The sequence below is a fragment of the Rudaea sp. genome, from assembly GCF_047601565.1.
In the GTDB taxonomy this organism is placed as follows: Bacteria; Pseudomonadota; Gammaproteobacteria; order Xanthomonadales; family Rhodanobacteraceae; genus Rudaea.
Genome location: NZ_JASGIY010000001.1, coordinates 1,778,031 through 2,238,226, shown reverse-complemented (window position 1 = coordinate 2,238,226; position 460,196 = coordinate 1,778,031). Strand labels below are relative to the sequence as shown.

418 protein-coding genes, 1 tRNA gene, 9 pseudogenes, 1 riboswitch and 2 other annotated features (2 of these 431 cut by a window edge) are annotated in these 460,196 nt (G+C 65.8%); of the genes and pseudogenes, 229 read left to right on the top strand and 199 right to left on the bottom strand.

All coding sequences use genetic code 11. The features are described 5' to 3' along the window. The 3 genes from mtnA to gyrA all read left to right on the top strand — a co-directional run. Nucleotides 1-315 carry the 3' portion of an S-methyl-5-thioribose-1-phosphate isomerase gene (gene mtnA / locus QM741_RS09785; protein ID WP_415207524.1) on the top strand. The gene continues 753 nt to the left of window position 1, outside the view, so the window shows 315 of its 1,068 coding nt (coding positions 754-1,068); the start codon falls outside the window, past its left edge; it ends in the stop codon at nt 313-315. A 3-nt stretch (nt 316-318) separates the two neighbouring features. Next, the gene (locus tag QM741_RS09780; RefSeq protein ID WP_415207523.1) at nt 319-714 is read left to right on the top strand and encodes a GtrA family protein; all 396 of its coding nucleotides are present in this window, start codon (nt 319-321) and stop codon (nt 712-714) included. Between the two features lie 263 nt (nt 715-977). Further along, on the top strand, nt 978-3,653 hold the full coding sequence (gene gyrA / locus QM741_RS09775) for a DNA gyrase subunit A (RefSeq protein ID WP_415207522.1): 2,676 nt from the start codon (nt 978-980) through the stop codon (nt 3,651-3,653). A 535-nt stretch (nt 3,654-4,188) separates the two neighbouring features. Here gyrA and QM741_RS09770 read toward each other — a convergent pair. After that, nucleotides 4,189-4,665, bottom strand: coding sequence for a peroxiredoxin (locus QM741_RS09770; protein ID WP_415209103.1), 477 nt, complete (start codon nt 4,663-4,665; stop codon nt 4,189-4,191). Between the two features lie 190 nt (nt 4,666-4,855). Between QM741_RS09770 and QM741_RS09765 the strand changes: the two genes are divergently transcribed. Together QM741_RS09765 and QM741_RS09760 are read left to right on the top strand one after the other, a co-directional pair. Next, a complete protein-coding gene (locus tag QM741_RS09765) occupies nt 4,856-5,299 on the top strand; it encodes an Hsp20/alpha crystallin family protein (protein WP_415207521.1) in 444 nt (147 codons plus the stop codon). A 262-nt stretch (nt 5,300-5,561) separates the two neighbouring features. Continuing rightward, nucleotides 5,562-6,452, top strand: coding sequence for a DnaJ C-terminal domain-containing protein (locus QM741_RS09760; RefSeq protein WP_415207520.1), 891 nt, complete (start codon nt 5,562-5,564; stop codon nt 6,450-6,452). Nucleotides 6,453-6,491: 39 nt separating this feature from the next. Here QM741_RS09760 and pilH read toward each other — a convergent pair whose 3' ends face one another. The 5 genes from pilH to QM741_RS09735 form a co-directional block, all read right to left on the bottom strand. After that, nucleotides 6,492-6,863 (bottom strand): twitching motility response regulator PilH, encoded by a 372-nt coding sequence (gene pilH, locus QM741_RS09755; protein ID WP_415207519.1) that lies wholly within the window; start codon nt 6,861-6,863, stop codon nt 6,492-6,494. Between the two features lie 96 nt (nt 6,864-6,959). Next, nucleotides 6,960-7,967 carry an oxidoreductase gene (locus tag QM741_RS09750; RefSeq protein WP_415207518.1) on the bottom strand — a complete coding sequence of 336 codons (1,008 nt, stop codon included), beginning with the start codon at nt 7,965-7,967 and terminating at the stop codon, nt 6,960-6,962. A gap of 12 nt (nt 7,968-7,979) precedes the next feature. Beyond that, nucleotides 7,980-9,404, bottom strand: a complete 1,425-nt coding sequence (gene lpdA / locus QM741_RS09745) for a dihydrolipoyl dehydrogenase (RefSeq protein WP_415207517.1) — start codon at nt 9,402-9,404, stop codon at nt 7,980-7,982. A gap of 146 nt (nt 9,405-9,550) precedes the next feature. Further along, nucleotides 9,551-10,759, bottom strand: coding sequence for a dihydrolipoyllysine-residue succinyltransferase (sucB, locus tag QM741_RS09740; RefSeq protein WP_415207516.1), 1,209 nt, complete (start codon nt 10,757-10,759; stop codon nt 9,551-9,553). A gap of 148 nt (nt 10,760-10,907) precedes the next feature. After that, on the bottom strand, nt 10,908-13,793 hold the full coding sequence (locus tag QM741_RS09735; RefSeq protein WP_415207515.1) for a 2-oxoglutarate dehydrogenase E1 component: 2,886 nt from the start codon (nt 13,791-13,793) through the stop codon (nt 10,908-10,910). Nucleotides 13,794-14,214: 421 nt separating this feature from the next. Here QM741_RS09735 and surE point away from each other — a divergent pair, with 421 nt between their 5' ends. The 4 genes from surE (at nt 14,215) to QM741_RS09715 (ending at nt 17,448) form a co-directional block, all read left to right on the top strand. Continuing rightward, on the top strand, nt 14,215-14,991 hold the full coding sequence (surE, locus tag QM741_RS09730; RefSeq protein ID WP_415207514.1) for a 5'/3'-nucleotidase SurE: 777 nt from the start codon (nt 14,215-14,217) through the stop codon (nt 14,989-14,991). A 2-nt stretch (nt 14,992-14,993) separates the two neighbouring features. Next, nucleotides 14,994-15,677, top strand: a complete 684-nt coding sequence (locus tag QM741_RS09725) for a protein-L-isoaspartate(D-aspartate) O-methyltransferase (protein WP_415207513.1) — start codon at nt 14,994-14,996, stop codon at nt 15,675-15,677. 90 nt (nt 15,678-15,767) lie between these two features. After that, entirely contained in the window at nt 15,768-16,367 is a 600-nt protein-coding gene (locus QM741_RS09720; RefSeq protein ID WP_415207512.1) for a YqaA family protein, read from the top strand. Between the two features lie 25 nt (nt 16,368-16,392). After that, the gene (locus tag QM741_RS09715) at nt 16,393-17,448 is read left to right on the top strand and encodes a peptidoglycan DD-metalloendopeptidase family protein (protein ID WP_415207511.1); all 1,056 of its coding nucleotides are present in this window, start codon (nt 16,393-16,395) and stop codon (nt 17,446-17,448) included. Between the two features lie 57 nt (nt 17,449-17,505). On the opposite strand, the gene hrpA is transcribed toward QM741_RS09715, so the two are convergent. Continuing rightward, complete coding sequence (gene hrpA, locus QM741_RS09710) at nt 17,506-21,426, bottom strand: ATP-dependent RNA helicase HrpA (RefSeq protein WP_415209102.1); 3,921 nt, start codon at nt 21,424-21,426, stop codon at nt 17,506-17,508. Nucleotides 21,427-21,597: 171 nt separating this feature from the next. Here hrpA and dps point away from each other — a divergent pair, with 171 nt between their 5' ends. From dps to cysN, 3 genes are all read left to right on the top strand, one after another. Next, nucleotides 21,598-22,086, top strand: a complete 489-nt coding sequence (gene dps / locus QM741_RS09705; RefSeq protein WP_415207510.1) for a DNA starvation/stationary phase protection protein Dps — start codon at nt 21,598-21,600, stop codon at nt 22,084-22,086. A gap of 135 nt (nt 22,087-22,221) precedes the next feature. Beyond that, complete coding sequence (cysD, locus tag QM741_RS09700; protein ID WP_415207509.1) at nt 22,222-23,124, top strand: sulfate adenylyltransferase subunit CysD; 903 nt, start codon at nt 22,222-22,224, stop codon at nt 23,122-23,124. Nucleotides 23,125-23,338: 214 nt separating this feature from the next. Beyond that, on the top strand, nt 23,339-25,267 hold the full coding sequence (gene cysN / locus QM741_RS09695) for a sulfate adenylyltransferase subunit CysN (RefSeq protein WP_415207508.1): 1,929 nt from the start codon (nt 23,339-23,341) through the stop codon (nt 25,265-25,267). Between the two features lie 2 nt (nt 25,268-25,269). On the opposite strand, the gene QM741_RS09690 is transcribed toward cysN, so the two are convergent. Next, the gene (locus tag QM741_RS09690) at nt 25,270-26,373 is read right to left on the bottom strand and encodes an alkaline phosphatase family protein (RefSeq protein ID WP_415207507.1); all 1,104 of its coding nucleotides are present in this window, start codon (nt 26,371-26,373) and stop codon (nt 25,270-25,272) included. 82 nt (nt 26,374-26,455) lie between these two features. On the opposite strand from QM741_RS09690, the pseudogene QM741_RS09685 reads away from it, so the two are divergent. Then, a pseudogene (locus QM741_RS09685) lies at nt 26,456-27,480 on the top strand (DUF3419 family protein); the annotation flags it as partial. Further along, a complete protein-coding gene (locus tag QM741_RS09680) occupies nt 27,465-28,025 on the top strand; it encodes a class I SAM-dependent methyltransferase (protein WP_415207506.1) in 561 nt (186 codons plus the stop codon). The pseudogene QM741_RS09685 and the gene QM741_RS09680, both read left to right, overlap by 16 nt. On the opposite strand, the gene QM741_RS09675 is transcribed toward QM741_RS09680, so the two are convergent. From QM741_RS09675 to xrtH, 6 genes are all read right to left on the bottom strand, one after another. Beyond that, complete coding sequence (locus QM741_RS09675) at nt 28,022-28,654, bottom strand: hypothetical protein (protein ID WP_415207505.1); 633 nt, start codon at nt 28,652-28,654, stop codon at nt 28,022-28,024. The genes QM741_RS09680 and QM741_RS09675 overlap by 4 nt on opposite strands. Nucleotides 28,655-28,674: 20 nt before the next feature. Continuing rightward, nucleotides 28,675-29,475, bottom strand: a complete 801-nt coding sequence (locus QM741_RS09670; protein ID WP_415207504.1) for an ABC transporter substrate-binding protein — start codon at nt 29,473-29,475, stop codon at nt 28,675-28,677. Continuing rightward, the gene (gene aac(6'), locus QM741_RS09665; protein ID WP_415209101.1) at nt 29,475-29,912 is read right to left on the bottom strand and encodes an aminoglycoside 6'-N-acetyltransferase; all 438 of its coding nucleotides are present in this window, start codon (nt 29,910-29,912) and stop codon (nt 29,475-29,477) included. Before aac(6') ends, QM741_RS09670 begins: the two co-directional genes overlap by 1 nt. 20 nt (nt 29,913-29,932) lie before the next feature. Further along, on the bottom strand, nt 29,933-30,547 hold the full coding sequence (gene pdxH / locus QM741_RS09660; RefSeq protein WP_415207503.1) for a pyridoxamine 5'-phosphate oxidase: 615 nt from the start codon (nt 30,545-30,547) through the stop codon (nt 29,933-29,935). A gap of 63 nt (nt 30,548-30,610) precedes the next feature. After that, a complete protein-coding gene (locus QM741_RS09655) occupies nt 30,611-30,814 on the bottom strand; it encodes a dodecin family protein (protein WP_415207502.1) in 204 nt (67 codons plus the stop codon). 78 nt (nt 30,815-30,892) lie between these two features. Next, nucleotides 30,893-31,408: an exosortase H gene (gene xrtH, locus QM741_RS09650; protein WP_415207501.1), complete on the bottom strand. Its 516-nt coding sequence runs from the start codon at nt 31,406-31,408 to the stop codon at nt 30,893-30,895. Nucleotides 31,409-31,458: 50 nt separating this feature from the next. Between xrtH and aroK the strand changes: the two genes are divergently transcribed. From aroK to hemE, 4 genes are all read left to right on the top strand, one after another. Beyond that, the gene (aroK, locus tag QM741_RS09645) at nt 31,459-32,022 is read left to right on the top strand and encodes a shikimate kinase AroK (RefSeq protein WP_415207500.1); all 564 of its coding nucleotides are present in this window, start codon (nt 31,459-31,461) and stop codon (nt 32,020-32,022) included. Continuing rightward, the gene (gene aroB, locus QM741_RS09640) at nt 32,019-33,125 is read left to right on the top strand and encodes a 3-dehydroquinate synthase (RefSeq protein ID WP_415207499.1); all 1,107 of its coding nucleotides are present in this window, start codon (nt 32,019-32,021) and stop codon (nt 33,123-33,125) included. The genes aroK and aroB overlap by 4 nt, the downstream gene beginning before the upstream one ends. An 816-nt stretch (nt 33,126-33,941) precedes the next feature. Beyond that, a complete protein-coding gene (locus QM741_RS09635; protein ID WP_415207498.1) occupies nt 33,942-34,199 on the top strand; it encodes a WGR domain-containing protein in 258 nt (85 codons plus the stop codon). A 159-nt stretch (nt 34,200-34,358) separates the two neighbouring features. After that, complete coding sequence (hemE, locus tag QM741_RS09630; protein WP_415207497.1) at nt 34,359-35,408, top strand: uroporphyrinogen decarboxylase; 1,050 nt, start codon at nt 34,359-34,361, stop codon at nt 35,406-35,408. A 19-nt stretch (nt 35,409-35,427) separates the two neighbouring features. Here hemE and QM741_RS09625 read toward each other — a convergent pair whose 3' ends face one another. Then, complete coding sequence (locus tag QM741_RS09625) at nt 35,428-39,018, bottom strand: ATP-binding protein (RefSeq protein ID WP_415207496.1); 3,591 nt, start codon at nt 39,016-39,018, stop codon at nt 35,428-35,430. A gap of 83 nt (nt 39,019-39,101) precedes the next feature. Here QM741_RS09625 and QM741_RS09620 point away from each other — a divergent pair, with 83 nt between their 5' ends. The 5 genes from QM741_RS09620 to QM741_RS09600 all read left to right on the top strand — a co-directional run bounded on the left by QM741_RS09620 (nt 39,102) and on the right by QM741_RS09600 (nt 43,943). Next, the gene (locus QM741_RS09620) at nt 39,102-40,589 is read left to right on the top strand and encodes a GTPase (protein WP_415207495.1); all 1,488 of its coding nucleotides are present in this window, start codon (nt 39,102-39,104) and stop codon (nt 40,587-40,589) included. Nucleotides 40,590-40,681: 92 nt separating this feature from the next. Further along, nucleotides 40,682-41,320: a YceI family protein gene (locus QM741_RS09615; RefSeq protein ID WP_415207494.1), complete on the top strand. Its 639-nt coding sequence runs from the start codon at nt 40,682-40,684 to the stop codon at nt 41,318-41,320. Nucleotide 41,321: 1 nt separating this feature from the next. After that, the gene (locus tag QM741_RS09610; RefSeq protein ID WP_415207493.1) at nt 41,322-41,990 is read left to right on the top strand and encodes a cytochrome b; all 669 of its coding nucleotides are present in this window, start codon (nt 41,322-41,324) and stop codon (nt 41,988-41,990) included. Beyond that, on the top strand, nt 41,923-42,474 hold the full coding sequence (locus QM741_RS09605; protein WP_415207492.1) for a YceI family protein: 552 nt from the start codon (nt 41,923-41,925) through the stop codon (nt 42,472-42,474). The genes QM741_RS09610 and QM741_RS09605 overlap by 68 nt, the downstream gene beginning before the upstream one ends. Before the next feature lie 104 nt (nt 42,475-42,578). Further along, entirely contained in the window at nt 42,579-43,943 is a 1,365-nt protein-coding gene (locus QM741_RS09600) for a DUF697 domain-containing protein (RefSeq protein WP_415207491.1), read from the top strand. A 13-nt stretch (nt 43,944-43,956) separates the two neighbouring features. Here the strand turns inward: QM741_RS09600 and QM741_RS09595 are convergent, their stop codons facing one another. Then, a complete protein-coding gene (locus QM741_RS09595; protein WP_415207490.1) occupies nt 43,957-44,184 on the bottom strand; it encodes a glutaredoxin family protein in 228 nt (75 codons plus the stop codon). Nucleotides 44,185-44,346: 162 nt separating this feature from the next. On the opposite strand from QM741_RS09595, the gene QM741_RS09590 reads away from it, so the two are divergent. The 3 genes from QM741_RS09590 to QM741_RS09580 are packed head-to-tail and all read left to right on the top strand — an operon-like array spanning nt 44,347 to nt 46,374. Beyond that, nucleotides 44,347-45,729, top strand: coding sequence for an L-serine ammonia-lyase (locus QM741_RS09590; protein ID WP_415207489.1), 1,383 nt, complete (start codon nt 44,347-44,349; stop codon nt 45,727-45,729). Nucleotides 45,730-45,768: 39 nt separating this feature from the next. Further along, the gene (locus QM741_RS09585; RefSeq protein WP_415207488.1) at nt 45,769-45,987 is read left to right on the top strand and encodes an AbrB/MazE/SpoVT family DNA-binding domain-containing protein; all 219 of its coding nucleotides are present in this window, start codon (nt 45,769-45,771) and stop codon (nt 45,985-45,987) included. 3 nt (nt 45,988-45,990) lie between these two features. After that, on the top strand, nt 45,991-46,374 hold the full coding sequence (locus QM741_RS09580) for a type II toxin-antitoxin system VapC family toxin (protein WP_415207487.1): 384 nt from the start codon (nt 45,991-45,993) through the stop codon (nt 46,372-46,374). A gap of 139 nt (nt 46,375-46,513) precedes the next feature. Here QM741_RS09580 and QM741_RS09575 read toward each other — a convergent pair whose 3' ends face one another. Beyond that, the gene (locus QM741_RS09575) at nt 46,514-46,921 is read right to left on the bottom strand and encodes a type II toxin-antitoxin system VapC family toxin (RefSeq protein ID WP_415207486.1); all 408 of its coding nucleotides are present in this window, start codon (nt 46,919-46,921) and stop codon (nt 46,514-46,516) included. Between the two features lie 3 nt (nt 46,922-46,924). After that, entirely contained in the window at nt 46,925-47,164 is a 240-nt protein-coding gene (locus QM741_RS09570; protein ID WP_415207485.1) for an antitoxin, read from the bottom strand. A gap of 61 nt (nt 47,165-47,225) precedes the next feature. Here QM741_RS09570 and QM741_RS09565 point away from each other — a divergent pair, with 61 nt between their 5' ends. Then, nucleotides 47,226-48,161 (top strand): M23 family metallopeptidase, encoded by a 936-nt coding sequence (locus QM741_RS09565; protein ID WP_415207484.1) that lies wholly within the window; start codon nt 47,226-47,228, stop codon nt 48,159-48,161. A gap of 6 nt (nt 48,162-48,167) precedes the next feature. Here the strand turns inward: QM741_RS09565 and QM741_RS09560 are convergent, their stop codons facing one another. Further along, entirely contained in the window at nt 48,168-50,552 is a 2,385-nt protein-coding gene (locus QM741_RS09560) for a protein kinase domain-containing protein (protein WP_415207483.1), read from the bottom strand. Further along, nucleotides 50,549-51,127, bottom strand: a complete 579-nt coding sequence (locus QM741_RS09555) for an ECF-type sigma factor (protein ID WP_415207482.1) — start codon at nt 51,125-51,127, stop codon at nt 50,549-50,551. The genes QM741_RS09560 and QM741_RS09555 overlap by 4 nt, the downstream gene beginning before the upstream one ends. Before the next feature lie 168 nt (nt 51,128-51,295). Here QM741_RS09555 and QM741_RS09550 point away from each other — a divergent pair, with 168 nt between their 5' ends. Then, the gene (locus QM741_RS09550) at nt 51,296-51,760 is read left to right on the top strand and encodes a hypothetical protein (protein ID WP_415207481.1); all 465 of its coding nucleotides are present in this window, start codon (nt 51,296-51,298) and stop codon (nt 51,758-51,760) included. A gap of 82 nt (nt 51,761-51,842) precedes the next feature. Here the strand turns inward: QM741_RS09550 and QM741_RS09545 are convergent, their stop codons facing one another. After that, nucleotides 51,843-57,650: a PASTA domain-containing protein gene (locus QM741_RS09545; RefSeq protein ID WP_415207480.1), complete on the bottom strand. Its 5,808-nt coding sequence runs from the start codon at nt 57,648-57,650 to the stop codon at nt 51,843-51,845. A 294-nt stretch (nt 57,651-57,944) separates the two neighbouring features. Here QM741_RS09545 and QM741_RS09540 point away from each other — a divergent pair, with 294 nt between their 5' ends. The 5 genes from QM741_RS09540 (at nt 57,945) to QM741_RS09520 (ending at nt 62,774) form a co-directional block, all read left to right on the top strand. Next, nucleotides 57,945-59,114, top strand: a complete 1,170-nt coding sequence (locus QM741_RS09540) for a hypothetical protein (protein ID WP_415207479.1) — start codon at nt 57,945-57,947, stop codon at nt 59,112-59,114. Nucleotides 59,115-59,167: 53 nt separating this feature from the next. Then, entirely contained in the window at nt 59,168-60,013 is an 846-nt protein-coding gene (locus QM741_RS09535) for a rhodanese-like domain-containing protein (protein WP_415207478.1), read from the top strand. Further along, the gene (locus QM741_RS09530) at nt 60,010-60,327 is read left to right on the top strand and encodes a hypothetical protein (protein ID WP_415207477.1); all 318 of its coding nucleotides are present in this window, start codon (nt 60,010-60,012) and stop codon (nt 60,325-60,327) included. Before QM741_RS09535 ends, QM741_RS09530 begins: the two co-directional genes overlap by 4 nt. Beyond that, nucleotides 60,237-61,094: a hypothetical protein gene (locus QM741_RS09525; protein WP_415207476.1), complete on the top strand. Its 858-nt coding sequence runs from the start codon at nt 60,237-60,239 to the stop codon at nt 61,092-61,094. The genes QM741_RS09530 and QM741_RS09525 overlap by 91 nt, the downstream gene beginning before the upstream one ends. Before the next feature lie 81 nt (nt 61,095-61,175). Then, nucleotides 61,176-62,774 carry a peptide chain release factor 3 gene (locus tag QM741_RS09520; RefSeq protein ID WP_415207475.1) on the top strand — a complete coding sequence of 533 codons (1,599 nt, stop codon included), beginning with the start codon at nt 61,176-61,178 and terminating at the stop codon, nt 62,772-62,774. Nucleotides 62,775-62,923: 149 nt separating this feature from the next. Here the strand turns inward: QM741_RS09520 and QM741_RS09515 are convergent, their stop codons facing one another. From QM741_RS09515 to mtgA, 3 genes are all read right to left on the bottom strand, one after another. Then, nucleotides 62,924-63,349, bottom strand: coding sequence for a CBS domain-containing protein (locus QM741_RS09515; protein WP_415207474.1), 426 nt, complete (start codon nt 63,347-63,349; stop codon nt 62,924-62,926). Between the two features lie 135 nt (nt 63,350-63,484). Continuing rightward, complete coding sequence (locus QM741_RS09510) at nt 63,485-64,474, bottom strand: glycosyltransferase family 2 protein (protein ID WP_415207473.1); 990 nt, start codon at nt 64,472-64,474, stop codon at nt 63,485-63,487. 100 nt (nt 64,475-64,574) lie between these two features. Beyond that, nucleotides 64,575-65,321 carry a monofunctional biosynthetic peptidoglycan transglycosylase gene (gene mtgA, locus QM741_RS09505; protein ID WP_415207472.1) on the bottom strand — a complete coding sequence of 249 codons (747 nt, stop codon included), beginning with the start codon at nt 65,319-65,321 and terminating at the stop codon, nt 64,575-64,577. A gap of 142 nt (nt 65,322-65,463) precedes the next feature. Here mtgA and QM741_RS09500 point away from each other — a divergent pair, with 142 nt between their 5' ends. Continuing rightward, entirely contained in the window at nt 65,464-66,498 is a 1,035-nt protein-coding gene (locus tag QM741_RS09500) for a hypothetical protein (RefSeq protein WP_415207471.1), read from the top strand. 45 nt (nt 66,499-66,543) lie between these two features. On the opposite strand, the gene QM741_RS09495 is transcribed toward QM741_RS09500, so the two are convergent. Together QM741_RS09495 and QM741_RS09490 are read right to left on the bottom strand one after the other, a co-directional pair. After that, nucleotides 66,544-67,785 (bottom strand): tetratricopeptide repeat protein, encoded by a 1,242-nt coding sequence (locus tag QM741_RS09495; RefSeq protein ID WP_415207470.1) that lies wholly within the window; start codon nt 67,783-67,785, stop codon nt 66,544-66,546. A gap of 296 nt (nt 67,786-68,081) precedes the next feature. Continuing rightward, on the bottom strand, nt 68,082-69,584 hold the full coding sequence (locus QM741_RS09490) for a sulfotransferase (protein ID WP_415207469.1): 1,503 nt from the start codon (nt 69,582-69,584) through the stop codon (nt 68,082-68,084). A gap of 398 nt (nt 69,585-69,982) precedes the next feature. Between QM741_RS09490 and QM741_RS09485 the strand changes: the two genes are divergently transcribed. The 5 genes from QM741_RS09485 to QM741_RS09465 all read left to right on the top strand — a co-directional run bounded on the left by QM741_RS09485 (nt 69,983) and on the right by QM741_RS09465 (nt 77,971). Then, on the top strand, nt 69,983-72,895 hold the full coding sequence (locus QM741_RS09485) for a TonB-dependent receptor domain-containing protein (protein ID WP_415207468.1): 2,913 nt from the start codon (nt 69,983-69,985) through the stop codon (nt 72,893-72,895). A 309-nt stretch (nt 72,896-73,204) separates the two neighbouring features. Beyond that, nucleotides 73,205-74,479 (top strand): HlyD family secretion protein, encoded by a 1,275-nt coding sequence (locus QM741_RS09480; protein WP_415207467.1) that lies wholly within the window; start codon nt 73,205-73,207, stop codon nt 74,477-74,479. Then, nucleotides 74,425-76,596 (top strand): peptidase domain-containing ABC transporter, encoded by a 2,172-nt coding sequence (locus QM741_RS09475; RefSeq protein WP_415207466.1) that lies wholly within the window; start codon nt 74,425-74,427, stop codon nt 76,594-76,596. Before QM741_RS09480 ends, QM741_RS09475 begins: the two co-directional genes overlap by 55 nt. Nucleotides 76,597-76,599: 3 nt before the next feature. Next, nucleotides 76,600-77,739, top strand: coding sequence for an MvdC/MvdD family ATP grasp protein (locus tag QM741_RS09470; RefSeq protein ID WP_415207465.1), 1,140 nt, complete (start codon nt 76,600-76,602; stop codon nt 77,737-77,739). 58 nt (nt 77,740-77,797) lie between these two features. After that, on the top strand, nt 77,798-77,971 hold the full coding sequence (locus tag QM741_RS09465) for a hypothetical protein (RefSeq protein ID WP_415207464.1): 174 nt from the start codon (nt 77,798-77,800) through the stop codon (nt 77,969-77,971). Between the two features lie 776 nt (nt 77,972-78,747). Here QM741_RS09465 and QM741_RS09460 read toward each other — a convergent pair. Then, nucleotides 78,748-79,101 carry a hypothetical protein gene (locus QM741_RS09460; RefSeq protein ID WP_415207463.1) on the bottom strand — a complete coding sequence of 118 codons (354 nt, stop codon included), beginning with the start codon at nt 79,099-79,101 and terminating at the stop codon, nt 78,748-78,750. A 178-nt stretch (nt 79,102-79,279) separates the two neighbouring features. Further along, nucleotides 79,280-79,471, bottom strand: coding sequence for a helix-turn-helix domain-containing protein (locus QM741_RS09455; RefSeq protein ID WP_415207462.1), 192 nt, complete (start codon nt 79,469-79,471; stop codon nt 79,280-79,282). On the opposite strand from QM741_RS09455, the gene QM741_RS09450 reads away from it, so the two are divergent. The 3 genes from QM741_RS09450 to QM741_RS09440 all read left to right on the top strand — a co-directional run bounded on the left by QM741_RS09450 (nt 79,470) and on the right by QM741_RS09440 (nt 81,445). Further along, complete coding sequence (locus tag QM741_RS09450; RefSeq protein ID WP_415207461.1) at nt 79,470-79,679, top strand: hypothetical protein; 210 nt, start codon at nt 79,470-79,472, stop codon at nt 79,677-79,679. The two genes, QM741_RS09455 and QM741_RS09450, sit on opposite strands and share 2 nt — an antisense overlap. A gap of 163 nt (nt 79,680-79,842) precedes the next feature. Next, nucleotides 79,843-80,103 carry a helix-turn-helix domain-containing protein gene (locus QM741_RS09445; protein ID WP_415207460.1) on the top strand — a complete coding sequence of 87 codons (261 nt, stop codon included), beginning with the start codon at nt 79,843-79,845 and terminating at the stop codon, nt 80,101-80,103. A gap of 1 nt (nt 80,104) precedes the next feature. Continuing rightward, a complete protein-coding gene (locus QM741_RS09440) occupies nt 80,105-81,445 on the top strand; it encodes a type II toxin-antitoxin system HipA family toxin (protein WP_415207459.1) in 1,341 nt (446 codons plus the stop codon). Nucleotides 81,446-81,594: 149 nt separating this feature from the next. On the opposite strand, the gene QM741_RS09435 is transcribed toward QM741_RS09440, so the two are convergent. Both QM741_RS09435 and QM741_RS09430 read right to left on the bottom strand, forming a co-directional pair. Beyond that, nucleotides 81,595-81,723: a hypothetical protein gene (locus QM741_RS09435; protein ID WP_415207458.1), complete on the bottom strand. Its 129-nt coding sequence runs from the start codon at nt 81,721-81,723 to the stop codon at nt 81,595-81,597. Between the two features lie 180 nt (nt 81,724-81,903). Further along, entirely contained in the window at nt 81,904-83,490 is a 1,587-nt protein-coding gene (locus tag QM741_RS09430) for a tetratricopeptide repeat-containing sulfotransferase family protein (RefSeq protein ID WP_415207457.1), read from the bottom strand. Between the two features lie 14 nt (nt 83,491-83,504). On the opposite strand from QM741_RS09430, the gene QM741_RS09425 reads away from it, so the two are divergent. After that, nucleotides 83,505-83,777, top strand: coding sequence for a hypothetical protein (locus QM741_RS09425; protein ID WP_415207456.1), 273 nt, complete (start codon nt 83,505-83,507; stop codon nt 83,775-83,777). Between the two features lie 74 nt (nt 83,778-83,851). Here the strand turns inward: QM741_RS09425 and QM741_RS09420 are convergent, their stop codons facing one another. From QM741_RS09420 to QM741_RS09405, 4 genes are all read right to left on the bottom strand, one after another. Then, nucleotides 83,852-84,286: a hypothetical protein gene (locus tag QM741_RS09420; protein ID WP_415207455.1), complete on the bottom strand. Its 435-nt coding sequence runs from the start codon at nt 84,284-84,286 to the stop codon at nt 83,852-83,854. A gap of 156 nt (nt 84,287-84,442) precedes the next feature. Next, on the bottom strand, nt 84,443-84,763 hold the full coding sequence (locus QM741_RS09415) for a hypothetical protein (RefSeq protein WP_415207454.1): 321 nt from the start codon (nt 84,761-84,763) through the stop codon (nt 84,443-84,445). 448 nt (nt 84,764-85,211) lie between these two features. Next, entirely contained in the window at nt 85,212-85,352 is a 141-nt protein-coding gene (locus tag QM741_RS09410; RefSeq protein WP_415207453.1) for a hypothetical protein, read from the bottom strand. Nucleotides 85,353-85,493: 141 nt separating this feature from the next. Next, nucleotides 85,494-85,805 carry a hypothetical protein gene (locus tag QM741_RS09405; protein WP_415207452.1) on the bottom strand — a complete coding sequence of 104 codons (312 nt, stop codon included), beginning with the start codon at nt 85,803-85,805 and terminating at the stop codon, nt 85,494-85,496. Nucleotides 85,806-86,247: 442 nt separating this feature from the next. Between QM741_RS09405 and QM741_RS09400 the strand changes: the two genes are divergently transcribed. Beyond that, nucleotides 86,248-86,436, top strand: coding sequence for a DUF4160 domain-containing protein (locus QM741_RS09400; protein ID WP_415207451.1), 189 nt, complete (start codon nt 86,248-86,250; stop codon nt 86,434-86,436). Then, nucleotides 86,433-86,885, top strand: a complete 453-nt coding sequence (locus tag QM741_RS09395) for a DUF2442 domain-containing protein (RefSeq protein WP_415207450.1) — start codon at nt 86,433-86,435, stop codon at nt 86,883-86,885. Before QM741_RS09400 ends, QM741_RS09395 begins: the two co-directional genes overlap by 4 nt. A 750-nt stretch (nt 86,886-87,635) precedes the next feature. Here the strand turns inward: QM741_RS09395 and QM741_RS09390 are convergent. From QM741_RS09390 to QM741_RS09360, 7 genes are all read right to left on the bottom strand, one after another. Further along, a complete protein-coding gene (locus QM741_RS09390) occupies nt 87,636-89,468 on the bottom strand; it encodes a putative 2OG-Fe(II) oxygenase (protein WP_415207449.1) in 1,833 nt (610 codons plus the stop codon). Nucleotides 89,469-89,472: 4 nt separating this feature from the next. After that, a complete protein-coding gene (locus tag QM741_RS09385) occupies nt 89,473-89,931 on the bottom strand; it encodes a TOBE domain-containing protein (RefSeq protein WP_415207448.1) in 459 nt (152 codons plus the stop codon). 1 nt (nt 89,932) lies between these two features. After that, nucleotides 89,933-91,252, bottom strand: coding sequence for an aspartyl/asparaginyl beta-hydroxylase domain-containing protein (locus QM741_RS09380; RefSeq protein ID WP_415207447.1), 1,320 nt, complete (start codon nt 91,250-91,252; stop codon nt 89,933-89,935). A 27-nt stretch (nt 91,253-91,279) separates the two neighbouring features. Continuing rightward, nucleotides 91,280-92,236 (bottom strand): DUF4097 family beta strand repeat-containing protein, encoded by a 957-nt coding sequence (locus tag QM741_RS09375; protein ID WP_415207446.1) that lies wholly within the window; start codon nt 92,234-92,236, stop codon nt 91,280-91,282. A gap of 31 nt (nt 92,237-92,267) precedes the next feature. Next, nucleotides 92,268-92,699: a hypothetical protein gene (locus tag QM741_RS09370; RefSeq protein WP_415207445.1), complete on the bottom strand. Its 432-nt coding sequence runs from the start codon at nt 92,697-92,699 to the stop codon at nt 92,268-92,270. A gap of 31 nt (nt 92,700-92,730) precedes the next feature. Then, nucleotides 92,731-93,306, bottom strand: a complete 576-nt coding sequence (locus QM741_RS09365) for an RNA polymerase sigma factor (protein ID WP_415207444.1) — start codon at nt 93,304-93,306, stop codon at nt 92,731-92,733. A 187-nt stretch (nt 93,307-93,493) separates the two neighbouring features. Further along, nucleotides 93,494-94,072, bottom strand: a complete 579-nt coding sequence (locus QM741_RS09360; RefSeq protein WP_415207443.1) for a TetR/AcrR family transcriptional regulator — start codon at nt 94,070-94,072, stop codon at nt 93,494-93,496. Nucleotides 94,073-94,275: 203 nt separating this feature from the next. Between QM741_RS09360 and QM741_RS09355 the strand changes: the two genes are divergently transcribed. From QM741_RS09355 to QM741_RS09335, 5 genes are all read left to right on the top strand, one after another. After that, nucleotides 94,276-96,735: an acyl-CoA dehydrogenase gene (locus QM741_RS09355; protein ID WP_415207442.1), complete on the top strand. Its 2,460-nt coding sequence runs from the start codon at nt 94,276-94,278 to the stop codon at nt 96,733-96,735. Nucleotides 96,736-96,935: 200 nt separating this feature from the next. Then, the gene (dgcN, locus tag QM741_RS09350) at nt 96,936-97,985 is read left to right on the top strand and encodes an N-acetyltransferase DgcN (protein ID WP_415207441.1); all 1,050 of its coding nucleotides are present in this window, start codon (nt 96,936-96,938) and stop codon (nt 97,983-97,985) included. Next, nucleotides 97,970-98,995 carry an N-acetyl-D-Glu racemase DgcA gene (gene dgcA, locus QM741_RS09345; protein WP_415207440.1) on the top strand — a complete coding sequence of 342 codons (1,026 nt, stop codon included), beginning with the start codon at nt 97,970-97,972 and terminating at the stop codon, nt 98,993-98,995. The genes dgcN and dgcA overlap by 16 nt, the downstream gene beginning before the upstream one ends. 4 nt (nt 98,996-98,999) lie before the next feature. Further along, nucleotides 99,000-100,205 (top strand): sodium/glutamate symporter, encoded by a 1,206-nt coding sequence (gene gltS, locus QM741_RS09340; protein WP_415207439.1) that lies wholly within the window; start codon nt 99,000-99,002, stop codon nt 100,203-100,205. A gap of 80 nt (nt 100,206-100,285) precedes the next feature. Next, nucleotides 100,286-101,200, top strand: a complete 915-nt coding sequence (locus QM741_RS09335) for a LysR family transcriptional regulator (RefSeq protein WP_415207438.1) — start codon at nt 100,286-100,288, stop codon at nt 101,198-101,200. Between the two features lie 24 nt (nt 101,201-101,224). Here QM741_RS09335 and QM741_RS09330 read toward each other — a convergent pair whose 3' ends face one another. Then, nucleotides 101,225-102,529 (bottom strand): NTP/NDP exchange transporter, encoded by a 1,305-nt coding sequence (locus QM741_RS09330; RefSeq protein WP_415207437.1) that lies wholly within the window; start codon nt 102,527-102,529, stop codon nt 101,225-101,227. Between the two features lie 120 nt (nt 102,530-102,649). On the opposite strand from QM741_RS09330, the gene QM741_RS09325 reads away from it, so the two are divergent. Together QM741_RS09325 and QM741_RS09320 are read left to right on the top strand one after the other, a co-directional pair. Then, nucleotides 102,650-103,456 carry an MOSC domain-containing protein gene (locus QM741_RS09325; protein WP_415207436.1) on the top strand — a complete coding sequence of 269 codons (807 nt, stop codon included), beginning with the start codon at nt 102,650-102,652 and terminating at the stop codon, nt 103,454-103,456. 108 nt (nt 103,457-103,564) lie between these two features. After that, nucleotides 103,565-105,496 (top strand): M61 family metallopeptidase, encoded by a 1,932-nt coding sequence (locus QM741_RS09320; protein ID WP_415209100.1) that lies wholly within the window; start codon nt 103,565-103,567, stop codon nt 105,494-105,496. A 16-nt stretch (nt 105,497-105,512) separates the two neighbouring features. Here QM741_RS09320 and QM741_RS09315 read toward each other — a convergent pair whose 3' ends face one another. After that, a complete protein-coding gene (locus QM741_RS09315; protein WP_415209099.1) occupies nt 105,513-106,517 on the bottom strand; it encodes an integron integrase in 1,005 nt (334 codons plus the stop codon). 168 nt (nt 106,518-106,685) lie between these two features. On the opposite strand from QM741_RS09315, the gene QM741_RS09310 reads away from it, so the two are divergent. The 12 genes from QM741_RS09310 (at nt 106,686) to QM741_RS09255 (ending at nt 113,879) form a co-directional block, all read left to right on the top strand. Then, nucleotides 106,686-106,985 (top strand): hypothetical protein, encoded by a 300-nt coding sequence (locus QM741_RS09310; RefSeq protein ID WP_415209163.1) that lies wholly within the window; start codon nt 106,686-106,688, stop codon nt 106,983-106,985. 91 nt (nt 106,986-107,076) lie between these two features. After that, complete coding sequence (locus QM741_RS09305; protein WP_415207435.1) at nt 107,077-107,694, top strand: GNAT family N-acetyltransferase; 618 nt, start codon at nt 107,077-107,079, stop codon at nt 107,692-107,694. Between the two features lie 10 nt (nt 107,695-107,704). Beyond that, nucleotides 107,705-108,115 (top strand): hypothetical protein, encoded by a 411-nt coding sequence (locus tag QM741_RS09300; protein WP_415207434.1) that lies wholly within the window; start codon nt 107,705-107,707, stop codon nt 108,113-108,115. A 93-nt stretch (nt 108,116-108,208) separates the two neighbouring features. Then, on the top strand, nt 108,209-108,613 hold the full coding sequence (locus QM741_RS09295; RefSeq protein ID WP_415207433.1) for a HEAT repeat domain-containing protein: 405 nt from the start codon (nt 108,209-108,211) through the stop codon (nt 108,611-108,613). Between the two features lie 114 nt (nt 108,614-108,727). Next, on the top strand, nt 108,728-109,174 hold the full coding sequence (locus QM741_RS09290) for a VOC family protein (RefSeq protein WP_415207432.1): 447 nt from the start codon (nt 108,728-108,730) through the stop codon (nt 109,172-109,174). A 156-nt stretch (nt 109,175-109,330) separates the two neighbouring features. Further along, nucleotides 109,331-109,903 carry a cysteine hydrolase family protein gene (locus QM741_RS09285; protein ID WP_415207431.1) on the top strand — a complete coding sequence of 191 codons (573 nt, stop codon included), beginning with the start codon at nt 109,331-109,333 and terminating at the stop codon, nt 109,901-109,903. A gap of 178 nt (nt 109,904-110,081) precedes the next feature. Continuing rightward, nucleotides 110,082-110,453, top strand: coding sequence for a DoxX family protein (locus QM741_RS09280; RefSeq protein ID WP_415207430.1), 372 nt, complete (start codon nt 110,082-110,084; stop codon nt 110,451-110,453). 263 nt (nt 110,454-110,716) lie between these two features. Next, a complete protein-coding gene (locus QM741_RS09275) occupies nt 110,717-110,986 on the top strand; it encodes a DUF2798 domain-containing protein (protein ID WP_415207429.1) in 270 nt (89 codons plus the stop codon). Between the two features lie 56 nt (nt 110,987-111,042). Then, a protein-coding gene (locus QM741_RS09270) for an IS3 family transposase (protein WP_415207428.1) occupies nt 111,043-112,265 on the top strand; the annotation gives its coding sequence in 2 pieces (ribosomal slippage) (nt 111,043-111,328 and nt 111,328-112,265; 1,224 coding nt in all). Further along, nucleotides 111,318-111,434: a sequence feature (AL1L pseudoknot), on the top strand. Its footprint overlaps the gene before it by 117 nt. A gap of 452 nt (nt 112,266-112,717) precedes the next feature. Continuing rightward, nucleotides 112,718-112,975, top strand: a complete 258-nt coding sequence (locus QM741_RS09265; protein ID WP_415207427.1) for a type II toxin-antitoxin system RelE family toxin — start codon at nt 112,718-112,720, stop codon at nt 112,973-112,975. Further along, nucleotides 112,959-113,285: a helix-turn-helix domain-containing protein gene (locus QM741_RS09260; protein ID WP_415207426.1), complete on the top strand. Its 327-nt coding sequence runs from the start codon at nt 112,959-112,961 to the stop codon at nt 113,283-113,285. Before QM741_RS09265 ends, QM741_RS09260 begins: the two co-directional genes overlap by 17 nt. Before the next feature lie 117 nt (nt 113,286-113,402). Continuing rightward, complete coding sequence (locus tag QM741_RS09255) at nt 113,403-113,879, top strand: SRPBCC family protein (protein ID WP_415207425.1); 477 nt, start codon at nt 113,403-113,405, stop codon at nt 113,877-113,879. 127 nt (nt 113,880-114,006) lie between these two features. On the opposite strand, the gene QM741_RS09250 is transcribed toward QM741_RS09255, so the two are convergent. Both QM741_RS09250 and QM741_RS09245 read right to left on the bottom strand, forming a co-directional pair. Then, nucleotides 114,007-114,291 (bottom strand): BrnA antitoxin family protein, encoded by a 285-nt coding sequence (locus tag QM741_RS09250; RefSeq protein ID WP_415207424.1) that lies wholly within the window; start codon nt 114,289-114,291, stop codon nt 114,007-114,009. Beyond that, nucleotides 114,251-114,523, bottom strand: coding sequence for a BrnT family toxin (locus QM741_RS09245; protein ID WP_415207423.1), 273 nt, complete (start codon nt 114,521-114,523; stop codon nt 114,251-114,253). Before QM741_RS09245 ends, QM741_RS09250 begins: the two co-directional genes overlap by 41 nt. Nucleotides 114,524-114,644: 121 nt before the next feature. On the opposite strand from QM741_RS09245, the gene QM741_RS09240 reads away from it, so the two are divergent. After that, nucleotides 114,645-114,842: a hypothetical protein gene (locus QM741_RS09240; protein ID WP_415207422.1), complete on the top strand. Its 198-nt coding sequence runs from the start codon at nt 114,645-114,647 to the stop codon at nt 114,840-114,842. 39 nt (nt 114,843-114,881) lie between these two features. On the opposite strand, the gene QM741_RS09235 is transcribed toward QM741_RS09240, so the two are convergent. The 7 genes from QM741_RS09235 to QM741_RS09205 form a co-directional block, all read right to left on the bottom strand. Beyond that, complete coding sequence (locus QM741_RS09235) at nt 114,882-115,109, bottom strand: STAS domain-containing protein (protein ID WP_415207421.1); 228 nt, start codon at nt 115,107-115,109, stop codon at nt 114,882-114,884. Next, nucleotides 115,106-115,744 (bottom strand): MlaC/ttg2D family ABC transporter substrate-binding protein, encoded by a 639-nt coding sequence (locus tag QM741_RS09230; RefSeq protein WP_415207420.1) that lies wholly within the window; start codon nt 115,742-115,744, stop codon nt 115,106-115,108. Before QM741_RS09230 ends, QM741_RS09235 begins: the two co-directional genes overlap by 4 nt. Before the next feature lie 57 nt (nt 115,745-115,801). After that, a complete protein-coding gene (mlaD, locus tag QM741_RS09225; protein ID WP_415207419.1) occupies nt 115,802-116,296 on the bottom strand; it encodes an outer membrane lipid asymmetry maintenance protein MlaD in 495 nt (164 codons plus the stop codon). A gap of 155 nt (nt 116,297-116,451) precedes the next feature. After that, nucleotides 116,452-117,219: a lipid asymmetry maintenance ABC transporter permease subunit MlaE gene (gene mlaE, locus QM741_RS09220; protein ID WP_415207418.1), complete on the bottom strand. Its 768-nt coding sequence runs from the start codon at nt 117,217-117,219 to the stop codon at nt 116,452-116,454. Beyond that, nucleotides 117,216-118,034, bottom strand: a complete 819-nt coding sequence (locus QM741_RS09215; protein ID WP_415207417.1) for an ABC transporter ATP-binding protein — start codon at nt 118,032-118,034, stop codon at nt 117,216-117,218. Before QM741_RS09215 ends, mlaE begins: the two co-directional genes overlap by 4 nt. 83 nt (nt 118,035-118,117) lie before the next feature. Further along, nucleotides 118,118-118,735: a guanylate kinase gene (gene gmk, locus QM741_RS09210; RefSeq protein ID WP_415207416.1), complete on the bottom strand. Its 618-nt coding sequence runs from the start codon at nt 118,733-118,735 to the stop codon at nt 118,118-118,120. Nucleotides 118,736-118,739: 4 nt separating this feature from the next. Next, nucleotides 118,740-119,615 carry a YicC/YloC family endoribonuclease gene (locus tag QM741_RS09205; RefSeq protein ID WP_415207415.1) on the bottom strand — a complete coding sequence of 292 codons (876 nt, stop codon included), beginning with the start codon at nt 119,613-119,615 and terminating at the stop codon, nt 118,740-118,742. A gap of 94 nt (nt 119,616-119,709) precedes the next feature. Here QM741_RS09205 and rph point away from each other — a divergent pair, with 94 nt between their 5' ends. The 15 genes from rph to QM741_RS09130 all read left to right on the top strand — a co-directional run bounded on the left by rph (nt 119,710) and on the right by QM741_RS09130 (nt 131,561). Then, nucleotides 119,710-120,438, top strand: coding sequence for a ribonuclease PH (rph, locus tag QM741_RS09200; RefSeq protein ID WP_415207414.1), 729 nt, complete (start codon nt 119,710-119,712; stop codon nt 120,436-120,438). Then, on the top strand, nt 120,435-120,833 hold the full coding sequence (locus QM741_RS09195) for a VOC family protein (protein WP_415207413.1): 399 nt from the start codon (nt 120,435-120,437) through the stop codon (nt 120,831-120,833). The genes rph and QM741_RS09195 overlap by 4 nt, the downstream gene beginning before the upstream one ends. After that, nucleotides 120,830-121,420, top strand: a complete 591-nt coding sequence (gene rdgB, locus QM741_RS09190) for an RdgB/HAM1 family non-canonical purine NTP pyrophosphatase (RefSeq protein WP_415207412.1) — start codon at nt 120,830-120,832, stop codon at nt 121,418-121,420. The genes QM741_RS09195 and rdgB overlap by 4 nt, the downstream gene beginning before the upstream one ends. A gap of 147 nt (nt 121,421-121,567) precedes the next feature. Further along, nucleotides 121,568-122,449, top strand: a complete 882-nt coding sequence (locus QM741_RS09185) for a CoA transferase subunit A (RefSeq protein WP_415207411.1) — start codon at nt 121,568-121,570, stop codon at nt 122,447-122,449. A 2-nt stretch (nt 122,450-122,451) separates the two neighbouring features. Then, nucleotides 122,452-123,246, top strand: coding sequence for a CoA-transferase subunit beta (locus QM741_RS09180; RefSeq protein WP_415207410.1), 795 nt, complete (start codon nt 122,452-122,454; stop codon nt 123,244-123,246). Between the two features lies 1 nt (nt 123,247). Continuing rightward, nucleotides 123,248-123,658 (top strand): Zn-ribbon domain-containing OB-fold protein, encoded by a 411-nt coding sequence (locus QM741_RS09175; protein WP_415207409.1) that lies wholly within the window; start codon nt 123,248-123,250, stop codon nt 123,656-123,658. Further along, complete coding sequence (locus QM741_RS09170; RefSeq protein WP_415207408.1) at nt 123,646-124,845, top strand: lipid-transfer protein; 1,200 nt, start codon at nt 123,646-123,648, stop codon at nt 124,843-124,845. The genes QM741_RS09175 and QM741_RS09170 overlap by 13 nt, the downstream gene beginning before the upstream one ends. After that, on the top strand, nt 124,842-125,924 hold the full coding sequence (locus tag QM741_RS09165) for an NAD(P)H-dependent flavin oxidoreductase (protein WP_415207407.1): 1,083 nt from the start codon (nt 124,842-124,844) through the stop codon (nt 125,922-125,924). The genes QM741_RS09170 and QM741_RS09165 overlap by 4 nt, the downstream gene beginning before the upstream one ends. Beyond that, nucleotides 125,921-126,679, top strand: a complete 759-nt coding sequence (locus QM741_RS09160) for an enoyl-CoA hydratase family protein (RefSeq protein WP_415207406.1) — start codon at nt 125,921-125,923, stop codon at nt 126,677-126,679. The genes QM741_RS09165 and QM741_RS09160 overlap by 4 nt, the downstream gene beginning before the upstream one ends. Further along, on the top strand, nt 126,676-127,842 hold the full coding sequence (locus tag QM741_RS09155) for an acyl-CoA dehydrogenase family protein (protein ID WP_415207405.1): 1,167 nt from the start codon (nt 126,676-126,678) through the stop codon (nt 127,840-127,842). Before QM741_RS09160 ends, QM741_RS09155 begins: the two co-directional genes overlap by 4 nt. 3 nt (nt 127,843-127,845) lie before the next feature. After that, nucleotides 127,846-128,886: an acyl-CoA dehydrogenase family protein gene (locus QM741_RS09150; protein ID WP_415207404.1), complete on the top strand. Its 1,041-nt coding sequence runs from the start codon at nt 127,846-127,848 to the stop codon at nt 128,884-128,886. A gap of 14 nt (nt 128,887-128,900) precedes the next feature. Next, nucleotides 128,901-130,052, top strand: coding sequence for an acetyl-CoA C-acetyltransferase (locus tag QM741_RS09145; protein WP_415207403.1), 1,152 nt, complete (start codon nt 128,901-128,903; stop codon nt 130,050-130,052). Then, nucleotides 130,049-130,930 (top strand): SDR family oxidoreductase, encoded by an 882-nt coding sequence (locus QM741_RS09140; protein WP_415207402.1) that lies wholly within the window; start codon nt 130,049-130,051, stop codon nt 130,928-130,930. The genes QM741_RS09145 and QM741_RS09140 overlap by 4 nt, the downstream gene beginning before the upstream one ends. Nucleotides 130,931-131,045: 115 nt before the next feature. Next, on the top strand, nt 131,046-131,273 hold the full coding sequence (locus QM741_RS09135; protein ID WP_415207401.1) for an addiction module protein: 228 nt from the start codon (nt 131,046-131,048) through the stop codon (nt 131,271-131,273). Nucleotides 131,274-131,288: 15 nt separating this feature from the next. Continuing rightward, complete coding sequence (locus tag QM741_RS09130; RefSeq protein ID WP_415209098.1) at nt 131,289-131,561, top strand: type II toxin-antitoxin system RelE/ParE family toxin; 273 nt, start codon at nt 131,289-131,291, stop codon at nt 131,559-131,561. 13 nt (nt 131,562-131,574) lie between these two features. On the opposite strand, the gene QM741_RS09125 is transcribed toward QM741_RS09130, so the two are convergent. The 8 genes from QM741_RS09125 to QM741_RS09090 all read right to left on the bottom strand — a co-directional run bounded on the left by QM741_RS09125 (nt 131,575) and on the right by QM741_RS09090 (nt 142,093). Continuing rightward, entirely contained in the window at nt 131,575-133,008 is a 1,434-nt protein-coding gene (locus tag QM741_RS09125; protein ID WP_415207400.1) for an NAD-dependent succinate-semialdehyde dehydrogenase, read from the bottom strand. A 26-nt stretch (nt 133,009-133,034) separates the two neighbouring features. Beyond that, the gene (locus tag QM741_RS09120; RefSeq protein WP_415207399.1) at nt 133,035-134,399 is read right to left on the bottom strand and encodes a spinster family MFS transporter; all 1,365 of its coding nucleotides are present in this window, start codon (nt 134,397-134,399) and stop codon (nt 133,035-133,037) included. Nucleotides 134,400-134,476: 77 nt separating this feature from the next. Next, nucleotides 134,477-135,346 (bottom strand): SDR family NAD(P)-dependent oxidoreductase, encoded by an 870-nt coding sequence (locus QM741_RS09115; protein ID WP_415207398.1) that lies wholly within the window; start codon nt 135,344-135,346, stop codon nt 134,477-134,479. Further along, nucleotides 135,346-136,143: an acetoacetate decarboxylase family protein gene (locus QM741_RS09110; RefSeq protein ID WP_415207397.1), complete on the bottom strand. Its 798-nt coding sequence runs from the start codon at nt 136,141-136,143 to the stop codon at nt 135,346-135,348. The genes QM741_RS09115 and QM741_RS09110 overlap by 1 nt, the downstream gene beginning before the upstream one ends. Nucleotides 136,144-136,219: 76 nt before the next feature. After that, nucleotides 136,220-137,203: a Rieske 2Fe-2S domain-containing protein gene (locus tag QM741_RS09105; RefSeq protein WP_415207396.1), complete on the bottom strand. Its 984-nt coding sequence runs from the start codon at nt 137,201-137,203 to the stop codon at nt 136,220-136,222. A 162-nt stretch (nt 137,204-137,365) separates the two neighbouring features. Beyond that, nucleotides 137,366-138,289: a LysR family transcriptional regulator gene (locus QM741_RS09100; RefSeq protein WP_415207395.1), complete on the bottom strand. Its 924-nt coding sequence runs from the start codon at nt 138,287-138,289 to the stop codon at nt 137,366-137,368. Nucleotides 138,290-138,400: 111 nt separating this feature from the next. Further along, nucleotides 138,401-139,591, bottom strand: a complete 1,191-nt coding sequence (locus QM741_RS09095) for an amidohydrolase family protein (RefSeq protein ID WP_415207394.1) — start codon at nt 139,589-139,591, stop codon at nt 138,401-138,403. Between the two features lie 138 nt (nt 139,592-139,729). After that, on the bottom strand, nt 139,730-142,093 hold the full coding sequence (locus QM741_RS09090) for a TonB-dependent receptor (protein WP_415207393.1): 2,364 nt from the start codon (nt 142,091-142,093) through the stop codon (nt 139,730-139,732). 184 nt (nt 142,094-142,277) lie between these two features. Here QM741_RS09090 and QM741_RS09085 point away from each other — a divergent pair, with 184 nt between their 5' ends. The 7 genes from QM741_RS09085 to QM741_RS09055 all read left to right on the top strand — a co-directional run bounded on the left by QM741_RS09085 (nt 142,278) and on the right by QM741_RS09055 (nt 149,725). Continuing rightward, on the top strand, nt 142,278-143,405 hold the full coding sequence (locus QM741_RS09085; protein ID WP_415207392.1) for an acyl-CoA dehydrogenase family protein: 1,128 nt from the start codon (nt 142,278-142,280) through the stop codon (nt 143,403-143,405). Beyond that, nucleotides 143,406-144,614 carry an acyl-CoA dehydrogenase family protein gene (locus QM741_RS09080; protein ID WP_415207391.1) on the top strand — a complete coding sequence of 403 codons (1,209 nt, stop codon included), beginning with the start codon at nt 143,406-143,408 and terminating at the stop codon, nt 144,612-144,614. It begins immediately after the preceding gene. Then, nucleotides 144,611-145,420, top strand: a complete 810-nt coding sequence (locus tag QM741_RS09075; RefSeq protein WP_415207390.1) for an SDR family oxidoreductase — start codon at nt 144,611-144,613, stop codon at nt 145,418-145,420. Before QM741_RS09080 ends, QM741_RS09075 begins: the two co-directional genes overlap by 4 nt. Nucleotides 145,421-145,427: 7 nt before the next feature. After that, entirely contained in the window at nt 145,428-145,889 is a 462-nt protein-coding gene (locus QM741_RS09070; protein WP_415207389.1) for a MaoC family dehydratase, read from the top strand. Between the two features lie 16 nt (nt 145,890-145,905). After that, nucleotides 145,906-147,114 carry an acetyl-CoA C-acyltransferase gene (locus QM741_RS09065; protein WP_415207388.1) on the top strand — a complete coding sequence of 403 codons (1,209 nt, stop codon included), beginning with the start codon at nt 145,906-145,908 and terminating at the stop codon, nt 147,112-147,114. Between the two features lie 89 nt (nt 147,115-147,203). After that, complete coding sequence (locus tag QM741_RS09060) at nt 147,204-148,379, top strand: ATP-binding protein (RefSeq protein ID WP_415207387.1); 1,176 nt, start codon at nt 147,204-147,206, stop codon at nt 148,377-148,379. Nucleotides 148,380-148,477: 98 nt separating this feature from the next. Continuing rightward, on the top strand, nt 148,478-149,725 hold the full coding sequence (locus tag QM741_RS09055) for a helix-turn-helix transcriptional regulator (RefSeq protein ID WP_415207386.1): 1,248 nt from the start codon (nt 148,478-148,480) through the stop codon (nt 149,723-149,725). Here QM741_RS09055 and QM741_RS09050 read toward each other — a convergent pair. Genes QM741_RS09050 through QM741_RS09040 form a run of 3 tightly spaced genes read right to left on the bottom strand, consistent with a single transcriptional unit; the run spans nt 149,722 to nt 153,099 of the window. Next, on the bottom strand, nt 149,722-151,299 hold the full coding sequence (locus QM741_RS09050) for a FadD3 family acyl-CoA ligase (RefSeq protein WP_415207385.1): 1,578 nt from the start codon (nt 151,297-151,299) through the stop codon (nt 149,722-149,724). The genes QM741_RS09055 and QM741_RS09050 overlap by 4 nt on opposite strands. Before the next feature lies 1 nt (nt 151,300). Further along, complete coding sequence (locus QM741_RS09045) at nt 151,301-152,326, bottom strand: 2Fe-2S iron-sulfur cluster-binding protein (protein ID WP_415207384.1); 1,026 nt, start codon at nt 152,324-152,326, stop codon at nt 151,301-151,303. Then, on the bottom strand, nt 152,323-153,099 hold the full coding sequence (locus tag QM741_RS09040) for an SDR family oxidoreductase (RefSeq protein WP_415207383.1): 777 nt from the start codon (nt 153,097-153,099) through the stop codon (nt 152,323-152,325). Before QM741_RS09040 ends, QM741_RS09045 begins: the two co-directional genes overlap by 4 nt. Nucleotides 153,100-153,241: 142 nt before the next feature. On the opposite strand from QM741_RS09040, the gene QM741_RS09035 reads away from it, so the two are divergent. The 5 genes from QM741_RS09035 to pepQ all read left to right on the top strand — a co-directional run bounded on the left by QM741_RS09035 (nt 153,242) and on the right by pepQ (nt 159,359). After that, on the top strand, nt 153,242-153,931 hold the full coding sequence (locus tag QM741_RS09035; RefSeq protein ID WP_415207382.1) for an SDR family oxidoreductase: 690 nt from the start codon (nt 153,242-153,244) through the stop codon (nt 153,929-153,931). Nucleotides 153,932-153,998: 67 nt separating this feature from the next. After that, on the top strand, nt 153,999-155,237 hold the full coding sequence (hemW, locus tag QM741_RS09030) for a radical SAM family heme chaperone HemW (protein WP_415207381.1): 1,239 nt from the start codon (nt 153,999-154,001) through the stop codon (nt 155,235-155,237). Next, nucleotides 155,234-155,434, top strand: coding sequence for a CPXCG motif-containing cysteine-rich protein (locus tag QM741_RS09025; protein ID WP_415207380.1), 201 nt, complete (start codon nt 155,234-155,236; stop codon nt 155,432-155,434). The genes hemW and QM741_RS09025 overlap by 4 nt, the downstream gene beginning before the upstream one ends. 222 nt (nt 155,435-155,656) lie before the next feature. Beyond that, nucleotides 155,657-155,864: riboswitch (cobalamin riboswitch) on the top strand. 125 nt (nt 155,865-155,989) lie between these two features. Next, nucleotides 155,990-157,837: a TonB-dependent receptor domain-containing protein gene (locus QM741_RS09020; RefSeq protein ID WP_415207379.1), complete on the top strand. Its 1,848-nt coding sequence runs from the start codon at nt 155,990-155,992 to the stop codon at nt 157,835-157,837. A 196-nt stretch (nt 157,838-158,033) separates the two neighbouring features. Beyond that, nucleotides 158,034-159,359 (top strand): Xaa-Pro dipeptidase, encoded by a 1,326-nt coding sequence (gene pepQ, locus QM741_RS09015; RefSeq protein WP_415207378.1) that lies wholly within the window; start codon nt 158,034-158,036, stop codon nt 159,357-159,359. 5 nt (nt 159,360-159,364) lie between these two features. On the opposite strand, the gene QM741_RS09010 is transcribed toward pepQ, so the two are convergent. After that, nucleotides 159,365-159,661 (bottom strand): hypothetical protein, encoded by a 297-nt coding sequence (locus QM741_RS09010; RefSeq protein WP_415207377.1) that lies wholly within the window; start codon nt 159,659-159,661, stop codon nt 159,365-159,367. Between the two features lie 107 nt (nt 159,662-159,768). Between QM741_RS09010 and QM741_RS09005 the strand changes: the two genes are divergently transcribed. Next, a complete protein-coding gene (locus QM741_RS09005) occupies nt 159,769-161,706 on the top strand; it encodes an ATP-binding protein (RefSeq protein WP_415207376.1) in 1,938 nt (645 codons plus the stop codon). Here the strand turns inward: QM741_RS09005 and QM741_RS09000 are convergent. Further along, nucleotides 161,703-162,377, bottom strand: a complete 675-nt coding sequence (locus QM741_RS09000) for a response regulator (RefSeq protein WP_415207375.1) — start codon at nt 162,375-162,377, stop codon at nt 161,703-161,705. The two genes, QM741_RS09005 and QM741_RS09000, sit on opposite strands and share 4 nt — an antisense overlap. Before the next feature lie 223 nt (nt 162,378-162,600). On the opposite strand from QM741_RS09000, the gene QM741_RS08995 reads away from it, so the two are divergent. The 14 genes and pseudogenes from QM741_RS08995 (at nt 162,601) to QM741_RS08930 (ending at nt 178,699) form a co-directional block, all read left to right on the top strand. Further along, nucleotides 162,601-164,469, top strand: coding sequence for an insecticidal delta-endotoxin Cry8Ea1 family protein (locus QM741_RS08995; RefSeq protein WP_415207374.1), 1,869 nt, complete (start codon nt 162,601-162,603; stop codon nt 164,467-164,469). Between the two features lie 92 nt (nt 164,470-164,561). Continuing rightward, nucleotides 164,562-166,133, top strand: coding sequence for a serine hydrolase (locus QM741_RS08990; RefSeq protein ID WP_415207373.1), 1,572 nt, complete (start codon nt 164,562-164,564; stop codon nt 166,131-166,133). A 173-nt stretch (nt 166,134-166,306) separates the two neighbouring features. Further along, nucleotides 166,307-166,771 (top strand): EF-hand domain-containing protein, encoded by a 465-nt coding sequence (locus QM741_RS08985; protein ID WP_415207372.1) that lies wholly within the window; start codon nt 166,307-166,309, stop codon nt 166,769-166,771. Between the two features lie 313 nt (nt 166,772-167,084). After that, nucleotides 167,085-168,341, top strand: a complete 1,257-nt coding sequence (locus QM741_RS08980; protein WP_415207371.1) for a sensor histidine kinase — start codon at nt 167,085-167,087, stop codon at nt 168,339-168,341. Next, a pseudogene (locus QM741_RS08975) lies at nt 168,334-168,700 on the top strand (LytR/AlgR family response regulator transcription factor); the annotation flags it as partial. The gene QM741_RS08980 and the pseudogene QM741_RS08975, both read left to right, overlap by 8 nt. A 62-nt stretch (nt 168,701-168,762) precedes the next feature. Beyond that, nucleotides 168,763-169,092: pseudogene (locus QM741_RS08970) on the top strand (LytTR family DNA-binding domain-containing protein); the annotation flags it as partial. 18 nt (nt 169,093-169,110) lie between these two features. After that, nucleotides 169,111-169,485, top strand: a complete 375-nt coding sequence (locus QM741_RS08965) for a hypothetical protein (protein ID WP_415207370.1) — start codon at nt 169,111-169,113, stop codon at nt 169,483-169,485. Nucleotides 169,486-169,583: 98 nt separating this feature from the next. Beyond that, a complete protein-coding gene (locus QM741_RS08960) occupies nt 169,584-170,330 on the top strand; it encodes an electron transfer flavoprotein subunit beta/FixA family protein (RefSeq protein WP_415207369.1) in 747 nt (248 codons plus the stop codon). 156 nt (nt 170,331-170,486) lie between these two features. Then, complete coding sequence (locus tag QM741_RS08955) at nt 170,487-171,431, top strand: electron transfer flavoprotein subunit alpha/FixB family protein (RefSeq protein ID WP_415207368.1); 945 nt, start codon at nt 170,487-170,489, stop codon at nt 171,429-171,431. A 98-nt stretch (nt 171,432-171,529) separates the two neighbouring features. After that, the gene (locus QM741_RS08950; RefSeq protein WP_415207367.1) at nt 171,530-173,485 is read left to right on the top strand and encodes an acetoacetate--CoA ligase; all 1,956 of its coding nucleotides are present in this window, start codon (nt 171,530-171,532) and stop codon (nt 173,483-173,485) included. A 356-nt stretch (nt 173,486-173,841) separates the two neighbouring features. Next, on the top strand, nt 173,842-175,008 hold the full coding sequence (locus QM741_RS08945; RefSeq protein ID WP_415207366.1) for a hypothetical protein: 1,167 nt from the start codon (nt 173,842-173,844) through the stop codon (nt 175,006-175,008). Between the two features lie 190 nt (nt 175,009-175,198). After that, entirely contained in the window at nt 175,199-176,659 is a 1,461-nt protein-coding gene (locus tag QM741_RS08940) for a UbiA family prenyltransferase (RefSeq protein ID WP_415207365.1), read from the top strand. Further along, a complete protein-coding gene (locus tag QM741_RS08935) occupies nt 176,659-177,954 on the top strand; it encodes an FAD-binding oxidoreductase (protein WP_415207364.1) in 1,296 nt (431 codons plus the stop codon). The genes QM741_RS08940 and QM741_RS08935 overlap by 1 nt, the downstream gene beginning before the upstream one ends. Before the next feature lie 4 nt (nt 177,955-177,958). After that, a complete protein-coding gene (locus QM741_RS08930) occupies nt 177,959-178,699 on the top strand; it encodes an SDR family oxidoreductase (RefSeq protein ID WP_415207363.1) in 741 nt (246 codons plus the stop codon). A 46-nt stretch (nt 178,700-178,745) separates the two neighbouring features. Here the strand turns inward: QM741_RS08930 and QM741_RS08925 are convergent, their stop codons facing one another. From QM741_RS08925 to QM741_RS08850, 16 genes are all read right to left on the bottom strand, one after another. Then, nucleotides 178,746-180,380, bottom strand: coding sequence for a hypothetical protein (locus QM741_RS08925; RefSeq protein WP_415207362.1), 1,635 nt, complete (start codon nt 180,378-180,380; stop codon nt 178,746-178,748). After that, on the bottom strand, nt 180,377-181,879 hold the full coding sequence (locus QM741_RS08920; protein ID WP_415207361.1) for a glycosyltransferase: 1,503 nt from the start codon (nt 181,877-181,879) through the stop codon (nt 180,377-180,379). The genes QM741_RS08925 and QM741_RS08920 overlap by 4 nt, the downstream gene beginning before the upstream one ends. Before the next feature lie 30 nt (nt 181,880-181,909). After that, nucleotides 181,910-182,269 (bottom strand): EamA family transporter, encoded by a 360-nt coding sequence (locus QM741_RS08915; protein WP_415207360.1) that lies wholly within the window; start codon nt 182,267-182,269, stop codon nt 181,910-181,912. A 94-nt stretch (nt 182,270-182,363) separates the two neighbouring features. After that, a complete protein-coding gene (locus QM741_RS08910) occupies nt 182,364-183,398 on the bottom strand; it encodes a glycosyltransferase family 4 protein (protein ID WP_415207359.1) in 1,035 nt (344 codons plus the stop codon). Nucleotides 183,399-183,571: 173 nt separating this feature from the next. Beyond that, nucleotides 183,572-184,648, bottom strand: a complete 1,077-nt coding sequence (locus QM741_RS08905; protein WP_415207358.1) for a glycosyltransferase — start codon at nt 184,646-184,648, stop codon at nt 183,572-183,574. A 5-nt stretch (nt 184,649-184,653) separates the two neighbouring features. Next, nucleotides 184,654-185,622 carry a GDP-mannose 4,6-dehydratase gene (gene gmd / locus QM741_RS08900; RefSeq protein WP_415207357.1) on the bottom strand — a complete coding sequence of 323 codons (969 nt, stop codon included), beginning with the start codon at nt 185,620-185,622 and terminating at the stop codon, nt 184,654-184,656. Next, nucleotides 185,615-186,532: a GDP-mannose 4,6-dehydratase gene (locus QM741_RS08895; RefSeq protein ID WP_415207356.1), complete on the bottom strand. Its 918-nt coding sequence runs from the start codon at nt 186,530-186,532 to the stop codon at nt 185,615-185,617. The genes gmd and QM741_RS08895 overlap by 8 nt, the downstream gene beginning before the upstream one ends. Nucleotides 186,533-186,558: 26 nt before the next feature. Continuing rightward, nucleotides 186,559-187,734: a glycosyltransferase family 4 protein gene (locus QM741_RS08890; protein ID WP_415207355.1), complete on the bottom strand. Its 1,176-nt coding sequence runs from the start codon at nt 187,732-187,734 to the stop codon at nt 186,559-186,561. After that, the gene (locus QM741_RS08885; protein ID WP_415207354.1) at nt 187,731-189,578 is read right to left on the bottom strand and encodes a methyltransferase domain-containing protein; all 1,848 of its coding nucleotides are present in this window, start codon (nt 189,576-189,578) and stop codon (nt 187,731-187,733) included. Before QM741_RS08885 ends, QM741_RS08890 begins: the two co-directional genes overlap by 4 nt. Nucleotides 189,579-189,597: 19 nt before the next feature. Beyond that, the gene (locus QM741_RS08880) at nt 189,598-190,830 is read right to left on the bottom strand and encodes an ABC transporter ATP-binding protein (RefSeq protein WP_415207353.1); all 1,233 of its coding nucleotides are present in this window, start codon (nt 190,828-190,830) and stop codon (nt 189,598-189,600) included. Between the two features lie 8 nt (nt 190,831-190,838). Next, nucleotides 190,839-191,654 carry an ABC transporter permease gene (locus tag QM741_RS08875; RefSeq protein ID WP_415207352.1) on the bottom strand — a complete coding sequence of 272 codons (816 nt, stop codon included), beginning with the start codon at nt 191,652-191,654 and terminating at the stop codon, nt 190,839-190,841. Continuing rightward, nucleotides 191,651-192,814: a trans-sulfuration enzyme family protein gene (locus QM741_RS08870; RefSeq protein ID WP_415207351.1), complete on the bottom strand. Its 1,164-nt coding sequence runs from the start codon at nt 192,812-192,814 to the stop codon at nt 191,651-191,653. The genes QM741_RS08875 and QM741_RS08870 overlap by 4 nt, the downstream gene beginning before the upstream one ends. A 34-nt stretch (nt 192,815-192,848) precedes the next feature. Continuing rightward, nucleotides 192,849-194,219, bottom strand: coding sequence for a pyridoxal-phosphate dependent enzyme (locus QM741_RS08865; RefSeq protein WP_415207350.1), 1,371 nt, complete (start codon nt 194,217-194,219; stop codon nt 192,849-192,851). Nucleotides 194,220-194,436: 217 nt separating this feature from the next. Beyond that, the gene (locus QM741_RS08860) at nt 194,437-194,661 is read right to left on the bottom strand and encodes a YdcH family protein (RefSeq protein WP_415207349.1); all 225 of its coding nucleotides are present in this window, start codon (nt 194,659-194,661) and stop codon (nt 194,437-194,439) included. 335 nt (nt 194,662-194,996) lie between these two features. Next, the gene (locus tag QM741_RS08855; RefSeq protein ID WP_415207348.1) at nt 194,997-195,914 is read right to left on the bottom strand and encodes an OmpA family protein; all 918 of its coding nucleotides are present in this window, start codon (nt 195,912-195,914) and stop codon (nt 194,997-194,999) included. A 17-nt stretch (nt 195,915-195,931) separates the two neighbouring features. Then, on the bottom strand, nt 195,932-196,324 hold the full coding sequence (locus tag QM741_RS08850; protein ID WP_415207347.1) for a DUF4398 domain-containing protein: 393 nt from the start codon (nt 196,322-196,324) through the stop codon (nt 195,932-195,934). Nucleotides 196,325-196,438: 114 nt separating this feature from the next. On the opposite strand from QM741_RS08850, the gene QM741_RS08845 reads away from it, so the two are divergent. Then, on the top strand, nt 196,439-197,545 hold the full coding sequence (locus QM741_RS08845; protein ID WP_415207346.1) for a PilT/PilU family type 4a pilus ATPase: 1,107 nt from the start codon (nt 196,439-196,441) through the stop codon (nt 197,543-197,545). Between the two features lie 64 nt (nt 197,546-197,609). Here QM741_RS08845 and QM741_RS08840 read toward each other — a convergent pair. The 3 genes and pseudogenes from QM741_RS08840 to hppD all read right to left on the bottom strand — a co-directional run bounded on the left by QM741_RS08840 (nt 197,610) and on the right by hppD (nt 201,022). Further along, nucleotides 197,610-198,609 (bottom strand): annotated as a pseudogene (locus tag QM741_RS08840) (fumarylacetoacetate hydrolase family protein). A gap of 17 nt (nt 198,610-198,626) precedes the next feature. Then, the gene (gene hmgA, locus QM741_RS08835) at nt 198,627-199,925 is read right to left on the bottom strand and encodes a homogentisate 1,2-dioxygenase (RefSeq protein WP_415207345.1); all 1,299 of its coding nucleotides are present in this window, start codon (nt 199,923-199,925) and stop codon (nt 198,627-198,629) included. After that, the gene (hppD, locus tag QM741_RS08830; RefSeq protein ID WP_415207344.1) at nt 199,922-201,022 is read right to left on the bottom strand and encodes a 4-hydroxyphenylpyruvate dioxygenase; all 1,101 of its coding nucleotides are present in this window, start codon (nt 201,020-201,022) and stop codon (nt 199,922-199,924) included. The genes hmgA and hppD overlap by 4 nt, the downstream gene beginning before the upstream one ends. A 139-nt stretch (nt 201,023-201,161) precedes the next feature. Between hppD and QM741_RS08825 the strand changes: the two genes are divergently transcribed. Beyond that, on the top strand, nt 201,162-201,647 hold the full coding sequence (locus QM741_RS08825) for a MarR family winged helix-turn-helix transcriptional regulator (RefSeq protein WP_415207343.1): 486 nt from the start codon (nt 201,162-201,164) through the stop codon (nt 201,645-201,647). Nucleotides 201,648-201,683: 36 nt separating this feature from the next. Here QM741_RS08825 and QM741_RS08820 read toward each other — a convergent pair whose 3' ends face one another. Both QM741_RS08820 and QM741_RS08815 read right to left on the bottom strand, forming a co-directional pair. After that, nucleotides 201,684-203,243: a peptide MFS transporter gene (locus tag QM741_RS08820; protein ID WP_415207342.1), complete on the bottom strand. Its 1,560-nt coding sequence runs from the start codon at nt 203,241-203,243 to the stop codon at nt 201,684-201,686. A gap of 139 nt (nt 203,244-203,382) precedes the next feature. Continuing rightward, entirely contained in the window at nt 203,383-204,252 is an 870-nt protein-coding gene (locus QM741_RS08815; RefSeq protein ID WP_415207341.1) for a tryptophan 2,3-dioxygenase, read from the bottom strand. A gap of 117 nt (nt 204,253-204,369) precedes the next feature. Between QM741_RS08815 and QM741_RS08810 the strand changes: the two genes are divergently transcribed. Further along, nucleotides 204,370-209,520 (top strand): Calx-beta domain-containing protein, encoded by a 5,151-nt coding sequence (locus QM741_RS08810; RefSeq protein WP_415207340.1) that lies wholly within the window; start codon nt 204,370-204,372, stop codon nt 209,518-209,520. Between the two features lie 171 nt (nt 209,521-209,691). Here QM741_RS08810 and QM741_RS08805 read toward each other — a convergent pair whose 3' ends face one another. Genes QM741_RS08805 through hemB form a run of 3 tightly spaced genes read right to left on the bottom strand, consistent with a single transcriptional unit; the run spans nt 209,692 to nt 211,796 of the window. After that, on the bottom strand, nt 209,692-209,949 hold the full coding sequence (locus QM741_RS08805) for a YkgJ family cysteine cluster protein (RefSeq protein WP_415207339.1): 258 nt from the start codon (nt 209,947-209,949) through the stop codon (nt 209,692-209,694). A 5-nt stretch (nt 209,950-209,954) separates the two neighbouring features. Then, the gene (gene aroE, locus QM741_RS08800) at nt 209,955-210,797 is read right to left on the bottom strand and encodes a shikimate dehydrogenase (RefSeq protein ID WP_415207338.1); all 843 of its coding nucleotides are present in this window, start codon (nt 210,795-210,797) and stop codon (nt 209,955-209,957) included. Nucleotides 210,798-210,800: 3 nt separating this feature from the next. Continuing rightward, a complete protein-coding gene (gene hemB, locus QM741_RS08795; RefSeq protein WP_415207337.1) occupies nt 210,801-211,796 on the bottom strand; it encodes a porphobilinogen synthase in 996 nt (331 codons plus the stop codon). Nucleotides 211,797-212,056: 260 nt separating this feature from the next. On the opposite strand from hemB, the gene QM741_RS08790 reads away from it, so the two are divergent. The 10 genes from QM741_RS08790 (at nt 212,057) to bfr (ending at nt 218,864) form a co-directional block, all read left to right on the top strand. Further along, nucleotides 212,057-212,509: a hypothetical protein gene (locus QM741_RS08790; RefSeq protein WP_415207336.1), complete on the top strand. Its 453-nt coding sequence runs from the start codon at nt 212,057-212,059 to the stop codon at nt 212,507-212,509. A gap of 76 nt (nt 212,510-212,585) precedes the next feature. Beyond that, nucleotides 212,586-213,245, top strand: coding sequence for a 16S rRNA (guanine(527)-N(7))-methyltransferase RsmG (rsmG, locus tag QM741_RS08785; protein WP_415207335.1), 660 nt, complete (start codon nt 212,586-212,588; stop codon nt 213,243-213,245). A gap of 45 nt (nt 213,246-213,290) precedes the next feature. Continuing rightward, nucleotides 213,291-214,160: a ParA family protein gene (locus QM741_RS08780; RefSeq protein WP_415207334.1), complete on the top strand. Its 870-nt coding sequence runs from the start codon at nt 213,291-213,293 to the stop codon at nt 214,158-214,160. Nucleotides 214,161-214,194: 34 nt separating this feature from the next. Next, on the top strand, nt 214,195-215,067 hold the full coding sequence (locus tag QM741_RS08775; protein WP_415207333.1) for a ParB/RepB/Spo0J family partition protein: 873 nt from the start codon (nt 214,195-214,197) through the stop codon (nt 215,065-215,067). A gap of 88 nt (nt 215,068-215,155) precedes the next feature. Next, entirely contained in the window at nt 215,156-215,686 is a 531-nt protein-coding gene (locus QM741_RS08770) for a sigma-70 family RNA polymerase sigma factor (protein ID WP_415207332.1), read from the top strand. Continuing rightward, nucleotides 215,673-216,377 (top strand): DUF3379 family protein, encoded by a 705-nt coding sequence (locus QM741_RS08765; protein WP_415207331.1) that lies wholly within the window; start codon nt 215,673-215,675, stop codon nt 216,375-216,377. Before QM741_RS08770 ends, QM741_RS08765 begins: the two co-directional genes overlap by 14 nt. Before the next feature lie 66 nt (nt 216,378-216,443). After that, nucleotides 216,444-217,160: a glycosyltransferase family 2 protein gene (locus tag QM741_RS08760; RefSeq protein WP_415207330.1), complete on the top strand. Its 717-nt coding sequence runs from the start codon at nt 216,444-216,446 to the stop codon at nt 217,158-217,160. 118 nt (nt 217,161-217,278) lie between these two features. Next, complete coding sequence (locus QM741_RS08755) at nt 217,279-217,911, top strand: RNA pyrophosphohydrolase (RefSeq protein ID WP_415207329.1); 633 nt, start codon at nt 217,279-217,281, stop codon at nt 217,909-217,911. A 107-nt stretch (nt 217,912-218,018) separates the two neighbouring features. Next, entirely contained in the window at nt 218,019-218,231 is a 213-nt protein-coding gene (locus QM741_RS08750; RefSeq protein ID WP_415207328.1) for a bacterioferritin-associated ferredoxin, read from the top strand. Between the two features lie 162 nt (nt 218,232-218,393). Next, nucleotides 218,394-218,864, top strand: coding sequence for a bacterioferritin (bfr, locus tag QM741_RS08745; RefSeq protein WP_415207327.1), 471 nt, complete (start codon nt 218,394-218,396; stop codon nt 218,862-218,864). A 77-nt stretch (nt 218,865-218,941) separates the two neighbouring features. Here the strand turns inward: bfr and QM741_RS08740 are convergent, their stop codons facing one another. Further along, nucleotides 218,942-219,358: a CopD family protein gene (locus QM741_RS08740; protein ID WP_415207326.1), complete on the bottom strand. Its 417-nt coding sequence runs from the start codon at nt 219,356-219,358 to the stop codon at nt 218,942-218,944. Between the two features lie 104 nt (nt 219,359-219,462). Between QM741_RS08740 and QM741_RS08735 the strand changes: the two genes are divergently transcribed. The 5 genes from QM741_RS08735 to QM741_RS08715 all read left to right on the top strand — a co-directional run bounded on the left by QM741_RS08735 (nt 219,463) and on the right by QM741_RS08715 (nt 223,040). Beyond that, nucleotides 219,463-220,212, top strand: a complete 750-nt coding sequence (locus tag QM741_RS08735; RefSeq protein ID WP_415207325.1) for a DUF6776 family protein — start codon at nt 219,463-219,465, stop codon at nt 220,210-220,212. After that, complete coding sequence (locus tag QM741_RS08730) at nt 220,193-220,642, top strand: bactofilin family protein (protein ID WP_415207324.1); 450 nt, start codon at nt 220,193-220,195, stop codon at nt 220,640-220,642. The genes QM741_RS08735 and QM741_RS08730 overlap by 20 nt, the downstream gene beginning before the upstream one ends. A 31-nt stretch (nt 220,643-220,673) precedes the next feature. Next, nucleotides 220,674-221,036 carry an iron-sulfur cluster insertion protein ErpA gene (erpA, locus tag QM741_RS08725; protein ID WP_415207323.1) on the top strand — a complete coding sequence of 121 codons (363 nt, stop codon included), beginning with the start codon at nt 220,674-220,676 and terminating at the stop codon, nt 221,034-221,036. A gap of 87 nt (nt 221,037-221,123) precedes the next feature. Then, nucleotides 221,124-222,107: an NAD(+) diphosphatase gene (gene nudC / locus QM741_RS08720; RefSeq protein WP_415207322.1), complete on the top strand. Its 984-nt coding sequence runs from the start codon at nt 221,124-221,126 to the stop codon at nt 222,105-222,107. A gap of 54 nt (nt 222,108-222,161) precedes the next feature. Continuing rightward, nucleotides 222,162-223,040, top strand: a complete 879-nt coding sequence (locus QM741_RS08715) for a cobalamin biosynthesis protein (RefSeq protein WP_415207321.1) — start codon at nt 222,162-222,164, stop codon at nt 223,038-223,040. Between the two features lie 8 nt (nt 223,041-223,048). Here the strand turns inward: QM741_RS08715 and QM741_RS08710 are convergent, their stop codons facing one another. The 7 genes and pseudogenes from QM741_RS08710 to QM741_RS08680 all read right to left on the bottom strand — a co-directional run bounded on the left by QM741_RS08710 (nt 223,049) and on the right by QM741_RS08680 (nt 232,414). Then, nucleotides 223,049-224,935 carry an MFS transporter gene (locus QM741_RS08710; protein ID WP_415207320.1) on the bottom strand — a complete coding sequence of 629 codons (1,887 nt, stop codon included), beginning with the start codon at nt 224,933-224,935 and terminating at the stop codon, nt 223,049-223,051. Nucleotides 224,936-225,024: 89 nt separating this feature from the next. Next, nucleotides 225,025-226,308, bottom strand: a complete 1,284-nt coding sequence (gene purD, locus QM741_RS08705) for a phosphoribosylamine--glycine ligase (RefSeq protein ID WP_415207319.1) — start codon at nt 226,306-226,308, stop codon at nt 225,025-225,027. A gap of 158 nt (nt 226,309-226,466) precedes the next feature. Further along, nucleotides 226,467-228,041: a bifunctional phosphoribosylaminoimidazolecarboxamide formyltransferase/IMP cyclohydrolase gene (purH, locus tag QM741_RS08700; RefSeq protein WP_415207318.1), complete on the bottom strand. Its 1,575-nt coding sequence runs from the start codon at nt 228,039-228,041 to the stop codon at nt 226,467-226,469. A 152-nt stretch (nt 228,042-228,193) separates the two neighbouring features. After that, the gene (locus QM741_RS08695) at nt 228,194-228,466 is read right to left on the bottom strand and encodes a helix-turn-helix domain-containing protein (RefSeq protein ID WP_415207317.1); all 273 of its coding nucleotides are present in this window, start codon (nt 228,464-228,466) and stop codon (nt 228,194-228,196) included. Between the two features lie 162 nt (nt 228,467-228,628). Beyond that, nucleotides 228,629-229,393 (bottom strand): zinc-ribbon and DUF3426 domain-containing protein, encoded by a 765-nt coding sequence (locus tag QM741_RS08690; RefSeq protein WP_415207316.1) that lies wholly within the window; start codon nt 229,391-229,393, stop codon nt 228,629-228,631. A gap of 58 nt (nt 229,394-229,451) precedes the next feature. Further along, a pseudogene (locus QM741_RS08685) lies at nt 229,452-231,378 on the bottom strand (DEAD/DEAH box helicase). 145 nt (nt 231,379-231,523) lie between these two features. Continuing rightward, nucleotides 231,524-232,414 carry a hypothetical protein gene (locus QM741_RS08680; RefSeq protein ID WP_415207315.1) on the bottom strand — a complete coding sequence of 297 codons (891 nt, stop codon included), beginning with the start codon at nt 232,412-232,414 and terminating at the stop codon, nt 231,524-231,526. 124 nt (nt 232,415-232,538) lie between these two features. On the opposite strand from QM741_RS08680, the gene QM741_RS08675 reads away from it, so the two are divergent. Further along, a complete protein-coding gene (locus QM741_RS08675) occupies nt 232,539-233,753 on the top strand; it encodes a tryptophan--tRNA ligase (protein WP_415207314.1) in 1,215 nt (404 codons plus the stop codon). A 70-nt stretch (nt 233,754-233,823) separates the two neighbouring features. Here the strand turns inward: QM741_RS08675 and QM741_RS08670 are convergent, their stop codons facing one another. From QM741_RS08670 to QM741_RS08630, 9 genes are all read right to left on the bottom strand, one after another. Then, nucleotides 233,824-234,204 carry a VOC family protein gene (locus QM741_RS08670; protein WP_415207313.1) on the bottom strand — a complete coding sequence of 127 codons (381 nt, stop codon included), beginning with the start codon at nt 234,202-234,204 and terminating at the stop codon, nt 233,824-233,826. Nucleotides 234,205-234,208: 4 nt separating this feature from the next. After that, nucleotides 234,209-234,709, bottom strand: coding sequence for a cytidine deaminase (locus QM741_RS08665; protein WP_415207312.1), 501 nt, complete (start codon nt 234,707-234,709; stop codon nt 234,209-234,211). Between the two features lie 66 nt (nt 234,710-234,775). Beyond that, complete coding sequence (locus QM741_RS08660; RefSeq protein WP_415207311.1) at nt 234,776-236,128, bottom strand: dihydrolipoamide acetyltransferase family protein; 1,353 nt, start codon at nt 236,126-236,128, stop codon at nt 234,776-234,778. Between the two features lie 7 nt (nt 236,129-236,135). Beyond that, nucleotides 236,136-236,495: a DUF1304 domain-containing protein gene (locus tag QM741_RS08655; protein ID WP_415207310.1), complete on the bottom strand. Its 360-nt coding sequence runs from the start codon at nt 236,493-236,495 to the stop codon at nt 236,136-236,138. Nucleotides 236,496-236,514: 19 nt separating this feature from the next. Further along, nucleotides 236,515-237,495 carry an alpha-ketoacid dehydrogenase subunit beta gene (locus tag QM741_RS08650; protein ID WP_415207309.1) on the bottom strand — a complete coding sequence of 327 codons (981 nt, stop codon included), beginning with the start codon at nt 237,493-237,495 and terminating at the stop codon, nt 236,515-236,517. A gap of 87 nt (nt 237,496-237,582) precedes the next feature. Then, nucleotides 237,583-238,659 carry a pyruvate dehydrogenase (acetyl-transferring) E1 component subunit alpha gene (gene pdhA, locus QM741_RS08645; RefSeq protein WP_415207308.1) on the bottom strand — a complete coding sequence of 359 codons (1,077 nt, stop codon included), beginning with the start codon at nt 238,657-238,659 and terminating at the stop codon, nt 237,583-237,585. Continuing rightward, complete coding sequence (locus QM741_RS08640) at nt 238,656-238,787, bottom strand: hypothetical protein (protein WP_415207307.1); 132 nt, start codon at nt 238,785-238,787, stop codon at nt 238,656-238,658. Before QM741_RS08640 ends, pdhA begins: the two co-directional genes overlap by 4 nt. A 4-nt stretch (nt 238,788-238,791) precedes the next feature. Continuing rightward, nucleotides 238,792-244,413, bottom strand: coding sequence for a S8 family serine peptidase (locus QM741_RS08635; protein ID WP_415207306.1), 5,622 nt, complete (start codon nt 244,411-244,413; stop codon nt 238,792-238,794). 413 nt (nt 244,414-244,826) lie between these two features. Then, nucleotides 244,827-245,360 (bottom strand): gamma carbonic anhydrase family protein, encoded by a 534-nt coding sequence (locus QM741_RS08630; RefSeq protein ID WP_415207305.1) that lies wholly within the window; start codon nt 245,358-245,360, stop codon nt 244,827-244,829. 144 nt (nt 245,361-245,504) lie between these two features. On the opposite strand from QM741_RS08630, the gene QM741_RS08625 reads away from it, so the two are divergent. Continuing rightward, a complete protein-coding gene (locus QM741_RS08625; RefSeq protein ID WP_415207304.1) occupies nt 245,505-246,908 on the top strand; it encodes a coniferyl aldehyde dehydrogenase in 1,404 nt (467 codons plus the stop codon). 9 nt (nt 246,909-246,917) lie between these two features. Here QM741_RS08625 and hrpB read toward each other — a convergent pair whose 3' ends face one another. Together hrpB and uraD are read right to left on the bottom strand one after the other, a co-directional pair. Beyond that, a complete protein-coding gene (gene hrpB / locus QM741_RS08620) occupies nt 246,918-249,440 on the bottom strand; it encodes an ATP-dependent helicase HrpB (protein ID WP_415207303.1) in 2,523 nt (840 codons plus the stop codon). Nucleotides 249,441-249,543: 103 nt separating this feature from the next. Continuing rightward, nucleotides 249,544-250,053 (bottom strand): 2-oxo-4-hydroxy-4-carboxy-5-ureidoimidazoline decarboxylase, encoded by a 510-nt coding sequence (gene uraD / locus QM741_RS08615; protein WP_415207302.1) that lies wholly within the window; start codon nt 250,051-250,053, stop codon nt 249,544-249,546. Between the two features lie 93 nt (nt 250,054-250,146). Between uraD and alc the strand changes: the two genes are divergently transcribed. After that, nucleotides 250,147-251,190 (top strand): allantoicase, encoded by a 1,044-nt coding sequence (gene alc / locus QM741_RS08610; RefSeq protein WP_415207301.1) that lies wholly within the window; start codon nt 250,147-250,149, stop codon nt 251,188-251,190. Then, the gene (locus tag QM741_RS08605) at nt 251,187-251,681 is read left to right on the top strand and encodes an ureidoglycolate lyase (RefSeq protein ID WP_415207300.1); all 495 of its coding nucleotides are present in this window, start codon (nt 251,187-251,189) and stop codon (nt 251,679-251,681) included. Before alc ends, QM741_RS08605 begins: the two co-directional genes overlap by 4 nt. An 86-nt stretch (nt 251,682-251,767) precedes the next feature. Here QM741_RS08605 and QM741_RS08600 read toward each other — a convergent pair whose 3' ends face one another. Continuing rightward, nucleotides 251,768-253,633 carry a sigma-54-dependent Fis family transcriptional regulator gene (locus tag QM741_RS08600; RefSeq protein ID WP_415207299.1) on the bottom strand — a complete coding sequence of 622 codons (1,866 nt, stop codon included), beginning with the start codon at nt 253,631-253,633 and terminating at the stop codon, nt 251,768-251,770. 233 nt (nt 253,634-253,866) lie between these two features. On the opposite strand from QM741_RS08600, the gene adh reads away from it, so the two are divergent. The 5 genes from adh to QM741_RS08575 all read left to right on the top strand — a co-directional run bounded on the left by adh (nt 253,867) and on the right by QM741_RS08575 (nt 260,424). Further along, nucleotides 253,867-255,387, top strand: coding sequence for an aldehyde dehydrogenase (adh, locus tag QM741_RS08595; protein ID WP_415207298.1), 1,521 nt, complete (start codon nt 253,867-253,869; stop codon nt 255,385-255,387). A 154-nt stretch (nt 255,388-255,541) separates the two neighbouring features. Next, nucleotides 255,542-256,708 (top strand): porin, encoded by a 1,167-nt coding sequence (locus QM741_RS08590; RefSeq protein ID WP_415207297.1) that lies wholly within the window; start codon nt 255,542-255,544, stop codon nt 256,706-256,708. 516 nt (nt 256,709-257,224) lie between these two features. After that, nucleotides 257,225-259,153 carry a PQQ-dependent dehydrogenase, methanol/ethanol family gene (locus tag QM741_RS08585; protein WP_415207296.1) on the top strand — a complete coding sequence of 643 codons (1,929 nt, stop codon included), beginning with the start codon at nt 257,225-257,227 and terminating at the stop codon, nt 259,151-259,153. Between the two features lie 63 nt (nt 259,154-259,216). After that, nucleotides 259,217-259,882, top strand: coding sequence for a pentapeptide repeat-containing protein (locus tag QM741_RS08580; RefSeq protein WP_415207295.1), 666 nt, complete (start codon nt 259,217-259,219; stop codon nt 259,880-259,882). A 152-nt stretch (nt 259,883-260,034) separates the two neighbouring features. After that, nucleotides 260,035-260,424, top strand: coding sequence for a c-type cytochrome (locus QM741_RS08575; protein WP_415207294.1), 390 nt, complete (start codon nt 260,035-260,037; stop codon nt 260,422-260,424). Nucleotides 260,425-260,506: 82 nt separating this feature from the next. Here the strand turns inward: QM741_RS08575 and QM741_RS08570 are convergent, their stop codons facing one another. Next, complete coding sequence (locus QM741_RS08570) at nt 260,507-260,650, bottom strand: hypothetical protein (RefSeq protein WP_415207293.1); 144 nt, start codon at nt 260,648-260,650, stop codon at nt 260,507-260,509. On the opposite strand from QM741_RS08570, the gene QM741_RS08565 reads away from it, so the two are divergent. Further along, nucleotides 260,643-261,014: a c-type cytochrome gene (locus QM741_RS08565; protein ID WP_415207292.1), complete on the top strand. Its 372-nt coding sequence runs from the start codon at nt 260,643-260,645 to the stop codon at nt 261,012-261,014. The two genes, QM741_RS08570 and QM741_RS08565, sit on opposite strands and share 8 nt — an antisense overlap. A gap of 73 nt (nt 261,015-261,087) precedes the next feature. Next, on the top strand, nt 261,088-261,465 hold the full coding sequence (locus QM741_RS08560; protein ID WP_415207291.1) for a DUF779 domain-containing protein: 378 nt from the start codon (nt 261,088-261,090) through the stop codon (nt 261,463-261,465). 60 nt (nt 261,466-261,525) lie between these two features. Here the strand turns inward: QM741_RS08560 and QM741_RS08555 are convergent, their stop codons facing one another. The 4 genes from QM741_RS08555 to QM741_RS08540 form a co-directional block, all read right to left on the bottom strand. Then, nucleotides 261,526-261,849 (bottom strand): hypothetical protein, encoded by a 324-nt coding sequence (locus QM741_RS08555; protein ID WP_415207290.1) that lies wholly within the window; start codon nt 261,847-261,849, stop codon nt 261,526-261,528. 3 nt (nt 261,850-261,852) lie between these two features. Then, complete coding sequence (locus QM741_RS08550) at nt 261,853-262,281, bottom strand: hypothetical protein (protein ID WP_415207289.1); 429 nt, start codon at nt 262,279-262,281, stop codon at nt 261,853-261,855. Between the two features lie 68 nt (nt 262,282-262,349). Beyond that, nucleotides 262,350-262,499 (bottom strand): hypothetical protein, encoded by a 150-nt coding sequence (locus QM741_RS08545; protein ID WP_415207288.1) that lies wholly within the window; start codon nt 262,497-262,499, stop codon nt 262,350-262,352. After that, nucleotides 262,500-262,691: a hypothetical protein gene (locus tag QM741_RS08540; protein ID WP_415207287.1), complete on the bottom strand. Its 192-nt coding sequence runs from the start codon at nt 262,689-262,691 to the stop codon at nt 262,500-262,502. A 15-nt stretch (nt 262,692-262,706) separates the two neighbouring features. Here QM741_RS08540 and QM741_RS08535 point away from each other — a divergent pair, with 15 nt between their 5' ends. Then, on the top strand, nt 262,707-264,851 hold the full coding sequence (locus QM741_RS08535; RefSeq protein ID WP_415207286.1) for a TonB-dependent receptor family protein: 2,145 nt from the start codon (nt 262,707-262,709) through the stop codon (nt 264,849-264,851). On the opposite strand, the gene puuE is transcribed toward QM741_RS08535, so the two are convergent. Beyond that, nucleotides 264,848-265,810 carry an allantoinase PuuE gene (gene puuE / locus QM741_RS08530; protein ID WP_415207285.1) on the bottom strand — a complete coding sequence of 321 codons (963 nt, stop codon included), beginning with the start codon at nt 265,808-265,810 and terminating at the stop codon, nt 264,848-264,850. The two genes, QM741_RS08535 and puuE, sit on opposite strands and share 4 nt — an antisense overlap. 19 nt (nt 265,811-265,829) lie before the next feature. Here puuE and QM741_RS08525 point away from each other — a divergent pair, with 19 nt between their 5' ends. The 4 genes from QM741_RS08525 (at nt 265,830) to QM741_RS08510 (ending at nt 270,802) form a co-directional block, all read left to right on the top strand. Next, the gene (locus QM741_RS08525) at nt 265,830-266,969 is read left to right on the top strand and encodes an aminopeptidase (protein ID WP_415207284.1); all 1,140 of its coding nucleotides are present in this window, start codon (nt 265,830-265,832) and stop codon (nt 266,967-266,969) included. A 174-nt stretch (nt 266,970-267,143) separates the two neighbouring features. Then, nucleotides 267,144-268,802, top strand: coding sequence for a 2-isopropylmalate synthase (locus QM741_RS08520; protein ID WP_415207283.1), 1,659 nt, complete (start codon nt 267,144-267,146; stop codon nt 268,800-268,802). A gap of 141 nt (nt 268,803-268,943) precedes the next feature. Next, entirely contained in the window at nt 268,944-270,218 is a 1,275-nt protein-coding gene (locus QM741_RS08515; RefSeq protein ID WP_415207282.1) for a glycosyltransferase, read from the top strand. 53 nt (nt 270,219-270,271) lie between these two features. Then, nucleotides 270,272-270,802, top strand: a complete 531-nt coding sequence (locus QM741_RS08510) for an ECF-type sigma factor (RefSeq protein ID WP_415207281.1) — start codon at nt 270,272-270,274, stop codon at nt 270,800-270,802. A 59-nt stretch (nt 270,803-270,861) separates the two neighbouring features. Here QM741_RS08510 and QM741_RS08505 read toward each other — a convergent pair whose 3' ends face one another. After that, complete coding sequence (locus tag QM741_RS08505; protein WP_415207280.1) at nt 270,862-273,831, bottom strand: protein kinase domain-containing protein; 2,970 nt, start codon at nt 273,829-273,831, stop codon at nt 270,862-270,864. 200 nt (nt 273,832-274,031) lie between these two features. Here QM741_RS08505 and QM741_RS08500 point away from each other — a divergent pair, with 200 nt between their 5' ends. The 6 genes from QM741_RS08500 to QM741_RS08475 all read left to right on the top strand — a co-directional run bounded on the left by QM741_RS08500 (nt 274,032) and on the right by QM741_RS08475 (nt 281,319). After that, on the top strand, nt 274,032-275,735 hold the full coding sequence (locus QM741_RS08500) for an Ig-like domain repeat protein (protein WP_415207279.1): 1,704 nt from the start codon (nt 274,032-274,034) through the stop codon (nt 275,733-275,735). Between the two features lie 347 nt (nt 275,736-276,082). Further along, nucleotides 276,083-276,904 (top strand): hypothetical protein, encoded by an 822-nt coding sequence (locus QM741_RS08495; protein WP_415207278.1) that lies wholly within the window; start codon nt 276,083-276,085, stop codon nt 276,902-276,904. Then, the gene (locus QM741_RS08490) at nt 276,901-278,103 is read left to right on the top strand and encodes a hypothetical protein (RefSeq protein ID WP_415207277.1); all 1,203 of its coding nucleotides are present in this window, start codon (nt 276,901-276,903) and stop codon (nt 278,101-278,103) included. Before QM741_RS08495 ends, QM741_RS08490 begins: the two co-directional genes overlap by 4 nt. Nucleotides 278,104-278,167: 64 nt before the next feature. Continuing rightward, entirely contained in the window at nt 278,168-278,890 is a 723-nt protein-coding gene (locus tag QM741_RS08485) for a hypothetical protein (RefSeq protein ID WP_415207276.1), read from the top strand. A gap of 50 nt (nt 278,891-278,940) precedes the next feature. Beyond that, nucleotides 278,941-279,978, top strand: coding sequence for a hypothetical protein (locus QM741_RS08480; protein ID WP_415207275.1), 1,038 nt, complete (start codon nt 278,941-278,943; stop codon nt 279,976-279,978). Between the two features lie 21 nt (nt 279,979-279,999). Further along, nucleotides 280,000-281,319, top strand: a complete 1,320-nt coding sequence (locus QM741_RS08475) for a hypothetical protein (RefSeq protein ID WP_415207274.1) — start codon at nt 280,000-280,002, stop codon at nt 281,317-281,319. Between the two features lie 33 nt (nt 281,320-281,352). Here the strand turns inward: QM741_RS08475 and QM741_RS08470 are convergent, their stop codons facing one another. Further along, entirely contained in the window at nt 281,353-281,589 is a 237-nt protein-coding gene (locus tag QM741_RS08470) for a hypothetical protein (RefSeq protein WP_415207273.1), read from the bottom strand. On the opposite strand from QM741_RS08470, the pseudogene QM741_RS08465 reads away from it, so the two are divergent. Further along, nucleotides 281,501-281,689, top strand: a pseudogene (locus QM741_RS08465) (nuclear transport factor 2 family protein); the annotation flags it as partial. The gene QM741_RS08470 and the pseudogene QM741_RS08465 sit on opposite strands and share 89 nt — an antisense overlap. 333 nt (nt 281,690-282,022) lie before the next feature. Here QM741_RS08465 and QM741_RS08460 read toward each other — a convergent pair. Both QM741_RS08460 and speD read right to left on the bottom strand, forming a co-directional pair. After that, nucleotides 282,023-283,081: a hypothetical protein gene (locus tag QM741_RS08460; RefSeq protein WP_415207272.1), complete on the bottom strand. Its 1,059-nt coding sequence runs from the start codon at nt 283,079-283,081 to the stop codon at nt 282,023-282,025. Between the two features lie 477 nt (nt 283,082-283,558). After that, on the bottom strand, nt 283,559-284,374 hold the full coding sequence (speD, locus tag QM741_RS08455) for an adenosylmethionine decarboxylase (RefSeq protein ID WP_415207271.1): 816 nt from the start codon (nt 284,372-284,374) through the stop codon (nt 283,559-283,561). A 50-nt stretch (nt 284,375-284,424) separates the two neighbouring features. Here speD and QM741_RS08450 point away from each other — a divergent pair, with 50 nt between their 5' ends. Then, on the top strand, nt 284,425-284,649 hold the full coding sequence (locus QM741_RS08450) for a hypothetical protein (RefSeq protein WP_415207270.1): 225 nt from the start codon (nt 284,425-284,427) through the stop codon (nt 284,647-284,649). 32 nt (nt 284,650-284,681) lie between these two features. Further along, nucleotides 284,682-285,356, top strand: a complete 675-nt coding sequence (crp, locus tag QM741_RS08445; protein WP_415209097.1) for a cAMP-activated global transcriptional regulator CRP — start codon at nt 284,682-284,684, stop codon at nt 285,354-285,356. Nucleotides 285,357-285,393: 37 nt separating this feature from the next. Here crp and QM741_RS08440 read toward each other — a convergent pair whose 3' ends face one another. From QM741_RS08440 to QM741_RS08400, 9 genes are all read right to left on the bottom strand, one after another. Then, the gene (locus tag QM741_RS08440) at nt 285,394-286,035 is read right to left on the bottom strand and encodes a haloacid dehalogenase-like hydrolase (protein WP_415207269.1); all 642 of its coding nucleotides are present in this window, start codon (nt 286,033-286,035) and stop codon (nt 285,394-285,396) included. 32 nt (nt 286,036-286,067) lie between these two features. Then, on the bottom strand, nt 286,068-286,859 hold the full coding sequence (gene trpC / locus QM741_RS08435; RefSeq protein ID WP_415207268.1) for an indole-3-glycerol phosphate synthase TrpC: 792 nt from the start codon (nt 286,857-286,859) through the stop codon (nt 286,068-286,070). After that, nucleotides 286,860-287,201 (bottom strand): antibiotic biosynthesis monooxygenase family protein, encoded by a 342-nt coding sequence (locus QM741_RS08430; protein WP_415207267.1) that lies wholly within the window; start codon nt 287,199-287,201, stop codon nt 286,860-286,862. It abuts the gene before it with no gap. Further along, nucleotides 287,198-288,238: an anthranilate phosphoribosyltransferase gene (gene trpD / locus QM741_RS08425; RefSeq protein ID WP_415207266.1), complete on the bottom strand. Its 1,041-nt coding sequence runs from the start codon at nt 288,236-288,238 to the stop codon at nt 287,198-287,200. The genes QM741_RS08430 and trpD overlap by 4 nt, the downstream gene beginning before the upstream one ends. A gap of 2 nt (nt 288,239-288,240) precedes the next feature. Further along, complete coding sequence (locus QM741_RS08420; protein ID WP_415207265.1) at nt 288,241-288,834, bottom strand: anthranilate synthase component II; 594 nt, start codon at nt 288,832-288,834, stop codon at nt 288,241-288,243. 349 nt (nt 288,835-289,183) lie between these two features. Further along, nucleotides 289,184-289,408, bottom strand: a complete 225-nt coding sequence (locus QM741_RS08415) for an AlpA family transcriptional regulator (RefSeq protein ID WP_415207264.1) — start codon at nt 289,406-289,408, stop codon at nt 289,184-289,186. Nucleotides 289,409-290,035: 627 nt separating this feature from the next. After that, nucleotides 290,036-290,458 carry a TrbI/VirB10 family protein gene (locus QM741_RS08410; RefSeq protein ID WP_415207263.1) on the bottom strand — a complete coding sequence of 141 codons (423 nt, stop codon included), beginning with the start codon at nt 290,456-290,458 and terminating at the stop codon, nt 290,036-290,038. Next, the gene (locus QM741_RS08405; RefSeq protein WP_415207262.1) at nt 290,445-290,714 is read right to left on the bottom strand and encodes a hypothetical protein; all 270 of its coding nucleotides are present in this window, start codon (nt 290,712-290,714) and stop codon (nt 290,445-290,447) included. The genes QM741_RS08410 and QM741_RS08405 overlap by 14 nt, the downstream gene beginning before the upstream one ends. After that, on the bottom strand, nt 290,711-291,361 hold the full coding sequence (locus QM741_RS08400) for a DNA methyltransferase (protein ID WP_415207261.1): 651 nt from the start codon (nt 291,359-291,361) through the stop codon (nt 290,711-290,713). The genes QM741_RS08405 and QM741_RS08400 overlap by 4 nt, the downstream gene beginning before the upstream one ends. Before the next feature lie 826 nt (nt 291,362-292,187). Between QM741_RS08400 and QM741_RS08395 the strand changes: the two genes are divergently transcribed. Both QM741_RS08395 and QM741_RS08390 read left to right on the top strand, forming a co-directional pair. Then, the gene (locus tag QM741_RS08395; RefSeq protein WP_415207260.1) at nt 292,188-293,273 is read left to right on the top strand and encodes a hypothetical protein; all 1,086 of its coding nucleotides are present in this window, start codon (nt 292,188-292,190) and stop codon (nt 293,271-293,273) included. Nucleotides 293,274-293,617: 344 nt separating this feature from the next. Beyond that, nucleotides 293,618-294,115: a hypothetical protein gene (locus tag QM741_RS08390; protein ID WP_415207259.1), complete on the top strand. Its 498-nt coding sequence runs from the start codon at nt 293,618-293,620 to the stop codon at nt 294,113-294,115. 79 nt (nt 294,116-294,194) lie between these two features. On the opposite strand, the gene QM741_RS08385 is transcribed toward QM741_RS08390, so the two are convergent. Together QM741_RS08385 and QM741_RS08380 are read right to left on the bottom strand one after the other, a co-directional pair. Beyond that, nucleotides 294,195-294,590 carry an ATPase gene (locus tag QM741_RS08385; RefSeq protein ID WP_415207258.1) on the bottom strand — a complete coding sequence of 132 codons (396 nt, stop codon included), beginning with the start codon at nt 294,588-294,590 and terminating at the stop codon, nt 294,195-294,197. Nucleotides 294,591-294,811: 221 nt separating this feature from the next. Further along, nucleotides 294,812-295,039 (bottom strand): annotated as a pseudogene (locus QM741_RS08380) (JAB domain-containing protein); the annotation flags it as partial. 93 nt (nt 295,040-295,132) lie between these two features. Between QM741_RS08380 and QM741_RS08375 the strand changes: the two are divergent. The 3 genes from QM741_RS08375 to QM741_RS08365 all read left to right on the top strand — a co-directional run bounded on the left by QM741_RS08375 (nt 295,133) and on the right by QM741_RS08365 (nt 296,629). Then, nucleotides 295,133-295,540 (top strand): hypothetical protein, encoded by a 408-nt coding sequence (locus tag QM741_RS08375; RefSeq protein WP_415207257.1) that lies wholly within the window; start codon nt 295,133-295,135, stop codon nt 295,538-295,540. 219 nt (nt 295,541-295,759) lie between these two features. Continuing rightward, nucleotides 295,760-295,897 (top strand): benenodin family lasso peptide, encoded by a 138-nt coding sequence (locus tag QM741_RS08370; protein ID WP_415207256.1) that lies wholly within the window; start codon nt 295,760-295,762, stop codon nt 295,895-295,897. 69 nt (nt 295,898-295,966) lie between these two features. Beyond that, a complete protein-coding gene (locus QM741_RS08365; RefSeq protein ID WP_415207255.1) occupies nt 295,967-296,629 on the top strand; it encodes a lasso peptide biosynthesis B2 protein in 663 nt (220 codons plus the stop codon). On the opposite strand, the gene QM741_RS08360 is transcribed toward QM741_RS08365, so the two are convergent. The 7 genes from QM741_RS08360 to djlA form a co-directional block, all read right to left on the bottom strand. Then, nucleotides 296,577-297,191: a tyrosine-type recombinase/integrase gene (locus QM741_RS08360; protein WP_415207254.1), complete on the bottom strand. Its 615-nt coding sequence runs from the start codon at nt 297,189-297,191 to the stop codon at nt 296,577-296,579. The genes QM741_RS08365 and QM741_RS08360 overlap by 53 nt on opposite strands. Before the next feature lie 390 nt (nt 297,192-297,581). Next, the gene (locus QM741_RS08355; protein WP_415207253.1) at nt 297,582-298,943 is read right to left on the bottom strand and encodes a sensor histidine kinase; all 1,362 of its coding nucleotides are present in this window, start codon (nt 298,941-298,943) and stop codon (nt 297,582-297,584) included. Between the two features lie 133 nt (nt 298,944-299,076). Further along, nucleotides 299,077-300,552, bottom strand: coding sequence for an anthranilate synthase component I (trpE, locus tag QM741_RS08350; RefSeq protein WP_415207252.1), 1,476 nt, complete (start codon nt 300,550-300,552; stop codon nt 299,077-299,079). A 68-nt stretch (nt 300,553-300,620) separates the two neighbouring features. Then, nucleotides 300,621-302,690 carry an ATP-binding protein gene (locus QM741_RS08345; protein WP_415207251.1) on the bottom strand — a complete coding sequence of 690 codons (2,070 nt, stop codon included), beginning with the start codon at nt 302,688-302,690 and terminating at the stop codon, nt 300,621-300,623. Nucleotides 302,691-302,866: 176 nt separating this feature from the next. Continuing rightward, nucleotides 302,867-303,556 carry a proteobacterial dedicated sortase system response regulator gene (pdsR, locus tag QM741_RS08340; RefSeq protein ID WP_415207250.1) on the bottom strand — a complete coding sequence of 230 codons (690 nt, stop codon included), beginning with the start codon at nt 303,554-303,556 and terminating at the stop codon, nt 302,867-302,869. A 403-nt stretch (nt 303,557-303,959) separates the two neighbouring features. Beyond that, nucleotides 303,960-304,625 (bottom strand): ribulose-phosphate 3-epimerase, encoded by a 666-nt coding sequence (gene rpe, locus QM741_RS08335; RefSeq protein WP_415207249.1) that lies wholly within the window; start codon nt 304,623-304,625, stop codon nt 303,960-303,962. A gap of 238 nt (nt 304,626-304,863) precedes the next feature. Next, a complete protein-coding gene (gene djlA / locus QM741_RS08330) occupies nt 304,864-305,658 on the bottom strand; it encodes a co-chaperone DjlA (protein WP_415207248.1) in 795 nt (264 codons plus the stop codon). 170 nt (nt 305,659-305,828) lie between these two features. Between djlA and QM741_RS08325 the strand changes: the two genes are divergently transcribed. After that, nucleotides 305,829-306,725: a phosphoribosylaminoimidazolesuccinocarboxamide synthase gene (locus QM741_RS08325; RefSeq protein ID WP_415207247.1), complete on the top strand. Its 897-nt coding sequence runs from the start codon at nt 305,829-305,831 to the stop codon at nt 306,723-306,725. A gap of 139 nt (nt 306,726-306,864) precedes the next feature. On the opposite strand, the gene QM741_RS08320 is transcribed toward QM741_RS08325, so the two are convergent. Beyond that, nucleotides 306,865-308,181, bottom strand: coding sequence for a S9 family peptidase (locus tag QM741_RS08320; RefSeq protein ID WP_415207246.1), 1,317 nt, complete (start codon nt 308,179-308,181; stop codon nt 306,865-306,867). Nucleotides 308,182-308,784: 603 nt separating this feature from the next. Beyond that, on the bottom strand, nt 308,785-309,597 hold the full coding sequence (locus tag QM741_RS08315) for a LysR family transcriptional regulator (protein ID WP_415207245.1): 813 nt from the start codon (nt 309,595-309,597) through the stop codon (nt 308,785-308,787). Nucleotides 309,598-310,124: 527 nt separating this feature from the next. Here QM741_RS08315 and QM741_RS08310 point away from each other — a divergent pair. Genes QM741_RS08310 through QM741_RS08265 form a run of 10 tightly spaced genes read left to right on the top strand, consistent with a single transcriptional unit; the run spans nt 310,125 to nt 321,104 of the window. Then, a complete protein-coding gene (locus QM741_RS08310) occupies nt 310,125-312,491 on the top strand; it encodes a TonB-dependent receptor plug domain-containing protein (RefSeq protein WP_415207244.1) in 2,367 nt (788 codons plus the stop codon). Beyond that, nucleotides 312,485-314,077 carry an ABC transporter substrate-binding protein/permease gene (locus QM741_RS08305; RefSeq protein ID WP_415207243.1) on the top strand — a complete coding sequence of 531 codons (1,593 nt, stop codon included), beginning with the start codon at nt 312,485-312,487 and terminating at the stop codon, nt 314,075-314,077. Before QM741_RS08310 ends, QM741_RS08305 begins: the two co-directional genes overlap by 7 nt. Next, nucleotides 314,074-314,748, top strand: a complete 675-nt coding sequence (locus QM741_RS08300; RefSeq protein WP_415207242.1) for an amino acid ABC transporter permease — start codon at nt 314,074-314,076, stop codon at nt 314,746-314,748. The genes QM741_RS08305 and QM741_RS08300 overlap by 4 nt, the downstream gene beginning before the upstream one ends. A gap of 13 nt (nt 314,749-314,761) precedes the next feature. Next, nucleotides 314,762-315,505, top strand: a complete 744-nt coding sequence (locus tag QM741_RS08295; RefSeq protein WP_415209096.1) for an amino acid ABC transporter ATP-binding protein — start codon at nt 314,762-314,764, stop codon at nt 315,503-315,505. Next, complete coding sequence (locus QM741_RS08290; RefSeq protein ID WP_415207241.1) at nt 315,502-316,758, top strand: FAD-dependent oxidoreductase; 1,257 nt, start codon at nt 315,502-315,504, stop codon at nt 316,756-316,758. Before QM741_RS08295 ends, QM741_RS08290 begins: the two co-directional genes overlap by 4 nt. Next, the gene (locus QM741_RS08285) at nt 316,755-317,486 is read left to right on the top strand and encodes an SDR family NAD(P)-dependent oxidoreductase (protein WP_415207240.1); all 732 of its coding nucleotides are present in this window, start codon (nt 316,755-316,757) and stop codon (nt 317,484-317,486) included. The genes QM741_RS08290 and QM741_RS08285 overlap by 4 nt, the downstream gene beginning before the upstream one ends. Beyond that, the gene (locus QM741_RS08280) at nt 317,486-318,847 is read left to right on the top strand and encodes an MmgE/PrpD family protein (RefSeq protein ID WP_415207239.1); all 1,362 of its coding nucleotides are present in this window, start codon (nt 317,486-317,488) and stop codon (nt 318,845-318,847) included. The genes QM741_RS08285 and QM741_RS08280 overlap by 1 nt, the downstream gene beginning before the upstream one ends. A gap of 11 nt (nt 318,848-318,858) precedes the next feature. Next, nucleotides 318,859-319,542: an isochorismatase family protein gene (locus QM741_RS08275; protein ID WP_415207238.1), complete on the top strand. Its 684-nt coding sequence runs from the start codon at nt 318,859-318,861 to the stop codon at nt 319,540-319,542. Next, entirely contained in the window at nt 319,539-320,342 is an 804-nt protein-coding gene (locus tag QM741_RS08270) for a shikimate dehydrogenase family protein (RefSeq protein WP_415207237.1), read from the top strand. The genes QM741_RS08275 and QM741_RS08270 overlap by 4 nt, the downstream gene beginning before the upstream one ends. Nucleotides 320,343-320,390: 48 nt before the next feature. Beyond that, the gene (locus QM741_RS08265) at nt 320,391-321,104 is read left to right on the top strand and encodes a dipeptidase (RefSeq protein WP_415207236.1); all 714 of its coding nucleotides are present in this window, start codon (nt 320,391-320,393) and stop codon (nt 321,102-321,104) included. A gap of 74 nt (nt 321,105-321,178) precedes the next feature. On the opposite strand, the gene tnpA is transcribed toward QM741_RS08265, so the two are convergent. Beyond that, nucleotides 321,179-321,610, bottom strand: coding sequence for an IS200/IS605 family transposase (tnpA, locus tag QM741_RS08260; RefSeq protein WP_415206199.1), 432 nt, complete (start codon nt 321,608-321,610; stop codon nt 321,179-321,181). On the opposite strand from tnpA, the gene QM741_RS08255 reads away from it, so the two are divergent. The 8 genes from QM741_RS08255 to QM741_RS08220 all read left to right on the top strand — a co-directional run bounded on the left by QM741_RS08255 (nt 321,560) and on the right by QM741_RS08220 (nt 329,047). Continuing rightward, complete coding sequence (locus QM741_RS08255) at nt 321,560-322,342, top strand: dipeptidase (RefSeq protein WP_415207235.1); 783 nt, start codon at nt 321,560-321,562, stop codon at nt 322,340-322,342. The genes tnpA and QM741_RS08255 overlap by 51 nt on opposite strands. Before the next feature lie 141 nt (nt 322,343-322,483). Continuing rightward, nucleotides 322,484-322,729: a FeoA family protein gene (locus QM741_RS08250; RefSeq protein ID WP_415207234.1), complete on the top strand. Its 246-nt coding sequence runs from the start codon at nt 322,484-322,486 to the stop codon at nt 322,727-322,729. Further along, nucleotides 322,726-324,603, top strand: coding sequence for a ferrous iron transporter B (feoB, locus tag QM741_RS08245; protein WP_415207233.1), 1,878 nt, complete (start codon nt 322,726-322,728; stop codon nt 324,601-324,603). Before QM741_RS08250 ends, feoB begins: the two co-directional genes overlap by 4 nt. After that, on the top strand, nt 324,600-324,905 hold the full coding sequence (locus QM741_RS08240; protein WP_415207232.1) for a DUF6587 family protein: 306 nt from the start codon (nt 324,600-324,602) through the stop codon (nt 324,903-324,905). The genes feoB and QM741_RS08240 overlap by 4 nt, the downstream gene beginning before the upstream one ends. A 105-nt stretch (nt 324,906-325,010) precedes the next feature. Further along, complete coding sequence (gene glpD, locus QM741_RS08235; protein ID WP_415209095.1) at nt 325,011-326,537, top strand: glycerol-3-phosphate dehydrogenase; 1,527 nt, start codon at nt 325,011-325,013, stop codon at nt 326,535-326,537. Then, a complete protein-coding gene (locus QM741_RS08230) occupies nt 326,534-327,244 on the top strand; it encodes an MIP/aquaporin family protein (RefSeq protein WP_415207231.1) in 711 nt (236 codons plus the stop codon). Before glpD ends, QM741_RS08230 begins: the two co-directional genes overlap by 4 nt. A gap of 42 nt (nt 327,245-327,286) precedes the next feature. Further along, the gene (gene glpK / locus QM741_RS08225) at nt 327,287-328,789 is read left to right on the top strand and encodes a glycerol kinase GlpK (RefSeq protein WP_415207230.1); all 1,503 of its coding nucleotides are present in this window, start codon (nt 327,287-327,289) and stop codon (nt 328,787-328,789) included. A 30-nt stretch (nt 328,790-328,819) separates the two neighbouring features. Next, nucleotides 328,820-329,047 (top strand): hypothetical protein, encoded by a 228-nt coding sequence (locus QM741_RS08220; protein WP_415207229.1) that lies wholly within the window; start codon nt 328,820-328,822, stop codon nt 329,045-329,047. Between the two features lie 28 nt (nt 329,048-329,075). On the opposite strand, the gene QM741_RS08215 is transcribed toward QM741_RS08220, so the two are convergent. From QM741_RS08215 to QM741_RS08205, 3 genes are all read right to left on the bottom strand, one after another. After that, entirely contained in the window at nt 329,076-330,071 is a 996-nt protein-coding gene (locus tag QM741_RS08215) for a TraB/GumN family protein (RefSeq protein ID WP_415207228.1), read from the bottom strand. 432 nt (nt 330,072-330,503) lie between these two features. Continuing rightward, the gene (locus QM741_RS08210) at nt 330,504-330,701 is read right to left on the bottom strand and encodes a CsbD family protein (protein ID WP_415207227.1); all 198 of its coding nucleotides are present in this window, start codon (nt 330,699-330,701) and stop codon (nt 330,504-330,506) included. Nucleotides 330,702-330,745: 44 nt separating this feature from the next. Continuing rightward, a complete protein-coding gene (locus QM741_RS08205; RefSeq protein ID WP_415207226.1) occupies nt 330,746-331,021 on the bottom strand; it encodes a BON domain-containing protein in 276 nt (91 codons plus the stop codon). Here QM741_RS08205 and QM741_RS08200 point away from each other — a divergent pair. Together QM741_RS08200 and QM741_RS08195 are read left to right on the top strand one after the other, a co-directional pair. After that, nucleotides 330,965-331,705 carry a PAS domain-containing protein gene (locus tag QM741_RS08200; RefSeq protein ID WP_415207225.1) on the top strand — a complete coding sequence of 247 codons (741 nt, stop codon included), beginning with the start codon at nt 330,965-330,967 and terminating at the stop codon, nt 331,703-331,705. The two genes, QM741_RS08205 and QM741_RS08200, sit on opposite strands and share 57 nt — an antisense overlap. After that, a complete protein-coding gene (locus QM741_RS08195) occupies nt 331,642-332,085 on the top strand; it encodes a response regulator transcription factor (protein WP_415207224.1) in 444 nt (147 codons plus the stop codon). The genes QM741_RS08200 and QM741_RS08195 overlap by 64 nt, the downstream gene beginning before the upstream one ends. A gap of 8 nt (nt 332,086-332,093) precedes the next feature. Here QM741_RS08195 and QM741_RS08190 read toward each other — a convergent pair whose 3' ends face one another. The 3 genes from QM741_RS08190 to trxA form a co-directional block, all read right to left on the bottom strand. After that, a complete protein-coding gene (locus tag QM741_RS08190) occupies nt 332,094-332,570 on the bottom strand; it encodes an ArnT family glycosyltransferase (protein WP_415207223.1) in 477 nt (158 codons plus the stop codon). A 36-nt stretch (nt 332,571-332,606) separates the two neighbouring features. Further along, nucleotides 332,607-334,133, bottom strand: a complete 1,527-nt coding sequence (gene rho / locus QM741_RS08185) for a transcription termination factor Rho (protein WP_415207222.1) — start codon at nt 334,131-334,133, stop codon at nt 332,607-332,609. 307 nt (nt 334,134-334,440) lie between these two features. After that, nucleotides 334,441-334,794 carry a thioredoxin TrxA gene (trxA, locus tag QM741_RS08180; RefSeq protein WP_415207221.1) on the bottom strand — a complete coding sequence of 118 codons (354 nt, stop codon included), beginning with the start codon at nt 334,792-334,794 and terminating at the stop codon, nt 334,441-334,443. 248 nt (nt 334,795-335,042) lie between these two features. Between trxA and QM741_RS08175 the strand changes: the two genes are divergently transcribed. The 5 genes and pseudogenes from QM741_RS08175 (at nt 335,043) to ung (ending at nt 340,776) form a co-directional block, all read left to right on the top strand. Continuing rightward, nucleotides 335,043-336,692, top strand: coding sequence for a DEAD/DEAH box helicase (locus QM741_RS08175; protein ID WP_415207220.1), 1,650 nt, complete (start codon nt 335,043-335,045; stop codon nt 336,690-336,692). Between the two features lie 82 nt (nt 336,693-336,774). Continuing rightward, the gene (locus tag QM741_RS08170; protein ID WP_415207219.1) at nt 336,775-338,208 is read left to right on the top strand and encodes an amino acid permease; all 1,434 of its coding nucleotides are present in this window, start codon (nt 336,775-336,777) and stop codon (nt 338,206-338,208) included. Between the two features lie 41 nt (nt 338,209-338,249). After that, a pseudogene (ftsE, locus tag QM741_RS08165) lies at nt 338,250-338,912 on the top strand (cell division ATP-binding protein FtsE); the annotation flags it as partial. Nucleotides 338,913-339,064: 152 nt separating this feature from the next. Beyond that, nucleotides 339,065-340,072 (top strand): permease-like cell division protein FtsX, encoded by a 1,008-nt coding sequence (ftsX, locus tag QM741_RS08160; protein ID WP_415207218.1) that lies wholly within the window; start codon nt 339,065-339,067, stop codon nt 340,070-340,072. Continuing rightward, nucleotides 340,069-340,776, top strand: coding sequence for a uracil-DNA glycosylase (gene ung / locus QM741_RS08155; protein ID WP_415207217.1), 708 nt, complete (start codon nt 340,069-340,071; stop codon nt 340,774-340,776). Before ftsX ends, ung begins: the two co-directional genes overlap by 4 nt. Nucleotides 340,777-340,888: 112 nt before the next feature. On the opposite strand, the gene rpoD is transcribed toward ung, so the two are convergent. Together rpoD and dtd are read right to left on the bottom strand one after the other, a co-directional pair. After that, nucleotides 340,889-342,745 carry an RNA polymerase sigma factor RpoD gene (gene rpoD / locus QM741_RS08150; protein ID WP_415207216.1) on the bottom strand — a complete coding sequence of 619 codons (1,857 nt, stop codon included), beginning with the start codon at nt 342,743-342,745 and terminating at the stop codon, nt 340,889-340,891. A gap of 123 nt (nt 342,746-342,868) precedes the next feature. Further along, nucleotides 342,869-343,309, bottom strand: coding sequence for a D-aminoacyl-tRNA deacylase (gene dtd / locus QM741_RS08145; RefSeq protein WP_415207215.1), 441 nt, complete (start codon nt 343,307-343,309; stop codon nt 342,869-342,871). Between the two features lie 119 nt (nt 343,310-343,428). Between dtd and QM741_RS08140 the strand changes: the two genes are divergently transcribed. Next, on the top strand, nt 343,429-344,304 hold the full coding sequence (locus QM741_RS08140; RefSeq protein ID WP_415207214.1) for a lipid A biosynthesis acyltransferase: 876 nt from the start codon (nt 343,429-343,431) through the stop codon (nt 344,302-344,304). Between the two features lie 109 nt (nt 344,305-344,413). On the opposite strand, the gene QM741_RS08135 is transcribed toward QM741_RS08140, so the two are convergent. From QM741_RS08135 to QM741_RS08115, 5 genes are all read right to left on the bottom strand, one after another. Continuing rightward, complete coding sequence (locus tag QM741_RS08135; protein ID WP_415207213.1) at nt 344,414-344,560, bottom strand: hypothetical protein; 147 nt, start codon at nt 344,558-344,560, stop codon at nt 344,414-344,416. A gap of 229 nt (nt 344,561-344,789) precedes the next feature. Beyond that, nucleotides 344,790-346,646 carry an NHL repeat-containing protein gene (locus QM741_RS08130; RefSeq protein WP_415207212.1) on the bottom strand — a complete coding sequence of 619 codons (1,857 nt, stop codon included), beginning with the start codon at nt 346,644-346,646 and terminating at the stop codon, nt 344,790-344,792. Beyond that, nucleotides 346,643-347,830, bottom strand: coding sequence for an acyltransferase family protein (locus tag QM741_RS08125; protein ID WP_415207211.1), 1,188 nt, complete (start codon nt 347,828-347,830; stop codon nt 346,643-346,645). Before QM741_RS08125 ends, QM741_RS08130 begins: the two co-directional genes overlap by 4 nt. 34 nt (nt 347,831-347,864) lie before the next feature. Further along, nucleotides 347,865-348,617 (bottom strand): tetratricopeptide repeat protein, encoded by a 753-nt coding sequence (locus QM741_RS08120; protein WP_415207210.1) that lies wholly within the window; start codon nt 348,615-348,617, stop codon nt 347,865-347,867. A 154-nt stretch (nt 348,618-348,771) separates the two neighbouring features. Then, on the bottom strand, nt 348,772-349,425 hold the full coding sequence (locus QM741_RS08115) for a hypothetical protein (RefSeq protein WP_415207209.1): 654 nt from the start codon (nt 349,423-349,425) through the stop codon (nt 348,772-348,774). A 169-nt stretch (nt 349,426-349,594) separates the two neighbouring features. Between QM741_RS08115 and gpmI the strand changes: the two genes are divergently transcribed. From gpmI to QM741_RS08100, 3 genes are all read left to right on the top strand, one after another. Continuing rightward, entirely contained in the window at nt 349,595-351,112 is a 1,518-nt protein-coding gene (gpmI, locus tag QM741_RS08110) for a 2,3-bisphosphoglycerate-independent phosphoglycerate mutase (RefSeq protein WP_415207208.1), read from the top strand. An 863-nt stretch (nt 351,113-351,975) separates the two neighbouring features. Continuing rightward, nucleotides 351,976-353,145, top strand: coding sequence for a murein hydrolase activator EnvC family protein (locus QM741_RS08105; RefSeq protein WP_415207207.1), 1,170 nt, complete (start codon nt 351,976-351,978; stop codon nt 353,143-353,145). A gap of 96 nt (nt 353,146-353,241) precedes the next feature. Beyond that, nucleotides 353,242-354,558 carry a S41 family peptidase gene (locus QM741_RS08100; RefSeq protein WP_415207206.1) on the top strand — a complete coding sequence of 439 codons (1,317 nt, stop codon included), beginning with the start codon at nt 353,242-353,244 and terminating at the stop codon, nt 354,556-354,558. 13 nt (nt 354,559-354,571) lie between these two features. Here QM741_RS08100 and QM741_RS08095 read toward each other — a convergent pair whose 3' ends face one another. The 9 genes from QM741_RS08095 to QM741_RS08055 form a co-directional block, all read right to left on the bottom strand. After that, nucleotides 354,572-356,167, bottom strand: a complete 1,596-nt coding sequence (locus QM741_RS08095) for a phytoene desaturase family protein (RefSeq protein WP_415207205.1) — start codon at nt 356,165-356,167, stop codon at nt 354,572-354,574. 61 nt (nt 356,168-356,228) lie between these two features. Continuing rightward, complete coding sequence (locus QM741_RS08090; RefSeq protein WP_415207204.1) at nt 356,229-357,518, bottom strand: MFS transporter; 1,290 nt, start codon at nt 357,516-357,518, stop codon at nt 356,229-356,231. Nucleotides 357,519-357,657: 139 nt separating this feature from the next. Further along, nucleotides 357,658-358,140, bottom strand: coding sequence for a glutathione peroxidase (locus QM741_RS08085; RefSeq protein WP_415207203.1), 483 nt, complete (start codon nt 358,138-358,140; stop codon nt 357,658-357,660). 69 nt (nt 358,141-358,209) lie between these two features. Further along, entirely contained in the window at nt 358,210-358,608 is a 399-nt protein-coding gene (locus QM741_RS08080; protein ID WP_415207202.1) for a DUF2501 domain-containing protein, read from the bottom strand. Between the two features lie 109 nt (nt 358,609-358,717). After that, complete coding sequence (locus QM741_RS08075; protein WP_415207201.1) at nt 358,718-360,463, bottom strand: alpha/beta hydrolase-fold protein; 1,746 nt, start codon at nt 360,461-360,463, stop codon at nt 358,718-358,720. Between the two features lie 67 nt (nt 360,464-360,530). After that, complete coding sequence (gene cyoE / locus QM741_RS08070) at nt 360,531-361,439, bottom strand: heme o synthase (protein ID WP_415207200.1); 909 nt, start codon at nt 361,437-361,439, stop codon at nt 360,531-360,533. Continuing rightward, on the bottom strand, nt 361,406-362,536 hold the full coding sequence (locus QM741_RS08065; RefSeq protein ID WP_415207199.1) for a COX15/CtaA family protein: 1,131 nt from the start codon (nt 362,534-362,536) through the stop codon (nt 361,406-361,408). The genes cyoE and QM741_RS08065 overlap by 34 nt, the downstream gene beginning before the upstream one ends. Beyond that, nucleotides 362,533-363,102: a hypothetical protein gene (locus QM741_RS08060; protein WP_415207198.1), complete on the bottom strand. Its 570-nt coding sequence runs from the start codon at nt 363,100-363,102 to the stop codon at nt 362,533-362,535. Before QM741_RS08060 ends, QM741_RS08065 begins: the two co-directional genes overlap by 4 nt. Nucleotides 363,103-363,108: 6 nt before the next feature. Beyond that, nucleotides 363,109-363,837: an SURF1 family protein gene (locus QM741_RS08055; protein ID WP_415207197.1), complete on the bottom strand. Its 729-nt coding sequence runs from the start codon at nt 363,835-363,837 to the stop codon at nt 363,109-363,111. Between the two features lie 71 nt (nt 363,838-363,908). Here QM741_RS08055 and QM741_RS08050 point away from each other — a divergent pair, with 71 nt between their 5' ends. Further along, nucleotides 363,909-364,118 (top strand): twin transmembrane helix small protein, encoded by a 210-nt coding sequence (locus QM741_RS08050; protein ID WP_415207196.1) that lies wholly within the window; start codon nt 363,909-363,911, stop codon nt 364,116-364,118. Between the two features lie 143 nt (nt 364,119-364,261). On the opposite strand, the gene QM741_RS08045 is transcribed toward QM741_RS08050, so the two are convergent. The 8 genes from QM741_RS08045 to QM741_RS08010 form a co-directional block, all read right to left on the bottom strand. Further along, nucleotides 364,262-365,140 carry a cytochrome c oxidase subunit 3 gene (locus QM741_RS08045; protein WP_415207195.1) on the bottom strand — a complete coding sequence of 293 codons (879 nt, stop codon included), beginning with the start codon at nt 365,138-365,140 and terminating at the stop codon, nt 364,262-364,264. Between the two features lie 102 nt (nt 365,141-365,242). After that, nucleotides 365,243-365,809 (bottom strand): cytochrome c oxidase assembly protein, encoded by a 567-nt coding sequence (locus QM741_RS08040; protein WP_415207194.1) that lies wholly within the window; start codon nt 365,807-365,809, stop codon nt 365,243-365,245. Further along, nucleotides 365,806-365,940 (bottom strand): hypothetical protein, encoded by a 135-nt coding sequence (locus tag QM741_RS08035; RefSeq protein WP_415207193.1) that lies wholly within the window; start codon nt 365,938-365,940, stop codon nt 365,806-365,808. The genes QM741_RS08040 and QM741_RS08035 overlap by 4 nt, the downstream gene beginning before the upstream one ends. A 36-nt stretch (nt 365,941-365,976) precedes the next feature. Next, on the bottom strand, nt 365,977-366,876 hold the full coding sequence (locus QM741_RS08030; RefSeq protein WP_415207192.1) for a hypothetical protein: 900 nt from the start codon (nt 366,874-366,876) through the stop codon (nt 365,977-365,979). Between the two features lie 106 nt (nt 366,877-366,982). Next, nucleotides 366,983-367,537, bottom strand: a complete 555-nt coding sequence (locus QM741_RS08025; protein ID WP_415207191.1) for a hypothetical protein — start codon at nt 367,535-367,537, stop codon at nt 366,983-366,985. Nucleotides 367,538-367,761: 224 nt separating this feature from the next. Beyond that, complete coding sequence (gene ctaD, locus QM741_RS08020; protein WP_415207190.1) at nt 367,762-369,387, bottom strand: cytochrome c oxidase subunit I; 1,626 nt, start codon at nt 369,385-369,387, stop codon at nt 367,762-367,764. A 93-nt stretch (nt 369,388-369,480) separates the two neighbouring features. Further along, nucleotides 369,481-370,395 (bottom strand): cytochrome c oxidase subunit II, encoded by a 915-nt coding sequence (gene coxB, locus QM741_RS08015; protein ID WP_415207189.1) that lies wholly within the window; start codon nt 370,393-370,395, stop codon nt 369,481-369,483. Between the two features lie 150 nt (nt 370,396-370,545). Continuing rightward, nucleotides 370,546-371,040 carry a DUF2244 domain-containing protein gene (locus tag QM741_RS08010; RefSeq protein WP_415207188.1) on the bottom strand — a complete coding sequence of 165 codons (495 nt, stop codon included), beginning with the start codon at nt 371,038-371,040 and terminating at the stop codon, nt 370,546-370,548. A 297-nt stretch (nt 371,041-371,337) separates the two neighbouring features. On the opposite strand from QM741_RS08010, the gene QM741_RS08005 reads away from it, so the two are divergent. The 3 genes from QM741_RS08005 (at nt 371,338) to QM741_RS07995 (ending at nt 377,031) form a co-directional block, all read left to right on the top strand. After that, entirely contained in the window at nt 371,338-372,969 is a 1,632-nt protein-coding gene (locus tag QM741_RS08005) for an alpha-glucosidase (RefSeq protein ID WP_415207187.1), read from the top strand. Between the two features lie 224 nt (nt 372,970-373,193). Next, nucleotides 373,194-375,389, top strand: a complete 2,196-nt coding sequence (locus tag QM741_RS08000) for a Six-hairpin glycosidase-like protein (protein WP_415207186.1) — start codon at nt 373,194-373,196, stop codon at nt 375,387-375,389. Nucleotides 375,390-375,480: 91 nt separating this feature from the next. Continuing rightward, nucleotides 375,481-377,031 carry an MFS transporter gene (locus QM741_RS07995; RefSeq protein ID WP_415207185.1) on the top strand — a complete coding sequence of 517 codons (1,551 nt, stop codon included), beginning with the start codon at nt 375,481-375,483 and terminating at the stop codon, nt 377,029-377,031. A gap of 180 nt (nt 377,032-377,211) precedes the next feature. Here QM741_RS07995 and QM741_RS07990 read toward each other — a convergent pair whose 3' ends face one another. Further along, on the bottom strand, nt 377,212-379,686 hold the full coding sequence (locus QM741_RS07990; RefSeq protein ID WP_415207184.1) for a glycoside hydrolase family 31 protein: 2,475 nt from the start codon (nt 379,684-379,686) through the stop codon (nt 377,212-377,214). 261 nt (nt 379,687-379,947) lie between these two features. Between QM741_RS07990 and QM741_RS07985 the strand changes: the two genes are divergently transcribed. From QM741_RS07985 to QM741_RS07970, 4 genes are all read left to right on the top strand, one after another. After that, entirely contained in the window at nt 379,948-382,713 is a 2,766-nt protein-coding gene (locus tag QM741_RS07985; protein ID WP_415207183.1) for a TonB-dependent receptor, read from the top strand. Between the two features lie 197 nt (nt 382,714-382,910). Beyond that, entirely contained in the window at nt 382,911-385,157 is a 2,247-nt protein-coding gene (locus tag QM741_RS07980) for an alpha-amylase family glycosyl hydrolase (protein WP_415207182.1), read from the top strand. Nucleotides 385,158-385,323: 166 nt separating this feature from the next. Then, a complete protein-coding gene (locus QM741_RS07975) occupies nt 385,324-386,817 on the top strand; it encodes a tryptophan halogenase family protein (protein ID WP_415207181.1) in 1,494 nt (497 codons plus the stop codon). A 187-nt stretch (nt 386,818-387,004) separates the two neighbouring features. After that, nucleotides 387,005-388,216, top strand: coding sequence for a cation:proton antiporter (locus QM741_RS07970; protein ID WP_415207180.1), 1,212 nt, complete (start codon nt 387,005-387,007; stop codon nt 388,214-388,216). A gap of 34 nt (nt 388,217-388,250) precedes the next feature. On the opposite strand, the gene QM741_RS07965 is transcribed toward QM741_RS07970, so the two are convergent. The 3 genes from QM741_RS07965 to QM741_RS07955 form a co-directional block, all read right to left on the bottom strand. Further along, on the bottom strand, nt 388,251-388,985 hold the full coding sequence (locus QM741_RS07965) for a DUF6445 family protein (RefSeq protein ID WP_415207179.1): 735 nt from the start codon (nt 388,983-388,985) through the stop codon (nt 388,251-388,253). Between the two features lie 189 nt (nt 388,986-389,174). Next, nucleotides 389,175-392,420, bottom strand: a complete 3,246-nt coding sequence (locus QM741_RS07960) for an alpha-amylase family glycosyl hydrolase (protein WP_415207178.1) — start codon at nt 392,418-392,420, stop codon at nt 389,175-389,177. 226 nt (nt 392,421-392,646) lie between these two features. Further along, a complete protein-coding gene (locus QM741_RS07955) occupies nt 392,647-393,648 on the bottom strand; it encodes a LacI family DNA-binding transcriptional regulator (RefSeq protein ID WP_415207177.1) in 1,002 nt (333 codons plus the stop codon). A gap of 260 nt (nt 393,649-393,908) precedes the next feature. Between QM741_RS07955 and putA the strand changes: the two genes are divergently transcribed. From putA to prmA, 5 genes are all read left to right on the top strand, one after another. Continuing rightward, on the top strand, nt 393,909-397,148 hold the full coding sequence (gene putA / locus QM741_RS07950; RefSeq protein ID WP_415209094.1) for a bifunctional proline dehydrogenase/L-glutamate gamma-semialdehyde dehydrogenase PutA: 3,240 nt from the start codon (nt 393,909-393,911) through the stop codon (nt 397,146-397,148). 79 nt (nt 397,149-397,227) lie between these two features. Next, nucleotides 397,228-397,503 carry a DUF6516 family protein gene (locus QM741_RS07945; protein ID WP_415207176.1) on the top strand — a complete coding sequence of 92 codons (276 nt, stop codon included), beginning with the start codon at nt 397,228-397,230 and terminating at the stop codon, nt 397,501-397,503. Further along, nucleotides 397,500-397,874, top strand: a complete 375-nt coding sequence (locus QM741_RS07940) for a hypothetical protein (protein WP_415207175.1) — start codon at nt 397,500-397,502, stop codon at nt 397,872-397,874. The genes QM741_RS07945 and QM741_RS07940 overlap by 4 nt, the downstream gene beginning before the upstream one ends. A 170-nt stretch (nt 397,875-398,044) precedes the next feature. Then, a protein-coding gene (locus QM741_RS07935) for an IS3 family transposase (protein ID WP_415207174.1) occupies nt 398,045-399,267 on the top strand; the annotation gives its coding sequence in 2 pieces (ribosomal slippage) (nt 398,045-398,330 and nt 398,330-399,267; 1,224 coding nt in all). Beyond that, nucleotides 398,320-398,436: a sequence feature (AL1L pseudoknot), on the top strand. Its footprint overlaps the gene before it by 117 nt. A gap of 114 nt (nt 399,268-399,381) precedes the next feature. Beyond that, nucleotides 399,382-400,284, top strand: a complete 903-nt coding sequence (prmA, locus tag QM741_RS07930) for a 50S ribosomal protein L11 methyltransferase (protein ID WP_415207173.1) — start codon at nt 399,382-399,384, stop codon at nt 400,282-400,284. 76 nt (nt 400,285-400,360) lie between these two features. Here the strand turns inward: prmA and rocF are convergent, their stop codons facing one another. After that, nucleotides 400,361-401,281, bottom strand: coding sequence for an arginase (rocF, locus tag QM741_RS07925; RefSeq protein ID WP_415207172.1), 921 nt, complete (start codon nt 401,279-401,281; stop codon nt 400,361-400,363). Nucleotides 401,282-401,614: 333 nt separating this feature from the next. Between rocF and QM741_RS07920 the strand changes: the two genes are divergently transcribed. The 4 genes from QM741_RS07920 to QM741_RS07905 all read left to right on the top strand — a co-directional run bounded on the left by QM741_RS07920 (nt 401,615) and on the right by QM741_RS07905 (nt 406,114). After that, the gene (locus tag QM741_RS07920) at nt 401,615-402,361 is read left to right on the top strand and encodes a DUF937 domain-containing protein (RefSeq protein ID WP_415207171.1); all 747 of its coding nucleotides are present in this window, start codon (nt 401,615-401,617) and stop codon (nt 402,359-402,361) included. A gap of 125 nt (nt 402,362-402,486) precedes the next feature. Beyond that, nucleotides 402,487-403,230, top strand: coding sequence for a 2OG-Fe dioxygenase family protein (locus QM741_RS07915; protein ID WP_415207170.1), 744 nt, complete (start codon nt 402,487-402,489; stop codon nt 403,228-403,230). A 92-nt stretch (nt 403,231-403,322) separates the two neighbouring features. Next, nucleotides 403,323-405,656 carry an NADP-dependent malic enzyme gene (locus tag QM741_RS07910; protein ID WP_415207169.1) on the top strand — a complete coding sequence of 778 codons (2,334 nt, stop codon included), beginning with the start codon at nt 403,323-403,325 and terminating at the stop codon, nt 405,654-405,656. Between the two features lie 53 nt (nt 405,657-405,709). Continuing rightward, nucleotides 405,710-406,114, top strand: coding sequence for a cupin domain-containing protein (locus tag QM741_RS07905; protein ID WP_415207168.1), 405 nt, complete (start codon nt 405,710-405,712; stop codon nt 406,112-406,114). Here the strand turns inward: QM741_RS07905 and QM741_RS07900 are convergent. The 5 genes from QM741_RS07900 to QM741_RS07880 are packed head-to-tail and all read right to left on the bottom strand — an operon-like array spanning nt 406,107 to nt 411,616. Beyond that, on the bottom strand, nt 406,107-406,808 hold the full coding sequence (locus QM741_RS07900) for a class I SAM-dependent DNA methyltransferase (RefSeq protein WP_415207167.1): 702 nt from the start codon (nt 406,806-406,808) through the stop codon (nt 406,107-406,109). The two genes, QM741_RS07905 and QM741_RS07900, sit on opposite strands and share 8 nt — an antisense overlap. 11 nt (nt 406,809-406,819) lie before the next feature. Further along, nucleotides 406,820-408,283, bottom strand: a complete 1,464-nt coding sequence (locus tag QM741_RS07895; RefSeq protein WP_415207166.1) for an efflux transporter outer membrane subunit — start codon at nt 408,281-408,283, stop codon at nt 406,820-406,822. Next, a complete protein-coding gene (locus QM741_RS07890) occupies nt 408,273-409,289 on the bottom strand; it encodes an HlyD family secretion protein (protein WP_415207165.1) in 1,017 nt (338 codons plus the stop codon). The genes QM741_RS07895 and QM741_RS07890 overlap by 11 nt, the downstream gene beginning before the upstream one ends. A 10-nt stretch (nt 409,290-409,299) precedes the next feature. Further along, the gene (locus QM741_RS07885; RefSeq protein ID WP_415207164.1) at nt 409,300-409,497 is read right to left on the bottom strand and encodes a DUF1656 domain-containing protein; all 198 of its coding nucleotides are present in this window, start codon (nt 409,495-409,497) and stop codon (nt 409,300-409,302) included. Next, nucleotides 409,487-411,616 carry an FUSC family protein gene (locus QM741_RS07880; RefSeq protein ID WP_415207163.1) on the bottom strand — a complete coding sequence of 710 codons (2,130 nt, stop codon included), beginning with the start codon at nt 411,614-411,616 and terminating at the stop codon, nt 409,487-409,489. Before QM741_RS07880 ends, QM741_RS07885 begins: the two co-directional genes overlap by 11 nt. A 110-nt stretch (nt 411,617-411,726) precedes the next feature. Here QM741_RS07880 and aceE point away from each other — a divergent pair, with 110 nt between their 5' ends. From aceE to QM741_RS07855, 5 genes are all read left to right on the top strand, one after another. Then, nucleotides 411,727-414,417 (top strand): pyruvate dehydrogenase (acetyl-transferring), homodimeric type, encoded by a 2,691-nt coding sequence (gene aceE, locus QM741_RS07875; protein ID WP_415207162.1) that lies wholly within the window; start codon nt 411,727-411,729, stop codon nt 414,415-414,417. A 23-nt stretch (nt 414,418-414,440) separates the two neighbouring features. After that, nucleotides 414,441-415,571, top strand: a complete 1,131-nt coding sequence (locus QM741_RS07870) for an alkaline phosphatase family protein (protein ID WP_415207161.1) — start codon at nt 414,441-414,443, stop codon at nt 415,569-415,571. Nucleotides 415,572-415,769: 198 nt separating this feature from the next. Further along, a complete protein-coding gene (locus QM741_RS07865) occupies nt 415,770-417,428 on the top strand; it encodes a Wzt carbohydrate-binding domain-containing protein (RefSeq protein ID WP_415207160.1) in 1,659 nt (552 codons plus the stop codon). A 10-nt stretch (nt 417,429-417,438) separates the two neighbouring features. Beyond that, nucleotides 417,439-418,101 (top strand): class I SAM-dependent methyltransferase, encoded by a 663-nt coding sequence (locus QM741_RS07860; protein ID WP_415207159.1) that lies wholly within the window; start codon nt 417,439-417,441, stop codon nt 418,099-418,101. A 92-nt stretch (nt 418,102-418,193) separates the two neighbouring features. Further along, nucleotides 418,194-419,738 carry a glycosyltransferase family 2 protein gene (locus QM741_RS07855; RefSeq protein WP_415207158.1) on the top strand — a complete coding sequence of 515 codons (1,545 nt, stop codon included), beginning with the start codon at nt 418,194-418,196 and terminating at the stop codon, nt 419,736-419,738. Nucleotides 419,739-419,742: 4 nt separating this feature from the next. Here the strand turns inward: QM741_RS07855 and QM741_RS07850 are convergent, their stop codons facing one another. Further along, entirely contained in the window at nt 419,743-420,072 is a 330-nt protein-coding gene (locus tag QM741_RS07850; protein WP_415207157.1) for a hypothetical protein, read from the bottom strand. A 278-nt stretch (nt 420,073-420,350) separates the two neighbouring features. On the opposite strand from QM741_RS07850, the gene QM741_RS07845 reads away from it, so the two are divergent. The 4 genes from QM741_RS07845 to QM741_RS07830 all read left to right on the top strand — a co-directional run bounded on the left by QM741_RS07845 (nt 420,351) and on the right by QM741_RS07830 (nt 423,003). Further along, a complete protein-coding gene (locus QM741_RS07845; RefSeq protein WP_415207156.1) occupies nt 420,351-421,328 on the top strand; it encodes a biotin--[acetyl-CoA-carboxylase] ligase in 978 nt (325 codons plus the stop codon). Nucleotides 421,329-421,357: 29 nt separating this feature from the next. After that, complete coding sequence (locus tag QM741_RS07840) at nt 421,358-422,131, top strand: type III pantothenate kinase (RefSeq protein WP_415207155.1); 774 nt, start codon at nt 421,358-421,360, stop codon at nt 422,129-422,131. A 50-nt stretch (nt 422,132-422,181) separates the two neighbouring features. Next, nucleotides 422,182-422,847: an SPOR domain-containing protein gene (locus tag QM741_RS07835; protein WP_415207154.1), complete on the top strand. Its 666-nt coding sequence runs from the start codon at nt 422,182-422,184 to the stop codon at nt 422,845-422,847. 80 nt (nt 422,848-422,927) lie between these two features. Next, nucleotides 422,928-423,003 (top strand) — tRNA-Thr (locus QM741_RS07830). A 14-nt stretch (nt 423,004-423,017) separates the two neighbouring features. On the opposite strand, the gene QM741_RS07825 is transcribed toward QM741_RS07830, so the two are convergent. Further along, entirely contained in the window at nt 423,018-424,205 is a 1,188-nt protein-coding gene (locus QM741_RS07825) for an FAD-dependent oxidoreductase (RefSeq protein WP_415207153.1), read from the bottom strand. Nucleotides 424,206-424,435: 230 nt separating this feature from the next. On the opposite strand from QM741_RS07825, the gene QM741_RS07820 reads away from it, so the two are divergent. The 7 genes from QM741_RS07820 (at nt 424,436) to QM741_RS07790 (ending at nt 431,000) form a co-directional block, all read left to right on the top strand. Next, on the top strand, nt 424,436-425,209 hold the full coding sequence (locus QM741_RS07820; protein ID WP_415207152.1) for an SDR family NAD(P)-dependent oxidoreductase: 774 nt from the start codon (nt 424,436-424,438) through the stop codon (nt 425,207-425,209). Nucleotides 425,210-425,308: 99 nt separating this feature from the next. Beyond that, complete coding sequence (locus tag QM741_RS07815; RefSeq protein ID WP_415207151.1) at nt 425,309-425,836, top strand: cupin domain-containing protein; 528 nt, start codon at nt 425,309-425,311, stop codon at nt 425,834-425,836. A 13-nt stretch (nt 425,837-425,849) separates the two neighbouring features. Continuing rightward, complete coding sequence (locus tag QM741_RS07810; RefSeq protein WP_415207150.1) at nt 425,850-426,668, top strand: acetoacetate decarboxylase family protein; 819 nt, start codon at nt 425,850-425,852, stop codon at nt 426,666-426,668. A 7-nt stretch (nt 426,669-426,675) separates the two neighbouring features. Further along, nucleotides 426,676-428,061 (top strand): FAD-binding oxidoreductase, encoded by a 1,386-nt coding sequence (locus QM741_RS07805; protein ID WP_415207149.1) that lies wholly within the window; start codon nt 426,676-426,678, stop codon nt 428,059-428,061. Beyond that, nucleotides 428,058-428,495, top strand: coding sequence for a VOC family protein (locus QM741_RS07800; protein WP_415207148.1), 438 nt, complete (start codon nt 428,058-428,060; stop codon nt 428,493-428,495). Before QM741_RS07805 ends, QM741_RS07800 begins: the two co-directional genes overlap by 4 nt. Before the next feature lie 104 nt (nt 428,496-428,599). Further along, nucleotides 428,600-429,547, top strand: coding sequence for a fumarylacetoacetate hydrolase family protein (locus QM741_RS07795; protein ID WP_415207147.1), 948 nt, complete (start codon nt 428,600-428,602; stop codon nt 429,545-429,547). Nucleotides 429,548-429,566: 19 nt separating this feature from the next. Further along, nucleotides 429,567-431,000 carry an NAD-dependent succinate-semialdehyde dehydrogenase gene (locus QM741_RS07790; protein ID WP_415207146.1) on the top strand — a complete coding sequence of 478 codons (1,434 nt, stop codon included), beginning with the start codon at nt 429,567-429,569 and terminating at the stop codon, nt 430,998-431,000. Between the two features lie 156 nt (nt 431,001-431,156). Here the strand turns inward: QM741_RS07790 and QM741_RS07785 are convergent, their stop codons facing one another. From QM741_RS07785 to QM741_RS07755, 7 genes are all read right to left on the bottom strand, one after another. Further along, nucleotides 431,157-432,284, bottom strand: coding sequence for an FAD-dependent oxidoreductase (locus QM741_RS07785; RefSeq protein ID WP_415209093.1), 1,128 nt, complete (start codon nt 432,282-432,284; stop codon nt 431,157-431,159). A gap of 54 nt (nt 432,285-432,338) precedes the next feature. Next, nucleotides 432,339-434,651, bottom strand: coding sequence for a TonB-dependent receptor (locus QM741_RS07780; RefSeq protein ID WP_415207145.1), 2,313 nt, complete (start codon nt 434,649-434,651; stop codon nt 432,339-432,341). 344 nt (nt 434,652-434,995) lie between these two features. Further along, nucleotides 434,996-435,724, bottom strand: a complete 729-nt coding sequence (locus QM741_RS07775) for a TetR/AcrR family transcriptional regulator (RefSeq protein ID WP_415207144.1) — start codon at nt 435,722-435,724, stop codon at nt 434,996-434,998. Between the two features lie 104 nt (nt 435,725-435,828). Beyond that, on the bottom strand, nt 435,829-436,587 hold the full coding sequence (locus tag QM741_RS07770) for a glutathione S-transferase family protein (RefSeq protein ID WP_415207143.1): 759 nt from the start codon (nt 436,585-436,587) through the stop codon (nt 435,829-435,831). Between the two features lie 150 nt (nt 436,588-436,737). Next, complete coding sequence (locus QM741_RS07765; protein WP_415207142.1) at nt 436,738-437,742, bottom strand: LysR family transcriptional regulator; 1,005 nt, start codon at nt 437,740-437,742, stop codon at nt 436,738-436,740. 130 nt (nt 437,743-437,872) lie between these two features. Next, the gene (locus tag QM741_RS07760; RefSeq protein WP_415207141.1) at nt 437,873-438,862 is read right to left on the bottom strand and encodes an amidohydrolase family protein; all 990 of its coding nucleotides are present in this window, start codon (nt 438,860-438,862) and stop codon (nt 437,873-437,875) included. Beyond that, nucleotides 438,846-439,241 (bottom strand): heme-binding protein, encoded by a 396-nt coding sequence (locus tag QM741_RS07755; RefSeq protein WP_415207140.1) that lies wholly within the window; start codon nt 439,239-439,241, stop codon nt 438,846-438,848. The genes QM741_RS07760 and QM741_RS07755 overlap by 17 nt, the downstream gene beginning before the upstream one ends. 429 nt (nt 439,242-439,670) lie before the next feature. Between QM741_RS07755 and QM741_RS07750 the strand changes: the two genes are divergently transcribed. Next, nucleotides 439,671-440,939, top strand: a complete 1,269-nt coding sequence (locus tag QM741_RS07750; protein ID WP_415207139.1) for an MFS transporter — start codon at nt 439,671-439,673, stop codon at nt 440,937-440,939. Here the strand turns inward: QM741_RS07750 and QM741_RS07745 are convergent. The 3 genes from QM741_RS07745 to QM741_RS07735 form a co-directional block, all read right to left on the bottom strand. Next, complete coding sequence (locus QM741_RS07745) at nt 440,896-442,089, bottom strand: MFS transporter (RefSeq protein ID WP_415207138.1); 1,194 nt, start codon at nt 442,087-442,089, stop codon at nt 440,896-440,898. The two genes, QM741_RS07750 and QM741_RS07745, sit on opposite strands and share 44 nt — an antisense overlap. Nucleotides 442,090-442,200: 111 nt before the next feature. Continuing rightward, nucleotides 442,201-442,563, bottom strand: coding sequence for a Rieske (2Fe-2S) protein (locus tag QM741_RS07740; protein ID WP_415207137.1), 363 nt, complete (start codon nt 442,561-442,563; stop codon nt 442,201-442,203). Further along, a complete protein-coding gene (locus QM741_RS07735; protein ID WP_415207136.1) occupies nt 442,550-443,482 on the bottom strand; it encodes a VOC family protein in 933 nt (310 codons plus the stop codon). The genes QM741_RS07740 and QM741_RS07735 overlap by 14 nt, the downstream gene beginning before the upstream one ends. Nucleotides 443,483-443,734: 252 nt before the next feature. On the opposite strand from QM741_RS07735, the gene QM741_RS07730 reads away from it, so the two are divergent. The 9 genes from QM741_RS07730 (at nt 443,735) to QM741_RS07690 (ending at nt 451,668) form a co-directional block, all read left to right on the top strand. Then, the gene (locus QM741_RS07730; RefSeq protein ID WP_415207135.1) at nt 443,735-444,712 is read left to right on the top strand and encodes an NAD-dependent epimerase/dehydratase family protein; all 978 of its coding nucleotides are present in this window, start codon (nt 443,735-443,737) and stop codon (nt 444,710-444,712) included. Further along, entirely contained in the window at nt 444,705-445,760 is a 1,056-nt protein-coding gene (locus QM741_RS07725) for an SMP-30/gluconolactonase/LRE family protein (protein ID WP_415207134.1), read from the top strand. Before QM741_RS07730 ends, QM741_RS07725 begins: the two co-directional genes overlap by 8 nt. Next, nucleotides 445,757-446,053, top strand: coding sequence for an antibiotic biosynthesis monooxygenase family protein (locus tag QM741_RS07720; protein ID WP_415207133.1), 297 nt, complete (start codon nt 445,757-445,759; stop codon nt 446,051-446,053). The genes QM741_RS07725 and QM741_RS07720 overlap by 4 nt, the downstream gene beginning before the upstream one ends. A 37-nt stretch (nt 446,054-446,090) precedes the next feature. Continuing rightward, on the top strand, nt 446,091-447,380 hold the full coding sequence (gene hisD, locus QM741_RS07715; protein ID WP_415207132.1) for a histidinol dehydrogenase: 1,290 nt from the start codon (nt 446,091-446,093) through the stop codon (nt 447,378-447,380). Between the two features lies 1 nt (nt 447,381). Next, nucleotides 447,382-448,134, top strand: a complete 753-nt coding sequence (locus tag QM741_RS07710) for an SDR family NAD(P)-dependent oxidoreductase (RefSeq protein ID WP_415207131.1) — start codon at nt 447,382-447,384, stop codon at nt 448,132-448,134. Between the two features lie 28 nt (nt 448,135-448,162). Further along, nucleotides 448,163-449,155, top strand: a complete 993-nt coding sequence (locus QM741_RS07705) for a fumarylacetoacetate hydrolase family protein (protein ID WP_415207130.1) — start codon at nt 448,163-448,165, stop codon at nt 449,153-449,155. 38 nt (nt 449,156-449,193) lie between these two features. Next, nucleotides 449,194-449,649, top strand: coding sequence for a VOC family protein (locus QM741_RS07700; protein ID WP_415207129.1), 456 nt, complete (start codon nt 449,194-449,196; stop codon nt 449,647-449,649). 31 nt (nt 449,650-449,680) lie between these two features. Further along, entirely contained in the window at nt 449,681-450,829 is a 1,149-nt protein-coding gene (locus QM741_RS07695; RefSeq protein WP_415207128.1) for an alpha/beta hydrolase family protein, read from the top strand. Nucleotides 450,830-450,900: 71 nt separating this feature from the next. Further along, nucleotides 450,901-451,668 carry an SDR family NAD(P)-dependent oxidoreductase gene (locus QM741_RS07690; protein WP_415207127.1) on the top strand — a complete coding sequence of 256 codons (768 nt, stop codon included), beginning with the start codon at nt 450,901-450,903 and terminating at the stop codon, nt 451,666-451,668. A 78-nt stretch (nt 451,669-451,746) separates the two neighbouring features. Here QM741_RS07690 and QM741_RS07685 read toward each other — a convergent pair whose 3' ends face one another. Further along, complete coding sequence (locus QM741_RS07685; protein ID WP_415207126.1) at nt 451,747-454,122, bottom strand: TonB-dependent receptor; 2,376 nt, start codon at nt 454,120-454,122, stop codon at nt 451,747-451,749. Between the two features lie 424 nt (nt 454,123-454,546). Here QM741_RS07685 and pobA point away from each other — a divergent pair. Then, nucleotides 454,547-455,722: pseudogene (pobA, locus tag QM741_RS07680) on the top strand (4-hydroxybenzoate 3-monooxygenase). A gap of 189 nt (nt 455,723-455,911) precedes the next feature. Here the strand turns inward: pobA and QM741_RS07675 are convergent. The 6 genes in view from QM741_RS07675 to QM741_RS07650 are tightly spaced (at most 41 nt apart) and all read right to left on the bottom strand, a layout consistent with a single transcriptional unit that may run on beyond the window. After that, complete coding sequence (locus QM741_RS07675) at nt 455,912-456,880, bottom strand: Gfo/Idh/MocA family oxidoreductase (RefSeq protein ID WP_415207125.1); 969 nt, start codon at nt 456,878-456,880, stop codon at nt 455,912-455,914. A gap of 24 nt (nt 456,881-456,904) precedes the next feature. Next, a complete protein-coding gene (locus QM741_RS07670) occupies nt 456,905-457,777 on the bottom strand; it encodes a class III extradiol dioxygenase subunit beta (RefSeq protein ID WP_415207124.1) in 873 nt (290 codons plus the stop codon). 1 nt (nt 457,778) lies between these two features. After that, nucleotides 457,779-458,231: a protocatechuate 4,5-dioxygenase subunit alpha gene (ligA, locus tag QM741_RS07665; protein ID WP_415207123.1), complete on the bottom strand. Its 453-nt coding sequence runs from the start codon at nt 458,229-458,231 to the stop codon at nt 457,779-457,781. Between the two features lie 41 nt (nt 458,232-458,272). Then, nucleotides 458,273-459,211, bottom strand: coding sequence for an amidohydrolase family protein (locus tag QM741_RS07660; protein WP_415207122.1), 939 nt, complete (start codon nt 459,209-459,211; stop codon nt 458,273-458,275). A gap of 11 nt (nt 459,212-459,222) precedes the next feature. Beyond that, nucleotides 459,223-459,897 carry a 4-carboxy-4-hydroxy-2-oxoadipate aldolase/oxaloacetate decarboxylase gene (gene ligK, locus QM741_RS07655; protein WP_415209092.1) on the bottom strand — a complete coding sequence of 225 codons (675 nt, stop codon included), beginning with the start codon at nt 459,895-459,897 and terminating at the stop codon, nt 459,223-459,225. 28 nt (nt 459,898-459,925) lie between these two features. Continuing rightward, nucleotides 459,926-460,196, bottom strand: partial view of an amidohydrolase family protein gene (locus QM741_RS07650; protein ID WP_415207121.1) — the 3' portion only. 758 nt of this gene lie beyond the right edge of the window; only the last 271 of its 1,029 coding nucleotides appear in the window; its start codon lies off the right edge, out of view — the gene reads right to left on this strand; the stop codon is at nt 459,926-459,928.

The window sequence follows — 460,196 nt, the reverse complement described above, 5'->3', positions numbered from 1 at the left end:
GACGCGGCGAACAAGATCGGCACGTACCAGCTCGCGATCGCGGCGAAGCGGCATGGCGTCCGCTTCATGGTCGTCGCGCCGTGGTCGACCGTGGACATGGCCACGAAGCGCGGCGACGATATCGAGATCGAACTGCGCGACCCGGCCGAACTGCTATCGATTTCGGGCCGGCGCATGGTCGTCGACGGCGCCGATGCGTGGAACCCGGTGTTCGACGTCACCCCGGCGGAACTGATCGACGTGATCGTCACCGAGCGCGGTGCGATCGAGCGGCCTGGCGAGGCCGGCATGGCCAGACTCGCGGCGCTGGGCTGACCGATGCGCGAATTCGTCCTGTTCTGCGTCGGCGGCGTGCTCGGCTTCGTCGTCGACGCGGGCGTGCTGCAACTGCTCGTGACGGGCTTCGCATGGGACCGCTTCAGCGCGCGCCTGATCTCGTTCCTGTGCGCGGCGACGGCGACCTGGCTGTTCAACCGCAACCTCACCTTCCATGGCACGCGCAACCACTCGCGCTTCGGCGAATGGTGGCGATACATTTTCGCGATGAGCGGCGGCTTCGCCTGCAATTTCGCCGCGTACACCGCCGTCGTGCTCACCTTCGACGTCGACGGCCGTTGGCTGCCGCTGGCGGTCGCCGCGGGTTCGGTGGCCGGCCTCGGCGTCAACTATTTCGCCTCGCGCCACTGGATCTATCGCAGCAAGCCGCAGGCGTAGAAAACCCCTGCGCCCTTCTAATGGCCTCGTTCCCGCAAAACGGGAATCCATGGGGATTTTTCGCGTTTCCCGTTGGCGGCGGGATGGCGCATTCCGCTTTGTCGAAGTCGTGGTTCAACTTGTTGAAACCACGCGGGTTTTCCGGGCCGGAAATTCGCCTGAAAACACGCGGCATATGGTAGAATTGTAACAGCCGAAATCGCCTGATTTCGCGCCCGCGCGAAACCTCGCGCCGAGCAGAAACTACCGGGAAAAATTCCACGATGGCGGATCTGGCCAAAGAAATCATTCGCGTCAACATCGAAGACGAAATGCGGCAGAGCTACCTCGATTACGCGATGAGCGTGATCGTCGGTCGCGCCCTGCCGGACGTGCGCGACGGCCTCAAACCCGTGCATCGGCGCGTGCTCTACGCGATGCAGGAACTGAACAACACCTGGAACCGCCCGTACGTGAAGTGCGCGCGCGTCGTCGGCGACGTCATCGGCAAATACCATCCGCACGGCGACACCGCGGTCTACGATGCGCTCGTGCGCATGGCGCAGGATTTCTCGCTGCGCTATCCGCTCGTCGACGGCCAGGGCAACTTCGGTTCGGTCGACGGCGACAATGCCGCGGCGATGCGTTACACCGAGTGCCGCCTCGATCGCGTCAGTTCGGAACTGCTCGCCGACCTCGACAAGGACACGGTCGACTTCCAGCCGAACTACGACGAGAAGGATCTCGAGCCCACCGTGCTGCCCACGCGCGTGCCGAACCTGCTCGTCAACGGCTCGGCCGGCATCGCGGTCGGCATGGCCACGAACGTGCCGCCGCACAATTTGAACGAAATCGTCGATGCGACGATCGCGCTGATCGACAACCCGGATTTGAGCTTCGACGAATTGCTGCGCCTCGTGCCGGGCCCGGATTTCCCGACCCACGGCATCATCAACGGCGCCGCCGGCATCATCGAGGCCTACAAGACCGGCCGCGGCCGCATCTACGTGCGCGCCAAGGCCGAGATCGAAGCCGACGACAACGGCCGCGAGACGATCATCGTCACCGAGCTGCCGTACCAGGTGAACAAGAAACGATTGATCGAGGCGATCGCCGAGTTGCACAAGGAAAAGAAGATCGAAGGCATTTCCGAGCTGCGCGACGAATCCGACCGCGAAGGCATGCGCATCGTGATCGAAGTGCGCAAGGACACGCTCGCCGAAGTGCTGCTCAACAATCTGTATCAGCAGACGCAGATGCAGGTGACGTTCGGCATCAACATGGTCGCGCTGGTCGACGGACAGCCGCGCCTGCTCGGCTTGCGCGAAATCCTCGAAGCGTTCGTCCGCCATCGCCGCGAAGTCGTCACGCGGCGCACGATCTTCGAACTGCGCGAGGCGCGCAAGCGCGCGCACGTGTTGGAAGGTTTGACGGTCGCGCTGGCCAACATCGACGAGATGATCGAACTGATCAAGACTTCGCCGTCGGGCGACGTGGCCAAGGAGCGCATGCTCGCCAAGCGCTGGGAACCGGGGCTCGTGCGCGTGCTGCTCGCGGCCTCGGGCGCGGACGCGTCCAAGCCGGAAGACCTCGCGCCGGACGTCGGCTTGTCCGACTCGGGCTATCAATTGTCCGAAGTACAGGCGCAGCAAATTCTCGAAATGCGCCTGGCGCGCCTCACGGGCCTTGAGCAGGAGAAGCTCACCGACGAATACAAGGAACTGCTGACCACGATCGCCGGCCTGATCGAGATTCTCGAAAACCCCGACGTGCTGCTCAAGGTGATCCGCGACGAGCTGGCCGCAATCAAGGCGCAGTACGGCGACGCGCGCCGTACCGTGATCCAGGCCAGCCAGGAAGACCTCGACGTGCTCGACCTGATCGCGGCCGAGGACGTGGTCGTCACGCTTTCGCACGCCGGCTACGCCAAGCGCCAGCCGACGACGATCTACCGTGCGCAAAGGCGCGGCGGCAAGGGCCGCTCGGCGACCGCGATCAAGGAAGAGGATTTCGTCGAGAAGCTCTGGGTCGTCAACACACACGACACGCTGCTGACGTTCACGAGCCGCGGCCGCGTGTACTGGCTCAAGGTCTACAAAATCCCCGAGGCCGGCCCGAATTCGCGCGGCCGCCCGATCGTCAACCTGCTGCAACTGGAGGAAGGCGAGAAGGTGCAGGCGATCCTTCCCGTTCGCGAGTACACGCAGAACAATTACGTGTTCTTCGCCACGCGCAACGGCACGGTGAAGAAGACGCCGCTGACCGAGTTCGAATTCCAGTTGCAGAAGGGCAAGGCGGCGATCTCGCTCGACGAGGACGATGCGCTCGTCGACGTGCAGCTCACCGACGGCACGCACGACGTGATGCTGTTCGCCTCGAACGGACGCACCGTGCGCTTCGCCGAGGACGAAGTGCGCGCGATGGGCCGCGGCGCCAGCGGCGTGCGCGGCATCCGCCTCGCCGACGGCGCGCAGGTCGTCTCGCTGCTCGTCGTCGAGCATGCCGCCGAGCAGAGCGGCGACGAAGACGATGCCGCCGATGCGGTCGAGGACGAGACGCTCGCCGACGAAGCCGAATCGACTGCGGAAAGCTACGTGCTCACCGCGACCGAGCGCGGCTACGGCAAGCGCACGCCGCTGTCGAAGTACCCGCGCAAGGGCCGCGGCATCCGCGGCGTCATCGGCATCCAGTGCTCCGAGCGCAACGGCAATCTCGTCGGCGCCGTCGAACTCGACGACGCGCACGAGGTCATGCTGATTTCGAACCAGGGCACGCTCGTGCGCACGCGCGCGAACGAGATTGCCAAGGTCGGGCGCAATACGCAGGGCGTGACGCTGATCCGGTTGCCGGGCGACGAGTCGCTGGTTGGTGTTGTGGCAATCGAATCATTAGGGGCCGAAGAGGGAACGTCCGAGGATGGCAGCGCTATCCAGTCAGAGGTACCGCCAACGATCGAATGAGGAGAGGGAATGAGATTCCACTTGCTTGCAGTAATGAGTGCTGCTCTGCTGGTCGTTTCCGGATGCGCTTCAAAGCCTGTCCAAAAACCCAGTATCCCCAAGAATGAACAAGAATGCGTTGTGCGGGGTGGCAAGTGGATTCAGTATCCGATAATTCCGAGCTGGTATTTCTGCAGGATTTCCACGACAGATGGCGGTAAGTCGTGCTCAGACTCTAGCGAGTGCCAAGGTCAGTGCTACGCCGATCCGCGTTTGCCATCTGGCAAGTCGGCACGTGGACAATGCTCTTCTACATTATTAATCGAGGTGGGCGGCTGCCCCGCCTATGTTGAAAAGGGCAAGGTAATCCGGGAACCGTGCATTTGATGTTTTTTCCTTCTCCCACCGGGAGAAGGTGCCCGAAGGGCGGATGAGGGAAAGGCCTTTCAATCTGCAGGCACATATCGAAGTTGTCGCGCTCTCCCCTCATCCGGCGCTGCCGCGCCCCTTCTCCCGCTGGGAGAAGGGAAGCTGCCGCATCCGCACATCGTGGCCATCAAACCACCGCCAGCATCGACGCCGCATCGGACACCTTGAACTCGCCCGGCGCCTCGACGTGCAACGCTTTCACCACGCCGTCCTCGGCGTAGAGCGCGAAGCGTTTGCCGCGCATGCCCAGGCCGAACGCCGTGCCGTCCATTTCGAGGCCGATCACCTTGGTGAACGCGCCGTTGCCGTCGGCGAGCATGAGCAGGCCTTCGGGCACGTGTTGGTTCTTCGCCCATGCGTCCATGACGAAGGCGTCGTTGACGGCGATGCAGGCGACGTCCACATCTTTACTTTTGAACTCCGCGAACTTTTCCACATAACCGGGCAGGTGCTTGGCCGAACAGGTCGGCGTGAACGCGCCGGGGACGGAGAACAGCACGACCTTCCTGCCCCTGAAGATCTCGTCCGTGTTGATCGCCTGCACGCCATCCTTGAGAGTGTTGAGGTTGGCGCTGGGAATGCGGTCGCCGATCCGGATCGTCATGGCATGGTCCTCATGGAAGGGGAGTTGCCGATCATAAGCCGTCTTCGCGGCAGCGGTCACCCCGGCGTCGTTATCCGCCGCCCAGGCACGTAATCGGGCCGGCCAATCGGACCTCTTGAAAAGATTTTGGCCGTCCATATTTTTTCCGGCAACGGGCGATCCAAGCCCGAAATCCATCGAGGAATCCATCATGACCATCACGCATTATCCGTTCGTCCGTCCGCAGCGTTTCGAGAATGAGATCCGTCAGGTGTTCGACCGTTTCTTCGGCGATGCCGATACCGACCAGTCCAACGTCGTCACCAGCCAGTGGACGCCGCGCGTGGACATCCGCGAGGAGGACAAGCGCTTCGTCATTCTCGCCGACGTCCCCGGCGTCGACCCGAAGGACATCGAAGTGAACATGGAGAAAGGCATCCTGACGATCCGGGGCGAGCGCACCTCCGAGTCCAAGGAAGAATCCGCCAAGCTGACCCGCGTCGAACGCAGCTACGGGGCGTTCTATCGCCGCTTCGCGCTGCCCGACAGCGCCGATGCCGACGGCATCACCGCGAGCGGCAAGCACGGCGTGCTCGAGATTTCGATCCCGAAGAAGGCGCAGGCTGCGCCGCGCCGCATCGAAATCGCCCACTGAGGATCGGACGCGCCTCCCGGCGTTGTCGATGCAACCCGCGGTCGGCTATGCTGGCCGCGGGTATCGTCGTTTCCGCCGCCATCCCGGCAGGGACTGCCGGAATCCAGGCGACAGGATGCCGCTGTCGCGAATGCGGGTCCCGCTGCGTTGCCGTTACGGCGCCTGGATTTCCTGCGGTCGGCTGTCGCCGACCTGCGGCCCTGCTGGAGAACGCCGGGCAAAGGTTTCTCCTCCCGCGTCGTCAACCGGATCGCAAACACGCATGCAATTCAAAGACTACTACGACATTCTCGGCGTCAAGCCCGATGCGAGCGAGGCGGAGATCAAGACCGCCTATCGCAAGCTCGCCAAGAAATATCATCCCGACGTAAGCAAGGAGGCCGGCGCCGAGGAGAAATTCAAATCCGTCAACGAGGCCTACGAGGCGTTGCGCGATCCGGCCAAGCGCAAGGCGTACGACCAGATCAAGGCGCAGGGCTACCGGCCCGGGCAGGAATACCATCCGCCGAATTTCGGCGAGGGACAGGGCTTCGATTTCTCCGATGTCGGCGAAGGCGGTTTCTCGGATTTTTTCGAGTCGCTATTCGGAGGAGGAGGCGGCCGCGGTCCGCGTGGCCGCAGCGGCCCGCGCCGCGGGCGCGACGTGCAGGCGCGCGTCGAGATTACGCTCGCAACCGCGTTCAGCGGCGGCAAGGAGCGCATCACGCTGCGCGACGGCAACGGTGCGGAACGCACGCTCGAAGTGAAGATTCCGGCCGGCATCTTGCCTGGTCAGCAGATCCGCCTCGCCGGGCAGGGCTCGCCAGGCTCGCCGGCCGGCGATCTGCTGCTCGAGGTCGCCGTGCGCGAGGACGGCCGCTTCCGACTGGACGGTCGCGACGTGTTGCTGACATTGCCGATCACACCGTGGCAGGCCGCGCTCGGTGGCACCGTCACCGTGCCGACGCTGGCCGGCGACGTGGAATTGAAGGTTCCCGCCGGCTCCGACAGCGGCAAGCGCATGCGCCTGCGCGCGCGCGGCATGCCGGGCGCGACGCCTGGCGACCAGTTCGTCACCTTGCAGGTGCATGCGCCGCCCGCGCACACCGCGGCGCAGCGTAAGCTCTACGAACAGATGGCGCAGGAATTCGGCGAGTCTGCCGTGCGCGCGTGATAAAAAGGTTTGCCTACTGGCGGGAACGACAAGCAAGAACTACGGCACGGCGGGCAGCAGGTTCTTGATCGCCTGCACCAGTTCCTTCTCGTCGATCGGCTTGGTCACGTAGGCCTTGGCGCCTTGGCGCATGCCCCAGATCTTGTCGGTTTCCTGTCCCTTGGTGGTGACGAGGACAACGGGTATGTGCTTCGTCGTCGGCTCGCGCGCGAGCATGCGCGTGGCCTGGAATCCGTTGAGGTTCGGCATGACCACGTCCATCAGGATCAGGTCGGGGATGTCGCGCTTGGCGAGGTCCACACCGGCGACGCCGTCTTCGGCCGTAGTGGCGAGATGGCCGAGTTTCTCGACGATGCGCTTGAGGCCGAGCAGTTGCGTCGGCGAATCGTCAACGATCAGGATACGCGCCATGAGTGGAACCTGCCCCCTGCAGGGATGAATGATTCGTCATTGTAGGCACAAGTCGTTTGCGGCCACAAACGGCTCGAAGTCTGCGCGTGACGTCCGTCACGCTCGGTCCTGAAGCCTGACCAGCGTGCGCCCGAACGAGCCCCCCGCGAGCATCGTCTCGAACACGGCCGGAAGGCCGTCGAGACCGATTTCGCGCGTGGCGATGCGGTCGAGGTGCGCCGGTTTCCAGTCACTGGAAAGGTGCTGCCAGACCGCATCGCGGATGTCGCGCGCGGTGCCGGCCGAGGCGATGCCGAGCAGGCTGACGCCGCGCAGGATGAACGGCATCACGGTCGTCGCCAGCGAGTGATCGGCGGCGAGGCCACAGCTCGCGATGTTGCCGTAGGGATGGATGACGCGCGTCAATCCGGCGAGCATCTCGCCGCCGACGTTGTCGATCGCGCCGGCCCAGCGGCTCGTTTCGAGCGGACGCTGGCCCCAGTACAGGTCCTTGCGCGAGATGCATTGCTTCGCGCCGAGCGCGATCAGGTCGTCGAAGTGTTCGAGCTTGCCGCTGATCGCGTGCGCCTCGTAGCCCGCTTGCGTGAGGATGTCGATCGCGAGCGAGCCGACGCCGCCCGTCGCGCCGGTGACGACGACCGGGCCCATCGACGGTACTTGTCCATTTTGCTGCATTCTATACAGCGACAACCCGGCGGTGAAGCCGGCCGTGCCGAGCACCATCGCCTCGCGCAGCGTCAGGCCTTTCGGCAACGGCACGACCCATTTCGATTCGAGCCGCGCGTATTGCGCGTAGCCGCCGTCGCGCGTCTCCGACAGGCCGCAGCCGGTGACGAGCACCTGGTCGCCTTCCTTGAACTTGGCGTCGCTCGATTCGACCACGTGGCCGGCCACATCGATGCCGCCGACCAGCGGCGATTCGCGCAGGATCTTGCCCTTGCCCGTGCCGGCCAGCGCGTCCTTGTAGTTGACCGAGGACCAAGCGACCTTGACGACGACCTCGCCGGGCGAAAGGTCGTCGAGCTTCAATTGCTCGATTTCGGCGCGGTAATCGCCGCGGTCGGCGTGGATGCGGAAGGCGTCGAATGGGGCGGAAACGGACATGGGTTGTGCCTGTCAGTTCACCTTGTGGATTGCCCGTTTGTCGACCGCGAGCGCGGCTTCGTGCACGGCTTCGCTGAGCGTCGGGTGCGCGTGGACGATACGCGCGAGATCCTCGGCCGAGCCGTGGAATTCCATCGCGACCACGGCCTCGGCGATCAGTTCGGACACGCCCGGGCCAACCATGTGCACGCCGAGCAGGCGGTCGGTTTCGGCGTGGGCGAGAATCTTGACGAAGCCGGCGGTCTCGTTCATCGCGACGGCGCGGCCGATCGCGGCGAACGGGAACGCCCCCGCCTTGTACGGAATGCCGGCCTTCTTCAGTTCCTCTTCGGTCTTGCCGGCCCAGGCGATTTCCGGTTCGGTGTAGATCACCCACGGGATGTAATCGTAGTTGACGTGCCCGGGCTTGCCGGCGATCAGCTCGGCCACGGCGATGCCTTCCTCGAAGCCTTTGTGCGCGAGCATCGGCCCGCGCACGCAGTCGCCGACGGCCCAGACGCCATCCGCGCCGGTATGGCAGTGCTCATCGACGACGATGCGGCCGCGCTCGTCGAGCTGCACGCCCGTGCCTTCGGCAAGCAGACCGTTCGTCGCCGCGCGGCGGCCGACCGCGACGAGCAGCTTGTCGACGACGAGCTTCTGTTCGCCCTTGGCGTCGGCGTAGGTGATCTCGACCGTATTGCCCTTGACCTCGGCCTTGCCGACCTTGGCGCCGAGCTTGATGTCGAGGCCCTGCTTGGCGAATTCCTTGGCGGCGACCTTGGCGACGTCTTTCTCGGCCGCCGCGAGGAATTCCGGCAGCGCTTCGAGGATCGTGATCTCGGCGCCGAGACGGCGCCAAACGCTGCCGAGCTCGAGGCCGATCACGCCCGCGCCGATCACTCCGAGGCGCTTCGGCACGGCGTCGAAATCGAGCGCGCCGGCGTTGTCGACGATGCGCTTGCCGTCGAATTTGGCGAACGGCAGCTCGATCGAGGTCGAGCCCGCGGCGAGGATGATGTTCGGCGCGGTCAATTCGGTGGTCGAGCCGTCGAAGCGCTTGACGCTGACGACCTTGTTCGGCAGCAGCGTGCCGAAGCCGTCGTAGGCGGCGACCTTGTTGCCCTTGAACAGCAGCGCGACGCCGCCGGTGAACTGCTTGACGATCTTGTCCTTGCGCCCGACCATCGTGCCGACGTCGATCTTCGCGTCCTTCGTCGTGATGCCGTGCACGGCGAAGTGCTGGGTCAGGTTCCAAAACTGCTTGGACGAGTCGAGCAGCGCCTTCGACGGAATGCAGCCGACGTTGAGGCAGGTGCCGCCGAGCGCGAGCTTGCCGTCCTTGCCCTTGAAGTTGTCGATGCACGCGGTCTTGAGGCCGAGCTGCGCGGCGCGGATCGCCGCGTGATAGCCGGCGGGGCCGCCGCCGATGACGATGACGTCGAATTGGTCTGCCATTTTCTTTGTCTCTTGATCTCCCTTCTCCCATCGGGAGAGGGTAGGTAGCGCGAAGCGCCGGATGAGGGTTCGGTTTCGGTGAGAGGTCGATAGCGATCCGGACCCTCACCCCAACCCCTCTCCCGGTGGGAGAGGGGCTTGAAGCATCAGAGCCCGAGCAGCATCCTCTGCGGATTCTCGAGCTGGTTCTTGATGTCGACGAGGAACAGCACCGCGTCCTTGCCGTCGATGATGCGGTGGTCGTAGCTGATCGCGACGTACATCATCGGCGCGGCGACGACCTGGCCGTTCTCGACGACGGCGCGCTCCTTGATCGTGTGCATGCCGAGGATGGCGCTCTGCGGAGGATTGACGATCGGCGTGGAGAACAGCGACCCGAACGTGCCGCCGTTGGTGATCGTGAACGTGCCGCCCTGCAGGTCTTCCAGCGTGAGGCCGCCTTCGCGCGCCTTCTTCGCGAAGCCGGCGATCGCCTTCTCGATGTCGGCGAAGCCCATGTCCTGCGCGTCACGCAGCACCGGCGTGACCAGGCCCTTGTCGGTCGACACGGCGACGGAAATGTCCTGGTACGCGTGGTAGACGATGTCGTTGCCGTCGACCGAGGCGTTGACGATCGGGTGGCGCTTGAGCGCTTCCGCCGCGGCCTTGACGAAGAAGCTCATGAAGCCCAGCTTGATGCCGTTGGTCTTCTCGAATGCCTCACCGAGTTCCTTGCGCATCGCGCTGACGCGGGCGAGGTTGATCTCGTTGAACGAGGTCAGCATCGCGATCGAGTTCTTCGACTGCATCAGGCGTTCGGCGATCTTCGCGCGCATGCGCGTCATCGGCACGCGCTCCTCGGCGCGGGCACCGGCGGGCGCGGACGCGGGACGAGCGGTGATGGGCGGCTTCTCGGCCTTGGCGTAGTTGACGAGGTCTTCCTTCGTCACCGCGCCGCCGCGGCCGGTGCCGGCGACTTGCGCGGGATCGAGGTTGTTCTCGGCGGCGACGCGACGCGCGCCCGGCGGGAGTGAATCGAGGTTGCCTGCGGCTGCGGGAGCCGGGGCGGGCGCCGCAGTCGCTTTCGCCGCGGCGGCCGGAGCGGCGGCGACCGGAGCGGGAGCCGCCGCCGCGGCCGCGCCTTCTTCGAGGACGGCGAGCACCTGCTGGCTCGTCACCGTGGCGCCCGTGTCGAACTTGATTTCCTTGAGCACGCCGTCGGCCGGCGCCGGCACTTCGAGCACGACCTTGTCGGTTTCGAGATCGACGAGGTTTTCGTCGCGCTTGACCGCGTCGCCGACCTTCTTGTGCCAGCTCGCGATGGTGGCGTCGGCGACGGATTCGGGCAGTACCGGGACTTTGACTTCGAGCGTCATGTTTTTTCCTAAAGGTTCAAGAGCAATAAAGCATTTTCACCACGGATTACACGGATGAACACGGATAAAGCCGATCAAGCATTTTCTTTCGTTCTTGATCCGTGCCCATCCGTGTAATCCGTGGTCGATTCTTTAGATTTGAAAATAGTCAGTCGGTCGAGTAGTCGTCGCCCGGCGAGTTGACCAGCGCGTCCTCGACGAGCTTGGCCTGCTCGGCGATGTGCGTGTTGAGGTGCCCGCAGGCCGGCGCGGGCGAGCGCACGCGGCCGGCGTAGTGCAGCGTGTGCGCTTCGCCGATGCACGCGGCGAGGTGGTGCTTGATCTGGTACCACGCGCCCTGGTTCTGCGGCTCTTCCTGGCACCAGACGACTTCCTGCACGTTCGGATACTTGGCGAGTTCGGCCTGCACCTCGGGACGCGGGAACGGATAGAGCTGCTCGACGCGCACGATGGCGACGTCGCCGAGCTTGCTCTTCGCCGCTTCCTGGACCAGGTCGTAGTAGACCTTGCCCGAGCAGAACACGACGCGCTTGACCGCCTTCGCGTCCTTCGCGGTCGAATCGGGAATGACGAGCTGGAAGCCGCCGCTGGCGAGATGGTCGAGCGTGGATGTCGCGAGCGGATTGCGCAGCAGCGACTTCGGCGTCATCACCACGAGCGGCTTGCGCACGGTGCGCACCATCTGCCGGCGCAGCAAGTGGAACATCTGCGCAGGCGTGGTCGGCACCACGACTTGCATGTTTTCGAGCGCGCAGAGCTGCAAATAGCGCTCCAGGCGCGCCGAGGAGTGTTCGGGCCCCTGGCCTTCGTAGCCGTGCGGCAGCAGCAGGACGAGGCCGGAGTAACGCTGCCACTTCGCCTCGCCCGAGGAAATGAACTGGTCGACGACGACCTGCGCGCCGTTGGCGAAATCGCCGAACTGCGCTTCCCAGAGCACGAGCGTGCGCGGCTCGGAAGTGGAATAGCCGTACTCGAACGCCATCACCGCTTCCTCGCTGAGCAGCGAGTCGATCACGTTGACGGTGGCGCCGTCGCGCACCTTGGTGAGCATGGTGATGTCGCGACCGCTGTTCTGGTCGTGCAGCACCGCGTGGCGATGCGCGAATGTGCCGCGGCCGACGTCCTGGCCGACCAGACGCAGGTCGTAGCCGTCGTCGATCAGCGTGGCGTAGGCGAGGTTCTCGGCGAAACCCCAATCCATCGGCTGCGCGCCGGCGGCCATCTTGGTGCGCGCCTCGTAGATCTTGCCGACCTGCGCCTGCAGGGTGAAATCCTTCGGCACGTCGAGTATCTTCGCGTTGAGCGCGGCAAGCCTGTCTTTCGCGACGGCTGTATTCACGGGCTGGTCGAGCGCGGCGTCGAGGTGATGCGACCAATCGATCGCGAACGCGTCCTTGAAGTGCGGATCCAGCGGCGGAATCGGCTGGCCGGCCTCGAGCTTGGCGCGGTAGGTGTCGATCAGTTCCTGCGCGACGGTACCGGCGATCGTGCCTTCGGCTTCGAGCTTCTTCGCGTACAGCTCGCGCGCGGGCGGCCGCGCCTTGATGATCTTGTACATCAGCGGCTGCGTGGCCGACGGCTCGTCGGCCTCGTTGTGGCCGTGGCGGCGGTAGCAGACGAGGTCGATGACGACGTCGCGATGGAACTTCGCGCGGTAGTCGAAGGCGAGGCGGGTGGCGAACAGCACCGCTTCCGGATCGTCGCCGTTGACGTGGAACACGGGTGCGTTGACCATCTTGGCGACGTCGGTGCAGTACAGCGTCGAGCGCGTGTCGTGCGGGTTCGACGTGGTGAAGCCGACCTGGTTGTTGACGACGATGTGGATCGTGCCGCCGACGCCGAAGCCGCGCGTCTGCGACATGTTGAACAGCTCCATGTTGACGCCCTGCCCCGCGAATGCCGAGTCGCCGTGAATCAGCACCGGCAGCACCTGGTCGCAATCGACGTCGCTGCGGTGCGTCTGGCGTGCGCGCACGGAACCGGCGACGACCGGGTTGACGATCTCCAGATGCGAAGGGTTGAACGCGAGCACGACGTGCACGGTCTTGTCGCCGCTCTTGACGTCGGCGGAGAAGCCCAGGTGGTACTTCACGTCGCCCGAATGCGCGGGATTGTCGTCGTGGTCGAACTTCTGCTCGAACTCGTCGAACAGTTTCTGTGGCGGCTTGCCGAGGATGTTGACGAGCACGTTGAGGCGGCCGCGGTGGGCCATGCCGATGACGAGGTCCTTGACGCCCGTCGCCGCGCCGCGCTTGACCAGTTCGGCGACCATCGGGATCAGGCTGTCGCCGCCCTCGAGCGAGAAGCGCTTCTGGCCGACGTACTTGGTGTGCAGGTAGCGTTCGAGGCCGTCCGCCTGGACGAGATGCTCGAGCAGCTTCTTCTTTTCGTCCGCGCTCAGGCCGTAGTCGCCGCCCGCGCTTTCGAACTGCTGGTGCACCCAGCGCCGCTCGTCGGCGTCGCGGATATGCATGAACTCCGCGCCGATGCTGCCGGCATAGGTTTTCTTCAGGCGCTCGATCAGTTCGCCGAGCTTGAGCTTGGGCGGTCCGCCGAGGAAGCCCGTGTTGAACTCGGTGTTCATGTCCACCGCGCCGAGGCCGTGCCAGGCGGGGTCGAGGTCGGGCGCGCCCGGGCGCGGCAGCAGACCGATTTCCTCGAGGTCCGCGGCCGGGTAGGTGCCTTCCATGTTGAGCGGATCGAGCTTGGCGGCGAGATGGCCGCGCGAGCGGTAGGCGGTGACCAGGCGCGACACGCCGGTCTGTTTCTGGCTGACCGCGTCGGTCAACGGGCCTGCGGCAAGCAGTACCGCGCGGCCGTTGATCTTCTGGGCCTGCTCGATGCGCACGACCGCGTCGCCGTGCGGCTGGTCGCCGGCCTCGCGGCCCTTGAACGTGTCGAAGTATTTCTTCCACTCGGGCGCGACCGAGGAGGGGTCGCGCAGATAGTTGTCGTACAAATCCTCGATGAAGGCGGCGTTGCCGCCGGAAAGTGGCGAGGATTCGGAGAAGTCCTTGAGGAGATTGGCGCTCACGCGGTCACACCGGGGGTTGGGGGCGGGCGCGACGGTACCCTTTGACACCGGCCAGGCAGGCAGCCGTTCGCGGGCCGCGAATTATACGCTAGGTGCAGCGAATGGACATTAATTCCCTGACAGATTCGACGCGGATCCGGGCCGGCTCTTCACACCGCGCCGGCATGGGTTCTGGACAGAGTTGCCGGCGCATGTGCCGATGGGCAATCCTACATTCGAGGAATTCGCGCCGTAGGCCTCGAAAGCCGTGGCGGGAAAACCGGGATTCGCCATGCGCAAGTCCATCCGTGCAATAGGCGCATTCTACCGGCATACGCCCGATCAGGCGTGCGCAATCGCGCATGCCTCCGTTACAATACGCGCATACGAAAACGACGCGACGTCGCGCCCAGGCGCGGCCGGACGAGGCGCGAACGAGGACATGCGGGTACTGGTCAGCAACGACGACGGCGTGGAAGCACCGGGTATCGCGGTGCTTGCGCGCACCTTGACCGTTGCCGGAGAGGTGATCGTCGTCGCGCCCGACCGCGACCGTTCCGGCGCGAGCAATTCGCTCACGCTCGATGCGCCGATCCGCGTCGCCCGGCTCGAGGAGAATCGCTACCGCGTCGCCGGCACGCCGACCGACTGCGTGCATCTGGCGCTGTGCGGTATGCTCGACAAAGACCCGGACATCGTCGTCTCCGGCATCAACAATTCGGCCAATCTCGGCGACGACGTGATCTATTCGGGCACGGTCTCCGCGGCGATGGAAGGGCGTTTCCTCGGCCTGCCGGCGATCGCGGTGTCGCTGGTCACCGGCGAAAACACCGGCCATCACTACGCCAGCGCGGCGCAGGCGGCGCTGGCGATCATGCAGCGGCTCGCGGTCGATCCGCTGCCGGCCGACACCATTCTCAACGTCAACGTCCCCGATCGGCCATGGCACGAGTTGCGCGGCTTCGCGGTGACGCGCCTCGGCAAGCGCCACCGCTCGGCGCCGTGCATCCGCCAGGTCGATCCGCGCGGGCGGCCGCTGTGGTGGATCGGCCCCGCCGGCGAGGTCGACGACGACGGCCCGGGCACCGATTTCCACGCCGTGCGCGAGGGCTGCATCTCGATCACGCCGATCCACGTCGACCTGACGCGCTTCCAGGCGCTCGAAAAAGTGTCGAGCTGGGTCAATTCGCTGTCGCTGGAACTGGACCCGGCCGCGTGACGATGACGCAGCGCTTTACGCCCGAAGCGCGCGGTCTGGGCATGACCAGCCAGCGCGCGCGCGACCGCCTGATCGAACGCCTCAAGGCGCAGGGCATCGCCGACCGGCGCGTGCTGGACGTGATGCGCAGCCTGCCGCGCCACCTGTTCGTCGAGGAAGCATTGGCCTCGCGCGCCTACGAGGACACCGCGCTGCCGATCGGCCAGGCGCAGACGATCTCGCAGCCCTACGTCGTCGCGCGCATGACGAGCGCGCTGATCGAGCACGCGTTGCCGAAGAAGGCGCTCGAGGTCGGCACGGGTTCGGGCTATCAGGCCGCGGTGCTCGCCGCGTTGGTCGAGAACGTCTACACGGTCGAGCGCATCGACGAACTACTGCGCAACGCGCGCCGACGTTTCCGCAAGCTCGGCATCGACAACATCCGCTCGAAACACGCCGACGGCAAACTCGGCTGGGCCGAGCATGCGCCGTACGACGCGATCATCCTCACCGCGGCCGACGACGCACTGCGGGAGGAATTGTTCGACCAGCTTGCGCCCGACGGCGTGCTCGTGGCTCCCGTCGGCAAGCCGGGCGTGCAAAAACTGTTGCGTTACCGGCTCGTCGAGAAGGAAGCGGGCGCGATGTGGGTGGGCGAATCGCTCGGCGACGTCAGCTTCGTGCCATTGCTCGGCGGGTTGGTGTGAGAGCCGGGATTGGAGATTCGGGATTCGGCAAGGCAGATGGTCGTGGCTTTTCCGATTCCCGAATCTCGAACCCCGAATCCCTGGATTCCCTTGAACCTGTTCAAACCGATCTACGAAAAGGCCCTCGTCTGGGCCAGGCATCCGCTCGCCGAGCGCTATCTGATGGGCATCAGCTTCGTCGAGGCGTTCATTTTTCCGCTGATGCCCGAAATCATGCTCGCGCCGATGACGCTGGCCAAGCCGGAGCGCTGGGCGCGCTATGCGAGCCTGAGCCTGCTGTTTTCCACGATCGGCTCGATCATCGGCTACATGATGGGCCACTACGGTTTCGAACTCGCGCGGCCGCTGCTCGACGACCTCGGCTGGCTGGCGCCGATCGAAGGCTACATCGCCAGGCTGCGCGGCCTCGGCGGCTGGGACGTGTTCTGGTTGCTGGTCGGCGGCGGCTTCCTGCCGATCCCGATGAAGATCATCGCCTGGTCGTCGGGCGTGGTCGGCGTGCCGATCTGGGCTTTCGTCGCCGCGATGATCGTCGGCCGCGGCAAGCGCGTCTACCTGCTCTGCGGCGCGATCCGCCTAGGCGGCGAAAAAGCCGAGCAAACCGTGCATAAATGGATCGAGTGGATAGGCTGGATATTGGTTGCCTTGGTCGTCGCGGCTGTGGTGTATTTCAAATTCCTGCACAAGTAGGCGGCGCACGGCGCGCGTTTCCTCCATGCCAACGATGAAGGCGTTCTTCGACCAGCTCCGCTCCTTCGGCGCGTTCGCGCTGCTCGCGGCCGGCGCGATCTGGCTCGCCGGCTGCGTGTCCGATCCGGCCGACGACGAGGACCGCTCGTTCGACGAATCGCCCTCGCTGCAATCGCCGCCCCCGCAACGCGCAAAGACGCCGCCGCCCGACAGCAGCTACCGTGTCGTCAAGGGCGATACGCTGTATTCGATCGCGTTCAAGCGCGGCCTCGACTACCGCGACGTCGCCGCGTGGAACGGCATCGCCGCGCCGCAGTACAAGATCCTGATCGGGCAGGAAATCCGCCTCGGTCGGCCGGGTACGCCGAGCGCAGCGATGCAGACGCATCCCGCGGCCGCGGCGACGAATGCAGCGGGGCCGACTCAACCCGCTGCGCCTGCTTTCGCCGACACGCCTCCGGCCACGGTGGCGGCAACGCCGAAAAACACCGGCATGTTCGAAGACGTGCCGAACGAGCCCACGCCATCGGCCGCAACGCAGCCGGAACCGGTCGCAGCCGCAGCATCAGCACCAGCACCGTCGTCGCCGGCCGCCGCGCCACCGCCGGCAAGCGCTCCCGACGTCGTGGCGCCGCCGGCGAAGCCCGCCGCGAAGCCTGCGCCGCCGGCACCAACATCCGTCAACGAATCGGCGACGGCCAATGTCGCCGGCATCGCCTGGCGCTGGCCGAGCGGCGGCAAGGTGATCGGCACCTACGTCGCGGGCGACCAGACCCGGCAGGGCGTCGACATCGCCGGCTCCGCCGGCGATCCCGTGCAGGCCGCGGCCGACGGCGAAGTGGTCTACAGCGGCAACGGCCTGCTCGGCTACGGCGAACTGATCATCGTCAAGCACAACGCGAAATTTCTTTCCGCCTACGGCCACAACCGAAGGCGCCTCGTCGCCGAGGGCGACAAGGTGCGCGCCGGCCAGCAAATCGCCGAAATGGGCTCGAGCAGCGCCAGCCGCGACGAACTGCACTTCGAGATCCGCAAGGACGGCAAGCCGGTCAATCCGCTCGATTACCTGCCGGCGCGCTGAACGGGCACGGCGGCGGCCGCGGCATGCGACGTCCTTCGAGCGGAATCCCCAGCGGCGTCAGTTCAAGTTTTCGATCAGCTTGTTGAGCCGCTTCGGCGACACCGGCTCGGCAGTCTTGAGTTCCTGCGCGAACAGCGAGACGCGTAGTTCCTCGATCAACCAGCGCAGCTCGTCGAGCAATGAAGGGTCGACGTCGCCGCTGGCGCGATGCTTGAGGTATTCGCGCCAGTAGCCGCGTACGGTGAGCATGCGCGCCTGGTCGCGGGTGGCGTCCTGGCGCAGGCGCTCGGCGCGCAGGCGCATCGCCTTGAGATAACGCGGAAAATGCAGCAAACGGGATTTGTGTACTTTTTGCACGAAGCCCGGATGGACGAGCGCGCCCAGCTGTTCGCGCAGATCGTCGTAGTTGGCCTTGGCGTAGCCGATCAGCGGCGGTTCGAGCCACGGCGTGAATTCCGCGTAGGCGCCGAGCACATCCTCGACGAGCTTGAGCCATTCGACCGCGGTCGCGAACAGCTTGCCGCCGATCTCGGCCTCGACATGACGAAAGGCGGTGCGCTGGCGCAGGCCGAGGTCCTGCGCATCGAGCAGTTCGTTGAGCGCGGCCTCGACGATGTCCTCGCGCAGTTCGTCGACGCTGGCGATGCCGGCGTATTTCAATGCCAGCCTGCGCTCGATCGGCAACTGCCTTCGCGCCTGCTTGATCTTCTCCTGCAGCGCCCTGCGCAGCAAGCGGCGCACGCCGAGGAGATGCGCCTCGTGCGCCTCGTCGGCGCGCTCGAACACGCGCAGGGCGACGCTGGCGCCGAGATCGATAAGCGCCGGCCACGCGACGAGATTGCCCGCGCTGACGATGCGCTCGGGAATGTCCTCGAAATCGAACTCGGCCACTTCCTCGCGCGCGAGCTCGACATCGGCGCGGCGGGAGAATGCCGCGTTCGCGGCACCGCCCCAGGCATCGCGGATCGCTTCGACGTCGCGTCCTTCGGCCAGGGTCTTGCCGTGCTCGTCGTAGACGCGGAAGCGCATCGTGAAATGCGCCGGCGATTCGATGCCGGCGAAATCGCCTGCGTCAACCTCGACGCCGGTCACGCGCTTGAGGTATGCCGCGAGCGCATCGAGCAGCGGTGCATCGCGCGGCGGCTCCGCCTCGGCGAAGGCGCGCGCGAAATCCGGCGCGGGCACGAAGTTGCGCCGCAATGCTTTCGGCAACCCCCGAATCAGCTCGGCGAGCTTGTCGGGCAACAGGCCCGGCACCAGCCATTCGCAACGCCTCGAAGGTACGGCGTTGACGAAGGCAAGCGGCACCTGCAGCGTCACGCCATCCGCGGGATCGCCGGGAACGAAACGATAGTCGAGTTTGAGCTTGTAGCCGGCGCAATCGAGATGCGTCGGGAAATCGCTCGCGCGCAGTCCCGGCGCGCTTGCCAGCACATCGTCGAGCGACCAGCGCAACGCCGCCTGTTCCGCCGCGGAGGCGTGGCGATACCAGGCGTCGAACGCCGCCGCCGTGCTGATTTCCCCGGGGATTTTCCCGCGCAGAAACGCAACCCGTTCCTCCTCGTCGCGCACGAGTCCGCTGCGCCGTTGTTTCGCTTCGATCTCGTGCGCCTGCTCAAGTACGCGCGCGTTGGCGCGCACGCAATCGACGCGGCAATCGATATCGCAGCGCGCCAGCGCTTCGCGCAGGAAGACTTCATGCGCCTCCGTCGGGTTTTGCGCGCCGAACTGCACGCTGCGCTTTTCGACCAGAGTCAGGCCGAATAGCGTCACCTGCTCGAACGCGAGCACCGCGCCGCGCTTGCGCGACCAGTGCGGCTCGCGCCACGCGCGCTTGACCAGATGCGCGGCCTGCCGCTCGATCCACTCGGGCGCGACTTCGGCGTTGAGCATCGCGTAGACTTTTTGCAAATCCAGAATCTGCCCGGACAACAGCCAGCGCGGCGGTTTCTTCGCCAGCGCCGAGCCCGGGAATATCTGGTAGCGCCGTTCGCGCGTGCCACGGTACTGGTGCTTCTCGTCCCTCAACGCGACCTGCGTCGGCCATCCGCTGAGCAGGCTGCAATGCACGGCTTCGTAGTTCGCGGCGCCCGCTTTCTGCAATTCGGATTCGGCGGCGCCGGGGTTCGCTTGCCACACGTTTTTCGCTCGCGGCTTTTCGGGTGTTTTCTCGCGAGTCTCCGATACCGGCTCTTGCATCAGCAACAATTGGCGGTGCAATTCGCGCCACTCACGCATGCGCAGATACGAAAGGAAGCGCGCACTGCACCAGTCGCGCAGTTTCGACTGCGTGAGGTCTTCGTGCGCGAGCGCATGCGCCTGCCAGAGATTGAGCACGCCGATGAAATCGGACTTCGCATCGACGAACTGCGCGTGTGCGGCATCGGCCGCCTGCCGGGCATCGGGCGGCCGCTCGCGCGGGTCCTGGATCGACAGGAACGCGACAAGGATCAGCAACTCGCGCGATACGCCGAGCCGCTGCGCCTCCACCAGCATGCGCGCGAGCGCCACGTCGATCGGCAACGCCGACATGCGCCGGCCGATATCGGTGAGACGCTTTTCTTCGTCCACCGCGCCCAGCTCCCCCAAGCGCCGCCAGCCGTCGCCGATCGCGCGCGGATTCGGCGCTTCGACGAACGGAAAATGCTCCACTTCGCCGAGCTTGAGGCTGATCATGCGCAGGATCACGCCGGCCAGCGAGGAACGCAGGATTTCCGGATCGGAATACTTCGGCCGCGCGTTAAAGTCGTCCTCGCCGTACAAACGTATGCAAACGCCGGGGCCGACGCGGCCGCAGCGTCCCTTGCGCTGTTCGGCCGCGGCCTGCGAGATGGGCTCGATATGCAGGCGTTCGAGCTGGTTGCGCGGCGAATAGCGCTTGACACGCGCGGTGCCCGTATCGACCACATAGCGGATGCGCGGCACGGTCAGCGAGGTTTCGGCGACGTTCGTCGCAAGTACTATGCGTCTTTGCGGGCCGGGCTTGAACACGCGGTCCTGCTCGGCCGCGGACAGGCGCGCGTACAACGCGAGCACTTCGGTCGCGCGATAGTTGCGCCGCGTCAGCGCGAGATGCGTGTCGCGGATCTCGCGCTCGCCCGACAGGAAGATCAGCGCGTCGCCACGCGGGTCCTCGCGCGTGATCTCGTCGACGGCGGCGACGATCTGCGAAATGGGGTCAGAGTCATTTTTCGACTCAACATGCGAGCCCGACGAATCCGCATCCGAAAAATGACTCTGACCCCTGGGACGCCAGCGCACCTCGACCGGATAGCTGCGTCCCTCGACCTCGACCACCGGCACGTTGCCGAAATGTGCAGCGAAGCGCGCAGTGTCGATCGTCGCCGAAGTCACGATTACTTTCAGGTCGCGCCGGCGCGCGAGCAGGCGCTTGAGATAGCCGAGCAGGAAATCGATGTTGAGGCTGCGCTCGTGCGCCTCGTCGACGATGATCGTGTCGTAAGCGTTGAGCCACGGATCGCCCTGCGTCTCCGCGAGCAGGATGCCGTCGGTCATGAACTTGATCAGCGTGCGCTCGCCGGCCTGTTCGGCGAAACGCACCTGGTAGCCGACGAGGCCGCCGAGCTCGGTGCCGAGTTCGCTCACGACGCGTCGCGCCACACTGCGGGCGGCGACCCGCCTGGGTTGTGTACAGCCGATCAGCCCGGCGCGGCCGCGGCCGGCGGCGAGGCAAAGCTTCGGCAGTTGCGTGCTCTTCCCCGAGCCCGTTTCGCCGGCAAGCACGATCACTGGATGCTTGCGGATCAGCGCGACGATCTCGTCTGCGCGCGCCGCGATCGGCAGCGACTCGTCGATACGGATCGCGGGCACGCTGGCCTCGCGTGCGGCATAGCGCGAGCGCGCGTCCGCGATGCGCGTGCGCAGGCGCGCGAGCGCGGCCTCGTCGTCGGCGCGCGAGGCGAGGCGGTCGATCTCACGTGTCAAGGGGCGACGATCGCGCAGCGTCGTCTCGGCCAGCCCGGTGCGCAGCGCGGCGAGCGGGGATTGAGAGGGAATGCGAGGTTTCACGCAGCGGCAGGTCTTGCGGGAAGCGATAGATGCAGCCTATCGAATGGATCGCAACAATCGACTTCAATGCGAAATACGCCCGTATTATAGTGGCCGGGCACTCACAAAAGGAGTTTTCCGATGGCCAAGAATAAGCAGAACCCGACCCGCATCGACGTCGCGCCGAAGCTGCGCGAGAAGATGATCGCGCTGCTCAATGCGCAGCTCGCCGACACGCTCGACCTGTACACCCAGGTCAAACAGGCGCACTGGAACGTGAAGGGCCCCTATTTCATCGCGCTGCACGAACTGTTCGACGATCTCGCCGAGCAGCTCGAGGAGCCGGTCGACGACATCGCCGAACGCGTCACCGCGCTGGGCGGCGTGGCGATGGGCACCGCGCGCATCGCTTCCAAGACGTCGCGCATCGCCGAACTGCCGCACGACAGCTACGACGGCATGAAGATGGTCGCGCTGCTCGCCGACCGCTTCGCCCAACTCGCCAAGTCCACGCGCGTGGCGATTGACACGGCCGACGACGCGGGCGACGCCGATACGGCCGACCTGTTCACCGGCATCTCGCGCGGGCTCGACAAGTCGCTGTGGTTCCTCGAGGCGCACCTGCAATAGAACGCGGCGGGAGCGCCGGAGCCGGGAACAAAACGAGGAATCGTTCTTTGCTTATGCCTTTTCCTCGTGGCCCCGGCGCCCTCCCCGCCCTTCTTTATTGCTTCCGGCAATATGGGTTTGCCGCATAATAGCCGGATGCCCAATCCCACCCACCTGCAGCGGCTCGAAGCCGAAAGCATCGACATCCTGCGCGAAGCCGTCGCCGAGTCCGAGCGGCCGGTCATGCTGTATTCGATCGGCAAGGATTCGTCGGTGATGCTGCATCTGGCGCGCAAGGCGTTTTATCCGAGTCGGCCGCCGTTCCCGCTGCTGCATGTCGACACGACCTGGAAGTTCCGCGACATGTACGCGATGCGCGAGCGCATGGCCCGCGAGTCGGGCATGGAACTGATCGTCCACAAGAATCCCGAGGCCGAAGCGCTCGGCATCAATCCGTTCGACCACGGCTCGGCCAAGCATACCGACATGTGGAAGACGCAGGGCCTCAAGCAGGCGCTCGACCTCCACCGTTTCGATCTCGCCTTTGGCGGCGCGCGCCGCGACGAGGAGAAATCGCGCGCCAAGGAGCGCGTGTTCTCGTTCCGCTCCGCGCAGCACCAGTGGGATCCGAAGAACCAGCGTCCCGAGCTCTGGCGCCTCTACAACACGCGCAAGAATCCCGGCGAGTCGATCCGCGTGTTCCCGCTGTCGAACTGGACCGAGCTCGACATCTGGCAGTACATCTATGTTGAAGACATCCCGATCGTGCCGCTCTATCTCGCCGCCGAGCGGCCCGTGGTCGAGCGCGACGGTATGCTGATCATGGTCGACGACGAGCGCTTTCCGCTCGCGCCCGGCGAAACGCCGCAACGGCGCAGCGTGCGCTTCCGCACGCTCGGCTGCTATCCGCTCTCGGGCGCGATCGAGTCGACCGCGGACACGCTGCCGGCGATCATCCGCGAAATGCTGCTGGCGACGACGACCGAACGCCAGGGGCGCCTGATCGACCACGATTCGGCGGCGTCGATGGAGAAGAAGAAGGCGGAGGGGTATTTCTGATGAATACTATGCTTCCGCTTCCCTTCTCCCGCCGGGTCGAAGTCGGCGACAGCCGACTGAGGGTGAGACAAGGATGTCGAGCGGGGCAGGCGCCCGAAGGGCGGATGAGGGTAGAGCGCCGCCAGGTTGGAGCGACAGTTCAAGCATGCAAGGCTCTTCCCTCGCCCGTCGCGCTTCGCGCGCCGACCTCTCCCGGTGGGAGAGGTGATCCTCGATGAACACCGCCGTCCAGACCGCCGACCGCCAACTGATCGAGACCGACATCGAGCAATACCTGCGCGCGCACGAAAACAAGTCGCTGCTGCGCTTCATCACCTGCGGCAGCGTCGACGACGGCAAGAGCACGCTGATCGGTCGCATGCTGTACGAGGCCAAGGCGCTGCTCGACGACCAGCTTTCCGCGCTCGAAGCCGATTCCAAACGCGTGGGCACGCAGGGCGACGGCCTCGATTTCGCCCTGCTCGTCGACGGGCTTTCGGCCGAGCGCGAACAGGGCATCACGATCGACGTCGCCTACCGCTTCTTCAGCACGGACAAGCGCAAGTTCATCGTCGCCGACACGCCGGGACACGAGCAGTACACGCGCAACATGATCACCGGCGCCTCGACCGCCGATCTCGCCGTGATCCTGATCGACGCGCGCAAGGGCGTGCTCACGCAGACGCGCCGGCACAGCTACCTGGTGTCGCTGGTCGGCATCAAGCACGTCGTGCTCGCGGTCAACAAGCTCGATCTGGTCGGCTACGACGAACACGTTTTCAACGAGATCGACCGCGAATACCGCGCCTTCGTCGAGCGCCTCGACGGCAGCATCGAGCGCGTCACGAGCATTCCGCTCGCGGCGCTGCGCGGCGACAATATCGCCGAGGCGAGCGCGAACACGCCGTGGTACCGGGGTCCGAACCTGCTCGAATTCCTCGAAGAAGTACAAATTTCCACTTCTTCCAAAAATTCCCCGTTTCGCATGCCGGCGCAGTGGGTCAATCGCCCGAATCTCGACTTCCGCGGCTTCAGCGGGCGCATTCTCGGCGGTTCGGTCAGGCCGGGCGACGCGGTCCGCGTGCTGCCCTCGGGCAGAACCTCGACCGTCGCGCGCATCGTCGGCCTCGACGGCGACAGGGCCGAAGCGATCGGCAGCGAATCGGTCACGCTCACGCTCGCCGACGAGATCGACATCAGCCGCGGCGACGTGATCTGCTCGGCGCAGGACCCCGCTGGCCTCGCCGACCAGTTCGAGGCGACGATCGCCTGGCTCGACGAGACGCCGATGCTGCCGGGACGTTCCTACCTCGTGAAGATCGGCGCGAGCACGGTCGGCGGGTCGATCTCGAAACCGAAATACGTGGTCGAGGTGAACACGCTCGACCACCTCGTCGCGAAGACGCTCAACGTCAACGAAGTCGGCGTGTGCACGCTCACGCTCGACCGCGCCGTCGCGTTCGATGCCTACGCGGACAACCGCGACATGGGCAGCTTCATCGTCATCGACCGATTGACGAACCACACCATCGCCGCGGGCACGATCCACTTCGCGCTGCGCCGCTCCCAGAACATCCACTGGCAGGCGCTCGAGGTCGACAAGGCGGCGCGCGCGCGCCTCAACGGGCACAAGCCCTGCGTGCTCTGGTTCACCGGCCTGTCGGGCAGCGGCAAGTCGACGATCGCGAACCTGGTCGAGCGCAAGCTGCACGCGCTCGGCGTGCGCAGCTACCTGCTCGACGGCGACAACGTGCGCCACGGCCTCAACAAGGACCTCGGCTTCACCGCCGCCGACCGCATCGAGAACATCCGCCGCATCGGCGAGGTGGCGAAGCTGATGGTCGACGCCGGCCTGGTTGTGCTCACCGCATTCATCTCGCCGTTCCGCTCCGAGCGCAAGCTCGCGCGCGGCATGGTTGGCGACGGCGAGTTCGTCGAAATCTTCGTCGACACGCCGCTCGCCGTGGTCGAACAGCGCGACCCGAAGGGCCTGTACAAGAAGGCACGACGCGGCGAATTGAAGAACTTCACCGGCATCGATTCGCCCTACGAGGCGCCCGAATCGCCCGAGTTGACCGTGCAGACGCAAAGCATCGCGGCGGAAGACGCGGCGGAACGAATCGTCGCGTTCCTGCGCGCGAACGGCATGCTCGCGCACGCCTGAAGTCAGGGCGCGGCGCGCAGCGCGATCGGCTTGCCGGCCTGCGGCACCTGCTTGCCGTAGTCGAGCCCGAACGCCTGCGCGATCGTCGCCGCGATCTGGTTCTGATACAACGTCGGCCCGCCTTCGATCTCGCCGCGGCGCGCGTCACCCGGCGCCGCGACCGCGAGCCAGATGTTCTTCGCCGCAGTGAGTTCCTCGTTGTGCTCGTCCCAGTACTCGGGCATCTTGCCGCGGCCATGGTCGCAGGTCACGACCAGGACGGTGTTGTCGCGGTACCGCGGCATCGATTGCAACTGCGCCCACAGGTCGGCGAGGAAGCGGTCGGCGCGCCGCAGCGATTTCAGCATCAACTCATACTGTTTGTCGTGCGCGTAATCGTCGGTGTCGCCGAGCCCGATGTACAGCAGGCGCGGATGCTCGTGCTTGAGATAGTCGAGCGCGAAGCGCTGGGTCGGGTAGTCGAAACGCTCGTCCGCCCACGCGACCATTTCGCTTTGCGCGACGCTCAGTTCGCGCAGAGCGGGGTCGCCGCTCGCATACGCGGTGAATCCCGCGTTGACCATGATCGATCCCGGTTCGTGCTCGGTGAAATCGTTGAACCGGTCCCAGCTCGCGAACACCGCCACCGCCGACTTCGGCAGGTTCAATTCACGGCGCACGAATTCGAGCACGGTCGGCACCGGAATGCGCTGCGCCTTGTTGTCGACGATCGCCTCGTCGTGCGCGTAGCCGGTGAGAATTTCCGCATAACCCGGATAGGACGTGTGAAAACGGTTGGTGACTTCGATGTCGCTGCCCTTGGCGGGATCGCCCGCGATCCAGCCGTGTCGCTCGACCAGCGTGCCCCAGAGGAACGGCATGATCTTCCTGCGCCTTTCCTCGGCGGTCGGCGCCCAGTAACGCTGGTACAGCGCGGTGCCTTCGACCGGCGCGCCGCGCGCGAGGAATTTCATCACGGTCGGATCGGCACCGCCGAACACTTCCTGCCAGCGCACGCCATCGAGCGTGACGAGGACGACATTGCGCGGTCGCGGCGCGGATTCGGCGGCGCGGCCGCACAGGCACGGCAGCAACAGGCACGATAGAATCAGAAAATGGCGCAGCATGCGTTTCTCCCGCGTGATCCACTGCGACGCAGCTTAGCCGATTGCAGCGCACGTAACCGCGACGTCATCTCGCCGCGCTAGCGTGACGGCCGGCCCATATGCCGAGCGCCATGCCGATGTCCCAGCCCAATCTGTTCGACAAGCTCGACCAGTTCGTGTTCAACGCATTTATTCGCGCAGCCTCGTCTACAACGCCTGCTGGGAAGACCCGGCGATCGACCGCAAGGCGCTCGCGCTCGGCCCCGAGGACACGATGCTCGTGATCTCGAGCGCGGCTGCAACGTGCTCGACTATGCGCTGCTCGCGCCGAAACGGATTCATGCCGTCGATGCCAACCCACGTCAGATCGCGCTGCTCGAACTGAAGATCGCCGCGATCCGCGCGCTGGCCTACGACGATTACTTCGCGATCTTCGGCGAAGGCCGTCACGCGGACTTCAAGAACCTCTACCGGCAAAAGCTGCGCGCGCAGCTCTCGCCGTTCGCGCAAGCCTGGTGGGACAAGCACTGGGACTGGTTCGCCGGCAAGCACGAAAGCTTCTACTTCCATGGCCTGACAGGACTGGTCGCACGAGTTGTACGCGCTTACTTCACGCTGCGTCCCGGCCTCGCCGATGCGATCAACGCGCTGCTCGACGCGAAGTCGCTGGCCGAACAGCAGGCGATCTACGACGAACGCGTCGCGCCGCTGCTGTGGAACAAGACGGTCGACTGGATCATTTCGCGCCAGTTCGTCATGAGCCTGCTCGGCGTGCCCTACCCGCAGCACAAGCTCGTCGAGACCCAGCATGCGCACGGCGTGCGCGGCTTCATCCGCGAAGCGGTCGAGTACGTCTTCCGCCAGCTCCCGCTCGCCGACAATTACTTCTACCGCGTCTACCTCACCGGCCGCTATCGCCGCGACTGCCGCCCCGAATGCCTCAAGGAAACGGGCTTCGACGCGCTCAAGGCCGGCCTCGTCGACCGCATCTGGCTGCACACGACGACGGTGACCGAATTCCTTTCCGCCAACGCGGGGCCGATCTCGCGCTTCGTCCTGCTCGACCACATGGACTGGATGAGTTCCTACTATCCGGACGCGCTGATCGAGGAATGGAACGCGATCCTGAGCCGCGCGACGCCCGGCGCGCGCGCATCGTCGAACTCGGCGGCGGCGCCGGACGCAATCTCGACTTCTTCGGCGAACGCCTCGGCGACGTCGCAAGCTTCGAGCTCGTCGATCTCTGCCCCGCCCTGCTGCCCGCGCGCATCGCACGCCATCCGCAGGTGCGCATGGTCGAGGCCGATGCGACGACCTGGCGTTCCGACGCGCCGGCCGACTGCGTCTATTTCTCGTACTCGCTGACGATGATCCCGGACTGGCGCGCCGCGCTCGCCAACGCCCTCGCCATGCTCAAGCCCGGCGGCCTGATCGGCGCAGTGGATTTCTATACTTCGACGGCGCGGCCGGAACCCGGCCTCGTGCGCCACGACGCCTTCACCCGGCACTTCTGGCCGCGCTGGTTCGCGCACGACGGCGTGCGCCTCGATCCCGCGCACCTTGCCGCGCTGCGTGAACATCTGCCACGACACGAACTCGCCGAACACCGCGCCGCGGTGTCCTGCCTGCCGCTGCTCCGCGCGCCGTACTATGTCTTCGTCGGACGGCACTAGTTTTCGTCGACATAAGCGCGCAGGCGTTCGACCTGGTGCGCGAGCACCGCATCGACGTCGCCGCGCACCTTGTCGAGGCCGCCCGGGAAATAGCCGTCGACGAGATAGCTCATCGCGACTTCGCTGCCGTTGCCGTCGCGCTTGATCGTCCAGGTCATCACCGCGACGACCGGCGCGGCCTGCAGCGGACCGAGGCCGCCCGACAGGCGCAGCATGCGTCCCGGCATCGCGCCGAGCACGGTCATGTGCTGCACGCTGCCGCCGTCGGCGAGCTGCTCGCACCAGCAGCCGCCGGCGTGCGCGTCGAGCGACAGGTTCGAGGCGTTGCCCGAATAGGTATGCCTCGAATCCCACCAGCGCGCGACGCCGACGATGGCGGCGTAGGCGCGTTCCGGCGTGGCCGCGGTCTTGAACGCGTAGCGCAGTTCGATGTGGCGATCCGTGGCGTCGGCGGAAGGCGGCGGTGCGGAGTCCGGCTTCGGCGCGGCCACCGGCGCCGTTTGCGCGACAGGGTTCTGCGCCGGCGCCGCGGCATCGTTGTCGTGACGTGCGACCAGCGGAATGCGCGAACACGCGGCGCCCAACAGTCCCAGCGCGAGGATGGCCGGCATTTTCGTATACTTTTTCATCTTCGTTTCCGACATGGCGTTCAACACGGGCAATGCTTTTCGGCCCAGCGCGCGACGATGCGGTGCAGCGCATCGAGGCCGTCGAACAGCGCAGCCGGGCCGGGTTGCAGGATGATCGGCGATTTCACTTCGTGCAACTCCCCGTCGCGCACGGCGGGAATCGCACTCCAGCCCGCGCGCGCGACGACCCGTTCGGGCCGGAAGCGCTTGCCGCACCACGAGCCGACCACGATGTCCGGCGCGCGCCGCACGACCTCGAAGGCATCGGCGACGATACGGTCGCGCGCGAGCGGCTTCGCCGCAAGCTCGGGAAAGACGTCGTCGCCGCCGGCGACGCGCACGAGCTCGGCCACCCAGCGGATGCCGGAGATCATCGGCTCGTCCCATTCCTCGAAGTAGACGCGCGGGCGTCGCCGCAGGCGCAATGCGGCATTGCGTACTTGTACGATCTTGTTCTCGGCCGCGCGAGCGAGCGCGTCGGCCTTGCCGGCCGCGCCGACGAGCGCGCCGAGCCGGCGGACGTAGTCGAGGATGCCGGCGACCGAACGATGGTTGCTGATCCAGACCTCGACTCCCGCCGCGATCAGTTCGCGCGCGATCTCGGCCTGGATGTCGGAAAAGCCGACGACGAAGTCCGGTTCGAGCTTGAGGATCTCGCCGATCTTCGCGCTGGTGAACGCGGAGACCTTGGGCTTTTCCCGGCGCGCGCGCGCCGGGCGCACGGTGAAGCCTGAGATGCCGACGATGCGGTCCTGCTCGCCGATTGCGTAGAGCACCTCGGTCGGCTCCTCGGTCAGGCAGACGATGCGCGCGGGACCCATTACAAGGGTTTGCGGAAATAGACGACGCGTTCGGTTTCGGCGAATCCGCAGGCCAGATGCGCGCGTTGGCTGTCGCCGTTGTCGAGCAGTGCATCGGAAGCAAACTCCGTACACCCGCGCGATCTCGCCCAAGCTTCGGCCGCGTCCAGTAGCGCACGACCGATGCCGCGGCCGCGATGCTCCGGAAGAACGTACCAACCCTCGAAGAAGCCGACAGGCGAGGTTTCCGTGCCATTGACGTAGTCGTGACGCAGAGTCGCTTCGGCGAAGCCAATCGGCCGTTGCGCCGCATCGACGGCGAGGAAACCTACACAGCGTCCGGGCTGGGCGAGCATGTCGGAAATGTCGGCTTGCATCGAGTCCGCTTTCTCGTCAGGCCACAACGCGGCACGCAGCACCAGCCAGCCCGGCGCATCTTCCGCGCAGGCTGCGCATATGCGCCAGGAAGGCGACTCGTTCACGGATACAGCAGCCACTTCGTCCAGCCAGTGTCGCCACGCTCATAGCGCACGCGGTCGTGTAGGCGCGCGCGCTGGCCGAACCACAGCTCGATCATGTCCGGCACGAGGCGGTAACCGCCCCAGAACGGCGGACGCGGCACGTCGGCATCGGCGTAGCGCCGTTCGGCTTCGGCGATACGCGCATCGAGTTCGCCGCGCGCCACCAGTGTCTGCGACTGTTTCGACGCCCACGCGCCGATCCGGCTCGCGCGCGGGCGCGAGGCGAAGTAGGCATCGGCCTCCTCGGCGCCGGCCTTGCCGACCGCGCCCTCGACGCGCACCTGGACGACGTCGCGCAGCGTCTTCCAGAGGAAGCACAGCGCCGCCTGCGGATGCGCGGCGAGCTGCTGCGCCTTCGCGCTGTCGTAGTTGGTGTAGAAGACGAAGCCGCGCTCGTCCACCGCCTTGAGCAGCACGATGCGCGCGGCGACGCGGCCTTGCGCATCGGCCGTGGCCAGCGTCATCGCGGTCGGTTCCGGCTCGCCGGCGCCCGCGGCCTCGTCGAGCAGGTCGCGGAACTGGGCGACGGCCTCGAGGTAGACCGGATCGGAGAACTCGTGCGGCGTGGTCATGCCGCGATGCTAGCACGGCGCGGATCGCGCTCACCGCGGGTGCGGCGAGGCGACGCGGATGCTTCAGTCAAGCACGAAGTTGATGCGCATGTTGACGCGCCATTCGCTCACCTTGCCGGCGTCGTCGGTGACCACCTTGATCTCGTTGACCCAGGCGCCCTTGATGTTGTTGATCGTCTTCGCCGCGCGCTTCAAGCCGTCCTTCACCGCGTCCTCGATGCCCTTGGACGAGGACGAATTGATCTCGATCACCTTCGCTACGGTCATGGGATTGATCTCCATAATGGATGCGCGCGGCGACGCGCCGTGCGTGCGGCGAGTCTAGTGCGCAACGTGGCGGAAGGCTTATGCGGTCGCAGCAACGGGCGGCGCGGGCGGGCGCGGTCCGCGCGGCAGCCAGCGCAGCCACACCAGCCAGAACACGAGCGCGTCGAGGATGATCAGCGCCTGCCACAGGTACAGGTGGAACCACTCGAACCAGACATGGTTCCATTCGTTAAGGTAATACAGGCTGATGAGACGCACCACGTTGAGCGACTGGATCGCGAGGAAACCGAGGCCGATACCGGCCAGCTTGTACTTCCACGGCGCCGGGAAGGCCAGCACGGCCGAGATCAGGATGATGACGGCCTCGACGCCGCTGCACCCGGCGACGATCTCGATGCCGCCGCCGCTGAGCGTGTTGCGCATGATGTTGGCCTGCGCGACGACGTGGTCGTCCCACAGGTGCATGATCGCGACGCAGGCCCAGGCGATCGCCGAGGTCAGCGGCAGGATCACGTGCTGCTGCACCGGCTGGTAGAGATCGAGCGGAAACAGCACCGCCAGGCAAGCGAGGAAAATGAGGACGAACCGGAACATCGCAGCATTTTACGCGATTTGACCGGAGCCGGTTTGCTACCATTCCGGGCATGAATCCCGCCCCCAGCCTCTTCCTGATCGGCCCGATGGGCGCCGGCAAGACCACGGTCGGACGGCGCGTCGCCGCACAGCTCGGCCTTGCCTTCGTCGATCTCGACCACGCAATCGAGGAGCGCAGCGGCGCGGCGGTGGCGCTCATTTTCGAACTCGACGGCGAAGCCGGCTTCCGCAAGCGCGAGTCCGAACTGCTGGACGAACTCAGCGCGCGGCCCGGCATCGTGCTCTCGACCGGCGGCGGCGCCGTGCTTGCACCCGAAAGCCGCCGTCGCCTGCACGAACGCGGCTACGTCGTCTACCTCGAAACCACGATCGAACAGCAATTGAGACGACTCGCCCACGACCACAAGCGCCCGTTGCTCGCGGCGCCAGACCGCCGCGCGCGCCTGCAGAAGCTCGCCGCCGAACGCGAACCGTTGTACCGCGAGATCGCCGACCTCATCGTGCCGACCGGGCTCAACGCGAACAGCGGCGCCGTGGCGCGACGGCTGATCGACGAACTCGGCGTGCGCTGGCAGCGCGCCGCCGCGCCGGCCACTGCCGAACACGCCGCATGAACCGTTCCCCATCCCCGCTGCCGGCGATCGAACTCGCCGTCGAACTCGGCGCGCGCAGCTACCCGATCGCGATCGGCGCGAACCTGCTCGACGACGCGGCGCGCTTCGCCGGCGCCATCCGCGGCCGCCACGCGCTGATCGTCGCCAACGACGTGGTCGCGCCGCTCTACCTCGACCGCGTCGCCGCCGCGATCCGCGCGGGATGCGAAAAAGTACAGGTTTCCACATTGATACTCCCCGACGGCGAAGCGCACAAGACGCTCGCCTCGGCCGCGCGCGTGTTCGACGCGCTCGCGGCGATGAAAGCCAATCGCGACGCGACGATCATCGCGCTCGGCGGCGGCGTGATCGGCGATCTCGCCGGCTTCGCCGCGGCCTGCTGGATGCGCGGCATCGCGTTCGTGCAGGTTCCGACCACGCTGCTCGCGATGGTCGACTCCTCGGTCGGCGGCAAGACCGCGGTCGACCTGGCGCAGGGCAAGAACCTCGTCGGCGCGTTCCACCAGCCGCGCGCCGTGATCGCCGACACCGCCGCACTCGCCACGCTACCCCTGCGCGAACTGCGCGCCGGCTTCGCCGAAGTGGTCAAGTACGGCGCGCTCGGCGACGCGGATTTCTTCGCCTGGCTCGAACGCCATGCCGAGGCGCTGCTGGCGCGCGAGCCCGAGCCGCTCGCCGCGACGATCGCGCATTGCTGCCGGCAGAAGGCGAGCATCGTCGCGCGCGACGAGACCGAACAGGGCGAACGCGCGCTGCTCAACCTCGGCCACACTTTCGGCCACGCGATCGAGACCGCGATGGGCTACGACGGCCTGCTGCACGGCGAAGCGGTCGCGGTCGGCATGGTTCTCGCCGCGCGGCTGTCGGCCAGCCACGGCCGCGCGCCCGCGGCGGACACGCAACGCCTCATCGCCCTGCTCGAACGCTTCGGCCTGCCGACCGCGTTTCCGCCCGGTCTCGACGCCGACCTTCTCCTCGGCCTGATGCAGCTCGACAAGAAGAATCTTTCCGACAACCTGCGTCTGATCCTCTGGCGCGGCGTCGGTCGCGCCGAGATCGTGCCCGACGTGGACCTCGCGACGATCCGCACCCTGCTCTCGTAGCGCAACGTGGCTGGCTGCGCAGGCAGGTCGAACATTGCGACAGCGATGCGAGGAAAGCGGAGATTCGTTTCGGGCTCTTCTCACTCGCATCCGTCCGTCATTCCCGCGAAGGCGGGAATCCAGTTCTTGCTCTTTGGCCATCCAAAAGCAAAAGCTTCCACTCGCCCTGCGGGCGAGCGTCCTACTTTCTTTGCTTGTGCAAAGAAAGTAGGCAAAGAAACACACCCCAGCGCATTGCGCCCTGCGCGCATCCTGCGCTGCGGGTCCGCGACAGCGGCCGGGTTCCGTTGATGGCACATCCGTGTGCCACAACGGAATGCGCGCGGTCCACGCGCGCACCCCTGCGGGGCCTTGTCGTCCGCTGCCGCCGCAATGCGATGGGGGCCCCGGAAGATCAAAAGCAGCGCGCTCCTACACGCCTTTTCTTCCCTTCTCCCACCGGGAGAAGGGAAAGAAACGGCGCTTTTGATCTTCGGGTCCCCGTTTGCCGCGGCGAGGGCATGTCGGAAACGTCCGCAGGATCGCGCGCACGATGCGCGCGAGTTCGTTGTACGCACACGGACGTGCGTTCAACGAACCCCGGCATGACCTCGCGCACCGCCGCAGGCGGCGCGGCATCCGGGGTGTGTTCTCTTTGGTGACTTTCTCTTGCACAAGCAAGAGAAAGTCACCCGCGCGCGGGATGCGCGCGGAAAGGTGAAGGGATGCGGTCGAAAAAAACCAAGGCAAAGACTCTGGATTCCGGCTTTCGCCGGAATGACGGATAGAACAAGCGAAGGCGGCAAGACCACCCGCCCGCGCGCTACAATCCGCGCCATGCGCATTCTCCTGCAAACCCAACCGCTCGCCGCCGAAGCGCCGCGCTACTACCAGATCCAGTTGCAGCAGGATCTGCTCGGCGGCTGGACGCTGACGCGCGAATGGGGCCAGCAAGGCGGACGCGCAAGCCTGAAGCGCGAAGTGTTTCTCGAGCGCGACGACGCGATTGCCGCGTTCGAGCACGCGCGCGACGCGCAGCTCAAGCGCGGCTTCCGGCTGATGTTCAGCCAGGGCATCGATTCGCCGTATTCGTAAATCTTTCCTTCTCCCATCGGGAGAAGGTGCCCGAAGGGCGGATGAGGGAAGAGTCTTGCCATTTGCGCCAAGCCTTCCAGAATGGGCATTCCCGTCCCTCATCCGGCGCTTCGCTCCACCTTCTCCCGCAGGGAGAAGGGAATCAAACAGAGTATACAAATGCAAGACCACCGCTTCCTGCGCGCGCTCGCGCGCCAACCCGTCGACTTTACGCCGGTCTGGATCATGCGCCAGGCCGGGCGCTATCTGCCCGAGTACCGCGCCACGCGCGCGCGCGCCGGCAGCTTCGTCAACATGTGCAAGACGCCGGAACTGGCCTGCGAAGTCACGCTGCAGCCGATCGCGCGCTATCCGCTCGACGCGGCGATCCTGTTCTCCGACATTTTGACGATTCCCGACGCAATGGGCCTGGGCCTGTCGGTGGACGAAGGCGTCGGCCCACGCTTCGCAAAAACGGTGCGCACGCCCGCGGAAATCGAAAAGCTCGGCGTGCCCGATCCGGAAACCGACCTGCGCTACGTGATGGATGCGGTGCACCTGATCCGCCGCGAACTCAACGGCAAGGTGCCGCTGATCGGTTTCGCCGGCAGCCCGTGGACGCTGGCCTGCTACATGGTCGAAGGCGGCGGATCGGCCAGCTTCGCGCGGCCGAAGGCGCTCGCGCTCGAGGAGCCGGCGACGATGCACCGTCTGCTAGACGTGGTCGCGCGTTCGGTCGCCGCCTACCTCGCCGCACAGGCCGCGGCCGGCGCGCAGGCGCTGATGGTGTTCGATACCTGGGGCGGCCTCTTGCCCCCGGCGATGTTCCGCGAGTTCAGCCTGCGCTACCTCGCACAGATCGCGCAAAGTATAAAAAGCGACAATGCAACAAAGAACATTCCATTGATCCTGTTCTCGAAAGGTGCGAACGGCCATCTCGAAGCGCTGGCCGACACCGGCTGCGACGCACTCGGCCTGGACTGGACGATCTCGCTGGCCGAGGCGCGGGCACGCGTCGGCGACCGCGTCGCGCTGCAGGGCAATCTCGATCCGGCCGTGTTGCACGCGAGTCCCGAGGCGATCCGCGCCGAGGCCGTGCGCACGCTCGCGGATTTCGGCCCGCATCCGGGCCACGTGTTCAACCTCGGCCACGGCATCACGCCGGACGTGGACCCCGAGCGCCTCGGCGTGCTGATCGACGCGGTACACGAGGCGAGCCGGCGCCCCTGAGCCACGGCTCGTCGCGCCGTCACGAAATCTCCGGCAGGATTTTCGCGAAGCAATCTCCCAGCATGGCGCCGGTGACCGGCTTGCGCAGGAACGCGTCCATGCCGGCAGCCAGGCACAGCGCTTCCTCGTTGCCGGCCGAGCGCGCGCTGATACCGATCAGCGGCAGGCGCGACACGGCCGACTGCGCTTCGCGCGCGCGCAGCGTCCGCGCAAGCGCGAGGCCGTCGAGGCCGGGCAGGTCGAGGTCGAGCAGGGCGAGGTCGAACGGCACCGAATCCACCTCGGTCAGCGCGGCGAGACCGTGCTCGACGTGGCGCACGCGATGTCCCTGCGCTTCGAGCAGGCCGGCCACCACGGCGGCGACGGTGGCGTCGTCCTCGACCAGCAGCACATGCAAGCTGCGCGCACACACCGGCGCTGCCGGCATCGCCGTCGTACTTTTTCCGCTCGTATCTTCATCTTCGTCTTCCGCAAAGGGCAGCACGACACGGAACGTGCTGCCGACGCCCTCCTCGCTGTCGAGTTCGATCGTGCCGCCCATGCGCACGACGAGTTCGCGACATATCGCAAGGCCGAGGCCGCTGCCGCCGTGACGTCGCTGCGCACCCTGAGCCTGCTCGAAGCGCCGAAACAGGCGTGCGTGCATCGCCTCGCCGATGCCGGGACCGGTGTCGCGCACGCGCAGCTCGACGCCGCCGCCGGCCGCGCGCGCGAGTTCGATCGCGACGCTCCCGCGCTCGGTGAACTTGATCGCGTTGCTGGCGAGGTTGAGCACGATCTGCTTGATCCGCACCGCGTCGCCGCGCACGCGCCGCGGTGCGTCGGACGCGATCGTCTCGGTGAAGGCCAGTCCTTTTGTCAGCGCGAGCGGACGCAGCAGGTCGGCGACTTCGGAAACGAGCGCGCGCGAGTCGAACAGCGTGTCTTCGAGTTCGAGCTTGCCCGCCTCGATGCGCGCGAGGTCGAGCGAGTCGTTGACCATGCGCAGCATCATCTGCCCCGAGGACAGGATCGCCTCCGCATAGCCGCGCTGCCTGCCGTCGAGCGGCGTGCGCAGCAGCAGTTCGGCCATGCCGAGCACGCCAGTCATCGGCGTGCGGATCTCGTGGCCCATCGTCGCGAGGAAATCGCTCTTCGCCGCACTCGCCGCCTCGGCGAAGCGGCGCTGCTGTTCGGCGAGTGCGAAGGCATGGCGGCGCAGCAGGCGCGCGCGGTAACCGCGAAACGCCCACCATGCGGCGAGCAGCAGCGCGAGGACATAGCCTGCGTAAGCCCGGCGCGTCGCCCACGGCGGCGCGGGCTGCTCGACGATCAGCGGCGCCCTCTCGTTCCACACGCCGCTCGCGTTCGCCGCGCGCAGCCACAGCGTGTGCCGGCCGGGCGGCAGTTGCGAATACTCGCGCTCGCCGCGATTGCCGGTATCGACCCAGCCGGCATCGACGCCGCTCATCTTCCACTGGAAGCGGTTGCCGGCCGGGTTGGCATAGGACAACGCCGCCGCGTGCAGGCGCAGGTCGCGGTCGTTCCAGTCCAGCGCCAGCGCGCTCGCAGCGGCATCGAGCGCGAGGTCATGCCCGGCGCGGCGCACTGCCACGCTTTCGAGCGCGAGCGGCGGCGGCAACGGATTTTCCGCGACCCGTTCGGGCGCGAAGCCGACGATGCCGCCGAGCGTGCTGCCGAATACGCTGCCGTCGCGACGCGCGAGCAGCGGCATGCGCGAGAACTCCGCGTTGGCGAGGCCGTCGTGCGCATCGAACTGGCGCACGGCATGCGTGCGCGGGTCGTAACGCCAGAGGCCGCGCGGACTGCTCACCCAGACCTCGCCGCGCGCGTCGACCTGTATGCCGCCGACGCTGATCGCGGGCCAGCCCGATCCGGCATCGACGCGCTCGATCGACTCGAGTGCGCCGCCGCGTTCGCGATAGCGTTCGAGCGCATCCGGCAGATACAGCCACAGCGTGCCGTCCGGCGCCCATGCAAACGCCACCACGTGCGAGGCGGGCGCGCCCGGGACGGCGGAGAAGCGCCGCACGCCGGCGTCGAAGCGGTCGAGGCCCGCGCCGCTGGCGACGAGGGGTGCGCCGTCGCGGTCGAATCCGATCTGGTCGATCTCGCCGTTGCGCAGGCCCGAATTGGCTTCGTCGAAACGTTCGATGACATGCGTGCGCGCATCGATGCGATGCACCGCGCCGCCGGACGCGGATGCCGCTACCCAGATCGCGCCGGAGGCCGACTCCGCCATGTTCTGCACCAGGCCCGGCGCGAGCGCGTCGCCGCGCGCCGCATCCACGGGCAGGTCCTCGAACTTGCCGCTCTTGAGATCGTAGACACGCAGGCCGTGCCGATGTCCCACCCAGATCTGGCCCAGCCGGTCGGCGAGCACCGACCACAGCGCCTTGTCCGGCGGCGGCAAGTGGCCGCTCATGCGCTCGACTTGCCCGGTCGCCGGATCGAGCCGGTCGATGTCGCCGTTCAGGTCGACCATCCAGACCGCGCCCGCGGCGTCTTCGGCCATGCCCTGCATGCGGTTCGCCGACAGGCTGGCCGGATTGCCCGGAATGTTGCGGTACAGGCTGAAGTTGCGCCACTGCGGCGGCAGCCGCGCGATGCCGCCTTCGAACGTGGCGAACCAGAGGCCGCCCTCGTGGTCGCGCATCGCGTCGAAGGCGGTGCTGCCGGGGAAGCTGCCCGGCACGAAGGAGTTTTCCGAATAGCCGTATGGACGTCCATTCGTATCGATGCGGTCGAGACCGTTGCGCGTACCCACCCACAGTTCGCCGGCCGCATCGCGGACCACGAAGTAGGTATGCGAATCGTTCAGGCCTTTCTCGGCGACGACGGTGGCCTTGAGGTCCTTGCCGATGCGCAGCAACCCGTGCCCCGTCGTCGCGAGAATGCTGCCGTCCGCCTCGGCGGCGAAACCGCTGACGTTGAACCGTCCGTCGTCGGAAACGGCGGAAAGATCGACGTGGCGGACGCTGCCGTCCGTGTCGCGCAGGTCGATGCCCGTATCCGTGCCGATCCACAGGCGCGCGCCGGCATCGAAATGCAGCGCGATCACGTTGTCGGAAGCGAGCCCCTGCGTGCCGCCGGGCTGCGCGCGCAGATGCGCGATGCGGCCCGTGGCCGGGTCGAGCCGGTCGACGCCGCCGCCGTAGCCGCCGATCCAGATCGCATCGTCGGCGCCGCTCGTGATCGTCCAGACGTCGTTGGTCGACAGGCTGGCCGCGTCGTTCGCGTCGTGGCGGTAATGGACGAAGCGATCGCCCGCGGCCGGATCGAGCATCGACAGGCCGTCGTCGCCGCCGCACCAGATGCGGCCGGCGCGATCGACGTAGACGGTGGGCACGTCGTTGCTCGCGAGCGACGCCGGATCGGCCGAGTCGTGCCGCCAGACACGGAACGACGCGCCGTCGTAGCGCGCGAGACCGTCGCGCGTGCCGATCCAGACGAAGCCGCGTCCGTCCTCGACGATCTTGTAGACATGGCTCGACGGCAGGCCGTCGGCCACGGTCAACACCTGGAAATACGGCGTGGCGAGCAGCGCATCCGGCCGTGCGGGTGCCGGCGCGGCGGCAAGCAATGCGGAAAGAATCAGCGTGGCGTGCATCGGCATTTCCCTGCGTCCCGCCGCGATCATGCCAGAAACGGCGGGCGCTCCAGTAGAATCGCGGCATTCCCGCTTCGATTCCCATGGCCACTCCCCGCCGCCCGCTGCGCCTGATCCTACTCGCCGTGTTCGCGCTCGCCGCCGCGCTGTGGGCGACGATCGCGGCACTGCGCGGCGGCATCGCGCTGTGGCAGGAATTGCGCGATCTGCCCGCGTGGCTGCAATACGCCGCGACCGCGCTGATCGCCACGGTCGCGCTCGGCTTCGCCTGGATCGCCTGGCGCCTGCTGCGGCCGCGCCAGCCGGTCGTCGCAAAGGCGCCCGCGCGCGCCGAGGTGCAGGCGCGCCTCGACGCGCTCGCGCAGCAGCGCGCCGACACCGACGAGCTGCAGTCCGAACTCGCCGAACTCGACCGCCGCGCGCGTGACGGGCAACTCTATGTCGCCGTGTTCGGCGAGATCAGCGCGGGCAAGTCCAGCCTGATCCGCGCCTTCACCGGCACGCGTTGCGACGGCAGCGCCATCGCGCCCATCGAAACCGATGTGCTTGGCGGCACCACGCGTGCGGCCTCGCACTATCGCACCTCGTTCGCCGAGGACATCGAGCTGACCTTGGCCGACGTGCCGGGGACGCATGAAGTCGCTGGGACCGACCGCGAAACGCTGGCGCGCGACGAAGCCCTGCGGGCGCACGTCGTGCTCTACGTCGCGGCGGGCGATCTGACCCGCGACCAGGACGCCGAGCTTCGTTGGCTGCGCAGCTTCGGCAAACCGCTCGTCCTCGTCATCAACAAGGCGGATCAGTTGCGCGACGACGAACGCGCGGCGCTCGCCGCCGCGCTGGAAAAAAAATATCGCGATGCGACGGATGCGCAAGTCATCGTCAGCGCCGGCGGCACGGAATCGATCGAACGCCGCGATGCCGGTGGACACAGTCGAACCGTCCAGCGGCAACGCAACGCCGACGTCTCCTCGCTCGGCACCCTGCTGTACGCCTATGCGCAGCACGGCGCCGCCGCGTTCGAGCCCGCGCGCGAAGCCGCGGTGCTGGCCCGCGTCGACGCGCGCGCCGGCGAACTCGAAGGCGCGATGCGCGAGCGCGAGGCCGACGCCATCGTCGCAAAATATACCAAGCGCGCCGTGGTCGGCGCGCTCGCCGCGGTGATGCCGGGCAGCGACCTCGTCATCCAGGCCGTGCTCGCGACCGGACTCGTGCGCGAACTGGTGAAGCTCTACGCCGTGCCGGTGCGCGACATCGACGTCGAAGCGTTCGTCTCGCAGGTCAAGCTCAACGTGCGCACGAGCGCCTCGCTCGTGCTCGCGATCGCCGGCAACGCGGCCAAGGCGTTTCCCGGCCTCGGCACGCTCGGCGGCGGCGCGCTGCACGCGATCGCCTACGGCCTGATCTTCGACAGCCTCGGCCGCGCGGTCGCACTGACCCTGCGCGAGCGCCATGCGCTGGACCGCGACGCGGCGAGCAGCGCCTTGTCGCAATTGCTCGCCGACGCCAGTGCGGAAAGGCTCCGGCGCATCGCGCAATACGCGTTGCGCGGCGAGAAAGAAGAACCTTAGCTTCCCTTTCCCTTCGGGGGAAGGGAAGCAAGCAACACATCGTTCCATGGCCGATGCTTGTCCACGTCATCCCGGTATCGCATAGTTTTGTCATGTCAATCATCCGCGCCATCGCCTTCTTCGCACTCGCCTCACCCGCGGTGGCGTTGGCGGCCCCGCACGACTACCGGCTCGACACCGTGCACACGCAGATCACCGCAAGCGCCAGCCACCTCGACTTTTCGTATCCGGGCGGCCGGCTGCACGTCAAGCGCGGATGGTTCCGCTTCGATCCCGACGACTGGAGCACCGCGCAGGCCGACGTGACGATCGACACCGCCTCGATCGACTTCGGCGACGCGGCGTGGAACGACAAGCTGCGCTCGCGCGACTTCCTCGATGTGGCGCACTACCCGACCGCGCGCTTCGTTTCCGACCGCGTGGAAAAGACCGGCGACAGAACCGCCGTCGCGCACGGCAGGCTGACCCTGCTCGGCGCCACTCTGCCGCTCGACCTCGCGATCACGTTCAACCGCAGCGGCGTGGACATCTATACGTTCAAACGGACGGCGGGCTTCAGCGCCACCGCCCGGTTCAAGCGCTCGGACTTCCGCATGACCCGCTACCTGCCGGACATCGGCGACGAGGTCACCATCCGCATCGAGGCGGAGGGCCTGCACGACGAGAACGCACGGAACGAGGCGGAGCGCACGCGGAATTCCCCTTCCACAGCCCATCAGACGGAACACTGAAATGCCTCTGAAAAGCGACGCGCGACACTGGGGCGGCATTGCGAAAACCGTCCATTGGCTGGTCGTGCTGCTGATCCTCGTGCAGGGCGTGCTCGGCCTGTACATGGTCGGGCTGCCGAAGCGGCCCAGCGCATTCGTGTACTACAACTTGCACAAGTCGATCGGCATGACCGTGCTGATCCTCGCCGTGCTGCGCCTGGCCTGGCGCGCGTTCGATGCGCGCCCGCAGGAACCCGCCTCGATGCCGCGCTGGCAGGCGCTAGCCGCGCGCGCGGGCCACGCGCTGCTCTACGCGCTGCTGTTCGCCGTGCCGCTGTCGGGCTGGTGGTTCGACTCGGTCACCAGGCTGCGTCCCCTGTCTTTTTTCGGCCTGTTCGAAATTCCGCCGATCGCCGCAGCCGATCAGGATTTGAAACCGCTCGCGCACGCGACGCACGAATGGCTGTTCTGGCTGCTCGTCGTCGTCGCCTGCGGCCACGCGGCGATGGCGCTCGTGCACGAATTCGTCGACAAGGACGGCACGCTCTCGCGCATGTTGCCGGGTCGACGCGCGAACGTGCCGCCCGTATCCGCATCCCCACCCGCAACGATGGAGAACGACCATGCCGAAAACACGCCACCTGCTGCCCGCCCTGCTGCTGGCGCTGCCGATCGCGGCGCCGGCGCGTGACTGGACGGTCGCCGCCGCGCAATCGACGCTGACGTTCAAAGGCACGTACTCGGGCGAAGGCTTCGACGGCAAGTTCAGGAAATTCGACGCGGCGATCAGCTACGACGAAGCCGATTTGTCGAAATCGAAGTTCGACGTGACGGTCGACGTCGCCAGCGTCGACACGGCGAGCAGCGAGCGCGACGACTCGCTCAAGGGCGAAGACTTCTTCGACCCGAAGAAATTCCCGCAGGCGCATTTCGTCACCGAGTCGTTCGCAAAGGCGGCCGATGGCGGCGTCGAGGCGAAGGGCAAGCTGACGATCCGCGACAAGACCCAGCCGGTCACGCTCAAGGTGAAATTCGCGATGAGCGAGGACAAGGCCACGCTCGACGTCGACACCGTGCTCAAGCGCGCCGACTTCGGCCTCGGTGCGGGCGGCGACTGGAAGGACATCGGCACCGACGTGCCCGTGCACGGGCATCTGGTGCTGAGCGGCAAGTAGGCAACGCATATGCCCCCGCTCGTCATTCCCGCGAAGGCGGGAATGACGAGCGGGAGCGTTTCAACGCGCTACCATTACACCCTCCTCTCTGCAACGACATCGCAATGGCAGCAAGCGACTGGTGGACCCGTCTGCGCGAAAAACTGGGCGGCATTCCCGGCATTGCCGTGCCGGCGCGGACCGATGACGCGCATGTCACCCAGACCAGCGAGGCCTTGCGTGCGCTGCTCGACGACACGAGCATTCCCGCCGGCGTGCGCGGCGAACTGACCGAGGATTTCGCCCAGATCGAAGCGCTGCTCGACAAGCTCGCCGCGGGCGAACTGCACATCGCCGTGTTCGGCCGCGTCAGCGTCGGCAAGTCCGCGCTCGGCAACGCGCTGCTTGGTCGGCGCGCGTTCGAAACCGGCGTGCTGCACGGCACGACCAAGACGCGCAACGCCGAGCGCTGGCGCGAGGTCGCCGGCCAGGGTCTGCACCTGATCGACACGCCGGGCATCAACGAACTGTCGGGCGAGGAACGCGAACGGCTCGCCTTCGACGTGGCCGCGATCAGCGACCTCGTCGTCTTCGTCGTCGACGGCGACATGACCCAGAGCGAGCTCGACGCGCTGCGCACGCTCGGCCGCACGCAGCGTCCGCTGCTGCTCGCGCTGAACAAGGCCGACCGCTACACCGCCGACGAACGCGAGCGCCTGCTCGCGCGCCTGCGCGAGCACGCGGCCGGACTCGTGCGCGCCGACGACGTGATCGCCTGCGCCGCGCTGCCGGGCGAGAAGATCGTCGTGCAGGTCGGCGCCGACGGCGGCGAGTCCGAAACGCGCACGGCACAGGCGCCCGACGTCACCGCACTCGATGTGCGCGTGCGCGAGATCGCCGAGCGCGAAGGCAAGACGCTGGCCGCGCTCAACGCCGGCCTGTTCGCGGGCGACCTCTCCGACCGCGTCGCCTTGCGCGTCGCCGCCGCGCGCCGCGATCTCGCCCAGCGCGTGATCCGCAATTACTGCCTCGCCAAAGGCGTCGCCGTGGCGCTCAACCCGGTACCGGTCGCCGACCTGCTCGCAGCCGCCTCGCTCGACGTCGCCCTCGTGCTGCATTTGGGAAAAGTATACGGAATGCCACTGACGCGCAGCGAAGCCGGCACGCTGATCGCGACGATCTGCGCGCAGCTCGCCGCGCTGATGGGCGCGATCTGGGGCGTGCATCTCGTCTCCAGCGCGCTCAAGGGCGTCAGCGCGGGGCTCACCACGGTCGTCACCGCCGGCGCGCAGGGCGCGCTCGCCTGGTACGCGACCGAACTCGTCGGCCGCGCCGCGGAGAAGTATCTCGTGCAGGGCAAGTCGTGGGGCGAGGGCGGCGCCAAGCGCGCGGTCGCCGACATCGTCGCCAGCCTAGACCGCGACTCGATCCTGCGCGAGGCGCGCGCGGCGATCCTCGCGCGGCTGCGCGGCCGGCAGCCGGCGCCGTAGCCGCGCGCCATTGTCATTCCTCGACGAAACGGGCGACGGCGGCGGCGTCGAACGGCCACGCCAATTCCCGATCCGCTTGCCCGTCGCGCAGCACCGGCACGCGCTCGCCGTAGCGCGCCTCGAGTTGCGCATCGTCGTCGATGAACACGCTGTCGAAGTCCGGCACTCTGGCCCGCGCCAGTTCGGCGAGCGCGAGATCGCAGAGATGGCAGTCGTCGCGCTGGTAGAGGATCAGACGCATTGCGCAAGCAATCCTTGGTTTCTCCGGGCGGGAAAAGATGGCGCGCAGCGCGCGACGAGGGAAGAGCGTTACAATTTTACCCACGATACGGTTCCCGACGTCTTTCCCTCATCCGCCCTTCGGGCACCTTCTCCTGGCGGGAGAAGGGAAGCTGGATCACTCATGGCCGTCAGCGTTTTCGATCTGTTCAAAATCGGCGTCGGCCCCTCGTCCTCGCACACGGTCGGGCCGATGCGCGCTGCGGCGCGCTTCTGCAATCGTCAACTCGCCGAGCGCGGCCTGCTGGAAAACGTCGCGCGCATCCGCGCCGAGGTGTTCGGCTCGCTCGCGCTGACCGGGCGCGGCCACGGCACCGACAAGGCGGTGCTGTGCGGGCTCGAAGGCGAGTGGCCGGACAAGATCGACCCGGACACGATTCCCGAGCGCCTGCGCCGCATCCGCGAGACGAAGAAACTCTGCGTGCTCGGCCAGCACGAAATCGCGTTCGACGAGAAGACCGACCTCGTCATGAACAAGCGGCAGAAGCTGCCGTTCCACACCAACGGCATGCGCTTCACCGCGTTCGACGCCAGCGGCGAAGTGCTCGCGACGCGCGACTACTACTCGGTCGGCGGCGGCTTCGTAGTCAACACCGACGAGGCGGCCGACGACAAGATCGTGCCCGACACGACGCCGCTGCCCTATCCGTTTTCGAGCGGCGACGAACTGCTGAAACTCTGCGCCGAATCGGGCAAGACCATCGCGCAGGTGATGCTCGAAAACGAAAAAGTCTGGCGCAGCGAAATCGAAGTGCGGCTCGCCCTGCTCACGATCTGGAAAGCGATGGCCGACTGCGTCGCGCGCGGGATGCGCGAGAAAGGCACGCTGCCGGGCGGGCTGAAGGTCCTGCGCCGCGCGCCGACGCTCTCCGCGGAACTGCGCAACCGCCCCGAAGCCGCGCTGCGCGATCCGCTGACGATCCTCGACTGGGTCAACCTCTACGCGCTCGCGGTCAACGAGGAGAACGCCGCGGGCGGCCGCGTCGTGACGGCGCCGACCAACGGCGCGGCCGGCATCATCCCCGCCGTGCTGCATTACTACGAGCGCTTCGTGCCCGGCGCGAGCGACGACGGCATCGTCGATTTCCTGCTGACCGCGGGCGCGATCGGCATCCTCTACAAGGAGAACGCTTCGATCTCGGGCGCCGAAGTCGGCTGCCAGGGCGAAGTCGGCGTCGCCTGTTCGATGGCCGCGGGCGGCCTCACCGCCGCGCTCGGCGGCACGATCTACCAGGTCGAGAACGCCGCCGAGATCGGCATGGAGCACAACCTCGGCCTCACCTGCGACCCGATCGGCGGCCTCGTGCAGATTCCGTGCATCGAGCGCAACGCGATGGGCGCGATCAAGGCGATCAACGCCCAGCGCATGGCCCTGCGCGGCGACGGCAAGCACCGCGTCTCGCTCGACAAGGTCATCAAGACCATGCGCGACACGGGGCGCGACATGCAGGACAAGTACAAGGAGACGTCGCGCGGCGGGCTTGCGGTGAATGTGATCGAGTGCTAATTTCTTACCAAATCCGCATCGATCCGATAAGGTAAGATCATGTCCGCCTCAGCCACGATTTCCAGCAAATTCCAGATTTCCATTCCCAAAGCCGTGCGTGAGGCGCTGCACCTGAAGGCCGGGCAGGAACTCGTTTTCGTGCCGAAAAATGGCAGCATCGTTCTTGTGCCGGTGCGCAAGCTCGAGGAAATGACCGGCATGCTCAAGGACATGAACCTCGACACGGAAAATTACCGCGATCGCAATGACCGCTATTGAGCCGTGCGCGTCGTCGATACATCGGCCTGGATCGAGCGGCTGAACGGCAGCACTGCCGGGTACGCAGTCGAACGCGAATTCCCGAGGCAGGACGAGTGCGTGGTCCCGACGATAGTGCAACTGGAGCTGTCGAAATGGCTGTCGCGCGGAGCGGATGAACGGCAAGCCGTCGAAATCATCGGAATGACTCGCAAATGCCTTGTCGTACCGCTGAACACCACAATTGCGCTTCGCGCCGCCGAACTTTGGCGAGAGCACAAGCTCGCCACTGCCGACGCCATCGTCTACGCCACTGCGTTGGAACACGACGCGGACCTACTGACCTGCGACGCGCATTTCGAAAATCTGCCGGGCGTGGTCTTCATCCGCAAGCGGCAACTGAAATAGCAAAGTCATCAACAGGCCGCCTGGTTCGGCTCAGTCGGATTCGCGCTCCTGTTTAGCGTCGATCCTCAGCTCGTCATTCCCGCTTGACCAGCCCTTCGGCTGTTGAAAGCCGCTGGAATGACGGCTTTTTTGAGCTGCGCTACCGCAACCAGTTTTCGCAAGCCAGCCCCGGCACGCGGCGGAATTCGCGCAGGTTGTCGGTGACGAGCACGAGGTCGCGCGAAACGGCTTGCGCGGCGATGAGCAGGTCGATGGGGCCGATGTTGGCGCCTTTGCGTTCGAGCGCGGCGCGGATGCGGGCGTAGGCCAAAGCGTCGTCGTGAGTAAAGGGTGCAAGCGTCATGCCTGCGGTCAAATTCCGCACCATCGCCAGTGTGGCTGCGCTGCGTCGGCCCTTTTCCGCACCTGCGGCCAGTTCGGCGAATACCAACGTGGACAAGTGCATGCGCTCGGGCGCAAGCCCGACGAGTCGGCTGAGCAACGCGCGCGGTTCGCCGCGCATGACGGCACTGAGGATATTGGTATCCAACAGATATGCGGTAGCCACGCGCTACAGCTCCAGGGGCTCGATGGGTTCGAGTTCCTTGCTGCGCGGCACGGGCAGTATGTCGATGGGGCCGTACTTCGCGCGAAGCCACGCGAAGAATTCAGCGGCATCGCGCGGTTTCGCGCGCAGCACCAGTTCGTCGCCGCGCCGGAACACCTGCACTTCGTCCACGTCGAACCTGAAGCGCGCCGGGATGCGCACGGCCTGCGCCTTGCCGAGCTTGAATACCTTGACGGTCTGCATGGCACTATCCTGAAACGGCCTCGTTGTCGTGATCGTATCACAAGGTGATATCATCGTCGTCATGTTTCGTCGTCTGCCAGTCGTTCTGCTCGGCGCGATCTGCGTCTTCGCCGCGCAGGCCAAGCACCTGTACCAGTACGCCGACGCGCAGGGCATCGTGCATTTCACCGACGTCAAGCCGCTGGACGGAACGCCGGGAGTGAAATCGACGCTGGTGCGCACCGACGCGGCGCCGCTGCTGCATTCGCGCGAGGACGGCACGGACGCGGACCGCACGATCATCTTCGTCAACGACGCGGGCGGCCCGGTCACGGTCGAGATCGACGTCACCGATCCGCAGAACGTGCGCACCGAGCCCGAAGTGCTGCCCGCGCGCGTGGTGCTGCCCGGCCGCAGCGAGACGCGCGCCCTGCACATCGCCGCGACCGATCCCGCCGCGGGTTTCCGCTACGGCTACAAGTACACCTACCTGCCGGGCGACTATCGCGCGGTGCCCGACGCGAACGCGCGCCATGCGCTGCCGTTCCCTGCCGATCGCAAGTTCCGCATCAACCAGGGGTTCGACGGCGCGTTCAGCCACAGCGAGGCGCAGAACCGGTACGCCGTCGACATCGGCATGCCCGAAGGCACGCCGGTGCTGGCCGCGCGCGACGGCGTCGTGATGACCGTCGACAACGACTTCTACGGCAACGGCCTCGACATGAACGAATACGGCGACCGTGCGAACAACGTGCGCATCGTCCACGACGACGGCACGATGGCGGTGTACGCGCACCTGCAGCTCGAGAGCGCGCACGTGCAGGTCGGCGACCGCGTGCGTGCGGGGCAGGTGCTCGCGCTGTCCGGCGAAACCGGCTACACGAACGGACCGCACCTGCACTTCGTCGTGCAGCGCAACGCGAACATGACGATGTTGTCGGTGCCTTTCCAATTCGTCGGCGCGGACGGCAAGGCGTTCACGCCGACCGAAGGCATGAGCGTGGGCGGCACACCGTGAAAGGCGCTAGTGCCCGATCCGTTCGACCTCGGCCAGCCGTTCGCGCGCGACGCGCGTCAGCGGATGATCGTCGCCGAGCCTGCCGTGCAACGTTTCGTACGTCTCGCGCACGAGCGCGGCGCCTTCGTCGACGCGGCCGACGTGCGCGAGCACGAGTCCGCGCAGGTTGCGCGTACTGACCCGCAACGGATGATCGGGCGCGAGGATCGCCTCGCGGATGCGCAGGCATTCGTCGACGACCGGCAGCGCATCGGCGTAGCGTTGCGCGAGGATCAGCGCGCCGGCATACACCGACATCGCATAGGCCGCCTGCGCATTGTTGCGCACGGCCAGCGGCTGCGCGGCGCGATACGCCTGTTCGCCGTGCGCGAGCGCGGCGGCCGCGTCGCCGCGGCGCGTGTCGTCGAAGGTCCAGTTGGCGAGCAGGTTGACGACCTGGCTGTCGTTCTCGCCGACCAGGCGCCGGCCCATCGCCAGGCCTTCGGCGTATTTGCGTTCGGCCTCGTCGTGCCGGCCGGCCGACTCGAGTTCGGTGGCGAGGTTGCCGAGTTGGGCAACGAGGTAGACCGAGCCGTCCGGATAGAGGCGGCCGAGCAACGCCAACGACTGCTCATGCAGGCCGATCGCGCGCGTCCACTGCCCGCGGTTGCCGGCATCGAGCGCGAGGCCGTTGAGCGCCTCGGCGCGCGCCTCGATGTCGCCTTCGCCGTCGCCGAGATCGGCGAGCGCCGCGGAGTAGTGACGCAAAGCCTCGTCGGGCTGCGCGAGCTGGTTGGCGAGCGCGCCGAACGAATTTTCGGTTTGGCCGAGCAGGCTGCGCTCGTCGGCCGCGAGCGCCAAATCGCGCGCGGCGTCGAGGTTCTTGCGCGCTTCGTCGAGCCGGCTGGCATGGATCAGCGCGTTGCCCAGGCCGATGCGCGCGAGGATGCGCGCGTGCATGTCGCCGCTGCGGTCGGCGCTGGCGATCTGCGCCTGCGCCTCGCGCGCAGCGTTGTCGAGATCGCCCGACTTGAAATAGGCGTTGGCCAGCGCCGACTGGATCTGCGCCAGCAGCAGCGGATCGCCGGCGAGTTCGCGTTCGGCGCGCACGCCGGCGCGGTCGAGCACGGTGCCGACCGGCGTATTGCGGCCGAGATCGTCGGGATCGGCGGCGTCGAACATCGCGAGCAGGAATCGGTTCATCTCTTCGGCGCGCGCCTGCGCCTGCAACGCCACGCGCGCCTGCCACAACGCCACCGCGAGGCCGACGAGCAGCGCCAGGCTCGCCGCCGCCGCGACCGATACGCCGAGCCGGTGCCGCCGCACGTAGCGCGCGAGGCGCTCGCGCCGCGACGGCTCGCGCGCGATCACCGCCTCGCGCGCGAGCCAGCGCTTCAGGTCGGCGGCGAACTCGGCGCAGCTCGCGTAGCGCTGCGCCGGTTTCTTTTCCAGCGCCTTGAGCAGCACCGCGTCGAGGTCGCGCGCATTGCCGCCGTCGGCGTCGGCGAAGTGCAGGCTCGGCCGCATGGGCTCGCTCTCGCAAACCGCGCGTTCGATGCCGGTCGGACTCGTGTCCGCGATCGCGTAGGGGCGCACGCCGCAGACCAGTTCGTAGAGCAGCATGCCGAGCGAATAGACGTCGGACGGCGTACCGACGGGCTCGCCGCGCACCTGCTCGGGACTCGCATATTCCGGCGTCAGCGGCCCGATGCCGGTGCGCGTCGCAGCGCCGCCGCCGTTGTCGAGCAGCTTGGCGATGCCAAAGTCGAGCAGCTTCGCATTGCCGTGCGCATCGACGAGCACGTTGCCCGGCTTGATGTCGCGATGGACGACCAGTTGCGCGTGCGCGCTCTGCACCGCGTCGAGCACCGGCAGGAACAGCTCCACACGCGCGCGCAGCGACAACGCACGCTCGCGCGCATGGCGCGTGATCGGCACGCCGTCGACGTATTCCATGACCAGGAACGGCGCGCCGTTGGCGTCGCGACCGACGTCGAGCAGGCGCGCGATGTGAGCATGGTCGAGGTTGCCGAGGATGCGCTGCTCGCGCGCGAAGCGCGCGCGCAAGTCGCCCGCGTCGAACACCAACAGTTTGATCGCGACGGGCTTGTCGAACGCGCCGTCGGCGCGCTGCGCGCGATAGACGCTGCCCATGCCGCCCGAGCCGACCAGCGCGACGAGACGGTACGCGCCAAGCAGTTCGTCGCTGCGGTCGCCCGGCGCGGCATCGCCGACGACCAACGGATCGCACAGAAAGTCCCGTGCCCGCCCATCGGCGCCGACGAGTTCCTCGACCTCGCGGCGCAGCGTTTCGTCGCCGCCGCATTCGGCGTCGAGCAGCGCCGCGCGCGAAGGCGCATCGAGCGCGACGACCCGGTCGAACAGCGCGAGCGCGCGCCGCGAATCGGTCACCGCCGCGGCTCGTCCATCGCCAGCGCGCGGTACAGCCACGCCTGCGCGCCGCGGTAGTCGCGCGCGAGCGTGGCGCGCGAGACGCCGAGCGTCTCGGCGATCTGCTCGAACTCGAGGCCGGCGAATACGCGCAGCTCGATCGCGCGCGCCTTGCGCTCGTCGACCTCGGCGAGGCGGTCGAGCGCTTGATCGAGCGCGATCAGGTCGGGCGTCGAGCCCGTATCGGCGGCGACGTCGGGCGACAGCGTGACACGCTCGCCGCCGTCGCGCTTCTGCGCGCCGCGATGGCGCGCGCGATCGACCAGCACCTGGCGCATCGCGCGCGCGGCGATGCCGAGGAAGTGGCGGCGGTCGGCCGCCTGCGGCAATGCGCCGCCGCACAGCCGCAGATAAGCTTCGTGGACGAGATCGGTCGGCGCCAGCGTCACCTGGCCGAACTCGTCGGCGAGCTGGCGCTGGGCGAGCTGGCGCAGTTGCGCATAGACGATCGGGAACAGCCGCTCCACGGCGAGCGGATCGCCTGCACTCATCGCCGCCAGCAGGTTCGTGACCGGTTCGCTCCGATCGGTCGTCATGGTCGCTTCGCCGCCGCCCCACGGCATCGCCCGTGGCCCATGCGCAGTATACCCCGCGCGTCGGCGGCGACGCGCCGGCACGGCAATCGGGGCCGATGAGACTTGCGCCCCCGTTTTTACGCATGTCCGAATGCCGGGACGCCGTGCCGTCCTCCAGGGGAACTGTCCATGCTCGTCCATCCTGTTTGCGTGCAACCTCACGCCGCCGTGATCGACGCCGCCCGCGAACACCTCGCGCGCGTCGCCGCCAGCGCCGCGTTCGTGCATTCGCGCCGCCATCGCCGGCTCCTGTCCTACCTGCTCGAGCAGGCGTTGAATTCGCCGGCGGCGAGCAGCAAGGAGACGGTCATCGCGGTCGAGGTGTTCGGCCGCGATACGGCGAACTACGACCCGCGCCTCGACCCGATCGTGCGCGTCGAGGCCGGCCGCCTGCGCCGGCGCCTCGCCGGCTACTATGCCGGCGAAGGCAGCGATGACGTGCTGCGTTTCGAGCTGCCCAGGGGCGCTTATGCGCTGCGCCTGCACTGGCATTCCGCCGCCGCCGCGATGGCGCCGGACGTAGACGCGCCGCGGGCCGTGGCCGGCCGCCTCGTGCCGTTCGAGGCCCTGCGCATCGCGGCGAATCACGGCTGAACCTCACCCTGCCGCCATTCCGGCGCGGGCCGGAATGACGCATCGGAAAAGCCGGCCGCAAGACACCGCATCGCTCCGCCCATCAATCCTTCGGCATGAACGCGAACGTGCCGATCTGCGGCTGCCCGTTCTTCGGGTTGCGCACGAGGATGATGACCGGCAGCGGAACGGCCAGCGACCCGGCGGCCTGGTGGTAGACGCTGTCGAATCCGTAGGGATAGACCAATTCGCCGCAGGTCGGATCGCTGGAATAGATGCAGCCGTGCAGTACGCGCTGCGTATTCTGCGGGCTGGATTCGAGGATCTCGCTGGCGGTGATGGCGCCGCCTTCGAACTTTGCGTCGGCGAGCGACACGCTCAGGTTGGCGAGGGCCAAAGTGCTTTTCGCGAGCGAATCCGCCAGATCCACCGCCGTCATCGCGGAACCGACGAGGCTGCCTACCGTGCCGGCCGCATCCGGACCGATGAAGATGACGTCACTGGTCTCCGGATGCAGGAAATCGACGCCGTTGACCTCGATCCACGACGGCGCCACGTCGAATCCGTTGAAGCTCGCCGAAACGCCCGCGACGATGCCGGGCAGATCGACCGCGCCGTATGCCTGGCGCAATTGTTTGGCCCAGGCCATGATGACCATGCCGTTCGCGCACTGGCTCTGCGCGTTGGAAAGCATCTGCGCCGACGGGTCCATCGCGTCGAGCAGTGCGGCGATGGATTGCGAAAGCAGCGTTTCCAGGAACAGGGACTGCGGCAGGATGCGCGGAGAACGCACACCGCCCGCCCCCGCCGCACTTGCCGATGTCCTGCCGCGATCGGCTTTCGTCGCCGTCGCGGCGCTGCTCGAACCGGCGTTGTTCGCCGCGGCTTCGAGCAGGTTCGTCAGCGCGTCCATCAGGTCGGGAATGCGATGCGCCATCAGCGCGATGTAGCTTTCGTGCGAGTCGATGATTCCGTACACGCCCGGTTTCGTCGTGCGGTACAGCGCCGCGGTCTGCGCCAGCGGTGCGACGGCCGCGGCGAATGCCGTATCGGTCACCTGCGCATCGTTGGCCGTGGCGATCAGGGTGTCGAATTGGGATATCGCGGTCTCGATCGTGTCGAAGGCGATCTTGTCGTCGGCGCTTTGCGTGTCGCCGTGCGCGATCACGTCGTCCAGCGTCGGCGGAAAGCCGCCGGGCAGGCTCAGCGGCGACGCCAGGCGCAGCATCGTGCGATCGAAGCCGCGCCATGCGTCCACGGCGGCGAGCGCCTTGGCCTTGGCGGTCGCGGTATCGTTGGCAGCGATGGCGGCCTGCGCGTCGCGCAGCAGGGAAGTGACCGTCGCGATCGTCTGCGACTCCTGCGCGAACGCGGCGAGATCGGGCGAAACGCTGTCGTTGCTGGCGATGTCGAGCGTCGCCGTATCGACCGCGCCGCTGGACGTGTCGCTGGCCTGCACCACATACGCGCCGAAACTGTCGGCGGCCGGCGTGATCGTCGTGCCGGAGATCGTCGGCAATGCGCCGGTGGTGGACGACGCATTCAACGGCGCGATGCTCAGCGTCGCCCCGGCGAACGCCGTTTCCGTGCCGTCGAGCGCGACGTGCGTCGCCGTCGCCGTCACCGTGTGGTTGGCGTTGACGTAATTCTGGCTCAGCCGCAGCTTGAGGCCGGAACCGGCGGACACCGTCAGCGTGACCGGATTCGTCGACACCGGCGACAACAGCGTGCCGGCATCGGGCGACTGCGCCATGACCTGATCGGCGGGCACGCTGTTCGAGTAGACGTAGGTGTTGATCGTGCTGAAACCGAGCGCGGTCAGTTGCGTGGTCGCGGTGACGCGCGGTACGCCGACCACGAACGGCACCGCGACCGGCTGCGGCCCCTTGGACACGGTCAGCGCCACGGCTTCGCCGAGCGCGATGCCGCTCGTGCCGCCGCCCGGCGATTGCGAAAGCACGGTGCCGGCCGGCTGCGAGGCGTAGAGCGTGTTGACGTTGCCGACGGCGAAGCCCGCGCCGGTCAGCGCCGTCGCCGCGTCGGCCTGCAACTGCCCGGTCACGTCGGGCACGGTGCCGGTGCCGGCGCTGTATTGCAACGGGATCGCCTGGTAGGCGACGGCACCCAGGGAATCGGTCGCGGCGATGACGATCACGCCGCCACTGTTGTCGTACGTGCCGCAGGCCGAGATCTGGCCGCTGCTTGCATTGATCGTGCAGTTGTAGATACTGCCGCCCTGCCCCGCGATCGAATACGTCACCGTGTCGCCGACGTCGGGATCGATCGCATGCGGCACATAGGCCGCCATGAAGGCGGCAATGCTCGTGTAGCGCGTCGGCGGCGTGGTCGTGAACACCGGCGGCCGGTTCTGCGGCAGGAGGGTGATCGTCACGGTCGCCGGCGCGGAGGTGAGGCCGTTCGCGCTCGCCGCGTAGGTGAACGTGGTCTGCTGCACCGTGCGCGGATCGACCGGCGTGCTGATCTGGGGCTGGTTGCCGAACACGTTGGTCGCGGGCGTGGCGAAGTTGTCGACGAGCGGGAAGCCGGGGATGCTGCCGTCGTCGGCGATGTCGGCGACGTGGTAGGTCTGCTGGCCGAACACCGGGCGCGCGTCGCGCCAGGTCGTCCCGCCGCCGGCGACGATGCGCGCCAGGAAGCCGGTGTTGTTGGAGCCGTCGGAGTAGACCCCGTGCAGCACGATGCTCGCCTGCCCCGAGCCGTCGACGTCGGCGACCACGGGCGATTCGTAGGCGCTGAAGTAGATCATGCTGTTACCCGCGGGCACGCCGAGGTCGGCGCCGCTCATCTGCGCCTTGGTCGAGCCGTCGCGGCCGTCGAAGAACAGCAGGCCCTGCGTGGTCTCGACGATCGCCTCGGCGGTGCCGTCGCCGTCGAGGTCGAAGATCGCCGGGCGGTTGTCCTGGTCGATCAGGCGGTTGCCGCTGGTGTCCTGCAACGTGCGTATCCACTTGACCTGGCCCTTGGCGTCGAGCGCCCAGAGCTGACGCTCGACCGGCACGAGGATGTCGGGCGAACCGTCGCCATCGAGGTCGCCGACGCTCAACTGGCCATGCACGGTCGTCGCGGACACGCCGGTCTTCCACAACAGCGTGCCGTCGGCGCGGCGCGCGCTGACGAAACCGTCGTGGCCGCCGCCGAGCTCGTAGCGGATGATCGCAGTCGAGCCGTCGTCGAGCTTGGCCAATGCCGTGCTCATCGTCGCATGGTCGTCCAGCGTGTTCGAGACGAGGTGGCCGTCGGCATCCCAAACCGCTCCGCCGGCGATCAGGCAAGGCGAGCAGGCGGCGGTAATCGGCGCGACCACCATCGGCCCCGGGTGACCGCCGGTCGAGCTGTTACCCCAGTAGTTGGCCAGCAGACTGGAGGGCGCGATCCATTTGCGGCGCACCTGGCCGGTGGCGCCGTCGAGCGCGAGCACGCCGATGCAGTACTGGTCGGGATCGGTGGCCGTGTCGTCGAACTGCTGGCAGAACGGCACGCCGCCTTGCGTGTCGCTGCTGCCGCCGCCGGCGCGGTCGAACAGCACGCTGGGCGTTTCGCCGTCGTGCAGGCGCGCGATCGCCGGGGCGACGGCGTCGGGCAGGGAATACGCGGCGCCGTTGCCGTGACCGTCGGCGTCGGCGACGTAGGTGCCGAGCCGGTCGCTCAGCCATTTCACCGCGCCGGTCTGCGCATCCAGGGCGACGAAGCGCTGGACGGGTGCGGCCGTATTCGGATAGGCGTAGTAATACCGGTCACTGTCGCAACGCGCCACGGCGACCACGGCCGTATGGCCGCTGTCGTCGATGTCGCCGGCCGCCAGGCCGTCCGTGGTGTCCTGTGCGTGGATGTAGCAAACACCGATGGACGTGGAAAACTGGTGCACGTTCCACAACTCCGTGCCGCTGGCGGCGTCGACCGCGCGCAAGCTTCCGTCGATGCCGGTGTAAGGGGGAGCCTCGAGGATCACCGGCGCGCTGCGCCCTGCCACGGGGATGATGCGCACATGATTGGCGTAGTAGGTGCCGTAACTCGGTCCAAACCAGGACAGCGTCGGCGTGAACGCGGGCAGGCCGAGCGTCGCCGGCGCGGTGTAGGTGAAGCTGCCGTCGGCACCGAAGGGATCGAGCGTGCCCTTGTCCGGATCGGTCAGCTGGGTCGCGGTGAGCGTGCCGCCCATCGGATCGACGTCGTTGGCGAGCACGCCGCCTGCCGCGTCGATCGCCAGCGTGTCGTTGAGGTGCACGCTGTAGACGTCGCCCTGCGCCACCGGCGCGGCCGCGTCGGTGACGACGATCGCGAAGCGCTTGGCGTCGAACAGGCCCGATGGATCGCTCGCCTGCACGGTCGCGTAATAGGTGCCGGGCGTCACCGCCGCCGTCGGCCAGGTCAATTGCGTGCCGGCGAGCGCCATGCCGGCCGGCGCGTCGGGCAGCGTGTACGTGATCGCGTCGCCGTCCGGGTCGGTCGCGTGGATCGTGCGCGTGAACGTCGTGCCCTTCGCCACCGTCGCGTCCGCCTGCGCGTCGAGCACGGGCGCGCGATCGTCGTGCACCACCGTCACGGTGAAGCTCTTGCTGTCGCTGCGGCCGTGGCTGTCCGTCACTTTCGCCGTGAACGTGTTCGCGCCGAGCTGCGCCGCCGTCGGCGTCCACACGATTTCCGAAGCGGGCTGCAACGCGCCGCCGCTCGGCGCGGCGGGCAGCGTGTAGGTCAGCGTTTCGTCGATGCTCGGCGAGGAGCCGCTGACGGCGAAGTCCAGCGTCGCGCCCAGCGCGATCCGGCGGTCCGCGATCGCCGCCAGCGTCGGGCCGGTGTCGCTGACGTGGATCGTCAACTGCGCCGTGTTGCTCAAGCTTGCGGTCGTCGCCTGCAATTGCAGCACGTAGTCGCCCGTTTGCAGGAACGTCGCCGTCGTCGCCGCCTGCGTCGCATCGGCGAAGACCACGGCGGCCGGGCCGGAGACATAAGTCCACTGATACGCGAACGCCGCCGCGCCGCCGTTGAGCGTCGCGCTGCCGGCAAGGCTGGCCGTCGCCGGCAGCACGATGCTTTGATCCGGGCCGGCATCGACCGTGACCGCAGCGCTGACCTGCGCATCGGGCTGCACGTCCGCGTCGATGCGGAAATACAGGTTGCCGTCCGCCTTCTGCCAGTACACGGCCACCATGTCGGCGTCGAGCGGGCCGTTCTGCGGCGAGGTCACTGCCGGACTCACCCCGCTCCAGTCGCCGACATTGCCGTCGAGCACGACGCTGACTCCAATCGCACCGGCCAGCGTCGTGAGCAGCGCCAGGCACAGGCTCAGCAGCGGCGAGAACGCCTGCGGATGGCGACGCCGCCACCATAGCGCCGCGACCAGCACGGCCAGCGCGAGCGCCAGCGACAGCAACGCGGACAGCGGCGCGGGCACCGCCGTGCCGGTGCCGCCCGTGCTCCCGTCGCCGAGCGGCACGGCGAACGCCGCGGTTTCGTCCTGCCCGCCCGAGGCATTCGTGCTGACCGGCGTCACCCGCATCGTGCCCGTGGTCGGCAGCAGCGACAGGGATATCGCCGTCTCGATCGCCGCGGTGCCGTTGCTGCCGTTGCCGATTCCCGCCGACCAGCTTCCCGGATCGAGCACGCTGGCCGCGCCGAGGCTGCCGCCCGAGCAGACCTGGCGCTCGATGCGCGAGACGGTCGCGTCCGTGGTCGAGGTCGTCACCACCGTCGTCAGCACCTGCTCCACGCCGGTCACCGCGCCGTTCGGCGCCGCCAGCGTGCAACCCGTCGCGGCGTTCGCGTCGGTGTCGAGGTACAGCGCGAAGCGGTGCTCGGCCGCCTGCGCCGTCGCCGTCGCGATCAGCAAAAACAGCGCGCACAATCCGCGCATCGCTGCGCGCGGCATTTTCGCACCGATGCGCGTACGCACGGCACGGATCGAATCGGATACCCCCTGCTGCATGACGAACCTCGCGCGATTGCCGATAGCTGCGCGATGCTCGTCGGCGCGGCACGGCGCCCACAAGTAACAACTTCGGTTGTTACGGTAACGGGATCAGGCAAAACATCCCTGCGCGCACCTTCGCCGACGGTCTGCCCGGCGTCATCGCATGCATCGCCACTCCACCCCAGCGGACGCGGGGGCGATGCCAGCGCAAACGATGAGACTTGCCACGGCCCTTCTGCGCATTCATTCGGCAAGCACCCAACGAGGCCGATGGCGATGAACGGAAAACCTGCGACGACGAGCGGCAAGACGCGGTACCACGCAACCCTGCGCGGCGTGAAACGGATCGGCATCGCCGCCCTGGCCGCGCTCGCATTCGGCATCGCGCCGGCGCATGCGCAGCCTGCCGCGCAAAACGCCGCGCCGCAGCAGCGGTCGATGCTGCGCCTGCAACCCGAGGTGATTCTCGACGTCACCGGTTTCGAGCAACCGATGGCGGCCATCAGCCTGTTCGTGCCGTATGGCTGGCGCAGCGAGGGCGGCGTCCTCTGGAGTCAGGAATTCCTCTGCACCAACGGCTACGTCATCCAGTGGCGCGCGGTGGCCGCCGACGGCCTGACCTCGATCGGAGTAGTGCCGCAGGAAAGCTGGAGCACGAACAACTACGGCATGGCCGGCGCCCTGAAGCCCGGCTGCAGGCAGGCGTCGGTCACCGACATCCACGCCTATCTGCAAACGATCGTGCAGAGAATGAAGCCCGGCGCGCGCATCCTCGGTTTCCGGCCGCGTCCGGACATCGCGCAGACGCTCGCCCGCTACGAATCGCGCACGCCGACCGCGGTCGGCGAAATCCAGAGCCACGCCGAGGCCGGACAGATGCTGTTCGCGTACAACGAACGCGGCACCGACATGCGCGGCTTCGTCGACAGCGCGGTGGTGTTCCATCGCACGGTCGCCAACACCGGCGGCCAGTCGCTGGTTTCGGTCAGCGCCGAATCGTTTCCGGGCTTCGCCGCGACCGCGCCCAACGGCGCGCTGAACTTCGCGTTCTTCGAGGCCCTGCGCCAGACGATCGCGCCGAATCCGCAATGGGTCGCGCGCATCGCCAGACGCAACTTCGAGATCGCCCAGGTCTCCGCGGCCGAGATGGAGAAAAGAATCCAGATATTGCGCACGAACAACGAGGCGGTATCGCGGCTCATCGTCGACGGCTGGAACGCGCGCGAGCAGGCGACCGACGCCACGCTGCGCCAGTTCAGCGACATGATGCGCGGCGAGACGCGCTACCGCGACGAGACCCAGCCCGGCAACGAAGTGGCGCTGTCGAACCAGTACAGCTATGCGTGGCGTCTCGGCGACGGCAGCTACGTGCTCAGCAACGACGCCGGCTTCGACCCGCGCAGCGCGCTCGGCGTCAACGCGACCCTGCTCACTCAACTGCGCTGAGCGCGCCCGTACCCATCGCTTTTTTCCATCCCACCCGATCGAGGAGAACGACCATGCGTCACGTACTCGCCGCCATCGCCGCCGCCGCCATCAGCCTGACGGCGACGGCCCAGGACAACTTCGACCAGAACGGACGGATGCCGTCCACCACGGGAACGCAGTCGACCTACCCGCCGCCGTCCGGCACCATGAACGGACCATCCGCGAACATGCCGGGGCAGAATGGAATGCCCGCGAACACGGGGCAGTATCCCAACGGGGGCGGCGCCTCGCAGGATGCGATGACGCAGGCGGAACTGCAGGACTTCGGCGTCGCGCCGACGCGCGAGCTGCATCCCGAACCGATGCACGCGCCGACGCCGAATTCGATTCCGGGCGGACAGGTCATCACCACGCCGGGACTGCTGGCGCTGATGCAGGTGCGCCAGGTGCACGCGCTGATCTTCGACGTGCTCGGCGGACAGGAAACCTTGCCCGGCGCGATCTATGCCGCGCCGGCAAGCCAGGCCGGCAACTTCCAGGACCAGACGCAGCAGCAGTTCGGCCAGTTCCTGCAGCAGCAGACGCAGGGACACCGCGACGTGCCGCTGGTGTTCTACTGCCTCTCCTCGCACTGCTGGATGTCGTACAACGCCTCGCTGCGCGCGATCAACCTCGGCTACACCAACGTCTTCTGGTACCGCGGCGGCATCGAGGCGTGGCAGCACGCGGGCCAATCCACGCAGCGGTCGCAGGCGGCTTTCAACGGGCCGCCGATGCCGCAGACGCAGACCGGCAACGGCTATCCGCCCTCCGGCGGCCCGCAGCAAAATACCAACGGTTACCAGCAGACCGGCACGAACTACCCTGCGTCGGGTGGCGGCTATCCGCAGCCCAGCAACGGCTACTATCGGCAATGACGTCGGACCTCGGCCGCGACACGATGTCCCGCCCGCAAGCGAGGGGTCCGCAGCCCGGTTCGCACGCGCGCAAAGACTCCGCGCTCGACCGCTACCTGGCCTGGTACTGGAAAGCGGTGTTCCGGCAGTGGGGACTGCAAAGCGTCATCGTCGGCCTGATCGCGGTTGGCAGCGCCGCGGGCGCGGCGTTCCTCGTCCGTGCGCGGCCTTGGGAAGCGGTCGCGTGGGCGGCGTTCGCCGTCCTGCTCGGCTTTTACTCCCGCTGGCTGTGGCGCAATCGTCGGCGTCGCGACCGGGCCGGCCGGATGCCATGAAGATCCACTGGCTTTCCCCGCCCGCCTACGACGGAAGCGCCGTCGTCGCCACCGCCGCCGCGAAGCGCCTGCGTGCACCGCCCGATGCCACCGTGCCGGACAACGGCCTGCGTTTCACAGGTGCGCCCGGACATCGCATCTGGCAGCCGGACCGCGCGACATTCCGGCGGGGCTTGGCGCTGCGGCTCGTGGCGGCGCTGTTCATTGCGCTCTTCATCCTCATCGCCGCGGCGGTGGACACGACGTTCGCCCTCGCGCAGTCGCCCGGGGCGATCTATATGATCGCGCTGATATGGCTGAGCTTTCTGCCGGCGTGGCGGCAGCGCCGTCTGCGCGTCGCGCTCGGGCCGGACGCCCTCGACCTGCGCCTGCCGGCACGCCGATTCGACAAGCTGCGCCTTGCGGCCGTCGACACGCGAATCCCGTTGCGCGAACTCGCCGCGGTGGAAACGCGGCTTCAGCGCGTGCGCGGCAAGTACGACGTGCGCCGCGTGTATCGGCTGCGCCTGCGCGATGGCGAACTCTTACCAGTGTTCGAGGACCGCTTCGAATGGTTCATCGGAGTGTACTTCTACGGTTTCCGTTACGACCTGCGCTCGCTGAGGCGACGCCTCGCGCTCATGCTCGAGATCGCCCGCGCCGCCGGCGTCCCGTTCAACGAGGCCGATCCCGCCACGCTCGAAACGGCGCGGACCGATCCCGCTTCCGCCTGGTCCGGTTTCGTCGATCTGCTCGGCGAAGCGAATGCCACGAATGCAAACGGCTGACCCTGCCCGGCGATCGGCGCGGAACGCGACGGATCGGGCCGCTGCGATACAATCGGCGGTTTTCGCGCTCCCGAAATTTTCATGGATCACGCCACAGAAACGCGCCGCCGGCGCACGTTCGCGATCATCTCGCACCCCGACGCGGGCAAGACCACGCTGACCGAGAAGCTGCTGCTGTTCGGCGGCGCGATCCAGATGGCCGGCAGCGTGAAATCGCGCAAGGCGGCGAAGCACGCCACCTCCGACTGGATGGCGCTCGAAAAGGAGCGCGGCATCTCGGTCACCTCGTCGGTGATGCAGTTCCCGTACGAGGGCCGCGTCGTCAACCTGCTCGACACGCCGGGCCACGCGGACTTCTCCGAGGACACCTACCGCGTGCTGACCGCGGTCGATTCGGCGCTCATGGTGATCGACTGCGCGAAAGGCGTCGAGGAACGCACGATCAAGCTGATGGACGTGTGCCGTCTGCGCGACACGCCGATCATGACCTTCATCAACAAGCTCGACCGCGAAGGACGTGCGCCGATCGAATTGCTCGACGAAGTGGAATCGGTGTTGCGAATCCAGTGCGCGCCGATCACCTGGCCGATCGGCATGGGTTCGCGCCTCAAGGGCGTCTATCACCTGCTGACCGGCGAGGTGCACGTGTTCGAGCCGGGGCGCAACTTCACGCGCCAGGATTCGACCATCTTCGCTTCGCTCGACGATCCCGCGCTCGCGCAGAAGATCGGTGCCGACATGCTGCGCGAACTGCGCGACGAACTCGAACTCGTGCAGGGCGCCTCGCATCCGTTCGACATCGGGCAATATCTCGCCGGCAGGCAGACGCCGGTGTTCTTCGGCTCGGCGGTCAACAATTTCGGCGTGCAACTGCTGCTCGATTTCTTCGTCGAGCACGCGCCCGCGCCGAAAGCGCATGCGACCACCACGCGCACGGTCGAGGCAGCCGAGGACAAGCTCAGCGGCTTCGTGTTCAAGATCCAGGCGAACATGGACCCGCAGCACCGCGACCGCGTCGCCTTCATGCGCATCTGCTCGGGCGCGTTCAGCGCGGGCATGAAGGCGTTCCACGTGCGCACGGCGAAGGAGATGAAACTCGCCAACGCCCTGACGTTTATGGCCAGCGACCGCGACATCGTGGAAAAAGCCTTCCCCGGCGACGTGATCGGCATCCACAACCACGGCACGATCTCGATCGGCGACACGTTCACCGAGGGCGAGGCGCTCGCGTTCACCGGCATCCCGAACTTCGCGCCCGAATTGTTCCGCCGCGCGCGCCTGCGCGATCCGCTCAAGATGAAACAGTTGCAGAAAGGGCTCGCGCAATTGTCCGAGGAAGGCGCGACGCAGTTCTTCCGCCCGCTGATGTCGAACGACCTGATCCTCGGCGCGGTCGGCGTGCTCCAGTTCGACGTGGTCGCCTACCGGCTCAAGGACGAATACGGCGTCGAGGCGACGTTCGAGAACGTCAACGTCGTCACCGCGCGCTGGATCAAGTGCGGGGACGCGAAGAAGCTCGAGGAATTCCGCGAGAAGGCGGCGTCGAACCTCGCCCTCGACGCGGCCGGCGAACTCGTCTACATCGCGCCCTCGCGCGTGAACCTGCAACTGACCGAGGAGCGCTGGCCCGACGTCGCCTTCGCCGCCACGCGCGAACACGCGAGCGCCGTGGAAGTATAGTTCTTCCCTTCTCCCACCGGGAGAAGGTGCCCGAAGGGCGGATGAGGGAAGAATCTCCCACGAATGCAACGACACTGGAAATTGGAACGCCCTTCCCTCATCCGGCGCTGCCGCGCCACCTTCCCCCGACGGGGGAAGGGAAGAAGGCGCTATCCCGAAATGTACCGCTGCAACTGGTCGAGTTGCTCGGCCTGATCGTCGATCACCGCCTTGACCAGATCGCCGATCGAAAGCATGCCGACGACCTTGCCGTTCTCGACCACGGGCAGATGGCGGATGTGCTTGTCGGTGACCAGGCGCATGCAGCGGTGCACGCTGTCGCCCGGCGCCACGCTGATCACGTCCGCGGTCATGATGTCGCGCACCGGCGTATCCGAAGACGAACGGCCTTTCAGGATCACCTTGCGCGCGTAGTCGCGCTCGGAGACGATGCCGAGAAGCTCTTCGCCGCGCATCACGAGCAGCGCGCCGACGAACTTGTCGGCCATCATCTGGATCGCCGCGAGCACGGGCTGGTCGGGGCCGATCGAGTAGATGTCGCGCTTGCCTTCGATCAGGTGTTTGACGATGCGCATCGGAGTGCTCCTTCAACAACGGGATGACTCTTCGTTCCGTCATTCCGGCGAAAGCTGGAATCCAGCTTGTACGCTTCTTCTCATGCCAAGATCAAAAACTGGATTCCAGCTTTCGCCGGAATGACGAGCTTTGGCTTAGTGTACGCTTTCGGCAGCCGTTTGACGCTGCGTCCCCTCCGCAGGCGTCTCCTCGATCTGCCCCGCCGGAACCGACTCGTCGATCAGGTACAACGGCCGTTGTTTCGTCTCGATGTAGATGCGCCCGAGGTACTCGCCGATCATGCCGAGCGCCATCAGTTGCACGCCGCCGAGGAACAGGATCACCAGCATCAGCGTGGGGTAGCCCTGCACGCGGTCGCCGAACACCAATGCCTTGCCGAACACCCACACGGCGTAGAGGAAAGCCAGCGCGGCCGTGCCGAGGCCGACGTAGGTGGCGAGTTTCAGCGGCGCGGTCGAAAACGAAGTGATGCCCTCGAGCGCGAAGTTCCACAGCCGCCAGTAGTTGAATTTGCTTTCGCCGGCGAAGCGCGCGTCGCGCTCGTAGACGACCGACTTCTGCCGGTAGCCGACCCAGGCGAACAGGCCCTTCATGAAGCGCTGCCGCTCGCGCAGGCGCTTGAGCGCATCGAGCGCGCGCCGGCTCATCAGGCGGAAGTCGCCGGTGTCGCGCGGCACGGGCGTCGAACTGAGTTTCTCCATCACGCGATAGAACGCGGTCGAGGTGAATTTCTTCAGCGCGGTCTCGCCGGCGCGCGTCGAGCGCGTGCCGTAGACGACGTCGCAGCCTTCGCGCCAGAGTTCGATGAACTTCGGGATCAACTCGGGCGGGTCCTGCAAGTCGGCGTCGATCACGACGACGGCGTCCGCGTCCGCCGCGTCGAGCCCCGCAGTCAACGCAAGCTCCTTGCCGAAATTGCGCGCGAGCTTGAGCGTGGCGACGCGCGCGTCGGCTTCGCGCAGGCTGCGCATCACGGCATAGGTGTCGTCGCGGCTGCCGTCGTCGACGTAGAGCGCCTCGCACTGCATATCGAGCTTGTCGAAGACGGCGGCGAGCCGCGCATGGAATTCGCGCAGGCTTTCGCCTTCGTTGTAGGCGGGGACGACGACGCAGAGTTTGGGCATGGATGGCGCGGTGATGTTCGTCCGTCGAATGCTAGCCCAAGCTCATCGCATCCGATACCTCACCCTGATTCCTGACCGGCGTCAATGACGAGCAAAAACATCAACGGCCAAGATACGCCGGCCCGCCGAGCTGGCGCGCCTGCCGCTCGATCCACGCCGCGCGGCGCAGCACATGGGGCGACGGTCGATCGGCGCGCAGCACCGCAGGATTGGGCAAGGTCGCGGCCAGCAGGGCCGCCTGGTGCGCGTCGAGCTGCGCGGCGGTCTTGCCGAAGTACGCCTGCGCCGCCGCTTCCGCACCGTAGATGCCGTCGCCGAACTCGGCGACGTTGGCGTAGACCTCGAGGATGCGCCGCTTCGGCCAGGTCAGCTCGATCAACGCCGTGAAATACGCTTCCAGCCCCTTGCGCACGAAACTGCGCCCGTTCCACAGAAACAGGTTTTTCGCCACCTGCTGCGAAATCGTGCTGGCGCCGCGCAGGCGCGCGCCGTCGTCGGCATCGTCCATCGCCTCGCCGATCGCTTCGAAATCGAACCCGTGGTGCAGCGGAAATTTCTGGTCCTCCGCTGCGACGAGCGCGATCGGCAATTCCGGCGACATCTGCGCCAGCGGCACGAAGCGCTGGCGTATGGCGAAGTCGTGCTCGCCGGCTTGCCATGCCGCGAAACGCCGTTCGAGCATAAACGCCGAAGCCGACAGTGGCACGAAGCGCAGGATCAGCACCGGCAGCCAGGTCAACACCAGCCCGACGAGCGCCGCCGCGACCAACCAGCGCAGCCAGCGCCGTCGCCGCAAGCCGGGATGCGAACGCAAACCATGCCCGGAAAAACGTGATTGGCTTTGCATAAAGGGCCAAAAACCGTTGTTAGTTTTTCATAAATGAGATATTATCGAGCGTCCGTCGAATGTCTGGCCTTTGCCAACTGTGGCAGGGAACTTGAACCCGGATTGAATAGTCTGTAGCAGCAGGAACCGACAACCGATTTTCATGCGCAAACTGCTCGCCCTCGTGCTGATCGCAACGATGCCGCTCGCCGGCGTCGCGCAGTCGCCCGTGCCGCAGAATCCGCTTGCCATCCCGACCCAAACCTCGCCGCAGTTGCTCGAACAGATGCTGCGGTCGAGCAACCTGCTCGGCAACGACGATGCGCGCACGCTGCCGCTCTGGGGCACGCCCGACGGACGCATCCTGACCTTGGTCGCCGCCAGCGGCAACCAGGACCCCCTGCTGCCCATGTCGCCGCAGATCGGCAGCGAATGGCGATTGATCGACGTCACCCATCTCGTGTCGGGCGGCCTGCTCATGCGGCTCGGCGACAACGCGAATGCGTATGCCACCCTTGGCCGTGGCAGCCTGCCGTTGCCGCTGGCCGACGGCTGCGTCGCCTCGGCTCCGTGCATGGCTCCGGGCGCGATCGCGCATGGCGGCGAAGTCCGCCTCGGCACGAACTGGCTTGCCGCCGACAATTTCGAACTCGGCCTGAGCTACGACCTGGCCTGGCTGCGCCGCGACAATGTCGCGCCGACCTTGTCCGGCGACCGCTATGCCGCACTGGGCGGCCCGCTGCCGCTGGGCCTGTCGGGTTACTCCCTGCTCGACGCTCAGAACGCCCAAATCAGCGCGCTCGGCCGCTTCCGCCTCGACGACGACCAATCGTTGAACCTCGGCGCCAGCCTCGGGCGCATCCAGCTTTCGGTTCCCGGCACGGCCACGCCCTTGACCAGCCTCAACCAGGCCGCGGTCAGCTTCGGCGTGCAATACGGTTCGTTCGGCGGCGACCTGACCGGCCACGTGCTCAGTCCGGCCGACCCGCTCGGCTCCAACCTCGCCGGCTCGCGCGTCACCGGCCTCGACCTCGGCATTTCCTGGCGCACGCCGTGGAGCGGCATGTTCCGCTTCGGCACGCAGAATCTCTGGTCCTCGGGCAACAACCTGTCCTATCCCGGCAACGGCCCCGTCTCGCGCGAACTCGAATCGAGCCAGGCGCGCGTGCCGTACGTGCAATACCACCAGGACCTGTAAGCCCGCCTCGCCCATGCGAGGGCATGCCGCCGCAGGGCGCCATCCTCAGCGTATCCGCGCCTCGGCGGCCTTCGACTTCAACCATTCCAGTTTGCTGGAAAAGCGGTGCGCGTCCTGCACGGTCACGCTGGTTTCCACCGCGAGCTTGAGCTCTTTCTGCGCGCGCGCGTAGTCGTTCTTCGCCAGGTAGACCGCCGCAAGGCCCAGATGGATGTCGGCCGAATCGCCGCTGCGGCGCCGTTCTTCGTTGAACTCGGAAAGCGCGAGCGCATAGTCGCCTCGCTGCAGCGCCTGCCTCGCGAGACGGTAATGCAACAAAGGCGGGTCCGCTTCCAGCCGCCGCACCTGCTCGAGCGCCTGCGCGGCTTCTTGCGGGCGGCCGGTTTCCTCCAGCAGTCCGGCGAGGTTGTTCCATGCCTTGGTATCGTCGGGAGCCAGGGCGATGGCCTTGCGCAACGCGGCTTCGGCAGCGTCCAGGATGCCCTGTTTGTGATACAGCACCGCGAGGATGTTGTAGGCGGAACCGTAGCCGGGATCGGCGTCGAGGGCCGCGCGCGCGTACCAGTAGCCGAGCCGGGCGTCGCCGGCGAGCATCGATTCGGCGCTGCGGTTCGCGTAATACATCGCGGTCACGCGGGCCGTCGTCAGCGGCCGGGTCATCAGACCACGCAATTGCGAGCCGGGCAGGAAGTCGACCACTCGTTGTTCGTCGTCGCGATCCAGACGGCTCGACGCGGCGAGTTGGCGCACGCGCGTCGCCTCGACGACGGGAATCGCATCGTCGTAATTCGGCTTGCGCGACGCGCGCGTACTCAGCAACACGTTGATGTGACCGGAAGCGATGTAATAACCCGTCGTCTGCGTCCACATCTGTTCGTTGAGCACCTCCTGGAAAGTCGCGGTCAGGCCGAGTTCGCGCGCCAGCGCCGCCGTCATGAGGGTGAGCGAAAGGCAATTGCCCTGGTGTGCGGCGAACGCCTCGGATGCGGTGCGCGTGTAGCTGGCGTCGTATTCCAGGATGAATTTGCCGTCGGTACGCATCGCCGCGATGAGTCCTTCGATCTTGCCCACGCGGCGGGACTCCTTGCGCACGGCATCGCGCAGGAAGGCGTGCATGGCGGGACTCACGGCGAAAATATCGGTTTCCACCGTCGCTCGCGGCGGGAAGGCATCGTCGCGCCACAGGCGCGCGTCGAGGGTGGGCGTCGATGCGGGCGGAACGGTGGCGCAGCCGGCGAACAGCAGGGCGGCTGCGAGCAAAGAACCCAGGCGCAGGAAAGCGGACATGGCTGCCTCCGTGGAGGAAACGCGCCCGGGCATTATGCGCTTTCTTGCCGGGTTGCGCAGTTGCATCGATTGCGCTTTCGTTTGCCGCTCCGGTAAAGCGGGAAAGCGCTTTTTCTTACCTTCCCGCCCTGGGGAGAAGGTGCCCGAAGGGCGGATGAGGGAAAAGCCTCGAACCCCCGACCAACCTTTCACCGCTGCAACGCACTTCCCTCATCCGGCGCTGCGCGCCACCTTCTCCCGGTGGGAGAAGGGAAGCGCTCTTTCCCTTCGCCATCGAACAAAGGGGCTTGAGGCTTCTACCCCGGATACTCAACCCCCGCCGCATCCAGCGCCGCGAACAGCGGGTCGAGAAACGCGCGATACCGCTGCCAGCGCCCCGACGCATCGCCGTACAGCGGACGCCGCACCTGCCAGTAGCTCGCGGTCTTGACCGTGTTGTCGCGACGGTGGAACCGCAGGCACTGCTCGTTCCATTCGAGGCCGAGAAAATCCAGCAGCGCACGCAGCGTCGCCTGGGGCTGCGCCACGAAGGCATCGTAGTCGAAGTCGCAAATGTCGTCGGGATACAGCGCTTTCCAATGCGCCATCAGCCGCCGATATTCGCCGTAGTGGTGGCCGATGCCCGCCAGACTGCCGGCATAGTCGAACACGCGCGGATTCAGATGCTGCATGAACACCGAAAGCGCATTGTCGAGCGGATTCCTCACGCTGTGCACGATCTTCGCATTCGGGAACAAGCGCTTGACGAGACCGAGCAGCGCATAGTTGTCGGGCCGCTTGTCGGTCAACCACGCCTTGCCCGCCGCCTGCTCGCGCAGCGCCGCGGGCAGGCGCGTGCGATACAGGCCCGCCAGTTCCGCGCAGCGCGCCGCGTCGAGCGTCGCGACCGAACCGGGGAACGGCGCCAGTTCCGTGGCGACCATGCGCGGCAGAATGTCCAGTTCCCCGCCGGTGGCGACATCGGGATGCGCGCCGAGCACCTGCTCGACCAGGGTCGAACCCGAGCGGAACATGCCCACGATGAACAGCGGCGCAGGCTTCTTTCCCGCCGCATCGTCCGGCGCGCCGGCCTCGGCGCGCGGAAACGCATCGATCAGCGCGCGCGTGCGCCGCTCCGCGCGCTTCGCATCGTAAGGCGCATGGCGCCGGTGCGCGAAGCGCTTGCCGGACTCGAACGCCGCGAACGCCCGTGTCTGCTCGCCAAGCCCGTCGAGCGCGGTGCCGAGCACGAAAAACAGATTGGCGCGCAGGCCGTCGTCGATCGTCGCATCGCTTTCGGCCACCCGCCGCACGCGCTCGAGCAGCGCATCGTCGACACCTGCAGGCCGGTGCAACTGCGCGGCACGCGCGAGCGCTTCGTGGCCGCTCGGCGACGCGGTCCGCTGCGATGCGAGGATACGCTCGTAGCACAGCAAAGCCTGCTCGCGCTGCCCGCGCTCCTCGTGCAGGTTGCCCAGATTGAGCAGCGCCGGCGCGTAATCCGGCGCGATCTCGAGCGCGCGGCGCAATTCGGCCTCGGCCGCATCATCGCGGCGCAGATGGTCGGAATAGATCGCCGCGCGGTTGAGGTGCACCTCCTGCGCACCGCGCACGCCGTGGCGCAGCGCCTGCGCATACGCCTCCAGCGCCGGCTCGAATTCGCCTTCCTGGCGCAGCGCGTAGCCGAGATTGAACCAGCCATCCGCCGCCGCCGGCGCGACTTCGAGCGCCTGCCGATACGCAGCGATGGCTTCGCGCCGCTTGCCTTGGGCGAGCAGCGCATCGGCGCGGCGCAGCGGCGATGGATCGGAACGGTTCATGCCGGCTATTTTCCCATGGCGGGTCGAGGAACGTCCCAACAACGTTCTTTTGCCCGTCATTTGCCTTTGCCCGTCATTCCCGCGTGCTCCTGGCGGGAATCCGGCGCCTTTGTTCTCCCGCTCGTCATTCCCCGAAGGCGGAAATGACACGAGCCAGGGCCGGGCTCGATGAACCGCGCCTCGCGGGAATGACGGGCAAGGCCGACACGGACGCTCGTACGGAATTTCCCACCCCATAATTCCTACGGATTGTTGACAAGCCTTTAACGAATACTTTATGGTTCCTCCTTAACCAATTCTTTCTGGTTAAAACATCTTGCGGAACTTCACGTTGCGCATCGCAGAGTCCGCTCGGCACAGCTCCCTTTAAGAGAGAACTTCCCATGAAGAAACCCTCCATGAAACTTAAGAGAAACAAGCTCCGCAACGCGATCGTAGTGTCGCTTGCGGTCAGTGCCACCTTCGTCGGCGCGGCCTACGCGCAGGATGACACCCAGAGCACCCAGGCCACCAAGTCGACGGCCGACAACACAGCACAGCTCGAGAGCATCACCGTCACCGGCACGCGCATCAAGAGCCAGACGATGACCTCCTCCAGCCCGGTCACCGAAATCAGCGCCGAGAGCTTCCAGCAGGCCGGCGCCACCACGGTCGAGGATCTGGTCAACCAGTATCCGCAGCTCGACATGAACTTCGACAACTTCGACAACAACCCCTCGCTGGGCTATGCCACGGTCTCGCTGCGCAATCTCGGCCCGGGGCGCACGCTGACCCTGGTCAACGGCCGCCGCATGCCGGAAGGCACGGGCGAATATACCGACTTGTCGATCATCCCGGCCGCGCTGATCAAGCGCGTCGACCTGCTCACCGGCGGCGCCTCGGCCGTGTACGGCGCCGACGCCGTGGCCGGCGTCGTCAACTTCATCCTCGACGACGAATTCGAGGGCGTCAACGTCAATTTCGGCTATGCCGGCTACCAGCACGACAACGACAACAAGACGATCCAGGGTTTCGAATCGAGCCGCGGCTTCATCACACCGAACGGCAATACCGGCATCGACGGCGCCAGCCGCACCTTCGACCTCGTGCTCGGCGGCAAGTTCGGCGACAACGGCCACATCGTGGCCTATCTCGACTATCGCAAGAACGATGCGCTGATGCAGAGCCAGCGCGACTACTCCGCCTGCGCGGTGGCGGGCTCCGGCTCCAACAGCAAGCGCTGCGCGGGTTCGGGCACCGCCAACCCCGCCAACTTCCTCGTCTACGACACCAACACCTACTCAGGTGGCGAGTTCGTCTCCAACGGCAACGGCTCGTTCAAGTCGGGTGGGAACATCTACAACTACGCGCCGGAAAACTTCTTCCAGCGCCCCGACCAGCGCTACACCGCCGGCTTCATGGCCAAGTACGAGGTGAACGAGCATTTCACCCCGTATGCCGAGGCGATGTTCGTCGATCGCAAGAGCACGGTGCAGATCGCCGAGTCCGGCGAGTTCGCCAATACCGGATTCGTGCTGCCCTGCTCCACGAGCTACATCGGCACTCTCTGCTCCGATGCCGGCGTCACCAGCGACAACGTGCTGGTCTACATCCTGAAGCGCAACGTCGAAGGCGGTCCGCGCATCTCGGAGACCGACACGCAGACCTACCGCTTCACCTCGGGCGTGAAGGGCGAGATCGCCGGCTCCTGGACCTACGACGCCTACTACCTGTACGGCGCCACGCATTCCAGCACGGTCGGCCACAACGACCTGCTGATCGACAAGCTGGCGGCGGAGATCACCGGCTGCGATTCGACCAGCGCCTACGGCACCTTCAGCGGTTGCGTGCCCTACGACGTGTGGGACAACAACGTTTCCAGCGCCGCCGCCCTCGCCGCCGCGGGCACCAGCTTCACCAAGATCGACACCCAGTTGAACATCCTCTCGGCGTACGCCACCGGCGATCTCGGCTTCGGCCTGCCGTGGGCCAATGGCGAGCAGTTCGGCGCGGTGCTCGGCCTGGACCACATGGTCACCAAGTACAATACGGCGCACGACCAGGATTCGCTGGAAGGCAATTTCACCGGCGCCGGCAGCGCCTCGCTCAACGTCAACGCCTCCGAAGGGGTGTACGAGTACTACGGCGAGCTGGCCCTGCCGCTGTTCGTCAACGAGGATGGCTTCTTCAACCGCCTCGACGGCTCGCTCGGCTTCCGCCATTCCGACTACCAGTTGAGCGGCGGCGCCGACACCTGGAAGGCGGGCCTTTCCGCCGCCTTCTTCGACAAGAAGCTGCTGCTGCGCAGCGGCTACAACCGCGCCATCCGCGCCCCCTCCCTGAGCGACCTGTACTACCCGTCCACCATCGCCCTGGACGGCTCCACCGACTATTGCGCCGGCACCAGCCCGCTCGCCACCGAAGCCGAATGCGAGAAGACCGGCGTGCCGGCATCGCAATACGGCAAGATTCCGGCCAACCCCGCTTCGCAGTACTACGGTCTGATCGGCGGCAACGTCGACCTCAAGCCGGAAGTGGCGGACACCTACACCTTCGGCGTGGCCTACGAGCCGATCTCCGGCCTCAACCTCGCCGTGGACTGGTACAGCATCAAGATCAAGAGCGCCATCTCCCAGATCGGCTTCGACGCCATCCAGGAGCTGTGCATGGACCAGGACCTGTACTGCGACCTGATCCACCGCAACACCAGCAACGGCCGCTACGACCTGTGGCTGGGTTCCGCCAGCACCGCGGGGGTGGGTTACATCAACGACCTCGCCCAGAACATCGGCCTGTCCAAGCGCGAAGGCATCGACCTGAACGCGAGCTACGGCTTCAACCTGGGACCGGGCCGCTTCAACGCCAGCTTCGTCGGCACCTACGTATTGAAGGACTACGATCAGCCGCTGGCCGACGTCGCCTCGACCGGGTACGAGTGCAAGGGTCGCATCAACGCGTTGTGCAACACCACCACCGTGCCGAAGTGGCGCCACGTGGCCAACTTCGGCTACTCGTTCGACCGCTACAGCGTCAACCTGCGCTGGCGCTACATCGGCCCGCTGTCCTACGAGGACGCCTACACCGGCGAGAAGCTGACCACCAACGTATGGCTGACCCCGACCGGCGGCATCGGCAGCTACAGCTACCTCGACCTGTCGGCCAACGTCAACTTCGGTCTGGCCACGTGGACCATCGGCGTCAACAACATCGCCGACCGCAGCCCGCCGTTCGTCGGCAACAGCGGCGACGCCAACAACGCCACCAGCAACTCGGCCAACGGCTACGACCAGGTGGGACGTTACATCTTCACCAGCGTCAGCCTGAAGTTCTGATCGCAAATCGGCAAGCAGTCGCAAACCGAAACCCCGGACGCAAGTCCGGGGTTTTTTTCGCTCGTCATTCCCGCGTGCTTCTGGCGGGAATCCAGCGCCTTTGCTGCGGCACCTGCGTCAGCATCACGTGCGCGCGAAGATAACCACAGTTACACAGTTAAATTGACCGACCCCGCTGGAATCACGTGAGCCCTTCTGACTCATGTCTCATTGGACAAAACTCACTCTGTTGGACACTCTTGACTTGCACGCCCGGCAGATGGACTATCCGCATGCGAGGAAGAGAGACGTAACTTGAGGGAGCAGCACATGGAGAACGTGGGAAGGAGATTATTTCGACAAGAAGTCATCGCCGCCAAACGATGCGACTGGCTGGGTACCATCGAGTTGGCGATGCCATTACCGTATCGCCTACTCACAGCGATTTCGATAATTGTCTGCTTAGCGCTCGGCGCCTTCTTGACGCTTGGGAGCTACACTCGTCACCAGAGTGTCTCGGGCGAATTGACCCCATCGCAGGGTTTGTTGACCACTGCTGCGCCTACTGCGGGTACGATTGCGCGAGTCTGGGTGCATGAAGGCGATACGGTCGCACGCGATCAGGCGCTAGTGGAGATATCAACGGACATAGATAACCCCGTAATCGGCAAGACGCGCAATGCGATTAGCCAAGAGATCAAAGCGCAACGTTCCCACTACGTCCAGGCACTGCAGGATCAAGTTCGGCTTACCGTACAAAAGGAGCAAGGTTTCGCGTCGCGCATTGCAAGTCTGCGCGACCAAAGACACCAACTCGACGCGCAACTAACGATCCAGTTCAAGCAGGCTCAAAGCGCACAAGCGCTGTGGGAAAAGCTACAACCGCTATTGTCAAGCGGTATCGTATCCGGTGTTCAAATCGAGCAACAAAAATCCGCTGCTCTGGCCGCACAAGCAGAGTGTGCCGCACTACGACGCCAACGCGCAGAAATCCAACAACAGCTTGCAACCCAGCAAGATCAGTTAAATCAGATGCCGCTAAACGCGGAAACTGAGCGCATTGAACTGCAACACAAGATTGCCGAACTTGATCAAGCATTGGCACAAAACGAGAGTCAGCGTGCCGTGGTGTTGCGCGCCGCGCAAGCAGGTGTCGTATCCAGTCTCGCCGTAATGGGCGGGCAATCTGTAATAGCAGGGCAGCGCCTGCTTTCGCTGGTTCCGGAAGGTTCGCAGCTACAGGCCGAATTGTGGCTTCCGAGCCATGCTATAGGCTTTGTTGCGACCGGTGATTATGTTTTGCTGCGTTATCAGGCTTTCCCGTACCAGAAATTCGGTCATCAAATTGGTAACGTTGCGGAAGTTTCTCGCAGCGCCACAGGCGCAAACGAACTTACCACGTTGCTCGGGCACAAAGTCGAAGAGCCGATGTATCGCGTCACGGTGCGTTTACAACAACAAAGCATCTTTGCTTACGATAAGCTTGAAAACCTTAAGCCAGGCATGACACTGGATGCGGACATTCTGCTCGACCGCAGACGTCTGATCGAATGGCTGTTGGAGCCAGTTTTTGGTTTTGCGCGCAACGCGGCGGTACCCACTTGATATCCCGTCGCCTGCCTCTGCTAGTACAAACCGAAGCGGCGGAATGCGGTTTGGCTTGCCTTGCGATGATCGCGAGATATTTTGGGCACGAGATCGACTTGCCTAGCATGCGGCGCCGGTTTTCGACTTCTGCGCGCGGCGTAACGCTCGCGAAAATCATTGCTGATGCCCACACACTTGGTTTCGACGCGCGACCACTACGCGTTGAACTAGAATATTTGCCGCAACTCAGTACACCCTGCATTCTGCATTGGAATCTGAATCACTTCGTCGTGCTCAAGCGGGCAACAGAAAAGTACGTCGAAATTCATGATCCGGCAAGCGGCTACCAAAAACTGTCGATGCAGCAAGCCAGCAAACATGTCACTGGCATTGCCTTAGAGCTGCTGCCCGCTGCAAATTTCAAGCCAGTCAAGGAACAACAGTCTATTCCCTTGCGAGCACTCGTAGGCAATGTCGAGGGACTTCGCGGTGCCGCGCTGCATATTCTGCTATTGGCGCTGGCGCTAGAACTATTCGCCTTAGTCCTGCCTTTTTACCTTCAGACGGTGCTCGACCAGGTATTGGTAACGAGTGATCGGCAATTGCTCGGATTACTTGGTGCAGGCTTTCTCGGCGTGATCACGCTGCGGGCGGGTCTTACGGCGGCGCGCGGCTGGGCAATCAGCTGGCTCGCCGCAAGACTGAACGCGCAATGGCTCGGCAATCTGTTTGCCCATTTACTGCGCCTGCCGATGGAATGGTTTGAAAAGCGTCACGTTGGTGACATCACTTCGCGCTTCGCCTCAGTTCAGAGCATTCAACATGCACTAACGGGCAGTTTCGTCGAATCGATTCTTGACGGTGTGATGGGTAGCTTGGCCTTGGCACTCCTCTGCATCTATAGTCCACCGCTAACCGAACTGATGCTGCTCGGCCTTGCCGCCTACGCGCTCTGCCGCCATCTCGCCTACCCTCGATTATGGCGCGCAAATGAAGATCAGATCGTGTTCGCGGCGCGTCAGCAGACGAGTCTACTCGAAGCAATCCGAGGTGCGCAGACGATCAAACTAGCGAACAAGCAGAGCGATCGCGCCGCGCGTTTCGCCAATATCAGCTTGCACGCGGCGCAGTATGGCCTCGCTGCACAGCGTATCGGCTATGCCTTCGGTGCGCTCAACCTTTGGTCATTTGGCGTGCTGCGCGTCGTCATTATTTGGCTTGGCGCATTGCAGGTATTGAACGGAAATTTCAGCGCCGGCATGTTGGTTGCGTTCGTCGCATACACCGATGAATTGATTACGCGATTCAGCGGGTTAATCGACAAATTTGTCGAACTTCGTTTGTTGCGCTTGCATGCGCTACGTATAGGAGATATCGCACTTACTGCACCGGAAATACTCGGCTTCGGCGGCCAGTCAGACATAGCGTCCTTCGATATCGAAGTCGACGATGTCAGCTTTCGTTATTCGGCGGATGAGCCGTGGGTGATAAAGAATTACAGCTTGCGTGTTTCAGCTGGCGAGTCGATCGCCATCGTCGGACCGTCCGGCTGCGGCAAGACTACGTTAGCAAAAATCATCTTGGGTTTGCTGAAGCCAGTCGAGGGCACCGTCCGAATTGGCGGCCTCGATATTCGCCAATTCGGACTACAACGGTATCGTGCCATGATCGGCTCCGTGATGCAGGATGATCAGCTTTTCGAGGGATCAATTGCCGAGAATATCAGCTTCTTCGACGCAGAGGCTACGCCACAACGGATTGAAGAAGCTGCAAGACTTGCCGCGATTCACGCGGATATCAACGCCATGCCGATGGGCTATGAGACATGGATCGGCAATATGGGCTCGACGCTATCGGGGGGGCAGAAACAACGTGTGATTCTCGCTCGCGCGTTGTATGCAAATCCGCGCATCCTGCTGCTCGACGAAGCAACCAGTCATCTTGATATCGAGCGTGAACGCGCTATCAATGCAAGTGTGGCACATCTCAACATCACGCGGATTGTGATTACACATCGCGCGGAGTCAATCGCCAGCGCAGGGCGTGTGGTTCGCTTCGGGGCGGAGTCTGTATTGCCGATTCGTACAGCCGGCACGAAGCCGAATCCAGAACTCGCTATTGCCGCGGGAGATTGAGTGGTGGATGGTTCCGCAAAGTTTCGCGCCCGCGTGCTAATCAGCACATTCGTTTACGACTACACGGCGCTTGCCGTTGCCCAAGCATTGGAACATATCGGCTGCGATGTGCAGAGATGGTTTATGCCAGACTATCCGACGCGACAAGCATTGAGCCTTTCAATAACTCCAAATCGCGCTTTGCGCATCCGCGCACGAGGTGCGCAGATCGATCGCAACCTAGACGATTTCGACGTTGTTTGGTTTCGCCGGTTCAGCGTACCCTACATCAATGAAGATGTGTTGCATCCCGACGATCTCGCGATGACGAAGACGGAAACCAAGATGTTCGTCGATGGATTTGCTCCGCTTATCGGGGCTAGTGCGAGACAAATCAATCCGGTGTACAACGCAGAGCGTGCCGACAATAAGTTGCTTCAGCTCACGTTGGCTCAAAAGATGGGGCTTACTGTTCCTGAGACATTGTTTAGCAATGACCCTGCGCTAATCCGGGAATTCATTTATCGCCATAAAGAAAGCGGCGTGGTGCATAAGCAATTTCGGTCGCACAGCTGGGAAGAGAACGGAAAGCGGTATGGAAACTACACGGCGACGGTAACGTTAGAGCAACTCCCTCCCGATGTGTATCTTCAGATGGTTCCCGGTATTTTCCAACCACGCATCAGAAAAGCGAAGGAGATCCGAGCGATCTTCTTCGGAAGCTGTTGCGTCGCTGCAGCGATCGACCATCGTCCTCTTGATCAGGGAGACGACTGGAGATATCAGGCAAAACAGGATTGGCATCATTTCGAGCTACCCGAGCACGTGGCCAGTCTCATTCGTCGCTTCATGAAGTGCCTCGGCATCGTATTTGGCTCTGCTGATCTGATTTTGACTCCAGAAGGAAAATACGTATTTCTTGAGATTAACGAACAAGGGCAATTTCTCTGGTTAGAGCAATCTGCACCGGAGTTACCAGTACTGGATACTTTTTGTCGTTTCGTGGTTGAAGGTTCGGGTTTTGAAAACCGAGCACGCGCATTCCCGAGCGTTTCGCTATTGGATCAGGGTATATTTTCTAGCAAGCGGTTGAATGCGCTGGCGCGCAATGATCGCGAGCTACACGTCGTTGACGACCGGGGTGGAAGGGTCCGTATGGGCTGAAAAAACTTCGGTTGATACCGCCGATGCAGCGTTTGCATCAAATTCAAGGAGAATGAACATGTCTGAACAAGCGAACATGTCTGAACAAAACCGCGTACTTGGCCGCAACTTGGCAGTGCCCTTGACACCGAAAGAAATTGATGAAGTTTCTGGTGGTGATACCGACCCGCCGCCGTTCAGGACCGGCGTCACCGGCAACCCTGATTATTACACTTATGACGCGAAGAGTTAAAGATGGCGCCGATACCGAGCTTCGCTCGGCGCCGGCCTCTCGCAGCGACGCCAACAACGCCATCAACAACTCGGACAACGGCCACGGCTAGGTGAGACGCTACGTATTCATCAGTGTGAGCCTCAAGTTCTGATCCGGAGTCGCAAGCGGTTGCAAAAGTAAACCCCGGACGCAAGTCCGGGGGTTTTTTGATATTCGAAGCTCGACCATTGGCCTGACGAATCAAAGCAGTTCACAATTGAGTCATTCTCAACTTAATGGTCCGAAAAAATCACGCGGGTTATGTATACTAAAAATCACAATAATTTCTAATCGGAGAGCAGTCATGAAATCCTCGATGAAAAGAATGATATCTGGATTGTTTCTCGTGACTTGCGTGTCACTCTCTGGCGCACAGGCCGCCGCCGCACCGAGCCAAGCAGATAGGGCCATGAAGCCTGCCTTGAATGCGAAGACTTGCAAGATGCTGGATACAATTGGAACTCATTTCAAGAAAAGAGAGTGTCACACTAAGGAGGAGTGGGCTCGGATAGAGAGAAACGGAACGCAACTCAGACAAGATTTTGACGCACTCCGCCTTGTAAGGGATGCCAAATGATTGAACCGCAGCACCTTCACGTCGACAATGGCATCGTCCGATCCGATACGGTCAATCCCCCTTACCCGAGTCCATTCATTTCTGGAAACTGCCGTTGCTGCCATCGTCGTTTGAACGCCAGCGGCGGCAGGTGACCGATGGCGCTGTGGGTGCGTTGTTCGTTGTAGATCGCCAGCCGTCAGGGGCGCGCACCCGGGCCGGCAGGATCGCCGTGCCGTAGCGCCCATTCCTGGTAGTCGTCCTGGATGCGCGGCTCGTAGCGGTCTGTGCCGACCACGGCGCTCTTCAGATCGTCCGGCACGATCGCCTCGGGCACGCCACCGTAATAAGTCAGTGCGCGCGTGTTGGCACCGATCCAATCCGCGGCCTTCTGGCTCATGCTGGCCTCGGCGTAGATCGCGTGCGAGTAGCCTAGGGCGGCAACGAACGTCTCCACGACAGTCGCCTCGCCGCTGTGCCGATCCGTGATCGTCATCGTCATGCCGGCGTAGTCGACGAACATCCGCGAGCCCGGCTTATGCACCAAGCGCATGACGGGATCGCTCCACTGCTTGAAGACCGCGAAGCGCGCGCAGAACTGCGCGTAGGCCAGCGCCCGTCCCGGATGTTGTCGGCGTACTCGCGCCACAGCAACTTACGCGTCACCCCTTTGCGCGCCAGTTCCTTCGACAGCGCGGCAAAGTCCGGCTCCACCACCTGACTGACGACCGTTACCGGGTACAACCGTGCGTACAGCGTATCCTCGTCCAGTTCTGGCGACAATGGCCAGCCCAGCCCCCCGATCGGAAACACCGCACCGCTTCCTGTACCGTCGAGCGCGCCACGCCCAGACTGCCCGCTATCTCCGAATACGAGCGCCTCAGCTCGAACCGCAGGCGCGCCAACTCCAACAACTGCTTCATGGGTAATCTCCGGAAACTCATCGACAAGGGCAAAGGCGTCAGGATTACCCACATCCACCGTACCGGCTTGGATCAGATTGCTGTACCGACTTCGATCAGATTCCACGCGTTGGCAAGCAACGGCGTGATCGAGCGCGTGCAGGGCGGCAAGTACCGGTTCCCGTACGATGCGGTGAAGGTGGCCTTCGAACTGCGCGCGGCGGCGTGAGTCGCGCAGGCGCTGGAGGGCTGGGAAGCCGAGCGCGCCGAACGTCGAGGGCGCCAACACGATGGCTGACCGCAGAGTAGGCGGACATATTCGCTATCCGGATATTTGACAAATATTCTTTTTAGGAATAAAACGCACTTATTCGTATTCCGGATACCTCACCATGACGCCTTCGTCCCATCCCCTGGTCACCGCCTCGCAGCTAGGATCGATGCTGCAAGCCGCCCGCAAAGCCAAGGGTATGACTCAGTCGACCTTGGCGGGTCGCATGGGCATGAGCCAATCGCGAGTATCCCATCTGGAACAAAATCCCCATGACCTGAACGTGGCGCAATTGCTGGCCTGGTGTTCGGCACTTGGCCTGGAGTTGGCCATCGGCGCGCGCGGCGGCCGTGTGCCATCCCGGATACAGACGGACTGGTGACATGGGCCGCCGGTCGCACAGCCGTAGCCTGTCGCTCTGGATCAATGGCGCGCATGTCGGGCGCTGGACGATCCCGGCACGTGGGGAAATGGAACTCCGATACGACGAGGACTGGGCAGCCGCCGACATTGGCCGTCCACTGTCCCTGTCACTGCCTTTCAATCTGGACAATTTGCCTCTCAAAGGCAAGAAAGTCGCGAACTATTTCGACAACCTCCTGCCCGACAGCGACATCATCCGCCAACGCGTGGCTGAACGCTTTCGCACCGGATCAACCGCCCCCTTCGATCTTCTGAAGGCCATCGGCCGCGATTGCGCGGGTGCGGTCCAGATACTGGGGGAAGACGAGACGCCGGAAGGTTTCGACCGTATCGAAGGCACACCCCTGTCCGAAGAGGCCATCGAGCGGCATCTCATGGAGACGGTGTCTGCGCGTGCCTTCGGCGCCGGTAGCGATCCCGACGCGGACTTCCGCATTTCCCTGGCCGGCGCCCAGGAAAAAACCGCCTTCCTGTGGTGGGACGGGCAATGGCAGGTGCCGCGCGGCGCGACGCCCACGAGCCACATATTCAAGCTCCCACTCGGCTTGGTCGGCGGCCGGCAGGCCGACTTCAGCACCTCTGTAGACAACGAGTGGCTATGCCTGCGGCTACTCAAGGCCTACGGACTGGAGGTTGCCGACGCTAACATCGCGAACTTCGGCAAACAGCGCGTGCTCGTCGTCGAGCGCTTCGACCGGCGTGTCGCACCCAGCGGCGATTGGCTGATGCGGCTGCCGCAGGAAGACTTCTGTCAAGTGGAAGGCTGCTCGCCACTGCTCAAGTACGAAAACGAGGGCGGACCAGGGCTCAAGGCCCTGTTCACCGCCTTGCGACAATCCGAGAACGCCGAGGCTGACACGAAGACATTGATGGCCGCGCAGATATTGTTCTGGCTGCTGCGCGCACCGGACGGCCACGCCAAGAACTTCAGCATCCAAATCCAGCCACGTGGCCGCTTCCGGCTGACTCGACTGTACGACGTGATGTCGGCTTATCCCGTACTGGGTGACGGTCCTCGTCAATGGTCGCCACACGGGATCAAGCTGGCGATGGCTTTACTCGGCAAGAACAAGCACTACACGATGCAAACCATCCAGCGTCGGCACTTCGACAGCACCGCACAGAAGGTGGGTTACGCACCGACCGCTGAGCCGATCATCGAGGGCATTTTGGCGCGCACGCCGGCGGCCATCGAGGAAGTACGAGCGGAACTGTCACCGGATTTCTCTCCGCGCGTCGCCGAAACTATCCTCGGCGGACTCGAACGAGCCGCGGCCGCACTGGCGGCAATGGCTGCCTAACCGCAAGAGTAATGTATTACGCCGCTTTCATCAGTATCGTCGCATGCGTAAGCTGATCGACGAAAGCAGCAAAGAACCGGGCATCGCCAACGCCGGTAATGCCGCCGAGTCGATCCAGCGCACCCCGATCCGTCCCGGATAAGGATTTATCAGCGCAGCTTCTCGCGAATGGCGCGCAGTTCCCTGGCGGCAATCAAATCCTTGTCGCGGCCAAGCGCCTCCTTTGCCGCGATGAGATCGTCCAGTCGGGCGGCGGGCGGCGACGCTTCGCCAAGCAAGCCGCCGAAAGGCGGCTTTGCCTTTTGCGGGAATGGAAAAATGCGCACGCGCGTCCATGTGGACGGCTTCAATCTGTTCTACGCGGCATTGACCGGCACGCGCCACAAATGGCTTTCTTCCCTTCTCCCGGTGGGAGAAGGGAAGACAGGTTCGGGTTCGCTGCGCTCACCCCAACCGTGCTATTCCTTGAGAATCCCCGCGGCCGCCAGCTTGCGGATCAACGGGGCGAGGCGCTCGCGATGCCGCTGCGCGCTGCTGACGGAGCGCTGGTGCACCGGCTCGCGCACCTGCGCGGCGCTGGCCGTCTTGAAGGCGACCTGGCCGGTCTGCGGAACGGCCAGCGCCTGCGGATTCCATTCCAGCCCGCACCACTCGTAGATGCGCCGCGCCTGATTCCCGGTGTCGCTCACCAGGTTTTCGTAAGCCACCTCGAGAATGCGCCCGGGCATGACTTCATGCCAGTGCCGCATCGTCTCGCGGTAGGCGATGTAGTACTCGGCCAGTTCGTCGAGGTCGTAGGAGAAATTCCAGGTGCTGAAGAACAGGGTCTTGAACACCGCGTAGCAGGCGTCGAGCGGATCGCGCGTCAGGTGGAGGATGCGCGCGTCCGGAAGCGCCTTGGCGATGGGACCGCAGTAGAGGTAATTGAACGGCGTCTTGTCGATGAAGCGCGCGCTGCCGTCGGCCGCCTCGCGCGCGCCGCGCACGTACTCGCGCCCGAGCGCGGCGAAGTCGATGGCGGTCGAGGCCTGCGCCGAGGTCGATGCAAGTCCCTCGTCGACGCGCCTTTGCGCGGCCATGCCGAACAGATTGGCGAAGTCGGGCATTTCGCCCGCGGAACGCACCTGGCCCGACTGCACCAGCAGGCGTTCGACCAGCGTGGTGCCGCTGCGCGGCATGCCGACGATGAAGATGGCGCCGTCGTCCGCGCATCCGGCATCGGGCCGCGCCATGACCGCGGCCGTCCACGCCTCGCGCAACGCGCGCTGCGCATCCACTTCTTCGGCCACGTCGTACTGCGCCAGCGTGCCGCGCTGCTTGCGCGCGCCGGCGGCGAACGCGACGAAGGAGGCTTCGTACTGGCCCAGATCTTCCAGTTCCTTGCCGAGCGCGTACAGCGCCCAGGCCTCGTGGGCGGGCTCGCGGATGCCCGCGGTGAGGCGGCGGTCGATGTCGGCGACGTGGTTGCGCTCGCGCGTCTGCGTGCGCAGCGTCGCGCGCCGGTACAGCGCATGGCCGGCCTGCGGCTGCAACTCGAGCACGCGGTCGAGGTCGCGCTCGGCCTGTTCGAAATCGCCGTGGAAGAAACGCGCCACGGCGAGGTCGTAGAGCAGGCCGGGGTGGTCGCCGGCCAGACTGCGCGCGCGTTCGTATTGCGCGACGGCCTGGTCCAGGCGATTGCAGGAGTTCAGCAGCTTGCCGGCCTGCCAGACCACGCCGCCGTCCGTGCTGGCCTGCGCCGCCTCGGCGGCCAGCGCCGCCGCCTCGCTGCGTCGGCGCAGATGCAGCAGCACGCGCACCTTCGCCAGCTTCAGCGACGGATGGCCGCCGCTCGCGGCGACGGCGCGGTCGATCCATGGCAGGGCCGCCTCGGGTTCGCCGTTGGCCGAGTGCGCCTCGCTGGCGAACAACAGCACGCGGGCATTATCCGCGTGGGCGGCGGCGAGCGAAGCCGCCAGTTGCAGCGCCTCGGCGGTGCGTCCCTCGCCGAGCAGCGCGTAGCCGCGCTGCAGTTCCTGATTCGGTGAATCTACCGCTTGTTGCATTGGCAATCCCGTCAATGGCCGCCTTGCGGATCGCCTCGGGCGGGCAGCGGCCGGTCGTTGAACATGCGCTGCGCCCCATGCTCCAAAGTCAAAGCAAACCCGCTCTTGCTCGTCATTCCGGCGACGAGGCGCGCAGGAACGCGCACGAACATTCGCGCAGCGAATGGCCCGAAGGGGCAAGCGGCAGGATGCCGCGAGTCAAGCCGGAATCCAGCGACTACCAAGCTCTCTGGAATGCGCTGAAAAAAAAAGCGAAAGACACTGGATTCCGGCTTTCGCCGGAATGACGAGCTTGGCCTGAGTTCGGAGCATCGAGGTCCGCACAATCTTCTGCGGTTGTGCGGACCTTCGCCAATTGATTTTAGCAAAACCCGTTACCGCATGTGGCGGGAATCAAAAACCTGGTAATCAACCCGGAAGCCACCTCGCTCGTGGTGACGTCCGTCACGGTCACTTCTATCGAACTCATTACATCCGTTTGCGCATAGGTGAACAATGTGCAAGTGTACGATGCCGAAGTACACCCCGACGTAATAACATAATCAAAATCATTCGGGAGCGTCCACGCGTAGGTGACTACGTCCCCGGCGGGCGGCGTGAAGACGACAGCCGCAATGGTATAACCCGATCCGGACGCATTGACCGCGTGGCAATGGCGTCCGAAACTCGACGAAGCCGGTGGCTGAACCACGCACTCGAGCGTGATGCCCGTCAGCGAACCGGCCAGAACATGTTGCGGGGCAAACGCGCCCAGACATGTCGCGATGGCAGTGAAACATACCGATTTGATGTTCATACAGAGTGCCTCTTTTCGAGTTTTTCCCTGTAAAAATCAATCTACGCCGTCCGGAAATCCTCGTCAAGCAAGCCCGCGACCCGGCAGGCATTGCCGGGTGGAAAAACGAACCGTGGGTGCGGTGCTCTCTTTATCGGTGAATCCATTTTTCTGCAATCAATGTCCGCTAGGATCACCCACGACGGGCACGCACCCGCTAGTGGTACTGACATTGGCGTTACACGGAATCGGGCGCGCCTGGAATTCGCGCATCATCGTTTTGGCATCGCTATCCATCTGCGCCCATTGCTCGCGCGTGTGGCACTGTTTTTTGGGAAAGCGGCTGCCGGTCACTTCGATGGTTTTGCAAACCATGGCGTCCGGGTCCTGTTTGGCGGTCTGTTCGGATTTCTGCTGCGCGGCGGCTTGTTGCGCGGCGGCGGGCACCGCCGAAGCGGCCAGCAGGGCGGTCACAAAGACCGGGGTTGCGAATTTCATATTTTTTCTCCAAGGAAACAGGTTCTTCCGGAATTCCAGTCCGTAGTCCGTTGGGTGAGCGCAGCGAACCCCAATGAGCCAAGTTTCTCAAGTTCGAAACATTGAGGTCCGCACAACCTGCCATGGTTGTGCGGACCTTTGACATTAACAAAAATGAACGTAAGGGCTATAGCATGTGGCAGCAATTAAAAACTTGGTACTCAATCCGGAAGCCACCTCACTCGTGGTGACATCTGTCACGGTCACTTGTATTGTTCTGTTTACATCCGCGTACGCATGAGTGAACAGTACGCAAGAAGATGATACCGAAGTGCATCCCGACGTAATGACAATATCCGAATCCGTCGGAACCGTCCACGCGTAGGTGACTACATCCCCGGCGGGTGGCGTAAAGACGACAGCCTGAACGGTATATCCCGATCCGGACGCTGTAGTCGCATGGCAAATACTACCGAAACTCGACGAAGCCGGTGGCTGAACCCACGCATTCGAGCGCGATGCCCGTCAGCGAACCGGCCTGAACCTGTTGCGGGGCGAACGCGCCCAGACATGTCGCAATGGCAGCGAAACATACGGATTTGATATTCATGCAGAGTCCCTCGTTTCGAATTTTCCCCTGCGAAAATCAATCTACGCCGCCCCAAAGTCCTCGTCAAGCAAGCTCGCCATCCACGGGTTTTATCGGGTGGAAAAATGAACCGTGGGTGCGGCATAGCCGGGTTGCTTTTGGTTAATGACCATGCCCGCTAGGGTCACCCGGTGGCAGAGGGACGCACTCGCCATCGCACGGCATCACGCGGCCAGGCACATCACGCATCAATGTTTTGGCATCGCTCTCCATCCGCGCCCAATCCTCACGCGTATGACACTGTTTTTTGGGAAAGCGGCTGCCGGTCACTTCCAGGGTTTTGCAGACCATGGCGTCCGGGTCCTGTTTGGCGGTCTGTTCGGATTTCTGCTGCGCGGCGGCTTGTTGCGCGGCGGCGGGCACCGCCGAAGCGGCCAGCAGGGCGGTCACAAAGACCGGGGTTGCGAATTTCATATTTTTTCTCCGTGGAAAAAAAACAGAAGGTTCCCCGATGCACGGGTTGCCTGCCCGGATCATACGCCTGCGCGCGCGACCCGGCGATTCGGCGAGCCTCGCCCGGCCGACCGGCAAAGCCTTGCTTCCCTTCTCCCACCGGGTCGAAGTCGGCGACAGCCGACTGAGGGTGAGACAAGGATGTCGAACGGGGTAGGTGCCCGAAGGGCGGATGAGGAAAGAGCCTTGCACACCCGAAAGACATTTCCTCTCTGCAACGCCTTTCCCTCATCCGCCCCTTCGGGGCACCTTCTCCCGGTGGGAGAAGGGAAGAAAGAGCCCGAAGCGCCAGCGCGACAGGCTGTCATTTTTTGCAGGCCATGGCTTCGCTTGAAAAGTGCAATGATTGCACTAATATACGCAGATGCCCACGATCAAGCGTTTCGCACGCCGCCGTCTGGACATGTACTCGCGCGAGCGGCGTGCCGCATTTCCACTTGATCGACAAGAGGACGACCGCGCCTCGGTCGCCATCGATACGCGGGTGTTTCTCGTCGGCGAGCTGCGGCAGCGCGATGCGGCGGATGCGTTGGCCTGGGCAAAAGAAAACCGGGCGGCGCTGGCCGCGAAATGGAAGGAGTTGAACCGATGAGCCGAAAGAATCCACCGCCGCGCATCGAGAGCGTGCGCGCGCAAAAAGGTCATGCGCTCGCTCTGCGCTGGTCGAGTGGCGAGGAAGTCGCCGTCGATCTGGCGGCCGAGGTGAGGCGACTCGCCTCGCTCGCGCCGCTGCGCGATGCGCGCGAATTCCGCCGCGTGAAACCCGGCGAGCACGGCCACAGCGTGGAATGGCCCAGCGGCGTGGACATCGGCGCGGATTCGCTCTGGCGCGACACGCTCATCGCGCTGGGGCATGCCGATGCGGTGGCGTTTTCCGATTGGCGCCTGAGTCGCGGTTTCACGCTCGATCAAGCGGCCGAGGCGCTGGGCTTGTCCCGGCGCATGGTGGCGTATTACGAATCGGGCGAAGCGGCGGTGCCCAAGACGGTGGTGCTGGCCTGCAGGGGTTATGACGCGCAGCAGCGGCTCGCGGCGGCGTAACGGCGTGCTGCGCACTCACGCAGGCAGGATGCCGAAGCGAACATTCGCGCAGCGAATGGCCCGGAGGGCACGCGGCGGGACCGCCGCGTGTAATCCAGTTCTTGCTTTGGCTTTTGATTCTTTCCAACCGCGCCCCTTCGCCATTCCGCGCGCGTCCGGCGCGCGGGTTCCTTTCTCTTGCTCGCACAAGAGAAAGGAACCAAAGAGAATGCGCCGCGGCAAACGGGGGCTCGAAGATCAAGAGCACGAGCGCTCTGCGCTTCCCTTCTCCCACCGGGAGAAGGTGCCCCGAAGGGGCGGATGAGGGAAAGGCTTTGCAGATTGGATCGGCCTTCATTCGTGCGAGGCTCTTCCCTCATCCGGCGCTGCCGCGCCACCTTCTCCCGGTGGGAGAAGGAAAGCGAGGCGCGCAGGAGCGCGCTGCTCTTGCTCTTCCGCGCATGGCGGCGGCAGCGGACGACAAGGCCCGAAGGGTGCGCGCGAGGATCGCGCGCATTCCGTTGTGGCACACGGATGTGCCATCAACGGAACCCGGCCGCTGACGCGGACCCGCAGCGCAGAATGCGCGAAGGGCGCCATGCGCTGGGGCGTGTTTCTTTTGGTGACTTTTCTTTGCACGTGCAAAGAAAAGTCACCCGCTCGCCGAAGGCGAGTGGAAGCTTTGGCTTTTGAAACCACTGAAAAGCGAACGATCAAAAGCAAGACCTGGATTCCCGCCTTCGCGGGAATGACGAGCATGCCGCCCCGCAGTTACGCGGGCAACACGTCGAAGGCGAGGGTCAGGCGCGGTTCGTCGTCGGCGAACGGCACGGTGCCGTGCCAGAGGTACGAGGGAAACAGGGCCAGGTGCCCGGCTTGCGGGCGGACGATGCGGCGCGGCGGCAGGTCGAGCCCGAGCGTTTCCAGCGGTTTGCCGAGATGGAGGCTGCCGGGTGCGCCGCCGTCGGCGGCGGCGGCGGCAACGGACGGCGGCAAGGAAACGTAGAACGCCGAACTCATCCAGCCCTTGTTGTGGATGTGGCTGGAATGGTGTCCCGCCGATTGGAGCCGCACCGACCAGGAGCCGGCGAACCGCACGCTGCGGCGCCTGCGCGACAGAAACGGATGCGTGTCGTCGCCGGGCAGCGTCGCCAGCCATTTTTCGACCGCGGCGCGCAACGCGGTTTCGGCGGCGCGGATGACGGGGTCGTCGCGTCCGAACAGCAGCCCCGAGGTTTGCGAACCGCCGCGCACGCTTTGATGCAAGGGTTGGCGCACCGCGTTGTGCAGGGCGTGCAGGGTTTGCGCGAGGGCGGCGAGAAACGCGGGCAGATCGGCGAAGCCCGGCGGCGGTTCGATCGCGTCGTAGCCGACCAGGTTCTCGTAACCGAACAGCCAGTATTCGCGCGCATCGCCGAGCAGGCGCCACGCGGTGCCGAGGTTGGCCCAGGCCTCCTGATCGCGCGGCGCGACTCGCACGGCACGCGCGGCGCAATCGCGGGCCAGTTCGAAACGCTGGCTGCGGAACGCATGGCGCGCGTAGGCGTTGAGGAAATCCGCATCGTCGCCGAACGTGCGCTGCGCGGTTTCGAACAACGCCTGCGCCTTGTCGAACTGGCCGAGCGCGTCGCGCGCATCGGCCTCGAACCAGTCCAGCCGCCGCCCGCCCTGCCCGCGCCGGCGCATCGTCTGCAGCGCCGCCAGCGCGGCTTCGTCGCGTTGCGCGGCACGCAGCAGGCGCGCCAGCGTGAATTGCAAGGGTTCGTTGTCCGGCTGTGCCTGCGCGGCATCCTGCAGCGCCGCCAGCGGGTCTTCTCCTGGCGCCAGTTCGGCGCCGTGCTCCCACAGCAAATCCGTCAGCGTTTCCCAGGTCCGCGCATCGGCCGGGAAGGCGCGTGCCAGTTCGCGCGCGCCTTGCAGGGCTTGTGCGGACCGGCCGGCGTCGGCATGCAGGCCGACCAGCGCATTGCGCACCTCGGCGGTGTCGTGGCCGAGCGCCTGCGCGCGGCGAAAGCTCTGCGTCGCCTCGTCGAGGCGGCCGAGCAGGCGCTGCACCGCGGCGAGGTTCACCCAGGCCGGCGCGTAGTCGGCGTCGAGTTCGATGGCCTTGCGGAAGGCGGCGGCGGCGACTTCCCAGTCCTCGCTGCCGTGCAGCGCGCTGCCGAGTCCATGCCATGCCTGGGCGCTGGGCTGCAATGCCAGGGCGCACTCGAACGCCTTCGCGGCGCGCACGTGGTCGTGCAGCGTCAGCAACGTCGAGCCGAGCAGGAAGGCGATTTGCGCGGTCGTCGGCGCGTTCTCCAGCACGCCCACGGCATCCGCGAAACGCTGCTGCTTGCGCAACCACGTGGCGTAGTTCGCCGCGATCAGCGGGCTGTCGTGCAGGGCCAGTGCGCGGCGGAACGCCTCGTCGGCGGGCTGGCCCGTTTCGGCCAGGCACAGGCCGAGCAACTGCTGGGCGTCGGCGCAGTCCGGCGCTTCGCGCACCAGGGCCCACGCCAGCGCGAGCGCCTGCGCGGCGTTGCCCGATTGCAGCAGCGCGAAGGCCTGCCGCAAACGCGTCGCCTGCGCGGCGCTCAACGGCCGGTTGGACGATGCCGCCATGCGCTCAGTGGGTGCGGCGCACACGCAGCTTCACGCCCGCCTGCGTGGTCAGGAAATAACTGCCCAGCATGCCCTTGCTCAACCTGACGGTATCGCCCACGCGCACGGATGCGTTGGCGGCCTGGGTCTGCACCCACACCTGGCCGTTTTCGAGCGTGATGCTGCGCACGGACGAACCGCCGAGCCAGTCGACATCGGCGACCTTGCTTTCGATGCGGTCGGGCGTGACTTCCGCGACGCTCTGGTCGGGATTGCGCAGCGGCTCGACCGGCTTGTTCAGGCCGAAATCCGCCGCGGCCTGCTTGACCGCCGCTTCGTTGACTTCGCGCGGCGGCGGAAACGCCTTGTCGTAGCAGGCCAGGCGCGCCTGCGGCTGCGCGACCTGCGCGCAAGGATGCGACGCCTGCGCCGACGCGGACGCGGCGAAGGCGAACAGACACACTGCAAGGATCGGTCTTTGCATTTCAGGTTCCATCGGTTTGGCTACGGTATTCGTTCATCGCCTCGGCCAGCGCGCCGACCATCTCGCGTTCGGCCGGCGCGAGCTGCGGATTCCACACGTCGAACATCAGGATCACGCGCAATCGGTCGCTGTCGTTGCGCGCCTCGTGCTCGATGCAATCGTCGAACACCCAGCACTTGCCTTCGCGCCACTGCTTCCAGTCGTAACCGACGCGGTAATGACAATTCTCCGGCACCACCAGCGGCAGGTGCGCGACGAGGCGCGCATTGGTCTCGCCGGTGTGCGGCGGAATGTGCGCGTGCGGCGCCAGCGCGGAGAACATCGCGTTCGGGCACAGGCCCGCGATCGTTACCGCATCCACGAGCGCCAGCGTTTCGGCGGTCTTCGGGCATTGGTCGAGGTGTTCGCGCACCGGCGCGCCGTGCTGGTAGAGATGAAAGCCGCTCCAGTTGCGCGAATGGTTGAGCTTGTCCCATTGGTTGACCGGCGCGCCCGGCGGGTACTGGATGTAGGGCACGAACTCGTCCTGGCGGCGCACGAGCATCTCCTGCAACTCGGCCTTGATCGCTTCGGTGCGCGCCTCGACCTCGCGCATCCACGGGAACAGGGCGTCGTCGTAGAAGGTGATCGCCGGCAGGCGCGGCACGTGCAACTGGTTGCACTCGTGCGCGTAGGGCTTGCTCTTGCCGGCGAGGATGGCCATGGCTTCGTCCCAGCGACCGCCGGCGATGGCGTCCACCGCCGCATATTGCGCGTCGACCTTGTGCTTGAGGAAGGCGGCGAGTTCGTCGCCGTCGCGCGCCACCGCCGCGCGCGCATGTTCCAGCCGCTTGCGCAACGCCTGCGGCCAGTGCGCGGGATCGTTGCCGGCCACCTTGAGCACGTTGCGGAACACGGCGGCGGCGGCCCGGGAGCGCTTGTCGCGTTCGAGGAATTCGCCGCGCGCGAGCAGGCCCGGCAGGAAATACGGGTCGATGTCGAGCGCGGAGATGATGGCGCTCCATTCCAGATCCGCCCGCCCGGCCTCGCGATGCACGCGCGCCAGCGAGAGCGGGACCATCGGATCGCGCGGCGCGGCGATGCGCGCCTTGTCCAACAGTTCGCGCGCGGCAGCCAGATCGCCGCGCTGGAAGGCATGCACGCCGAGGCTGAACAGCGCGGCGGGGTTTTCCGGTTCCAGATCGCGCACCTGCGACCACAGGCGTTCGGCTTCCTGCCAGCGCCCGGCCGAAGCCGCCGCCCCTGCCGCGTTCGCCAATCGTGCGGCGCTGTTGCCGTTCGTCATCGCAAAGACCGTGTCGTCGACCGCGTCGTCGTTCACCGCCTATGATCGCACGAAACCAGAACGTCAGTCGTGTTTGCGGATCTCGACGTTGCCGCTGAACGACTGCGCCTCGATGCGCGCATCGCCCTCGCCCACGCGCGCGTCGAGACTGCTGCCCGGCCCGAACTCGGCCTTCTCGACCTTGCCGTAGTCGCTGCCGATGCTGCCGCTGAACGTCTCCGCCTTGATGTGCGCGGACAGGTTCTCCGGCAGACGCAGGCGCACCGTGCCGCTCAGCGTCTCCGCGTGCAGGCGCGCACCTTTCGCGGGCGCCGCCGTCGCGTCTATCGAACCGGAAACGCATTCGGCGTTGAACTCCGCCACCGTCGGCGCGGCGAAGCCGATGGCACCCGAAACGGTTTCGAGCTTGACGCGTCCGTCGGCGCCGGTCGCACGGATGTCGCCGCTCACGGTCTGCAGGTGCGCCTGTTCGACGACGCCGGGTTTCGGTACGTCGAGGGTGACGCTGCCGCTGACGCTGTTGGCCTCGATGCGGCGCGCCGCGCTGTTCAAGTCGAGCTTGCCGCTGACCGCGTCGACGTCGAGCGACTTGCCGTCGATGCCGCTCAGCTTGCCGTTGGCGCTGACCAGGTCGAGCTTGACGGACACGGCATGCGGCACGCTCAGCACCAGCGTCGTGTCGCTGTCCGGTCCCTGCGTGCCGAACCAGCCCTTGCCGCCCTTGGATTCGACATGCAGTTCCAGACGGCGCGCGTCGCCTTCGATCGAGAGCCGGGAATCGGCGCCGAGGCTGCCGCTGAGGTCGACCGTGTCCTGGTTGCCGCCGGTCACGGTCACGCTGCCGCGCACGTTGCCGATCTCGATCGTGCCGTCGGCGGCGAAGGCCCAACTGCGCTGGATGGACCGGGCCGCGCCTTCGGCACCGATCGTTTCCTGCGTCGGCGGATTCGCGGCGAACGCTGCCGGCAAAGCGCCAAGCAGCGCGCAGGCGAACGAGACATGGCGTATCGGAAATTTCATCTTTCCCTCCTGATTCGATCCGGTCCGGGGATCAACCCGAAATCGCCGACTGCCGCATCAGGCGCATGCGCTGCGCGTTGGTGCGGTTGAGCATGCCGACGAGGAACACCGCGTCCGGGCGCGCTTCGAGCGCCGCCTGCAGATCGGCGCTGGCCTTGTCGAGATCCTGCGCCGCGTCGGCGAGTCTCGGATCGGCCGGCTTGGCCCAGTCCAGCGCGGTCGGCAACGCGACCTGCGCGAGCGCCGGTTCGGCGTGGCGCAAATGCACGGCGGTGAACGCGGCGCCGGCGACGACGAGCACGCTGGCCGCGATCGCGATCGCGAACGCGGGGCGACGCCATTGCCGCCGCGGTGTCGCGGGCGTGGCGATGCGCGCCTCGATCTGCGGCCACAGGTCGCGCGCAGGCTCGACCGCCCGGTCGAGCTTGCGCATCTGGTTACGCCACTGGAATTCGCCGTCCATCTCTCACCTCGTCGCCCGCAAGACGGGCCATTCAAGCCGCTTCAAGTGTCGTTCGCAACAGGGCGCGCGCACGATGCAACTGCGCCTTCGACGAACCGACCGCCATGCCGAGCTCGGCGGCGATCTCCTCGTGCTTCCAACCCTCGACGTCGTGCAGCACGAGCACGGCGCGCGCGCGCGGCGGCAGTTTCGACACCGCGCGTTCCAGGTCGTCGCGCTCGCCGGCGCAGAACGGCACCTCGCCGCCGGCGGCCAGTTCGAGCGCGGCATTGTCCGCGTTGACCTCGTCGCGACGGCCGCGCAATTCCATCAGCGCCGTATTCACGCCGAGGCGGTACAGCCAGGTCGAGAACGCCGCGTCGAAGCGGAAACTCGACAGCTTGCGCCAAGCCTGGATGAACGCCTCCTGGGTCAGCTCCTCGGCGCGCGCGCGGTCCATGCCGACCAGGCGCAGGATCGCGCCGTGAACACGGCCGACATGGGCGCGGTACAGCCGCTCGAACGCGCGCGCGTCGCCGGCCAGCGAGGCGCGCACGAGCGCGTGGTCGTCGCCGCGATCCGGGCGGCCTTCGGCAACGGTGTCGGTATCCCGTGGGTATGCCTTCATGCTGAGAACGGCGCCGTCCATTTGCGGGCTTGGATGCGCGGGGCGCCAGTATGGTTTAGAACTCCCGCGATGCGCCATCCTCGGCAGGGGATTGCGGCCGCCCCTGCCGGCATATCGCGAGCGCGTTCGGATGGGTCGTCGCGCTCGTGCCCGGCGCGACGCCCCATCGGGAGAAGGAAAGCAGACGCTATCGCGGAATCAAGGTCGACATCACGTGTTCGACGTATTCCTCCAGTTCCGCATGATCGAGCCGCGGCAGTCCGAGTTGCAACGCGAGTTGCAGAAAACCGACGTAGGCCGCGTAGGTGAGGTGTGCGCGATGCAGCGCCTCGATGGGCGACATGCCGACCTGGCGATAGGCCCGTTTGAGAAAATCCAGGCGCCGCTGCGAGACGCGCTCCATCACCGGCTGCACGATCGGATGGTCGAGCGCGCGCAGCAGCGCGGAATAGATGCCGTGCGTGCGCGCCTCGCGCCCCGTGCGGCGGAACAGTTCGCGCAGGCGTCCGCGCGGATCCGCAACGGCGGCGATCTGGTCCAGCGTTTCGTCAACGTGCGCTTCCCAATTCTGCAGGGCTGCCTTGAGCAGCGCCTCGCGCGTGGCGAAGTGCCAATAGAAACTGCCCTTGGTCACGTTGAGCCGGCGCGCGAGCGGTTCGACGGCGAGCGCGGGCACGCCCTGTTCGGCGATCAGGTCGAGCGCGCCGGCTTCCCAGTCGGCAGCGGACAGGCGCGAGCGTTCGGCTTTTTCTGCGGCTTCCAGCATGCCCCGCATGGTAGCGGTTGGTGCGTGCCGGCGTAAGGGTTCGTGATATTGCGCCGCAGCAGTAAACGTTTACAACTTCTTGTTCATGAAAAGGTTTTCTTTCAGTACGCCAGCGTATTGACAGTACTAAAGTCCGATCACATACTGTTGCGTATGGTAGGGAACCTCTTCCCCTCCACCGCAGTCTTCGAAAGGTACATGTCATGAACTGGATTCCCCTGCTCGCCGCCGTCGTCGCCTCGCTGGCCTGCGCGTATTTCCGCGGCAGCCTGCGCACGTGGACGATCGCGGGTTTCGCCGCGATCCTCGGTATCGGCGCGCTCGCCGGCAGCCACTGGCTCGCGATCGCACTGACCGCGCTCGCGTTCGGCCTGGCTTCGTTGCCGCTCAACCTCGACGATTTCCGTCGCAAGCGCATCACCGCACCGTTGCTCGCCGTATACGAGAAAATCCGCCCGCAGATTTCCGATACCGAACGCACCGCGCTCGAAGCGGGCACGGTCGGTTTCGAAGGCGAGCTGTTCAGCGGCAAGCCCGACTGGTCGAAGCTGCTCAAGCAGCCGGCGCCCGAGTTGTCGGTCGAGGAAAAAGCCTTCCTCGACGGCCCGGTCGAGGAAGTCTGCGCGATGGCCGACGACTGGCAGATCACGCACGAGCTCGCCGACCTGACGCCGGGAATCTGGGACTTCATCAAGAAGCAGAAATTCTTCGGCATGATCATTCCCAAGCAGTACGGCGGTCTCGAATTCTCCGCCTACGCGCAATCGGCCGTGCTGCAGAAGCTGATGGGCATTTCGGGCTCGCTGGCCTCGACCGTCGGCGTGCCCAATTCGCTCGGCCCGGGCGAGCTGCTGCTGCACTACGGCACCCAGGAACAGCGCGACCATTACCTCCCGCGCCTCGCCGACGGCCGCGAGATTCCGTGCTTCGCGCTGACCGGCCCGACCGCGGGCTCGGACGCGACCTCGATCCCCGACTACGGCGTCGTCTGCAAGGGCGAGTGGCAGGGCATGCAAGTGCTCGGCGTGCGACTGACCTTCGACAAGCGCTACATCACGCTCGCGCCGGTGGCGACGCTGATCGGCCTCGCCTTCCAGATGCACGATCCCGAACATCTGCTCGGCGACAAGGAGCATATCGGCATCACGCTCGCGCTGATTCCGCGCTCGACGCCCGGCCTCGAAATCGGCCGCCGCCACTTCCCGCTCAACGGCGCGTTCCAGAACGGCCCGCTGCGCGGCCGCGACATCTTCATCCCGATGTCGCAGCTGATCGGCGGCGCGGACATGGCGGGCCAGGGCTGGCGCATGCTCGTCGAATGCCTTTCGGTCGGCCGCGCGATCACGCTGCCGTCGAACGCCTCGGGCGGCGCGCGCATGGGCGCGATCGCGACCGGCGCCTACGCGCGCATCCGCAAGCAGTTCGGCATGGCCATCGGCCGCTTCGAGGGCGTCGAGGAAGCGCTCGCGCGCATCGGCGGCCACACCTACGCGATCACCGCGCTGTCGCGCGCGACGGCGGCGGCGGTCGACCGCGGCGAAAAGCCCGCGGCGCCGTCGGCGATCGCGAAATACCACTGCACCGAACTCTCGCGCGAAGTCGCGCGCGACATCATCGACATCCACGGCGGCAAGGGCGTGCAGCTCGGGCCGAGCAACTACGCCGGCCGCGGCTGGCAGACCGTGCCGATCTCGATCACCGTCGAAGGCGCGAACATCATGACGCGAAGCCTGATGATCTTCGGCCAAGGCGCGATCCGCTGCCATCCGCACGTGCTCAAGGAGCTGCAGGCCGCGCAGATCGCCGACTACGCCACGCGTTTGCGCGCCTTCGACAAGGAGCTGTTCGCGCACATCGGCTTCGCGGTCTCGAACGCCGTGCGCAGCCTCGTGCTCGGCCTCACGTTCGCGAAGATCGGCAACACGCCGGGCGACAAGTACACGCGCCGCTACTATCGCAAGCTCAATCGCTACGCGGCCAACCTCGCCCTCGTCGCCGACTCGGCGATGCTCATGCTCGGCGGCAAGCTCAAGTTCAAGGAAAGCCTGTCGGCGCGCCTCGGCGACGTGCTGTCGAATCTCTACATCGCGAGCGCCATGCTCAAGCGCTACGAGGATCAGGGCCGTCCGGTCGCCGACCGGCCGCTGCTGGCCTGGGCGTTCCACGATTGTGCGTGGCGCATGCAGAACGCGTTCGACGGCGTGCTGCGCAACTTCCCGATCCGCCCGGCCGCGTGGCTGCTGCGCGCGCTCGTGTTCCCGTTCGGCCGCTTTGAGGTGCCGCCGTCGGATCGCCTCGGCCACCGCGTCGCCGCGCTGCTGATGGCGCCGAACGACGCGCGCGACCGCCTCGGCGAGTGGGCCTATCTCACGCCGAGCGCGAACAACGTCGTCGGCCGCATGAACGCGCTGCTGCCCGAGGTGATCGCCGCGGAACCGGTCGAGCGCAAGTTCGCCAAGGCGCGCAGCCAGCTCGCGAGCCTCGATGCCGCAGCGCAACTCGCCGAAGCCGAGCAACTCGGCGCGATCACGGCGGACGAGCGCACGCAGCTCGAGCGCGTGCGCGCGGCGACGGCCGAATTCATCGCGGTGGACGACTTCGATCCGGCCGAGTTGTCGGCGGCGGTCAGGCACCAGCAGCCGGCGCTGCGATCGGTCGCCTAGGAGCCTGCGCGGCACGTCCGTCCCGTTGCGCAGGCAGGGTGGAAAGACGAATACGGGATAAACCCAAGGTTATGGGTTGGCCCGCCGATTTCATTGGACTCGACTGCGCAGCTGAGGTGTATTTGTCCGGCAGCACGCGGTGCTGCCGGAGCCGTCGAGCATCCGCCAACGTGTTCGACAGCAAGAGGGAACGACGAAACATGGCCACGCCGCAAGGAACCCCGTCCGCCGCCACCGGACAGGGCTGGGGGCCGCCCTACCTGCTCTACATCGGCAACGCGCCCGACCACCTCGCGGCCAAGACCGCGCGCGGTCTCGCCCACTGGCGGCCGCAATGGTGCATCGGCCAGTTCCGCGGCAGCGAATGCCGTACCACGATCGGCATCCCGGACATGACGTTCGAGCAGGCCGTGGCCGCCGGCGCCAACACCCTGATCGTCGGCGTCGCCAACGCCGGCGGCGTGATGGACGAGGAAACCGTCGCGCACGTCGTCCAAGCGCTGCGTGCGGGCCTGAACGTGGCTTCGGGCCTGCACCAACGCCTGACTTCGCACCCGCGCATCGTCGAAACGGCGAAAGCCTGCGGCCGCACGCTGTTCGACGCGCGCGAACCGCCGGCCACGCCGGTCGGCAAGGGGCTGCCGCGCCCGGGCCGGCGCCTGCTCACGGTCGGCACCGATTGTTCGGTCGGCAAGATGTACGCCACGCTGGCGATCGAGAAGGAATTGCGCGCGCGCGGCGTGGCCGCCGATTTCCGCGCGACCGGCCAGACCGGCATCTTCATCGCCGGACGCGGCATCCCGCTCGACGCGGTGATCGCCGACTTCATCTCCGGCGGCGTGGAGTGGCTGGCGCCGGGCCGCGACGACGGCGGTTGGGACCTGATCGAAGGACAGGGTTCCCTGTTCCACCCTTCCTACGCCGGCGTTTCGCTCGGCCTGCTGCACGGCGCGAAACCCGATGCGCTCGTGCTGTGCCACGAACCCGGACGAGCGCACATGCGCGGCCTGCCGCATTATCCGGTGCCCGAACTGGCGCGCTGCCTCGAGAAGAACCTCGACGCCGCGCGCCTGACCAGCCCGAACGTGGTCGCAGTCGGCGTGGCGATCAACGGCTCCAACCTGCCGCCCGGCGACGCCGCGCGCGTGCGCGCCGCCATCGAGGCCGAACTCGGCCTGCCCTGCCAGGACCCCGTGGCCGACGGCGTCGGCCGCATCGTCGACCGCCTGCTGCAATGCCTGCCGAACTGAACTTCCGCGCGGCGAGCTGGCCGCTGGAACGGCCGTTCCGGATTTCGCGCGGGGTCAAGACCGCCGCCGACGTGGTGCAGGTGGAGATTCGCCGCGACGGCGCGTACGGCCGCGGCGAAGCCGTGCCCTATGCGCGCTATGGCGAAAGCGTCGCGTCGGTGCTCGAACAGTTGCAACGGGCCGGCCCGGCGACCGACGCCGGCCTGTCGCGCAGCGCGCTCGACGCACTGCTGCCCGCCGGCGCCGCGCGCAATGCGCTGGATTGCGCCCTGTGGGACCTCGAAGCGCGGTCTTCGGGCATTCCCGTGCACACGCGGCGCGGCGAGAGCGCACTGGCGCCGATGGTCAGCGCGGTCACGATCAGCCTCGACACGGCCGAACGCATGGGCGAGGCCGCGCGTGCGGTCGCCGCCGCGCCCCTGATCAAGATCAAGGTCGACGCGGATGCGCCCGATGCGCGCATCCGCGCCGTGCGCGCCGCCGCGCCGGGTGCGCGCCTGATCGTCGATCCGAACGAAAGCTGGAACCTCGACCTGCTGCGCACGATCCAGCCGGTGCTGCGCGAGACCCGCGTGGCGCTGATCGAACAGCCGCTGCCGGCGGGCGCGGACGACGGCCTCGCCGGCTTCCACGGCGAGTGCCCGCTCTGCGCCGACGAGTCCTGCCACACCAGCGCCGACCTCGACGCGGTCGCGGGCCGTTATCAGGTCGTCAACATCAAACTCGACAAGACCGGCGGATTGAGCGAGGCGCTGCGCCTGCTGCGCGCCGCGCGCGGACGCGGGCTCGGCGTGATGGTCGGCTGCATGGTGGCTTCCTCGCTCGCCATCGCGCCGGCGCTGCACGTGGCCCGCCACGCCGATTTCGTCGACCTCGACGGGCCCTGGTGGCTGCGCGAGGACCATGCCGACGGCGTGCGGATCCGCGACGGCATGCTGTCGCCGCCGCGCACCGGTTTCTGGGGCGACGGCAAGTCCGCCATCGCGGCAAACCGGAACGGGACGGCCTGACCCGATGCTGCAATTCGATGCCGTGCAGACATTGGCGATGGGCGCGGTGAGCCTGTTCGTCGGCCACCTCGCCTGCCGCCACCTGCCGCTGCTGGCGCGCTACAACATTCCCGAGGCCGTGGTCGGCGGCCTGATCGTGGCCCTGTGCGCGCTGGCCGGGCACGGACGCGGCACCGAGCTGTTCCGTTTCGACGCGAGCGTGCAATCGCCGTTGATGATCGCCTTCTTCACCACGATCGGCTTCAACGCGAGCGTGGCGCTGTTGCGAGTCAGCGGCCGACAGGTGGCGCTGATGCTGGGGCTGGCGACGGCATTCGCCATCCTGCAGAACCTGATCGGCATGGCGGTGGCGACGGCGTTCGGCCTGCATCCGCTGTTCGGCGTGCTCGCAGGTTCGCCCACGCTGGCCGGCGGGCCGGCCACCGGCCTCGCATTCGCGCCGTTGTTCGAACAGGCCGGCGTGCGCGGCGCGCAGAGCGTGGCGATGGCGGCGGCGATGGCCGGCATCGTCGCCGCAGGGCTGGTCGGGGGCCCGGCGGCGACCTGGGTGATCGGCCGGCGCGGCCTGCACGGGCCGGGGCCGGGCAGCGGCGCCGGCGATGCCGATTCCGGCGACGACATCGGCGTGCTTCCCGGCGACGACGGCAATGCGCCAGCGCACACCCTGCTCAAGACGCTCGGGCTGATCCTCGTGGCGATGTGGGTGGGCGGCTGGATCGGCGTCGGATTCGAGCGGCTCGGCATCACCCTGCCGGCGTACATCGGCGCGATGCTGGTCGGCGCGGCCATGCGCAACCTCGACGACGCCACCGGCTGGCTGCGACTGCCGCTGCGCACGCTCGAAACGCTCGGCAACGTGGCGCTGTCGCTGTTTCTCGCGGTGGCGCTCATGAACCTCAAGCTGTGGGAGCTGTCCGGCCTGGCGCTGCCGCTGCTGGTCCTGCTCGCGGCGCAGGTGGCGGTGGCCGTGCCATCGTGCTGGCTCGTGTTCGGCCTGATGGGGCGCGACTACGACGCCGCGGTGATGAGCGGCGGCTTCGTCGGCTTCATCCTCGGCATCACCGCCAACGCGATGGCGGTGATGCGCACGCTCGTGGAACGTTACGGCGCGGCCCCGCGCGCCTTCCTCGTGGTGCCGCTGGTCGGCGCTTTCTTCATCGATTTCACCAACGCCGTGGTGATCACCGCATTCGTCAATCTGCTGAAATGACGGCGCCCGCATGACGCGGAGCGGAACACTTCGGCGGCGATTCGGTGCAGAATTCCACCAGGCCCACCGGAATCCATCGCATGCGCCTGCGCCACATCGAAGTCTTCCAGGCGATCCTGCGGGCGGGGACGCTGACCGGCGCCGCGCGCCTGCTCAACGTCTCGCAGCCGGCGGCGAGCAAACTGCTGCAGCATGCCGAGATGCAACTGGGCTTCGCCCTGTTCACGCGCGTCGGCGGCCGCCTGCAACTGACCGCGGAAGGACATCAACTGCGCGAGCGCGTCGGCAAGATTTCCGACGACCTGCGCGACCTGCAACGGCTGACCGACGGCATGCGCCAGCCGCGCCACCGCTCGTTGCGGGTGGTCAGCATTCCGACGCTGGCCAGCCATCTGCTGCCCGACGCGATCAGCTCGCTGCGCCGTTCCTTTCCCGACGTGCGCATCGAGCTGTCCACGCAGCATTCGCGCGAGATGATCGATTCGATCCTGCTGCGCGAGAGCGATCTCGGCCTGACCCTGCAGGACATCTTCCATCCCGGCATCGAGCAGAGGCCGCTTGCGACCGGTCACATGGTCGCGATCGCGCCGCGCGGATGGTGGCCGGAGAAGAACCTGGGCAAACCGATCCCGCTCACCGCGCTGTCGGGCGCGCCGCTGATCGGCATCGCGGTGCGCGACGGCCTCGGCCGCAGCCTGCAAGCCTACACGCAATATCTCGATCCGCCGCCCGACATCGGCATCTGGGTACAGACCTACCAGTTGGCGCGCTCGCTGGTCGCGAACGGGCACGGGCTGGCCATGATCGATCCGTTCACCGCCTGCGGCGCGAGCGACGAGGCCGTGCAGGTCCGCCCGCTCGAACCGCCGCTGGACGTCAACCTGTCGCTGGTCCAGCGCAAGGATGGAGAACGCGCATCGCCGGTGCAGAAGGCGTTCATCGACCACCTTTCCAGAGCGGCCAGGGCGATCCTGTCCCGGCTTTCGAGCCGGTGAACGGCGCGCGGCCGCGCGTCGCGCTCAACGATGCGCTCCGCTCCGGTGCGCGAGTTCCGGCGTGGTCTTGAGGCGCCAGGCGATCCATGCCGCGCACAATGCGGCCGACGCCGAAATCAGCGCGAGCGCGGAATTGTTCGCGTGGAACCAGTCGCGCAGCAACTGGATCGCGCTGACCACGAGCACGTCGCCGAGCCTCCATACCGCCGTGTCGATGAAGCCCTTGGCCTTGTAGCGCGTCTCGCGATCGACGCGCGTGTAGAGGCTGTCGGTCGCGGGTTTTTCCACGCCGTAGGCGCCGCCGCGCGTGACGATCAGCGCGCCCGCCGCCGCCAGCGGGTAACCGAGCAGCGCCAGCGTGACCAACGTCAGCGCCTTGACGATTTCCGTGCCGACGATGCCCACCACCGGCCCGAAGCGGGTCAGCACGATGCGCGTGACGACGATCTGCAGCACCGCCACGAGCACGTTCGTCGCCAGATCGACGCTCGCGTAGAAATCGGTGCGCGCCACGCCGTCCGGAAAGAACTTGTGGCCGATGTCGGTCTGCAGGTTGTAGATCAACGTGCCGACGCCGTCGCCGAGCATCATCAGCACGGCGAGGCGGAACAGGAACGGCGAGGCGAACACCTGCTTCGCGCCGGTCCAGAAGCCGCCGCCGATCACCTCTTCGTTGCGCGCCGCGTCCTGCGCCACCGGATGCCGCCGCGACCACGCGACCAGTGCGAGGATGCACGCCAGCGCGCCGCCGAGCAGGGCGGCCGAGAGGCCGAGCAACGCGGCGATGCCGATCACGGGCACCAGCCACTTCGTCAGCAACGGCCCCGCGATCGCGCCGAGCGTGCCGCCGAACGCGATCATGCTGAACAGCCGATGCGCCTGGTCCACGCTGAAAACGTCGGCGATGAAACTCCAGAACACCGCCACCACGAACAGGTTGAATACGCTCATCCAGACGAAGAACACCGTATTCAGCATATGCGGGTTCAACGTGCCCTGCGACTCGAACGCGGGGATGAAGGCAATGAGGTTGGCGATGAAGAACAGGTACACGACCGGCACGAAGATCTTGCGCGGAAAGCGCGCGACCAGCCAGCCGTAGACCGGCGTCAACACCAGCGTCGTGAGGAAAGTCGCCAGGTAGGACGCCGGCAACGCCTGCGAGCCGACCGCCGCGGCGAGTTGCTCGCGCACCGGCCGCAGCACGTAGTACGCGGCGAGCACGAGGAAGAAATAAATGAAGGCAAGGACCAGCGCGGACCATTCGCCGCGGATCACGCCGGTCGGCGGAACCTGCCCGACGGCGGTTTTGTCGTGTTGTTCTGCCAAGGCGTATATATCGAGTCGGCGGGCGGCAAAGGGTAACACGCACGACGCTTTTTCTTCCCTCTTCCGGCGCGGAAAGGGAAGAACTGCCATCGGCAATGCCGTTACCGTATCCTTTCGCGCATGGCCTTCACGCTCGCCTCGATCCACATCTATCCGCTCAAATCCGGCGCGCCACTGGCGTTGAAGTCCGCGACGGTCGAATCGCGCGGGCTGGCGCGCGACCGGCGCTGGATGATCGTCGACGCCGACGGCAGGTTCCTCACCGGCCGCGAGTACGCGCGCCTCACGCTGATCCGCGCGCTGCCGAACGCGGACGGCTCGCTGCATCTCGACGCGCCGGGCAAGTCCGGTCTGCGCGTCGCCGTGCCCGACGCGCGCGGCGAGCGCGTCGCAACGGCGGTCTGGGGCAGCCCGGTGTCGCCGCTGCTGGCCGACGAAGCCACGAATGCGTGGCTGAGCACCTTCCTCGGCTTGCCCGTGCGCCTCGTGCACATGGACGCCGAATGCGTGCGCGCGGTCGACGCGAAGTACGCGCGCGCCGGCGACAAGGTCAGCCTCGCCGACGGCTTTCCGCTGCTGCTCATCTCCCAGGCCGCGCTCGACCTGCTCAACTCGAAACTCGCCGCGTCCGTGCCGATGCTGCGCTTCCGCCCCAACCTCGTCGTCGCCGGCACCGAGCCGCACGCCGAGGACGGCTGGAAGCGCATCCGCGTCGGCGACGTCGAATTCGACGTGGTCAAACCCTGCGTGCGCTGCGTGTTCACCACGGTCGACTTCGAGCGCGGCGAGCGCGATCCGTCCGGCGAGCCGTTGCGCACGTTGACCGGCTACCGCCGCGGCGAAAAAGGCGTGACCTTCGGGCAGAACTTGATTCCGCGCGGGCGCGGCGTGGTGCGCGTGGGCGATGCGGTAACGATCATCGCGTAAGCGAACGACCGACCCACTCCGTCATTCCGGCGAAAACCGGAATGACGAGCAAAAGACGAGCAGCCGAGCATGACTTTCGGCCCAGCGGACGCATGGCGCAGGCTTGTTATGCTGCGCGATTCGCGATCGAAGGAATCCACCGTGCGTCTCGTCCCCGCCCTCGTCCTCACCCTGTCCACCGCAGCCCACGCCACGGCGGTTTCCGATCCGCCGATTCCCGCGCCGGCCGACACGCCCTATTCCGGCACGCTGAAACTGCATGTCGATGCCACCGACCTCGATCACCGCATCTTCCGCGCGCACGAGGAAATCCCGGTGCAGGCCGGCCCGCTGACCCTGCTCTATCCGCAATGGCTACCGGCCGCGCATTCGCCCGCCGGGCCGATCGACAAGCTCGCGGGATTGAAGATCGGCGCCGACGGCAAGCCGCTCGCATGGACGCGCGACGCGGTGAACATGTATGCGTTCCACATGGATGTTCCCGCCGGCACGACTTCGATCACGATCGATTTCGATTTCCTCTCCGCCGTCGACAGCGGCCAGGGTCGCGTCGTGATGACGCCGGAGATGCTCAACCTGCAGTGGTATGCGGTCGCGCTGTACCCGGCCGGGCACTTCGCAACGCAGGTGAAGATCGAACCGAGCGTGACGCTGCCGCAGGGCTGGCAGTTCGGCTCCGCGCTCGACGTCGACAAGGCCGCCGATGCGGAGGGCACGACGCGCTTCAAGCAGGTCGACGTCGACACGCTGCTCGACTCGCCGATCTACGCCGGCAAGTATTTCAAGCGCGTCGATCTCGCGCCCGGCGCGAAAGTGCCCGTGCACATGGACATCGTCGCCGATGCGCCGGAATACCTCGAGATCGCGCCCGAGCAGTTGAAGCTGCACCAGGCGCTCGTCGCGCAGGCGAAGAAGCTCTACGCCTCCGAGCATTACGACCACTACGACTTCCTGTTCTCGCTGTCGAACCGCATGTCGGGCAACGGCACCGAGCATCACCGCTCCAGCGAGGACGGCGTGCCGGCCGAATACTTCACCGAATGGAACAAGAACGCCTCGCACCGCGACCTGCTCGCGCACGAGTACACGCATTCGTGGAACGGCAAGTTCCGCCGCGACGCCGCGCAGGCCGCGCCGAACTACAACGTGCCGCTCGGCAACGACGAACTCTGGGTCTACGAAGGCCAGACGCAGTACTGGGGCAACGTGCTCGCCGCGCGCTCGGGGCTACGCACGCCCGAACAGGCGCGCGACGCGCTCGCGCTCGTCGTCGCCAGCTACGCCGACAACCGCCCCGGCTTCTCCTGGCGCAACGTGCAGGACACGACCAACGACCCGGTCATCGCCCAGCGCCGCCCGCTGCCGTACCGCAACTACCAGATGAGCGAGGAGTACTACAGCGCCGGCTCGCTGGTCTGGCTCGCGGTCGATGCGAAGCTGCGCGAGCTTACGCACGAGAAGAAGTCGCTCGACGATTTCGCCGCCGCCTTCTTCGGCGTCGACAACGGCGACTGGGGCGTGAAGACGTACATGTTCGACGATCTCGTCGCCACGCTCAACGCGATCGCACCGAACGACTGGCACAAGTTCCTGCGCGACCGCCTCGACGCCGATGCGCCGCCGCTCGACGGCCTTGCCGCGGCGGGTTGGAAACTCGTCTACACCGACAAACCGAGCGACTACCAAAAGAACGCCGAGACCGCGCGCAAATCGAACGACTTCACCGCCTCGATCGGCCTGATGCTCGGCAGCGAAGGCAGCCACATCACCGACGTGGTCTGGAACGGCCCCGCGTTCAAGGCCGGCATTTCGCCGGGCGGCACGCTGCTCGCCGTCAACGGCACCGAATACAAGCCCAAGCGGCTCGCCGACGCGCTCAAGGAAGCCAAGGCCAACAACGCGCCGATCGAACTGCTGGTCAAGAACGGCGAGGTCTATCGCACGTTCAAGGTCGACTACCGCGACGGCGCGAAGTATCCGCACCTCGAACGCATTCCCGGCACGGTCGACCGGCTCGGCGCGATCCTCGCGCCGCGCTGACTCGCACGCATTGCGCTCAATCCAGCGGGCTGCGCACGCCGAGTCCGCCGCGATTGAGCACGTGGGTGTAGACCTGCGTCGTCGCCACGTCCTTGTGGCCGAGCAGTTCCTGCACGGTGCGGATGTCGTAGCCCGCCTCGATCAGATGCGTGGCGAACGAATGCCGCAGCGTATGCGCGCTGACCGGCTTGACGATGCCGGCCCTCGCGCAAGCCGTTTTCAGCGCACGGGCAAACACCGCATCGTCGAGATGATGCCGCCGCACCGCGCCACCGCGCGGATCGCGCGACAGCTTCGCCGCCGGGAACAGCCAGCACCAGCCCAGCTCGAACTTCGCGCGCGGATATTTGCGCGCCAGCGCATGCGGCAGCCAGACGCCATCCGCCCCCGCCACGCGATCCTGCGCGTGCAGCACGCGCACGCGCTCGACCTCGCGCTGCAACGGCTCGACCAGCGAACGCGGCAACATGGTGCGGCGATCCTTGCCTCCCTTGCCGTCGCGCACGACGATCTCGTTGCGCGCGAAATCGACATCCTTCACGCGCAGGCGCAAGCCCTCCATCAAGCGCAGGCCGGTGCCGTAGAGCAGACTGCCGATCAGCCACGGCCGCCCCTCCATCGCCGCGAGCAGACGCGCCGCCTCCTCGCGCGCCAGCACCGTCGGCACGCGCCGCGGACGCTTCGCCCGCACCACCCGATCGAGCCAGGGCAACTCGGTCCCGAGCACCTCGCGGTACAGATACAACAATGCCGAAAGCGCCTGGTTCTGCGTCGCCGCGGCGACGTTGCCTTGGGTCGCAAGACCGCTCAGGAACGCCTCGACCTCGGCCGGCCCCAGCTCGCGCGGATGCCGCTTTCCATTGGCAAGTATGAACCGCCTGACCCATGCCACATACGCTTGTTCCGTGCGCAAACTGTAGTGTTTGACACGCAACGTGCGTCGAACTTCATCCAACAAGCGCGGTGCCCGCGGCGTAGCCGGTGCATCCGTTACGCCCCCGTTTCCGACCGGATAATCCATTACGCCCCCGTTTCGCATCGATTGCGCACCAGCTTGAGCGCGGATCGTCATGGCAGATATCCGGTAACCGCTTGCAGTTGCGTAGGAAATTTGCTTGACGCAAGTCCCGAGCGGGCTGAAGATTCCGCGCAACGCCCCGGATATGGGGTCTATTTGTAGTTGGGCGTCATGAAAAGCGAAGCAGCCAAGCACTACGTTCAGTTGCTCGCCATTGTCGCGGGCACTGCGGTACTGTTTTCGCTGCTCTGGCAGGTTCCCTATATCTTCACTGTCATTGGCTTTTCTGCGTGGGCTTTCTTCGGCCACCTCATCACGGCAGACGACGATGCTCCGGGCGGTTGGAGCAACCCCGATGGCTCTTTGCCATTCCCTTGGGTCGAACTCACAGTAAAAGGTGCAGTTCTTGCCGGCCTTTGCGCTGTAGCGGTTTTCTTTCCTGTCGTGCGCAGTTTGGGTGGAGCGCAATGAGCGTCGAGCCGCCCAACAAGGCACTCCAGCCGACGTCCTTGCCGCCGCTTCGCGGCGTCAAGGCCGCGGCTGAGTTTTGGCGTTAGCCAACATGCAAGTGACGCTGGCGCAGGTCGAAGACGCATCCGCGATCGCGGAGGTCCACGTCTCATCATGGCAGGCCGCGTACTCGGGGCTCTTTCCTCCTGAGTATTTGGCCTCGCTGTCAGTCGGTGAGCGCGCCGCGGGTTGGCAACGCATCCTCGCTACGGCTGGATCACGCACCTTCGTGGCTCGCCGAGGTGGCGCAGTGGTTGGCTTCGTCTCCTTTGGGCCGTGCCGCGACCCGGATTCCCCTCGCGGCCGCGGCGAGGTCTGGGCGCTCTATGTGGCGCCTGAGGCTTGGTCTACGGGCGCGGGCTGGGCTCTCTGGGAAACCGCGCGGGTTCAGCTTCTTCATGCGGGTTACACGGAGGTAAGCCTGTGGGTCCTTTCCCGCAATGCACGAGGCCTCCGCTTCTATGAAGCAGCGGGGTTCCGGCGCGAGCCGGGGACCGAGCAAACCCTCGAGCGTGGTGGCGCCACTCTTCAAGAGGTCAGGCTACTCTTCGCGCTCATGTCGGCTAACCCCTCCATCGAGCGGACGCCCGACAGCACGCCGCGCTACACCGCATCGTCATTGTCTGTTCCGCGCGGCGTGCTGTCGGGCGCCGCTCATGTCGAACGTTAGGCTGCTTTCCATGCTCGAAACAGTGGCCAAATTCATTGATCGCCCGCGAGTGCGGCTCTCTTTCATTGTTGTTGGCATTCCGCTTACGTTGTTGTTGTCTCCTGTCCTTTTTGCTGGGTTCGTTGGTGGCATTATGGACTTGAAGAACGAATTTCCATTTTTTGTTATCGCATGTTGCGGTATCGCTGGTATTGCGGCGGCATGGGTTCGGGTACTTTCAGGTAGCTCAAGGCTGCGCCAATCGCCAGTACTTTGCTGGCTGGTTGCTTGCGGCCTTGTTCTCGGGGTCCTGCTCGCTGCGTGGTTAGCTGTTGGTTTAGGGTTTAGTTCCGGCAATCCTGTTCCGTGGATGTATGCGCTTGCGGTGGTTATCGGCTTGCTGCTGCTGGCCGGCACTATCATTTCTCCAACCGCAGCCTAACTATTCGTCCAAGCGGACGGCTGCGGGTCGGTTGCAGTAGTATGTTGTTCACAGCGGCAGCCGCCGCTTAACTCAAGCGTTAGGCACGATCTGATGCGCAAAACTACATCGCACCTTCTTTTTGTCATAGCCATGCTGTATGTGGGAGCAGCGTGGTGCTGTTGCAAAGGTGAAAATATATTCGCCGAGCCTGGCATTTCCGTGGCCACCTACATAGAACGCCTCAAGACCGGAACCACAGAGTGGCAGCGCTATAACGCCGCAGCAGCGTTGGGCGAACTTGGTGATAGGTCAGCTATTCCAGCGCTTGTCGAAGCACTGAAAAGTCCAAGCGAATGGGTCAGAACAAACGCGGTTCAATCGCTCGATCAACTGGGCGCGGTTGAGGCCATGCCAAACATCAAGGCACTACTGTTAGATCAGTCGTCTGACGTTCGCGCGGCTGCCAACGTAGTTATCAAAGATCTACAGGCCCTCAAAGACAAGTCCGCCAACTAGCTTGCCTGTGCAAATCGTGCCTAACAATTCGTTCAAGCGGACGGCTGCGGGTCGGTTGCGCTAGACTGTGGTTCCCAGCGGCAGCCGCCGCTTAACTCAGGCGTTAGGCCTTAAATGACCAAGTCGATGACCGATGCCGTAATCCCATACCTGAATGTCCATGACGCAGCAGCGGCCCTGGACTTCTATAAAAAAGCCTTTGGCGCAAATATTCTAAACGTGATTGAGCGCAGCGGTGGACTTATCGCCCATGCAGATATAGCTATCGAGGGTGCCAAATTTATGATGCGAGATGAATATCCAGAGTACAACTTCAAGAGCCCAAAAACGATCGGCGGCACACCGATAAATCTTTTCGTATATGTTCAGGACGTGAGGTCGTTCTTCAATCAAGCTGTAGCAGCAGGCGCTAAGGTAATTCGCCCGGTCGAAGAGCAGTTTCATGGCGACCTGATGACAGAACTCGAAGACCCTTTTGGACATTCTTGGTTCTTTGCCACCCATCATACGGACATGACAAATGAGGAGCTTAAAGAGCGAGCCGCAGAAATTGGCTTATAAATGGCAGCCATGACTATAAAGACCTCGTAGCCAGTGGCTGGCCTAACAATTCATTCAAGCCGACGCCGCTTCGCGGCGCGGCTTAATTCAGGCGTTAGGCCGCACGAAAATGCATCTCAAAGATCCCGTATCAATCTAATCGGAGGGAAAAACTCAATGGCAACAGTGCGCGAAGGCAATATGTCCGTCATGGTTGTCGTAGACGTGCAAGTTGGCATCATGAAGGAAGTCTGGGAGGCACAGCGAATCATCAAGAACGTCTCACTCGCTGTCGAACGTGCACGATCCGAGGCAGTACCAGTAATCTGGGTTCAACACTCGAATCAAGAACTTCCCGAGGGTTCAGTCCAATGGCAGTGGGTTCCAGAGCTTGTGCCGGCAGAAGGTGAGTTGTTAATACATAAGAAGTACAACTCTGCGTTCGAGCAAACCCCTCTCGATTCCGAACTTGCCAATCTTGGCGTCACCCACATTGTACTCGCTGGCGTAGAAACAAACTGGTGCATTAGAGCCACTGCGTACGGAGCACTAGATCGCGGATATGATCTTACACTCGTAAAGGATGCACATTCGGCCGTGTCAATGCAAATTGATGGAATAGCCATCGAAGCCGAGAGCGTGATTCACGAACTCAACATCGCTATGAAATGGCTCGAGTACCCCGGCCTCAAGAACGGCGTTGCAGGCGCAAGCGACATTAAGTTCGCAGTGTCTGGTGGCATCAAATAGGCAGCAACGGCATTTATCTCATCGCAAGTGGGGCCTAACTATTCGTTCAAGCCGACCCCGCTTCGTGGCATCGTCCGCGTGCCTGCGCTACGCTAGCACGCGTCCGCCACCACTGCGCGTGGCGGCTTAACTCAGGTGTTAGGCCGCAATCATCGCCTTTGCGATCTTGGAGCACGCAATGGACATACTGTTGTGGGTTTTACAAGTTCTCGCCGCGTTTCTCTATGGATCGTCTGGTGTCATGAAAACCTTCATGTTCGACAAGGTAAGCCATGATGTCCCGTCCTTTGGCGCGTTGCCACGTAAAGCGTGGTTTGTCTTGGGTATCTTGGAGCTTGTGTGCACAGTCGGGCTCATCGTCCCCGCTGCACTTCACTGGTGGCCAGCGCTGACAATCTTTGCAGCCATAATTTTGGCAGTCGAGAGTCTCGTGTTCATCGGCGTACACGTCAAGTACCGCGAGGTCACACCAATCATCATGAGCGGCGTGCTGGGCCTTCTCATGGTATTCGTCGCCTATGGCCGTTCGGTTCTGGCGCCAATCTCGTAACCGGCGGCATCTAAACGCAGCACAGCGGCCTAACTATTCATTCAAGCCGATGCAGCTTCGCGGCACGGCTTAACTCAGGCGTTAGGCTGCTCTTGTCGTACTCATCCGCACGCCTTATCATGATGCCCGTCGCTGCGACTTACGCAGCCGACCGTAAGCGTTCAACGTCAATCAACGCGCCATCATCTCCGGCCATTGCCGGGGCTGTCTGCTCATTGCCTGAGCGGAAGGCGCCTTTGCTTGACCGGATCCAGGAGATCCTCATGAACGCTTCAAACAAATCCACAACCCTTTTCGGCATCCCTAAACTTCCTGCGCGCTATGGCACGTTGGTTATGCCGTTGTTGCTGTCCATCTTCATGACGTGCATCGTTTCGCTCATTAGCACGCTCAAGAGCATTGGCATGTCACCGCAGCTCATATCAAAATGGCTGGGAGCATGGGGTGTCTCGTGGCTCATTGCATTCCCAGTGTTGCTGCTGGTATTGCCGGTTGTTCGCAAGGCTACCGCAGCTCTCGTGCGAGCAGCCTAACAATTCTGAACCGCCCCGGGTATGTCGGAGGCTCCCACTCTTGAGAGGATGGAGCAATGACAAACTCGAAGTATTCTGCGGAAGTGAGAGAGCGAGCGGTGCGGATGGTGCGCGAGCACCAAGCCGAATACGGCTCGGAATGGGCGACGATCGCCTCGGTGGCCGGCAAGCTGGGCTGCACGTCGGAGACGTTGCGGCGCTGGGTGCGGCAGGCGCAGGTCGATGAAGGCCGGCGCGAGGGGTTGAGTACGTCCGAGCGTGATCGGCTCAAGGCGCAGGAGCGAGAGATTCGCGAACTGCGCCAAGCGAACGAGATCTTGCGCAAGGCGTCGGCGTATTTTGCCCAGGCGGAGCTCGACCGCCGGTTCAAGCCATGATCGCGTTCATCGACGATCACCGAGCCATCCATGGAGTCGAGCCGATCTGCCGCGTGCTGCCGATCGCTCCGTCGACGTACCGCCGCCACGCGCGGGAACGTCGCCATCCGGATCGACGTTCGGCGCGGGCGCGCCGGGACGAGGACTTGTGCCAAGCGATCCGGCGCGTGTTCGCCGAGAACCTGCAGGTGTACGGCGCGCGCAAGGTATGGCGGCAATTACTGCGTGAGGGCGTGCGCGTGGCGCGCTGCACGGTCGAACGGCTGATGCGCAAGCTGGGCCTGCAAGGCGTGATCCGCGGCAAGCCGGTAAAGACCACGGTCAGCGACAAGGCCACGCCGTGCCCATTGGATCGCGTCAACCGGCAGTTCCAGGCCGACCGTCCCAATGCGCTGTGGGTCAGCGACTTCACCTACGTCTCGACCTGGGCTGGCTTCGTCTACGTGGCCTTCGTGATCGACGTGTTCGCTCGTCGCATCGTCGGCTGGAAGGTGTCGCGATCGGCGCGCACGGACTTCGTGCTCGACGCGCTGGAGCAGGCGCTGCACGACCGCCGGCCGGTGCAGCAAGCCCTGATCCACCACTCCGACCGCGGCGTGCAGTACGTGTCGATCCGCTACACCGAGCGGCTGGCGCTGGCCGGCATCGAACCGTCGGTCGGCAGCGTGGGCGACTCCTACGACAACGCGCTGGCCGAGACGATCAACGGGCTGTACAAGGCCGAGGTCATCCACCGCCGATCCTGGCCGAACCTGGAAGCCGTGGAAATGGCGACGCTGGCGTGGGTGAACTGGTTCAACCACCACCGCCTACTCTCCTCGATCGGACACCGACCGCCGGCGGAAGCCGAAGCGATATATCATCAGCAACAGCAACACCGTGAGATGCCGATGGCGGCTTGACTCACACCAACCAGCCTCCGACGTTCCCGGGGCGGTTCAATTCATTCAAGCCGACGTTGCTTCGCAACGCGGCTTAACTCGGGCGTTAGGCCGCAATTGAGGAATTCATGTCAACTGAAGTTCGTAACAGTGCTGGTCATGTGGCGACTCCTGCTTGAGGTTGGAAGCCCCAGCGGAGAAGCCTTGACACGCCTCCGCCGGGTGGACGGGAGGTTCAAAGCCCGAAAGCAGTCGGGTGGACTTCTTCCCCCTTGCGGGGTGTTGTATCCGTCGCCCTCCCGGCCATAGCAAAAGCCGGGCACAAAAAATCCGCGATGCTGACGGGCGCGGATGCCGCTGCTCTCGGAGCTTTGAAACTCCTTGCCGCGCACCCTACGCCCCATCGCGGCGGGTGTCAATTCATCAGAAATGCAACACTTGACAATCCTTATCGAATACTTATAATTCACCCCATGAACCGCATCGAATGGACACCCAAAGCCGCCAAGCAACTGCGCAAGCTGCCGCAGGCGGCGCAAGTGGACATCCGCGACGCGGTGCAGGAAAAGCTCCCGAACTTCCCGCAGTGCAGCGGTGTCAAGGCGCTGGTGAATCACGCCATCGGCTACCGGCTGCGGGTGGGGAATTACCGGGTGCTGTTCGATTTCGAGGGCACGATCAAGCTGGTTCGCATTGAGGAGGTAGGCAAACGTGATGAACGCACTTACTGACATCCAGACCATCAAGGGGCCGGACGGCGCGCCCGCGTTCGTGGTGTTGCCGTATGCCGATTTTCTGCGCCGCTTCGCCCATGAAGAGGGCTTGATTCCGCATGATGTGGTCAGCGCCACGGTGGACGGGGCCAGCCCGATGAAGGCGTGGCGCGAATACTTGGGCCTGACGCAAGCCGATGTGGCGGCGCGTCTTGGCGTGTCGCAGGCCGCATACGCGCAAACCGAAGCCGCTGCACGCCCGCGCAAGGCGACGGTGGCGCGTGTAGCCGAGGCGCTGCGCATTGGCGTGGAGCAACTCGATTTTTGAGCGGTGTGGTTCATGGTTTCTCGCAAGTGCCCTCTAACAAGGCGCTCAACCCGACGCCGTTTCACGGCGCGGGTTAGCTTCGGCGTTAGGCCGCTGCAACAGCCAGGAGCACGTGGGATGTCCGAGGCCATTGAAAGCGTCATAAGCGAAGTCACGGTGCCGTTGTCGCTCAATGATGCCTTCGAACTTTTCACTACGCAGTTTGGGCGTTGGTGGCCGCGCGACTATTCCTATTCTCGCGAGGTGCTCGACACAATCGTACTTGGCAACGGGCAAGGTCAATGGTGCTACGAGCGTGGCCCTCACGGCTTTCGCTGCGATTGGGGTCGCATCATCGAGTGGGCTGCTCCGGCCAAGCTCGTGTTCACTTGGCAAGTTGGCCCCAAGAGTATTCCGCAACCAAATCCAAACAACGCCAGTCTCGTAACGGTACGGCTCGCGGAGCGCAGTGCAGGGCAAACCATCGTTACGGTCGAGCACAGCGACTTTGCAAAGCATGGCGAGGGCGCGGTGCAATATCGCGACGAGATGGCGTCGGAGTACGGTTGGTCGTTTATTCTGCAGCAATATGTAGCTGCTGCGAAACAACGATAGGTATCGCAACGGTATAACTATTCAGTCAACCGGACGCTCACCCGCTGCGCGGGTTCGCGCCGGTTACTTCAAGCGACTGTTAGTCCTCGCGGCAGCGGCCGCTTAATTCAGGCGTTAGGCTCGGCTGTTAAACCGTCGCGTCTCGGTAGGCTTTCAGAACAGCATTCATGCGCGTTTGCCATTTGCTGCCCTGCGCGCGATACCATTCCAGTACGTCGCGGTCTACTCGCAAAGCGATTTGCTCTTTGCGCTCCTCGATAGCTTTTGTGGGTCTGCCGCGTTTCGCGCGCAGTTCCTGCACGCCTGTGTGCTTGGTCGCCCGCTTCCAGAATTTCAGCGTCGCGGTTCTGTCTTGTGTGTCGTAGGGCACATCAGCCCGGCGGGTATGCGAGGTAGTACGCTTCACGTTCATAGGGTTCAGCCTTTCTACAAGAAATCAGTCTTGGGCCATCCTCACGGTCAGTCCATACCAAAACCACAACTTTGCCCTGCGCCAACCCAATGCTCACAAAGCGTTGTTCACCGCCGTATTCGCGGTCATCTTCCGCCGTTAGCATCGGGTAATCAAAGGCTTCCATGCAGCGCGGCAAATCCACCCTGTGCTTACGCAGGTTCTTTCGTCGCTTGGCAGGGTCGTGGTCCATATCTTTATTGTATATGCACAAAATCTGCACATCAAGCATCGAGTGCCATGATTGAGTTCCGACCAACAATCAGAGGAAGGAGAAGTCTCCTTTTTACTCATTCAAGACCTCCTCCGCACTGTTGGATGCTCCCCATCATCCCGTACCGGACAGAAAAGCGGATTGGCCACGCATCCAAAAGGATGCCGCCATCGCGACCGGCAACGAGCATACGATCAAGCTGGCGTATGCCTGTTTGAAAGAGTCGGAGGCCTATCAGGACGCGACTTACATGGGCTTCGCACTTCGTGAAATCGACATTCCGGCTCCATTCGTGTGAAGCGGGTTCGCATCGCACGGATCGCCGCGCAGTCCGCGCTCAAAGACCGAGCAGGCCGTCGACGTCGGACAGACGCGCGAGGTTGCGCAACGCCTGCGGCGCGTTGAGGTAGCGCAGGTTCGTGCCGCGCGCATGCGCGCGCGCGGCCCAGGCGATCAGGACGGCCAGCGCGGCGCTGTCCGCATCGACGAGTTTCGACAGGTCCACGCTGTGCGCCTGCGGCGCGGCGCGCAGCGCGGCGGCGGCGTTGTCGAAGCTGATCCTCACTTCACCGTGCCTTCGGAATCCATCGACTCGAGCGCCTTGGCGCCCTGCGTCTCCAGGCGCGTGGTCAACGCGTCGAGGCTGGACTTCTGGATTTCCTCGGCGACCTGGTTGCGGTAGTTGGTCACGTAGGAAATGCCCTCGATGATGACGTCGTAGGCCTTCCAGTCGCCCTGCGCGGTCTTGCGGAACGCGTAATCGACCGGCACGAGCTTGCCGTCGTCGAGCACGACCTGGGTGCGCACGAGCGTGCGCTTGTCGTTGAGCTCGCCCTGCTGCGGCAGCACGCGCACTCGCCCTTCCGTGTACTTGAGCAGGCCCTCGGCGTAGCGGTGCGTGATCGAGTTGTACATCGCCTTGGCGAAGCGCGAGCGCTGCTCGGGCGTCGCCGTGCGCGCGTTCTGGCCGAGCACGAGGATCGAGGCGTAGTCGATGTCGAAATGCGGCAGCACGATCCGGTCGATCACCTGAATCAGGCCTTCGCGGTCCTTGGCGAGTTCGGCGCGGCGCGCGTCCATCGTCTTGCCGAGTTCGTCGACGAGGCTCTGCACGACCTGGTTGGGCGCGGGCGTGTCCGCGAACGCGGGCGCCGCCGTCGCGAGCGCGAGGGCACAGAGCAGGGAATAAAGGATGCGCATGAGATTCACCTTTTTGAAAGCGTCTGCGGATGCCACGATCCACCTTTCATTCTTGCGTTAGGGTTTCGCCGCGGGTTTCGCCGCGTCGCCGGCCTTGTCGCCGCTGCCGACGAGGTACTTGCCGATCAGTTCCTCGAGTTGCATCGAACTCTGCGTCAGCACCACTTCGTCGCCGTTCTTGAATGCGTCGGGCGAGCCGCCGGGCTGCAACGCAACATACTGGTCGCCCAATAAACCGCTGGTGAATATCGCCGCGGCCGAATCGTCGGGAATCTTGTCGAAGCGCTTGTCGATCGACAGCGTGACGAGCGCGTCGAGCTTGTCCGGCTCGAGCACGACGCTCGCGACCGAACCGACGCGCACGCCGGCGACCTTCACCGGCGCGCGCAGCTTGAGCTGGCCGACGTTGGTGAAGCGCGCCTTGAGGTCGTAGCTTTCGCCCTGGCTGAAGTTCGCGACCGAGGTGGTCTGCGTGGCCAGGTAGGCGAGCGCGGCGAAACCGAGCAGGATGAACAGCCCGGTGCCGATCTGGAAGGATTGTCGTTGTGCCATTTGCTTCTCTCTTTTGATTCCCTTCTCCCTCCGGGAGAAGGTGCCGAAGGCGGATGAGGGAAAGGCGCAACACGATGCGACGCAACTGCCAATCGCAACGCCCTTCCCTCATCCGGCGCTACGCGCCACCTTCTCCCGGTGGGAGAAGGAAAGATTCACATCAAAAACGCCGTCATCACGAAATCGAGCGCGAGCGTCGCGATCGAGGAAAACACTACCGTACGCGTCGTCGCGTAGGCCACGCCTTCGCTCGTCGGCGCGGTCGTGTAGCCCTGGAACGTCGCGATCAGCGTGCACACCGCGCCGAACGCGACGCTCTTCCAGACGCCGTTGACCACGTCCTTCCACACGTCCACGCTCGAGGTCATGTTCGACCAGAACGTGCCGTTGTCGAGGCCGAGCCAGCTCACGCCGACGAGATGCGCCCCGAAGATGCCGAGCGCATTGAATATGCAGGCGAGCAGCGGCATCGCGATCAGCCCCGCGATGAAGCGCGGCGCGACGACGTAGGCGAGCGGGTCGACCGCCATCATCTCCATCGCCGAAATCTGGTCGGTCGCGCGCATCAGCCCGATCTCGGCCGTGATCGACGTGCCGGCGCGGCCGGCGAACAGCAGCGCGGTGACGACCGGCCCGAGTTCGCGGTACAGCGACAACGACACCACCGTGCCGAGCGCCGCGGTGCCGCCGAAGATCGACAGCACGTAGTAGAGCTGCAGGCCGAGCACCATGCCGACGAACAGGCCGCAGGTCATGATGATGGTCAGGCTCATCGCGCCGACGAACCAGATCTGCCGGATCGTTTCCTTGACGTGGCGCAGGCTGCCGGGAATGGCCTTGAGAATCTGCAACAGGAACAGGCCGCAAGCGCCGACCTGGGCGATGCCGTCGAGCAGATACGAAGGCTTGCGCACGGCGCTCATGCCAACCCCAACTGCGCGGCGTAGTCCGGCGCCGGATACTGGAACGGCACCGGGCCGTCCGCCGCGCCGGTGAAGAACTGCTTCGTCCACGGCGTCTCGCCTTTCGCCAGATCGTCGGGCGTGCCATGCGCGGCGATCTTGCCGCCGGCGATCAGGAAGATGCTGTCGGCGACCCGGCTGATCGCGGAAAGCTCGTGCGCGACGAGGATGCTGGTGATGCCGAGCGTCTCGTTCAAGGCGCGGATCAGCTTGAGAATCTGATTGAGCGCGATCGGATCGAGGCCGACGAACGGCTCGTCGTAGATGATCAGCATCGGGTCGCGCACGATCGCGCGCGCGAGCGCCACGCGCCGCATCATGCCGCCGGACAGTTCGTGCGGCATCAGATCGGCCGCGCCGCGCAGGCCGACCGCCTGCAACTTGGTCAGCACGAGATTGCGCAGTACCACTTCGGGAAGGTCAAGATGCTGACGCAGCGGAAACGCGACGTTCTCGAACACCGAATAATCGGTGAGCAGGGCCGAGTTCTGGAACAGGTAGCCGATTTTCTCGCGCAGCGCGAACAGCGCGGCGCGATCGAGCCTGACGACGTTCTGCCCATCGACGAACACGTCGCCCGCGTCGGGCGCGAGCTGGCCCGTGATGTGGCGCATCAGCGTGGTCTTGCCCGTGCCGCTCGGCCCCATCACGGCGGTGATCCTGCCGCGCGGGATGTCGAGATCGACCTTGTCGAAGATCGCCTTGCCGTTGAGCACGGTCGACAGGCCGCGGATGCGTATCAGGATGTCGTCGTTGTTTGCCGCCGTCTCGGTCATTCGTCAAGCATACCTTATGCGGCGCGAGCGGCATCTGAACGGATGCCCAGCCCGATTTCGCCGGAACGACGGCGGAAAAACGCTCAATCCTGCTTCAGCAGATCCGCCAGCAGAACCGCGTAACGCTCGCGCTGGTCGACCGCGCGCAATTGCCGCGCAGTGACGATCGAGCACAGGTCGGACAGCGCGGTCGCGAAATCGTCGTTGACGACGATGTAGTCGAACTCGACCGCATGCGCGATGTCCTCGCGCGAATCGGCGAGGCGGCGACGGATCGTCGCCTCCGAATCCTGCGCGCGCGAGCGCAGGCGGCGCTCGAGTTCCACGCGCGACGGCGGCAGGATGAACACGCTGACCGTATCGCGCATCTGCGCGCGCACCTGGCGCGCGCCCTGCCAGTCGATTTCGAGCAGCACGTCCTTGCCCTGGGCGAGCGTGCGCTCGACCGCGGTGCGCGCCGTGCCCTTCAGGTCGCCGTGCACGACCGCGTGCTCGAAGAACTCTCCGCGCTTGATCATTTCCTCGAACACGCCGCGCGACACGAAATGGTAGTGCACGCCGTCGGCTTCGCCGGGCCGCGGCAGGCGCGAGGTGTAGGACACCGACAGCACGATGTTCGGCTCGCGCTCGAGCAGCGCGCGGGTAAGGCTGGTTTTGCCGCCGCCCGAGGGTGCGGCGATGATGTAGAGGGTTCCCGGCATCGGCCTATTCTATATTCTGCACTTGCTCGCGCATCTGCTCGATCAGGACCTTGAGATCGATCGCCGCCTGCGTGGTGCGCTGGTCGACCGACTTGGAGCCGAGCGTGTTGGCCTCGCGGTTGAATTCCTGCATGAGGAAATCGAGGCGGCGGCCGGCGGGTTCGGCCGAGCCGAGGATGCGGCGCGCTTCGGCGATGTGCGCGGTCAAACGATCGAGTTCCTCGTCGACGTCGATGCGCGAAAGCTGCAACACAAGTTCCTGTTCGAGACGCCCGTTGTCGGCGCGCGGCATCTCCGCGGATTGCGCGATTTCGGCGAGTCTGGCTTCGAGTCGCGCGCGCAAGGCCTTGCGGATTTCCGGCAGCCAGCCGCGCACGTCGGCGACGATGCGCGCGATGCCGTCGAGGCGCTCGCGCAAGAAGCCGCCGAGGCGCTCTCCCTCGCGCTGGCGCGTGGCGACCATGTCGGCGAGCGCGCGCTCGAGCAGGTCGAGCGCGGCAGCGCGCAGGCCTTCGAGATCGACTTCCTCGCGCTCGAGCACGCCGGGCCAGTCGAGCAGGCGGGTGAATTCGATGCCTAGCTGCGGGAAACGCCGCGCCATCGCGTGCGCGACCGTCTCGAGCCTGCCGAGCGTTTGCTCGTTGATCCGAATCTCGCCCGCGGCCCCGCTCGCGTGCAGGCGCAGGCTCACGTCGACCTTGCCGCGCGTGAGCTTCGCGGCGATACGCTCGCGCACGGCCGGCTCGATCGCGCGCAGTTCGTCGGGCAGGCGCGGCGAGACTTCGAGATAGCGGCTGTTGACCGAGCGCAATTCGTAGCCGAGCGCGCCCCACGGCGTGTCGGCATCGGCGCTGGCGAAGGCGGTCATGCTGCGGATCATGGGAATACCGGATGAATGGGGCACGCAGTATGCCATGCGCACTGGCCGTCCTCGCCTACAATACCGCTCCGCCCCATAGTTTCCGACCGCATCCATGACGAACTTCCAACGCCCCAGCGGCCGCGCCGCCAACGAATTGCGCGCCGTCACGATCGAACGCGGCTACACGCGCCACGCCGAAGGCTCGGTGCTGATCGCGTTCGGCGACACGCGCGTGCTGTGCACGGCCAGCATCGAGGAAAAAGTGCCGCCGTTCCTGCGGGGCAAGGGCGAAGGCTGGGTCACGGCCGAATACGGCATGCTGCCGCGCGCGACCAAGGAGCGCACCCAGCGCGAGGCCGCACGCGGCGGCCAGGGCGGGCGCACGATGGAAATCCAGCGCCTGATCGGCCGCGCGCTTCGCGCCTGCGTCGATCGCTCGGCGCTTGGCGAAAGAACCGTCACGCTCGACTGCGACGTGCTCCAGGCCGATGGCGGCACGCGCACCGCGGCGATCACGGGCGCCTATGTCGCCCTGGTCGATGCGGTGAGTTCGCTGACGAAACGCGGCGCGCTGAAGAAGAACCCGATCCTCGGCGCGGTCGCCGCCGTCTCGGTCGGCGTGTACCGCGGCACGCCCGTGCTCGACCTCGACTATCCCGAAGACTCCGCCTGCGACACCGACATGAACGTCGTCATGAACGACGGCGGCGGCTTCATCGAACTGCAGGGCACGGCCGAAGGCCACGCGCTCCGCCGCGACGAACTCGACGCGTTGCTCGTGCTTGCGCAGAAGGGCATCGGCGAATTGTTCGCCAGGCAACGGCAGGCGCTCGCGCAATGAACCGCCGCCGTATCGCGCATGTCGCGCTGCTGGTGCGCGACTACGACGAGGCGATAGCGTGGTATCGCGATGCGCTCGGCTTCGTCGTGATCGAAGACAGCGATCTCGGCGGCGGCAAGCGCTGGGTGCGCATCGCACCGTCTACGGACGCCGCGTTCGCGCTGCTGCTCGCGCGTGCGGACGGACCGGCGCAGGCCGCACAAGTCGGCGACCAGCACGGCGGCCGCGTTGGTTTCTTCCTGCACACCGACGACTTTGCGCGCGATCACACCCGCCTCGTCGCGCACGGCGCACGGCTCGAACAGGCGCCGCGCCACGAAGCCTACGGTACCGTCGCCGTGTTCCGCGACTTGTACGGCAATCGCTGGGACTTGATCGAACCGAAGGCGCGATGAAGCTCGTCCTCGCCAGCAGCAACCTCGGCAAGCTCGCCGAGATCCACAAGGTGCTCGCCGACAGCGGCATCGAACTCGTCGCGCAAAGCGAGTTCGGCATCGGCGACGCCGAGGAAACCGGCGCGACCTTCGTCGAAAACGCGCTGATCAAGGCGCGCCATGCCGCGCGCCTGTCCGGCCTGCCCGCGCTCGCGGACGACTCGGGCCTCTGCGTCGACGCGCTCGGCGGCGCGCCAGGGTTGCATTCGGCGCGTTACGCAGGCACGCACGGCGACAACGCGGCGAACAACGCCAAGCTGCTGGCCGTGCTGCGCGACGTGCCGGACGATCGGCGCAGCGCGCATTTCCACTGCACCCTCGCCCTGCTGCGCCGCGCGGACGATCCTGCGCCGCTGATCGCCGAAGGCATTTGGCGCGGCCACATCCTGCACGCGCCGCAAGGCGACAAGGGTTTCGGCTACGACCCAATATTTTTCGATCCGTCGCACGGCCCCGCGGGCGAACTCGACGCCGCGGTCAAAAACCGCATCAGCCACCGCGGCTTCGCGCTCGCGCGCCTGCGCGAGTTGCTATCGAGGCTTTCGTAAATTGAGCGACGGTAGAATTTTCCGGCACTCAATTTACGAAAGTCTCGATAGTCTCATCGGACGATGAACCTCGGGGCCGCGTCCGTCACACTTGGCGCGTGATCCGTCGCGGTTGCGGACGACGGGAGGCATTCGCGAGGAATCGAGGTGACGTTCGACAAGCAAACCAGCGCGCGCGACGCCGTGGCCGACTTGCGCGACGGCATGACGCTCGGCATCGGCGGCTGGGGTCCGCGGCGCAAGCCGATGGCGCTGGTGCGCGAGATCCTGCGCTCGCCGCTCAAGGATTTGACACTCGTCTCCTACGGTGGCCCCGACGTTGGCATGCTGTGCGCCGCCGGCAAGGTGCGCAAGCTGATCTTCGCCTTCGTCACGCTCGATGCGATTGCGCTCGAACCACATTACCGCCGCGCGCGCGAGTCGGGCGCGATCGAGGTCGAGGAATACGACGAGGGAATGTTCGAATGGGGCCTGCGCGCGACGGCGATGCGCATGTCGTTCCTGCCGACGCGCGCAGGTTTGGGCAGCGACGTGCTGGCGCGCAATCCGCGTCTGAAGACGGTGGCCAGCCCCTACGCCGACGGCGAGGTCTACGTCGCGATGCCGGCACTCGAGCTCGATGCCGCCCTGCTCCACGTCAACGCGGCCGACCGCCTCGGCAACACGCTGCTGCGAGGCCACGACGTGTTCTTCGACCACCTTTTCGCACGCGCCGCGAAACACGTCATCGTCAGCGCCGAAAGCGTGCACGAGCGTTTCGCACTCGATGCCGACACGGCGCGGCAGAATTTTTTCGAGCGCTATCTCGTGCACGCCGTCGTGCATGCGCCGCAGGGCGCGCATCCAACCTACCTCGGCCCCGACTACGGCTGGGACATGGAACATCTCAAGCGCTATAACGCCTCGGCTGCGACAGCGGACGGCTGGCGCGCGTACTTCGATGAATTCGTCGCGCCGGGCGAAGCGGCCTATCTCGCCAAGGTCGGCGGCGCGGCGCGCATCGGCCAACTCGAACTGCCGGTGTTCTGAGCATGAGCGTGCAACCGACCCTGGCCGAATTGATGATCGTGGCCGCCAGCGAAGCTTGGCGCGGCAACGGCGAAGTGCTCGCCTCGGGCATCACGACGATCCCGCGCCTCGGCGCCTCGCTGGCCAAGCTGACGCATTCGTCCGAATTGCTGATGACCGACAGCGAGGCATATCTCGTCGCCGAACCGGTGCCGCTCGGCGCGCGCGGCGACTACGTGCCGAAGTACGAAGGCCACCTGCCGTTCGAGCGCGTGTTCGAGTGCGTCTGGGGCGGCCGGCGCCACGCCATGATCGGCCCGAGCCAGATCGATCGCTACGGCCAGGCCAATCTTTCCGCCATCGGCGATTACGCCAAGCCCAAGGCCGCCGTGCTCGGCGTGCGCGGACTGCCGGGCAACAGCGTCAACCACGCCAATTCTTATTTCGTGCCGGCGCATTCGCCGCGCGTGTTCGTCGCCGGCGAAGTCGACATGGTCAGCGCCGCCGGCTACAACGACGCGCGCTGGGCGAGCGGCATGAAGCGCGATTTCCTCGACGTGCGCCGTGTCGTCACCGATTTGTGCGTGATGGATTTCGGCGGTCCCGGCCACGCCGCGCGCGTCGTCTCGCTGCACCCGGGCGTCGGCTTCGATGCGGCGCAGGCGGCCACTGGCTTCCCGCTGCTGCGCATCGACGACCTGGGCGAAACGCCGCTGCCGAGCGCCGAACAACTCGAGATCATCCAGCGGCTCGATCCGCACAATCTGCGCGGCGCGGTGCTGAAGAACAACCCGCCCGCGATCCGCTCGCAGGCGTGACATGAGTGCTCCGCTGCTCCAAGGTTGGTTCACGACCGATGCACAACCGCATCTGCTCGGCGCGCGTTGCCGCGCCTGCGGCAGCTATTACTTCCCGAAGCCGGCCGTGGCGTTCTGCCGCAATCCGGATTGCGCGGGCGAAACGTTCGAGCCCGTGCCGCTGTCGCGCAGCGGCAAGCTGTGGTCGTACACCAATGCCGCCTATGCGCCGCCGGAACCTTACGTACTGCCGCAGGACGGCGCGTTCGTGCCGTTCGCGATCGCCGCCGTCGAACTCGAAAAGGAAAAGATGATCGTGCTCGGCCAGGTCGCAGCCGGCATCGGCGTCGAGGCGTTGCGCGTCGGGCAGGCGATGGAACTCGTGGTCGAGCCGCTCGCCGACGGCAGGCTGGCGTGGAAATGGAAACCGTAGGCATGAGCCGCGGCGAGATCGCGATCCTCGGCGTCGGCATGCACCCGTGGGGCAAATGGGGGCGCAACTTCGTCGAGTATGGCGTGAAGGCCGCGCGCGACGCGCTCGCCGACGCGGGCGTGGACTGGCGCGATGTGCGCTTCGTCTCGGGCGCGGCCACGATCCGCAACGGCTATCCCGGCCAGGTCGCGGGCGCCACGTTCGCGCAGGCGCTGGGCTGGCAGGGCGCGCAGGTCAACACCAGTTACGCGGCCTGCGCCTCGGGTTCGCAGGCGCTCGCGGCGGCGCGCTCGAAGATTCTTTCGGGCGAATGCGAAGTCGCGCTCGCGGTCGGCGCGGACACCACGCCGAAAGGCTTTCTCAAGCCGCAGCCGGGCGAGCGGCCCGACGATCCGGACTGGGTGCGCTTCCGCCTCGGCATCACCAACCCGAGCTACTTCGCGCTGTACGCGCGCCGGCGCATGGCGCTGTACGGCGACACGGTGGAGGACTTCGCCGCGGTCAAGGTCAAGAACGCCGCGCACGGCCTCGCCAATGCGAACGCGCGCTACCGCAAGGCGTTCACGCCCGAGGAAGTGGCCGCCTCGCCGCTCGTGGCCGATCCGTTGCGTTTGATGGACGTCTGCGCCACTTCCGACGGCGCTGCCGCGCTGATCGTGTCCAGCCTCGATTACGCGAAAAAAATCGGCAAGGCCCGCGCGCCGCGCATCGCCGCGATCTCGACCGCGACGCCGACCTTCCCTTCCGCCGTGGTCGAGATGCCCGACATCGCGACCGACTCCGCCGTCGCCGCGCCCGCGCAGAGTTTCCGCGCCGCACTGCCCGCGCGCGCCTACGAGGAGGCCGGCATCGCGCCGGCCGACGTGTCGCTGGCCGAGGTCTACGACCTGTCGACCGCGCTCGAACTCGACTGGATCGAAGACCTGCAACTGTGCGCGCGCGGCGCAGCGGCGCAGCTCGCGCGCGCGGGCGCCACGCGTATCGGCGGGCGCATTCCGGTCAATCCTTCGGGCGGCCTCGCCTGCTTCGGCGAGGCGGTGCCCGCACAGGCGCTCGCGCAGGTGTGCGAGTTGGCCTGGCAATTGCGCGGCGACGCGGGCGCGCGACAAGTGGAAAACGCCAGGGTCGGCATCACCGCCAATCAGGGCCTGTTCGGACACGGTTCGTCCGTGATCGTGAAGCGATGAATGCACTCGACACCGCGCTGACGCGCGCGCTCGGCTGCCGCTACCCGATCGTGCAGACGGCGATGGGCTGGGTCGCCGACGCGCGCCTCGTCGCCGCGACCTCGAACGCGGGCGGTTTCGGTTTCCTCGCCGCGGCGGTGATGTCGACCGCGCAACTCGAACGCGCGATCGCCGACGCGCGCGCGACGACGAATGCGCCGTTCGGCGTCAACTTCCACATGTTCCAGTCGAACGCGAACGAGGTGATCGAACTCGTGCTGAAGAACGCCGATCGCGTGCGCGCCGTGTCCTACGGACGCGGGCCGGATGCGAAGACGATCCGCCGTTTCGCCGATGCCGGCGTGCTGCGCATGCCGACGGTCGGCGCACTCAAGCACGCGCAGAAGGCGGTCGAACTCGGCGCCGACATCGTCACCGTGCAGGGCGCGGAAGGCGGCGGTCACACCGGTTCGGTGCCGACCACGCTGCTGCTGCCGCAGGTGCTCGATGCGGTACAGGTGCCAGTGGTCGCGGCGGGCGGATTCCACGACGGACGCGGCCTCGCTGGCGCGCTCGCCTACGGCGCCGCCGGCATCGCCATGGGAACGCGCTTTTTGATGACCGCCGAATCGCCGGTGCCGCGCGCGACCTTGCAAAAATATCTCGATGTCAAGGACGTCGGCCACATCCGCGCTTCGACTGCGCTCGACGGCCTGCCGCAGCGCATGATCGACAATCCGTTCCTGCTCGGCCTCGAACGCGGCGGTTTGTTGCGGCGCCTTCGCGTTGCGCTCGGCAGCGCCTGGCATTGGCGCAGACAAACCGGCACGACGGCCGCGCAGATGGCGGCGACGTTTTTCAAAGCGCTGGGCGAAGGCGAATCGGCCATTCGGACGATGATGGCGGCGAACGCACCGGTCATCATCCAGCGCGCGATGGTCGAGGGCCGGCCCGACGAAGGCGTGCTGCCGTCGGGCCAGGTCGCCGCGGTGATCGATGCGCTGCCGAGCGTGGCCGAATTGATCGAGGCGATCGTGGCGCAGGCGCAGGCGCGCCTCGCCGCGCTGGGCGTCGCGCAAGCGGAAGGAAACGGAAAATGAGCGAATATTTCAAGAGCGCGATCGCCGACGGCATCGCCGAACTGGTCATCGACCGCCCGCCGGTCAACGCGCTGGACGCGGCCGGATGGAATGCGCTCGCCGCCGAAATCGAACGCCTGGGTCGCAAACGCGCGGCGCGCGTCATCGTGCTGCGTGCCGAGGGCCGCGGCTTCTGCGCGGGCGTGGACATCAAGGAACTCGACGCGCATCCCGAGCGCATCGTCTCGGTCAATCGCGGCAATTACGACAGCTTCCGCGCGGTGCACCGAAATCCGTTGCCGGTGATCGCGGCCGTGCACGGCTTCGTGCTCGGCGGCGGCATCGGTCTCGCCGGCGCGGCCGACATCGTCATTGCCTCGGACGATGCGAGCTTCGGCGTGCCCGAGGTCGATCGCGGAGCGTTGGGCGGCGGCGCGCACCTGCAGCGCCTGTTCCCGTTGCAGAAAGTGCGCGCGATGTATTTCACCGGCGAGGCGATCGGCGCAGCCGAGGCTTTCCGTTTCGGCGGCATCGAAAAAATCGTGCCGCGCGCGGAACTGCGCGAGGCTGCCTTCGCCATCGCGCGCAAGATCGCGGCTAAGTCGGGCGTGATGATCCGCCTCGCCAAGGAGTCGCTCAACGGCATCGAGAACGGCAACCTCGAAGACAAATATCGCTGGGAACAGGGCTTCACCTTGCAGGCCTACAGCGAAGCCGATTCCGCCGAGGCGCGCCGCGCCTTCGTCGCCGGGCGCGAGGCGAAGTTCAGGATATGAACCTCGCCTGGACGCCAGCGCAGCGAGAGTTCCGCGCCGAGGTGCGGGCGTGGATGGCCGCGCACGTGCCGAAGCAGCCGTTGCCGAATTTCGACACGCGGGAAGGCTTCGCCGCGCACCGGCGCTGGGAAGCGACGCTGCACGAAGGCCGCTTCGGCATGGTCAACTGGCCGCGCGAGTACGGCGGGCGCGGCTGCGATCTGATCGACTGGCTGATCTTCGAGGAAGAATACTGGCGCGCCGGCGCGCCGCTGCGCGTCAACCAGAACGGCATCTTCCTGCTCGGCCCCACGCTGATGGAATACGGCAGCGCCGAGCAGAAGGCGTATTTCCTGCCGCGCATGGCGACCGGCGAGCACGTCTGGGCGCAGGGCTGGAGCGAACCTGGCGCAGGCTCGGACATGGCCGCGATCCGCACCAAGGCAAGGCGCGACGGCGAGCACTACGTCATCGACGGGCAGAAAACCTGGTCGACGCGCGCGGTGTTCGCCGACTGGCTGTTCGGCATGTTCCGCAGCGATGCGGATTCGCAGCGCCACCACGGCCTGACCTTCCTCCTCGTACCGCTCGACACGCCCGGCATCACGGTGCGGCCGATCCGCCAGCTCAACGGCCTGCCGGGCTTCGCGGAAATCTTTTTCGACGGCGTGCGCGTGCCGGTCGCGAACCGGCTCGGCGAGGAGGGCCAGGGCTGGAATGTGGCGATGGCGACGGCCGGCTTCGAGCGCGGCTTGATGCTGCGCTCGCCCGCACGCTTCCAGGCGACTGCGCGCGCGCTGGTCGATCTCTACCAACGCCATCGCGAGCAGGCCGATGCCGATCCGTCGATCCGCGACGCGGTGCTGAAGTGCTGGATGGACGCGCAAGCCTATGCCTGCGCCACCTACGCCACGGCAAGCCAGCTCATCGCCGGCGGCAGGATCGGCCCGGAGGCTTCGACCAACAAGATCTTCTGGTCCGAACTCGATCTGGCCGTGCACGACACCGCGCAGCGCATTCTCGGACCGCTGGCCGAATTGACTCCAGATGCGCCCGCGGTCGCGGACCACGGCCGCTGGCTCGAGGGTTTCCTGTTCGCGCAGGCCGGCCCGATCTACGCCGGCACCAACGAAATCCAGCGCAACATCATCGCCGAGCGCATGCTCGGCCTGCCGCGGAGCTGACCGATGGATTTCCGTTTCAGCGCCGACCAGATCGCGCTGCGCGACGCCGTGCGCAAACTGCTCTTGATCGAGGCCGCGCCCGAAGTGCTGCGCGAAATCTGGGAAACGCCCGACGGCCGCTCGCAGGCGTTGCGCCGCCGGTTCGCCGAGCAGGGACTGACCGCGCTGTCGGTGTCGCAGGAATACGGCGGACTCGGACTCGGCGAAGTCGATTGGAGCCTGATCCATCACGAACTGGGCTATTTCGCGATACCCGATTCGCTCGGCGACAGCGCGCATCTCGGCGCGGGCCTGCTCGCAGACTTGCCCGACGATGCGCCGCTCAGGCGCGAATGGTTGCCTCGCATCGCCGAGGGCAGCGCGCGCATCGCGATCGGACATGCGCTCAATCCCTTCGTCGCCGACGCGCACCTCGCCGACCTGCTGCTGCTCGCGCACGCGGACGAAGTGCATGCGCTGTCGCGCGACGCCGTTGCTCTGACTCCGCAGCCGAGTCTCGACCGCTCGCGCCGGCTGTATTCGCTGGCGTGGTCGCCGAGTGCGACGACGCGCGTCGCCGAGGCAGCGCAGGGCGAACGCATTTGGGCGCGCACCGCCGCGCGCGGCGCGCTCGCCGCTGCGGGGCAACTCGTCGGCCTCGCCCAGCGCACGCTCGATCTCGGCGTCGATTACGCCGCGCAGCGCAAGCAATTCGGCAAGGCCATCGGTTCGTTCCAGGCGGTCAAGCACCATCTCGCCGACGTGGCGGTGAAGATCGAGTTCGCGCGGCCGGTGTTGCACCACGCCGCGTGGACCTTGCAGCACGACGATCGCAACGCCGTCGCAGCGGTGTCGCACGCCAAACTCGCCGCTGGCGAGGCCGCGCTGCTGGCCGCGCGCAAGAGCCTGCAAGTGCACGGCGCCATCGGCTACACATGGGAAGCGGACTTGCAGATGTACATGAAGCGCGCCTGGGCGCTCGAAGCGACCTGGGGCAGCCGCGCCTGGCACAAGCAGCGCGTGGCCGCGCGCGCGTTCGCCGACGCCGATGCCGGCCTGATCTGAAGGAGCACGAAGTCATGGCCGAAGCCTACATCGTCGATGCGCTGCGCACGCCGACCGGCAAGCGCAAGGGCGCGCTCGCCCACGTGCATGGCGCCGATCTCGGTGCGCACGTTTTGCAGACGCTGGTCGCGCGCAACAAGATTCCGGCGCAGGACTACGACGACGTCGTGTTCGGCTGCGTCGATGCGATCGGCCCGCTCGCCGGCAACATCGCGCGCACCGCCTGGCTGGCCGCGGGCCTGCCGCTGCACGTGCCCGGCGTGACCATCGACCGCCAGTGCGGCTCATCGCAGCAGGCACTGCATTTCGCCGCACAGGCGGTGATGAGCGGCACGCAGGACGTCGTCGTCGCCGGCGGCGTGCAGACGATGACGCAGATTCCGATCTCCTCGGCAATGCTCGCCGGCAGGCCGCTCGGCTTCGACGATCCGTTTTCGGGCTCCACGGGTTGGCGCGCGCGTTTCGGCGACGAGCCCGTCTCGCAATTCCATGCGGCCGAACTGATCGCGCGCCAATGGAACGTCTCGCGCGAGGCGATGGAGGCGTTCGCGCTCGAATCGCATTTGCGCGCGCGGCGCGCACAGAACGAAGGCCGCTTCGCGCGCGAATTGGTGGAAAGCTTCGGCCTCGCCGCCGACGAGACCGTGCGCGACACCTCGCTCGAACAGATGGCCAAGCTCGAAACGCTGCTGCCGGATGGCCGCCTGACCGCGGGCGTGTCGAGCCAGACCGGCGATGCGGCGGCGGCCCTGCTGGTCGTGTCCGAAGCTGCGTTGAAACATTACGGCTTGAAGCCGCGTGCGCGCATCCACCACATGAGCGTCTACGCCGACGATCCGATCCATATGCTCACCGCGCCGATTCCCGCGACGCGCCAGGCGCTGCGCAAGGCCGGCATGCGTATGGACGACATCGACCTCGTCGAGATCAACGAAGCGTTCGCCCCGGTCGTGCTCGCCTGGCTGGCGGAAACCGGCTACGCGCACGACCGTACCAACGTCAACGGCGGCGCGATCGCGCTCGCGCATCCGCTCGGCGCGACCGGCGCCAAGCTGGCGACCACGCTGCTGCACGAACTCGAACGCCGCAACGCGCGCTACGGGTTGCAGACCATGTGCGAGGGTGGCGGCGTCGCCAACGTCACGATCCTGGAGCGTCTGTCATGAGCGGCCTGTGCGCACAGCGCAACGTCATCGTCACCGGTGCGGGCGGCGGCCTCGGCCGCGCCTATGCGCAGGCGCTTGCAGCGGCGGGCGCTGGCGTGCTCGTCAACGACGTGCGCGCCGACGCCGCGCAGGCGGTGGTCGCGGCGATCCGCGCGAGCGGCGGCCGCGCCGAGGCCGACAGCAGGGACATCACCAGCGTGATTGACGCGCAGTCCATCGTCGAGCACGCACTGGCCGCGTTCGGCGAAGTGCATGGCGTCGTCAACAACGCCGGCATCACGCGCGACCGCATGTTCGCGAGCCTCGACGAAAGCGATTGGGACGAAGTGATGCGCGTGCATCTCAAGGGCCATTTCTGCCTCTCCAACCTGCTTGCGCGACGCTGGCGCGAGCAGTCCAAGCGCGGCGAGCGCGTCGACGCGCGCATCGTCAACACCAGTTCCGGCGCTGGTCTGCAAGGCTCGGTTGGCCAAGGCAACTACAGCGCGGCCAAGGCCGGCGTGGCGACACTGACGCTGGTGCAGGCCGCCGAACTGCAACGCTACGGCGTCACCGCCAACGCACTCGCGCCGGCGGCGCGCACCGGCATGACCGAGCAGGTATTCGCGCAGATGATGCAACCGCCCGCCGACGGAGGCTTCGACTACTACGCGCCGGAAAACGTCGCTCCGCTCGTGGTCTGGTTGTGCAGCGTGCGTTCGGCGCACGTGACCGGCCAGGTGTTCGAAGTCGAAGGCGGCAAGCTCGCGCTCGCCGAAGGCTGGCACCGCGGCCCGTTGCGTGACAAGGGCGCGCGCTGGGGCGCCGAAGAACTCACCGCCGTCGTCGATGCGCTCATTGCCGAGGCGCGGCCGGCGCAGAAAGTCTGGGGTAGTTGATCAGCCTGTTTGACCAAGGCGACGACACGCCGCTGTGAAGCTTCTCTTGCGCTGCCGGTTCACTCCATTCGTGGCAAGCTATTCCCGATGGGTTGTCCCGGCAAGAGACCAGATCATGTCCACCGCCCTCGATATTCTTCAAGCGCAAGCGCTCAGCCTGTCGAAGGAAGATCGCTCGCACTTGCTCGAACGCCTCATTCCCAGCCTCGATGTGGACGTGGAAGGTGAAGAACAATGGGAGCAAGTCGCCGCACAACGCGACGCCGAGTTGAATTCCAGCGTCGCCGCCGCCATTCCACTCGAAGACGCCATGGCCCGCCTGCGCGCACGCTTCCACGGGTGAGAATCGCTCTTCGTCCTGAAGCGGAACGCGATCTCGAAAACGCGGCGATTTGGTGAACGTGAAGGTTCGCCCGCACTAGCCGCAAGGTTCATTGCCGAGTTCCATCCACTAGCCAGACTGCTGCTCGATCATCCCGACATCGGCACTCCGAGAACCGCAGGCAGAAGGGGTTTTGCCACTGCGGTTTTCCCCTTTACGGTCATCTATCGGCAGGTCGAGGACGGTATTCGCGTGCTCGTCGTCAAACATGATCGACGCCGCCCAGGTTATGGCGAGAGGCGACGATGAACGGGGAAAAACATCACAACCCCGCCTGCGACACGAACTTCGGATTGAGGTAGGGCTCCAGCGCTTCGCTGCCGCCTTCGGAGCCGTAGCCGGAATCCTTGACGCCGCCGAACGGCACTTCGGGCAGGGCGAGGCCGAGGTGGTTGATCGTCACCATGCCGGCTTCGACCTGCGCGGCGACGGCCTGCGCGGTTTTCGCCGAGCGCGTCCACGCATAGGCGGCCAGGCCATAAGGCAGGCGGTTGGCTTCTTTCACCGCGTCGCCGAAACTCTTGAACGGGTTGACGACGGCGAGTGGGCCGAACGGTTCCTGGTTCATCGCCAGCGCGTCGGCCGGCAGTTCGGCGAGCACGGTCGGCTCGAAGAAATTGCCGACCGCGCCGAGCGGATGACCGCCGGCGAGCAATTTGCCGCCGTGTCTTTGCGCGTCCTCGACGTGGGCGAGCATCGCCGCCGGCCGGCGCGGATTGGCGAGCGTGGCCATTTCCACGCCCTTGTCCAGACCGTTGCCGACCTTGAGCGCTTTCGCGCTGGCCGCGAATTGCGCGACGAATTTTTCGTAGACGCCTTCCTGCACGAGGAATCGCGTCGGCGACACGCACACCTGCCCTGCATTGCGGAACTTCATGAAGGCCATCGTCCTCGCCGCGGCTTCGGCGTCCGCATCGTCGAACACGATCACCGGCGCGTGGCCGCCGAGTTCCATCGTGGCGCGCTTCATGTGCTCACCGGCCAGCGCCGCGAGCTGCTTGCCGACCGTGGTGGAACCGGTGAACGAGATCTTGCGGATCACCGGATGCGCGATCAGATGGCCCGAAATGTTTGCGGGATCGCCGTACACGAGGCCGATCACGCCCGCGGGCACACCGGCGTCGACGAAGGCGCGGATCAATTGCGCCGGCGAGGCCGGCGTTTCCTCGGGCGCCTTGACGATGATCGAGCAGCCCGTGGCGAGCGCTGCGCAGAGTTTGCGCACCACCTGGTTGATCGGAAAATTCCACGGCGCGAAAGCCGCCACCGGCCCGACCGGCTCCTTGATGACGAGTTGGTAGACGCCCTCTGCGCGCGCCGGGATCACACGGCCGTAGGTGCGGCGGCCTTCCTCCGCGAACCAGTCGATGATCTCCGCTCCGAACAGCACTTCCTGCCGCGCCTCGGCCAGCGGCTTGCCTTGTTCGAGCGTCAGCATCGTCGCCACCGCGTCGGCGCGCTCGCGCAACACGGTGGCGGCCTTGCGCATGAGGTTGCAGCGCTCGAACGCCGACATCTTGCGCCACGTTTTGAAACCCCGCTCGGCGGCTTCGAGCGCGAAATCGAGATCGGCCTTTTCGGCGTGCGCCACGCGGCCGATCTCCTCGTGCGTCGCCGGGTTGAATACTGCGATGCTGTTGCCGGACAGGGCTTGGCGCCATGCGCCGTCGATGAGCAATTGCGTGTTCGGATACATGGCGACGATGCGGGAGGAATTCCGGCTCAGCGCGCTTCTTCCATTTCCGCCAGCGCGCGCCGGTACGCGGGCATGCCGAGGACGATCAGCAGCACGATCAGCGGCAGCATGATCGCGCCGGTGATCGCGATCGAATAGCGCAGCGCACCTTCGTCATGGAACACGAAATCGGTGATCGCGGCGATGAAGCTCGCGCCGAGGCCGAAACCGAACAGGCTGATGGCGAACAGGGTCAACGCGCTCACCTGGCCACGCAGGCGATTCGGCGTCACGTCCTGCACCGCCGCCAGCAGCACGCCCTGCGAGGCCTGCCCGATCAACGTGCCGAGCGCCATGAACGCGAGCGCCAGCGTCGCGTTCGGCATCAGCGGGCTGACGATCAGCGGCAGGCCTTTCAGGATCGTCGAGAACAGCACCACGCGCATGTTCGCGTCGCGCCGGCCGCGCCGCGCGAGCCAACCGCCGAGCCAGCCGCCGCACAGCGTGCCGATCGTGCCGCAGACGAGCATGACCGTGCCGTAGTAAAGGCCGACCTCGCCGGTCGTCATGCGGTAGGTGCGCATCAGGAAAGCCGGATACCACAGGCTCACGCCGATCGCGAGCAGGGCGATCAGCGAGCCGGAGCCGAGCAGCATGCCGTAGACGCGCCAGTGCGCGACGATGAAGCGCAGCGCCTCCGGCAGCGGGATCGTGCGGTCGCCGTAGCCCGGCGCGAGGTTGCGCCGCGCCGGTTCGCGTATCGTCGCCACGAGCAGCGCGACGAGGATGCCGGGAATGCCGAGCGCGACGAACACCATCTGCCAGGGATGCAGGCCCGCGAGCAGGCCCGTGGCGGGCACGTCGCCGCGTCCGAACACTTCCAGCAGGTGCGCACCGAGGATCAGCGCGATCGCACCGCCGACCGGATAGCCGATCGCGAAAAAACTGATCGCGAGCGCGCGCCGGTTGCGTTCGAAGTAGTCGCTGATCAGCGAATAGGCGGCGGGGCCGAGCGTGGCTTCGCCGACGCCCACGGCGACGCGCGCGGCAAACAACGCGCCGAAGCCGCGCGCGAAGCCACAGGCCGCGGTGGCCAGCGACCACAGCGCGATGCCGCAGACGACGATGGGCGGGCGGCGGCGCGAACCGTCGACCAGCCGACCGAGCGGAATTCCGACGAAGCTGTAGAGCAACGCGAAGGCGAAGCCCTGCAGCAGGCCGATCTGGAAATCGGAAAGGCCAAGATCGTGCTTGATCGGCCCCACCATCAGGCTGAGCACGCGCTGGTCGAGCGCGGATAGGCAATAGGCGAGAAGCAGCACGCCGACCACGTACCAGCGATAGACTCCGCCGGCTTCCCGCTGCGCCGACGCGGCGGCGACCGCGCCCGGGTTCACTGCGCCATCGTTCATATGATCCACCGCTGCCTGCATCCGCACATGCAGGCCACCTTAGCGGCCGGGCGACGAGCGGGTATCGTCCGGATGGATTACCACGCCGATTCGGGCGTGGCGCGCGCGAGGATGCTGTCGGTGCGCTTGCGCACGGCGAGATCGGAACGCTCGCTTTCCGGAATCAGCCAGAAGCGCCCGGCGCGGATGCCGGCGAGCGCGAAATCGGCGACTTCCTCGGGCTCGGTCAGTTGCATCTTCAGTCCGGTCGCGGCGATGAGGTCCTGCATCGACTTGTACGCGACCGGATCCTCGGGCGCGTCGCCCGCATATTCGGCGGGACGGCTCAGCTTGGACGCCATGATCGCAGTGTTGACCGTGTTGGGCCCCGGATAGAGCACCGCCGCGCGCACGCGCTTGCCTTCGCGCAGCAATTGCTGGTGCAGCACTTCGGTGAGGCTCGTCACCGCGGCCTTGGTCGCGGCGTAGATCGGCGTGTTCGGCAGCGAATACAGGCCGCCGTTGGCCGAGGAGGTGTTGACGACGACGGCTTCCTCGTCCGCCTCCAGCATGCGCGGCACGAACGCCTTGATGCCGTGCACGACGCCGAGCACGTTGACGTCGAGACCCCAGCGCCAGTCGTTGAGCGGCAGCGTCCACAGCGCGCGCCTGGCCTCGCCGAGGCCGACGCCGGCGTTGTTGAACAGCAAGTGCACCGCGCCGTGGCGCGCGTGGACCTGGTCGGCGAGCGCGTCCACGGAATTTTCCTTGGTCACGTCGGCGGCGATGCCCGACACTTCGCCTTGCGTGGCCTCGCGCAATTCGGCGGCCACCGCGGCGACGCGCTCGGCATTGATGTCGGCGATGACCACGCGCGCGCCCGCGGCGGCGAGTCGTTGCGCGAGCGCGCGGCCGACGCCGCTGGCGCCGCCGGTGACGACGGCGACCTTGTTGCGGAAGTCTTCCATCACGCCGCCTTGGCCGCGGGAACGTCGATGCCCGGGTTGAACGGGTCGTCGAAGCGCCCGACCCAGAACGGCGCGATGTACTCGCCCGGCACGGTCGCGAGGATGCGCCCGCTGGTGAGCGTGCCGCCTTCGACGTATTCCATCCGGGTGACGCGCCGGATCGGCACGTCGATCAGCGGATCGTAGGCCGATTCGTTGAAACGCACCGTGCCCTTGAAGTCGCGGCGCGCGGTGTAGTTGCGCTTCCAGTCTAGCCGCGTCAGGTATACATCGCCATCGAACTGGCCGGGCGTGGTGATCGACATCAGCGCCTTGTAGCAGTAGAGGTATTCCTCGAACATCTTCGGCTCGTCGTTGTCCGCGCCGATCTCGCCGTCGAGTTCGAAGAAGGTGATGCCGTGGCGCGCGCAGGTGGCGCGCACGTGATCGCCGTCCTTCTTGAATGTGGTCTGCGCGACCTTCTTCGGCTCGCCGAAGCGTTCGCGGCCGGAGGTCACGATCGACTCGCCTTCCATCGCCATGTAGTAGCAGTAGGCGCCCGGCTGGCCCTCGTGAGTGCACATCAGGCCCGTGGTCAGCGCGCCGATTTCGTGCGTCTGCGTTTCGCTGACATGGATCGCCACGTGCATGAACTGCAAATACACCTCGGGGTGCTCGGCGGCGACCAGCGGCCTCGGCAGCATCGCCTGCACCACGGCCGGATCGGTTTCGTAGACCACGCGGATGCCGCTGACGGTATTACGGCTGGTCGCGCCGCGGGTCGTGGGAATGCCTTGCACAAAACGCAGTTTGCTCATGGTGCTCGCCTCGCTGGATGGTGGAACCCGGATGGAATTGCGCACGCGCGAACTTGCGCCTGCGCGCGGCGCGGACTCAGGCCGCGATGGTAGCGCGCGTCGGCTTGTCGCCGTCGACGTAGAACTGTTCGAAATAGCGGCGGAAGCGCAGGATCGGGCCATCGCCATCGCACAGGAACGGACGCGCCCGGTGGATCTTGTGGGTCCAGATCGGAATGTCGCCTTCCACGCCGGTCTGCCCGCAGGTGTATTCGATGGCGCGATGAAAGGCGACGTCCTCGGGCGATCCCGGCGCGGCAGGACGATGGGTGAAGCAGAAGCGCAACTCGACGTCGTCGGCCTCGACCGGCGTGGCGAGCACCATCAGCGCGAGATTGACCACGCCGGTCAATTGCGTGATTTTCTGGCCCGCGCCGTTCTGCACCGTGGTCACGGTGGAAGGGATCATTTTCATGCTGCCGTCGGGCAGCGCGATCTCGCGCGTGCCGGCGGCGTGGCTGCGGCGCAGGTGGCCGTCGTAGGTCGTCTCACCCTCGGGCACGGCGGCCATCTTGTGCACGAACTGGAAATGCGCGTAATCGACGCCGTTCTCGGCGATCTCCTGCGGATTGCTCTTGAAGCGCCATTCGCGCTTCACCGGCGCCGCCCAGCCCGGCTCGTTGAACTCGGCGTAATCGATCACCTCGAACGTCGGCGCGATGTCGTGCGGGTGATACCAGACCCAGATCACGCCATTGGTTTCGCGCACCGCATAGGAGCGCGCGAGCGGCTCCTTCTGCGCCCTGGGCGGCATGTTTTTGGCGTAGGGAATGTCGCTGCAGAACCCGTCCGGACGAAACGCCCAGGCGTGGAACGGACAGCGCAGCGATTCGCCCTCGACACAGCCGCCGATGCCCAGATGCGCGCCGAGATGCGGACAATACGCATCGAGCACACCGGCCGCGCCCTTGGCGGTGCGGAACAGCACCAGATCGCGACCGAAATAATGCAGCGCCTTGACCGCGCCGACGGCCAAGTCTTCGCTGTAACCGACGAAGAACCAGCCAAAAGGAATTCCCATCGGGAACCGCTCGACTTGGGGCATTACCCTTCCTCCGCTTGATCGCCCGCTCGAGCGGGTCTGAATGGATCGATGCTAACCCACACGCCGTGGCGATAAAGCGCCCGTTCGTAGACTCACCTTCCGCGCCGGTGAACAATGGCGGCAGCGGCCCGCTGCTCTTCACTTCGCGCCGAAATCTGCCGGGCCGCGCGCGAGTTGTTCCGTGGACCACGGTCGCACCTTGTCGTGCTGGAAGCGCGTGGCGAGGAAATCGACGAAGGCGCGCGTCGCCGCCGGCATCAGGCCCGCGGAGAACACGACCCAAGCCTCCTTGTCGTGGAAGGTCCACGGCTCGTGGCAGGCGAGGAGCTTGCCTTCGAGCAGTTCGTTGCGGATCACGTTGACCGGCAGATGCGCCAGGCCCAGCCCGCGTCGCGCCGCCCAGCGCAGCGCGACGCCGCTGTTGCTGACCCACTTGCCGCGTACGCGCGCGCGCAAGCCGTCGTTGAAGTGGAACGTGCCGGACGGGTCGACGAGACAGTCGTGGCGCGCGAAATCGTCCGGCGAGGCGGGCCAGTCGTGCTTGCGCAGATAGTCCGGCGCGGCGCACAGGCAATACGAGAGATAGCCGAACAGCTTGGCCTTGAGCGAGGAGTCGGCGAGATTGCCGTAACGGATCACGACGTCGTAGTTTTCCTGCACCACGTCGGTTTCGCGCAGGTAGGCGATCGGCTCGATCACGAGGTCGGGATGCTGCGCGCTGAAATCGGCGAGCACCGAGGACATGTAGTCCGAACCGAAGATGTCGGAGAGGCCGACGCGCAGGCGGCCGATCGGCTCGCTGCGGAACTGGGTGAGGCGGCGTTCGACGTCGATCAGACCGTCCTGCATGCGGCGGCAGTGTTCGTGGAACAACTCGCCCGCCGCGGTGAGCGCGAGGCGGCGCGTGCTGCGCGTGAGCAGTTGCGTGCCGACGCGCCCCTCGAGTTCGTTGACCGTCTTGCTGACGTAGGATTTCGACACGCCGAGCTGGTCGGCCGCGGCGGTGAAACTACCGGCCGCGACCACGGCGAGGAACTCCTCGATTCCGCGCCATGCTGACATGCACAACCTCTTGTCCGATCCGATTCGCGGCCAACAATGGTAGTCGATGGGTCGCGCAGAAGAAAACGGCCCCGCGAACGGGGCCGGAGAGTACGGATGCGCTTGCGCCGCCTATGCGGCGCGTTTCACGAACGGCGCCTTGAGCGGCCCGATTTTCGCAGCGAGTGCGTTGAGCGCCCTGGCGTCGACATCGTAGACGCTGAGCGCGTTGCCGCCAAGCATCTTGCCGATGTCCGCTTCCGGCAGGCCGCCGAGGCTTTCCATCATCTTTTCGTGCGTGTTCGGCCAGGTGCCTTCGGGGTGTGGATAGTCGGTGCCCCAGAGAATGCGGTCGATGCCGATCTTGTAGTACGACTCGGTGGTCTCGTTGTCGGGCAATGCGGAGCAGCCGATCCACACGTGACGCGCGAAGTATTCGCTCGGCTTCATCGTCATGTTGGTGCGGTAGTCGCCGAGCTTGCCGCTGGTGTGCTTGGCCGAGGCACGCACGTCCATGAGTTCGATGATCCACGGGAACCAGAACTCGCCGCCGGCTTCGGTGAAGGCGACCTTGAGCTTCGGGTACAGCTCGAACACGCCGCCGAACGTGAGCGACCACAGCGGCCGCGTCAGCCAGAAGGCGTATTCGCAAAGATACGTGCCGATCCAGCCGGGCTGGGTGATGTCGAACGCGGGCGCCGCGCCGGAGTGGAAATGCAGCGGCATGTCGAGGTCCTGCAAGAGTTCCCACACCGGGTAGTACTTGCGGTCGTTGTACATCGCGAAACCGTCGGTGAGCGCGGGGAAGAACACGCCCTTGAGGCCGTTGTCGCGCGCCCAGCGGATTTCCTTCAGCGTCTCCTCGATGTCGTACAGCGCCGGCACGATGGCGAGGCCGATGCGGCGCAGCGGGTTGTCGCGGCAGAACTCGGCCATCCAGCGGTTGTGCGCGCGCGCGCCGACCCATTGCAGTTCGGCGTTCGCGGCCGACGGGCGCAGGCCGATGTCGGCACCGAACGGCGGTGCGTTGCGTTCGGTCACGCCGTCGGGGAACAACACTTCGGCGGCGACGCCGTCGCGATCGAGCACGCGGTCGCGGATCGTGCCGTCCCACGCGCCGTCGAGTCCCTCGCCGGCCTTCGCGCGCCATTTGGTGTTGAAGTCGTGGATCAGGAAATGCTTCTCGAATTCCAGGCGCTGCCGCACTTCGATCTTGACTCGCTCGTCGAACGCGGCGTGGTATCTGGAGTCGACGTAGTCGCGATAGCGTTCCGGCGGCAGTCCGGCGTGGCCGTCGGACGAGATGACGAGATAGCGGTCCATGATTTCCTCCCGAGTGGTTCGTTCGTGCGACACGTCGCCGCACGGTTCTGGTTTGCCCCGATTATCCGCATCCGCATTGGCGCAAAAAACACTCCGCCGAGAACGGTCTATCGCCGACGGGAAACACTGGCCGGCGTTTCAGAAGCGCAGTCTGGCCTCGATGCCGGCGCTGCGCGGATCGCCCCACTGGCGAATCGTCATCACGCTCAGGTTGATCGCCTCCACCCAGTATTTCTCGTTGGTCAGGTTCTTGCCCCACAACGCCACTTCGAGCGAGCTGTACTCGCCGAAGCGGATGTTGGTCAGGGCGAGGCGCGCATCGAGCAGGCCGTAGGCCTTGAGCGTCGAAGTCGGATCGGGCGTGATCGTCGTGTACTGCTTGTCGCGCCAGGAATAGTTGAGACTCGCCTCCAGCGAGGCGAAATCGAGCGGCACCGAATACACCGCGCCGATCTGGTAGTTGCTCTTGGGCGAAAGCGGGATCAGGTAGGTGTGGGTGACGTCCTGACCGCTGGGCAGCACGAAATCGGTGTAGCGCTGATTGACGCGGCCGTAGCCGAGATTGAGCGTGAAGTTGTCGACCGGGCGGAACGCCGCCTCGACCTCGAAGCCGTCGAACTTCGCCTCGCCCGCATTGATGATGTTGGTCGTGATCAGCGCCGGCACGAACACGCCGGCCTGGAAATCCTTGTACACCGTGTGGTAGGCGGCGAGATTGAGTTGCAGGCGGTGGTCGAAATACACGCCCTTGCTGCCGATTTCGTAGGACGTGAGTTTTTCCGGATCGTAGTGGGCATTGAACGCCGCATTGGTCGACGCGGTGTTGTTGATGCCGCCGGCCTTGTAGCCGTTGGCGATGCGCCCGTAGATATTCCAGTCCGGGTCGATCTTGTAGCTCAGGTTGAACTCGGGCGTGGCGCGCGACCAGGAATCGCTGCCGTACAGCGGGTAGAGGTCGGACGGACCGATGCCGCCCGCGCCAGGCCGCGCGCCTGCCGCCGCTTGGCCGCTGCGCGTGAGCGGCGTGCCGTCGGCCGCGCGCGCGAACACGCCCGAAGCCGCCGCGGACGGGTTGGCGAGGTAGGCCGAGTTCGACAGCAGCAATTCGTTCGCATCGCGCTCGTCGCGCGTCCAGCGGATGCCGAAGGTCGCTTCGAGGCGATCGTCCAGCACCGGCGGAGTCCAGGAGAATTGGCCGTAGCCGGCGGTGCTGTCGTCGTCGCCGCCGCGCGTGTTCGCGTCGTAGGCGTTGCCGCCGAACTGGAAATTCCAGCGCGGGTTGTAGACGTGCCACGAATCGTGCAGGTAGAACAGGCCGAGCGTGTAGTGCACGCGGTCGGTCTTGCCGAGGACCTGGAACTCCTGCGACCACTGCGTGTAGTCGTTGTTGAGGATGATGCGCAACAGGTCGAGCGGCGTGCCGTCGAAGTCGGTGCCGCTGCGCGAAAACATCGTGCGCTGCGAGCTGATCGACTTCAGTTGCACGTCGCCGAGCGCGCTTTCGCCGAGGTCGTATTTCAGGGTCAGGGCTTGGCCGTTGACGCCATAGGCCGCGCGCACGGCGCTGTCGTTCCAGATGCCGTCCGGGCGGTCGCTGACGACATAGGGCGCGACCAGCGGCTTGAGCGCAGCCGGCATGTAGGGGCCGATCGCATTCATCGCCAGCATGTCGGGCGTGCCGTGGCTCCAAGTGACGTCGAACGCATACAGTGCGGAGAACTTCTCGTTCGGTTCCCACAACGCATCGAAGCGTGCGGCCTTGAGGTTGACGTCGCCGAAGTGGCCATTGGTCTTGTAGTTGTCGTAGGCGCCGTCGCCCTGTTTGGCGGAGATCGCGATCTTGGTCTTCAGCGTGCCGAGCGAGCCCATGTCGAACGTGGGCAGGTTGAGCGCGAGGCGCTCGCGATAACGGTCCCATTGCCCGTAGCCGATCTCGGCGTAGCCGCCGAATTCGCCGGTCGGCTGGCGCGTGACCAGGTTGACTGCGCCGGCCACGGTGTTCTTGCCATACAGCGTGCCCTGCGGGCCGCGCAGCACTTCCACGCTCTGCAGGTCCACCGTGTCGAACGCGGCGCCGGTGGATTTCGACACCGGCACGCCGTCGATGTAGATGCCGACCGGCTGGTCGCGCTCGAGGTTGGTGTCGCCCGATGGCGAGATGCCGCGCATCGTGATCAGCGGACCATAGGTGTTGCCGATGGTCTGGTTGATCTGCACGCCCGGCACGAGCCCGCCGATGTCGCTGACGTTGCTGACGCCGAGGCGCTCGATCGTGCGCGTGTCGATCGCGGTCACCGCGATCGGCACGTCCACCAGGCGCTGTTCGCGGCGCTGCGCGGTGACGACGACGTTGCCGAGCTGGGTGGTTTCGGGTTGCGTCTTCGCCGCAGGCAGCGCCTTGTCGTCGGTCGCATCGTCTGCGGCGGCGGCGATCGAAACCAGGCCGAAGGCGGCGGCGCATGCCAGAAACAGGGTCTTGCGGCGTAGCGGATGGCTGTGCATTTTCCCTCCCGGGGAATTTTTTATGGTGATTCGAGGATGGCTTGACCGCGCGCCGATGGCGCGTGACTGGCCCACCTTGGCGCGACCATAGTCAGTGGAAGGTGATGGGGAATCGTCCGGATGGAGTAGGCCGCGCGCGCGACGCGGGCCGACAATCACGGCACTCCCACCATCGCGGCGCAACATGAGTTCCGCAATCGACGACGACCTGGCCCTGATTCGCGACGCCGCCGAGCATTTCCTCGCCGAGGTCAGCGACAGCGCGGCCGTGCGCGCCGCGGCCGACAGCGAGGCGGGCTGGCAGGAACACACCTGGTCGCGCACCGCCGGCGAACTCGGCTGGTGCGCGGCATGCGTGCCCGCATCGCTCGGCGGCCTCGGCCTCGACGCCATCGCGGACGCGATGCTGCTCGAACAGATGGGGCGCCGCCTGTTCTGCGCGCCGTTTTTCTCGACTGCCTGCCTCGCCGCCAACGTCCTGCTCGAAGCAGGCAGCGACGACGCGCGCGAACGCCATCTGCCGCGCATCGCGGCGGGCGATCTGCGCGCGAGCGCACTGCCCTGCCCCGACGCATCCGTTCTGCGTGCGCGCCGGAGCGCACGCGGCTGGACGCTCGACGGTTGCGCCGCGCAGGTGCTCGACGGCGCCAGCGCGGAAGTGCTGTTCCTACCCGCGCACCTCGAAGGTTCCGATACGCTCGCACTGTTCGCGATCGAGCGCGGCACGCCGGGTTTGTCGGCGCACGCGATTCGCGGCTGGGATCGCACGCGGCGCTTCGCCGATCTCGAACTCGACGGCGTCGAACTCGACGCGGCGGCCCGCATCGACCGCGGCGACGCCTGCGCGGCGGACATGCGCCGCGCGCTCGCACGTTCGCGCCTGGCGCTCGCGGCCGAGCAACTCGGCGGCGCGCAGGCCTGCCTCGACATGAGCGTCGACTACGTGAAAACGCGCCGCCAGTTCGGCCGCGCGCTCGCCTCGTTCCAGGCGATCAAGCACCGCTGCGCGGAGATGATGGTGCGCGTCGAAACCTTGCGCTCGACGGTCTACGGCACCGCCGCGCTGATCTCCTCGCCTGCCGGCGAAGGCACACCGGAGAACGAGTGCATGGCGGCCAAGCTGCTCGCCTGCGAGACCTATTTCTGGTGCGCGCAGGAGACGATCCAGTTGCACGGCGGCATCGGTTTCACCTGGGAGCACGACGCGCATCTGCACCTGAAGCGCGCGCAAGCCGGCCATGCCTGGCTCGGCGCGCCGCAACAACTGCGCACCGCGCTCGCGGATGCGCTGATCGATCGGGAGGTGGCCTGAGTGGACGACGCGCAAACCCGTGCTTTCCGCAGCGAAGTCGCGCTCTGGATGGACCGCCACCTCGCTGGCCGCTTCGAGTCCTTGCGTCATCGCGGCGGCCCCGGCGACGAGGACGCCTGCGTCGAGCTGCGCAAGGAGTGGGAACGCGAACTTGCCGCGAGCGGCTGGACTTGCCTGGGCTGGCCGCGCGAACACGGCGGGCGCGCGCTGTCGATCGACGAACAAGTCGTGTTCCACGAGGAGTATGCGCGCGCCGGCGGCCCGGGGCGCATGGGCCACATCGGCGAGGGTTTGATCGGGCCGACCTTGATCGCCTTCGGCAGCGGGGAACAGAAACGCCGTTTCCTGCCGGCCATCGTCGCCGGCACCGAGTTCTGGGCGCAGGGCTACTCCGAACCGGACGCGGGTTCGGACCTCGCCAACGTGCAGACGCGCTGCCGCCGGGACACAGCCAGCGGCGATTGGATCGTGCACGGCCAGAAGGTATGGACTTCGCTCGCGCACGAATCCGACTGGATTTTCGTCCTTGCGCGCTCGCAAGCAGGTTCGCAAGGCCACCACGGGCTTTCCTTCCTGCTGCTGCCGCTGCGCCAACCGGGCGTCGAGATCCGGCCGATCCGCCAGATCACCGGCACCTGCGAATTCAACGAAGTATTCTTCGACGGCGCGCGCGCCGCGGCCGACCACATTGTAGGCGCGCCGGGCGAAGGCTGGAAGATCGCAATGGCGCTGCTCGGCTTCGAACGCGGCGTGTCCACGCTCGGCCAGCAAATGCGCTTCCGCCATGAGCTCGACACGATCATCGCCGTGGCGCGCGCGAACGGCGCAGCGCGCGACGCTTCCATTCGTGCGCGCATCGCGCAGGCATGGGCCGGCCTGCGCGCGATGCGCTGCAACTCGCTGCGCATGCTCGCCGGCGACGCCGACACCGACGCGCGGCGCGCAGCGCTGGTCTACAAATACTATTGGTCGAACTGGCACCGCGACCTCGGCAAGCTCGCCGCCGACGTGCTCGGCACCGATGCCGACCGCATGCGCGAGGACGATGCCGGCAGGCGCCTTCAGCAGTTGTTCTATTTTTCGCGCGCCGACACCATCTATGCCGGCAGCAACGAGATCCAGCTCAACATCATCGCCGAACGCGCGCTCGGCATGCCGCGCGAGGCGGCGCCGCAGGAATCCATCCAACCGACCGAGGCCAGCGCATGAACGAACACCCTGCCACGGGCGCGAGCGCCCTGCCCGCCTATGTGCCGGGGCACCGGTTGCTGGCCGGCAAATCGGTTCTGGTCACGGCCGCCGCCGGCGCCGGCATCGGTTACGCGACGGCGCGACGTTGCGCCGAGGAAGGCTGCCGCGCGCTGGTCGTCGCCGACATCCATGCGCGCCGGTTGGACGAGGCCGTCGCGCGACTCAAGGCCGAGACCGGCTTCCAGGCCATCCACGGCAAGCTCGCCGACGTCACCGACGAGAGCCAGGTGCAGGCGCTGGTGGACTTCGCCGATGAGCGGCTCGCCGGCACCGACGTGCTGGTCAACAACGCCGGGCTCGGCGGCAGCAAGCTTGTGGTCGAGATGAGCGACGAGGAATGGCAGCGCGTGCTCGACGTCACCTTGACCGGCACCTTCCGCATGACCCGCGCGATGCTGCGAAAAATGCAGCCGCGCGGACGCGGCGCGATCGTCAACAACGCCTCGGTGCTCGGCTGGCGCGCGCAGAAGGAGCAGGCGCACTACGCCGCGGCCAAGGCCGGCGTGATGGCGCTGACGCGCTGCTCCGCGCTCGAGGCCGCCGAACACGGCGTGCGCATCAACGCGGTGGCGCCGTCGATCGCGCTGCACGATTTCCTGCGCAAGAGCGCGCCGCAGCATCTGCTCGACAAACTCGCCGCCGGCGAGGCGTTCGGGCGCGCGGCCGAGGTCTGGGAAATCGCCAACGTGATCGTGTTCCTCGCCTCCGACTACGCATCCTATCTCGTCGGCGAAGTGCTCTCCGCATCGAGCCAGCGCGCCTGAGGCCAGCATGAAAATTCCGCTATTCGAGAACGCGCAATCGCTGCTCGACGCCGCGCCCGGCACGACGCTGGGCACGAGTCCGTGGCTGGAAATCGAGCAGACGCGCATCGACCGCTTCGCCGATGCGACCGACGACCACCAATGGATCCACGTCGATCCGGCGCGCGCCAGGAGCGGGCCGTTCGGCGCGACGATCGCGCACGGCTTCCTCACGCTCGCGCTGGTCGCGCGCTTCCTGCCGCAGATTCTCGACGTGCGCTTCCGCTTCGGCACCAACTACGGCTGCGAGCGCGTGCGCTTTCCGGCGGCGGTCAAGGCCGGCAGCCGCGTGCGCGGGCGCGGCGAACTGATCGGCGCCGAACTGGCGCGCGACGGCAGCGTGCAGGCGACGATCCGCGTGACCGTCGAGATCGAGGGCGAGGCCAAGCCCGCCTGCGTCGCCGACGTGATCTCACGCTACTACTTTTGAACATCGAGAAACGAACATGAGTGATGCCGTCATCGTCAGCGTCGCGCGCACCGCCATCGGCCGTGCGTATCGCGGCGCCTTCAACGACACCGAGGCGCCCGCGCTCGGCGGCCATGCGATCCGCGCGGCCATCGCGCGCGCGGGCATCGCCGCGCGCGAGGTCGACGACGTCGTCGTCGGCTGCGCCGCCCAGCAAGGCACGCAGGGTTACAACCTCGGGCGCCTGTGCGTCTACGCCGCGGGCCTGCCCGACACGGTGCCCGGCATGACCGTCGACCGGCAATGCTCGTCGGGACTGATGAGCATCGACATCGCCAGCAAGAACATCCGCGTCGGCGACCAGGACATCGTCGTCGCCGGCGGCGTCGAGTCGATCTCGTTGGTGCAGAACGCGCACAAGAACACGCATCGCGCCATCTCGCAGACCGTGCTCGCGGCCGAGCCGTGCGGCTACATCCCGATGATCGAGACGGCCGAAATCGTGTCGCAGCGCTACGGCATCTCGCGCGCGGCGCAGGATGCCTACGCCTGCGAAAGCCAGCGGCGCACCGCGGCAGCGCAGGCGGCCGGGCGCTTCGATGCCGAGATCGTGCCAATCACGGTGCAAAAACAACTGTTCGACAAGGAAGGCAAACCCGCCGGCCACGAGACGGTGACGCTCGCCCGTGACGAAGGCGTGCGCGCCGACACCACCCTCGAAGCGCTGGCCGCGCTCAAGCCGGTGTTCAAGGACGGGCGCTGGGTGCAACAGGGCGCGCACATCACCGCCGGCAACGCCTCGCAACTGTCCGACGGCGCCGCTGCTGTGGTCGTGATGAATGCCGATCTCGCGCGCGAACGCGGGCTCGTCGCGCTCGCCGTGCATCGCGGCACCGCGGTCGCCGGCTGCCAACCCGACGAGATGGGCATCGGCCCAGCGTTCGCCATTCCCGAACTGCTCGCGCGTCACGGCCTTGCCATCGCCGACATCGGCCTGTGGGAAATCAACGAAGCCTTCGCCTGCCAGGTGATCCATTGCCGCGACCGGCTCGGCATTCCGCACGAGCGCCTCAACGTCGATGGCGGCGCGATCGCCGTCGGCCACCCCTTCGGCATGTCGGGTACGCGCCTCGTGCAGCACGCCATCCTCGAAGGCCGGCGCCGCGGCGTACGCCACGTGGTCGTGTCGATGTGCATCGGTGGCGGCATGGGCGCGGCGGCGCTTTTCGAAATTCCGCAGGGTTGAGCGGGCGCAGCACGACCACTGGGCAGGCGCCGGCACCGGAAGGACAACTACGGTTTGCATAATTTGTAAGTGATAATTACAATTTATGCATGGCAGCCGACGCCATCAAACGCACGCTGCGTACCGCCCTGCTCGAAGCCGCGAAGCAGTATCCCCTCGTCACCCTGACCGGCCCGCGCCAGTCCGGCAAAACCACGCTGTGCCGCATGGCTTTTCCGCGCCACGAGTATATTTCGCTGGAACCGCTGGACACGCGCGAGTATGCGATGCAAGACCCGCGCGGCTTCCTCGCCCAGTTCAAGCGCGGCGTGATCCTCGACGAGGCGCAGCGCGCGCCCGCGCTGTTCGGCTATTTGCAGGAAGCGGTCGACCGCGACCCGCGCAAGGGTCGCTTCATCGTGTCCGGTTCGGAGAACCTCGCGCTGTCGCAGGTGGTGAGCCAGTCGCTGGCCGGGCGCACGGCGATGTTGGTGCTGCTGCCGCTCTCGCTGCAGGAGCGACCCGCGCTGCCCGCCACGCTGGACGAGGCCATCTTCAGCGGAGGTTATCCGTGCCCGCTGGTCGAACGCATCCCGCACGAACGCTGGCTGCGCGATTACTTCACCACCTATATCCAGCGCGACGTGCGCCAGCTCGCGCAGATCGGCGACCTCGATGCGTTCAGCCGCTTCGTGCGCCTGTGCGCCGGGCGCACCGCGCAGGAAGTGAACTTGAGCCAGCTCGGCGCCGATGCGGGCGTGTCGCACAACACCGCGCGCGCCTGGCTCGGCGTGCTGGAAGCGAGCTACCTCGTGTTCCAGACTCCCGCCTTCCATCGCAACGTCACCAAGCAGCTCGTCAAGCGGCCCAAACTGCATTTCTGCGACACGGGCCTGGCCTGCTCGCTGCTCGGCCTGCGTGCGCCGGAGCAACTGGCCACGCATCCGCTGCGCGGCGCGTTGTTCGAGAGCTTCGTCGTGTCCGAAATCCACAAATGGCACTTGCATCGTGGCCTTCCTTCCGATTTGCGCCATTACCGCGAAAACCGCGGCGCGGAAATCGATGCGCTGATTCCCGGCCACCCGCGCGGCGTGCTGGTCGAGTGCAAGGCCGGACAAACCATGCAAGCGGAGTTCCTGCGCCACCTCGATGCCTTCGACGATGCACGCTGGGACAAGCGGCTGGTGTACGGCGGAACCCAGACGCAGCGGCGCACGCACGCCAGCATCCTGCCGTGGACGGCGCTGGCGAAAATCGGCTGGTTGCCTGGTGGCGCGACGCGATAGGCCGCGGCTCGGGATTCCGCCCGGCCATTGTGCGCACAACCTTGCAATGCCGCGGCGATGCAGCAATGCTGCCGTCGTCGTCCGCATCGAACCGCACCATGATCTCGAACTTCTCGCCGTGGATCGCAGACACCGAAGAGTGGCATGCCCATGGCTTTGCCACGCTCGCGCACACGGACGAAGGCGACAGCGTCGACCTCGCATTGCTGATCCACAGCGGGCCGCGCGAGAGCACGCCCTGGGCCAACGCGCTGCATCGCCTGCGCCTGGAACTCAAGGCCGACCATGCCGCGCTGGTGCTGCGCCAGCCTTCGCCGCACAGCCCTGCGCTGACGATCGACGCGTCCCGCGACGGCGTGAAGGCTTGGCGCGGCGGCTATTCGTACTATTCGGTGTTCACGCGCGATCCGTTTTCCGGCCTGCCCGCGCATCGCGTGGTCAGCGTCGACGAAGTGGTTGGCGCGGCCGAGTGGGAACGCAGCGAGTTCTACCGCAAGTACATCCGACCGCTGAACGTGCGCTACATCCTCGGCGCCGACATCCTCACCGAGAATCGCGTCGAATGTCGCTTCCGCGTCAGCCGTTCGGCCGCCGCCGGCGAATTCGGCGCGCGCGAACGCCGCATCTGCGACGAGTTGCTGCCGCACTTGAAGGTATCGATCGATACGCACGCGCAACTCGACGCGCTCGGGATGGAGCGCGACATGTATGCGCAGACGATGGAGCATCTGCTGGTCGGGGTGGTCATCCTCGACGAGGCCGGCGCGATCATGCGCAGCAACGGCATCGCTTGCGACATCCTCGCCGAGAAGGACGGCCTGCGCCTCTGCGAAGGCACGTTGCGCGCGGAGTTCGGCCGCGAGGACAACGAGATCCAACGCCTGATCCGCCAGGCGCTCAAGGGCGCGGTCGTGGCGGAGCAGGCCAGCGACGAAGTGCTGCCGGTGTCGCGACCTTCGGGGCGCGTTCGGCTCGGCGTGCTGGTGCGGCCGATTCCGCTAGGCGCCTGGTCGCAGGGCCGGCGGCGGCCCGCGGTCGCGATCTTCCTGCGCGATCCCGAACGCCGCGTCGGTTCCTCGCAGGAAACCACGCGGCGCCTGTTCGGCCTCACCGCGGCGGAGGCGGTGCTGGCCAATCATCTCGCCAACGGCCTGACCCTCGACGAAGCCGCCGCGGTGATGCGCATCGCGCGCAACACCGCACGCGCGCACCTGCGCTCGATCTTCGCCAAGACCGGGGTGACGCGGCAGACCATGCTCGTGCGCGTGCTGCTCAACAGCGTCGGCACGCTGTCCGAGGACGGCGAGGTTCCCGCCGCGGAAAGGGCCGCGAGAAGTGCGGGTTAAGCGCGTCGCATCGAGCGCAGTTCGGTCTTGAGCACCTTGCCGCCTGCGTTCACCGGCAGCGCATCGACGAAGACGACTTCGCGCGGCACCTTGTAGTTGGCCATCTGCGTGCGGCACCAGGCGATCAGCGCGGGCGCGTCGAGCGCGGCGCCGGGCCGCAACACGACGAAGGCGCAGCCGACTTCGCCGAGGCGCGCGTCCTCGATGCCGACCACGGCGGCCTGCGCGATCAGCGGATGCGCTGCGACCTGCTTCTCGATCTCGGCCGGATAGCAGTTGAAGCCGCCGCTGATGTACATATCCTTGAGCCGGTCGACGATGGCGAGGCAAGCGTCCGCGTCGAGGATGCCCACGTCGCCGGTGTGCAGCCAGCCGTCGGCGTCGATCGCCTGCGCGGTCGCCGCCGCGTCTTCGAAATAACCGTGCATCACGTTGACGCCGCGCACCAGAACCTCGCCGCGCTCGCCGCGCGCAACCTCGTTGCCGGCCACGTCGACGAGGCGCAATTCGACGCCGGGCATCGCGCGTCCGCTCGTGCGCGCGACGGTTTCCGGCGCATCGCCGCGCGCACTCATCGTCACGAAGCCGCAGGATTCGGTCAGGCCGTAGGCGGACAGCACGATGCCGAAGCCGAGGTCATTGCGCATGCGTTCGATCAGGATCGGCGGAATGCTCGCCGCGCCGGTGACCGTCGCGCGCAGCGAGGACAGGTCGGTGCTCGCGAGCGCGGGTTCGGCCAGCAACGAATGGAACAGCGTGGGCGGGCCGGGCAACACCGAGACGTGATCCCGCGCGATGCGTTCGAGGATGCGTTTGGCGTCGAACACCGCATGCGGCAGGATCGTCGCGCCGTGCATCAGCGCGGCCAGCCAGCCGGCCTTGTAGCCGAACGAATGGAAGAACGGCGCGACGATCAGGTAACGGTCGGCGCCCGACATTTCCATCGCGCGCGCCCAATGCGAAATCATCGCAAGGTTCTGACCGTGCGCGCTCATCACGCCTTTGGCGCGCCCGGTCGTGCCAGAGGTGTACATCAGGTCGGAAAGATCATCCGCGCCGATCGCGGCGGCGAGCGCGGCGGCCTGCGCCGGATCGATCTCTGCGCCGCACGCGAGAAAGTCCGCCCAGCCTTCCTCGCCTTCGCGCGCGCCGCGCAGCACGATCAGGCGTTCGAGCCCGGCGGGGCGATGCCGCGCCAGCATGGCCGGATAGTCCGCGCCGAGGAATTCGCCCGCCGTGAACAGCACGCGCGCGCCGCTGCGCGCGAGAAGGTCGGCGGCTTCCGCGCCGCGCAGGCGCGTGTTGATCGGCACCAGCACCGCGCCGACGCAATGGATGCCGAGCGCGGCGGCGATCCACTCGCGCCAGTTCGGCGCCCAGATCGCGACGCGGTCGCCGTGCGCGATGCCGTGCGCGAGCAATGCACGCGCGGCCGTCATGGCCTGCGTCTCGACTTGGCCCCAGGTCCAGGTTTCGCCGTCTTCCTCGATCGCCGGGTGCGCGTGCCAGCGCGCCGCGGTTTGCCGCAGCAGGCGCGGAATCGTGGGCGGATCGGGCAGCACGGATTCGCTCATCTCAACGGTACTCGACGACGAGGGTTTCGCTGCGCGGCAGCGCCTGGCAGGCGAGAATCCAGCCCTGCGCGAGGTCGTCCGCGTCGAGCGCGTCGTTGACGCGCATCTCGACGCGGCCTTCGCGCAGGCGGCACATGCAGGCCGCGCATTGCCCGGACTGGCACGAGTACGGCACGTCCACGCCGGCGGCGAGCAGCGCTTCGAGCAGCGGCGTCTGCCTGTCGCCTTCAATGCGATGCACGCGGCCGTCCAGGTGGACTTCGATCGCGCAGGCCGCGTCGCTCGCGTCGCCTTCGATGCGTGCGGCATCGGCTTCGCTCGCGCCGTCGGCGAACGGCACGAAGCGCTCGATGTGGACCTGGGCGCGTGGCATGGCGATGTCGTCGAGCGCGCTCTCAACCTGCGCCATAAACGGCGTCGGCCCGCAGACATAGGTTTGCGCATGCCGCCACGGCGCAGCTAGCGCGGCGAGTTGCGCGGCCGTGGGCGGGCCCTGCACATTGTCGAGCCAATGCACGGCTTGCAGGCGCGCCGGATTCTCGCGCGCTAGTGCGGCGAGCGCATCGCGGAAGATCACTGAACGCTCGTCGCGATTGGCGTACAGCAGGAAAATCCGGCCGCTGCCCTCGCGCAAGGCCGTGCGCAGGATCGAGAACACCGGCGTGACGCCGCTGCCGCCGGCGCACAGCAGCAGGTCGGCGGCGTAGTCGCGCACGACGAAGCGCCCGGCCGGTGCGGCGACATCGAGTTCGTCGCCGGCCGCGACGTGGTCGCATATCCAATTCGATGCGCGCCCGTCCTTGACGCGCTTGACCGTGACGCGCGGCGCCTCGTCGAAGGCCGGACTGCTCGACAGCGAATAGCAACGCAGCAACGCGCCCGCCGCGTGCGGCACGCGCAGGGTCAGGAACTGGCCGGCACGGTAGCGGAACGCGGCTTGCAGTTCATGTGGAATCGCGAAGATCAGCGAGTGCGCGTCGGCGGTTTCCGCGACCACCTCGGCGACGCGCAGGCAATGCAGGCTCATGGCGGCGCGATGTTCGCCGTGGCCGCCGCGAGGAAGGCGGGGCGCTCGCCGCCCCCGTGCACGAGGAGATTCGCGCCGCTGACATAGCCGGCGTCGCTCGATGCGAGCCACGCGCAGACCGCGCCGATGTCCGCGGGCGTGGCCATGCGCTGTAGCGGCACGGTCGCGGCGACCTGTGCGATGCCTTGTTCGTCGCCGTAATGCAACGCGGATTTTTCCGTGTGCACGAGCCCGGGGCTCACCGCGACGACGCGCACCTTCGGCGCCCATTCCACCGCGAGCGATTGAACCAGGCTCAACACGCCCGCCTTGGCCGCGCCGTAGGCCGCGGTGCCGGGCGAGGCGCGCAGGCCGCTGACGCTGGCGACGAACACGATGGTGCCGCCGCCCGCGCGCTTCTGCATGATGGCGTTGGCGCGCTGCGCGAGCAGCAGCGGCGCGATCAGGTTCAGGCGGATGATCGCCTCGTGGAAACGCGGCGAAGCGCTGTCGGCGAGCGCGAACGGAGCACCGCCCGCGTTCGACACGAGCACGTCGAGTCCGCCGTAGTCGGCTTCGATCTGCACGAACAGGCGCTCGACCGCATCGGCGTCGCGCACATCGGCCACGATGAAACGCGCCTGCGCATCGCCGCTGCGCGGAAGTTCCGCGGGCATTTCGCGCCCGCAGGCGACAACCTGCGCGCCGCGCGCGAGGAAGCTCTCGCTGATGCCGCGGCCGATGCCCTTGGCGCCACCGGTGACTAGAATGATTTTGCCGCTCAAGTCGTTCACGCCGCCGTTGTCCTGCTCCAACCACTGCCATTCTAGGCGCCGCGGCGCGGCGTCACTATCGTCTCATTGGACTACCGTTGCGTCGCCCGTTTCCGGCTATGCTTGCTCTCGACGATCCATTGGATGCGGCTAGGTGGAGAGCATGAGTCTCGATGGCAGGAAGATCGCGGTGACGGGTGCGGCGGGTAGCCTCGGCAGCACGGTCGTGCGCGCGGCATTGGCGGCCGGCGCGACGGTCGCGGCAATCGACCAGGCCGATCTGCATGGCGGAGCCACGCCCGGCCTGCACGAATTCGGCGGCGTGGACCTCGCTTCGTCCGATGCAGCGGACAAAGCATTCGCGGCGATCGGCACCAAACTCGGCGGCCTCGACGCAGTCGTCAACGTGGCCGGCACGTTCCGCTGGGAAACGCTTGAAGGCGGCTCGCTCGCCACCTGGGACCTGCTCTACCACGTCAACCTGCGCACCGCCGTGGCCACATGCAAGGCCGCGCTGCCGCTGCTGCTCGCGAGCAAGGCGGGACGCATCGTCAACATCGGCGCGGCCGGCGCTGTCAAGGCCGGCACGGGCATGGGCGCCTATGCGGCATCGAAAGCCGGCGTCGCGAAACTGACCGAGGCGTTGGCCGAGGAACTGAAGGATCGCGGCATCACCGTGAACGCGATCCTGCCGACGATCATCGACACGCCGGCGAATCGCAAGGACATGCCGGACGCGGATTTCAGCCGCTGGGTGCGGCCGGAGCAGGTCGCCGCCACGATCGTGTTTCTGCTGTCCGATCAGGCGCAGGCGATCACCGGCGCCGCGCTGCCCATCGCCGGGCGCGTTTGAGCGTTGTCCGCAGCGGATCGCCACGATCGGCTGCGCGCAACGACTCGATCCATCGACCACTCCGCTCGTGACGTCTTCCGCATTGCTGCCGCCGCTCTCGCTCTACATCCACATCCCGTGGTGCGTACGCAAATGCCCGTACTGCGATTTCAATTCGCACAACGCGCCGGACGCGCTGCCGCAGCGCGAATACGTCGATGCGCTGCTCGCCGATCTCGATCGCGACCTGCCGCTGGCGCAGGGCCGGCCGCTGCTCGGCATCTTCTTCGGCGGCGGCACGCCGAGCCTGTTTTCGCCGGAGCACATCGCACGCATTCTCGACGGCGCGCACGCTCGTCTCGATTTCGCGCCGGGCGTCGAGATCACGATGGAGACCAATCCGGGCACGGTCGAGCACGGCGATTTCGCCGCCTACCGGCGCGCCGGCGTCAACCGCATCAGTTTCGGCATCCAGAGCTTCGACGACGACGCGCTCCGGCGCATCGGCCGCATCCACGACGCGCGCCAGGCCGAGCGCGCGATCAAGCGCGCGCAGGACGACGGCATCGACAACCTCAACCTCGACCTGATGTACGCGCTGCCGCGGCAGACGCTGGCCGGCGCGATCGCGGATATCGACAAGGCGATCGCGTTCGGCACGCCGCACCTCTCGCACTACCAGCTCACGCTCGAACCGAACACGCCCTTCGCCGCGAACCCGCCGCCACTGCCCGACGAGGACGGCGCGTGGGACATGCAGGAAGCCTGTCAGGCACGCATCGCGGCGGCGGGTTTCGGTCATTACGAGGTGTCGGCGTATGCGCGACCGGGGCGTGAGAGCATCCACAACCTCAACTACTGGCATTTCGGCGACTATCTCGGCATCGGCGCGGGGGCGCATGGGAAGATCACCGTGGGCGACGGAAAGACCAAAGCCCCCCCTCACCCAACCCTCTCCCCCAACGATGAAACCGTTGGGGGAGAGGGTTTTGTCGTGCGGCGTCGGTGGAAGGTGCGCGCGCCACGCGGCTATCTCGAACATGCGAGGTCGGAGCGTGTGATCGGCGGCGACGACGCGGTGGCACGCGAACAGTTGCCGTTCGAGTTCATGCTCAACGGCCTGCGCCTGACCGGCGGCATTGCGCTGGCGGATTTCCAGGCGACGACCGGCCTCGGCTTCGATGCGATCCGGCCGCAGGTCGAGGAAGCCGTGCGCCGCGGCTGGCTTGCGCCGGAAAACGGCCGGCTGCAACCGACCGAATCGGGCCAGCGCTTCCTCAACGATCTGATCATGCTGTTCCTGCCGGAAAAGGACCGCAAAGCATGAGCGACACGGCACTCGAATTCGTGCGCATCGATTGCCCGTACTGCGGCGAGAGCTTCGAGACGCAGGTCGACCTGTCCGCCGGATCGCAAAGCTACATCGAGGATTGCGCGGTCTGCTGCAAGCCGATCGAGATCGTGCTGCGCGTGGACGACGAAGGCAAGTTGCTCGAAGTAATGGCTCGCACCGATCAGGAATGAATGATCGTCTCGCTTTTGCCCGTCATTCCCGCATGCTTCTGGCGGGAATCCAGCGACTTGGCTCTTGCTGTTGGTGCGATGAGAAGCAAAAGGCACTCGATTCCCGCCAGAAGCATGCGGGAATGACGAGCCAAAGCCATTCTCTGCCGAGACGTCAGCTGAGGTTGAGCGCTGATCAGGAAATGCACGGCCGCGATGCTTGCTTCACCACCGCCGCCTCTCTACACTGCGCGCCTCGCAGGTGCCCGGGCCGAATTCTCAAGCCGGGGTGAAACGGGAAGCCGGTGTGACTCCGGCGCTGCCCCCGCAACGGTAAGCAAGTTCACTTCGATCATCGCGCCACTGTGCCATGCATGGGAAGGCGATCGAAACGACGTCGCAGGACGTCGGCTTGCAAGCCCGGAGACCGGCCTGCGTCGGGATCGCGTTGCGATCCCACAGCTTGCGGCGTTGCGGTGGGCAACGGACGGGCGTATCGCGCGTCGTCCGCACGCCGCTACTCCTCTCCGAAACCTCCGCCGCCGCATCCCAGCGGGTGTGCTTCCGGAGTAGCCAATGTCGCAAAAATCCCTTTTGTCCCTCGCCGTCGGCGCCGCGCTTGGCGGCGGCCTGATCCATGCCTCCACCGCGCAGGCGCAGGAAGCGCAATTGCAGCCGACCATCGAGGTCACCGCCTCGCGCGTCGCGCAGACGGTCGATGCGAGCCTGGCCGACGTGTCGGTCATCACGCGCGCCGACATCGAAAAGACCAACGCGCCCGACCTGCTCGAAGTGCTGCGCTTGCAAGCCGGCGTCGATGTCGCGCGCACGGGCGGCGCGGGCCAGCAGACCAGCGTGTTCCTGCGCGGGACCAACTCCAATCATGTGCTCGTGCTGGTCGACGGCGTGCGCGTCGCCTCGAACAACACCGGCGCGTTCGCGTTCGAAAACCTGCCGCTCGACGCGGTCGAGCGCATCGAGATCGTGCGCGGCCCGCGCGCGAGCTACTGGGGTTCGGACGCGGTCGGCGGCGTGATCCAGATCTTCACGCGCAGGCTCGACGGCGCGCATCTCGCCGCGAGCGCCGGCAGCTACGGCAGCGCCGACGGCAGCGTCGGCTACGGCGCCCAGGGCGACGCGGGCGGATTCTCGGTGCAGACCGGCGGCCGCCACGTCGACGGATTCTCCGCGTCGAACCCGCTCGCCGGCCCCTACGTCTACAACCCGGACGACAATCCATTCCAAAACCACAGCCAGACCGCCCAAACTTGGTACCGGCTCGGCGCACAGACGCTCTCGGCCAGCGTGCTGCGCAGCATCGGCACGCAGAGCTTCGACAACGGCGCCTACGGCCCGGGCATTTCGCACACGCTCGATCAGGCGATCGGCGTGAACCTCGAAGGCGCGATCACGACGGACTGGCAGCATCGTCTTTCCGTCGGCACTTCGCGCGAGAATATCGACACGGCCGCGTTCGGTTCGGCCTACCGCTCCACGCGCGAACAACTGTCGTGGACCAACGACGTCGCCGTCGCGGCGAACCAGCACCTCATCGCCGGCATCGATTACGTGCACGACCTCGGCCGCAGCCTCGACACCTTCGGCGGCGACACGATCTACGACAAGACGCGCGACAACACCGGCGTGTTCGCCGGCTGGAACGCGCAGGGCGATGCGCTCGACGGCGAAATCTCGGCCCGCTACGACCACGACAGCGCTTTCGGCGGCGCGTTTTCCGGCTCGGTCGCCGGCGGCTACAAACTCGCCGACGGCCTGCGCCTCACCGCGAGCTACGGCACCGCGTTCAGCGCGCCGTCGCTGAGCCAGCTTTACTCGCCCGGCTACTACGGCTACTACGCGGGCAACCCGCTGCTCGATCCGGAACGTTCCCGCAGCGGCGAGCTCGGCCTCGAATGGAAACCCGACGGCGCCAACCGCCTCGAAGCGCGCGCCTTCACCACGCGCGTGCGCGATCTGATCGACTTTTCCGGCGGCACCACGTTCCAGGCGATCAACATCGCCCATGCCGCGATCGATGGCCTGGAACTGACCCACAACTGGCGCGCCGGCGCGTATTCTTGGACGAACACGCTGACCCTGCAGGATGCGCGCAACGAGGACACCGACACGCAGTTGCTGCGCCGACCGAAGCAGAAATTCAACAGCGTTTTCGACGCGCAGTTGAGCGATGCGTTCAGCGCAGGCGCCGAAGTCGTCTACTCGGGCCGCTCCAATGACTACGGCGGCGTGCAACTCGGTTCGTACACGATCCTCAACCTGCATGCGAACTGGATCATCAATCCGCAATGGCGCCTCGGCGCGCGCGTGGAGAACCTCGGCGACAAGAACTACCAACTCGTCTACGGCTACAACACACCGGGGCGTTCCGGCTATCTGACCGTGAGTTGGTCACCGGGGGAATAGCCGCTTGTCATTCCGGCATGGAATGCCGGAATCCAGAGCCATGGATGGCAGTTTGGCAAACTTGCGCGATACCGCACTTACGGCTTCCCTGCAGTCTGGGTCCCGGCAATCCCTGCCGGGACGACGCAGAGAATCCTGCGGATTCTCTGCGTCGCTTGCGGCACAATACGCGCATACGAATCCGCGGATGCGCGTCATGACCGACCTGCTCGCCAAGCTCTATCCCGACCATCTCGCGACGCTGAAGCAGCGCAGCGACGCTGCGCTCGCGAAGGCCGACTGCGATCATCTCGTCGTCGCCGCCGGCCAGCCGCGCCTGCAGTTCCTCGACGACCGCCCGTATCCGTTCGCGGTCAATCCGCACTTCAAGCACTGGCTGCCGGTGACCCGGGCGCCGGGTTCGTGGATCGTCTACACGCCGGGACAGAAACCGAGACTCGTCTACCTGCAGCCGCGCGACTATTGGCACGTCGTGCCCGACGCGCCGGCCGGCTACTGGGTCGAGCATTTCGACATCGCGATCATCCGCAAGCCCGAGGAGGCGCTCGCGCTGCTGCCCACGGCACGCGAGCGCAGCGCGGTGATCGGCGAGGACAACGCCGCGCTCGGCAACATGCTGCCGAACAACCCGCCCGAGGTGCTGAACCATCTGCACTGGCACCGCGCGTACAAGACCGACTACGAACTGGCGATGATGCGCGTCGCCTCCCGGCTCGGCGTGCGCGCGCATCGCGCGGCCGAGCGCGCATTCCGCGCGGGCGCAAGCGAGTACGACATCAACACGGCCTATCTCAACGCCGTGCACGAGACCGAGAACGAACTGCCCTACACCAACATCATCGCGCTGAACCAGCACGGCGCGGTGCTGCATTACATGGATCTCAACCGCGCGCCGCCCGCGCACTCGAACTCGTTCGTCATCGACGCGGGCGCGAACTTCCACGGCTACGCTTCCGACATCACGCGCACCCATGCCTCGAAGCAGGCGGGCGAATTCCAGGACCTGATCGACGCGGTCGACGCCGCGCAGCAGGGATTTGTGGAAAAAGTGCAAAAAGGGACAAATTACGCCGACCTGCACGTGCATGCGCACCACGTCCTCGCCTGCATCCTGCGCGAGCAGGGTTTCATCCGCATGAGTGCCGAAGCGGCCGTGGCATCGGGCGTGTCCGGCGTGTTCTTCCCGCACGGTCTGGGCCACCCGATCGGCCTGCAGGTGCACGACGTCGGCGGTTTCCAGAAGGACGAGAGCGGCGGCACGATCGCGCGACCGCCCGGCCATCCCCATCTGCGCATGACGCGCACGCTCGAGCCGCGCATGGTCGTGACGATCGAGCCCGGCCTCTACTTCATCGACATGCTGCTGGCCGAACTGAAGGCCAGGCCCGAGGCAAAGGACATCGCCTGGGACAAGGTCGACCACTTCCGCCAGTACGGCGGCATCCGCATCGAGGACGACGTGGCCTGCGGCGAGACGGCGCCGGAAAACCTCACGCGCGACGCGTTCGCGGCGGCCGCCTGAGGGCACTACCTCTCCCAGCGCAGGCCGACGCCCAGCGTGCGCGGCGGCGCAAGCGTGCCGACGGCGTGCGGATACAGCGCGACCAGCGCGAAGCCGAACGTGGCGCTGGTGAAATAGCGGCGATCGGTCAGGTTCCGGCCGTAGATCCAGGCGGACCAGTGCGCGCCGCGCCAGCCGAGGCGCGCATTCAGCGCCGCATAGCCGGGCACGGTCTGTTCGCGCAGCCGGTTCGCCGTCTCGTCGACGTCGTGCACATCGTGCGTCAAGTGCGGGTGGCGCGGCGCCGGCCGCGCCTTGCGCATTTCGACCGCGTTCCCGGAATTCCGGCCGGCCTGACACATCGCTCGATCAGGCGATTCTTTGCGCTGCCGCCTTGTGCTAGCGTCGCCGGCCACAGCGCGAGGACTGCATGCCCGAGACCATCTTCAAAGCCGACGGCGGCCCGCGGACGCAAACTCGACGCGGCTGCATCGTCGCGAGCCGGGGCGGCGGTTCCGTTTTCGGCAGAACCCTGCTGCGCTTGCTCGCATTCATCGCGCTGCCGGTCATCGCGCCGGCTGTCCCGGCGCAAACGCCCGCGTCGCCCGTCCGCATCGAAGCTGCCCGTTCGGACTGGAATGCGCAAGCGCCGCCCGATGCGGATTGGGTCGCAGTCGAGCGCCTGCCCGACAATTGGAGTCTGCGCTGGCCGCGCTTCGACGGCGTGGTGTGGTATCGGCTGACGTGGAATCAACCCGCGCCGCTGGACGACACGGCGCTGTTCGTCGAGTACCTGACCTTCGCCGGCGAAATCCGCGTGAACGGCGCGCTGCTGGAACGCGATTCGCATCTGCTCGAACCGCTGTCGCGCATGTGGAACGTGCCGCGCTATTGGCGGCTGCCGCCGCCGTTGCTGCACGAGGGCGAGAACACGCTGCTCGTGCGTGTTTCCGGCTTTTCGCAATACCAACCCGGGCTGGGACCGGTGCAGATCGGCAACGCGGAAGCGCTGCGGGAGCGCTTCGACGGCGCGCGCTGGCTGCGCCAGTATCTCGGTTTCATCGGCATGGCCATCGGCGCAACCGTGGGCCTGTTCTTTCTTGCACTCTGGCTGCTGCGACGGCGCGAAACGGCATACGGCTGGTACGCCGCCAACCAGCTCGCATGGTTCCCGATCGCATGGAACATGGTGACCACGAGCCCTTGGCCGTTCACCACTACCGACGCGTTCCAGAACCTCACCGAGATTGCCGTGCCGCTGTCGTCCGGTTGTTGGGCCATGTTCGTGCTGCGCTTCTGCGGACGACGCTGGCCGCGGCGCGAACTTGCCGTGTGGATCGCGCTGCTTGCCGTTTCGCTGTGGATCCTGCTCGCTCCGCACGAAGCCAAGAAAACGGCGCGCGATCTGGCGAACCTGGTGTCGACGCTGGTCGTCGGCAGCGCCGACGTGCTGTTCCTGTGGTTCGCCTGGCGCGGCGGGCGTAACGACCAGCGCATCCTCTCGCTGTTCGCGGCGGCCGCGTTCGGTGCGGGCGTCCACGATACCCTCGGCGTCGCCGGCGTGATCGGCGACACCACGAACTACGCCACGCTGACCGAGCACCTGACCGTCCTCGGCGTGGCCGCGGTGCTCGCCTGGAATTTCGTGCGCAACCTGCGCCGCATCGAGGGTTTCAACGTCGAGCTGCAACGCGGCGTCGCCGAGGCGCGCGCGGAACTTGCCGCCACGCTGTCGCGCCAGCACGAACTCGAACTCGTGCACGCACGCCTCGGCGAGCGCGTCAGCCTCGCGCACGACCTGCACGACGGACTCGGCGGCATGCTGATCGGCAACATCGCCGAACTCGAACAGGCGCCCGAGCAAATATCCTCGCGCAAGATGCTCGACGCACTGCGCGAACTGCGCGACGACCTGCGCCTGATCATCGACACCGCGTCCGCGCAGCACTACGGCGAGCACTCGCTGGCCGAACTGCTCGCGCCGTTGCGCCACCGCATGGCGAGGCTGTTCGAAGCCCGCGACATCGACGCGCGCTGGCGCGTCGCCGAGCTGGAGAAGGTCTACCTGACCACGACCCAGAGCCTGGATCTGCTGCGCATCCTGCAGGAAGCGCTGGCCAACGTGCTCAAACACAGCGGCGCGAAGCGCGTCGACGTGGAATTGCACAACGGCGACGGCGAACTGCGCCTGGAAGTCGGCGACAACGGCCGCGGAATGCCGTTCGCCGGACAGGTCGCGGGCACCGGCATGCGCAGCATGCAGGCGCGCGCGCGGCGCCTCGGTGCGACGCTGTCGATCGGCTCCGAACCGGGCGCGACGCTGGTGCGACTGACCATGCCGCTGCCCGGAAAGGCGGCAAGGCCCTAGCGCAGCACGCCGCTGCCGCGCCCCGCGCGTACGGCCGCCGTGCGCGAATGCACGGCGAATTTCGCGTAGATGCTCTTCACGTGCGAGGCTACCGTCCAGCGCGAGAGATTGGTGCGCTCGGCGATTTCGAGATTGCTCAGGCCCTGCGCGACGAGTTCGAGGATCTGCACCTCGCGCGCCGACAATGCTTCCTGTTCGGCCACCGATGCCGCCACGCCGCGCTGCACCGGTGCGCGCGCGACATCGGTTGCCGCGAGGATGCGCCGTGCGATGAACGGATCGATCGGCGCGCCGCCCTTGAGCGCGGTGCGCAGCAGCATGGCGATCTCCTCGTCGTCGCGCTCCTTGAGAAGATAGCCGGTCGCGCCGGCGCGCAGCGCGTCGAGAATCATTTCCTCGGTGCTCCATGCGGAGATCACGAGGATAGGCAGTTCGGCGGCGCGCGTGCGCAGCCAGCCGATCAGCTCGACGCCATTGCCGTCCGGCAGGCCGAGGTCGACCAGCGCCATCGTGAACGCGCGGTTCGCCGCGATCGCCTTGGCCTCGGCAAGAGTGCCGGCGCAATGCAGCACCGCGTCCTTGCCGTGCGACCCGCGCAAGATGCGGCACAGCCGCGCCAGCAAAGCGGGCTCGTCGTCGACGACGAGAAACGATTCAGGGGATGCATCCATGTGGTACAAGCTGCCATGTCACACTATTACGTGCAATCGCTCAAACGAGCGATTCGCATCATGGACTACTCGAAAATCACTCGTTTGAGCGATGCGCGGAGCATGGGAATATCTCCATACTGCGCAACCAATGCGACGCTGCAGATTGAGGACAGCATTTGCAGCCGCTGGTTTGTTGCAGAGAAGATCGACAGCCGGCGCAATTCCGTCGCAACCAACCTGGATGAAGGGGAATGTCATGACTCACGATACCGATCGCGAACCACAACGGGCCGAGGCATTGAGCCTTGCCGGCAACAACCGCCGCACTTTGCTGCGCAGCCTATCGTCCGTCGGCCTGTTGCCACTGACCAGTATGCCCGCCCTGCGTGCTGCCGCCGCTGACACGAGCCCAAGCGCCGCTTCATCGACACAAATATCGAACGCCGCGTTGGACTACAACCCGCCGATCCTCGATCCGCTGACCGACCTGAAAACCCTGCTCGGCGTCGGCCTGTCGGCGATTCCGTATGTCGGCGGGGTGATTGCCGCAGTCGTCGGCCTGCTCTGGCCCGTCTCCGGCCCGGACCTGTGGGCGCAGATCAAGGACAAAGTCGCGCGGCTGATCGACGACAAAATCGAAACGTTCTACGAGAACCAGCTCAAGCAATTGCTTGCCGGCCTGCACGGCGCGGTCGGCAACTACCTCGGCGCAGTCAAACAGTTGACCGACGCGAAGACACCCGCCGATCGACAGCAGGCACAAGACCAGGTTCGCATCTATGCCGGCACCCTGCAGGGTCAATTCACCACGTTGATTCCGCTCTTCACCGGCGCCAGCACCGACACCGCGTGGAAGGTACTGCCGCTGTACGTGCAGGCGGCGAATCTGCACTTCGCATTCCTTGCCGATTTTCTCAAGGAGAGTGCGACCTATGGCAACGAACCCAGCGTAGTGAGCCAATATCACGACATCTGGACTCAGGTGAACAAAGACTATCCCACCTATGTCGATGAGACGTTGGCGCAGGCGCTGCAGGCGTTCCAGAACGATCGCGCGCAAAGTGCGGGCAACTTTGAGCACGTACCGAATTCCAACAGGTATTCGTACCGCGACGGCATCGCCACCGGCGCCTGGTGGGGCATGCGCGACTTCAACGCGCGCAACAACGAGTACACCGTGCTCGTGCGCGACTTCCGCGAACTGTGGAAGTACCAGCAGGACCCGACCGTCAGTGCACCGCCATCGAACAAGCCCGCATTGACCCGTGAGCTCTGGTACGGACCGTACGGAGCACCCAGTCTTCTCGACATAGGCTACGGCAGCGGCACCTGGAGCAGCGATCATCTCGATCCACCGCCCACGGCACCGTCGCCGGGACCGACACAAGGCGTGCGCAAACTGACCTACCTCATGGGCCGCGGAATGCGTTGGCACCGCCACGACAACGAAAACTACTGGGATTTTCCGACCAACCTCGTTCCGACTTTCGACAACAACAATCCGAATGTGCCAAGCAACTGGTTCGGAATCAGCCTGGCCGACAAATTTGGCGGCCCGGTCGTCGCAATCAAGGTGCATATCGGGCACTACTACAGCGCAACTTCGAGCAGCGGTTTCGCCAATCAGGTCAACACCGGCGGCCGCCTGATCAGCGCCCTGGAGTTCGTGCAGAAAAGCGACCCAACCGCACTGCACATGATTGGATCGAACGATTCCTACGGCTACGAAATGAAAGACTATGCCACAGAAGTGTGGAACGCGCCCGACGGCCATGAGTTGTTCAACTTGACCGTGCCGAGCGCGGTAGCGCAGTTGTGGAACAATGTCGGCCTGCAAGGCCAGCACAGCTTCGGCAGCATCATGTTTTCGGCACGGCTTTCGGACCCGAATCTGAAGCCCACACCGCGCCAACTCGGCTTATTCTATGTCGTAAGCCCGGTCAAGCCCAGTTTGTCCGATCTGGCCAGCGCGTGGGTACAGTTCAACGGTCCGGTAGTCTCGACACTCGGAGTCGACCTGTTGGATTTCCACAACGATATGGCCAACGCCATCGATCTGTATCAGCTCGAAGACTATCGCGAGGTGTTCTGGGCACAATACACGCAGTAATACAAGGCCACCTTACCGTCATGTCGAAAAGCTTGATGCTTCGCGGGTCGCTTGTTGCGCTCGCACTATGCCTATGTTCCTGCACTGCGCATGTGCGGGCCGCACCGGCCACGCTTGCCTGCGAGGCCGGCGCAGAGCCGGTGCCGAACGAATTCTCCGGAACGGACATTCCTTCCGCGCAGATCGACGCCGCCGTCGCCCAGGTCGACGCGTACGCGCAGAAGCTGTTCGCATCGAGCGGCATCCCGGGCATGGCCGTCGCCGTCGTGCGCGACGGCAAGACCGTATTCGCCAAGGGCTACGGCGTGCGCAGTCTCGATACCGGCGTGGCAGTCGATGCGGACACGGTGTTCCAGCTCGCCTCGATGTCGAAGTCGATCGGCGCCACCGTGATCGCGCATCAGGTCGGCCAGGGCGTGGTCGGCTGGGACACGCGCGTGCAGAAGCTAATGCCGGCATTCAAGCTGTCCGAATGGTACGCGACGAACAACGTCACGATCGGCGACCTGTATGCGCACCGTTCGGGCCTGCCCGAGCACATCGCCGATTTCCTCGAAGACCTCGGGTTCGATCGCGCGCAGATGCTCGACAAGCTGCGCTACGCGCCGCTGGCGCCGTTCCGCACGCACTACGCCTACACGAATTTCGGCATGACCGCGGCGGCCGAAGCGGTCGCCATCGCCAGCGGCAGCGACTGGGCCACGCTGTCGCAGCAGGCGTTGTACGCGCCGCTCGGCATGAGTTCAACGAGTTCGCGCTACGCCGATTTCGTTGCGCGCGCGAACCGCACGGTCGGCCACGTCAAGAACGGCGATCGATTCGTCGTCACGCCGTCGCAGCGCGATCCGGATGCGCAGTCGCCCGCGGGCGGCGTCAGCTCCAGCGTCAACGACGTGGCGCGCTGGATGAACATGGTACTCGCCGGCGGCTGCGCGAACGGCACGCAACTGATTCCCGGCGCGGCGCTGCTGCCGGCGACTTCGCCGCAGATCGTTTCCGCCGCGCCCTCGAACCCACGTTCGCGCGCGGGTTTCTACGGCTACGGCTTCAATGTCGGCGAATCCGGCTCGGGCCGCGTCGTGCTCACGCATTCGGGCGCGTTCGCGCTCGGCGCGGCGACGGCGTACACGCTGATTCCGTCGGCCGACGTCGGCATCGTCACGCTGACCAACGCGCTGCCGATCGGCGTGCCGGAAACCTTGAACGCCGACTTCGCCGACCTCGTCCAGTTCGGCCGCATCACCCAGCCCTGGGACGAGTTGTACGCGGGCGCATTCAAGGGGATCCTCGCGCCGATCGGCGAGCACGCCTGCACGCCGAAGGCGGACGGCTCGTTCGACTGCCCCGCGCCGCCGGCCGATGCGACGCCCGCGCAGCCGCTCGCGCGCTACGCCGGCACGTATGCGAACGATTTCTACGGGTCTTCCGTCATTTCCGTCGACGGCGATGCGCTCAAGCTGCGCATCGGCCCGCTGAATGCGACCTTCGATCTGAGCCATTGGGCCGGCGACGAGTTCCTCATGATTCCGCCCGGCGAAAGCGCGATGCCCGGCTCGCGCTCGACGGTCGCGTTCGCCAACGGCACGATGACGGTCGAGTACATGAACGAGGGCGACCAGAAAGGGCTCGGCGTGTTCCGCAGCACGCGCCGCCCGCAGCCGTGACGGAGGCAGCGCCGCGGCGCGCCGCCAGTCCCGCGCGCGGTGCCTTCGCGGTGCACAAAGAATCCCCCGCTCGCTTACGTTCGTTTACCGCGCCGCAGTAAACGGCGGCCGGATAGCGGCGTTGTATCCGTCGTGGGTGGCCATTGCCACCCTTTCCCACAACGGAGAACACCATGTCACGCATCCGCAGATTCACCTTGGCCGCAGCGCTGGCCGCATTCGTCGCCGCGCCGTTCGCGGCGTTCGCGCAGTCGAACGATGCCGAGCCGAGCACGCACCAGTCGATGTTCGAGCACCTGTTGAAGAAGATGGACAGCGACGGCGACGGCAAGATTTCGTCGGCGGAATTCCAGTCCGCAGCCAGCGCACGCTTCGACGCGATCGACACGCAGCACGCCGGCAAGATCACCGCGCAGCAGATCGCCGACGCCCGGCGCGGCAAGCGCGGCGAAGAATTCGCCGAGCGCGAAGTGAGCAAGATCGGCAGCGATGGCACGATCACCCGCGACCAGTACCTCGCCGCGGCGCAGGCGCGTTTCGCCAAGCTGGACAAAAACGGCGACGGCTACGTCACCGCCGACGAGATGCCCGCAGTCGGACATGGGCATGGTGGCAAGCACGCAGCGCAACGGCAGTAGCGCGACGTTACCTTCACCGCAATGCTAGCCCTCTCCCCCGCATGCTCTTTGCGGGGGAAAGGGTTGGGTGAGGGGGCGCTTCTGCTTTTCAGCGCCATCGCATTTTGCCGGAAAGATCAAAGGCGCCCCCTCACCCAACCCTCTCCCCCAAGCTTCGCTTGGGGGAGAGGGCTTACGTTCGGAACATTGCTTTTTTCGCTCCTCCAGACGGCATCTTCGTCGCTGCCATCGCGGTTTCGTCGCAGACCGCAATACATCCGCGATGCGCGCGACTATGCTGCGCGGCAATCGGTTTCGACGGAACTTCGCGGTCATGGCAGGTCTTCTCTTCATCGCTCGCACGGCGCTGGTCTGGTTCATCGCGGCGCTGGCCGTGACAGCGCTCTGGCATGCCGTCGGCTTTCCGCACATCCGCCCGCTCGACTGGCTGTTCGCGGTCGCGGTCGTCGGCTTCTTCACGTCGAAGATCGTTCATGCGATCGCGCACCTGCGCCGCGTGCAATTGATCAAGGGGCGCATCGATGCGGACGCGCTGAGTCCGCGCCAGCGCCGCCAGATCGAGATTCCGTTCGACGCCGCCGAAGCGTTCGCGATCGTCGATGCGTCGATCCGCGAATTGCCGAACGTACGCGTCGACGAAAGCACGCGCGACAGCCTCAGCCTGCGCGCGCACATCGAAAAACCGGTGGCGCCCAAGGCCTACGTCTTCGCCGGCATCGATTTCGGTTTCCTCGTCGTGCGCCGCCACCAGATTCTCGCCACGTTGACGCCGGCGAACGGCACCAGCAGCGCGCTGCTGATCTGCGAGGCGGCCGGCGGCATCTTCAGCGACTGGCTGCAATTCGACGACGGCTCCAACCTCGAAAACGCGGAGGCGCTGACGCGCGCGATCACGCGCCGTATCGCCGAGCGCCGGCGCGGCGAACAGGCGAGCGCGCAGCAGACCAGCACGGAGAAGGAGCTCGCCGTGGCCAAGCTCAGTCTGCTGCATGCGCAGATCGAGCCACATTTCCTCTACAACACCCTGGCGAACGCGCAGATCCTCACTCGCACCGATCCCGCGCGCGCCGACGAAATGCTCGGCAACCTGATCGCCTATCTGCGCTCTTCCGTGCCGCGTGCCGAGAACTCGCTGTCCACGCTCGGCGAGGAACTCGAACGCTCGCGCGCCTATCTGGAAATCCTGCGCATCCGCATGGGCGACCGGCTCAAGCTGCAGATCGAAGTGCCGGAAAGCCTCAAGCCGGTAGCGTTTCCGGCGATGATGCTGCAAACCCTCGTCGAGAACGCGATCAAGCACGGCCTCGAACCGAAATACGGCGGCGGCACGATCTGGATTCTCGCGCGCGAAAACGCGGGCAATCTCGTCGTCACCGTCGCCGACGACGGCCAGGGTTTCAACGCGCAATCGAGCGGCACCGGCATCGGCCTGAAGAACGTGCAAGAACGCTTGAAGCTTGCTTACGGCACGGCGGCATCGTTCGTGATCGCGACGAATTTCCCGAACGGTGTCGCCGCGACGATCACGGTGCCGACGAATGCCACTTCATCGGGAGCGAACCATGCCTAAGTGCATCGTCGCCGAAGACGAACCGCTGCTGCGCGAATCGCTGGTCGGTTTGCTGCGCGAGGTCTGGCCGGCTCTGGACATCGTGGCCGAATGCGAGGACGGCGGCGCGGCGGTCGAAGGGATCGCCGAGCACCAGCCTGACGTGGCCTTCCTCGACATCCGCATGCCGGGGCTGAGCGGACTCGAAGTCGCCGCCGCCGCCGCGGATGCGAGCCCGACGACGCAGATCGTCTTCGTCACCGCATACAACCAGTACGCGATCGACGCGTTCGACAAGGGCGCGGTCGATTATCTGCTCAAACCGATCACGCGCGAACGCCTCGCCGCCACCGTCGCACGCTTGCAGGCGCGCAGCGCGCGCGATGCGGGCGCGCTCGCCGCGGTCATCCGCCAGCTCGGCATCGTGCCGCAGGTCGTCGACAAGCCGCCGCTCGTCTGGATCACCGCGAGCGCCGGCAAGGAGACGAAGCTGATCCTCGTCGTCGACGTCGCCTATTTCCAGGCCGACAACAAGTACACGGTCGTGATGACGCGCGACGGCGAAGCCTTGCTGCGCACGCCGATCCGCGAGTTGCTCGAACGACTCGATCCGACCGTGTTCAAGCAGATCCATCGTTCGACGATCGTGAACCTGAAAGCGATCGCCTCGATCGTGCGCGACGAAACCGGCCGCGGCACGGTGAAGCTGAAGACGCGGCCGGAAACGCTGACCGTCAGCCAGCCGTTCATGACCCTGTTCCGTTCGATGTAACGCTGTGGAGCCCAGACCATGCGCCCGACTCTCTTCATCGCCTCGCTTCCCCTGATCCTCGCCGGCTGCAACTATGCGCCGAGCACGTCGATCACCACGACCACGGTCAACGGCGCCGACGTGCTCGACTCGGCGATCCACGAATCGACGCCCGGCGAGACCCGGTTCACCTGCAACGAGAGCGCGACGGGCAACTGCTACTACGCGCTGTTCACCAGCGATTGCCACAGCGATGCGAAGGACACGAGCATCTGCACGACGCACCGCCTCGCCGACTTCGCGCTCGCGCGCGGCGAATCGAAATCGCTGAACGGCCTGCCGTCCGGCTACAAGCATTGCGTCGCGCGCACGAAACCGGTTCCGCCGCAGTGCGCCGAAGCGCCGCAAGGCTGAAACGGCCGTCCGGGCAGCCTTTGCTCCGGTCAATCGGGTAGAATCGCGTTCCCTTCCGTTGCGGTGCGCGCGGAAGTCCATAAGGGAATCCGCGATCGATGAAAATCCTGGTCGGTTACAAGCGCGTCGTCGATTACAACGTGCGCATTCAAGTGAAGCCCGACGGTTCGGGCGTGGTGACGGACGGCGTCAAGCTGTCGGCCAATCCGTTCGACGACATCGCGCTCGAAGAGGCGCTGCGTCTGCGCGAGAAGGGCATCGCAAGCGAGGTGATCGTCGCCACGATCGCGCCGGCCGACGCCCAGGCGCATCTGCGCAACGGCCTGGCCATGGGCGCGAATCGCGCCATCCACGTCGTCGCCGGCGACGCCGTGCAGCCGCTCACCGCGGCGCGTGTGTTCCTCAAGCTGATCGAGAAAGAACAACCGCAGATCGTCCTGCTCGGCAAGCAGGCGATCGACGACGACTGCAACCAGACCGGGCAGATGCTGGCCGCCTTGTGGAATCGGCCGCAGGCGACGTTCGCCTCCAAGGTCGAGGTGTCCGGCAACGCAGCCAAGGTCACGCGCGAAGTCGACGCGGGCCTGGAGACGATCGAAGTCGACCTGCCGGCCGTGATCACCACCGACCTGCGCCTGAACGAGCCGCGCTTCATCAAGCTGCCGGACATCATGAAGGCCAAGGCCAAGCCGCTGGAGACGATCCCGTTCGCCGATCTCGGCGTCGCCTCGGGCGATACGCTGAAGACGACGCACTACGCCCCGCCGGCGAAGCGCAGCAAGGGCGTGAGGGTGAAGGATGCCGCCGAACTCGTCGCGGCGCTGAAGACCAAAGGACTGCTCTAGCTTCCCTTCCCCCGCCGGGGGAAGGTGCCCGAAGGGCGGATGAGGGAAAAGCCTCTCCACCCTTGAAGGCATTACGAAAGTGCAAGGCTCTTCCCTCATCCGGCGCTACCGCGCCACCTTCTCCCGGTGGGAGAAGGAGAGCTAAAGGAAATTCCGATGTCCAAGATTCTCATCCTCGCCGAACATCTGAACGGCAAACTCAATCCGAGCACCGCGCGCTGCGTCAGCTGCGCGCAGGCGATCCAGGCCGAGGCGATCGAGGTGCTCGTGCTCGCCGAGGCGCCCGAGGCGATCGCCGCCGAGGCGGCGACGATCGCGGGCGTGACGAAAGTGCTCACGGTGGCGAACGCGGCGAATGCGCATGCGCTGGCCGCGGTCTACGCGCCGCAGGTCGTCGACATCGCGAAACAGGGTTACACGCACGTGCTCGCGCCGTCGACCACGTTCGGCAAGGACGTGGCCCCGCGCGTCGCCGCGCTGCTCGGCGTAGCCCAGGTCAGCGACCTCATGAGCGTGGTCGATGCGCACACGTTCACGCGTCCGATCTACGCGGGCAACGCGATCGTCACGGTGCAGGCGCCGGCGGACCCGATCCTGGTCGCCACCGTGCGCACGGCCTCGTGGCCGGCGGCGGCGAACGGCGGCAGCGCGACGGTCGAAGCGTTGAACGTCCACGTCGAACTGCCCACGCACACGCGCTTCGTCGACCTGGCGCAGGGCAAAAGCGACCGCCCGGACCTGCAAAGCGCCTCCAGGGTCGTCTCCGGCGGCCGCGGGGTCGGTTCGGCGGAGAACTTCGCGATCGTCTTCCAGCTCGCCGACAAGCTCGGCGCGGCGGTCGGCGCCTCGCGCGCGGCGGTCGATGCGGGCTATGTGCCCAGCGACCTGCAGGTCGGCCAGACCGGCAAGATCATCGCGCCGGAGCTGTACGTGGCGATCGGCATCTCGGGCGCGATCCAGCACCTGACCGGGATCAAGGACGCCGGCACCATCGTGGCGATCAACAAGGACGCCGAGGCGCCGATCTTCGAAGTCGCCGACATCGGCCTCGTCGGCGATCTGTTCAAGCTCATTCCGGAACTGGAAGCCGCGCTCGGTTGAATGCTCGAACTGCTTACGCGGCCGCCCCATCGCGTACCCCGACAAGCGGCGCTGATTTATAATCGGCGCCAGCGAAGTCATTGCAGAGGGAACGCCGCTTGAATACCTCACGCCCCGTCTGGGAACCCAGCAAGGAGCGCGTCGAGCGCGCAAACCTGTCCCGCTTCATTCGCTTCGTGCAGCAGAACCACGCGGAAGTCACCGACTATCCGGGGCTGTACGACTTTTCCGTCCGCGAGCCGGAAGATTTCTGGCGCGCGGTGTGGGAATTCTGCGGCATCCGCGCTTCGGGCGAATTCGAGCCGGTGCTCGTCGACGGCGACAAGATGCCCGGCGCGCGCTGGTTTCCCGGCGTGCGCCTCAACTTCGCGCAGAACCTGCTGCGCCACAAGGACGATCGCGTCGCCCTGATCACGCGCAACGAATGGGGCGACAAGCGCGAATTCACCTACACGCAGTTGCACGAGGAAGTCGGCAAGCTCGGCGCTGCGCTGCGCGAAGCCGGCGTCAAGGCGGGCGACCGCGTCGCCGGCTTCATGCCGAACATTCCAGAAACCGTGATCGCGATGCTCGCGGCGGCCTCGCTCGGCGCGATCTGGTCCTCGTGCTCGCCGGACTTCGGCATCAATGGCGTCGTCGACCGCTTCGGCCAGATCGCGCCAAAAGTGCTGTTCACGGCGGACGCCTACCCCTACGGCGGCAAGACGTTCGATTGCCTCGGCAAGATCCGCGACGTGCTCGCGAAGATTCCGTCGATCGAGAAGCTCGTCGTCGTGCCGTACTCCGGTGCGGCGCTGAAACTCGACGGCATCGCCGGCGCGGTCGCGTGGCCGGACTTCGTCGGCGCCGAGCCGTGCGAACTCGAATTCACGCCGACCGCGTTCGACCATCCGCTCTACGTGATGTATTCCTCCGGCACCACGGGCGTGCCGAAGTGCATCGTCCACGGCGCCGGCGGCACGCTGATCCAGCACCTCAAGGAACTCGTGCTGCACACGGACCTCAAGCGCGAGGACCGCATCTTCTACTACACCACCTGCGGCTGGATGATGTGGAACTGGCTCGTGTCGAGCCTCGCCGTCGGCGCAACGCTCGTGCTCTACGACGGCTCGCCCTCGCATCCCGATGCGGAAGCGCTGTGGGACCTGATCGACGAAGTCGGCATCAGCGTGTTCGGCACCAGCGCGAAGTGGATCGCGGCGAGCGAGAAGGCCGGGGTCAAGCCGCGCGAATCGCACAAGCTGACGACGCTGAAAACGATCCTTTCGACCGGCTCGCCGCTGGCCGACGAGAGCTTCGACTACGTCTACCGCGACGTGAAGGAACGCGTGCTGCTCGCCTCGATCTCGGGCGGCACCGACATCATCTCCTGCTTCGCGCTCGGCAGCCCGCTGCTGCCGGTCTGGCGCGGCGAGTTGCAGTGCCGCGGCCTCGGCCTGAAAGTGGAGATTCTCGACGACGACGGCAAGCCGTTGCGCGGCGAGAAGGGCGAACTCGCCTGCACCGCTCCGTTTCCGTGCATGCCGGTCGGCTTCTGGAACGACGCCGACGGCTCGAAGTATAAAAATGCGTATTTTTCCAAAGTGGAAAACGTCTGGTGCCACGGCGACCACGCGCTCCTGACCGAGCACGACGGCATCGTCATCTACGGCCGCTCCGACGCGGTGCTCAATCCGGGCGGCGTGCGCATCGGCACGGCGGAGATCTATCGCCAGGTCGAACAGTTGCCCGAAGTGCTCGAATCGATCGCGGTCGGCCAGGAATGGCACAACGACGTGCGCGTGGTCCTGTTCGTGCGCCTGCGCGAAGGTTTCACGCTCGACGACGCGCTGAGTGAGAAGATCAAGAAACATATCCGCGCGAACACGACGCCGCGCCACGTGCCGGCGAAGATCCTGCAAGTCGCCGACATTCCGCGCACGATCTCGGGCAAGATCACCGAGATCGCGGTGCGCGAGGCGATCCACGGCCGCCCGGTGAAGAATACCGATGCGCTGGCCAATCCGCAGGCGCTGCAGCTGTTCGAGGCGCTGCGTCCGCAGTTGGCGAACTGATGCGCTGACGCCGGGAAGTCGAGGAAGGAAACCTCGTTCGTCGGCAAGCAAACCGCGGTTTTTCAAGGCATCGGCCACGCCGATGCTTTTTTGTCGTGCGCATGGCAGGGCACATCTCGATGCCCTGCGTTGCCACCGCCCCGCAGCGCAAGCGAACCCTTCAGGCAAGTCTCGTGCATGCGCCGCGTCGGCCAGCCGTTGGGGATGGAATGTCACTAATCCATGTCGTCCCTCGTAACGACTGGCAAGGCCGCCGTGCAAGCAACGGCCGCCCCGACGACTATCCACCCGGCACGGGCGAAAAATGAAGTGAAGTCGTTCCCTGTTTTTCCACACACCCTGGAGGAAAGAGACCCATGAAATTCCATCGATCCCAACTCGTCCTGGCCCTCGCGGCCGGTTTGTGCCTCAGCGCGGGCGCCCTCGCGCAAAATACTACCGCATCGGCGCCGGTGACGTCCGGCTCCGCCCGGCCGGCATCGGCGAGCAAGTACAAGCTCAACGCCGCCCAGCTCGCCGAAGCGCAGGCGCGCGTGCAACTGGCCAACACGATCGCGCAGAACGTCGCCGCCGACGCCAAGGCCAAGGGCCTCGGCGACGACTGGCGCACCAACCTGCTCGGCACGCTCTACAACACGCCGAGCAGCGCGCTGAGCGGCATGAGCACCTCGATCTCCACACTGGATCAGGCGCTGTCCCAAGCCAACGCGGCACAGCAGCAGGCCGCCGCGGCCAAGGTGTCCGCCAGCACTTCTGCCGCGGGCCATGCGTCCAGCGCCGAGGACACCACCGAGGCCCTGGGCAGCAGCAGCTACGACCTCGTCTTCACCCCGATGACGCCGTGCCGCTGGATCGACACGCGCGTGACCGGTGGCGCGATCGGTTCGACCGCTCGCGTATACGATACCTACTATGGCGGCGGCACCTATGGCGGCAGTTCGTCATGCGTCCTGCCGGGCGCCGGAGAGCCCGCCATCGCCGTCAACGTCACCATCGCCAGCCCCACCGCGGCCGGCTTTCTCACCGTGCGCTCGTACGGCAGCACCGGCATTACCAGTTGGGTGAACTGGTATCAGTTCGGCGCCAACGTGCAGGCGGCGAACGCGGGCGTCATCTCCACGGCGGTGAACAGCTCCACCAGCCACTACGATTTCGAAGTGCTCACCGGCGGCGGCGGCACGGCCCAGGTGATCCTCGACTATTTCGGCTATTTCTCCGCCGCGCCGGCCACGGCGTTGGATTGCGTCGTGGTCGGCACGGCGAGCGGCAGCACTTCGATCGACTCAAACGTATCCCTTCCCGCCAGCACGGCTACCTACTTCACGACGACGACCTGCCCGGCCGGCTATACCGTCCAAACGCCATATTGCTGGAATCAGGACACTACCGGCGTGTACTCGGGCGGCAGCGGCGTCACGGCTGGCGGTACCGGCTTGGCCGGGACGGCTTTCTGCGGGTTCAACAACACGACCGCGGCCGCGCATACAGTTACGGTAGGGACGAGCTGCTGCCGGGTACCGTAACCGCGATTGCGGTTGCACGAGCGACAAGGCAAGGCGCCGGCATGGCCGGTGCCTTGCTTGTTTTGCGCGAGGTCGCCGGGCCGACCGGTGCGTTGCATCCAGAGTGGACGCCGCGGGAGATTCCTTGGCGTCGCCCATCGGGAAACGTTTATGATTGCCTCCCCATTCGCGAGGCCCCGTGCGGAGCGCGATGCCAACCAGGCCGACTTCTTCCATCGACGAAAGCGCCGAGACCGCCGCTTCAATCGATGTCCCGCTCGCCGTCGATCTCGACGGCACGTTGGTGCGTTCCGACCTGTCGATCGAATCGACGCTCGAGTTCGTGCGCCGCAATCCGTTGAACCTCGTGAGTTGCGGCGCATGGCTGCTGCGCGGCAAGGCGGCGCTGAAGCACGAGGTCGCGGCGCGCGTCGGTATGGACGTCGCGCGGCTGCCTTACGACGACCGCGTGGTCGATTGGCTGCGCGGTTCGGCACGGCGCCGCGTGCTGTGCACCGCGTCCGACCGTGAAATCGCCGAGGCGGTCGCGGCGCACATCGGCGGGTTCGACACGGTGCTCGCGAGCGACGGCGAACGCAATCTCGCCGGAGCGAACAAGGCACGCACGCTGGTCGAACGCTACGGCGAGCGCGGTTTCGACTATGCCGGCAACGCGCGACCGGACCTCGAGGTATGGAAGCACGCGCGCCGCGCGATCGTCGTCAACGCCTCCGCCGGATTGGCGGCCGAGGCGGCCGCGGTGAGCGAGGTCGAACGAATCCTGCCGCGCGAGGACGGCGGCCTGCGCGTCTGGTTCAAGGCGCTGCGCCCGCATCAATGGCTGAAAAACCTGCTGGTGTTCCTGCCGATGCTCGCCGCGCACGAGCTGTTCCAGCCCGGCGCGCTGGTGCTGTCGCTGCTCGCATTCCTGAGTTTCGGCCTGTGCGCATCCGGCGTGTATGTACTCAACGACCTGCTCGACCTCGAAGCCGACCGCAACCATCCGCGCAAGCGCCTGCGGCCGTTCGCGTGCGGCGCGCTGCCGTTGACGTCGGCCCTGATCGCCGCGCCGCTGCTGGCGTTGGCGGCGTTCGCGCTGGCATGGCGGATCGACCCGCTCTTCGCGCTCGTGCTGCTCACCTACTACGCGATCACGCTGGCCTATTCCTTCGGCTTGAAGCGCATCGCGATGCTCGACACGGTCGCGCTGGCCATGCTGTACACCACGCGCATCGTCGCCGGGGCGGCGGCGGTGCGCGTGCCGCTGTCGTTCTGGCTGCTCGCTTTCTCGATGTTCCTGTTCATGAGTCTGGCGCTGGTCAAGCGCTATATCGAGTTGCACTCGCTGCTCGAGCGCGGCGGCAGCAAGACCGACGGACGCGGCTACGACGTCGACGACCTGAGCCTGATCCAGTCGCTGGGCGGAGCGAGCGGCTACATCGCCGTGCTCGTACTCGCGCTCTACATCAACAGTTCGGCGAGCGAGGCGCTGTACCGGCATCCGCAGGTGCTGTGGCTGCTATGTCCGCTGCTGCTGTACTGGATAAGCCGGGTCTGGCTCAAGGCCCATCGCGGCCTCATGCACGACGATCCGGTCGTGTTCGCGCTGACCGACTACGTCAGCCGCATCGTGCTCGCACTGTGCGCGGCGGTCGTCGCCGCGGCGATCTGATGCCTGCGGTCGGGACATCCTGGGGGCGCTATCCGCATGCACGGCAAACCGTCGTGCCGCTGCGCTGGCGCGACGAGCGCTTGCCGCAAGTCGACGGCAGCATGCTCGCCTACGGCAATGGCCGCAGCTACGGCGACGTCTGCCTCAACGATGGCGGCACATTGCTGCCTACGCGCGGCCTCGATCGTTTCATCGCGTTCGATCCCGCGACCGGCATCCTGCGTTGCGAGGGCGGCGTATCGTTCGCCGCGATCCTCGACCTCGCCATGCCGAAGGGCTGGTTCCTTCCGGTGACGCCCGGCACGCGCTTCGTCACCGTCGGCGGCGCGATCGCGAACGACGTGCACGGCAAGAACCATCACCTCGCCGGCACGTTCGGCGAGCACCTGCTGCGCTTCGAACTGCTGCGCTCGGACGGCACGCGCATCGAATGCAGCCCTGCGCAAAACACGGATCTGTATACCGCGACGATAGCCGGCCTGGGCCTGACCGGCGTCATCACCTGGGCCGAATTCCGCCTGTTGCGCATCGACAGCCCGTGGATGACGCAGGAAACGCGCCGCTTCGCCGACCTGGCGGAATTCTTCGCGCTGTCGTCGGAATCCGCACGCGAGCACGCCTACACCGTCGCCTGGATCGATTGCGCCGCACGCGGCGGCGCGTTCGGGCGCGGCGTCTTTTACCGCGCCAACCACGCACCCGCGGCAGCGGCCGGGCCGGCGCCGCGACGGCGCAGGTTCGCGCTGCCGTTCACGCCACCGTTCTCGCCGATCACTTCCCCGAGCCTGCGCGCGTTCAACGAGTGGTACTTCCGCCGCGCGCGCGAAGGCCGCGCCATCGTCCACTACGAATCGTATTTCTACCCGCTCGACGCGATCGCCGAATGGAACCGCATTTACGGCCCGCGCGGATTCCTGCAATACCAGTGCGTCGTGCCGCCCGCCGCGTCGGAGGCCGCGATCGCCGAATTGCTCCAGCGCATCGCCCTGAGCGGCAGCGGTTCGTTCCTTGCCGTGCTCAAGGAATTCGGCGATCGGCCCGCGGCGGGCGTGCTTTCGTTCGCGCGTGCGGGAACGACGCTGGCGCTCGATTTTCCGAACCGGGGCGAGGCGACGTTGTCCCTGCTCGACCGGCTCGACGAGATCGTCGCCGCGGCCGGCGGCGCGGTCTACCCGGCCAAGGACGCGCGCATGACCGGCACGCGCTTCCGCCAATACTTCCCGCGCTGGCAGGAAATGCTGGCGCACATCGATCCGAAGTTTTCTTCCGGCTTCTGGCGCCGGGTGATGGAATGAAGGCATGCGAAAAATCCTGATCATCGGAGCGACCTCGGCCATCGCCGAAGCCACCGCGCGTATCTTCGCCGCACGCGGCGACGCATTGTTCCTCGTCGCACGCAACGCCGAGCGCTTGCAGGCGATCAAGGCCGATCTCGACCTGCGCGGCGCCGTGCGCAGCGCGACCGCGACGCTCGACGTCGCCGATTTTTCCGCGCACGCGACCATCGTCGATCAGGCCGAACGCGAACTGGGCGGCCTCGACACCGTGCTGATCGCGCACGGCACGCTGTCCGACCAGGGCGAATGCGAGAAGTCGATCGATGCGTTGCGCCGCGAATTCGACGTCAACGCGCTGGCGACGATGGCGTTGCTGACCTTGTTGGCGAGCGCGTTCGAAGCACGCAGGAACGGCACGCTGGCGGTGATCTCCTCCGTCGCCGGCGACCGCGGCCGCCAGAGCAACTACGTCTACGGCTCGGCGAAAGCCGCCGTGACGGCCTTTCTGAGCGGCCTGCGCCAGCGCCTGGCGAAAGCCAACGTCAACGTACTGACGATCAAACCCGGTTTCGTCGACACGCCGATGACCGCCGCGATCGCGAACAAGGGCACGCTGTGGGCCAAACCCGAACGCGTCGCCGCCGGCATCGTGCGTGCGATCGACAAGCGCCGCAGCGTCGTCTACCTGCCGTGGTTCTGGGCGCCGATCATGCTCGTCGTCAAACTCGTCCCCGAAGCGGTGTTCAAGAAGCTGAAGCTGTAATCTCCCCGATCGGCAACGACGAGCCGGGCTTCGGCACGAATCCGCTTCAGGGATTCGGCAACTTGAGCGAGCCGTCGCCGTTGTCGTAGACGTCAATGAAGAACGAGCCGACAGGCACGATCCTCTCCGGTTCGCCGTACCGTTCGATGATGGCGTTTTGGGGAATGGCCAGGGGCCATTTGGGGTCGTCCGTACCGATGAAGAACACGTCGCCGCGCCATGTGGACGCGGCGTTTCTGTACCAATCCATGTTGGCGAACCAGCGGAACGGGCCGACGCCATCGGGCTGAAGCGCAAGAACCGTCGTTTCCAGCCCGCTCGCCACCGTCACGACCGAACTCTGCCAATAGCCGGCATAGCCGTGGCGCAGCCCCAGGAGCTGCAACTTGTCCCGAAGCGCGATGGAGTCCTTGTCGGCGACTATCGGCCCGGGCAGGCCGTGCGCGATGCCATGGGCCTGGGACAGCAGCGAGCCCGCCAGGGCCACGCCCGTGTACAACGCGAACAACGGCATGGACGCATATTGGCGGGCGAGCAGAATCGAGCCGAACACGGCCGCCGGAATGAAATAGCGGATGTTCGACAAGTCGACGATCGCATTGGTCACGATGGCCGCCAATGCGCTCAACAGTATCCCGAACAGAAGCTGGAGATCGATGAACGCGGACGACGAACTGCCGTTGCCGTCGTCGGGCCAGGAGCGCAAACCTCGCAGCAGGCCGGCGATTCCCGCGATCAGCGCGGACGCCCAGAAGAACAGGAACGGGAATCTCAGCATCGCGATGTAGGCGCGGTTGGACGGATTGCCGTCCAGCGCCGTTCCGGTGAAATCGGCGCCGACGAGCATCATCAGGCCCCGAACGGCGAATCTCGCATGGTCGACGACTTCATCGAACGAGGCCAGGCGAATCGTCATCGGAATCGGTTCGAAGCCACCGCAGGCATGGATCGCCCACAGGCCCAATCGCCCGGCGACGAATCCGGCCACGATGCAGACCGCAACCGCGATCCGCCCGCGCAGGTTCGCCAGCGGCTGCACGAAGCAGGCGGCCAGGATCGGCAAACAGGCCATCACCACGAAAAGCGGATCGGAGAAACTCACGGCGAACACGAGCAGCGTCAATCCGACCGCTGGCCACAATCGCACTCGCGACGACGTCGCGATGGCGGCGGCCTGCGCGAACGCCAGCAGGGCGAGCAACACCTGGGCGCCGTGGGAAGCCGGCGACGACTGCAGGGAGAACGCGTAATCGTTCATCGGCACGGCGATGGCGAGCAGCGCGATCACCGCCGCCGCAGCCACGACCGCGGCACGCCTGCCGAGGCCCTTCGCGGCGAGAAGCATCGCGGCGATGACGATCAGTGCCCAGACGATCGCCCCGTGCCACAACATGAGTTCCGCGTGCGGGCCGAACAGGCGCGACAGGATGGCGTCCCCAAGCACGTCGGTGAAATAGAGGTTGTCGCGCGCCATCACCCAGCCGTGCAGATTCCAGTTCCCCCGCCCCATCTCGATGCCGGCGAGGAAATTGTTCGCATCGTCCGCATTGCGCTGGAACGGGTAGGCGACGACGAACCTCAGCTTCGTCAGGATCGCGAACGCGAGCAACAGGAAAAAGCCGGACCGGGCACGCCCCCACGTCATCCAGGCGAACCGCGGGAAGCGGCGCTGCGTCTTCACTCCGAAACGCCCCGGTATCCCCGATCCGACGCGAGGGCGCTTTGCAGAAGATAGTCGGTGGTGGGCTTCGGCCGCACGATCAACAGCGTCTGGTACGCGAACAGGCCCGGCAAAATGCGCGCGCACAGTTGGTTCGTCGCCAGCATGAAACGGGATGCCGCGTTCAGGCCGATCGCCAGCGGGTACGGCGCCGGAACGTATTCGATTTTCTCGATCGCGAACCCTCCGTAGCGAAGCAGGCGGGCAAGCGACTTGACGGTGAAAAGGCGGGTATGGGTGATGTCGAGAATGCCGCGCTTGCCGTAATTGAATTTGCCCAGCAGCATCATGATGCGGGTCACGAAGAAACAGACGTTGCCCGAGCTGATGATCAACCTGATCTTGCGATTTGCGCTCAACGCCGTGCGCAGGCGCCGCAGGAACGTTTCCGGGCTGGCCAGATGCTCGATCACGTCGAGCATGACCGCATAGTCGACGTCGTCCCATGCGACGCGGGGCAACGCGTCGTTCAGATCGCAGCGCTGGTATTCGCAGCCGTCCACGGATTTTTCCTCCGCCAGATCGGTCGCGGTGACGTTGCAGCCCTTTGCGGAGTGCAGCGCCCTGGAGAGATATCCGTCGGCGCAACCCATGTCCACCACGCGCGCACTCTCGGGCACGGCGGCGTAGGCGACCGCGTGGGTGCTGCGGAAATCCAGCTTGCTCACGTAGGTCGGAACCTCGTCCGCAGCGACGTCGAATTTCGGATCGAAGAAGATGCCGAACGACATCAGCCGCGCCTTGACCGATGCGCGCATCACGTCCCCGGCGTACTTCATGCCGTCGACGTGGCAAACCTCGTCGCCGTAGAACGTGGGTATGGGAATCTCGACGATCTTCATGTGCGCAAAGACGAGCTGCACGATGATTTCCGTGTCGAAATGGAAATCGTCGGTGTTTATCTCGAACGGAACCCGTGCGAGGGCGCTTGTCGCATAGGCGCGATATCCGGTGTGGAATTCGGACAGGTGCGTACCGAGCAACCGGTTTTGCATCCACGTCAGGACCTTGTTGCCGGCGAACTTGTACAGCGGCATGCCGCCCTTGAGCGCGCCGTAACCACCGAGCATGCGCGAGCCGAGAACCGCCGCGACCGCGGAATCGCCCGCGAAAGGCGCCAGCATGTCCGGAATCTTTTCCGGCGCGTATTGCCCATCGCCGTGCAGCATCAGTACCACGTCGAATCCTTTCGTCACCGCATAGCGGTAGCCGACCTTCTGGTTGCCGCCGTAGCCCAGGTTCACCGGGTTCCTGAGCACGCAGGCCGGATAGGGAAACGGCACGCTGTCCAGATGGTTCTTCGCCGTCTGCGCGGTCGCGTCCTTGCTGCAATCGTCGATGAGCAGCAACTCGACTTGCCAATCCTCGCCGAGTTGTTTCGGAATGCGCTCCAGCACGCTGACGATCTTGCTCTCGGCGTTGTAGGCGACGATGAAAATCAGGACTTTCTTGGCGGTCACGACATGCTGCCCGGGAATCGAAACGACGAGCTACAACTTGCCGATGAAGGCGACGCCGACCAGGATCAGCGCAACGCCCGCCATTTGGCCCGGCGTCATCTGTTCGCCGAACGCGAAATACGAAAACACCGGCACCAGCACGTAAGTGACCGCCAGGATCGAATAGGCGATGTTGAGCGGCGTCGTGGAAAGCACCTGCATCCAGATCAACAGGGCAAGCACGTAGATCGCGATGGCGCAGACGAAAATCGGCTCCACCAGCGCATGCCCGATCATCCCGAAGGACAGGTGCAAGCGCCCGACGCGGACCATCGCGTACTTCAGCATCACCTGCCCGATAGCGGAGATCGTCGCGGCGACGATGGGCAGGTAGAGATGGCTCGTTTTCATCGGCATCCGTCCATTCTACCTGATCGATGTAGAAGCCTGGCCAGCGATTGATGCTTTCCCGCCACCCTGCCCGGCCCCGACGCCGACCGGAGTCTCAAGAAGCGCAATCATCAAACGCCACGGCGCACAGTTTTTCCCCGATGAGCTTGCGCGAGAAGTTGCGCTCGACGTAATCCATTCCGGCTTTCGCGATTCGTTTTCGTCCGCCCTCATCCAGCGCGAGCGACCATCGCATGGCCTCGGCCAATTCCTCCTCGTTGCCGAAACACCGTCCGGCGTCCGAGACGGCGACGTGGTCGGCCAGCACGCTGCACGCGGCATTCGCGAGGACCGGCGCGCCGCACGACATGGCTTCGAGCGTGACGATGCTGAAACTCTCGTAGGCGGAGGGCATGACGAAGGCGGTCGCCCCCGCCATCAATCGGAGTTTTTCCGTTTCGTCGACGAAGCCCAGGAATTCAACCTGGCGCGGATCGCCGATGTCCATGTTCATCGACCCCGCCAGAACCAGCTTGAGCTTGCCCGAATACGCCGAGCGGACCTTGTCGAACGCCGACAGGAGAACGCGGCAGCCCTTCTCCGGATCCGTGCGCCCGACGTACAGGAAGTATTTTTCCTCCGCGTCGCCCGGCGGCCGAACCGCGTTTTCACCTCCCACGCTCTCCACTGCCATGCCGACGACCGTTCCCGTATCGATACCCCAGCAGCGCGCGGCGACATCGCGCTCGGCCCGGGTCAGCCAGACGCAGTGGCGCACCGCGGCGGCGGCGTCCCGGAAAACCGACAGATAGGCCGTCATTTCGTCATGCAACGTGGGCACGAGGATGGCGCGCGACGCGGGAACCTGGCGCAACCCGAAATACGTCGTCGGATAAAGATAAGTGCAGAAAACGAACGCGTCGAATTTCCACGCGTTGCTGCGCAGATGGTGCAACAGCCCCGGCGACCACGGTCCCTGCGCGCGGATGAATTCTTCCTGCAGCGCCCGCGGCCAGCGCGCGACGAGTTGCCCGGCACGGAAGTCGTCGATCAGGCGCCGGTGCAATTCCGTGAAATACGACGAGCGCTCCTGCTGCACGGCGAACCGGCGCAGGGTCACCCCTTCCACATCCGCCTCGCCCTCGGGCAATTCGTTTTTCCACGTGATGTAGTCGATCGCGCAGGTCGTGAGGATCTCGACCTCGGCCCCGGCCTCGCGCAACAGCGTGGCGTATTGCCAGGCGAGCGACTCCGAACCGCCCGCGATCCTGCCCGGATCGCAGCGCTGCACGATCACGGCGATGCGCCTGGGTGCCGATTCGCTCACAGCGCGGATAGGAAGCATTGTCTTATGCGCTCGTTCGAATACAGGGTTTCGTATTTTTTCGCGGCGCTTTCCGTCAATGCGCGGCCGACCGCGGGATTTTCACGCAATTGCCGGAACGATTCGGCGAACAGCCAGGGATCCTCCTCGGGCCACACGAGGCCGGCGCCGGCGGCCGTTTCGGCAACGGCAGCGCGCGACAACGCCATGATCGGCACACGGATCGCCATCGATTCGATGAGCGGCACGCAAAATCCCTCGTGCAGGCTGGTGGTGGCGAAGACATGCGCGGCAAGGAAGCACGATTTCAGCTTCGCCTCGTCCAGGCCCTCGAGGAACTCCACGTTCGACCCGATCCGCTGCGCCCGGATGCAATCGCGCATCCTTGCCGTATAACGTTCCAGCCGGGGATCGGATCGCCCCACCACGATCAGGCGCAGCGCGTCGGAGTAGTGCCGGCGATAGATGCCGCATGCGGCGAGCAGCGGAAGATGGTTCTTGTTCGGCGCGAGCCGCCCGACGGCGAGCACGTTGAGGCGACCGTCGCGGAAGCGGTCCAGCAATTCCATGTCCGCCTGCGCCTCGACCAATCTGTCGGCCTGATGGAACGGGGGCAGCACGGCGCTGCGCTCCTCGGCGACTCCCGCGGCGATCAGCTCTTTCGCGCTGTATTCGGAACACGAGAGATACAGGTCGTAGCCCGCGTTGGCCACCACGTCGATTTCCCGACGCCCGGCCAGGCAAACCGCCTCGTATTCGTCGTTGTACCCTTCGAAGAATTCCGGTGGCGTGACATTGTGGTAGCGGACCACTTTTTTCCCCGGCCAGCGGTCGAATGCGGTCCGCCCCGCCGGCCAACCGATCGAGAAGTGCAGGATCGCGACCGCCTCGGCGCCGCAATTCCACTCCCACATCCGCTCGAGGCTTTCGACGTCGCCGCCTTGCGCAGACGCATTGCCCGCAAAGATCCGCGCGTGATGGCCGGCCTCGATCAAGGCGTCGCGCATGCCGATGACATCGTTGGACACGGCATCGCCGGCGGCGATGACCGGCGTGAGCAGTGCGAATGCGCCCATGGTGCCTATTTCCGCAGCCGGCGCAAATCGGCATCCACCATCATCGTGACGAGCTGCTCGAGCGATGTCCTCGGCGCCCAGCCCAACTTCGCCTTCGCCTTGGCGGGATTGCCGAGCAACACGTCCACTTCGGCCGGGCGGAAGAACTTCGGGTCGACGGCGAGGTGGTCGCGGCTGTCGAGGCCGACGTGGCGGAAAGCGATCTCCACCATCTCGCGTACCGACGTGGTCACGCCCGTGGCGACGACGTAATCGTCCGCCTGCGGTTGTTGCAGCATCAGCCACATCGCCTCGACGTAGTCGCCGGCAAATCCCCAGTCGCGCTTCGCGTCGATGTTGCCGAGGCGCAATTCCTTCGCCAAGCCGAGCTTGATGCGCGCCACGCCGTCCGTCACCTTGCGAGTGACGAATTCGAGGCCGCGCAGCGGCGATTCATGGTTGAACAGGATGCCGCTCGAGGCGTGCAGGCCGTGGCTCTCGCGATAGTTCACCGTCGCCCAGTGCGCCATCAGTTTGGCCACGCCGTAGGGGCTGCGCGGATAGAACGGCGTTTTTTCGTCCTGCTTCTGCGCCTGGATCAGTCCGAACATCTCGCTCGTGGACGCTTGGTAGAACCGCGCCTCCGGATTGACGATGCGCACGGCCTCGAGTACGTTGATCGCGCCGACGCCATCCACCTGCGCCGTCAACACCGGCTGCTGCCAACTGGTACCGACGAAGCTTTGCGCACCGAGGTTGTAGACCTCGGTCGCCTGCGAGGCTTGCATCGCCCGGATCAGCGAGGACAGGTCGGTGAGATCGCCGTCGACCATGCGCACTTCGTTTTCGACGCCGAGTTCGCGCAGCCGCCACAGCGTGTCGGAACCGCGCCGCGCGAGCAGGCCATGCACTTCGTAACCTTTTTCGAGCAAAAGCCGGGAAAGATAGGCGCCGTCTTGACCGGTGATGCCGGTGATCAAAGCGTGTTTACTCATTCGTGAGTTTTTCCTTCCAGTATTCCAGAATGTCGATCAGGGTTTGATCCAGGCCGTAGCGCGGCTGCCATCCGGTTCGGTCGCGGATGCGATGCGTGTCGGCGCACATGCGCCGTTGTTCCGCGGGCCGCAGGCGCCCGGGAGCGGAAACGATTTCGGTTTGAACGCCGCCGAATTCGATCAAACGCCCGAGTATTTCGCGCAAGCGCGTTTCTCGACCCGAACCGATATTATAGACGCGGCCGCTCTCGCCGTGCTGAAGCAGCGCCACATAGGCCCGGACGACGTCGCGCACATCGGTAAAATCGCGCGTCACGTCGATGTCGCCGGTTTCGATGCGCGGCTCGCGCCTGCCCAGCGCGATTTCGGCCACCTGGCGCGCGAACGAGGCCACTGCGAAGCGTTCGTCCTGCCCCGGGCCGATGTGGTTGAACGGGCGCGCCAGAACTACGTCGAAGCCTTCGGTCTGGCTCCATTGATAGGCCAACGCCTCCGCAGCCACCTTGCTCACCGAATAGGGATTGCGCGGGCGCAGCGCGTGGTCCTCGCCGATCGGCAATTCCCGCTCGGGCACGAGTCCATACGCATCCGCGGAGCCGACGAACAGGAAACGGCCGCGGAATCCGGCAGCCCTGAGCGCCTGCAACAGGCGCAGCGTGCCGAAGAAGTTGATGTCGAACGTGGCCTGCGGATCGGCGAACGCCTGCGGCACGTTGCTTTGCGCAGCCAGATGCAGCACCGCATCGGGAACCGCGGGCAGTGCGGCGACAGCGCGTTGGACGCCGGCGCCGTCGCGCAGGTCGAGATCGTGCGAGGCGCCGTGCATGCGCCAGTCCGGCAGCGTGTCGAGGAGGTCGCGGAAATGGCGGCCGGCGAAACCGGTCGCACCGGTGACGAAGATCTGTTTCATGGGGTTGCCGGTTCCGACTCCTCAGCTCAGTGCCGTGCGGCTGCGACGTTTCGGTAGATGCGCACGGTCGCATCGACGCAACGCTGCCAGGTGAACTCGCGCGCACGCGCGATACCGCGCGCGCGCGCCGCGTCACGCCAGGCGGCGTCGACCAGAGCCTGCTCCAGCGCCGTGGTCAGGCGCCCGGTGTCATCCGGCGGCACGAGCAGCGCGGCATCAGCGGTCACTTCGGGGATGCACGAGGCCGAGGATGCCACGACCGGCACGCCCGACGCCATCGCCTCGAGCGGCGGCAGGCCGAAGCCTTCGTAGACGGACGGGAACGCGAGCGCGCGGGCGCCGGCGACGAGTTGCAGCAATGTCGCTTCGTCGACGTAGCCCAGCCGCTTCGCTTCGCCGCGCGCGGCGAGCGCGTCGATGCGTTCGACCAGCCGGTCCGCGTGCCAGCCGATCGCGCCGATGAGCACGAGGGGATAATGGCGGCGCAAGCTGGCATCGAGGCACTCGTAGGCGTCGAGCAGCCGATCAAGGTTCTTGCGCGGCTCCAGCGTCGCCAAGGCAAGCAGATAGTCGCCGTGCCGCAGGCCGAACGCGGTCATCGCGGTACGCGTCTGCGCTTCGGAGTGCGGGCGGAACGTTTCGTCCACACCCAGCGGCACGGCATGCACGCGCGCGGGATCGAGCGCGAACGTGCGGATCACCTCGTCGCGCACGAACTGTGAATCCGTGATCACCGCATCGGCGATTTCAAGCGAACGCGGCATGCGTTCGTGCAGGATGCGCACGCGCTCGGCAGGGTGGTATTGCGGATAGTGCAGCCACGATAGGTCGTGCACAGTGCAGACGCGCGGACCGGTATGCTCGAACAACAGATAGTTCGGGCAGTGCAATACGTATCCGTCGAGCCGGCGCGTGAGCTGGTCGAACCTGCGCTGGCGCAGGGCGAAGTACGCCCGTATGGCCGCGCTCTTCGCCGGAACCCAGCGACGCAACATGGTGAGGGTGCGATTCGCGGTTAGCGCAACGCGCGGATCGCCGACCCACTTGTACGCAGAAAAATAACGCACCTCGCCGACGGCCGGATGCGTACGCAGGCCCGTTGCCAACCGCAATGCATAACGCCCGATGCCGCTCAGCGGCGGCGTGATCGCATCGACGTTGAGGATGAGGTCGACGCGCTCGCGCGACGCGGCCACACTCATGCCACGCGCCCGACCACGCTGTAGTCGGGCGCGCAGGAAAACACGCTACGCAGCCAGGCGAGCGCGCTGCGCAACGCTGGCGGATCGCCTGCGGCCGGCTCGTCGAACAATTTCGGCAGCAGGTCGGCGTTCACGCGATGGATGGCGACGTCGACGAAACCGCCCGATTCGACCAGAAACTGCGTCAACACCGGCGGCAGCGGCCGTCGGTGGGTGGGATCGATGTAGAAATTGCAGGCGCCGACGACGACGTTCTCCGGATTGGGCGTCTCGAAGATCACCAGGCCGCCCGGCTGCACCACGCGATGCGCCTCGTCGATCAGTTCGAGCAGGGTTTCGAGCGTAACATGCTCGATGATGTGGAAACCGGTCAGCGCGCCGAGCGCATTGTCGGGCAAGCGTTTCAGGTACGCGATCGCATCGCCCGCCTCCGCCGCGAGTCCGCGCCCGGCGCACTCGGCGACCATCGCTTCGTCGATGTCGACGCCGCGCGCCGCGATCCGCTCGTCGCGCAGCAGTTCCAGCCACTCGCCGCGGCCGCAGCCGATGTCGAGCACCGCAGCGCCCTCCTCGCCGACCGCCGAATCGCGCAGCAGCGGCAGGTAGTAGGAAAGCCGCTGGCGGATGTCCTCGCGCGAGCCGCGAAAGCGCTGTTCGAACGCGAAATACAGCTTGTCGAAGCGCGCACTTGCAACGCCTTCGGCGGGTGCGGCGCGGTCCTGCGGCGGCAACGCGCTGCGCGGCGGCGGCATCTCGTCCGCCGCGCGCAGCGCCTGCTCGTGCACCCGCCCCTCGACGCGCGCAAGCCGCTCGATCAGGCGCAGGTGCGCCGCGCGGGAGCCGTTCTGCTCGTTGCGCCACGCGCCGCCGAGCGTTTCGATGCGCTTGTCCAGCGAGGCGAACGTGTCCTGCACCGTCGAGGCAAGTCGGGCCGACGTCGTTTGCGCAAGCTCCATCGCCTCGATCAGCCGGCGGTCGAGCGACGGCTTGTGCGATTCGACGACGGCGATGCGTGATTCATGCGCTTCGAGGCGTTCGTCGGCGCGTACCCGCCATGTCTCGCCGCTGGCGAGGCGCTCTGCCAGCAGCCGCAACTGCGATTCCGCATTCGCTGCGCGCTGGGCCAGTTGCGCTTCCCGACGACCACGGTCTGCTTCGCTGGCCTGCCACCGGGCGAACAGGGATTCGAACTGCTGCAATCGCTCGCTCGATTGCGCGGCGCGCCAGGCAATCTCGTCGGCGAGCAAGCGCTCGTTGCCTTCGACCGTCTGCGCAAGGCCAGCGATGGCCGATTCGCTTTCCGCATTGCGATAGTGCTGGTAATTCTCGAACCCCTGCAGCGTGCGCGCGAAGCGCGGCAAGCGCAGCAGCGCGAGCGCGAACGCCACGAAGCCGCCGAGCACGGGCACGCGACACGCGGCTTGCGCGGCGAACGCCGGCAGCAACCCGCGCACCACGACACCGTGGCGCCGGCCTTCCGGCGAATAGCGCAGGCGACCGAGTATTTCGATCTTGCCCAGGCTGCCTGCGCGCAGCGATGCAAGAAAGTGGTCGCGGCCCTGCGGGTCCGCGTCGCGCACAAGGATGCCGCGATAGGCCGCATCCACGAAATTGGCATCGTGCAGGGCGAGGAAGTCGTTGAGATGGAAGCGATCCGCATTCGGCAGTCGCGGTTTCGGCGATCGCGGCAGCGGCATCGCGGCCAGTTCCACCGGTTCGCCGAGCGCCGGATCGAGTGAAACGGCGGAGTATTCGGCCGCCAGTTTCTTGCGCCGTTCCGCCTCCGCGCGGATCTCGTTCATCAGCGCGTCGATGCCGATCAGCGCCGTGGGTAGGGAAGTCATCGCGGGTGCTCCAATGGATTCATGTCGGCGTTTCGATCGCGATCCGCACCGGCAGGTCGGCGATGCCGATCGAGAACGCCCGCTCTCCGGGAACGACCTGGAAAACCACGGCGCGATCCCACCAGTCGAAATTGTCCACGACGTGCGTATCGCGCGTATGCAGCGCCGCCGACAGGCTGTAGCTGCCGCGTCCCAGGGCGAGGCTGTCGATATTGAAGCGCACGCGGCAAGCCGATCCGGCGGCGGGATTCGCCAGGAATTGACCGTGGTGGAAACTGTTGGTTCCGAAAACGTCGTTGCCGACCGCATCACGGATCATCACGCCCGCGGTCAGTTCCGGAATGTCGCCGTCGACGCGGACGTCGAGCACGATCTGCGCCGGCTCGCAGGCGCGCAGCGCGCGCGCCGAACGCCCCTGTGCGTCGAGCAGGTCGACCGCGACGATGCTGGCCGCACGCGAACCCGAGCGCGTCGTGCGCCCGCCGACGGCCGATTCGGTGACGCGGATCGACTCCTCCGCCTCGCGCCGCGCGATGATCGCGTTGTAGTAGTCGAGCACATCGTCGGGCGCGCCGTCGCGCACCACGCTGCCGCGATCGAGCAACAGCGCACGGTCGCACAGGTTCTTGATCGCCGACGCCGAGTGCGAAACGAACAGCAGCGTCGTGCCCTGCTCACGGAACTGGCGGATGCGATCGAAACTCTTGTGCTGGAAATACGCATCGCCCACCGACAGCGCCTCGTCGACGATGAGGACGTCGGGCCGCATGCAGGTCGCCACGCTGAACGCGAGGCGCACCTGCATGCCGCTCGAATACGTGCGCGCGGGCTGGTCGATGTAGTCGCCGATTTCGGCGAACGCTTCGATCTCGCCCATGCGCGCGGCGATTTCCTCGTTCGAATAGCCGAGCAGTTGTCCGGACATGTAGCAATTCTGCCGGCCCGTGAACTGAGAGTGGAAACCCATGCCGAGTTCGAGCAGCGCGGAGATGCGGCCGCCGACCTCGATGCGTCCCGCGCTCGGTTGCGTGGTGCCGGTGATGAGCTTGAGCAGGGTGCTCTTGCCGGCGCCGTTGTGGCCGATGATGCCGATCGATTCGCCTTTGCGGATATCAAAATCCACTTCGCGCAGCACCCAGTGTTTCTCGTGCCGCGCGGCGCCTTGCGGATCCAGCCACTCGGCCAGCCGCGACCAGCGGCTCGTGTAACGCTTGTAATATTTGCCCAGTCCTTCGACGCGAATCGTGCCCATCGCCGCACTCACAATTCGTCGACGATTTCGCCGGACAGGCGCAGGAAGGCGAAGCCGCCGAGCCCGAGCAGGAACACGGCGAGCAGCAGCGGATAGATCAAGCTGGCCCAGTCCGGAAACGCCTGCGCGGAGAAAATCGCATGGTAGGCATCGGCCAGCGGCACGATCGGGTTGACCCACAGTACGTTGCGCAGCGCCTGCGGCAACACCGACGGCGCGTAGATGATCGGCGTCAGCCAGAACCAAAACTGCAACAACACGCTGGTGAACTGGCCGATGTCGCGAAAGAACACGTTGAGCGTGCCGAGCAGCAGCCCCAGGCCCAGCGCCAGCGCCACGTGCACCGCGAGGACGAGCGGAAACGCGAGCAACGGCCAACCGGGCAGATTCCCGGTGAGCGCGAGGAACGCCAGAAACAGCGCGAACACGATCGCGAAATGGACCGCCGTGGACAACACCACGATCGTCGGCAGGCACAGGCGCGGAAAACTCGCCTTCTTCATCAGGTTGCCGTTGTCGATGAACACCGTGTTGAGCCGGCCCAGCAGTTCGGCGAACCAGTTCCACGGCAGCAGCGCGCCGCAGAGGAAGACGCTGTAGCCGAACGTGCCGCCGCGGTTGTCCGGCAAACGGTTGCCCATGACCTGCGAGAAGATCAACGTGAACACCGCGATCATCGCCAGCGGATTGAGCACCGCCCATACGGCATCGAGCAACGCGCCCGTATAGCGCGTCTGGAATTCGCGCTTGACCGCGCCCAGCACGAAGCCGCGGTAGTTCCACAACGAGCGGAACATGACCGGACTCAGCGACATCGCCGTCATGCCAGTGCGGCCTCCAGCTCGGCGCGCAGATCGCGCACGTCCTCGACGCCGACCGACAGGCGGATCAGGCTGTCGCTGATGCCGAGTTTCCTGCGGTTTGCCGGCGGGATCGACGCATGCGTCATGATCGCCGGATGCTCGATCAGGCTTTCGACGCCGCCGAGCGACTCAGCGAGCGCGAACAGCTCGCAGCGCTCGAGCATGCGTTTCGCCTTGCGTAGGCCACCTTTGACTTCGATGCTGACGATGCCGCCGGGGCCGTCCATCTGCCGCTTCGCGAGCGCGTGCTGCGGGTGCGACTTCAGGCCCGGGTAGATCACACGTTCGACCGCAGGATGTTTTCCCAACCAGGTCGCTAGTTCCTGCGCATTCGTGCAATGCGCGCGCATGCGCAGGTGCAGCGTCTTCAGCCCGCGCATCGCGAGAAACGCGTCGAACGGGCCCGCGATCGCACCGACCGAGTTGTGCAGGAAGGCCATCCGTTCAGCCAGCTCCGCATCGTCGCCCGCGACGACGATGCCGCCGACCATGTCGGAATGGCCGTTGAGGTATTTCGTCGCTGAATGCAGCACGAGATGTGCGCCGTGTTCGAGCGGCCGCTGCAGCATCGGCGAGCAGAACGTGTTGTCGACGATGAAGATCAGGCCGTGCCTGCGCGCGAACGCGCCGACCTTGGCGAGATCGACCAGGGTCAGCATCGGATTCGTCGGCGTCTCGGCCCAGATCAGGCGGGTGTTCGGCCTGAGCGCGGCCTTCAACGCCGCGGCGTCGTTCAGATCGATGAAAGTGAAATCCAGCCCCGCCGAACGCCGGCGCACGCGCTCGAACAGGCGGTAGCTGCCGCCATAGAGATCGTTCATCGCGATGACATGGCTGCCCGAGTCGAGCAGGTCGAGCACCGTGCTCGCCGCGGCGAGACCCGAGGCGAACGCATAGCCGCGCATGCCGCCTTCGAGGTCGGCGACGCAGCGCTCGTAGGCCATGCGCGTCGGGTTCTGCGTGCGGCTGTATTCGTAGCCCTTGTGCACGCCGGGGCTGGACTGCACGTAGGTCGAGGTCGCGTAGATCGGCGTCATGATCGCGCCGGTCGAAGGGTCCGGGGATTGGCCGGCATGGATGGCGCGCGTGCCGAGACCGAGGGTTCTACTTGTTTTTTTCATGTCGTGGGTTTTTATACTTCGGGAACCTGGGCAATCACTGCACTCTGCGGCGCAGATAGTTGAGCAGATCGATGCGCGTGATCAGGCCGAGGAACTTGTCGCCATCCATCACGATCACGACGCGGCCCGCGTCGAACACCGGCAGCAGCGCCTCGATCGGCGATTTCACGTCGAGCTTGAGCAGCCGACTGACCATGGCCGTGGAAACCGGATCGCGGAATTTCGTTTCGTCGGCATAGACGTGCAGCAGCACGTCGGACTCGTCGACGATGCCGACGATCTGATCGCCATCCATCACCGGCAGTTGCGAAACGTCGTAGAGCTTCATGCGCTGGTAGGCCGTGACGAGCGGCTCGGCCGGCCCGACCACGACCGTGTCGCGCTGCGAATACGGGCGCAGGATCAGATCGCGCAGATCGCCGTAATGCTCGCGATCCAGAAAACCGTTGTCGAGCATCCAGTAGTCGTTGTACATCTTCGACAGGTACTTGTTGCCGGTGTCGCAGACGAACACGAGTACGCGCTTCGGCGTCGTCTGTTCCTTGCAGTACTTGAGCGCCGCGGCGGTCAGCGTGCCCGTGGACGAGCCGCCGAAGATGCCTTCCTTCGCGAGCAGTTCGCGCGCGGCGAGGAAGCTTTCCTTGTCGCTGATGGCATAGGCCTTCTTCACGCGCGTGAAGTCGGAAATGCTGGGCAGGAAATCCTCGCCGATGCCCTCGACCATCCAGGTTGCCGACTTGGTCGACAGCGTGCCTTCGTTGATGTACTGGGCGAGGATGGAGCCGACCGGATCGGCGAGGACCAATTCGACGTTCGGCGCGGCCTTGGCGAAACAGCGCGACAGGCCGGTCATCGTGCCCGAGGAACCGCAGCCGAACACGATCGCGTCGAGCTGGCCGTCCATCTGGCGCAGGATCTCGGGGCCGGTGCCCTCTTCGTGCGCGCGCGGATTGTCGGGATTGCCGAACTGGTTGATGAAATACGCGCCGGGCGTGTCCTGCGCGATCTGCGCGGCGAGGTCCTGGTAGTACTGCGGATGCCCCTTGGCCACGTCCGAGCGAGTCAGCACGACTTCGGCGCCCATCGCCTTGAGGTTGAAGATCTTCTCGCGGCTCATCTTGTCGGGAACGACGAGGACGAGCCGGTAGCCCTTCTGCTGCGCGACGAGGGCGAGGCCGATGCCGGTGTTGCCGGCCGTGCCTTCGACCAGCGTGTCGCCGGGCTTGATCCGGCCGGCCTGTTCGGCTGCCTCGATCATCGACAGGCCGATGCGATCCTTGATCGAACCGCCCGGATTGGCGCTTTCGAGCTTGAAATAGAGTTCGCAGGGGCCGGCATCCAAACGCTGCGCCTTCACGATCGGCGTCTCGCCGATCAGTTCGAGCACGCTGCGATGTACGGCCATGCAAACTCCTGTGGGACACGCGGCGCACGCGCCGATGGGCGGGCCGTCATTGTACAGGAGTGCGCGCGACCGGACCGTGCGGCCGCTGCGAAAACCTCATGCCGACGCCGGGGCGCGATTCCTCATGCCCGGCTCCTGCCCCCTTGCATTGGCGCTGCAAGAGCGGGCGCGGCGAATCGCGCGCCCGCGTCTTTTTCGCTGAGTGTGGCTGCCGCCGTCAGTGCATCGCCTGGTGTTGATCCCACAATTCGGTCAGCCTGTCCTTGGCGCGCAGTTTTTCGCGCTTCATCGTCATCAAGGTCACGCTGTCCATCGGCAACACACCCAATTCGGCGTCGTGCACTTTCTTGTCCAAATCTTTGTGATGCCGGTACAGGCTGCGGAACTCGGCATCGCTCTGCATCAGCGCGTCGACATCGGACTTGCGGCATTCTTCGAACATCGGCCTACCTCCTCTTTATCTGGGCGCAGGACGGCATTGCGCGGCCGTGCAGGCCGGCCTTGCGGTCGTGCGCATGGGTCAAGGAAAGGAACGCAGAGTGCACGCCGGACTGCGTCACCACGACGGGCGACAGGCAAGCGCTGGAATAGCGGGCGGCGGCACTCATGGCTTGGATGCCGGACCCGCGCTGGGGACGCGGACCGGTAAGTCCACGCTACTCCTTTGCGCCGGGCCGCGCAACCGTCGAAGCGCGGTTGGTTTCAAGCCCTTTGCGCAAAGCCTTCCGTCTTCGCGCCCATGGCGCTACGCCCGGGAGGAACGGATTTTCAACTCGACTATCGCTCGAAAAAACTTGCCGCGGCGCCGCGCGCCGTCCCGGCCTTGGCGCCGGCGCCAACCGCAGTGATGCGTTTTGCGGGCACGCCGGCCGCGACGAGGGCGGCGCGGATGGCCTGGGCTCGCTGCTGGGACAGGGCCAGGTTGGCTTTCGCGTTGCCGCCGTCGTTCGCATAGGCCTCGATGCGCACCGACTTGCCCGCAGCGGCTGTGGCGATCTTCGCGATCTGCGCGCTGCCGGCGGGCTGCAATGCGGCCTTGCCCGGAGCGAAGGCCGCATCGCCGAGCGTAATCGGCGCCGCCACCTTGGCCGCGGGCGCGGTGGAAGCGACCGGCTTGATGCCGCTCGCGGCGAGCAGCTCGGCCTCCTTGCGCGCGAGTTCGGCCTCCCGCGCCTGCGCGTCTGCGAGCTTGCGCGCCTGCGCGGCCTGCTTCTTCGCGGTCTCGGCCTGTTTGGAAGTCTGTTCGCTCTGCGTGCGCGCCTCGTCCGCCTCGGCGCGCAGGCGATCGGTTTCTTCCTGCTGCGCCAGGCTCTGGATTCGCTGCCGTTCCAGTTCGAGTCGCGCCTGCTCGGCGTCGCGCCGGCTCGCGGCGATGAGGATCTGGTCGTGCTCGCGGTCAAGCGCCTGCAGCTTGCGCTCCTGGGCGACGGACTGCGCTGCGGCCCAGGCGATGTCGACGCGCTGCGCGGCGAGGAAAACGTAGTGGTCGTGCAGCTTGCGCTTGCCGCCGAACTCGGCGAGGTTGGCCAGCGCCTGCTCGGCGAGCGCGACCTCGGCCGGCGCGAGGGCGCCGAGCGTGCGATCGTCGGCCAACTGGTTCAGGCGACCGCGCAGGCGATCGTAATCCGGATCGTCCTTCTGCGCCCACGCCGAACCCGCCACCGCGAGCAACACCGCCGCTGCAAGCAACCGCATGGTCCAATTCCCGGTTTTCATTGAAACCCCTGCTGTTCCGTCTCGGCCGGCACCGACAGATCGCTGCGCAGTTGCGCGTTCTCGCGCGTGCGTGCGTCGACGCGCTCGCGGGCCTTGCCGAGCCGCGTCCTGACCTGGGCGAGGTCGCCGGCAGCCTGAGCCTCGTCGGCGAGCTGCGCCGCCATGTCGTAATCTTCCTGCCGCATCGCCGCGCGTGCCTGGGCGAGGCGTTCCTGCGCGCTGCGCAATTCCGCCGGCGCGTAGGTGGCCGCACCGGCGTCGCGTGCGCCGTCGACGCGCCGTGCCGCCTCCTGCATCTCCGCCAGCGGCGGCTTGGTCTGCGCGCAACCTGCGGCGCAAATCGCGAAAACCACGGCCCCGAACAGGGCAATGACGCGCTGGTTTGTCATATCATTTCGCGAAGTACAAGAAGGCTCTCGGCCGGTACGCGCATTGTCCACAATGCGCAGGCACAATGGCAACGGCAAAACGACGATCGAATCGACAGGGGCAAGGCGCAACTCATGGACATCGGTTACTTCCTCAAATTGATGAACGAAAAGAATGCCTCGGACATGTTCCTGTCCACGGGCGCGCCGATCAACATCAAGATTTCAGGCGCCCTGACGCCTCTGGGCAGCGCGGCCATGCCTTCGGGCCTGGCCAGGCGCATCGCCTATTCGATGATGGACGAAGACCAGATCGCCCGCTTCGAACGCGACCTGGAAATGAACCTCGTCACCCACCTCAAGGACGTCGGCCGCTTCCGCGTCAACATCTTCCGGCAGCGCAGCGAGATCGGCCTCGTCATCCGCGCGATCAAGGCGACCGTGCCCAGCGTCGAGGAACTGCAACTGCCGCTCGTGCTCAAGGACCTGATCATGGAGCCGCGCGGGCTGCTGCTCGTGGTCGGCTCCACCGGCTCGGGCAAGTCGACCACGCTGGCGTCGATGATCGACCACCGCAATTCGAACTCGTCGGGCCACATCCTCACGATCGAGGACCCGATCGAATACCTGCACCAGCACAAGAAATCGATCGTCAACCAGCGCGAGATCGGCTTCGACACGCACAGCTACCACAATGCGCTCAAGAACGCGATGCGCGAAGCGCCCGATGTCATCATGATCGGCGAGATCCGCGATTCGGAGACGATGGAAGCGGCGATCGCCTTCTCCGAAACCGGCCATCTGTGCCTGGCCACGCTGCACTCGAACAATGCCGACCAGGCGCTCGAGCGCATCCTCAACTTCTTCCCCGAGGCCGCGCACCGCAACGTGCTGATGAACCTCGCGCTCAACTTGCGCGGCATCGTGGCCCAGCGCCTCGTCCTCGGCAAGGATGGCCGGCACCTGCCCGCGGTCGAGGTGCTGATCAACACGCCGCACATCCGCGACATGATCCGCCGCGGCCAAGTGCACGAGATCAAGGAGGCGATGGACCGCAGCCTGTCCGAGGGCATGCAGACCTTCGACCAGGCGCTGCTCACGCTCTACCGCGAAGGCCGCATCGACCTCGAGGAAGCGTTGTCGAAGGCCGACTCGCGCGACGGCCTCGCGCTCAAGATCCGCCTCGGCGAGGGCACCGAGGAGGTGCCGATGCTCGATACGTTCGAGATGCCCAACCTGTAGTCAGCGCATTCGTCTCCGAAGGCGGAGAATCAAAAAGCGGCCGTCGATGGCCGCACTTCCCGATTCAGGCGCGTTCGATCTTCTGCTCGATCGCGCCAAACACGCTGGCGCCCGCGCGGTCGAACATCTCGATGCGCACCGTGTCGCCGAACTTGAGGAACGGCGTCGACGGCTTGCCGTCGCGGATCGTCTCGAGCATGCGCTTCTCGGCGAGGCAGCAGGCGCCCCTGGCCTCGTCCTGGTTCGCGATCGTGCCCGAGCCGACGATCGTGCCGGCCGACAGCGGCCGCGTCTTGGCCGCGTGCGCGACGAGGTCGGCGAACGAGAACTGCATGTCCTCGCCGGCCTCGGGCTGGCCAAACAACGCGCCGTTGATGTGCGTGGTCAGCGCCAGGTGTACTTTTGCATTTTTCCACGCATCGCCCAGTTCGTCCGGCGTGACGAACACCGGCGACAGCGCCGAGCGCGGCTTCGACTGCAGGAAGCCGAAGCCCTTGGCCAACTCGGCCGGAATCAGGTTGCGCAGGCTGACGTCGTTGACCAGAACCGAGCAGCTGGATGTGCTCGGCCGCCTGCGCGCTGGTCGTCGCCATCGGCACGTCGTCGGTGACGACCACGATTTCGGCTTCGAGGTCGATGCCGTAATCCTCGCTCGCCACGCGCACCGCGTCGCGCGGGCCATAAAAGCCTGCGCCGACGGCCTGGTACATCAGCGGATCGACATAGAAACTTTCCGGCACCTCGGCACCACGCGCGCGGCGCACGCGCTCCACGTGCGGCAGGTAGGCGCTGCCGTCGACGAATTCGTAGGCGCGCGGCAGCGGCGCGGCGAGCGCGGCGACGGCGAGCGCGAACACGGTTTCGCCGTTGATCGTCTGCGCGCGCGCCGCATCGTTGAGCAATTCGTAGACACGATGCAGACGCGGCGCGGCGTTGTGCCAGTCCTCGAGCGCGCGCTGCAGCGTGTGCGCGATATCGGTCGCGCGCACGGCGCGGGCCAGGTCGCGGCTGACGACGACCAGCGTGCCATCGCGACCGCCTTCCTTCAGGCTTGCAAGCTTCATCGATGCGAATCCTCGGGTTATTTCTGCGGAAGGCGGAAGTGCTTCTTCAGCCCCTGCCAGCATTGGTAATAGTCGCGCTGCAGTTGCGCCGATTCCAGCGCCTGCTTCGTCGGGTGGATCACGGCACGCGTTTCGAACATGAAGGCCATCGTATCGACGATGTGATCGGGTTTCGACGTATCGGCCGCGCTCGCCTTGTCGAAACTCGCCGCGTCGGGGCCATGACCGCTCATCGAATTGTGCAGACTTGCGCCGCCGGGCACGAACCCTCCGGCCTTCGCGTCGTAGGCGCCATGCACCAGCCCCATGAACTCGCTCGCGATGTTGCGATGGAACCACGGCGGGCGGAAGGTGTCTTCGGCCACGAGCCAGCGCGTCGGGAAGATCACGAAATCCATGTTGCTCGTGCCCGGCGTGTCGCTCGGCGAGTGCAGCACGAGGAAGATTGACGGATCGGGATGATCGTAGGAAATCGAGCCGATCGTGTTGAAACGGCGCAGGTCGTATTTGTACGGCGCGTAGTTGCCGTGCCAGGCGACGACGTCGAGCGGCGAATGGTCGATCCTCGCCGACCAGAGACGACCCTGGAATTTCGCAATCAGTTCGAAGTCGCCTTCGATATCCTCGAACGCCGCAACCGGCGTCAGGAAATCGCGCGGATTGGCAAGCCCGTTCGAGCCGATCGGCCCGAGATCGGGCAAACGCAGTAGCGCCCCGAAATTCTCGGCGACGTAGCCGCGCGCTTCGCCGTCGGGCAGATCGACGCGGAAGCGCACGCCGCGCGGGATCACCGCGATTTCCTGCGGTTCGACTTCGATCACGCCGAATTCGGTGGCGAGCCGCAGGCGGCCGAGCTGCGGCACGATCAGCAGTTCGCCGTCCGCGTCGTAGAAATAGCGCCTCTGCATCGAGCGGTTCGCCGCATACACGTGGATGCCGATGCCGGCCTGCACGGCAGCGCCGCCGTTGCCGGCAATCGTCATCAGGCCATCGACGAAATCGGTCGGCTCAGTCGGCAACGGCCACGGGTCCCAACGCAATTGATTCGGCGTCGCCGGCGCCTCGTCGAACGCATTGTGGAAATTCCCGCTTTGCAGCGACGCGAACGGCTCGTGCGCCGCTGCCGGCCGGATGCGGTAAAGCCAACTGCGCCGATTCGCGTGGCGCGGCGCGGTGAACGCCGTGCCGGACAACTGCTCGGCGTAGAGCCCGTGCGCCGCGCGCTGCGGGGAGTTGCGCCCTTCGGGCAGCGCGCCGGCGACCGCTTCGGTCACGAATTCGTTGCCGAAGCCGGATTGGTATTCGAGCGCGCTCACAGCACGCCGCGCTCCATCTGCTCGCGCTCGATCGACTCGAACAGCGCCTGGAAGTTGCCCTCGCCGAAGCCGCTGTTGCCTTTGCGCTGGATGATCTCGAAGAAGATCGGGCCGACGCAGTTCTTGGTGAAGATTTGCAGCAGCAGTTTCTTCTTCGTTTCCGGATCGGCGTCGATGAGGATCTTGTTCCGCTTCATGCGCTCGACGTCCTCGCCGTGGTTCGGGATGCGCGCATCGATCACGCTGTAATACGCGTTCGGCGTGTCGAGAAACTCGATCCCGCGCGCGCGCATCGCCTCGATCGTTGCATAGATATCGTCGGTGAAGCAGGCGATGTGCTGGATGCCCTCGCCGTTGTACTGTTCGAGGTATTCGTTGATCTGGCTCTTCGGGTCGGACGACTCGTTGAGCGGGATGCGCACCATGCCGTCCGGCGCGGTCATCGCCTTCGACAAGAGGCCGGTCTTCGCGCCCTTGATGTCGAAGTAGCGGATCTCGCGGAACTGGAACAGGCGCTCGTAGTAGTCCGCCCACTTCGCCATGTTGCCGAAGTAGAGATTGTGCGTCAGATGGTCGATGAAGGTAAGGCCGAAACCACGCGGCATCATCTGCGCGTCCGGCAGCCATTCCCAGTCGGGGTCGTGGATCGTGCCCTTGTCGTCGTAGCGGTCGACGATGTAGAGCATGCAGCCGCCGATGCCTTCGATCACGGGCGCGGCGACCGCCTTCGAAGTTTCCTTGTACTCGATCGACTTGGCGCCATTCTTCAGCGCCTGCACGCGCACCCACTCGGCGAGCTTGGCCACGCGAACTGCGAAACCGCAGGCGCTCGGCCCGTGCTTGCGCGCGAACTCGGCGGCGAACGAATCGGGGTCTTCGTTGATCAGAAACGTACAATCGCCCTGGCGGTAGTTGGTGATCGGCCGCGTCTTGTGCCGCGCGACCTGGGTGAAGCCGAGATTGCGGAACAGTTCGTGCAGCTTCGCAGGTTCGGGTGAGGCGAACTCGACGAACTCGAAACCGTCGATGCCCATCGGGTTTTCGAACGTCGGTTGCGCGCCGGTTTGCTGGGAGTGCGTTTGGATTTGTGCGTTCATGCCTGCTCTCTGGACGAGTCCCGGAGTCGGAAGATTTTGTTGAAAGGTGCGGCCACGGAAGGCCGCTTCTTGATCTTGCAATCACGGATGATTGCATAAATAATAGTTTCAACTGAAACCAATTGCAAGCGAAGACGGCATGAAGAAGAATGCTCAGGACAAGCGCGACGCGGCCGGCAACGCGATTCTCGAACTCGAACAGTTCCTGCCGTATCGCCTGTCGGTGCTGTCGAACACGGCGAGCCGCGCGATCGCCGACCTGTACGAGCGCCGCTTCGGCCTGTCGATCGCGGAATGGCGCACGATGGCCGTGCTCGGCAGCTACGCCGGCATCGCCGCACGCGAGGTCGCGGAGCGCACGGCGATGGACAAGGTCGCGGTCAGCCGCGCGCTCGCGCGCCTGATCGCGGACGGCCGCGTGCGCCGGCGCACGGCCGCACACGACAAGCGCCAGTCGGTGCTCGGCCTGACCGCGAAGGGCTGGAAGGTGTATGCCGAAGTCGCGCCGCTCGCGCTCGAGCACGAAAAACGCCTGCTCGCGCATCTGAACGCCGAGGAGCGACGTTGGCTTGCGCACATCCTCGACCGGCTGTGGCAGGCGGAGTTGGAAGAGATCACAAAATAGCTTTCTGCTTCCCTTCTCCCTGCGGGAGAAGGGAAGCTATTTCGTCCCGTGCATCAGCCGGTTCACGAACGGCGAAATCGCGAACAGGACGGCACCCGCGACGAGCAGAATCCAGAACCCCTGCGTGAAGGCGCCGAGCGCGCTGGTCGTCGTCAGGCCGCCTTCGCCGCTGGCCGCGCCGGCGAAGATGCCCGACAGGTTGTCGCCGATGGCGATCGAAAGAAAATACGCGCCCATGGCGAAGCCCGCGAGTTTCGGCGGCGCGAGTTTCGTCGTCATCGACAAGCCGATCGGCGACAGGCAAAGCTCGCCGGTGGACTGGAGCACGTAGACCATGACCAGCGTCCAGAACGGAATCTTGCCCGTGTCCGGCGCGATCAGGTGCGTGAGCGTGTACATCAGCAACAGGAACGCCAGCGCGTTGAACACGAGGCCGATGCTGAACTTGCGCGGTATCGTCGGATTGGCGCGGCCCATGCGGATCCAGATCCACGCGATCACGGGCGCCAGCGCGATGATCGCAACGGAGTTCACCGACTGGAACCACGACACCGGGAAATTGGATTCGCCTGCGAGCGCCAGGAACATCCCGTGCATGCCGATGTCGCGGTCGACGATCTTGTCGGCGAGGAAGTTGAACGAGCTGCCGGCCTGCTCGAAAAAGCACCAGAAGAACACGTTGAACGCGAGGATGATGATCATCGCGAACACCTTGTCGCGCGCCACGTGGCCTTCGCGGAAGCCTTCCGCGGCCAGCATGAACGCCGGACCGACCAGCAGCAGCATCAGGATGATCTGCAGATACATCGCGTCGATCGAAAGCAGGAAATAGAACATCGGAATGCCGACCAGCACGCCGAGCGCGACCACGACCAGCACGTTGCGCATGCCGGCTTGCGCGGCTTGCGGCAGGCCGATGCCCTGCAATCGTTTGCGACCGAACCAGAACCAGACCAGGCTCAGCAGCATGCCGACGCCCGATGCGATGAACACCACGCGGTAGGCCGGCATGTTGTCGACGCCGAAGATTTTCGTCGCGAGGTACTGCGTGACCAGCGGCGACACGAGCGCGCCGAGATTGATGCCCATGTAGAAGATCGTGAAACCCGAGTCGCGGCGTTCGTCGCTCTGCGCATAGAGTCTGCCGACGAGCGTGGAGATGATCGGCTTGAACAGGCCGTTGCCGACGATGATCGTTGCCAGGCCGATGTGGAACACCGTCTCGTTCGGAATCGCGATCGTGAACAGGCCGACCGACATGATCAGCGCGCCGAGCAGGATCGAGCGCTGGTGCCCGATCAGCTTGTCGGCCACGTAACCGCCGAAAATCGCGCCGGCATAGACCAGCCCGAGATAGGCGCCGTACAACTCGTTGGCCGGCTTCTCGCCGCTGCCCTGGCCGCCGTAGAACTGCGCGACGACGTAGAGCACCATCGCCCAGCGGATGCCGTAGAACGCGAAGCGTTCCCAGAACTCCGACATGAACAGCATCCAAAGCGGCGCCGGATGGCCCAGCCTCGTTGCGAATTCGCGCCTGACTCCGTCCTCGCCGACGACCGCGCTTTTGCCGTCGAGGTCCGCCCCTGCTGCCGCCATGGTCTGCTCCGTTGAGTCCGCGCCTCGTGAAAGCGCGGCAAAAAAGAAACGCCGGATCGGCGCAAGAATGCGAAGATGTAACCGCTCCGCCGCGCTTCGTCAAACAAAACCGATGCGGCGCCGCGGAAACGACGCCGCTTCAGCGGGCCTTGGCGTGCGTGCCGATCGTCGTGCGCACCTCGAACAGTTCCGGGAAGAAAGTCAGGTCCAGCGCCTTTTTGAGGAAGCCGACGCCCGACGAACCGCCCGTGCCGCGGCGATAGCCGATGATGCGCTCCACCGTCTTCATGTGGTGGAAGCGCCAGAGCTGGAATTGCGTTTCGAGATCGACCAGGTCCTCGCACAGCGCGTACTCGCGCCAGTAGCGGTCGGTGTCCTCGTAGATGCGCTCGAACACGGGCAGGAGCTCCTTGTCCGACGCATGCGGCTGCGACCAGTCGCGTTCGAGGTTGCGCGCCGGCACCGCGTGGCCCCAGCGCGCGAGATAGCGCAGGAATTCGTCGTACAGGCTTGGCGCCTCCAGCACTTCCCGCAGCCGCGCATGCGCGGCTTCGTCGTGCCCGAACACGCGCAGCATCGCCGCGTTCTTGTTGCCGAGCAGGAATTCGACGAGGCGGTACTGCAGCGACTGGAATCCCGACGCCGGCCCGAGCACGTCGCGGAATTCGAGGTACTCCGCCGGCGTCAGCGTCTCGAGCACCGACCATTGCTCGGTCAGCTGGCGCAGCACCTGCTTGACCCGCGCGACGATCTTACCGAACTGCCAGACGCGGTCGCCGCGCAGGCAATCGATCGCGGCGACGAGTTCGTGGATCGTCAGCTTGAGCCACAACTCCGACACCTGATGCTGGACGATGAACAGCATCTCGTCGTGATGCGGCGGGTCCGACAACGGTTTCTGCGCGGACAGCAGCCGGTCGAGCTGCAAGTAGCCGCCGTAGCTGAGCCGGTCGCGCAGGTCGGTCTCGATGCCGGCTTCGAGTTCGCGGCGGTTCTCGGGTGCGCTCATGCGTCGGCCGCGCGGCGCTCACAAAAATGAACGCGGAACAAGTTGCTTGTTGTCATGTTTTCTGATGAAAATCGGAACGACTGGGGGGAGCCACATTTTCCGCGGGGTTCATCGATCATGCGAAATAGTACCTCGGCGCCACGGCGCGCCCAACTGCTCATGCTTGCCTGTGCAACCGCCGGCACGTTCGCGCGCAGGCAGCTCGCGGCCTGCGCGCTGGCAATCGCCGCACTGGTGCCGGCGGCGGCGTTCGCGGCGTCGCCAAACGTCGTCATCAGCCAGGTCTACGGAGCCGGCGGAAACAGCAACGCCACCTACAACGCCGACTATGTGGAATTGTTCAACACCAGCAGCGTTGCGGTGGATGTCTCCACCTGGTCGGTCCAGTACACCAGCGCCGCGGGTACCGGCAACTTCGGCGCCAATGCCAGTAACCTGGTCGCGCTGACCGGCAGCATCCCCGCCGGCGGCTACTACCTCGTCGCCATGACGCCCGGCACCACCGGCGCCGACCTGCCGACTGCGGACGCCACCGGCACGATCGCCATGGCCGCCGGCGCCGGCAAGGTGGCGCTGGTCACCACGCAATCCTCGCTCGGATGCAATGGATCGTCCACGGTTTGTACAGCCGAGCAACTCGCGAAGATCGTCGATTTGGTCGGCTACGGCACCGGCAGCAGCGGCGCCAATTTCTACGAAGGCAGCGGGGCCGCGCCGACGATCGATGCGACTCACGCGGACTTCCGCGCCGATTCGGGCTGCACGGACACCGACGACAACGCGGCGGATTTCGCCGCCGCCGCGCCAGCCCCGCGCAATTCCGCCAGCGCGACGCACGCCTGCTCGGCGGGCAGCACGCCCACGCTGTCGATCGACAGCGTAAACCTGCCCGAAGGCAATGCCGGCACGACCGCATTCACCTTCACCGTCACCTTGGCGGCGACGCCCGCCTCGACGGTGACGATCAACTACGCGACCGCCGACGGCACGGCGACGGCGCCGAGCGACTACACGAGCGTCAGCGGCACGCTGACGTTCGACGCCGGCACCTCGACGCTGACGCAGTCGATCACCGTCCTCGTCAACGGCGATACCAACCCCGAACCGGACGAAACCTTCACCGTGACGCTGAGCGCGCCGACCAACGCCACGCTCGCCACCGCGACCGGCACCGGCACGATTCAGAACGACGACTTCGCCAGCCTGACGATCATGCAAATCCAGGGACACGGCGCGGCCTCGCCGTATGCCGGGCAACCCGTCGTCACCGAACCGGCCAGCAGCGGTATCGACGTCGTCACCGCGGTCGACACAAACGGCTTCTTCGTCCAGGACAGCGTCGGCGACGGCGACGCCACGACATCGGACGCGGTCTTCGTCTTCACGTACAGCGCGCCGACCGTTGCGGTCGGCGACGCCGTCACGGTGGCCGGCACGGTCGCCGAATACAGCGGCTCGACCGAAATCACCTCGCCGGTCGTCACCGTACTGAGCCACGGCAACAGCCTGCCGGCGGCCTACGACATCAGCGGTTCGACGAACGACCCGACCACCGGCATCTGCACGAGCGGCGCATCGACGATCGACCCGTTGACCGACGGCTACCAAGCGAGCAATTTCGCCTGTCTCGACGGCATGCTGGTGACGATGCCGCAGGCGATTGTCAACGCGCCCACGTTCGGCAGCGGCGGCAGCGGCATCAAGGCCGACACGGTGAGCGGCTTCTACATCCGGCCCGCCTCGGTATCGCGCGTATTCCGCAAGCCCGGCCTGATGTTCCCCGCGGCACTGAACGTCTTTCCGACCGGTTACGATTCGTCGACCTACGCGGGCCCCGTGTTCAACGGCGAGCCCGAATTGGTCGAAGTGTATCTGCCCGGCCTGCTCGGCAGTACGGACATAGCCGCGTTGCCGAACGGCGGCATCTACAACTCTGAAACGCAACTTTCCGTGACCGGCATCGTGCAGGGTTATCAGGCCAGCGGCACGCATTACCCGATCTACGAGATCTATCCGCGCCCGGCCGCACAGACCACGACGCCCGACGTGATCCTCACCGCGGATGCGCCATCGTATCCGGTCCCCGTCGCCGACCCGGTGCCGGGAACGCTGACGATCGGCTCGCAGAACATGCTGCACTTCTTCAACAACACCGCCGACGGCGCCGACACATCCGCGTACAACGACACCTGCGCGGGCACCGGCTCGGGCGACACGTGCCCGACGGCCGACCAATACGCCGCGCGTTTGCTGAAGATGTCGCTGCAGATTCGCACGGTGCTTAAGGCGCCGGCAATCCAGGTCGTGCAGGAAGCCGAAAACTATTCGGTGATGCAGGCGCTCGCCGCGCAGATGACGACCGACGACGCCTCAGTGATCTATCACCCCTACCTGATCCCGGGCAACGACCCGGGCGGCATTAATATCGGCGTGCTCGCGCGCGACGACGTCACCGTGAACTCGGTCACCCAGTTGTACGAGGGCACGACCACTTCGGCCTGCAGCAGCGGCAGTTCCTGCCTGCTCAACGACCGCCCGCCGGTGCTGGTCGACGCAACGTTCAACGGCAGCTATCACGTGCGTGTGCTCGCGATCTACAACCGCTCGCTGCTCAACCTCGGCACCAACGACTACGTCGGCCAGAAGCGCCGCGCGCAGGCCGAGCAGGTCGCCTGCATCGTGCAGGCGCTGCAGACGACGGGCGCCAACGTCGATTGCGATGCGAACAATCCGGGCGCCGCGGCGGGCAATGCCCAGCAGGACGCGAGCGGCACCGTCACGAACGGCAGCTTCAACGTGGTCGGCGATGCCACCGTACCGGTCGTGATCGTCGGCGACTTCAACGCCTACGAGTTCAGCGACGGCTACGTCGACTCCACCGGCATCATCATGGGCACGGCCGACACCGATTCGACCCACAGCGTCTATCCGCCGACCGCCAGCTACATCGCGCCGAGCCCGGTGCTGTTCGACACCGGCAGCGCGGCCAATCCGGCCGATCACTATTCGTACACGTACGACGGATTCGCGCAGGAAATCGACCACATCCTGCTCACGTCCGTCGCGCAGGCCGATTTCGTGCAGATTTCCAACGCGCACGGCAACGCCGACGTGTCCTCCTCCAGCACGGACGCAACGATCGTCGACACGTCCACGGCGAGTGCTGACACCGCACGTCGCAGCTCCGACCATGACGGTCAGGTCGTCACGCTCGGCTACGTGGTCACGCCGGTCGTGAACGGCGACGGCACGATCAGCCCGGCGACCGCGCAGACCATTTCCTCGGCCAACCCGGTCGTGTTCACGGTGACGCCGAATGCCGGCAGTCAGATTTCCGTGATCGACACCTGCGGCAGCGCAGGCGCCGCCTCGGGCAGCTTCGACTCCGCGACGAATACTTACACGATCCCTGCAGGCGTGAACACGAACTGCAGCGTCACCGCAAGCTTCACCTATACAGTGACCGTGACCGGTGGCATGGGCGGCACGGTGACGGGCCCGACGCAATCGCAGGTCATCGCAGGCCAGTCGACCACGTTCACCGTCGACCCGCTAACCGGCTACGCGATCGGCTCGATCGTCGGCGACACCTGCACGCCGAGCTTGCTGAGTGGCGACACCTGGACGACCGGCACCATCACCCAAGCCTGCGCGATCACGGTGACGTTCTCGGTCAGTTCCGCGATCGACGGCAGCTGCGGCACGGCCAATGGCGGTTCGTTCACTTCGCTCGACGCGAGCAGTCCGAATCTCTGCAGCGCCGGCACGGTGACCGGCTTTACTGGCACCGGTCCGTGGAGCTGGAGTTGCGCCGGCATCGGTGGTGGCACGGATTCGGAAACTTGCTCGGCCAGCATCAAGACGTGGACCGTGAGCACGACCGGCAGCGGCGCCGGCGGCACCGTCTCCGCACCGGCTTCCACCACAGTGAACAACGGCGATTCGACGACGTTCAGCATTTCCGTCAACGGCGGCTATTCGATCGCCTCCGTCAGCGGGGATTCGTGCTCACCGAGCGTACAGAGCGGCAGCACCTGGACGACGGGTCCGATCACGGCTGATTGCACGATTTCCGTCTCGTTTGCCCGCGTTGAAGGTTTCGTACCGCTCCATCCCTCACGCATCCTCGACACGCGCACCGGCGCCCACACCAGCGACGGCCAGTTCGCCGCGGGTGGCGCGCTCACGCCGGGACAGACGTTGGACCTGACCGTGCTCGATCGTGGCGGCGTTCCCGCCAGCGGCGTGAAGGCCGTCGTACTCAATCTCACCGTCACCGCTCCCACCGCGTCCGGCCACATTACTGCGTGGGCAAGCGGTGCACAGAAACCGGCAACTTCGAACTTCAATTTCGTGGCCGGCCAGACCATTCCGAACCTGGTCATCGTCGGAGTCGGCAGCAACGGCAAGGTCTCGCTGTTCAATTCCAACGGCGGCAATACCCACCTTGTCGCCGACGTGCAGGGTTACTTCACCGATGCGGCGGATCTGACCACCGTAGCGCCGGTGCGCCTACTCGACACGCGCAGCAGTCACCCCACGATCGACGGTTTGTTCGCGGGAACCGGTGCCGTCAGCGCCGGCGACTCAGGCACGGTGAATCTCACCGTGGCCGGACGCGGCGGTCTACCCAATTCCGGCGTCAGCACGGTCATCCTCAACGTCACCGTGACCAATCCGACTGCGCCGGCACACATCACCGTGTGGCCGACGGACAATGCACGGCCGACGACGTCGAACCTGAATTTCGTGGCTGGCCAGACGATTGCCAATCTGGTCGTCTCCAAGGTCAGCGCAGACGGAAAGGTATCGTTATTCAACTCCGCCGGCAGCACCGACCTCATCGCCGACGTGATGGGCTGGTTCCCGAATGGCTCGGAACTGACTTCGCTGCAGCCCGCGCGCCTGCTCGACAATCGCCCCACGGGCACGACGGTGGACGGCCAGTTCCAGCACGGCGGACCGCTGGGTCCGCAAGCCACGCTCGACTTCACCGTCGCAGGACGCGGCGGCGTGCCGGCGAGCGGCGTCGGCGCAGTGGTCCTCAACGTGACTGTCACCCAGCCGACCGCGCCGGGATATGTGACCGTGTGGCCGACCGGAAGCGCGCAGCCGCTTGCGTCCAACCTCAATTTCACCGCGGGTCTGACGATCCCCAACCTCGTCATCGTCAAGGTCGGCGACGAAGGCAAGGTCTCGCTGTACAACTCTCAGGGCAACAGCTACGTCATCGCCGACGTCGTCGGTTGGTTCCCCGCTTCCGAATAGGGCATCTCGCGCGCTGCGGCAATCGCCGCAGCGCGCCGGTTTCGCGATCGTCGAGAAACAAATCCAGCGGCGAATTACAGTCGTTCGCCATTCGGATGCCCCTGCTCGACATCCTCGTCTCACCCCCGGTCGGCTGCCGCCGACTTCGACCCGCCGGGAGAAGGGAAGCTTCTACAACGGCGCGCTTGCCATTTCCCATGCGGCGATGGTGCGCATCGCTTCGATGGCGTCGCTGCCGCACATCTCGGGCTCGGGCTTGAGGCTGCGGCAGACGGTGGGCCGTTCCGGCATGCCGAAGATCATGCAGCGGTTGCGGGCGTCGAGCTGAATGCAGCGCACACCTGCGGGCTTGCCGTTCGGCATGCCAGGAATCGGCGAGGAAATCGAGGGCGCGACGCAGCAAGCGCCGCAGCCGATGCGGCATTCCATGACGTTCAATCCGTTGCGAGCAGCGGCAATTCGCCGCGTAGCTGGTCGTGCACCGGGTCGGTGTCCGGTCGCGTGCCGTGCCAGATGGCGAACGATTCGGCGGCCTGCTCGACCAGCATGCCGAGGCCGTCCAGCGCCTTGCCCGCGCCCGCGGCGCGCGCCCAGGCGACGAAGCCGAACGCGGCGACGCCATAGGACAAGTCGTAGCACAGCGCACGCGGGGCGACGAGGCCAAACGGCAGCGCGAGCGTCTCGCGCGCGACGCCGGCCGAGGTGGCGTTGACGATCAGGTCGAAGCTGCCGAGATCGGCAAGGTCGTTCCAGTAGCGGGTATGCACGCGCTTGGGCAGGCCGATCGAGTCCGCGAGCGCATCGGCGCGTTCGGGGCTGCGGTTGACGATGACAAGTTCGCCGATGCCGGCGTCGAGCAGGGCGTGCGCGGCCGCACGCGCCGCGCCGCCGGCGCCGAGCAGCAACGTGCGGCGCGCGCGCAGGTCCAGGCCATGGCGTCCGGTCAGATCGCGGATCAGTCCGGCGCCGTCGGTGTTGTCGCCGCGCCAGGTACTGTCGACACGTGTGAGCGTATTGACGGCGCCGGCGCGCCGGGCGAAATCCGAAACGTCCGCGCTGAAGCGGAACGCGTCCTGCTTCAGAGGCAAGGTGACGTTTGCCCCGCGCCCGCTCTCGTTGGCGAAGCGCGCGAGCGAGGCGGCGAACGACTCGGCAGGCACATCGATCGCGATATAGTTCAGGGCGATGCCGGCCTGCTTGCCGAACGCGGCATGGATGCGCGGCGACAGCGAATGCGAAATCGGATGGCCGAAAACGGCGTAGTCCGGAGAAGTCATGGATCAGCCCCGTTCTTTGAGGTAGCGCGCCGCGTCGAGCGCGAAGTAGGTCAGGATCGCGTCGGCACCGGCGCGCTTGATCGCGGTCAGCGATTCGAGCACGACGGCTTTTTCGTTCAACCAGCCGTTAAGTGCGGCGGCCTTGAGCATCGCGTACTCGCCGGAGACCTGGTAGACGAAGGTGGGCGCACCGAAGCGGCGTTTCACGCGATGGACGATGTCGAGATACGGCAGGCCTGGCTTGACCATGACCGCGTCGGCGCCCTCGGCCAGGTCGAGTTCGATCTCGCGCAGCGCTTCGTCGCTGTTGCCGACGTCCATCTGGTAGGTGTGCTTGTCGCCCTTGCCGAGGCTGCCGGCCGAACCGACCGCGTCGCGGAACGGGCCGTAGAAGCTCGATGCGTATTTGGCCGAGTAGGCAAGGATGCGCGTATGGATATAGCCGGCCTTTTCCAGCGCTTCGCGGATCGTGCCGATGCGCCCGTCCATCATGTCCGATGGCGCAACAAAGTCGAATCCGGCTTCGGCCTGGGCCAGCGCCATCTCCACGAGCGCCGCTATCGTCGGTTCGTTCATCACGTAGCCGTCGGCGTCGATCAGGCCGTCCTGGCCATGCGTCGTGTATGGATCGAGGGCAACGTCGCCGATCAGGCCGAACTGCGGATGGCGCCGCTTCAGTGCGCGCGCGGCGCGCTGGAACAGGCCATTGGGGTTCCATGCCTCGCGCGCGTCCTCGCTCTTGACCGCATCGCCGGGTGAGGGAAACAGCGCCAGGGCCGGGATGCCGGCGGCGACGCATTCGCCGGCGAGGTTTTCGAGTTGATCGATCGACAGGCGCTCGATGCCGGGCATGGAGGGAACCGGCTCGCGTCGGCCTTCGCCGTCGATAACGAACGCGACCATGATCAGATCGCTGGGCAGCAGGGTCGTTTCGCGCATCAACGCGCGCGAAAACGCGTCGCGGCGCATGCGGCGCAGACGGGTGGCGGGGTAAGGCATAGACGGGATTCCTTTTTCCGACCCGGTACGATAGTCAACGGCACGGAATTTGCAACAGCTTTTTCGTCCGAACCTGCAGCGTAATCCGAAACGGATTCGTGCGCATGCAAGGATACGGGGACGACGCATCGAACGTATTCAGCCTCGATTCGACGGCCCTACGGCATACTCTCCGAAAACCAGGATATTCATGGCGATGCCGGGCTTTTGCGGAGTACGGATCACAAGTTTCACATAACCTCTTGGAAGGGGAATAAAAAATGTTCACCCCGATCGTAGTAATGGCGCTCCTCGGCACTGCAGTCCTGCTGTTCGTCGCTTCCATCAAGCGCATTCCCGAAGGCCAGGCGTATACCTTGCGTCGCATGGATGGCCACATGCGCACGCTCGGTGCCGGCACGCACCTCGTCCTGCCGCTGGTCGAGCGCGTGGCGCACAAGATCCGCCTGTTCGGCAACGTGGTCGAGGTCGGCGAAGTTCCCGTACCCGGTTTCGGTTCCCTGCACGGCAAGATCTTCTATCAGGTGCTCGACGCCGAGCGCGCCGACGCGATCATCGACGAGGTCGGCGTACGCCTGCGCGAGCGCCTGCCCGAGCTGGTCGCCGCCGCACCCGTCGAGGACGCCGCCGCGCGCAATCTGCATCTGAAAGCCGAGCTGAACCGCAGCCTGCGAGAACGCGGACTGCTCGTCACGCGCGTGCAGCTCGCGTAGGGCGCGACGAATCGCGCGCGCCGCTGGATTTTGCGCGGCGCGGCGACGATACTGGCGCGCCCGCCACCCGCGCCGCATGCCCCACGCCTCCGCCCTCGCCGACCGCGCCAAGCTGCACGCCCGCCTGCACGCGGGCGCAGACGAACTCGGCATCGCGCTGACGGCGGAACAAGCCGGCCGCCTGCTCGACTACCTCGACCTGCTCGCGCGTTGGAACGCGGTCTACAATTTGACCGCGGTGCGCGATCCGGCGGAGATGGTCACGCGCCACCTGCTCGATTCGCTCGCGATCACACCGCTGGTGCGCGGAGGCAGCTCTGCCGATCTCGGCGCCGGAGCGGGCTTGCCGGGTATTCCGCTGGCGATCCTCGCGCCCGAGCGCCAATTCACCCTGGTCGACAGCAACGGCAAGAAGACGCGCTTCCTGCGCGAAACCGCGCGCGTGCTCGGCCTCGCCAACGCGCGCGTCGAGCAGGCGCGCGTCGAGGAACTGCAAGGCCAATACGACTGCCTCGTCGCGCGCGCGTTCGCCGCGCTCGGCGATATCCTGACCTGGGGCGGGCATCTGCTCGCGCCCGACGGCGTCTGCATCGCGATGAAGGGCGTGATCGACGACGCAGAATTGCGCGGTCTGCCTGCCGGCTTCCGCATCGAGAAAATCGTGCCGCTGGAGGTTCCGGGCCTCGGCGCGGAGCGTCATGCGGTGGTGATTCGTGCGATCATTCCCGGCCGTTAGGATCAAAAAGCGGCCATCCGTGGCCGCATTTTTCAATTCGCAAACATGACTCGCATCATCGCGGTGGTCAATCAGAAGGGCGGCGTGGGCAAGACCACGACCGCGGTCAACCTCGCGGCGGCGCTGGCCGAGGCGAAGCGCCGCGTGCTGCTCGTCGACCTGGATCCGCAGGGCAATGCGACGATGGCCTCGGGCATCGACAAACGCACGGCCAAGCCGAGCGGCTGCGAAGTGTTGCTCGAGGAGGCGCCGATCGAGAGCGCGATCCTGCACACGCCGGCCGGATTCGACCTGCTGCCGGGCAGCCGCGACCTGACCGCAGCCGAGATCAAGCTCATGGACATGCTCGCGCGCGAGTCGCGCCTGAAGGAGCAGCTCGCCAAGCTCGGCGAGCGTTACCACACGATCCTGATCGACTGTCCACCCTCGCTGCATCTGCTGACGGTCAATGCATTGACCGCCGCGCACGGCGTGTTGATTCCCGTGCAGTGCGAATACTTCGCGCTCGAAGGCCTGACCAGCCTGCTCGACACGGTCAAGGCCGTGCGCGCGCGCCTGAATCCGCATCTCGAAATCGACGGCCTGCTGCGCACGATGTACGACGTGCGCAACAACCTCGGCAACGACGTCTCCGCGCAGCTCGCCAAGCATTTCGGCGACAAATTGCTGCGCAGCGTGATTCCGCGCAACGTCCGCCTCGCCGAGGCGCCGAGCCACGGCCAGCCGATCAACCTCTACGACCGCGAATCGCGCGGCGCGATCGCCTACTTCGGCCTCGCCGGCGAACTGCTGAGGCGCGACCGCGCCGTCGGCACAGCGGCCGCCGCCCGGCACGCGCCGGTCGTGGCGCCAGCGCACGATGCCGGGATGGCTACCGAAGCGCCGCCGTCCATCGCCTCGCTGCTCGTGCGCTAAACTTGCACGCCCTGGACTAGTGACGGAATAGCACATGGCAGCGGCAAAGCGACGCGGCTTGGGTTCGCGCGATCTCGACGTACTGCTGGGCGGCGGCGACGTCGCCACCGATACCGCCGCGCCGGGCGACGACCTGCGCGCACTTCCGGTCGCGCGCATCGCGCCGGGCAAATACCAGCCGCGGCGCGTGTTCGACGAGACGAAGCTCGCCGAACTCGCCGCGTCGATCAAGGCGCAGGGGATGATCCAGCCGATCGTCGTGCGCCCGGTCGGCGCGCAGCGCTACGAGATCATCGCCGGCGAACGCCGCTGGCGCGCGGCGCAGCTCGCCGGCCTCGCCGAGATTCCCGCGGTCGTGCGCGAGGCCGCCGATCCCGCGGTCGCGGCGATGACGCTGATCGAGAACATCCAGCGCGAAGACCTGTCCGCGCTCGAGGAAGCGCACGCGCTGCGTCGCCTGATCGATGAGTTCGAACACACGCATCAACAGGTCGCCGAGGCGATCGGCCGCTCGCGTTCGGCGGTGTCGAACCTGCTGCGCCTGCTCGATCTGCCTGCCGAAATCCAGCGTCTGCTCAAGGAAGGCCGGATCGAAACCGGCCACGCCAAGGCGTTGGCGACGTTGCAACCCGCGCTCGCGCTCGGCCTCGCGCGGCGCGCGGCCGAGCATGGCTGGTCGGTGCGCGAACTCGAAGCCGCGGCGCGCAAGGCGCAGACCGCGCCGCAGGGCAAGGCGAAGAAGGCCGCGGCCCGTGATGCCGATATCGTCGCGCTCGAGCGCGAGCTTTCGGAGAAACTCGCCGCACGCGTCGCGATCCAGCACGGCAACCATGGTCGCGGCAAGCTCGTGATCGGCTACCACAGCCTCGACGAACTTGAAGGCATCCTCGAAAAAATTCGTCGCTGATGCCTTTGCTCGTCATTCTCTTTTTCGCGGGAATGGTGGCGGAAGAAGCCCAGGATTTTGTTGAAAGTTCGTTGGCATTCGCCCGGTCATGTCGAAAGTGAGCAACAAGCAGCGACAGTTCGAGGCGCTCGTGCGCGGCCATTCGGGTGACCTGTTCCGCTACGCCTACTGGCTTTGCGGCGAGGAGGCGCTGGCGCAGGATCTCGTGCAGGAGTCGTTCCTGCGCGCATGGCGTTCGCTGGACAGCCTGCGCGAGACGAGAGCGGCCAAGGCGTGGCTGATCACGATCCTGCGTCGCGAGCACGCGCGTCTGCACGAGCGCAGGACGCCGCAGTTCGTCGACATCGACGAGGTGGACGTGGCCGATGCGCGCGAGGCGTTGATGCCCGAGGGCGCCGGCGAGGAGGCGTTGATCCGCGCGGCGATGTCGAAACTCGACGCGAAATATCGCGAACCGTTGCTGATGCAGGTGCTCGGCGGCTTCTCCTGCGAGGAGATCGCGCGCGAGTTGAACGTTTCCAGCGCCGCGACGATGACCCAGCTGTTCCGCGCGCGGCAGAAGTTGAAGGCGATGCTCGGCGGCGAGCCGATCGAGGCACAGGTTTATGAACTGCGTTGAATTCCGGCGGCAACTCGCGATCGACCCGCGCGCGACGGCGGGGGCCGATTCGAGGCAATCCGTTGCGCAGCATCGCGCCGAATGTCCGCGCTGCGCGGAAGCATGCGCGCGCGCGCTGGCATTCGAGGACGATCTCGCGCGTGCGCTGGCCGTCGCCGTGCCGGAGCAGCTTGCCGAGTCGATCCTGCTCGCGCAGACCACGGCCGAGCGCCGCCGCCGCGCGGGCCTGCGCCGCGTTTCGATCTTCGCGGCCGCCGCCGTTCTCGTGCTCGCCGTCGGTGTCGTCGGCATGCGTGCAGAGGCCAAGCCGCTGTCCGTGCAGGCGGTCGAACATCTGGAAAGCGAACCCTCGGCGCTCGCCTCGACGCGACCGATCCCGTCGGCCCTGGTCGTGCGGGCCTTCGCCGCGCGCCATGTCTCGTTGCGGCAGGTCCCCGACGCAGTGAGCTACGCCCAGCCTTGCCCGATCGGCGAGCATCGTTCCGTGCATGTGGTCATGCGGACCGCGCAAGGGCCGGTCACCGTCATCTACATCGCCGACAAGAAGGCCGCGACGAGCGAGGATTTCGATCGCGCTGGTCTCGCGGGCCGGGCACTGCCCGCGGCCGGCGGCACGCTGATCCTGCTGGCGAAGAGCCGCGCGGAGTTCGATCACATCGGCGATCTCTGGCGCGCAGCGATCGCGGATTGAACAAACCGGCGACAGACACCGGCACGGCAAGCGATAATCCGCCGCATCGAATTTCGGATCGAAGCAATGCCAGACTTGTCGGTCGTCGTGCCCGTCCACAACGAGCGCGACAACATCGCCTCCCTGCTCGACGAAATCGCGGCCGCGTTGCGCGGCAAGGTCGATTTCGAGATCGTCTACGTGGACGATTCGAGCCGCGACGATACGCTGGCCGTGCTGACCGCGGCGAAGGTGCCGTTCCCCGAACTGCGCGTGCTGCGCCATGTCAGCCAGAGCGGGCAGAGCACCGCGCTGCGCACCGGCATCAAGGCCGCGCGCGGCGCCTGGATCGCCACGCTCGACGGCGACGGGCAGAACGATCCGGCCGATATCCCCAAGCTGCTGGCGATGCGCGACGAATCGCCGAAAGAGATCAAGCTTTATGCCGGATGGCGCGTGAACCGCCAGGATTCCGGCAGCAAGCGCTGGGCCTCGCGCTGGGCGAATCGCATCCGCTCGAACCTGCTCAAGGACGAGACACCCGACACCGGCTGCGGCATCAAGCTGTTCGAGCGCGCCGTGTTCCTCGACCTGCCGTATTTCGACCACATGCACCGCTACCTGCCGGCGCTGATGCAGCGCGCCGGCTGGCAGGTGAAATCGGTGCCCGTGAACCATCGCGCACGCGGCGCGGGCGTGTCGAAGTACAACAATCTCAATCGCGCCCTGGTCGGCATCTCCGACCTGCGCGGCGTGGCTTGGCTGATCCGCCGCTCCAAGCGCACGGCGGTCGAGGAGCTATAGCTTCGGCTTGCCCATGATCCATGCCTGTGGAAGAATCGGGCGCAAGCGTTACTTTTCGTAAACGGCAACCGGTTTCCAGGGCGAAAGTGGCGCGGCGGATTCTTTGGAGTTGAGTCAAGTGATCGACCCGGATGGCTACCGTCCGAATGTAGGCATCATCCTGTTGCGCGACGACGGCAGGGTGTTCTGGGCGCGCCGTGCGTTCAAGGACGGCTGGCAGTTCCCGCAGGGCGGCATGCGCAGCGATGAGACGCCGCTCGAAGCGATGTATCGCGAATTGCACGAGGAAACCGGCCTGCGCCCGCATCACGTGCAGGTGCTCGGCGCGACGCCGGGCTGGCTGCGCTACCGCCTGCCGTCGCGCCTGGTCCGGCGCAACCAGAAGCCGATGTGCATCGGCCAGAAACAGGTATGGTTTCTGCTGCGTTTCATCGGCGACGAGGCGGAAGTGCGCCTCGATGCGACCGACGAACCCGAGTTCGACCAATGGCGTTGGGTCGATTTCTGGTACCCGGCCGACCACGTCGTCTCGTTCAAGCGCGAGGTCTACCAGCGCGCGCTGCGCCATCTCGCCCCGCTCGCATCCAACTTCGCCCACGAAGCGTTGGGCGATGCTCTGGCGATGGCCGAACGGATGACCGAAACCGCCCTGGCCGCGGCCGAGCAGATGACCGAAAACGCCCGCGCGATGGCCGAAAGCATGGCCGACTTCGCGCGAATCACGGACTCGCCGCTGAGGAAGACCGGCTGAGGCGCCACGGTTGCCTCCGGCTCATTTGCTGCTCCGTTGGCGAAACTAGTTGACAATCATTCTCATTTGCAATTGAATATGAGGCGTCAAATTCTCGTATTCATGCCATGTACGTCTGCATCTGCAACGCCGTCACCGACAAGATGATTCGCGAAGCCGCCGCCGAGGGCGTGAGCAGCCTTGCCGAGCTGACGCGCCGCACGGGTTGTTCGGGCGATTGCGGCAGTTGCGCCGATCTTGCCGAGGAAATCTTGCGCGACGCGCGTGGCCGCAGGCCGCGGGTACGCTTCGGCCTGCCTCTGGTCGCGCAAGCGGCCTGACGTCCGCTATCCGGGGCGAGTTCGCCGTTCCCCGTTCGCGGGAACGTTTCCGCTGTTTCCGGTCCGCACCGTGCTTTACCACAAATGCTCACGATTCGCGTTTCGTCGCGCGAAGCGCGAGCGCGCTATAGTCCCCGCGTCACGCACGATCGGAGTTCCGCAATGAAGGGCGACGCGCAAGTCATCGGCCACCTCAACAAGGTGCTGTTCAACGAGTTAACCGCGATCAACCAGTATTTCCTGCATGCGCGCATGTACAAGAACTGGGGTTACAAGGAACTGGCCGAGCACGAGTACCACGAGTCCATCGACGAGATGAAGCATGCGGACAAGCTCATCGAGCGCATCCTGTTTCTCGAAGGCCTGCCGAACCTGCAGACTCTGGGCAAGCTGATGATCGGCGAGACGCCGGTCGAGGTGATCCGCTGCGACCTCAAGCTCGAGCAGCTCGCGCATCCGGATCTGAAGACCGCGATCGCGTATTGCGAGCAGGTCGGCGATTACGTCAGCCGCGAGCTGTTCGAGGACATTCTCGAATCCGAGGAAGAGCACATCGACTGGCTGGAGACGCAGCTTGGGCTGGTCAAGCAGCTCGGCGAGACGGGATATCTGCAGCAGAAGCTCGGCAGCTGAAAGCAAGGCCGGGTCCGCGCGCTCGTCATTCCCGCGCCGGCGGGAATGACGGCAGCGTTGGGTTTTCTCGCTCTTCCTCAAAACGGTTTCACTACCGCCAGCAGCACGATCGCGATCAGGAACAACGCCGGCACTTCGTTGAACACGCGCAGCCAGCGCGAGGAGCGCGTGTTGCCGTCTCGCGCGAACAGCTTCACCAGATGCGCCAGATACGCATGATAGGCGACCAGCCCGAGCACCAGCGTCAGCTTGGCGTGAAGCCAGCCCTGATGCAGGTAGCCGGGCGCTAGGATCAACGTCCAGATGCCGAACGTCAATGCGAGCGCACCGCCGATATGGGTCATACCGAGCAGACCCCTCTGCATGACGCGCAACTGCGCGCGCACCGCGGCGTCGCCCGATTCGGCGTCGTAGACGAACAACCGCGGCAGGTAGAACAACCCGGCGAACCAGGTCACGACGAAGACGACATGCAGGGCCTTGATCCAGAGCATTGCGCGAGGACGGGTTCGGAAAAGTCCGCAGTATAGCTTTGCGGGTCCGACGCGCCGTCATTCTTGGTAAGCTCTGGGTTCGCCCTCGCCCCTCGCCCCTCGCAATGGCCCATGTTTCTCCGCCGCCCACGCTGGTCATTCGCCCGCAGGAAGACGATGTTCCGCGCTGGCGCCGCTGGCTGACGCTCGCGCTGTTCTGGCTTGCCTCGCTGATCGTCGCCGTCGCGGTGACGTGGGTTTGGCGTGAGAACGTGCCCGCGAACGGCGCAGCGCAGCTGCGGACCGCACTCGATCAGGCCAATGCCTTGCAGCAGCGCCTCGCCGTGCTCGAGCGTGCGCAGCAGGTGGCGACTGCGGCGAACGCCGACCTGCAGCGCGAGATCGGCCAGCGTCAGGAGGAGATTGCCGGTCTGCGCGCCGACCTCGCGTTCTACAGCAGCCTGACGCGCGCGGACGCCGGGCGCGACGGCCTCGCGGTGCAGGCGCTGAGCCTCGCCGGCGAGCGCGACAATCCGCGTCTGTTCCATTTCACCGTCACGCTGACCCAGAACCTGAAGCCGGGCCAGGTCGCCAGCGGGCAGGTGCGGCTCGACGTCCGCGGCACGCGCGCCGGCAAGCTCGTCACGGTCGCCTGGCCCGACCTCGTCGCGGACACGAATGCGAAAGGAATGGGATTTTCCTTCAAGTATTTCCAGCAGATAAAAGGTACTCTGTTGCTGCCGGACGGTTTCGCGCCGGACGGCGTGCGCGTCGAGGCTGACGCCGGAACCGAATTCGGCAAGAGCTCGCGCGATTTCGAGTGGGGGGACGTTTTGGCCACACCGGGAGAGACGCATGCTGGGGAATCGAAATAAGTCCAATCAGGCCGCACCGGCGGCCGACACCACCTCGTTGATCGCGAACGGCACCCACGTTCGCGGCGATGTCGTCTTCAGCGGGCGCCTGCACGTCGACGGCAGCGTCGAAGGCGCGCTGCACGGCGAGAGCGACAATGCCGTGCTGACCTTGTCGAACAGCGCGAGCATCAAGGGCGAAATCGTCGCTCCGCACGTGGTCATCAACGGCCAGGTGAACGGCGATGTCACCGCGACGCAGCGGCTCGAACTCGCCGCCGGCGCGCGCGTCGAAGGAAATGTCTACTACAAGGTCATGGAAATGTCGGCCGGCGCGCAGATCAACGGCAAGATCGTGCATCGTGCCGATCCGCCGAAACAACTCGCCGCGCCCGAGGACGCGGGCGAAAACGCCGACGCGTTCACCCTGTCGGGCGCCGCGCAGACTTGAATTCGCGCGACGCCACCACGATCTGCTCCCCATGGACGCCACGCCCAGCTACCAGACCGCGCTCGAACAGCCGCTGATCTTCACCGATGCGGCCGCGCACAAGGTGCGCGAGCTGATCGCCGAAGAAAACAACCCCGACCTCAAGCTGCGCGTCTATATCTCCGGCGGCGGCTGTTCGGGGTTCCAGTACGGTTTCACGTTCGACGAGGCACGCGCCGAGGACGACCTGGCGCTCGAGAAGGAAGGCGTCACCCTCGTCGTCGATCCGCTCAGCCTGCAGTACCTCATGGGCGCCGAGATCGACTATTCCGAAAGCCTGCAGGGCGCGCAGTTCGTGATCCGCAACCCGAACGCGAAGACCACCTGCGGCTGCGGCTCGTCCTTCAGTATTTAGCGTCCCGCGCGTCGCTCTTGATGAAAAGCGCGCCCGGGAATGGGCGCTTTTTGGTTCCGCGCTCTCTGGCGGGCGTAAAATAACCCCATGAGCAGCTCCCTCGCGCGCAGCCGCAACAATGCCTTCGCCGACCTCGACATCGAACGCGATGCCGACTGGCGCAGCGAGACCGCGGCGATCAACGCGCGCCTGCAGGGCGACGCGGCACGCTTCCTGCTCGTGCGCGATGACGGCCGCGCTTTCGTCGACGTCGGCCGTGGACGTCTGGCCGAACTCGGCCGCGACGACTTCGTCCGCGCCGGCGGCGCGGAAACGGCGACGATCTATCTCGGCAACGTGCAAGGTCGCGAATGGTTCGCGTGGCGCGCCGACGACACGGTCTGCGCCAAGGTCGTCGCGCGACGCGGCGGCGACTTCGTCGATCTGCGCAGCGCCGGCATGACGCTGGCCGCGGCGGACGCGGGCCTGTTCGCCTATGCGCGCGCGATCGTCAACTGGCAGGAGCGCACGCGCTTCTGCAGCGTCTGCGGCACGCGCGTGCGGCTGGAAAACGCGGGCCACCGCGCCGTGTGCGCGAATCCGCAATGCGGCGCCGAGCACTTCCCGCGCACCGATCCGGCGATGATCGTCGTCGTCTCCTGCGGCGACGCCTGCCTGCTCGGCCGTCAGGCAAGTTGGCCGAAAGGCCGCTATTCGGCGCTCGCCGGCTTCGTCGAACCGGGTGAGACGCTCGAAGCCGCGGTGCGGCGCGAAGTGTACGAGGAAGCCGGCGTGCGCGTGGTCGATTGCGACTACCACTCCTCGCAGCCATGGCCGTTTCCGTCGTCGATCATGCTCGGTTTCGTTGCGCGCGCGGACGATGCGACGATCCGCCTCGGCTCCGAACTCGAAGACGCGCGCTGGTTCGGCGTGCGCCAACTCGTCGACGGCCTGGCCTCGGGAGAGCTGCTGATGCCATCGCCGCTGTCGGTCGCGTATCGCCTCGTCGAACACTGGCTGCGCGAAACCACCGGCATCGAACTCGATGCACTGACACACGCGGGCCCGCTGCGCCGGTCCGCGCGCGCGTAGGCGGCGCTGCTACAATTCCGCGCGCCCGCGCATCGTGCATGTAAGGAAATCGTCATGGCCATCGTGTTCGCCGCGATCGTACTCGTGCTGCTGCTCGCGCATTTCGCGCCCGAGCTTCAACGTCTGCGCAACTTCGCGTGGCTGCGCGGCTGGCAGGAGCAGGGCGCGGCGCAGTCGAGCGCGGAACTCGGCATGCTGGTCACGATCGGCCTTCCCGCGCTCGTCTGCCTCGCCGTGCAACTGGCGCTGAGCGGCAGCGCGTTCGGCGTGCCGAGCCTCGTCTTCGACGTCGCCGTGCTGTTCTATTGCCTCGGTCCGCGCGATCTCGAGCGCGACGTCGAAGCGGTCGACAAGGCGCCCGATGCCGACCGCCGCACCGAAGCGGCGCAGGCGCTCAAGCCCGAGGAGATGGACACACCGCTGCCGTTCCGCGCCGAGCCGCTGGTCGAAGCCGCGTTCACCGCGGCGCTGCGGCGCGTGTTCGGCACGCTGTTCTGGTTCGCCGTGCTCGGACCGGTCGGCGCGCTGCTCTGTCGTCTCGCGCAACGGCTCGCCTACACGCCCGATCACGCGCAGGCGCTGCCCGCCGCACAGCAGTCGCTCGCGGAAAAGTTCGCGCGGCTCGCCGACTGGCTGCCTGCGCACCTGATCGCGCTGTCGCTCGCGGTCGCCTCCGACTTCGACGCCGTGCTCAAGACCTGGCGCGACTACCACGCCGCGCACGGCAACGGTTACTGGTGCCTCGACGCGGGTTTTCTCGGCGCTATCGCGCGCGCGAGCGTCGATGCCGACGTCGAAGCGGGCGATGGCCATGCCGTCGACGCCTGCGATCCACTCGCCGAACTCGACGACGCGATGACGCTGATCCGCCGCGTGCTGATCGTCTGGCTCGCGCTGATCGCCGTGATCGTGATTTCCGGCGCGGTCGGATAGAGCCGGGTTCAGGCGCAGTCGCCGCGCAACTCGCGCACCTTCGCTTCGAGCAAGGCCGCGGTCGCCTGTTCCGCGGGCACGGCCGGTCCGACGACGAGTTCGATGCGCGCGCGAAAGCGGCGCGGCAGGCGCGCGCGGTTGAGCCAGGAATCCTTGCGGCTGAAGATGCTGCCCCACAGTCCGCGCAATGCCATCGGCACCACGGGCACCGGACGCTGCGCGAGCATCCTCTCGACGCCGGGGCGGAACGGCGCGATGTCGCCGTCGCGCGTGATGCCGCCTTCGGGAAAAACGCAGACGAGGTTGCCTTCGGCGAGTTCCTTGTCGACTTCCGCGAACGCACGGCGCAGCAGTTCGGGGTCCTCCTTCGCACCGGCGATCGGGATCGCCTTCATCGCGCGGAACAGCGGCTTCAGCGGCGTGCCGAAGATCTTGTGGTACATGACGAAGCGCACCGGCCTGCGGATGCAGCCGAGCACGATCTGCGAGTCCATGAAGCTGACGTGGTTGCAGACGAGCACGGCCGGGCCTTCCTCGGGAATGTTGTCGAGCCCTTCGGTGCGGATGCGGTAGAGCAGCGAAACCAGTATCCAGTCGACGAAGCGCAACAGGAATTCCGGCACGAGCGTGTAAATGTATACCGCTACGACCGCATTGAGCAGGGCGGCAACGAGAAACAGTTGCGGAATGCTGAAATGCAGCGCGTCGAGCAGCGCGAGCGACAGCGCCGTCGCCGCGACCATGAACAGCGCGTTGACGATGTTGTTGCCGGCGATAATGCGCGAGAGATGATGGCGTTCGGCGCGGCTTTGCACGAGCGCGAACAGCGGCACGATATAGAAGCCGGCGAACATGCCGATCAGGGCCAGGTCGAGGGCGATGTGCCAGCCGCCCGGCGCGTGCAGGAACGGCATCACGCCCAGACCCTGCACCGGCGCGGCGTGCGGCCGCGCGAAATACAGATCGATGCCGAACAGCGTGATGCCGATCGAGCCGAACGGCACGAGGCCGATCTCGACCTTGTGCCCGGACAGGCGTTCACACAGCAACGAGCCGATGCCGGTACCGATCGAGAACAGCGCCAGCGCGAACGTGAACACCACATCGCTGCCGCCGAGGTGGATTTTCGTATAGCTCGGCAGTTGCGCGGTGACGACGATGCCGAAAAACCAGAACCACGAGATGCCGAGCACCGCGTTGAACACGGTGCGGTCCTGCGCGGTGAAGCGCATCGCGCGCCAGGTTTCCGAGAAGATGTTCCAGTTGAAGCGGAGTTCGGGCGCGGTCGGCGGCGCCGGCGGGATCGCGCGCGCGACCAGATAACCGGCCGCGGCGACGCAGAGCACGGCGATCGAGGCGAACAGCGGCCCGTGCGCGCCGCCGAGGGACATCAGCGCGCCGCCGCCCATCATGCCGAACAGGATCGCGAGTTGCGTTGCCGTCTCGATCAGCGCGTTGCCGCCGACGAGCTCGTTCTCGTGCAGCGCCTGCGGCAGGATCGCGTACTTGATCGGCCCGAACAGCGTCGAATGCGCACCCATGAGGAACAGCACGAACAGCAGCAGCCACGGGCTCTTCGTGGCGAAACCCCAGGCCGCGATCGCCATCGCGGCGATCTCGAACAGTTTCACGAAGCGGATGATGCGCGTCTTCTCGAGCTTCTCCGCGAGCTGTCCCGCCGAGGCCGAGAACAGGAAGAACGGCAGGATGAACAGCGCCGGCGCGATGTTGTTGTAGAAGGAAACCTGCTCGTCGGGCAGGCTCATGGCGAAGCCGATCAGCAGAATGGTCGCCACGCGGAACACGTTGTCGTTGAACGCGCCGAGCGCCTGGGTCAGGAAGAACGGCAGGAAGCGGCGCTCGCCGAGCAGGCGGAACTGACTATGGTCGGACATCGGTACCCTCCGCATTCTTTGCGCTTCGACGACAAACGACCGGCAAATGCCGCGCCGAGAGTAGCAAACCTCGGCGCGTGCCGCGTGCCTCAGCCGTCGCGCGCCAACGCGCGATGGCCGATATCGCGGCGATAAAACGCGCCGTCGCACTCGATCTTCTCCGCTGCGGCGTAGGCGGCGCGTTGCGCGGCACGCAGATCCGCGCCGAGCGCGCAAACGGTGAGCACGCGCCCGCCCGAGGTGACGATCCGGCCGTCCGCGATCTTCGTGCCGGCGTGGAATATCTTCGCGTCGGTGCCGACATCGGCGTCGTGGCAGCGGATCGCATCGCCCGTGCGCACCGTGCCCGGATAGCCGTGCGCGGCGAGCACGACGCCGATCGCGGGACGCGAATCCCATTGCGTTCGTTGCGCATCGAGACGGCCGGCGAGCGCGGCTTCGATGAGGTCGACGAGATCGGATTGCAGGCGCAGCATGATCGGCTGCGTTTCCGGATCGCCGAAGCGAACGTTGAACTCGATCACCTTCGGCGCGCCGTGCTTGTCGATCATCAGGCCGGCGTAGAGAAAACCCGTGAACGGCGCGCCGTCGGCGGCCATGCCGGCCAGCGTCGGTGCTATCACTTCGCGCAGGATGCGCGCTTCGACCTCGGGCGTGACCACGGGCGCGGGCGAATAGGCGCCCATGCCGCCCGTGTTCGGGCCGGTGTCGCCGTCGCCGACGCGTTTGTGGTCCTGGCTCGTCGCCATCGGCAGCGCGTGCTTGCCGTCGGCGATGACGATGTAGCTCGCCTCCTCGCCGTCGAGGAATTCCTCGATCACGACGCGCGCGCCGGCGCTGCCGAGCGTGTGCGCGCCGAGCATGTCGTGCAGCGCCTGCTCCGCTTCGGCCAGCGTCGTCGCGACGACGACACCTTTGCCCGCGGCGAGGCCGTCGGCCTTGATGACGATCGGCGCGCCTTTCGCGCGCACGTGCGCGAGCGCGGGCTCGAGTTCGGTGAACATCGCATAGTGCGCGGTCGGAATGCCGTGGCGGGCGAGGAAGTCCTTGGCGAACGCCTTCGAGCCTTCGAGCTGCGCGGCCTTCGCGCTCGGGCCGAAACAGCGCAGCCCGGCCGCGTTAAAGCGGTCGACAAGTCCGGCGACGAGCGGCGCCTCGGGGCCCACCACGGTCAACGCGACGTTTTCCACCTGTGCAAAACGCAGCAATGCGTCGATGTCGGTCGCCGCGATCGGCACATTGCGCACGCCGGGCTCGCTCGCCGTACCGGCGTTGCCGGGCGCGACGATCACCTCGCTCACGCGCGGCGACTGCTTGAGTTTCCATGCCAGCGCGTGTTCGCGCCCGCCGGAACCGATGACCAACATTTTCATGACGACTCCTGCTTCCCTTCTCCCATCGGGAGAAGGTGCCCCGGTAGGGGCAGATGAGGGAAAGGCGTTGATGCTTGGCAGCGCGCATGTTCATTGCAGCGCTCTTCCCTCATCCGCCCTTCGGGCGTCTTCTCCCGGTGGGGGAAGGGAAGAAAAATTCAGTGCCGAAAATGCCTTATGCCCGTGAACACCATCGCGATGTCGTGCTCGTCGGCCGCGGCGATCACTTCGGCGTCGCGCATCGAGCCGCCGGGCTGGATCACGCTGTGGATGCCGGCCTTGGCCGCCGCGTCGATACCGTCGCGGAACGGGAAGAACGCATCGCTCGCCATCGCGCTACCGGGCACGGCCAGGCCCGCCTCCTCGGCCTTGAGCGCGGCGATCTTCGCGCTGATCACGCGGCTCATCTGGCCGGCGCCGATGCCGATCGTGCGCTTGTCGCGCGCGTAGACGATCGCGTTCGACTTGACGAACTTGGCCACGCGCCAGGCGAACAGCAGGTCGTCGAGTTCGGCCGCGCCTGGTGCGCGCTTGCTGACGATCTTCAGGTCTTCGCGCCGCACTTCGTGCGCGTCCGCGGTCTGCATCAAAAGGCCAGAGCCGACGCGCTTGACATCGACGTTGTTGCGGCCGTTGCCGTGCGGAATCTTCAGCACGCGCACATTGACCTTCTTCGCGCACGCGGCGAGCGCGGCTGCGTCGAAATCGGGCGCGATCAGCACCTCGACGAACTGGCGGTCGAGAATCGTCTTCGCCGTCGCCGCGTCGAGCGTGCGGTTGAACGCGATGATACCGCCGAAGGCCGAGGTCGGGTCGGTCGCATAGGCCGACTCGTAGGCCTCGGCGATGCTCGCCGCCTCGGCCACGCCGCACGGATTGGCGTGCTTGACGATCACGCAGGCCGGCGTCTCGCCGAACTGGCGCACGCACTCCCAGGCCGCATCGGCGTCGGCGAGGTTGTTGTACGACAGCTCCTTGCCCTGCAGTTGCGCGAACGTCGCGAGCGTGCCGGGCGCCGGCCACAGGTCGCGATAGAACGCGCCCTGCTGGTGCGGGTTTTCGCCGTAGCGCAGATCCATGACCTTGACGAAATTGCCGTTGTTCTGCGCCGGAAACTGCGCGTGCGAGCCGTCGGCCTGGATTGCCGACAAGTAGTTGCTGATGAACGCGTCGTACTGCGCCACGCGATCGAACGCGGCGACGGACAGCGCGAAGCGCGTGGCCGCCGACAGGGCGCCGCCGTTCGCGTCGAGCTCGGCGAGCGTCGCCGCGTACTGCGCGGGATCGGTCAGCACGGCGACGCGCGGATAGTTCTTCGCCGCGGCGCGCAGCATCGCCGGGCCGCCGATGTCGATGTTCTCGACCGCTTCGGCGAGCGTATGGTCCTTGCGCGCGGTCACGGCCTCGAACGGATACAGATTGAGCACGAGCAGGTCGATCGCCGCGATGCCGTGCCGCGCCATCACCGCGTCGTCGACGCCGGCGCGGCCGAGCAAGGCGCCGTGGATCTTCGGATGCAGCGTCTTGACGCGACCGTCCATGATTTCCGGAAAGCCCGTCACTTCGCCGACGTCGGTCACGTCGATGCCGGCGTCGCGCAGCGCCTTCGCCGTGCCGCCCGTGGAAAGCAGTTCGACCTTGCGCGAATGCAGCCCACGCGCGAAGTCGATCAGGCCGGTTTTGTCGGAGACGCTGAGCAGCGCGCGCCGGATGGGAACGAGAGAATCGATCACGGGGAAATCGATGCAGGAAAAGGGGCGCGAATTATAAAGCGGCAAGGACGGCGCTGCGCGCCTTCGTCGAGGCAGAGCCTGCCGGCTTCCCCGCTCCTGCTCCCGGCTCGCTCGCTCCTGGCCCGCGAGCGCGCCGCGGACCTCGCTTTTCCTTATGGATCGTGCGCCGCCAGCTTCTTGCGCAGCGTGGCGCGGTTGATGCCGAGCGCGGCCGCGGCGCGACTCTGGTTGCCGTCGGCCCACGCCATCACCTCGCGCAGCAGCGGCGCCTCGACTTCGCCGAGCACGAGTCCGTACAGGCCGTTCGCTTTGCCGTCCATGTCGTGCAGGTAGCGGCGCACGGCGCGCGCGACGCACTCGCGCAGCGCGGGTTGCAGTGCGGATTCGCCCGTTTCGGCGAGCCGGAGATTGGGAGCGGCGTTCATGGTGCGGGTATCCCCTTCGATTTCCAGTCTTCCCTGTTCGCGACGACCCCGCCGCCGGCTCTCGCAACGGAGCCGGAAATTTTGCAGCGCGGGTCGGATAGTCTATCGCCGCGAAGGCCGCTTGGTAAATCTTTTTTTGCCGCCGCCGCAACCGGGCTTGCGCTACAGGAACTTGAACTCGTAAGCGACCGCGTTCCGGCCCGGATCGGCGACCTCGAACACGAGCGCGGTCGAAGCGTGCGCCGCGAGGCCGGACGCGCGCGTGTGCGCGTCGCCCAGGTATTCCGCCGGCTTGAAGCGGCGCATCGCAATGCGCTGCTCGTCGAGGTCGGCCAGCGTGATCTCGACGGTCGGGAACGCCTGCGCCACATCCGCGTCGTTTCGCAACGTCGCCGAGATGATCAGCGCGTTCGGCACCGAAGGGTGCGGTCGCACGTCGCGCGAGAGCAGCGCGAGGCTACCGGGATCGTGAGCGAGCGGCAGGCGGCAATGCAGCGATGCGCACGCGCGCTCCAGCCACACGCGGGAAGTCGGATTCTGCAGCAGTTCGTCGCGCTGTCCCCATGCGACTTGGGCGAGGAGAAGCGGCGCCAGCAGCGCGATGCCGCTTTTCCAGACCCAGCCGGGCGTGCCGGCGCGGATGCGCTGCGCGCGCGCGAATTCGGGCGTCGGCGCGGGGGCCGGCGGGGCATGCATTGCGAAAGCGGCCGCGAGCGGGCGCATGACCGGCAGCATGAGTTCGGGCACGGCCGCGCGGAATTCGTGTTCGGCGAGCTTTTGCGCGCCGATCGGCAGATTCTCGGTCAATGTGCGCAGCGCATCGAACACGGCCGTGCAGTGGCTGCACGCGACGCTGCCGCGCGCCTGCGCCAACGCTTCGGGCGCGATCAGATAGATCGTCAGGCAGTCGGGGCACTGCGTGTACATGACCGGATTGTACTTGCTGGCGCGCGGGTGCGGACCAAGAGCGCCGCGGGACGAAAATTCAGCGGCGTTTTCTGCCGGCCGGCTCGCTTTTCCTGCGCGCCGAATGCATCGGCGTGGAGGCGCCGTCGCTCGCGTCGCGGCGGATGCGCAGTCGCTGCCCGGCGACCCAGACTTTCTTGAGGTGCGCCAGCAGTTCCGGTGGCATGCCTTCGGGCAGGTCGATCAGGCTGTGGTCGTCGCGGATGTCGATGCGGCCGATGTGCCTGGATTCGAGGCCGGCCTCGTTGGCGATCGCGCCGACGATGTTGTTCGGCTTGACGCCGTGCACGTGGCCGACTTCGATGCGGAAGGTTTCCATGCCGTATTCGTGAGTGCGCTCCTGTCGAGGTTCGCGGCGCGGTGATTCTTCACGCGCCTTGCGCGACGGTTTGTCGTCGTCACGCCGCGTTTTGAGCGAAGCCGGCGCAGCGGCGACTTCGGCGCGTTCCGAAGAAGTCGCGAACGGCGTGGCATGTTCAATCCGATCGGCGAAACGATCACGACGGCGTTTCTCCTCGCCGGTGGCTCCTCGGGGCTTGAACTCGCGCTCCGCAAATGGTTTGCGCGCGGGGCGTTCGTCGTTGGCGAATTCGCGCCGTTCCGGCTTTGTGGGCTTTTCCAGCAGCAACGCCTTGTCGCCCTGCGCCAAGCGCGCCAGCGCCGCCGCAATCTCGATCGCCGGCACGTTGTGCTCGGCCTCGTAGGCTTCGATCACGCCGCGGAACACGGCCAAGCCGTCGGCGGCGAGCGCTTCGGTGATACGGTCCTTGAACTTCGCCACGCGCGCCTCGTTGACGGTTTCGACCGAGGGCAGCTGCATCGGCTCGATCGCCTGCCGCGTGGCGCGCTCGATCGCGCGCAGCATGCCGCGTTCGCGCGGCGCGACGAACAGGATCGCGTCGCCCGTGCGTCCGGCGCGACCGGTGCGGCCGATGCGGTGCACGTAGCTTTCCGTGTCGTAGGGAATGTCGTAGTTGAGCACGTGGCTGATGCGCTCGACGTCGAGGCCGCGCGCGGCGACGTCGGTCGCGACGAGGATGTCGATCTTGCCGTCCTTGAGCGCGGCGATCGTGCGCTCGCGCTGCTGCTGCGCGATGTCGCCGTTGATCGCGGCGGCGGTGAAACCGCGCGCCTGCAAACGTTCGGCGAGTTCCTCGGTCGCCTGTTTCGTGCGCGTGAACACGATCATCGCATCGAACGGCTCGACTTCGAGGATGCGCGTTATCGCGTCGAGCTTCTGCATGCCGCTGACCAGCCAATGGCGCTGACGGATGTTCGCCGCGGTCGTCGTCTTCGCCGCGATCTTCACCTCGACCGCATCGCGCAGGTAGGTTTGCGCGATGCGCCGGATTCTGACTCGGCATCGTCGCCGAAAACAGCGCGATCTGGCGCGTCGGCGGCGTCTTCTTCAACACCGCTTCCACGTCGTCGATGAAACCCATGCGCAGCATCTCGTCGGCTTCGTCGAGCACGAGCGTGGTCAGCGCGGACAGATCGAGCGAGCCGCGTTCGAGGTGGTCGATCACGCGCCCTGGCGTGCCGACGACGACGTGCGCGCCGCGGCGCAGACCGCCGAGCTGTGGGCCGTAGGCCTGGCCGCCGTAGATCGGCAACACGTGGAAGCCGGGCAGATGCTGGGCGTAGCGTTGGAACGCCTCGGCCACCTGGATAGCCAGTTCGCGCGTCGGTGCGAGTACGAGCGCCTGCGGCGACTTTTTGTACAAATCCAGCTTTTGCAAAATCGGCAGCGCGAACGCGGCGGTCTTGCCGGTGCCGGTCTGCGCCTGGCCGAGCACGTCGCGGCCTTCCAGCAGATGCGGGATCGTCGCGGCCTGGATCGGCGACGGCGATTCGTAGCCGAGGTCGGCAAGAACCCTGAGCAGTTCCTCGCGCAGCGCGAGGTCTCGGAAAGTGGTCGGCGCGGGATGGGTTTCGGCAGTGGACATGGCGGCGATGGTGAGAGAGCCGCCTGCTCATCTTCCCTTCTCCCGTCGGGAGAAGGTGGCGCAAAGCGCCGGATGAGGGTTCGGCATCGGTAGTGCTCACAATGATAACCGAACCCCAACTTCTTTCCCGACGAAGGGGAACTCTTCAGCTTCTCGGATCGGGTACGAATCCACCCGGAAACGCCTGCGGTTCGACGAAGCGCCGCGGCGGTGGCGGCGGCGGGATCACGCCGAGCGCGACGAGATTGGCGCGACTGTCGTACCGGATCGACACGACTTCGTTCGGCTGCGTGCCTGCGCGCGCGAATTCGGTCCAGGCGACGTGCGAAATTTCGCGCGCGCCGTGGCCGGTACCGAGCGATTCTTCGGCCTTGCGCATGTGCGCCGCGGAGCCGGGGGCGGCCGTTTCGGCGCGCGCCAGGTCATTCGTCGCCCCCGCCGATTTCGCGATTGCGCTTTCCGCATCCATCGCGCCGGACGGCACGGAAGCGGGTGCCGGTTTCTGCGATGCGGGCTGCGCCGGAGGCGATGGCGGCGTGTAACGGTCGGCCAGCGGCGCGCTCGCGATCTTGCCCTCGCGCCAGGGCAGGTCGAGCGGCTTCTCGCGGAACACGGCGACGCCGATCGCGCCGACGTTGTCGGGGCGCCCGGTCTTTGCCGCGTAGCTCGACGACAACGCGGTGAAGTTGAACTGCGCGACTTCGCTCGCCGACTTGCGCCAGCCGGCAACGTCGGTGTTCTGGTACGGATCGAGCACGTAACCGGACTGGGCTGGGCTGGCGGTCTGCCCCGTGACCGCGTTGACGCCGTCGACCGAGAGCACCGCGAGCACGCGCTCGCCGATGCGGTTGGCGATGCGCACGCTGTAGCGATGGCCCGGCGTGCCGGCGACGTAGATCTTGCCGTCGCGCGCGTAGGTCGTCAGGGTTTTGCCCGTATCGCGATCGATCACGCTCAGATCGACGAGATCGCCCGCGCGTGCGAGCGGCGCGCAGGAAAGGGCGGCAAGGACGAGGCTGGACAGCAGCGTTTTCATCGGACACTCCGTTGGCAAGGTGAACGATGCAACGGAGCGGAGCGCTCGGCGGGGTTAAGCCGGTTGTCTGCGCTGCCGCTGGCAATCGCTTAAACTCCGTGTTCCACGCAGTACAGTCGCAAGAATGACCTCGAAAACCCGCATCCTCACCGGCATCACCACGACCGGCACTCCGCATCTCGGCAACTACGTCGGCGCGATCCGCCCGGCGATCGCGGCGAGCCGCGACGCCGATGCCGAGTCGTTCTACTTCCTCGCCGACTATCACGCGCTGATCAAGTGCGACGATCCGGCGCGCATCCAGCGCTCGACGCTCGAGATCGCGGCGAGCTGGCTCGCCTGCGGGCTCGATCCGGGAAAAGTGTACTTTTACCGCCAATCCGACATCCGCGAGATTCCCGAGTTGACCTGGCTACTGACCTGCGTCACCGCGAAGGGCCTGCTCAACCGCGCGCACGCCTACAAGGCCGCGACCGATGCCAATCGCGAGAAAGGCGAGGATGCGGACGCCGGCGTGACCGCGGGCCTGTACATGTATCCGGTGCTGATGGCCGCGGACATTCTCATTTTCAACGCGAATAAGGTGCCGGTCGGGCGCGACCAGGTGCAGCATATCGAGATGGCGCGCGACATCGGCCAGCGCTTCAACCATCTCTACGGCGGGGAGTATTTCGTGCTGCCCGAAGCGGCGATCGAGGAGAACGTGGCGACGCTGCCCGGCCTCGACGGACGCAAGATGTCGAAGAGCTACGACAACACGATTCCGCTGTGGCTGCCGGCGAAGGAACTGCGCAAGGCGGTTCTCGGCATCGTGACGAATTCGCTCGCGCCGGGCGAGGCGAAGAATCCCGACGACTCGAATATCTTCAGCATCTACCAGGCCTTCGCGAACGCGCAGGAAACCGCAGCGATGCGCCAGGCGTTCGCCGACGGCATCGGCTGGGGCGATGCGAAGCAGAAGCTGTTCGAGCGCCTCGATGCCGAACTCGCGCCGATGCGCGAAAAATACGACACGCTGATCGCCAAGCCTGCGGAGATCGAGAGCATCCTGCATGCCGGCGCCGCGCGCGCGCGCGCGTTGGCCGGGCCGTTTCTCGACAAGCTGCGCCATGCGGCGGGGTTGCGCGATTTGCGATCGGCCGCCGAAGCGGAAGCGAAATCGGTCGCGCGCAGCGAAAAGCCCGCGCTGCAACCCGTGGTGTTTCGCGAAGCCGATGCGTTCGCGTTCAAAGTGCTCGACGCCAAACGCAACGTGCTCAAAACCCAAGGCGGCTTCGCCGATGCGAAAGCGGCGATGGCCGCGGCGCGTGAGGCGATGGAAGAACTTCCGGCCGCGTAGGGGCGCGATTCATCGCGCCCGGCTCCCGGGGTTCGCCTCTTGAAAAAGCCGGGTTCGATGAATCGAACCCCTACGGCCACTCGTTCACGTACGGCCCGAACTCCGCGCGCTGCTTGCGCACGACGCAGAAGCGATGCCCGCTCGGCGCCTGCATCACCCACCAGCGCTTGACGAAGGCGATGCGCGTTGCGCCGATCGCTTCGAGGCGCGCGACTTCGGCGTCGAGGTCGTCGGTTTCGATGTCGAGATGGATGCGCGCCTCGTGGTCGACGCGCTGCAGCAGCAGGAACGGTTCGTCGGCGTCCGTTTTCAGCTCGGCGTACTTGCCGTCGCCGTCCTGGTCGAACGTGGCGACCGGGCGGCCGAGCGCGCGGCTCCAGAATTCCGCGGCGTCTTTCAGATCATCGACCTGGCAGTCGAAGATATAGGCGCTGATCCGGCTGTGGTGCATGGGATCAGCCGCGCCGCACGGCTTTGCGCGGTCCCGTTGCGGCCGCGGCGCGGCGCTTCGGCGCGGTTTCGAGGCGGAAGCCGCCGGGCAGCAACTCGGCCAGCGTCGCCACGCGCACGTCGCCGCGCGTGTTGCACATGATCACGCGCAGATCCGGGCCGCCTTGCTCGAACAGCACCTGACGGCAAGCGCCGCAGGGCGTGACCGGCTCGGGCGTGTCCGCGACGACGGCGATCATCGCCAATCCCTTGCGCGCGGCGCCGCTTGCGTGAGCCGAGAATACGGCCGTGCGTTCGGCGCAGTTGGTGAGTCCGTAGGAGTCCGATTCGACGTTGCAGCCGAGCACGATCTCGTTGCCGTAGCGCGCCGCGGCGCCGACCTTGAATTGCGACTGATGCGCGTGGGCGCGCAAGCGTGCTTTCTTCGCGGCGGTGACGAGCGCGCGTTCGTCCGCGGTCAATCGAGTTTGATTCGCCTCGACGCGCTTCAATCCGTTACGTTTCATTTCATTCCGGATCAGGCTGGGCGCAATGGTATACGCCCGGCCGCGTGCCGCGTCAATGCTTGCGGACTACTCCGGCAAGGCGAGGTCTTCGAGCATCGCCTTGAGGAATCGCGCGGCCTCGCCGCCCGTGCAGGCGCGATGGTCGAAGGTCAGCGACAGCGGAATCACGCGATGCGCCTCGATGCCGCCGATCACGGGCACGGCTTCGAAGCGCAGCTTGCCCGCGGCGACGATCGCGACGGTCGGCGGCACCACGATCGGTGTCGCGTAGCGCCCGGCGAACACGCCGAAGTTCGACAGCGAGATCGTGTAGCCGGTCAGTTCCGACGGCGGGATGCTGCGCTCGCGCACCTGGCGCATCAGATGGTCGAGGGCGAGGCGCAGGCCGTGCGCGTCGAGCGCGTCCGCGTTGCGCAACGCGGGCACGAACAGGCCGTCGACCGTGTCGACCGCGACGCCGATGTCGACGCGCTCGTGCAGCGTGCGCGTCAGGTTCTCGCCATCGAACCAGGCATTGAGCGCGGGCACCGCCTTGCAGGCGTGCACGATCGCGCGCAGCAGGCGCACGCTGACGTCTTCGCGGGGACGCCAGGCGTGGATATCGGCGTCGTCGTTGAGCGTGGTCGGCACGACTTTCGATTGCGCGTCGGCCATCACGCGCGCCATGTTGCGGCGCACGCCTTTGAGTTGCTCGGGCGTGCCCAAGATACTTGCTTCCCTTCTCCCGCCGGGAGAAGGTGCCCGAAGGGCGGATGAGGGAAGAGCCTCTCCGATTTCCGAGTTCGTGACAGCCTGCGAGGCTTTTCCCTCACCCGTCGCGCTGCGCGCGCCGACCTCTCCCGGTGGGAGAGGTGAAGCAGTTTGCTTCGCCGCGTCCGTTTTCGCCGCGGCCGCGAAGTCGCGCACGTCCTTCATCGTCACCACGCCGCCTGGGCCGCTCGGCGGCACCTGCGACAGATCGACGCCGAGCTTTTTCGCCAGCGCGCGCACGGCCGGCACCGCCTTGACGCCGCCGACCGCGACCGCGGCTTCGACGACGACGCGGTCGCTCGCCTGCATTTCGCCGACGACCGTGCCGGTGTCAGGCCGCTGGACCGATGCCGCAGTGGGCGCCATCGGCGCGGGCGCTGCGTGGCGCCCGGTCGCATGCGCTTCCGCGCGCTGCGGCGCGGAGGGATCGATCTCGAAGTCGGCGAGTGGCGCGCCGGTCGCGATCACGTCGCCGTTGCTTCCGTATGCCTTTACCAATTTTCCCGAATACGGCGACGGCACTTCGACGACGGCCTTCGCCGTTTCCATCGAAATCAGCGGCGCGTCGAGCGCGATCGTGTCGCCGGGTTTGACCAGCCACTCGACGATCGTCGCGTCAGGCAAGCCTTCGCCGAGATCGGGCAGGCGGAATGTCTTTGTTTGGCTCACGGGCACCTCACCGCGCTTGCAGCAGGATCAGGGTGACGATCGCCGGCAGCGCCTGGAAGAAAAAGATTCGCTTGTTGACGGTCGCCGCGCCGTAGATGCCGGCGACAATGACGCAGGCGAGGAAGAAGATCGCGACGTGAAAGCCTTCGTGGCCACCGAGGACGAGGCTCCAAATCAGGCCGGCGGCGAGGAAGCCGTTGTACAGGCCCTGATTGGCGGCCAGCGTTTTCGACGCCGCCGCGAATTCGGGCGTTAGGTTGAACACCTTGCGCCCGAGCGGCTTGTCCCAGAAGAACATTTCGAGGGCGAGGAAGTACAAGTGCAGCAACGCAACGAAGGCGATCAGGATTTGCGCGATGACGTGCATGGCCGGTCTCCGTTGCGCGTCAGCTCGCCGCCAGCGTACGTTTCGCCGCGGCGACGATGCGCGCGGTGCTCGGCAGGTCGTTCATCTCGAGTCGGTACAGCGGCATCGGCACGTCGTAACCGGCGACGCGCTCGACCGGCGCATGCAGGTCGTACAGCGCATGCTCGGCGAGGCGCGCGGCGATCTCGCCGCCGAAGCCGCCCGTGTACGGTGCCTCGTGCACGATCACGCAGCGATGCGTCTTCTTCACCGACTCGTGGATCGTATCGAAGTCGAGCGGCTTGAGCGTGGCGACGTCGATCACTTCGGCCTTGATCCCTTCGGCGGCGAGTGCATCTGCCGCTTCGAGCGTTTCCTTGACCTGCGCGCCCCAAGTGACGAGGGTCACGTCGCTGCCGTCGCGCAGGACGAAGCAGACGTCGAGCGGCAGCGCCTCGCCGTCGTCGGCGACTTCCTCCTTGTACTGGCGGTAGATGCGCTTGGGCTCGAAGAAGACCACCGGGTCGGGATCGCGGATCGCAGCGAGCAGCAGGCCGTAGGCGCGACCCGGCGAGGAGGCGATGACGACGCGGATGCCGGCGATGTTGGTGAACAGCGCTTCGATCGCTTCCGAATGATGCTCGGGCGCATGGATGCCGCCTCCCCACGGCGCGCGGAACACGGCCGGGCAGGTCAGCCGTTCGCGCGTGCGCGTGCGCATGCGCGCCGCGTGCGAGGCGATCTGGTCGATCATCGGGTACATGAAGCCTTCGAACTGCGCCTCGGCGACCGGCCGCATGCCCTGCGCGGCGAGGCCGACCGCGAGGCCGGCGATCATCGCCTCGTCGAGCGGCGTGTCGATCACGCGCTCGGGACCGAACTCCTGCTGCAGGCCGGCGGTGGCGCGGAACACACCGCCGTTGATGCCGACGTCCTCGCCGAGCACGACGACGGCCGGATCGCGCGCCATCTCGTGCGCGAGCGCCATGGTGATGCCTTCGATGAGGTTGATTTGCGGCATGGCGTTGTTCGGGGGAGTTACGGCTCCCTCTCCTCCAACGGCTTCATCGTTGGGGGAGAGGGCTTGAACGCACGGCGTCCGCTGCGCTCATGTCAGCTTGCCCAAGTCGAGCGCCGCGGCGCGCTGGCGTTCCAAGTCGAGCGGCAGTTCGGCGTAGGTGTGGTCGAACATCGCCGACACCGGCGGCGGTTTCGTCGCGAGATAGGCGTCTATTTCCTCGTCGATGCGCCGGCCGGATTCAGCCAGCCAGTCTTTTTCTTCATCATCGCTCCAGGCATTCATGCCTTGCAGGTAGGCGCGCAGGCGCTTGATCGGGTCCTTTTCCCATGCCGCCTTGACTTCGTCCTCGCTGCGATAGCGGCGCGCGTCGTCGGCGGTGGTGTGGTCGGACAGGCGATAAGTCACCGCTTCGATCAGCGTCGTGCCGTGGCCGTGGCGCGCGCGCTTGACCGCATGGTCGAGCGCGACGCGCATCGCGATCAGGTCGTTGCCGTCCACCTGAATACTTTCAACGCCGGCGGCGATGCCTTTCTGCGCGAGCGTCTTCGTCGCGGTCTGCTGCGCGCGCGGAATCGAGATCGCATACTGGTTGTTGACGATGACGACGACCAGCGGCAGCGCGAACGCGCCGCCGGCGTTGAGCGTCGCGTAGAACTCGCCCTTCGAGGTGCCGCCGTCGCCGACCGTGGCGAGGGCGACGCGCGGTTCCTTGCGGATCTTGAACGCGAGCGCGGAGCCCGCCGCGTGCAGGCATTGCGATGCGATCGGCACGCACCAGGCGAAGTCGTGCGCGGGGCCGGAGAAGTCGTTGCCGCGCTCGTCGCCGCCCCAGTAGAGAAGAACCTCGCGCGCCTTCACGCCGCGCTGGAACTGTGCCGCGTAGTCGCGATAGTACGGTGCGAATGCATCGTCCTCGGCGAGCGCCGAGCCGATCGCGGCGAAAGTCGCCTCCATGCCGAGGCAAGACGCGTAGGTGCCGAGCTTGCCGGTGCGCTGCAAGGCGATCGCCTTGGCGTCGAACACGCGCGTGAAGCACATGAGCTTGTACGCCTCGACGAGCGCGCGCACGTCGCGCGCGAGGGCGGGCGCGTCCTCGCCGAGGAGCTTGCCCGACTCGTCCAAATATTGCAGGTAATCGATTTCGAAACTGGCTGCGATGCTCACGCGCTACGGCCGTGATCGGCAATCTTGACGTGCTTGATAACAGCCTCGGCGCCGTCGATGCAAGGGGCGGCGCAAAACGGATCACAAAACAGGCGCGCTGCGGCGATCGACCGCAGCGCGCCCGGCATTGCCCTACTCGGCCGCAAACCAGCCGACGACGTCGACGACGAGGTGGGTGCTGCTCTGGGCATTGAACAGCGAGACGTCGCCACCAGTACCCACCTTGACGATGACCAGATTGGGAATGGTCTGGCCGGCGACGAAGTTCACGTTGGACGCGATGGGCTGGGTGCTTCCCGTCGGCCACGCGGTGATGTATCCCGCATGGGTCGGCTGGGTCACGGTCACGTTGAGCACGACCGCATTGACGCCGCTGGCGGGCACGCCGCCGCGTCCGAGAACGGGCAGGACTTTTGTCTGTCCAGCGCCGACCGCGCCATCTCGGGCGAGCTGGCCGTCGATGGTGGCGCCGTTGGCACGCGTATCGAGCAAGCGTGCGGGTTGCAGCGGGGTCAGCTCCGAGCCGGTCGGGAACCAGCCCATCACGTCGGCGACGAGGTCGGTGGAGCCGGCGGAATTGAACATCGACACCGCCCCGTCCGTGCCGACCTGGGCGATGACCAGATTCGGAATCGTCTGGTTGGCGACGAAGTTCAGGTTCGACGCGTTCGGCCGGGCATTATCGGTCGACCAAACGGTGACGTGTCCGGCCGCGGTGGTGTTGGTGGCGGTGACGTTGAGGATGACCGAACCGATGCCGGAAGCGGGCAATTCGGCGTCGCGTCCGGTGACCGTGAGGGGGCGCGTAACCTGGGCGGCGAGCGCACCCTCCCCGGCGAAGTTTCCGTCTATGGTGGTATGGCTCGTTCGCGTATCGAGCAAGCGCGCGGGCTGCACGGCGGTCAGGTCGGCATCGTCGGTGAAATAACCCTGCACGTCGGCGATGAGATCGGCCGAGCCGATGCCGTTGACCAGCGAGACGGCGCCGTCGTCGCCCACCTTGATAATGACGAGATTGGCGATGGTCTGGCCCGGCGAGAAGTTGAGGTTGGACGCGATCGGCTGATCGGCGCCGCTCGGCCAGGCCGTCACGTAGCTGGAACGGGTCGGATTGGTGGCGGTGATGTTGAGGGCGACGGCCTTGACGCCGTCCGCCGGAATACCGCCGCGACCGAGTACGATCAGGTCCAGCGGATCCCCTGCGCTGAGCACGCCGCCCGCCTGGAACAGGCCATCACTGGTGATGCCGGTGGCGCGCGTGTCGAGGATACGTTTCGGATTGAGCGCAACGTAGCCGGTGAGACGGGAGAACGTGACGGTCACCGTGCAATCGGCCGTGATCGCGCCCGTCGTGATCGTGTTGCCGCTGAAGGTGGCATCGCAACCACTGGCCCCGCTCAACGCGTAGTGGGAATCCGGCGTGACGGTGAAGCTGGCGGTGTCGCCGTCATTGACAGTGACCGGATTGGTCGAGGTCACGCTGCCGCCGCTGCCGTCCACCGTGGCGGTGACGGTCCAGGTCTGGGCGCTGGTCGAGCAATCGACGGTCGCGCCGCCGTACTCTCCGACGCACTGCCAAGTCCACGGGCCGCTTCCGCTGACCGCGCCGGCGGTGCCTGCGCTGCACAGATTCGTCGGCGGGACGGTCAGCACCTGGCCGTTGTCGCTGCCGCAGACGCCATCCACCGGATCGTGCACGAACGTCACCGTGATCGTGCAGTTCGCGGTGGCCGAATCGACGCTGATGGTGTTGCCGGAAACCGTCGGCGAACAGGAGTCGCCGGCGACGGTGTACAGCGAATAGTCGGTGTCGGGAACCGCGGTGAAGCTGGCGGCGCCGCCGAGGTCGACGTCGACCGACGCGGGATCCGCGATCGACCCGCCGGAACCGTCGACGCTGGTCGCCACGTGGACCTGCACTTCCAGACTGAGCGGAACCGTGGCGCTGTCGCCGGCCGCCGTGCTGGAAGTCAGCGTCGGATTCGCGCCGATGTCGCCGGCCGTGCCGGTGCAGGTGAACGTGCCGTCCGTGGTCGGATTCGGCGAGCAGGTCGCGTCGGGGATCGTGTTGGTCGTGCCGACATCCGCGCCGCTGCAGGTGAACGTCACCGTATCGTCGACGTTGGCCGGATTTGGCGACGCGGTGCAGCTCGGCGAGGACGGCGCGGCCACGACCGTGAACGTCACCGGGATGAGAATCGAGTCATCGTCGCTGGTGAAATCGTTCGTCGGCGAGGTGCCGTTGCCGCTGACGCAGACGTAGGCCTTGTAGGTGCCGACCGCGAGGCCGGTCGCGTTGAAGCTCACGTTGACCGTGGTCGAACCATCCAGTCCCAGCGTACCACTGGTCGAGTCGTAACTCAGCCACGACGCGGAGCAGGCGGCATTGACCACGATCTTCATGGCCCAACCGGTAAACGCGGTACTGCCGGCGATGGCGGAGGTGTTCATCGCCCTCCATGCCTTGTTCGTGGAACTGGTGGCGTTCGGCAACGATACTTGTCCCACCACAGACTTGGTCGTCGACGGTTGATAGGGACCGCGATACCAGATCATGCTCGTTCCGGAAATGGTCGGCGTCATGGTCAGCCAGTAGCGCCCTGCCGCCATTCCCGGCGCAGTGGCACCCGCGGCGGCGAGATCGAGATCGATGATGTCGTCGACACCAGCGGTACCGGGGTAGCTGATGCCGGCGTTTGTGGGTCCGAGTCCGCCTGCAGCACTGGGAAACTGAAATACCGGATCCACGTCGCCCGTGACGGTGTTGCCCGGCCGGCCATTGGGCTTGTTGCTGCCGTTATCGGCCCAGACACGCAGGGCCAATTGGGTCATGAACGTCGAAATCGACGGATAGGTACCTCCGCTACTGTAGTACCCGAAACCATGCACGGCCACTTCCGCCAGCGTGGTGCCGGCGCCGTAGATGTCGAAATAATCGGCGTCATAGTAGTTGTTGGCATTGGTCGTCTGGATCGCCGTCGTGGTGGTGGAGGTCGCCACCGTGATATCCGGATATCCGTAGCCCGTGTTGTACGGCTGGTTGACGAGCGTGGCCTTCAACGTGTCCGTCGGAATGCTCCAGTTCAAACCCGGGTTGCCGGCGTTGCTGATCGTCACCGGCTGAGTGACGGTCTGGCCGACGGCGGCATGGGTGCTCAGCGAAGACGGGCTGGCGCGCAAGGCCGCGGTGGCCGCGCGGATCGCGATCGGCAGGTGCTGCACGGGCAAGGTCGAATCGCTCGACGTCAGCGTCAGTTTGCCGTAGTACCACTGTCCTGCGGTCAATTGCGTGGCGTCGATGGTCAGCGTGTACGAATCCGATCCCCCCGCCGCCAGACTGAGACTGGTCTTGTCGAGCGAATAGCTGCCGGCCGGCAAGCCCGTCACGGCGATCGTCCAGCTACCGCTCGTGGAGAGCGCCGAACTGGGCGTGCGCGTGAAGACGCAACTGCCCACACAATTGAAGGCGTAGTAGCTGGCGAGGTTGAGCGTGGCGGGATCGCCGCCCTCGTCCGGGTCCGCCGCGACGAAGTTCGCCTTGGTTTCGTCGAACAGCAGCGAGGCGAGCGTGGCCTTGGTCAGGTCGACGCGACCGGCGCCGACCACGATGGGATCGGCTTCTTCGCTGCCGTCGTTGGTATAGGCCGTGGTCGATGTGCTCATCAGCGCCGACTTGATCTGCATCGGCGTCCAGTCCGGATGGATCGCGCGGACCAGCGCCGCCGAACCGGTGATGTGCGGCGTTGCCATCGAAGTGCCGGATTCCACGCCATAGATGACGCTGCTGGCGGCCTGGTTTGCCGTGCTGTAGCCGGTGGTCGAAGTCGGCGACATGGCAGCGAGGACATTGTCGCCCGGCGCGGTGATGTCGGGCTTGAGCTCGTTGAATGCAATCGGCCCGCGCGAACTGTAGGTGGTGACCAGGTCGGGCGTGCGCGAGTTGGCCGACACCGGATAACCGAGCGAGGCGGTCGCGTTGCCGGTATTGGTCACGTCGATGCCCGACGTGGCCAGAATGGCGTTCCAGGCCGAGGTCAGCAACGAGTAGGACGCTCCCGTGGCGCCCAAGCTGATGAAGTTGTCGTCGACGAAAACCACAGCCGTGGCGCCGGCCGCGACGGCGTTGGCTTGCCGGTACGCGCTGCCGCAGGTACTGGTGTTCTGGTCCAGGTGCAGCACGGCGATGCCGCCGACGCCGTTACGCGTGAAGTACCCGGAGGAATAGGGGCTGTTAGTGCTGCTGGCGGACGCGCAGCCGTCGTAGTCGCCATTGGCAAAACCCGGGCTCACGATCAGCGGCAGACCGGTGTAGGCCTGCGTGGGCAGCGGAGCTGAACCCGGAATCGCCGCCAGGCCCTGCGTAGCGGCGGGTACGTCGGTGGAATCGTCGACCGACGTCAGGCTGAACGAGTACGAGACGATCTTCGCGGGCGAGGACGCGGCGACCGTCGTCGTCCACGGCGATTCGTTGCCGTCGATGCTGCTCGCGGTCGGGCCGTCGTTGCCGGCGGCCTGGGCGACGAAGATGCCGGCGTCCATGGCACTGAGCGCGGCGAGCTGGATCGTGCTGCTCCAGGGCGAGTCTTCCGGACCGCCGATCGAGTAGTTGATCGCGTCGACGATGCCGTCGGCGACCGCCTGGTTGTAGGCGGCGGCAAGGCCGGAGTCGTAGCAGGAATAGGTCTGCGTGCCGCAGGCGAGGTAGGCGATGACGTTGGCGTGCGGCGCGACGCCCGAGACGTTGAAGGTGCCCCCGCCGTACGGTGCGGAGTAGACGACGTTGCCGCCGCCGGTGCTGGTGGTGTGGCTGCCGTGGCCGTCGAGGTCCTGGCCGGATGCCGGGTTGTAATTGGCCGAGCTCGGATTGCTGGTGCTGCTGTATTCGGTATTGTAGATGCCGATCAGCTTGTCGTTGCAATGACCGACGTCCTTGCCGTTGCTCTTGTAGCCGTTGTAGGTGGTTCCACTGGCAAGGCAGTTACCCATGTACACGCCAGTGCCGAGCGGGTTGGTCACCGTGTAGTTGTCGTCGCCGGTCGCGGCGAACGACTTCGAGGTCCAGTTGATGCCGGTATCGATTTCGCCGATCACCGTGCCCTCGCCATACGAGGCGACGTTGTTCGGCGTCGAGGTGCCTGCCCAGATCGTGTCGGCGCCGATCAGGGTGTGGGTGTTGTAGGTCTTGATCTCCTTGACCGTTTCGCGGTTCACCTTCAGCACGCCGGACTGCGCGGCGACCGTGGCCGCCTCTTCGGGAGTCAACTCGACGAGCACGGCGTTCAGCGCGTACTGGTACTGCATCAGCGGCGCGATCGTGCGGCCGAGCGTGGAACTGATCGACGAAACGAAGCTGGTTTGCTGGGCCTGCAATGCCGCGACGCGGCTCAGCGCGGCCTCCGAATGCATGTCCTTGCGCTTCTTGTTGTTGACCATCGGCAGCCCCGCAGTCGATGCGACCGGTTCGCCGTCGAGGATGACGAAGTAGCGGGCGCGGCCGTTTTCGTCCAGCGGCGCGACGCGAGCGGCGCGCGTCGCCTGGCCCGTCTTCCCTCCCTGCTCCTTGACGACGTTCGGATTTGCCTTGGCCGCGGTCGCTGCGCCGGCGATGCCCGCCATCGTCGGCGCAAGCGCGGTTGCTGCGCGCAGGCTCGGCATGGCCGCGCGGGACATCGGTACCGACGACAGTCCCGAACCCAACGTCAACGCCAGCGCGCAGGCCAGCGGCCTCAACGCAGAGTAGGTGCGTGTTTTCATGGAATCCTCATTTGACCAACCCAACCCCGGGAACGCCCGACGGCGGCAGCCGTGCAGGCATTGGAAATGGAAACCGCAATAGCTCGCGGAACACGAGACGATTTGGGTGATGATGCAAGGATGTGGAATAGCGGGCGAACTGCTCGAAACCCTACCGTTTCAGCCCTGGGCCGAAGACCCCGAACATCGATCCCACTCTCGACACCCCACGCAAGTCCCTCACTTGCGCCCCTGAACGAAACATACGGCCTCCCTCGCAAATCCCGCCACGGAACGCCGGAAATAACGAATTCCACGGCGGCATCCATCGCTGAATTGGCGTTGAATGCATAGTAAGTACAGACCTTCGTCCAAGTCAATACATACGGAACACCTATTTCCCGCCCAGCGGAAATCGGCGCGGGAAGAAGGATTCACGATGCGGCAAGGTATTCGTTTTTCAAACGCACATAGTGCTTCGCCGAGTAGTACAACTGCTCGATCTGCGCCTCGGTCAGCTGGCGCACGCAGCGCGCGGGATTGCCGAGCCAGAGCTCGCCTTCGCCGACGACCTTGCCGGGCGACACGACCGCGCCCGCGCCGACCATCGCATGCCTGCGCACGACCGCCTTGTCGAGCACGGTGGCGTGCATGCCGATCAGGCAGGCGTTCTCGATCGTGCAGGCGTGCAGGATCGCGCCGTGGCCGACCGTGACGTCGTCGCCAATGAGCAGCGGCGCGCCGCCCGGCGTGTAGGGGCCATCGTGGGTGACGTGCAGCACGCAGTTGTCCTGGATGTTGGTGCGCGCGCCGATGCGGATGAAATTCACGTCGCCGCGCGCGGCAACGAACGGCCAGATCGACGCGTCGTCGCCGAGTTCGACGTCGCCGACCACGATCGCGGCCGGATCGATGTATGCATTTTCACCGAGGCGCGGCAGGCGGCCACGGTAGGGGCGCAGGTGCATGAGGTTCGGATTCGCTTGCGGAATATCGGGCGCGCATCGTAGCACCGTGGCCGCTTTGCCCCCTTCTGCCGCGTCGGCGCGCCCATGCCGCTGCGCGCGCAGCGTTACACTGCCGCCATACGCCGCCGAATCGCAGAACCGCCGATGGATATGCCCTCCACTCCGACCGACCTTACCGCCACCCTCGCGCGCCTGCGCGCCGCGCAGCGGGCGAACGTGCCGACGTATCAGCAGCGCATGGACGACTTGAAGCGCTTGCGCCATGCATTCAAGACGCGCCTCGACGCGCTGATCGCGGCGATGAACGCCGACTTCGGCCGTCGCGCGCGCGCGGACTGCATCCTCGGCGACGCCTTCACCGTGCTCACCGACATCGACCACATCCGCGCGCACCTGCACGGCTGGATGCGCAGCCGCCGCGACCTCGCCGACTGGCTGTTCTGGCCGGCGCGCACCGAGGTCCGCTACCAGCCGCTCGGCGTGGTCGGCGTGATCTCGCCGTGGAACTACCCGGTCAACCTCGCCCTGCTGCCGCTGTCGGCCGCGATCGCCGCGGGCAACCACGTCATGCTGAAGCCGTCCGAGCACACGCCGCGCACGTCGGAGGAATTGAAGGCGCTGCTCGAAGAAGTGTTCCCCGCGGACCGCGTCGCCACGGTGCTCGGCGGCGCCGACGTCGCCGCCGCGTTCGCCGCGCTGCCGTTCGACCACCTGTTCTTCACCGGCTCGACCGCGGTCGGCCGCAAGGTCATGCTCGCCGCCGCGCAGAACCTGACCCCGGTGACGCTCGAACTCGGCGGCAAGTCGCCGGCGATCCTCGCGCCCGGCTACCCGATCGCGACCGCGGTCGACCGCATCGCCGCCGGCAAGCTGCTCAACGCGGGCCAGACCTGCATCGCGCCCGACTACGTGCTGATGCAGAAGGAAAGCGTCGCGCCGTTCGTCGCCGAGATGCAGCGCATCGTCGCGCAGCGCTACCCGAACCTCGCGACGAACGCCGCGTACACGAGCATCGTCAACGACGGCCAGTACCAGCGCCTCGCCGGTTATCTCATCGAGGCGCGCGCGGCCGGCGCGAACGTCGTCGAACTCGCTCGAGGCGATGCCGCCAACCGCATCCTCGCGCCGACGCTCGTGGTCGATCCGCCGGCGAATCTTGCGCTGATGCAGGACGAGATCTTCGGGCCGATCCTGCCGATCGTCACGGTCGATTCGGTCGATGCGGCGATCGATTTCGTCAATGCGCGCCCGCGGCCGCTCGCGCTCTACCATTTCGACTACGACCGCGCGCGCACCGAACGCGTGCTCGAGCGCACCGTCGCCGGCGGCGTCACCGTCAACGACACCGTGCTGCACATCGCCCAGTCGAACCTGCCGTTCGGCGGCGTCGGCCCGTCCGGCATGGGCCATTACCACGGCCGCGAGGGTTTCCTCACCTTCAGCAAACAGAAGCCGGTGATGTATCAGGCGCGCTTCAGCAGCATGAAAGTACTGCGGCCGCCGTACGGCAAGCTGGCGAATTTCGTGCTGAAGTTCTTGTCGCGCTGACGCGCGAATCTAGGTGCCGCGCGGCTTGGCGCGCGCGGTCGGCATCGCGCTCCACGGATCGTCCGGCCAGGGATGCTTGGGGTAGCGGCCCTTCAGTTCCTTCTTCACTTCCGGATACGTGCGTTCCCAGAATCCTTTCAGGTCCTGCGTGACCTGGATGGGGCGCTGCGCGGGCGACAATAAATGCAGGGTCACTCCGATACGTCCTTTGGCGATGCGAGGTGTGTCGGCGAGGCCGAACAGTTCCTGCAGCTTGACCGCGAGCACCGGCGGCTTGCCGTGCTCATAGCGCAGCGCGCGCTCGTTGCCGCTCGGCACGCGCAGCGCCTCGGGCGCGTGCTCGTCGAGCGCACGGCGCTGCGCGTAGTCGAGCCTGCCCGCGAGCGCGTCGCCGAGCCGTTGCGCGTCGAGCGAATCGAGTTTGGTCTTGCCGGCGAGCGCAGGCGCAAGCCAGTCGTCGAGCGTGGCGAGCAGGGCGGCGTCGGACAGATCGGGCAGCGCGAGTTCCGGCATCGCCTCGCGCGCGAACGCGACGCGCGCGCGCAAGCCTCGCGCGTGATCGCTCCATGGCAGCGAGTCGATGCCCGCCTCGCGCACGGCCGCGAGCAGCGCGGGCAACGCGTCCTCGGCCTTGGCCGGCACGCTGCGCCGCTCGAGCACGAGACCGGCGAAGCGGTACTCTTCGAACGCTTCGATGCTACGGCTGGCGCGATTCCAGCGCACGACGCGCTCGCGTTTCAGGCGATCGGCGAAATCGCGTTCGAGCAGGTCGGGATCGAACGGCGCCGCGGCGAGAATCAGGCTGTCGCGCTCGTCCATGCGCAGATCGACGACGACCAGCCACGGTTCGCCGTAGACGACCGAATTTTGATGCAAGCTCGCACCGCGGCCGTTGCTCAACGCGTAGCGGCGCGGATTGTTCGGGTCCTGGCGCGCGATGCGATCAGGGAACGCGTGCGCAAGCACGTCGCCGATCTGCGTCGGCGCCGCCGTCCGTGTCGGCGCGGCGTCGCGCACGCCGAACCGCCGGCGCCACGCATCCGCTGCCTGCGCGATCGTCGCGAGCAGGCCGCCTTCGGCGCCGAACTCGCGCGCGGCGCGGCCGCCGGCCTGGCGGAACGCGACGAGTGCGGCGTGCCGCTGGCCGAAGTCGTCGCTGCGCGCGCCGTCGCCGCGCAGCGGATTGCGCGCCTCGATCAGCGCGAGCAGGTCGCAAGCCAGCGCGCGTTGCGCCGGCAGCGCACGCAATACCGCCGCGGCGAGCCGCGGCGCGGCGCCGCTTGCGAGCATTGCGCGGCCGAGTTCGGTGAGGCTCGCGTCGCCGTCCGGCACTGTTGTCGCGCCGAGCAGAAGCAGAAGATCGCGCGCACTCGCGAGCGCGCCGGAAGGCGGCGCGTCGAGCCAGCGCAATTCGCTCGTGCCCCACACGGCAAGTTCGAGCGCGAGGCCGGACAATTCGACCTGCGCGATCTCGGCGCGGCGCGACGGCTCGAGACGCCGGCTCTGCGGCCACAGCCGATAGGCGACACCCGCGGCGACGCGGCCGGCGCGGCCCGCGCGCTGGTCGGCCGAGGCCTGCGAGATGTTGACCGTTTCGAGCCGGGTGAAGCCCGAATTCGGATCGTAGTACGGCCCGCGCGCGAGGCCCGTGTCGATCACCGCGCGGATGCCCGGCAGGGTGACGCTCGATTCGGCGACGTTGGTCGCGAGCACGATGCGCCGCGCGCCGGCGCGAGCGGGCGCGAGCGCGGCGTGCTGGTCGGCCAGCGACAGTTCGCCGTGCAAAGGCACCAGCGCGATCTCGTGCCCGTCCGGCGCGCTTGTCGAAGCGAGCGTCTGCTGCACGCGCTCGATTTCGCGCCGCCCCGGCAGAAAGACGAGGATGTCGCCATCGCTCGCGGCCAGCGCCTGTTCGGCGACGCGGCGCAGGTGGAACGGCCAGTCCTCGTTCGGCTTCGCCGGCGGATATTCGACGCGCACCGGGAAGCTGCGCCCGGAGCTGGTCAGGCGCGGCGCGTCGAACCAGCGCGCGATGCGCTCGCCGTCGAGCGTCGCCGACATGATGACGAGGCGCAGGTCGGTCCGCAGCGAGCTTTGGATTTCCAGCGCCAGCGCCGCACCGAAATCGCCGTTGAGATGGCGTTCGTGGAATTCATCGAACAGGATCGCGCCGACGTCGGCGAGTTCCGGGTCGCCCTGGATCATGCGCGTGAGGATGCCCTCAGTGACGACCTCGATGCGCGTGCGCGAGGACAATTTGTTTTCAAACCGAATGCGATAACCGACCGTCCCGCCGACGTCTTCGCCGAGCTGCGCGGCCATGAACTCCGCCGCCGCGCGCGCGGCGATGCGGCGCGGCTCGAGCATGACGATCTTGCGTCCGGCCAGCCACGCCGCGTCGAGCAGCGCGAGCGGCACCTGCGTCGTCTTGCCCGCGCCGGGCGGCGCTTCGAGCACGAGGCGCGGCTGCGCGACGAGTAGCGCAAGCAGTTCGGGCAGGATTTCGGCGATGGGGAATTTCACGTTCTGCATCGGGAAATTTAAGACGGACGGCTACACGGTCGTAGGGGTTCGATTTATCGAACCCGGCTTTTGATTTGCTCAGCGCAAAAGCCGGGCGCGATGAATCGCGCCCCTACCCAGCCAACAGCGCCTGCAAACGCAGCCGCGCGATCTCGTGCACCTGATCGAGACAGGTCGCGAATTCGCGCCCGGCGTCGTCGCCAGCCGCGCGTCGGCGCAATTCGGCGAGGATGCTCGACTTGGTGTGATGGCGCACGGCGACGATGAACGGAAAACCGAACCTTTCGCGATAGCGGCGATTGAGCTCGGCAAGTTCGGCCTTCTCCGCGTCGCTGAGGTTGACCAGTCCCGCGCCTTTTTGTTCTTCGCTCGAATGCGCGGTCAGCGTACCGCTCGCGGCCTCCTTGCCGGCCAGCTCGGGATGCGCGCGCAGCAAGGCAAGCTGCTTCTCGCGCGGGGCGGAAGCCACCGCCTCGCGCATCGCGGCGGCGAGCGCGTCGGCATCGGGGAACGGCGCGCGCGCCTGCGCGGCGGCGGCGATCCACGGCGAATGCTCGTAGATGCCGCCCAGCGCGCGGGCGAATTCGGCGGCGTCGAGCCGGTTGAGGGTATCCAGATCCATCGTGAAGTCGCTTTTCGTCTGCGGAAATACCGGGCATTCTGTTGGCGCCGCGGTTTTTCTACAATCGTTGCGAACCGACGAGGAAAACAGAACATGACTCCATCCCCATACGAAGGCGCCACCGTCGTTGCGGCGGGCGTCGATCTGCCCGACTGGGCGCGGCATGCGGTGAATCTCGCGAATCCGCGCATCGGCGCGGAAGCGATCTGCGCGACCGACGAATTCTTCGCGCCGCTGGCACGCATGCTCGATCCGGCGCCGGCGGCGTTCGTGCCGGGCAAGTACGACGCCAACGGCAAGTGGATGGACGGCTGGGAGACGCGGCGCAAGCGCACGGCCGGACACGACTGGGCGATCGTCAGGCTCGGCCGCCGCGGCCGCATCGCCGGCTTCGACGTCGACACCAGCCATTTCACCGGCAACTACGCGCCGGCGATCTCGATCGAAGGCACGCTGTTGGCCAGCGACGATGCGGACGTGCTGAAACAGGCGGCGTGGACGCCGGTGCTCGAGACGACGTCGCTGCGCGGCAACAGCCATCACTTCCTCGAAATCGCGAACGACGGCGTGTGGTCGCACCTGCGCGTGCACATCTATCCCGACGGCGGTGTCGCGCGACTGCGCGTCTACGGGCACGTCGTCGGCGCGTTCGAGAATGGCGATGCGGATGCGCTGCACGATCTGATCGCAGTCGAAAACGGCGGCCGCGCCGTGGCCTGGAACGATGCGCACTTCGGCGAAGCGGCGAACCTGCTGCTGCCGGGCCGCGGCGTCGACATGGGCGACGGCTGGGAGACGCGGCGCCGGCGCGAGCCCGGCAATGACTGGTGCCTGATCGCGCTCGGCGCGCCGGGCGTCGTCGAAAAGATCCACGTCGACACCGCGCACTTCAAGGGCAACTATCCCGACCGCTGCTCGATCCAGGCCGCGCGCGTCGACGGCGGCACCGATCAGTCGTTGATCACGCAGAGCATGTTCTGGCCCGTGCTGCTGCCCGAACAGAAACTATCGATGGATGCGCAACACCAGTTCGCGCAGGAAATCGCCGCGCTCGGGCCGATCACCCATGTGCGCTTCAACATCTTCCCCGACGGCGGCGTGTCGCGGCTGCGCCTGTGGGGGCGGCTGGCGAAGTGAGCGCGCGCATCGCCAAGGTCGAACCGCTGACGCGCGAGGCCTTCGCGCCGTTCGGCGACGTGATCGAAGCCAGCGACGCGGTGCGCCATTTCCCGATCAACGGCGGCACGACCGAGCGCTATCACGACCTCGCCAACGTCGAAGTGGATGCCGCGGGCCACGTGATCGTCAGCATCTTCCGCGCGCAGCCGCGCACGCTGCCGTTCGCGATCGCGATGCTCGAACGCCACCCGCTCGGCAGTCAGGCGTTCATGCCGTTGCACGGACGGCCGTATCTCGTCGCCGTCGCAACTCGCGTGGAAACGGATGCCGTGCGCGTATTCCTCGCCCGCGGTGACCAGGGCGTCAACTACGCCACCGGCGTCTGGCACCATCCGCTGCTCGCGCTCGGCGAGGCCAGCGACTTCCTCGTCGTCGACCGCGCCGGGCCGGGCGCGAACTGCGACGAGCGCGATCTCGCGCAGCCGGTCGTCATCGAGCGCTTCGTCTAGACGCGCCACCGCCCGCGGCGCTTCATCTTGCGAGTCGATTCGCGTCGATTCTCCGCTGATGTCTCGGCGAGGCGCCGGCAGGCACATCAGCCGAGCCGGCGGTACAGCGTGCTGCGGCTGATGCCGAGGCTGCGCGCCGCGGCGGAGACGTTGCCGGCGTGTTTTTCGAGCGCCTGCCGCATCGCGCGTTCGGCGATCTCGCCGAGTCCGCCCGCATCGGCAGGATCTGCGCAGTCGGACGCGACGGACCCCGGCGGGTCTGGCATCCGCAGCGCCGGCGGAAGATCGCGGATGCCGATCGAATCGCCCGGCCCCGCGAGCGCGATCAGCGTGCGCAGCGTGCCGGTGAGCTGGCGCAGGTTGCCGGGCCAATCGTAGCGCGCGAGGGCGGCGAGCGCGTCCGCGTCGATCGGCGGCGAAGCGTCCACGGCGAGGCGCCGCCAGAAGGTTTCGATGAGCGCGCGGCGGTCGGGGTAGGCGCGCAGCGCCGGCAGGTTCACGGTGTAGTGCGCGATGCGGAAAAACAGGTCCGAGCGGAACTGCTCGAGCGAACCGACCTGCAGGTTGCGGTTGGTCGCGGCGACCACGCTGAAATCGACCTTGACCGGCTTGCCGCCGCCGAGCGGCGCGACTTCGCGTTCCTGCAGCACGCGCAGCAGGCGCGTCTGCGCGGCCACAGGCATGTCGCCGATTTCGTCGAGGAACAGCACGCCGCCGTCGGCTTCGCGCAGCAGGCCCTTTGCGCCGTGGCGCTTCGCTCCGGTGAACGCGCCTTCCTCGTAGCCGAACAATTCCGATTCGATCAGGCTGTCGGGCAGGCCCGCGCAGTTGACCGCGACGAACGGCATGCGGCCGCCGCCGAGGCGACGGTGCAACTCGCGCGCGAACACTTCCTTGCCGGTGCCGGTTTCGCCGAGCAGCAGCACGGACATGCCGGCGCGCAGCACGCGCTCGGCGCGGTCGAGCTCGCAGGCGAGGCTCGCGCCGAACACCGGTTCGATGCCCGTGCGGGCGTCGCTCGCGGGTGCCGACCGCGGCGGCGCGACCGTCGCCGGACGACGCGGCGGCACGTCGTCCGTGCGCACGAAAACCGGCTTGTTCAGATGGTCGCGCAAGTTCGCCTCGCCGCGCAGCGATTCGAACCTGGCGTCGAACAGCTCGCCGAATTTGCGGCGGCCAATGTCGCCGCGGACGAGGTTGAGCATGCCCAGAGCGTGCCGGTTCGCCGCGACGAGATGCTCGCCCTCGAATACGAGGATGCCTTCCTGCGCCGTCCCGAACAGGCCGGCGTCGCGCTGCACGCGCAGCACGCGGCAGTCCGGGAAATCGCGTTCGAACAGGCGCCGTTCGATCTGGTCCACGGCGAAGCGCACCATGCCGAGCGCGTGCGTGTGATGCACCGAGGATTCGCCGGACAGGTCGAGCACGCCGGCGATCTTGCCGAACGGATCGATGATCGGCACGGCCGAGCAACTGAGCACGCGATGCGGCGCGAAGAAATGTTCGGGTCCGCGTACCTCGGTCGCACGGCCCTCGATCATTGCCGTGCCGATGGCGTTCGTACCGGTGTTGTTTTCGCTCCACGGCACGCCGGGACGCAGGCTGACGCGCGCGGCCTTGTCGAGGAAGTCGGCGCTGCCGAGCGCTTCGAGAATCATGCCGTCGGGCGCCGTCAGAATGACGATGCTGCCGGTCGCGCGCGCATCGGCGTAGAGCGCACGCACTTCGGGCAGGCAGATGCGGCGCAGTTCCTCGTATTTCTGGCAGACCTCGCGCAGCGCGGTCGCGGCCAGCGGCTCGACGTTCGGCCGCGCGCGCTCGGACAAACCGAGCCCGGCGCAGCGCTGCCACGAACGCAGGATCGGCGCCGGCACGAGTCCGCGCGGCGCATCGCCCTGATCGAAGAAGCGATGCCGTGCGGTTTGGATGCGGTCCAGGGCGGAATCGGTCATGGCATCCCGGATGTCGCAATTTGCGACAGTCGTTGCGGGCAGGTGCACCGAGTCTGGACACAAATTTTCGGCGATTGCAACTTGCGTGCCGCAGTGTGCGTTGCGCGTCGCAGCAATGCACCGAAACAAGCATTTGCATACAACGATTCCTTCGATGCTGCGCCGCAATGGTGCGGCCGATTGGCACGCTGCGTGCTCTAGGCAAACGCCCATCAAACCCGGAGCAACCTGTCATGACCAAGCTCGAACAACAGCATCTTGCGGTGCAAGTCCCGTTCAAGTCCCGCTACGAGAACTACATCGGCGGCAAGTGGGTGAAGCCCGTCGCCGGCCGCTATTTCGAGAACATCACGCCGGTCACCGGCAAACCGTTCTGCGAAATCGCCCGCTCCGACAAGGACGACGTCGAGCTCGCGCTCGATGCCGCGCACAAAGCGAAGACGGCCTGGGGGCGTACCGCGCCGGCCGAGCGCGCGAACATCCTCAACCGCATCGCCGACCGCATGGAGCAGAATCTCGATCTGCTCGCGCACGCCGAAACCTGGGACAACGGCAAGCCGCTGCGCGAGACTCGCGCGGCCGACATTCCGCTCGCAATCGATCACTTCCGCTATTTCGCCGGCTGCATCCGCGCGCAGGAAGGCTCGATCGGCGAGATCGACCACGACACCGTCGCCTACCAGTTCCACGAGCCGCTCGGCGTCGTCGGCCAGATCATCCCGTGGAACTTCCCGATCCTGATGGCGGCGTGGAAGCTCGCGCCGGCGCTCGCCGCCGGCAACTGCGTCGTGCTCAAGCCGGCGGAACAGACCCCGGTCGGCATCCTCGTCTGGGCCGAGCTGATCGGCGACCTGCTGCCACCGGGCGCGCTCAACATCGTCAACGGCTTCGGCCTCGAAGCGGGCAAGCCGCTCGCCTCCTCGCCGCGCATCGCCAAGATCGCGTTCACCGGCGAGACGACGACCGGGCGCCTGATCATGCAGTACGCCTCGCAGAACCTGATTCCGGTGACGCTCGAACTCGGCGGCAAGTCGCCGAACATCTTCTTCGACGACGTCGCCTCGCGCGACGACGATTTCCTCGACAAGGCGATCGAAGGCTTCGTCATGTTCGCGCTGAACCAGGGCGAGGTGTGCACCTGCCCGAGCCGCGCGTTGATCCAGGAATCGATCTACGACAAGTTCATGGAGCGCGCGGTGAAACGCGTCAATGCGATCACGCAGGGCAATCCGCTCGACCCGACGACGATGATCGGCGCGCAGGCATCGAGCGAGCAACTCGCGAAAATCCTTTCCTACATCGACATCGGCAAGCAGGAAGGCGCCAAGGTGCTGACCGGCGGCGAGCGCAACGTGCTCGACGGCGATCTCAAGGACGGCTACTACGTCAAGCCGACCGTGTTCGCCGGCAACAACAAGATGCGCATCTTCCAGGAGGAGATCTTCGGACCGGTCGTCTCGGTGACGACGTTCAAGGACGAGGACGAAGCGCTGCACATCGCCAACGACACGTTGTACGGCCTCGGCGCCGGCGTGTGGAGCCGCGAGGCGAACCGTTGCTACCGCTTCGGCCGCGAGATCCAAGCCGGTCGCGTGTGGACGAACTGCTACCACGCCTACCCCGCGCACGCGGCGTTCGGCGGCTACAAGCAGTCCGGCATCGGTCGCGAGACGCACAAGATGATGCTCGACCACTACCAGCAGACCAAGAACCTGCTCGTCAGCTATTCGCCGAAGGCGCTCGGCTTCTTCTGATCCGGCCCGCCCCGGGGGAAATCGAAAAATGCGCGGACTTCCGCTCCGCGCAGGGGACGGTTGCGGCCCGCGCGCGGGCCATCGATGAACGTTTTTTCCACTAACGATACGGGAGGGTGATGTGCACGCGATCAAAAAACGGCAAGGCAAACCCATGAGTCGACGGCTCCTGCCGGCGGCAACGATCTTCTTCATCGGCACACTGGCCGCAAGCCAGGCCGGCGCGGTGAGCCTGCAGGCGGGCGACTGGACGGTCGACATCGGCGGCATCGTCAACGCCTACTACACCTCGGTCGATTGCACCGGCGACAACGTCGGCGGCGCGGCACTCGCCGGGCGCGGACTGGGTTGCGCCGGCCAAGACCACAAGACTACGATCGGCAACGGCCTGCTGCCGGACGGGCTGGTCACCAAGTTCAAAACCAGCCAGGACGGCATCGAGATCGGCGGCACGATCGGCATCTACGCCGCCACGGCCACGTCCTCGGGCATCGCCGCGAACAGCGGCGTCGACGTGCGCCAGGCGTTCTTCACGATCGGCACCGCCGAGGCGGGCACGCTCAAGCTCGGCCGCGACTACGGCATCTTCGGATCGAGCGCGATTCTTTCCGACATGACCCTGCTCGGCATCGGCGCACCGGTGCAGGCGACGCAGATCGGCCGCGTCTCGCTCGGCCACATCGGCGCGGGTTATACCTACCTCGGCAACTACGGCCAGTTGGCCTACACCTCGCCGGTGCTCGGCGGCGGCTTCACGTTCAACGGCGCACTGGTCAGCCCGGTCGATGTCGGCGTCAACTACTACGCTTCGCAGGCAGGCCCTCAGTATCAAGCCCAACTCGCGTGGGCGGGTGGCGGCTTCAAGGCTTGGATTGGCGGCAAGATGCAGCACTTCGCCGACGTAGGCGCCGGCACCGGCGGCTTCTCCGAGAAGGCCGGCGAGATCGGCGCCTCATTCAGCAGCGGCCCATTCGGAGTTCTCGCGAATTTCCAGACCGGCAAAGGCTTGGGCATTCTCACCGACGGCGACCAAGGCAACATCAAGGGTCGCAACTTTCTCGTGCAGGGCACCTTCATGTTCACCGACAAGCTGAAGTTCGGCCTCAACTATGGCGAGAGCCGCAATAGCGACGACAACTCGCTCAACGCGACCCTCAACAGTGCGTTCAAGTCAAACAGCAACGTCACAGGTGGCCTCTACTACAGCCTCACCAAAAGCATCACTCTCGCGGCCGAATTAGGTCAGACGCGATCGAAGGATTATCTCGGCAACAGCGCCAAGATGGTCGGCGGCTCGTTCGGCGGAATAGTGTTCTTCTAAACTTTCACGCATTTTATTAATTGGAGATATTAAAATGATTAAAGTAACAAAAATGACACTTGCCACAGCATTTATTACTGCTCTTTCTGCAATTTCCATAATGCTTGGAGGCCAAAGGTTAGCTCATGCGCAAACCTCCACAATCACACCGGGAACACTGTGTGGATTAGCCAGCCCCTACGGGACAGCAGCCGGCTGTGACGGCACTAGCCCACTAAGCGGATGCCCAACTGGTTGGACTAGGGTAGTCATTCCGAACGTTTCCACTACATATACTTGTGCGAAGAACTAAAATCTGGTGGTTCATTAGTTTCGCACTCATTTTCCGACAGTATGCCGTCAAACGTTAGCATCACGCTCGCAGCCGAACGCGGCCAGACGCGCTCGAAGGATTATCTCGGCGGCAGCGCGAAGATGTTCGGCGGCTCGTTCGGCGGAATCGTTTTCTTCTAAGGCGACGAACGTTCGCCAGACATGCCCTTGCGTTCCGTCCATTCCAATCAGGAGATTGCAGCAATGAGTAGACTCGATCCGTTCCAAACCATTCGCCATGCGATGTTGCCCGGCCTGAAAATGTCGTCACTCGCGTTCGCGCTGGCGCTGGCCGGGCTTTCCGGCTATGCCGCCGCCGACACGGCCACCGGCCCGACCTGGCAAGACCTTCGCAACGACGACAAGACGCCCGAAAACGTGCTGACCTACGGCATGGGTCCGAAAATGTGGCGCCACAGCGATCTTAAGCAGATCAACAAGGACAACGTCGCCAAACTGAAACCGGCATGGAGCTTCTCCTTCGGCGACGAAAAACAGCGCGGCCAGGAATCGCAGGCGTTCGTCTATGACGGCGTGATCTACATCAGCGGTTCGTATTCGCGCCTGTGGGCGCTCGACGAGAAGACCGGCAAGAAGCTCTGGGACTACAAGTACGACCTGCCCGGCGACATCCGCCCCTGCTGCGACGTGGTCAGCCGCGGCGTCGCGCTCTACGAGGACAAGGTGTTCCTCGGCACGCTCGACGCCGGCATGGTGGCGCTCGACCGCAAGACCGGCAAGGAATTGTGGAAGGTTCATTTCGGCGACCAATCCATCGGCTATTCGTTCACCGGTGCGCCGTTCATCGTCAAGAACAAGGCCGGCAAGGTCATGCTGATCCACGGCAACTCGGGCGACGAATTCGGCGCCGTGGGCATGCTCTACGCCCGCGATCCGGACACCGGCAAGGAAATCTGGTCGCGGCCGATGGTGCAAGGCCACCAGGGCACGTACATGGGCAAGCCGAGCACGTACACGGGGCCCAAGGACGCGCCGTCGTGGCCCGCCGGCGACTATCAGGGAACGGGGAAGGTCGAGGCCTGGAGCCACGGCGGCGGCGCCCCCTGGCAAACCGGCGTCTACGATGCGGCGACGGACACCATCATCATCGGCACCGGCAACCCGGGCCCGTGGAACACGTGGAAGCGTACTTCGCCGGGCGGCAACCCGCAGGACTTCGACAGCCTGTACACCTCGGGCCAAGCGTATGTCGACGCCTCGACGGGCGACCTGAAAGGCTTCTACGCGCACACGCCGAACGACGCCTGGGATTTCTCGGGCAACAACCTGGTGATCCCGTTCGAGTACAAGGATCCGAAGACCGGAAAAACGATTGAAGCCACGGGACATGCGGACCGCAACGGGTTCTTCTTCGTCACCGACCGCGCCATGCTGGAGAAAGGCAACCTCAAGGAGCCGTACCTGCCGCACTCCCTGATCAACGCTTGGCCGTTCGTCAAGGACATCAACTGGGCCAAGGGCATCAGCAAGGAAACCGGCAAGCCGATCGAAACGGGCCTGCGCCCGCCGCTTCCGGAAGCTGGCCAGGACAAGGGCAAGACCATCAACGTGCAGCCGAACTTCCTCGGCGCGACGAACTGGATGCCGACGTCGTACAACCCGGACGACCAGGTGTTCTATATCCCGGCCAACGAATGGAAGATGGACTACTGGACCGAGAACCTGACCTACAAGCCCGGTGCGGCCTATCTCGGTCAGGGCTTCACGGTCAAGCCGATCTACGATGACCACGTCGGCGTGCTGACGGCGATCAATCCGGTGGACGGCAAGATCCAGTGGCGTCACGAGGAACCGATGCCGCTGTGGTCGGGCACGATGAACACCGCGGGCGGTTTGGTGTTCTTCGGCACCCTGGACGGCTATCTCAAGGCGGCGGACGCCAAGACCGGCAAGATCCTGTGGCAGTTCCAGACCGGGTCGGGCGTGGTCTCGCAACCGATCACCTGGACGATGGACGGCAAGCAGTACGTCGGCATCGCTTCGGGCGCCGGCGGCGCCGTGCCGATCTGGGCCGGCAAGGTCTACGAGAACATCAAGACCCAACTCACCCAGGGTGCTTCGTTCTGGGTGTTCACCATTCCCGACGATTCCGCCAACACCGCGAAGAACTGATACTGCTGGAAACATTCTGGCGGCCCTCCCGGGGCCGCCAGTCTTTTTTCTCGAGGAATACGAATGATCGTGGCACAGAGTCGAGCCGTTCGAGTGATGGCTCTTGCATCGGTATTGATGGCAGCGGGGATGGTCGTCACCGCTTCACGGTCGCAAACTCCGGGCGAACAGACCGGGCAAGCTGCCGGCGGCGACATGCCTGCTGCCAAGGGCGCCAAAACACTGGTCGTGAACGGCTGCCCGATCTGGCAGTTCACCCGCTGCCCCCGCGCGGATTTCCACGGCGCCCGACTGCGCGGCGTCAATCTGCACGGCGCGGATTTGCGCGGGGCCAACCTCGCGCATGCCGACCTGACCAACAGTTTGCTGTCCGGGGCCAATCTCGATGACGCGGACCTCACCGGCGCCCGGCTGTATGCGGTATTCGCGCCATCCGCGACGTTCCGCAACGCCAAGTTGGCGGGTGCCGATCTCAGCTTCGCCAGCCTCGCCGTCACGGATTTCAACCGTGCCACGCTCACCCAGGCGACGATGGAAAAAATACAGGGCGACAAGGCCAGGTTCGTCGGCGCGGATTTGAACGGCGTCGACCTGCAGGACGCGCAACTCGAGGACGCCGACCTCCAAAACGCGGACCTGACCGGCGCCATCACCCGCTTCACCCAGTTCAGGGGCGCTTATACGGCAGGCTGCAAAGGCTGCCCGACCGGCGTGGGAGAACTGCAATGATGGCGCGGATATTCGCAACGATACTGGCGTTGTCGATGGCGGCTTTCGCCCTATCGATGCACGCGAACGAAGAAAAACCCTGGACGCCGCAAACGCTGAGCACGAAGCTGCCGGTCGTGCGGCCGTTGGGCTGTCGTCAGACCGAATCGCAAATGGTCTGCCGCCCGAACGTCGATACGTCCTCCCTGCCCGCGTCGGCCGATGGCGCGCAGGCCGACGTCAATCCTTATCGCGGCAACGCAGCGGCCACGGCGGCCGGGCAGGAGATTTTCAATCAAACCTGCGCGTACTGCCACGGCGTCGACGCGAACAACGATGGCGCCATCGGCGCGGACCTGACGAAGATCGATTCCGGGTGCAGGACCGTGACCGACGAGCCGCTGCACGAGCGCTGCGAGCGCGACGTCAACGCCTTTTTCGTGAACAGGGTACAGAACGGCAAGGTGACCTTCGGCATCGTGATGATGCCCCCGTGGGGCGGAGTTCTCGACAAAAAGGACATCTGGGCGATCAAGACGTTCCTAGAATCGCGCCAGCGATAGGTGCGTCGGATTGCGACAAAGCCGTGAACCCTGCGGCATTCACACGTTCATTTCCATGAGGAGCAAGCGCAATGATTCCACGTTATTTCAAGAAGCCACTACCGATCACGGCGATGTGCGCCGCCGGCGCATTGGCGCTCGGATTCCTCGCGGCCGGCGTTTGCCTGCAAAGCGCTTCGGCTGCGGATTCGAAGAGCGACGCCGCCGCGGTGCCGAAATTGTTCACGGCCGCGCAGGTGAATGCCGGCAGGGAAGAATACAAGGCGCATTGCGCGATTTGCCACGGCGCCGGCCTGGAAGGCAGGGTCGGCCCCACGCTCAAGGGCCCGAATTTCGCCAGCGAAAAAAACGGCTTCACGGTCGCGAAGATTTTCTCCTACGTGTCGTACCAGATGCCCGGGGGAAGTCCGGGCAGCCTCGCGCACGACCAGTACGTCAAGCTCATGGCATTCATACTGAGCGAAAACGGCTATCCGGCGGGCGATCAGCCCCTCACCTTCGATGGCGCACTCCATTCGGACGTCCCGCTCGTGTCCAAGGTCGAAGCGCAAAAGGGCAATCAACAGTTCAACAACATCGGCAGTTTCTAGAACCACCGGTCCCCGAGGATCAAGCGTCCGCGCCGCGAACATGGTTTCGCGGCGCGGCGCGGAGAAAGTTCGAATGTCGACATTCCCCCTGCAAGTCACCGCAACGCCGGCGGCGCTCGCCCTGATCGCGGAAATCCGCCGCGAACATGGCGATATCCTGTTCCACCAGTCCGGCGGCTGTTGCGACGGTTCCTCACCGATGTGTTATCCGCGCAGCGAGTTCCTCGTCGGCGACAGCGACGTGCACCTCGGCGAAATCGGCGACGTGCCGTTCTACATCAGCAAACCGCAGTTCGAATACTGGAAGCACACCCAGCTCATCATCGATGTAGTCGAAGGCCGCGGCGGCATGTTCTCGCTCGAAAATGGGCGCGGCGTGCGCTTCCTCGTGCGCTCGCGCCTATTCAGCGACGACGAAGTCGACGCGCTGATCGCGGCAGGGCGCTTCTGACGCGAACCGGTAATCGACGCGATGACTCCCGTGCAGGCAAAACCCGCCTCTCCCCGAAGTTCATTTAGACAGTTGTGGCGCCATCGCATTCAGATTGAAGTGTTGCGGTTGCGTCAGCACGCGACAACTGCGTTCGTCGTCCTTGTCGGCGCATTCGACATCGACTCCGGATGGATAGGCCGCGGTGTTCGAGCAGATTGCGTGATAGCGCCACGGCGCAGCCTTCGGCAAACGCGCCAGCGTAGGGACCCCGCAATCGCTGTGATAGCTGAGCAGCCGCATGATCTGATAATCCTGCACGGCAGCGTCGGCCGACTGCATGCCCGCGGCGAGGCATGCGGCAATGGCGGCGATGCGCAGCGCGGCGTGGAGCTTCGTCGCCATGCGTCAGCGCTCCGGCCGTGGGTCGATCCACACCCGCCAGCTATCGCTGCCATTGACCTCCAACTGGTATCTGCCGGCTTTCGGAATCAAATAGGTCGCCTCGCCACCGCCGCCGATATGCAGATTCTGCAGAACCTTGTCGTGAGCGTCCTTCAGATACATCACGAAAATCACGCTATCGCTCTGGTAGCGCAGCAGTGTCGGCCCATTTATCGTGAACCGCGGCGTCGTCGTAGTAAGTCCGCCCTCGAAGAAAGGCGGTTCGAACTTGTCTTGCAAGGCGTCGTAGCAGTTCAAGCGCTTGCTCGCGTCCTTGATCTCATGGCAGAGCCGCCAAGCATCGCGCATCGTTCCGACTTCGACCGGATCCTGCGCCGCCACCGCCGGCTGCGCGAAGACACCGAGCACGGCCAGCAATCCTTCGACGATCAACAACCCTCGGCAAGCTCGCACGTTTTACCTCGGAATGGCACGAGACGATTCGCGCAGAGCGGAGCGGATCAATGCAGCGCTTCGTTGCGCATCAGCCGCCATGCGCTGGGCATCGCATTTTGATCGACAGGCGTATTCGTGTCCAGCCGCAATGCCAAGACTTGGGCACTGCGTGACGCAGCCTGCAAGGCGGCTTTCGCTACCACCATCGTCATCATTCACAACACTCGACGAGACACCGCAATGAACCAGCCATCGACACTCGCGCTCGACACCATTCCATACCAAACCGTCGCCAGTTGACTGACGTTCGCGGCACTCGCGCCGGTCGAAAAATCAAGAAAATCGCTAGACGCAAACGGCAATGCCGACAATACCATCATGGGCGGCGACATCTTGAGACGCACCATCGTCCCGGAGATTTCATGTTGAAGAATTTTCTCGCCATTGCATTTCCCGCCTGCGTCCTGTTTGGCATCGCGGCGCCTGCATGCGCCGCGGATGCAGACCCGGCAGACAAGCCGGGCAAACAAATCCTGCCCGATGTCGTCGTCACTGCGACGCGCAGCGAGCATTCCGCGTTCGACGTGCCCGGCGCGATCGACTCGGTCAAGGTCGACGCGAGCGACTCGCTCGGCGTGAATCCGTCCGAATTCCTGCAGGGCGTTCCCGGCCTGCTCACGCGCGACCGCCAGAACTACGCGCAGGACGAACAGATCTCGATCCGCGGCTTCGGCGCGCGCTCGACGTTCGGCGTGCGCGGCGTGCGCCTCTACGTCGACGGCATTCCGGCGACGATGCCCGACGGCCAGGGCCAGGTATCGAACTTTCCGCTCGGCGCGGCCGAGCGCATCGAGGTGCTGCGCGGGCCGTTCTCGGCGCTGTACGGCAACTCCTCGGGCGGCGTGATCCAGGTCTTCACCTCCGATGGCGGCGACCGCCCCGAATGGCGTTTCGATGCGACCGGCGGCAGCTACGGCACGCTGCATCTCGACGCGAACGCGCGCGGGCGTGAAGGCATGGTCGGCTACAACGTCGACCTGTCGCAGTTCCACACCGACGGCTACCGTGGCCACGGCTACGCCGAACGCAGCAACGGCAACGCCAAGTTCGCGCTCGACCTCGGCGCGGGACGCAAGCTCACCCTGCTCGCGAACACGGTCGCGCTGCCGAACGCCGACGATGCGCTCGGCCTGACCCGCGCGCAGTTCGAAATCGATCCGCGCCAGCCGGTCGCGGTCGCGGCGCAGTTCGACACGCGCAAGAGCGTGCACCAGCAGCAGGGCGGCGCGATCTACGAACAGACGCTCGGCGATACGCAAAGCCTGCGCGTGCTCGGCTACGTCGGCCATCGCGACGTCGAGCAGTTCCAGTCGATTCCGGTGGCGACGCAGAAGGCGGCGACCAGCCCCGGCGGCGTGATCGAGCTCGGCGGCGACTACGGCGGCGGCGACGCGCGCTGGAGCTACGGCGGCGTCTTCGCCGACAGGCCATTCGACGTGTCCGTCGGCACCAGCTACGACCGCCAGAATCAGCATCGCCAGGGCTACAACAATTACCTGGGCACCACGCTCGGCGTGAAAGGCGCACTGCGCCGCGACGAGCAGAACCTCGTGTTCAATTTCGACCAGTACGCGCAGGCCACGTGGAGTTTCGCCGACCGTTGGCTCGCCAGCCTCGGCGCACGCCACAGCGAAGTGAAATTCTCCGCCGTCGACCACTACATCGTGCCGGGCAATCCCGACGACAGCGGCCGCGCGGACTATTCGGCGACGACGCCGGTCGCGGGCCTGCTCTATCGCGCGAACGATCAGTGGCATCTCTACGCCTCGTATGGGCGCGGCTTCGAGACGCCGACGTTCAACGAGCTCGGCTATCGTCCCGACGGCGGCGCCGGCATCAATTTCGGCCTCGTGCCCGCGCGCAGCCGCAATGGCGAAATCGGCTCGAAATGGCGTTTCGACAACGGCGGCGAATTCGATGTCGCCGTGTTCAACGCGGACACGCGCAACGAGATCGCCGTAGCCACCTCGAGCGGCGGCCGCACGACCTACCAGAACGTCGACCGCGCGCGCCGGCGCGGCGCGGAGTTCAAGCTCGACCTGCCGCTCGTGGCGGGTTGGCACGCGCAGCTCGCCTACACCTGGCTCGATGCGAGGTTTCTCTCGCCGTTCCTCACCTGCCCGGCCGCATCCACCTGCACGACACCGAACACGCCCGTCGCCGCCGGCGCGCGCATTCCGGGCGTGCCGCGCTCGGACTTCTACGCCGCATTGCGCTGGGGCGAAGCGCTGGGCTGGAACGCGACGGTCGAGGTCAATGCCGCAAGCGCGACGCCGGTCAACGATCTCAACACCCAGTACGCCCCGGGCTACGGTACGCTCGGCCTCGGCACCGGCTACGTGTTCGAGACCCGCTCGACGACGATATCGACCTTCCTGCGCGTGCAGAACCTGTTCGACAGGAACTACGCCGGATCGATCATCGTCAACGAAAGCAACGGGCGCTACTACGAGCCCGCACCCGGATGCTCCGTTCTTGCAGGCGTACACCTTACCTGGAAGCCCTAGCCCGCGAACGGATGCGTCGCGATCCAGTGCCGCGCGATGTCGACGCGGCGGCAAATCCACACCTTGTCGTGGGCCAGCGCGTAGTCGAGGAAACGTTCGAGCGCGGCAATGCGCGCGGGCCTGCCGACAAGGCGCGCATGCAGGCCGACCGACAGCATCTTCGGCGCGTCGAGGCCGTTGGGATCACCCTCGCGGTACAGCACGTCGAAGGCGTCTTTCAAATAATCGAAGAACTGCGTGCCCGAGTTGAAACCCTGCGCCGCGGCGAAGCGCATGTCGTTGCTGTCGAGCGTATACGGCACGACCAGCTGCGGCACGCGCGCGGGGGCACCGTCGCGCACGACGTCGACCTGGGTCCAGTACGGCAGATCATCGGCATAGGAATCGGCGTCGTAGAGATAACCGCCCTGCTCGACGACGAGGCGGCGCGTGTTCGGGCTGTCACGCCCGGTGTACCAGCCGAAGGGGTGCTGGCCGACGAGTTCGCCGAGCAGGGCCGTCGCTTGCGCGATGTGGACCCGCTCGGTCGCCTCGTCGATTGATTGATAACTGATCCAGCGCAATCCATGACAAGCGATCTCGTGTCCGAGTTCCCGATACGCGGCAAGTGCGTCGGGATGGCGCTGCAGGGCCTGCGCGACCGCAAAGACCGTTAACGGCAATTTACGCTTTTCGAACGCGCGCAGCACGCGCCACAGGCCCGCGCGCGAGCCGTATTCGTAGAGCGATTCCATGCTCATGTGCCGCGCCGGGAACGCCTGCGCGCCGACGATCTCGGACAGGAACGTCTCCGACGCCGCATCGCCGTGCAGCACGCAATTCTCCGCGCCTTCCTCGTGGTTGAGCACGAACTGAAGCGCGATGCGCGCGCCGTTGGGCCAGCGCGGATGCGGCGTCGTGCGGCCGTAGCCGACCAGATCTCGGGGATAGGCGGAGTCGGAATTGGCGGCGGATGTCATTTGGCTCCATGATCGCACAATGCAACCCGCACTTCGCATCGTCATGGCGGCGATTCTGGCAATTCTGACCTCGGCCTGCTCGACCCTGCGCTACTACGCGCACGTCGCGCACGGCCAGGCGCAACTCGTGACCCAGCGCAAACCGGTCGATGCCGTGATCGCCGACCCGGCGACCGATGCGCGGCTCGCCGCGCGCCTGCGTCTCGCGCGGGAGGCGCGCCGCTTCGCTTCCGCACGTCTCGGCCTGCCCGACAACCGCAGCTACACGAGCTACGTCGACCTGCATCGGCCCTACGTCGTCTGGAACGTGTTCGCCGCGCCGCGCTATTCGGTCGACCCCATCCTGCATTGCTTTCCGATCGCAGGCTGCGTGCCGTACCGCGGCTGGTTCGACGAAGTGATGGCGAAGGCCGAAGCCGCGCGGCTCGAAGCGCGCGGCGACGACGTCTACGTCGGCGGCGTCGCGGCCTATTCGACGCTGGGCCGGTTCGCCGACCCGATCCTGTCGACCATGCTGCGCTGGGACGACGACGAGCTGATCGGCACGATCTTCCACGAACTCGCCCACCAGTTGATCTACGTGAAGGACGACACCGCGTTCAACGAATCGTTCGCGAACTTCGTGCACGACGAAGGGCTGCGCGAATGGCATGCCGCGCGCGCGGACGACGCGCGCGACGAGCGCAACCGCCAGGCCGACGACGAATTCGCGCGCCTCGCGCTGGATCTGCGCGAACGCCTGCGCAAACTCTACGCCGGCACGCTCGATCGCGCGGCGATGGAAGCGGCCAAGCAGAACGAGATCGCGGATTTCCGCCGGCGCTACGCGCAGTGGCGCGACGCGCACTGGCCCGGCGACCATCGCTACGACGCGCTCGTCGCCGCGCCGATCAACAACGCCAGCCTGCTGCCGTTCGGCCTGTACGACGAGTGGATGCCGGCCTTCGCCGCGCTGTTCGCACAGGCGGGACGCGACTGGCCCGCGTTCCACGCCCGCGTGCGCCGGCTCGCGCGCATGCAAAAAACCGCACGCGAGGAAAGCCTGCGCGCCGCGGCCGGCGCAGCGGCGCCGCAGATTCCGCCGTCTAGACGTCCAAACGAGAAACCGCTTGCATCGCGGCGGCCTCTCTCTGCTAAAATCGGGCCATGCGCACGATGACGCCTTCATCGCTTCTTGCTGGACTCGACCTTACTCTCGGCCGGGATCCGCTGCGCGCGCTCGTCACCTGACCTCTCCCCGATCCCGGCCATCGACCAGACCTTCGCAGCAAGGTCGGCAGGAGAGACGCGCGCTTCGCAACGAAATCCCCTTCGCAAGACCAATGGCCGCATCATGATCCCCAATCCGCAAAGCAAATATCGCCCGTTCCCGCCCATCGACCTGCCCGACCGCCAGTGGCCCTCGCGCACGATCACCGCGCCGCCGATCTGGCTCTCCACCGACCTGCGCGACGGCAACCAGGCGCTGTTCGACCCGATGAACAAGGCGAAGAAGCTGCGCCTGTTCGACGAGCTCGTGCGCGTCGGCTTCAAGGAAATCGAACTCGGCTTTCCGGCCGCCTCGCAGATCGACTTCGACGTGATCCGCCATCTGATCGAAAACGATCGGATCCCCGACGACGTCACGCCGATGGTGCTCACCCAGGCGCGGCCCGAACTGATCGAGCGCACGATCGAATCCGTGCGCGGCGCGAAGCGCGTCATCGTCCACGTCTACAACGCGACCGCGCCGCTATGGCGCCGCGTGGTGTTCAACATGAGCGTCGACGAGATGCTCAAGCTCGTCGACACGCAGGTCACGCTGATCAAGCGCCTGACCGACGCGCGGCCCGGCACCGACTGGCGTTTGCAGTATTCGCCGGAAACGTTCTCGATGACCGAGCTCGAGGTCTCGCTCGCCGCGTGCAACACGGCGACGCGCGCGTGGGACGCCGGTCCCGGCCGGCCGATCATCCACAACCTGCCGACCACGGTCGAAGTGGCGACGCCCAATGTCTTTGCCGACCAGGTCGAGTGGATGCACCGGCATCTGGAGCGGCGCGAACATGTCGTGCTCTCGGTGCATTCGCACAACGATCGCGGCACCGGCGTCGCCTGCGCCGAGCTGGCGATGCTCGCCGGCGCGCAGCGCGTCGAGGGCTGCCTGTTCGGCAACGGCGAGCGCAGCGGCAATGTCGACATCGTCACGCTGGCGCTGAACCTGTACACGGAAGGCGTGCACCCCGGCCTCGATTTCTCCGACATCAACGCCACCGCGCGCATCGCCGAGGAATGCACGCAACTGCCGATCCACCCGCGTCATCCCTACGTCGGCGACCTCGTCTTCACCTCGTTCTCGGGCTCGCACCAGGACGCGATCAAGAAGGGCTTCGCCGCGCGCAAGGACGGCGATTTCTGGGAGATGCCGTACCTGCCGATCGATCCGGCCGACGTCGGCCGCAGCTACGAGAGCATCGTGCGCGTGAACAGCCAGTCGGGCAAGGGCGGCATCGCCTACCTGCTCGAACGCGACCACGGCGTCGTCATGCCGCGGCGCATGCAAATCGAGTTCTCCGCGATCGTGCAAAAGTATACCGACGCGAGCGAAGCCGAGATCACGAGCCAGAAACTGTGGGAACTGTTCGAGCAAACCTATCTGGCCTGCGCCGAAGACAAAAGTGGATTGGTATACAAATCCCATCACCTGCATGCGGCCGACGCGGGCCACGCGATCGATCTCGACGTGATCGCCGCAGGCCGGCCGCATACGCTGCAAGGGCAAGGCGCCAACGTGCTCGATGCGGTCGCGCAGGCGCTGCCGCAGGCGCTGCGCATCGACGGCCACGAGCTGCTCAAGGCCGCGAACGGCGATGCGCTCGTCATCGTCGAAGCCGCAAACGCGGGATCGCCCGGCGCGCGCTTCGGCGCCGGCCGACACGCCGACCGCGACACGGCGTCCATCCTGGCCGTACTCAACGCCGCGGCGCGCCTTTCGGCCAAGCCTGCGGCATAGCGGCCGACCTGACTCGCATCGTGATAGTGCCCTGTTCCCGGACTCGCCAAGTTGCCTGATCCAAGCACCGCGCCTCGTTCGGACCGAACGAGGCCGGCCGCCACGCGCTACGGCTTCAAGCGCAGCGGGGTCGACCCCGCGATGAAAACCGCATTGATGTTCCCGTACGCGAACCACCTCGGCGGCACGCAGCCGCTGGTCGCGATCGCGTCCGCGTTGCGCGAGGCCGGCCACAAGGTCGTGTTCGCCGCGCGCGGCAAATGCCGCGCGTACGTCGAGGAATGCGGCTTCGAGGTCGAGGACGTCGCCGAGCTCGATCCCGACCGCTCGGTCGCGTACATCAACAAGTCGAGCCTCGGCTATCACACGCGCGAGAGCATCGCCGAGTTCGTCGCGGCCGAGACGGCGCTGATCGAGAAGCACAAGGCGGATGCTGTCGTCGACCTGCACCGGCCGACGCTGAAGCTGTCCGCAATGCTAACCGGTACGCCGCGCGCCGTGCTCTGCAACACCGTGCTGACGCGCTACTACGCGGGCGGGAAATTCATGCCCGAGTCGCATCCGCTCAGTCCGATCGTCAAGCACCTGCCGCAGCGCATCCTGCAGCCGCTCAGCGCATGGGCCGAAGACAGGTTCTTCGAATCGTGGGTGCGCCCTTACAACGCGTATCTCAAGGCACGCGGCAGCGCGGTGCGCTTCGAATCGATGAAGGACCTCTTCGAAGGAGAGGCGACGATCCTCATGGACGCGCCCGAGTTCGCGCCTTCGCTGCCGCTGCCGCCGCACGCGCACGCAGTCGGTCCGCTCGTCCACGAGCAGAGCAGCAAGGTGCCGGCGTGGTATTCGCGGCTCGATCCGGCCAAGAAATCGGTATTCGTCTATCTTGGCTCGTACGGCGAACAGTTCACGCGCGTCATCGACTATCTCGGCCGCATGCTCGAAGCTTCGGACGATTTCCAGATCGTCGCCGCGACCGGCGGTCTTTACGGCTATTCGGGCGCGAAGGCGCCGGCCAATGTCATCGTCAGCGATTACGTCCCGGCGAGTCTCGTCCTTTCGCGCAATTGTGCGGCGATGATCACGCACGGCGGCCGGGGTTCGATCTACTCGGCGTTGCAGCACGGCGTACCGCTGATCGGCATTCCGAACCAAGGCGAGCAGGAATGGAATCTCGACGCGGTCGAGAAGCACGGGCTCGGCCGCAAGCTCTCGGCCAAGCGCATTCGCTTCGATGCGTTCAGCGGGGCGGTCCGCGCGGTCGTCGACGATCCGCGCTTCCGCGCGAACGCCGAGACATTCAGGATGCGCCTGCGCGCGTATGACGGCGTCGGCGCGGCGTCGCGCATCATCGCCGCGATGAACCGACCCGAGCGACATGCGCCGCGCGTCGTTCGTCCGAAGTCGAACATTTCGTGACCTGGCTTGCGGAATCCTGCCGCTCGCAGCGGGAATTCCTGGATAATCGCCCGATGTCGGAATCCCCTTCCTTTTCGGGCGACCATGCGACGCAATGGCTGGCGCAGGTGCTGTACGCCGACCTGCGCCTGCTTGCGCGCGGCGAGCGCCGGCGCGGCGGCGCGGCCGGGCCGCAGACGCTCGGCACGACCGCGCTCGTGCACGAGGCCTATCTCAAGCTCGCGCGGCAGGACGTCTTCGAGAACCGCGCGCATTTCCTCAACACCGCCGCGCTCGCGATGCGCCAGGTGCTGGTTTCGCACGCGCGCGCGCGGCTGCGCGGCAAGCGCGATCCGGGGCAGGCGCCGCTCGACATCGAGGACGTCGACGTCCTCGCCGAGAGCGACGAGCGCATCGTCGCGTTGAACGATGCGCTGAGCGATCTCGAACAGAAGTCGCCGCGCCTCGCGCGCGTGGTCGAGTGCCGCTATTTCGCCGGTTTTTCGGACACGGAAACGGCGCTCGCCCTCGGCATCTCCGAGCGCACGGTGCAGCGCGAATGGGCGATGGCGAAGGCGTTGCTGTACGAAACGCTCGGCACCTGAGAACAGGTTATAAGCCGCGAACGAATTTCCTGTCGGTGTCTTCGCAAAAAAAAGCTGCCTCATTCCGAAGAGGGCTGCCGCGCAGCCTTGGCAATGCCTGGTTTACCGGCGGCAAGATGCGCGAGCAGCCGGCGCAGCGGTTCGCGATAGTGCTCGCCGAGTTCCTTGTGCTGCGCGTGGATGGCCTGCGCCTTGTCGGCCAGTTCGTGCGCCTGCGCGAAGTGGCCGAGCGCGAGTTCGCATTCGGCGAGAGCGATCTGGGCTTCGGCGATATCCGCGCTCATCGGCAATAAATTTCTTTCGCGTCCGGCCAGCGCACTCCGCAGTAGAGGCCGGGCGCCGCCAGGATTGCCGTTGCCGAGTTCGGCCATGCCCTCGAAAAAAGCGACCCGGGCGGAAACCCGTTCGAACAAGTCGGCGTGGCCGCTGGCTTCGAGTATCGCGCGCACGCTTGCCGCGGTGCCGGCGACGGCGGCAAAGTCGCCGGAACGCGCCTGCAGCTCGATCGTCATCAACTGACGAATCAGCGCGAATCGATGCAGTCCTTGCGTATTCGTTTCCGCCACGACATAGCGATCGAGCTGTTGCCGCGCATCGGCAAATCGCCTCTGCGCCAAGGCCAGGTCGAAGCGATTCTGTGTGATCGGATTGAACATCGCCGTGCCGGGTTTCTGGCCGGCCGCCTCGCGCATGGCCGCGGCTTCCTTCAGCCCTGCGTCCGCCGCGTCGTAACGCCCCATATCCGTCCATATCGCGCTGGTTTCGCTGATGATCGACGCGAGCATCGTGCTCTGCGGATTCTGGCGCAGCGTTCGCGCCACGACTTCCATATCGGCCAGACCGGTCTCGATGTCTCCCGCCATGCGGAAATAATCGCCGTGCGTCCCCAGTACGTACGCCACGTCGGTCGGATCCTGCTCGCCCGGCAACGCAAGGAACTGCTGTTTGGCTTGCGCAAGCAAATCGAGACCCTCGCGGGCACGGCCGACCTGAAACAGGACCGTGCCCAGCGAGGTGGTTTTTCGCACGGTCTGAATATGCTTCTCTCCGTTCACGGTCAGCGACGACTGCAACGCCAGCCGCGCATTACGCTCGGCATCGGCGTAATCGAGCGCCTGGAGCTGAAAATTCGCGAGCGTGCCGTACGCTTCGGCAAGGCCGGCGTCCGCGTCGGGCAACGTGCGCAGCACCTCAATGACGCGATTCATCAGGGCGACCGCTCCCTGCCAATTGCCGTTGCCCGCCTGCATCTTTGCCTGCAGCTGCAACAGCTCGGCAAATTCCGCCGACGGTCGCAGCCGGGCGAAGAGATGCTGTGCCTGCTGCGCGTAATCGAGCGCGCGCGACGGGTCGCTGAGGCGGTAGAACTGCGCTTGGCGAAGCAGCAGCCGCGCCCGCGTCGGCGAAGCATGCTCTTGGTTGGCATCGAGGATGGCTTGTGCGTCCTGCAGCGCCGCCTCGCTTTGCTTCGAATCGCCCGCTCGATACAGGACGTCGCCCAGATCGGTGAGCGCCGCCGCCGTCTGACTCGAATTCCGGCCATTGACCGTCCGAGTCAGTTCGACATATTGCCGACGCAAGGGTATTTCCTTGTCGGTCAGTTCCAGTTCCTTGTACAGATCCCCGAGCAGAGGCAATACGCCGAGCTTGACGTCGGGCGCATCGCTCATGGCCGCGTCGATTCGTTTCGCGCCGATGTCGAGCAGTTCGCGCGCGGTGGTTTGACGCGCCTTGAGCGGATTGGCCTGGTTTCTCGAATTGGTACGGAACAGGTCCACCATGAACGACTGCACCGCCGCGGCGCGCTGCGCTTCGAGCCGCGCCTTGTGCACCTGCTGCGTGACCGCGACGATCGCCGCCGCCATCGCGACGAACACCGCCGCCGCGGTCGACAGCGCGAGCCAGTGGCGGCGCAGAAAGCGGCGCAGCACGTAGCTCTTCGCGTCCGCGCGCGCGCGTACCGGTTCGTGCGCGAGATGGCGGCGCAGGTCGTCGGCGAGTGCGCGCGCGTCCGCGTAGCGCGCGTCGGGTTCGCGGCGCAGCGCCTTGCCGACGATCGCGTCGAGGTCGCCGCGCAAGGCGCGCCGGCCCACCGGCGCATCGGCGCCGGCGCCGGCGACGCGGCTCGGCGACGGCAATGGCGCATCGAGCAGGCGATGCACCGCGCCTGCCAACGGGGCCGAGTCGTCGATCCACGGCAGGCGATCGGTAAGCAGCTCGAACAGGGTCACGCCGAGCGCGTAGACGTCGGTCGCGGTGCCGATGCGGCCGCCGGAAAGTTGCTCGGGCGCGGCGTAGGCCGGCGTCATCTGCAGCGTGCGCGTGGCCTCGCGCGTTTCGTCGTCGAGCAGCCTGGCGATGCCGAAATCGAGCAGCTTGGCCTGCGCCTCGCGCGTGACGAGGATGTTCGCCGGCTTGATGTCGCGATGCACGACGAGGCGCGTATGCGCATACGCGACCGCGTCGCACACCTGCATGAACAGCGCGAGCCGTTCGGCCAGCGGCAAGCCGCGCGCGCGGCAGTACACGGCGAGGTGCTCGCCTTCGACGTACTCCATCGCCATCCATGCCGCGCCGCCCGGCTCGACGCCGCCGTCGAACAGCCGCGCGATGCCCGGATGCGCCAACGCGGCGAGGATCTCGCGCTCCGCGCGGAAACGCTCGCCGGCCGCGCCGCGCGCGCCCTGGATCAACTTGATCGCGACCTGCTGGCGAAAGCCGCCCTCGACGCGCTCGGCCAGCCATACCTCGGACATGCCGCCGCTGCCGATCGGCCGCAGCAGGCGATACGCGCCGACGACGCGTCCGGCGGCATGCACGTGCTGCGCTGAAGGCGGCGCGCTTGCATCCGCGAGCGGCGAGCGGTCGAGGAAGCCGTCGCGGCGTTCCGCCATTTCGAGCAGACGTTCGAGGCGCTTGCGCAGCGCGGTGTCGCCCGCGCAGGCCGCATCGAGGAGCGCGGCACGGCGTGCCGGCGGCGCATCGAGCGCGCGGCGGAGGAGTTCGTACAGCTCGACGGTTCCCGGCATGAACGGCCCCGATGTTGCCTCGCTCCAGAAGATACCGCACGGCACCGAAAACGCGAGCCGCGGATTTCTTGCCGATCTCTAGTTCATACGCCGAAACGCGCTGCGGAACGCCGACCCGACCGCGGCGCGATCGCGTGGCGGACTTGAACGCCGCTCGGCGTAATACAGGACGAACCCGTTGCGAAGAAGGATTGCCGACCGTGAAAACCCGAAACCGAACCCCGCGCGCCGCCGCCCTGTCCGCGCAGAAACCCGAACACGAGTCGAAACAGTTTCGTTCGTCCAATCCGCGCAGAACGATCGCTCGAATTGCAGGTTTTCTCGCCTTGATGTTCGCCGGGCTGGTCGCGGCGCAAACGCCGGCGCCGTGGCCGAATCCCTACTTGAATTCAGGAGGCTCCGTCCTCGCCGTGGCGCGCCTGCCCGGCGGCGGCATGGTCGTCGGCGGAGATTTCTCCGAGGTCAACGGCACGCGGCGCAGCAATATCGCCAAAATACTGGCCGATGGATCGGTCGATCCGAACTGGAATCCGTCTGCCGACGATTCCGTGACTGCGCTTGCCGTCGATGCCGGCGGCAATGTCTACGCGAGCGGATGGTTCGGCAACATCGGCGGGCAGTCGCGCAAGTACATCGCCAAATTGTCCGGCACGGGCAGCGGGACCGCCGATGCGAACTGGAATCCGTCGCCCGACGATTGGGTGACTGCGCTCGCCGTCGATGCCGGCGGCAATGTCTACGCGGGCGGACAATTCAGCAGCATCGGCGGGCAGTCGCGCAGCTACATCGCCAAACTGTCCGGCACCGGCAGCGGGGCGGCCGATGCGAACTGGAACCCGTCGCCCGACAACCGGTTGACTGCGCTTGCCCTCGATGCCGGCGGGAACGTCTACGCGGGCGGATATTTCAGCAGCATCGGCGGGCAGTCGCGCAGCTACATCGCCAAACTGTCCGGCACCGGCAGCGGGGCGGCCGATGCGAACTGGAATGCGTCGGCCAGCGACGCGGTGGATGCGCTTGCCGTCGATGCGAGCGGCAACGTCTACGCGGGTGGAAATTTCGGCAGCATCGGCGGGCAGTCGCGCAGCCAAATCGCCAAACTGTCGGGCACGGGTAGCGGGGCGGCCGATGCGAGTTGGAATCCGTCGGCCAGCGGCAGTGTGTTTGCGCTCGCCGTCGATGCCGGCGGGAATGTCTACGCGGGCGGAGCTTTCACCCAGATCGGCGGGCAGTCGCGCAGTCATATCGCTAAACTGTCGGGCACGGGCAGCGGGGCGGTCGATGCGAACTGGAATCCGTTGGCCGACGACTGGTTGTTTGCGCTTGCCCTCGATGCCAGCGGCAATGTCTACGCGGGCGGATATTTCGCCCACATCGGCGGGCAGGCGCATCCTGGCTTGGCGGTGCTGCCGCCCGACGCTTCCGCGCCGACCCAGCCTGCCGCCACAACGACAACGCTCGGCGCCAGCCCGACCAGCGCCACGCCGGGACAAACCGTCCATTTCACCGCCACCGTCGCCGCGACGGCGATCCAGCAAGCCAATCCGCGCGCGCAAGCGCCGGCCTCGCCCGGCGGCAATGCGGTTGCCGCAGTGGCGCCGAGCGGCAGCGTCACCTTCCTCGACGGCGCCAGCGCCATCGGCAGCGCGCCGCTCGACGGCGCCACGGCGACGTTCGCCAGCGCCAGCCTCGCCCTCGGCACGCACAGCGTCACCGCGCAGTATTCGGGCGATGCCAGCTACGCCGCGAGCACCGGCGGTCCGGTCAGCGTCGTCATCGCCGCCGCGCCTGCGGTGAGCGCGCCATCGGTCGCCGCGCCGATGCTCGCGCCGGCCTGGTTGATCGCACTCGCCATCGCGTTGGCGTTGTTCGCGCTGCGGCGCGTGTTGCAGAACAGGGCTTGAGGACCAATCCGTGTTCTCGTCCTCCCTGCGGACCCTGTGGCTTGCCGCACAAGGCTACGTGCCGGCGCCAGCAGCACCGTCAGCCATGCCGCCGTCCCGCTCGGCGCGGGCACGCACTCCATCGGCACCGCGCATTACGCGCGACCGATCAGTGCGGCGAGCAGCGCAGGTGACGGTCTTGCCGTCGTCACGCCCTCCGCTGCGGCCGCGGAGCAGGACGCACCGGCACGAGGCCATGAGCTCCGCGGCACGGCCGACCGCGCGACTGCCACCCCCGGAGCACGTCGATGAGAACATTTGAGGAAGCCAAATCCGCACAAACCGTTTGCCGTCGCGCCGGTGCGGCCATGAGCGCACTGCGCCTGTGCGGCCGGCTGGCCGCGGCGCTGCTGTTTGCCGCGGTCCCCCTGTGCCTGGCGGCGCAATCCGCCGCCGCGACGATCACGGTCGGCGCCGGGTCGTCGTTCGATTTCGGCGACGCGCGCGTCGACCTGGGTTGTTCGAACCTCGCTATCGCCGGTGCCGCAACGGCCGGCGCCGCCGCGCTCACCGGCATTGCCGATTTCGACCTCGCCGGCGGCAGCTTCGCCGCGGGCGCGAGCGGCATCGCGCTCGGCGGCGATTTCGCCAACGCCGGCAGCTTCGTCGCCGGCAGCGGCGGCGTGGCGATCGTCGACGCCTGCGGCAGCGGCACGAGCACGCTGTCCGGCACGACCGGCTTCCACGACCTCGTCGTCACCACGGCCAGCGCGAAGCGGCTCGTTTTCCCGGTCGGCCTCGCGCAGAGCGTGGCGCATGCGCTCACGCTGCAAGGCGTGGCCGGGCAATTGCTCAAAGTCGTCAGCGCCAGCGCCGGGCAACGCGGCGTGCTCGCGCTCAACAACGGCGCCGCGCAGACCATCGCCTACGTCGACGCGCGCGACAACGACGCCGGCGGCGGTGCGCGCATCGCGCCGGGGCCGGCCGCGTCGTTCCACTCGATCGACGGCGGCAACCTCGTCAACTGGTTCGCCGACGCGACACCCGGCGGCGGCACGGGCAACGGCACGGCGGTTCCCGCGCCGGCGCTCGGCTGCGGCCGCTGGCTGCTGCTCGCGCTACTGATGCTCGCCGCGTGGCGCGGCCTTTCCCGACAAACTCTTTCCAGATCGATGGAGAAACGTCCATGAACCGCCCCGGTTTCCGCATTCTTTTCCTCGTTGCCGCGCTGGCCCTCGCCGGCATGCAGAACGCCGCGGCCGCCGACGTCGTCGTCCAGCCCGCCGCGGGCAGCGGCTTCGTCGTCAAGGATTCCACCGGCGCGCAGGTTCGCCTGCGCGTGGACGAAGGCGGCAACATCGTGATGCCCGTGCTGGTCAACGGCACGCAGCAGAGCCTTCCGGTGTGCTACGACAGCGCCAGCGGCCAGCTCGGGCCGTGCAGCGGCAGTGGCAATTCCGCCAGTTATTCGGCCGGCACCGGCCTGGCGCTGAACGGCAGCGCGTTCTCCGTCGCACCCACCTACCAATTGCCGCAAGGCTGCGCGTCCAGCCAGATTGCGCAATGGAACGGGATGAGCTGGGTCTGCACCGACGCGCCCAGCGGCGGTAGCGATTTCGCGCTGCCGTACAGCGGAACCACGGCGACGACCGGCGCGGCGTTCTCGGTCGCCAATACGTCGGGCCAGACCGGCGTGCGCGGCATAAACGGCACTGGCTCGGGTACCGCCGGTTGGCCTGCGGCGATATGGGGAGACGCGGCCGCTGCGGTCGGCGTCCTCGGCACCAGCAGCAACGGCAATGGCGTGCAGGGCGTCACCGGCAGCGACGCTGCTGCCGGCGTCGCCGGCAGCAGCAACGGCGGCCCGGGCATTTCCGGCGAGAGCGCCAATTTCGACGGCGTGCATGGCCATACGAGCAGCAACAACCACGTCGGGGTAGCCGGCTTCGCCGACCAAGGCACGGCGGGGGGTGTGCTCGGCGGCGCTTCGAGCGGCACCGGTGTCGCCGGCGTCAGCCAAGACGGCATCGGTGTGTCCGGCCACAGCGATCACGGCTACGCATTCGTGGCCTACGGCCCCGCGCAGCAGGGCCTGAACCAAGGCGGTTGGGTCAAGGCGGCCGTAGTCGTCGACCAGACACAAGTCGTACGGTGCTTCAATTCCCAGCTCGCGGCGAACAGTGCGGCGGTCGTGCCTTGCGGCATCGCGGTATCAGGGGCCTTCAGCTACAGCGGCGGCGACGACGAGATCTATCTCGATTTCAACTTCCCCGTCGACGGGCGCTTCGTTTCGGTGACGGGAACGAACTTCCAGGGGCTGGCGACCGCGGGCAATCGCATCACGCTCAAATTCCATCCCGCGGGCGCATTCCATCTGATCGTCTACTGAAGTCCAGTCAAGGGGACGGCCGTCCGCGTTCCCCGAATCGTCGGCCCATCCCGTGAGAAGGCCCATGAACAGCAACGTTTCGATCCGACCGGCCGTGCTGTCCGAACGCCGTTTCTTTTTGTGGATGTCGCTGGCGATCGCGGCGACGGTGTTCGCCGGCTTCGGCCGGATCGAAGCGGCCGGCTTCGTCCGTTGGACCGAGCTGCCGTTTCAAGTCGTGGCGCACGGCCTCGTGTTCGCCGCGTGGATCATGCTGTTCGTGGTGCAATGCGCGCTGGTGGATCGCGGCTCCGTCGCTTTGCACCGCCGGCTGGGCGTGTTCGGCGCGGCGCTGGCCGCGGCGATGGTGCCGCTGGCGCTGGTCACCGCCGTGATGTGCATCCGGCGCGGCGCGGTGCCGCCGGTGTTCCGGCCCGACGTTTTCCTCGCGCTCAACCTGCTCAACGTCGTCGCCTTCGCCGGCCTGCTGGCGGCCGGCCTCGCCCTGCGGCGCAGGCCCGATTGGCACCGCCGGCTGATGCTGTGCGGCAACGTGATCATCATGTCGCCGGCCGTGCCGCGGCTGCTGCCGCTGAGTGCGCTCGGCGTCCCGGTTCCGCTCATCCTGACCTGCGCTATGCTGGCCTACGTCGGCGCCGGCATGGCGTTCGACCTCGCGAACCGGCGGCGCATCCATCGCGCCTGGTGGGTCGGCGCGGGCGTCATCGTCGGCATGATGCTGGCGCTCGGCCCGCTTGCCTACAGCGCGCCGCTGCGCGCGCTCGTCGATCGGCTGTCGCCGCCGTGAGCGCGGTTCGCCTTTCTCGAAATGCCGCTTGCCCGGTCCGGAGACCGACGATGAAAACGAGATTCCCATTCATGGGCCTTGCATTCGCGTTGCTGCTCGCACCGGCGGCGTTGCCCGTGCACGCGCAGGACACGCGCAACGGGCCATTGCTGGTAATCCCCGAGGCAAGAGGCCATCGCCTTGTGCTGGTCGACCCGCGCGCGAAGGCGGTGGCCGGCGCGATCGCCGTGCCGGGCTGGCCGCACGAAGTGGCGTTCTCGGCCGACGGCAGGACCGCCTACACGCCCTCGTACAGCGACGCGATCGTCGGCATGCCTGGCGCGGACGGACACGCCATCGACGTGATCGACATGGCGACGCGCACGGCGACGAAGTCCTGGGATCTGGGCAAGCCGCTGCGCCCGCACAAGGTATTGACCACGAAGGGCGGCAGCCTGCTCGTTTCGGCCGAACTGGCGCAGGCGGTCGCGATCGTCGATACCCGGACCGGCAAGATCACGGCACGGATTCCGACCGGCGCCGAGCAGACCCACATGCTCGAAGCGACTCCGGACGGCCGCAAGCTGTACACGGCCAACCTCGGCGCGGGCAGCGTCAGCGTGCTCGATCTCAAGAGACGCAAGCTCGCCAAGGTGATCGCGGTTTCCGACCTCGTGCAGCGCCTCGCACTGTCGCGCGACGGCAAGCGCCTGTTCGTGACCAACGGCAACGCGCGCAGCGTCGCCGCGATCGACACGGCGACGGACGAAATCGCGCGGGAAATTCCGGTCGCGGGATTCCCGTTCGCCGCCTGCCCGACTGCGGACGGAAAGTTCCTGCTGGTCGGCGAGGACGAAGCGCCGCTCGCGCGCGGCGGCGGCAAGAAGGGCCTGCTCGAAGCGATCGATCTCGCGACGAACACGGTCGCACGCCGCTTCGACGTGGACCGCATGCCGCACGGCATTGCCGTCGTCGGCGACGAAGCCTTCATCGCCACCTGGCTGAGCGGCAACGTCGATGTGCTGGACCTGAAGACCTGGACGCTCGAGGCGTCGATTCCCTCCGCGGCGCACGGCGACGGCATCGCGCTCTGGCCCGGACTGCGCTGATCCGATGAAAAGGTTCAAGTCATGAAATCCAGATTCGAGCGTGAGGACCGCAGCCCTTCACGAATCGCTCCCGCCACCCAAGCCGTTTACGCGCTCGCTGCGGGATTCGCCATTGCCACACTGGCGCTGCTGTCCGCGTGCCGTGAGAGCGTCGCACCCGGCGCGCATGCGGCCGCCGACGATGCGCACATGCGCGCCGCGATCGAAGAGCGCGGCGGCGCCGACAAGGCGCAGCTGCTCGAAGGTATGCGCGTGTTCTCGCAGGAAACCTTCGGCGGCAACGGCCGCACCTGCGAAACCTGCCATGCGCTGGGCAGCGGCACGTTCGGCCTCGCGGACGCGCGCGAGCGCTACGCGAAGAATCCGCACGATCCACTGTTTCGCGCGATCGACAGCGACGACGGCGACGGCAAGTCCTACGACCGGCTGTTGAAGTACGGCACGGTGCGCGTGACGATCGCGCTGCCGCCGAACGTGAAGCTCGCCGACGATCCGAACGCGACCGCGGTGACGCTGTTTCGCCGCAACCTCGTCACCCACGACGTGGCCGCGCTCGATCCCGTTCTGATGTGGGACGGCCGCGCCCCCGATCTGCCCTTCCAGGCGCAGGACGCGATCCGGACGCACATGCAGCCCGCGCGCGCAGCGACGCGGGCCGAACTCGACGCGGTCGCCGCATTCCAGAAGGCGATGCTGTTCACTTCCGACGACATGCGCGCCTACGCGAACGGCGGCGCCGCTCCGAGTCTGCCGCCCGGCCGCAGCGACGCGGAGAAGCGCGGACGCGAATTCTTCGTCGCGCAGCCGGTCGATCTGAAAACGGGCCACGGCATCTGCGCGATGTGCCACGGCGGCCCGCGCCTGGACACGACGACCAAAGAGATCGAACGATTCTTCCCGCCGGTGCCGTTCGTCCCGGAGCTGCCGCCCGCCGGACTCGCAGCCGGCATCCGCTTCGGCTTCACCAACGTCTCCGCCGAGAACAAGCCGGGCTATCCAGTGCGCAAGTGGCTGCTCGAGGGACCGGGCGGGAAGTGGACACCGTTCGAAAGCCCGGACCTCGGCATCGCGCTGAGCTACACCCAAATCGCCTCGCTGCCGCCGGAGTTCGCGAAATATCCGGCGTTCTTCTTCTCCGAGATTTTCAAGATTCCGTCGCTGCGCGGCGTCGCGCGCAAGGCGCCGTACTTCCACGACGGTTCGGCGGCCACGCTGGAAGAAGCCGTGGAGCATTACCAGCGATTCCTGCACGGCGGCTTCGGCTTCCTCCAGCCGCAGGCGCGAATCGAACTGTCCGAACAGGATCGCGCCGACATCGTCGCCTACCTGAAATTGCTGTAGCCGGCGCCGCGTCCCGCGCCGCATACCGTTCCACTACCGGAGAAACGCCATGCTGAAGATGAAATCGTCGTTGCTCGCCGTCACATTCGCGCTGGCCTGCCTGGGCAACGCACATGCCCAGGAGCTGGATGCCGAAGCGAAGAAGAAGTTGGCCATCGCCGGCGCGGCGGTCGGCAAGGCCATCAACGCGCACGACATCGCCGCGCTCGAAAAGCTCTGGTCGCCGAAACTGCTCGTCAACAGTCCCGGCAACCGCGTGCTGACCCGCAACGAAGTGTTCGGCGCGATCAGGCGCGGCCTGCTCGACTACGAAGGGGGATACCAATCGCGGCTGGAGAGGATCGAGTTCTACGGCAACGTCGCCGTGACCATGTCCGACGAAACCGTGGTGCCCGACTTCGGGCCGGAAAAAGGCAAGACGATCCATCGCCGCAGCACCAACGTTCTGGCAATACGCCGACGACGCGTGGACGATGATTGCCCGCCAGGCCACCGTCTACGACCCCGATACCAAACACTATTGAAACGGGAAACGGCGGGATACGATGACGAGCCTCGACTCGCTTCGCATCCCGCCCGCCATGCACATCTTCACTCGCCGCCGACTGGGCCGCTAGAGCGTGCCGACCGCTTCGCCGATGATGCCTTCGGTCAGCGCGACGCCACGCTTCCAGCGCGGCTGGTCGACCGGCACGCCGCGCAGTTAGGCACCATAGAAGGCGAAGCGCGCGTCGACGAAATCCTTGTTGAGGTACCTGGCGTAGTTGCGCAGCAGCTGCCAGCGGAAATACGTCTTCAGCGTCGCCAGCGGCATCTTCACGAGGAGCTTGTCCATGCAGGCGAGGTAGCTCGGCTGGCCGACGATGACGTAGTCGGTCTTGCCCTCGATGCCGGCAGCGACGAGGAAGCTCTTCCAGTCGTAGCCCGGCGCGAGCTTGGCGAGGTCGGCGAACGACTCCCTGTTGTAGCCCTTGATCGGATCGCGCAGCTGCACCTTGGTCCACTGCACGCGCGCCAATTCGGTTTCGAACGCGAGCATCGCCTTGGCGTTGGCCGCCGCGGCCTTGTCGCCGGACATCGTCAGCATTTTTTCGATGAACTTGGCGTAGGCCTCGCGGATCTGCTTGAGCTTGGCGTCGTTCTCGAGATAGTAGTCGCGGTCGAGCAGGCCGAGGCCGTCCTGCTGCAGGTCGATGACGTACTTGGTCGAGTCCTTGTTGTCCTGGTGGACGAAGCCGCCGAACGGAGAGGTGACGCCGATCATGAGGAAATGCGCGACGAGCGCGGGGATTTCCTTCTTGTCCTTGAGCGCGTCGATGCGTGCGAATTCGGCGTCGAGCGGCTTGAGGCCCGCAGTTTCGAGCGCCGCCTCGTCCATGAAGCTCGCGTAGAGGTCGGCGATCTTCTGCTTGTCCTTGTTCGCCGGATCGGGCTTCGACGCCGCATCCTCGATGATCGCGCGGATGTTCGTCTTGGCATCGTCGTCGAGCTTGATGAAGGCGCCCGTCCTCGGCATGTCGTCCGGAATCTGCGCGGCATCGAGCCAGTGCCCGTTGACGTAGCGATAGAAATCATCCTGCGGCCGCGCGGACGTATCCATGTTCTCCTTCGTCACGCCGGACGTCAGCGCAGGCGCAGGCGGCGGGGTCGGCGCGGCAGCGACCGGAGCAGCCGCAGGGGCCTTTTCCGCGGGAGGCGGGGCCGATTGCGAGCAGGCGGCGATGAAGCCGGCGCAGGCCAGCCAGACCAAAGTGCGTTTCATGGAAGACCTCCGGGCGCAATGCAATTTGCCAGTCTATTCGGCGCGCACACCCCGCACATAGGCCAAAGGTAAGCGCAGGTGCGACGGCGGTCCCCGGCTTGGCCTTTGATCCGACCTTGGATGTTCGGGCCCCTGTTTGCCACGACGAGGGCATGACGGAATTGGCCGCGGGATTGCGCGCAGAAGGTGCGCGAGTTCGCGAATGGACAGGGATGTCCACCGAGCGAACCCCGGGCATGCCCTCGCGCACCCGTACCGCGAAGCACGGAGGGCGCAGCATCCGGGATACGTTTCTTTTGGTTACTTTTCTTTGTGCAAAGTGACCCGCGCGCTGGACGCGAACGGAAAGGCGAAGGGCCGGCGACAAAAAGATCAAAAAGTCAGAGCAAAAACCGGATTCCCGTCTGCGCGGGAATGACAAGCGAAAAAGCACAAGAAAATCGTGCCTACGCCAGCAGGCACCGCGACAACGGCGACCTAGGTCAGATTACGCCCGTGGAACAACTCCTCGATCTCGCGCTTGAGCAGCGACTCGATGCGCAGCCGTTCCTTGAACGACAGGTCCTTGGCGTGCGCCTCGAACAGATAGGTCTCGAGATCGAACTCCTTCACATGCATCTTCGTATGGAAGATGTTTTCCTGGTAGACGTTGACGTCGAACATCTCGTACTTGTTGCGAATGTGCTTGGCCAGGTATTCCTGGATCGAGTTGATGCGGTGGTCGATGTAGTGCTTCTTGCCCTTCACGTCGCGGGTGAAGCCGCGCACGCGGTAGTCCATCGTCACGATGTCCGACTCGAAGCTGTCGATCAGGTAGTTCAGCGCCTTCAGCGGCGAAATGACGCCGCAGGTGGCCACGTCGATGTCGGCGCGGAAGGTCGCGATGCCGTTGTGCGGGTGCGTCTCCGGGTAGGTGTGCACCGTGATGTGGCTCTTGTCGAGATGCGCGACGGCGCTGGCGTCGTGGTGCTCGTGGACCGCGTCGGAGATCAGCTCGCGCCCGGCGTCGCGCTTGTCGATGATCGGCTGCTCGGAAATCAGGATCGTGACCGAGGCGCCCTGCGGGTCGTAGTCCTGGCGCGCGATGTTGAGGATGTTCGCGCCGATGATGTCGGCCACGTCGGTGAGGATTTTCGTGAGGCGGTCCGAATCGTAGGCCTCGTCGATGTACTCGATGTAGCGGTCGCGCTGCTCGGCCGTCACCGCATAGCAGATGTCGTAGATGTTGAAGCTCAGCGCCTTGGTCAGGTTGTTGAAGCCTTGCAGCTTCAGGCGCGGGATGGGCTTGACCATGGTGGAAATCCTCGAAAAACGCGCCGCGAATGCGGTGAAGGGGGGCGATTATGGGCCAAGTCGATGACGGGGGAAACCTCGCCGCCGACACCGGGGTGCCGGGCGCCCGCGAATGGCATCATCGCCTCGCGTCGTTTCCGGAGAATTTTCTTTCGGCAATACATCTTGTCGCTTTTTTTCGTCTAAGATGCCCGGCGGGGTCGATCCGGAATTCCCTTGAAATCGCCGTGATTGCAACGGGGCGATCGACCGTTTCCGAACAGCTCGAAGAATGAGGTCAAGCGTGCCCCAACCCTTGCGTTACACCTTGCAAAAAGCCGTGGCGCGTGTACAAACCCCGCACGCGCTGGTTCTGGACCAGCCGACGTTGAACCGGTTCCTGGAGGAATGCCATTTGCGCCATTATCCGCGCAAGACGGTCATCATCCGCCCCGGCGATTCCGCGAACATCCTCTACTTCATCGTCGACGGCTCGGTGACCGTTTCCTCGGAGGACGAGGAAGGCCGCGAACTGATCCTCGCCTACATCAACGCCGGCGAGTTCATCGGCGAGATGGGCCTGTTCGTGGAAACGCCGCAGCGCGAGGTGACCGTACGCACGCGCACGGCGTGCGACCTGGCCGAGATCAGCTACGAGCGCCTGTTCCAACTCGCCGCAGGCCCGCTGCGCGAGGACCTGCCGAAACTCCTGTTCGCGATCGGCACCCAGCTCACCAACCGCGTGCTCAACACTTCGCGCAAGGTCAGCCGCCTCGCCTTCATGGACGTGACCAACCGCGTCGCCAAGACCCTGATCGACCTGACCAGCGAGCCCGATGCGCTGTCGCATCCGAGGGGCATGCAGATCCGCATCTCGCGCCAGGAAATCAGCCGCATCGTCGGCTGCTCGCGCGAGATGGTCGGGCGCGTGCTCAAGCAGCTCGAAAGCCAGGGCATGATCTCGGTGTCGGGCAAGAACATGGTGGTGTTCGACTCGCACTGAGGGGCTTTGCAACGGCCCCCGTATGGGCCGGGGCGGCTTACCATTCCACGATCGACAGACGCGTGCGCAGGCGCGCCGACAGCTTCGCGAGCAGCGCGCGATCCGGATTGACGAGCACGGCGGAACGCGCCGCGGCAAGCATGTCGAGATCGGCGAACGAATCGCCGTAGGCCACATCCCATGGCGCGCGCACGCCGCGCAGGCGCAACTGGTGCGCCTTCTGCAAACCGACGTTATGGACCGCGATGCGCGGACCGAAGCGGCCCGCATCGAATTGCGAGGCGACGAGCTCGATCTCGCGCAGGCCGAGTCCGTCCAGCGCCGCACGAGCGAGCGTTTCCTCGCAGCCGGTGACGACGATGACGCGCGCGCCGCGGTGGCGATGCGCGTTGAGCGCGTCGAGTGCGGGCCGCGAGAAACGCCGCGCGTCGCGCGCGAGCGCCGCGCCGAAATCCTGCGCAAGACGGCGATAGCGCGGCAACGGCGTGCCGAACCAGGCAAGATGGACGAGAAAGCGAAGCGCGTGCCGCCGCGTCTTGCGGATCAGGGTGAAAGGCGACGCGGCCAGCAGCAGCGGCGATGCGATTGCGACGCGCCACCATTGGCAACTGCAGCGCTCGCGCATGAACGCGGTGAACGCATCGCCCTTGAACAGCACGCCGTCGAAATCGAAAAGCACAATGGGCGTACGGGGATTCCTTGCCGCCTCGATCACGGCGAGAACAGACGCTTGAGCTCTGCACCGGGATCTTCCGCGCGCATGAAGGTCTCGCCGACCAGGAACGCCTGCACGTCCGCGGCGCGCATCCTGGCGACGTCCTCGCGCGTGACGATGCCGCTCTCGGTGACGAGCAGCCTTTCGGCAGGAACACGTGCGCGCAGGCCCAGCGTGGTGTCGAGCGTCGTCTCGAACGTGCGCAGATTGCGATTGTTGATGCCGATCAGGCGCGCGGACGTCGCCAGCGCCCGCTCCAGCTCGTCGCCGTCGTGCACTTCGACGAGCACATCCATGTCGAGCTCTTCCGCGAGCGCCGACAATTCGAGCAGGGCCGCATCGCCGAGCTCGGCGACGATCAGCAAAATGCAGTCCGCGCCGAGCGCGCGCGCCTCGTAGACCTGATAGGGGTCGATCGTGAAATCCTTGCGCAATGCGGGCAGCGAGCACGCCGCGCGCGCCTGCTGCAAATAGACGTCGGCGCCCTGGAAGAAATCCACGTCGGTCAACACCGACAGACAGGCCGCGCCGCCGGCCTCGTAGCTGCGCGCGATCTCGGCGGGACGAAAATCCGCACGCATCACGCCTTTCGAGGGACTCGCCTTCTTCACCTCGGCGATCACGCCGGGCTGCCCGGCCGCGATCTTCGCTTCGAGCGCGGCGACGAAGCCGCGCACGGGCGGCGCATCGGCGACGCGCGCGGACAACTCGCGCAACGACACATGGCCGCTGCGTTCGCGGATTTCCGCGGTCTTGCGCGCGAGGATCTTTTTCAGGATGTCGCTCATTCAGGAATTCGGACCGTTGTAGGCGCGCTCGACCTTCGCCACGCGCACTTCGAAATGCTCGTACCACTCGCGCTTGCCGCGCTCGCGCACCACTGCGTGTTCGGCATGGTTGCGCCAGAGACGGATGTTTTCCTCGCTGTCGAAGTACGCGACCGTGATGCCGAAGCCGCCGGCATCGCGCGCGGATTCGGCACCGAGAAAGCCCGGCTGCGTCTGCACGAGCCCGAACATGCGTTCGGCTGCGGCCGCATAATCCGCTTCGCCTTCGCCATTGCGCCGCGACGAGAAGATCACCGCATAGTACGGCGGTTTCGGCGTGCGCGCGAATCCCGCAGCGCTCACGAGGTTTCCTTGAGCCGCCGCGTCACCGCGACGAACTGGTCGAGCTTCGCGCGCGCGGCGCCGCTTTCGAGCGCGGCCTTCGCCGCATCGACACCGGCGGCGATCGACGCCGCCGCGCCGGAGGCATACAAGGCCGCGCCGGCATTGAGCGCGACGATATCGCGCGCCGCGCCGGCGCGGTTTTCCAGCGCCTCGAGCACGCGCGCCTTCGACTGCTCGGGATTGTCCACGCGCAGCACGGCGGAATCGACCGCGGTGAAGCCGAACTGCGCCGGTTCGATTTCGTATTCGTCGACGCGTCCATCGCGCAGCTCCCCGACGAGGGTCGGGCCCGCAAGCGAAATTTCGTCCATGCCGTCGCGGCCCCACACCACGAGCGCATTGCCCGCGCCGAGCCGCTGCAGCACGCGCACCTGGATGCCGACGAGGTCCGGATGGAATACGCCCATGAGAATGTGCGAAGCGTCCGCGGGATTGGTCAGCGGACCGAGGATGTTGAACAGCGTGCGCACACCCATTTCCTTGCGCACCGCGCCGACGTTCTTCATCGCCGGGTGGTGGTTCGGCGCGTACATGAAGCCGATGCCGGTTTCGTCGAGGCACGCGGCGACCTGCGCCGGCGCGAGATCGATCGCCGCGCCGAACGCCTCGAGCACGTCGGCGCTGCCCGACTTCGACGAGGCGCTGCGGTTGCCGTGCTTGGCCACGCGCGCGCCGGCCGCGGCGACGACGAACATCGACGCGGTCGAAATGTTGAACGTATTCGAGCCGTCGCCGCCGGTGCCGACGATATCGACCAGATGCGTGTTCCCGCCGGCCAGCGGCACCTTCGCCGCCATCTCGCGCATCACGCGCGCGGCGGCGGCGATCTCGCCGACGGTTTCCTTCTTCACGCGCAGGCCAGCGAGGATCGCGGCCATCATCGTCGACGACACCTCGCCGCGCATGATCTGGCCCATCAGGTCGACCATTTCGTCGTGGAAGATCTCGCGGTGCTCGATCGTGCGCTGCAGCGCCTGTTGCGGAGTGATCGACATCGTCACGCCGCCTGCTTCGGCGCGCGCAGGAAATTGCGCAACTGGTCGTGCCCATGCTGGGTCATGATCGACTCGGGATGGAATTGCACGCCCTCGATCGGCAGCGCCCGGTGGCGCAGGCCCATGATCTCGTCGACGCTGCCGTCCGCATGCCGCGTCCACGCGGTGACTTCGAGGCAGGCCGGCAAAGTATCCTTTTCCACAATGAGAGAATGATACCGCGTCGCCTCGAACGGATTCGGCAGGCCGGCGAATACGCCGATATTCTTGTGATGGATTGGCGAGGTCTTGCCGTGCATGATCGTGCGTGCGCGCACCACCTTGCCGCCGAACGCCTGCCCGATCGCCTGATGGCCCAGGCACACGCCGAGGATCGGCACCCGGCCGCCGAGCTTTTCGATCACCTCGAGCGACACGCCTGCCTCGTTCGGCGTGCACGGCCCCGGCGAGATGACGATCTTCTCCGGCGCCAGCTTCGCGATCTGCGCCACCGTCAGCTCATCGTTGCGCACCACGCGCACGTCCTCGCCGAGCTCGCCGAGATACTGCACGAGGTTGTAGGTGAAGCTGTCGTAGTTGTCGATCATCAGGATCAAATCGCACCTAACCTATTGTTTTGCAACAATAACTCGTCTGATACATGCCCACGATACCCGCTCTGATACCCGCTTTTCGCGGCGGTACTCGGACCGCGCAGGTTCGCCCTGCAAAGAATCCGAAAGGATCGCTTCGGTATTCTCGCCGATAAATGGCCTTCCATGAACTGTCCGTCGACGATGGCCGCTGGAATACTTTGGGAAGTAGATGCAATTGCCGCCGTGACCGAAGCAGACGACCAACCATAGTTGCGAGCGCTTCTGTCAGGCGCTCGAGCGGAATGCGTTGAAGTTTGTCGCGGCGAAATTGGGATATCGGGTCGCCTCAAGCCGGCGATGACGGCCGCTTTCATTTGGGGGCGTTAAAATCCTCACCTCTTGTGCGGCGTTTTCGCTCCCTGAGCCACAGCTCAATTTCTCCTTCAATCCACCCAACCACCCGATCGCTCAGATCGACTTGACTTGGAAAGTCATTGTTCGCCATCAAGCGGTAGATCTGGCTGCGGCTCAACCCGGTCTTTTCCTTGACCGCCGGCAAGCGAAGTATTCGAATCGACGGAATCGCCTCGCTCATCGACCTACCCTGCTTTGCCCGTTGAGCGGCTGTAGCGTCATCAACGCCAACGTACACAAGCCGCATTCGTATGGCACTTCTCGCACCAATTCCGCATGGCTCGCGTCGGTTAAAGGCTGCCTGTTCGGGCTACACCATCCCTCTTGCTCCGTCCACTGTAAAAAATGTGAGGTCCGATAATTTTCATCCGAGTGCATAATATTGATTGCTATTCGGTCGATATTATCGGGTAAATACGCGATCGCGGCCCCCGATTCGACGATGTTCCGGCAGGTTGCGCTGCTTGCGGAATGATAAAACCGTCGAACGGCGTCGAACGCCGACTCGACTCGGCGCCGAACGCCTTCATAGTACGAATCATCAGGCGCGTGGGCCGCCAACGACTGACAAATGAGAGTGTCCAGCATGTGTGGAACAGGGGAGTTGTTTCTCATATACGTAGCCAGGATGGGTAAGGATGGCGTTGGAAAATTCGGAACGTGTCGTCGTCGAACTTGATTTCACCTACGCGGTAGCGCAGGCCAAAAATTGCGATGATCTACGCGCCGCGGCAGAGCGCTTCGCGGCCACCTACGATTTCGGTCTGTGGGTCTATGCGTTGGCAGAACCGGATGCTGCTCTGACCAACTATCCGGCCCCGCTCGTCGCGACATACATCGACAATCGCTGGCACTCCTGTCCGTACGTGATCCGGCTGTCGTACTCGCCGATCAGCGTCGAGCCCTGTGGAATCAGCACGCGTTCGCCCGTCACCGTGTCGTAGACCGTTTGGACGACTTGCGCGGTGATCATGCCGGGGAGATCGCTATTGATCCCGGTGAGCAGAACGGCAGGGATCAACGTGCCGGCTCCGAGGTAGATCCGGTTATTCGGCGTCACCACCATTTGATCGAGGTACGGATTGTCGGCGCGGCGCGCATCGGCGAAGGCGCGCTTGTGAACGTCGAGGCAATCGAGCCGGCGTTCTTCGAGCGTTTCGATCTTCAGGTGCACGCGCGCGATCTCGGCAATCTCGCGCTTCGCTGCCGGTGAGAGATCAGGCTTGGCCATGTCGCTGCGCTCCGTCGATTTCGGCTAGCACGTGCTCGGCAAGCTCGCGCAGATTCACGTCCTCCCGCAGAATTGCCGCCAAATCCTCCGCGCTCAGCCCGGCGAGCATCGCCATCACGCGCCGCTCGAACTCCCGCGCAGCCAGATCCGGCCAGCCCTCGTACGCCGCGATGAAGTCCAACTCGCTGCGACTGCGACTTCCGAGGCCCGTCAGGAACGCCCGCAACCCTTCGATGATTTCCACTCGGCGATTCATGCGGCCATCCTCTGGGTCGGGACCAGGCGATTCAGACGCGCAACCGCCGTCCGGTGATGCCTGGCGTCCAGTTCGATTCCCATAAACTCGCGTCCGGTGCGATGCGCGGCAACGCACGTCGAACCCGAGCCGCAGAACGGATCGAGGACGATGCCGCCCTCAGGACAGAACGACTCGATCAGCGGCATGAGGCTTTCGACCGGCTTCTGCGTCGGATGCAAGCGATTGCCGCTGTACTTCCAAGGAAGAACATCGGGCAGCGGTTCGTCCGGAAGCTCGGGCTGCCCTTTCGCCAGCAGGTATGCCGACTCGTGCATGTAGCGCAGAAAGCGCGCCTTGGAGTGATACCGCTTCGTGAAAACAACATGGCCCACCACGCTGAACCCCGCCGCACGCCACGCGCCAAGAAAGCGATCCACGCGATTCCATGCGTAAAACGACACGCAGAACGCGTCATCGCGCAGAACGCGAAACGCCGCCTTGAACGCGGGCAGCAGCCACGCGTCATCGTTGTCGTTGGCGATCCTGCGGCCGGTTCGATCCCGGTAGTTCACGAGATACGGCGGATCGGTGAGAACGAAATCGACGGACCTCGCGGCCAGCGTCGGCAGAACGGTACGACAGTCTCCGAGAACAATGCGGTTCATCTCATGCTCCTAGTTGAAGGTGGTTGATTCACCGCACACCGGATTCCTAGATTCGGAAGCCCAGCTCTCGCTGTTCGGTGCGGCGGGCACGACGAACCCGAACGGCCGGTTGCCACCGTCTTTCCTGAGTTCATCGCCCGCGGCGCAATCGCGCGGGGACGAGAGCAGTCAAGGAGACAAGCGCGGGGTGGGTGCGGCCCGCAGCCGCAGGCGAGGACACGGCCCCGCGCGCCTTGACGGCACGCGAACGCGCGCTACGGTCGCGAACAAGGTGATGGACTCAGGCAAGACGCGTGGACCGGCAGCGTCCAGCGCCAACCGCACGCAAGCGAAGCGCGCAGGTCCGGATCTAGGAATCCGGGCCGGAGGCGTCAGCGATGGATGCCCGAACGGGGCGAGACTCGAGCAGCGAGGCTCGATGCGCAGCACGAGAGCGCGATCGGCCGCAGTCGCGGCCGGGACCGCCCCGCGCCAATTCAGGCGTCATATCGACGTGGGGACATCGATTCCCTGCGGTGAGGTGGAGTCACCGGCGAAGGAAGGGGCTTGCCTTCAATTTGAAACGAAAAACCCGACCGGATACGGAGACGGCATTTATGCATTACGCCAACACCGTTCCGCTAAAGGCGGTTGACACGTGGTCGGATCGGGTGTCTGCTTACTGGGATCGAGCGACAACAAACGCTCACACGGAAACCGTGAACGGCGTAGCCAGAGAAACCAGATCGCTTCGATATCTCGCGGGCTCGGCGTTTACACAATCCGAGGGCCCGCGTAGCGCCAGCGACGAAGATTCATGCGATTTCTTGACGGAAGGAAGTTCGCCATGAGCAAGCTGAGAAACGTCCACCAAGCTGCACTTGCCTGCCTATTGATATTCCTCCCCGGCTTTGCAATAGCGGCAGACGACGTTGCGGAGCAAACAGAACAAATACTATCGGCGTGGCGCAACACAATTGCGCAAACCCCTGTTCCGTCTAGCGGTTGTTTTCATGCGGCATATCCAGATACCGCTTGGACCAGCGTCGAATGCGAAGTGGCAATAGATAGACCGTTTCGCAATTCTTCTCTCGCATTGCCTGCCGTGGATACAGAAAGCCGGAGACCAACTTCAATTCAAAGCTTTGACCACAACATCACCATTCAAACTGTGGGCGGTGGTTCGGGCGATTGGTCGGCAAAGGGATCCAACTTGCCGAACGGCCTGAGAATAAATTCCACGGGAAGCTTCTCGCTGTCCGGCGTCATGAGTGAATCTGATCCTGGCGGGGCGAACGACTACTCGGTTCAACTGAATTCAAACTTCTTTTCTACGCCCGCTTGCAACGGTCAAACTGGCTGTTTGGGCTGGGAGCAATTCGTTTATTCGACGGGTCTGCAGCAATTGCTAATTCAGTTTTGGCTTATAAACTATTCTGGAAATTGCCCCAGCGGATGGACGACAGACTTCGCCGGCGATTGTTACATGAACAGTCCAGCGGTATCGGTTCCGAGTCTGGCCGCGACTGGCCTGGGAACATTGAGTATGAACGCAACTTCCGCCGGATATACCCTGTCCGGAATATCGTTACCCACTTCGGTCTCGCTGACCATTGGAAGCAATGCCTACGAAACCTACGATTATTTCACCGACACCTTGAGTCTCACTCAAGGCTGGAAGCAATCGGAATTTAACGTTTTTGGCGACGGTAATTTGTATCAAGCAAGCTTTAACGCGGGTTCGTACATTACAGTAAATACATCAATCAGAGATATGAACGCCGCCCATCCGAGCTTGACTAGTACCACAGATAGTTGTGTTCAAAACTCTACGACCGGTGAGACAAATAATCTTAATCTTGGCACCTGTACGGCACATGCGGTCGGAGGTTTTGTAACGGCTCCTTACATTTCCTTTACGGAGCATAACTAAACTGGAAGTAAGGCAAGGACTCGAAAAAAAAAGGGGATTCGATTTAAAAAATTGCAACACGAGAAGTAACCATGAGAACAATTTCAAAGCTTCTTCTTCTTTCCGTCCTTTGGAGCGTTTCCTGTCCTGCTTTTGCGAGTAGTCGCACACTTGCTTTCAGTCAATCGGTGGATGGGACCGTATATGCTGTCTACGTATCGGGAGCGTGTCCGTTAGGGTTGAATCCCAGTCAGGTACAAACACCCACTGTAACAATCAGTGCATCCCAGATCGACATTTCGAGCCCCGGCGCGGTTTCTAGCAACTTCGGGTCGGAATGCAGTCCACTGCTCTCTCCCGGCTTCATGCTGCCCGCATCGCTTGGGAAGCTTGTCGATGGCCACTACACGGTGACTTGGAGCTTCGATCCTCAGCAAATATCCGGAGGTTTCGACGTCGCTTCGGGTTCGTTAGTGGCGACGGGCGGTAACCTTCCGAATTCATCGGCGGCGAGCGGCCTATGGTACGACCCGATCTATACCGGCTCGGGGTTCAATTTGCTGATGTCCAACGCCGGCTTCTTGGTCACATACTATGGATGGGACGCCGTGGGCAACCGCCTGTGGCTTATCTCCGACACAGGGCCGACGTCGCTCGGGCTGAACACACCCATTGTACTCAATATGAGCTATTCCACCGATGGCGTTTTCAGCCGTCCTCAACTCAAACCGACGCAATGGGGTCTGCTGGTCCTGAATTTCACCAACTGCCGAACGGCGACTGCCTCGCTCACGGGTAAAGACGGCGTACAGAACTTGAGCTTGATCCAGTTGGCCGGGATTGCGGGACTGCCTGGCTGCTGACCGAAGGGTTCGACCTGGACGCCTGCATATAGCCAGAGCGAGGGCCGAAGCCCCCGCCCTGGCGTCAACCGCCGCTCGCTCAGTTGAGCTGCCGCGCCGCCATCGCCTGCAGGCGCTCCATCACGCTAGGCTCGACGAACACGCACGACTGCTCCGGGACGATCGGCAGGTTGAACATCCTCGCGAACACCTCGCGTCGGATGTGCGCCAGACGCCCAGTCCGACGCACGTCTTCGGGCCTCACGAGAGAACTCGCTGTCGGAGAGCCGCTGCGTTCTGGATTGCACTCCACCAGCGCGATATACCCGTCCTGCGCCATCTTCTTGTGCTCCGGGCACATTCCCCAGCCCGTCCTCGTGTAATGTTCCAGGGTCGCGCGCAAACGTCGATCCAGCAGGATCGCGCTCGTGTCGAACGCGACTCCGCAAACCACGCAGACGTGCTGCCCCATTGAAACGTACGACTTGTCGCTCATGACGATCTCCGTTGCTCGGGCGGAATTGCCCGGCACGGGCCGTCACGGCGCAGCGCAAGCTGTCAGGGGTCGCAGACGGTCGCAGGCCGCAAGCGCAACGCGCGCAGCCCTTGACGGCGAGCACGCCGTGATAGCGTCGAAGGAAACAGCAAGGCCGCCTCACCATCATGTCGAGCGAGTCGCGACTGTGGAAAAAAAGGGGGCCGAAGCCCCCCCCTTCGTCACAGCCACCCCCTTTCGGCAAAAGCCACCGCCGCACCGCCGCCGACGATGACGTGATCCAGCGTGCGAATCTCGACCAGCTCCAGCGCCTGCTTGAGCCGCAGGGTAATCGCCCGGTCGGCGCTGCTCGGCTCCGGATTCCCGCTCGGATGGTTGTGCGAAAGAAGCACCGCCGCCGCATTGAGTCGCAGCGCCTCCTTGACCACCTCGCGCACGTGCACCGTCGCCCCACGCCGGTTCGCTTCGCGCTCTACCGCCTCGTTGGCGAGGGCGCAATCGCCGATCACGCGCGCGAAGGCTTCCACCTTCCGCTGGCCAGCGTGGTCGCACTGCGCGACCTCTACGACTGGATGGAACGGCTCATGGTCATGGCCTGCGACATCGGCTTCGCGCCCGCGTCGAAGCCGGTCGCATCGCACGTCGCGAAACGCGGCAACGACATCGTCGTGCAGACGCGTGAGCTGTTCGAGGCCATCGCTCTCGCGACCGATCACCCCTACCTCTATCAAGCGGTACGCCAAGCCGACGACAAGCTCGGGCCGATTCGGCGGGCCAAGCAACCGCTCGTCCCGGACGCATCGGACGAACTCGCGCACATCAACCGCCTTTGGCGCAAGCGCGACATCACCGCTCTCAAAGCCGCACTGATCGCCTACCACGAGCGCCGCAAGCAGCTCGTGCCGCGCATCGTGGCTCACCTCAGCGCGACACCCTACCTATCGCACTGAGCGCGCCGGTTGAGCCGGCAGCGGGCGGACGCCCCGTCGGGAATCCTCACTGGGGATTGACCACGACCAGATGACGTCGGCACGCCGCTCTGCGTCGGTAGAGGCAGTTTGTTATTAATTAATAACAAATTACCGAAGAATTATTTTGCAATTAAATAAGTGCGAGCCCACGATCTGCCCGTCATGGCCCCATGACGCGAACCAATCTGGAGACAGATCATGAAAGAGACGATCGACAACACGCAGAACCAGGACATCATCGAACTCGGTGTCGCGAGTGTCGAAACCATGGGTGGCGGCATCAATCCGGGCGAACCTCTCGGTGAATCGTTCGGCGGCGGCATTTCCAACGACTGATCGTTGAACCAACCAAGCGAGGCGCACCGATTGGTGCGCCTCGCCGGAGACGCGACAATGGTAGCGAGGTTGCGCGACGATCTGTCCTTCTGCCGCGTCGACGACCGCTTGATTTTTCTCGATCTGCAGACAGATCGATACCTCCGGCTCTCCGACCGCTTAGAGCGAGCTTTCGTCGCCAGCCTAGCGAATGACCAGCCGGACGACAACGACATCGCCGACCTGATTCGACAGAGAATCCTCACCGAGGATCCTCTCTCTGGGCGGCCAAGCGTCAGGCCAGTCCTCGCCACTCGCAGCGCGATCGAGCTAGGAGCGCCTGCCGACGCTCTGAATATCCCTATACTTCTAGATGCATTTGTGACGGTCTGCTCGACGCAACTGCAGCTTGCAATCCGTAACTTGAAGACCATCATCGATAGGCTCGTTATCTATCGAGATTCGAATTCCGACCCACACGCCGCGAACTCTAGAGAGATGCCACTACAGCGCCTTCTGAGTACGGTTGGGGCGTTCAGGAAGGCGCGGTCCTATGTTCCAATCGAGACATGCTGCCTACTTGACGCATTGTCTCTAGTAAAGTTCCTCGCTCGAAGAAAACTATCGGCGAACATCGTGTTCGGCGTCACCCTTGACCCGTTCTCCGCGCACTGCTGGGTGCAGGCCGCCGATTGGGTTCTTAGCGACACGGTCGGGAACGTAGCGGCTCACACGCCGATCCGAGTGGTGTGATGCGCCACCGATATTTCGCTAGGTTGGCGGAACACCACTGGCGTACGAGCAGCGCGACGGTTTCGGCGCCACGCCCTTCGATACGTCGAACGATCTCCAGAAGATGCGCTGCCGTCACGCTGCGGATCGGTAGCCTACCGATATGCACAAACACATCGCCTTCGAGGAAACCTTCCACCTGACGCGTGTAGTAGCCCGTCCAGTTTCCCTTCTTCTGCGCGATCCATTCTCGCGCCACGCCCTCAAACGTAGTCGTCGCGTTCGTGAGTTGCGTCATGCGTTCTGTCTGACGCTGGTGCGCGGGATGTACTCCCCGCTTTACCAATAGCCGCGCGTTGTCACGCTCGCGACGGGCGTCTTCCAATGAGACATGGCCTGCGCGCTTGTCGCCGAAGTATTCGCCCAGAGCGAAGACATTCTCTTTGCCCGCGATGCGGTAGCGGTATCGCCACACCTTCACACCGCTGGGCCGAACCTCCAAATACAGGCCGCCGCTGTCGGCAAGTTTGATCGGACTTTCGGCGGGTTTTGCGTTGCGAATTTTCGCGTCCGTGAGGGCCATGTCGGGTGCGGGTATCGGCGTTTCGATACCCGCCACGATACCCGCTTTTCGCGGGGATGCCAATCGACATCGAGGGAAGCCAATGGACAATAATTCCAGTTATTTCAGCGACTTGTTGGACATCGACGGATGCTGTGGGATGTCCAGGAACCGCGATGCTAGTTGTCGATCATCAGGATCATGCTGCACTCAATCCGTAGTTTTCATTGCGTATGGAATTCCCGTTCGAGATCCGCATTCGCGGAGATTTCCTGGCGTACCGTCGCCGGAAGGAATGGTGGATGGATTGCCGGTCCCTTCAGGACGGCTCAGGCATCACGACTTTACCATGCAGCCGCGATCGGCTCGTCGGATTTCCGACGTATTCCGCGCGACACGGACGCGGATGGCTCATTGGCGCGCCGGTACCAGCGGCAGGCGGATGCGAAACGTCGCGCCCTGCCCGGGCGCGCTGCTTACCGTGATGCCGCCGCCGTGCGCAGTGAGCACGCCGTGCACCACCGATAGCCCCAGACCGGTGCCCAGACCGGGCGGCCGCGTGGTGAAGAACGGTTCGAACAAGCGCGCCTGCACCGTCTCGCTCATGCCGTGGCCGGTGTCGCGCAGTTCGATTTCGACCTGCGACTTCGCCTCGATGCCGCGCAGCGCGATATGGAATTCGCCTCCCTGCGGCATCGCCTGATTCGCATTGGCCGCGATGTTGAGCACGACGAGCTCGAACTGCGTGCGGTCGAATCGGATCGGCAGCTCGCCCGCGGGCAGATCGTTCACGATGCGCACCCCGGGATCGAACAGTTGCCGCAGCATCGGCTGCAGCTCGCGCAGCGCATCGACGGCGTCGAAGCATTCGGCGCGGGTGGCTTCGTGACGGCTGAAATCGAGCAGCTTGTGCGTCACTGCCATGCCGCGCCGGGCCGCCGCCTCGACGCCGGCCAGCGCCTGCTTGAGTTCGGCGTTGGCGTCGCTGGTGCGGCCCTTGGCCGCATAGCCGAGCATCAACGCGAGCAGATGGTTGAAGTCGTGCGCCACGCCGCTCGCGAGCCGGCCGACCACCTCGACCTTCTGCGCATGGATCAGTTGTTCCTGCGTGCGTGCGCGCTCGGCCATCTCGACTTCGAGCCGCCGATTGGTCCGCGCGAGCGCATCGCCACGCTGCGAAGCCTCGATCAACGACTCGCGCAACGCCTTCACGGCACGGTCGACGACGACGGCGATGAGCAGGAACATCGCGAGATGGATCATGAAATCCATCAACAGATTGAGCGCCGAATCGTGCGGCCCGGCCCTGTGGCACGCATCGAAAACCTCGCCGACGGCAAAGGCGACGGCGGTGGCGGCGAACATCCCCCACAACGCAGGGCGCCCTGCCATCAAGCCGGCGAGCACGATCCAGACGACGAGCAGCGGCTGCTCGTATCTGCCGGTGGCGACGCCGTTCGTGGCATAGGCGACGATGGTCGTCGCCGCGATCACGATCAACATCTGGCGCACGGCGAACTGTAGACGCCCGTGCCTTATCAGCCATACGCCGGCCAGCGCGACGGCACTGATCAACGCGTCGGTCGCCAGACCTTGCGTCTCGCCGGGCCGCCACGGAATGTTGGACGCGAAGATGCGGTACAGCCACATCAGCGGCGAGAGAATGCCGAGCAGCAGCAGCACGATTTGCAGCGCGGGCGCGTTGCGCCGATCAACCGGATCGTCGATCGGAACTCGCCCGAGCCATTCGCCCAGCCGCCTCCACGGCGTCATGTTGGCGCGCGCGGTCGAGGCCGTCCGGCTCCCCGTATTTTCTCCACTCGATTCTTCACGCAAGCTCAGGGCTCCGTCGTTGCGCCGGACAGGATTCCGCGGCGCCAATTCCCCCTGGACGATAATGTGACGGCTACAGTCCGCCTACCGCCTGGGCCACCGCACGGAACAGCGCGCGGCACTTGTTCATCGTTTCCTTCCACTCCAGTTCGGGCACCGAGTCGGCGACGACGCCGCCGGCGGCCTGCACGTGGAGCTGGCCGTCCTGTACGATCGCGGTGCGGATCGCGATCGCGAGGTCGGCTTCGTCGTGCCAGTTCCAATGGCCGATCGCGCCGCCGTAGACGCCGCGCTTGACCGTTTCGAGCTCGGCGATCACTTCCATCGCGCGCACCTTCGGCGCGCCGGTCAGCGTGCCGGCGGGGAACGTCGCGCGGAACACGTCCATGAAGCTCAAGCCCGGTTTCAGTTTGCCGACGACCTCCGAGACGATGTGCATCACGTGCGAATAGCGCTCGACGACCATGTTCGCGGTCAGCTCGACCGTGCCGGTCTCGGCGATGCGGCCGACGTCGTTGCGGCCGAGGTCGATCAGCATCAGATGTTCGGCGCGCTCCTTGGGATCGGCGAGCAGTTCGGCTTCCATCGCGGCGTCGTCTTCGGGCGTGTGGCCGCGCCGGCGCGTGCCCGCGATCGGGCGCAGCACGACCTGCTCGCCCTGCGCGCGCACGAGGATCTCGGGCGAGGAGCCGATGATCTGCTCCGCACCGAGGTCGATGAAATACATGTACGGCGACGGGTTGAGCGCGCGCAGTGCGCGGTAGACGTCGAGCGGGCGCGAGCGGAACGGCACCGACAGACGCTGGCTGATCTGCACCTGGAACACATCGCCCGCATAGACGTATTCCTTCGCGCGTTCGACCGCCTTGAGGTAATCCTCTTTCGGAAAGCTCGACACGAAATGCGATTCGTCGATCGCTTTCGGATCGACGATGTCCGGATACGCCGCGCTGGTCGAACGCAGGCGATGCACGAGACTGTCGAGCCGGCGCTGCGCGCGCGCGTAGGCACGGGGCTCGCCCGGATCGGCGTTGACGATCAGGTAGAGCTTGCCTTTGAGGTTGTCGAACACGGCCAGTTCTTCGGCCAGCAACAGGCAGATGTCGGGCATGCCGAGCTTGTCGGGCTTGGCGTCGGCCTTGATCCGGTGCTCGATGTAGCTCGCGCACTCGTAGCCGAAGTAACCGACGAGGCCGCCGGCGAATTTCGGCAGGCCGTCGATGCGCGGCACCCTGTACTGCGCCTTGATACGCGCGATCTCGGCGAGCGGATCGGCGACCTCGCGGTCCTCGACCGTTTCGCCCTCCTCACCGATCGTCAGGCGATGTCCGTAGACGCGGATCACGCGCCGCGCCGGCAGGCCGATGATCGAATAGCGTCCCCAGCGCGCGCCGCCCTCGACCGATTCGAACAGGTAGGCGTACGGACCGTCGGCAAGTTTCAGGTACACCGACAGCGGCGTGTCGAGGTCGCTCAGCACCTCGCGCACGAGCGGAATACGGTTGCAGCCTTGCTCTGCGAGCGTGGCGAATTCGGCGGGAGAGATCACGTGACTCGACTTCGGGCAAAAAAGAATGCCGAAGATAGCAAGCCGCGTCGTTCCGCGCCATGCGGCGACTACGGCGCGGCCAGCGCGCGCCGCGGCATGCTGTGCAGTTCGAGTGAGAACTCGACGCCGGAGCCATCACCCAGATTGGCGGCCGACGCACGGCCGCGATGCAGTTCGGCGATCAGGCGCACGATCGACAGGCCGAGGCCCAGATGCGGCGGTCCGGCCGGCGCGTCGCCGACCGGCGTGGTTTTCTGCGCTGTGGACGGACGCACGCTGACCAGCGAATCGAACAGGCGGTCGGCCATCGTCGGCGGCAGCGGCGGACCCTGGTTGGCAACGGTGACGACGGCGCCATCGCCGTGCGCGTGCAGACCGATGCGGATCCAGCCGTCCTCGGGCGTGAAGCTGCGCGCGTTGTCGACGAGCTTGTCGAGCGCCTGTGCGATCAGCTCGGGCGCGCCGTGCATGAGGAATGGCGAGGCGGGCAGGTCGGCCTCGACGCGCCGCGGCGCGAGCAGCGGCCGGTAGGCGTCGACGCAGCCGCGCACGACGGCAGCCAAATCGAATTCCTCGGCGTCGACGCCGCCGACCGCGCGCTCCATGCGACTGGCTTCGCTCATCGCGCGCACGATCGCGCCGAGGCGTTCCGCGCCGCTGCGCGCGCGCACGAGGTAGGTGCGCGCGTCCGCCGGCACGACCTGCTGGTCGAGATTGTCGAGCGAGGACTTGACGATCGCGAGCGGCGTCTGCAGTTCGTGCGAGAGTTTCGACGCGAGCGTGCGCAGATAGTCCGTATACGCCGCCACTTCGTCGAGCAGACGCGCGAAACTGCGCGAGAGATCGCCGAGTTCGTCCTTCGCGCCGATCAGCGGCAAGGTGACCTGATTGTCGAAGCCGCGCTCCCCTTTCCCACTCGTCTGCTTGGCGCGCTCGACCGCGTCGCGCAGGCGGCGGATGCGCAGGCCGAGCACGCCGGCGAAGGCGAACAGCACGGCGCCGGCGAACACGAGCGCGCCGAGGCTCGCGCCGATCAAAATCAGCAACGCGCGGTTGGTCAACAGCGGCAGCGCGTTGCCGGATTGTTCGAGCAGCAATGCGCCGCGCACCTCGTAGTCGTCTTTCAACGGCACCGCGGTAGCGAGCACGACGCTGCTGCGCTGGTTGGGCGCCGGGTGCCAGGCCGTCGCGGCGACGCCCGACAGCGCCTGCCAGATCTCCGGCGAGGACAGGCGCGGCAGGCTGGTCGCAAAATCCTGCGCCGGCGTCATGCCGGGCGCGATCAGGCTGCGGTAGATCAGGGTCTCGAACCAGCGCCGCAGCGCGGGCGATGCGTAGCCTTGCGCCGGATCGAGCTGCCCCGACTCGGCGACGACCCAGCCCTCGGCGCTGAGCACGCGCACGCGCATGCCCTCGGGCGCGAACTGGGCGAGGTCCGCGGACAGGTCCGGCGAGCGCAACAGCAGCGGCCGCAGCTCGATGTGCGCGTTGTTCGGCGCGTCGGCGTCGAATGCATTGAGCGTCAGCGAGTCGGGCATCTGCGCGCGCGGCAGGCGCAGTTCGATGCGATAGCCGTCGGCGTCTTCCTGCCAGACGCCGGCCAGCGCCTGCGGCAACGAGTCGCCTTCGCCGTCGAGCACGCGCGCGTCGAAGCGGCCTGGCGCTGCGCTCGCGAGCAGATAACGGCGCAGGTCGTTGTCGCGCGCGAGGCTCAGGGTCACATGGTCGCGCAACTGCGCGGCCGGATCGGTCGCGTCCGCGCGCGTGCGCGTCGCGTCACGCACCTGGGCGAGCAGGTACAGGTAATCGTTGTCCGTACAAAGCAGCAATTTCGCTTTTTGCGCATCGTCGGCCGGCCCGATGTTCTGCGCGTACGGCATCAGCGACGTCCAGTCGTCCGCATAGCCGTCGATGCGCATGCTGCCCGCGCAGGGATGCACGTAGAACGCCTGCCCCGCCGGCGGCAGCGCGGTCTTGAGCGCGGCGAGGCTGCGCGCGAGCGCCTTCGCGGACGCGGTCAGCGTCTGTTCCTGTCCCTGGCGCAACAGTTCCTCCATCTGCCGCACGATCAGCCAGCCCGCGAGCGGCAAAGCCAGCGTGGAGAGCGCGAGGAGGAGGAGCTTGAATCTCAGTGACATGAGTCAAGGCGACATGGCATTGGCTTCCCTTCTCCCCTCGGGAGAAGGTGCCCCGCAGGGACGGATGAGGGAAAGGCGTCGCAAATTGTAGTGCCGCTTCACATGCGGAAGGTTCTTCCCTCATCCGGCGCTGAAGTGACGCGGCTTCTCCCGACGGGAGAAGGGAAGAAAGAGCCTCAGGGCCGCCATCTATAGCCTGCCCCGTGCACCGTCTCGATCGCATCGAAGGACTCGTCGATCGCGAGGAATTTCTTGCGGATGCGCTTGATGTGCGAGGTGATCGTCGCGTCGTCGACGACGACCTGCGCCTCACGCATGAGTTGGTCGCGATTCTTCACGTGACCGGGGAAGCGCACGAGCGTATGGATCATCCAGAACTCGGTCACCGTCAACGGCACCTCGGTCCCGTTCCAGGTCACGCGCATGCGCTCGGCTTCGAGCTTGAGCGGGCCGTGCTCGACGACGGTTTCCTTCGATGCCGGCTTGTTGAGCGCGTCGATGCGGCGAAAGAGTGCACTGATGCGCGCCGCGAGATGGTGCAGGCTGACGTCCTTGGTCAAATAATCGTCCGCGCCGAGGCGCAGGCCCGAGATCACGTCGAAATCCGAATCGCGCGCGGTCAGGAACAGGATCGGCAGCGTCGGCGACTGTGCGCGCAGTTCGCGGCACAGCTCGAAGCCGCCCTCGGGTTCGTCGCCGAGGCCGACGTCGATGATGACGAGTTCGGGCAGGCGCTGTGCGAACGCGCGGCTCGCGTCGGGCCGCGTGGCGTAGCCGGCGGTGGTGTAACCGAAGCGGTTGAGCGCCTCGACGTAGTTCGCGCGGATCGCGGGTTCGTCCTCGACGATGGCGATGTGGCGGCCCATGGCTGTTCAGTCCTGCTCGATGGATGTGCGCAGCTTACGGGCGCGTCTCGCAGGCGGCAATGGCGCCGGCGCATTTGCCATCGCTGCGCCAGATTTGGCCCCGCGGCTGCCGCAAATGCCGCCGCCCGCCTTCATCGAAACGGCCGATCCTGCACCTGCAACGATTCCACATTGCGCAGGGATAACCGCCGATGAACGTCCAACGCCCCGAACCGAATCTCGAACTCCACCAGAGCGAACCGTTCCGCGTCGCCTTCGCCCTGTTCGCGCTCGTGCTCGGCGCCCTTGCCGCATTGCAGTTCTGAGTTGCCGCGCCGCGCCGAAGCATCGAGTTCTTTTCCGCCGCTTCGCCTCGGCGCGGCTTTCTTTGCACGCAGCGAACGGGAATCTGCGAAACGCACAGTCAACCGATCGCGCGCAGCATCTTCGCGATGACCTCGCGATAGTCCGCGTGGCCGAAGATCGCCGAGCCGGCGACGAAGGTGTCCGCGCCGACGCGCGCGATCTCGCCGATATTCTCGGCCTTGACGCCACCATCGATCTCGAGGCGGATGGCGCGGCCGCTGCGGTCTATGCGTTCGCGCACTTCGCGCAGCTTGCCGAGCGCGGACGCAATGAAGCTCTGCCCGCCGAAGCCCGGATTGACGCTCATCAGCAGGATCAGGTCGATCTTGTCCATCACGTAGTCGAGATACGCCAGCGGCGTGGCCGGATTGAACACGAGGCCCGCGGTGCAACCCGAATCGTGGATCAGGCCGATCGTGCGGTCGATGTGCTCGCTCGCCTCGGGATGGAAGCTGATGTTCGTCGCCCCGGCTTTGGCGAAATCCGGCACGATGCGGTCGACCGGCTTGACCATCAGGTGCACGTCGATCGGCGCGGTCACGCCGTGCTTGCGCAACGCCTCGCAGACCAGCGGACCGATCGTCAGGTTCGGCACGTAGTGGTTGTCCATCACGTCGAAGTGCACCCATTGCGCGCCTGCGGCGAGCACGGCATCGACTTCCTCGCCAAGTTTGGCGAAGTTGGCGGAAAGGATCGACGGCGCGATGACGGGGGACTGTTTCATCGAGGGATTCATGCTGCGAAATGTGGACAGTTTACATGCAAGCCGCTTCCCTTCTCCCCTCGGGTCGAAGTCGGCGACAGCCGACTGAGGGTGAGACAAGGATGTCGAACGGGGTGGGTGCCCGAAAGGCGGATGAGGGAAAAGCACCACAAGATTCAATGACAGCCGATTCATGCGGGGTCTTTCCCCCATCCGGCGCTGCGCGCCACCTTCTCCCGAGGGGAGAAGGGAAGCAGAGCTACAAGCCGCGCTCGCCGCGGATCTTCTCGTAGGCTGCGTTGATGTCGCGCGCGCGTTCCTCGGCGCGGCGTTTCAACTCGTCCGGTATGTTGCCGAGCTTGTCGGGATGATGCTGGCTCATCAGCTTGCGGTAAGCGCGCTTGACTTCGGCGTCGCTCACGTTGCGCTCGATGCCGAGTACGGCATAAGGGTCCTTGTGTTGCGCCGTCGGCCCGCGTTCGTTGCGATGCGCGCTGGCGTACTCCTCCCAGTTGTCCGGCGCAACGTAGGCGTAGCCCTTCATCACCGCGATACCGATCAACTGGCGCTCGTCGACGCCGAGTGCGACGCAGAGCTTGCGTACGATGACGAGCTTGGCCGGTGCCAACGGACCGTCCGCACAAACGATGTCGAGCAGCAGGTCGATCAGAATGAAGGCGCGATCGCGGTGGCCGCGCGTCCACACGCGCAACTGCATGATCGTACTTGTCGTCGAATAGCCCGGATGCTTGCCGGCATTGAACTGCGCGATCGCCGTATTGCGCAGTTCGGACGAGAGCTGCATGCGCGCCATCAACTGCTCGGTCGCGGCGATTTCGGCCTCGGATACGCGCCCGTCGGACTTTGCGATCGCCCCGGCGAGGCCGAACAGCGGCGCGACGAACGACAGCGGCGCGGCGTCGATCGTGCCGCCGAAGCCGGCGACGCTGCGATCGAAGAGATGGCCGAGCAGCAGGCAGACGACGACGGCGACCGGCTCGTGGAACACGAAGACGCCGATCGCGAAGCCGACCAGCTTGCCCCAGAAGCTCATGCGCGCATCCGTCCGCCGGCGCACGCGCACGCCGGTCCGGAAATGGGGAAAAGAAATCTCATGGATCGCCGCTGAACCGTTCGGAGCATGGATTCTAGCCGATGGCCGCGCGCGCATCGAACTGGCTTGCTACCCTACAATGCGCCCTCGTTCCGCATAATGAGGTCGCCGTGCCCACCACGCTCCTGCAATCGAATCTGCCCGGCCTGAACCTGATCCACCGCGGCAAGGTGCGCGACGTCTACGCGCTGAGCGCGCAGGAACTGCTGATCGTCGCCAGCGACCGCCTTTCGGCCTTCGACGTGATCCTGCCCGACCCGATTCCGGGCAAGGGCGAGATGCTCTGCCAGATATCGAACTTCTGGTTCGCGAAAACCGCGCACCTCGTGCCGAACCACCTGACCGGCAAGGACGTCGCCTCCGTGCTGCCCGTCGGCATCGATGCGAATTTGTATACCCAGCGCAGCGTCATCACGAAGCGCCTCAAGCCGGTGCCGGTCGAGGCGATCGCGCGCGGCTATCTGATCGGCTCAGGCTGGAAGGACTACCAGGCGACCGGCGCGCTCTGCGGCATCACGCTGCCGGCCGGGCTGCGCCAGGCCGAGAAGCTGCCCGAGCCGATCTTCACGCCCTCGACCAAGGCCACGATCGGCGACCACGACGAGAACGTCGACTTCGACCGGGTCGTCGCCACGATCGGCGCCGACCTCGCCGAGCAGGTACGCGACGCGACCCTGAAAATCTACACGTTCGCGGCGGAATACGCCGCCGCGCGGGGCATCCTGATCGCCGACACCAAGTTCGAATTCGGCACCGACGAGGCCGGCAAGCTCTACGTCATGGACGAGATGCTGACGCCCGATTCCTCGCGCTTCTGGCCCGCCGACGAATACCGCGTCGGCATCAGCCCGCCGAGCTACGACAAGCAGTTCGTGCGCGACTATCTCGAAACGCTGGACTGGAACAAGACCGCGCCGGGCCCGAAGCTGCCGCAGTCGGTCATCGACGGCACGGCGGCGAAATACGCCGAAGCGCTCAAGCGGCTGGCCGGCATCGAACTGGATTGATCGCCGCAATCGAAAGGCCGAGTGCGATCCATCGCACCTACACTCGTTCGTCTTTTCCGCACGCTCTTATGGAGTTGCAAAGGCAGGCCAGAAACTCATCGGAACGGCGCGGGAAGAAAGCGATTGATGCCGGAGTAAGTTATCTGCTCGCTTCGGCCTTCGGCGAGAACTCGTCGAACCAGTCGAAGATGCGCTGCCACATGTCGCGGATATTAGCCGGGCTGTCGAGCACGTGTCCTTCGCCCCAATAGCGTACAAATCGCGCGCGCTTGCCCTGGCGATACAGGGAATTGAAGAATTCCTCGCCTTGCTGCATGGCTACGTAGTCCAAATCACCCTGCATGATCATCAACGGCGTATCGACCCGGTCAACGTAGAAGATCGGACTGTTGCGCAACCAGCGTCCCAGGTCCTTCCACGGCGGGCTGCCCATCCGAGTTTGACCCGACTCCTCCACCTGAAAGTGGAAGAAGTCTTCCTGAGGATAATCCGAGTAACGCAGCCGCGCATCGAACTGACCATACAAGCTGATTAGATCGGAAGGCCCTGCCAGAGCCACTGCAGCGGTGAAACGACGGGTCTGAGTAACCAGACCATAAGTCGAGAAGCCCCCGAAACTCTGCCCCATCAGGAACAATCGTTTTGGATCGGCATAGCCAAGTTCGATCACCTTGTCGATTGCCGGCAGCACACCATCGGGCAGACGCAGCATCGGATCGTCTGTCGTACCTTCCGGCCCTCCCAACGGCATACTTGGCATAAGCACTGCGTAGCCTTTCGCCGCCGGTATTTGCATATTGAGCGGACTGCCGTAACTGATACGTTCGGAAGAAGGGGGGTCCGATTTTGCCATCGAGCCGGCATACACACGGGTCAGCAGCGGGTAGGCGACCGCGCCGCCCTGCGGAGCGACATGCCATTCAACTACACTGGCTTCGACAAGAGCCTTCTCCTCGCCAGTCAAGATGTCCAATACGCGCAGCTGACCGTGTGGTCTTTTCGACATATCCACGGGAATCCCGCTGTCCAACACACTGACCGAAGGTTCCAGGCCTTTGGCCATCTTCGACCATTCGTGCGTCGCAATTTGCGAAGTCTGCAACATGACATTCATGAGGGAAGGCTGCTCGTCCTCGGGCAGGGCCGGATACAGCAGATGCTCGTTGTCCAGCCATAGAAACACAGGCGGGATGGTTTCAAGATCAATTGCACGGTGAGAGAGTTGTTGCAATTCCCGGGCCCGAGCATTCCACAACCACAGGAAGACGTTGCCGCCGCGTGTGGACAGCATGGCGATGTGCTGCCCATCCGGCGCCCATTGTGGCGCCCACCATCCTGAACCATCTTGAGCGCCGTTCGTGATGTTTTCGGGGCGAGTATTCCATTGGCTTTGTATCCAGATGTCGCCAGTGGCATTTTCCCGTAAATAATGCAGATTCGCTGCCTTGCTGGTCACCGGGCGTGAACGCGTAAATGCGATCTGTCGTCCATCTGCGCTAAATGCATAGGGGCGCCGAATATTAGGCCTACGCTATCCAATGAAAAAGTATCGTCGACGGTGTAGAGACGTTTTTCTGCGGAAGTTGCAGAATAAGTGGCTGTTGGCACAATCGAAAAACAAATGAATAACGCTACCGCTGCCACCGCGCGCAGAATACAAGTCAACAGTAAGTATCCCCCGGCAAAGCCGGGGGAACTCCTATAGTTGTTTAGTCTCATCCTCGCATCGAAAACGAAATAGTTCAGCGGAACAGCCAGCGCGATTGCCTACCGTGCAGCGCCAGCGCTGCCGCGATGCTCGGTTTCGATGTGAGCCAAACGGCGGGCACCTTGAAAGCGTTGGCGATCAAGGGTTCGCCGTTCTCGCCACATCGGCCATCACACTTACGCGACAGGGGAATGAGGACACTCGGAGCGATAGAGACCCCATTCCATGATCCCTGCCGGGACTGATCCAATTCAGGACACTAGGGCTTGAGTTTCATTGCAGGATTGCTTCAGACGGTGAAGGAGCAGTTCCTGGAACAACAGCGCTTGAGGTGATAGCGGCTTGTAGCGGTTATGGATGACGTTGATGTCGATACGCTCGCTGGTCACCAACGGGCGGATTTCCAACTCCGGAATCAGGTTGTTGGAAATGGCGATGGCATCCATCACCGCAACTTCGCCGGTGGCGCGGCTGAACAAGCTGCCTATCAAGCCTGAACGCACTTCGACGGCCTTGTTCAGAATCTTCCAGTACTTCGCCATAGATCTTCTCCTCGCTCAAGCCATACAGCTCTTGGAAAGGAACGGAAATCAGCCGATGGCCGACGAGGTCGCGCGGGCGAATCCGCTTGAGCGCGGCCAGTGGATGGCTGGGGGCCATGATGCACACCAGGGGGCAGGTAAAGCGGGCATAGACGTCGATGCTCGGATGATTTGCCGCGAAAGTGCTGATGCCGATATCGACGATCTTGTCGGCGACCACGTCGATCAACTGGTTGGGCAGCGGCAGGATCACCTTGACCTGGAGGTCCGGCCGCTCCTTGACCGTGTCGGCGACGCTTAAGGGCACCACGGTCGTGCCCAGGCTCAAGGATGCGGCAACGTACAGGTTGCCCTTGCTCGGATCGGCCAGTTCTTTCGACAGCGTGTGTACTTTCTCGACATTGCGCCACAGGTGTTCGACTTCCTCGTACAACTGCTTCGCCGCGCTGGTCGGTACCAGCCGGCCCTTGACCAGTTCGAACAGCTTCAGCCTGCTGCGCTGCTGGGTGTGGCTGAGCATCTTGCTGACCGCTGACGGAGATATGTGCAGAAGCTCGGACGCGCCAGTGATGCTGCCGGTGAGCATGATTGCGCGGAAGACTTCCATCTGGCGCAGGTTCATGGGAATTGCGCCCGCACGCGTTGCCGCCGCGGCGATGCGCGATGCGCGTAAAGCTCGTCGAGGGTGCGAACTTCACGACCGGAGCAAACAGAGTCTTGCCTACGCTCATGCACGCTCCCCGGAGACGTCGGTCCCGGGATGCTGCGCCATTGTTCGAGATCGAAGTTCAAATCGGCATCCAGTGAAGTCGGCCTGCAGGCCGCGCCAATGCTTGTTTCCAGGCTCGGATCGAGACACTCGACCGCAGTAGTGTAGCCAAATGAATCATCGACGTACTGACCGAAAGCGAACTGACCAAAGGTGAACGTTGGCCTCGAAAAATTCAATTTCTCTCCGCAAGGATTGCAATTAAGTTGTTTTTTGCCGGGCTGGCTTCGCTGTGCAACAGGTCCGGAAATCCATGCTCGGCAGGGCTCGGCGCCCTCCGTCACCGATCAACTTCCGGATTGTTCACCCGTGGCCATTCACCCGTGAGCAGGCCGAGTCTCGTTAGGGGTTTTATCATGCAGCCACGCAACAGATTCGCGATGCAGCAGCTCGCTTTCGCCATCCTCAACGTCATCGGTGCCGGCAGCGCCTGGGCTGGCGATACGCCCGAGACGATGAGCGCCGTGGTGGTCACCGGCACCCGCGCCGAGAACCGCACCGCGGCGGAGTCGATGCAGCCGATCAAGGTGGTCTCGGCCAAGGCCCTGGAGGAAAGCGGCAGCGGCGAACTGGGCGAGGCGCTGTCGCGTCTGGTGCCCTCGCTGAACTTTCCGCGCCCGGCCAGCTCTGGCTTCACCGGCATCATCCGTCCGGCGCAAATGCGCGGTCTGAGCCCGGATCAGGTGCTCGTGCTGGTCAACGGCAAGCGCTGGCATACCAGTGCCTTCCTCAACACCAATGTGACCCAGGGCCGCGGCTCGGCGCCCGTGGACCTGAACACCATCCCCATCTCCGCCATCGACCATGTCGAGGTGCTCAGCGACGGCGCCTCGGCGCGCTACGGCTCGGACGCCATCGCCGGCGTGATCAACATCATCCTGAAGAACGACGGCGAGGGCGGCCAGGTCAATGCCAGCCTCGGCCAGTACGGCGCGGGCGATGGCACCCAGCGTCATCTCGACGGCGACGCCGGCTTCGCCCTGTCCGACCGGGGCTCGGTGCATGTGAGCTTCGACGGCAACTACAACGGCTATACCAACCGCGCCGGCCCGGACCTGCGCAATCCCGGGACTCCGGGATATGGCACGGTCGACTATCGGCTCGGCGATCCCGAGGTGAGGAACGGCAAGGTGCTGGTGAACGGCGACTTCGCCTTCAGCGACAGCCTCAGCGCCTACGGCTTCGCTTCCTACAACCGCGCCAACGGCGATACCTGGGACGCCTTCCGCAACGGCCGCGGCTCCCCCTACGACGCCCTGGCGTACCCCAACGGCTATCTGCCGCGCCTGCACTCGCAGGACGAGGACCGCTCGCTCGTGCTGGGCCTCAAGGGCGACATGGCCGGCGGCTGGAAGTGGGATGCCAGCGTCGACTACGGGCAGAACGGGATCGACTTCTACACCCGCGACTCGCTCAACCGCTATCTCTTCCGCGACACCGGCAACCGCCAGCAAGACTTCGACGACGGCACCCTTGAGAGCAGCCTGACGGTGTACCAGTTCGCCCTGAGCAACGAGCTGAACGTGCCCGGCCTGTCCCATCCGGTATCCGTGGCCACGGGCGTGGAATACCAGCACCAGACCTACAAGGAAATCGCCGGCGAGCCGGACTCCTACTACGGCACCGGCGCCGAAGGCTTCTCCGGCTTCACGCCGGACAACAGCGGCAGCTACGGGCGCGACCTGTACGGCCTGTATCTGGACATGGAGACCAATTTCACCGACAAGTGGCGTTCTTCGCTGGCCGTGCGCTACGACCGCTACAGCGACTTCGGCGGCGCGCCCACCGGCTCCTTGTCCAGCCGCTACGACTTCAACCCGCAGGTGGCGGTGCGCGGCAGCATCTCCACCGGCTTCCGCGCGCCCGCGCTGGCGCAGGAACACTACTCGGCGACCACCAGTGCGCTGAACACCACCATTAATGCCTATCAAAACCAGAGCACGGCCCCGGTGGACGATCTGATAGCGCGCCTGCTCGGCGCCGAGGATCTGAAGCCCGAGAAATCGCAAAGCATCAGCGGCGGCCTGGTATTGCAACCCACCGACCGCCTCAGCGCGACCGTGGACGCATACCGCATCCGCATCGACGACCGCATCACCCTGTCCAGCAACCTCGACGTGCAGAACGCCGCGGCTCAGGCCTACCTCGCAGCCAACGGCATTACCCCCAACCTGTACCAGTCGGTGCGCTACTTCACCAACGCGGTGGACACCCTCACCACCGGTGTCGATGTAACGGCTCAGTACCGCTATAACTTCGACAACGGCGGCCGGCTGAGCAACGCTCTGAGCTATTCCTACGCACATACCCGGGTGACCGACGTGAAGCCCAATCCGGCGGTGCTCAGCGAGAACGGCCTGACCTTGCTGCGCATCGACCGCCGCGACCGCTACGGCGTGCTCACCGACAGCACCCCGCGCAGCAAGCTGTCGCTGGCCACCGACTACAACATCGGCAGTTGGGGTCTGCACAGCAATCTGGTTCACTACGGCAGTTTCGTCGCCATCAGCAACACCGGCCCGGCCTACGACCAGACCTACGGCGCCAAGTGGGTGCTCGACCTGTCCGCCAGCTACCACGTGAAGAGCTGGGAGTTCACCGTCGGCAGCGACAACGTCGGCGACGTCTATCCGGACAAGCGCAACACCCTGAACAACCCGGGATACCAGAACGTCAAGTACATCTCCTATTCGCCGTTCGGCATGAACGGCGCCCTCTACTACGTCAAGGCCAGCTACCAGTGGTAAGGAGTTGCCTGCTCGCCCTGGTCGGCGTCCTCGCGCTGACCTTGGGCAGTGGCGCGAAGGCCGGGCCGGTGCTGCAGCGCATCGCCGCCAAGGGCGTGCTCAATGTCTGCACCAACGTCGAGAACCGGCCGTTCGCCTACCTCAGCCCGAATGGCGAGGCGCGCGGCTTCAACATCGACCTGGCCGAGGACATCCGCCAACGCCTGTCGCTCGAACTCGGCCGGCCGCTGAGTCGACAAACCATCCCTACCAGCGGCGCCAACCGCGTGGTGTTCCTCGATCAGGGCAAGTGCGACTTGATCATCACCGGCTTCAGTGCGACCGCCGAACGCGAGCGCCTGGTCGACTTCATCACGCCGAACTTCTACAGCTCCGGCGCCGTGCTGCTGGCCCGCCGCGGCAGCGCCCCGCCCAGTTGGAAAAGCCTGCGCGGCCAAGCGCTGTGCAGCAGTCACGGCTCCACCTACAACGAAGCGGTGGCCGAACGCTACGGCGTGCGCATCCTCGCCTTCGCCGGTCTGACCGAGAGCGCCCAGGCGCTGCGCGACGGCCGCTGCGTGGGACAGGTGATGGACGAGGCGGTGGCACGCATGCGCCTGAGCGATTCGGCGGAATGGGCGGATTTCGCCATCGTCCTGCCGCCCATCCTCGAAGCGCCGTGGAGCATGGCGATCGCTCATGGCGATCCGGAGTTTCGCGCGCTGCTCGACCGCTACTCGCGGCAATGGCGCAGCGAGGGAGTGCTGGAGCGTCTGGAGACGCGCTACGGCCTGCCGCACAAACCGGTGCTGGAGGTAACCGACGAGCCGCACGGCGGCCTTGACGAGCAGGGCGTACCGCGCGTGCTGCGGCAGGTGGCGGCGGCCTTCGCGCAGCTCTCGCAAAGCAGCGGCTGGAACTTCAGCGTGTTCTACGACGGCTGGTCCGCCCGGTTGTTCTTCGGCGGCGTGCTCACCACGCTGCGCCTGGCGCTATTGTGCATGCTGGTCTCCTGCGTCATCGGCCTGGCCGGCGCGCTCGCCACCCGCGGGCCGCGCCCGCTGCGCTGGCTGGTGCTGGGCTACGTCGAATTGCTGCGCAACACGCCGAGTCTGGCCCAGTTGTATTTCCTCTATTTCGGCGTCGGGGCGCTGCTGCGCGGCGCCCAGCCAGGCACAGCGCAGCCTTGGTACGCGGATGCGTTCTCGCTCGCCGCGCTGTGCATCAGCCTGCACTACGGCGCCTTCGCCGTGGATGTGTTCCATGCCGGCTTCCTGGCGGTGCCAAAGGCCACCCGCGAGGCGGCACTGGCGCTGGGCTATGGGCGCTGGGGCCGGTTGCGCCATGTGGAGTTGCCGCTGGCCTTGCGCGCCAGCCTGCCGGCGCTGGGCAACAACCTGGTGCAATTGATCAAGGGTACGGCCATCGCCTATGCAGTGGCGGTACCCGAGATGCTCTACAGCGCCCAGGAAATCTGGAGCGAACGCAACAACGTGGTGGAAATGATGCTGCTGGTCCTGCTGACCTATCTGGTCTTGATGGGGTTGCTGGCTGCCGGCCTCACGCACCTGGAGCGGCGCCTGCGGCTGCCGGGGGTGGGGCTGTGAGTGGTTTCAGCGCGCTGTGGCCTTGGTTGCCGCTGTTGGGCCGCGGGCTGCTGGTCAATCTGGGCATGGGCGCATTGGCCATGGCTCTGGCCTGTCTGTTCGGCACGTTGCTCGGCGCCGCCCAATTGGCCCCGTCGGTGTCCGTGAGCCGGCCGGCGCGGTGGCTTACCCAACTGCTGCGCAATGCGCCGTGGCTGGTGGTGATGTTCTTCATCATGCAGTTGCTGCCCTACGAACTGGCCATCGGCACCGGCTGGCCGCTGCCGGCGTGGCTCAAGGCGGTGTTGGCGCTGGCGTTGCCGGCTGCGGGCAACTTCGCCGAAATCGTTCGCGGCGGCTTGCGTGCCGTGCCGCTGGCGCAGTGGGAGGCGGCCACCGCACTGGGCTACGGTCAACGGACGCGGCTATGGCGGGTGATCCTGCCGCAGGCGGCATGGCTGATGCTGCCGCCGTCGATGGGCCTGTACTGCGTAGTCACCATGTCGACCCCGTTGGCCAGCTTGGTAGGCGTCAGCGAGGGCCTGAGCGTGGCCCAACAGGTGCTGGCCGCCGAGGCGCGCACCGAACTGCTGCTGCCGGTGTACGGCCTCGTGCTGCTGGCGTTCTTCCTCTACATCTTCCCCATTTCCCTGCTGGCGCGCGCTCTGGAGCGCCGCTGGGCAGGCAGGTAGGTAGCCCGTGAGCATCCGTGATCTCAAATCCCCCTTCATCGAACTGCGGGACGTGCGCAAGTCCTTCGGCCATACCGCCGTGCTCAATGGCGTGGACCTCGCCGTGGCGCGCTCCGAAGTGGCCTGCATCATCGGCCCTTCCGGTTCCGGCAAGAGCACGGTTCTGCGCTGCATCAATGCGCTGACCCGCATCGACGGCGGCAGCGTGCGGGTTGGCGACACCCGCGTCGACGATCCGCATCTGGACGCCCAGGCGTTGCACCGCCGCGTCGGCATCGTGTTCCAGGGCTACAACCTGTTCCCGCATCGCACCGTGCTGCAGAACGTGATGATGGCGCCGATCCAGGTGCTGCGCCGGCAGCGCGGCGAAGTCGAAGCTCAGGCCCGCGAGCTGCTGGCCAAGGTGCATCTGGCCGGCAAGGAACATGCTTATCCCGGCGAGATTTCCGGTGGCCAGCAACAGCGCGTGGCCATCGCCCGCAGCCTGTGCATGCAGCCGGAGGTGATGCTGTTCGACGAAGTCACCGCGGCGCTGGATCCGGAAACGGTCAAGGAGGTGCTCGGGGTGATCCAGGAGATCGCCGCCGAGGGCATGACCTGCCTGTTGGTCACCCACGAAATGCGCTTCGCCCGCGAAGCGGCCGACTACTTGTATTTCATGGACAAAGGCAGGGTGGTGGAGCACGGTGTGGCCAAGCAGGTGTTCAGCGCGCCGACCGATGCGCGAACGCGTGCCTTTCTGGACAAGGTGCTATGAGCGTTAGGCGCTCGCCGTTGCGGGCGGACGTGGCGGTGGTCGGCGGCGGCGCGGCTGGAATAGGGGCGGCGCTCGGCGCCGCGGCCTGCGGTGCGCGCGTGGCGCTGATCGAAGCCTATGGCTTTCTCGGTGGCACCGCCACCGTGGCCGGCGTTCAGGCTTACTGCGGCTTCTATACGCGCGGCGCCGAGCCGAAACAGGTGGTCGCCGGCGTCGGCCAGCGCGTACTGGAGGCGTTGCAGGCGTTGGGCCACGACGTGACGCCGAAGGAGCAGAGCACAGGCAACTGGATCCTCCTGCTCGATCCGGAGCGGCTCAAGCGTGCCCTGGACGGGCTGGTGCTGGCGGCCGGCGTCGAGCCCCTACTGCACTGTAGGGTGGTGGCGGCGGAAGAACGGGACGGACGCATCGACAGCCTGCTCTGCGCCGATCCGCAAGGGTTGTTCGAGGTACACGCGAAACATTTGGTGGACGCCACCGGCAACGCCAACCTGGCGGCCCTGACTTGGCCCGAGCGCATGCGCCCACGGCGCCAGGCGGCGACGCTGACGGCGCGGCTGTCCGGACTGGATCCGGCGTGCGCCTACGGCAAGGACGACCTGCGCCGAGCCGCCGCGGACTACCAGCAGCGTACCGGCACGCCCCTGGCCCGCGGCAACGGCGGCTATTTCGTGCCTTTGCCGTGGAGCGACGCTTGCTGGGCCATGATGGTCGACGTCGATCTGCCCGACTGCACCAGCCTCAGCTTGGCACATGCCGAGATGCAGGCGCGCGCCATCGCCCACGATTACCTGCTGTCGCTGCGCCGCTGCGTGCCCGGTTTCGCCGGCGCGCAACTGGAAGTCACGGGGCCGGCGCTGGGCATCCGCGCCACCCAACACATCGCCTCGCAGGGCGACGCCATCCTCGACGATCTGGTGCACGCCCGCCGGCATACCGACGGCATCGCCCGTTCCGGCTGGCCCGGCGAGCTGCACCCGCGCGCGGGCGTCACCGAGTACCGCTGGATAGCCGGCGACGATTGGTTCCACGTGCGCTATGGCGCCTTGCAGCCCGACGCCGACGGCAACCTCTGGCTGGCCGGCAGCAGCATCGGCGCGGACGACGCCGCCTTCGGCTCGATCCGCGTGATGGGCTGCGCCTTCGCCACCGGTCAGGCCGCCGGCGTGGCCGCCGCGCTGTCATCCTCCGCCAGCCGCGCGCCGCTGCGGGCGGTGCAACAGACATTGATCGACCAAGGAGCTTTACTGTGAACCTTCCCACTTCCCGCCCGCCGGCGCGCCGCGTGCTGGTCACCGGCGCCGCCAGCGGCATCGGCCAGGCCGTGGCGCTGGCTTTCCTCGAAAGCGGCGACGAGGTGCTCGGCTGGGACTTGCATGCGGACACCACGCAGGCCTTTCCCATCCACGCCGTGGACATCCGCGACCCGGCCGGCGTGCAGGCCGCGGCCGCGCAACTGCAGCCTCTCGACCTGCTGGTCAACTGCGCCGGAATCGCCCGCCGCGGCCATGCCGCCAGCCTAGCGGCGGAGGACTGGCGCGCGGTGATCGACACCAACCTCAGCGGCACCTTCTACTGCTGCCAGGCCGCCTTCGCCGCACTCAAGGCTTCCGGCTCCGGGCTCATCATCAACGTCGCCTCCTTCGTCGCCCATCGCTCCGGGCCCGGCCGCGCCAGCTACGTGGCGAGCAAGGCCGGCGTGGTTGCGCTGACCGAAGTGCTGGCACTGGACTTCGCCGAGCACGACGTACGCGCCATCTCGGTGAGCCCGGGCTACACGCGCACCGCGATGGTGGAGCGGGCGTTGCAGGCCGGGCGCCTCGACGAGCAGCGCCTGCTCGCACGCATACCGGCGCGGCGCCTGGCGGCGCCCGCGGAGATCGGCCGGGCGATCCGCGCCCTGGCCGACCCGGCGCTCGGCTACGCCAACGGCTGCGACTTCGTGATCGACGGCGGCATCATGGCCAACGGGGTGGAGTGATGGCGATGACGCTCGATCGACAGTGGGTCGACAACCACATGGCCCTGCTGCAAGAACCTATTCCGGCAACGGTGCGCGAGGCGCTCGGCGTTCTGGTCGCCGACACCGTGGCCATCGCCAGCCACGCTCGCCGCGAGCGTATCGGCGGCGCCCGCGTCGACTTCGGACTGATCAACGCGCAAGCCCAGGGCTGCGCGGTGTGGGGCGCGGACTACCACGCCACACCGGCCGATGCGGCCTTTCTCAATGGCTGCGCCGCCGAGGTTCTGGACTTCCAGGAAGTGCTGATCAATCCGCGCAACAACGGCCATGCCGCCGTGGTGATCGTCCCGGCGCTGCTGGCACTGGCCCAACAGCGCGGCCTCGGCGGCGAGCGTTTGCTGCGCGCGCTGTGGGTGGCCTTCGCCGCCAACATCCGTCTGGCCGAAGCGCTGGGCCGCGGGCACCGTACCGGACGCCCCGGCTTCCGCACCACTTCGGTGCTGGCGCCTGCCGCCGCCGCGCTGGGCGCTGCGGCGCTGGTGAGCGACGATGCGGAACTGGCATTGAATAGCGTGGCCCTTTGCGCCAGTTCGTTGAACGCCGGGTTGCTCTCGGGTTTGTCGCCGCAGGTGGGCAGCTACAGCCTGGACAAGGACTTTGCCGTCGGCTTTGCCGCCCGTCACGCGGTGCAGGCCCTGCAACTGGCCGAGGCGGGCGCCGACGGGCCGCGCCAGCCGCTGACCGGCGAGCATGGCTGGCTGGCCAGCTTCGGTTTCGGTGCCGAACAGCCGCAAAGCCTGCTCGGCGACCCGCTCGAGGCCGACCTCGGCAGCTACGCGATCAAGCCGTACCCGGCCTGCTTCGGCTGCCAATCGGCCATTCGTGCCGCGCTGATGCTGGCCGAGCGGGTGCCGCTGGCGCGTGTCGACAAGGTGCGCGTGGAGGTCAACCAGGGCAGCGCCAGTTCGCTCTCGACACGCAGCATCGGCAGCTCGCTGGCGGCGCGCTTCAGCCTGCCGTATGCAGTGAGCGGCGCTTTGGTGCGCGCCCGCTCGGGCCTGGCCGATTTCGAAGCGCCGGCCCTGGACGAACCGGCGGTGCAAGCCCTGATGCACTGTGTGGAGCTGTATGCCAGCCCCGAATTGAGCGCCCGGCAGCAGGCTACCGGCGGCTTCCCCGCGATCGTCCGGCTGTTCCACGGCGATCAGGAAATCGACGCGCAGGCCTGCGACGGCCCTCAGGACGGGCTGGATGCAGCGGGCCGCCGGGAACTGTTCCGGGCCAAGCTCGGCGCGCTCTGTCCGCCGCCGTTGACCGAGCGGCTGCTGGCATTCGCCCGGGAACCGGAGCGTGCCGCTGTCTTGTTGTTCCAAACCTGACTCATCGCCCCATGAACATGAACTCGAAAGACCGCCTCGCCAAGCGCAGAATCGCCAGCTACGAACTGCCCGGCGCCAGCGTCCTTGCCCTGAACAAGGTCAAGTGGCCCGTACGGATCCAGGACTGCGCGCTCGTGATCCACGACATGCAGAACTTCTGGCTGGGCTTCTACGATGACTGCTCGACCATGCTGGCGAACGTAGTGCGGCTGCGCGCGCTGTGCAAGCAATACGGCGCGCCGGTCGTCTACACCCAGGCCGAAAAACCCAAGGCACTGGCCGAAAGGGCGCTGGGGCTGGAGATGTGGGGCCCCGGCTTGGCTGCCGGGTACCTGAGCGACAGCGACCGGGCCATCTGCAGCGCATTGACGCCGTCCGAGGACGACTATGTCGTTCGGAAACCCCGCTACAGCGGCTTCTTCAAGACGGAGCTGGAGGACATCCTGCAACGGACGAACCGCAAGCACATCCTGCTGACGGGCGTTTTCGGGCACCATGGCGTGCTGTTGACCGCCGCGGACGCCTATATGCGCAACATCAAGGTCAGCCTGGTGGTGGACGCCATCTCCGACTACTCGCTGCGCGACCATGAGGGCACCCTGGCCTACGTGGCCGAGGTCTGCGGCGCGCTGACCACGACGGCGACCGCCGAGCAGGAATTGCTCGCCAGCGCGCAGGACGAGAGCCGCACGTGAATGTCGACGCTGCGACCCGCGTGATCTTCATGGTGGGCCAGCCGGTCGCGCAGACCAAGACGCCCGCCTTGTTGAACAAGTGGTTCGGCGAACGCGACAGGAACCTCGCGGTGGTTCCGCTGGAGCTGCCCGACAGCGCCGTAGCGGCGTTTTCGCAGTTGCTGGGCGAGGCTGGAAACGTGCTCGGCTGCGTTGTGACCATCCCGCTGAAGGCTCGGTTCTATCCGCTCGTGCACGAGGCCTCGCCGATGTCCTCGGCCCTGCGGGTCGTCAATGTCGTGAAACGACGCGACGATGGGCGCCTGTTCGGCGACATGCTGGACGGCCGTGCGATGGTGCAAGGCCTGCGGGCGCTGGAGGTTGCGCTGAAAGGCCGCAGCGCCTACTTGGTGGGCTGCGGCGGTGCCGGCTCCGCCATGGCCTTCAGCGCCTGCGATGAAGGAGTTCGCCGCCTGCGCCTGCACGATGCGCGGCCCGAATCCGCCCGGCAGTTGGCCGACACGCTGCGCCGGCGGTTCGGCGCCTGCGAGATCGAACTCGGGGCGGACGCACGCGGCTGCGACCTCATCATCAACGCCTCTCCGCTCGGCATGCGGGCCGGCGATGAATTGCCCGTGCCGATCGAGCGCACCGACCCGCAGGCGGTCGTCGTGGACGCCGTGACGTCCGCGAGCACGACGAGTTGGGTCGCGGCCTGCCGCGCGGCAGGCCACACCGTACTGGACGGCAATGCCATCGCCGCGTACCAGCTCCCGCTGATGCGCGACTTCTTCGGCATCGAAACAATGCCAGCCACCTGATATCGGCCGTTGGCACATCCATTTCCGACGAACGAAGGTGAATCGCTCATGCTCTGCCGAAACGTGATCTCCCTCACCCTGCCGGGCAACTTGTTTCGCGCCATGCGCATTCGTACCGTCGCGGCGGCCATTGGCTTGCTGGCCTGCCTTCCATTGCACGCCGCACCGGTGTCCAAAGCGGCGCTGGCGCTGCACAAGCGCGTGCTGGTGCTGGACAGCCACATGGATACGGCGCGGCTGCTGGAACAGCCCGGCTGGAACATTCTGGAGCGCCACGATGCGGCCCGCGACCTGTCCCAAATGGACTGGCCGCGTCTGCGCGAAGGCGGTCTCGACGGCGCTTTCTGGGCCATCTACACACCCCAAGGCAGTCGCGACCTACAAGGCCGCGCCGAAGCTGCCGAACACGGACTGGCGCAGTTGATGCGCCTGCACGACTTGTTGGCGCGCTATCCGCGACAGTTCGGCCTGGCGCTGAGCAGCGAGGACGCCCGGCGCCTGAAAGCCGAGGGACGCCATGCGGTGTTCATCAGCATGGAGAACGCCGAGCCTCTGGCATCCGATCCGGCGCTGCTGGAAACCTACCAACGCCAGGGCCTGCGCATGCTCGGGCTGGTGCACACGAGCAACAATGATCTGGCCGACTCGGCCACCGATGCGCCCGAGTGGCACGGCTTGAGTCCGGCCGGACGACAACTGGTGCATCGCGCCAACTGTCTAGGCGTAGTAAGTATCCCCCGGCAAAGCCGGGGGCTTTATTGATGTGAGCCGCTCAAAGCGGCTTGTGCGGGGACGCTAACGCGGCCCCGCGTTCTTTGGCACCTGTCGGTGCCAACTCAGCGCCACAGATTCAACCGATCCATGCGCTTGTCCTCGTGCTCCTGATTTTGAATGTAGGCTCGTATCTGCGTTTCATCCCGACCTACCGTCGAAACGAAATACCCTCTCGCCCAAAAGTGCTGGCCCTGAAAATTCCGCTTCCGCTCTGCGTACGTACGCGCCAGATGAATCGCGCTCTTGCCCTTGATGTATCCCACCACTTCCGACACCGCGTACTTCGGCGGTATCGCCAAAAGCATGTGGACGTGATCCGACATCAGATGGCCTTCTTCTATCCGGCTCTCTCTTTGCCTCGCCAACTGCCGGAACACCTCTCCAAGATGCTTGCGTAGCTCCGCGCACAAACTCTTTCTTCGACACTTCGGGATGAATACCACGTGGTATTTGCACTCCCATTTTGTGTGGCTCAAACTCTCATACCCGTCCATCGGGACTCTCCGTTTCGTGTGCTTGGCGGCTCACGCTCGGAGTGTTTCCGATGGACTCCCGTAAATGTCAAACTGTTACTGCCACCCCGGCAAAGCCGGGGGAACTCCTATAGTTGTTTAGTCGACGCATCGCATGCGTCGGACGAAGTGTTCGACCAACTGCTGGAAATTTCTCCGGTGCCGATCGTGCTCCCGCATTCCTCCAGCCGCGCAATCACCGATCATCGCCGCAACCTCGACGACGAGCGAATTCTGCGCCTGGCGCACAAGGGCGGAGTGATGCAGGTGACCACCTACAGCAGCTACCTGTCGCAACAAAAGGACGACCCGCGCCGTGCCGCGGCGCTGCAGCCGCTGTATGCGCAACTGCGCCGCATGTCCGCCCTGCAACCTGCGGAGTACCGGGCCCTGGCCGCGCAGATCGGCGAGGTCGAGCGGCGCTACCCCAAGGCCCGGGCCAGCCTGGACGACTTCACGAAGCATCTGCTGCACGTGCTGAAACTGGTCGGCCCGGAACACGTCGGCATCGGCTCGGACTGGGATGGCGGCGGTGGCGTGACGGGGCTGGAGGACGTGGCGCAGTTGCCGCGTATCACCGAACGGCTCATGCAGGCCGGCTACAGCGAGGTACAGATCGTCGATATTTGGGGAGGCAATCTATTGCGGTTGCTGGATCGCGCGCAGGCTTTTCCCACGACCGATACCGAGGGTTACTGCTCGATGGAACCTTGAAATGATTTGAGTTGGCGTTTGCATGAATTTGAAGGGAATACGCGAATCCGACAGATTCGACGGCATCGATCCGATCCCTTCTGCGCATTTTCGGCAACCGGAGTATAATGCGAACCATTCTTATTTAGATGCAGGTTCGGCGTGCTGCTTTCGGAGTTGGCGATGGGTGCATCGGCCACCGTGCTCGACGTAAACGACAACGGGACGAACGATCGGATCGCGCAGCGCCTGCGCGATCTCGGTTTCGTTGCCGGCGAACCCGTTCGCCTCGTCGCGCGCGGGCCGCTCGGCGCGGATCCCCTGCTCGTGCAGATCGGCTACACGCGATTTGCGCTGCGCCGCGCGGAAGCCGCGCGCGTGACGGTCGCGCCCGAGGCGGCGCCATGAATGCCGTCGCCGCTCCGCTGCGTGCGGACGCGCCCCGCGTCCGCACGCATCTGCACGTTGCCCTGGTCGGCAATCCGAACTGCGGCAAGACTGCGCTGTTCAACCTGCTCACCGGCGCGCGGCAGAAGGTCGCCAACTATGCCGGCGTGACGATCGAGCGCAAGGAAGGCCACTACACCGCGCCATCCGGGCGCAGCGTGCGCGTGCTCGATCTGCCCGGCGCGTACTCGCTCGCAGCGACGAGTCCCGACGAGGCAATCACGCGCGACGTGCTCACCGGCCGCCATCCGGGCGAAACGACGCCCGACCTGATCGTCTGCGTCGCCGACGCGACCAACCTGCGCCTGCACCTGCGCTTCGTGCTCGAGATCGCGCGGCTCGGCCGGCCGATGCTGCTCGCGCTCAACATGATCGACGCGGCGGAGCGTCGCGGCATCCGCATCGATACGGCGCTGCTCTCCGAAAAACTCGGCATGCCGGTCGTCGAAACGATTGCGGTCAAGCACGGCGGCGCAAAGGCGCTGATCGCGCAGATCGATCTCTCCAACCCGCTCCCTTCCGACTCCTCCATCGCCGGGGAAGAAGACTCGCATTCCGACCTGCATGCGCAGGTGCGCGTGATCCTCGCCGAGACGGTCAGCATTCCGCGCCGCACCGCCGCCGTCGACGATGCGATCGACCGCGTCGTGCTGCATCCCGTCTTCGGCCTCGCCATTCTCGCGGCCGTGATGTTCCTCATCTTCCAGTGCGTCTACGCCGCCGGCAAGCCGATGAGCGACCTGATCGGCGCAGGCTTCGGCTGGCTCGGCGAACATACCGTCGCAGGCCTGCCCGACGGGCCGTTGAAGGACCTGATCGTCAACGGCCTGTTCGCCGGCCTCGGCACCGTGTGCGGGTTCCTGCCCGAGATCCTCGTGCTGTTCGCCTTCATCCTCTCGCTCGAGGAATCCGGCTACCTGCCGCGCGCCGCATTCCTGCTCGACCGCACGATGCTGTCGGTCGGCCTGACCGGGCGCTCGTTCATTCCGCTGCTGTCGAGCTTCGCCTGCGCGATCCCGGGCATCCTCGGCACGCGCAGCATCGCCGATCCGCGCGACCGCTTGACGACCGTGCTCGTCGCGCCGCTGATGACGTGCTCCGCGCGCCTGCCGGTCTACGCGCTGCTGATCGGCGCGTTCATCCCGGCCCGCCGCGTGTTCGGCGCGTTCAACCTGCAGGGCCTCGTGCTGTTTGCGCTGTACGCCCTCGGCGTCGCCGGCGCGATGGCCGTCGCGTGGACGATGAAGCGCCTGCGCCGCGACAAGAGCGAGCATGCGCTGATGATGGAGCTGCCTTCCTACCGCATGCCGCATCCGCGCGACGTGGCGATCGGCCTGTACGAGCGCGGCATGATCTTCTTGAAGCGCCTGACCGGCGTGATCCTCGCGCTGACCGTGCTGATGTGGGCGCTGTCGAGCTTCCCCGCGCCACCCGAAGGCGCGACGGGGCCGGCGATCGACTACAGCTTCGCCGGCTACCTCGGCCATGCGCTGGCGTGGATCTTCTCGCCGCTCGGCTTCAACTGGCAGATGAGTCTGTCGCTGATTCCCGCTTTCGCCGCGCGCGAAACCGCGGTGGCCGCGCTCGCCACGGTCTATTCGGTCGCCGGCGAAAGCGATCTGCCGCAGGCGCTCGCGGCGAATTTCTCGCTCGCCAGCGCCCTGTCGCTGATGGTCTGGTTCGCCTTCGCGCCGCAGTGCATGTCGACGCTCGCGGTGATCCGCCGCGAGACCGCCTCGTGGCGCAACGTGGCGCTGTCGTTCGGCTACATGTTCGTCGTCGCCTACGTCGCCTCGTTCGCGACCTATCAGATCGCAAGGGCCTGCGGCGCATGAGCTACGCGATCTTCCAGTACGCCGCGATCGCGCTGATCCTCGCCTGGAGCCTCGGCTTCGCCGCGCAGCGCCTGTTCCCGCACCGCTGCCGCGCCGTGCAGGCGCAGCTCGCGCAGCATCTCACCACGTCGCCGCACGCCGCCTTGCGCGCGCTCGGCGCGAAACTCGCGCCGCAGCAGACCGCGAGCGGCGCCGGCTGCGGCAACGACGAGGGCTGTTCGACCTGCGGCACCTGTTCGCCCGCGCCGCCGCCGGCCGGCAACGTCCATCCGCTGGTCTTTCATCCGCGCCCCAAGCGCTGATCGCGCCGGCGACGCGCGACGATCCTTCCGCTCGCCGTCCGCGCGAGCCTGCGTCCGGTTCTCGCCTCCGTCCGAATCTGCGAAGATGCGGCGGTGCTGGAGCAAATCCAAAACCGGGTCGACGTGCTCGTGGTCGGGGGCGGCATCAACGGCGCGGCGATCGCGCGCGATGCGGCCGGACGCGGCCTGTCGGTGCTGCTCGTCGAGCAGGACGACCTCGCCGCGCATACGTCGAGCGCGAGCAGCAAGCTGATCCACGGCGGCCTGCGTTATCTCGAGCAGTACGAAATCTCGCTCGTCGCCAAGGCGCTGGCCGAGCGCGATGTGGTGCTGAACTCCGCGCCGCACAACGTGAAGCCGCTGCGCTTCGTATTGCCGCACGAACCGCACCTGCGGCCGGCGTGGATGATCCGTGCGGGCCTGATGATGTACGACCGCCTCGGCAGGCGCCGCGCGCACACGTTCCCGCATTCGCGCCGCGCGCGGCTGCGCGATCACGTCGCGGGAGGCGCATTGCAGCCGCAGTTCGACACGGGATTCATCTATTCGGACGCGTGGTGCGACGACGCGCGCCTGGTCGTGCTCAACGCGCTGGCCGCACGCGAGCGCGGCGCCGGGATCGCCACGCGTACCCGCTGCGAGTCGGCACGGCGCGGCGCTCGCGCATGGACGGCGCGGCTGCGTGGCACCGACGGCGCATCGCGCGAAGTCGAAGCGCGTGCGCTGGTCAACGCCGCCGGCCCGTGGGCGGCGAGCTTCCTCGACGAGATCGCCCGCGTGCCGCATGCGCACGCGCTGCGCCTGGTCAAGGGCAGCCACATCGTCGTGCCGCGTCTGTACGAGCATGCCTACGCGTATACTTTTCAGCAAAGCGACCGCCGCATCGTGTTCGCCATTCCGTTCGAGCGCGACTGGACGCTGATCGGCACGACCGATCTCGAATTCGCCGCCGCGCCGGAAACGGTGCGTATCGACGCCGACGAAATCGCCTATCTTTGCGCCGCGGCCAACCGCTATTTCGTGCGCCGGATCGCGCCGCCGGACGTGGCATGGAGTTATTCGGGCGTGCGTCCATTGCTCGAAGAGGCCGGCGTGTCCGCCTCCGAAGTGAGGCGCGATTATCTGCTCGACTTCGACGCCGGCGGCGGCGCGCCGCTGCTCAACGTCTTCGGCGGCAAGATCACCACGCACCGCAAGCTCGGCGAAGAAGCGCTCGATCTCATCGCGCCCGCGCTCGGCAACGCGCACGGCGCGTGGACCGCGGACGAGCATGCGCGCCTGCCCGGCGGCGAATTCGCCGAGGACGCGTTCGACGACGAAAATCCGTTCGACAAATTCCTGCACGCGGTCGTGCTGCGCTGGCCGTGGCTCAACGCGGGGCAGGCGCTGCGCTACGCCCGCGCCTACGGTTCGCGCATCGAGCGCGTGATCGGCGATGCGCGCAGCCTCGCCGATCTCGGCGAGCATTTTGGCGCCGGCCTCCATGCGGCCGAAGTCGAGTATCTCGTGCGCGAAGAATGGGCGCGCAACGCGGACGATATTTTGTGGCGGCGCAGCAAGCTCGGACTGCGTTTCGATGTAAAAGGACGGGAACGATTGGAAAAATATCTCGGGGAGGCAACTCAGCGATGAGTCCGTATCTCGGCGAATTTCTCGGCACGGCGACCTTGATGCTGCTCGGCAGCGGCGTGGTCGCGGGCGTGCTGCTGCCGCAATCGAAATCGCAACATGCCGGCTGGCTGGTCATCGCCGTCGCCTGGGGCTTCGCCGTATTGTTCGGCATCTACGCCGCGGCGCCGAGCGGCAGCGGCGCGCACATGAATTGCGCGCTGACGATCGCGCTGGCGGTGCTCGGCAAGTTCCCCTGGGCGCAGGTGCCGGGCTACCTCGCCGCGCAGGTTTCGGGCGCGGCGGTCGGCTCCACGCTGGCGTACCTCGCCTACCTGCCGCACTGGAAAGGCGATCTCGATCCGCTGGCCAAGCGCGCGGTGTTCTGCACGGCGCCGGCGATCCGCAGCTTTCCGGCCGCGATCCTGTGCGAAATGATCGGCAGCTTCGTGCTGATGTTCGGCGTGCTGATCATCGGCGCGAACAAGATGACCGAAGGCCTCGCGCCGTTCGCGGTGGCCGGCCTCGTCGTCGCGATCGGCCTGTCGCTCGGCGGGCCGACCGGCTACGCGATCAACCCTGCACGCGACCTCGGCCCGCGCATCGCGCACGCGCTGCTGCCGATTCCCGGCAAGACCGATTCGGACTGGACCTACGCCTGGGTGCCGGTGCTCGCGCCGATCGCGGGCACCCTGCTCGCGGCCGGCTTCTGGCGAGCGTTCTACGGCTGAGGCAAATTGCAAAAAATATAGAAAGATACCGCGGAGGGAAGCATGGGCCAGTACGTCCTCGCCATCGACCAGGGCACGACGAGTTCGCGTGCGCTGCTGTTCGACCACGCCGGCAATATCGCCGCGAGCGCGCAACGCGAATTCACGCAGAAGTTTCCGCAACCCGGCTGGGTCGAGCACGATCCGGTCGAGATCCTCGCCAGCGTCGAGGCCACCGTCGCCGAGGCGATCGCAATGGAACGCGTGCCCGGCCAGATCGACATCGCCGCGATCGGCATCACCAACCAGCGCGAGACGGCCGTGGTCTGGGAACGCGCGACCGGCAGGCCCGTGCACGACGCGATCGTCTGGCAATCGCGGCAGACGCGCGCGATCTGCGACGAGCTGATCGCCGCCGGCCACGACGCGCTCGTGCGCGCGCGCACGGGCCTGCTCATCGACGCGTATTTCTCCGCGACCAAGGTCAAATGGATCCTCGACCGCGTCGATCCCGCGCGCGAGCGCGCGAAGCGCGGCGAACTGCTGTTCGGCACGATCGACACCTGGCTGATCTGGAACCTGACCGACGGCAAGGCCCACATCACCGACGCGAGCAACGCCTCGCGTACGCTTCTGTACAACATCCACGAACAACGCTGGGACGACGACCTGCTCGCCCTGTTCGGCGTGCCGCGCGCGATGCTGCCCGACGTGCGCGCGTCGAGCGAGGTCTACGGCCATACCACGCATTTCGCGCGCGGCAGGTCGATCCCGATCGCCGGCGTCGCGGGCGACCAGCAGGCCGCGCTGTTCGGCCAAGCCTGCTTCGCGCCGGGCATGGCCAAGAACACCTACGGCACCGGCTGCTTCATGCTGATGAACACGGGCATCAAGCCGGTCGCATCGAAGAACGGGCTGCTGACCACGATCGCCTGGAACATCGCCGGCAAAACCGAATACGCGCTCGAAGGCTCGATCTTCGTCGCCGGCTCGGTGATACAGTGGCTGCGCGACGGCCTGCGCCTGATCGACGCGGCCGCCGATTCGGAAGCCTACGCGCGCCGCGCGAAATCGAACGAGGGCGTCTACCTCGTGCCGGCCTTCGTCGGCCTCGGCGCGCCGTACTGGCGCAGCGACGTGCGCGGCGCGATCTTCGGCCTGACGCGCGGCACGCGCAAGGAGCATCTCGTGCGCGCCGCGCTCGAATCGATGGCCTACCAGACGCGCGACGTGCTCGCCGCGATGCAGGCCGACGCGGGCCTGCAACTATCCACGCTGCGCGTCGACGGCGGCGCGATCGCGAACGATTTCCTTGCCCAGTTCCAGGCCGACGTGCTCGGCGTGCCGGTGCAGCGCCCGAAGCAGCTCGAAACGACCGCGCTCGGCGCCGCCTATCTCGCCGGACTTGCGGTCGGCTTCTGGCAAAGCCGCGAGGAGATCGCGCGGCACTGGGCGGTCGGCCGCGACTTCGCGCCCGAGCTGGACCGGGCCGAGCGCGAGAAACTGTATCGCGACTGGCAGCGCGCGGTCGGCGCGACGCTCGAATTCCGCATCGCGTCAGGCTGATCGCATGGCCGCACGCGACGGACGTTGCGCATGAACGGACAAATTCGCATCGAAACACGGGCGTTCGAGGTCGAAGACGAGCACGGCGTACGCGCGATCGTGATCCACACGCAGCCGGTGCGCGTCGACGAGCACGGCCACGCAAGCGAACTCCCGCTCGGCGCGGAATGGCGGCTGCGCGACGGCGAATCGGTTTTCCCGTTGTCCGAGGACGAATTCCTCGGCGCGCACGGCAAGCGCTGGCGCAGGATCGCGTAGCGGCGCGAAGCCTCGACGAACCGGCCTCCTACTGCGGCTCGTCGATCACGTAGCCTTTCGCGCGCAGCTTCGCCAGGCGTCCGTCGGAATCGATCATTTCGGAAATCGGCATCACCGCGAACGTGCTCGCATTGTTCCACAGCGCCGCTTCCGCGGCCGCGAGCCATTCGCTCCGGATGCGGTTCTTCGCGCCGTCGATCTTCTCGCGCAGGTTCGCGTTGGCCGCGAGCGCATTGAGGCATACGCTGCGCTGATCCGGATAAGGCAGGCTTTTCAGCTTGTCGAGATCGCCGACCGCCCACGCGTTCGCACGCGCGCGCATCGCATCGAGATCGGTTTCCAGGCGCGCCATCGTCGTCGCGAGGCAGTCGATGTCGGCCTGGCCCGCCGTGCTTTTGAAGTCGACGATCGCCTGGCGCGCATTGTCGACCGGAATCGGCACGTCGATTTCCCTGACCGGCACGCGGTGCCGTTTCGCGATCTTCTCGATCACGGGCCACAGCGCGTTCTTATTGGTCATGCCCGACTTGCCGATCGCCTTTCCGTACAGTTCGTTCGCGGCGAGGATCGGGCGCAAGCGTTCGACGCCGTCGTCGTTGCCGAGCCAGCGCTGCTTGAGCAGCAACCAGCGTGCGTACAGATCGGGCGGCAGGATGTCCTTCAAGGTCTTGCCGTCGGCGTTCTTCTTCGCGCCGAGCGCGGCCGGAAGCAGGAACACCGCGCGGAAGAATCCGACCTTCACTTCGCCCTGCGCGTCGGCCAGCACTTCCTGCGAGGACGCGATGATTTTTTCCACATCATCGGAACGCCAGCGGATCGTCTTAGGCAAAGGCGCTTGCGTGCCGAGGATCCACAGCACGTGATCGCTATCGCGGCGCGTCACTTTCCACAACCCAGGTCCGGGCTGTTCGCCGGTGACGAGTACGGTGTCGAGCATCGGCGGCGCTGCCGGCGGATCGCCCATAGCGGCATGGGACTGCACGATCGCGGCAAGCAGCAGCGGAATGAGAAACCATGCACGCATGAGGCGACATCGAAATGCCCGTAGCGAGCGAGACTATGCAGCGCGCACTGAATTGGCGATGAAAACCTTCTCGTGGCAGCGAAGAGGCAGGGATAGGACGTTGCTCGCGGCCCGCTTCGCGCAACGCATGACGGCGACGATATCCACTCGAGCATCCACGCGTTGACGATGCCGGGCAGGTCCGAGCCGCTCGGCCGGGGCCAGCGCCAGGCTCAGGCGGAACCGATCGAACGCCGGACCTCGGCATGGTGCAAAACGCGTGTCGACCCTTACAGCAGATGGGTGAAAACGTAAATCAGCGCAAGCAGGCCGGCGGGAACGCCGAACAGCCAGGCGAGAAGATATTTGCGCATTGCTGTCTCCTTAAAAAGGAAGCGGCTTTCGCCGCTTCCCGAACTACGGACTTGCACTCCCTGTTTCGAAATCCGTTTCTCACAAGCTCCGGTCGAATTCCTTGATCTGCTTGTCCGCCTCGTCCCTGGCGATGCCGTAGCGCTCCTGCAGTTTGCCGGCGAGATATTCGCGGTTGCCTTCGGCAACCTTGAGGTCGTCGTCGGTCAGCTTGCCCCACTGCGTTTTGATTTTGCCGGTGAGCTGCTTCCATTGGCCTTTGATCTTGTCTTCGTTCACGAGTGTTCTCCTGTTGGGTTGGGTGTAAGGGCAACGAGTCGATGTCAGCTCTTCGACTTGAGTCCGGACGAATCGACCTTCGTCACGCCCTTGATGCTTTTCGCCGCAGCGACGGCCTTCTTCACGGCGACATCGTCGGGCTGCACTCCGGTCAGGGCGACGACGCCGTTGGTGGTTTCGACCGAAATGTCCATGCTTCTGACACCTTCGGTGGTGGCAAGCTCGGCCTTCACCTTGGTGGTGATCCAGGCGTCCGTGCCCGGTTGCTCGGACGCGGCGGACGACCCGTCCGCAGCCCGTGCCGAAGCGGCCCCGAGCATCGCCGGGGCGGTCCAGACTGCTGCCGCAAGAATCGCGGCAGAAAGCGGATATGCGTAAAGGTCAATTCGGGATTTCTCGAAATGAGCGGCTATAAGCGGGATGCGGTGCTCGCCGCCTCGATCTACCAGATCGACGTACTCGAGGGAACGCCGAACCGCGACGAAACGGTGGCCAAGCTCCAGCGCGGCGAACCCATCACGCAGACCGAGGCGGTGTTGCGGCTGCCCGGCGATGCACGCAAGTTCGTCATCGTCGCCGGCCAGCCGATCGAAGTGGGCGAAGAGGCATGCATGCTCTTCACCTTCATCGATCTGAGCGCGCGCAAAAAGGCGGAAGACGCGTTGCGCCAGAGCGAGGAACGGTTTTCCAAGGCATTCCGGCTCGCGCCCGTGCCGATGGCGTTGTGCCGTTTGCCCGATTTCGATTTCGTCGAAACCAACGAAGCCTTCAGGCAGGTTTCAGCCGTATTGGCGCGCCGGGAGCGGACGAGGATCAGCGCGATCGCGAACTCAAAACCGGATTGCACCAGGCTGCGGGCAAAGACCTCGCCGCCGGCGAAAGCGTGCGCAACCGCGAAATCATGCTGTACGGCCCGGACGATGCGGGGCTCGATTGCCTCTTGTCGGCCGAAGCCGTGGAGATCGGCGACGAAAGCTATGCGCTTTGCGTGGTCGAGGACGTGACCGAGCGCAAACGCTCGGAGACCGAACTGATCGCGGCGATCGAAGCGGTGATGAAGGATGCGTCGTGGTTCGGCCGCAGCGTGATCGAAAGGCTCGCGCAGCTTCGCCATCCCGGCAACGCCGCGCCTGCAAACCTGGCCGATCTGACCCAGCGCGAGACGCAAGTGCTCGGCTTGATCTGCGAAGGACGGAGCGACTCGGAAATCGCGGCGGCGTTCGGCCTGTCGCGCAACACCGTGCGCAACCACGTCGCCGCCTTGTACGGCAAGATCGGCGTCAACCGCCGCAGTGCGGCCGTGGTATGGGGGCGCGAGCGCGGCATCGGCGGCAGCGCAGTCGCGGCAAAGAGTAGAGCGAGAGGTCCGAGAAGGAGCCGCTGATTTCGAATCTACGAACGCGACAGCGCAGAGCGTCTCCCAGAGCGTGAGCAGCGTGTCAGTGGTGACGAGAGGTTGGCCGCGAGCGGCGGGAAGGCGAAGCTCGCATAAATCAGCGCCGGCAGCCACGGCTGCTCCAGCACCAGGCGCTTGCCGAGCCAGAGCACCAGCAGGATCGTGGCGACGAATGCCAATACGCAGGGCAGGCGTGCGGCGAACTCGTGCCGGCCGAACAGCCCGATCGACGCCGCAAGCGACCAATAGGTTAGCGGCGGCTTGGCCCAGTGCTCGATTTCGTGGTGGAGCATCGGATGCACCCAGTCGCCGCTGTCGAGCATGGCGATGGCGACATCCGGGTAGCGTCCCTCATCCGGCGAATAGAGCGGCCGCACGCCCTGCAGCGCGCAAGCATAGACCAGCGCCGCGACGACGATGATTGCCCAGCGCCGCCAGTTCCCGGCAATGTCGATATGCGCGCGGGGATCCATCGGTTTGCCAATGCGACACGTGAGTCGATGCTTGGATCAGCGCTTCATCGAATTGAAGAACTCGTCGTTCGACTTGGTGTTCTTCATCTTGTCGAGCATGAACTCCATCGCTGCCAGTTCGTCCATCGGATGCAGCAGCTTGCGCAGGATCCAGATCTTCTGCAGCACGTCGGGCTCGATCAAGAGTTCCTCGCGGCGCGTGCCGGAGCGGTTGATGTTGATCGCCGGGTAGACGCGCTTCTCGCTGATGCGGCGGTCGAGGTGCACTTCCATGTTGCCGGTCCCCTTGAACTCCTCGTAGATCACCTCGTCCATCTTCGAGCCGGTCTCGACCAGCGCGGTCGCGACGATCGTCAGCGAGCCGCCTTCCTCGACGTTGCGCGCGGCGCCGAAGAAGCGCTTCGGGCGCTGCAGCGCGTTCGCGTCGACACCGCCGGTGAGCACCTTGCCGCTCGAGGGCACGACGGTGTTGTAGGCGCGCGCGAGGCGCGTGATCGAGTCGAGCAGGATGACCACGTCCTTCTTGTGCTCGACCAGGCGCTTGGCGCGCTCGATCACCATTTCGGCGACCTGCACGTGGCGCAGCGCGGGCTCGTCGAAGGTCGAGGAGACGACCTCGGCGCGCACGCCGCGCTGCATCTCGGTGACTTCCTCGGGTCGCTCGTCGATCAGCAGGATGATCAGGTGCGTCTTCGGGTAGTTGTGCACGATCGCCTGGGCGACGTTCTGCAGCATCATCGTCTTGCCGGCCTTGGGCTGGCTGACGATCATGCCGCGCTGGCCGAGACCGATCGGCGAAATCAAATCGAGGATGCGGCCGGTGATGTCCTCGCTCGAACCGTTGCCGCGCTCGAGGTGGTACATCTTGCGCGGGAATAACGGCGTGAGATTCTCGAACAACACCTTGTTCTTCGACGCTTCCGGCGGCTCGCCGTTGATCGAGTCCACTTTCAGCAGGGCGAAGTAGCGCTCGCCTTCCTTGGGCGGGCGCACGGTGCCGGCGAGATAGTCGCCGGTGCGCAGGTTGAAGCGGCGGATCTGCGAGGGAGAAATATAAATATCGTCGGGGCCGGCGAGATAGCTCTCGTCCGGGGTGCGCAGGAAGCCGAAACCGTCCTGCAGGATTTCGAGCACGCCCTCGGAATAGATGCTGCCGCCGCCACGCGCATGCGCCTTGAGGATCAGGAAGACGATGTCCTGCTTGCGCGCGCGTGCGGCGCCTTCCTGGATGCCGAGGTCCTCGGCCATCTTGAGCAACTGATGCGCGGGCTTGCGCTTGAGGTCGTTGAGGTCGATCGTGACGCCGGTGTTCGGGCCCTGGATCTCGACGAATTCTTCGTCGCCGTCGCTCATTCCGCCGCGGTTGGGGTTGTTGCCGTTGCCACGCTGCTGGTTGCGGTGGCGGTTGCGGCCGCGGCCGCGGCGGTCGTCGCGGCGGCCGCCTTCGCCTTGTTGCTGTTTCGGCGCCTCGCCTTCGTTGCCACCTTGTTGAGCGACGGGCGCGGCGTTGTTGTCGGATGACGGGTTGCGGCTTTCGCCGCCGGTATCGTTGTTTTCGGACACGGGCAAACCTTGGGGTGCCGTTGGAAAAAGGGTGATGGATGCGGCGCCGTCGTTTTCGCGAGCGCGGATTCAATGCGACGCGCGAACGAGACCGGGAGCGCACAGCCCGAGCCTCGAGAAAATTTCCGGATTCGATGCGGCTCGCCGCGATGGGCTAGCCTGCGATTCAATCGTGGGGGTTACGACATGAGACGGGACTTTCGAGCCCCTTGTTGAAGTATACCTTAGCACTTCGGAACGCGCGCGTCCAGCGAACGCCGGGCACGGCTTACGCACCACCGCCGCACGGATTGGCCCGCCGTCCGGTTCAGCCCGCCTTTCGATCCGCGGTTCCGATGGTCTTGTCGATCAACTGCTCGAGCTGCTTCCTGCCGATCGCGCCGATCTGGGTGGCCTGCACCTTGCCGTCCTTGAAGATCATCAGCGTGGGGATGCCGCGCACGTTGTAGTTGCGCGGAGTCTTCTGGTTGTGGTCGATGTTGATCTTCTTGATCTTGATCCTGCCGGCGTAGCTGTCGGCCAGTTCGTCGAGGATCGGCGCGATCATCTTGCACGGGCCGCACCATTCGGCCCAGAAGTCGACCAGCACGGGTTCGCTGGACTTCAGGACTTCGGCGTCGAACGCATCGTCGCTGACATGGGTGATGGCTGGGTTGCTCACGGGCGGCTCCGGTGGAAAGAGGAAAGGGACGCGCTGATGCGGCGGGAAAATCCGGCTTGCGGTACAATGACCCGCTACGCGATCGCCGCGCCGGCTGGATTGCGAGGGGCTCGCCCCCATTTCAGCCGAAGCGCGGACGCATTTCAAGCGGCGCTACGCAAAGCACGAGGTTGGCAGGAGGTGGGGACGATTCCGCCGGGTTTCAACTCCGTAGGCGCGAGATCCTCCCTGTTCACCGTCACGAATCCATGCCAGCCCAAACGCTTACCGATACCTTCTTCGACAGCTTCGACCTGCATCCGAGCCTGATCGCCGGCCTGCACGCCGCGGGTTTCACGCGTTGCACGCCGATCCAGGCGCTGACCCTGCCGGTCGCGCTGGCCGGCCACGACGTCGCCGGCCAGGCGCAGACGGGCACCGGCAAGACCGCCGCCTTCCTCGTCGCCGCCATGCAACGCCTGCTGACTAAGCCGGCGCTGCCCGCGCGCGGCCCGACCGATCCGCGCGCGGTCATCGTCGCGCCGACGCGCGAACTGGCGATCCAGATCGAAAAGGATTTCCAGCACATCGGCCGCGGCACCGGCCTCAAGTCCGCGCTGATCTACGGCGGCGTCGATTACGACAAGCAGCGCGCCACCCTGCAAGCCGGCGTCGACATCATCATCGCCACGCCGGGCCGCCTGATCGACTACTTCAAGCAGCACGTGTTCTCGTTCCGCGCGGTCGAGGTGTTCGTGCTCGACGAGGCCGACCGCATGTTCGACCTCGGCTTCATCAAGGACGTGCGCTTTCTCATGCGCCGCCTGCCCGAACGCGACCAGCGCCAGTGCCTGCTGTTCTCGGCGACGCTGAGCCATCGCGTGCTCGAACTCGCCTACGAGCACATGAACGAGGCCGAGAAGCTCACGGTCGAAACCGAGAACGTCACCGCCGATCGCGTGCGCCAGCTCATCTACTTCCCTTCGACCGAAGAGAAGATTCCGCTGCTCGTCAATCTGCTGTCGAAGAACGAAGCCAAGCGCAGCATGATCTTCGTCAACATGAAGATCGCCGCCGAGAAGGTCGCGCGCGCGCTGGAGCGGCAGGGCTTCCTCGTCGGCATGCTTTCGGGCGACGTGCCGCAGAAGAAGCGGCAGAGCCTGCTCGGCAAGTTCCAGCGCGGCGACATCGAAATTCTCATCGCCACGGACGTGGCCGCACGCGGTCTGCACATTCCCGACGTCAGCCACGTCTACAACTACGACCTGCCGCAGGATGCCGAGGACTACGTGCACCGCGTCGGCCGCACCGCGCGCCTCGGAGCCGAGGGCGACGCGATCAGCTTCGCCTGCGACATGTACGCGCAGAGCCTGCCCGACATCGAGGCCTACATCGGCCAGAAGATTCCCACCACCGCGATCGACCGGGCGATGCTCGTGATGCCGCCGCCGCGCCCGCGCTCCAACCTGCCCACGACCGGCGTCGAAGACGAGGACGACGGCAGCGTTCCGGTGAAGGGACCGCCGCCGTCGCGCTCGCGCGGATCGCGCTCGCCGCGCGGCGAGCGGGGATCGCGGCGCGAGGGCGGCCAACGCCCGCATGCGTCGTCGCCACGTCCCGCTGCCGTTGCGGCAAGCGAGCAGAAGCTCTCGGTCGCCCCGCACTCCCCCGCTGCGGGTGGCGAAACCGCTGCCGACGGAACACGCCGGCGTCGCCGCCGTGGTGGGCGCGGGCGGCGCCATGGCGAGCGCCTCGAAACGGCGAACGTCGTCGGCACCGAAGCCATCGCCACATCCAAGGGCAAACCAGCCACGATTCCGACCGCGGCCATTGCCGCGCCGGCCGTCGCCGAAGCGAAGCCGGTAGCGAAGAAATCCGGCTTCTTCCACCGCGTCGCACGGCTGTTCAAGCGCTCCTGAGCGGCACGCTTGCCCGCTCACGGGCTGATATGACCCGCCGCCCCTCGGTTATGATCGCGGGTAAATCACCCGGGGAGCGCCAATGAGCCTGATCGATACCATCACGCGGCACAAATCCGTCGAGGCGTTGCAGGCCGAAGCCGGCAAGCGCGGCGATTTCCGCCGCGTGCTCGGCCTGTGGCAGCTCACCGCGATCGGCATCGGCGGCATCATCGGCGTCGGCGTGTTCGTGCTCGCCGGGCAACAGGCCGCGCTCAACGCCGGCCCTGCCGTCGCGCTCGCGTTCGTGATCGCCGGCATCGCCAGCGCCGCCGCCGCGCTGTGCTACGCCGAATTCGCCGGCATGATCCCGGTCACCGGCAGCGCCTACACCTACGGCTACGCGGTGCTCGGCGAACTGCCGGCGTGGCTGATCGGTTGGGACCTGCTGCTCGAATACGCGCTGATCGTCGCCGTCGTCGCGATCGGCTGGTCGGGCTACGTGCAGTCCGCGCTCGCGAGCGCCGGCATCGTGCTGCCGGTCTGGGCGCAGGGCGCACTCGGCACGGGCGAGGGCCGCGTGTTCAACGTGATCGCGGCGCTGGTCACGCTCGGCGTCGCCGCGCTGCTCGTGTTCCGCACCGAATGGGGCGCGCGCTTCAACACGCTCGTCGTCGCGATCAAGGTCGCTGCGGTCGCGCTCGTGATCGGCATCGGCGTGTTCTACGTGAACCCGGCGAACTGGCATCCGTTCGTGCCCGAGCGCGTGATCGATGCGAAAGGCGTCGGCCACTTCGGCTGGGGCGGCATCGCCACCGCCGCGGCGGTCGTGTTCTTCGCCGTGTTCGGCTACGACACGCTGACCACCGCGGCCGAGGAATCGAAGAATCCGCAGCGCGACCTGCCGCGCGCGGTGCTGCTCTCGCTGGGCGTGTCGATGGCGATGTACCTCGCCGTGTCGCTCGTGCTGACCGGCATCGCGCCGTATGCGACGCTCAACACCGAGGCGCCCGTGGCCGATGCGTTCAAGAGCCTCGGCCTCGACTGGGTCGCGGCGACGATTTCTGTCTCGGCCGTGTTCGGCCTGATCAGCGTGCTGTTCGCGTTCATGCTCGGCGCGGCGCGCATCTGGTACGCGCTCGCGCGCGACGGCCTGCTGCCGGACTGGTTCGCGTACGTGCATCCGCGGTACGGCACGCCGCACCGTCCGACGATCGCGCTCGGCGTGTTCACCGCGCTCGTCGCCGGCCTGTTTCCGCTCGACGAGGTCGCCAAGCTCGTCAACATCGGCGTGCTGTCGGCGTTCATCGTGATCTGCGCTTCGGTCATCGTGCTGCGCATCCGCAAGCCGGGATTGCCGCGCGCGTTCCGCACGCCGTTCGTGCCGCTCGTGCCGATCGTCGGCATCCTGTTTTCGATCTGGCTGCTGTCCGAACTCGCCGCGATCACCTGGCTCGTATTCGTGATTTGGGTGAGTTTGGGACTGATCGTGTATTTCGGCTACGGGATGCGCCATAGCGTGCTGGCCCGGCAGTAAAATCCGTATTGATCCGCGCCCGAACCCGCATTCCCGAATTCGTGATCAAATTCGAACAAGTCAGCAAGAAATATCCGTCCGGACAGGAGGCGCTGACCGATCTTTCCTTCGAGATGGACGCGGGCGAGATGGCCTTCGTCGCCGGCCACTCCGGCGCGGGGAAAAGCACGCTTTTGCGCATGGTCGCGCTGATGGACCGGCCGACGCGCGGGCAGATCACGGTCAACGGCCAGAATCTCGCCAAGACCAAGACGCGCCACGTGCCGCGCGTGCGCCGCGGCGTCGGCATGGTGTTCCAGGACCATCGCCTGCTGATGGACCGCAGCGTGTTCGACAACGTCGCCCTGCCGCTCGAGATCGCCGGCTGCACACGCGAGGAGATCGGCAAGCGCGTGCGCGCCGCGCTCGACAAGGTCGGCCTGCTCGCGCGCGAAGCGTCGGCGCCGGTGACCTTGTCGACCGGCGAGCAGCAGCGCGTCGGCATCGCGCGCGCGATCGTCGCCAAGCCGCCCGTGCTGATCGCCGACGAGCCGACCGGCAACCTCGATCCGATGCTCTCGGCCGAGATCATGAAACTGTTCGCCGAGTTCGAGCAGGTCGGCACGACCGTGCTCGTCGCCAGCCACGATCTGAATCTGATCAAGCGCATGAATAAGCGCGTGCTCGTGCTCGATCACGGCAAGCTCATCGACGACTTCCGGCCCACCAAGTCGGCGGCATCGGGGAACGTCGTCGCGCGCGCTGCGCGCGACGACCACTCCCCCTCCCCTGCGAGCGCGGCGAGTGGGGAAGGACAAGGGATGGGGGCCGGGCAGGACGCGGGTCGGCCTTCGCTTTCGCCACGTCAGGGGGACGCATGAACCGCCGTGTCGCACCCGCGCCGGCCAGGGCTGAGAAACCCGCCACGGCACCGCCCGCGCCGCGCCCGCCCGCGCGCGCGCGTTCGCGCGCCGGCGCGTGGCGCGAACATCATTCGCGCAGCTTCCGCGCGAGCCTGCGCCGGCTCGCCGCGCGCCCCGGCGCGACCGCGCTGACCCTGCTCGTGATGAGCCTCGCGCTGTGCCTGCCGTTCCTGCTCTGGTTGCTGCTCGACAATGCACGTGCGCTCGGCGGCCACCTCGACGGCGCGCGCGGGATCGGCGTGTTCCTCAAACACGGGGTCGACGCGGCCGCGGCGAAATCGTTCGCCGATGAATTGCGCAAGCGCAGCGACGTCGCCGAGGTGACGATCAGGACGCCCGAAGAAGGCCTCGCCGAATTCCGCAGCGAGTCGGGTTTTGCCGACGCGCTCAAGGTGCTGCAATCCAATCCGCTGCCGACCGTGCTGATCGTGACGCCGCAGGCCATCGCCGTGCCGAGTCGCGGCGCGCCGGCCATCGTCGAGGAGCTCGCCCACGATCCGCGCGTCGACCAGGCGCAGTACGACGCGCTCTGGCGCCAGCGCCTCGACGCGATCCTCGCCTTCGCCACGCGCCTCGCCGGCGTGCTCGCGATCCTGCTCGGGCTCGCCGCGCTGCTCGTCGTCGGCAACACCGTGCGCGGGGACATCGTCGGCCGTACCGAGGAAATCTCGGTGATGCAATTGCTCGGCGCCGACCGCGCCTTCGTGCGCCGGCCGTTCCTCTATACCGGCCTCTGGTATGGCGCGCTGGCCGGAATCGTCGCCCTGGCCCTGATCGGCGCCGTCGAGATCGCGCTCGCCGCCCCCCTCGCGCAGCTCGCCGCGAGTTACGATGGGCGCTTCGCGATCCACGGCCTGTCGATCGTCGAGGCCGCCGCGCTGCTCGGCGCGAGCATCGTGCTCGGTTGGCTCGGCGCCTGGATCGCCACGTCGCGGCAATTGACCCTGGGGCATCCGCAATGAGCGAAGACCGCATCCAGCTCGAACCGTCGTGGAAGGCGCGCGTCGGCGACTATCTGCAACGCCCCGAAATGCAGGCGCTGAGCGAATTCCTGCGCAGCGAACTGCGCAAGGGGAAAATCATCTATCCGCCGCCGAAACGCATCTTCGCCGCGCTCAACGCAACGCCATTCGACAAGGTGAAGGTCGTCATCCTCGGTCAGGATCCGTACCACGGCCCGAACCAGGCGCACGGCCTGTGCTTCTCGGTGCTGCCCGGCGTGCCGATCCCGCCTTCGCTCGAAAACATCTTCGTCGAGATCGAACGCGACCTGCACATCCCGCGCCCCGACCACGGCTGCCTGTTGCCGTGGGCGCGGCAGGGCGTGCTGCTGCTCAATGCGACGCTGACGGTGCAGGCGCACCAAGCCGGTTCGCATCAGGGCAAGGGCTGGGAAGGATTCACCGACACCGTCGTCGATCATCTCAACCGCGAGCGCGAAGGTCTCGTGTTCCTGCTCTGGGGCAGCTATGCGCAGGCCAAGGGCAAGTTGATCGACACGCGCCGCCATCTCGTGCTCAAGGCACCACACCCCTCGCCGCTGTCCGCCTACCGCGGCTTCATCGGCTGCGGCCATTTCTCGCGCGCGAACGCGTACCTGCGCGAGCACGGGCAGACCGAAATCGACTGGCGCCTGCCGCCGGCGAGCGAGATCCGTCTGGACTGAGAATTTCCCGAGCGGTTCCCCGCTTCTCCCGCACGCGCTCCATTCCGGCGGCCTGCGACGAGCCAAAAGAAAAGGCCGCATGGCGGCCTTCTCCCGGGGAGCGCGCGATGCGCTATTCGAGGTCGAGGAACGAGCGCAGCTGCTCCGAGCGGCTCGGATGGCGCAGCTTGCGCAGCGCCTTGGCTTCGATCTGACGGATGCGCTCGCGGGTGACGTCGAACTGCTTGCCGACTTCTTCCAGCGTGTGGTCGGTGTTCATGTCGATGCCGAAGCGCATGCGCAGCACCTTGGCCTCGCGCGGGGTGAGGCCGCCGAGCACGTCGCGCACGGTTTCGTGCAGGCCGGTACCGGTCGCCGCGTCGACCGGCGATTCGATGCTCGTGTCCTCGATGAAGTCGCCGAGATGCGAATCCTCGTCGTCGCCGATCGGCGTTTCCATCGAGATCGGCTCCTTGGCGATCTTGAGCACCTTGCGGATCTTGTCCTCGGGCATCTCCATTTTCACGGCCAGCTCTTCGGGGGTCGGTTCGCGGCCCATTTCCTGCAGCATGCTGCGGCTGATGCGGTTGAGCTTGTTGATCGTCTCGATCATGTGCACGGGGATGCGGATCGTGCGCGCCTGGTCGGCGATCGAGCGCGTGATCGCCTGGCGGATCCACCAGGTCGCGTAGGTCGAGAACTTGTAGCCGCGGCGGTATTCGAACTTGTCGACCGCCTTCATCAGGCCGATGTTGCCCTCCTGGATCAGGTCGAGGAACTGCAGGCCGCGGTTGGTGTACTTCTTCGCGATCGAGATCACTAGGCGCAGGTTGGCCTCGACCATTTCCTTCTTCGCGCGGCGCGCCTTGGCCTCGCCGATCGACATGGCGCGGTTGATTTCCTTGACGTCGGCGAGCGAGAGGTAGAGCGTCTTTTCGAGCGCGGCGAGCTTTTCCTGCTCGGCGAGGATCTCTTCCTTGCGCGCCTTGATCGACGACGCCCACTTCTGCTTCTTGCGGATGATGTCGTCGGCGAACTTCGGATTGGTCTCGTTCGAGGGGAACGCCTTGATGAAATCCTTGCGCGGCATGTGCGCCTGCTTGATGCAGATGTCCATGATCACGCGCTCGTGCTGGCGGATCGTGGCGACGACTTCGCGCAGCTTGCGCACGAACGCGTCGATCATGATCGACGGCAGCTTGAGCTTGAGGAAAGCCTCGGCCATCTGGCTGCGGATCTTCTGCGTCTTCCTGTCTTCGGTGCCGACCTTGCCCGCGCTCTTCTGGAACTTCACGTACAGCCCGCGCAACTCCTCCATGCGCCGCGTCACCTCGGCCGGATCGGGGCCGGTTTCGCCGGGGCCCGCTTCCTCGCCGTTTTCGTTCTCATCCTCTTCATCGCCCTTGGATGAAGCGCTCGACTCCTCGCTTTCGAGAATTTCCTCGTTGACGGCGAGTTCCGGCACTTCGAGGTCGACGAAACCGGTCAGCACCTCGGACAAGCGCTTGCGTCCTTCGACGTGCTGGTCGTACTCCTCGACGAGCAGCTGGATCGACCACGGGAAGCTGGCCAGCGCGGACTGCACCTGGCCCAGGCCCTCCTCGATGCGCTTGGCGATGGCGATCTCGCCCTCGCGCGTGAGCAGCTCGACCGTGCCCATCTCGCGCATATACATGCGCACCGGGTCGGTGGTGCGGCCGACCTCGGCGTCGACCGCGCTGAGCACGGCCACGGCCTCTTCGGTCGCGGTTTCGTCGTCCGTCGCCACCGGCGTTTCGGGCAGGATCGAATCGCCTTCCGGCGCGACCTCGTGCACCTCGATGCCCATGTCGTTGATCATGCCGATGATGTCCTCGATCTGCTCCGGATCGACGATGTCGTCGGGCAGGTGGTCGTTGACCTCGGCGTAGGTCAGGAACCCTTGTTCCTTGCCCTTGATGATCAGGGTCTTGATTTCGGATTGTTGCTGGTTGCGGGCGTCTGCGTTCATGGATTCTGCGGAGAAAAGCTAAAGACTGGAAAGTATAGGAGGGGTGTCAAATCCGGCTGGGATGGCGCGACTTGGGGCGTCCGGAGGCCGCTTCGGCGGATGGCGCGACCGGACCCGGGACGCCTATCGCGCCTCCAGCCAAAATGTCACCGGTCCGTCGTTGACCAGGCTGACCTTCATATGGGCGCCGAAACGGCCGATTTCCACTGTCGGATGGCGATTTCTCGCCAATTCGACCAGCCGGTTGAACCAATGTTCCGCATCGCGCGGCGTCGCCGCAGTGGAAAAGCCCGGGCGCATGCCCGAACGCGTGTCCGCAGCCAGCGTGAACTGCGAAACCAGCAGCAGGCCACCGCCGGTCTGCGTCAAGGATCGGTTCATTTTTCCGTCGGCGTCGGAAAACATGCGATAGCCGAGCAGGCGCTCGAGCAGGCGCCCCGCCTGCGCCTCGCCGTCGCCGGGGTGCACGCCGATCAGCGCCAGCAGGCCCGAGCCGATGCGGCCGACGGTCTCGTTCTCGACGTCCACGCGCGCCTCGGCGACGCGCTGTATCAGGGCGATCATGGCTGTCCGGTGCGACCGCATGCGCGGGCGGTGGCGCGATGGTCGCCGTTCGCCGCCGTGCGGTCAATCGTCGGCGGCGCCTGCCGCTACAATGCGGAATTTCTCCGGTTTCGCTCGACATGCGCTGGTACATCCGGATTCTTTACGGCCTCTTGCGCCTGCTCGGTTTGCTGCCCCTGCGCGCCCTGCATGCGCTCGGCGCGGGATTCGGATGGCTCGCCGCCCGCACCGACAACCCGATGCGGCGCAAGGCCGAACACACCCTCACAAGAATCAATACGTCATTTGGCGAGGAAAAGCATCAGTTCCTGCGCGAGGCGCTGGCCGAAGCGGGCAAATCCTTCTTCGAGGTGACCAAAATCTGGACGGGCGACCCCGCGCGCACGCTGGCCCTCGTGCGCGAGGTGGACGGCGGCGAGCGGTTCGACGCGGCCCTGGCCGCCGGGCGCGGCCTGATCGTCGCCGCCCCCCACCTGGGCTGCTTCGAACTGCTCAACTACTGGCTGTGCCACCGCACGAAGATCGCCATCGCCTACCGGCCGCCGCGGCAACCGGAACTGGAGCCGCTGCTGATCCGCGCGCGCGGCGGCCTCGCCGCCGAGCAGGTGCGCGCCGAAGGCAGCGCCGGCGTGCGCACGCTGTTCAGGCGGCTGGCCTCGGGAGGCGTCGTCGGCATCCTGCCCGACCAGGAGCCCAAGCAGGGCGAAGGCAAGTTCGCGCCGTTCTTCGGCCGGCCTGCGCTGACGATGGTGCTGCTCTCGCGCCTTGCGCAGCGCACCGGCGCGACCGTACTGTTCGCCTTCGCCGAGCGCCTGCCGCGCGGCGAAGGCTATGTGCTGCATTTCCTGCCCGCGCCCGAGGGCATTGCCGATCCCGATCTGCCCGCTGCGGTCGCCGCACTCAATCGCGGCGTGGAAAACTGCATCCGCCTGGCGCCGGTGCAGTACCAGTGGCACTACAAGCGGTTCTCCGCGCAGCCCGACAAAAGCGCTTGACGCGGATAGGGCCGATGACAACGGATGAGAGCAGGTAAGGGTTCGTTTTATCCGCTTGTTCCAGTTGATCCGCGCTGAAGCTCGCTCGGGAAATTCCACGCGGCAAGAGTCATTTCGACGTCTTGCGCTTTGGTTTGGACTTCGGTTGCGACTGAGACTTCGCCGGTTCGATATCGCCCGGGTCCATCAGCGTGACCGCCAGATCGCGATTCTTCGCGGCCACATTGCCCGCGTAATCGCCGGCGAAGATGCGCACGATGTAATCGCCGGGCGGCAGCGTGTCGGTGCGCCACGTGCCCGTTTCCGCGCGACCCGCGCGCAGCGAGTTCGTGACGAGGTAGCGGAAGCGCGTCGCCGCGCTGCCGTAGACGGTGATGCCGCTGGCCGGAGCGTAGGCGATCGCGGCCGCCGCGCCGTCGGCGGGCAGGCGGTCGAAGACCTGCGTGATGCGCGGCGCGTCGAATCCGGGCGCCGGGCTGCCGTCCCTACCGAGGATTCTGGTAGCCGATCGAATACAGGCCGAGGCGCCGGCGCGCTTCGTTACCGTCGACCTGGTCCCAGGCTTCGACGACGATGGAGACGCCCTGCGCGTCGCGCGGCACGATCAGCCGCCCGTGCCGCTTCTGCGCGAGGGCGCGGCCGTCCGCCGTCTGAATCTGCATGTTTTCGATATGCGGCGGCACGTGGTCGGCGAAACCGGTGAAGCCGAGCGCGATCGCGTTGCGCATGAAGCCGTTCTCGCCCCAGATCAGATGCACGTGCGCCATCGCATTCGTCGTGCCGAGCGCGTCGCCGACGCCGAAACGCGTGCCGCGGCGCACGCGCACGCGATCGACCGCGCCCTTGTCGTCGCGGAACAGTTGGAAGCGCGCTTCGTCGATCGGTTCGTCCTTGGCGTTGCGCCCGACCTTCGTGTGGATGTAGCTCAAGGTTTCGAGCGAAATGCCTTCGCGCAGTTCGCCCGCGGCCCAGGTGGCGAGCGGGTCTTCGATCTTCGCCTCGGCGATCGCGAGCACGCGCGCGCCGACGTCGTTGTGGATGTCGAGGCCGTCGTGCAGGTGGTCGAGAATCTTGCCGTCGCCGCGCACCTCGCCGACCGTGCCGACGATTTCATGGCGTGCGTTCTGCGGCCGCATCGGCCAGCGCCCCTGCGTGTCCGGCGGCGGCGCGTCGGGGGCCGGGCCGATCGGCGACGGCGCTTCGGCTAGCGCATTCGCCGCGGCCGGCCGGATCGCATGGATGCGATGGCTCGGCGCGTCGGTCAGACGCAGCGAACCGTCGGCATCGAGCACGAGGCCGGTCGGGCGCACGAAGCGGTCGCCGTCGCCACTCGCGCCGGTCAGCACGGCCATGCGCGCGTCGGGCGCGAATTGCAGCACCCTGCCGTGCGCCACGTCGCCGACGTAGAGCGTGCCGTCGCGAGCGAGCGCGAGGCTCAGCGGCCGGCGCAGCAATACCTTGTCGTCCAGCGCCGTCGCGCGTGCGAACGTGCTCACTTTGCCGTCGGGCGCGATGCGGCGGATCGCGCCGTTGCCCGTGTCGGCGACCCAAACCGTGCCGCCGTCGTCGACGGTCAGCGCACATGGCGTATCGAAGCTCGCCTCCGCGCCGGTGCCGTCGCCGTAGTCCGGCGCATCGCCGCCGGCGAGCGTGCTCACGACGCCGTCGGTGCCGATCGCGCGGATGCGGTCGTTGTAGGTGTCGGCGACGTATACTTTTCCACTTCTGTCGACGGCGACGCCGATCGGCGCATCGAATTGCGCTTGCGCGGCGGGGCCATCGCGGTAGCCGGCCGTGCCGGTGCCGGCGAGCGTCGTCACCGCGCCCTGCGGCGTGATCTTGCGGATGGCGTGGTTGCCGGTGTCGGCCACGTAGAGATTGCCCGCCGCGTCGAGCGCCAGGCCCGACGGCGTATTGAACTCGGCCGCGGCGCCGGAGCCGTCCTTGAAACCTTCGCCGCCGCCGGCCAGCGTCGAAACGCTGCCGTCCGCGGCGATCCTGCGGATGCGGTTGGCGTTGCCCGCATCGGCGACGTAAACATTGCCGCGCGCATCGACGGCGATGCCCCACGGATCGGACCAGCGCGCCTGCGCCGCGGGGCCGTCGCGCAGTCCGTCGATGCCGTCGCCCGAGACGAGGACAATGCGCGCTGGCCAGCCGAGCGCCGTCGGTTTCGGCTTGGCCGCGGCCGACTCGGACTTGGATGCGGGCGGAGCGGAAGGCTCGGTCGAATATCTGTGGAAAAGTATAAAAAAGGATAATGCGGCAACGAGCGCGGCCGCGAGCGGGATAAGCCGGCGCGGCAATGCCGAGGTTCGTTTCGTCGTGCGCCGATTCGTCATGCGGCCGTTGCCTGCACGCCGGGCTTCGCGTTGCCGCCGCCGAACCGCTGCCGCAGCCTATGCTCGATCGGCTGCGAGAAGCCGCCTGCGACGGCGAGGCCGAGCAGCCATGCGAGCGCCAGCGTCGGCGCGTACCAGAGGAAGCCCCAGCGCATGTCGAATCCGCCGGTGCGGAAAACGGCGACGATCGCAAACACGACGAACATGTGGAACAGGTAGATTTCGTAACTCAGGCGGCCGCAGGAACGCAGCCAGCCCAATCCGCGCAACTGCCATGGTCGTGCCGTGGCCGATTGCCAGTGCAAACCGAGAATCAGGCTGGCGGCGCTGCCGGTCAGCAGCCATGCGTTGTACTCGCGCATCGTCTTCCACACGAAGGGGCCGGCGAAAAAAACGGCGCAGAGTCCGGCGATGCCGAGCGCGCACAGCAGCGGCGCCAGCCGGCGCGGCGGTCGTGAGATGCGTACTGCGAGCATTGCGATCAACACGCCGAGCGCGATCGCCGACATGCCGGGCAGATACGCTTCCTGATACCAGATGCCGCCGCCGGCCGCGTGCAGCGCCATGCGCACGAACGGCAGCGAAAACACGAGCGCGACCAACACGGCGACGAACATCCAGCGCACGCGGCCCAGGGTCAGGCAGACCAGCGGAAAAACGAGATAGAACGCTTCCTCGACCGCCAGCGACCACATCACGTTCCAGCCTCCGGGCAGGTAGCCCGTGCGGCCTTCGTACCAGTTCACATGGAATCCGAGCGCGGCGAAGATCGCGCCGCCGAGCGATTGGTCCGGTTTGTCGATCACGTAGTACGGCACGCCGGCCAGATGAAGCGCGCTCAACAGCGCGACGACGAGCAACAGCGTGGGCAGGATGCGGGAAGCGCGGTACAGATAGAACTGCGCAGCGGAAAACGCGCTCAACCTTCCCCAGCGCCGGATCGCGCCCTGCGTGATGAGGAATCCCGAAATCACGAAGAAGATCGCGACCGATTCCCCGCCATTCTCGCTCGCGCCTTCAAGAAGCCAGGTCGGCAAGATCGCCGTCAGCGCGGTTTTCGTCAGCGGAATGCGAATCGCGAGATGGTGCATCACGACGCAGAGGATCGACACGCCGCGCAACGCATCGATGCCGCGGTTGCGGTCGAGTACGGTTGCGCCCGGCGGCGCGGAAAGAGGATTCAAGGGCGGGGAATTCCGGAAGACGATCGAGGCGGTATCAACCCGGCCCAAGGCCGGCGAGGTCGCGCTTGGCCGCATCGAGCCAGTGCGCTTCCTTGCGCCGATAATAGCTCGGCGACACCTTGGCGCGCTTGAGCATGTCGTTGAACACCTCGCGCGCCTCGCGGAAACGCGAGCGCTGCACGAGCAGGGCGCCGTAGCAATAGCGCGCCTCCTCGCCGGGGTAGCTCGTGGCCAGATCGCGGTAGCGCGCGAGCGCGGCGGCGGGGTCACCGAGCGCCTCGTCGATGCGCGTGCGCAAAAGATCGGCGTCGTTGGAGCGAAGCTGGGGATTCGTCGCCGACAGCTTGTCCAGCGTATCGCGTGCGCCGGCGAAATCGTCAAGCCCAGCCAGCGCACGCGCCAGCCCCAGCAAAAAGCCAGCATCGTTCGCGTTCATCCCGGTCAGCACGGAGCGGTACAGCTCGGCCGCGTTGGCATAGTCGCCGAGGTTCAGGCATTCCTCGGCCAGCGCACGGCGGTTATCGACGGTGTCGGCGAGTTCGAGGCGCTGCTCGATCTGCTTGCGCCGGCGCTCGGGCGCCACCGTGTCGAGCATCTTCGTCGCGGTCTTGCGCGCGCGCGGATCGTGACGCAGGTCGGGCAGCACGTTCGCCATCACGTAGATGGCGACGCCGAGATAGGAGCCGATCAGGATGATCCAAATCCAGTACAGCTCGCGGCGCGTGCGCACGACATGCACCGCGCAGGCGATCTGCAGGGCGAGCGAGAGGAGGACGAGTATCGGCATGCGCGCGGATCATAACAAACCGTGCCTTGCTCGATTCACCCGCCGCACTGAAGATTTTCAGCGCAGATCGGGGCGTATGGCTCCATTCGCGTAAATCCGCGTTTGTTCGCTCCGGTCCGCGGCAAATACCTGTGTCCGGGATGTGCCGGGACGATCAGCCGGGCGGCTGGTCGCCGCTGAACTTCTGCGCGGTCGCGCCTTCGACGGCGCCGATCGTGGCACTGTCGCTGACCCACAATTCGACTTCGCGCTTGAACTTCAGCGTGCCCTGCACGACCGCGTGCGGGCCGATCACGATGCGCGGCTTGTGCGAATTGAAGTTGAGCCAGCTGTGGTTCTCCTCGACGACGATGCCGCCTTCGACGCGCGAATTCGCGCCGATCGTGATGTCGCCGTTGACCGTCTCGATGCCGCCGCCGATGTGCGCCGCGTCGAGCCGGATGCCGCCGTTGACGTTCGACGTCTTGCCGGCCACGTCGGCGCCTTGCGCGAGGGTGATCGAGCCGTTGACCACGTTGACCGTGCCGCCGACTTTTGCGTTGCCGCCAAGCTTGATGCCGCCGTTGACCGACTCGACCGAATCGAGCGTGGCGCCGGCATCGACGCTGATGCCGCCGTTGACCGTCTCCGCGCTCTTCGCATGCGCGTTCGCGCCGACGTGGATACCGCCGTTGACCGTGCTGAGCTTGCCGGCGCTGTCGCCATCGGCAATGGCGATGCCGCCGTTGACCTTGTCGACGTCATCCTGGGCGAAGGCCGGCGCGGCGAGGCCGAGCGCAAGCAGCAGGGCGAGCTTGGTGCAAATCATGGAAGTCTCCCGTGGGTGTGATCGAGTCTGCCGGATTTCAGATGCGAGGACAGCTGAAAAGGTTTATCGCTTCCTGCACCGTCATTCCCCGCGAAGGCCGGAATGACGGCGCGCTTCGTATTTCCGCTACCATTGCAGGATACCGCCGCAAGTCCAAGGAAACCCCGCCGTGTCCGCGCCGAAGCCCGTACTTCTGTTGATCCTCGATGGCTGGGGCCATCGCGACGACCCCAAGAACAACGCGCTCGCGCAAGCGGACCTGCCGACCTGGCATCACCTGCTCGCGACGTATCCGCACACGCTGGTGGAAACGCACGGCCGCTTCGTCGGCCTGCCGGACGGGCAGATGGGCAATTCCGAAGTCGGCCACATGAACATCGGTGCCGGCCGCGTCGTCTACCAGGACCTGACTCGCATCGACGCGGCGATCGAGGACGGCAGCTTCTTCGCCAATCCCGCGCTGATCGGCGCCTGCGTCGCTGCGAAGGACGCGACACTGCATATGTTCGGCCTGCTTTCGCCGGGCGGTGTGCATTCGCAGGAAGAACACATTTTCGCGATGCTCGATCTGGCATCGAGGCAGGGCGTCGCGCGCGTTGCCGTGCATGCGTTTCTCGACGGCCGCGACACCCCGCCGCAAAGCGCGCGCGCCTCGCTCGAAAAACTTCAGGCGAAATGTGCCGCGCTTGGCAATGCGCGCATCGCCACAGTCGGCGGACGCTACTACGCGATGGATCGGGACAAACGCTGGGAACGCGTCAAGCTGGCCTGGGACGCCATCGTCGATGCGCAGGCCGAATTCCGTGCGGACGACGCTCTGGCCGCGCTCGCTGCCGCGTATGCGCGCGGCGAGACCGACGAGTTCGTCAAGCCGACGGTGATCGGTGCCGGCGCCAAAGTCGCCGACGGCGATGCGATCGTCTACATGAACTTCCGCTCCGACCGCGCACGCCAGTTGACGCAGGCGTTCGTCGATCCGAAGTTCGCCGGTTTCGAGGCGCGCCGCCCCAGGCTGTCGGCGTTCGTCACGCTGACCGAATACAGCGCCGACTTGCCGGTCACCGCAATCGCCTATCCGCCGCAGTCGCTCGCCAACTCGCTCGGCGAATACCTTGCCGCGAAGGGGCTCGCCCAACTGCGCATCGCCGAAACGGAGAAGTACGCGCACGTCACTTTCTTCTTCTCCGGCGGCCGCGAGGCGCCGTATGCGCACGAGGACCGCATCCTCGTGCCGAGCCCGAAGGTCGCCACCTACGACCTGCAGCCGGAAATGAGCGTGCCCGAGGTCGCCGACAGGCTCGCCGCGGCGATTCGCGGCAGGAAGTACGACTTCATCGTCTGCAACATCGCCAATGCCGACATGGTTGGCCACACCGGCAAACTCGACGCCGCGATCAAGGCCGCCGAGGCGGTCGACGCCGCGCTCGCGAAGATTCTCGCCGCGATCCTCGACGCGGGCGGCGAAATGCTGATCAGCGCCGACCACGGCAACTTCGAGCAGATGCTCGACGACAACGGCGTGCCGCATACCCAGCACACGGTCGGCCCGGTGCCGCTCGTCTACGTCGGTCGCAAGGCCACGCTCGAACACGGCGCACTGAAGGATCTGGCGCCGACGGCGCTGGCGCTGCTGGGGCTGGCGCAGCCGGCGGAGATGACCGGTCATTCGCTCGTCCGCTTCGCTTGATTCGCTTTTTGCTTTTTTTCCCGCCATTCCGGCGCAAGCCGGAATCGCTTTCGCCCGTCATTCCCGCGTGCTTCCGGCGGGAATCCAGTGTCTTCGACTTTTTTAAGAGCCAGAGCTTCCACTCGCCCTACGGGCGAGCGTCTTCCTTTCTTTGCTCGTGCAAAGAAAGGAAGCAAAGAAACACGCCCCAGAGCATTGCGCCTTTCGGGCATCCTGCCCGAAAGGTCCGCGTCAGCGGCCGGGCTTCGCTGACTGCACGTCCCTGTGCAGGCAGCGAAGTCGGCGCGATCCCTCGCGCCGCCCCTGCGGGCTCTTCCGTCCGCTGCCGCCGCAATGCAATGGGGACCCGAAAGCCAGAGCAGCGCGCTCCTGCGCGCAGAAGCAAAATCAAAAGCACTCCACACGTCGAAGCTCTTGATCTGGCTCGTGATCTGGCTCGTGATCTTCGGGTCCCCGTTTGCCGCGGCGAGGGCAGGACGGAAACGCCCGCAGGGTCGCGCGCACGATGCGCGCGAGTTCGTTGTACGCACACGGACGTGCGTTCAACGAACCCCGGCCTGACCTCGCGGACTCGCAGCGTAGCTGCGAGCGCGGCATCCGGGGTGTGTTCTCTTTGGTTACTTTCTCTTGCACAAGCAAGAGAAAGTGACCCGCGCGCCGGACGCGCGCGGAAAGGCGAACGGATGCGGTCAGAACAGAATCAAGAGCCAGAGCAAAAGCTGGATTCCCGCTTTCGCTGGAATGACGAGCAAAGGCCAAGGTGCTGGATTACACGCGGCATTCCTGCCGCGTGCCCTTCGGGCCATTCGCTGCGCGAATGTTCGCTTCGGCATCCCTGCCTGCGCAGTCCGGCTTTCGCCGGAATGACGAGCAAGATCGCGGTGGCGATCGCATCGGCTGTCATCAGCCTGATCGGCACAAACTCGGCCCACGCGCAAAACGACGAAACGCAACGCAACGCGCAGGAAACGCAGGCGAAGCAAAAACTCGAAACCGTTCGCGCCGAGATCAAGAAAATCGTCGATGCGCAGAAGGAAACCGCGGCAAAGAAGGACGAAGCCGCCGCCGCGCTGCGCGAGCAGGACCTCAAGGTCGCCGCCACGGCAAAGGAACTGCGCTCCATCGACCAGAAGCTCGCCGAGCAACAGGATCGGTTGAAGCAGTCGGAAACCCGGCGCGACGCGCTCGACGTCAAGCTCGCCGCACAGCGCGAAACCCTGGCCGCGCTGCTTCGCGCGGCCTACGTCGTCGGCCGGGGCGAGGAATTGAAACTGCTGCTCGCGCAGGAGGACGTCGCGAAGATCGGCCGCATGCTCGAGTATTTCCATTACTTCGAGCGTGCGCGCGTCGAGCAGATCCAGGCGCTGCTCAAGGACCTCGACGCGCTGGCCGAAGTGCACAAGGCGATCGACGCGGAAACCGCGCAGCTCGCCGCGACGCGCGCGCAACGCGCCGACGAAGCCGGGCAACTCGACGCCGAACGCGCGCAGCGCGCGCAGGCGCTCGCCGATCTCGACAGGCAGATCAAGGACGACCAGGCGCGGCTCGCCGCGCTCGGCCAAGACGAGAAAAATCTGAACGACCTGCTCGCCAAACTGCGCGACGTGTTCGCCGACATCCCCAAGCAGATCGCCGGCGCGGAACCGTTCGCCTCGATGCGCGGTCGATTGAGCTGGCCCGTGCGTGGTCGGCTGGTCTCGGGTTTCGGCGCGAAATCGGGCGAGCATGTCAGCAATGGCGTCGTGATCGCCGCGGCGGAAGGCGCCGAAGTGCATGCCGTGTCGCACGGTCGCGTCGTGTTCGCCGACTGGATGCGCGGCTTCGGCTTGCTGCTGATCGTCGACCACGGCGATGGTTATCTGAGCTTGTACGGCTACAACGAAACCCTGCTCAAGGACGTCGGCGACTGGGTCGATGCAAACGAGGTTGTCGCGACGAGCGGCGCCACAGGCGGCCAGAAGACAGCGGGTGTGTACTTCGAGCTGCGCGCGCAGGGCAAGCCAATCGATCCACGCGGCTGGCTCAGGCCTTGATTGGACGTGCGGCGGCACTATGAAATGTATAGGCTTCTTTTTCTGCCGTCATTCCCGCTTTCGCGGGAATGACGGCTCCATGTAAGGTTCATTCCGATGTCGAACAAACTCATCGTTTTCATGCTGGCCATTGCGACAAACATTTCTGTCGCCCGCGCCGACGAGGCCACGCCCGACACGCCGCCTGCGGCGGCCGAAGCGGCGAAGAAGACCGCGCTCGACATCAACGACGTGCGCGCGTTCGCCGCGGTGTTCGCGTTGGTCAAGCAGGCCTACGTCGAGCCGGTCGACGACAGGACCCTGCTGCAATCCGCGGTCAAAGGCATGCTCGCCAACCTCGATCCGCATAGCGAATACCTCGACGAGAAGGCGATGTCCGATCTGTCGGAAGACACCACCGGCAGCTACAACGGCCTCGGCATCGAAGTGCTCACGGTCGAGGGCACGCTGCGCGTGGTCGCGCCGATCGACGATTCGCCCGCCGAGCGCGGCGGCATCAAGGCGGGCGACACGATCGTGCGCATTGATGGCAAGCCGATCACCGCGGAGAACGCGAACGAGGCATCGAACATGCTGCGCGGCAAGGTCGGCACCGAAGTCACGCTGAGCGTGGTGCACGAGGGCGCGAGCGCGCCGGTCGACGTCAAGCTGACGCGCCAGACGATCCGCGTCGCCAGCGTGCGCGCACGCTGGATCGAACTCGGCTACGCCTACCTGCGCATCGCCCAGTTCCAGGAGGACACGGGCGGCGAAGTGAAACGCAAGCTGGCCAAGCTGCGCGACAAGAACCAGCCGGTGAAAGGCCTCGTGCTCGACCTGCGCAGCAATCCGGGCGGGCTGCTCACTTCGGCCGTCGAAGTCAGCGACGATTTCCTCGACTCGGGCGTGATCGTCACGACCCGCGGCCGGCTCAAACAATCCGACCTCGCCTTCCACGCCACGCCGGGCGATCTGATCGACGGCGCGCCGATCGTCGTGCTCGCCGACAACGGCACAGCTTCGGCCGCCGAGATCGTCGCCGGCGCGCTCAAGGACAACCACCGCGCGCTGATCATGGGCCGGCGCACGTTCGGCAAGGGTTCGGTGCAGACCGTGCTGCCGCTCGACGATACGCATGCGATCAAGCTGACCACCGCGCGCTACTACACGCCGAGCGGCATCTCGATCCAGGCCGAGGGCATCAAACCCGACATCGAACTGGGCGACCTCAAGCTCGTCGCGCGCGATACGCCGCCGAGCTTCATCACCGGCGAACGCGACCTGCCCAATCACCTGAAAGGCACGAACGAAAAAAGCGGCGACGAGGACAAGCCCGAAGCGCGCGGCAACACGGACGACTACGCGCTGACCGAAGCGGTGAACGTGCTCAAGGGGCTGGCCTTGCAGCACAAGCCGGTCGACGGGAAAGGCTGAAGCCCGCGCCGTTTCAGCGCATATCCTTGACGATCACCTGCGCCGCATTGTGCCCCGGTGCGCCGGTCACGCCGCCGCCCGGATGCGTGCCCGCGCCGCACAGGTACAGGCCCGGCATTGCGCCGCGATAGCCGCCCTGGCCGAGCATCGGCCGCGCGCTGAACAGCTGGTTGAGCGTGAGCGCACCGTGCATGATGTCGCCGCCGACCAGGCCGAAATCGCGTTCGAGGTCGAGCGGCGACTTGATCTGGCGGCCGACGACGAGGCTCTTGAAGCCCGGCGCGAACTTGTCGACAGTCGCGATCATCAGGTCGGCGACTTCCTCGCGGCAGTCGTCCCAGGTCTTGCCGTTCGGCAGCGTCGGCGCAACCTGCTGGCAGAACAGGCTGGCGACGTGCCGGCCCTTCGGCGCAAGCGAGTCGTCGAGCGTGGACGGAATCAGCATCTCGACGATCGGCTCGCGCGACCAGCCGTAGGCGCGCGCATCGAGCCAGGCGCGGTCCATGTAGTCGATGCTCGGCGCCATGATGATGCCGGCGGTCAGATGGTCGCCGTCGCCGGGCAGGCAGGAGAAACTTGGCAGTCCCGACAGCGCGACGTTCATGCGGAACGTGCCGGAACCGCATTTGTAATTCGCCATGCGCTCGCGCGTCAGCGCCGGCACGTTTTTCCGGTCGAACAGACGCTCGTAGAGCAGCTTCGGGTTGACGTTGGCCACGAGCGCGCGCGCGCGCAGCGTCTCGCCCCGGTCGGTGACGACACCGACAGCCTTGCCTCCTTCGACGATCACTTCGCGCACGCCGCTGCCCGTGCGGATCTGCGCGCCCGCCGCCGCGGCCGCCTTCGCCATCGCCTGCGTGATCGCGCCCATGCCGCCCATCGCGTGGCCCCACGCGCCCTTGACGCCGTTGACCTCGCCGAACACGTGGTGCAGCAGCACGTAGGCGCTGCCCGGCGTGTACGGGCTCGCGTAGTTGCCGACGATGCCGTCGAAACCGAGCACGGCCTTGATCGGCTCGCTTTCGAAAAAGCGGTCGAGGTATTCGGCGGCGGAAATCGAAAACAGGTCGAGTAGTTCCAGACGCATCTGCTCGTCGAGCGCGGACAGGCGCTTGCCGAGCTTACCGGCGCGGATCAGCTCGGGCAGCGCTTTGATCCAGCCGCCCGAAGTCATGTTCGGCGGCGCTTCGAGCGCGAGTTCGCGCAGCACGTCGGCGATCCGATCGAGGCGGCGCTCGTACTCGGGCAGGATCTCAGCGTCCTTCTTCGAGAATTTCGCCACCTCCTCGCGCGTGCGGCCGGCGCCGGTCAAGAGATACGTGCCGTCGGGGCGCGGCAGGAAATTGCTGGCCTTGCGCAGCACGATCTCCAGCCCGTGCTTTTCGAGTTCGAGATCGCGGATCACCTTCGGCTGCAACAGCGAGACGGTGTACGCAGCGACCGAGTTGCGGAATCCCGGATGGAATTCCTCGGTCACCGCCGCGCCGCCGACGACGTCTCGCTTTTCGAGCACGCAGACTTTGAGTCCCGCCTTGGCGAGATAGGCGGCGCAGACGAGGCCGTTGTGGCCGCCGCCGATCAGGATCGCATCGAGTGGGATCGTGTTCATCGCACGATGGGAGACGAGTGCATCGGGCGATTATGGCGAGCGAGGCGAGGCGCTGCCAGCATCAGACGGAAGACGGCGCATACGCCGGCCGCCGTGCGGTGAGCAGCACGACCGCGATGCCGAGAAGGCACAGCGCGGCGACGTAATGCGCCGGCGCGAGGCGGTCGAACCGGAGCGCCCAGCCGATGAAGACCGGCGTCAATCCGCCGAATAGCGCGTAGGCCAGGTTGTACGAAAACGCGACACCGGTGAAGCGCACCGGCGCGGGGAACGCGCGCACGAGCAAGGTCGGGATCACGCTGACCACGCCGACGCTCAAGCCCGCGACGAACGACAGCGGATACAGGAATTGCGGCGCCGCGGCGACGCCGAGATAGAAAGCGTAGACGACGCCGATCAGCGCGGCGCAGCCGAGCGCGGACACGCGCGTCGTGCCGAAGCGATCCGCGGCCAAACCAAAGCCGAGATTGCCGAGCGCGAGGCCCACGGTCGCGATCGTGTCGGCGGTGAAGGCGACCGCCGGCGCGATGCCGTCGAGCTTCTGGAACAGCTTCGGCGTCATCAGGATCGTGACCACGACCGCCGCCGTGAGCACCCAGGTCAGCGCGATGCAGGCCAGCACCGCCGCGCCGTGGCCGCGCAGCGCGATCTTGAGCGGCAGTTCGCGCGCCAGTTCCCGGCGCTGGCGGATCGCCTCGAACACCGGCGTCTCCTCGAGCATGCCGCGCAGTTGCACGGCGATGAAGCCGAACAAGCCGCCGAGCAGGAACGGCACGCGCCAACCCCAGTCCAGCATCTGCGCCGGGGTGAGCGCGGCGTTCAATGCGGCGGCGAGCAGCGAGCCGGTCAGAATGCCCAGCGTCAGGCCCGAGGTCAGCGTGCCGCAGGCGAACGCGGTGCGCGTCGCCGGCACGTGCTCGGCGACGAAGGTCCACGCGCCGGGCACTTCACCGCCGACCGCCGCGCCCTGCACGATGCGCAGTACGAGCAGCGCGAGCGGCGCGAGATAGCCGATCTGCGCATAGGTCGGCAGCAGGCCGATCAGCAGCGTCGGCACGGCCATCAGGAACACGCTCAGCGTGAACATGCGCTTGCGCCCGCCGCGGTCGCCGAAATGCGCCATGACCACGCCGCCGAGCGGACGCGCGAAATAGCCGGCCGCGAACACGCCCCAGGTCTGCAGTTCGCGCAGCCACGGCGCGGTGTCGGCAGGGAAGAACAGCGCGCCGATCTGCTCGGCGAGATAGACGAAGATGATGAAGTCGTAGAACTCGAGCGCGCCGCCGAGCGCGGCGAGCGAGAGGGTTTTCAGGTCCTGGCGGGAAAGCGTCGTGCTTGAAGCGAAAGCCATGGCTTGTTCGACTCGTATCGCGAAGAAAACCGCCGTCATTCCCGCGAAAGCGGGAATCCATTTTGCTTTTGACGAGCGAAGATCAAGATGGATTCCCGCTTTCGCGGGAATGACGGCATGTGATTGGGGGGCCGCAGCGCTATAGCACCGCGGCGATTTCCTTCTCGATCGATTCGGGCGTATCGGTCGGCGCGTAGCGCTTCACGACCTTGCCGTTCTTGTCGACGAGGAACTTGGTGAAGTTCCACTTGATCGACTCGCTGCCGAGCAGGCCCTTGGCCTCGCGCTTGAGGTATTTGTACAGCGGATCCGCATTCGCGCCGTTGACGTCGATCTTGGAAAACATCGGGAACTTCACTTCGTAGGTCAACGAGCAGAAGTTCTTGATCTCGGCCTCGTCGCCCGGCTCCTGATGGCCGAACTGGTCGCACGGAAAACCGAGCACGACGAGGCCCTTGTCGCGGAATTTCTCATACAGCGCCTCCAGCCCCGTGTACTGCGGCGTGAACCCGCACTTGCTCGCGACGTTGACGATCAGCATCGCCTTGCCCTTCCAGGCTTCGAGCGATTGCGGCCTGCCGTCGATGTCCTTCGCGCTGAACGTATAGATTTCGCTCGCCATGGCCGCCCCCGCAGTGTCTGGAATGCGCCTAATGTGCGGATACGGCCGGCGAAAGTCCAGCGCTGCGCGTCAAAGGAACGACTTGGCGTGGTCGAGCACGCTGCCGCAGGCCTTCTTCGTGATCGATTTCTTCATGCTGCCGAGCTTGCCGATGTCGACCGACTTGCCGTCGCCGGTCTTGACCAGCCCCTTCTCGCCGTCGTCGTAGTCGGACTTGTCCTGGTCGCCGCCGAACTTGCCCATGAGCTTGTCCTTGATGCCCGATGCGCCGCCGTCGAGATAGTTGTTCTTCACGCAATACGAGATCACGCCGGCCGCATTGCCGCCGCTGCCCGAGGCCAGCGAGGACACGTCCGCCCCACCGGCGAGACCCTTAAGGTCGCCCAATTGCGCGCCCGCGCCGCCGCACAGGCCGAATGCCGCGACGATGCCGCCCAGTATCGCCAAGCCGATCTTGTTCGATTTCATGGTGCTGCTCTCCCTTGGTGGATCGCGGCGACCGCTCGCCGCGGTGAGGCGGAATCTACCGCCCGCCGGCGGAAGAAACCGTTAATGCGCGCAGCCCGCGAGCGGCGATTCAATAGCGCCAGCTTTTCAAATCCGCGCCGGCCGGCGCGGTCTTCTCGATGCGCTCGACGATCTTCGGCAAATACATCGTGTTGTAGCGCAGGCGCGAGTAGGCGTTCGGCGTATTCGCATCGCCGTTCCAGCAGTGCTCGTCGCGCAGGCCGTACTTCACCTCGCCTTCGTAGGCCGGATCGCGGAAGCCTTCGAGCGCCGCCTGGATCAGATACACGGCATCGTTGAGGAAGTAGTTGTCCGACAGGCCGACGTAGACATGCAGCTTGCCGCGCAGCTTCTCGCCGATCTTCGCCCAGTTGCGCTTGAGGTAGTCGGTCAGGTCCCAATGCTCGCGCCAGTACGCGGCGACGTCGTGGTCGATCGCGCCCGTGCGCTTGTCGAAGATTTGCTTCGGATAGCCGTCGGGCCCGACCGGCGAGAACACCGCCTGCCAGATGTCCCACTGCTCGGTCGAGCGGCCGTGGCTGCCGAGCATGAGCTCGTAGTTCATCGCGTCGGGCATCGCCCAGATCGTGCGACCGAGATAGTCGCGCATCGCCGGCTGGGCGATGCGCTTGATCGGTCCCTGCATCCAGACCGCGTTCTTGTCTTCGTACAGGTTTATATAAGTATACGCATGGAAATCGACCGGATCGGGACAGGCGCCGAACGCGCCGTTGTAGTAGTCCGGATTGAAGATCTGCACGGCCAACGCTTCCCAGCCGCCGGTCGAGCCGCCGTAGACGAAGCGCGACCAGCCCGTGCCGAGCCCGCGGAACTGCTTCTCGATGGCCGGGATCAACTCCTTTTCGATCGCGCTGCCGTACGGCCCGACGTTGGCCGAGTCGACCGCATAGGAATCGTCGTAGTACGGATTCGCATGCTGCAGTTTCACGATCAGCACGCGCGGAAAATTCTTCGAAGTCCATTGCTGGTAGAACTTGTACGCCTCCTCCTGCTCGATGCGGTTGTAGCCGGCGAGGTGGAAGCGCTCGTTGTAGTTGGGCTTGAGGTTCGGGTCGGGCGGCTCGGTGCGGAAGCCGTCGAAGTCGGGCACAAAATGGTCGTGGAAGATCACCAGCGGGTAGCGCGACTTCGGGTGCTCATCGAAGCCCTCGGGCACGAGCACGACCGCGGACAGGAACATCGGCCGGCCCCAGAACTTGGACAGCAGCTTGCTCTGGATGCGGATATGGCGGATGTACTTCGTGTCCTTCGGCGGCACGATCGGCGGGATCGTCCGGTCGAGCGCGATCGTCAACGATTCCGCACCCTCGATCTTGCCGTATGCGCCAAGCGTGATCTTCTGCGGTTTCGAGTGGAAATTGCCCGGCTTGATGTTCCAGTGCTGGCCCTCGCCCTGGTCGGTCGGCAGGTCGAGCGTACGGCCGTCGGCGAGATGGAAGGTTTCGTAGCGGTTGAGCAGCGCTTGCACGTTGTAGGCGCCGGGCTTGAGATCGGCAATGTGCGCGAGCGGATAGCCGTCGGCGTCGGCGGAAATCGTCACGCTGGCGCCGGGTTTCCAGTCTTTCACGTTCTGCGCGAACGCGGCCTGCGACTGGAGCGTGTGGTCGACCTGGTTGCGCGGCTCGTCGGAGAAATCGTTCGAGAACAGCAGCATCAGGCGACCCTGCTGCGGCGTCTTTGCCGCGGCCGGCAACTGCACCTGGAATGTGGAAGAAGCTTCCTCTGCCGTCGCCGAACCGCACATGCCGGCCAGAACGACCAGCATCCATCCACGCCACGAACGATTGCTACGCACGGCCACTCCCCTCGCGAATTCGAAGCCATGATGCTAACCGAATTCGGAAGGCGGGGCTGCGGTGCGTTCAGCCGATGCGTTCGAGCGGCATGACCGTGCGCTGCGGGGTCGGCGTGTCGATGTAGTGGTCGATCAGCAGAAACGCGAACAGCGCCATCAGGTAGACGATCGAGTAGTTGAACACCTTCATCGCGAAGCGTTCGGACGGCGGGTCGAGCAGCGCAACTGCGTAGTAGAGGAAACCCGCGCCGAGCACGAGCGCGCCGCCGAGGTAGAACAGGCCGCTCATGCCGGTCAGGAACGGCAGCACGGTGACGAGGACGAGCAGGATCGTGTAGTAGAGCACATGCCAGCGCGTGTATTCGACGCCGTGGGTGACCGGCAGCATCGGCACCATCGCGCGCGCGTAGTCGTCGCGGCGGAAGATCGCCAGCGCCCAGAAATGCGGCGGCGTCCAGACGAAGATGATCAGCACGAGCAGCCAGGCGTGCGGATGGATGTGACCGGTGACGGCGGTCCAGCCGAGCAGCGGCGGCGCGGCGCCGGCGACGCCGCCGATGACGATGTTCTGCGGCGTGGCACGCTTGAGCCAGGCGGTGTAGACGATCGCATAGCCGATCAGCGAAGCGAAGGTCAGCGCCGCGGTCAAAGGATTCACCAATGCGATCAGGATCGTCATCGACAGCGCGCCGAGGAACACCGCGAACGCGAGCACCTTGGCCGGCGTCAACGCGCCGGTGGCGAGCGGGCGGTGTGCGGTGCGCGCCATCAGCTTGTCGATGCGCTGGTCGATCAGGTGGTTGATCGCCGCGGCCGATGCGGCGGCGAGCCAAATGCCGACGAAGCTCGCGACCGACTCGCGCAACGGCGGCCAGCCCGGCACGGCGAGAAACATGCCGATGATCGCGGTGAACACGATCAGGGCGACCACGCGCGGCTTGGTCAGTTCGAGGTATTGGTGGAACGTCGACGGCATGGGTGCGAAGGGTGAAGGGTTCGTCCGGGATTCGCAAGGCGCACGCTTCCCTTCTCCCACCGGGAGAAGCGACGCAAAGCATCGCGGCGCACGCGCACGAGCAAGGCGAGCAGCGACAGCAGCAGCACGGCAGCAACGCCGTTGTGCGCCGTGGCGATCGGCAGCGACAGGCCAAGCTTGACGTTGGCGATGCCGAGCGAGACTTGCAGCAGCAGCGCGATGCCGATCGCAATAGCAAAGGGCCGCGTCTCGACGTGGCGTGCGGCGCGCTGCACGACGGCGAGGGCGACATAGCCGAACACGAGCAGCGCGCCGATGCGGTGCACGACCTGGATCGCGATGCGTGCGGTGCCATCGAGCACGCCGCCCTCGTAGTTGACGCCGATGCCGCGCCAGAGCACGAACGCCTCGCGGAAATCCATGTTGGCCGGCCACCACTGGCCGAGGCAGGTCGGGAAATCCAGTCCGCAGGCGAGCGCCGCGTAGTTCGAGCTCGTCCAGCCGCCGAGCGCGATCTGCACGGCGACGAGGCCGATACCGATCTCAGTCAGGCGCTTGAATTTGTCTTTCTCCGCACTGGAAAAAAGCGGATTGGCGATCTGCGGAATGGTCAGGCGCAGCGCCGTGTACGCGAGCAGCGCGAACGTCGTCATGCCGCCGAGCAGATGGCCCATGACGACGACGGGTTTCAGCTTCAACGTGACCGTCCACATGCCCAGCAGTGCCTGGAACAGGATGAAGACGGCGGCGGCGAACGGGACCGCGACCAGTTCTTGCAGATCGCGGCGGCGGCGCCACACGGCGTAGGCGAGCGCGAACGTGGTCAGGATCAGGCCGCCGGCGAGAAAACGATGCACCTGCTCGCGCCAGGCCTTGTCCGACTCGACCGGGCGATCGGGAAACGCGGCATTGGCCGTGGCGATGTCGGCCTCGTGCTTGGGCCAGGTGATCTTGCCGTAGCAGGTCGGCCAATCCGGGCACGACAGGCCCGCGTTCGACAGGCGCACGAAGGCGCCGAACACGATCACGACCAGCGCGAATGCCGTTGCGATCCAAGCAAGGCGAGCGATGCCGCGCATCGAGTTCATCGGATTCATTGAATCACCTTCGGCAAATCGCGGCGCACGCCGCCGACGTCGTAGCCCTCGGCGTAGCGCATCATCAGGAAGCCGCCCGGATCGACCAGCGCGAGCGCGAGGCCGTCGCCGCCTTTCGCACGCAGATCGGCGAACGCATTCGCATCGTCCGTGCCGGTCTGCAGCGGCGCGAGCGCAGGCAGCGTGTCCGCCGGCAGCACCGGACCCAGATAGACCAGGCGCAGGCGCGTGGCATTGCGGCCGAGCGTGGCGCGCATGCGCACGAGGTCGGCCAGCGCGGCCCGGCATTGCTGCGCGCAGCCCGCGCCGGGCAGCGCGAGCATCGTCCACTGCCATTGCGGATCGCGCCAGACGAGCTTGCCGCCGTCGGCCAGCGTCACCGACACGCCATCGACCTGCTTCGGCGGATCGATCAGGGTGCCGTAGGCCTTGCTGCCCTTGGGCTGCCAGCCGGAGAGGCTCAGACAGAAGGCGATCAGTATCGGCACAACGAACACGGCGACGACACCGACCAGCACCCGGCGATTGCGCATTGCGAGCGCGGCGTTTTCGGACTGTGCGGGCATGAAAGTTTACTTCTGTACTTTTTTATAATGCAGCAAAATGAAAATCGCGATCGCGGCGACGGCGAACGCGAACCATTGCAAGGCGTAACCGCGATGCCGCTCGGGCGGCATCAGGCTCGGCGTCCATGCGCGCACGAACCCGGAAGCCGCATCCGCGTCGAGCAACAGCACGCGAGGCAGCAGCGGGCGTTGCAGATCGGCCGCGATTTCCTGCGCGTCGATCGCCAGCGTCAGCTTCGGCCATGCCGTCTGCCGCGCCAGCGCATTGCCGCCGACGCGGATGCCGTTGCCCGGAAACGGCGCGTAGACGCCGGCCAGCGTCGCCGCATCCTGCGGCAACGGCGGCAGCGCGGGCTGCGTGCCGGGCTCGTGCGACCATTCGATCCAGCCGCGATCGACCAGCAGCACCTCGCGGCTTGTGTCCGGCGCGAACGCCGCATAGGCCTCGACGCCGAGCTTGCCGTCGCGCACCTGCTCGTCGCGCAACCAGACGCGATCGGCGATAAAGCGGCCGGCCACGCGCACATGCGGGAAGCGATCCGCCTGCGGCGCGGCGCGTACCGCGGCGAAATCCTCGAACGCGGCCTTCGGCGCCGAGTCGAACGCGGCGAGCAGGCGCTGCGCCTCCTCCGCACGGTCGAGCTGCCAAATACCGAGACGCGCGAACAGCGCGATGCCGGTCAGCGTCAACACAATCGCGAACCACGACGGCCGCTGCCAACGCCGCGCCGTCATGGTTGACGAAGATCGATCGCGGCGGAGCTATACTGTTCCATCATCGTCACGACGCGACCGGACATTCCGCCATGTGGACCAAACTGATCATCGTCGCGTTCCTCGTCGTCATCGTCTACAACCTCGGCGCGGGGCTGTACTACATGATGACGGACAGGAGCGGCAGCGATCGCGTGGTCAAGGCGCTCACGAGGCGCATCGGCCTGTCCGTGCTGCTGATCCTGCTCGTGATCCTCGGCATCTGGCTCGGGATTATCAAGCCGCACGATCTGGGGCGGTGATGCTTTTCCTCCTCCCGCCGGGAGAAGGCGGCGCGCAGCGCCGGATGAGGGAAGGGCGCTGCAATTTTTCAATACTTTCGTATCGTGCGAGGCTCTTCCCTCATCCGCCTTCGGCACCTTCTCCCGATGGGAGAAGGGAAGCATCAGAGCACGTAGACGAACAGGAACAGGCCCAGCCACACCACGTCGACGAAGTGCCAGTACCACGCCACCGCCTCGAAGCCAAAGTGGTGGTCGCGATCGAAATGGCCGCGCGCGCAGCGCAGCCAGATCACGATCAGCATGATCGTGCCGAGCGTCACGTGCAGGCCGTGGAAGCCGGTCAGCATGAAGAAGGTCGAGCCGTAGACGCCGCTGCCGAGCGTGAGGTTGAGCTCGGTGTAGGCCTCCATGTACTCGTGCGCCTGATACCACAGGAAGGTGCAACCGAGCAGGATGGTGAGGCCGAGGAAGATCAGCAACTGGGTACGCTTGCCCGCGCGCAGCGCGTGGTGCGCGATCGTGATCGTCACGCCGGAGGACAGCAGGATCAACGTATTGAGCAGCGGCACGCCCCATGCCGGGATCGTCTCGAAGGCGCCACCGATCGCGGACGGGCCGTTGGTCGGCCATGCCGGCGCGTAGCCTTTCCACAGGAAGAAGTTGGTCAGCGCGCCGTCGCCTTCGCCGCCGATCCACGGCACCGACAGCGCGCGCGCGTAGAACAGCGCGCCGAAGAACGCGGCGAAGAACATCACCTCGGAGAAGATGAACCACATCATGCCCATGCGGAACGAGGTGTCGACCTGCTTGTTGTAGGTGCCGGCGACCGACTCGCGGATCACCGTGCCGAACCAGCCGAACACCATGAACAGGATGATCGCGATGCCGAGCAGCATCGTCACCTTGCCGGCCGGATGCTCGTTGAGCCAGAACGCGGCGCCGCCGAGCGTGAACAGCAGGCCGAACGAACCGAGGATCGGCCACTTCGTGCCGTGCGGGACGTAGTAGACGTTGGGGTCTGCGTGGGCGGCGTCGGACATGTCCAGAATTCCAGTTGCGTCGGGCGATGGCGGATTCTAATTGAAAAGTGCGGCCACGGATGGCCGCTTTTTGATTCTCGCGATCATGGATGATCGCATGAACTACTGCGCCGCGAGGCGCTTGGTCGCGATTTCGTTGTTGTAAAAAGTATACGACAGCGTCAATTGCTTGATGTCGGCCGGCAGCTTGGGGTCGACGACGAAGCGCACGGGCATGCGCCGCGATTCGCCGGCCTTGAGCGTCTGCTCGGTGAAGCAAAAGCACTCGGTCTTGTTGAAGTACAGCGAGGCGCGGTTCGGCGCGATGCTCGGCACGGCGTTGCCGACGATCGCATCGGGCGCGAAATTCGACGCGTCGAACCAGGCTTCGGTCAGCACGCCCGGATGCACCTTCACGCTGAACACCTCGGGCGCGAATTTCCATTTCAGCGCGCTGTTGACGTTGCCGACGAACTGCACCTCGACCAGGCGCGTATCGTCCTCCTTGAACGCCGCGACCTTGGCGCCGTCGGCGACCTTGTTCTCGTACTTGATGCCGAAGATGTGCTGGCAGGCGATGCGGTAGATCGGCGGCATCACGCGGAAGCCGAACAGGAACGAAGCGACGCAGACGATCAGCGCGATCTTGACCACGCGCCCGTTCTTCTTCTGTTCGCCCGCTGCGCTCATCGATGCACGCTCATCGCGGTCTGCACGAGGAACAGCACGAACACCGCCAACGCCACGCCCGCGACGATCCACGCCGTGCGGCGCGCAGCGGCGCGTCGGCGGTCGAGATCATTGGCGGCCGCGTTTTGCATCGATTCCTTACCTCTTAAAATATATCATTCCAATGGCTACGGAGTGTCTATCGTAGGGCAGAATTTCATTACGTTTGCCGACGGATAGGGAACATTTGCATAATATTTCGTATAGATGCCATCAGCCCATGCATCCGCTTCACTCACGTCTTCAGTCGCAAGCTTGTTAGCGCTAATTTGATTAGCTAGAGCTGAATTTAAATTTGGCAATCCAGCAACCACTCTACATTTATTCGCGAGAGCCGTCAGCGCATATTCAACTGTGGGGGAAGGCGTCACAACTTCACCAAGCCATCCTCGACTAGCAGCATCAGAATCCGTCGTCTGAAAAGCACGAGTCAAGATATCAACCATTTCCCAACTGCCTGAACGAAGCGCTGCGGATGCAATTTCGAGTGCTTCCGCGCTGTATGTAGATTTGACTTCGTCCGACTGCGCGCTATATGCCCCAAAGATTGCTCCATCCAAATAACAAGTCTGGGCCTCCACGCTACCCTGTTCCGCAGCCAATCGAACTGCCTCATTCAGCGAATTATTCACATCGGCTTCTGAGGCATTCATACAAATATGCTTTGCATGTTGAACTTTTTCTTTAATTACTTTCAGTTTCTCATCATAACCATTCAACATGTCAGCAGGAACATTTCCGTCTTGATACATGGCCAGTATATTGTCGATATTTTTTTTAATCCGGAAATACTCTCTGCACTCCATGCTCAAGCGGAAAAATTCTTCGGCAGCATTTGCATCTCCACTTTTTGCCAACGGCAAGTATCTATCTTTAGCTTCACCCCATGATAAGTCATCAAACTTTTGGGGCTCTAAATGCTTCGCCTCCAACACAACCGATTTTCTTTGCCTTTGGTTATCAAAAGAGAGAATCCTAGAAATTTTATCTTCCTCAATACCAGAAGCGCTGGAATGTACATTCTTCACAAAAGAATTTCTAAACCAGAGAAAAAGAACGCCCCCCACCCCTAAAAGGGTAACTAGAATTATCAGCAATATTCTTCTATATCGCAGCACTAATTGTTACCGGAAATTATTTACAAACCGAATTGACACTGGCATTTTGGTAATTTTGAAGGCCTTTATTCCCATACCAATAAGCAGTATTTTCATCGGGTCCTCTATTTTGATGCGTCAATTCATGAAACATAGTATCGATATCCAGCTCCAAGCTATTATTTGCAACTGTAGTTTCTCCGCCCGCTCCTCCATCTGGATCAACCGCATAAATTCTTTTTGGGTAGGTAACTCCAGAATCGCGTTTTACGATAAACGAGCCATAATTACTGGTGTAGCCGAAACTTCGGCTCCACCCTGTCGGCAACTCAGGCAAAGGAGTTGAATACATATGGGCAATGCCTGAACTATCTATGTATCTATACGCATCCATCGAATAAAAGGGAAGTTTTTGGGTCATTTTTTTATTATTACTTCCGTCAACTGGAGCGTAATTTGTTCTTATACACTCCAATTTCGAATTTGTCGGTGTAATCGCGTATCCGTCGTAGCGATATCCTCCCGCACTCGGACCTGGCGTTGTGCCGCCTGTACCTACTGTGCCGCCCAAATATACGGCGAATATTTGCATAGATTATAAATTTCCGTGCCGCATTCCCATCCGCCCGGATCGCTAGGATTACCTCCCATGCAGACTTTAGCGGTGGTAGTTGTACATTGTGAAGGAATCGTCAGAGCGAATGCAGAATTCGCTATCCCTCCCACCAAAAAAACTAGCATTACTAGAATTAACTGAATGAGACGGTGCCCGAATCGCATACACTCTCCTTGTAAAGAACCATACTATTTATCGCTTCAATGCGTTACATCGCCATGCGCCAGCATGCCCGGCTTGATCACCGGCGGCGTCGAGAACGTATGGTGCGGCGCCGGCGACGGCACTTCCCACTCCAGGCCGAGCGCGCCTTCCCACGGACGCTGCGGGGCGATCGCGCCCTTCTTCTTCGAGGTCGCGAAGATGATCAGCATCATCCACGGCGTCAGGAACATGCCGAACGCGCCGATCGAGGAGACCAGGTTCCAGTCGGCGAAGGCGACGTTGTAGTCGGGGATGCGGCGCGGCATGCCGGCGAGGCCGAGGAAGTGCTGCGGGAAGAAGGTCAGGTTGACGAACACGATCGTCCACCAAAAATGGAACTTGCCCCAGGTCTCGTTGATCATGCGGCCGGTCCACTTCGGCCACCAGTAGTAGATCGCGGCGATGATCGAGAACAGCGCGCCGGTCACGAGCACGTAATGGAAGTGGGCGACGACGAAGTAGGTGTCGTGGTACTGGAAGTCGGCCGGCACGATCGCGAGCATCAGGCCCGAGAAGCCGCCGATCGTGAACAGGATGACGAAACCGATCGCCCAGAGCATCGGCGTCTCGAACGTCATCGAGCTTTTCCACATCGTGGAGACCCAGTTGAACACCTTCACGCCGGTCGGAATCGCGATCAGCATCGTCGAGTACATGAAGAACAGCTCGCCGCCGAGCGGCATGCCGACCGTGAACATGTGGTGCGCCCAGACGATGAACGACAGGAACGCGATCGAGGCGGTGGCGTAGACCATCGGCTGGTAGCCGAACAGCGGCTTGCGCGCGAACGTCGGGATGATCTCCGAGACGATGCCGAACGCCGGCAGGATCATGATGTAGACCTCGGGGTGGCCGAAGAACCAGAAGATGTGCTGGAACATCACCGGGTCGCCGCCGCCGGCCGCGTTGAAGAAGCTCGTGCCGAAGAACTTGTCGGTGAGCAGCATCGTCACCGCGCCCGCGAGCACCGGCATGACCGCGATCAGCAGGAACGCCGTGATCAGCCAGGTCCAGGTGAACAGCGGCATCTTGAGCAGGTCCACGCCCGGCGCGCGCAGGTTGAGGATCGTGGCGATGATGTTGATCGCGCCCATGATCGAGGAGATGCCCATCATGTGCACCGCGAACACCATGAACGCGACCGAGGCGCCGCCCTGCAGCGCGAGCGGCGGATACATCGTCCAGCCGCCGGCCGGACCGCCGCCGGGCATGAACAGCGTGGACAGCAGCATGAGGAACGCGAACGGCATGATCCAGAACGACCAGTTGTTCATGCGCGGCAGCGCCATGTCGGGCGCGCCGATCTGCAGCGGAATCATCCAGTTGGCGAGGCCGACGAAGGACGGCATGATCGCGCCGAAGATCATCACCAGCGCATGCAGCGTCGTCATCTGGTTGAAGAAGTACGGCTGCACGTGCTGCAGGCCGGGCGACATCAGTTCGGTGCGGATCACCACCGACATCGCCGCGCCGATGATCGCCATCGTGAACGAGAACACCAGATACAGCGTACCGATGTCCTTGTGGTTCGTGGTGAACAGCCAGCGATCGAGAAAGCCTTCGGGCTTGTGGTCGTGGACGTCGTGGGCGTGGTCGTCTGCGTGCGCGGCGGTATTGGCCATGATTGAGAACCTCTTGAATTCTGTTTTCTCTGCGCTCGTCCATGATCGCGGAGATCAAAAGCGGTCGTCCTGACCGCACTTTTCAATACAAGCTTAGCCGTGCGACGGCGCAGCGGTGGAAGTCTGTTGCGCCACCGGCGCAGCGGTGGGCGCAGCGGCCGGCGGAGGATTCTGCGCCGCCTCCTGCTGGTCGAGCCAAGCCTTGAATTCCTCGGGCGGCACGGCTTTGACGACGATCGGCATGAAGCCGTGGTCCTGGCCGCACAACTCGGCGCACTGGCCGCGGTAGATGCCGGGCTCGGAAATGTTGGTCCACGTGTCGTTGATGATTCCGGGGATCGCGTCGGACTTCCAGCCCAGCGCCGGCACCCACCAGGAATGGATCACGTCGTCGCCGGTGATGACGAAGCGGACCTTCGTGTTGGTCGGCAGCACGAGCGGCTTGTCGACGTCGAGCAGGTAGGTGTTTTCGCCCTGCGCGTTCTTGACGCTGTTGGGATCGAGGCCGGAGCGCAGCTGGCGCGTGCGGTCGCTGTCGCCATCGAGTTTGGAGATGAAGCGCACGTGGTAGGCCTTGTCGCCCCAGTTCACGTAGTCGTAGCCCCACTTCCACTGGTAGCCGGTGATCTTCACCGTCATCTGCGACTCGTTGGTGTAGGCCTCGCTGACCAGCACCTTCGTCGCCGGATAGGCCATCACGATCAGCAGCAGGATCGGCACGACCGTCCAGATCGTCTCGGCGACGGTATTGTGCGTCCAGGTCGCCGCGACCGCGCCCTTGGACTTGCGGAACTTGAACATCGCGATGAACATCGCGCCGAACACGATGATGCCGATGACGATGCAGATCCACAGCGAGAGCATGTGCAGCTGATAGGCCTCGTGCGAGGTCTGAGTCACGCCCGGGTGCATGTTGAGCTGCCACGGTGCACGTTCGGCCGCCGCCGAGGCCAACGACCAGCCCGCCGCCAGCACGGCGCCCCATCCCCACTTGCCGATATTTCGCATCGTACACGTCCCAGGAATTTTAATGGTTACAAGACCGGGCATCCTGCCGCGGCTTGTAAACAAACGGCCGCGGCAGAGCCGCGCCACGTTTGTCGCACAAACCGCTTGCGCGCTTTGTGCGCCGGCACATCGTTGTGCCGGAGTCCTCAATCAATCCGCCCGCGCCTGACGCCTGACATCCGCGAGCATTTCATTCAATTGCCGCGCCAGTTCCGCGCGTTCGGCCTCGTTCAAGAACCTGCCGACTTCCACTTCGCGTCCGTGCGAGCGCAACATCAGCCGGCTCGCCCATCCCAAGTGGCGGCCCGGCAGCAGCTCCACCCGCACCCAGTACGGATGAAACCGCAGCGGCGGCGCGGAACCGTCCATGCGCGCCACCTCCAGTCCCGATGCGCTCAGCGCAATCGTCTCGCCGGCGGCGCTGCGGCGCCAGACACGGCTCAACACGTACGCCACCACACACCAATCCAGCACCGCGAAATAAGGCGCGAACACGTTCCCGCGCCACGCGGCCAAGCCGGCGAAACTCGCCATCGCCATGCCCTGCAAGGCCAGGAACAGGCACAGACCCGCGCGCGTCAACGAACAATGCGGCAGGATCACCAGTCTTGCCGGCATCGAACCCGCTTTCAGCGTCTGCGCCATCGCGTGCCCAGCCATTACAACTCATAAATGATAGTGAGCGCGCCGGATACGGGCAAGAGACGATGCGGTTTTTCCTGCACGCTGCCCCATTCCACGCAAGCTGCGCCCCTGTCATGGCTGCGACATTTTGCCTCGCCCCTGCGCAAACATAGGCCCCGTTCCTCGCACCGGAAACGTGCCGGGCGGACAGAATACGTATGCAGCTTCCTTCGCAGACGCAAGGCCCGCGCTAAGCTCGCAACCCTGTGAGAATAAGGCGCATCCAAGCGCCAATGCTTTGCCGGGGAGTCGTTTTCCATGTCCGATGCACCGTGGTGGCGCGGCGCCGTCATCTACCAGATCTATCCGCGCAGTTTCCTCGACACCGACGGCAACGGCGTCGGCGACCTGCCCGGCATCATCGACAAGCTCGACTACGTCGCCAGCCTCGGCGTCGACGCGATCTGGATCAGCCCGTTCTTCGCATCCCCGATGGCCGATTTCGGCTACGACATCGCCGACTACCGCGCGGTCGACCCGCTGTTCGGCACGATGGCCGACTTCGACCGCCTGCTCGCCAGGGCACACGCGCTCGGCCTCAAGGTGATGATCGACCAGGTGCTCAGCCACACCTCGAACGCGCACGCCTGGTTCCGCGAGAGCCGCGAAGACCGCGCGAACGCGAAGGCCGACTGGTACGTGTGGGCCGACGCGCGCGCCGACGGCACCGCGCCGAACAATTGGATGAGCCTGTTCGGCGGCGTCGCCTGGCGCTGGGAGCCTCGGCGCGGCCAGTATTACCTGCACAATTTCCTCGCCGCGCAGCCCGATCTGAATTTCCACAATCCCGCCGTGCGCGCGGCCGTGCTCGACAACGTGCGCTTCTGGCTCGACAAGGGCGTCGACGCGTTCCGCCTCGATGCGATCAACTTCTGCTTTCACGACGCGCAGCTGCGCGACAACCCGCCCAAGCCGCCCGAAAAGCGCGTCGGCCGCGGCTTTTCGCCGGACAATCCCTACGCGTTCCAATACCACTGGTACAACAACACGCAGCCGGAGAACCTCGGCTTCCTCGAGGACCTGCGCCGCCTCACCGACGAATACCCCGGCGCGGCGACGCTCGGCGAGATCTCGTCCGAGGACTCCCTCGCGACCACGGCCGAATACACGCGCGCCGGCCGCCTGCACATGGGCTACAGCTTCGAACTGCTCGTCGACGACTTCTCGGCGGCCTACATCCGGCGCACGGTCGAGACACTCGAAGCCAAGGTCCTTGATGGCTGGCCGTGCTGGGCCGTGTCCAACCACGACGTCGTGCGCGCGGCGAGCCGCTGGGGCGGCACCGAGCCGTCGGCGGACTTCGTCAAGCTGCTCGCCGCGCTGGTCGGTTCGCTGCGCGGTTCGGTCTGCGTCTACCAGGGCGAGGAACTCGGCCTGCCCGAAGCGGACGTTCCCTTCGAGGCGCTGCAGGATCCTTACGGTATCGCGTTCTGGCCGAACTTCAAGGGCCGCGACGGCTGCCGCACGCCGATGCCGTGGCTGGACGACGGCAACGGCGCGGGATTCACCCGCGCGGAAAAAGCCTGGCTGCCGATTCCCGCCGCGCACCGCAAGCTCGCCGCTGCGCGGCAGGAAGCCGACGCGGCCTCGCCGCTCAACGCCTTCCGCCGTTTCCTGCGCTGGCGCAAGACGCAACCCGCCCTCGTGCTCGGCGACATCCGCTTCCTCGATGCCGGTGAGCCGGTGCTGATGTTCACGCGCACGCACGGCAACGACTCCTTGCTCGTTGCGCTCAATCTCGGCGTGACCGAGGTGCACGCACCGATTCCGCAAGGCTTGCGTCTCACCCAGATCGATTGCCCGGGCCCGAGCAACGGCTTTGTGCAAGCGCAGGAAGGCAAACTGGTTCTGCCGGGCTATGCTGCGATCTTTGCAAAGATCGGTGCGTAGACGTGAACAACGGCACGGCAGCAGCCACCCGAACTTCGTCATTCCAGAGGCTTTCAACAGCCGAAGGGCTGGTCAAGCTGGAATCCAGTTTTTTCTTTTGGCGCTCATCTACGGCTGGAGTGAAAAACTGGATTACAAACCGCATCCGCAGTTTGCCCTTCGGGCCATTCGCTTTGCGAATGTTCGCTTCGGCATCTTGCCTTCGCAGTCCAGCTTTCGTTGGAATGACGAGCATGCTGCTGCTTTCGGCATGGTCGTTTCCTGCCGCCGCCGGGAACAACTGGCAGGATCAAATCCAGTTCGACGGCCGCACCGCGACGGCCAAAGCAGAGAAAAACGCCTACCGTCTCGACTCCAACGGCAGCGTGCGAGCGATACCGATGCAGGCCATGCGCAGCGAAACCGCAAGTCCTCTGGTCGACGCGCTGTTCGCGCTCGCGCAAGTCGAGGCCGACGGCGCGAAGACGAAAGAACTGACCGACGGCGCCTACAACCACGGCATGCCGATTCCCTGCGACTGCTTCGTCACCGGCGTGAAATGGCCGTTCGTGTGGACGCGCGACTCGGCGTATTCGATCGACCTCGCGCTCGGCTGGCTCGACCCTGCGCGCGCGCGGCGCACGCTCGAGTTCAAGCTCTCCGACGTGCGCGAACCGTCCGCGCCGCAAGGTCTCTACGTCGTGCAGGACACGGGTTCGGGCGGCAGCTGGCCGATCTCGACCGATCGCGTCGTCTGGTTCCTCGGTGCGCGCGGCCTGCTCGACGACCCGGCCTTCGCCGACAAGACCTACGAGGCACTCAAGGACACGCTCGCGCAGGACAGGCAATACGCGTTCGACACCCAACTCGGCCTCTACCGCGGCGAAACCTCGTTCCTCGATTGGCGCGAGCAGACCTACCCGGCGTGGACCGAGAAGAACGTGCGCTTCATCGCCGAATCGTTCGCGCTGTCGACCAACGTGCTGCATTACGAGGCCTTGCGTCTGGCCGTAAAGATGGCCAAATCGCGCAATGACGCGAGCGTCGCCGCGCGATTCCAGAACGAAGCCGACGCGCTGCGCGCCGCGATCGACACGCATTTCTGGCGCGAGGACCGCGGCCTCTACATGAGCTACATCGGCGGCGCCGACGGCCCGCGGACGATCGAAGCCTACGACCTGCTCGGCATTTCTCTCGCGATTCTCGCGGACATTCCTTCGTCCGAGCGTGCGCGCAGGGCGCTGGCGAACTACCCGACCTGGCCGGCCGGCAGCCCGGTGATCTGGCCCGAGCACCGCGACGCCGCGATCTACCACAACCGCGCGATCTGGCCGTTCGTGAGCGCGTATGCCTTGCGCGCCGCGCGCAAGCTCGACGACGCGAACCGCATCGCGCACGAGCTGCGCTCGATCCTGCAGGGCGCGGCGCTGTCGGGCTCGAACTACGAAAACTACGAACTGGTCAGCGGCGCCGTGCACGTCGAGGACGGCAAATGGAGCGGCCCGGTGGTCAACTCGCCGCGCCAGCTCTGGTCGGTCGCGGCAATGCTCGATGCGGTCGTCGAAGGCGTGTTCGGCGTCGACGGCGACAAGATCGAACCCAAGATTCCCACCGAACTCGTGCCGATGTTGTTCGGCACGCGCGGCGAAATTCGCCTGCGCCTTCGCGGCCGCGACGTCACGCTGGTCAAGCCGCCGCAGCTCGGCAAGGACGACAACCTGCTCGTCGCCGGCGAGACGAAACGCGACGGCAACAGCATGCGCGTCACCCTGCGCGGCTCGAAAATCGCGACGGCGCCGCTGAAGCTCAACACGCCGGAGTTCGCGCCCGACACGCCGGAGATCGTTCCCACCGCGCCGAAGATCGCCGACGGCAACCGTGCACCCGTGCGCTTCTGGCTCGACGGCAAGCTCGCGCAGACCTGGAAACCGGGCGGCGAACAGGCGTTGAAAAGCATCGAGATCGCCGATACCCCGGCGCTGCAAAGCCTGTGGACCACGCGCATCGATCCCTCGACGCTGCTCGAATCGCTGCCCGGCCCGATCGTCCGGCTCGGCCAGTTCGAGGACGTCGGCGGCGCGTGGCCGCGCACGTGGACGGCGAAGCGCGACGGCCGTTACCAGTTGCGCCTCGGCTACGAAAACAAACACGGCCCGATCAATACCGGCGTCACCGCCGCGGTGAAGATGCTCGCGATCGCCTGCGACGGCGAACCGCCGCAACGCGCGCCGCTGGTCATGCCGCACAGCGTCGCGAAAGACCTGTCCACCGCCGCGACGTTCGCGGCGACGGCCGGGAAAAAGTGTACTTTTACCCTCGAACAGGGCTTCAACATGAGCTTCCTGTCGCGCAACAAGCTTTACACCGGCGAACAAGGCGGCGAAAGCGGGCCGGTCAACGAAGCCGATGTCGGCGAGCTGCGCATCGTGCCGCTACCGTAGCTTTTGATTCCCTTCTCCCCTCGGGAGAAGGTGCCCGAAGGGCGGATGAGGGAAAGGCGCATCAACAGACAAATCCACGCCAACAGCGGCAATGCCCTTCCCTCATCCGGCGCTTCGCGCCACCTTCTCCCGGCGGGAGAAGGGAAGAAACCTCTCTACCCTGCGAGCACCGATGACCAGCAAACCCACCCTGAACTTCTGGCAAATCTGGAACATGTGTTTCGGATTTCTCGGCATCCAGTTCGGCTTCGCGCTGCAGAACGCGAACGTCAGCCGCATCTTCCAGACCCTCGGCGCGAGCGTGGACGACATCCCGGTGCTGTGGATCGCGGCGCCGCTGACCGGCCTCATCGTGCAGCCCATTGTCGGCTACCTGTCCGACCGCACCTGGACGCGGCTCGGCCGGCGCCGGCCGTATTTTCTCGTCGGCGCGATCCTCGCCACGCTCGCGCTGCTAGTGATGCCGAAGTCGCCCGCGCTGTGGATCGCCGCCGGCCTGCTCTGGATCCTCGACGCCTCGATCAACGTCTCGATGGAACCGTTCCGCGCCTTCGTCGGCGATCAGTTGCCGGCGCCGCAGCGGCCGGCGGGCTACGCGATGCAGAGTTTCTTCATCGGCGCCGGTTCGATCGTCGCGAGCGCGCTGCCGTATGCGTTTGCCCGCTTCGGCATTGCGAACACGGCCGCGGCCGGCCTCGTACCCGACACGGTGAAATACTCGTTCTACGCGGGCGCCGTCGTGCTGTTCGGCGCGATCCTCTGGACCGTGCTGTCGACGCGCGAGTATCCGCCCGAGGCGCTGCACGGATTTTCCGACGCAACGCCGACGGACGACGGCGCGCTGCCGCCCGCTTCCGAACGTACGCTCGCAACCGGACTGGCCTGGACGCTGGCGGGCACGGCCGTCGCGGCGGCGGTGGGATATCTCGGCATCGACAAGCAGCTCTATCTGATCGCCGGCATGGTCGCCGGCTACGGCCTGATCCAGCTCGCCGCGAGCGCGATGCGAGAACGCAATTTCGTCACCGACATCCTCGACGATCTGCGTTCGATGCCGGCGACGATGCGCCAGCTCGCCGTCGTGCAATTCTTCTCCTGGTTCGCCCTGTTCGCGATGTGGATCTATACGACCAGCGCGGTCACCGCGGTGCACTTTGCGGCGACGGACACGTCGAGCGTCGCGTACAACGACGGCGCAAACTGGGTCGGCGTGCTGTTCGCCGCCTACAACGGCTTTGCCGCGCTCGCCGCGATCGGGATCCCGCCGATGACGCGACGCTTCGGCCTGCGCATTTCGCACCTGATCAATCTCGGCCTCGGCGGACTGGGCTTGCTGTCGTTCCTCGTGATCCGCAACCCGCACTGGCTGCTCGCCTCGATGGTCGGCGTCGGCTTCGCCTGGGCCTCGGTGCTGTCGATCCCGTATGCCCTGCTCTCCGACAGCGTGCCGGCGAAGAAGATGGGCGTGTACATGGGCATCTTCAATTTCTTCATCGTCATCCCGCAGCTCTGCGCGGCGAGCCTGCTCGGCTTCCTGCTCAAGACGTTCTTCGGCAGCATGCCGATCGCGGCGCTGGCGATCGGCGGCGTCAGCCTGGTCGTGGCCGGACTATGCACGCTGCGCGTGAAAGAGCCTGCATAAAGAACTCCTCACACGGGAAATGCTTTTCGCCTCCCTTCTCCCACCGGGAGAAGGTGCCCGAAGGGCGGTTGAGGGAAAGGCCTCGCGGTTGCCGATGGCCTCTCGATCATTGCGGCACTCTTCCCTCATCCGGCGCTATCGCGCCACCTTCTCCCGGTGGGAGAAGGGAAGCAGGCGCACTCAATGCGCGAACGAAATTTCCCGAATGTTTTCGTTAGGGAGTGAAATGCGCAGGCGTCGGGTCGCAGCGTCGAAAGCGGCGTCTCGCACAACCTTGCCGTCGATCTTGAGCGCGGACGGCGCCGCATCGAGGCCGAGCAATTCGACGGCGGCCACGCGCTGATACGCGCCGGACTTCGGAATGTCGAGCGTCACTTTGTCGATGGACGCGACGATCTTGATCGTGCGCGAGGCGCCGTTGCGGTAGGCGTAGCCGTCGCCGGCGTCCTGGTAGATCTCGCTCGACCCGGATGCACCGGCCGCCACCGCGATCGTCAGCGGCACATTCTTCATCTCGCCGGTATTCTGCACGACGGGCTGGGTCGGGATGCCCGCGCCCGCGCGCACGAACAACGGCAGGCGGGCTAGCGGCGCGTCGATCCTGGCCGTCTTGCCGCCTTCGTAACGCACGCCGCTCCACCAGTCGATCCAGGCGTCGCCCTTCGGAAAATATACCGTGCGTGAGCGCTGGTTCTGGATGACGACCGGCGCGACGAGCAGATCGCGGCCGACCAGATATTCGTCGGCGATCAGCAGCGCGTCGACGTCGCGCGAATAATCGAACCAGAGCGGGCGCAGCGGCGGCAAGCCGCTCTGCTCGTTCTGCGCGAACAGCGTGTACAGATACGGCAGCAGGCGATAGCGCAACTCGATCGATGCGCGGTTGATGCGCTCGTACTCGCCGCCGTAGGTCCACGGCTCGCGCGCGTCGGTGTCGTTGGCCGAATGCGTGCGGTAGAACGGCGTCAGCGCGGCGGCCTGCATCCAGCGCGTGTAGAGTTCGGGCGTGGTCGTCGCGGCGAAACCGCCGACGTCGGCGCCGACGAAACTCACGCCCGAGATCGACAGGTTGGTCAAGAGCGGAATCGTCAGCGCGAGATGGTCCCAGCTCGCGTCGTTGTCGCCGCTCCACACCGCGGCGTAGCGCTGCACGCCCGCGTAGCCCGCGCGCGTGATCGCGAACGGCCGTCGCTCGGGCGCAAGCTTGCGCAGGCCCTCGAACGTGGCGCGCACCATCTGCATGCCGAACACGTTGTGGTAGCGCGCATGCGTGCCCGGATCGCCGTCGCCGGCGTGGCGCACGTCGAGCGCGAAGGTCTTCTGCGGGCCCTGCGGCGGTTGCGGCCCGTTGAAACCGTCGGGCGTGAAGATCGCCGGCTCGTCCATGTCGTTCCAGAAGCCGTCGACGCCTTCGGCCAGCGGCTTCTTGTACTGTTCGCCCCACCACGCGCGCGCCTTCGGATCGGTGAAATCGGGGAACGCGCAGAGGCCGGGCCAGACCTTCTCGTGCAGTTCCCCACCCGCCGCGTCGCGCACGTAGACGCCCGCGTCGCGGCCGCTGCGGTAGACGGCATAGTTCTCGTCGAACTTGACGCCGGGATCGACGATCGTCACCGCGTGGAAGCCGTCGCGGTGCAACCCGGCCAGCATTTTTTCCGGTTCCGCGAACGTCTGCGGATTCCAGGTGAAGACGCGGTAGCCGTCCATGTGGTCGATGTCGAGATGGATCACGTCGGCCGGAATCTTCTTCTCGCGGAACGTGCGCGCGATCTCCTCGACCTTCGCCTGCGACAGGTACGAATAGCGCGACTGCTGGTAGCCGAGCGCCCACAGCGGCGGCAGCGCGGTGCGGCCCGTGAGCGCGGTGTAGTCGCGCAGCACGTTGGCCGGACTGCGTTCCGCGCCGCCCGTGAACACGTAGTAGTCCAGCTCGCCGCCGTCGGCGCCGAAGGCGTAGCGGCGCGGATCGCTCTTGCCCATGTCGAACGTGCTGCGCCAGGTGTTGTCGAAGAACACGCCGTAGCTCAAGCCATCGCGCAACGCGATGAAGAACGGAATCGTCTGGTAGAGCGGATTGGTGCCGACCGGGTACTTGTACGAATCGGTGTTCCAGTTGACCAGAAACTGCCCCTCGCGCGAGATCGTCGGCGTGGCCTGCTCGCCGAAACCGTAATAGAGCTCATAGGCGCCGCGCTGTTCGGATGCCTCGACCGCGCCGGTCGCCGCATCGAACGCCATCGGCCGCGCCGGATCGTCGGCGACGACGATGCGGCCCTGCGCGTCGTAGACGGTGATCGACAATACCGGCCGCTTCTGCACGACGACGCGCGCGCCGTCGCCCGTCTCGGCGCGCAACTCGCCGCGCTCGGCGTCGTCGTCGAAGCGCAGCTTCACCGATTGCGGCGTGCCGCGCTCGAGCGCATAGGAAAAATCCCGGCCGAACTTGCCGCCGGGACTCATGCGCACGCGCACCACGTCGGGCGTGAGGAAACCCACCTCGACCCGCGCGCCGTTGGCCGTGGCGAAGGTCGCCGTCTCGCCGCTGCGCACCGCCTGCGTCACCGCACCGACCGTTTGCCATGCCGCACGCGCCTGCGTCACCGCGCTGGACAGGAGCATTGCGCCCGCGAGCGCCCATGTCGTCTTCGATTTCATTTTTTTCTCCCGCCGCATTTTTCGCCGCGGCGATGATGGCCGATCCGCGCCGCCGAATCCGCTGCATACGAATGCACCGACGCAATGAATACGTATGCGAAAAATTGTAAGCAGCGCAGGCCGCGACTAGGCTAGCCGCAGATCGAAACCGCGTGAAATCGCACCCGGGAAAAGGGGCGCGCGCAACCAAGATTTCCAATTACAAGACCGGCCGCGCGCCACAAACGGCGTGCGGAAAACGATCACATTCGGGGAGGACTCATGACTTTCAAGCGTAATCTGCTGGCGCTCGCCGTTGCGTCGGTTCTCGTTGGCGCCGCCCATTCCGCCGCAACGGTCGACGCTGCGACCGCCGATCAAGCGCCGCCCGCGCCGAGCACGGATGAGAAGAAAGACGCCAACACCGCCGAACTCGGCGAAATCCAGGTGACCGGCACTTTCCAGAAGAGCCTGATCAATGCGATGGACGCCAAGCGCAATTCGCAGACGATCGTCGAAGTGATCTCGGCCGAGGACATCGGCAAGCTGCCCGACTCCAGCATCGCAGAGGCGATCAGCAGGTTGCCCGGCGTGGCCGGTCAACGTCTCGACGGCCGGCAAAATTCGATCAGCGTGCGCGGCTTCGGCGAGGATTTCAGCGCGACCACGTTCAACGGGCGCGAACAGGTCAGCATCGGCGACAACCGCGGCGTGGAGTTCGATCTGTATCCGGCCGAGATCATGTCCGGGGTCAAGGTATACAAGACCTCCGAGGCCAGCCTCATCGCCCAGGGCATCGCCGGAACGATCGATCTGGAGACGGTCAGGCCACTGGAGACGCCGCGCACGCTCCACGTGGGCGCCGACATGGAAAAAAACAGTTTCGACAAACTCAATGCCGACGGCGCGGATCGCGGCTGGCGCGGCGACTTGGCCTACGTGGACAAATTTGCCGACGGCAAGGTCGGCGTAGCCGTGGCGGCCGCCCATCTCGATTCGCCGAATCAGGAAAAACGCTGGAACGCATGGGGTTATCCCACCGACTCGACGACGGGCGACTTCGTCCTCGGCGGCGCCAAACCGTTCGTACGCTCCTCGGAGCTCAAGCGCGACACGCTCATGGCGGTCGTCGAAGCGAAACCGTCGGACGTGCTGCACATCACCGCCGACGCCCTGTACATCAAGTTCAAGGATGAGAAAATCCTGCGCGGCATCGAGATACCCGGCTCCATCTGGGGCGGCGCGTACTCGATCCTCAGCGACAGCAACGGCTTCGCTACCCAGCTGCTGTGGCCCGATCGCGCAGCCCAGGTCCGCAACGACTACGAAACCCAGAATGCCAAGCTGAAGTCGCTGGGCTTCAACGCGATGCTGTATTTCAACGGCAACTGGTCCGCGAGCGCCGACGCCAGCTACGGCGAAGTCACGCGCGACACGTTCAGCCTGGAGAGCTATTCCGGCGTGGGGCGGCCGGACTGCTCGGGCGGAGCCGATACGCGCACTCTCGACGACATCAACGTGAAGATGCTTTCGGGCAACAGCGGAGCCATATTCACTCCGAGCCTGGACTATTCCGATCCGGACCTGATCCGCCTCGGCGGCGCGCAATGCTGGGGCAACGGCGTCACGGTTCCTTCGAACGCACAGGACGGCTTCATCAACAGGCCGCACGTCAAGGACCAGCTCGGTTCGTTCCGCCTTTCCGGGCTCGGCGAATTCGACGGCGATTTCTGGAAGAGCGTCAACTTCGGCGTCAACTATGCGGATCGCAAGAAGACCAAGGCCGACGACAGCGTGTACCTGACCGATCCCGGCTACCCCGGTGTCGGCACGGTGCCGTCGCAGTATCTGCTGCCGAGTACCAGTCTGAGCTTCATCGGCATGGGTTCGATGCTGAGCTACGACTCTTATGCGCTGTGGCGCAGCGGCTACTACACCGAGACCGTCGCCGCGTTGGCCGATCCGGGCCGTGCGCTGAATTACTGGAGCGTGGACGAGAAAGTGACCACGTATTACGCCCAGGTCAACTTCGACACGGCTCTGGGCAATACGAGGCTGGACGGCAATTTCGGACTGCAGGCGGTGCACACCGACCAGAGTTCCGATGGCTTTGCCGCCACGACCAATACCAACGGGCTTACGCTCGCCACGCCCGTTTCCGGCGGGGCGTCCTACTGGAACGTGCTGCCCAGCCTGAATCTCATCTGGCATCCCACCGAGACGCAGCAGATCCGGTTTGCCGCCGCTCGAGCGCTGTCTCGTTCGCGAATGGACCGCATGAACGCCAGCGAAGGCTATACCTTCGACACCGCACTGAAGGTATTCGGCGGTTCGTATTCGAACACGGCGCTGCGGCCGACGAAATCCGACCAGGTGGACCTGGCCTGGGCCTCCTACTTCAGCCGCGACTCGTTCGTGTCGGTGGGCGCTTTTTACAAGAAGCTCGACGACTGGCAGATGCTCGTGCCGACGCTGGTCGATTTCAGCGGGCTCACCCCGCCGAGCGGGCAAACGCCCGTCAGCACCCAGGGATACGTCTCGCAATGGCAGAACGTGGCATCGGGTCACGTCAAGGGCATCGAAGCGCAATTCGTTTTGTCCGCAGGTCTCATCCACCCGGCGCTCGAAGGATTCGGCGTCACCGGCAGCGCAACGTTCCTCGACGGCTCGCTTCCGTACCTGGGACAGGAAATCCCGGTTCCGGGCTTGTCCAAGAAGATATTCAGCGAAACCTTCTACTACGAGAAGAACGGTTTCAGCGCGCGCATCAGTGGTACGTATCGCAGCGACTTCCTCGGCGAGGTCCAGGATATCGCCTTCCAGCCGACGCTGGTGCAGGTGAAGGCAGCCCACCTGTGGGATGCGCAGGTCAGCTATGCCTTCGAGAAAGCCGACAATCCCGCATTGCGCGGGTTGACCCTCACCTTCCAGGTGCAGAACCTCGGCAATGCGCCGTTCGTCACTTACAACAGTGGCGATCCTCGCCTGATTCGCGACTACCAGAACTACGGTCGCGATTACCTGATCGGCCTGCGTTACAAGTTCTGACGCTCGGACACGAGACAGAACAGACGGCGATGACTTCACGTTTCCCCGGAATCAGCGGGAAACCGCGACGTATCGCCGTCTGCCCATCCAGACAATAACGACGATTTCTTCAGCCTCGCTCCTTCTCAGGAACTTCAAGCACTGGTTGACCATTCATGTCCTCACTCAGTTGGAGAAAGGCAATGTTCACTCCATCCATGCCGTCACTACGCGAAACCTTGGGTCGATTCATGCTCGCTGCCGTGCTGATCGCTGTAGCGCCGGTCCACGCGCAAACCTGCACTTCGATCGGCCCCGTCACCTCGAAAGACACCATCTACCAGTTGCTGACGGATCGCTTCTACAACGGCGACAGCGGCAACGATACTCCTTCCGGTTTCGACCCCACGCTCTTCGACGGCACGGGCAGCGACCTGAAGCTCTATCAAGGGGGCGACTGGGCCGGACTCATCGATCACATCGACTATCTCAAGGACATGGGAATCACCGCGGTCTGGATTTCGGCTCCCTATTTCAACCGCGACACCGAGATCGACGACTATCAATCCGACAGTTCGATCAACCGCTGGACCAGCTTCCACGGCTACCACGTGCACAACTACTTCGTGACCAACCGCCATTTCGGCTCGATGGCCGATTTCGATTCGCTCTGCAATGCCCTGCACGACAACGGCATCAAGCTGATCATCGATTTCGTCACCAATCACACCAGTCGCTGGCAGAACCCCACCCTGAGCTTCGCCGCCGAAGACGGCAAGCTGTGGGAGCCCAACAAGGACGTGAGCGGCAACTACCTGTTCGACACCTACGGCGAACCGACGGTCGTCAGCGGCGCCTTCGAAACTTTGCTGGCCGATCCGAACAACGACGTCAACGGCTGGTTCCACGACCTCGGGGATCGCGGCAGCGACACCTCGCGCTTCGGCTACCGCCACAAAGACCTCGGCTCGCTCGCCGACTTCTCCCACGAGAACGGCGACGTGGTTGCGCACCTGGAAAAGGCCGCATTGTTCTGGAAATCCAAGGGCGTGGACGGTTTTCGCCACGACGCCACCTTGCACATGAATCCGGCGTTCGTCAAAGGCCTGCGCGACGCCATCGATTCCGCCACCGGTGGCCCCGTCACCCAGTTCGGCGAATTCTTCATCGGGCGTCCCGATCCGAAGTACGACGAGTACCGGACCTATCCCAACCGCACCGGCGTCAACGATCTGGACTTCGAGTATTTCCGCGCCGCCACCAATGCGTTCGGCAACTTCTCGGAAACCATGGCGGACTTCGGCAACATGATGCTGCAGACGCAGAGCGACTACAGCTATTCCAACCAGGCGGTACCGTTCCTGGACAACCACGACGTCACCCGCTTCCGCAACATCCAACCCGACGACAAGCCGTACCATGCGGCACTGGCGACCCTGCTCACCTCCCGAGGCATTCCGGCGATTTACTACGGGACCGAGCAATACGTGAGCGGCGTGGACACCAGCGACACCGGCGGACGCCGCTATTTCCAGACCGCCACGACGGCGGACGAAACCGCCACGGCCTTCAAGGTCGTCGCAGCGCTCTCGGCGTTGCGCCAGTCGAACGACGCGATTGCGTTCGGCACCACCACCGTGCTTTACAGCAACAACGACGTGCTGGTTTTCCAGAGGCAGTTCTACGACAAGCAGGTGATCGTCGCCACGAACCGGCAACCGTCGGTTTCGTATACCGTGCCCGCGATCGATACCTCGCTGCCCACGGGAACCTATGCGGACGTGCTGAACGGCCTTCTTTCCTGCGGCTCTGGTACCGTCACGACCGTCAGTGGCCAGAACAAGATCTCCAGCTTTACCCTCTCCGGCGGGGAAACCTGCGTGTGGTCCTACAATCCTTCCCTTGGCACCACGCTGCCGCGGATCGGCGACATGATGCCGACCACGGGCAGGGCGGGAAACACCGCCTACATTTTCGGCCGCGGGCTGGGAGGAACGGTCACCGTCAAGTTCGGCACGACCACGGCCAGCGTGGTTTCCAACTCCGACACCCAGATCACGGTGACGGTGCCGTCCGGGGTGACCGGGCTCAGCAGCGTCACCGTCACGAAGAGCAGCAATGTCAGTAACGGCTTCACCTACAACGCGCTGTCCGGCGACCAGAACCAGGTGATCTTCCACGCCAACGTCTCCACCAGCGCGGGAGAGAACATCTACGTCGTGGGAGACATCGCCGAACTGGGCGGATGGGATGCCAGCAAGAGCACGGAGGCCATGCTCAACCCCAATTATCCGGACTGGTTCCTGCCGGTCAGCGTGCCCGCAAACACTTCCTTCCAGTTCAAGTTCATCAAGAAGGACGCGAGCGGCACCGTCACCTGGGAAACGGGCAGCAATCGTAGTTTCACCTCCGCGGCGGGCTCGTCCGCAACGACGGATACGACGACCTACTACCCCTCGTTCTAGGACCTGCGGTATCGGAGCGTCGATGCGCGCTCCGATGCCGATGTCACAGCCATCGGACATTGGCGGCATGCGCGAACGCAAGCCGGCCGACATTCGACGATCCGAATGGGACGAGACGGATTGACGCTTCGCGGCGGAGAGCACGTTGGCGGAAAGAATCAGCAATGTGGTCGTGATCGGCGGCGGAACGGCCGGCTGGATCTCCGCGGCCTTGCTCGTGAAGATTCTCGGCAACGCCCTGAAAATCACGGTGGTCGAGTCCGAGCAAATCGGGACGATCGGCGTCGGCGAGGCCACCATTCCCCCGATTCTGTCCCTCAACCGCGCACTGGGATTCGACGAGGCGGATTTCATCCGCGCCACACGGGCGACGATCAAGCTCGGCATCGAATTCGAGCATTGGGGCCGGATCGGCGCCCGCTACATGCATGCCTTCGGCAGCATCGGCAAGGATTTTCCCTTCTGCGGCTTCCACCATTTCTGGACTCGCTCGCTGGGCGAGGGCCGCCGCGAAGCATTGTGGGACTATTCGCTAAACTACCAGAGCGCAAAGCGGAACCGGTTCGCGCCACTTGAGCAGCTCGAGATCGGCAAGCTGCCGGGACTGGTCCACGCCTATCACTTCGACGCCGGACTGTACGCGGCGTACTTGCGCGCGTTCAGCGAGCGACTGGGCGTCAGGCGCATCGAAGGTCTCATCACACACGCCAACCTCGATCCCGCCACGGGCGGGGTCCAGTCCGTCCAGCTTCAGGGCGGCGGAGAGGTGGCCGGCGATCTCTTCATCGACTGTTCGGGCTTTCGCGGTTTGCTGATCGAGCAGGCGCTCAACACCGGTTACGAGGACTGGAGTCATTGGCTGCCCTGCGACCGCGCCCTCGCCGTGGCCTGCGAGTCGGCGGAACCGCTGGCGCCGTATACGCGAGCCATTGCGCATCCGGGCGGCTGGCAATGGCGCATTCCCCTGCAGCACCGCACCGGCAACGGCTTGGTCTACTGCAGCAAGTATCTCAGCGACGAGGAAGCAAGGGCGCTGCTGCTGGCGAACCTGGACGCGGCTCCGCTCGGCGAGCCAAGGCCAATTCCCTTCCGTACCGGCCGACGCACGCGGCAGTGGAACCACAACGTCGTCTCCATAGGTCTGGCCAGCGGTTTCTTGGAACCGCTCGAATCGACCAGCATCCACCTGATCCAGTCGGGCGTCATACGGCTCATCAAGCATTTCCCACACGCCGGGATCACGCCGGCCGAGATCGACGAATACAACCGCCAGTCGCAGGCCGAATTCGAGCACATTCGCGATTTTCTTATCTTGCACTACTGGCAGAACGATCGACCGGACTCGGAGTTCTGGCGCGAGTGCCGCAACAGGGAGCCGCCGCCATCGCTGCAGCAACGCATCGAATTGTTCGAAACGACGGGTAAGCTGTTCCGGGCACAGGACGAACTGTTCGGTGAACAGGCTTGGCAACAGGTGATGATCGGCCAGGGCATCATGCCGCGCGACTACCATCCGCTCGCCGATTCGCTGACGACGCAGCAACTCGACGAGTTGCTCGATGGTGTGCGAGCGATCATCCAGCGCGCAGTCGACGGCATGGGCTCGCATCGGCAGTTCATCGAGCGCTGCTGCCGTCCCGCCGCCGCGCCGATCGCCTGACCTCAAGGCCGCCGCGTGTTGTCCGGAATCCACTGCAGGTTCTACGGCGTATTCCCCGAAGCGCCCTCCCCCCGTCCGGCCGGCGCCGGGCGGGGGTTTTTTCATCTGCCGCACAGCGCATTGTGCGGCGACACCGAATTGAAGACACTTTGCAGCCGTACCGCGAATTCCTTCCACGGGGGAACCCATGCACGCGACGATCAGCACGACCGAAATCTTCCTCATCGCGATGGGGATCATCCTCAGCGTGCCCTACCTGATCTGGCGCGTCGGCCGCACCGACTACTACGCGCCGCTCGTGGTCGTGCAGATCATCGCCGGCATCCTGCTCGGCCCCGGCATCCTCGGCAAGGTTTTCCCGGACTACTACGCCTTCGTTTTCAGCCCGGCCGTGATCGCGCCGCTCAACGGCATCGCCTGGTGGGCGGTGATGCTGTTCGTGTGCATCGCCGGCATCGAACTGAACCTGAAGAAAGCCTGGGAGCACCGGGCCGAATCCGGCATCACCGCCGGCCTCGCGCTCGGCACGCCGCTCGCGTTCGGCAGCGCGGTCGCCGTCGGCCTGCTCGCGTTCCCGGGCTGGATCGGGCCGAACGCGCTCGCCTGGCAATTCGTGCTCGGCGTCGGCATGGCCTGCGCGGTGACCGCGCTGCCGATCCTGATCCTGCTGATGGAAAAGCTCGAGATCCTGCGCCAGCCGATCGGCCAGCGCATCCTGCGCTACGCGAGCCTCGACGACGTGGCGATCTGGGGCGTGCTCGCGGTGATCCTCATGGACTGGGCGCGCGTCGGCAAGCAGGCCGGGTTCCTCGCCGCGTTCGGCCTCGTCACCCTCGCCTTCCGCAAGCTCATGCGCGCGCTCGAGGAGCGCGACCGCTGGTACGTCGCGCTGATCTGGCTCGTCGCCTGCGCCTGGGGCGCGGACTGGTCGGGCCTGCACTTCATGGTCGGCGCGTTCCTCGCCGGCGCGGTCATGGACGCGGACTGGTTCGATCAGGACAGCATGGACCAGTTCCGCCGCTATGTGCTGCTCGCGTTCATGCCGGTGTTCTTCCTCTCGACCGGGCTGCGCACCCAATGGGACGTCGGCGGCGCCGCCGTGTTCCTCGCCGCGGGCGTGCTGCTCGCCGCGGCGGTGAGCGGCAAGCTGCTCGGCGTCCATGCCGCCGGAAGAATCCTCGGCTGGCCGCGCGCGGAAGCCTCGATTATCGGCTGGCTGCTGCAGACCAAGGCGCTGATCATGATCATCTTCGTCAACATCCTGCTCGACAAGCAGCTGATCACGAACGTGACCTTCACCGCGCTGCTGCTGATGGCGATCGCGAGCACCATGCTGACGGTGCCCATCGTCGCCCCGCGCCTCGCGCGCATGCGCGAGTTGATCTTCAAATCCGCGTAGCTTCGTCCCCGTAGGGGCTCGATGAATCGAGCCCCTACGCCGCGTTGCGTCTCGAGGCAAAAAACCCATTCAAGGTCAGGCGGCCGGCGCGCGGATCGTCGCTCAACTTCTCCGGAGCGAAAATGTCTCCCGAATGCAGCATGCTGCCGTCGTAGAAGACGATGCGGTTCCATTTCGCGGCCACGCGGCCGACCTGAGTGAAACAGTCGTTCGACGCACGCAGGTAGTCCTGCGCGATGCCGTATTTCTGCGTGAACGCCGCCGCCTCCAGCGTGTTCGCATCGCGAAACAGCAATGCGGTTTCTTCCGCGGAACGGGCAGGCTCGTAGAAGCTCGTGCCGCCGAGGCTCTCGTCCTCGAACAAGTACAGCACCGAAGCCTGGATGCTGTGCCGGCGCGGATCGAGATGTTGTCCGTCGGCGTGGCAGATCGTCTGGAACGGCCGCAACGCCGACGGCGGCAGCGTCACCATCGACAAGCGGCAGCGCACCTCGAGCGTGCGCCGCGCGTCGAATTCGCGGCGCAGGTGTTCGACGAAGAAAGCGTCGAGACGCGTCGCGATCGCCGCGGGCATCTCCAGATAATTGCCCGGATACGCGCTGAAATTGACCGGACTGAACGCCGCGCGATTCGCCGCGGCGAGCCGCACGAGCGCGTCGGGATCGACCAGCGCATCATCGATCACGTAGCAGAACCGGTCATTGAGCAGGCGCACGCGTTCGATCTGCGGCCGCGGGTTGAACATCGCGAGGCGTTCCATGGGATCCATTTTTGCTCGTCATTCCCGCGTGCTCTTGGCGGGAATCCAGTGTCCTTTCTTCTCGCAACGAATGAAAGATCAAAGGCACTGGATTACAAACCGCGTCTGCAGTTTGCCCTTCGGGCCATTCGCTGCGCGAATGTTCGCTTCGGCATCCTGCCTTCGCAGTCCCGCCTTCGCGGGAATGACGATCAAAAGCTATTCGCGCGAATCGAACAACCATAGCACCGCGCGCGCGAACTGCGCACGCCACGCCGCCTCGTGGTGCTTTGCCTCGGGATCGACGGCGACCTCGATCCGGTTCTGCGGATGCCCGTCCGCGCGCAGCAGATCGATCATGCGCCGCATGTCGGGGAGCATCGAATCGCCTTCCTTGCCGCCTGCGTAGAAATACAGCCTCGCGTCCCGGCGCGGCGGCTGCGCCTTGGCGAAGTCGAACACGGCCGGCGCCGCGAGCCAGTACGCCGGCGAGAAGATGCCGGCCTTGGAGAACACCTGCGGATACTGTTCGATCGCATACTGCGAAATCAGCCCGCCCATCGACGAACCCATCACCGCGGTGTTCGCGCGATCGGGTTTGCTGCGGTAATGCCTGTCGACGTACGGCTTGACCGTGCCGACGAGGAAATCCATGTATTGCCGGCCTTCGCCCTTGCCGAACTTCGCGTTGTCCCAGGCATTGAGCTCGTGGATGCGGTCGGCGCCGCCGTTGTCGATGCCGACGACGATCAGTTCGAGGCCTTTCGTCTTCGCCAGCTCGTTGAGCGTCTCGTCGACGCCCCACTCGCCCGAGTACGAGGTCGCCGCGTCGAACAGGTTCTGGCCGTCGTGCATGTACAGCACCGGATAGCGCTTGTTCGACTTCTCGTAGCCCGGCGGCAGGTAGACGCGGATCGTGCGCTCGCGGCCGAGCTCCTTCATCGCCAGCTTCTGCGCCAGCACGTGCACGTTCGGCTGCGCCGTGCCGTGCGCGAGCAGCACGCTGCCGTACATCGCGGGCACGCTGAGTTCGAGCGTACCGTCGGCAGCCGCGGCGAGGTTCGCGCCGGTCAGCGCGTCGGTGAACGTGCTTGCCGCGATCGGGCCGGGCAGATGCACTTTGACCGTGCGCGCCGCGCGGTCGTTGTTCGTCGCGACGATCGCCCAGTGGCCGTCGTCGCGGCGGAACACGACGACGACGTGATCGTCGAGATAGCCGGGCGCTTCGAGCGAACCGTGGCGGAGCAAGGGGTTGTCGTTGCGCAGTTTGGTGAGCTTGCGGTAGCTGGCAAGCATCGCCTCGTCGGGCTTGCCGCCGAGGTCGGGCCACGGATAGGTGCCGCGGTCGAACGGATCGTCGCCGCCGGTCACGCCGACCTCGTCGCCGTAGTAGATCGCCGGCGCCCCCGGCATCGTCATCTGCAGGAACGCGGCCAGGCGCAGGCGCTGCTTCGCGAGCGCGACGGTCGCCGCGTCGGTGCGGTCGTCCTTCCAGCCGAAGTCGTACAGCGCGCGCGCCGAGTCGTGCGAGTCGATCAGATTCATCAGCGCCGAGAACGCCTGCGGCGGATAGTTCTCGCGCATCAGTTCGATGTTGCGCCACACGTCGCGCGCCTTCGCGCCGTTGGCATAGGCGACGACGGTGCTGCGGAAGATGTAGTTCATCGTCGAGTCGAATTCGTCGCCGAGGAAGAATTTCGAGGCGTCGAAGAACGTCTCCGCGACCGTCACCGCGTCCGGCTTGGCCGTCTTTACGGCCGTGCGCCATTCGCGCCAGAAATCGTCGGGCACCCACGGCGCCACGTCCATGCGCCAGCCCGACAGGCCCTTGCCGAGCCAGTGCTGCATCACCGCGTCGTTGCCGCCGTAGAAATAGTCGCGCAGCGAACGCTGCGACTTGTCGAGTTCGGGCAGGTCGGCAATGCCGGCCCAGCCCTTGTACTGCAGGTCGGGATTCTTCTCGTCCGGATAGAACGTGAACCACGGGTAGTATTTCGAATCGGAGCGGATCCTGTCGCGATCGAACGCGCCGACCTCGGGGAAATTGCCGTAGCGGTTGAAGTAGATCGAATCGCGGCCGACGTGGTTGAGCGAGGTGTCGAGCACGACGCGGATGCCGCGCCTCAAAGCCTCGCGGTTGAGCTTCTCGAATTCTTCCGTCGTGCCGAAATGCGGGTCGATCTGCCGGTAGTCGGCGGTGTCGTACTTGTGGTTGCTCGATGCGCGGAAGATCGGGTTGATGTAGAGCGTGTTCGCGCCGACCGATTGGATGTAGTCGAGCTCGTCGGTGATGCCTTTCAAATCTCCGCCGAAGAAATCGTTGCTGTACTGATCGTCGGAACCGTCGCCCGAGCGCGGAATCCACGGCTTGTCGAGCCAGTTCCTGTGGAATTCGACCGTGCCGTCGTGGAACTTGTCGACGCCGGGCTTCGGATCGTTCGCCGGGTCGCCGTTGCGGAAGCGGTCGGGGAAGATGTAGTAGTAGACCGCATCGCGCGCCCAGTCGGGCACGCGGTAGTCGGCGCGATAGACGGTCTGGCGGAAGCGGCGGATGCGCGCCGCGTCAGCCGGCGGGTTGACCACGGTGCCGAGACCCTGCGAGCCGACCTCGCGCGTGAACGGAATCGGGTCGGCGTTGTTCGTGTAGAGATATTTGCGGCCGCCGATTTCGACTTCGAAGTAGTAAGCGTAAACGCCGATGGCATCGAAACGGTAGCGGCTGACCCAGGCCTCATGAAGCGTGCCACGGACGTCGGTGAACTGCGCCTGCGCGAGCGGAACGCGCGCGAGTTCGGTGTATTCGAGCACCTCCTGCCAGCCTTCCAGACGCCGCCGTTCGACCACGAGCGTCGCCTTGGAAACGCCCGGCAATGCCAGCAGTCGGAACTGGACATCGCTGCCTGCCGTGATCGCGCCGAACGGCTCCTTGTTGCCCGAATCGCGCGAATCGAATTTGAGGCTGCGCGCGATCGCATCGTCGATCGGCTTCTCGTCGACGTCGACGAAGCTCTTCGGCCCGATCGTGATCGCCGGCCGGCCCGCCGCGCGGCCGCCGAAATCGAGCTTGACCGTGGCCACCCCCGCGAAGGCGTACTTCAACTCGCCCGGGCCGGCGCGCTCGCCGCCGCTCAGCGCGAGCGGCTCGCCCGTGCGCAGCGCGGTCGTCGTCGAAGCGGGTCCACCGAACGCGATGCCGCCGCCGAGCGCGGCGTCGACGATGCGGAATCTCTGCTCGCCGGCGAGTTCGACGTTGAGGAAGTAGGCGTTGCAGCGCCACTGGAACGCGTAGTCCTCGCGCGGGACGCCGTCGTTCATCGCGCCGCGCAGGAACAGCGTTTCCTTGTACGGCGGCGGCGGGCAGTTCGTCGCCGTGGCGGCAGTCGGGCCCGGCGTCGAGCAACCGGTCAGGGCGGCGGCAATGCCGAGTGCGGCCGCGCCGGCGGTGAGAAATATCGTCTTGCGCATGGTTCCCTCTCCCGAGAACCTCAAGCGTAGTGACGCGCAATCGCACAAACCAGCCGCTGCATACGAATTCATGCCCTTGCTTCCCTTCCCCCCTCGGGGGAAGGTGGCGCGGCAGCGCCGGATGAGGGAGAAGCCTCGCACGGTTGAAATGCCTTGCGGCGTTGCGACGCCCTTCCCTCATCCGCCCTTCGGGCACCTTCTCCCGGCGGGAGAAGGGAAGCAAGAACTACCGCGCCGTCGACTTGCGCAGCACGAGCGAGACCGGAATCACCCGGTTCTCCACCGGCTCGTCGCGGATCAGCTTGAGCAGCGTGTCGACCAGGACGACGCCGGCGCGCTTGGTGTCCTGCTGCGCCGTGGTCAGGCTCGGATCGACGAAGCCGGCGAGCGGGATGTCGTCGAAGCCGGCGACGAGCACGTCGTCGGGCACGCGCAGGCCGTGCTCGCGCAGCGCCTTGATCGCGCCGATCGCGATCAGGTCGCTAGCGGCGAAGATCGCGTCGAACTTCGCCTTGCCGGCGAGCAGCGCCGTCGCCGCCTCGAAGCCCGATTGCTCGGACGAGAACGCGCCGGCCTGGAGTTTCGCATCGACCTTGCCGCGGTTTTCCTCGATCGCCGCGCGGTAGCCGCGATGGCGTTCGAGGAACTCGGGCGACGAGGCGGTCGCATCGCCGAGAAAGGCGATGCGCTTCGCGCCGCGCTCGATCAGGTGGCGCACGATGTCGCGGCCGCCCTGGAAATTGTCGCAGCCGACCGAGACCTCGGGCTGGTCGGGCGCGACCGCGCCCCAGCGCACGAAATGCGTGCCGCGCTCGACCATGAACTTGAGCCGCTCGCGGTAGTCGAGATAGTCGCCGTAGCCGAGCAGGATGATGCCGTCGGCCTTCTTCGATTCCTCGTAGCTCGCCTGCCAGTCGTGGTTGTTCGGCTGCTGGAACGAGATCAGCAGGTCGTAGCCGCGCTGCGCGCAGGCGCGCGTGATCGAGGCGAGCATCGAGACGAAGAACGGGTTGATCAGCGAATCGTCCGGCGCCGGATCCTCGAAGAACAGCAGCGCGAGCGTGCCGCTCTGCTGGCTGCGCAGGCTCGAGGCGTGCTTGTCGACCTTGTAGTTGAGCTCGTTCGCGATCTTGAGGATGCGCCGCCGGGTCAGCTCGTTGACCATGGAGCTGCCGCGCAGCGCGCGCGACACCGTCGGCTGCGAAACGCCGGCCAGGTGCGCGATCACGAGCGACGTCGCTTTCTGTTTGCTGCGAATGGCGAGGCCCTCCTCCCGCGCGCAGCATAGGCAGGCACGCACACGGCAGGCAAGGTTGGGCGCACAACAAATGGCTCCGCCCGATCTCGACAAAGGGGGGCCCAAAAGCCGCGCTTCCGCGCGCCTGCGCGCTGCTAGAATGCACGGCCTTGCACCTGCCCCGCGACGCGCCCGTGAGCGAAATCCTCAGTCCCGAACTTCCGCCCGCGCCCGACGCGGCGCACGCCCTGATGACGGCGGCCTACTGCCGCGACGAAACCGAGGCGATGAACGAGCTGCTCGGCCAAGCCGCGCTGCCCGACGCCGAGCGCGACCTCGTCCTCGCGCGTGCGACCGAACTCGTCGCGCGCGTGCGCGCGAAGGCGCAGGACGCCTCGGCGGTCGAAGCGTTCATGCGCCAGTACGACCTGTCGAGCGAGGAAGGCGTGCTGCTGATGTGCGTGGCCGAGGCGCTGCTGCGCATCCCGGACAAGGACACGGCCGACAAGCTGATCTCGGACAAGCTCGGCGAAGCGAACTGGGAGTCGCATCTCGGCAAGAGCGATTCGCTGTTCGTCAACGCCGGCACCTGGGGCCTGATGCTGACCGGCAAGTTCATCGAACTGGCCGACGAGACCCAGCGCAACTTCAGCGGCGCGTTCAAGCGCCTGATCGGCCGCGCGGGCGAGCCGGTGATCCGCCTCGCCGTGCGCCAGGCGATGCGCATCATGGGCCATCAGTTCGTCATGGGCCGCACGATCAAGGAAGGCCTCGACCGCGCCCAGGAAAAGGAAAACCGCGCCTACCGCTATTCCTACGACATGCTCGGCGAGGGCGCGCTGACCACGCCCGACGGCGAGCGCTACTACCAGGCCTACGTCGACGCGATCAAGGCGCTCGGCGCGCGCGAGAAAAAACGGGGTCAGGTTCATTTTTCCGACACCGACACTTCATCTGGCCAATCCGCTGTCGGGAAAAATGAACCTGACCCCGTTTTTTCCATCCTCGACGCGCCGTCGATCTCGATTAAGCTCTCCGCGCTGCATCCGCGCTACGAAGTCGGCAAGCGCGCGCGCGTGCACGCGGAACTCCAACCGAAGCTGCTCGCGCTCGCCCAGCTCGCCAAGGCGCAGGGCATCTGCCTGACCGTCGACGCCGAGGAAGCCGACCGCCTCGAACTCTCGCTCGATCTGATCGCCGCGGTGCACGCCGACCCGTCGCTCGCCGGCTACCAGGGCTTCGGCCTCGCCGTGCAGGCCTACCAGAAGCGCGCGCCGTTCGTGATCGACTGGCTCGCCGAGCAGGCGAAAAAGACCGGCCGCCGCTTCTGCGTGCGCCTGGTCAAGGGCGCGTACTGGGATTCGGAGATCAAGCGCGCGCAGGAAGGCGGCCACGCCGGCTATCCCGTGTACACGCGCAAGCCGAACACCGACGTGTCCTACCTCGCCTGCGCCAAGCGCCTGTTCGAGCACGGTCCGGCCGCGTTCTATCCCGCGTTCGCCACGCACAACGCGCACACGATCGCCGCGATCCACCACATCGCCAAGGGCCGCCCGTTCGAATTCCAGCGCCTGCACGGCATGGGCGCCGACCTCTACGACGAAGTCATTGGCGCAAACAACCTCAACGTGCCCTGCCGCGTCTACGCGCCGGTCGGCTCGCACGAGGATCTGCTGCCGTACCTCGTGCGCCGCCTGCTCGAAAACGGCGCGAACACCTCGTTCGTGAATCGCATCGTCGACGAGTCGACGCCGATCAAGGACCTGGTCGCCGATCCGGTCGACGTCGTGCGCGGCTTCGCCAGCAAACCGCATCCCCGCATCCCCCAGCCGATCGGCTTGTTCGGTGACTCGAGTTCTGCGCCCTCGCAACCTGATCTTAATTTGAATTCTGCGGGGACGCAGAATTCGTCGCAATCAATTCGAAGGAAGAATTCCATGGGCGTGAACTTCGGCAACGACAACGAATTGAAGGCCCTGGCCGAAGCAGTCGGCGCAGTGAAGGCAGACTGGACGGCGACGCCGCTCGTGCCCGGCGCGAAATCCACCGAGCCGATGCAAGACGTGACCAATCCGGCCGATCGCCGCCAGAAAGTCGGCAGCAAGCAGCAGGCCGACGCCGCGACGATCGACCGCTCGCTGACCAACGCCGTCGCCGCGCAGCCCGCCTGGGACGCGCTGCCGGCCGCTTCGCGCGCGGCGATCCTCGAACACGCCGCCGACCTGCTCGAACAGCGCCGTGCCCCGTTCGTCGCGCTGCTCGTGCGCGAAGCGGGCAAGACGCTGCCGGCGGCGATTTCCGAAGTGCGCGAAGCCGCCGACATGTGCCGCTACTACGCGGCGGTCGCGCGCAAGCTGTTCCAGCCCGAAAACCTGCCGGGTCCGACCGGCGAGTCGAACCAGCTCTCGCTGCACGGCCGCGGCGTGTTCGTCTGCATCAGCCCGTGGAACTTCCCGCTCGCGATCTTCACCGGCCAGGTCGCCGCCGCGCTCGCCGCGGGCAACGCCGTCATCGCCAAGCCGGCCGACCAGACCGTGCTGATCGGTTACGCCGCAGTGAAGCTGCTGCACGAAGCCGGCGTGCCCGACGCCGTGCTGCAGTTCCTGCCCGGCAAGGGCTCGATGATCGGCAACGCGCTGCTGACGAAACCCGACGTCGCCGGCGTGTGCATGACCGGCTCGACCGAAACCGCGTGGATGATCAACCGCACGCTCGCCGCGCGCAATGCGCAGATCGCCGCGCTGATCGCCGAGACCGGCGGCCAGAACGCGCTGATCGCCGACTCGTCCGCGCTGCCCGAGCAGTTGGTGAAGGACGTCGTCGCCTCCGCGTTCGATTCCGCCGGCCAGCGCTGCTCGGCCGCGCGCGTGCTGTTCGTGCAGGAAGACATCGCCGACAAGGTCATCCACATGCTCGCCGGCGCGATGGATGAGCTCAAGGTCGGCGATCCCGGCCTGCTTTCGACCGACGTCGGCCCGGTGATCGACGAGCCCTCGCGCAAGAACCTCGCCGACCATGCCGCGCGCATGGACGCCGAAGCCAAGCTCATCAAGCAAGTGACCCTCGGCGCCGACACCGCGAACGGCACCTTCCTCGCTCCGCGCGCGTACGAACTGAAATCGCTCTCGCAGCTGACCAAGGAAGTGTTCGGCCCGATCCTGCACGTGATCCGCTGGAAGTCCGACCAGCTCGATCAGGTCATCGACGCGATCAACGCGACCGGTTTCGGCCTCACCCTCGGCATCCACAGCCGCATCGACTCGACGATCGCGCACATCGCCCAGCGCGCCAAGGTCGGCAACTGCTACGTCAACCGCAACCAGATCGGCGCCGTCGTCGGCGTGCAGCCGTTCGGCGGCGAAGGCCTCTCCGGCACCGGCCCCAAGGCCGGCGGCCCGCACTATCTCCTGCGCTTCGTCACCGAGCGCACGCTGACGATCAACACGACCGCGGCGGGCGGCAACGCGTCGTTATTGACGTTGGGGGAATAACGTCTCCGCGTCATGCCGTTAACCGCGCGCAGACATGTGGCGCTTGACACCGTACGCAGTCTATGGTCACATACACCATATGAAGGCCGCGCTGGTCCTGCATGAAAAATTCCGTCATGCCGCCGGCGTCGTGGAATTGATGGTGTGGCAAGTCCCGGAGCCGGTTCCGCCTTCGCTGCATGGCTTCAAGTATCGATTGGTTTATGCCGTGAACGGCACGCGCGTTGTGGGCTACGACAACGAACGCGGCAAGGGCGATCACAAGCACCTGCTCGGCGAGGAAATGAAATACACATTCAAGGACGTGGCGACCCTGCTCGCGGATTTCTGGAACGACGTGGAGGCGGCGCAATGAAGAAGAAAATTCTGCATGTCAAAGCGGGCGAACCGGCTGCGGCGAGCTTGGCGCGCGCGCGCGACACGATGCAGGCGCTGCAGAGCGGCCAGCGCGGCAAACCGTATTTCGGCGTCGGCTTCGAGTCGATGGCGCAGATGCTGGCAACGTTCACTCCGCGCCGACTGGATCTGCTCGCAACCCTGCGCGAACACGGCCCGACCACCATCGCCGCCCTCGCCCGCACCTTGGGGCGCGACTACAAGAACGTGCACGGCGACATCAATGCGCTGATCGAATGGCTGGCCGTCGACCGCGACGACCAGGGGCGGGTTTTCGTGCCGTGGGACGAGGTGGATATCCGGCTGCCGTTGACCAAACAGGCGGCCTGAATTGACGATCAAGACGACAATGGACGGCAATTCGTCGCTGTTGACGCTCGGCGAATGGCGCAGGTTGGGGTGAGCGCAGCGGACCCCAACATCAATCCGGAAAACCTGTCATTCGCGAAGTGAACCGCCCCGGGTATGTCGGAGGCTCCCACTCTTGAGAGGATGGAGCAATGACAAACTCGAAGTATTCGGCAGAAGTGAGAGAGCGAGCGATGCGGATGGTGCGCGAGCACCAAGCCGAACACGGCTCGGAATGGGCGACGATCGCCTCGGTGGCCGGCAAGCTGGGCTGCACGTCGGAGACGTTGCGGCGCTGGGTGCGGCAGGCGCAGGTCGATGAAGGCCGGCGCGAGGGGTTGAGCACGTCCGAGCGTGATCGGCTCAAGGCGCAGGAGCGAGAGATTCGCGAACTGCGCCAAGCGAACGAGATCTTGCGCAAGGCGTCGGCGTATTTTGCCCAGGCGGAGCTCGACCGCCGGTTCAAGCCATGATCGCGTTCATCGACGATCACCGAGCCATCCATGGAGTCGAGCCGATCTGCCGCGTGCTGCCGATCGCTCCGTCGACGTACCGCCGCCACGCGCGGGAACGTCGCCATCCGGATCGACGTTCGGCGCGGGCGCGCCGGGACGAGGACTTGTGCCAAGCGATCCGGCGCGTGTTCGCCGAGAACCTGCAGGTGTACGGCGCGCGCAAGGTATGGCGGCAATTACTGCGTGAGGGCGTGCGCGTGGCGCGCTGCACGGTCGAACGGCTGATGCGCAAGCTGGGCCTGCAAGGCGTGATCCGCGGCAAGCCGGTGAAGACCACGGTCAGCGACAAGGCCACGCCGTGCCCATTGGATCGCGTCAACCGGCAGTTCCACGCCGACCGTCCGAACGCGCTGTGGGTCAGCGACTTCACCTACGTCTCGACCTGGGCTGGCTTCGTCTACGTGGCCTTCGTGATCGACGTGTTCGCTCGTCGTATCATTGGCTGGAAGGTGTCGCGGTCGGCGCGCACGGACTTCGTGCTCGACGCGCTGGAGCAGGCGCTGCACGACCGCCGGCCGGTGCAGCAAGCCCTGATCCACCACTCCGACCGCGGCGTGCAGTACGTGTCGATCCGCTACACCGAGCGGCTGGCGCTGGCCGGCATCGAACCGTCGGTCGGCAGCGTGGGCGACTCCTACGACAACGCGCTGGCCGAGACGATCAACGGGCTGTACAAGGCCGAGGTCATCCACCGCCGATCCTGGCCGAACCTGGAAGCCGTGGAAATGGCGACGCTGGCGTGGGTGAACTGGTTCAACCACCACCGCCTACTCTCCTCGATCGGACACCGACCGCCGGCGGAAGCCGAAGCGATATATCATCAGCAACAGCAACACCGTGAGATGCCGATGGCGGCTTGACTCACACCAACCAGCCTCCGACGTTCCCGGGGCGGTTCAGTCTTCCCTGCCCCCGGAGTCGGCCCGCTGTTTTATCCTACCGTGCCGCGCTTGATCCCGAGGCCGTCTTCTGCGATGTCTTTCCTGGAACTTTCCCTCACCCTGCATGCGCGGCAACAGGAGCGCGTCGAACTCGCGCTCGAAGACTTGGGCGCGCTGTCGATCACGCTGCGCGACGCCGATGCGGACACGCCGGACGAGCGCGCGATCTTCGAGCCCGGCGTCGGCGAACTACCGCTGTGGAACGAGATCGTGCTCGACGCGCTGTTCGACAGCGCCGCCGATCGCAGCGGACTCGTGCATGCCCTGCACGAACTCGTGCCGGGACTGGCGCCCGACCGCTTCACGTTCCGCGAGGTCGAAGACCGCGACTGGACGCGCGCGTGGATCGACCGGTTCAAGCCGATGTCGTTCGGCGCGCGCCTGTGGATTTATCCGAGCACCGTTGCGCCGGGCGCGGACGATGCCGACAAAATCATCGTGCATCTCGATCCCGGCCTCGCGTTCGGCACCGGCACGCATCCGACCACGGCGCTGTGCCTGGAATGGCTGGACGCGACCGATCTCGAAGGCAGGACGGTGATCGACTACGGCTGCGGATCGGGCGTGCTCGCCGTCGCCGCGCTCAAGCTCGGCGCGCTGCGCGTCATCGGCGTCGACAACGACCCGCAGGCGATCGAGGCGAGCCGCGTCAACGCCGAGCGCAACGGCGTCGCCGACCGGATCGATCTGCACTTGCCCGAAGATTTTCCGCGGCGGCGCGAAAACATCCTCGTCGCGAACATCCTCGCGGGGCCGCTGGCCGACCTCGCGCCGTTGTTCGCCGATTGCGTCGAGCCGGGCGGCCTGCTCGCGCTGTCGGGCATCCTGCAAGGGCAGGAAGGCGAACTTCTGGTGCGCTATGCGCAATGGTTCGACGATCTCGCCGTCGCCGTGCGCGAAGACTGGGTACGCATCAGCGGCCGGAGAAGGGGTTGAGGCCGGAACCGCTCGGATGCACCGACTGCGCACGCATTTCATTTCCCCGTGACCCCGCCGGGGCGACCCTGACCCACTAACTGCGCATCAAGGTCGATTTGCCGAACAGGCTTTCGACGAGGTCGACGGCAAGCTTGCCGGTCTGGTTGCAATTGTCGAACGCCGGGTTGAGTTCGACGATATCGAGCGAGCCGAGCCGACCGGTGTCGGCGATCATTTCCATGACGAGTTGCACCTCGCGGTAATTCGGGCCGCCGGGAATCGTGGTGCCGACGCCGGGCGCGATGGCCGGGTCGAGGAAATCGACGTCGAAGCTGACGTGGACGTGCGTGCCGGCATCGACGCCGTCGAGCGCTTCTTCCATCGCGCGGCGCATGCCGACTTCGTCGATGTAGCGCATGTCGTAGATGTCGAGGCCGGCGTCGTGGACGAGTTTCTTCTCGCCCGCGTCGACCGAGCGGATGCCGATCTGGCGGATGTCGTCCTTGTCGAGCATCGGCGCGGCGCCGGCGAGCGCGATCAGTTCCTGCGGACCGTAGCCGCACAGGCAGGCCACCGGCATGCCGTGGAGGTTGCCCGAGGGCGTGATCGTGGAGGTGTTGAAGTCGGCGTGCGCGTCCAGCCAGAGCACGCGCAGCTTTTTCCCCGCCTCGCGACAGTGGCGCGCGACCGCGCCGATCGAGCCGATCGCCAGGCAATGATCGCCGCCGAGCAGGATCGGCAAACGGTCGATGGCAAGTTCGGCGGCGACCGCCTGCATGACCGCGCGGTTCCATTCGACGACCGCGCCGAGATGGCGATAGCCGGCGCGCGGCGGCTGCCACGGATTGAACGGGCCGGCGACGTTGCCGCGGTCGATCACGTCGAGCCCGCGCGCGCGCAGCGCCTCGCCGATGCCTGCGACGCGCAGCGCCTCCGGGCCCATCGACGCACCGCGGTGGCCGGCGCCGATATCGGTCGGCGCGCCGATCAGGGAAACGGGAGTGAAATTCTGCATGTCGGAAAGCACCTCGAAAATATCGTCCCGAGCGAAGAGCCGATTCCGTATCGAAGCGGATGCGTCGCCGGCGCGCAAGGACACAGTGTACTCAGATGTACAGGAAGATTCCGGGCACCGCCGGCGCGCAACCTGTCGAGCGCGGCAGGTTTTTCGAGGCACCCGGATTCCATGCCCGCCCCGACACGGCAGGAAACAGCGCGGCCGCGCTATTTTACAGAGTGCACCACTACGTGTTCTTTCGCCCCTGCGTGTTATGCTCGGAGCAAACCTCGATGGCCTTCGCATTCCGGCGAAAACCGTCGCTTCGTCTACTCATTGGAGCCGGCAATCATGAGCAGTTTGATCGACAATATTTTGGGCCACCTCGACAGCAACCAGATCGGCGCGATCGCCAATCAGCTCGGCACCGACCCCGCCACGGCGCAGGCCGCGATCGAGCAGGCGCTGCCGCTGATCGTCGGCGGCATGGCGAAGAAGGCGAGTACGCCCGAAGGCGCGGACGCGCTGCACAACGCGCTCGGCGACCATGCCGGCGGCAGCGTCGGCGACATTCTCGGCGGCTTGCTCGGCGGCGGCGCGGGACAGACCGGCGGCGGCGGACTCGGTTCCATCCTCGGCAGCATGCTCGGCGGCGGCCAGCAAGGCGGCGGCGGGCTCGGCTCCATTCTCGGCAGCGTGCTCGGCGGTGGCGCGAGCCAACAGGGCGGCGGCTTCGATCCCGGCATCGGCGGCGCCATCCTCGGCCATGTGTTCGGCAACAACGTCAACGCCGCGAACCAAGGCCTCGGCCAGACCACCGGCCTCGGCACGCAGGGCGCAGGCCAGCTCATGGCGATTCTCGCGCCGATCGTGATGAGCGTGCTCGCCAACCAGTCGCGCAGCCAGGGCCTGTCGCCGGGCGGCCTCGGCAACGTGCTCGCGCAGCAGGCACAGGCGACGCAGCAGCAGGGCGGCGTCGCCGGCGGCCTGCTCAACGCCGTGCTCGACCACAACGGCGACGGCCATCTCGATCTCTCCGAGATGATCCAGGCCGCCGGCGGCGTGATGGGCGCGCTCGGCGGCAAGCGCACGGTCTGAGCGGATTTCCGCTCCTGCGAACGACGGGCGCCCCGCGCCCGTTTTTCGTTTGTGCGATGCGGGCTGGCGATTGGCCCCGTCCAAGTGGTTCTGGAACCGCGCATCGATTCTGCTAGGGTGCGGCCATGAGTCATGCCCGCGCCGTCCACGACGATGACCTGTCCGTCGCATTGACGCGCGACGGTTTCGCGTTCGTCGCGCATGCGCGCATGCGCGGGCTGCTCGACGCGGTCGGCAAACTCGGCGACTGGCCGGCGTTCGCGGCGAGCTGGAACGATCTCGCGCTCGACACCTATCTGGCCGACTTCGGCCGCTACCGCCGCCGCCGCCACGCGGTGTTCCGCGTCGAACGCGGCGGCGCGGTCGTGCACGAGGCGCACCAGCCGCATTACCAGAGCCGCGAATACAACGCGCTGCAAGGCGGCATCGAACGCTGGTTCGAGCCGATCACGCCGGAAATCCGCGACGGCGCGACGCTGCGCACGCTGCTCGATTTCTGCCGGGCCACGTTCGGCCCGCTCGCCCCCGACGCCGAAAGCTGGCGCGTCGAAGTCCACCAGTTCCGCATCGAGGCGCGGCCGGACGAACCCGGCCAGCCGACGCCCGAAGGCGTGCATCGCGACGGCGTCGACTACGTGCTCGTGCTGCTGGTCGACCGCGTCAACATCGCCAGCGGCACGACGACGATCCACGCCGCCGCCACGCGCGAACTGCTCGGCAGCTTCACGCTGACGAAGCCGCTCGACGCGGCGCTCGTCGACGACGCGCGCGTGTTCCACGGCGTCACGCCGGTCGAGCCGATCGACCCGGCGCTGCCCGCGTACCGCGACGTGCTCGTGGTGACCTTCAAGCGCGCGCCGCGTTCCTGAAAACGCTGAAAGGGAAGCCGAAGCAAGCCGTGCTATAGTCCCGAGAAACTCAATTACGATGCGGTGCGCAGAACATCGCCGGGGATTCACGCATGTCGAACACGAAAGACGCCAAGCAGGCCACGCTCGATCTGAAGCAGGCCGCGCTCGACTATCACCGCGCGCTGCCGCACGGCAAGATCAAGGTCACCGCGACCAAGCCGATGGTCACCCAGCGCGACTTGTCGCTGGCCTATTCGCCGGGCGTGGCGGCGGCCTGCGAGGCGATCGTCGCCGACCCTTCCGAGGCGTCCAAAGTCACCGCGCGCGGCAACCTCGTCGCCGTGATCACCAATGGCACGGCCGTGCTCGGCCTCGGCGCGATCGGCCCGCTCGCGGCCAAGCCGGTGATGGAAGGCAAGGGCGTGCTGTTCCAGAAGTTCGCCGGCATCGACGTGTTCGACATCGAGATCAACGAGCGCGACCCGGACAAGATCGTCGACATCGTCGCCGCGCTCGAACCGACCTTCGGGGGCATCAATCTCGAGGACATCAAGGCGCCCGAGTGCTTCGAGATCGAGCGCAAGCTGCGCGAGCGCGTGAAGATTCCGGTGTTCCACGACGACCAGCACGGCACGGCGATCATCGTCGGCGTCGCCGTGATCAACGCGCTGCACATCATCGGCAAGAAGATCGGCGAGGTGAAGCTGGCCGCTTCGGGCGCGGGCGCGGCCGGCATCGCCTGCCTCGACATGCTCGTGCGCCTCGGCGTGAAACCGGAGAACATCCTCGTCAACGACAAGGATGGCGTGCTCTACAACGGCCGCCCCGGCCTGTGCGGCGAGCTCGAACGTTACGCGCGCGACACGCGCGCGCGCACGCTCGGCGACATCGTCAACGGCGCCGACGTCTTCCTCGGCGTCTCCGCCGGCGGCGTGCTGACGCAGGACATGGTGAAGACGATGGCCGACAAACCGGTCATCCTGGCCCTGGCCAACCCGACTCCCGAGATCCTGCCCGAGCTGGCCAAGGAAGTGCGCCCCGACGCGATCATCGCGACCGGACGCTCGGACTATCCGAACCAGGTCAACAACGCGCTGTGCTTCCCGTACATCTTCCGCGGCGCGCTCGACGTCGGCGCGACGACGATCAACGCGGAGATGGAAGTCGCCAGCGTGCACGCGATCGCCGAGCTCGCACGGCGCGAAACCTCCGACGTCGCCGAGCGCGCGTATTCGCTGGGCGACAACCACCTGACCTTCGGCCCGGAATACCTGATCCCGCAGCCGTTCGATCCGCGCCTGCTCGTCTCTGTCGCGCCCGCCGTGGCGCGCGCGGCGATGGAATCGGGCGTGGCGACGCAGCCGATCACCGACCTGCGCGCGTACACCGAAACGCTTTCCCAGTTCGTGTTCCGCACGACGGCGCTGATGAAGCCGCTGTTCGACCGCGCCAAGGCCGACGTCAAGCGCATCGCGTTCGCCGAAGGCGAAGAGGACACCGTGCTGCGCGCGGTGCAGACGATCGTCGACGAAGGCCTCGCCAAGCCGATCCTGATCGGCCGCCCGGCCGTGATCGAAAAACGCATCCAGCGCCTCGGCCTGCGCATCCGCGCGGGCGAGCATTTCGAGCTGACCAACGTCGACGACGATCCGCGCTACGACGAATACTGGAACTACTACCACAAGCTCAACGCGCGCCGCGGCACGACGCCGGCGCTGGCCAAGGCGATGATCCGCACGCGCGTGACGCTGATCGCCGCGATCATGCTCTCGCGCGGCGAGGCGGACGGCATGATCACGGGCCTCGTCGGCACGTACCAGTCCAAGCTCAACTACATCCGCAACGTGCTGCCGCTCGACGAGGGCATCCACGCGCCGTCGGCGATGACCGCCGTGCAGAACGATCGCGGCGCATTCTTCTTCATCGACACGCACGTGCAGCCCGATCCGACCGCGGAGCAGTTGGCCGAGGCGACGCTGCAGGGCGTACTGCGCCTGAAGATGTTCGGCATCAAGCCGCGCATCGCACTGCTTTCGCACTCCAATTTCGGCAGCCACGCCACGCCCAATTCGCTGAAGATGCGCCGCGTGCTTGAACTCGTGCGCAAGGCCGACCCGAACCTGGAGATCGACGGCGAAATGCAGGCCGACACCGCGCTCAACGAAGCGGTGCGCCAGCGCATCTTTCCCGAGTCGACGCTGACGGGCACCGCCAACGTTTTCGTCTGCCCGAACATGGACACGGCCAACGTCGCCTACAACGTCGTCCGCCAGATGACCAACGGCGTCGCGATCGGCCCGATCCTGATGGGCATCTCCAAGCCCGCCCACATCCTCACCCCGGTCTCGACCGTGCGCCGCGTCGTCAACATGACCGCGGTGGCCTGCGTCGAGGCGCAGATTCGCGCGCAGCTCGAAAACACGCCGCCGAACAAAACGGCGTAGCCGGAGCTTACCGCAGCGGTCGCCGATTCCCGATCGATCGATGGAGGAATGCCATGAACCGAATGCACAAAATCGCAACGATCGCCGCCGCACTCGCGTTCGCCTGCCTCGCGCCGGCGCTGCACGCGGACGAGGCGCCGAAGATCCAGCGCCAGATTCTGCTCAAGGATGACTTGAGCATCGCCGGCCACGAAGGCGTGATGGTGCGCGTCGAAATCCCGCCCGGCGCGGCCGAGGGTTATCACACGCATCCGGCCGACGTGTTCGCATTCGTCCTCGAAGGCGAGGTCGTGCAGGAACTCGCCGGCAGGCCGACCGTTACGCTCAAGGCGGGCGACGTGTTCCACGTGCCGGCAAACGCCGTGCATCAGGCGACCAACAAGGGCAGCGTGCCGGCGAAGATCGCGGTGGTGTTCGTCGCCGAGAAAGGCAAGCCGCTGACCGTGCCGGTCAAGTAGGTGCTCGACTCTTTTCGGCGACGGCGATGAAACCTGCGATCTGGCGCTCCGCTTCGAGGCGCAGCGCGATGTCCTCGAACGCGCATCCGGCAAAACCCGCCTTGCGGCACAGACCGGCCATCGACGCGCGCGAGTGCGCGTAACGCCCGCTTGGACGCAGTCGCAGCGGCCCTTCGGAAGCGTCGGCTTCCTCACAGGAAAAGATCATCATGCCGCCCGGCCGCAGGGCGCGAAAGGCCGCGGAAATCAAGTCGGACACATCGCCGATGTAGATGAACACGTCGCATGCGGCGATGCCGTCGTAGCGATCGGCCGGGGTCTCGCGCAATTCCGCCAGCGCGTCGCCCTGGCGCAATGTGTCGTAGATGCCGAGCGGAGCCGCCTGGTCGAGCATGCGCGCCGAGAGATCGACGCCGACGAGCGCGCCGTCGATGCGGCCGAGGCACAAGCCGAGCAGGCCGGTGCCGCAGCCGAGGTCGAGCAGGTCGAGCTTGCGGTCCGGGTGGCGTGCGAGCACGAGATCGGCGACGCGATCCGGCACGCGGTATTGCAGGCGTCCGACCAGATGCTTCTCGAAACGCGCGGCGAGGCCGTCGAACAATTCGGCGACGAGCGCGGCGGGCTGCGTCGGCGGTGACTCACCGCGTGCGACCGCCTCATGGAATCGGCGAACGGCTTCGTCGGGATGCGGCATGGAAATCCCGATCAATCCTCGCCGGCGGCGGCCCGCTTGCGTTCGCCGCCATTTTCCTGAAATCCGCCGCCGAGCGCATCGATCAATTGCACCGAGACGTCGGCTTCGCGGCTGCATAGCGCGGCGAGGTTTTGTTCGGCGGCCAGCAACTGGTGGCGCACGGTCAGCGTATCGAGTTCGGTGCCGAGGCCGCTCTTGTAGCGCAGCGTAGCGTCGTCCCATGAGCGCCGGGCGTTTTGCAGCACCTTGTCCTGGATCTGCAATTGCGCGCGGATCGATTTCAGCCGCGAAAGCAGTTCGGCGACTTCGTTGAGCGCGCGCACGACGGCGACGTTGTAGCCGGCGACGGCGAAGTCGTATTCGGCGTCGGTCGCGTCGAGCTTGGCGCGCAGACGGCCGCCGTCGAACACCGGCATCGACACCGCGCCGGTGATGCTGTAGTTGCGCGCCGGCAGATTGAACAGGCTGTTGTTCGGCCCCAGCGAGATCAGGCCCGCGAGCACGTCGATGTCCACATTGGGCAGGAATTCGGTCTTCACGGCGTCGATGCTGCGCGCGGCGGCCTCGACGCGCCAGCGCGCGGCGACGAGATCGGGGCGACGGCCGAGCAAGTCGACCGGCAGATTCGCGGGCACGGCCAGCGCGAGCGGTTTCAGCGCGTCGGGCTTGGCGAGATCGAGTCCGCGGTCGGGCCCCTTGCCGAGCAGCGTCGCCAGCGCGATGCGCGCCGCGTCGATGGCTTCGTCGGCCTGGGCGACGCGCTGGTCGGCGATGCCCGCCTCGGTGTCGACCTGATGCTGCGCGTCGGACGTGCCGAGCCCGCTCTTGATGTACAGGCGCGTGAGTTCGCGGATGCGCGCGGTGCGCTCGAGGTCGCGCTGCGCGATGTCGTGCTGGACGCAGGCTTCGCGCAGGCGGATGTAAGCGCGTGCGACGTTGACCGAAAGCCGGACGCGCGCCGCGCGGCGATCGATGTCGGCAGCGCGGCTGCGGCCGAGCGCGGCTTCCCATGCCGCGCGCTTGCCGCCCCACAGATCGAGGCCCCAGGAAAAATCGAGACCGATCGTTCGCTCCCACGCAAACGTGCCGGTGGCCTCGGGCAGGACGAGCCCGGCTTCGTGGCGCGACAGGTACGCGCCGGTGACCGCGCCGTCCGCGCCGACGCCGGGCCCGCGCGCGGCATCGAGCGCCTCGACCTGCGCACGCGCGCCGCGCGCGCGCGCGTCGACCTCGGCGAGGCCCGGATTGTCGCGCAGCGCTTCGTCGATCAGCGCCGTCAGATGTTCGTCGCCGATTGCGCGCCACCAATCCTGCGCGGGCCACGCCGCGGCGCTGACCGGCACCTCGGTAAGGCTGCGCTCGGCGTGCAGCGCCGCCGCGTCCAGTGGCTTGCCGTCGGGGTGAATGCCCTTGCTGGAAACGCAGGCGGTCAACACCGCGGCCAGCGCGCAGCCGGCGAGGCGGTCAACGCGCATGGTCCGCACTTCCCGGCTCGACGACGACGGTCGCGGTCATGCCGGCGACGAGCGCCATGCCGGCCGGCATCTGCGCCGGATCGATCGCGATGCGCACCGGCACGCGCTGCGCGAGCCGCACCCAGTTGAACACCGGATTGACGTTGGCCAGCAGGCCCGCGCCGCTCGGGTTGTCGCGGTCGGCGATACCCCGCGCGATACCCACCACTTTCCCCTTCAGGCGAATGCCGTCCGCGAGCAGACGCACGTCGACCGCGTCGCCGACGTGCAGATACGGCAGCTTGGTTTCCTCGAAGTAGCCGTAGAGATAGAAGCCGTGGCTGTCGACGAGCGCCATGCGCGGCGCGCCGGCGCTGGCGTAGTCGCCGACGCGCACGAGCACGTTGGTGACGTAGCCGTCGACCGGCGCGCGCAGCTCGGTGCGATCGAGATCGAGTTGCGCCTTCTTTACCGCCACCTCGGCCTGGGCCACCGCGGCGAGCGCCTGCTCGTGCGCGGCCTCGACCTGCTGCTGCGCCGCCTCGGACTGGTGCAGGTTCGCTTCGGCGACCTTAGCCGCGGACACGGCGTTGCTGCGCGACTCGTCCGACACGACCGTGCCGAGCGGAACCTGCAGGCGCCGCTGCGCCTGCGCCTGCGCGTTGCGGTATTCGGTGCCGCGCGAAGCCAGCGCGGCCTTGGCCGCGGCCATGTTCGCCTCGCTCGCGCGTTCGCTCGCCTGGGCGGCGGCGAGGTTCGCCTGCGCCTGTTCGAGCGCGAGCCGATAGCGCTCGGGATCGATCACCATGAGCACGTCGCCCTTGCGCACGAACTGGTTGTCCTCGACGCGCAGCTCGCTGACGAAGCCGGCCACGTCGGGCGCGAGCTGCACGACTTCGGCGCGGATGCGGCCATCGCGCGTCCACGGCGAATACATGTAGTGGTGCCAGAACGCGTAGCCGATCAGGGCGGCGACGAAAACGATGGTCACGGTGAGGGCGAGCCGGATCAGCGAGGCGGTTTTCATTCTGCGGGTTTCAATAGAGGATCAGGCCCAGCGTGCCGAACGCGATCACGAACACGGCGACGCGCACGAGCGAAGGATGCCAGACGTAGCGGTACAGGTCGAAGCGGCCGGCGATCCAGTCGAGCAGCCAGAGCAGCGCGACCATCGCCAGAAACAGCAGCAGCAGGCCCGGCACGAGTGCGTCGCCGAGTTGGATTTCACGCGGCATCGGGATTCTCCTTCGATTCGCCGGCGTCGTGGCGGTACTCGGCGACCACCGACGCCGTGTCGAGCATGGCCAGGCGCAGCAGGTGCAGATGCACGCGCACGGCGTCGGTCTGCGCGTCGGGCGCGGCCGCCTGCACCGTGTCGATCGCCGCGACGATGATTTCGTTGGCCGCGCGGTAACGCTGCGCATCGGGCCGTTCGTAGAACTGCGCCAGCGCACTCACCGCCGCCTCGACCGCCGCCGCGGCCGGCGGCGCGAGGCCGACCGCGGCCTGGCGCAGTTCGATCAGCGCGCGACCGGTTTCGTGCACCGCCAATCCCCAGGCGAGCGGATCGAGTCGCCCGGCCTCACCGCGGCCGGCGCTGGCAGTGATCTGCTGCTGCAGGTCGCGCACGGCGCTCTCGAAGCGGTGCAGCAGCCCGGCCAGCGGCGCGCGCGCGGCGACGGCGATCTGGCCGCGCAGGCGCGCGAACTGCCGGCGCTGGAACCAGGCGCTGCCCGAATGCGAAGGCAGCAGGCGGAACGCCAGCGCCGCCACGGCGACGCCGGTCAATTGCGCGATCGCGTCGTTGAAGAAATGCGCCGCGTCGTAGCTCATCGCATTGGTCAGCGCGAGATTGGAAATGAAGCTGATGCTGTAGCCGGAGCCGATCGCGGCCAGGGTCGGGCGCGTCATCAGGTAGAAGCCGATCATGAACATCGGCAGCGACGTCGCGATCAGCAGACCGTAGCCGCTGACCTGGCTCATGGCGAAGAATTCGGTGAAGAAGCTCGCGACGACGCCGCCGATCCAGCCGATCAGCAACTGGTTCGTCGCACGCACCGGATCGGGCGACGAGGCATAGATGCTGGAGAAAATGGCGGCGATCAGCATGGCGCCCGCGCCGGACGGCCACGCGCTCTCGATCCAGAACAGCCCGAGCGCGAGCATCGTCAGCGTGCCGCGCAAGCCGCTCACGAGCGCGCCCGCGACGTCGTTGCTGCGCACGAAGCGCACGCGCTCGGTCATCTGAGTGACGTGCGGCGCGCGCAGTGCGAGCGCCACCTGCGCATAGCGGTAGAGCTCGTCGACGAGGCGCAGCAGGAGGACATTGCCGGTATCGAAATCGGCCGTTTCCGCGCCGAGGCTCGCACGCGCGCGTTCGCCGCGCTCGGCCACGCGTGGGCGTGCCGCTTCGAGACGCGGGATCAGCAGCGGCGCCATCTTCTCGACGTCCGCCGGCACGTCGAGCGCCTCGCCGAGCAGACGGTATTGGACGGCGAGTTCCGCGGCCGCGCGCGCGTGGCCGATGCGGCGCAGCCGGTCGAGCAGGCGATGCAGCGATTGCAGGCTCGTCGAGGCGGCCATGAACAGATGATTGAATGCCCGCAGCAGCTCGCTGCGCGCGCGTGTGACCGGGTCTTCGAAGATGACCGAGCTGCGCAGGTCCTCGAGCGCGATCGCCTCGCGCATCGAGCGCAGGTGCGCCTGCTCCACCGCCGCGCCGTCGGCGTCGCCGCGCGCCGCGCCACCGACGAAACGCATGAAGTGCTGGAACTGGGTTTTCGCCGACTGCAGCAGCGTGTCGCGCAGGCGCGTGGGGAACACCGTGTCGCTGACCACGCCGGTGACGAGGATGCCGAGCAGCACTTCGCTGATGCGCGCGACCGCGGAGTCGAAGATGTACAGAGGATCGGCGATCGCCGGCAAGGCGATGACCGAGGCGGTGTAGCCGGACAGCACGAAACTGTACGCGGCGAAATTGCGGAACAGCGTCGCGCCGCCGGCGCAGATCCCGATCCACAGCGCCAGCGCCGCCAGCAGGAACGCGCGCTCCTGCGGGAACAGGCCCACGAGCAGCAGCGCCGCCGTGGCGCCGACCAGCGTGCCGATGGCGCGATAGAAGCTCTTCGCCAGCACCATGCCGGTCTGGCGGTTGGCCATGATCGCGGACGTCATCATCGCCGTGCCGGGTTGCGGCAGAGCCAGGCGCATGGCCAGCCATCCGGTCAGGTAGAACGCGATCGCGGTGCGCAGCACGAACAACCACGCGGCGCGTTCTTCGCGCAGCGTGTCGAGCGCGATCCGGGTATATGAGGGGGCCGCGTCGGCGTCGGTAAGCGTCGTCACGGCGGTCATTCTAATTGCTCTTTCGGGCAATTCGACGTCTAGCCAAGGGAAGGATAAACTCGCTACAGGCCTGCGCCGACAGGCGTCATCGCGCACCCAGCAGAACCGGAGGGAAAGACATGAACAAGCTCGACGATATTCTCAATCAGGACATCGATCCCACCGAAACGCGCGAATGGACCGAGTCGCTCGATGCGGTGATCGGCGCCGACGGCCCCGAACGCGCCCATTTCCTGCTCGAGAAAATGGTCGACGCGACGCGGCGCGCCGGCGGCCACCTGCCGTTCCAGCCGACCACCGAGTACATCAACACGATCCCGCCGCACCTGGAGGCGAAGAGCCCGGGCGATGCGGAGATGGAGTGGAAGATCCGCTGCCTGGTGCGCTGGAACGCGATGGCGATGGTCGTGCGCGCGAACCGCAAACCGGGCGAACTCGGCGGCCACATCGCGAGCTTCGCTTCCTCGGCGACGCTGGTCGACGTCGGCTTCAACCACTTCTGGCGCGCGCCGAGCGAGAACCATCCGGGCGATCTGATTTTCCATCAGGGCCATGCCAGCCCCGGCGTCTACGCACGTTCGTTCCTCGAAGGCCGCATCGACGAGGATCGGATGGATCTGTTCCGCATGGAAGTCGCGGGCAAGGGCCGCGGCCTGTCCTCGTATCCGCATCCGTGGCTGATGCCGGACTACTGGCAGGCGCCGACCGTGTCGATGGGCCTGGGTCCGCTGCAGGCGATCTACCAGGCGCACGTGATGCGCTATCTGGAAAACCGCGGGCTGATTCCCAAGAGCGACCGCAAGGTATGGTGCTTCATCGGCGACGGCGAATCGGACGAACCGGAAACCCTCGGCGCGATCGCGCTCGCCGGCCGCGAGAAGCTCGACAACCTCATCTTCGTCGTCAACTGCAACCTGCAGCGCCTCGACGGGCCCGTGCGCGGCAACGGCAAGATCATGCAGGAACTCGAAGGCGTGTTCCGCGGCGGCGGCTGGAACGTGATCAAGCTCGTCTGGGGCAGCTACTGGGATCCGCTGCTCGCGCGCGACACCAAGGGCGTGCTGCGCAAGCTCATGATGGAAACGGTCGACGGCGAATACCAGGCGTGCAAGGCATTCGGCGGCGCGTACACGCGCGAGCATTTCTTCGGCAAGTATCCGGAGACGGCGGAGATGGTGCGCAATCTCTCCGACGACGACATCTGGCGCTTGAACCGCGGCGGCCACGATCCGCACAAGGTCTACGCGGCCTATCACGAGGCGGTCAACACGCAGGGCATGCCGACCGTGGTTCTCGCCAAGACGGTCAAGGGCTACGGCATGGGCGCCTCGGGCGAGTCGCTCAACCCGACCCACCAGCAGAAGAAGCTCGACAACGAGGCGGTGCGCGCGTTCCGCGACCGCTTCCGCATCCCGATCGCGGACGACAAGGTCGACCAAGTGCCGTACTACCATCCGGGCAAGGACTCGCCGGAAGTGAAGTACATGCTCGAGCGCCGTGCCGCGCTCGGCGGTTTCCTGCCGCAGCGCCGGCGCAAGAGCGAATCGTTCAAGGCGCCCGATCTCGCCGCGTTCGAGCAGATCACCAAGGGCACGGGCGAGCGCGAGATCTCGACGACGATGGCCTTCGTGCGCGGCATCAACCTGCTGCTGCGCGACAAGGGCCTCGGCCAGCGCGTCGTGCCGATCGTCGCCGACGAGGCGCGCACGTTCGGCATGGAAGGCATGTTCCGCCAGATCGGCATCTACGCGCCGTTCGGGCAAAAGTACCGTCCGCAGGATGCGGACCAGCTCATGTACTACCGCGAGGACATCAAGGGCCAAGTGTTGCAGGAGGGTATTACCGAACCGGGCGCGATGAGCGCGTGGATAGCCGCGGCGACGAGCTACTCGGTCAGCAACGTGCCGCTGCTGCCGTTCTACATCTACTACTCGATGTTCGGCTTCCAGCGCATCGGCGACCTGGCCTGGGCCGCGGGCGACATGCGCGCGCGCGGCTTCCTCGTCGGCGGCACCGCCGGCCGCACCACGCTCAACGGCGAGGGCCTGCAGCACGAGGACGGCCACAGCCATCTGTTCGCCGCCAACATCCCGAACTGCAAGGCCTACGATCCGACGTTCTCGTACGAAGTCGCCGTGATCATGCAGGACGGCATCCGCCGCATGATGCAGGAGCAGGAGGACGTCTACTACTACGTCACCGTGATGAACGAGAACTACGCGCACCCGGATCTGCCGAAGGGCGTGGAGGAAGGCATCATCAAGGGCATGTACCTGTTCAAGGACGCCGGCAAGCCGAAGAAGAACGAGCCGCGCGTGCAACTGTTCGGCAGCGGCACGATCCTGCGCGAGGCGATCGCCGCGGCGGAATTGCTGGAGAAAGAGTTCGGCGTGACGGCCGACATCTGGAGCTGCCCGTCGTTCAGCGAGCTGCGCAAGGACGGCTTCGACGCGGAGCGCTGGAACCGCCTGCACCCCGAGGACAAGCCGCGCGTTCCCTACGTGACGCAATGCCTGGCCGACCGCGCCGGCCCCGTCGTCGCCGCGACCGACTACGTGCGCGAATACGCCGACCAGATACGCGCGTTCATGCCGGATGGGAAAAAGTATACCGTGCTCGGCTGCGACGGCTTCGGCCGCTCGGACACGCGCGACAACCTGCGCCGCTTCTTCGAGGTCGACCGCTACTACATCGCGCATGCGGCGATCGCCGCGCTCGCCGCCGAGGGCAAGATGAGCGCCAAGGACGTCGCCCGCGCGATCAAGACTTGGAAGATCGATGCGGACAAGCCGAATCCGTTGACGGTGTGATCTTGCGCATGCGGGGCAATGCCATGAGCATCCGTCGTCCGTTCGTCGTTTCGTGCGCATTCGCCGCGGCGGTGCTGGGCGGCTGCGTTTCTCCGCCACCGTCGCGGAACGTGCCCGCGCAGACAGCGGACGTACCTGCACGGATCGGCCGCGTATTCGTGATCGTGTTGGAGAACAAGCCGTTCGACACAACCTTCGGAACGAATTCGCCGGCACCCTATCTGGCACATGAACTCGTTCCGCAAGGCGCCCTGCTGCGCCAGTACTTCGCCATCGGCCACTTCAGCCTGGACAACTACATCGCGATGATCAGCGGTCAGGCGCCGAATATTGCGACTCAGGGAGATTGCGGCGAATACAGCGAATTCGTCGCCTCCGATCCCGTACCGGACGCCAACGGCCAATTGCGCGGCAAGGGTTGCGTCTATCCCGCCTCGATCAAGACGGTGGCCGACCAGATCGAGGCCGCAAACCTCGACTGGAAAGGCTACATGGAGGACATGGGCAACGATCCCGCCCGCGAAGCGGCGTCCTGCGGCCACGCCAAAATCGGGACGAAGGACCCGACCCTCGGAGCGGAAAAGAACGATCAATACGCCGCCAAGCACGATCCGTTCGTCTACTTCCATTCCATCATCGACGACGAACCGCGTTGCGAGCGGCATGTGGTCAACCTCGACAAACTCCCACACGACCTCCAGCGCGTGGAAACGACGCCGAACTACGCCTTTATCACGCCTAACCTGTGCCATGACGGCCACGACGAGCCGTGCGTGAACCGCGAGCCGGGCGGCTTGGTATCGGCCGACGCCTTCCTGCGGCGCTGGGTTCCGCGCATTCTCGAATCGCCCGCGTTCAAGCACGACGGTTTGCTCGTCGTCACGTTCGACGAAGCCCTGGCCAACGACAGCCGCGCATGTTGCGGCGAAGCGGGTTTGCCGGGCAACAAGCCGGGGTTGAACGGTCCGGGCGGCGGCCGCATCGGCGCGCTGCTGCTTTCCCCGCGCATTCGCCCCGGCACCGTTTCCGACGTGCCGTACAACCACTACTCGCTGCTGCGCTGGACGGAAGACAACTTCGGCTTGCCGCATCTGGGCTATGCCGGCACGCCCGGGCTGGCCACGTTCGGTGACGATGTTTTCGGCAAGCGTTGAGCCTGCGCCGCTTTTTCGAGATCGAATGTCATCAAAGGCGGACCACTACCCGACGGACACCAAGGTAGCATCGCGAAATCACTCCGTGTTATATACCCCCGTGCGGCCGCACGGCGGCACGTACCGATCGCCTCTCAAGAAAGGCGACGGCATCGTCGGGGCAATCAGCGGTCGGGGCAGGAATCGGGGTCGGTTCGGGTGGCAAGTTCGAAGATTCTGCATTTTCATATTCCGAAGACGGCGGGAACGGCACTGCGCGAGTATTTCTGTCGCCAGATCGGGGACGAGCGCGTGTCTCCGGGGCTGGTCGGCATGCGTTTGCGCGAGGCAGTCTCCAGATACTCCCGCTTCGACGTCATCAGCGGGCATTTTTCCCTGTACCAAGGGGATGTGTTGCCGGGCGATCGGCTCAACCTCACCGTGGTGCGCGACCCGGTAGACCGGTTTCTCTCCGATTTCTTCTATAAAAAAGCGGCGTTGAGCACACAGCCGAGCGTCGTGCTTCGCCGCGAGTTGAGCCTCGATGAATATATCGAGGACGCGCGCAATTCGGGCAACATCGATTTCCTCCCTCAAATTGCGATGCTTTATCCGCTCGCATCCGATCCGCATGCGTCGTTGACGATGGATGAAAAGGCGCTGGCGGCAATTCGATCCCTGGATCGATTCGATCTGGTGGGAACACAGGAGGAAATCGAAGATTTTGCGCACATGATCTGCGCGCAAACGGGTTGGCTGCAGCAGCCTGTTCCGCGCTCGAACGTCACCGCCAGGCGCATGACGGTCGAAGACTTGCCCCCTGCGCAAAGAACCGCGATAGAACGTCTGTTGAAACTCGAAATCGAGTTCTACCGCTGCGCAAGGGAGAGATTCCGCGGCGACCGCCGTGCCTGCATCTGCGCCCGTGCAGCAAGCACGAGCATCCCCGCCGCCGCGAACGAACCACCCGGGAACGCTCCTGCAAAATCGAGCGACTTCGGCGATCGCCGCTGCGAAGTGCTGACAGTGGAAATTTCCGGCGAGATATCCGGTCCGGGACCGTTCTTGACCGGCGAGCGATTGAACCTGGACATTCGTTTTGCGGCGCACGAGGCCATCGATCATCTCAATGTCGGCATTTCGATACGGGACGACAGCGACCTGCTGGTGTACGGCACGAACTCGCGCCTTCTCGGCAACGACTACACCGTCGGTCCCGGCGAATACAAGGCGCGATATTCCTTCTTCAATCGACTGGGTATCGGTCGCTACCGCCTCGGCTGCTCGCTGTTGCCCACCGGGTCGCACCACGAGGGCTGCTACCACTGGAAGGACGACGCGGCGGTGTTCGATATCTACGAAAACGCATTCGCTTCGTTCGAAGGCCGGTTGCTGCTCGACACCGATTTCGAACTCGTGCCGCTATCGACGAATCCCGGCCCCACCTCGATAATGGCGGTTCCCCTGCACCCGGAGTTGAGAACCTTCGGACACATAAACGGACCTTTGCAGGAGTTCCTGTCCGCGATCGAGCCTTTGGCGCCGATGGAAAATTTGCCTGCCGGCATCGACGTACTCGTTCCCCTGCGTCTGAGCAATCCCGGCGAAGAAACCTGGAAGACGACCGGCCGCTATCCGGTTCGCCTGAGCTACCGCTGGTATGGCGCGGCCGGAGAACTACTGGTCGCCGATGGCCTGCGTACCACGCTGCCGATGGACATGGAACGCAGCCAATCGGTCACGCTGCCGCTGCAATTGCGAGTACCGACCGCTGCGGGCACCTACACTCTGGTGGTCTCCCTGGTGCAGGAAGCGATCGCATGGTTCGTGGAACGGAACGCCAAGTCCTGCTACACGTGCACCGTTGCAGTGGCATAACGTTTCCGCCGTGAACCGGGCATCCCCCCGCCTGACTGCCACAGCGTATCTTCCGCAGCGCCGGTATTACTGGTACGCGCGCTGCAAACTGGCAAGTGACCCGGTCTACGACGGCGTGGGCACCGCGCTGCGCGGCACCGACGCGCCGCTGCTCGACCTCGGCTGCGGCATCGGCTTGCTCGCACACACGTTGCGTGCACAGGGCTTCGCGGGCTGCTACCTCGGCATCGACAACGATGCGGGGAAAATCGCCGCGGCGCAAGATGCCGCGGTACGCGCGAACCTGCACGCGACACACTACGACTGCATCGATCTTGCCAACGCCCCACTCCCGCCGCATCGCGGCAGCGTGGCCCTGCTCGACGTGCTGCAGTTCGTGCCGCCGCAGGCGGCGTCCGCACTTGTCGAACGCGCCGCGGCCTGCATCGCGCCGGGCGCGCGCCTCGTGATCCGCAGCGGACTCGACGACGCCGATGCGCGCACGCGCTTCACGCGTACGGTCGACGCATTCTCGCGCCGGGTCGGCTGGATGAACGCTGCGCCGAAGCAGTATCCGAAGCGCGCGGAACTCGCCGCGCAGCTCGCACGCTGCGGCCTGCTCGCGCACTTCGCGCCGCTGAGCGGACGCCTGCCGTTCAACAATTGGCTGATCGTCTGCGAGCGCGCTGCGTAGCAACCGGAGCAACCGCGACGACATCCGGCGCATACGCGAACGGCGCAAGTCCGCTATGCTTGCCCAGGTCTTTCGACCGGACAAGGTGGGCGATGGAAGCGGCGCAATGGCGCGCGGAATGGCTGGGCTGGAACGGCAGCGTGCTGCGCTGGCGCATCGCCGGCGACCTCGCCGGATTGCCGGCGACCGAACTGACGCTCGACGGCGTCGTCTTCGCGCGCTTTCCCGCATCGCACGAAGGCGAACGGGAGTTCGAATTCGAATTCCCGTGGTCGCCGAGCGGCCACGACGCATTGCATTTCGGCGTGATCGTGACGGACATTCACGACTCGCCCTACCTGCTGCCCGGCTGGGATGTCCGCCTCGGCGACCCGGCGGCGGCGCCCTCGACTCCGACTGCGCCCTGGGCACCGCGCGGTCTCGCCAAGCTGGCCGCCACGCCGCGCCTGCCGGTCGCGCCGCTACCGGAATTGCCGAGGATCAGCGTCGTCGTTCCGATCCACAATTCGCCCCACGCGGTGAAAAACTGCATCGAGTCGCTGCTGCGCCATTCGCCAAACGCACGGTTGATCCTGATCGACGACGCCAGCACCGATACGCACATCGCACCGATTCTCGATGCCGCGGCGAAGCACCGGCAAGTGCATGTCCACCGCAACGAGCGCAACCGCGGCTACACCGCCAGCGTCAACATCGGCATGCGCCTGGCGGGCGGCGACGACGTGGTGCTGCTCAACAGCGACACCGTCGTCGGGCCACGCTGGCTTGCGGCACTCAAGATCGCGGCTTACGGCGCGGACGACATCGGCACGGTCACCGCGGTGTCGGACAACGCCGGCGCGTTCAGCGTGCCCGAACTCGAACGCCATTGTCCGATTCCCGCGCGCTGGACGCTCGTACAGGCGCAACGCGCGCTGTTGCAACAGGCCGGCACGCGCTATCCGCAACTGCCCACCGGCAACGGCTTCTGCATGTACGTCAAGCGCGTGCTGATCGCGCGCGTCGGGCCGATGGACGAAGCCGCATTCCCGCAGGGCTACGGCGAGGAAAACGATTTCTGCCAGCGCGCGGAGCGCGCCGGCTATCGAAACATCATTGCCGGCAACGTGCTCGTCCACCACGAGCGCAGCGCGAGCTTCGGCGACCAGCGCCGTGCGGCGCTCGGCGCGCAGGGCATGGCCGTGCTGCGCGAGCGTTATCCGCACTACGAACGCGAAGTCGGTGCGGCGCTGTGGAGCTTCGAGCGCCGCGTGCTCGACTGGCGCGTGCGCCGCATTTACGCCGACGGCGATGCCACCCGCGCGAAGCCGCCGCCGAAACCGCGCCTGCTGCTCGCGGCCGATCCGCAGGACACCGCGACGGCCAAGCTTCTCGCCACGCTCTCGCGCAGCCAGGAATGCTTTCTGCTGCGCAACGACGGCGATCGCGTCGGCCTGTATCGGCTTGAGGGCGTTTCATTGCACGCCGAGGACGGCGTCGAAATCGGCCGCGATGCCGATGCGCTCGCGCGCGTCGAAACGCGCCTGCGCGAATGGCTGGTCGGTTATGCGATCGAATCGGTACACGCGCGCGGCAGCGCGGCGAGCGACCGCTGGCTTGCCACGCTCGCGGCGGAGTTCGACATTCCGACGCTGTGATCGGCTACTTGATGACGCCGGGCAGGAACGACTGCCAGCGCAATCCGCGCCGGCGCGTGCCGGCGGCAACGCCGTCGCCGAGATTGTTGCCCGCGTCGTCATTGGACACCGCGGCCCCGGCCGTCACGGCAGGCTGGGCCTTAGCCACGTCGGGCCCGGGCGCCGGCGCCGGTTGCTTGGCGGGCGTCGGTGCGGACTGCACCGTCGCTGCCGCCACGGTCTGCTGCTTGGTCGTGCCGATGCCATCGGCATCGCAACAAAGCGCTTTCGTCGAATGGAACCCGGCGACGAAAAAGATCGGCAAGACTGCGAATACGACGTTGCGTCTGGACATGGGGTCACCGGTGATTCGATCTTGCTCAAGTGGACGATGGTCGCATGCCCGCAACGGCGGCGCCAGTGCCTTGCGAACAGTGTCTTGCGAAAAACTTCAGCAGCAATCGTGCCAGGGGAAAAACCCTTTTCGATCAATGCCGGGGCACACAGCCACCGCCTGTCCGCCTGTCCGCAAACGGACATCCGGACAGGCGAGGCCAGCGGCCGATACAGATGCCGCCACGGCGCCAACGGTTGCATCGCCGGGGCGTCGCGACGATGCACTATGATCGGCGGATGGCCATCGAACCGCACGCCCTGCTCGCCGCGCTGTCCGCGGACCGCACGCTGTCGGGCGCCGAACTCGCGCGACGGCTCGGCGTGACCCGCGCCGCCGTGTGGAAGCAGATGGAACAGCTGCGCGAACTTGGCGCACCGATCGAGGCCGCGGCCGGCCGCGGTTACCGCCTCGCCTGGCCGCTCGAACTGCTCGACACCGGCCGCATCCGCGACGGGCTCGGCGCGGCGACGCGCAAACGCCTACAAACGCTCGCCGTGCACTGGCAGATCGACTCGACGAGCACCGAATTGCAACGCCGCGCCGCGGCCGGCTCCGACATGATCGAAGTCTGCCTTGCGGAGACGCAAACCGCCGGCCGCGGCCGGCGTGGCCGCGCATGGCAATCGCCGCTCGGCGGAAACCTGTACTTTTCCCTGCTGCGCCACTTCGAGGCGGGCATGGCGGCGCTGTCGGGACTGAGCCTCGTCGCCGGCATCGCCGTCGTCGACGCCTTGGCCGACTGCGGCGTTGCCGGAGTCGGGCTCAAATGGCCGAACGACGTACTCGTCGACGGCCGCAAGCTCGCCGGCATCCTCGTCGAACTCGGCGGCGAATTCCTTGGCCCCTGCCACGCGGTGATCGGCATCGGCATCAACCTGCGCTTGCCGCCGCAGGCGCGCGCGCGCATCGACCAGCCCGCGATCGACGTCGCCGCCCTCGGCGGCGAAATGCCTTCCCGCAACCGGCTCGCAGCCTGCCTGATCGAACGCCTCGTCGCGGCGCTCGACCGCTTCGAAATGCAGGGCTTCGCCGCCTCGGTCGAAGCCTACGCACGCCACGACTTGCTGCGCGATCGCCCCGTGCGGGTGCTCGCGACAGGCTCGGCGCACGACGGCGTGGCCGCCGGCGTCGATGCGCGTGGCGCGCTGATCGTGCGCCACGGCAAGACGGTAACGCATTACGACAGCGCGGAAGTATCCGTCCGCGCCACCTGAGAAAACCGGATTCGCAAACCTCGCATCGCATGAAACTCCTGATCGACCTCGGCAATTCGCGCCTCAAGTGGGCGCTGTGGGACGGCGCGCAACTGCATCGTGGGGCAACGCTGACGCATGCGCACACGAACCAAGGCGAAGCAGCCGACGACACGGCCGCGAAAGTAGATTTTTCTTCGTTGTGGAAAGATATACCCGACGTAGATACGGTCTGGATCGCATCGGTAGCCGCCGGCTCTCTCGAACAGGCGCTGACCCGGTCGCTCAACGCGCATTTCGCCGCGCCGGTGCGCCACGCGCGCAGCCCGGCCGCGGCCTGCGGCGTGCGCAACGCCTACTCGGCGCCCGCACGGCTCGGCGTCGATCGTTTCCTCGGCATGGTCGCCGCACATCGCGAATCGGCGGGCGCCGCGGTGATCGCAAGCTGCGGCACCGCACTCGCGCTCGACGCGGTCGACGCCGACGGCAGGCACCTCGGCGGCCTGATCGCGCCCGCACCGTCGCTGATGCGCCAGGCCCTGCTCGAACGCACCGCACGCCTCGGCGAACTGGCCCCGGCGCCGATCGTCGAATTCGCCGACACCACGGCGGCGGCGGTCGAATCGGGCACCTGGCTGGCGGCGGTCGCGCTGATCGAGCGCTTCGCACGCCGCGCACAGGGCGCATTCGGCACGGTACCCGCGCTGATTCTCTGCGGCGGCGGCGCCAGACGCCTGGCGCCGCTGCTCGAACTCGAACACCGCCACGAACCCGACCTCGTCCTGCGCGGCCTCGCCCACTTCGCCGACGCGGACGGAAAGTGATCGCCGTGGCCGGCTGCTAGAATCCGCGCACTGCCGCTCCGCCCCGCACGATGTTCGTTCGCGTTCTTTTCCTGCTGCTGCTTGCGCTCAACATCGGCGCCGCGTGCTGGCTGTATTTTGCCCAGCGCGCGCCGGTCGCCGAAGCGCCGGCCGCCGATGCCGGCGTGGCCAGGCTCGTGCTGCTCAGCGAACTCGACCACAGCACCGCACCCGACGCCGCGACGCCGACGCCACCCAAGCGCGACGCCGATCCGAAAAAGGAAACCTGCCTGTCGATCGGCACCTTCGCAACGCAAGCCGACGTGCGTGCCGCGATAAAAGCGCTGACGCCGCTCGCAGCGCGCATCCAGTTCCGCGAAACGCGTGCCACCGAGGTGCGCGGCTACTGGGTCTACCTGCCCGCGCCGGCCAACCGCGAGCGCGCGCTGGACATCGCGCGGCAGCTTTCGAGCAAAGGCATCAGCGACTACTACGTCGTCACCGCGGGCGAACAGCCGAACGCGATCTCGCTCGGCCTGTTCCGCGAGCAGGGCAACGCCGAGAAGCGCCTCGGCGAGATCCGTTCGCTCGGCTTCAGGCCGGAGATGACCCAGCGCAGCGACGAAGTGCCGATTTACTGGATCGACATTGCCCGGAACGGCGACGATGCATTCGACTGGCGCGCCCACGTGCCCGCGCGCAGCGAATTGCACGCGCAGCCGATCGATTGTTTTTGAGCGGCGGGTTTCGTGCGAAAATGCGCAACGCTGGAACCGCACCGTCGCGCCGGCCGGCCCCATGCGGATTCCCCATCGTCGCCGCTTTAGCTCAGTTGGTAGAGCAACCGCCTTGTAAGCGGTAGGTCGTCCGTTCGATTCGGACAAGCGGCACCAATAAAACCCGTGGATCAGATCGGCGCACGCAGGATCTGCAGCGACTCCGACATCAGCCGGCTGTGTTCGAGCGGCGATCCATGGTTCATCTCCAGTTCGCCCAGCTTCACCGAGTTCTCGACCACGTGCCGGCAACGGTCGAAGCGGCGCGCGGTGAAGCGCGACAGCGCCTCGTCGATGCTGCCGCCCTTGCCCAGTTCCTCGACCACGACCAGGCCGTCCTCGATCGCCATGCCGGCGCCGGAAGCCAGATGCGGAGTGGTGCCGTGCGCCGCGTCGCCGATCAGCACCACGCGACCGCGATGCCACGGCGGCGGCAGCAACTGGATCTCCAGCGGCTTGTAGTTGATCGAGCCGGCATTCTCGCCCAACACGGTTTTGCGTATCTGCGGCACGAAACCGCCGAAGCCTTCCATCTTCGCGTACAGCCGCTGCCGCTGCTGCTCGGGCGTCAGCCACGGATTCTCCGGATCGGCATAGAGCAGGAACATGTACATGTGGGTCGACGACACCGGGTTGAATCCCACCTTGATGTCGGGGCCCATGAAGAAATGCGAGCGATCGAAGCCCTCCGGCCGGCGCGCCAGCAGGCGGAAAACCACCTGGCCGGTGAAGCGTGGCTTGGCCGCGTCGGGGAACAGCCGCTCTCGGGTCTGCGAGTACAGGCCGTCGGCACCCACCACCAGGTCGTAGCGGCGCTGGCGGCCGTCGCTGAGCCACACCTGCATGCCTTCGTCCTCCTCGCGCATGTCGGTCGCGCTGATGCCCAGATCCACTTCCACTGCGTCCCGCAAGGTGCGGCGTGCCAGAATGCGGTGCAGTTCCGGACGCAGGATGCCACCGGTGGCCGGCAGGCCGTCCTCCAGCGGCGGGATCGACATCTCGGTCAGCAGGTTGCCCTCCTGGTCGTGCAATTTGGCGCCGCTCCAGGTCGCGCCGGTCGCCAGCACCTCGTCGAGCACGCCCACGCTGCGCAAGGCGCGCAGGGTGGGGCCGGTGATGGTCAACCCGGCGCCGTAGGAGCGCCAGTTCTGGTCGATGTCGATCAAGTGGACGTCCACGCCGGCCTTGCGCAGTTGCAGCGCGCACGACATGCCGGCCACACTGCCACCGACGATCAACACCGTGCGGATGGAAGAGGCGGGCGTGGACGCGACCGGCCATTGCGCTTCGGGCGCACGCGGGTTCGTGATCTGGTTCATCAGGCAGGTCTCTTTCCGGCCGGAATTCAGCCGCTTTATCTATGCAAGGCTAGGTCGTGCGCGCCGATGTGAGAAGCGGCTTCTCGCGATTGCTTGCATTGCGCGCGGCGATGCCTGAATCGGGATGTCGGCCAGGCAAGGCTTGCGCACTGCGGCTTGATTTATTCCCTGACGGGTGAATATATTCCGACGCATGTCCGGCCTGAAGCTTACCTGCCCATGGAGCCCCCATGTCCCAACGCCTAGCAAACAAGATCGCCCTGGTCACCGGCATCGGCGGCGGCATCGGCCGCGGCTGCGCGCTGATGTTCGCCCGCCACGGCGCCACCATCATCGGCTGCGACATCAACCCGGCCACCGCCGCGCAGACCGTCGCCGATGCCGCCGCCGAAGGCTTGACCATCGACAGCATGCATCCGGTCGATCTCACCCAACCGAACGACGTCAAGCGCTGGATCGAACGTGCCGCCGGCAAGCATGGACGCATCGACGTGCTGCTCAACGCCGCGGCGATTCCGCCACACATGGCGCGCATCGAGGACATCGATTACGAACGCCAATGGACGCCGACGATGGTCGGCGAAGCGGACGTGGTGGTGCTGGCCTGCCACTACGCCTGGCCGTGGCTGAAGGCCAGCGGCAAGGCCTCGATCATCAACTTCGCCTCGGTCAACGCCTTCCGCGCCAGTACTCACTTCGGCATGGGCCCGCACTGCGCCGGCAAGGCCGCGGTGCTGGCGCTGACCCGGCAACTGGCGATCGAAGGCGCGCCGGCGATCCGCGCCAACACCATCTCGCCGGGCATGGTGGTGACCCCGGCCACCCAGTCAGCCGGCGCCAGCACCGACGGCGAGATCCGCGAGCGCATCCTCGCGCGGGTGCCGATGAAGCGACTCGGCCAGCCCGAGGACATCGCCTGGGCGGCGGTATTCCTGGCATCCGACGAATCGGGCTGGGTCACCGGCGCCAACCTGCCGGTCGATGGCGGGGTGATGGCCAACTGACTGAGGCATGGCGGGCAAGGCGCCGGCTTGCTGCGCCGCAACTTTAATTCCCTTTCTTGATAATTTAGCGTCGCTCCTCCCTGTCCGCGAAAAATGCCGATGACCAAGCCAGCCCGCCGCGTGGTGACCGGACACGATGCCACCGGAAAATCCGTCGTCCTCCGCGACGGCATGCCGCCGAACGTGCACAACAAGGGCACGGACGTCGATTTCATCGAGATCTGGAACACCGAAGGCGCGCCGGCCCCGCTGCATGCCGACGAACCGGAACCGACCGCCGGCCCGATGAAGCTGCCGCCGGCGCGCAACGGCACCAAGGTGCGCTTCAACGACTTCTACCCCGGCCACATCAAGAAGCTGCCGCCGCGCGCCGATGGCCGCCACCCGATGATGCACCGTACCCGTTCGGTCGATTACGGCATCGTGCTGGAAGGCGAGATTTACCTGATCCTCGATGACTCGGAAGTGCTGCTGAAGGCCGGCGACATCGTCGTCCAGCGCGGCACCGACCACGCCTGGGAAAACCGTTCCGATCGCGTGTGCCGGGTCGCCTTCATCCTGGTCGGCGCCGAATTCAGCCCGGAATTGCGCGCGGTGCTGCCCAACGAACTCGAATTGCGTACCTAAAAGGAATTCCATCATGAGCTTCGACCCCAAACGCGGTTCCTACTACCGCATGCCCGTGTTCTTCGGCCCGACGCCCGGCCCGCGCCAGTGGCCGCCCGGCCTCACATGCGATTTCGAGAAGACGCCCAAGCGCAAGGCCATCGCGGTGCGTTACCTGACCGACGCCGTCAAGCTCGCCGCGCACCTGCCGGACTGCTTCGAGATCTGGGGCGAGCCGGTGGTCACCGTCGAGATCACCTACATGTGGGAACTGGCGTGGCTGGCCGGGCGCGGCTACAACATGGGCGACATCAAGATCCCGGCGATCTTCAAGGGCAAGAACGGGCCGATCCATGGCACCTTGCTGATGGTGCGCTTCGAGGACCTGGCCGACCCGATCCTCAGCGGCCGCGAGGAATTGGGGCACAACAAGCTGTGGTGCGAAATGCCGCCGCTGCGCTACCACGAAGGCACCGTCGCCACCCGGCTGAGCTGGCTGCACCATCCCTTCCTCGAAATCTCGGCGTGGGATTTGAGCGACGCGCCGGCGCCAGCGTCCGACCCGCTGCACAAGGGTCTGCTGTCGTACAAGTACCTGCCGCGCACCGGCGAATGGGGCACCGCCGACGTCGAATACGCCACGCTGACGCCGCCGGCGTGGAGCGGCCGCGTCACCCATCGCCAGACCGGCAAGGGCAAGGTCGAATTCCTCGAATCGAAATGGGAAGACCTGCCCACGCTCTATCATCTGGTCAACGCCATGCACGCCCTCCCGATGCTGGAACCGCGCGGTGCGGTGGTCTATGAAATGGAAGGCGGGGCCAGTGGCGACGAGACCCATATCATCGAATGAGGCGTTGATGTCCGCTCCGTTTCCCACACGCGATTTTACTGCCAGCGGCGATCCGGTCACGCACCTCGGTGCGCGCCTGCTGCGCCGTGGCGAGGATGGTTTCGACGCGGCAGTCGCCGCCGCCGTGTGGCGGATGAACAAGCCCGCGCGCACGCCCGCCGCGGTGGTGCTGGCGCAGGACGAAGCTGACGTGGTCGCAGCGATGCGACTGACCAAGGCCGAAGGCCTGCAAGTCGGCGTGCGTTCCGGCGGTCATAGCTGGACTTCACCACATGTGCGCGACGGCGCGCTGCTGCTCGACGTCTCGCGCCTGAACAATTTCAGCATCGACGCGGACACGATGAGCGCGTGGGTGCAGCCCGGCCTGAAGGGGCGCGTGCTCAACGAGGCGCTGGGCGAACAAGGCCTGATGTTCCCCGGCGGCCACCACAACAGCGTCGGCTTGGGCGGCTTCCTGCTCGCCGGCGGCTGGGGCTGGAACATGCGCCGCTGGGGCAACGGCGCCGAACAAGTGCTGGCCGCGCGCATCGTCACGCCCGACGGCGAAGTCATCGAAGCCGACGCGAACCGCAACGCCGACTGGTACTGGGCGGTGCGCGGCGCCGGCCCGGGCTTCTTCGGCGCGGTGGTCGGCTACACGCTGCGCATCCATCGCCGGCCGGCGCACATCACCCGCAACGTGATCGTGGTCGGCGAAGACCAGCTCGACGCCGCCCTGACCTGGCTGCGCGCGCAGGCCGAGCACGTGCCGGCGCACCTGGAAATGTTCGCCAACGCCGCCTGCTTCGACGAAAACGGCGAGTGCACCCCGCTGAAGCTGTCGTTGGTGGGCATTTCCTTTGGCGAGAACGATGCCGAGACCGAACAATCCGCCGCATTGTTCGACATCTGCCCGGTCGCCGACCAGGCCAGCGTGCGTCTGCGCGCAGCGCCGGTCACCCTGGGCGAACTCTACGAAATGGCCAGCGAGGCCGATCCGGAAGGCCTGCGCTTCGCCTGCGACAACATCAACACCAACGCCCCCGCATCCGAACTGGTGCCGGCGGTGCGCGAGCTGTTCACCACCCTGCCCACCCCGCGCAGCCACATCTACTGGCTGAACTGGGGCAAGCCGCGCCAGCGCGAAGACATGGCGCTGTCGATGCAGTCCACGGTCTACATCGCCGTGTACACGCTGTGGGATGACCCCGCCCAGGACGAGGCGATGACCCGCTGGCCGGTCGAGCAGATGCGCAAGCTCGAATCCCTGGCCTGCGGCGCGCAGACCAACGACGAGAACATGGCACGGCGGCCGGCGGCCTATTTCAGCGAACAGGCACGCACCCGCCTCGAAGCCTTGCGCCAGCGTCACGATCCGCAGCACAGGTTCGTCTCGTTCCTGGAGCGTCCATGAGCCAGCCGCTGCAATTCTGGCACCACCACGCCGGCATCAGCGTGCCGGACTTGGAGGCGTCGATCGCCTGGTATCGCGACGTGCTCGGCTTCGAGTTGCTGCGTCGCTTTCACATGCCCTCGATCCCGGCCGACGTGGCGATGCTCGGCAACGGTCCGATGCACATCGAAGTCTTCCAGTTGGCCGATGCCGCGCCGCTGCCGGAGGACCGGCGCGTGCCCAACCTCGACCTTCGCACGCACGGCACCAAGCACTTCAGCTTCGCGGTCGACGACGCGCGCGTCTTCGCCGAGGAACTCGAGCGCCGCGGCGCCGACATCGTCTGGGTCAAGACCTTCCCGCAGGGCATCAACGTGTTCATTCGCGACAACAGCGGCAACCTGATCGAGTTCGTCGAAAAGCCGCGCCCCGAATCCACCACCGGCACGCTCTGAGCAACCATGCTGCGCTGCATCTTGCGCGTCGGCATTGGCCGCTTCATATTTCCTCAATTAAAGAATATAGGATTGCCGCACGGACGACCCGCCAGGAGAACCTCATGAAGCTCGCGCTGTTCCAGTTGCCCGGCGACGCCATCGCCCGCCCCGGCCTGTTGACCGATGCCGGCGTGATCGACGCCAACGCGATCGTCCCCGCGGCGCATTCGCCGCAGGCACGCATGGAAGGCTGGATCGACGCCTTCGAGGCGCTGCGCCCGGCGCTGCAATCGCTGCTCGATCACGGCAGCGCATTGCCGCTGGAGCAGGTGCGCCTGCTGCCGCCACTGCCGCGCCCGGGCAAGATGCTCAACTGCATCGCCAACTACTGGGAACACGCGCAGCGCGACGTGCGCCCACTCAACATGTTCCTGAAGAACCCCGACGCGGTGATCGGCCCAGGCGACACCATCGAGCTGCCGGAGTTCACCGTGCCGTGGGCGTTCATGCACGAGGCCGAACTGGCCGTGGTCATCAAGGGCCCGGCCAAGCGCGTGACCCAGAAAAACTGGCGCAACGCCGTGTTCGGCTACACCTGCCTGATCGACGTCACCGCGCGCGAATCCGGCCGCGCCACGTGGCCGAACAAGCCGATCGCAAGCTGGCTAGGCAAGTCCTTCGACACCTTCGCCCCGCTCGGCCCGTGCATCGCCACCGCCGACGAAATCCCCGAGCCCAACGACCTGCACGTGCAGTTCTGGAACAACGGCGAGTTGCGCCACAACTACAACACCGACGACATGGAGCACCGGGTGCCGGCGATCGTCGAGTTCGCCTCGACCATCATGACCCTCAAGACCGGCGACGTGCTGTCCTGCGGCACCAACCACGAGGGTCTGGGTTTCCTGCAAGACGGCGAAATCGTTGAAATCTCCATTCAGGGAATTGGCTGCATGAAGCTCAACGTGTCCGACCCGCTCAAGCGCAGTTGGGAGCGCGGCGTGTACATGGGCGTCGATTCCACCCACCCGGACGCGGTGCGCCGCTACCGCCCGACCCATCCCGCCTGAGCGCGGCACGGAGTAACGCATGTATCCGAATACCCGGCTTTACATCGATGGCCAGTGGAGCGACGCCGGCGACGGCGCCACGCTGGAAGTGCGCAATCCCGCCACTGACGAAATCATCGGCCAGGTCGCCCGCGCCACCCGCGCCGACCTCGAACGCGCCGTGGCTGCCGCCGAACGCGGCTTGGCGGTGTGGCGCGCAACGCCAGCGCTGAGCCGCGCCTCCGTGCTGCGTAAGGCCGGCCATCTGCTGCGCGAACGTCTCGACGACATTGCGCGATTGATGACCCTGGAACAGGGCAAGGCGCTGGCCGAGGCCAAGGGCGAGATCGACCGCGGCGCCGACACCTGCGAATGGATGGCCGGCGAAGCCTCGCGCCTCTACGGGCGCAGCATTCCCGCGCGCGCGGCCAACGTCAGCCAGTTGGTGGTCAGGGAACCGATCGGGATAGTGGCAGCGTTCTCGCCGTGGAATTTCCCGATCAACCAGTTGGTGCGCAAGGTGCTCGGCGCACTCGCCGCCGGTTGCTCGATCATGGTCAAGGCGCCGGAGGAAGCGCCGGCTTGTTCGGCGGCGATGGTGCAGGCCTTCGCCGATGCCGGCGTGCCGGCCGGCGTGCTGAACCTGGTGTTCGGCGTGCCGGCGGAAATCTCCGGATTTCTGGTGCCGCATCCGTCGGTGCGCAAGGTGTCGTTCACCGGCTCGACCGCGGTCGGCAAGCAACTGGCCGCCGAGGCCGCGCGGCACATGAAGGTTTCGACGATGGAACTGGGCGGACACGCGCCGGTGCTGGTGTTCGCCGATTGCGACGTCGAGGCCGCCGCGCGCGCACTGGCCGGCAACAAGTTCCGCAACGCCGGCCAGAGTTGCATCAGCCCGACCCGGCTGCTGGTCGAGCGGCCGGCGTTCGAGCGCTTCGTCGCCGCCTTCGTCGACGGCGCGCGCGCGGTCAAGGTCGGCGACGGCCTCGATCCGGCCACTACGATGGGCCCGCTGGCCAATCCGCGCCGGCTGGCGGCGATGCGCGAACTCACCGCCGACGCGATCACGCACGGCGCGAAGCTGCAACTGGGCGGCAAACGCATCGGCGACAAGGGCAATTTCTTCGCCCCGACCGTGTTCACCAACGTGCCCTTGCAGGCGCGGCTGATGAACGAGGAACCGTTCGGCCCGCTGGTGCCGATCAACGCCTTCGACGGCTTCAACGAAGCCATCGCCGAAGCCAACCGCTTGCCGTTCGGCCTGTCCGCCTATGCGTTCACCGCCTCGCACAAGACCGCGCAAGCGGTGGCGGCGCAGGTGCAGAGCGGCATGGTCTCGGTCAACCATTTCGGCCTCGGCCACCCGGAAGCGCCGTTCGGCGGCATGAAGGACTCCGGCTACGGTTTCGAAGGCGGCGCCGAGGCGATCGAAGGCTATCTGCAAACCCGTTTCATCACCCTCGCCGATCTTTGATTCCACCCCAGATCAAAAGTGCCGTCATTCCGGCGAAAGCCGGAATCCAGCCTTGGCTTTTTATCTTCGCGTCGGATAGCTGAAGAGCAAAAACTGGATTCCGGCTTCCGCCGGAATGACGAGCCAAAGAGTGGTTTGCAAAACCTGGCCGGCCGCTCAAATCGGCGCGGCCACCACTTCCAGCATTTTCCGGGTCAAGCCCGGCGCGTCCTCGTCCGGGGTCGGATGCTGTTCCCATGCGCCGATCTGCAACGAAGCCTCGGCGATGAACTTGCAGCGCTCGTAGCGGCGCTCCATGAACTGCGCCATCAACGCCTCGACCGGTTCGTCGCGCGCCAGTAACTGGGCGACCACCACCGCGTCTTCGACCGCCTGCGCCGCGCCTTGGCCCAGATGCGGGGTGGTGGCGTGCGCGCCGTCGCCGATCACCAGGATGCGGCCGCGATACCACGGCTTGGGCAGCAGGATGCTTTCCAGCGGCCGGTACACCACCTGCTGCGGATCGACGATCTGCTCGCGCAACCGCGCCATGACCCCGCCACACGGCAACAGGTGGTCGTGCATGCGTTGCGCCAGCGTGGCCTGCTCGTGCCAGGGGTTGCCCGGCTCGGTGGTGACCAGCCAGACATAGCCGGTTTCCTCGCTCAGCGGGATGAACCCGGCCTTGCCGCCTTCCAAGCCCATCGTCACGAACGAGCCGGTCAGTTCCTCCGGCCGCCGCACGTTGTAGCGCCACACGCCCTGCCCGGTGTAGGCCGGCTTCAGCGCATCGCCGAACAGGGTCTCGCGCACTTTTGAATAGATGCCATCGGCGCCGATCACCACGTCGTAACGACCGCGGCTGCCGTCGGTGAATTCCACATCGACGCCATCGGCATCCTGTTCGAGCGACCGGAAGGTCGCCCCGAGCCGCAACCGCGCGCCGGACTCGGCGACCGAAGCCAGCAGCACCTCGTGCAGGCGCGGACGCGACATGCCCAGGTGCGAGGGATAGCGCGGCCCGGCCAGCCGGGTTCCTTCGAGTTCGACGACCGGAACGCCTTGCAGGTCGCGGAACACCAAGCTGCCATAGGGAAATCCTGCCGCGACGATGCGGTCGGCCATGCCGATGCCGGCCATCGCGCGGATGAAATTGGCCTGCACCACGATGCCGATGTGGTAGACCTTCCAGTCGGTGTTGATTTCGACCAGGTCGACCGCGATGCCGGCCTGGCGCAGCGCGATGGCCGCGGTCAGGCCGCCGATGCCGCCGCCGACCACCAGCACGCTGTTCACTCTTGCCATTTGCATTGTCCGATTTCCCAGAACCGCAGGCCCTCCGGGCCGCCACGCGCGCAGTCAGAACACGTAGTTCAGCCGCAAGCCATAGGTGCGCGGCGCACCGATGGCCGCATACAGGGAATTGACGTTGGTCGGCGAGTAGGTCAATCCGCCCGAGATGCCGCCAGACGTTCCGGTGTACAGCACCGCCACGTTCTCCATGTTGTCGACATAGGCGGTCACCCGCAGGGCGCTGTTCGGGGTCATGTAGGTCAACTCGAAATTGGACAGGTGATATGCGTTGCGATGACTGCCGAGCAGATGCTGCGCCTGCAACCACGTGTCCGATTCGTAGTGCGAGGTGAAGCGCGGGATCAGGAAGCCGCCATTGCCCAAGTGGAAGGTATGGTCGTAGCCCAGCGTCACCGAATACTCCGGCAGGTTGAGGCGATCCAGGTCATAGAGAGTCAGCGTGGATTTGACCGGGAACTCGTAATTCTTGCCTTTCTCGAACAGGACATCGGCACTGAAGCGGTCGTCGCTGGTCGGGGCGAAGACCAGGTCCAGTTCGGAGCCATAAAGGTTGCCGTTGGCATTCACCGGCCGGCCCGTGGTCCCGCCCGGATTGATCGGCAGACGCACCGAAATCTGCTGATCCCTGTAGTCCCAATAGAAGACGTTGAGATTCGCCTGCAGCTTGTTGTCCAGGAAACGGTTCTTGCTGCCGATCTCGTAGGCGATCAGCTTCTCCGGCTTGTAGGTATTGTCGGGAAGGCCCGCGAAGAAACCGCCGGCCTTGAAGCCGGTGCTGGCATTCGCATAGAGCAGCGAATGCGCGCCGACGTCGAATTCCGCCCCGACCTTGCCGCTGACGTTGCTGAAGGTGAGCGTGCCGGCGTTGGGGATCTTGCAGCCGCCGCTGGTCAGCGTGGAACTGACCGGCATCACCACGGCGCCCGCCGCGATCGCGGCGTCGCTGCATTGGTAATCGTCGAGAATCACGTACCCGTCCTGGGTCTTTTTCTCGCGGGTGTAACGCAGGCCGCCGGTGAGGCGGAAGCGATCGGTCAGGGAATACGTGGCCTGACCAAACGCGGCGAAGCTGCGGTCGGTCAGGTCGGGATTGCGTATCGTCTGGTAGCCCGCCGGTTCGAGGAACATGCCGGTGTTGTCCTGGGCCTCGTCGTAATAGTAAAGGCCGGCCACCCACTTGAGCGGACCTTCGCCATTGGAGGACAGACGCGCTTCGAGGCTGTACTGCTCGACATCGTTGTCCACGATTTGCTCGAAGCCGGTCGAATAGTTGTCGAAATCGACCTTGGTGTGGACATAGGCCGGAATGATGGTCAGGTCGGCGAAGTCGAACTTGACGACGATTTCCGAACTGAGGATGAGTTGCGTATTGTCGATGTATCCGTCGTTGCCGACGACCGATTTGTTCGCGACGACCGAAGTGCTGCTCACGTTGCCCTTGCCGCTGTTGGCGAACGTCGGGCAGATCGTGACGTCGCCGCATCCGGCGGGCGAGTAGGCGAACCAGGGATCATTGGAGAACTGATATTTGTCCGTGGTGTTGAGCGGATAAAGGAAAATCGTCCCCTGCCCCCGCGAACCGTCGTGGAAATAATCGGCGCTCACCAGGACAGACAGCTTGTCGTTCGGTTCGTAGAGCGCGCTCAAACGTCCGGCCTGCGTGTCCGCATCGTTGTAGCCGTTCGAGAGATAGCCGTCGTGCTTGTTGGTCTGGAACGCGGCACGAAGCGCCAACTGGTCGCTCAACGGCGTGTTGAACATGCCGGTGGCCTTGAAAAGATCGTAGGAGCCCACTTCGATTCCGACGTCCCCCTGGGTCTCGAAGACCGGGCGCGCCGGAATCAGGTTCACGGCCCCCACAGTGGCGTTGCGGCCGTAGAGCGTGCCCTGCGGCCCCTTCAACACCTCGACGCGTGCCAGATCGTAGAAGGCCGCGGAAGTGCCGTACTGGCGACCGATGTTCACGCCGCCGATGTTGAATGACACGCTGGGATCGGCATAGGCGTTGCCGCCGCCGCTGGTGATGCCGAGCAGGCTCAGATTGGCATTGGGCGTCGCCTGCGTCACCGACAGGCCAGGTACCGAAGTGATCAGGTCCTTGATGTTGCCGATGCCGTCGTTCGCGAGGGTATCGCCGGCGATAGCGGTGACCGACAGGGCCGTCTTCTGCACGCTGGCCTCGTGTCGCTCCGCGGTGACCACGACATCGGCAAGGCCCGTCGCCTGTTTGTCCGCAGCCGTATTGTCCGCAGCCACCTTCGCGGCGGAGTTGTTTTCCGTTCCCGCATCTTGCGCGGCAACGGCGGTTGAAATTGCCGTCAGGGTCAAACCTGCAAGCAACAGTGCTTCGGTCTTCATTCGATCCTCCCAGGTTTCGCTGTTGATTTGTCTTGCCGCTTTTTTCTTCGTCTTGCCTCTCGCTGTTCGGCACCCGTGCAGGCACGCGTCCTGAAACAGCTTTTATCTTAAATTCCCCTATCAGGGAATCTTGTGCCGCAACAACCGTTTTCCGCCAAGCCACGAGACTGGCCGATCAGGTACGTTCTTCACTCTTGCATTTGCATCGACCGTTTCGCCCGCGCGGAACCGCGGGCCATCCGGGCCGCCACTCGGGCGTCCCAGCCCGGTCGGATTAAATTACCCTATAAGAGAATATTAAGCCAAACGAATGCGCATGCAACTTGCACTGCAACATTCCTCGATTAGGGAATATTCTCTTTTCTGCCCTTGCCGGGGGCTCGGGCCGGGGCGCGCAATCCGTTGAGGATCAGGTCGATGACGAACTCGCGATACTCGTCGGCCGCCCTGGCCTGGTCGATCCTGCCTCCCCGCACGACCTTGAGGACCGCGGTGCCGCCGACGAAGAACTCGGTCATGCCGATGATGGCCAGCGAAAGGTAACCGGCATCGACATCGCGCAGCACGCCTTTCCTGACGCCCTTGGCGATGACCGTGCGATAGCCCTCGACGCCGCGCAGGGCCAGATCGCGGAACAGCCTGGCACCCTCCGGCGTGCCGATGGCGAGCAATTCCTCGACGAACAACCGGTGGAAGAACGGATAGGAAATGATCAAGTCCATCAGCGCATTGATGCGACCGCGCAGCAGGCCTTCGGGGTCGTCGCCGCAGGCCTTCATCGTATCCTCGATCATCCGCTTGAAGCGCGCGGCCAGACGTTCGGTCGCAGCGACCAGCAGCGCCGAACGATCGCGGAAGTAGTAGCGGATCAGCGACGGATCGACGTTGGCATAGCGTGCCACTTCGGCGCGGGTGACGCTGGCCGGCGGCATGATCTTGAGCAGTTCGCAGGTCTTTTCGATCAGCCCCTCGCGGCCGACCCCGCCGATCTCCGCCGGCGGGCGTCCGATCGCGCGGCGATCACGCGGGGTAGCGGCCGCGCGGCCTTTCGTGGTCGTCTTCTTCTTTTCCAATGTCCGGACCTCTTCGCGTGGGCAGGATGTGGGCGGATTGCACGCCACGGGCAGCCCGCATTGTTCCGGGACCTCAAGCGCAAATCAACCGCACCACGACCATCTCATGCGTGCGTCTCGCCATCGTCGTCGAAATCCCGCGCGGGGCGGAGGGTTCTGCTGCCGGGCATGTAGGCGGCCTCGAACGAAGCGCGCGCGGTGATGCGCCGGTACCAGTCCTGCACGGCAGCCAGATCGCCCCACAGCGTATCCATGCGCAGGTCCTCCAGACGTGCCAACGTCGGCAGCAGGCTGATGTCGGCGAGGCTGAGCGCATCGCCCGCCAGCCAAGACGTTGCCTGCAAGGACTGCTCGGCCCGTTCGAGGGTATAGCGCAACTGGCGCTCGGCCTCGACCAATTCCTCTTTCGCAAAACCGCGCTGCCCCATTTTCAGGTAGAACGCGCGCCGCAATGGACGACGTTCGGCGATCGCGAGCAGTTGATCGCGCGACATCTTGCGGATGCCGCCGCTGAACAGGTAATGGAAGGACGGCACGCGCGCGGCCGGGGTCGGCACCTCGTCGATGAAGGCGCACCATTCGCGCATGCGCGCCTTGCCGACCGCGTCGGCCGGACGCAGCGGACGCTGCGGGAACGCGTCTTCCAGGTATTCGAGGATCACGCTGGAATCGACGACGGGCACGCCGTCATGCACCAGCGTGGGCACCAGACCGTTCGGATTCAGCCGCAGGTAGTCCGGCGCCAGTTGGTCGTCCCTGGCGAAGTCGATCAGGCGGCTGGTCCAGGGCAATTCCTTTTCGGCCAGCGCTTGGCGCACGCGCTGGCTGCAGGTGGATCCGAGGGCGTGGTAAAGCTCGAGCATGTTCGACTTGTCCTATCCAGTCCCTAAGTTATTCCCAATATCGGGAATAAGATAGGATTCCGACCCCGCGTGGTAAAGCTGCGTCGCAGCATCGGCGAACGCGGAAAAAGGAAAGCCCGGCGCGGACCGGGCCTTGTCGATGCCGGCGCGTCAGCCGCGCGCTTGCTTGCGCGCGCGCTTCATGGGCACCACCGCCGTCGACTCGCCGGCGGACGGCAGCAGCGAGGGATACAGGGAGTCGATCGCGGGCATCTTCTGCGCCATCGCGATGATCTTCTGGCGCAGCCACTGCGTACCCGGGTCGAGGTCGCGATGGCGATGCCACTGCAACACCTCCGTCAGGTGCGGCATCTCGAACAGCGGCTTGACCGGGCGCAACGGCAGGTTCCTCAGGTAACTGTCGGCCATGCGCACGTGCAGCGTCGCCACCCGGTTGGTGCCGGCGATCAGGTACGGCAGCAGGTGAAAGGAATTGACGCTCACCTCGATGCGCCGTGCATGCTCGCCATAGCGGTCGATGAACCAGGATTCGAACATCGGCACGCCGTCGTTGCCCGCCTGGAAGGACACATGTCCGGCGGCCATGTACTGGTCCAGCGAAATCGTGTCGCCGATCTCGGCGTTGTCGCGATCGACCGCGATGACGTAGGAGTCTTCGAACAGCACGGTTCTGGACTGCGTGCTGGAGGCGTGCTCGTCGGGGCAGATGATGAAATCGACATCGCCGCTGTCGAGTTGGCTGGCGGTCTGCGCACTGGGCTGGCGGAACTTCCAGGAAATGCCCGGCGCCTCCTTGTGCACCTCGCGCAGGACGTCGCAGAGAAGCACGGCCGACACGTAGTCCGAAGCCACGAACGTGAAATGGCGCCGCATGCTGGCCGGATCCAGCTCCGGCCGGCTGTGGATGGTGGTGTCGATCCGTACCAGGATGTCGGTCACCGGCTCGAGCAGGCTTTCGGCCAGCGGGGTGAGTTCCATCCTGCGCCCGACCTGGACGATCAGCGGATCCTCGAAGTAGTCGCGCAAGCGCGCCAGGATGCCGCTCATGGCCGACTGGCTCACGTGCAGCAATTCGCCGGCGCGGGTGACGTTGCGCTTCTCCAGCAGCACCTTGAGAGCGGACAGGAGGTTGAGATCGAGCTTCTGGTAACGCATGGCCGCCGCGACTGCTGATAACCGAGCTTATCTATAACCCAGCACCTGCGCTTGCGCATTCTGCATGGCAACATCGCGTTTCCCGATTCAGGGAATTCCAAACAGAGAAACCATTCTTGCGCAATCGGTATCAGGCCCGCCATCCGCCGCGCGCATAGACGTGCTTGCCGGTGTCGTGCAGCACGGCGCGTTTCTCCGCCGACGTCAACTTCACCGAAGCCGCGACGATGGCGTCCACCAGGCGGCTGTAGGGGCCGACCGAATTGCCGATGTCCGAGCCCCACAGCACGTGGCCGGCGTCGTACACGTCGACGACGTGGCGCAGCGTGTCGGCCGGCGACAGCTTCGCCTCGCGCAACAGGTCGATGTTGATGGTGCTGAACTTGTAGTAGATGTTCTTCTGCGCCTTCAACGCGACCTGCTCGGCGCTCAGGCCGAAGTCCGGCGCGCCTTCGTTCGCGAGCCAGCCGATGTGGTTGAGCACCAGGCGCACGTTCGGAAATTGCCGAGCCAAATGGGAGAACTCGGCGATGGCCGCCGGGTTCCGGCCCGGCGGCACGGTCATCACGTCGATGCACAGGCCATGCTTGTTGGCCGCGGCCCATGTGGCCAGCGCCTGCCGCGAACTCAGCCACGGAAACGCACCGTCCCCGGCCTGCGGCCCGGTCAGGCGGATGCCGGCCAGGCCATGGTCGCGCACATAAGCATCGATCCGCGCCGGCGTGCCGGGATCTTCCGCATCGAGCACGCACACCGGCACCAGACGATTCCGGTGCGCATCGGCCGAATCGAGGATGTAGCGGTTGTCGAAACCGTAGCTGAGGCGATGCTGGACGGTGGCGGCGCCGGCCACGTCGTTGGCATCCATCCACGCCAGCACCGCTTCGACGCTCGGCGTGTCGTGGTTGGCATGCGGGTCGTCGGAACCGGGCGGACCACCGGCACCCTGAACCTTCGGTGCGCGCGGATACTTCACCAAGTCGTCGGTACGCAGGTGGCAATGCGCGTCGAACAGTTTGAAGCCCAGCGTGCCGGCGCTGCTTGCGGCCTTCGCCAAGCCGGGGCGACCCAGCGCCATGGCAACGGCCGACGCGATCAGGAACTCACGGCGTGTAAACATGGAGGTCTCCCTGATATTTGCGCAAGGCGCTGCGCGCGCAGGCTTCGTCCTGTTCGTGGGTCGGCGCGCCGCTGAGGCCGATGCCGCCAACAACTTCGCCGCCGACCCGGATCGGCAGCGAGCCGGTGTGGATGTTGTACCGGCTGTCGGCCGCCACCTCGGCCGCAAATGCCGCGTCCTTCGCCGCGCGCGCTTCCAGTTCCGAACCGGGCACGGCGAACGCAGTCGCGGCGGCAGCCTTGCGCACCGTGGTGAGAGTGCGACCGATGCTATCGGCGCCCAGGGTGACCTTGGCCAAACCGGCGGAATCGACCACGCTGACGCTGACCGTGTAACCCTGCGCGCGGCACGCGGCGATCGCGCCCTGCGCCAAGAACAAGTGCGCTGTCCAGAGTCAATGTCTTTGCCGGTGGCGGTGGCGGCCCGCTTGCGGGTTGCGGAGCGTTCTGCGCCGAGGCACCGCCCAGGCCACTGCCGACAACGGCAGCAACCAACAATGTCCATGTCCTGCATGTCTTCATTGCTTCCTCCCTCGTAGCTCACGAACCTGCCGGCCATGCGCTCGCGCCTGCTTCGGCAAGGCACGCGATGCTGCGTTGCAGCTTTACTTCGCATGCGCCGACCTTGGAATAATCATCATATTCCCTGACAAGGGAGTTTTGCAACGGCATCGCCCGGCGCCGGAATCGAATGATCCGCACCGACCGGCGTCGCGCCGGCCAATCATCATTACCCGAGGTGTCGTATCCGTGAAGCATCCAAGCGCGATCGTCAGGATCGCAACCATGCACAGGCAGGGGATGGCCGCATGAACGCCAAGGCGGGGTTCTTCCACGGCTGGATCGTGGCGCTGGTCTGCGGCTTCGGCCTCGCCTGCGGCATCTCGGTGTTCATCCCGTCCACGCTGGGGCTGCTGGCGGGGCCGTTGAGCGCGGAACTGGGCTGGACCCAGCCGCAGGTATTCCAGGCGCCGGTCTGGGCGACCGTGACCACGGTCGTCATCGCGCCGTCGCTGGGTCGGCTGATCGACCGCATCGGCGCGCGCCGCGTCATCATCGCCTCGTTCATCATTCAAGCGATCATCCTCGCCTCGTTCTACTGGATCGACCGCGCTCCCTTGCCGTTCTACCTGCGCTACACGGCGCTGGCTGCGTTGGCCACGGGCAACACCGGGCTGGCGTTCACCAAGGTCATCGGCGACTGGTTCGACCGCCGCCGCGGCACTGCATTGGGAGTGACCTTGGCGGGCGTCGGCGTCGGCGGCGTGGCGTGGACGCTGGCTGCGCAACACCTGTTCGACCTGGTCGGATGGCGGCTGACCTTTCCCCTGCTCGCCGTATTTCTGCTGCTCGTCGTCACGCCGGTCATGGCGCTCGCGATCCGCAACCGCCCGGCCGACATGGGGCTGCACGTGGACGGGGACGCGACGGCGCAACGCGACGCGGAAAGCCGGCACGGACCGAGCCTGCGCGAAGCCGGCCGCGCGCACCCGTACTGGATGCTGCTCGCCGTCGCCTTCCTGGTCGGCTTCGGCATCCAGGCGTTGATGCTGCATCTGGTTCCGCTGCTCAAGGAAAGCGGCTACTCGCCGCAGGTCGCGGCCAACGCGCAGGCGTCACTGTGGATGGCGTTGGTGCTCGGACGCCTGTCCACCGGCTGGCTGATGGACCGGTTCCCCGCGCCGCGCATCGCCGCGCTGTTCCTGTGCTTCCCGCTGGTCGCGATCTTCCTGCTCAGCACCAGCACCGGCGGCGCGGGCGGCTTCGTCGCGGCGATGCTGATCGGACTGGCCTCGGGCGCGGAGGTCGACGTCATCGCTTTCCTGACCACGCGCTACTTCGGCCTGCGCCACTATGGCGCGATCTACTCGACCTTCTTCTCGGCGTTCGTCATCGGCTCCGGCACCGGCCCGCTGGTGGCCTCGCAACTGCACGAGCAGGCTGGAGGCCATTACACGCAGGCGCTGTACGCCATGGGCGCAGTCCTGCTGGCGGCTGCGGTGATGTTCCTGTTCTTAAAGCGCACTCCCGCGGTCACGCACGCTGGATGCACGCCACCGCCAGCACGACGAAAGTGACCGCGGCGATGACCGCGAACACGCCGAACGCCGCCTGGATGCCGGCCACGTGCGCCATCACGAACGAGAAGGTCAGCGTGCTCAGGAACTGGCCGATGGCGAAAGTGCCGGTCCAGATGCCGGTGCCGCGCGCGCGGATCTGGAAAGTCAGCGGCTGCATCGCCCAGGTCAGCAGGGTCGGCAACATCAAGCCGGCGCCGATCTGATTGAGGAAGCCGGGCACGATGAAGGTGTACGGCTGCGCGGCATGGGCCATGCCCCAGAAGCCGACGGCCATGATCGCGAATTCGATCAGCAGCAGCGCGCGGATGCCCAGCCGCTTCTTGACGAAGCCGAAGGCGATCGCGCCGACCGGCACGCCGAGACTGGCCAGCGAGATCAGCAGGCCGGTGTTCGCCGCCGACTGGACCCCCAGCGACGCCATCGCCGAGGCCATCTGGAACTGGATGACGTAGAACATCACGCCGCCGACCAGGGTGATCAGGCACACGGTCAGCATGTGCCCCCACGGGAACGGTTCGGGCGCGGATTCCGCGACCGCGCCATGGGCGGTGCGCCGGTCCGGCTCCCAGGTGAACAGGGCCACGCCGACCAGGAACAGCAGGCCGCTGGCGTAGATGAAGAACGGCCCGCGCCAGCCCAGCGCGTCGCCCAGCTTGCCGGCGATCGGGAACATGAAGAAGGCGGTGATCGAGGCGGTCGCGGCCTGGCTGCCGAGCCACTTGTCGCGCCGCGCCGGATCGAAGCAGTCGCCGATGAGGGCGGTACTGCAGGTCATCACGATCGCCTCGCAGATGCCCACGCCGACGCGGCTGGCGAAGATCGCCGCGAAGTGGTCCAGCACCAGCGGCGCCATCCCGCACAGCGAATAGACCACCATCGCGACCATCAGCAGGCGGCGGCGGCCGATGCGGTCGGCCAGCGCGCCGACGAACGGCGAGAACAGGGCGATGCACAGCGCCGGCACCGACAGCAGCGAGGGGATCCAGTAGCCGGCGTCGGGCATGTCGTGGAACTGCTCGAACAGCTTGGGCACGATCGGCGCCAGCAGCACCGCGCCCATCGTCGAGAGCGCGATCGGCAGGATCAGCGACAGGCCGGTGGCGAAACCGGCATCGTGCCCGGCCCGGGCGCTGGTTGCGGAATTCATGCGGGAAGCCCTCCTCGGGCATGCAGGCGTGTTGCATCGAAAACAAACAAGGCGCAATAAGCGCAGCGCATTGCGCCGCAAGGCTGGCGAAGCGCTTCGGAATTTCCCATGTCAACGCGCCTCGATCCAGATCCATTCCGCGTCCTCGCGCACACGCACCGGCTGCAGGCGCTCGCCCTCGCAGGGGCCGAAGGTGCACAGGCCGTCCTCGATCAGGAAATGCGCGCCATGGGCGTAGCAAACGATCTCGCTGCCATCGCCGTTGAGGAAGCGGTCCTTCGCGTATTCCAGCGCTCGCTCGTTGTGCGGACACAGGTTGCGATAAGCGTGCACGCGGCCGCCGCGGCGCACGACGAACGCGCGGTCCTCGCCGCTGCGCGGGTCCGGATCGCAGCCGCGCGCGTTCGCTTCGGCCAGTTCGTCGCGGCGGCAGACGCGCAGCCAATGCGGTTCGGGCGGATCAGTGCGGGTCACCGTTGGGCGACCATAGCGGGCGGTAGTCGAACAGGAATATCTGCGAGGTCACGCTGTTGGCCGGGGTCTCGCGCGGCACCCAGCTGTCGTCGTGCAGGTCCATGTCCGCGTCGAACTCGAACGCGCCGCCGAACGGGCTGTTGAAGTACCAGAAATAGTTGGAGCCGAAGATGTGCCGGCCCGGGCCCCAGAAGCTCTTCCAGCCCTTGTCGGCGAAGCGCCAGCCGGCTTTGAGCAGTTCGTTGGGGCCGCTGAAGTGGAAGGTGAAATGGTTGATGCCAGCCATGTGCGCCGGCGCCTGGATCAGGAACAGGGTGTGGTGCTCGAAGGTGCCGGCCGGGCGCAGGAACGGGCCGACGCCGGTGAAGCGGTCCACCACGCGGAAGCCGAGCCGGTCGACGTAGAAGCGCTCGGCCTTTGCCACGTCCGGCACGAAATACACCACGTGCGAGAGCGAATGCGGCAGCGCCTCGCTGTCGTGGCTGGCGGCGACCACGTTGACCGGGCGCTGCGGCGGCAGGCCGGGCACGTTGGTCAGCACCGGGGTGGCCTGGAAGGGCCGCCGGCGGGTCACCCGGAAGGCGATGGCGATGCCCGAATCGTCACGGCTGTGCAGGGTGCCTTCGCCGTCGAGGAACACCGGCCGATCCTTGCCCAGTTCGGCGCCGATCTGCTCCAGGGTGGCCGCATCGGCCACGCCGTAGACGGTCTCGCGGATGTTGGGGGAACGGCCGATCGCTTCCGGCAGACCAGCGTCGCCGCTGCGGCGCACTTCGATGCTGGTGCCGTCCAGCGCGGCGTACTCGGCGCCTTCCATCACCCGATCGACCTTGCGCAGGCCGTAGTCGCGCAACGCACGCACGCAATCATCGAAATCCTCGACGCCGAAAACCAGTGAATCCAGCCCGATGACGTTCAAGATGCGTCTCCGCAAAACATTGCTGACACCGCCCATGACGAGCGGACTTCGGACCGGAAGCGTAGCGGCTCGGGCCCGACCCCGGAAATGGCGTTTGCCCATGGCTCCCATTCGCCGCCGCCATACCCCGAGCATGGCCGATCGTGATGCTCCGCATCGAAAGGTTTGATTTCCCCGCACCCGGACGGACGCACAAGATGGCGCGATCGCGCTCGCCGATCTGCCGATCGACAGCCGGGAACCGACACTTCCTTGTTTTCCGCATCCATCCGCATGCATCTGCTCGTCACTGGCGCCAACGGTTTCATTGGCAAGGCATTGGTCCAGCGGCTGCTGGCCGGTTGGCCGGCACTGGACACACTCACCCTGCTCGACCTGGCGGTGGACGCGCCGGACGATGACCGCGTGCGCGTCCTGCCCGGCGACTTGTGCGATGCGTTATTGCGTGCGCGCGCTTTCGCCGCGCCGGTGGACGTGGTGTTTCATCTGGCCAGCCTGCCCGGCGGCGCCACGGTGAAGAATCCCGCGCTCGGCTACCAAGTCAACGTCGGCGCGATGGCGGCGCTGATGGAAGAAGCACGCGGCGCCGCCAGCACCGCGCCGGTATTCGTGTTCGCAAGTTCCATCGCCGCGCTCGGCGCGCCGCTGCCCGACGTGGTGGACGACGCCACGCCGCCGCACCCGACCAGCAGCTACGGCGCGCACAAGCAGATCGGCGAAATCCTGCTCGAAGACGCGACCCGTCGCGGCGCGATCGACGGCCGCGCGCCGCGTCTGCCGGGCATCGTGATGCGCCCGCCGGCGCCGGCCGGATTGCTGTCGGCGTTCATGAGCGACCTGATCCGCCACGCCGCCGAAGGGCGCCGCTACACCTGCCCGGTGTCGCCGCAGGCGCCGGTTTGGATCATGTCGGTGCCGCGGGTGGTGGACAATCTCATCCACGCCGCGCGCATGCCCGCGCCGCCCGCGGGCGCACCGCGCGCGTGGACGCTGCCGGCGCTGCGCGTGGACATGGCCGAACTGGTTCGCGCCGTCGGCGCGCATCGCGGCCGCGATGTGTCCGCGCTGATCGACTACGCCCCGGATGCGGCGCTGGAAGCCGCGTTCGCCGCCTACCCGCCTCTTTCCGTTCCCGCTTCCACCGCGCTGGGCTTCCGCGACGACGGCGATGCCGTCGCCCTAGTCGCGCGCGCGCTGGCCGCCGACAAGGATCCCCTAATCAATGCTTGACCTCAGCACCCGCTCTCGCATCAACCCCCTGTACGGCTGGCAGGTGGACCGCTCGCGCATCCGCAACATCGGCGTCGACCTGCAACGGCCCGAGTGCATCCTGGCCGAGTCCGACGGCACCCTGTGGACCGCCGACGCGCGCGGCGGGGTCGTGCGGATCAATCCCGACGGCAGCCAGCAGTTGATCGCACAGAAAGGCGTCAGCAACAGCGGCAGCGCCGAGGACCTGATCCTCGGCGGCACCCTGCCCAACGGCATCGCCTTCGACGCCAACGGCGACATTTTGATCGCCAACTTCGGCACCGACGCGATCGAGCTGATGACCCGCGACGGCCGTTCGCGCACGCTGTACGACAGCATCGACGGCGTGCCGCTGGGCAAGATGAACTTCATCCTCAGCGATTCGCGCGAACGCATCTGGTTCACCGTCACCACCCGCGCGCAGCCGTGGACGCGCTCGATCAACGAGAAGCTCGCCGACGGCTACGTCGGCCTGATCGACAAGCGCGGCCTGCGCATCGTCGCCGACGGTTTCGTCGGCACCAACGAGATCCGCCTCGACGCCAACGAGGAATGGCTGTATGTGGTCGAATCCAATGCGCGCCGCATCTCGCGCCTGCGCGTGCAGGCCGACGGCAGTTTGCGCAACCGCGAAGTCTATGGCCCATCCGATCTGGGCGGCACTCCGGACGGCTTCGCTTTCGACAGCCACGGCAACCTGTGGATCACCTTGATCCTCGCCGAGCGCCTGATCGCGTTGACTCCGCAAGGCGAGGTGCTGACCCTGCTCGACGACGGCAAGCCCGAGCAGATCGAAATCTACGACCGCCACTTCGCCGCCGGCACCGTGACGCCGGACCTGATGGGCGCCTGCGCCGGCACGCTGGCGCCGATGATGGCCAGCCTGACCTTCGGCGGGCCGGATTTGCGCACGGTCTATCTCGGCAGCCTGAAAGGCACGACGTTGCCGAGCTTCCGCTCGCCGGTGGCCGGGCTGGCGCTGCCGCACTGGCAGCGCCCGGCACGCGCGTACGGAACTCGACCATGATCGTGGAAATCGCTCACTTCCACATCGTCCCCGGCCGGGAAGTCGCGTTCGAGGCAGCCTTCGTGCAGGCGCGCAAAGTCATCGCTCGCGCCAGCGGCCACCTCGGCCACAGCCTGCATCGCTCGCACGAGACGCCCTCGCAGTACGCGCTGCTGGTGTTGTGGAACACGGTCGAGGACCACACCGAGGGCTTCCGCGGCTCGGAGCTGTTCGTGCAGTGGCGCGCGCTGCTGAACCCGTTCTTCGCCCAGCCACCCTCCGCCGGCCATTTCCGGCCGGTGGCCACCCGCTGACCCCCGCTTTCATCCAGAAACCAACGGAACCGCAGTCATGATCCGCCATATCAAGCAAGGCAAGCCAGCCGACGCCAAGGCCGAACTCAACGCCCAAGTCCGCGACACCGTCGAGAAGATCATCGCCGACATCGAGGCGCGCGGCGAAGCCGCCGTGCGCGACTATTCCGAGAAATTCGATAGATGGAACCCGCCATCGCTGCGGCTGACCCAGGAGGAAATCCACGCTTGCATCGACAGCCTGCCGGCGCAGGCGATCGAGGACATCCAGTTCGCCCAAGCGCAGATCCGCCGCTTCGCCCAGATCCAGCTGCTGTCGCTGCGCGACGTCGAGGTCGAGACCCTGCCCGGCGTGGTGCTCGGCCACAGGAACATCCCGGTCAACTCGGTCGGCTGCTACATTCCCGGCGGCAAGTACCCGCTGCTGGCCTCGGCGCACATGAGCGTGCTCACCGCCAAGGTCGCCGGAGTCAAGCGCGTGATCGCCTGCGCCCCGCCATTCGACGGCAAGCCCTCGCCGGAGATCATCGCCGCGATGGCCCTAGCCGGCGCCGACGAGATCTACGTGATGGGCGGCGTGCAAGGCGTGGCGGCGATGGCGCTGGGCACCGAGCACATCGCGCCGGTGGACATGATCGTCGGCCCCGGTAACGCCTACGTCGCCGAGGCCAAGCGCCAGCTGTTCGGGCGCGTGGGCATCGACCTGTTCGCCGGCCCGACCGAGACGATGGTGATCTGCGACGACACGGTGGACGCCGAACTGGTCGCGGTCGACTTGCTCGGCCAGGCCGAGCACGGCCCGACCTCGCCGGCCTACTGCATCACCACCAGCAAGAAGATCGCCGAGGAACTGCCAGCCGCGATCGAGAAGGTGCTGGCGCGGCTGGATACCGCGCCGATCGCCCGCGTGTCCTGGCGCGACTATGGCGAGATCATCCTGTGCGACACCGACGAGGAGATGCTGGCCGAGTCCGAGCGGCTGTGCTCCGAGCACGTGCAAGTGATGACCCGCGACCCGGACTGGTTCCTGCAGCGCATGACCCGCTACGGCGGCCTGTTCCTCGGCGCGCGCACCAACGTCTCCTACGGCGACAAGGTGATCGGCACCAACCACACCCTGCCGACCATGGGCGCCGGCCGCTACACTGGCGGTCTGTGGGTCGGCAAGTTCATCAAGACCCATACCTACCAGCGCATCCTCACCGACGAAGCCAGCGCAGCGATCGGCGAAGTGTGCTCACGGCTGTGCGCGCTGGAGCACTTCTCGGGCCACAAGGAGCAGGCGGACATCCGCGTGCGCCGGCTCGGCAAGAAGCAGGCGGCCTGAGGTGGGCGACACGCGCGCGGTTGCGGTCGTCACCGGCGGCGCCGGCGGGCTGGGTGCGGCGATCTGCCGCGCGCTGGCCGAAGCCGGCCTGCGCGTGGTGGTCACCTGGCGCAGTTCCGCCGACGCGGCGCGTGCGTTGGCCGCCGCGCTGCCTGGCGACGGCCATCTCGCCTTGCAGGCGTCGGTGACCGACAGCGCTTCGTTGCAGGCGCTGGCCGCGTCGGTTCAAGCCGAATGCGGCCGCGCCGACGTGCTGGTCAACTGCGCCGGCACCACGCGCTTCGTCGCCCATGCCGACCTCGATGGACTGGACGACGCGCTGATCGACGAGATCCTCGCCACCAACGTGCGCGGCGCGATCGCCGCGACCCGCGCCTTGCTGCCGTTGTTGCGCGAAAGCGCGTTGCCCGGCGGCGGCGTGGTGGTCAACATCAGCTCGATCGCCGCGCGCACCGCGATGGGCAGCAACATCGCCTACTGCGCGTCGAAGGCGGCGCTGGACAACCTCACCCTGTCGCTGGCGCGCGCGCTCGCCCCGCAAGTGCGGGTACTGTCGGTCGCGCCGGGCTTGGTCGATACCGACTTCGTCAAGTCGCTCGACGTGGTATGGCGCGACAAGCAATGCGCCAGCACGCCGCTGGGCCGGCTGGCCGCGCCGGAGGAAATCGGCCGCGCGGTCGCGGTCGCGGTGCGCGACCTCACATTCTCGACCGGCTGCACCATTGCGGTCGATGGTGGCCGCCCGCTGCTCTGATCTTCCTTCGCAACACGGAAACCTGACGATGAAATTCGCTTCCCTCCGCAACGGCAGCCGCGACGGACAGCTGGTGCTGGTTTCGCGCGACCTGCGCCGCGCGGTCGATGCCGCGCACATCGCGCCGACCCTGCAAGCCGCGCTGGAAAACTGGGTCGAACTGGAACCGCAACTGCAAGCCCTGTACGCGCAACTGCAAGCAGGCCACGCCGAAGACGCATTCGATTTCGACCCGGCGCAGGCGCTCGCGCCGCTGCCGCGCAGCCACCAATTCGTCGACGCCTCGGCATTCCTCAACCATGGCAGAATCATGGACGAGGCCTACAAACTGACCATCAAGAAAACCCCCGGGATGAGCGTGATGGTGCCGCGCCAGGGCGACGATTTCCGCGGCCCACGCGGCGACTACGAATTTCCCGACGTCGAGGACCAGTGCGATTTCGAGGGCGAATTCGCGGCGATCACTGACGACGTGCCGATGGGCGCGACGCCGGAACAGGCGCAAGCGCACATCCGCCTCATCACCTTCATCGACGACGTCAGCATGCGCAAGCACCTGATCCGCGAAATCCAGATCGGCTTCGGCCTGATCCAGGCCAAGCCGGCGACGATCTTCGCCCCGGTCGCGGTGACGCCGGACGAACTCGGCGAGGCTTGGCAGAACGGTCGCGTCGCGCTGGACATGCGGGTTGCGCGCAACGGCAAAGCGTTCGGCCATCCGAACGGGCGCGAGATGGACTGGAGCTTCGGCGAACTGATCGCGCAGGTCGCCTACAACCGCCGCCTGCGCGCCGGCTTCGTGCTCGGCTCGGGTACGGTGTCGAACCGCACGTATCGCGAAGTCGGCTCGGCGTGTCTGGCCGAGCAGCGCGCGGTCGAAACCATCGACCACGGCGAAGCGCGCACGCCGTTCGTGCAGTTCGGCGAATCGCTGCAATTCGAGGTGCTCGACGACGCCGGCGCATCGGTGTTCGGCGCGATCGACGTGCGCTTCGTGCAAGCCGCGCGCGCCGCCGGTTGAGCGTTACCCTTGCTTTATCCATGCCGCAGGTTTCCGCCATGTCGAACGAATCCCCCGCCAGCGCCGCCGTCGCCGCGTTGCCGCTGAAACACCACCACGGCGCGATGAGCGTGCCCAGCCTCGATGCGGCGATCGCGTGGTACGCGCGCGTGCTCGGCTTCGAGCTGGAAGTGCGATTCCCGATCCCGGCTATCCCGGCCGACGTGGCGATGCTGCGACGCGGGCCGATGCGCATCGAATTGTTCGAAGTGCCGAACGCCAATCCGCTGCCGCCGGAACGGCTGGAACCGAACAGCGACAACCGTACCCACGGCAACAAGCACGTCGCCTTCGCCGTGCCCGATGTCGATGCCGCCGCCAAACATCTGCGCGCGCAGGACGCGGACATCGTCTGGGTCAAGCGCTTCCCGTGGGGCGCCAACGTCTTCCTGCGCGACGTGGCCGGCAATCTGATCGAACTGGTCGAGCAGCCGGATCTGTGGCACGGCGACTGAGGCCGGCATCCCCGTTGAACTGGAGACACCCATGTTCGAACCCTTTCCCGGCAACTACGTCTGGAACCTGCAGACAAACCTGGCTCTGGTCTGCGGCGGCAACCACGGCGAAATCGATGTCGCCAACCGGCCGCTGATCGAAGCGGCCAAGGCCGGCGCCGACGCCGGCTCGGCGCAGTTGTTCGACAGCTGGATCGCGGTGGCCGACCAGGTCGCGCGCAACGCCGAAGCCGACGAGGCCGCCGGCTATCTGCTGTCGGCCGGCAGCAAGTACCTGCGCGCGTCCAGCTACTATCTGTCCGCCGAGCGCATGCAGAGCCGCGACTATGCGCCGCGCTGGGTCGCCTACGACAAGGGGCTGGCGCTGTACCACAAGGGTTCGGCACTGCGCGGGCTGCATGTGGAGAAGGTCGAGATCCCGTATGAAGGATCGAGCTACACCGGCATCTTCATCCACGACGGCAGCGGCACGCCGCGGCCGACCCTGGTGTCGGTCAACGGCCTGGATTCGATGAAGGAGCAGGTCAACATGGCCGGCCACGGCGCGGTCAACCTGGAGCGCGGCATCAACACCCTGTTCGTAGACCAACCCGGCACCGGCGAGGCGATCCGCAAGCGTGGCCTCGTTGCCGTCTATGACGGCGAGCGCTGGGGCTCGCCCGCGTTCGACTACCTGTTGACCCGCAGCGACGTGATCCATTCGAAGATCGGCATTTTCGGCCTGTCCTTCGGCGGCTACCACGCCCCGCGCATCGCCGCCAACGACCCGCGCTACGCGCTGTGCGCGGTGATGGGCGCCAACCACGTCTGGGGCAAGCGCCAGCGCGAGCGGGTGCGGAACGAGGGCGAGAACCCGGTCCCGCACTACTGGGACCACGTGATGTGGGTGTTCGGCTTCGACGACCGCGACGCCTTCCTCGACTACGCCGACCAGATCACCCTCGACGGCCAGGTCGAGAAGATCAAGGTGCCGTTCCTCGTCACCCACGGCGAGAACGACCGGCAGATTCCGGCCTACAACGCGCAACTGTCCTACGAGCAGGCAGTGAACTCGCCCAAGCGCCACCTGCGCATCTTCACCCGCGCCGATTTCGAGATCGAGCATTGCGGCGCCGACAACGGCACGGTGATGCGCGATTACATCGCCGACTGGTGCGCGGAGACCTTCGCCGGACTTTGATCCGCGCCGGGGCCGGTTCCGGCGCCGAAGGCCCGCACTTCCCCATTCCTTCCCATGACGGATCCACCTCCATGAACCGACTCAACGGCAAGCTCGCCATCGTCACCGGCATCGGCAGCGGCATCGGCAAGGGCTGCGCGCTGCGCTTCCTCGCCGAGGGCGCACAGGTGCTGGGCTGCGACCTCAACGCGCAGGCCGCGCAGGCCAGCGTCGAAGAGGCGCGCTCGGCCGGCCACGTCCTGCACAGCCTGCATCCCTGCGACCTCACCAATCCTGCCGACGTCGATGCGCTGGTCGCCGCGGCGCTGCGCGAACTCGGCGGCATCGACATCCTGGTCAATGCCGCCGCCTGGGGCGCGTTCGAGTTCATCGAGCAAATGGATTACCAGCGCCAGTGGAAAGCCACGCTGGCCGGCGAAATCGACGTGGTGTTCCTGGCCTGCAAGGCGGTGTGGCCGCACATGAAGGCGCGCGGCGGAGGCGCCATCGTCAATTTCGCCTCGGCCAATGCCTACGAAGCGCTGGCCGGATCGGGCGCACTGGCGCACTGTGCCGGCAAGGGCGCGGTGCTGGCGATGACCCGGCAACTGGCGATGGAAGGCGGCCCGCACGGCATCCGCGCCAACACCATCTCGCCGGCGCTGGTGGTCACCGGCGCGACCCAGCCGCGCCTGGACCACGAGCCCGGCTTCAGGGAAACGGTGCTATCGAAGATGATGATCCAGCGCCTGGGTACGCCCGACGACATCGCCTGGTGCGCGACCTACCTGGCTTCCGACGAGGCCGGCTGGGTGACCGCGGCGGACTTCAAGCTCGACGGCGGCGCCACCGCCTGGTAGCGCCGCCGCGAAAGCCCGTCGCTGCCTGCGCGGCCGCGACCCGTGCAAAACGCGGGCCGCGGCGGTCGAAAAGCGGGATCAGTCGAAGTTCCAGTTCAGGCGCAGGCCGGCGTAGCGACTGGCGTCGCGTGCCGGCTGGCCGGTGATGGCCATCGCCGAATCGCTCCAGATGCCGCTGAAGTTGTCGGTGACGTTGACCAGGTAGAACTTGTCGAACACGTTGTTGACGAACAGCGAGGCGCTGAACTTGCCCTGATTCCATTTGGCAGTCAGCGACAGGTTGAAGATGCCGAAAGCCGGTTGGTAGGTATAGGGGTTGTTGTCCGCCTGCATGTTGGTGCCGCTGCGCCAGGCATACTGGCCGGACAGGGTCAGGTCGGGTCGCGTGCCGCCATTGCCGGACCAGGTGTAGTCCGCGCCGACGTTGGCCTTGAATTTAGGCGCGTCCGGCATCGGCTTGCCCGAGAGGTCCTGATAGGTGCCGTCGACGCAGCCCTCGGCCTCGGTCTGGCTAGTGTTGCCGCCCCAGCAGGGCGCGCCCTTGAAGTCCACGAACACGGCCTGGATCCAAGCGATGCTGGCGTTGAGGCGCAACGCCTCGGTGGCGGCGAAGTTGAGGTCGGACTCGAGGCCGCGGGTACGCGCCTTGCCCGCGCTGGACAGGTGCAGGTCAGCCAAGTAGCCGTTGGTGGTTTCGTAGGTCTGTACCTGATAATTGCGGTACGTGGTCTGGAACAGCGCGCTGTCGAGCGTCAGCTTGCGGTCCAGCAGCGCCAGCTTCAGGCCCAGCTCGAAATTGTCGACGGTTTCGTTGTCCACCGGATCCAGCGGATCGTTCGAGGAGAGCGAGGCGGCGGTGTTGAAGGCCATCGGCTTGTAGCCGCGGGCATAGGTGATGTAGCCCATGGCATCGGGCGAGAAGCGCTTGCGCAGCGAAATATCGCCGACCCAGATGTTCTCGGTGGCCTCGTTGCTGCTGTAGTAACCGTCGTAGATATCGTTCTTCCAGTAGCTGACCGTGTCGTGGTTGAAGCGCAGGCCGGTCAGCAGGTCGAAATTGTCGGGCAGCTTCCAGGTGACGCGGCCATACGCATCCAGGGTCTTGGTGTCCGAATTCAACACGTATTGGTAGGGATTGGCGAACATCGCGCGCACGCCGCTGCTCCAGACGTCGGTGTCGGAATAGAACACGCCGGCGACGAAATTGATCGGCCCGTCCAGCGGCGAGGCGATCTTGAATTCCTGCGACTTGGTGGTCGGCTTGAGAATGATGTGCTGCGAGTTGTCCCAGGACGCGGCGCAGAAGGGGGGAATGGCCAGTTCGCTGCACACCGTGGCGGTAAGCTCGTTCAACCAGTAGGTCGCGGTGACGCCGGCATCCTGCACCATGTCCTGGCGCTCGTGCTGATAGGCGGTGGTCGAACTGAGCGTGTAGTCGCCGAGGCGCCAGTCGACGTTGGCGCTGAAGTCGCTGCCGACGGTCTTTGCACGCATGTCTACCGGCGAGTTGTAGTCGGTGTTGCCCCAGTGCGGGGTGATGCCGGCCATCACCTCGTCGTAGGCGATGCCGTTGTACGCAGTGCCCGGGAAACGGCTGTTGAATATGGCCTGCTGGGTCAGATATTGATAGGTGAAGCTGCCGCCCTTGGCATCGATCTCGTAGCCGTGCGCAGCCAAGGTGATGTCGAGGTCGTCGTTCGGATGCAGTAGCAGCTTCAGGCGCCCGCCGTCGCTGTCGGTGGTCGAATCCTTCCCGGTGGCGATGTTGTGGATCGGCAGATCCACCCGATGCTCGTAGGCCGACAGGCTGAACTGGGCGCTATCGCTGATCGGCCCGGAGACGAAGCCGTCCAGCTTGTATTCGCCGTCGCCGGTGGCCAGGGCACTGAACGAGCCACTCCAGTAGTCGGTCGGTTTGCGCGTGACCAGGTTGATCACGCCGGCCGAGGCGGCGCGGCCGCCGAGGGTGGACTGCGGACCCTTGAGCACTTCGACGTTGGCGAGATCGGACAGTTCGTTGACGCCAGCGGCGTCGGAGGACACCGGTACGCCATCCACCATGATCAGCACGCCCGAGGTCAGGCCGACGGTGGCCTCGTCGGCGTTGGTGGAGATGCCGCGCATGGCGATCGGCACGCGGCCATTGTTGCTGCCCTTGAGCTCCACCGACGGCACCAGCTTGTTGAGGTCAGAAATGTCGCTGGCGTTGGCGTTCTCCAGCTGCTGCGACGTCACCACCGCGGCGGCCACCGGCGTTTCCTGCAGGCGCTCGCTGCGCTTCTGTGCGGTCACCACGACGTCACCGAGCGTCGCGGCAGCCTTTGCCGTGGCCGGGTCGGTCGTCGCTTCCGCCTGCTGGGCCTGCGCGATGGCAGGTAACGCCAAGGCAGCGAAGATCGCCATGGCCAGACGCTGCCGCGCGTGCGGCGTGTGTGTCGAATGCTGCAAGGACATGATTTGTCACTCCTGGAATGTTGATTTTTCGAACCGTTGAGGCCGCGGCGGATGCCGGCCGCAGTCGCGCTCCTGAGGGCTTCGACATGCGCCAGCCGCATCCGTGGACCGAGCATCGGCATGCTAGCGAGCCCGCCGCGACCGATGAAATCGACATTCGCCATAGCAGCCAGCTATCGCGGCGATTTGTGCGTTGCACAATCGCATGGCAGGCACGGATTCCGCGGATAAAAACCGCTTCGTCGACGCGCGCCGTCGATGCATTCGCCGGCGCCATGGCCCGAATCGCCACAAACGATTGGTCCGCGGCCGTTATCGCCGCCTACAGTGCGACCGCCCTGCGCCGGGCAGTGCGCGCGACTGTATGCCGGCTTGCAGGCCACCGCCCCCTTCATGCAAGCATCCCCTTACTTCGCCTTCGCGGATTCGCACCCAGGTCGCCATCGTCGGCGCCGGCCCGTCCGGGCTGTTGCTGGCGCAATTGCCGCACGTAGCCGGCATCGAGGCAGTGGTAGTCGAACGTCAGTCGCAAACCTACGTGCTGGGCCGCATTCGCGCCGGCGTGATCGAACAAACCACGATGGACCTGCTGCGCGGGGCCGGCGTGGCCGAGCGCGCCGAGCGCGAAGGTCCGGCCACCACGGCATCGAACTGCTGTTCGCCGGCAGCCGCCATCGCATCGATCTACATCGGCTCAGTGGCGGCCGTCAGGTCACCGTGTACGGCCAGACTGAAATCACCCGCGACCTGATGGGAGCGCGTGCGCAAGCCGGGTTGGCTACTCTGTACCGGACGACCGACGTCACCCTGCATGGCTCCGACGGCAACCGGCCGCACGTGACCTGCACGGTCGACGGCTGGCGCACGCGCATCGACTGCGACTTCATTGCAGGCTGCGATGGCTATCACGGCGTCAGCCGCGTCAGCGTTCCCACCGGCGCCGGCGCCTGCCACGAGAAGATTTAGATTTATCCGTTCGGCTGGCTCGGCCTGCTCGCCGACACCCCGCCGGCGGCGACGAACTCGTCTACGCCAACAGCCCGCGCGGCTTTGCCCTGTGTAGCATGCGCAGCGCGACCCGCAGCCGCTACTACCTGCAGCTGTCGCTGGGCGAGAAGACGGAAGACTGGAGCGACGAGGCGTTCTTGGACGAACTGCGGCTGCGCCTGGATCCGGAAGCAGCCGAACGGCTGGCCACCGGACCGTCGCTGGAAAAAAGCAGCCCCACTCCGCAGCTTCGTCGCCGAGCCAATGCGCTTCGGCCGCTTGTTCTTGGCCGGCGACGCCGCGCACATCGTGCCGCCGACCGGCGCCAAGGGCCTGAAGCTGGCCCCCACCGATGTCGGCCTTTTGGTCGAAGCGCTGGCCGCGCATTACGCCGACGACGACGCCGTACTCGACGAGTATTCGCATCGCTGCCTGCAGCGCATCTGGAAGGCCGAGCGCTTCTCGTGGTGGTTCACCTCGCTGATGCACCGTTTTTCCGAACCACAGCGGCTTCGACCAGCGCCTGCAGCTGGCGGAACTCGACTACGTGGTCGGTTCGCACGCCGCCAGCGCAGCACTGGCCGAAAACTACGTCGACCTCCCGCCGCATTGATTTCCTTCCCGATCCCGATTCCGCCGACGACAACCTGCGCCAAGCCGCGCTGACACGGATCCATCGCCCGTCGGCTACATGGCCACACGCCGGACTCGGCTACGCGCGCTGACGCAGCGTCTGCACGCGGCCGAGCACGCCCTCCAGGGCATTCCAGCCTCAATCCGGTTGGCCGGCGCGCGGCCCCTCTCAGCCGGCCGACTGCAGCTGCCGTTCCATCTGTTGCAGCACCCGGTAGCAGGGCAGAACCTGGGCCACGCTGGAATTCGGCTCACGCCCTTCGCGGATGGCGGCGAAGAACTCGCGGTCCTGCAGCTCGATGCCGTTCATCGACACATCGACTTGGCTCACGTCCACCGGCGTCTCGGGGCCCTTGCTGTGCGTCTGCACAAGGTCATCATAGCGTGCGATGTAGGTGGCGGTGTCGCCGATGTAGCGGAAGAAGGTGCCCAGCGGGCCGTCGTTGTTGAAGCTCAAGGAGAGCGTGCAGATCGCGCCGTTCTCGGCCTTGAGCTGGATGCTCATGTCCATCGCGATGCCCAGGTCCTTGTGGATCGGGCCCTGCACGGCGTTGGCCTTCGCGATCGGGCTGCCGGCCTGGTAGGCGAACAGGTCCACCGTGTGGGCGGCGTGGTGCCACAGCAGGTGGTCGGTCCAGCTGCGCGGCTGGCCCAGCGCGTTCATGTTGGTGCGGCGGAAGAAGTAGGTCTGCACGTCCATCTGCTGGATGTTGAACTCGCCGGCGGCGATCTTCTTGTGCACGTACTGGTGGCTGGGGTTGAAGCGGCGCGTATGGCCGACCATGGCGACCTTGCCCGTCTTCTTCTGCAGGGCCAGCACCTCCTCGCCGTCCTTGAGCACGTCGCACAGCGGGATCTCCACCTGCACGTGCTTGCCGGCCTCCAGGCAGGCCTTGGTCTGCGCGGCATGCATCTGGGTGGGCGTGCAGAGGATGACGGCGTCCACTTCCTTGAGAGCCAGGCTCTCGGCCAGGTCGGTCGTCACGTGCTTGATGTTGTACTGGTCCGCGACTTCCTTGGTCTTGCCCAGGTCGCGGCTGATGAGCGAGACGACTTCGACGCCGTCGATGTTCTTGATGCCGTCCAGGTGCTTGATGCCGAAGGCGCCGGCACCGGCCAGGGCTGCTTTGATGGTCATGTAGGGGTTCCTTTGTTCGCGGACTCAACGGGGTTCTTCGAGGATCAGGTGGCCGACCGCCGTGTTGGAGGCCGGCACGTGGAAGAAGCGGTGCGCCACCTTCGGCGGCGGGCCTTCGCCGTTCACGTCGGCCATCGCGCCGCGGGCGATCAGCCACATCACCAGCTCGATGCCCTCGCTGCCGGCCTCGCGCACGTACTCGATGTGCGGCACCTTGGCGAGTTCCACCGGCTCGGCGATCAGGCGGTCGAGGAACCTGTTGTCCCAGTCGGCGTTGATCAGGCCGGCGCGCGCGCCCTGCAGCTGGTGGCTCATGCCGCCGGTGCCCCAGATGTGCACGTTCAGGTCCTCGTCGTAGCTTTCGACGGCCTTGCGGATGGCGCGGCCCAGGTTGAAGCAGCGCTGGCCGCTGGGCACGGGGTACTGCACCACGTTGACGGCGAAGGGGATCACCGGGCAGGGCCAGGCGCCTTCCTTCGGGTCCTTCTCGCCGCATAGCAGCGACAGCGGCACCGTCAGGCCGTGGTCCACGTCCATCCTGTTGACGATGGTGAGGTCGAAGTCCTGCTGGATCACGCTCTGCGCGATGTGGCTGGCCAGCTCGGGGTGGCCCACCACCTTGGGCACCGGGCGTGGGCCCCAGCCTTCGTCGGCCGGCTGGTACTCGGCGGCGGTGCCGATGGCGAAGGTCGGGATCATCTCCAGGCTGAAGGCCGTGGCGTGGTCGTTGAAGACCAGGAAGACGACGTGGGGCTTATTGTCCTTCATCCACTGGCGCGAGAACTCGTAGCCCTTGAAGAGCGGTTGCCAGTAGGGTTCATGGGTCTTGCCCAGGTCCATCGCGGCGCCGATGGCGGGCACATGCGAGGTGTAGACGGATGCGGTGATGCGGGCCATGTCAAGCCTCCTTGTTCCTGCGGTGGGCGGCGCCGGCGGCACCCTGGGGCTGGTTCTGCGGCTGCGCGTCGCCGTCCTCGCCGAGGTAGCGGTTGCCTTCGACGCGGCGGCCGCCGCCGATCATCATGTCGCGGTATTCCTGCTCGGTCATGCCGGTCATGCTGCCGGCCATCTGCTGGAAGCTCTTGCCGTCGGTGGCGCCGATCTTCGCCAGGAAGTAGATGTTGCCGCCGGTGCGCATGCACCAGTTCAGGTCGCGTGCCAGCACGGCCTGCTTCTGCTCCTCGGTCATCGGCCACTCGTCGAGGTAGGCGCGCTCGTCGGCCTTGAAGCGCTCGCGGTTCTCGGCCTTCATGAGGCTCATGCAGAACTGGTTGAGCCAGTAGCCTTTGCGGCTCTGGTCCGCGTCGAAGATGATCGTGCCGGGCACGTCGAGGTAGGGTTTGTCGAGCATTGGATGTTGTGCGTTTCGGGTTTTCGCTGAACGCCAAACGTTCAGCGCTCAACCTCTTCCGGCCAATAGAGGCGCATCGGGTTGTCCACCAGCAGCTTCTTCTGCAGCTCGGCCGTCGGCGCGATGTGCGGGATGAAGTCCACCAGCAGGCCGTCGTCGGGCATGTGGCCCTTGAGGTTGGGGTGCGGCCAGTCGGTGCCCCACAGCACGCGGTCGGGGAACAGCTCGACCACCTTGCGCGCGAAGGGCACGACGTCGCGGTAGGCGTTCCGTTCGCCGTCGAGCGCCGGTGGGCCGGCGACGGACAGGCGCTCGGGGCAGCTCACCTTGCTCCATACGTTGCGGTGCTCGCGCATGAACTTCAGGAACAGCGCGAACTCCGGACCGTCGATGGGCTTGCCCACGTCGGGCCGGCCCATGTGGTCGACTACCACGATGGTGGGCAGCGCGGTGAAGAAGTCCCACAGCTCGGGCAGGTCCACCGCCTCGAAGTAGATGACGACGTGCCAGCCGAGCTTGGCGATGCGGCCGGCGATCTCCAGCAGCTCGTCCTTGGGCGTGAAGTCCACCAGCCGCTTGACGAAGTTGAAGCGCACGCCGCGCACGCCGGCCGCGTGCAACTGCTGCAATTCCTCATCGCTGACGCTGCGGCGCACCGTAGCCACGCCGCGCGCCCTGCCGCCCGAAGCCAGGCAGGCATCGACCATGGCGCGGTTGTCGGCACCGTGGCAGGTGGCCTGCACGATCACGTTGCGTGCAAAGCCGAGGCGATCGCGCAGCGCGAACAGTTGCGCCTTCGACGCGTCGCAGGGCGTGTATTTGCGCTCCGGTGCGTACGGAAATTCGGCGCCGGGGCCGAACACATGGCAATGCGCGTCCACAGCGCCGGCAGGCACTTCGAATCGCGGCGCGCCGGGGCCGTCGTACCAGTCCAGCCAGCCCGGCGTCTTCTCGAACGGGCCCGCGGTCGGCTTGCCCATCAGCCTCTCCTTCAGTCGATGTAGCGCAGGCCGGCGACCGCCAGCGGTTCGCGCATCGCGTACATGTCCAGGCCCAACACACCGCTGGCCAGCTTCTCGCGCTTGGCGCCCTCGTTGGCCTCGCGCTTGCGCGCAGCCTCCAGCGTGGCCGCGGCCATGGCGCGCGGCACGCAGACCACCCCATCGTCGTCGGCAACGACCACATCGCCGGGCGTCACCAGCACGCCGGCGCAAACCACCGGGATGTTGACCGAGCCAAGCGTCGCCTTGATCGTTCCCTTGGCGCTGATGCAGCGGCTCCACACCGGGAACCGCATTTCGCCCAGCGTCTTCACGTCGCGCACGCCAGCATCGATCACCAGCGCGCGCGCGCCGCGCGCTTGGAAGCTGGTCGCCAGCAGGTCGCCGAAGTAGCCGTCGTTGCATTCAGCAGTGATCGCCGCGACCACGATGTCGCCGGGGGAAATCTGTTCGGCCACCACGTGCATCATCCAGTTGTCGCCGGGATGCAGCAGTACGGTGACGGCGGTGCCGGATACCTGCGCGCCGGGATAGATCGGCCGCATGTAGGGTTTCAGCAGGCCGACGCGGCCCATGGCCTCGTGCACCGTGGCCGAACCGAACGCGGCCAGCGCGTCAGTTGTTTCGCGGTCGGCGCGTTCGATGTTGCGATACACCACGCCCAGTTCGTACATGTCTGCGCTCCTTCCGATTTCAATGTCCGCGCGCCTTCAGCGCCGCATCCAGGCGCGGGTACGCACGCCGCGCATTGTCTTCGAATATCTTGTGGCGATCGGCGTCGCTGAAGCGCGGCGAGGCATCGACATAGCGCTTGGTATCGTCGAAATAGTGTCCGGTGTCCGGGTCGATGCCGCGAACCGCACCGATCATTTCCGAGGCGAACAGGATATTGTCGACGGGAATGACCGTACCCAGCAGGTCGATGCCCGGTTGGTGATACACGCAAGTGTCGAAGAACACGTTG

Excerpts from the sequence above, each read along its gene's own strand:
- QM741_RS07805 (WP_415207149.1), top strand. The coding sequence starts at position 426,676 with ATGTCCGCTCCGTTTCCCACACGCGATTTTACTGCCAGCGGCGATCCG.
- QM741_RS08085 (WP_415207203.1), bottom strand. The coding sequence starts at position 358,140 with ATGGCGAGCGAAATCTATACGTTCAGCGCGAAGGACATCGACGGCAGG.
- QM741_RS08655 (WP_415207310.1), bottom strand. The coding sequence starts at position 236,495 with ATGCACGTCATCGCGCAAATCCTGATCGCCTTCGTTGCGTTGCTGCAC.
- QM741_RS08750 (WP_415207328.1), top strand. The coding sequence starts at position 218,019 with ATGTACGTCTGCATCTGCAACGCCGTCACCGACAAGATGATTCGCGAA.
- uraD (WP_415207302.1), bottom strand. The coding sequence starts at position 250,053 with ATGGATCTGGATACCCTCAACCGGCTCGACGCCGCCGAATTCGCCCGC.
- ctaD (WP_415207190.1), bottom strand. The coding sequence starts at position 369,387 with ATGGCCAATACCGCCGCGCACGCAGACGACCACGCCCACGACGTCCAC.
- QM741_RS08955 (WP_415207368.1), top strand. The coding sequence starts at position 170,487 with ATGTCCAAGATTCTCATCCTCGCCGAACATCTGAACGGCAAACTCAAT.
- rocF (WP_415207172.1), bottom strand. The coding sequence starts at position 401,281 with ATGCAGAATTTCACTCCCGTTTCCCTGATCGGCGCGCCGACCGATATC.
- QM741_RS09195 (WP_415207413.1), top strand. The coding sequence starts at position 120,435 with ATGAACCGCCGCCGTATCGCGCATGTCGCGCTGCTGGTGCGCGACTAC.
- QM741_RS09065 (WP_415207388.1), top strand. The coding sequence starts at position 145,906 with ATGAGTGATGCCGTCATCGTCAGCGTCGCGCGCACCGCCATCGGCCGT.
- QM741_RS09410 (WP_415207453.1), bottom strand. The coding sequence starts at position 85,352 with ATGAATATCAAATCCGTATGTTTCGCTGCCATTGCGACATGTCTGGGC.
- QM741_RS08590 (WP_415207297.1), top strand. The coding sequence starts at position 255,542 with ATGAGTCGACGGCTCCTGCCGGCGGCAACGATCTTCTTCATCGGCACA.
- QM741_RS08675 (WP_415207314.1), top strand. The coding sequence starts at position 232,539 with ATGACCTCGAAAACCCGCATCCTCACCGGCATCACCACGACCGGCACT.
- QM741_RS08600 (WP_415207299.1), bottom strand. The coding sequence starts at position 253,633 with ATGACCGATTCCGCCCTGGACCGCATCCAAACCGCACGGCATCGCTTC.
- QM741_RS08000 (WP_415207186.1), top strand. The coding sequence starts at position 373,194 with ATGACGAGCATGCTGCTGCTTTCGGCATGGTCGTTTCCTGCCGCCGCC.
- QM741_RS08510 (WP_415207281.1), top strand. The coding sequence starts at position 270,272 with ATGTCGGAATCCCCTTCCTTTTCGGGCGACCATGCGACGCAATGGCTG.
- QM741_RS07985 (WP_415207183.1), top strand. The coding sequence starts at position 379,948 with ATGACTTTCAAGCGTAATCTGCTGGCGCTCGCCGTTGCGTCGGTTCTC.
- QM741_RS08140 (WP_415207214.1), top strand. The coding sequence starts at position 343,429 with ATGCGCTGGTACATCCGGATTCTTTACGGCCTCTTGCGCCTGCTCGGT.
- QM741_RS08930 (WP_415207363.1), top strand. The coding sequence starts at position 177,959 with ATGCGAAAAATCCTGATCATCGGAGCGACCTCGGCCATCGCCGAAGCC.
- QM741_RS07870 (WP_415207161.1), top strand. The coding sequence starts at position 414,441 with ATGAGCATCCGTCGTCCGTTCGTCGTTTCGTGCGCATTCGCCGCGGCG.
- QM741_RS07660 (WP_415207122.1), bottom strand. The coding sequence starts at position 459,211 with ATGGGCAAGCCGACCGCGGGCCCGTTCGAGAAGACGCCGGGCTGGCTG.
- mlaD (WP_415207419.1), bottom strand. The coding sequence starts at position 116,296 with ATGGCACAACGACAATCCTTCCAGATCGGCACCGGGCTGTTCATCCTG.
- QM741_RS09215 (WP_415207417.1), bottom strand. The coding sequence starts at position 118,034 with ATGACCGAGACGGCGGCAAACAACGACGACATCCTGATACGCATCCGC.
- QM741_RS08870 (WP_415207351.1), bottom strand. The coding sequence starts at position 192,814 with ATGAAAAAAACAAGTAGAACCCTCGGTCTCGGCACGCGCGCCATCCAT.
- QM741_RS07765 (WP_415207142.1), bottom strand. The coding sequence starts at position 437,742 with ATGCGTTACCAGAAGCTCGATCTCAACCTCCTGTCCGCTCTCAAGGTG.
- QM741_RS09690 (WP_415207507.1), bottom strand. The coding sequence starts at position 26,373 with ATGCTGCGCCATTTTCTGATTCTATCGTGCCTGTTGCTGCCGTGCCTG.
- nudC (WP_415207322.1), top strand. The coding sequence starts at position 221,124 with ATGAGCAGCTCCCTCGCGCGCAGCCGCAACAATGCCTTCGCCGACCTC.
- QM741_RS07940 (WP_415207175.1), top strand. The coding sequence starts at position 397,500 with ATGAAGAAGAAAATTCTGCATGTCAAAGCGGGCGAACCGGCTGCGGCG.
- QM741_RS09320 (WP_415209100.1), top strand. The coding sequence starts at position 103,565 with ATGCTGCGCGATTCGCGATCGAAGGAATCCACCGTGCGTCTCGTCCCC.
- hemE (WP_415207497.1), top strand. The coding sequence starts at position 34,359 with ATGCAAGACCACCGCTTCCTGCGCGCGCTCGCGCGCCAACCCGTCGAC.
- feoB (WP_415207233.1), top strand. The coding sequence starts at position 322,726 with ATGAATGCCGTCGCCGCTCCGCTGCGTGCGGACGCGCCCCGCGTCCGC.
- QM741_RS08310 (WP_415207244.1), top strand. The coding sequence starts at position 310,125 with ATGCAGCAGCTCGCTTTCGCCATCCTCAACGTCATCGGTGCCGGCAGC.
- QM741_RS07760 (WP_415207141.1), bottom strand. The coding sequence starts at position 438,862 with ATGTTTACACGCCGTGAGTTCCTGATCGCGTCGGCCGTTGCCATGGCG.
- QM741_RS07785 (WP_415209093.1), bottom strand. The coding sequence starts at position 432,284 with ATGGCAAGAGTGAACAGCGTGCTGGTGGTCGGCGGCGGCATCGGCGGC.
- QM741_RS07685 (WP_415207126.1), bottom strand. The coding sequence starts at position 454,122 with ATGTCCTTGCAGCATTCGACACACACGCCGCACGCGCGGCAGCGTCTG.
- QM741_RS09455 (WP_415207462.1), bottom strand. The coding sequence starts at position 79,471 with ATGAAGCAGTTGTTGGAGTTGGCGCGCCTGCGGTTCGAGCTGAGGCGC.
- QM741_RS09170 (WP_415207408.1), top strand. The coding sequence starts at position 123,646 with ATGGAAACCGTAGGCATGAGCCGCGGCGAGATCGCGATCCTCGGCGTC.
- QM741_RS09355 (WP_415207442.1), top strand. The coding sequence starts at position 94,276 with ATGAACTGGATTCCCCTGCTCGCCGCCGTCGTCGCCTCGCTGGCCTGC.
- QM741_RS08460 (WP_415207272.1), bottom strand. The coding sequence starts at position 283,081 with ATGAAACGCACTTTGGTCTGGCTGGCCTGCGCCGGCTTCATCGCCGCC.
- gmd (WP_415207357.1), bottom strand. The coding sequence starts at position 185,622 with ATGAGTAAACACGCTTTGATCACCGGCATCACCGGTCAAGACGGCGCC.
- QM741_RS07895 (WP_415207166.1), bottom strand. The coding sequence starts at position 408,283 with ATGCGCGTTGACCGCCTCGCCGGCTGCGCGCTGGCCGCGGTGTTGACC.
- dtd (WP_415207215.1), bottom strand. The coding sequence starts at position 343,309 with ATGATCGCCCTGATACAGCGCGTCGCCGAGGCGCGCGTGGACGTCGAG.
- gyrA (WP_415207522.1), top strand. The coding sequence starts at position 978 with ATGGCGGATCTGGCCAAAGAAATCATTCGCGTCAACATCGAAGACGAA.
- QM741_RS08190 (WP_415207223.1), bottom strand. The coding sequence starts at position 332,570 with ATGGATCCCCGCGCGCATATCGACATTGCCGGGAACTGGCGGCGCTGG.
- QM741_RS07745 (WP_415207138.1), bottom strand. The coding sequence starts at position 442,089 with ATGAATTCCGCAACCAGCGCCCGGGCCGGGCACGATGCCGGTTTCGCC.
- ligA (WP_415207123.1), bottom strand. The coding sequence starts at position 458,231 with ATGCTCGACAAACCCTACCTCGACGTGCCCGGCACGATCATCTTCGAC.
- QM741_RS08810 (WP_415207340.1), top strand. The coding sequence starts at position 204,370 with ATGCGAAATAGTACCTCGGCGCCACGGCGCGCCCAACTGCTCATGCTT.
- QM741_RS07770 (WP_415207143.1), bottom strand. The coding sequence starts at position 436,587 with ATGCTCGAGCTTTACCACGCCCTCGGATCCACCTGCAGCCAGCGCGTG.
- QM741_RS08915 (WP_415207360.1), bottom strand. The coding sequence starts at position 182,269 with ATGAAAACGAGCCATCTCTACCTGCCCATCGTCGCCGCGACGATCTCC.
- QM741_RS09600 (WP_415207491.1), top strand. The coding sequence starts at position 42,579 with ATGGCAGCAAGCGACTGGTGGACCCGTCTGCGCGAAAAACTGGGCGGC.
- QM741_RS09520 (WP_415207475.1), top strand. The coding sequence starts at position 61,176 with ATGGATCACGCCACAGAAACGCGCCGCCGGCGCACGTTCGCGATCATC.
- QM741_RS08670 (WP_415207313.1), bottom strand. The coding sequence starts at position 234,204 with ATGCACCACAGCCGGATCAGCGCCTATATCTTCGACTGCCAGGTCGAT.
- adh (WP_415207298.1), top strand. The coding sequence starts at position 253,867 with ATGACCAAGCTCGAACAACAGCATCTTGCGGTGCAAGTCCCGTTCAAG.
- erpA (WP_415207323.1), top strand. The coding sequence starts at position 220,674 with ATGGACGCCACGCCCAGCTACCAGACCGCGCTCGAACAGCCGCTGATC.
- QM741_RS08890 (WP_415207355.1), bottom strand. The coding sequence starts at position 187,734 with ATGAGTGTGGCCGCGTCGCGCGAGCGCGTCGACCTCATCCTCAACGTC.
- QM741_RS09595 (WP_415207490.1), bottom strand. The coding sequence starts at position 44,184 with ATGCGTCTGATCCTCTACCAGCGCGACGACTGCCATCTCTGCGATCTC.
- QM741_RS08090 (WP_415207204.1), bottom strand. The coding sequence starts at position 357,518 with ATGGCTTTCGCTTCAAGCACGACGCTTTCCCGCCAGGACCTGAAAACC.
- QM741_RS09555 (WP_415207482.1), bottom strand. The coding sequence starts at position 51,127 with ATGACGACCGATCGGAGCGAACCGGTCACGAACCTGCTGGCGGCGATG.
- QM741_RS08370 (WP_415207256.1), top strand. The coding sequence starts at position 295,760 with ATGAAAGAGACGATCGACAACACGCAGAACCAGGACATCATCGAACTC.
- QM741_RS09075 (WP_415207390.1), top strand. The coding sequence starts at position 144,611 with ATGAACGAACACCCTGCCACGGGCGCGAGCGCCCTGCCCGCCTATGTG.
- QM741_RS08520 (WP_415207283.1), top strand. The coding sequence starts at position 267,144 with ATGATCCCCAATCCGCAAAGCAAATATCGCCCGTTCCCGCCCATCGAC.
- QM741_RS09570 (WP_415207485.1), bottom strand. The coding sequence starts at position 47,164 with ATGCAGACCGTCAAGGTATTCAAGCTCGGCAAGGCGCAGGCCGTGCGC.
- QM741_RS08485 (WP_415207276.1), top strand. The coding sequence starts at position 278,168 with ATGAACAGCAACGTTTCGATCCGACCGGCCGTGCTGTCCGAACGCCGT.
- QM741_RS09655 (WP_415207502.1), bottom strand. The coding sequence starts at position 30,814 with ATGACCGTAGCGAAGGTGATCGAGATCAATTCGTCCTCGTCCAAGGGC.
- QM741_RS08575 (WP_415207294.1), top strand. The coding sequence starts at position 260,035 with ATGGTCTGCCGCCCGAACGTCGATACGTCCTCCCTGCCCGCGTCGGCC.
- QM741_RS08495 (WP_415207278.1), top strand. The coding sequence starts at position 276,083 with ATGAGCGCACTGCGCCTGTGCGGCCGGCTGGCCGCGGCGCTGCTGTTT.
- QM741_RS07850 (WP_415207157.1), bottom strand. The coding sequence starts at position 420,072 with ATGTCCAGACGCAACGTCGTATTCGCAGTCTTGCCGATCTTTTTCGTC.
- QM741_RS08175 (WP_415207220.1), top strand. The coding sequence starts at position 335,043 with ATGCCAGCCCAAACGCTTACCGATACCTTCTTCGACAGCTTCGACCTG.
- QM741_RS08625 (WP_415207304.1), top strand. The coding sequence starts at position 245,505 with ATGGATATGCCCTCCACTCCGACCGACCTTACCGCCACCCTCGCGCGC.
- rsmG (WP_415207335.1), top strand. The coding sequence starts at position 212,586 with ATGCCCCACGCCTCCGCCCTCGCCGACCGCGCCAAGCTGCACGCCCGC.
- QM741_RS09400 (WP_415207451.1), top strand. The coding sequence starts at position 86,248 with ATGTACTCGCGCGAGCGGCGTGCCGCATTTCCACTTGATCGACAAGAG.
- aroK (WP_415207500.1), top strand. The coding sequence starts at position 31,459 with ATGAATCCCGCCCCCAGCCTCTTCCTGATCGGCCCGATGGGCGCCGGC.
- QM741_RS09145 (WP_415207403.1), top strand. The coding sequence starts at position 128,901 with ATGGCCGAAGCCTACATCGTCGATGCGCTGCGCACGCCGACCGGCAAG.
- QM741_RS09635 (WP_415207498.1), top strand. The coding sequence starts at position 33,942 with ATGCGCATTCTCCTGCAAACCCAACCGCTCGCCGCCGAAGCGCCGCGC.
- QM741_RS09365 (WP_415207444.1), bottom strand. The coding sequence starts at position 93,306 with ATGAAGGCATACCCACGGGATACCGACACCGTTGCCGAAGGCCGCCCG.
- QM741_RS09135 (WP_415207401.1), top strand. The coding sequence starts at position 131,046 with ATGTCCACCGCCCTCGATATTCTTCAAGCGCAAGCGCTCAGCCTGTCG.
- hisD (WP_415207132.1), top strand. The coding sequence starts at position 446,091 with ATGATCCGCCATATCAAGCAAGGCAAGCCAGCCGACGCCAAGGCCGAA.
- QM741_RS08215 (WP_415207228.1), bottom strand. The coding sequence starts at position 330,071 with ATGCGTGCATGGTTTCTCATTCCGCTGCTGCTTGCCGCGATCGTGCAG.
- QM741_RS09390 (WP_415207449.1), bottom strand. The coding sequence starts at position 89,468 with ATGGCGGCATCGTCCAACCGGCCGTTGAGCGCCGCGCAGGCGACGCGT.
- QM741_RS08005 (WP_415207187.1), top strand. The coding sequence starts at position 371,338 with ATGTCCGATGCACCGTGGTGGCGCGGCGCCGTCATCTACCAGATCTAT.
- QM741_RS08790 (WP_415207336.1), top strand. The coding sequence starts at position 212,057 with ATGTTCACCCCGATCGTAGTAATGGCGCTCCTCGGCACTGCAGTCCTG.
- QM741_RS09050 (WP_415207385.1), bottom strand. The coding sequence starts at position 151,299 with ATGAGCGAATCCGTGCTGCCCGATCCGCCCACGATTCCGCGCCTGCTG.
- QM741_RS09045 (WP_415207384.1), bottom strand. The coding sequence starts at position 152,326 with ATGAGCCTGCATTGCCTGCGCGTCGCCGAGGTGGTCGCGGAAACCGCC.
- QM741_RS09430 (WP_415207457.1), bottom strand. The coding sequence starts at position 83,490 with ATGCAACAAGCGGTAGATTCACCGAATCAGGAACTGCAGCGCGGCTAC.
- QM741_RS08935 (WP_415207364.1), top strand. The coding sequence starts at position 176,659 with ATGCCTGCGGTCGGGACATCCTGGGGGCGCTATCCGCATGCACGGCAA.
- QM741_RS09275 (WP_415207429.1), top strand. The coding sequence starts at position 110,717 with ATGAACGCTTCAAACAAATCCACAACCCTTTTCGGCATCCCTAAACTT.
- dps (WP_415207510.1), top strand. The coding sequence starts at position 21,598 with ATGGCCAAGAATAAGCAGAACCCGACCCGCATCGACGTCGCGCCGAAG.
- rdgB (WP_415207412.1), top strand. The coding sequence starts at position 120,830 with ATGAAGCTCGTCCTCGCCAGCAGCAACCTCGGCAAGCTCGCCGAGATC.
- QM741_RS09565 (WP_415207484.1), top strand. The coding sequence starts at position 47,226 with ATGTTTCGTCGTCTGCCAGTCGTTCTGCTCGGCGCGATCTGCGTCTTC.
- ftsX (WP_415207218.1), top strand. The coding sequence starts at position 339,065 with ATGAACCGCCGTGTCGCACCCGCGCCGGCCAGGGCTGAGAAACCCGCC.
- QM741_RS09310 (WP_415209163.1), top strand. The coding sequence starts at position 106,686 with ATGAAAAGCGAAGCAGCCAAGCACTACGTTCAGTTGCTCGCCATTGTC.
- QM741_RS08985 (WP_415207372.1), top strand. The coding sequence starts at position 166,307 with ATGTCACGCATCCGCAGATTCACCTTGGCCGCAGCGCTGGCCGCATTC.
- QM741_RS09085 (WP_415207392.1), top strand. The coding sequence starts at position 142,278 with ATGAGTTCCGCAATCGACGACGACCTGGCCCTGATTCGCGACGCCGCC.
- QM741_RS08895 (WP_415207356.1), bottom strand. The coding sequence starts at position 186,532 with ATGAAACAGATCTTCGTCACCGGTGCGACCGGTTTCGCCGGCCGCCAT.
- QM741_RS07900 (WP_415207167.1), bottom strand. The coding sequence starts at position 406,808 with ATGCCGCATCCCGACGAAGCCGTTCGCCGATTCCATGAGGCGGTCGCA.
- QM741_RS08080 (WP_415207202.1), bottom strand. The coding sequence starts at position 358,608 with ATGAAATCGAACAAGATCGGCTTGGCGATACTGGGCGGCATCGTCGCG.
- QM741_RS08680 (WP_415207315.1), bottom strand. The coding sequence starts at position 232,414 with ATGAAAACGCTGCTGTCCAGCCTCGTCCTTGCCGCCCTTTCCTGCGCG.
- hemB (WP_415207337.1), bottom strand. The coding sequence starts at position 211,796 with ATGCCTTACCCCGCCACCCGTCTGCGCCGCATGCGCCGCGACGCGTTT.
- QM741_RS08730 (WP_415207324.1), top strand. The coding sequence starts at position 220,193 with ATGCTGGGGAATCGAAATAAGTCCAATCAGGCCGCACCGGCGGCCGAC.
- QM741_RS09535 (WP_415207478.1), top strand. The coding sequence starts at position 59,168 with ATGCGTCACGTACTCGCCGCCATCGCCGCCGCCGCCATCAGCCTGACG.
- QM741_RS08220 (WP_415207229.1), top strand. The coding sequence starts at position 328,820 with ATGAACGGACAAATTCGCATCGAAACACGGGCGTTCGAGGTCGAAGAC.
- QM741_RS07980 (WP_415207182.1), top strand. The coding sequence starts at position 382,911 with ATGCCGTCACTACGCGAAACCTTGGGTCGATTCATGCTCGCTGCCGTG.
- QM741_RS08690 (WP_415207316.1), bottom strand. The coding sequence starts at position 229,393 with ATGTACACGCAGTGCCCCGACTGCCTGACGATCTATCTGATCGCGCCC.
- QM741_RS08045 (WP_415207195.1), bottom strand. The coding sequence starts at position 365,140 with ATGTCCGACGCCGCCCACGCAGACCCCAACGTCTACTACGTCCCGCAC.
- QM741_RS08665 (WP_415207312.1), bottom strand. The coding sequence starts at position 234,709 with ATGAAACGTAACGGATTGAAGCGCGTCGAGGCGAATCAAACTCGATTG.
- QM741_RS08230 (WP_415207231.1), top strand. The coding sequence starts at position 326,534 with ATGAGTCCGTATCTCGGCGAATTTCTCGGCACGGCGACCTTGATGCTG.
- QM741_RS08580 (WP_415207295.1), top strand. The coding sequence starts at position 259,217 with ATGATCGTGGCACAGAGTCGAGCCGTTCGAGTGATGGCTCTTGCATCG.
- QM741_RS07795 (WP_415207147.1), top strand. The coding sequence starts at position 428,600 with ATGAAGCTCGCGCTGTTCCAGTTGCCCGGCGACGCCATCGCCCGCCCC.
- QM741_RS09495 (WP_415207470.1), bottom strand. The coding sequence starts at position 67,785 with ATGTCCGCTTTCCTGCGCCTGGGTTCTTTGCTCGCAGCCGCCCTGCTG.
- QM741_RS08345 (WP_415207251.1), bottom strand. The coding sequence starts at position 302,690 with ATGTCACTGAGATTCAAGCTCCTCCTCCTCGCGCTCTCCACGCTGGCT.
- QM741_RS09615 (WP_415207494.1), top strand. The coding sequence starts at position 40,682 with ATGTCAATCATCCGCGCCATCGCCTTCTTCGCACTCGCCTCACCCGCG.
- pepQ (WP_415207378.1), top strand. The coding sequence starts at position 158,034 with ATGACCGACCTGCTCGCCAAGCTCTATCCCGACCATCTCGCGACGCTG.
- QM741_RS08525 (WP_415207284.1), top strand. The coding sequence starts at position 265,830 with ATGCAACCCGCACTTCGCATCGTCATGGCGGCGATTCTGGCAATTCTG.
- QM741_RS09150 (WP_415207404.1), top strand. The coding sequence starts at position 127,846 with ATGGATTTCCGTTTCAGCGCCGACCAGATCGCGCTGCGCGACGCCGTG.
- QM741_RS08355 (WP_415207253.1), bottom strand. The coding sequence starts at position 298,943 with ATGACGCCGTGGAGGCGGCTGGGCGAATGGCTCGGGCGAGTTCCGATC.
- QM741_RS09230 (WP_415207420.1), bottom strand. The coding sequence starts at position 115,744 with ATGCGCATCCTTTATTCCCTGCTCTGTGCCCTCGCGCTCGCGACGGCG.
- QM741_RS09055 (WP_415207386.1), top strand. The coding sequence starts at position 148,478 with ATGATCTCGAACTTCTCGCCGTGGATCGCAGACACCGAAGAGTGGCAT.
- QM741_RS08040 (WP_415207194.1), bottom strand. The coding sequence starts at position 365,809 with ATGAGCGCAGCGGGCGAACAGAAGAAGAACGGGCGCGTGGTCAAGATC.
- QM741_RS08885 (WP_415207354.1), bottom strand. The coding sequence starts at position 189,578 with ATGACTTCCCTACCCACGGCGCTGATCGGCATCGACGCGCTGATGAAC.
- QM741_RS07675 (WP_415207125.1), bottom strand. The coding sequence starts at position 456,880 with ATGACCATCAAAGCAGCCCTGGCCGGTGCCGGCGCCTTCGGCATCAAG.
- QM741_RS08735 (WP_415207325.1), top strand. The coding sequence starts at position 219,463 with ATGGCCCATGTTTCTCCGCCGCCCACGCTGGTCATTCGCCCGCAGGAA.
- QM741_RS09625 (WP_415207496.1), bottom strand. The coding sequence starts at position 39,018 with ATGCACGCCACGCTGATTCTTTCCGCATTGCTTGCCGCCGCGCCGGCA.
- QM741_RS07840 (WP_415207155.1), top strand. The coding sequence starts at position 421,358 with ATGAAACTCCTGATCGACCTCGGCAATTCGCGCCTCAAGTGGGCGCTG.
- QM741_RS09670 (WP_415207504.1), bottom strand. The coding sequence starts at position 29,475 with ATGGGTCCCGCGCGCATCGTCTGCCTGACCGAGGAGCCGACCGAGGTG.
- QM741_RS07890 (WP_415207165.1), bottom strand. The coding sequence starts at position 409,289 with ATGAAAACCGCCTCGCTGATCCGGCTCGCCCTCACCGTGACCATCGTT.
- QM741_RS08770 (WP_415207332.1), top strand. The coding sequence starts at position 215,156 with ATGTCGAAAGTGAGCAACAAGCAGCGACAGTTCGAGGCGCTCGTGCGC.
- QM741_RS08025 (WP_415207191.1), bottom strand. The coding sequence starts at position 367,537 with ATGCAAATATTCGCCGTATATTTGGGCGGCACAGTAGGTACAGGCGGC.
- aroE (WP_415207338.1), bottom strand. The coding sequence starts at position 210,797 with ATGACTTCTCCGGACTACGCCGTTTTCGGCCATCCGATTTCGCATTCG.
- QM741_RS07780 (WP_415207145.1), bottom strand. The coding sequence starts at position 434,651 with ATGAAGACCGAAGCACTGTTGCTTGCAGGTTTGACCCTGACGGCAATT.
- QM741_RS08945 (WP_415207366.1), top strand. The coding sequence starts at position 173,842 with ATGAAATTCCATCGATCCCAACTCGTCCTGGCCCTCGCGGCCGGTTTG.
- QM741_RS09125 (WP_415207400.1), bottom strand. The coding sequence starts at position 133,008 with ATGTATCCGAACACGCAATTGCTCATCGACGGCGCATGGCGCCAAGCC.
- QM741_RS09490 (WP_415207469.1), bottom strand. The coding sequence starts at position 69,584 with ATGAACCGTTCCGATCCATCGCCGCTGCGCCGCGCCGATGCGCTGCTC.
- QM741_RS09260 (WP_415207426.1), top strand. The coding sequence starts at position 112,959 with ATGAACGCACTTACTGACATCCAGACCATCAAGGGGCCGGACGGCGCG.
- QM741_RS07800 (WP_415207148.1), top strand. The coding sequence starts at position 428,058 with ATGAGCCAGCCGCTGCAATTCTGGCACCACCACGCCGGCATCAGCGTG.
- QM741_RS07995 (WP_415207185.1), top strand. The coding sequence starts at position 375,481 with ATGCCCTTCCCTCATCCGGCGCTTCGCGCCACCTTCTCCCGGCGGGAG.
- QM741_RS08395 (WP_415207260.1), top strand. The coding sequence starts at position 292,188 with ATGAGCAAGCTGAGAAACGTCCACCAAGCTGCACTTGCCTGCCTATTG.
- QM741_RS08760 (WP_415207330.1), top strand. The coding sequence starts at position 216,444 with ATGCCAGACTTGTCGGTCGTCGTGCCCGTCCACAACGAGCGCGACAAC.
- QM741_RS09450 (WP_415207461.1), top strand. The coding sequence starts at position 79,470 with ATGGGTAATCTCCGGAAACTCATCGACAAGGGCAAAGGCGTCAGGATT.
- QM741_RS09255 (WP_415207425.1), top strand. The coding sequence starts at position 113,403 with ATGTCCGAGGCCATTGAAAGCGTCATAAGCGAAGTCACGGTGCCGTTG.
- QM741_RS08855 (WP_415207348.1), bottom strand. The coding sequence starts at position 195,914 with ATGCGGTTGCTTGCAGCGGCGGTGTTGCTCGCGGTGGCGGGTTCGGCG.
- QM741_RS08865 (WP_415207350.1), bottom strand. The coding sequence starts at position 194,219 with ATGGCCGTACATCGCAGCGTGCTCGAACTGATCGGCGAGACGCCGATC.
- coxB (WP_415207189.1), bottom strand. The coding sequence starts at position 370,395 with ATGCGAAATATCGGCAAGTGGGGATGGGGCGCCGTGCTGGCGGCGGGC.
- QM741_RS09605 (WP_415207492.1), top strand. The coding sequence starts at position 41,923 with ATGCCGAAAACACGCCACCTGCTGCCCGCCCTGCTGCTGGCGCTGCCG.
- cysN (WP_415207508.1), top strand. The coding sequence starts at position 23,339 with ATGAACACCGCCGTCCAGACCGCCGACCGCCAACTGATCGAGACCGAC.
- QM741_RS09370 (WP_415207445.1), bottom strand. The coding sequence starts at position 92,699 with ATGGACGGCGAATTCCAGTGGCGTAACCAGATGCGCAAGCTCGACCGG.
- hppD (WP_415207344.1), bottom strand. The coding sequence starts at position 201,022 with ATGAACGCACAAATCCAAACGCACTCCCAGCAAACCGGCGCGCAACCG.
- QM741_RS09425 (WP_415207456.1), top strand. The coding sequence starts at position 83,505 with ATGGCCGCCTTGCGGATCGCCTCGGGCGGGCAGCGGCCGGTCGTTGAA.
- mlaE (WP_415207418.1), bottom strand. The coding sequence starts at position 117,219 with ATGAGCGCCGTGCGCAAGCCTTCGTATCTGCTCGACGGCATCGCCCAG.
- QM741_RS08010 (WP_415207188.1), bottom strand. The coding sequence starts at position 371,040 with ATGGCGCAGACGCTGAAAGCGGGTTCGATGCCGGCAAGACTGGTGATC.
- QM741_RS09610 (WP_415207493.1), top strand. The coding sequence starts at position 41,322 with ATGCCTCTGAAAAGCGACGCGCGACACTGGGGCGGCATTGCGAAAACC.
- QM741_RS08450 (WP_415207270.1), top strand. The coding sequence starts at position 284,425 with ATGGGCCAAGTCGATGACGGGGGAAACCTCGCCGCCGACACCGGGGTG.
- QM741_RS09020 (WP_415207379.1), top strand. The coding sequence starts at position 155,990 with ATGTCGCAAAAATCCCTTTTGTCCCTCGCCGTCGGCGCCGCGCTTGGC.
- QM741_RS09460 (WP_415207463.1), bottom strand. The coding sequence starts at position 79,101 with ATGCGCTTGGTGCATAAGCCGGGCTCGCGGATGTTCGTCGACTACGCC.
- trpC (WP_415207268.1), bottom strand. The coding sequence starts at position 286,859 with ATGAGCGACATCCTGAAAAAGATCCTCGCGCGCAAGACCGCGGAAATC.
- trpD (WP_415207266.1), bottom strand. The coding sequence starts at position 288,238 with ATGTCGATCACTCCGCAACAGGCGCTGCAGCGCACGATCGAGCACCGC.
- speD (WP_415207271.1), bottom strand. The coding sequence starts at position 284,374 with ATGGTCAAGCCCATCCCGCGCCTGAAGCTGCAAGGCTTCAACAACCTG.
- QM741_RS07670 (WP_415207124.1), bottom strand. The coding sequence starts at position 457,777 with ATGGCCCGCATCACCGCATCCGTCTACACCTCGCATGTGCCCGCCATC.
- QM741_RS09500 (WP_415207471.1), top strand. The coding sequence starts at position 65,464 with ATGCGCAAACTGCTCGCCCTCGTGCTGATCGCAACGATGCCGCTCGCC.
- QM741_RS08315 (WP_415207245.1), bottom strand. The coding sequence starts at position 309,597 with ATGAACCTGCGCCAGATGGAAGTCTTCCGCGCAATCATGCTCACCGGC.
- QM741_RS08540 (WP_415207287.1), bottom strand. The coding sequence starts at position 262,691 with ATGGTGCGTCTCAAGATGTCGCCGCCCATGATGGTATTGTCGGCATTG.
- QM741_RS09765 (WP_415207521.1), top strand. The coding sequence starts at position 4,856 with ATGACCATCACGCATTATCCGTTCGTCCGTCCGCAGCGTTTCGAGAAT.
- QM741_RS08775 (WP_415207333.1), top strand. The coding sequence starts at position 214,195 with ATGGCAGCGGCAAAGCGACGCGGCTTGGGTTCGCGCGATCTCGACGTA.
- QM741_RS09585 (WP_415207488.1), top strand. The coding sequence starts at position 45,769 with ATGTCCGCCTCAGCCACGATTTCCAGCAAATTCCAGATTTCCATTCCC.
- QM741_RS08825 (WP_415207343.1), top strand. The coding sequence starts at position 201,162 with ATGAAGAAGAATGCTCAGGACAAGCGCGACGCGGCCGGCAACGCGATT.
- QM741_RS08905 (WP_415207358.1), bottom strand. The coding sequence starts at position 184,648 with ATGGGCGCATTCGCACTGCTCACGCCGGTCATCGCCGCCGGCGATGCC.
- QM741_RS07855 (WP_415207158.1), top strand. The coding sequence starts at position 418,194 with ATGGAAGCGGCGCAATGGCGCGCGGAATGGCTGGGCTGGAACGGCAGC.
- QM741_RS08765 (WP_415207331.1), top strand. The coding sequence starts at position 215,673 with ATGAACTGCGTTGAATTCCGGCGGCAACTCGCGATCGACCCGCGCGCG.
- QM741_RS07905 (WP_415207168.1), top strand. The coding sequence starts at position 405,710 with ATGAACCGAATGCACAAAATCGCAACGATCGCCGCCGCACTCGCGTTC.
- QM741_RS08515 (WP_415207282.1), top strand. The coding sequence starts at position 268,944 with ATGAAAACCGCATTGATGTTCCCGTACGCGAACCACCTCGGCGGCACG.
- purD (WP_415207319.1), bottom strand. The coding sequence starts at position 226,308 with ATGAAAATGTTGGTCATCGGTTCCGGCGGGCGCGAACACGCGCTGGCA.
- QM741_RS08995 (WP_415207374.1), top strand. The coding sequence starts at position 162,601 with ATGAAGGGGAATGTCATGACTCACGATACCGATCGCGAACCACAACGG.
- QM741_RS07835 (WP_415207154.1), top strand. The coding sequence starts at position 422,182 with ATGTTCGTTCGCGTTCTTTTCCTGCTGCTGCTTGCGCTCAACATCGGC.
- QM741_RS08480 (WP_415207275.1), top strand. The coding sequence starts at position 278,941 with ATGAAAACGAGATTCCCATTCATGGGCCTTGCATTCGCGTTGCTGCTC.
- rpe (WP_415207249.1), bottom strand. The coding sequence starts at position 304,625 with ATGAAACAGTCCCCCGTCATCGCGCCGTCGATCCTTTCCGCCAACTTC.
- QM741_RS07945 (WP_415207176.1), top strand. The coding sequence starts at position 397,228 with ATGAAGGCCGCGCTGGTCCTGCATGAAAAATTCCGTCATGCCGCCGGC.
- QM741_RS08535 (WP_415207286.1), top strand. The coding sequence starts at position 262,707 with ATGTTGAAGAATTTTCTCGCCATTGCATTTCCCGCCTGCGTCCTGTTT.
- QM741_RS09250 (WP_415207424.1), bottom strand. The coding sequence starts at position 114,291 with ATGAACGTGAAGCGTACTACCTCGCATACCCGCCGGGCTGATGTGCCC.
- djlA (WP_415207248.1), bottom strand. The coding sequence starts at position 305,658 with ATGAGCTTCTGGGGCAAGCTGGTCGGCTTCGCGATCGGCGTCTTCGTG.
- xrtH (WP_415207501.1), bottom strand. The coding sequence starts at position 31,408 with ATGTTCCGGTTCGTCCTCATTTTCCTCGCTTGCCTGGCGGTGCTGTTT.
- puuE (WP_415207285.1), bottom strand. The coding sequence starts at position 265,810 with ATGACATCCGCCGCCAATTCCGACTCCGCCTATCCCCGAGATCTGGTC.
- QM741_RS09295 (WP_415207433.1), top strand. The coding sequence starts at position 108,209 with ATGCGCAAAACTACATCGCACCTTCTTTTTGTCATAGCCATGCTGTAT.
- QM741_RS07915 (WP_415207170.1), top strand. The coding sequence starts at position 402,487 with ATGAGTCATGCCCGCGCCGTCCACGACGATGACCTGTCCGTCGCATTG.
- QM741_RS09515 (WP_415207474.1), bottom strand. The coding sequence starts at position 63,349 with ATGCGCATCGTCAAACACCTGATCGAAGGCAAGCGCGACATCTACTCG.
- QM741_RS09105 (WP_415207396.1), bottom strand. The coding sequence starts at position 137,203 with ATGGGAATTCCTTTTGGCTGGTTCTTCGTCGGTTACAGCGAAGACTTG.
- pdsR (WP_415207250.1), bottom strand. The coding sequence starts at position 303,556 with ATGGGCCGCCACATCGCCATCGTCGAGGACGAACCCGCGATCCGCGCG.
- QM741_RS08640 (WP_415207307.1), bottom strand. The coding sequence starts at position 238,787 with ATGCCGGGCGCGCTGCGGTCGATCGCCGCAGCGCGCCTGTTTTGTGAT.
- QM741_RS08820 (WP_415207342.1), bottom strand. The coding sequence starts at position 203,243 with ATGGCGGCAGCAGGGGCGGACCTCGACGGCAAAAGCGCGGTCGTCGGC.
- QM741_RS08965 (WP_415207370.1), top strand. The coding sequence starts at position 169,111 with ATGCGCCCGACTCTCTTCATCGCCTCGCTTCCCCTGATCCTCGCCGGC.
- tnpA (WP_415206199.1), bottom strand. The coding sequence starts at position 321,610 with ATGGACGGGTATGAGAGTTTGAGCCACACAAAATGGGAGTGCAAATAC.
- QM741_RS09025 (WP_415207380.1), top strand. The coding sequence starts at position 155,234 with ATGAGCGACACGGCACTCGAATTCGTGCGCATCGATTGCCCGTACTGC.
- QM741_RS07705 (WP_415207130.1), top strand. The coding sequence starts at position 448,163 with ATGAAATTCGCTTCCCTCCGCAACGGCAGCCGCGACGGACAGCTGGTG.
- QM741_RS09360 (WP_415207443.1), bottom strand. The coding sequence starts at position 94,072 with ATGCTGGAAGCCGCAGAAAAAGCCGAACGCTCGCGCCTGTCCGCTGCC.
- aroB (WP_415207499.1), top strand. The coding sequence starts at position 32,019 with ATGAACCGTTCCCCATCCCCGCTGCCGGCGATCGAACTCGCCGTCGAA.
- QM741_RS08170 (WP_415207219.1), top strand. The coding sequence starts at position 336,775 with ATGAGCCTGATCGATACCATCACGCGGCACAAATCCGTCGAGGCGTTG.
- dgcA (WP_415207440.1), top strand. The coding sequence starts at position 97,970 with ATGCCTGCCGAACTGAACTTCCGCGCGGCGAGCTGGCCGCTGGAACGG.
- QM741_RS09530 (WP_415207477.1), top strand. The coding sequence starts at position 60,010 with ATGACGTCGGACCTCGGCCGCGACACGATGTCCCGCCCGCAAGCGAGG.
- QM741_RS09475 (WP_415207466.1), top strand. The coding sequence starts at position 74,425 with ATGGCTGTTGGAGCCAGTTTTTGGTTTTGCGCGCAACGCGGCGGTACC.
- bfr (WP_415207327.1), top strand. The coding sequence starts at position 218,394 with ATGAAGGGCGACGCGCAAGTCATCGGCCACCTCAACAAGGTGCTGTTC.
- QM741_RS09280 (WP_415207430.1), top strand. The coding sequence starts at position 110,082 with ATGGACATACTGTTGTGGGTTTTACAAGTTCTCGCCGCGTTTCTCTAT.
- QM741_RS08850 (WP_415207347.1), bottom strand. The coding sequence starts at position 196,324 with ATGACAAACCAGCGCGTCATTGCCCTGTTCGGGGCCGTGGTTTTCGCG.
- QM741_RS08265 (WP_415207236.1), top strand. The coding sequence starts at position 320,391 with ATGCTCTGCCGAAACGTGATCTCCCTCACCCTGCCGGGCAACTTGTTT.
- QM741_RS08805 (WP_415207339.1), bottom strand. The coding sequence starts at position 209,949 with ATGGAATGCCGCATCGGCTGCGGCGCTTGCTGCGTCGCGCCCTCGATT.
- lpdA (WP_415207517.1), bottom strand. The coding sequence starts at position 9,404 with ATGGCAGACCAATTCGACGTCATCGTCATCGGCGGCGGCCCCGCCGGC.
- QM741_RS08095 (WP_415207205.1), bottom strand. The coding sequence starts at position 356,167 with ATGAACACGATCCCACTCGATGCGATCCTGATCGGCGGCGGCCACAAC.
- QM741_RS08060 (WP_415207198.1), bottom strand. The coding sequence starts at position 363,102 with ATGCCCGCACAGTCCGAAAACGCCGCGCTCGCAATGCGCAATCGCCGG.
- QM741_RS07990 (WP_415207184.1), bottom strand. The coding sequence starts at position 379,686 with ATGAAATCGAAGACGACATGGGCGCTCGCGGGCGCAATGCTCCTGTCC.
- QM741_RS08130 (WP_415207212.1), bottom strand. The coding sequence starts at position 346,646 with ATGACGAATCGGCGCACGACGAAACGAACCTCGGCATTGCCGCGCCGG.
- QM741_RS07790 (WP_415207146.1), top strand. The coding sequence starts at position 429,567 with ATGTATCCGAATACCCGGCTTTACATCGATGGCCAGTGGAGCGACGCC.
- QM741_RS07695 (WP_415207128.1), top strand. The coding sequence starts at position 449,681 with ATGTTCGAACCCTTTCCCGGCAACTACGTCTGGAACCTGCAGACAAAC.
- QM741_RS09110 (WP_415207397.1), bottom strand. The coding sequence starts at position 136,143 with ATGAGCAAACTGCGTTTTGTGCAAGGCATTCCCACGACCCGCGGCGCG.
- QM741_RS07825 (WP_415207153.1), bottom strand. The coding sequence starts at position 424,205 with ATGAACCAGATCACGAACCCGCGTGCGCCCGAAGCGCAATGGCCGGTC.
- QM741_RS09160 (WP_415207406.1), top strand. The coding sequence starts at position 125,921 with ATGAGCGAATATTTCAAGAGCGCGATCGCCGACGGCATCGCCGAACTG.
- alc (WP_415207301.1), top strand. The coding sequence starts at position 250,147 with ATGACTCCATCCCCATACGAAGGCGCCACCGTCGTTGCGGCGGGCGTC.
- QM741_RS09675 (WP_415207505.1), bottom strand. The coding sequence starts at position 28,654 with ATGAAAAAGTATACGAAAATGCCGGCCATCCTCGCGCTGGGACTGTTG.
- QM741_RS09590 (WP_415207489.1), top strand. The coding sequence starts at position 44,347 with ATGGCCGTCAGCGTTTTCGATCTGTTCAAAATCGGCGTCGGCCCCTCG.
- QM741_RS08240 (WP_415207232.1), top strand. The coding sequence starts at position 324,600 with ATGAGCTACGCGATCTTCCAGTACGCCGCGATCGCGCTGATCCTCGCC.
- QM741_RS08105 (WP_415207207.1), top strand. The coding sequence starts at position 351,976 with ATGACGAGCAAGATCGCGGTGGCGATCGCATCGGCTGTCATCAGCCTG.
- QM741_RS07880 (WP_415207163.1), bottom strand. The coding sequence starts at position 411,616 with ATGACCGCCGTGACGACGCTTACCGACGCCGACGCGGCCCCCTCATAT.
- QM741_RS09415 (WP_415207454.1), bottom strand. The coding sequence starts at position 84,763 with ATGAAATTCGCAACCCCGGTCTTTGTGACCGCCCTGCTGGCCGCTTCG.
- QM741_RS09060 (WP_415207387.1), top strand. The coding sequence starts at position 147,204 with ATGGCAGCCGACGCCATCAAACGCACGCTGCGTACCGCCCTGCTCGAA.
- QM741_RS09780 (WP_415207523.1), top strand. The coding sequence starts at position 319 with ATGCGCGAATTCGTCCTGTTCTGCGTCGGCGGCGTGCTCGGCTTCGTC.
- QM741_RS09445 (WP_415207460.1), top strand. The coding sequence starts at position 79,843 with ATGACGCCTTCGTCCCATCCCCTGGTCACCGCCTCGCAGCTAGGATCG.
- QM741_RS09725 (WP_415207513.1), top strand. The coding sequence starts at position 14,994 with ATGACGCAGCGCTTTACGCCCGAAGCGCGCGGTCTGGGCATGACCAGC.
- QM741_RS09405 (WP_415207452.1), bottom strand. The coding sequence starts at position 85,805 with ATGAAATTCGCAACCCCGGTCTTTGTGACCGCCCTGCTGGCCGCTTCG.
- QM741_RS09265 (WP_415207427.1), top strand. The coding sequence starts at position 112,718 with ATGAACCGCATCGAATGGACACCCAAAGCCGCCAAGCAACTGCGCAAG.
- QM741_RS09005 (WP_415207376.1), top strand. The coding sequence starts at position 159,769 with ATGCCCGAGACCATCTTCAAAGCCGACGGCGGCCCGCGGACGCAAACT.
- QM741_RS09095 (WP_415207394.1), bottom strand. The coding sequence starts at position 139,591 with ATGGACCGCTATCTCGTCATCTCGTCCGACGGCCACGCCGGACTGCCG.
- pilH (WP_415207519.1), bottom strand. The coding sequence starts at position 6,863 with ATGGCGCGTATCCTGATCGTTGACGATTCGCCGACGCAACTGCTCGGC.
- QM741_RS08050 (WP_415207196.1), top strand. The coding sequence starts at position 363,909 with ATGTGGACCAAACTGATCATCGTCGCGTTCCTCGTCGTCATCGTCTAC.
- QM741_RS08695 (WP_415207317.1), bottom strand. The coding sequence starts at position 228,466 with ATGAACGCCGCTCCCAATCTCCGGCTCGCCGAAACGGGCGAATCCGCA.
- pdxH (WP_415207503.1), bottom strand. The coding sequence starts at position 30,547 with ATGACCACGCCGCACGAGTTCTCCGATCCGGTCTACCTCGAGGCCGTC.
- QM741_RS07815 (WP_415207151.1), top strand. The coding sequence starts at position 425,309 with ATGACCAAGCCAGCCCGCCGCGTGGTGACCGGACACGATGCCACCGGA.
- QM741_RS08055 (WP_415207197.1), bottom strand. The coding sequence starts at position 363,837 with ATGACGGCGCGGCGTTGGCAGCGGCCGTCGTGGTTCGCGATTGTGTTG.
- QM741_RS07700 (WP_415207129.1), top strand. The coding sequence starts at position 449,194 with ATGTCGAACGAATCCCCCGCCAGCGCCGCCGTCGCCGCGTTGCCGCTG.
- QM741_RS08585 (WP_415207296.1), top strand. The coding sequence starts at position 257,225 with ATGAGTAGACTCGATCCGTTCCAAACCATTCGCCATGCGATGTTGCCC.
- QM741_RS08555 (WP_415207290.1), bottom strand. The coding sequence starts at position 261,849 with ATGGCGACGAAGCTCCACGCCGCGCTGCGCATCGCCGCCATTGCCGCA.
- QM741_RS09325 (WP_415207436.1), top strand. The coding sequence starts at position 102,650 with ATGGCCTTCACGCTCGCCTCGATCCACATCTATCCGCTCAAATCCGGC.
- QM741_RS09485 (WP_415207468.1), top strand. The coding sequence starts at position 69,983 with ATGAAACTTAAGAGAAACAAGCTCCGCAACGCGATCGTAGTGTCGCTT.
- QM741_RS08635 (WP_415207306.1), bottom strand. The coding sequence starts at position 244,413 with ATGAAAACACGCACCTACTCTGCGTTGAGGCCGCTGGCCTGCGCGCTG.
- QM741_RS09000 (WP_415207375.1), bottom strand. The coding sequence starts at position 162,377 with ATGGATGCATCCCCTGAATCGTTTCTCGTCGTCGACGACGAGCCCGCT.
- prmA (WP_415207173.1), top strand. The coding sequence starts at position 399,382 with ATGTCTTTCCTGGAACTTTCCCTCACCCTGCATGCGCGGCAACAGGAG.
- QM741_RS09420 (WP_415207455.1), bottom strand. The coding sequence starts at position 84,286 with ATGAACATCAAATCGGTATGTTTCACTGCCATCGCGACATGTCTGGGC.
- QM741_RS07720 (WP_415207133.1), top strand. The coding sequence starts at position 445,757 with ATGATCGTGGAAATCGCTCACTTCCACATCGTCCCCGGCCGGGAAGTC.
- QM741_RS08545 (WP_415207288.1), bottom strand. The coding sequence starts at position 262,499 with ATGATGACGATGGTGGTAGCGAAAGCCGCCTTGCAGGCTGCGTCACGC.
- QM741_RS07810 (WP_415207150.1), top strand. The coding sequence starts at position 425,850 with ATGAGCTTCGACCCCAAACGCGGTTCCTACTACCGCATGCCCGTGTTC.
- QM741_RS08860 (WP_415207349.1), bottom strand. The coding sequence starts at position 194,661 with ATGTTCGAAGAATGCCGCAAGTCCGATGTCGACGCGCTGATGCAGAGC.
- QM741_RS08650 (WP_415207309.1), bottom strand. The coding sequence starts at position 237,495 with ATGCCGCAAATCAACCTCATCGAAGGCATCACCATGGCGCTCGCGCAC.
- QM741_RS07725 (WP_415207134.1), top strand. The coding sequence starts at position 444,705 with ATGCTTGACCTCAGCACCCGCTCTCGCATCAACCCCCTGTACGGCTGG.
- QM741_RS08880 (WP_415207353.1), bottom strand. The coding sequence starts at position 190,830 with ATGGGCACGATTCGCGTCGAAGGACTGGGCAAATATTACAAGCGTTAC.
- QM741_RS08780 (WP_415207334.1), top strand. The coding sequence starts at position 213,291 with ATGACTCGCATCATCGCGGTGGTCAATCAGAAGGGCGGCGTGGGCAAG.
- QM741_RS08385 (WP_415207258.1), bottom strand. The coding sequence starts at position 294,590 with ATGAGCGACAAGTCGTACGTTTCAATGGGGCAGCACGTCTGCGTGGTT.
- aceE (WP_415207162.1), top strand. The coding sequence starts at position 411,727 with ATGAACAAGCTCGACGATATTCTCAATCAGGACATCGATCCCACCGAA.
- QM741_RS09715 (WP_415207511.1), top strand. The coding sequence starts at position 16,393 with ATGCCAACGATGAAGGCGTTCTTCGACCAGCTCCGCTCCTTCGGCGCG.
- QM741_RS09245 (WP_415207423.1), bottom strand. The coding sequence starts at position 114,523 with ATGGACCACGACCCTGCCAAGCGACGAAAGAACCTGCGTAAGCACAGG.
- QM741_RS09090 (WP_415207393.1), bottom strand. The coding sequence starts at position 142,093 with ATGCACAGCCATCCGCTACGCCGCAAGACCCTGTTTCTGGCATGCGCC.
- QM741_RS07690 (WP_415207127.1), top strand. The coding sequence starts at position 450,901 with ATGAACCGACTCAACGGCAAGCTCGCCATCGTCACCGGCATCGGCAGC.
- QM741_RS08400 (WP_415207261.1), bottom strand. The coding sequence starts at position 291,361 with ATGAACCGCATTGTTCTCGGAGACTGTCGTACCGTTCTGCCGACGCTG.
- QM741_RS08035 (WP_415207193.1), bottom strand. The coding sequence starts at position 365,940 with ATGCAAAACGCGGCCGCCAATGATCTCGACCGCCGACGCGCCGCTGCG.
- QM741_RS07750 (WP_415207139.1), top strand. The coding sequence starts at position 439,671 with ATGAACGCCAAGGCGGGGTTCTTCCACGGCTGGATCGTGGCGCTGGTC.
- QM741_RS07965 (WP_415207179.1), bottom strand. The coding sequence starts at position 388,985 with ATGGATCCCATGGAACGCCTCGCGATGTTCAACCCGCGGCCGCAGATC.
- QM741_RS07960 (WP_415207178.1), bottom strand. The coding sequence starts at position 392,420 with ATGCGCAAGACGATATTTCTCACCGCCGGCGCGGCCGCACTCGGCATT.
- QM741_RS08630 (WP_415207305.1), bottom strand. The coding sequence starts at position 245,360 with ATGCACCTGCGCCCCTACCGTGGCCGCCTGCCGCGCCTCGGTGAAAAT.
- rph (WP_415207414.1), top strand. The coding sequence starts at position 119,710 with ATGACGAACTTCCAACGCCCCAGCGGCCGCGCCGCCAACGAATTGCGC.
- surE (WP_415207514.1), top strand. The coding sequence starts at position 14,215 with ATGCGGGTACTGGTCAGCAACGACGACGGCGTGGAAGCACCGGGTATC.
- QM741_RS09770 (WP_415209103.1), bottom strand. The coding sequence starts at position 4,665 with ATGACGATCCGGATCGGCGACCGCATTCCCAGCGCCAACCTCAACACT.
- QM741_RS07845 (WP_415207156.1), top strand. The coding sequence starts at position 420,351 with ATGGCCATCGAACCGCACGCCCTGCTCGCCGCGCTGTCCGCGGACCGC.
- gmk (WP_415207416.1), bottom strand. The coding sequence starts at position 118,735 with ATGCCGGGAACCCTCTACATCATCGCCGCACCCTCGGGCGGCGGCAAA.
- QM741_RS09035 (WP_415207382.1), top strand. The coding sequence starts at position 153,242 with ATGAGTCTCGATGGCAGGAAGATCGCGGTGACGGGTGCGGCGGGTAGC.
- QM741_RS07910 (WP_415207169.1), top strand. The coding sequence starts at position 403,323 with ATGTCGAACACGAAAGACGCCAAGCAGGCCACGCTCGATCTGAAGCAG.
- QM741_RS08475 (WP_415207274.1), top strand. The coding sequence starts at position 280,000 with ATGAAATCCAGATTCGAGCGTGAGGACCGCAGCCCTTCACGAATCGCT.
- QM741_RS09335 (WP_415207438.1), top strand. The coding sequence starts at position 100,286 with ATGCGCCTGCGCCACATCGAAGTCTTCCAGGCGATCCTGCGGGCGGGG.
- mtgA (WP_415207472.1), bottom strand. The coding sequence starts at position 65,321 with ATGCAAAGCCAATCACGTTTTTCCGGGCATGGTTTGCGTTCGCATCCC.
- sucB (WP_415207516.1), bottom strand. The coding sequence starts at position 10,759 with ATGACGCTCGAAGTCAAAGTCCCGGTACTGCCCGAATCCGTCGCCGAC.
- QM741_RS09010 (WP_415207377.1), bottom strand. The coding sequence starts at position 159,661 with ATGCGCAAGGCGCGGCCGGCGCCGCGCCACCCGCACTTGACGCACGAT.
- QM741_RS09175 (WP_415207409.1), top strand. The coding sequence starts at position 123,248 with ATGAGTGCTCCGCTGCTCCAAGGTTGGTTCACGACCGATGCACAACCG.
- QM741_RS09165 (WP_415207407.1), top strand. The coding sequence starts at position 124,842 with ATGAATGCACTCGACACCGCGCTGACGCGCGCGCTCGGCTGCCGCTAC.
- QM741_RS08120 (WP_415207210.1), bottom strand. The coding sequence starts at position 348,617 with ATGCCGATACTCGTCCTCCTCTCGCTCGCCCTGCAGATCGCCTGCGCG.
- QM741_RS09510 (WP_415207473.1), bottom strand. The coding sequence starts at position 64,474 with ATGCCCAAACTCTGCGTCGTCGTCCCCGCCTACAACGAAGGCGAAAGC.
- QM741_RS09750 (WP_415207518.1), bottom strand. The coding sequence starts at position 7,967 with ATGTCCGTTTCCGCCCCATTCGACGCCTTCCGCATCCACGCCGACCGC.
- QM741_RS08815 (WP_415207341.1), bottom strand. The coding sequence starts at position 204,252 with ATGAGCGCACCCGAGAACCGCCGCGAACTCGAAGCCGGCATCGAGACC.
- QM741_RS09115 (WP_415207398.1), bottom strand. The coding sequence starts at position 135,346 with ATGGAAGACTTCCGCAACAAGGTCGCCGTCGTCACCGGCGGCGCCAGC.
- QM741_RS07970 (WP_415207180.1), top strand. The coding sequence starts at position 387,005 with ATGCACGCGACGATCAGCACGACCGAAATCTTCCTCATCGCGATGGGG.
- QM741_RS09205 (WP_415207415.1), bottom strand. The coding sequence starts at position 119,615 with ATGATCCGCAGCATGACCGCCTTCGCCAGCGCCGATGCCGACACGCCG.
- QM741_RS09155 (WP_415207405.1), top strand. The coding sequence starts at position 126,676 with ATGAACCTCGCCTGGACGCCAGCGCAGCGAGAGTTCCGCGCCGAGGTG.
- QM741_RS08490 (WP_415207277.1), top strand. The coding sequence starts at position 276,901 with ATGAACCGCCCCGGTTTCCGCATTCTTTTCCTCGTTGCCGCGCTGGCC.
- QM741_RS08960 (WP_415207369.1), top strand. The coding sequence starts at position 169,584 with ATGAAAATCCTGGTCGGTTACAAGCGCGTCGTCGATTACAACGTGCGC.
- QM741_RS09180 (WP_415207410.1), top strand. The coding sequence starts at position 122,452 with ATGAGCGTGCAACCGACCCTGGCCGAATTGATGATCGTGGCCGCCAGC.
- glpK (WP_415207230.1), top strand. The coding sequence starts at position 327,287 with ATGGGCCAGTACGTCCTCGCCATCGACCAGGGCACGACGAGTTCGCGT.
- dgcN (WP_415207441.1), top strand. The coding sequence starts at position 96,936 with ATGGCCACGCCGCAAGGAACCCCGTCCGCCGCCACCGGACAGGGCTGG.
- cyoE (WP_415207200.1), bottom strand. The coding sequence starts at position 361,439 with ATGCCGTCGACGTTCCACCAATACCTCGAACTGACCAAGCCGCGCGTG.
- QM741_RS08710 (WP_415207320.1), bottom strand. The coding sequence starts at position 224,935 with ATGTCCGACCATAGTCAGTTCCGCCTGCTCGGCGAGCGCCGCTTCCTG.
- QM741_RS08740 (WP_415207326.1), bottom strand. The coding sequence starts at position 219,358 with ATGCTCTGGATCAAGGCCCTGCATGTCGTCTTCGTCGTGACCTGGTTC.
- QM741_RS07820 (WP_415207152.1), top strand. The coding sequence starts at position 424,436 with ATGTCCCAACGCCTAGCAAACAAGATCGCCCTGGTCACCGGCATCGGC.
- cysD (WP_415207509.1), top strand. The coding sequence starts at position 22,222 with ATGCCCAATCCCACCCACCTGCAGCGGCTCGAAGCCGAAAGCATCGAC.
- QM741_RS09300 (WP_415207434.1), top strand. The coding sequence starts at position 107,705 with ATGCTCGAAACAGTGGCCAAATTCATTGATCGCCCGCGAGTGCGGCTC.
- QM741_RS09440 (WP_415207459.1), top strand. The coding sequence starts at position 80,105 with ATGGGCCGCCGGTCGCACAGCCGTAGCCTGTCGCTCTGGATCAATGGC.
- QM741_RS08115 (WP_415207209.1), bottom strand. The coding sequence starts at position 349,425 with ATGATTTGCACCAAGCTCGCCCTGCTGCTTGCGCTCGGCCTCGCCGCG.
- QM741_RS09550 (WP_415207481.1), top strand. The coding sequence starts at position 51,296 with ATGCTCGTCCATCCTGTTTGCGTGCAACCTCACGCCGCCGTGATCGAC.
- QM741_RS08280 (WP_415207239.1), top strand. The coding sequence starts at position 317,486 with ATGGCGATGACGCTCGATCGACAGTGGGTCGACAACCACATGGCCCTG.
- QM741_RS09140 (WP_415207402.1), top strand. The coding sequence starts at position 130,049 with ATGAGCGGCCTGTGCGCACAGCGCAACGTCATCGTCACCGGTGCGGGC.
- QM741_RS08065 (WP_415207199.1), bottom strand. The coding sequence starts at position 362,536 with ATGAATCCGATGAACTCGATGCGCGGCATCGCTCGCCTTGCTTGGATC.
- QM741_RS08875 (WP_415207352.1), bottom strand. The coding sequence starts at position 191,654 with ATGACGGCGATGTCGCTGAGTCCGGTCATGTTCCGCTCGTTGTGGAAC.
- QM741_RS09375 (WP_415207446.1), bottom strand. The coding sequence starts at position 92,236 with ATGAAATTTCCGATACGCCATGTCTCGTTCGCCTGCGCGCTGCTTGGC.
- QM741_RS08205 (WP_415207226.1), bottom strand. The coding sequence starts at position 331,021 with ATGCTCGGGGCCGCTTCGGCACGGGCTGCGGACGGGTCGTCCGCCGCG.
- QM741_RS07885 (WP_415207164.1), bottom strand. The coding sequence starts at position 409,497 with ATGCCGCGTGAAATCCAACTCGGCGACGCACTCGTGCCGGGCCTGCTG.
- QM741_RS09620 (WP_415207495.1), top strand. The coding sequence starts at position 39,102 with ATGGCCACTCCCCGCCGCCCGCTGCGCCTGATCCTACTCGCCGTGTTC.
- QM741_RS09465 (WP_415207464.1), top strand. The coding sequence starts at position 77,798 with ATGTCTGAACAAGCGAACATGTCTGAACAAAACCGCGTACTTGGCCGC.
- QM741_RS08100 (WP_415207206.1), top strand. The coding sequence starts at position 353,242 with ATGTCGAACAAACTCATCGTTTTCATGCTGGCCATTGCGACAAACATT.
- QM741_RS08505 (WP_415207280.1), bottom strand. The coding sequence starts at position 273,831 with ATGCCGGGAACCGTCGAGCTGTACGAACTCCTCCGCCGCGCGCTCGAT.
- QM741_RS09285 (WP_415207431.1), top strand. The coding sequence starts at position 109,331 with ATGGCAACAGTGCGCGAAGGCAATATGTCCGTCATGGTTGTCGTAGAC.
- QM741_RS08980 (WP_415207371.1), top strand. The coding sequence starts at position 167,085 with ATGGCAGGTCTTCTCTTCATCGCTCGCACGGCGCTGGTCTGGTTCATC.
- QM741_RS08405 (WP_415207262.1), bottom strand. The coding sequence starts at position 290,714 with ATGAATCGCCGAGTGGAAATCATCGAAGGGTTGCGGGCGTTCCTGACG.
- QM741_RS09385 (WP_415207448.1), bottom strand. The coding sequence starts at position 89,931 with ATGCAAAGACCGATCCTTGCAGTGTGTCTGTTCGCCTTCGCCGCGTCC.
- QM741_RS09395 (WP_415207450.1), top strand. The coding sequence starts at position 86,433 with ATGAGCCGAAAGAATCCACCGCCGCGCATCGAGAGCGTGCGCGCGCAA.
- QM741_RS09480 (WP_415207467.1), top strand. The coding sequence starts at position 73,205 with ATGGAGAACGTGGGAAGGAGATTATTTCGACAAGAAGTCATCGCCGCC.
- ung (WP_415207217.1), top strand. The coding sequence starts at position 340,069 with ATGAGCGAAGACCGCATCCAGCTCGAACCGTCGTGGAAGGCGCGCGTC.
- gltS (WP_415207439.1), top strand. The coding sequence starts at position 99,000 with ATGCTGCAATTCGATGCCGTGCAGACATTGGCGATGGGCGCGGTGAGC.
- QM741_RS08290 (WP_415207241.1), top strand. The coding sequence starts at position 315,502 with ATGAGCGTTAGGCGCTCGCCGTTGCGGGCGGACGTGGCGGTGGTCGGC.
- QM741_RS09120 (WP_415207399.1), bottom strand. The coding sequence starts at position 134,399 with ATGAACGATGGCGCAGTGAACCCGGGCGCGGTCGCCGCCGCGTCGGCG.
- QM741_RS08715 (WP_415207321.1), top strand. The coding sequence starts at position 222,162 with ATGGCCATCGTGTTCGCCGCGATCGTACTCGTGCTGCTGCTCGCGCAT.
- rpoD (WP_415207216.1), bottom strand. The coding sequence starts at position 342,745 with ATGAACGCAGACGCCCGCAACCAGCAACAATCCGAAATCAAGACCCTG.
- QM741_RS09760 (WP_415207520.1), top strand. The coding sequence starts at position 5,562 with ATGCAATTCAAAGACTACTACGACATTCTCGGCGTCAAGCCCGATGCG.
- QM741_RS09100 (WP_415207395.1), bottom strand. The coding sequence starts at position 138,289 with ATGTCAGCATGGCGCGGAATCGAGGAGTTCCTCGCCGTGGTCGCGGCC.
- hrpB (WP_415207303.1), bottom strand. The coding sequence starts at position 249,440 with ATGCAGAACGTGAAATTCCCCATCGCCGAAATCCTGCCCGAACTGCTT.
- QM741_RS08410 (WP_415207263.1), bottom strand. The coding sequence starts at position 290,458 with ATGGCCAAGCCTGATCTCTCACCGGCAGCGAAGCGCGAGATTGCCGAG.
- QM741_RS07920 (WP_415207171.1), top strand. The coding sequence starts at position 401,615 with ATGAGCAGTTTGATCGACAATATTTTGGGCCACCTCGACAGCAACCAG.
- QM741_RS08275 (WP_415207238.1), top strand. The coding sequence starts at position 318,859 with ATGAACATGAACTCGAAAGACCGCCTCGCCAAGCGCAGAATCGCCAGC.
- QM741_RS09315 (WP_415209099.1), bottom strand. The coding sequence starts at position 106,517 with ATGGATTATCCGGTCGGAAACGGGGGCGTAACGGATGCACCGGCTACG.
- QM741_RS09305 (WP_415207435.1), top strand. The coding sequence starts at position 107,077 with ATGCAAGTGACGCTGGCGCAGGTCGAAGACGCATCCGCGATCGCGGAG.
- QM741_RS09680 (WP_415207506.1), top strand. The coding sequence starts at position 27,465 with ATGGAACGCGATCCTGAGCCGCGCGACGCCCGGCGCGCGCGCATCGTC.
- QM741_RS08360 (WP_415207254.1), bottom strand. The coding sequence starts at position 297,191 with ATGGCCCTCACGGACGCGAAAATTCGCAACGCAAAACCCGCCGAAAGT.
- QM741_RS09070 (WP_415207389.1), top strand. The coding sequence starts at position 145,428 with ATGAAAATTCCGCTATTCGAGAACGCGCAATCGCTGCTCGACGCCGCG.
- putA (WP_415209094.1), top strand. The coding sequence starts at position 393,909 with ATGACGGCGGCCTACTGCCGCGACGAAACCGAGGCGATGAACGAGCTG.
- QM741_RS08940 (WP_415207365.1), top strand. The coding sequence starts at position 175,199 with ATGCCAACCAGGCCGACTTCTTCCATCGACGAAAGCGCCGAGACCGCC.
- QM741_RS08845 (WP_415207346.1), top strand. The coding sequence starts at position 196,439 with ATGGACATCGGTTACTTCCTCAAATTGATGAACGAAAAGAATGCCTCG.
- QM741_RS09290 (WP_415207432.1), top strand. The coding sequence starts at position 108,728 with ATGACCAAGTCGATGACCGATGCCGTAATCCCATACCTGAATGTCCAT.
- QM741_RS08560 (WP_415207291.1), top strand. The coding sequence starts at position 261,088 with ATGTCGACATTCCCCCTGCAAGTCACCGCAACGCCGGCGGCGCTCGCC.
- QM741_RS09540 (WP_415207479.1), top strand. The coding sequence starts at position 57,945 with ATGAACGGAAAACCTGCGACGACGAGCGGCAAGACGCGGTACCACGCA.
- QM741_RS08415 (WP_415207264.1), bottom strand. The coding sequence starts at position 289,408 with ATGAGCGAGGCGATTCCGTCGATTCGAATACTTCGCTTGCCGGCGGTC.
- QM741_RS08390 (WP_415207259.1), top strand. The coding sequence starts at position 293,618 with ATGCTGCCCGCATCGCTTGGGAAGCTTGTCGATGGCCACTACACGGTG.